The 461,373-nt window shown below is 71.1% G+C and carries 387 protein-coding genes, 1 tRNA gene, 23 pseudogenes and 2 riboswitches (2 of these 413 cut by a window edge); of the genes and pseudogenes, 220 read left to right on the forward strand and 191 right to left on the reverse strand.

The window, feature by feature from the left end:
• From EJ357_RS38385 to EJ357_RS38425, 9 genes are all read left to right on the forward strand, one after another.
• Positions 1-834 carry the 3' portion of a phytoene desaturase family protein gene (locus tag EJ357_RS38385; protein WP_126396257.1) on the forward strand. It extends 579 nt beyond the left edge of the window, so 834 of the gene's 1,413 nt are visible here — the last part of the coding sequence; its start codon lies off the left edge, out of view; its stop codon occupies positions 832-834.
• Between the two features lie 130 nt (positions 835-964).
• Positions 965-2,002, forward strand: a complete 1,038-nt coding sequence (locus tag EJ357_RS38390) for an SCO3242 family prenyltransferase (RefSeq protein WP_175647670.1) — start codon at positions 965-967, stop codon at positions 2,000-2,002.
• A gap of 33 nt (positions 2,003-2,035) precedes the next feature.
• Positions 2,036-2,950 (forward strand): sugar phosphate isomerase/epimerase family protein, encoded by a 915-nt coding sequence (locus EJ357_RS38395; protein WP_126396258.1) that lies wholly within the window; start codon positions 2,036-2,038, stop codon positions 2,948-2,950.
• Positions 2,951-3,046: 96 nt separating this feature from the next.
• Entirely contained in the window at positions 3,047-3,736 is a 690-nt protein-coding gene (locus EJ357_RS38400) for an EboA domain-containing protein (protein WP_175647671.1), read from the forward strand.
• Positions 3,737-3,738: 2 nt separating this feature from the next.
• Entirely contained in the window at positions 3,739-4,593 is an 855-nt protein-coding gene (locus EJ357_RS38405; protein WP_126396259.1) for a TatD family hydrolase, read from the forward strand.
• A 7-nt stretch (positions 4,594-4,600) separates the two neighbouring features.
• Complete coding sequence (gene eboE, locus EJ357_RS38410; protein ID WP_126396260.1) at positions 4,601-5,758, forward strand: metabolite traffic protein EboE; 1,158 nt, start codon at positions 4,601-4,603, stop codon at positions 5,756-5,758.
• Entirely contained in the window at positions 5,755-7,155 is a 1,401-nt protein-coding gene (locus tag EJ357_RS38415) for an alkaline phosphatase family protein (RefSeq protein ID WP_126396261.1), read from the forward strand. Before eboE (EJ357_RS38410) ends, EJ357_RS38415 begins: the two co-directional genes overlap by 4 nt.
• The gene (locus EJ357_RS38420) at positions 7,152-8,339 is read left to right on the forward strand and encodes a cytochrome P450 (protein WP_126396262.1); all 1,188 of its coding nucleotides are present in this window, start codon (positions 7,152-7,154) and stop codon (positions 8,337-8,339) included. The genes EJ357_RS38415 and EJ357_RS38420 overlap by 4 nt, the downstream gene beginning before the upstream one ends.
• An 81-nt stretch (positions 8,340-8,420) precedes the next feature.
• A complete protein-coding gene (locus EJ357_RS38425) occupies positions 8,421-8,930 on the forward strand; it encodes an O-acetyl-ADP-ribose deacetylase (RefSeq protein WP_126396263.1) in 510 nt (169 codons plus the stop codon).
• 46 nt (positions 8,931-8,976) lie between these two features.
• Here the strand turns inward: EJ357_RS38425 and EJ357_RS38430 are convergent, their stop codons facing one another.
• The 3 genes from EJ357_RS38430 to EJ357_RS38440 all read right to left on the reverse strand — a co-directional run bounded on the left by EJ357_RS38430 (position 8,977) and on the right by EJ357_RS38440 (position 10,984).
• Positions 8,977-9,882 (reverse strand): amidohydrolase family protein, encoded by a 906-nt coding sequence (locus EJ357_RS38430; RefSeq protein ID WP_228472739.1) that lies wholly within the window; start codon positions 9,880-9,882, stop codon positions 8,977-8,979.
• A 189-nt stretch (positions 9,883-10,071) separates the two neighbouring features.
• On the reverse strand, positions 10,072-10,683 hold the full coding sequence (locus tag EJ357_RS38435) for an HAD family hydrolase (protein ID WP_126396265.1): 612 nt from the start codon (positions 10,681-10,683) through the stop codon (positions 10,072-10,074).
• Between the two features lie 70 nt (positions 10,684-10,753).
• Positions 10,754-10,984 (reverse strand): twin-arginine translocase TatA/TatE family subunit, encoded by a 231-nt coding sequence (locus EJ357_RS38440; RefSeq protein WP_126396266.1) that lies wholly within the window; start codon positions 10,982-10,984, stop codon positions 10,754-10,756.
• A 112-nt stretch (positions 10,985-11,096) separates the two neighbouring features.
• Between EJ357_RS38440 and EJ357_RS38445 the strand changes: the two genes are divergently transcribed.
• Together EJ357_RS38445 and EJ357_RS38450 are read left to right on the forward strand one after the other, a co-directional pair.
• Positions 11,097-11,486: a BlaI/MecI/CopY family transcriptional regulator gene (locus tag EJ357_RS38445; protein ID WP_175647875.1), complete on the forward strand. Its 390-nt coding sequence runs from the start codon at positions 11,097-11,099 to the stop codon at positions 11,484-11,486.
• A 6-nt stretch (positions 11,487-11,492) separates the two neighbouring features.
• The gene (locus tag EJ357_RS38450) at positions 11,493-12,425 is read left to right on the forward strand and encodes a M56 family metallopeptidase (RefSeq protein ID WP_126396268.1); all 933 of its coding nucleotides are present in this window, start codon (positions 11,493-11,495) and stop codon (positions 12,423-12,425) included.
• A gap of 55 nt (positions 12,426-12,480) precedes the next feature.
• On the opposite strand, the gene EJ357_RS38455 is transcribed toward EJ357_RS38450, so the two are convergent.
• Positions 12,481-12,936, reverse strand: coding sequence for a tellurite resistance TerB family protein (locus EJ357_RS38455; protein ID WP_126396269.1), 456 nt, complete (start codon positions 12,934-12,936; stop codon positions 12,481-12,483).
• 189 nt (positions 12,937-13,125) lie between these two features.
• Between EJ357_RS38455 and EJ357_RS38460 the strand changes: the two genes are divergently transcribed.
• Positions 13,126-14,280 (forward strand): acyltransferase family protein, encoded by a 1,155-nt coding sequence (locus EJ357_RS38460; RefSeq protein ID WP_126396270.1) that lies wholly within the window; start codon positions 13,126-13,128, stop codon positions 14,278-14,280.
• Here the strand turns inward: EJ357_RS38460 and EJ357_RS38465 are convergent.
• Both EJ357_RS38465 and EJ357_RS38470 read right to left on the reverse strand, forming a co-directional pair.
• On the reverse strand, positions 14,244-14,912 hold the full coding sequence (locus tag EJ357_RS38465; protein WP_126396271.1) for a response regulator: 669 nt from the start codon (positions 14,910-14,912) through the stop codon (positions 14,244-14,246). The genes EJ357_RS38460 and EJ357_RS38465 overlap by 37 nt on opposite strands.
• On the reverse strand, positions 14,909-16,048 hold the full coding sequence (locus tag EJ357_RS38470) for a sensor histidine kinase (protein ID WP_126396272.1): 1,140 nt from the start codon (positions 16,046-16,048) through the stop codon (positions 14,909-14,911). Before EJ357_RS38470 ends, EJ357_RS38465 begins: the two co-directional genes overlap by 4 nt.
• 287 nt (positions 16,049-16,335) lie before the next feature.
• On the opposite strand from EJ357_RS38470, the gene EJ357_RS38475 reads away from it, so the two are divergent.
• The 3 genes from EJ357_RS38475 to EJ357_RS38485 all read left to right on the forward strand — a co-directional run bounded on the left by EJ357_RS38475 (position 16,336) and on the right by EJ357_RS38485 (position 19,021).
• Positions 16,336-16,779, forward strand: coding sequence for a DUF6223 family protein (locus EJ357_RS38475; protein ID WP_126396273.1), 444 nt, complete (start codon positions 16,336-16,338; stop codon positions 16,777-16,779).
• 166 nt (positions 16,780-16,945) lie between these two features.
• A complete protein-coding gene (locus EJ357_RS38480) occupies positions 16,946-18,475 on the forward strand; it encodes an FAD-dependent monooxygenase (RefSeq protein WP_126396274.1) in 1,530 nt (509 codons plus the stop codon).
• A gap of 87 nt (positions 18,476-18,562) precedes the next feature.
• Positions 18,563-19,021, forward strand: coding sequence for a hypothetical protein (locus EJ357_RS38485; RefSeq protein WP_228472740.1), 459 nt, complete (start codon positions 18,563-18,565; stop codon positions 19,019-19,021).
• A 39-nt stretch (positions 19,022-19,060) separates the two neighbouring features.
• Here the strand turns inward: EJ357_RS38485 and EJ357_RS38490 are convergent, their stop codons facing one another.
• Complete coding sequence (locus EJ357_RS38490; protein ID WP_126396275.1) at positions 19,061-19,423, reverse strand: ArsR/SmtB family transcription factor; 363 nt, start codon at positions 19,421-19,423, stop codon at positions 19,061-19,063.
• Positions 19,424-19,600: 177 nt separating this feature from the next.
• On the opposite strand from EJ357_RS38490, the gene EJ357_RS38495 reads away from it, so the two are divergent.
• Entirely contained in the window at positions 19,601-21,070 is a 1,470-nt protein-coding gene (locus tag EJ357_RS38495) for an AlkA N-terminal domain-containing protein (protein WP_126400569.1), read from the forward strand.
• A gap of 9 nt (positions 21,071-21,079) precedes the next feature.
• Positions 21,080-21,562: a methylated-DNA--[protein]-cysteine S-methyltransferase gene (locus EJ357_RS38500; RefSeq protein ID WP_126396276.1), complete on the forward strand. Its 483-nt coding sequence runs from the start codon at positions 21,080-21,082 to the stop codon at positions 21,560-21,562.
• Positions 21,563-21,652: 90 nt separating this feature from the next.
• Here EJ357_RS38500 and EJ357_RS38505 read toward each other — a convergent pair whose 3' ends face one another.
• The gene (locus EJ357_RS38505; protein ID WP_126396277.1) at positions 21,653-22,024 is read right to left on the reverse strand and encodes a VOC family protein; all 372 of its coding nucleotides are present in this window, start codon (positions 22,022-22,024) and stop codon (positions 21,653-21,655) included.
• A 157-nt stretch (positions 22,025-22,181) separates the two neighbouring features.
• Between EJ357_RS38505 and EJ357_RS38510 the strand changes: the two genes are divergently transcribed.
• The 9 genes and pseudogenes from EJ357_RS38510 to EJ357_RS38555 all read left to right on the forward strand — a co-directional run bounded on the left by EJ357_RS38510 (position 22,182) and on the right by EJ357_RS38555 (position 30,929).
• Positions 22,182-22,820, forward strand: coding sequence for a hypothetical protein (locus tag EJ357_RS38510; protein WP_126396278.1), 639 nt, complete (start codon positions 22,182-22,184; stop codon positions 22,818-22,820).
• A gap of 110 nt (positions 22,821-22,930) precedes the next feature.
• On the forward strand, positions 22,931-23,158 hold the full coding sequence (locus EJ357_RS38515) for a ferredoxin (RefSeq protein WP_126396279.1): 228 nt from the start codon (positions 22,931-22,933) through the stop codon (positions 23,156-23,158).
• Entirely contained in the window at positions 23,148-24,539 is a 1,392-nt protein-coding gene (locus EJ357_RS38520) for an NAD(P)/FAD-dependent oxidoreductase (protein ID WP_126396280.1), read from the forward strand. The genes EJ357_RS38515 and EJ357_RS38520 overlap by 11 nt, the downstream gene beginning before the upstream one ends.
• Positions 24,540-24,571: 32 nt before the next feature.
• A complete protein-coding gene (locus tag EJ357_RS38525; protein WP_126396281.1) occupies positions 24,572-25,810 on the forward strand; it encodes a cytochrome P450 in 1,239 nt (412 codons plus the stop codon).
• A 205-nt stretch (positions 25,811-26,015) separates the two neighbouring features.
• The gene (locus tag EJ357_RS38530; protein ID WP_126396282.1) at positions 26,016-27,014 is read left to right on the forward strand and encodes a hypothetical protein; all 999 of its coding nucleotides are present in this window, start codon (positions 26,016-26,018) and stop codon (positions 27,012-27,014) included.
• Positions 26,992-27,636, forward strand: coding sequence for a hypothetical protein (locus EJ357_RS48620; protein ID WP_175647672.1), 645 nt, complete (start codon positions 26,992-26,994; stop codon positions 27,634-27,636). The genes EJ357_RS38530 and EJ357_RS48620 overlap by 23 nt, the downstream gene beginning before the upstream one ends.
• Positions 27,637-27,989: 353 nt before the next feature.
• Positions 27,990-28,784, forward strand: a complete 795-nt coding sequence (locus EJ357_RS38540; protein WP_126396283.1) for a GAF domain-containing protein — start codon at positions 27,990-27,992, stop codon at positions 28,782-28,784.
• A gap of 363 nt (positions 28,785-29,147) precedes the next feature.
• Positions 29,148-30,358, forward strand: a pseudogene (locus tag EJ357_RS50855) (IS701 family transposase).
• 124 nt (positions 30,359-30,482) lie between these two features.
• Positions 30,483-30,929 carry a hypothetical protein gene (locus tag EJ357_RS38555; RefSeq protein ID WP_126396285.1) on the forward strand — a complete coding sequence of 149 codons (447 nt, stop codon included), beginning with the start codon at positions 30,483-30,485 and terminating at the stop codon, positions 30,927-30,929.
• 123 nt (positions 30,930-31,052) lie between these two features.
• On the opposite strand, the pseudogene EJ357_RS38560 reads toward EJ357_RS38555, so the two are convergent.
• The 9 genes and pseudogenes from EJ357_RS38560 to EJ357_RS38610 form a co-directional block, all read right to left on the reverse strand.
• A pseudogene (locus EJ357_RS38560) lies at positions 31,053-31,693 on the reverse strand (SIR2 family NAD-dependent protein deacylase); the annotation flags it as partial.
• Between the two features lie 1,247 nt (positions 31,694-32,940).
• Positions 32,941-33,675, reverse strand: coding sequence for an SIR2 family NAD-dependent protein deacylase (locus EJ357_RS38570; RefSeq protein ID WP_126396287.1), 735 nt, complete (start codon positions 33,673-33,675; stop codon positions 32,941-32,943).
• Between the two features lie 1,093 nt (positions 33,676-34,768).
• Positions 34,769-35,344, reverse strand: coding sequence for a hypothetical protein (locus EJ357_RS38575; RefSeq protein WP_126396288.1), 576 nt, complete (start codon positions 35,342-35,344; stop codon positions 34,769-34,771).
• Between the two features lie 96 nt (positions 35,345-35,440).
• A protein-coding gene (locus EJ357_RS38580; protein WP_407698536.1) for an IS5 family transposase occupies positions 35,441-36,249 on the reverse strand; the annotation gives its coding sequence in 2 pieces (ribosomal slippage) (positions 35,441-35,904 and positions 35,904-36,249; 810 coding nt in all).
• A gap of 105 nt (positions 36,250-36,354) precedes the next feature.
• Complete coding sequence (locus tag EJ357_RS38585; protein WP_228472741.1) at positions 36,355-36,708, reverse strand: hypothetical protein; 354 nt, start codon at positions 36,706-36,708, stop codon at positions 36,355-36,357.
• Positions 36,709-36,746: 38 nt separating this feature from the next.
• Positions 36,747-37,430, reverse strand: a pseudogene (locus EJ357_RS38590) (transposase family protein).
• A 360-nt stretch (positions 37,431-37,790) separates the two neighbouring features.
• Positions 37,791-38,192, reverse strand: coding sequence for a hypothetical protein (locus EJ357_RS38600; protein WP_225890818.1), 402 nt, complete (start codon positions 38,190-38,192; stop codon positions 37,791-37,793).
• Positions 38,193-38,291: 99 nt separating this feature from the next.
• Positions 38,292-38,606, reverse strand: a pseudogene (locus tag EJ357_RS49765) (hypothetical protein); the annotation flags it as partial.
• Between the two features lie 188 nt (positions 38,607-38,794).
• Entirely contained in the window at positions 38,795-39,121 is a 327-nt protein-coding gene (locus EJ357_RS38610; RefSeq protein ID WP_126396291.1) for a hypothetical protein, read from the reverse strand.
• A 554-nt stretch (positions 39,122-39,675) separates the two neighbouring features.
• Here EJ357_RS38610 and EJ357_RS38615 point away from each other — a divergent pair.
• Positions 39,676-39,780: pseudogene (locus EJ357_RS38615) on the forward strand (IS5/IS1182 family transposase); the annotation flags it as partial.
• On the opposite strand, the gene EJ357_RS38620 reads toward EJ357_RS38615, so the two are convergent.
• Complete coding sequence (locus tag EJ357_RS38620) at positions 39,758-40,039, reverse strand: hypothetical protein (protein WP_228472742.1); 282 nt, start codon at positions 40,037-40,039, stop codon at positions 39,758-39,760. The pseudogene EJ357_RS38615 and the gene EJ357_RS38620 overlap by 23 nt on opposite strands.
• A gap of 196 nt (positions 40,040-40,235) precedes the next feature.
• Between EJ357_RS38620 and EJ357_RS38625 the strand changes: the two genes are divergently transcribed.
• Positions 40,236-40,844: an SMI1/KNR4 family protein gene (locus tag EJ357_RS38625; protein WP_228472743.1), complete on the forward strand. Its 609-nt coding sequence runs from the start codon at positions 40,236-40,238 to the stop codon at positions 40,842-40,844.
• 367 nt (positions 40,845-41,211) lie between these two features.
• Here EJ357_RS38625 and EJ357_RS38630 read toward each other — a convergent pair whose 3' ends face one another.
• On the reverse strand, positions 41,212-41,706 hold the full coding sequence (locus tag EJ357_RS38630) for an NUDIX domain-containing protein (protein WP_126396292.1): 495 nt from the start codon (positions 41,704-41,706) through the stop codon (positions 41,212-41,214).
• Positions 41,707-41,993: 287 nt separating this feature from the next.
• Complete coding sequence (locus tag EJ357_RS38635; protein WP_126396293.1) at positions 41,994-43,073, reverse strand: ADP-ribosylglycohydrolase family protein; 1,080 nt, start codon at positions 43,071-43,073, stop codon at positions 41,994-41,996.
• Between the two features lie 172 nt (positions 43,074-43,245).
• Between EJ357_RS38635 and EJ357_RS38640 the strand changes: the two genes are divergently transcribed.
• The gene (locus EJ357_RS38640) at positions 43,246-44,382 is read left to right on the forward strand and encodes a glycerate kinase (protein WP_126400579.1); all 1,137 of its coding nucleotides are present in this window, start codon (positions 43,246-43,248) and stop codon (positions 44,380-44,382) included.
• A 202-nt stretch (positions 44,383-44,584) separates the two neighbouring features.
• Here the strand turns inward: EJ357_RS38640 and pssA are convergent, their stop codons facing one another.
• The 10 genes from pssA to EJ357_RS38690 form a co-directional block, all read right to left on the reverse strand.
• Complete coding sequence (pssA, locus tag EJ357_RS38645) at positions 44,585-45,403, reverse strand: CDP-diacylglycerol--serine O-phosphatidyltransferase (protein ID WP_126400582.1); 819 nt, start codon at positions 45,401-45,403, stop codon at positions 44,585-44,587.
• A gap of 22 nt (positions 45,404-45,425) precedes the next feature.
• Entirely contained in the window at positions 45,426-46,085 is a 660-nt protein-coding gene (locus EJ357_RS38650) for a phosphatidylserine decarboxylase (RefSeq protein ID WP_003996602.1), read from the reverse strand.
• Positions 46,086-46,255: 170 nt separating this feature from the next.
• The gene (locus tag EJ357_RS38655; protein ID WP_031475707.1) at positions 46,256-47,461 is read right to left on the reverse strand and encodes an acyl-CoA dehydrogenase family protein; all 1,206 of its coding nucleotides are present in this window, start codon (positions 47,459-47,461) and stop codon (positions 46,256-46,258) included.
• Positions 47,462-47,463: 2 nt separating this feature from the next.
• Complete coding sequence (locus EJ357_RS38660) at positions 47,464-47,976, reverse strand: MaoC family dehydratase (protein WP_030948303.1); 513 nt, start codon at positions 47,974-47,976, stop codon at positions 47,464-47,466.
• A gap of 15 nt (positions 47,977-47,991) precedes the next feature.
• Entirely contained in the window at positions 47,992-48,951 is a 960-nt protein-coding gene (locus tag EJ357_RS38665) for an HpcH/HpaI aldolase/citrate lyase family protein (RefSeq protein WP_126396294.1), read from the reverse strand.
• Positions 48,948-50,996 carry a protein meaA gene (locus tag EJ357_RS38670; RefSeq protein WP_126396295.1) on the reverse strand — a complete coding sequence of 683 codons (2,049 nt, stop codon included), beginning with the start codon at positions 50,994-50,996 and terminating at the stop codon, positions 48,948-48,950. Before EJ357_RS38670 ends, EJ357_RS38665 begins: the two co-directional genes overlap by 4 nt.
• 17 nt (positions 50,997-51,013) lie before the next feature.
• Entirely contained in the window at positions 51,014-52,357 is a 1,344-nt protein-coding gene (ccrA, locus tag EJ357_RS38675) for a crotonyl-CoA carboxylase/reductase (protein ID WP_126396296.1), read from the reverse strand.
• 1,651 nt (positions 52,358-54,008) lie between these two features.
• Positions 54,009-54,227 carry a hypothetical protein gene (locus EJ357_RS38680; RefSeq protein ID WP_126396297.1) on the reverse strand — a complete coding sequence of 73 codons (219 nt, stop codon included), beginning with the start codon at positions 54,225-54,227 and terminating at the stop codon, positions 54,009-54,011.
• A 99-nt stretch (positions 54,228-54,326) separates the two neighbouring features.
• Complete coding sequence (locus tag EJ357_RS38685) at positions 54,327-55,139, reverse strand: TetR family transcriptional regulator (RefSeq protein WP_188142313.1); 813 nt, start codon at positions 55,137-55,139, stop codon at positions 54,327-54,329.
• 136 nt (positions 55,140-55,275) lie between these two features.
• Positions 55,276-57,081, reverse strand: a complete 1,806-nt coding sequence (locus tag EJ357_RS38690; protein WP_126396299.1) for a 3-hydroxyacyl-CoA dehydrogenase family protein — start codon at positions 57,079-57,081, stop codon at positions 55,276-55,278.
• Positions 57,082-57,482: 401 nt separating this feature from the next.
• Between EJ357_RS38690 and EJ357_RS38695 the strand changes: the two genes are divergently transcribed.
• Complete coding sequence (locus EJ357_RS38695) at positions 57,483-58,058, forward strand: adenylosuccinate lyase (protein ID WP_126396300.1); 576 nt, start codon at positions 57,483-57,485, stop codon at positions 58,056-58,058.
• A 4-nt stretch (positions 58,059-58,062) separates the two neighbouring features.
• Here EJ357_RS38695 and EJ357_RS38700 read toward each other — a convergent pair whose 3' ends face one another.
• The 4 genes from EJ357_RS38700 to EJ357_RS38715 form a co-directional block, all read right to left on the reverse strand.
• Complete coding sequence (locus EJ357_RS38700) at positions 58,063-58,596, reverse strand: GNAT family N-acetyltransferase (RefSeq protein ID WP_126396301.1); 534 nt, start codon at positions 58,594-58,596, stop codon at positions 58,063-58,065.
• A gap of 40 nt (positions 58,597-58,636) precedes the next feature.
• On the reverse strand, positions 58,637-59,044 hold the full coding sequence (locus tag EJ357_RS38705; RefSeq protein WP_126396302.1) for a RidA family protein: 408 nt from the start codon (positions 59,042-59,044) through the stop codon (positions 58,637-58,639).
• A 53-nt stretch (positions 59,045-59,097) separates the two neighbouring features.
• Positions 59,098-60,675 carry an alpha/beta hydrolase gene (locus EJ357_RS38710; RefSeq protein ID WP_126396303.1) on the reverse strand — a complete coding sequence of 526 codons (1,578 nt, stop codon included), beginning with the start codon at positions 60,673-60,675 and terminating at the stop codon, positions 59,098-59,100.
• 135 nt (positions 60,676-60,810) lie between these two features.
• Positions 60,811-61,848, reverse strand: a complete 1,038-nt coding sequence (locus EJ357_RS38715; RefSeq protein WP_126396304.1) for an Rv2578c family radical SAM protein — start codon at positions 61,846-61,848, stop codon at positions 60,811-60,813.
• A 192-nt stretch (positions 61,849-62,040) separates the two neighbouring features.
• Here EJ357_RS38715 and EJ357_RS38720 point away from each other — a divergent pair, with 192 nt between their 5' ends.
• The 4 genes from EJ357_RS38720 to EJ357_RS38735 all read left to right on the forward strand — a co-directional run bounded on the left by EJ357_RS38720 (position 62,041) and on the right by EJ357_RS38735 (position 68,506).
• A complete protein-coding gene (locus tag EJ357_RS38720; protein ID WP_126396305.1) occupies positions 62,041-62,484 on the forward strand; it encodes an SRPBCC family protein in 444 nt (147 codons plus the stop codon).
• 146 nt (positions 62,485-62,630) lie between these two features.
• Positions 62,631-65,015: an MFS transporter gene (locus tag EJ357_RS38725; protein WP_126396306.1), complete on the forward strand. Its 2,385-nt coding sequence runs from the start codon at positions 62,631-62,633 to the stop codon at positions 65,013-65,015.
• A 176-nt stretch (positions 65,016-65,191) separates the two neighbouring features.
• The gene (locus tag EJ357_RS38730) at positions 65,192-67,627 is read left to right on the forward strand and encodes an ATP-binding SpoIIE family protein phosphatase (protein WP_126396307.1); all 2,436 of its coding nucleotides are present in this window, start codon (positions 65,192-65,194) and stop codon (positions 67,625-67,627) included.
• 153 nt (positions 67,628-67,780) lie between these two features.
• Positions 67,781-68,506, forward strand: coding sequence for a class I SAM-dependent methyltransferase (locus tag EJ357_RS38735; protein WP_126396308.1), 726 nt, complete (start codon positions 67,781-67,783; stop codon positions 68,504-68,506).
• Positions 68,507-68,566: 60 nt separating this feature from the next.
• Here EJ357_RS38735 and EJ357_RS38740 read toward each other — a convergent pair whose 3' ends face one another.
• The 4 genes from EJ357_RS38740 to EJ357_RS38755 form a co-directional block, all read right to left on the reverse strand.
• Positions 68,567-71,161 (reverse strand): immunoglobulin domain-containing family protein, encoded by a 2,595-nt coding sequence (locus EJ357_RS38740; RefSeq protein WP_126396309.1) that lies wholly within the window; start codon positions 71,159-71,161, stop codon positions 68,567-68,569.
• A gap of 84 nt (positions 71,162-71,245) precedes the next feature.
• The gene (locus EJ357_RS38745) at positions 71,246-71,821 is read right to left on the reverse strand and encodes a neocarzinostatin apoprotein domain-containing protein (RefSeq protein WP_228472744.1); all 576 of its coding nucleotides are present in this window, start codon (positions 71,819-71,821) and stop codon (positions 71,246-71,248) included.
• Positions 71,822-72,014: 193 nt separating this feature from the next.
• Positions 72,015-72,962: a hypothetical protein gene (locus EJ357_RS38750; protein WP_126396310.1), complete on the reverse strand. Its 948-nt coding sequence runs from the start codon at positions 72,960-72,962 to the stop codon at positions 72,015-72,017.
• 38 nt (positions 72,963-73,000) lie between these two features.
• A complete protein-coding gene (locus EJ357_RS38755; RefSeq protein WP_126396311.1) occupies positions 73,001-73,786 on the reverse strand; it encodes a hypothetical protein in 786 nt (261 codons plus the stop codon).
• 84 nt (positions 73,787-73,870) lie between these two features.
• On the opposite strand from EJ357_RS38755, the gene EJ357_RS38760 reads away from it, so the two are divergent.
• Positions 73,871-74,899, forward strand: coding sequence for a heme/hemin ABC transporter substrate-binding protein (locus EJ357_RS38760; RefSeq protein ID WP_126396312.1), 1,029 nt, complete (start codon positions 73,871-73,873; stop codon positions 74,897-74,899).
• Between the two features lie 109 nt (positions 74,900-75,008).
• Here the strand turns inward: EJ357_RS38760 and metE are convergent, their stop codons facing one another.
• The 4 genes from metE to aceA form a co-directional block, all read right to left on the reverse strand.
• Positions 75,009-77,327 (reverse strand): 5-methyltetrahydropteroyltriglutamate--homocysteine S-methyltransferase, encoded by a 2,319-nt coding sequence (metE, locus tag EJ357_RS38765; RefSeq protein WP_126396313.1) that lies wholly within the window; start codon positions 77,325-77,327, stop codon positions 75,009-75,011.
• A gap of 153 nt (positions 77,328-77,480) precedes the next feature.
• A riboswitch (cobalamin riboswitch) is annotated at positions 77,481-77,719 on the reverse strand.
• Positions 77,718-78,590, reverse strand: a complete 873-nt coding sequence (locus EJ357_RS38770; RefSeq protein WP_126396314.1) for a 3-hydroxybutyryl-CoA dehydrogenase — start codon at positions 78,588-78,590, stop codon at positions 77,718-77,720. (Overlaps the previous riboswitch by 2 nt.)
• On the reverse strand, positions 78,587-80,185 hold the full coding sequence (gene aceB / locus EJ357_RS38775; protein ID WP_126396315.1) for a malate synthase A: 1,599 nt from the start codon (positions 80,183-80,185) through the stop codon (positions 78,587-78,589). The genes EJ357_RS38770 and aceB overlap by 4 nt, the downstream gene beginning before the upstream one ends.
• A gap of 93 nt (positions 80,186-80,278) precedes the next feature.
• Positions 80,279-81,562 carry an isocitrate lyase gene (aceA, locus tag EJ357_RS38780; protein WP_126396316.1) on the reverse strand — a complete coding sequence of 428 codons (1,284 nt, stop codon included), beginning with the start codon at positions 81,560-81,562 and terminating at the stop codon, positions 80,279-80,281.
• 292 nt (positions 81,563-81,854) lie between these two features.
• On the opposite strand from aceA, the gene EJ357_RS38785 reads away from it, so the two are divergent.
• A complete protein-coding gene (locus tag EJ357_RS38785; RefSeq protein WP_126396317.1) occupies positions 81,855-83,291 on the forward strand; it encodes a short-chain fatty acyl-CoA regulator family protein in 1,437 nt (478 codons plus the stop codon).
• A 13-nt stretch (positions 83,292-83,304) separates the two neighbouring features.
• On the opposite strand, the gene EJ357_RS38790 is transcribed toward EJ357_RS38785, so the two are convergent.
• From EJ357_RS38790 to EJ357_RS38820, 7 genes are all read right to left on the reverse strand, one after another.
• Positions 83,305-83,721, reverse strand: a complete 417-nt coding sequence (locus tag EJ357_RS38790; RefSeq protein WP_126396318.1) for a universal stress protein — start codon at positions 83,719-83,721, stop codon at positions 83,305-83,307.
• Positions 83,722-83,723: 2 nt separating this feature from the next.
• Positions 83,724-85,232 (reverse strand): APC family permease, encoded by a 1,509-nt coding sequence (locus EJ357_RS38795; RefSeq protein ID WP_126396319.1) that lies wholly within the window; start codon positions 85,230-85,232, stop codon positions 83,724-83,726.
• Positions 85,233-85,363: 131 nt separating this feature from the next.
• A complete protein-coding gene (rox, locus tag EJ357_RS38800) occupies positions 85,364-86,791 on the reverse strand; it encodes a rifampin monooxygenase (protein WP_126396320.1) in 1,428 nt (475 codons plus the stop codon).
• Positions 86,792-86,933: 142 nt separating this feature from the next.
• Positions 86,934-87,800 carry an energy-coupling factor ABC transporter ATP-binding protein gene (locus tag EJ357_RS38805; RefSeq protein ID WP_126396321.1) on the reverse strand — a complete coding sequence of 289 codons (867 nt, stop codon included), beginning with the start codon at positions 87,798-87,800 and terminating at the stop codon, positions 86,934-86,936.
• Entirely contained in the window at positions 87,797-88,546 is a 750-nt protein-coding gene (gene cbiQ / locus EJ357_RS38810) for a cobalt ECF transporter T component CbiQ (RefSeq protein WP_126396322.1), read from the reverse strand. The genes EJ357_RS38805 and cbiQ overlap by 4 nt, the downstream gene beginning before the upstream one ends.
• A 6-nt stretch (positions 88,547-88,552) precedes the next feature.
• Positions 88,553-88,912, reverse strand: coding sequence for an energy-coupling factor ABC transporter substrate-binding protein (locus EJ357_RS38815; protein WP_126396323.1), 360 nt, complete (start codon positions 88,910-88,912; stop codon positions 88,553-88,555).
• Complete coding sequence (locus EJ357_RS38820; RefSeq protein ID WP_126396324.1) at positions 88,909-89,610, reverse strand: energy-coupling factor ABC transporter permease; 702 nt, start codon at positions 89,608-89,610, stop codon at positions 88,909-88,911. The genes EJ357_RS38815 and EJ357_RS38820 overlap by 4 nt, the downstream gene beginning before the upstream one ends.
• A 30-nt stretch (positions 89,611-89,640) precedes the next feature.
• Positions 89,641-89,825: riboswitch (cobalamin riboswitch) on the reverse strand.
• 100 nt (positions 89,826-89,925) lie between these two features.
• Between EJ357_RS38820 and EJ357_RS38825 the strand changes: the two genes are divergently transcribed.
• The 7 genes from EJ357_RS38825 to EJ357_RS38855 all read left to right on the forward strand — a co-directional run bounded on the left by EJ357_RS38825 (position 89,926) and on the right by EJ357_RS38855 (position 97,787).
• A complete protein-coding gene (locus tag EJ357_RS38825; protein ID WP_126396325.1) occupies positions 89,926-90,759 on the forward strand; it encodes a M55 family metallopeptidase in 834 nt (277 codons plus the stop codon).
• The gene (locus tag EJ357_RS38830; protein WP_126396326.1) at positions 90,752-92,056 is read left to right on the forward strand and encodes a M20/M25/M40 family metallo-hydrolase; all 1,305 of its coding nucleotides are present in this window, start codon (positions 90,752-90,754) and stop codon (positions 92,054-92,056) included. The genes EJ357_RS38825 and EJ357_RS38830 overlap by 8 nt, the downstream gene beginning before the upstream one ends.
• Positions 92,057-92,073: 17 nt before the next feature.
• Entirely contained in the window at positions 92,074-94,026 is a 1,953-nt protein-coding gene (locus EJ357_RS38835; RefSeq protein ID WP_228472745.1) for a S9 family peptidase, read from the forward strand.
• Positions 94,023-94,982 carry a S66 peptidase family protein gene (locus tag EJ357_RS38840; protein WP_126396328.1) on the forward strand — a complete coding sequence of 320 codons (960 nt, stop codon included), beginning with the start codon at positions 94,023-94,025 and terminating at the stop codon, positions 94,980-94,982. The genes EJ357_RS38835 and EJ357_RS38840 overlap by 4 nt, the downstream gene beginning before the upstream one ends.
• A 120-nt stretch (positions 94,983-95,102) precedes the next feature.
• A complete protein-coding gene (locus EJ357_RS38845; RefSeq protein WP_126396329.1) occupies positions 95,103-96,890 on the forward strand; it encodes a CocE/NonD family hydrolase in 1,788 nt (595 codons plus the stop codon).
• Positions 96,891-96,958: 68 nt separating this feature from the next.
• Positions 96,959-97,213 (forward strand): LapA family protein, encoded by a 255-nt coding sequence (locus EJ357_RS38850; RefSeq protein WP_175647673.1) that lies wholly within the window; start codon positions 96,959-96,961, stop codon positions 97,211-97,213.
• Positions 97,214-97,232: 19 nt separating this feature from the next.
• Positions 97,233-97,787, forward strand: coding sequence for a GNAT family N-acetyltransferase (locus EJ357_RS38855; RefSeq protein WP_126396330.1), 555 nt, complete (start codon positions 97,233-97,235; stop codon positions 97,785-97,787).
• On the opposite strand, the gene EJ357_RS38860 is transcribed toward EJ357_RS38855, so the two are convergent.
• Positions 97,759-98,106: a DUF6204 family protein gene (locus tag EJ357_RS38860; RefSeq protein WP_126396331.1), complete on the reverse strand. Its 348-nt coding sequence runs from the start codon at positions 98,104-98,106 to the stop codon at positions 97,759-97,761. The two genes, EJ357_RS38855 and EJ357_RS38860, sit on opposite strands and share 29 nt — an antisense overlap.
• 60 nt (positions 98,107-98,166) lie before the next feature.
• Here EJ357_RS38860 and EJ357_RS38865 point away from each other — a divergent pair, with 60 nt between their 5' ends.
• Positions 98,167-99,078, forward strand: coding sequence for an arginase family protein (locus EJ357_RS38865; protein WP_126396332.1), 912 nt, complete (start codon positions 98,167-98,169; stop codon positions 99,076-99,078).
• A gap of 88 nt (positions 99,079-99,166) precedes the next feature.
• Here EJ357_RS38865 and EJ357_RS38870 read toward each other — a convergent pair whose 3' ends face one another.
• On the reverse strand, positions 99,167-99,514 hold the full coding sequence (locus tag EJ357_RS38870) for a VOC family protein (RefSeq protein ID WP_126396333.1): 348 nt from the start codon (positions 99,512-99,514) through the stop codon (positions 99,167-99,169).
• Positions 99,515-99,611: 97 nt separating this feature from the next.
• Between EJ357_RS38870 and EJ357_RS38875 the strand changes: the two genes are divergently transcribed.
• A complete protein-coding gene (locus tag EJ357_RS38875) occupies positions 99,612-100,097 on the forward strand; it encodes a phage holin family protein (protein ID WP_126396334.1) in 486 nt (161 codons plus the stop codon).
• A gap of 6 nt (positions 100,098-100,103) precedes the next feature.
• On the opposite strand, the gene EJ357_RS38880 is transcribed toward EJ357_RS38875, so the two are convergent.
• Positions 100,104-101,195 carry an enolase C-terminal domain-like protein gene (locus EJ357_RS38880; RefSeq protein WP_126400591.1) on the reverse strand — a complete coding sequence of 364 codons (1,092 nt, stop codon included), beginning with the start codon at positions 101,193-101,195 and terminating at the stop codon, positions 100,104-100,106.
• A 452-nt stretch (positions 101,196-101,647) separates the two neighbouring features.
• Here EJ357_RS38880 and EJ357_RS38885 point away from each other — a divergent pair, with 452 nt between their 5' ends.
• From EJ357_RS38885 to EJ357_RS38945, 13 genes and pseudogenes are all read left to right on the forward strand, one after another.
• Positions 101,648-103,312, forward strand: a complete 1,665-nt coding sequence (locus EJ357_RS38885) for an FAD-dependent oxidoreductase (RefSeq protein ID WP_228472746.1) — start codon at positions 101,648-101,650, stop codon at positions 103,310-103,312.
• Positions 103,309-105,156, forward strand: a complete 1,848-nt coding sequence (locus tag EJ357_RS38890) for a transketolase (protein ID WP_126396335.1) — start codon at positions 103,309-103,311, stop codon at positions 105,154-105,156. The genes EJ357_RS38885 and EJ357_RS38890 overlap by 4 nt, the downstream gene beginning before the upstream one ends.
• The gene (ligD, locus tag EJ357_RS38895; RefSeq protein WP_126396336.1) at positions 105,153-106,094 is read left to right on the forward strand and encodes a non-homologous end-joining DNA ligase; all 942 of its coding nucleotides are present in this window, start codon (positions 105,153-105,155) and stop codon (positions 106,092-106,094) included. The genes EJ357_RS38890 and ligD (EJ357_RS38895) overlap by 4 nt, the downstream gene beginning before the upstream one ends.
• 148 nt (positions 106,095-106,242) lie before the next feature.
• A pseudogene (locus EJ357_RS38900) lies at positions 106,243-106,509 on the forward strand (gas vesicle protein GvpO); the annotation flags it as partial.
• Between the two features lie 52 nt (positions 106,510-106,561).
• Positions 106,562-106,993, forward strand: coding sequence for a gas vesicle structural protein GvpA (locus EJ357_RS38905; RefSeq protein WP_126396338.1), 432 nt, complete (start codon positions 106,562-106,564; stop codon positions 106,991-106,993).
• Entirely contained in the window at positions 106,990-107,760 is a 771-nt protein-coding gene (locus tag EJ357_RS38910) for a GvpL/GvpF family gas vesicle protein (RefSeq protein WP_126396339.1), read from the forward strand. Before EJ357_RS38905 ends, EJ357_RS38910 begins: the two co-directional genes overlap by 4 nt.
• Before the next feature lie 10 nt (positions 107,761-107,770).
• On the forward strand, positions 107,771-108,031 hold the full coding sequence (locus EJ357_RS38915) for a gas vesicle protein GvpG (protein WP_126396340.1): 261 nt from the start codon (positions 107,771-107,773) through the stop codon (positions 108,029-108,031).
• A complete protein-coding gene (locus EJ357_RS38920; protein WP_126400596.1) occupies positions 108,031-108,759 on the forward strand; it encodes a DNA primase in 729 nt (242 codons plus the stop codon). Before EJ357_RS38915 ends, EJ357_RS38920 begins: the two co-directional genes overlap by 1 nt.
• Positions 108,756-109,862: an SRPBCC family protein gene (locus EJ357_RS38925; RefSeq protein WP_126396341.1), complete on the forward strand. Its 1,107-nt coding sequence runs from the start codon at positions 108,756-108,758 to the stop codon at positions 109,860-109,862. Before EJ357_RS38920 ends, EJ357_RS38925 begins: the two co-directional genes overlap by 4 nt.
• Positions 109,859-110,185: a gas vesicle protein gene (locus EJ357_RS38930; protein ID WP_126396342.1), complete on the forward strand. Its 327-nt coding sequence runs from the start codon at positions 109,859-109,861 to the stop codon at positions 110,183-110,185. The genes EJ357_RS38925 and EJ357_RS38930 overlap by 4 nt, the downstream gene beginning before the upstream one ends.
• Positions 110,182-110,994: a GvpL/GvpF family gas vesicle protein gene (locus EJ357_RS38935; RefSeq protein WP_126396343.1), complete on the forward strand. Its 813-nt coding sequence runs from the start codon at positions 110,182-110,184 to the stop codon at positions 110,992-110,994. The genes EJ357_RS38930 and EJ357_RS38935 overlap by 4 nt, the downstream gene beginning before the upstream one ends.
• Positions 110,991-111,179, forward strand: coding sequence for a gas vesicle protein (locus EJ357_RS38940; RefSeq protein ID WP_030953078.1), 189 nt, complete (start codon positions 110,991-110,993; stop codon positions 111,177-111,179). The genes EJ357_RS38935 and EJ357_RS38940 overlap by 4 nt, the downstream gene beginning before the upstream one ends.
• The gene (locus tag EJ357_RS38945; RefSeq protein WP_126396344.1) at positions 111,176-111,517 is read left to right on the forward strand and encodes a gas vesicle protein K; all 342 of its coding nucleotides are present in this window, start codon (positions 111,176-111,178) and stop codon (positions 111,515-111,517) included. Before EJ357_RS38940 ends, EJ357_RS38945 begins: the two co-directional genes overlap by 4 nt.
• Before the next feature lie 24 nt (positions 111,518-111,541).
• Here the strand turns inward: EJ357_RS38945 and EJ357_RS38950 are convergent, their stop codons facing one another.
• The 3 genes from EJ357_RS38950 to EJ357_RS38960 form a co-directional block, all read right to left on the reverse strand.
• Positions 111,542-111,712, reverse strand: a complete 171-nt coding sequence (locus tag EJ357_RS38950) for a hydrophobic protein (protein ID WP_126396345.1) — start codon at positions 111,710-111,712, stop codon at positions 111,542-111,544.
• Between the two features lie 42 nt (positions 111,713-111,754).
• Positions 111,755-112,576 (reverse strand): class I SAM-dependent methyltransferase, encoded by an 822-nt coding sequence (locus EJ357_RS38955; RefSeq protein WP_126396346.1) that lies wholly within the window; start codon positions 112,574-112,576, stop codon positions 111,755-111,757.
• Positions 112,577-112,640: 64 nt separating this feature from the next.
• The gene (locus tag EJ357_RS38960; protein WP_126396347.1) at positions 112,641-114,134 is read right to left on the reverse strand and encodes a bifunctional phosphatase PAP2/diacylglycerol kinase family protein; all 1,494 of its coding nucleotides are present in this window, start codon (positions 114,132-114,134) and stop codon (positions 112,641-112,643) included.
• Between the two features lie 72 nt (positions 114,135-114,206).
• On the opposite strand from EJ357_RS38960, the gene EJ357_RS38965 reads away from it, so the two are divergent.
• From EJ357_RS38965 to EJ357_RS38975, 3 genes are all read left to right on the forward strand, one after another.
• Positions 114,207-114,866 (forward strand): histidine phosphatase family protein, encoded by a 660-nt coding sequence (locus tag EJ357_RS38965; RefSeq protein WP_126396348.1) that lies wholly within the window; start codon positions 114,207-114,209, stop codon positions 114,864-114,866.
• Positions 114,867-114,960: 94 nt separating this feature from the next.
• Entirely contained in the window at positions 114,961-116,580 is a 1,620-nt protein-coding gene (locus EJ357_RS38970; protein WP_126396349.1) for an ABC-F family ATP-binding cassette domain-containing protein, read from the forward strand.
• 341 nt (positions 116,581-116,921) lie between these two features.
• Entirely contained in the window at positions 116,922-117,188 is a 267-nt protein-coding gene (locus EJ357_RS38975; RefSeq protein ID WP_126400599.1) for a DUF6158 family protein, read from the forward strand.
• A 110-nt stretch (positions 117,189-117,298) separates the two neighbouring features.
• Here the strand turns inward: EJ357_RS38975 and EJ357_RS38980 are convergent, their stop codons facing one another.
• The 5 genes and pseudogenes from EJ357_RS38980 to EJ357_RS39000 all read right to left on the reverse strand — a co-directional run bounded on the left by EJ357_RS38980 (position 117,299) and on the right by EJ357_RS39000 (position 121,218).
• Complete coding sequence (locus tag EJ357_RS38980; protein ID WP_126396350.1) at positions 117,299-119,392, reverse strand: catalase; 2,094 nt, start codon at positions 119,390-119,392, stop codon at positions 117,299-117,301.
• On the reverse strand, positions 119,392-119,952 hold the full coding sequence (locus tag EJ357_RS38985; RefSeq protein WP_126396351.1) for a type 1 glutamine amidotransferase domain-containing protein: 561 nt from the start codon (positions 119,950-119,952) through the stop codon (positions 119,392-119,394). The genes EJ357_RS38980 and EJ357_RS38985 overlap by 1 nt, the downstream gene beginning before the upstream one ends.
• 6 nt (positions 119,953-119,958) lie before the next feature.
• The gene (locus EJ357_RS38990) at positions 119,959-120,612 is read right to left on the reverse strand and encodes a diguanylate cyclase (RefSeq protein WP_126396352.1); all 654 of its coding nucleotides are present in this window, start codon (positions 120,610-120,612) and stop codon (positions 119,959-119,961) included.
• A gap of 14 nt (positions 120,613-120,626) precedes the next feature.
• A pseudogene (locus EJ357_RS38995) lies at positions 120,627-120,728 on the reverse strand (CBS domain-containing protein); the annotation flags it as partial.
• Between the two features lie 91 nt (positions 120,729-120,819).
• On the reverse strand, positions 120,820-121,218 hold the full coding sequence (locus EJ357_RS39000; protein WP_126396353.1) for a DUF2795 domain-containing protein: 399 nt from the start codon (positions 121,216-121,218) through the stop codon (positions 120,820-120,822).
• Positions 121,219-121,351: 133 nt separating this feature from the next.
• Here EJ357_RS39000 and EJ357_RS50330 point away from each other — a divergent pair, with 133 nt between their 5' ends.
• Entirely contained in the window at positions 121,352-121,483 is a 132-nt protein-coding gene (locus EJ357_RS50330) for a hypothetical protein (RefSeq protein WP_267132824.1), read from the forward strand.
• A gap of 194 nt (positions 121,484-121,677) precedes the next feature.
• Entirely contained in the window at positions 121,678-122,469 is a 792-nt protein-coding gene (locus tag EJ357_RS39005; protein WP_126396354.1) for an RNA polymerase sigma factor SigF, read from the forward strand.
• A gap of 105 nt (positions 122,470-122,574) precedes the next feature.
• Here EJ357_RS39005 and EJ357_RS39010 read toward each other — a convergent pair whose 3' ends face one another.
• Positions 122,575-123,684 (reverse strand): PAS domain-containing protein, encoded by a 1,110-nt coding sequence (locus EJ357_RS39010; RefSeq protein WP_126396355.1) that lies wholly within the window; start codon positions 123,682-123,684, stop codon positions 122,575-122,577.
• Between the two features lie 121 nt (positions 123,685-123,805).
• Here EJ357_RS39010 and EJ357_RS39015 point away from each other — a divergent pair, with 121 nt between their 5' ends.
• From EJ357_RS39015 to EJ357_RS39035, 4 genes are all read left to right on the forward strand, one after another.
• Positions 123,806-124,522 carry an ANTAR domain-containing response regulator gene (locus tag EJ357_RS39015; protein ID WP_126396356.1) on the forward strand — a complete coding sequence of 239 codons (717 nt, stop codon included), beginning with the start codon at positions 123,806-123,808 and terminating at the stop codon, positions 124,520-124,522.
• 233 nt (positions 124,523-124,755) lie between these two features.
• Entirely contained in the window at positions 124,756-125,736 is a 981-nt protein-coding gene (locus tag EJ357_RS48625) for a hypothetical protein (protein ID WP_175647224.1), read from the forward strand.
• Between the two features lie 271 nt (positions 125,737-126,007).
• On the forward strand, positions 126,008-127,255 hold the full coding sequence (locus EJ357_RS39030; RefSeq protein WP_126396357.1) for an aminotransferase class I/II-fold pyridoxal phosphate-dependent enzyme: 1,248 nt from the start codon (positions 126,008-126,010) through the stop codon (positions 127,253-127,255).
• Positions 127,252-128,394: an MBL fold metallo-hydrolase gene (locus EJ357_RS39035; RefSeq protein WP_126396358.1), complete on the forward strand. Its 1,143-nt coding sequence runs from the start codon at positions 127,252-127,254 to the stop codon at positions 128,392-128,394. Before EJ357_RS39030 ends, EJ357_RS39035 begins: the two co-directional genes overlap by 4 nt.
• Positions 128,395-128,462: 68 nt before the next feature.
• On the opposite strand, the gene EJ357_RS39040 is transcribed toward EJ357_RS39035, so the two are convergent.
• Both EJ357_RS39040 and EJ357_RS39045 read right to left on the reverse strand, forming a co-directional pair.
• A complete protein-coding gene (locus tag EJ357_RS39040) occupies positions 128,463-129,083 on the reverse strand; it encodes a DedA family protein (RefSeq protein ID WP_126396359.1) in 621 nt (206 codons plus the stop codon).
• Complete coding sequence (locus tag EJ357_RS39045; protein ID WP_126396360.1) at positions 129,080-129,853, reverse strand: MBL fold metallo-hydrolase; 774 nt, start codon at positions 129,851-129,853, stop codon at positions 129,080-129,082. Before EJ357_RS39045 ends, EJ357_RS39040 begins: the two co-directional genes overlap by 4 nt.
• A gap of 84 nt (positions 129,854-129,937) precedes the next feature.
• On the opposite strand from EJ357_RS39045, the gene EJ357_RS39050 reads away from it, so the two are divergent.
• The 6 genes from EJ357_RS39050 (at position 129,938) to dnaK (ending at position 138,076) form a co-directional block, all read left to right on the forward strand.
• Positions 129,938-130,345, forward strand: coding sequence for a hypothetical protein (locus EJ357_RS39050; RefSeq protein WP_126396361.1), 408 nt, complete (start codon positions 129,938-129,940; stop codon positions 130,343-130,345).
• 134 nt (positions 130,346-130,479) lie between these two features.
• On the forward strand, positions 130,480-132,579 hold the full coding sequence (locus EJ357_RS39055) for a phage holin family protein (RefSeq protein ID WP_175647674.1): 2,100 nt from the start codon (positions 130,480-130,482) through the stop codon (positions 132,577-132,579).
• A gap of 110 nt (positions 132,580-132,689) precedes the next feature.
• Positions 132,690-133,751 (forward strand): ATP-binding protein, encoded by a 1,062-nt coding sequence (locus EJ357_RS39060; protein WP_126396363.1) that lies wholly within the window; start codon positions 132,690-132,692, stop codon positions 133,749-133,751.
• The gene (locus tag EJ357_RS39065) at positions 133,748-135,553 is read left to right on the forward strand and encodes a vWA domain-containing protein (protein WP_126396364.1); all 1,806 of its coding nucleotides are present in this window, start codon (positions 133,748-133,750) and stop codon (positions 135,551-135,553) included. Before EJ357_RS39060 ends, EJ357_RS39065 begins: the two co-directional genes overlap by 4 nt.
• 64 nt (positions 135,554-135,617) lie before the next feature.
• Positions 135,618-136,046: an OsmC family protein gene (locus EJ357_RS39070; protein ID WP_126396365.1), complete on the forward strand. Its 429-nt coding sequence runs from the start codon at positions 135,618-135,620 to the stop codon at positions 136,044-136,046.
• A gap of 161 nt (positions 136,047-136,207) precedes the next feature.
• Positions 136,208-138,076 carry a molecular chaperone DnaK gene (dnaK, locus tag EJ357_RS39075; protein ID WP_126396366.1) on the forward strand — a complete coding sequence of 623 codons (1,869 nt, stop codon included), beginning with the start codon at positions 136,208-136,210 and terminating at the stop codon, positions 138,074-138,076.
• On the opposite strand, the gene narI is transcribed toward dnaK, so the two are convergent.
• The 6 genes from narI to EJ357_RS39105 form a co-directional block, all read right to left on the reverse strand.
• Positions 138,077-138,802, reverse strand: a complete 726-nt coding sequence (gene narI / locus EJ357_RS39080) for a respiratory nitrate reductase subunit gamma (protein WP_126396367.1) — start codon at positions 138,800-138,802, stop codon at positions 138,077-138,079.
• The gene (gene narJ / locus EJ357_RS39085; protein ID WP_126396368.1) at positions 138,799-139,293 is read right to left on the reverse strand and encodes a nitrate reductase molybdenum cofactor assembly chaperone; all 495 of its coding nucleotides are present in this window, start codon (positions 139,291-139,293) and stop codon (positions 138,799-138,801) included. Before narJ ends, narI begins: the two co-directional genes overlap by 4 nt.
• A complete protein-coding gene (gene narH, locus EJ357_RS39090; protein ID WP_126396369.1) occupies positions 139,293-140,915 on the reverse strand; it encodes a nitrate reductase subunit beta in 1,623 nt (540 codons plus the stop codon). Before narH ends, narJ begins: the two co-directional genes overlap by 1 nt.
• Positions 140,915-144,607 (reverse strand): nitrate reductase subunit alpha, encoded by a 3,693-nt coding sequence (locus EJ357_RS39095; protein ID WP_126396370.1) that lies wholly within the window; start codon positions 144,605-144,607, stop codon positions 140,915-140,917. The genes narH and EJ357_RS39095 overlap by 1 nt, the downstream gene beginning before the upstream one ends.
• Before the next feature lie 344 nt (positions 144,608-144,951).
• The gene (locus tag EJ357_RS39100) at positions 144,952-145,767 is read right to left on the reverse strand and encodes an SAM-dependent methyltransferase (protein WP_126396371.1); all 816 of its coding nucleotides are present in this window, start codon (positions 145,765-145,767) and stop codon (positions 144,952-144,954) included.
• Between the two features lie 77 nt (positions 145,768-145,844).
• Entirely contained in the window at positions 145,845-146,708 is an 864-nt protein-coding gene (locus EJ357_RS39105; protein WP_126396372.1) for a helix-turn-helix domain-containing protein, read from the reverse strand.
• Between the two features lie 317 nt (positions 146,709-147,025).
• Here EJ357_RS39105 and EJ357_RS39110 point away from each other — a divergent pair, with 317 nt between their 5' ends.
• A complete protein-coding gene (locus tag EJ357_RS39110) occupies positions 147,026-147,451 on the forward strand; it encodes a hypothetical protein (protein ID WP_126396373.1) in 426 nt (141 codons plus the stop codon).
• Here the strand turns inward: EJ357_RS39110 and EJ357_RS39115 are convergent.
• Positions 147,433-148,257 (reverse strand): helix-turn-helix domain-containing protein, encoded by an 825-nt coding sequence (locus tag EJ357_RS39115; protein ID WP_126396374.1) that lies wholly within the window; start codon positions 148,255-148,257, stop codon positions 147,433-147,435. The genes EJ357_RS39110 and EJ357_RS39115 overlap by 19 nt on opposite strands.
• Positions 148,258-148,298: 41 nt before the next feature.
• Between EJ357_RS39115 and EJ357_RS50860 the strand changes: the two are divergent.
• From EJ357_RS50860 to EJ357_RS39130, 3 genes and pseudogenes are all read left to right on the forward strand, one after another.
• Positions 148,299-148,802, forward strand: a pseudogene (locus EJ357_RS50860) (ADP-ribosylglycohydrolase family protein); the annotation flags it as partial.
• 363 nt (positions 148,803-149,165) lie between these two features.
• On the forward strand, positions 149,166-149,468 hold the full coding sequence (locus EJ357_RS39125) for a 4a-hydroxytetrahydrobiopterin dehydratase (RefSeq protein ID WP_126396375.1): 303 nt from the start codon (positions 149,166-149,168) through the stop codon (positions 149,466-149,468).
• Positions 149,469-149,473: 5 nt separating this feature from the next.
• Positions 149,474-150,217, forward strand: coding sequence for a class I SAM-dependent methyltransferase (locus EJ357_RS39130; RefSeq protein WP_126396376.1), 744 nt, complete (start codon positions 149,474-149,476; stop codon positions 150,215-150,217).
• Here the strand turns inward: EJ357_RS39130 and EJ357_RS39135 are convergent.
• Both EJ357_RS39135 and EJ357_RS39140 read right to left on the reverse strand, forming a co-directional pair.
• Complete coding sequence (locus EJ357_RS39135; protein WP_126396377.1) at positions 150,186-150,662, reverse strand: hypothetical protein; 477 nt, start codon at positions 150,660-150,662, stop codon at positions 150,186-150,188. The two genes, EJ357_RS39130 and EJ357_RS39135, sit on opposite strands and share 32 nt — an antisense overlap.
• Entirely contained in the window at positions 150,659-151,138 is a 480-nt protein-coding gene (locus tag EJ357_RS39140; RefSeq protein ID WP_126396378.1) for a hypothetical protein, read from the reverse strand. The genes EJ357_RS39135 and EJ357_RS39140 overlap by 4 nt, the downstream gene beginning before the upstream one ends.
• A gap of 39 nt (positions 151,139-151,177) precedes the next feature.
• Between EJ357_RS39140 and EJ357_RS39145 the strand changes: the two genes are divergently transcribed.
• The 4 genes from EJ357_RS39145 (at position 151,178) to EJ357_RS39160 (ending at position 155,456) form a co-directional block, all read left to right on the forward strand.
• A complete protein-coding gene (locus EJ357_RS39145; RefSeq protein WP_126396379.1) occupies positions 151,178-152,146 on the forward strand; it encodes a helix-turn-helix transcriptional regulator in 969 nt (322 codons plus the stop codon).
• Between the two features lie 39 nt (positions 152,147-152,185).
• A complete protein-coding gene (locus EJ357_RS39150) occupies positions 152,186-154,096 on the forward strand; it encodes a rhamnogalacturonan lyase (protein ID WP_126396380.1) in 1,911 nt (636 codons plus the stop codon).
• Positions 154,097-154,235: 139 nt separating this feature from the next.
• Entirely contained in the window at positions 154,236-154,700 is a 465-nt protein-coding gene (locus tag EJ357_RS39155) for a MarR family transcriptional regulator (protein WP_126396381.1), read from the forward strand.
• A 147-nt stretch (positions 154,701-154,847) separates the two neighbouring features.
• Complete coding sequence (locus EJ357_RS39160; protein WP_126396382.1) at positions 154,848-155,456, forward strand: DUF4352 domain-containing protein; 609 nt, start codon at positions 154,848-154,850, stop codon at positions 155,454-155,456.
• Positions 155,457-155,500: 44 nt separating this feature from the next.
• Here EJ357_RS39160 and EJ357_RS39165 read toward each other — a convergent pair.
• Both EJ357_RS39165 and EJ357_RS39170 read right to left on the reverse strand, forming a co-directional pair.
• Positions 155,501-155,665, reverse strand: a pseudogene (locus EJ357_RS39165) (cellulose binding domain-containing protein); the annotation flags it as partial.
• A gap of 358 nt (positions 155,666-156,023) precedes the next feature.
• A complete protein-coding gene (locus EJ357_RS39170) occupies positions 156,024-158,939 on the reverse strand; it encodes a glycoside hydrolase family 48 protein (RefSeq protein WP_126396383.1) in 2,916 nt (971 codons plus the stop codon).
• Positions 158,940-159,306: 367 nt separating this feature from the next.
• On the opposite strand from EJ357_RS39170, the gene EJ357_RS39175 reads away from it, so the two are divergent.
• Positions 159,307-161,025 carry a glycoside hydrolase family 6 protein gene (locus EJ357_RS39175; RefSeq protein WP_126396384.1) on the forward strand — a complete coding sequence of 573 codons (1,719 nt, stop codon included), beginning with the start codon at positions 159,307-159,309 and terminating at the stop codon, positions 161,023-161,025.
• Between the two features lie 110 nt (positions 161,026-161,135).
• Here the strand turns inward: EJ357_RS39175 and EJ357_RS39180 are convergent, their stop codons facing one another.
• Positions 161,136-161,906: a phytanoyl-CoA dioxygenase family protein gene (locus EJ357_RS39180; RefSeq protein WP_228472747.1), complete on the reverse strand. Its 771-nt coding sequence runs from the start codon at positions 161,904-161,906 to the stop codon at positions 161,136-161,138.
• A 136-nt stretch (positions 161,907-162,042) separates the two neighbouring features.
• Here EJ357_RS39180 and EJ357_RS39185 point away from each other — a divergent pair, with 136 nt between their 5' ends.
• Both EJ357_RS39185 and EJ357_RS39190 read left to right on the forward strand, forming a co-directional pair.
• The gene (locus EJ357_RS39185) at positions 162,043-162,951 is read left to right on the forward strand and encodes a class I SAM-dependent methyltransferase (protein WP_126396386.1); all 909 of its coding nucleotides are present in this window, start codon (positions 162,043-162,045) and stop codon (positions 162,949-162,951) included.
• Between the two features lie 124 nt (positions 162,952-163,075).
• Positions 163,076-163,777 carry an SDR family oxidoreductase gene (locus EJ357_RS39190; protein WP_126396387.1) on the forward strand — a complete coding sequence of 234 codons (702 nt, stop codon included), beginning with the start codon at positions 163,076-163,078 and terminating at the stop codon, positions 163,775-163,777.
• Between the two features lie 43 nt (positions 163,778-163,820).
• On the opposite strand, the gene EJ357_RS39195 is transcribed toward EJ357_RS39190, so the two are convergent.
• Positions 163,821-164,513: a glycoside hydrolase family 75 protein gene (locus tag EJ357_RS39195; RefSeq protein ID WP_126396388.1), complete on the reverse strand. Its 693-nt coding sequence runs from the start codon at positions 164,511-164,513 to the stop codon at positions 163,821-163,823.
• Between the two features lie 125 nt (positions 164,514-164,638).
• Here EJ357_RS39195 and EJ357_RS39200 point away from each other — a divergent pair, with 125 nt between their 5' ends.
• Positions 164,639-165,250, forward strand: a complete 612-nt coding sequence (locus EJ357_RS39200; RefSeq protein ID WP_126396389.1) for a hypothetical protein — start codon at positions 164,639-164,641, stop codon at positions 165,248-165,250.
• A gap of 71 nt (positions 165,251-165,321) precedes the next feature.
• On the opposite strand, the gene EJ357_RS39205 is transcribed toward EJ357_RS39200, so the two are convergent.
• The 3 genes from EJ357_RS39205 to EJ357_RS39215 all read right to left on the reverse strand — a co-directional run bounded on the left by EJ357_RS39205 (position 165,322) and on the right by EJ357_RS39215 (position 169,306).
• Positions 165,322-166,158 (reverse strand): aldo/keto reductase, encoded by an 837-nt coding sequence (locus EJ357_RS39205; protein WP_126396390.1) that lies wholly within the window; start codon positions 166,156-166,158, stop codon positions 165,322-165,324.
• A 129-nt stretch (positions 166,159-166,287) separates the two neighbouring features.
• Positions 166,288-168,114 carry an AMP-dependent synthetase/ligase gene (locus EJ357_RS39210; RefSeq protein WP_126396391.1) on the reverse strand — a complete coding sequence of 609 codons (1,827 nt, stop codon included), beginning with the start codon at positions 168,112-168,114 and terminating at the stop codon, positions 166,288-166,290.
• Positions 168,115-168,442: 328 nt separating this feature from the next.
• Positions 168,443-169,306, reverse strand: coding sequence for a LysR substrate-binding domain-containing protein (locus tag EJ357_RS39215; protein WP_126396392.1), 864 nt, complete (start codon positions 169,304-169,306; stop codon positions 168,443-168,445).
• A gap of 180 nt (positions 169,307-169,486) precedes the next feature.
• Here EJ357_RS39215 and EJ357_RS39220 point away from each other — a divergent pair, with 180 nt between their 5' ends.
• Positions 169,487-170,581 (forward strand): bile acid:sodium symporter family protein, encoded by a 1,095-nt coding sequence (locus EJ357_RS39220; protein ID WP_175647675.1) that lies wholly within the window; start codon positions 169,487-169,489, stop codon positions 170,579-170,581.
• On the opposite strand, the gene EJ357_RS39225 is transcribed toward EJ357_RS39220, so the two are convergent.
• The 3 genes from EJ357_RS39225 to EJ357_RS39235 all read right to left on the reverse strand — a co-directional run bounded on the left by EJ357_RS39225 (position 170,517) and on the right by EJ357_RS39235 (position 174,726).
• Entirely contained in the window at positions 170,517-171,755 is a 1,239-nt protein-coding gene (locus tag EJ357_RS39225) for a DUF4185 domain-containing protein (RefSeq protein WP_126396394.1), read from the reverse strand. The two genes, EJ357_RS39220 and EJ357_RS39225, sit on opposite strands and share 65 nt — an antisense overlap.
• 10 nt (positions 171,756-171,765) lie before the next feature.
• Entirely contained in the window at positions 171,766-173,676 is a 1,911-nt protein-coding gene (locus EJ357_RS39230) for a sialidase family protein (protein WP_126396395.1), read from the reverse strand.
• Positions 173,677-173,808: 132 nt separating this feature from the next.
• On the reverse strand, positions 173,809-174,726 hold the full coding sequence (locus EJ357_RS39235) for a quinone oxidoreductase family protein (protein WP_126396396.1): 918 nt from the start codon (positions 174,724-174,726) through the stop codon (positions 173,809-173,811).
• 85 nt (positions 174,727-174,811) lie between these two features.
• Between EJ357_RS39235 and EJ357_RS39240 the strand changes: the two genes are divergently transcribed.
• Together EJ357_RS39240 and EJ357_RS39245 are read left to right on the forward strand one after the other, a co-directional pair.
• Positions 174,812-175,249, forward strand: coding sequence for a MarR family winged helix-turn-helix transcriptional regulator (locus tag EJ357_RS39240; protein WP_126396397.1), 438 nt, complete (start codon positions 174,812-174,814; stop codon positions 175,247-175,249).
• A 19-nt stretch (positions 175,250-175,268) separates the two neighbouring features.
• The gene (locus tag EJ357_RS39245; RefSeq protein ID WP_126396398.1) at positions 175,269-175,796 is read left to right on the forward strand and encodes an isochorismatase family protein; all 528 of its coding nucleotides are present in this window, start codon (positions 175,269-175,271) and stop codon (positions 175,794-175,796) included.
• Positions 175,797-175,936: 140 nt separating this feature from the next.
• Here EJ357_RS39245 and fdhD read toward each other — a convergent pair whose 3' ends face one another.
• Genes fdhD through EJ357_RS39270 form a run of 5 tightly spaced genes read right to left on the reverse strand, consistent with a single transcriptional unit; the run spans position 175,937 to position 182,411 of the window.
• The gene (fdhD, locus tag EJ357_RS39250) at positions 175,937-176,791 is read right to left on the reverse strand and encodes a formate dehydrogenase accessory sulfurtransferase FdhD (protein WP_126396399.1); all 855 of its coding nucleotides are present in this window, start codon (positions 176,789-176,791) and stop codon (positions 175,937-175,939) included.
• Positions 176,792-176,807: 16 nt separating this feature from the next.
• A complete protein-coding gene (locus EJ357_RS39255) occupies positions 176,808-177,668 on the reverse strand; it encodes a 2Fe-2S iron-sulfur cluster-binding protein (protein WP_126396400.1) in 861 nt (286 codons plus the stop codon).
• On the reverse strand, positions 177,665-179,497 hold the full coding sequence (locus EJ357_RS39260) for an NAD(P)H-dependent oxidoreductase subunit E (protein ID WP_126396401.1): 1,833 nt from the start codon (positions 179,495-179,497) through the stop codon (positions 177,665-177,667). Before EJ357_RS39260 ends, EJ357_RS39255 begins: the two co-directional genes overlap by 4 nt.
• 6 nt (positions 179,498-179,503) lie before the next feature.
• The gene (locus tag EJ357_RS39265) at positions 179,504-181,429 is read right to left on the reverse strand and encodes a molybdopterin oxidoreductase family protein (protein WP_126396402.1); all 1,926 of its coding nucleotides are present in this window, start codon (positions 181,427-181,429) and stop codon (positions 179,504-179,506) included.
• Between the two features lie 10 nt (positions 181,430-181,439).
• Complete coding sequence (locus EJ357_RS39270) at positions 181,440-182,411, reverse strand: 2-dehydropantoate 2-reductase (RefSeq protein WP_126396403.1); 972 nt, start codon at positions 182,409-182,411, stop codon at positions 181,440-181,442.
• A 272-nt stretch (positions 182,412-182,683) separates the two neighbouring features.
• Between EJ357_RS39270 and EJ357_RS39275 the strand changes: the two genes are divergently transcribed.
• The 4 genes from EJ357_RS39275 to EJ357_RS39285 all read left to right on the forward strand — a co-directional run bounded on the left by EJ357_RS39275 (position 182,684) and on the right by EJ357_RS39285 (position 186,079).
• A complete protein-coding gene (locus tag EJ357_RS39275; RefSeq protein WP_126396404.1) occupies positions 182,684-184,021 on the forward strand; it encodes an OFA family MFS transporter in 1,338 nt (445 codons plus the stop codon).
• Positions 183,996-184,136 carry an MFS transporter small subunit gene (locus tag EJ357_RS48630; protein WP_175647676.1) on the forward strand — a complete coding sequence of 47 codons (141 nt, stop codon included), beginning with the start codon at positions 183,996-183,998 and terminating at the stop codon, positions 184,134-184,136. The genes EJ357_RS39275 and EJ357_RS48630 overlap by 26 nt, the downstream gene beginning before the upstream one ends.
• A 149-nt stretch (positions 184,137-184,285) precedes the next feature.
• Positions 184,286-185,224, forward strand: coding sequence for a beta-ketoacyl-ACP synthase III (locus EJ357_RS39280; RefSeq protein ID WP_126396405.1), 939 nt, complete (start codon positions 184,286-184,288; stop codon positions 185,222-185,224).
• A 177-nt stretch (positions 185,225-185,401) separates the two neighbouring features.
• A complete protein-coding gene (locus EJ357_RS39285) occupies positions 185,402-186,079 on the forward strand; it encodes a GntR family transcriptional regulator (RefSeq protein WP_126396406.1) in 678 nt (225 codons plus the stop codon).
• A 54-nt stretch (positions 186,080-186,133) separates the two neighbouring features.
• Here EJ357_RS39285 and EJ357_RS39290 read toward each other — a convergent pair whose 3' ends face one another.
• Together EJ357_RS39290 and EJ357_RS50335 are read right to left on the reverse strand one after the other, a co-directional pair.
• Entirely contained in the window at positions 186,134-186,703 is a 570-nt protein-coding gene (locus EJ357_RS39290) for a Rossmann-fold NAD(P)-binding domain-containing protein (protein WP_267132825.1), read from the reverse strand.
• Positions 186,704-186,791: 88 nt separating this feature from the next.
• Positions 186,792-187,007: pseudogene (locus tag EJ357_RS50335) on the reverse strand (NmrA family NAD(P)-binding protein); the annotation flags it as partial.
• A gap of 197 nt (positions 187,008-187,204) precedes the next feature.
• On the opposite strand from EJ357_RS50335, the gene EJ357_RS39295 reads away from it, so the two are divergent.
• The 16 genes and pseudogenes from EJ357_RS39295 (at position 187,205) to EJ357_RS39370 (ending at position 207,755) form a co-directional block, all read left to right on the forward strand.
• The gene (locus tag EJ357_RS39295) at positions 187,205-188,386 is read left to right on the forward strand and encodes an ROK family transcriptional regulator (protein WP_126400602.1); all 1,182 of its coding nucleotides are present in this window, start codon (positions 187,205-187,207) and stop codon (positions 188,384-188,386) included.
• Between the two features lie 112 nt (positions 188,387-188,498).
• Positions 188,499-190,022, forward strand: coding sequence for a sugar ABC transporter ATP-binding protein (locus EJ357_RS39300; protein ID WP_126396407.1), 1,524 nt, complete (start codon positions 188,499-188,501; stop codon positions 190,020-190,022).
• Positions 190,019-191,038 (forward strand): ABC transporter permease, encoded by a 1,020-nt coding sequence (locus EJ357_RS39305; RefSeq protein ID WP_126396408.1) that lies wholly within the window; start codon positions 190,019-190,021, stop codon positions 191,036-191,038. The genes EJ357_RS39300 and EJ357_RS39305 overlap by 4 nt, the downstream gene beginning before the upstream one ends.
• Positions 191,039-191,055: 17 nt before the next feature.
• A complete protein-coding gene (locus EJ357_RS39310) occupies positions 191,056-192,114 on the forward strand; it encodes a substrate-binding domain-containing protein (protein ID WP_126396409.1) in 1,059 nt (352 codons plus the stop codon).
• A gap of 608 nt (positions 192,115-192,722) precedes the next feature.
• The gene (locus EJ357_RS39315; protein WP_126396410.1) at positions 192,723-194,027 is read left to right on the forward strand and encodes a Gfo/Idh/MocA family protein; all 1,305 of its coding nucleotides are present in this window, start codon (positions 192,723-192,725) and stop codon (positions 194,025-194,027) included.
• A 15-nt stretch (positions 194,028-194,042) separates the two neighbouring features.
• Positions 194,043-195,047 (forward strand): sugar phosphate isomerase/epimerase family protein, encoded by a 1,005-nt coding sequence (locus tag EJ357_RS39320; protein ID WP_126396411.1) that lies wholly within the window; start codon positions 194,043-194,045, stop codon positions 195,045-195,047.
• 158 nt (positions 195,048-195,205) lie between these two features.
• Positions 195,206-197,641 (forward strand): PQQ-dependent sugar dehydrogenase, encoded by a 2,436-nt coding sequence (locus EJ357_RS39325; RefSeq protein ID WP_407698443.1) that lies wholly within the window; start codon positions 195,206-195,208, stop codon positions 197,639-197,641.
• Positions 197,642-197,662: 21 nt separating this feature from the next.
• Complete coding sequence (locus EJ357_RS39330) at positions 197,663-199,060, forward strand: ThuA domain-containing protein (RefSeq protein WP_126396412.1); 1,398 nt, start codon at positions 197,663-197,665, stop codon at positions 199,058-199,060.
• A gap of 143 nt (positions 199,061-199,203) precedes the next feature.
• The gene (locus tag EJ357_RS39335; RefSeq protein ID WP_126396413.1) at positions 199,204-200,418 is read left to right on the forward strand and encodes an inositol-3-phosphate synthase; all 1,215 of its coding nucleotides are present in this window, start codon (positions 199,204-199,206) and stop codon (positions 200,416-200,418) included.
• 287 nt (positions 200,419-200,705) lie between these two features.
• Positions 200,706-200,858, forward strand: a pseudogene (locus EJ357_RS39340) (SCO3242 family prenyltransferase); the annotation flags it as partial.
• 65 nt (positions 200,859-200,923) lie between these two features.
• Positions 200,924-201,949 carry a sugar phosphate isomerase/epimerase family protein gene (locus EJ357_RS39345; RefSeq protein WP_126396414.1) on the forward strand — a complete coding sequence of 342 codons (1,026 nt, stop codon included), beginning with the start codon at positions 200,924-200,926 and terminating at the stop codon, positions 201,947-201,949.
• 395 nt (positions 201,950-202,344) lie between these two features.
• Positions 202,345-203,034: pseudogene (locus EJ357_RS39350) on the forward strand (EboA domain-containing protein); the annotation flags it as partial.
• A complete protein-coding gene (locus EJ357_RS39355) occupies positions 203,034-203,954 on the forward strand; it encodes a TatD family hydrolase (protein WP_126396415.1) in 921 nt (306 codons plus the stop codon). The pseudogene EJ357_RS39350 and the gene EJ357_RS39355, both read left to right, overlap by 1 nt.
• 3 nt (positions 203,955-203,957) lie before the next feature.
• The gene (eboE, locus tag EJ357_RS39360; RefSeq protein WP_126396416.1) at positions 203,958-205,127 is read left to right on the forward strand and encodes a metabolite traffic protein EboE; all 1,170 of its coding nucleotides are present in this window, start codon (positions 203,958-203,960) and stop codon (positions 205,125-205,127) included.
• A complete protein-coding gene (locus EJ357_RS39365) occupies positions 205,124-206,578 on the forward strand; it encodes a nucleotide pyrophosphatase/phosphodiesterase family protein (RefSeq protein WP_407698445.1) in 1,455 nt (484 codons plus the stop codon). The genes eboE (EJ357_RS39360) and EJ357_RS39365 overlap by 4 nt, the downstream gene beginning before the upstream one ends.
• Positions 206,579-206,693: 115 nt before the next feature.
• Positions 206,694-207,755 carry a sugar phosphate isomerase/epimerase family protein gene (locus EJ357_RS39370; protein ID WP_126396417.1) on the forward strand — a complete coding sequence of 354 codons (1,062 nt, stop codon included), beginning with the start codon at positions 206,694-206,696 and terminating at the stop codon, positions 207,753-207,755.
• A 63-nt stretch (positions 207,756-207,818) separates the two neighbouring features.
• Here the strand turns inward: EJ357_RS39370 and EJ357_RS39375 are convergent.
• The 5 genes and pseudogenes from EJ357_RS39375 to EJ357_RS39395 form a co-directional block, all read right to left on the reverse strand.
• A pseudogene (locus EJ357_RS39375) lies at positions 207,819-208,537 on the reverse strand (MFS transporter); the annotation flags it as partial.
• A 23-nt stretch (positions 208,538-208,560) separates the two neighbouring features.
• Positions 208,561-209,949, reverse strand: coding sequence for an OFA family MFS transporter (locus tag EJ357_RS39380; RefSeq protein WP_175647678.1), 1,389 nt, complete (start codon positions 209,947-209,949; stop codon positions 208,561-208,563).
• A 115-nt stretch (positions 209,950-210,064) separates the two neighbouring features.
• Positions 210,065-212,266 carry an acetate--CoA ligase family protein gene (locus EJ357_RS39385; protein WP_228472748.1) on the reverse strand — a complete coding sequence of 734 codons (2,202 nt, stop codon included), beginning with the start codon at positions 212,264-212,266 and terminating at the stop codon, positions 210,065-210,067.
• 4 nt (positions 212,267-212,270) lie between these two features.
• A complete protein-coding gene (gene frc / locus EJ357_RS39390) occupies positions 212,271-213,512 on the reverse strand; it encodes a formyl-CoA transferase (protein WP_126396418.1) in 1,242 nt (413 codons plus the stop codon).
• A gap of 10 nt (positions 213,513-213,522) precedes the next feature.
• Positions 213,523-215,205, reverse strand: coding sequence for a thiamine pyrophosphate-binding protein (locus EJ357_RS39395; RefSeq protein ID WP_126396419.1), 1,683 nt, complete (start codon positions 215,203-215,205; stop codon positions 213,523-213,525).
• A gap of 145 nt (positions 215,206-215,350) precedes the next feature.
• Here EJ357_RS39395 and sucC point away from each other — a divergent pair, with 145 nt between their 5' ends.
• The 4 genes from sucC to EJ357_RS39415 all read left to right on the forward strand — a co-directional run bounded on the left by sucC (position 215,351) and on the right by EJ357_RS39415 (position 219,444).
• The gene (gene sucC / locus EJ357_RS39400) at positions 215,351-216,481 is read left to right on the forward strand and encodes an ADP-forming succinate--CoA ligase subunit beta (protein ID WP_126396420.1); all 1,131 of its coding nucleotides are present in this window, start codon (positions 215,351-215,353) and stop codon (positions 216,479-216,481) included.
• Between the two features lie 29 nt (positions 216,482-216,510).
• On the forward strand, positions 216,511-217,428 hold the full coding sequence (sucD, locus tag EJ357_RS39405) for a succinate--CoA ligase subunit alpha (protein ID WP_126396421.1): 918 nt from the start codon (positions 216,511-216,513) through the stop codon (positions 217,426-217,428).
• A 131-nt stretch (positions 217,429-217,559) separates the two neighbouring features.
• Complete coding sequence (locus EJ357_RS39410) at positions 217,560-219,101, forward strand: aldehyde dehydrogenase family protein (protein ID WP_126396422.1); 1,542 nt, start codon at positions 217,560-217,562, stop codon at positions 219,099-219,101.
• 258 nt (positions 219,102-219,359) lie between these two features.
• Positions 219,360-219,444, forward strand: a tRNA-Leu gene (locus EJ357_RS39415).
• A 228-nt stretch (positions 219,445-219,672) separates the two neighbouring features.
• On the opposite strand, the gene EJ357_RS39420 is transcribed toward EJ357_RS39415, so the two are convergent.
• Positions 219,673-220,179: a sigma-70 family RNA polymerase sigma factor gene (locus EJ357_RS39420; protein ID WP_228472749.1), complete on the reverse strand. Its 507-nt coding sequence runs from the start codon at positions 220,177-220,179 to the stop codon at positions 219,673-219,675.
• A gap of 452 nt (positions 220,180-220,631) precedes the next feature.
• On the opposite strand from EJ357_RS39420, the gene EJ357_RS39425 reads away from it, so the two are divergent.
• The 15 genes from EJ357_RS39425 to lpdA all read left to right on the forward strand — a co-directional run bounded on the left by EJ357_RS39425 (position 220,632) and on the right by lpdA (position 240,576).
• Positions 220,632-221,687: a 3-oxoacyl-[acyl-carrier-protein] synthase III C-terminal domain-containing protein gene (locus tag EJ357_RS39425; RefSeq protein WP_126396424.1), complete on the forward strand. Its 1,056-nt coding sequence runs from the start codon at positions 220,632-220,634 to the stop codon at positions 221,685-221,687.
• Between the two features lie 37 nt (positions 221,688-221,724).
• Entirely contained in the window at positions 221,725-223,074 is a 1,350-nt protein-coding gene (locus EJ357_RS39430; protein WP_126396425.1) for an NAD(P)/FAD-dependent oxidoreductase, read from the forward strand.
• On the forward strand, positions 223,071-224,087 hold the full coding sequence (locus tag EJ357_RS39435) for an ester cyclase (protein WP_126396426.1): 1,017 nt from the start codon (positions 223,071-223,073) through the stop codon (positions 224,085-224,087). The genes EJ357_RS39430 and EJ357_RS39435 overlap by 4 nt, the downstream gene beginning before the upstream one ends.
• 83 nt (positions 224,088-224,170) lie before the next feature.
• Positions 224,171-230,371 (forward strand): type I polyketide synthase, encoded by a 6,201-nt coding sequence (locus tag EJ357_RS39440; protein WP_175647679.1) that lies wholly within the window; start codon positions 224,171-224,173, stop codon positions 230,369-230,371.
• Positions 230,368-231,321, forward strand: coding sequence for a 3-oxoacyl-[acyl-carrier-protein] synthase III C-terminal domain-containing protein (locus EJ357_RS39445; RefSeq protein ID WP_126396427.1), 954 nt, complete (start codon positions 230,368-230,370; stop codon positions 231,319-231,321). Before EJ357_RS39440 ends, EJ357_RS39445 begins: the two co-directional genes overlap by 4 nt.
• Before the next feature lie 26 nt (positions 231,322-231,347).
• A complete protein-coding gene (locus tag EJ357_RS39450; RefSeq protein ID WP_126396428.1) occupies positions 231,348-232,346 on the forward strand; it encodes a 3-oxoacyl-ACP synthase III family protein in 999 nt (332 codons plus the stop codon).
• Entirely contained in the window at positions 232,343-233,614 is a 1,272-nt protein-coding gene (locus tag EJ357_RS39455; RefSeq protein WP_126396429.1) for a type III PLP-dependent enzyme domain-containing protein, read from the forward strand. Before EJ357_RS39450 ends, EJ357_RS39455 begins: the two co-directional genes overlap by 4 nt.
• 46 nt (positions 233,615-233,660) lie before the next feature.
• On the forward strand, positions 233,661-233,918 hold the full coding sequence (locus EJ357_RS39460; protein WP_126396430.1) for an acyl carrier protein: 258 nt from the start codon (positions 233,661-233,663) through the stop codon (positions 233,916-233,918).
• Positions 233,919-233,920: 2 nt separating this feature from the next.
• Positions 233,921-234,742, forward strand: coding sequence for a hypothetical protein (locus tag EJ357_RS39465; protein WP_126396431.1), 822 nt, complete (start codon positions 233,921-233,923; stop codon positions 234,740-234,742).
• A gap of 13 nt (positions 234,743-234,755) precedes the next feature.
• Entirely contained in the window at positions 234,756-235,238 is a 483-nt protein-coding gene (gene acpS / locus EJ357_RS39470) for a holo-ACP synthase (protein ID WP_126396432.1), read from the forward strand.
• A 9-nt stretch (positions 235,239-235,247) separates the two neighbouring features.
• Positions 235,248-235,691: a hotdog family protein gene (locus EJ357_RS39475; protein ID WP_126396433.1), complete on the forward strand. Its 444-nt coding sequence runs from the start codon at positions 235,248-235,250 to the stop codon at positions 235,689-235,691.
• 96 nt (positions 235,692-235,787) lie between these two features.
• Positions 235,788-236,951 (forward strand): MFS transporter, encoded by a 1,164-nt coding sequence (locus tag EJ357_RS39480; protein WP_407698446.1) that lies wholly within the window; start codon positions 235,788-235,790, stop codon positions 236,949-236,951.
• Positions 236,948-237,418 carry an ester cyclase gene (locus tag EJ357_RS39485; protein WP_126396435.1) on the forward strand — a complete coding sequence of 157 codons (471 nt, stop codon included), beginning with the start codon at positions 236,948-236,950 and terminating at the stop codon, positions 237,416-237,418. Before EJ357_RS39480 ends, EJ357_RS39485 begins: the two co-directional genes overlap by 4 nt.
• A gap of 154 nt (positions 237,419-237,572) precedes the next feature.
• Positions 237,573-239,108 carry a class I adenylate-forming enzyme family protein gene (locus tag EJ357_RS39490; RefSeq protein ID WP_175647680.1) on the forward strand — a complete coding sequence of 512 codons (1,536 nt, stop codon included), beginning with the start codon at positions 237,573-237,575 and terminating at the stop codon, positions 239,106-239,108.
• A gap of 61 nt (positions 239,109-239,169) precedes the next feature.
• On the forward strand, positions 239,170-240,576 hold the full coding sequence (lpdA, locus tag EJ357_RS39495; RefSeq protein ID WP_126396436.1) for a dihydrolipoyl dehydrogenase: 1,407 nt from the start codon (positions 239,170-239,172) through the stop codon (positions 240,574-240,576).
• Between the two features lie 352 nt (positions 240,577-240,928).
• Here lpdA and EJ357_RS39500 read toward each other — a convergent pair whose 3' ends face one another.
• From EJ357_RS39500 to EJ357_RS39515, 4 genes are read right to left on the reverse strand one after another with little or no spacing between them, the layout of a single operon-like run.
• Positions 240,929-242,497 carry an amidase gene (locus EJ357_RS39500; RefSeq protein WP_126396437.1) on the reverse strand — a complete coding sequence of 523 codons (1,569 nt, stop codon included), beginning with the start codon at positions 242,495-242,497 and terminating at the stop codon, positions 240,929-240,931.
• Positions 242,494-243,717 carry an MAB_1171c family putative transporter gene (locus EJ357_RS39505; protein ID WP_126396438.1) on the reverse strand — a complete coding sequence of 408 codons (1,224 nt, stop codon included), beginning with the start codon at positions 243,715-243,717 and terminating at the stop codon, positions 242,494-242,496. Before EJ357_RS39505 ends, EJ357_RS39500 begins: the two co-directional genes overlap by 4 nt.
• A gap of 14 nt (positions 243,718-243,731) precedes the next feature.
• Complete coding sequence (locus EJ357_RS39510; RefSeq protein ID WP_228472750.1) at positions 243,732-244,277, reverse strand: hypothetical protein; 546 nt, start codon at positions 244,275-244,277, stop codon at positions 243,732-243,734.
• A gap of 36 nt (positions 244,278-244,313) precedes the next feature.
• Positions 244,314-244,805: a hypothetical protein gene (locus tag EJ357_RS39515; RefSeq protein WP_188142314.1), complete on the reverse strand. Its 492-nt coding sequence runs from the start codon at positions 244,803-244,805 to the stop codon at positions 244,314-244,316.
• Between the two features lie 262 nt (positions 244,806-245,067).
• On the opposite strand from EJ357_RS39515, the gene EJ357_RS39520 reads away from it, so the two are divergent.
• Positions 245,068-245,673 carry a response regulator transcription factor gene (locus tag EJ357_RS39520; RefSeq protein WP_126400626.1) on the forward strand — a complete coding sequence of 202 codons (606 nt, stop codon included), beginning with the start codon at positions 245,068-245,070 and terminating at the stop codon, positions 245,671-245,673.
• 23 nt (positions 245,674-245,696) lie between these two features.
• On the opposite strand, the gene EJ357_RS39525 is transcribed toward EJ357_RS39520, so the two are convergent.
• From EJ357_RS39525 to EJ357_RS39545, 5 genes are all read right to left on the reverse strand, one after another.
• Complete coding sequence (locus EJ357_RS39525) at positions 245,697-247,778, reverse strand: ATP-binding cassette domain-containing protein (protein WP_126396440.1); 2,082 nt, start codon at positions 247,776-247,778, stop codon at positions 245,697-245,699.
• A complete protein-coding gene (locus EJ357_RS39530) occupies positions 247,775-249,511 on the reverse strand; it encodes an ABC transporter ATP-binding protein (protein ID WP_126396441.1) in 1,737 nt (578 codons plus the stop codon). Before EJ357_RS39530 ends, EJ357_RS39525 begins: the two co-directional genes overlap by 4 nt.
• Before the next feature lie 78 nt (positions 249,512-249,589).
• Positions 249,590-249,721, reverse strand: a complete 132-nt coding sequence (locus EJ357_RS39535) for a SapB/AmfS family lanthipeptide (protein WP_126396443.1) — start codon at positions 249,719-249,721, stop codon at positions 249,590-249,592.
• A 7-nt stretch (positions 249,722-249,728) separates the two neighbouring features.
• Positions 249,729-252,362, reverse strand: a complete 2,634-nt coding sequence (gene lanKC, locus EJ357_RS39540; protein WP_126396445.1) for a class III lanthionine synthetase LanKC — start codon at positions 252,360-252,362, stop codon at positions 249,729-249,731.
• Positions 252,363-252,543: 181 nt separating this feature from the next.
• Positions 252,544-253,371, reverse strand: a complete 828-nt coding sequence (locus EJ357_RS39545; RefSeq protein WP_126396447.1) for an SDR family oxidoreductase — start codon at positions 253,369-253,371, stop codon at positions 252,544-252,546.
• A gap of 100 nt (positions 253,372-253,471) precedes the next feature.
• On the opposite strand from EJ357_RS39545, the gene EJ357_RS39550 reads away from it, so the two are divergent.
• The 6 genes from EJ357_RS39550 (at position 253,472) to EJ357_RS39575 (ending at position 261,587) form a co-directional block, all read left to right on the forward strand.
• On the forward strand, positions 253,472-254,086 hold the full coding sequence (locus EJ357_RS39550; protein ID WP_126396449.1) for a TetR/AcrR family transcriptional regulator: 615 nt from the start codon (positions 253,472-253,474) through the stop codon (positions 254,084-254,086).
• A 607-nt stretch (positions 254,087-254,693) separates the two neighbouring features.
• A complete protein-coding gene (gene fusA / locus EJ357_RS39555) occupies positions 254,694-256,760 on the forward strand; it encodes an elongation factor G (RefSeq protein WP_126396451.1) in 2,067 nt (688 codons plus the stop codon).
• Between the two features lie 280 nt (positions 256,761-257,040).
• Entirely contained in the window at positions 257,041-258,357 is a 1,317-nt protein-coding gene (locus tag EJ357_RS39560) for an ABC transporter substrate-binding protein (protein WP_126396453.1), read from the forward strand.
• Positions 258,358-258,362: 5 nt separating this feature from the next.
• Positions 258,363-259,352 carry a carbohydrate ABC transporter permease gene (locus EJ357_RS39565; protein WP_126396456.1) on the forward strand — a complete coding sequence of 330 codons (990 nt, stop codon included), beginning with the start codon at positions 258,363-258,365 and terminating at the stop codon, positions 259,350-259,352.
• A gap of 7 nt (positions 259,353-259,359) precedes the next feature.
• Positions 259,360-260,199: a carbohydrate ABC transporter permease gene (locus EJ357_RS39570; RefSeq protein WP_126400629.1), complete on the forward strand. Its 840-nt coding sequence runs from the start codon at positions 259,360-259,362 to the stop codon at positions 260,197-260,199.
• Between the two features lie 29 nt (positions 260,200-260,228).
• A complete protein-coding gene (locus tag EJ357_RS39575) occupies positions 260,229-261,587 on the forward strand; it encodes a GH1 family beta-glucosidase (protein ID WP_126396458.1) in 1,359 nt (452 codons plus the stop codon).
• Between the two features lie 34 nt (positions 261,588-261,621).
• Here the strand turns inward: EJ357_RS39575 and EJ357_RS39580 are convergent, their stop codons facing one another.
• The 3 genes from EJ357_RS39580 to EJ357_RS39590 form a co-directional block, all read right to left on the reverse strand.
• Complete coding sequence (locus EJ357_RS39580) at positions 261,622-261,945, reverse strand: hypothetical protein (RefSeq protein WP_126396460.1); 324 nt, start codon at positions 261,943-261,945, stop codon at positions 261,622-261,624.
• A gap of 132 nt (positions 261,946-262,077) precedes the next feature.
• Positions 262,078-262,470 carry an SCO5389 family protein gene (locus tag EJ357_RS39585; RefSeq protein WP_126396462.1) on the reverse strand — a complete coding sequence of 131 codons (393 nt, stop codon included), beginning with the start codon at positions 262,468-262,470 and terminating at the stop codon, positions 262,078-262,080.
• A 49-nt stretch (positions 262,471-262,519) separates the two neighbouring features.
• Positions 262,520-263,467, reverse strand: coding sequence for an ATP-binding protein (locus EJ357_RS39590; RefSeq protein WP_126396464.1), 948 nt, complete (start codon positions 263,465-263,467; stop codon positions 262,520-262,522).
• 182 nt (positions 263,468-263,649) lie between these two features.
• On the opposite strand from EJ357_RS39590, the gene EJ357_RS39595 reads away from it, so the two are divergent.
• The 4 genes from EJ357_RS39595 to EJ357_RS39610 are packed head-to-tail and all read left to right on the forward strand — an operon-like array spanning position 263,650 to position 268,730.
• Positions 263,650-264,186: a GNAT family N-acetyltransferase gene (locus tag EJ357_RS39595; protein ID WP_126396466.1), complete on the forward strand. Its 537-nt coding sequence runs from the start codon at positions 263,650-263,652 to the stop codon at positions 264,184-264,186.
• A 3-nt stretch (positions 264,187-264,189) separates the two neighbouring features.
• On the forward strand, positions 264,190-265,707 hold the full coding sequence (locus tag EJ357_RS39600) for an ABC transporter substrate-binding protein (RefSeq protein WP_228472751.1): 1,518 nt from the start codon (positions 264,190-264,192) through the stop codon (positions 265,705-265,707).
• Between the two features lie 3 nt (positions 265,708-265,710).
• Positions 265,711-267,507: an ABC transporter permease subunit gene (locus EJ357_RS39605; RefSeq protein WP_126396468.1), complete on the forward strand. Its 1,797-nt coding sequence runs from the start codon at positions 265,711-265,713 to the stop codon at positions 267,505-267,507.
• Positions 267,504-268,730 carry an MDR family MFS transporter gene (locus EJ357_RS39610; protein ID WP_126396470.1) on the forward strand — a complete coding sequence of 409 codons (1,227 nt, stop codon included), beginning with the start codon at positions 267,504-267,506 and terminating at the stop codon, positions 268,728-268,730. The genes EJ357_RS39605 and EJ357_RS39610 overlap by 4 nt, the downstream gene beginning before the upstream one ends.
• Positions 268,731-269,174: 444 nt before the next feature.
• Here EJ357_RS39610 and EJ357_RS39620 read toward each other — a convergent pair whose 3' ends face one another.
• Positions 269,175-269,936 carry a CDP-alcohol phosphatidyltransferase family protein gene (locus EJ357_RS39620; RefSeq protein ID WP_126400635.1) on the reverse strand — a complete coding sequence of 254 codons (762 nt, stop codon included), beginning with the start codon at positions 269,934-269,936 and terminating at the stop codon, positions 269,175-269,177.
• A 108-nt stretch (positions 269,937-270,044) separates the two neighbouring features.
• Here EJ357_RS39620 and EJ357_RS39625 point away from each other — a divergent pair, with 108 nt between their 5' ends.
• The 5 genes and pseudogenes from EJ357_RS39625 to EJ357_RS49770 form a co-directional block, all read left to right on the forward strand.
• On the forward strand, positions 270,045-271,028 hold the full coding sequence (locus EJ357_RS39625) for a zinc-dependent alcohol dehydrogenase (protein ID WP_126396474.1): 984 nt from the start codon (positions 270,045-270,047) through the stop codon (positions 271,026-271,028).
• A gap of 151 nt (positions 271,029-271,179) precedes the next feature.
• A complete protein-coding gene (locus tag EJ357_RS39630; protein ID WP_031475993.1) occupies positions 271,180-271,578 on the forward strand; it encodes a 6-pyruvoyl trahydropterin synthase family protein in 399 nt (132 codons plus the stop codon).
• Positions 271,579-271,589: 11 nt separating this feature from the next.
• A complete protein-coding gene (locus EJ357_RS39635; RefSeq protein ID WP_228472752.1) occupies positions 271,590-272,792 on the forward strand; it encodes a glycosyltransferase family 4 protein in 1,203 nt (400 codons plus the stop codon).
• Complete coding sequence (locus EJ357_RS39640) at positions 272,789-273,871, forward strand: class I SAM-dependent methyltransferase (RefSeq protein WP_126396475.1); 1,083 nt, start codon at positions 272,789-272,791, stop codon at positions 273,869-273,871. The genes EJ357_RS39635 and EJ357_RS39640 overlap by 4 nt, the downstream gene beginning before the upstream one ends.
• Positions 273,868-274,998, forward strand: a pseudogene (locus EJ357_RS49770) (lysylphosphatidylglycerol synthase transmembrane domain-containing protein); the annotation flags it as partial. The gene EJ357_RS39640 and the pseudogene EJ357_RS49770, both read left to right, overlap by 4 nt.
• A gap of 146 nt (positions 274,999-275,144) precedes the next feature.
• Here EJ357_RS49770 and EJ357_RS39650 read toward each other — a convergent pair.
• Positions 275,145-275,933 carry a creatininase family protein gene (locus tag EJ357_RS39650; RefSeq protein WP_126396479.1) on the reverse strand — a complete coding sequence of 263 codons (789 nt, stop codon included), beginning with the start codon at positions 275,931-275,933 and terminating at the stop codon, positions 275,145-275,147.
• Positions 275,934-275,974: 41 nt separating this feature from the next.
• Between EJ357_RS39650 and ribA the strand changes: the two genes are divergently transcribed.
• The 5 genes from ribA to EJ357_RS39675 all read left to right on the forward strand — a co-directional run bounded on the left by ribA (position 275,975) and on the right by EJ357_RS39675 (position 281,090).
• Positions 275,975-276,643, forward strand: a complete 669-nt coding sequence (gene ribA, locus EJ357_RS39655; RefSeq protein WP_126396481.1) for a GTP cyclohydrolase II — start codon at positions 275,975-275,977, stop codon at positions 276,641-276,643.
• 33 nt (positions 276,644-276,676) lie between these two features.
• Positions 276,677-277,657: an ornithine cyclodeaminase family protein gene (locus EJ357_RS39660; RefSeq protein ID WP_126396483.1), complete on the forward strand. Its 981-nt coding sequence runs from the start codon at positions 276,677-276,679 to the stop codon at positions 277,655-277,657.
• 73 nt (positions 277,658-277,730) lie between these two features.
• Complete coding sequence (locus EJ357_RS39665; protein WP_126396485.1) at positions 277,731-278,876, forward strand: NAD(P)/FAD-dependent oxidoreductase; 1,146 nt, start codon at positions 277,731-277,733, stop codon at positions 278,874-278,876.
• Positions 278,873-279,934, forward strand: a complete 1,062-nt coding sequence (locus tag EJ357_RS39670) for a saccharopine dehydrogenase (protein WP_126396487.1) — start codon at positions 278,873-278,875, stop codon at positions 279,932-279,934. The genes EJ357_RS39665 and EJ357_RS39670 overlap by 4 nt, the downstream gene beginning before the upstream one ends.
• Entirely contained in the window at positions 279,927-281,090 is a 1,164-nt protein-coding gene (locus EJ357_RS39675; RefSeq protein WP_126396488.1) for a saccharopine dehydrogenase family protein, read from the forward strand. The genes EJ357_RS39670 and EJ357_RS39675 overlap by 8 nt, the downstream gene beginning before the upstream one ends.
• A gap of 54 nt (positions 281,091-281,144) precedes the next feature.
• On the opposite strand, the gene EJ357_RS39680 is transcribed toward EJ357_RS39675, so the two are convergent.
• From EJ357_RS39680 to EJ357_RS39690, 3 genes are all read right to left on the reverse strand, one after another.
• Positions 281,145-282,377 carry a serine hydrolase domain-containing protein gene (locus tag EJ357_RS39680; protein ID WP_126396490.1) on the reverse strand — a complete coding sequence of 411 codons (1,233 nt, stop codon included), beginning with the start codon at positions 282,375-282,377 and terminating at the stop codon, positions 281,145-281,147.
• Positions 282,378-282,444: 67 nt separating this feature from the next.
• Complete coding sequence (locus EJ357_RS39685) at positions 282,445-283,830, reverse strand: MFS transporter (RefSeq protein ID WP_126396492.1); 1,386 nt, start codon at positions 283,828-283,830, stop codon at positions 282,445-282,447.
• Positions 283,827-284,429: a TetR/AcrR family transcriptional regulator gene (locus tag EJ357_RS39690; protein WP_126396494.1), complete on the reverse strand. Its 603-nt coding sequence runs from the start codon at positions 284,427-284,429 to the stop codon at positions 283,827-283,829. The genes EJ357_RS39685 and EJ357_RS39690 overlap by 4 nt, the downstream gene beginning before the upstream one ends.
• A gap of 109 nt (positions 284,430-284,538) precedes the next feature.
• Here EJ357_RS39690 and EJ357_RS39695 point away from each other — a divergent pair, with 109 nt between their 5' ends.
• Both EJ357_RS39695 and EJ357_RS39700 read left to right on the forward strand, forming a co-directional pair.
• Positions 284,539-284,988, forward strand: coding sequence for a PPOX class F420-dependent oxidoreductase (locus tag EJ357_RS39695; protein WP_126396496.1), 450 nt, complete (start codon positions 284,539-284,541; stop codon positions 284,986-284,988).
• A gap of 17 nt (positions 284,989-285,005) precedes the next feature.
• Positions 285,006-285,215: pseudogene (locus EJ357_RS39700) on the forward strand (VOC family protein); the annotation flags it as partial.
• 4 nt (positions 285,216-285,219) lie between these two features.
• On the opposite strand, the gene EJ357_RS39705 reads toward EJ357_RS39700, so the two are convergent.
• The 3 genes from EJ357_RS39705 to EJ357_RS39715 all read right to left on the reverse strand — a co-directional run bounded on the left by EJ357_RS39705 (position 285,220) and on the right by EJ357_RS39715 (position 289,231).
• Positions 285,220-286,389: a glycosyltransferase gene (locus tag EJ357_RS39705; RefSeq protein WP_126396498.1), complete on the reverse strand. Its 1,170-nt coding sequence runs from the start codon at positions 286,387-286,389 to the stop codon at positions 285,220-285,222.
• A gap of 83 nt (positions 286,390-286,472) precedes the next feature.
• The gene (locus EJ357_RS39710; RefSeq protein WP_126396500.1) at positions 286,473-287,807 is read right to left on the reverse strand and encodes a nucleotide sugar dehydrogenase; all 1,335 of its coding nucleotides are present in this window, start codon (positions 287,805-287,807) and stop codon (positions 286,473-286,475) included.
• Positions 287,808-287,812: 5 nt separating this feature from the next.
• Positions 287,813-289,231, reverse strand: a complete 1,419-nt coding sequence (locus EJ357_RS39715; protein WP_228472753.1) for a glycosyltransferase family 4 protein — start codon at positions 289,229-289,231, stop codon at positions 287,813-287,815.
• A gap of 239 nt (positions 289,232-289,470) precedes the next feature.
• Between EJ357_RS39715 and wecB the strand changes: the two genes are divergently transcribed.
• From wecB to EJ357_RS39735, 4 genes are read left to right on the forward strand one after another with little or no spacing between them, the layout of a single operon-like run.
• A complete protein-coding gene (wecB, locus tag EJ357_RS39720; protein WP_126396504.1) occupies positions 289,471-290,559 on the forward strand; it encodes a non-hydrolyzing UDP-N-acetylglucosamine 2-epimerase in 1,089 nt (362 codons plus the stop codon).
• On the forward strand, positions 290,552-291,211 hold the full coding sequence (locus EJ357_RS39725) for a class I SAM-dependent methyltransferase (RefSeq protein ID WP_126396506.1): 660 nt from the start codon (positions 290,552-290,554) through the stop codon (positions 291,209-291,211). Before wecB ends, EJ357_RS39725 begins: the two co-directional genes overlap by 8 nt.
• Positions 291,211-293,019 (forward strand): hypothetical protein, encoded by a 1,809-nt coding sequence (locus tag EJ357_RS39730; RefSeq protein WP_126396508.1) that lies wholly within the window; start codon positions 291,211-291,213, stop codon positions 293,017-293,019. The genes EJ357_RS39725 and EJ357_RS39730 overlap by 1 nt, the downstream gene beginning before the upstream one ends.
• Positions 293,016-295,223 carry a glycosyltransferase gene (locus EJ357_RS39735; RefSeq protein ID WP_126396510.1) on the forward strand — a complete coding sequence of 736 codons (2,208 nt, stop codon included), beginning with the start codon at positions 293,016-293,018 and terminating at the stop codon, positions 295,221-295,223. Before EJ357_RS39730 ends, EJ357_RS39735 begins: the two co-directional genes overlap by 4 nt.
• Positions 295,224-295,331: 108 nt before the next feature.
• Here the strand turns inward: EJ357_RS39735 and EJ357_RS39740 are convergent, their stop codons facing one another.
• Both EJ357_RS39740 and EJ357_RS39745 read right to left on the reverse strand, forming a co-directional pair.
• Positions 295,332-296,672, reverse strand: a complete 1,341-nt coding sequence (locus EJ357_RS39740) for an MFS transporter (protein ID WP_126396512.1) — start codon at positions 296,670-296,672, stop codon at positions 295,332-295,334.
• 222 nt (positions 296,673-296,894) lie between these two features.
• A complete protein-coding gene (locus EJ357_RS39745; protein WP_126396514.1) occupies positions 296,895-297,560 on the reverse strand; it encodes a TetR/AcrR family transcriptional regulator in 666 nt (221 codons plus the stop codon).
• 169 nt (positions 297,561-297,729) lie between these two features.
• On the opposite strand from EJ357_RS39745, the gene EJ357_RS39750 reads away from it, so the two are divergent.
• Together EJ357_RS39750 and EJ357_RS39755 are read left to right on the forward strand one after the other, a co-directional pair.
• The gene (locus EJ357_RS39750) at positions 297,730-298,614 is read left to right on the forward strand and encodes a shikimate dehydrogenase (protein ID WP_126396516.1); all 885 of its coding nucleotides are present in this window, start codon (positions 297,730-297,732) and stop codon (positions 298,612-298,614) included.
• A gap of 34 nt (positions 298,615-298,648) precedes the next feature.
• The gene (locus EJ357_RS39755) at positions 298,649-300,445 is read left to right on the forward strand and encodes a bifunctional sugar phosphate isomerase/epimerase/4-hydroxyphenylpyruvate dioxygenase family protein (RefSeq protein WP_126396518.1); all 1,797 of its coding nucleotides are present in this window, start codon (positions 298,649-298,651) and stop codon (positions 300,443-300,445) included.
• A gap of 6 nt (positions 300,446-300,451) precedes the next feature.
• On the opposite strand, the gene EJ357_RS39760 is transcribed toward EJ357_RS39755, so the two are convergent.
• Positions 300,452-301,915: a pentapeptide repeat-containing protein gene (locus tag EJ357_RS39760; RefSeq protein WP_126396520.1), complete on the reverse strand. Its 1,464-nt coding sequence runs from the start codon at positions 301,913-301,915 to the stop codon at positions 300,452-300,454.
• 87 nt (positions 301,916-302,002) lie between these two features.
• Positions 302,003-304,864, reverse strand: a complete 2,862-nt coding sequence (locus tag EJ357_RS39765; protein WP_126396522.1) for a peroxidase family protein — start codon at positions 304,862-304,864, stop codon at positions 302,003-302,005.
• Between the two features lie 346 nt (positions 304,865-305,210).
• On the opposite strand from EJ357_RS39765, the gene EJ357_RS39770 reads away from it, so the two are divergent.
• Positions 305,211-306,455, forward strand: a complete 1,245-nt coding sequence (locus tag EJ357_RS39770) for a lipase family protein (RefSeq protein ID WP_175647681.1) — start codon at positions 305,211-305,213, stop codon at positions 306,453-306,455.
• Between the two features lie 18 nt (positions 306,456-306,473).
• Here the strand turns inward: EJ357_RS39770 and EJ357_RS39775 are convergent, their stop codons facing one another.
• Genes EJ357_RS39775 through tkt form a run of 7 tightly spaced genes read right to left on the reverse strand, consistent with a single transcriptional unit; the run spans position 306,474 to position 315,359 of the window.
• A complete protein-coding gene (locus EJ357_RS39775) occupies positions 306,474-307,061 on the reverse strand; it encodes a histidine phosphatase family protein (RefSeq protein ID WP_126396526.1) in 588 nt (195 codons plus the stop codon).
• A 6-nt stretch (positions 307,062-307,067) separates the two neighbouring features.
• The gene (gene gnd / locus EJ357_RS39780) at positions 307,068-307,943 is read right to left on the reverse strand and encodes a phosphogluconate dehydrogenase (NAD(+)-dependent, decarboxylating) (protein ID WP_126396528.1); all 876 of its coding nucleotides are present in this window, start codon (positions 307,941-307,943) and stop codon (positions 307,068-307,070) included.
• Between the two features lie 6 nt (positions 307,944-307,949).
• Positions 307,950-309,611, reverse strand: a complete 1,662-nt coding sequence (gene pgi / locus EJ357_RS39785) for a glucose-6-phosphate isomerase (RefSeq protein ID WP_126396530.1) — start codon at positions 309,609-309,611, stop codon at positions 307,950-307,952.
• Entirely contained in the window at positions 309,604-310,539 is a 936-nt protein-coding gene (gene opcA, locus EJ357_RS39790; RefSeq protein WP_126396532.1) for a glucose-6-phosphate dehydrogenase assembly protein OpcA, read from the reverse strand. Before opcA ends, pgi begins: the two co-directional genes overlap by 8 nt.
• Positions 310,536-312,077 (reverse strand): glucose-6-phosphate dehydrogenase, encoded by a 1,542-nt coding sequence (gene zwf, locus EJ357_RS39795; protein ID WP_126396534.1) that lies wholly within the window; start codon positions 312,075-312,077, stop codon positions 310,536-310,538. The genes opcA and zwf overlap by 4 nt, the downstream gene beginning before the upstream one ends.
• Positions 312,074-313,246: a transaldolase gene (gene tal / locus EJ357_RS39800; protein ID WP_126396536.1), complete on the reverse strand. Its 1,173-nt coding sequence runs from the start codon at positions 313,244-313,246 to the stop codon at positions 312,074-312,076. The genes zwf and tal overlap by 4 nt, the downstream gene beginning before the upstream one ends.
• A gap of 19 nt (positions 313,247-313,265) precedes the next feature.
• Positions 313,266-315,359, reverse strand: a complete 2,094-nt coding sequence (gene tkt, locus EJ357_RS39805; RefSeq protein ID WP_126396539.1) for a transketolase — start codon at positions 315,357-315,359, stop codon at positions 313,266-313,268.
• 176 nt (positions 315,360-315,535) lie between these two features.
• On the opposite strand from tkt, the gene EJ357_RS39810 reads away from it, so the two are divergent.
• Together EJ357_RS39810 and EJ357_RS39815 are read left to right on the forward strand one after the other, a co-directional pair.
• On the forward strand, positions 315,536-316,459 hold the full coding sequence (locus tag EJ357_RS39810; protein ID WP_126396541.1) for a helix-turn-helix transcriptional regulator: 924 nt from the start codon (positions 315,536-315,538) through the stop codon (positions 316,457-316,459).
• A gap of 55 nt (positions 316,460-316,514) precedes the next feature.
• Positions 316,515-316,946 (forward strand): GerW family sporulation protein, encoded by a 432-nt coding sequence (locus tag EJ357_RS39815; RefSeq protein WP_126396543.1) that lies wholly within the window; start codon positions 316,515-316,517, stop codon positions 316,944-316,946.
• Between the two features lie 58 nt (positions 316,947-317,004).
• Here the strand turns inward: EJ357_RS39815 and EJ357_RS39820 are convergent, their stop codons facing one another.
• Positions 317,005-318,402 (reverse strand): glycoside hydrolase family 16 protein, encoded by a 1,398-nt coding sequence (locus EJ357_RS39820; protein WP_126396545.1) that lies wholly within the window; start codon positions 318,400-318,402, stop codon positions 317,005-317,007.
• Between the two features lie 200 nt (positions 318,403-318,602).
• Positions 318,603-318,731 (reverse strand): hypothetical protein, encoded by a 129-nt coding sequence (locus EJ357_RS50340; RefSeq protein WP_267132880.1) that lies wholly within the window; start codon positions 318,729-318,731, stop codon positions 318,603-318,605.
• Between EJ357_RS50340 and EJ357_RS39825 the strand changes: the two genes are divergently transcribed.
• Positions 318,730-319,017, forward strand: a complete 288-nt coding sequence (locus tag EJ357_RS39825) for a DUF1905 domain-containing protein (protein ID WP_126396547.1) — start codon at positions 318,730-318,732, stop codon at positions 319,015-319,017. The genes EJ357_RS50340 and EJ357_RS39825 overlap by 2 nt on opposite strands.
• A gap of 60 nt (positions 319,018-319,077) precedes the next feature.
• Here the strand turns inward: EJ357_RS39825 and EJ357_RS39830 are convergent, their stop codons facing one another.
• The 5 genes from EJ357_RS39830 to EJ357_RS39850 form a co-directional block, all read right to left on the reverse strand.
• On the reverse strand, positions 319,078-321,195 hold the full coding sequence (locus EJ357_RS39830; protein ID WP_126396549.1) for an MMPL family transporter: 2,118 nt from the start codon (positions 321,193-321,195) through the stop codon (positions 319,078-319,080).
• Positions 321,196-321,323: 128 nt separating this feature from the next.
• Positions 321,324-321,992: a response regulator transcription factor gene (locus EJ357_RS39835; RefSeq protein ID WP_126396551.1), complete on the reverse strand. Its 669-nt coding sequence runs from the start codon at positions 321,990-321,992 to the stop codon at positions 321,324-321,326.
• The gene (locus EJ357_RS39840) at positions 321,989-323,182 is read right to left on the reverse strand and encodes a sensor histidine kinase (protein ID WP_126396553.1); all 1,194 of its coding nucleotides are present in this window, start codon (positions 323,180-323,182) and stop codon (positions 321,989-321,991) included. The genes EJ357_RS39835 and EJ357_RS39840 overlap by 4 nt, the downstream gene beginning before the upstream one ends.
• A gap of 99 nt (positions 323,183-323,281) precedes the next feature.
• Positions 323,282-324,070 (reverse strand): IclR family transcriptional regulator, encoded by a 789-nt coding sequence (locus tag EJ357_RS39845; RefSeq protein ID WP_126396555.1) that lies wholly within the window; start codon positions 324,068-324,070, stop codon positions 323,282-323,284.
• Between the two features lie 10 nt (positions 324,071-324,080).
• Complete coding sequence (locus EJ357_RS39850; protein WP_126396557.1) at positions 324,081-324,506, reverse strand: MarR family winged helix-turn-helix transcriptional regulator; 426 nt, start codon at positions 324,504-324,506, stop codon at positions 324,081-324,083.
• A gap of 206 nt (positions 324,507-324,712) precedes the next feature.
• Between EJ357_RS39850 and EJ357_RS39855 the strand changes: the two genes are divergently transcribed.
• The 8 genes from EJ357_RS39855 to fxsT all read left to right on the forward strand — a co-directional run bounded on the left by EJ357_RS39855 (position 324,713) and on the right by fxsT (position 337,290).
• Positions 324,713-325,630: an SDR family NAD(P)-dependent oxidoreductase gene (locus EJ357_RS39855; RefSeq protein ID WP_126396559.1), complete on the forward strand. Its 918-nt coding sequence runs from the start codon at positions 324,713-324,715 to the stop codon at positions 325,628-325,630.
• Positions 325,630-326,517, forward strand: coding sequence for an amidohydrolase family protein (locus EJ357_RS39860; protein WP_175647682.1), 888 nt, complete (start codon positions 325,630-325,632; stop codon positions 326,515-326,517). The genes EJ357_RS39855 and EJ357_RS39860 overlap by 1 nt, the downstream gene beginning before the upstream one ends.
• Positions 326,518-326,527: 10 nt before the next feature.
• Positions 326,528-328,030, forward strand: a complete 1,503-nt coding sequence (menE, locus tag EJ357_RS39865) for an o-succinylbenzoate--CoA ligase (RefSeq protein WP_126396560.1) — start codon at positions 326,528-326,530, stop codon at positions 328,028-328,030.
• A gap of 8 nt (positions 328,031-328,038) precedes the next feature.
• Positions 328,039-328,494, forward strand: coding sequence for a MaoC family dehydratase (locus EJ357_RS39870; RefSeq protein ID WP_126396562.1), 456 nt, complete (start codon positions 328,039-328,041; stop codon positions 328,492-328,494).
• 416 nt (positions 328,495-328,910) lie between these two features.
• Positions 328,911-331,043: an FxsB family cyclophane-forming radical SAM/SPASM peptide maturase gene (locus EJ357_RS39875; protein WP_175647683.1), complete on the forward strand. Its 2,133-nt coding sequence runs from the start codon at positions 328,911-328,913 to the stop codon at positions 331,041-331,043.
• Complete coding sequence (locus EJ357_RS39880; protein ID WP_126396564.1) at positions 331,040-331,876, forward strand: aminoglycoside N(3)-acetyltransferase; 837 nt, start codon at positions 331,040-331,042, stop codon at positions 331,874-331,876. The genes EJ357_RS39875 and EJ357_RS39880 overlap by 4 nt, the downstream gene beginning before the upstream one ends.
• 52 nt (positions 331,877-331,928) lie before the next feature.
• The gene (locus EJ357_RS39885) at positions 331,929-333,248 is read left to right on the forward strand and encodes a TIR-like protein FxsC (protein WP_126396566.1); all 1,320 of its coding nucleotides are present in this window, start codon (positions 331,929-331,931) and stop codon (positions 333,246-333,248) included.
• The gene (gene fxsT, locus EJ357_RS39890) at positions 333,235-337,290 is read left to right on the forward strand and encodes an FxSxx-COOH system tetratricopeptide repeat protein (RefSeq protein WP_126396568.1); all 4,056 of its coding nucleotides are present in this window, start codon (positions 333,235-333,237) and stop codon (positions 337,288-337,290) included. The genes EJ357_RS39885 and fxsT overlap by 14 nt, the downstream gene beginning before the upstream one ends.
• A gap of 54 nt (positions 337,291-337,344) precedes the next feature.
• On the opposite strand, the gene EJ357_RS39895 is transcribed toward fxsT, so the two are convergent.
• From EJ357_RS39895 to EJ357_RS39935, 9 genes are all read right to left on the reverse strand, one after another.
• On the reverse strand, positions 337,345-338,241 hold the full coding sequence (locus EJ357_RS39895) for an alpha/beta fold hydrolase (RefSeq protein WP_126396570.1): 897 nt from the start codon (positions 338,239-338,241) through the stop codon (positions 337,345-337,347).
• 167 nt (positions 338,242-338,408) lie between these two features.
• Positions 338,409-339,257, reverse strand: coding sequence for a hypothetical protein (locus tag EJ357_RS39900; RefSeq protein ID WP_126396572.1), 849 nt, complete (start codon positions 339,255-339,257; stop codon positions 338,409-338,411).
• Positions 339,257-340,942: a PHP domain-containing protein gene (locus EJ357_RS39905; protein WP_126396574.1), complete on the reverse strand. Its 1,686-nt coding sequence runs from the start codon at positions 340,940-340,942 to the stop codon at positions 339,257-339,259. The genes EJ357_RS39900 and EJ357_RS39905 overlap by 1 nt, the downstream gene beginning before the upstream one ends.
• A gap of 16 nt (positions 340,943-340,958) precedes the next feature.
• Positions 340,959-342,800, reverse strand: coding sequence for a LamG-like jellyroll fold domain-containing protein (locus EJ357_RS39910; RefSeq protein ID WP_126396576.1), 1,842 nt, complete (start codon positions 342,798-342,800; stop codon positions 340,959-340,961).
• A gap of 62 nt (positions 342,801-342,862) precedes the next feature.
• Complete coding sequence (locus tag EJ357_RS39915; RefSeq protein ID WP_126396578.1) at positions 342,863-345,793, reverse strand: glycoside hydrolase family 2 TIM barrel-domain containing protein; 2,931 nt, start codon at positions 345,791-345,793, stop codon at positions 342,863-342,865.
• Positions 345,790-346,629, reverse strand: a complete 840-nt coding sequence (locus EJ357_RS39920; protein ID WP_126396580.1) for a carbohydrate ABC transporter permease — start codon at positions 346,627-346,629, stop codon at positions 345,790-345,792. Before EJ357_RS39920 ends, EJ357_RS39915 begins: the two co-directional genes overlap by 4 nt.
• 14 nt (positions 346,630-346,643) lie before the next feature.
• Positions 346,644-347,594 (reverse strand): carbohydrate ABC transporter permease, encoded by a 951-nt coding sequence (locus EJ357_RS39925; RefSeq protein ID WP_126396582.1) that lies wholly within the window; start codon positions 347,592-347,594, stop codon positions 346,644-346,646.
• The gene (locus EJ357_RS39930; protein WP_126400646.1) at positions 347,594-348,880 is read right to left on the reverse strand and encodes an ABC transporter substrate-binding protein; all 1,287 of its coding nucleotides are present in this window, start codon (positions 348,878-348,880) and stop codon (positions 347,594-347,596) included. Before EJ357_RS39930 ends, EJ357_RS39925 begins: the two co-directional genes overlap by 1 nt.
• An 89-nt stretch (positions 348,881-348,969) precedes the next feature.
• Positions 348,970-349,989: a carbohydrate kinase family protein gene (locus EJ357_RS39935; RefSeq protein WP_126396584.1), complete on the reverse strand. Its 1,020-nt coding sequence runs from the start codon at positions 349,987-349,989 to the stop codon at positions 348,970-348,972.
• 152 nt (positions 349,990-350,141) lie between these two features.
• On the opposite strand from EJ357_RS39935, the gene EJ357_RS39940 reads away from it, so the two are divergent.
• From EJ357_RS39940 to EJ357_RS39955, 4 genes are read left to right on the forward strand one after another with little or no spacing between them, the layout of a single operon-like run.
• Entirely contained in the window at positions 350,142-350,906 is a 765-nt protein-coding gene (locus EJ357_RS39940) for a DeoR/GlpR family DNA-binding transcription regulator (protein WP_126400649.1), read from the forward strand.
• A complete protein-coding gene (locus tag EJ357_RS39945; protein WP_126396586.1) occupies positions 350,903-352,243 on the forward strand; it encodes a 6-phospho-beta-glucosidase in 1,341 nt (446 codons plus the stop codon). Before EJ357_RS39940 ends, EJ357_RS39945 begins: the two co-directional genes overlap by 4 nt.
• Positions 352,244-352,291: 48 nt before the next feature.
• Positions 352,292-355,348 carry an alpha-mannosidase gene (locus EJ357_RS39950; RefSeq protein ID WP_126396588.1) on the forward strand — a complete coding sequence of 1,019 codons (3,057 nt, stop codon included), beginning with the start codon at positions 352,292-352,294 and terminating at the stop codon, positions 355,346-355,348.
• Positions 355,349-355,352: 4 nt separating this feature from the next.
• Positions 355,353-356,603 (forward strand): alpha-L-fucosidase, encoded by a 1,251-nt coding sequence (locus tag EJ357_RS39955; protein ID WP_175647684.1) that lies wholly within the window; start codon positions 355,353-355,355, stop codon positions 356,601-356,603.
• 239 nt (positions 356,604-356,842) lie between these two features.
• Here EJ357_RS39955 and EJ357_RS39960 read toward each other — a convergent pair whose 3' ends face one another.
• The gene (locus EJ357_RS39960) at positions 356,843-358,528 is read right to left on the reverse strand and encodes a carbohydrate binding domain-containing protein (RefSeq protein ID WP_126396590.1); all 1,686 of its coding nucleotides are present in this window, start codon (positions 358,526-358,528) and stop codon (positions 356,843-356,845) included.
• Between the two features lie 192 nt (positions 358,529-358,720).
• On the reverse strand, positions 358,721-359,848 hold the full coding sequence (locus EJ357_RS39965; RefSeq protein ID WP_126396592.1) for an ATP-grasp domain-containing protein: 1,128 nt from the start codon (positions 359,846-359,848) through the stop codon (positions 358,721-358,723).
• A gap of 260 nt (positions 359,849-360,108) precedes the next feature.
• Between EJ357_RS39965 and EJ357_RS39970 the strand changes: the two genes are divergently transcribed.
• Complete coding sequence (locus EJ357_RS39970) at positions 360,109-360,969, forward strand: metallophosphoesterase family protein (protein ID WP_126396594.1); 861 nt, start codon at positions 360,109-360,111, stop codon at positions 360,967-360,969.
• The gene (locus EJ357_RS39975) at positions 360,966-361,646 is read left to right on the forward strand and encodes a 4'-phosphopantetheinyl transferase family protein (RefSeq protein ID WP_126396596.1); all 681 of its coding nucleotides are present in this window, start codon (positions 360,966-360,968) and stop codon (positions 361,644-361,646) included. Before EJ357_RS39970 ends, EJ357_RS39975 begins: the two co-directional genes overlap by 4 nt.
• A 79-nt stretch (positions 361,647-361,725) precedes the next feature.
• Here EJ357_RS39975 and EJ357_RS39980 read toward each other — a convergent pair whose 3' ends face one another.
• On the reverse strand, positions 361,726-361,956 hold the full coding sequence (locus EJ357_RS39980) for a hypothetical protein (protein WP_126396598.1): 231 nt from the start codon (positions 361,954-361,956) through the stop codon (positions 361,726-361,728).
• A 251-nt stretch (positions 361,957-362,207) separates the two neighbouring features.
• Between EJ357_RS39980 and EJ357_RS39985 the strand changes: the two genes are divergently transcribed.
• Positions 362,208-363,251: an alpha/beta fold hydrolase gene (locus EJ357_RS39985; protein ID WP_126396599.1), complete on the forward strand. Its 1,044-nt coding sequence runs from the start codon at positions 362,208-362,210 to the stop codon at positions 363,249-363,251.
• Positions 363,252-363,285: 34 nt separating this feature from the next.
• On the opposite strand, the gene EJ357_RS39990 is transcribed toward EJ357_RS39985, so the two are convergent.
• Positions 363,286-363,810, reverse strand: coding sequence for a toxin-antitoxin system, toxin component (locus EJ357_RS39990; protein WP_126400654.1), 525 nt, complete (start codon positions 363,808-363,810; stop codon positions 363,286-363,288).
• Between the two features lie 39 nt (positions 363,811-363,849).
• Positions 363,850-364,500, reverse strand: coding sequence for a helix-turn-helix domain-containing protein (locus tag EJ357_RS39995; protein WP_126396601.1), 651 nt, complete (start codon positions 364,498-364,500; stop codon positions 363,850-363,852).
• A 223-nt stretch (positions 364,501-364,723) separates the two neighbouring features.
• On the opposite strand from EJ357_RS39995, the gene EJ357_RS40000 reads away from it, so the two are divergent.
• From EJ357_RS40000 to EJ357_RS40060, 13 genes are all read left to right on the forward strand, one after another.
• On the forward strand, positions 364,724-365,386 hold the full coding sequence (locus tag EJ357_RS40000) for an MmyB family transcriptional regulator (protein ID WP_175647685.1): 663 nt from the start codon (positions 364,724-364,726) through the stop codon (positions 365,384-365,386).
• A 141-nt stretch (positions 365,387-365,527) separates the two neighbouring features.
• The gene (locus EJ357_RS40005) at positions 365,528-366,679 is read left to right on the forward strand and encodes an NAD(P)/FAD-dependent oxidoreductase (RefSeq protein WP_126396605.1); all 1,152 of its coding nucleotides are present in this window, start codon (positions 365,528-365,530) and stop codon (positions 366,677-366,679) included.
• Positions 366,676-366,978 (forward strand): (2Fe-2S)-binding protein, encoded by a 303-nt coding sequence (locus tag EJ357_RS40010; protein ID WP_126396607.1) that lies wholly within the window; start codon positions 366,676-366,678, stop codon positions 366,976-366,978. Before EJ357_RS40005 ends, EJ357_RS40010 begins: the two co-directional genes overlap by 4 nt.
• Entirely contained in the window at positions 366,971-368,395 is a 1,425-nt protein-coding gene (locus EJ357_RS40015) for an NAD(P)/FAD-dependent oxidoreductase (protein ID WP_126396609.1), read from the forward strand. Before EJ357_RS40010 ends, EJ357_RS40015 begins: the two co-directional genes overlap by 8 nt.
• Positions 368,396-368,425: 30 nt before the next feature.
• Positions 368,426-369,340, forward strand: coding sequence for a dihydrodipicolinate synthase family protein (locus EJ357_RS40020; protein WP_126396611.1), 915 nt, complete (start codon positions 368,426-368,428; stop codon positions 369,338-369,340).
• 62 nt (positions 369,341-369,402) lie between these two features.
• Entirely contained in the window at positions 369,403-370,404 is a 1,002-nt protein-coding gene (locus tag EJ357_RS40025) for a proline racemase family protein (RefSeq protein WP_126396614.1), read from the forward strand.
• 53 nt (positions 370,405-370,457) lie between these two features.
• On the forward strand, positions 370,458-371,156 hold the full coding sequence (locus tag EJ357_RS40030; RefSeq protein ID WP_126396616.1) for a GntR family transcriptional regulator: 699 nt from the start codon (positions 370,458-370,460) through the stop codon (positions 371,154-371,156).
• 50 nt (positions 371,157-371,206) lie between these two features.
• Entirely contained in the window at positions 371,207-372,205 is a 999-nt protein-coding gene (locus EJ357_RS40035; protein ID WP_175647686.1) for a LacI family DNA-binding transcriptional regulator, read from the forward strand.
• 131 nt (positions 372,206-372,336) lie between these two features.
• Complete coding sequence (locus EJ357_RS40040) at positions 372,337-373,686, forward strand: ABC transporter substrate-binding protein (RefSeq protein ID WP_126396618.1); 1,350 nt, start codon at positions 372,337-372,339, stop codon at positions 373,684-373,686.
• A gap of 5 nt (positions 373,687-373,691) precedes the next feature.
• Positions 373,692-374,645 (forward strand): carbohydrate ABC transporter permease, encoded by a 954-nt coding sequence (locus EJ357_RS40045; protein WP_126396620.1) that lies wholly within the window; start codon positions 373,692-373,694, stop codon positions 374,643-374,645.
• Positions 374,642-375,505, forward strand: coding sequence for a carbohydrate ABC transporter permease (locus EJ357_RS40050; RefSeq protein WP_126396622.1), 864 nt, complete (start codon positions 374,642-374,644; stop codon positions 375,503-375,505). Before EJ357_RS40045 ends, EJ357_RS40050 begins: the two co-directional genes overlap by 4 nt.
• Before the next feature lie 30 nt (positions 375,506-375,535).
• Entirely contained in the window at positions 375,536-377,125 is a 1,590-nt protein-coding gene (locus EJ357_RS40055; RefSeq protein WP_126396624.1) for a glycoside hydrolase family 13 protein, read from the forward strand.
• Positions 377,126-377,201: 76 nt separating this feature from the next.
• Positions 377,202-379,343: a discoidin domain-containing protein gene (locus EJ357_RS40060; RefSeq protein WP_175647687.1), complete on the forward strand. Its 2,142-nt coding sequence runs from the start codon at positions 377,202-377,204 to the stop codon at positions 379,341-379,343.
• Here EJ357_RS40060 and EJ357_RS40065 read toward each other — a convergent pair.
• From EJ357_RS40065 to EJ357_RS40080, 4 genes are read right to left on the reverse strand one after another with little or no spacing between them, the layout of a single operon-like run.
• On the reverse strand, positions 379,312-380,124 hold the full coding sequence (locus EJ357_RS40065; protein WP_175647688.1) for an ABC transporter ATP-binding protein: 813 nt from the start codon (positions 380,122-380,124) through the stop codon (positions 379,312-379,314). The genes EJ357_RS40060 and EJ357_RS40065 overlap by 32 nt on opposite strands.
• Before the next feature lie 27 nt (positions 380,125-380,151).
• On the reverse strand, positions 380,152-380,928 hold the full coding sequence (locus EJ357_RS40070; RefSeq protein WP_126400663.1) for an ABC transporter permease: 777 nt from the start codon (positions 380,926-380,928) through the stop codon (positions 380,152-380,154).
• Entirely contained in the window at positions 380,928-381,701 is a 774-nt protein-coding gene (locus EJ357_RS40075) for an ABC transporter permease (protein WP_126396628.1), read from the reverse strand. Before EJ357_RS40075 ends, EJ357_RS40070 begins: the two co-directional genes overlap by 1 nt.
• Before the next feature lie 31 nt (positions 381,702-381,732).
• Positions 381,733-382,701: an ABC transporter substrate-binding protein gene (locus tag EJ357_RS40080; RefSeq protein WP_126396630.1), complete on the reverse strand. Its 969-nt coding sequence runs from the start codon at positions 382,699-382,701 to the stop codon at positions 381,733-381,735.
• Positions 382,702-382,869: 168 nt separating this feature from the next.
• On the opposite strand from EJ357_RS40080, the gene EJ357_RS40085 reads away from it, so the two are divergent.
• Positions 382,870-383,721: an IclR family transcriptional regulator domain-containing protein gene (locus EJ357_RS40085; protein ID WP_126396632.1), complete on the forward strand. Its 852-nt coding sequence runs from the start codon at positions 382,870-382,872 to the stop codon at positions 383,719-383,721.
• Here EJ357_RS40085 and EJ357_RS40090 read toward each other — a convergent pair.
• The 4 genes from EJ357_RS40090 to EJ357_RS40100 all read right to left on the reverse strand — a co-directional run bounded on the left by EJ357_RS40090 (position 383,636) and on the right by EJ357_RS40100 (position 387,609).
• The gene (locus tag EJ357_RS40090) at positions 383,636-384,574 is read right to left on the reverse strand and encodes a PDR/VanB family oxidoreductase (RefSeq protein WP_126396634.1); all 939 of its coding nucleotides are present in this window, start codon (positions 384,572-384,574) and stop codon (positions 383,636-383,638) included. The genes EJ357_RS40085 and EJ357_RS40090 overlap by 86 nt on opposite strands.
• A complete protein-coding gene (locus EJ357_RS48635) occupies positions 384,571-384,741 on the reverse strand; it encodes a hypothetical protein (protein ID WP_175647689.1) in 171 nt (56 codons plus the stop codon). The genes EJ357_RS40090 and EJ357_RS48635 overlap by 4 nt, the downstream gene beginning before the upstream one ends.
• Entirely contained in the window at positions 384,738-385,808 is a 1,071-nt protein-coding gene (locus EJ357_RS40095; RefSeq protein ID WP_126396636.1) for an aromatic ring-hydroxylating dioxygenase subunit alpha, read from the reverse strand. The genes EJ357_RS48635 and EJ357_RS40095 overlap by 4 nt, the downstream gene beginning before the upstream one ends.
• A 313-nt stretch (positions 385,809-386,121) precedes the next feature.
• Positions 386,122-387,609: a long-chain-fatty-acid--CoA ligase gene (locus tag EJ357_RS40100; protein ID WP_126396637.1), complete on the reverse strand. Its 1,488-nt coding sequence runs from the start codon at positions 387,607-387,609 to the stop codon at positions 386,122-386,124.
• A 164-nt stretch (positions 387,610-387,773) separates the two neighbouring features.
• Here EJ357_RS40100 and EJ357_RS40105 point away from each other — a divergent pair, with 164 nt between their 5' ends.
• A complete protein-coding gene (locus tag EJ357_RS40105; protein ID WP_126400665.1) occupies positions 387,774-388,943 on the forward strand; it encodes a PucR family transcriptional regulator in 1,170 nt (389 codons plus the stop codon).
• 6 nt (positions 388,944-388,949) lie between these two features.
• Here EJ357_RS40105 and EJ357_RS51005 read toward each other — a convergent pair.
• Positions 388,950-389,156: pseudogene (locus EJ357_RS51005) on the reverse strand (RICIN domain-containing protein); the annotation flags it as partial.
• Complete coding sequence (locus tag EJ357_RS40110; protein WP_228472754.1) at positions 389,132-389,548, reverse strand: hypothetical protein; 417 nt, start codon at positions 389,546-389,548, stop codon at positions 389,132-389,134. The pseudogene EJ357_RS51005 and the gene EJ357_RS40110, both read right to left, overlap by 25 nt.
• A gap of 2 nt (positions 389,549-389,550) precedes the next feature.
• Between EJ357_RS40110 and EJ357_RS40115 the strand changes: the two are divergent.
• Positions 389,551-389,940 (forward strand): annotated as a pseudogene (locus EJ357_RS40115) (substrate-binding domain-containing protein); the annotation flags it as partial.
• Here EJ357_RS40115 and EJ357_RS40120 read toward each other — a convergent pair.
• Positions 389,890-390,801: pseudogene (locus EJ357_RS40120) on the reverse strand (MFS transporter); the annotation flags it as partial. The pseudogenes EJ357_RS40115 and EJ357_RS40120 sit on opposite strands and share 51 nt — an antisense overlap.
• 101 nt (positions 390,802-390,902) lie before the next feature.
• Here EJ357_RS40120 and EJ357_RS40130 point away from each other — a divergent pair.
• Positions 390,903-391,859, forward strand: a complete 957-nt coding sequence (locus EJ357_RS40130) for an IS481 family transposase (protein ID WP_126396639.1) — start codon at positions 390,903-390,905, stop codon at positions 391,857-391,859.
• Here the strand turns inward: EJ357_RS40130 and EJ357_RS49775 are convergent.
• Positions 391,836-392,246: pseudogene (locus EJ357_RS49775) on the reverse strand (MFS transporter); the annotation flags it as partial. The gene EJ357_RS40130 and the pseudogene EJ357_RS49775 overlap by 24 nt on opposite strands.
• A gap of 162 nt (positions 392,247-392,408) precedes the next feature.
• Here EJ357_RS49775 and EJ357_RS40140 point away from each other — a divergent pair.
• Positions 392,409-394,460 carry a phosphocholine-specific phospholipase C gene (locus tag EJ357_RS40140; protein WP_126396640.1) on the forward strand — a complete coding sequence of 684 codons (2,052 nt, stop codon included), beginning with the start codon at positions 392,409-392,411 and terminating at the stop codon, positions 394,458-394,460.
• Positions 394,461-394,466: 6 nt separating this feature from the next.
• Here the strand turns inward: EJ357_RS40140 and EJ357_RS40145 are convergent, their stop codons facing one another.
• Entirely contained in the window at positions 394,467-395,432 is a 966-nt protein-coding gene (locus tag EJ357_RS40145; protein ID WP_126396642.1) for a DMT family transporter, read from the reverse strand.
• Positions 395,429-396,280, reverse strand: a complete 852-nt coding sequence (locus EJ357_RS40150; RefSeq protein WP_126396645.1) for a phosphatase PAP2 family protein — start codon at positions 396,278-396,280, stop codon at positions 395,429-395,431. Before EJ357_RS40150 ends, EJ357_RS40145 begins: the two co-directional genes overlap by 4 nt.
• Positions 396,281-396,527: 247 nt before the next feature.
• Here EJ357_RS40150 and EJ357_RS40155 point away from each other — a divergent pair, with 247 nt between their 5' ends.
• On the forward strand, positions 396,528-397,142 hold the full coding sequence (locus tag EJ357_RS40155) for a TetR/AcrR family transcriptional regulator (protein WP_126396648.1): 615 nt from the start codon (positions 396,528-396,530) through the stop codon (positions 397,140-397,142).
• A gap of 163 nt (positions 397,143-397,305) precedes the next feature.
• On the opposite strand, the gene EJ357_RS40160 is transcribed toward EJ357_RS40155, so the two are convergent.
• The 3 genes and pseudogenes from EJ357_RS40160 to EJ357_RS40170 all read right to left on the reverse strand — a co-directional run.
• A complete protein-coding gene (locus tag EJ357_RS40160) occupies positions 397,306-398,514 on the reverse strand; it encodes a DUF2510 domain-containing protein (RefSeq protein ID WP_126396650.1) in 1,209 nt (402 codons plus the stop codon).
• Positions 398,511-398,924: pseudogene (locus tag EJ357_RS40165) on the reverse strand (anhydro-N-acetylmuramic acid kinase); the annotation flags it as partial. The gene EJ357_RS40160 and the pseudogene EJ357_RS40165, both read right to left, overlap by 4 nt.
• A pseudogene (locus tag EJ357_RS40170) lies at positions 398,896-399,549 on the reverse strand (MFS transporter); the annotation flags it as partial. The pseudogenes EJ357_RS40170 and EJ357_RS40165, both read right to left, overlap by 29 nt.
• Before the next feature lie 279 nt (positions 399,550-399,828).
• Between EJ357_RS40170 and EJ357_RS40175 the strand changes: the two are divergent.
• Positions 399,829-402,505, forward strand: a pseudogene (locus tag EJ357_RS40175) (ATP-binding protein).
• A gap of 6 nt (positions 402,506-402,511) precedes the next feature.
• On the opposite strand, the gene EJ357_RS40180 reads toward EJ357_RS40175, so the two are convergent.
• The 8 genes from EJ357_RS40180 to EJ357_RS40215 form a co-directional block, all read right to left on the reverse strand.
• Positions 402,512-403,303 (reverse strand): SDR family NAD(P)-dependent oxidoreductase, encoded by a 792-nt coding sequence (locus EJ357_RS40180; RefSeq protein WP_126396652.1) that lies wholly within the window; start codon positions 403,301-403,303, stop codon positions 402,512-402,514.
• 64 nt (positions 403,304-403,367) lie between these two features.
• Positions 403,368-404,495 (reverse strand): bifunctional 3-oxoadipate enol-lactonase/4-carboxymuconolactone decarboxylase PcaDC, encoded by a 1,128-nt coding sequence (pcaDC, locus tag EJ357_RS40185; protein ID WP_126396654.1) that lies wholly within the window; start codon positions 404,493-404,495, stop codon positions 403,368-403,370.
• A complete protein-coding gene (gene pcaB / locus EJ357_RS40190) occupies positions 404,492-405,826 on the reverse strand; it encodes a 3-carboxy-cis,cis-muconate cycloisomerase (RefSeq protein WP_126396656.1) in 1,335 nt (444 codons plus the stop codon). Before pcaB ends, pcaDC begins: the two co-directional genes overlap by 4 nt.
• Positions 405,823-406,428 carry a protocatechuate 3,4-dioxygenase subunit alpha gene (gene pcaG / locus EJ357_RS40195; protein WP_126396658.1) on the reverse strand — a complete coding sequence of 202 codons (606 nt, stop codon included), beginning with the start codon at positions 406,426-406,428 and terminating at the stop codon, positions 405,823-405,825. The genes pcaB and pcaG overlap by 4 nt, the downstream gene beginning before the upstream one ends.
• A gap of 6 nt (positions 406,429-406,434) precedes the next feature.
• Positions 406,435-407,208 (reverse strand): protocatechuate 3,4-dioxygenase subunit beta, encoded by a 774-nt coding sequence (pcaH, locus tag EJ357_RS40200; protein WP_126396661.1) that lies wholly within the window; start codon positions 407,206-407,208, stop codon positions 406,435-406,437.
• A 155-nt stretch (positions 407,209-407,363) separates the two neighbouring features.
• Positions 407,364-408,566, reverse strand: a complete 1,203-nt coding sequence (locus tag EJ357_RS40205; RefSeq protein ID WP_126396663.1) for a thiolase family protein — start codon at positions 408,564-408,566, stop codon at positions 407,364-407,366.
• Entirely contained in the window at positions 408,563-409,207 is a 645-nt protein-coding gene (locus EJ357_RS40210) for a CoA transferase subunit B (protein WP_126396664.1), read from the reverse strand. The genes EJ357_RS40205 and EJ357_RS40210 overlap by 4 nt, the downstream gene beginning before the upstream one ends.
• 2 nt (positions 409,208-409,209) lie before the next feature.
• On the reverse strand, positions 409,210-409,989 hold the full coding sequence (locus EJ357_RS40215) for a CoA transferase subunit A (protein ID WP_126396666.1): 780 nt from the start codon (positions 409,987-409,989) through the stop codon (positions 409,210-409,212).
• A 212-nt stretch (positions 409,990-410,201) separates the two neighbouring features.
• Here EJ357_RS40215 and EJ357_RS40220 point away from each other — a divergent pair, with 212 nt between their 5' ends.
• The gene (locus EJ357_RS40220) at positions 410,202-410,666 is read left to right on the forward strand and encodes a MarR family winged helix-turn-helix transcriptional regulator (RefSeq protein ID WP_126396668.1); all 465 of its coding nucleotides are present in this window, start codon (positions 410,202-410,204) and stop codon (positions 410,664-410,666) included.
• Between the two features lie 101 nt (positions 410,667-410,767).
• Here EJ357_RS40220 and EJ357_RS40225 read toward each other — a convergent pair whose 3' ends face one another.
• Entirely contained in the window at positions 410,768-411,757 is a 990-nt protein-coding gene (locus EJ357_RS40225) for a DUF3048 domain-containing protein (RefSeq protein WP_126396670.1), read from the reverse strand.
• A 225-nt stretch (positions 411,758-411,982) separates the two neighbouring features.
• On the opposite strand from EJ357_RS40225, the gene EJ357_RS40230 reads away from it, so the two are divergent.
• Positions 411,983-413,173 carry a zinc-dependent alcohol dehydrogenase gene (locus EJ357_RS40230; RefSeq protein ID WP_126396672.1) on the forward strand — a complete coding sequence of 397 codons (1,191 nt, stop codon included), beginning with the start codon at positions 411,983-411,985 and terminating at the stop codon, positions 413,171-413,173.
• 858 nt (positions 413,174-414,031) lie between these two features.
• On the opposite strand, the gene EJ357_RS40235 is transcribed toward EJ357_RS40230, so the two are convergent.
• Positions 414,032-415,102, reverse strand: a complete 1,071-nt coding sequence (locus EJ357_RS40235; RefSeq protein WP_126396674.1) for an ATP-dependent DNA ligase — start codon at positions 415,100-415,102, stop codon at positions 414,032-414,034.
• Positions 415,103-415,176: 74 nt separating this feature from the next.
• Between EJ357_RS40235 and ligD (EJ357_RS40240) the strand changes: the two genes are divergently transcribed.
• Positions 415,177-416,202, forward strand: coding sequence for a non-homologous end-joining DNA ligase (ligD, locus tag EJ357_RS40240; RefSeq protein ID WP_126396676.1), 1,026 nt, complete (start codon positions 415,177-415,179; stop codon positions 416,200-416,202).
• Positions 416,203-416,303: 101 nt separating this feature from the next.
• On the opposite strand, the gene EJ357_RS40245 is transcribed toward ligD (EJ357_RS40240), so the two are convergent.
• From EJ357_RS40245 to EJ357_RS40255, 3 genes are all read right to left on the reverse strand, one after another.
• Complete coding sequence (locus EJ357_RS40245; RefSeq protein WP_126396678.1) at positions 416,304-416,840, reverse strand: hypothetical protein; 537 nt, start codon at positions 416,838-416,840, stop codon at positions 416,304-416,306.
• A gap of 198 nt (positions 416,841-417,038) precedes the next feature.
• Positions 417,039-419,195, reverse strand: coding sequence for an OmpL47-type beta-barrel domain-containing protein (locus EJ357_RS40250; RefSeq protein ID WP_126400669.1), 2,157 nt, complete (start codon positions 419,193-419,195; stop codon positions 417,039-417,041).
• Positions 419,196-419,251: 56 nt separating this feature from the next.
• Positions 419,252-421,732, reverse strand: a complete 2,481-nt coding sequence (locus EJ357_RS40255; RefSeq protein ID WP_175647690.1) for a ThuA domain-containing protein — start codon at positions 421,730-421,732, stop codon at positions 419,252-419,254.
• A 178-nt stretch (positions 421,733-421,910) separates the two neighbouring features.
• On the opposite strand from EJ357_RS40255, the gene EJ357_RS40260 reads away from it, so the two are divergent.
• Positions 421,911-422,927, forward strand: coding sequence for a multicopper oxidase domain-containing protein (locus EJ357_RS40260; RefSeq protein ID WP_126396680.1), 1,017 nt, complete (start codon positions 421,911-421,913; stop codon positions 422,925-422,927).
• A gap of 14 nt (positions 422,928-422,941) precedes the next feature.
• Positions 422,942-423,940, forward strand: a complete 999-nt coding sequence (locus EJ357_RS40265; RefSeq protein WP_126396682.1) for an ornithine cyclodeaminase family protein — start codon at positions 422,942-422,944, stop codon at positions 423,938-423,940.
• On the opposite strand, the gene EJ357_RS40270 is transcribed toward EJ357_RS40265, so the two are convergent.
• Positions 423,889-424,770, reverse strand: coding sequence for a hypothetical protein (locus EJ357_RS40270; RefSeq protein WP_228472755.1), 882 nt, complete (start codon positions 424,768-424,770; stop codon positions 423,889-423,891). The genes EJ357_RS40265 and EJ357_RS40270 overlap by 52 nt on opposite strands.
• A 144-nt stretch (positions 424,771-424,914) precedes the next feature.
• Between EJ357_RS40270 and EJ357_RS40275 the strand changes: the two genes are divergently transcribed.
• Entirely contained in the window at positions 424,915-425,952 is a 1,038-nt protein-coding gene (locus EJ357_RS40275; protein WP_126396684.1) for a LacI family DNA-binding transcriptional regulator, read from the forward strand.
• A 357-nt stretch (positions 425,953-426,309) separates the two neighbouring features.
• Here the strand turns inward: EJ357_RS40275 and EJ357_RS40280 are convergent, their stop codons facing one another.
• Entirely contained in the window at positions 426,310-427,110 is an 801-nt protein-coding gene (locus EJ357_RS40280) for a VOC family protein (protein ID WP_126400678.1), read from the reverse strand.
• A 270-nt stretch (positions 427,111-427,380) separates the two neighbouring features.
• Between EJ357_RS40280 and EJ357_RS40285 the strand changes: the two genes are divergently transcribed.
• Positions 427,381-427,635 carry a WhiB family transcriptional regulator gene (locus tag EJ357_RS40285; protein WP_175647691.1) on the forward strand — a complete coding sequence of 85 codons (255 nt, stop codon included), beginning with the start codon at positions 427,381-427,383 and terminating at the stop codon, positions 427,633-427,635.
• Here EJ357_RS40285 and EJ357_RS40290 read toward each other — a convergent pair.
• The 6 genes from EJ357_RS40290 to ssgD form a co-directional block, all read right to left on the reverse strand.
• Entirely contained in the window at positions 427,616-430,087 is a 2,472-nt protein-coding gene (locus EJ357_RS40290; protein WP_126396687.1) for a prenyltransferase/squalene oxidase repeat-containing protein, read from the reverse strand. The genes EJ357_RS40285 and EJ357_RS40290 overlap by 20 nt on opposite strands.
• 70 nt (positions 430,088-430,157) lie before the next feature.
• Entirely contained in the window at positions 430,158-431,132 is a 975-nt protein-coding gene (locus tag EJ357_RS40295) for an acyl-ACP desaturase (protein ID WP_126396689.1), read from the reverse strand.
• Positions 431,133-431,349: 217 nt separating this feature from the next.
• Positions 431,350-432,126, reverse strand: coding sequence for a dimethylargininase (ddaH, locus tag EJ357_RS40300; RefSeq protein WP_126396691.1), 777 nt, complete (start codon positions 432,124-432,126; stop codon positions 431,350-431,352).
• A gap of 99 nt (positions 432,127-432,225) precedes the next feature.
• Entirely contained in the window at positions 432,226-434,493 is a 2,268-nt protein-coding gene (locus EJ357_RS40305) for an ATP-binding cassette domain-containing protein (protein ID WP_126396693.1), read from the reverse strand.
• A 10-nt stretch (positions 434,494-434,503) separates the two neighbouring features.
• Complete coding sequence (locus tag EJ357_RS40310; protein WP_126396695.1) at positions 434,504-436,129, reverse strand: ABC-F family ATP-binding cassette domain-containing protein; 1,626 nt, start codon at positions 436,127-436,129, stop codon at positions 434,504-434,506.
• A gap of 307 nt (positions 436,130-436,436) precedes the next feature.
• Entirely contained in the window at positions 436,437-436,853 is a 417-nt protein-coding gene (gene ssgD / locus EJ357_RS40315) for a spore wall synthesis regulator SsgD (protein WP_126396697.1), read from the reverse strand.
• 248 nt (positions 436,854-437,101) lie between these two features.
• Between ssgD and EJ357_RS40320 the strand changes: the two genes are divergently transcribed.
• Positions 437,102-438,178 carry a WD40/YVTN/BNR-like repeat-containing protein gene (locus tag EJ357_RS40320; RefSeq protein ID WP_126396699.1) on the forward strand — a complete coding sequence of 359 codons (1,077 nt, stop codon included), beginning with the start codon at positions 437,102-437,104 and terminating at the stop codon, positions 438,176-438,178.
• A gap of 88 nt (positions 438,179-438,266) precedes the next feature.
• Positions 438,267-438,593, forward strand: a complete 327-nt coding sequence (locus tag EJ357_RS40325) for a plasmid stabilization protein (protein WP_126396701.1) — start codon at positions 438,267-438,269, stop codon at positions 438,591-438,593.
• 3 nt (positions 438,594-438,596) lie between these two features.
• Here the strand turns inward: EJ357_RS40325 and EJ357_RS40330 are convergent, their stop codons facing one another.
• Complete coding sequence (locus EJ357_RS40330) at positions 438,597-438,893, reverse strand: YciI family protein (RefSeq protein WP_126396703.1); 297 nt, start codon at positions 438,891-438,893, stop codon at positions 438,597-438,599.
• Between the two features lie 62 nt (positions 438,894-438,955).
• Here EJ357_RS40330 and EJ357_RS40335 point away from each other — a divergent pair, with 62 nt between their 5' ends.
• The 4 genes from EJ357_RS40335 (at position 438,956) to EJ357_RS40345 (ending at position 440,890) form a co-directional block, all read left to right on the forward strand.
• Complete coding sequence (locus EJ357_RS40335; RefSeq protein ID WP_126396705.1) at positions 438,956-439,648, forward strand: endonuclease V; 693 nt, start codon at positions 438,956-438,958, stop codon at positions 439,646-439,648.
• Positions 439,649-439,760: 112 nt separating this feature from the next.
• Positions 439,761-439,907, forward strand: a complete 147-nt coding sequence (gene mmpA / locus EJ357_RS48640; protein WP_175647692.1) for a morphogenic membrane protein MmpA — start codon at positions 439,761-439,763, stop codon at positions 439,905-439,907.
• Between the two features lie 162 nt (positions 439,908-440,069).
• Positions 440,070-440,519 (forward strand): DUF6325 family protein, encoded by a 450-nt coding sequence (locus EJ357_RS40340; RefSeq protein ID WP_228472756.1) that lies wholly within the window; start codon positions 440,070-440,072, stop codon positions 440,517-440,519.
• 74 nt (positions 440,520-440,593) lie between these two features.
• Positions 440,594-440,890, forward strand: coding sequence for an SHOCT domain-containing protein (locus tag EJ357_RS40345; protein ID WP_126396707.1), 297 nt, complete (start codon positions 440,594-440,596; stop codon positions 440,888-440,890).
• Positions 440,891-441,043: 153 nt separating this feature from the next.
• Here EJ357_RS40345 and EJ357_RS40350 read toward each other — a convergent pair whose 3' ends face one another.
• Positions 441,044-441,778, reverse strand: a complete 735-nt coding sequence (locus tag EJ357_RS40350; RefSeq protein WP_126396709.1) for a GAP family protein — start codon at positions 441,776-441,778, stop codon at positions 441,044-441,046.
• A gap of 409 nt (positions 441,779-442,187) precedes the next feature.
• Between EJ357_RS40350 and EJ357_RS40355 the strand changes: the two genes are divergently transcribed.
• Positions 442,188-442,997 (forward strand): YhjD/YihY/BrkB family envelope integrity protein, encoded by an 810-nt coding sequence (locus EJ357_RS40355; RefSeq protein WP_228472757.1) that lies wholly within the window; start codon positions 442,188-442,190, stop codon positions 442,995-442,997.
• 101 nt (positions 442,998-443,098) lie between these two features.
• Here EJ357_RS40355 and EJ357_RS40360 read toward each other — a convergent pair whose 3' ends face one another.
• Both EJ357_RS40360 and EJ357_RS40365 read right to left on the reverse strand, forming a co-directional pair.
• Positions 443,099-443,917 (reverse strand): IS5 family transposase, encoded by an 819-nt coding sequence (locus EJ357_RS40360; protein WP_126396711.1) that lies wholly within the window; start codon positions 443,915-443,917, stop codon positions 443,099-443,101.
• 108 nt (positions 443,918-444,025) lie between these two features.
• Positions 444,026-445,204, reverse strand: coding sequence for a saccharopine dehydrogenase family protein (locus tag EJ357_RS40365; RefSeq protein WP_126396713.1), 1,179 nt, complete (start codon positions 445,202-445,204; stop codon positions 444,026-444,028).
• A gap of 93 nt (positions 445,205-445,297) precedes the next feature.
• Here EJ357_RS40365 and EJ357_RS40370 point away from each other — a divergent pair, with 93 nt between their 5' ends.
• The 5 genes from EJ357_RS40370 (at position 445,298) to EJ357_RS40390 (ending at position 451,575) form a co-directional block, all read left to right on the forward strand.
• Positions 445,298-445,654: an MmcQ/YjbR family DNA-binding protein gene (locus EJ357_RS40370; RefSeq protein WP_126396715.1), complete on the forward strand. Its 357-nt coding sequence runs from the start codon at positions 445,298-445,300 to the stop codon at positions 445,652-445,654.
• Between the two features lie 98 nt (positions 445,655-445,752).
• A complete protein-coding gene (locus EJ357_RS40375; RefSeq protein ID WP_126396717.1) occupies positions 445,753-446,949 on the forward strand; it encodes a CaiB/BaiF CoA transferase family protein in 1,197 nt (398 codons plus the stop codon).
• Positions 446,946-448,088, forward strand: a complete 1,143-nt coding sequence (locus EJ357_RS40380; RefSeq protein ID WP_126396719.1) for an acyl-CoA dehydrogenase family protein — start codon at positions 446,946-446,948, stop codon at positions 448,086-448,088. Before EJ357_RS40375 ends, EJ357_RS40380 begins: the two co-directional genes overlap by 4 nt.
• A gap of 60 nt (positions 448,089-448,148) precedes the next feature.
• Positions 448,149-449,363, forward strand: a complete 1,215-nt coding sequence (locus EJ357_RS40385) for an acetyl-CoA C-acetyltransferase (protein WP_126396721.1) — start codon at positions 448,149-448,151, stop codon at positions 449,361-449,363.
• A gap of 34 nt (positions 449,364-449,397) precedes the next feature.
• Positions 449,398-451,575, forward strand: coding sequence for a 3-hydroxyacyl-CoA dehydrogenase NAD-binding domain-containing protein (locus tag EJ357_RS40390; protein ID WP_126396723.1), 2,178 nt, complete (start codon positions 449,398-449,400; stop codon positions 451,573-451,575).
• A gap of 332 nt (positions 451,576-451,907) precedes the next feature.
• On the opposite strand, the gene EJ357_RS40400 is transcribed toward EJ357_RS40390, so the two are convergent.
• On the reverse strand, positions 451,908-452,630 hold the full coding sequence (locus EJ357_RS40400) for a MerR family transcriptional regulator (RefSeq protein ID WP_175647693.1): 723 nt from the start codon (positions 452,628-452,630) through the stop codon (positions 451,908-451,910).
• A 220-nt stretch (positions 452,631-452,850) separates the two neighbouring features.
• Between EJ357_RS40400 and EJ357_RS40405 the strand changes: the two genes are divergently transcribed.
• From EJ357_RS40405 to EJ357_RS40415, 3 genes and pseudogenes are all read left to right on the forward strand, one after another.
• Entirely contained in the window at positions 452,851-454,317 is a 1,467-nt protein-coding gene (locus tag EJ357_RS40405) for an amino acid permease (RefSeq protein WP_126396727.1), read from the forward strand.
• A 40-nt stretch (positions 454,318-454,357) separates the two neighbouring features.
• Positions 454,358-454,846 (forward strand): macro domain-containing protein, encoded by a 489-nt coding sequence (locus EJ357_RS40410; RefSeq protein WP_126396729.1) that lies wholly within the window; start codon positions 454,358-454,360, stop codon positions 454,844-454,846.
• Positions 454,843-455,588 (forward strand): annotated as a pseudogene (locus EJ357_RS40415) (PfkB family carbohydrate kinase). Before EJ357_RS40410 ends, EJ357_RS40415 begins: the two are co-directional and overlap by 4 nt.
• 40 nt (positions 455,589-455,628) lie before the next feature.
• On the opposite strand, the gene EJ357_RS40420 reads toward EJ357_RS40415, so the two are convergent.
• Positions 455,629-457,164 (reverse strand): M1 family metallopeptidase, encoded by a 1,536-nt coding sequence (locus tag EJ357_RS40420; RefSeq protein WP_228472758.1) that lies wholly within the window; start codon positions 457,162-457,164, stop codon positions 455,629-455,631.
• 223 nt (positions 457,165-457,387) lie between these two features.
• Here EJ357_RS40420 and EJ357_RS40425 point away from each other — a divergent pair, with 223 nt between their 5' ends.
• The 3 genes from EJ357_RS40425 to EJ357_RS40435 form a co-directional block, all read left to right on the forward strand.
• Positions 457,388-459,343 carry a Xaa-Pro dipeptidyl-peptidase gene (locus tag EJ357_RS40425; RefSeq protein WP_126396731.1) on the forward strand — a complete coding sequence of 652 codons (1,956 nt, stop codon included), beginning with the start codon at positions 457,388-457,390 and terminating at the stop codon, positions 459,341-459,343.
• The gene (locus EJ357_RS40430; protein ID WP_126396733.1) at positions 459,340-460,599 is read left to right on the forward strand and encodes a M14 family metallopeptidase; all 1,260 of its coding nucleotides are present in this window, start codon (positions 459,340-459,342) and stop codon (positions 460,597-460,599) included. Before EJ357_RS40425 ends, EJ357_RS40430 begins: the two co-directional genes overlap by 4 nt.
• Positions 460,600-460,687: 88 nt before the next feature.
• Positions 460,688-461,373, forward strand: the 5' end (the start) of a protein-coding gene (locus EJ357_RS40435) for a BCCT family transporter (RefSeq protein ID WP_126396735.1). Its footprint extends 1,018 nt past the window's final position; the window shows 686 of its 1,704 coding nt (coding positions 1-686); the start codon lies at positions 460,688-460,690; its stop codon lies beyond the right edge, outside the window.

Below are 461,373 nucleotides of genomic sequence, written 5' to 3' on the forward strand. Positions count from 1 at the left end.
ACCGGCGCCATCGGCCTGGTCTTCGCCCTGTCCGCCCACGCCCGCGGCTGGCCCCTGGCCCGCGGCGGCTCCCAGTCCATCTCCGACGCCCTCACCGCATATCTCGAGGACCTCGGCGGCGCCGTCCACACCGACTACGAGGTCAAACGGCTCGACGACCTGCCGCCCGCGCGCGCGTACGTCTTCGACACCTCGCCCACCGCCCTGGCCCGCATCGCAGGCTTCGGCCGGTACTACGAGGGCTATCGCTACGGCGCCGCCGCCTTCAAGATCGACTACGCGCTGGACGGGCCGGTGCCCTGGACCGCGCCGGAGGCCCGGCGCGCGGGGACCGTGCAGATCGGCGGGAGCAGCACGGAGATCGGCGCCGCGCTGCGCGCCGCGTCCCGGGAGGGCCGGGCGCCCGACAAGCCGTTCATGATCACGGTGCAGCCCAGCGTCGTCGACCCCACCCGGGCGCCCGAGGGCAAGCACGTCTTCTGGGCGTACGGCCATGTACCGAACGGCTGGACCGGAGACCTCACGGACGCCCTGGAACGTCAACTGGAGCGCTTCGCCCCGGGGTTCCGCGACCGCGTCCTCGCCCGTGCGACGGCGGGGCCGGCCGAACTCGCCGCCCGCAACGCCAATTACGTCGGCGGCGACATCGCCTCCGGCGCGGCCTCCGGACTCCAGCTCCTGCTGCGCCCCAAGCTGTCGCTCTCCCCTTACAGCACTCCGCACCCGGCGGTCTACATCTGCTCGTCGGCGACCCCGCCCGGACCGGGCGTGCACGGCATGTCGGGGCACAACGCGGCCAAGGCGGTGTGGCGTCGGCTGAGGCAGCAGCCGTAAGACCGGTCAAACGACCCACGTTTACCGCCAGTTCCTGCCTCGGGGTAAGCAATTTCCGTGTTCTCTTTGTCACTTCACCTACCGGGGGGTAGGTACCTGAATGGTCAACGGCGGCGAGTAAGGTGCGGCCATGAAAGATCGGAAAGCGGTTGTCCGCTGCGGATCCCGGTCTGCCGTGCGCCTCGCCGACCTCGCGCTGCTGGTCAGAGCGCCGGCCGCGCTGAGTGTCCCCGGTGACGTGATCGCGGGAGCGGCCGCCGCCGGACGCCCGCTGGGTGTCCGTACCCTCGGAGTGATCGGTTCCTCCGTGTGCCTCTACTGGGCCGGTATGGCCCTCAACGACTACGCCGACGCCACGGTCGACGCCGTCGAGCGGCCCGAACGACCCGTGCCGTCGGGGCGTGTCCCGCGCCGCACCGCTCTCGCCGTGGCCGGTGGGCTCACGGCGGCGGGGATCGGGCTGGCCGCGGCGGCGGGGGGTCGTCGCAGCGTGGGCGCTGCGCTGCCGTTGGCGGGGCTGGTGTGGGCGTATGACCTGAAGCTCAAGTCCACTCCGGCGGGGGGCTTCGCCATGGCGGGGGCTCGGGTGCTGGACGTACTGGCGGGAGCGGTCGTTCCCGGGGCCGGTGCCCCGTCGGTCGGTGTCGCACTGCGGCGTGCCGCGGTGCCCGCCGGGCTGGTCGGTGTGCATACCGGCACGTTGATGGCGCTCAGTCGTCATGAGATCGGCGGTGCGCCGGTGCGGGTTCCGGTCGCGACTCTTGCTGTGTCGGCGGCGACAGCGGTTGCCACGGCCATTCCGGGCACCCGGATCGACGTCGCAAGTGCCGGGAACGGTCGACGGTCGTCTGCTGCGCCGTCGTGGCTTGTCGCGCAGTTCCCCGCGCCCCTCAGGGGCGTTGTCGGCGCCGTTCCCTCCAAGTTCCGTACCGCCGTCACCGCCGCCGCCTCCCTCGCCTACCTCGGTACCTACGGCACCGCCCAGGCCCGGGCCGTGCGGGCGCCCTCGGCTGAGAACGTGCGGAGTGCCGTCGGAGCCGGAATTCTCGGGCTGATGCCCCTTCAGGCGGCGCTGACCGCGCGCGGCGGTTCGCCGGCCGTCGCCGCGGCGCTCGGCGTCGTCCACCCCCTCGCGCGGCGGCTGGCCCGGCGCATATCCCCCACCTGAGACCCACCACCTCCGTGTGAGGAACCCCGCAGCATGAGACCTCCCCCCACCTCCCTCAAGTTCGGCTACGGCACCAACGGCTTCACGCATCACCGGCTGACCGACGTCCTGGTCGTGCTCGCCGATCTCGGCTACGACGGCGTCGCCCTCACCCTCGACCACAACCACCTCGACCCGTACGCCGACGACCTGCCCCGGCGCGTCACCGCCCTCGCCCGGCAGCTCGGACGGCACGGCCTCGACGTCACGGTGGAGACGGGCGCGCCCTACTTCCTCGACCCGTGGGGCAAGCATCTGCCGACGTTGATGTCGGACGGCTCCGAGCAGAGGATCGACCTGCTGCGCCGCGCGCTGCGCATCGCGGCCGACCTCGGCTCGCCCACCGTTCACCTGTGCAGCGGCCCGGCGCCGGACGGGCTGTCGGAGCAGTACGTGTGGCAGCAGCTCGCGGCGGGTGTGGAGACCGTGCTGGAGAGCGCGGAGACGTACGGGGTGGCGCTGGCCTTCGAGCCGGAGCCGTACATGTTCGTCGACACCGTGGACCGCGTGCGGCACCTGGCCCAACTGGTCGACGGACACGAGCTGTTCGGGATCACCCTGGACATCGGCCACGCGCACTGCGTGGAGGAACGGCCCGTGCTGGACTGCGTGCGGCAGGCGGCGCCGCTCCTGCGCAACGTGCAGATCGAGGACATGCGGCGGGGCGTCCACCAGCACCTCGAATTCGGCACCGGCGAGATCGACTTCCCGCCCGTGCTGGCCGCCCTCCGCGAGCTCGGGAACCGCGGTCTGGTCTCCGTGGAGATCCAGGGCGGCTCACTCGACGCGCCCGACGTCGCCCGCCGCTCGATCGAGTTCCTGCGCGCGGCCGAGCAGAGTGCCGCGGCCGAACAGCGTGTCGCGGCCGAACAGAGTGTCGCGGCCGAGCAGGCCGCCGCGTCCGCATAGACCGCCACGGCCGCGTCGGCGCCGTACAAGCACCCCCACGCCACCTTCCTCCCCCTCCGGCCCAACCCCTCCCACCCCCCAGGAGGTTGTCCTCCCATGGCTCTGCCGACCGCGTCTCCCGCGGCCCCGCCGGATCCCCACCCCGCCCTGATCGCCGTACTGGACGACACGGCCCGCACCTGGCTGGACGAGAGCGCCGCCCAGGTCGCCGCCGATCCCGTCGCCGTGCGGCGTCTCTTCCCGGCCGTCCGACGAAAGTGCGGGCACGGGCATCTCGACGCGCACTGGTCCGTCGACGAGGCCGCCCGGGCCGCCCTGCTCACCGCGCTGCCCCTGCGCGGCCAGGCCCTCGCCGACGAGGTCGCCCGCCTCCACCGGCACGGTGACCCGGCCGAGCAGCGCGCCGTCCTGCGCGCCCTGCCGCTGCTCGATCTGGGCGACCTCGCCCTGCCCCTCGTACGGGAGGCCCTGCGCGGCAACGACACCACGCTGATCGAGGCCGCCCTCGGCCCGTACGCCGCCGCGCACCTCCCGGACGCCGAGTACCGGCAAGCCGTACTGAAGTGCGTCTTCTGCGAGATCCCGCTCGACCGCGTCACCGGCCTCAACACCCGGGCCGACCGCGAACTGGCCCGTATGCTCGCCGACTTCGCCCACGAGCGGATCGTCGCGGGACGTGCCGTACCCCAGGACATCCTGCCCTTCGTCCAGGCCTTCCCGGACGTCGTCGGCGGCCGCGCAGAACTCCAACACGCACTCACGGACGTACTCAAGGAAGAGGGCTGACCGTGCGCATCTTCGACCCCCACATCCACATGACCTCCCGGACGACCGACGACTACGAGGCGATGTACGCCGCAGGAGTGCGCGCCGTCGTCGAGCCCGCCTTCTGGCTGGGCCAGCCCCGCACCTCGCCCGAGAGCTTCTACGACTACTTCGACGGGCTGCTGGGCTGGGAGCCGTACCGCGCCGCCCAGTTCGGCATCCAGCACTTCTGCACGATCGCGCTCAACCCGAAGGAGGCCAACGACCCGCGTTGCCTCCCGGTCCTCGACGAACTGGACCGCTATCTCGCCAAGGACCGGGTCGTCGCCGTCGGCGAGATCGGCTACGACTCGATGACCCCGCAGGAGGACGAGGCGCTCGCCCGCCAGCTCCAGCTCGCCATCGCGCACGAGCTGCCCGCCCTCGTGCACACCCCGCACCGGGACAAGGCGGCCGGCACCCGGCGCACCCTGGACGTCGTACGGGAGTCGGGCATCGCCCCCGAACTCGTCGTCCTCGACCACCTCAACGAGCTCACCGTCGGCATGGTCCTCGACAGCGGCTGCTGGGCCGGGTTCTCGATCTACCCGAAGACCAAGATGAGCGAGGACCGGATGGTCGAGATCCTCGAGGAGCACGGGACCGAGCGGGTGCTCGTCAACTCCGCCGCGGACTGGGGGCGTTCGGATCCGCTGAAGACCCGGAAGACCGCCGACGCCATGCTCGCCGCCGGGTTCGGCGATGACGACGTCGACAAGGTGCTGTGGCGCAATCCCGTCGCCTTCTACGGTCAGAGCGGGCGGCTGGAGCTGGACGAGCCCAAGCCCGACGAGGAGGCCACCTTCCAGGGCAACTCCATACGTCGCGGGGGAGCGTGAGCACCTGATGCGCTTCCTGCATCCGGACGGCACCACCGTCCACCTCGGCTACTGCAGCAACGTCCACCAGGCGGAGGACCTCCAGGGCGTCATCGCCCAACTCGCCGAGTACGCCGAGCCCGTACGGGAGAGCCTCGGCGTCGACCGGCTCGGCATCGGGCTGTGGCTGGCCCGCCCGGTCGTCACCGAACTCGCCGACGACGAGGCCGCGTTGGGACGGCTGAAGAGCGAACTGCGGGCGCGTGGCCTGGAGACCGTCACCCTCAACGCCTTCCCCTACGCCGGATTCCACCGCGAGGTCGTCAAGAAGGACGTGTACCTGCCCGACTGGGCCGACGAGGCCCGGCTGAAGTACACCCTGGACTGCGCCCGCGTCCTCGCCGCCCTCCTCCCCGACGACGTCGGCCACGGCAGCGTCTCCACCCTGCCGCTGGCCTGGCGCACCCCGTGGCCGCCCGGCTGCGCGGAGGAGGCCCGGCACGCCCTGGAGCGGCTGACCACAGGGCTCGCGGCACTGGAGGCGTGGACGGGCCGCCGTATCCGCGTCGGCTTCGAACCGGAACCCGGGTGCGTCGTCGAGACCACCACCCAGGCGGTACGGGAGCTGGGCGGACTGGACCCCGACCGGCTCGGCATCTGCCTCGACGCCTGCCATCTCGCCGTGCAGTTCGAGCAGCCGGGGGAGGCGCTGCGGCGGCTCGCGGAGGCCGGCATGCCCGTGGTCAAGCTCCAGGCGTCCTGCGCCGTGGAGGCCGCGGACCCGGCCGACCCCGCCGCCCGCGCGGCCCTGCACCGGCTCGCCGAACCCCGGTTCCTGCACCAGACCCGTACGGCGGCCGACGGGGAGGTCCTGGGCGTGGACGACCTTCCGGACGCCCTCGACGGCGGGCTTCCGGATGGCGGCGGACCCTGGCGCGTCCACTTCCACGCCCCGCTGCACACCCGGCCCGAACCTCCGCTGCGCACCACCGCCGGCCAGCTCGACCAGGTCCTCACCGGGCTGCTGGGCGGGGCCTCGGCCGACTGCGACCACATCGAGGTCGAGACCTACACCTGGTCCGTCCTGCCCGAACCGCCCGCCGATCTGCCCGGCGGCATCGCCGCCGAACTCGCCTGGGCACGCGACCGGTTGACCGGTCTCGGCCTCAAGGAGGACCCGTCATGACCGACCCGTCGAACCGTGTTGTCGTCCTCGACATCGTCGGCCTCACCCCGAACCTCCTGGAGCACATGCCGGCCGTCGCCGCCCTCGGCGAACGCGGCTTCCAGGCCCGGCTCGACACCGTGCTCCCGGCCGTGACCTGCACCGTCCAGTCCACCCTCCTCACCGGCGAACCCCCGTCCACGCACGGAGCGGTGGCCAACGGCTGGTACTTCCGCGACCTCGGCGAGGTCATGCTGTGGCGCCAGCACAACGCCCTCGTCGGCGGCGAGAAGATCTGGGAGACGGCCCGCAGGACCAACCCCGACTACAAGGTCGCCAACATCTGCTGGTGGTACGCGATGGGCGCCGACGTCGACTGGACGGTCACCCCGCGTCCCATCTACTACTCGGACGGCGCCAAGGAACCCGACTGCTACACCCGGCCGCCGTCCCTGCACGACGAACTCACCGACCGGCTCGGCCCGTTCCCCCTGTTCACCTACTGGGGCCCGAACGCGGGCATGCCCTCCACCCAGTGGATCCTGGCGGCCGCCCGCCAGGTCTTCGACGAGAAGCGCCCCGACCTCACGCTTGTCTACATCCCGCAGATGGACTACGAGCCCCAGCGCTCCGGCCCGGACTCACCGGAGACCATCCGTGCCGCCCGCCAACTCGACGAGGCGCTGCGTCCGTTGCTCGACCACTTCCAGCGCGAGGGCGCCACCGTCGTCGCGCTCAGCGAGTACGGCATCACGCCCGCGTCCCGCCCGGTCGACATCAACCGCACCCTGCGCCGGGCCGGGCTGCTGGAGGTGTACACGCAGGACGGCATGGAGTACCTCGACCCGTGGACGTCCCGCGCGTTCGCGGTCGCCGACCACCAGATCGCCCACGTCTACGTCCGCGACCCCGCCGACACGGAGAAGGTCGCGAAGATCCTCGCCGAACTCGACGGCGTGGAGCGGGTGTTGGACGCCGAGGGCAAGGCGGCCCACGGCCTGGACCACGAGCGCTCGGGCGAACTCGTCGCAGTCGCCGACCCCGACGCCTGGTTCACGTACTACTACTGGCTGGACGACGAGCGCGCCCCCGACTTCGCCCGCCAGGTCGAGATCCACCGCAAGCCCGGCTACGACCCCGCCGAGCTCCTCTACGACGAGACCGTTCCCGCGGTGAAGCTGCGCGCCGTCGGCCAGGTGGCCCGCAAGAAGCTCGGCTTCCGCTACCGCCTCAAGACGGTCCCGCTCGACCCGTCCGGCGTCCGCGGCAGCCACGGACGCCTGCCCGCCGAGCCCGCCCACGGCCCCGTACTGCTGTGTTCGGAGCCGGGCCGGGCGCGGGAGGCGTACGCCGCCACGGAGGTCAAGTCCCTGCTGCTGGGCCTCGCCGGCCTGCACACGGAAGGTACGGAGAAATGACGACCCACCCGCCCCTGCCCACGATCCGCCCCCTGCTCGACCCGGCCCCCGAATACGCCAAGTGGCAGTCCGAGGAGCCGATCCGCAGGGTGACGATCTGGGGCGACAACAGCCCCTGGCTGATCACCGGCTACGAGGACGCCCGCACGGTCCTCGCCGACCCGCGCTTCAGCGCCGACGCCAACCACCCGAACTTCCCCCACACCCGCCCCGGAGCCCCGCCGCAGGCCCCCGGCCTCTTCCACCAGATGGACCCGCCGGACCACACCCGGCTGCGCCGCATGCTGATCCCCGACTTCACCTTCCGGCGCATCGAGCAGATGGAAGGCTCGATCCAGCGGATCTGCGACGACCTGCTGGAGGCGATGACGGACGGCGGTGCGACGGAAGCGGACCTGGTGGCGTCGTACGCCCTCCCGCTCCCCACCCTGGCCATCTGCGAACTGCTCGGCGTCCCCTACGAGGACCACGGCTTCTTCCGCGAGAAGTCCAACGCCCTCACCAGCGTGGCCGGTGACCCGGCCGAGGCGATGGCCGCGCGCATGGCGCTCTACGGCTATCTGCGCGCCCTCATCGAACGGCGCACGCAGGACCCCGCCGACGACCTCGTCTCCCGCCTGGCCACCGAGCGCGTGGCCACCGGCGAGGCCACGCTCGACGAGGCCACCGGCATGGTCTCCCTGCTCCTGCTGGCCGGCCACGAGACGACCGCGAACATGTTCCCGCTGGCCGTGATCGCCCTGCTGCGGAACCCGGCCCAACTGGACGCCCTGCGCGCCGACGACTCCCTGTGGCCGGGGGCGGTGGAGGAACTCCTGCGTCATCTGACGGTCATCCACTCCGGGCTACGGCGGGTCGCCACGGAGGACGTCGAGCTGTCCGGGGTCCGCATCGGCGCGGGGGAGGGTGTGGTGGTGGCGTTGCAGGCCGCCAACCGCGATCCGTCCCTGTACTCCAGCCCCGACGCCCTCGACGTCCACCGCGACGCGTCCGGCCACCTCGCCTTCGGCCACGGCCTGCACCAGTGCCTCGGCCAGTCGCTGGCCCGCGTCGAACTCCGCCTGGGCCTGTCCACCCTGTTCCGCAGGCTCCCGAGTCTGCGGATGGCGGCCCCTGAGGAGTCGCCGGCCCTCTCCATGAGCACCGTCCACGGGGTGCGCGCGCTGCCGGTCGCCTGGCGGTGAACCCGGGCCGGGCCGACCGACCGCACCGATACGGCCGGTCGGTCCGGTTCATGGCCTGACACGGCTGATATAGAGGCAGTCATGACCACCATCAGACTCGTCCAGGGGGACATCACACGCGAGAGCGTCGACGCGATCGTGAACGCCGCGAACTCCTCCCTCCTCGGCGGGGGAGGAGTCGACGGCGCGATCCACCGACGCGGCGGCCCCGAGATCCTCGCCGAGTGCCGCAAGCTGCGCGCCTCCCAGTACGGCAAGGGCCTGCGCGTGGGGCAGGCGGTCGCCACGACGGCCGGGAAGCTGGACGCGCGGTGGGTGATCCACACGGTGGGCCCGCGCTTCACCCCCGAGGAGGACCGCTCGGAGCTGCTCGCTTCCTGCTACCGGGAGTCGTTGCGGGTGGCGGACGAGCTGGGCGCCCGTACCGTCGCCTTCCCGGCCGTCTCGGCGGGAATCTACGGGTGGCCGATGGAGGACGCCGCCCGGATCGCGGTGGAGACGGTGCGGGCGACGGAGACCGCGGTCGAGGAGGTCAGGTTCGTCCTCTTCGACGAGAAGGCGTACGACGCGTTCGCCCGGCAGGTCCAATGACCACGGCGGTGCTCACACGAACTGACACGAAGTCACACGGCGAAGTTCACACCCCGAACAGCTCCGCCGCGTTGTCGTGGCACACAGCCCGCAGCCACTCCTCTCCGAGCCCCAGGCGTTCCAGGGCGTGCAACTGGTGCACATACGGATAGGGGATGTTGGGGAAGTCGGAGCCGAGCAGGACGCGGTCGCCGAGCGCGGCCAGTGTGGGCAGGGCCCGGCGGGGAAACGGCATGAACCCCTCGGCGAAGTCGGTGCACGCCATGGTCGTGTCCAGTCGTACCTCGCCGTACCGCTCGGCGAGGCCGAGGAACTCCTCGTACTCGGGCATTCCCAGATGCGCGACGATCAGCCGCAGCCGGGGATGCCGCGCCAGGACCCGGGTGATCGGCTCGGGGCCGGTGTGCTTGCCGGGCGCGGGCCCGGAGCCGCAGTGGATCACCACGGGGATCCGGGCCTCGGCCAGCAACCCCCAGGCGGGGTCGAGGAGTTGACCGGCCGGGTCGTACTCTCCCACCTGCACATGCGCCTTGAAGACGCGCGCGCCCGCCTCCACGGCCTCCCGGACGTATGCCTCGACGTCCGGCTCGGGGAAGAGGGTGGCGGTGTGCAGACAGTCGGGGGTGCGGCGGGCGAAGTCGGCCGCCCAGCCGTTCAGCCACCGGGCCATGCCCGGCTTGTGCGGGTAGAGCATCGCGGTGAAGGCCCGTACGCCGAACTCCCTGAGCAGGGCCGTGCGTTCCGCTTCCTGCTTGCGGTAGGTGATCGGCCATTCGACTCCACCGGTCAGTGGTCCGAGCGTGTCGAAGTAGTCCCACACCTTGCGCAGGACGCGCTCGGGCATGAAGTGCGTGTGGACGTCGACCAGCCCGGGAAGACCGAGCCGCTCCCAGAAGCGGCGGACCTCGCCGGCGTCCCCATCCGCGGGTACGTCCACACGGTGATCGTTCACGTCCCCCACGATCGTCCCCGGTGAGCCGGCGGTCCACCCTCTCGCGGACGAGATCCTTGAGGGATCCGTCACTTCGGCGGTCCCGGAGCGACGGCCTTCGGGCACAGCGTTTCCACTGCCTGGAGCACGTCCTCGGCCGTGTGTCCCGGGGGCGGGTCGAGCAGGGGGGCGCCGGCCCCTGCGTCCCTCCTACGCCGTCGAGCCCCGCAGCGCCCGGCGGAGGCCGGAGGCGTCGCGAAACCAGTGCGTCCGGAAGCCCAGGAGCCGAGCCGCGTCCACGTTCGCCCGGGTGTCGTCGACGAAGAGGCAGCGTGCCGGGTCGGCCTTCGCCGCCCGGCTCGCACGCAGAAAGGCCTCCGGGTCCGGCTTCGCGCACCCGAGGTCGCAGGACACCAGTAGCTCTGTGAAGCACCCCAGCTCCGGGTGCATGGCCCGAACGACCTGCCAGTAGGCCCGGTCGACATTGGACAGCAGCACGAGGCGGTGATTCTCGGCCAGCGCTTCGACGAGGCCCGCCATGCCGGGCATCGGCCAGGAGTAGGGCTCGAGCCAGGCGTCCTCGAACTGCCCGTACGTCAAGGCGAGTCCGTGTGCCTGGACGAGCCGGCGATGCACCTGCCGCAAGGTCACCTCGCCGGTGATGATCTCGCGGCGGGCCATGAGTCCGTCGAGGCGTCGCAGGGCGTCGTCGGGGTCGGTGCAGTGCCTGGCCAGTCGCGCGGGCACGATGTCGTTGTCGAACCCGATGATCACGCCGAAGAGGTCGAGGACGAACGCGTCGACGCGCCCGGTTCGGCTCACGGCCGCTCTCCCGTCGTCGCGGAGGGTGGTGCTGTCGGCGGCTCCGGCCTGCGACGGCCGGCGCGGCACCTCACGGCCGGGGCTGCTGCGTCCCCTGCGGATCGGGCCGGCCCGGGGTGACGGTCTCCCCCTGGATCACCCGGGGCGTGGCCGGATCGTCCTCGTCCTTCATCGCCCTGGCCTCGGCCTTGAGGATGCGTGCCGACTTGCCCGCCGAACGGGCCAGTTCGGGGAGCTTCTTCGCGCAGAGGACGGCTATGACGACGATGAGGATGATCGCGAGTTCGCTCATTCCGAACATGAGGGTCCTGTCCTTCCGGTGAGCCGGGTGATGCGCGCTGGCGCAGCCAGGACAGCATACCCTTGAAATCTACAGTACTGTAGAATGCCTTTGGATGGAAAGGGGACCGGGTGTGGCGGATCACCGGCAGCGCCCCCGGCGCCGGGGGCAGGGCGAGTTGGAGGTGCTGGTCCTGTCGGCGCTGCGGGAGGCGGACGGACCGGCGACGGCCGGCTGGGTGCAGGAGCGGCTCGGCGGGGACCTCGCCTACACGACGGTGATCACGATCCTGACCCGTCTGCTGGCCAAGGGCGCGGTGACCCGGGAGCGGGCCGGCCGGTCCTTCGCCTGGACGCCGGCCTCGGACGAGGCAGGTCTTGCGGCACACCGGATGCGCAAGGTGCTGGACGCCGAGAGCGACCGGGAGGCCGTGCTGGCCAGCTTCGTCACGGGCCTGGGGCCGGACGACGAGCGGCTGCTGCGTGAGCTGCTGGGGCACTCCGGAAGTGAAGGGGAAGACTGACGCCTCATGGGGGTCTTCGTCTTCCTGCCAATCGTCCTGCCCCTCACGGCCTGGCCGATCGCCCGCCTCGCCGAGCAGCATCTGCATCCCCGTACCGCCACGAAACTGCTCACCGGCGTCGCCGCGGTGATGGCGCTGTGCAGCACGGTGTGCCTGGCCCTGGTGATGGTCGTGGGCACCGCCCAACTGCCCGGCAACCCCCTGCCCGACGGCTGGTCGGATCCGGAGGTGCGCGCGGCCGTGCCGTACGACGAGGTCGTCGGCAAGGCGGCGATCCCGGCGCTGTGCCTGGTGGTCGTGGCCTGCGGCCGGACGCTGTGGCGGCACCGCCGGGTCCGTCGCCGCGCCCACCGGGCGCTCGCCGGGCTGCCGGGGACGGGAGTCGCCGTACTCCCCGACGAGGTGCCGTACGCGTACGCGCTGCCGGGCGGTCGTCAGGGCCGCGTGGTGGTGACCACCGCCATGCTGGACTGCCTCGAACCCGCCGAACGCCGGGCTCTGTTCGCCCATGAGCGGGCCCATCTGACCGCCCGGCACCACCGCTTCCTGCTCACCGTCCAACTGGCCGCGCGTGCCAATCCGTTCCTGCGCCCGCTGCGTACGGCGGTGGCGTACGCGGCGGAACGCTGGGCGGACGAAGAGGCGGCCCGGGTGGTCGGCAGCCGACGGACGGTGGCCGGCGCGATCGGCAAGGCGGCGCTGGTGACCCGCGGCGGTCCGCCGGCGGCGCTGGCCGGGTTCGCGGCGCCGGGGCCGGTGCCGCGCCGGGTGGCCGCGCTGCTCGGGCCGGCTCCGCAGGCGCGTCGCTGGCCGTCGCTGTTCACGTCGGCGGGCCTCGCGGCATGGGGCGCGGCCGCCGGGACGGCCGTATCGGCGATGGCGTCCGCGAACTCGGCGGTGACGATGGTCCTCATCCTGCGCGCGGCGACTCCCCTCTGAGCGAGGGGCGCCCACGGGCCGCGCGGGTCTCGGCCGATCAGCGGGTCCCGGCCCGTCAGAGGTCGAACTCGTGCGGCGGCAGGTCGAGCGCGTAGCACGCCTCGCGCACCACGGCCCGCTCGTCCTGGTCGAAGTCGCCGTCGGCGCCGCCGATGACGATGCCGATCTGGACGACGGCCCGCGCCTCGGCCGGCTTCTTGCGCGCCTTGGCGATCTCCTGCAGCACGCTCACCTTGCCGAAGTCGAAGTCGGCGACGAGCCGGTCGAGGTTCTCCTCGAAGCGCCGGCGCAGGTCGTCGGCGGGGAAGTTCCGCAACACCTCGTTGCCGGCGATCAGTTGGGCCACGCGCTGCCGCTCGGAGGGGTCGACGGTGCCGTCGGCCGCGGCGACGAGCGCGCACATGGCCATGCTCGCGTCGCGGAAGGCGCCGCTCCTGAGGTCGTTCTTCTTCGCCAGCAGCTGGGTCTGCATCGTCGATGCCGACTCCCTGATGCGGTCCCACAGGGCCATGAGAACTCCAAACGGGTACGGGGTTCGGCGGCAGCCCGTGCGGGGCGGCCGTTTCTTCTACAGCAATGTAGAAGTTAGCAGGAGGGTTCACGGGGTTCCCGCCCGGGGCCGGATCGGGGTTCCGCGAGGGCGTTCAGCGAGAGCGGCGGGGTTGTACGCGGGCTCAGGTGTGTGGCTAGGGTGCTGGCAATGTTCCGCGCTGACGCCACACCGGTCACTGACGCCACCGCCGTACCGGAACGACGGCGGCAGCCGCTGCCGTCCGCAGGGGCGGGAGTGAGACGTGTCGAGGTGCGGGACCCCTGTCTCGACAACGCCAAGTACCTGGCGATCCTGCTGGTGGCGACGGGGCACGCATGGGAGCCGTTGCGTGAGGGCAGCCGGTCCGTCACCGCGCTGTACATGCTCGTCTACGCCTTCCACATGCCGGTGTTCAGCACGCTCTCCGGCTACTTCTCGCGCGGCTTCGACGCGCGCCCGGAGCAGATCAGGCGCCTGGTGACGGGGCTCGTCGTCCCGTATGTCGTCTTCGAGGTGGCCTACACCTTTTTCACCCGATGGACCTCCCACGACCCCGACCGGTCGATCAGCCTGCTGGATCCGCTGTACCTGACCTGGTACCTGGCGGCGCTGTTCATCTGGCGGCTGACCTCGCCCGTCTGGCGCCTCGTGCGGTGGCCCATGCCGGTCGCGCTCGGCCTCGCCATGCTGGCGACCGTCTCACCGTCCGTCGGTGACGACCTCGACCTTCAGCGCGTGCTGCAGTTCCTGCCGTTCTTCGTGCTGGGCCTGTCCCTGAAGCCGGAGCACCTCGAGCTGGTGCGCCGCCGCGAGGTGCGCCTCCTGGCCGTACCGGTCCTCGTGTACGCGCTCGGCGTGGCGTACTGGGCGGTCCCGCGGATGAACTACGCCTGGTTCTTCCACAGCGACAGCGCGCAGGAACTGGCCGTCCCGGCCTGGTGCGGGCCCGTGATGACCCTGGCCACCTTCGGCTGCTCGGCCGTGCTCGTGGCCTGCTTCCTCGCCTGGGTGCCGAGTCGGCGGACCTGGTTCACCGTGCTGGGCGCGGGCACGCTGTGCGGCTATCTCCTGCACGGCTTCGTCGCCCAGGGAGCGGAGTTCTGGGGCTGGTACGACGGTGCCTGGGTCCGGCAGCCCGCCGGCGAGGTCACCGTCACGCTGATCGCGGCGGCGGTCATGACCGCGCTGTGCGCCCCCGCCGTACAGCGGGTCTTCCGCCGGGCGACGGACCCACGGTCCGCCTATGCCCTCCTCGGTCGGGCCCGCCGGTTCCCGCCGCGTGCTCTTCAGCGGTTACGCGGGGCCACCAGGCCGGACTCGTAGGCCAGGACCACGAGCTGGGCGCGGTCACGGGCGTGGAGCTTGGCCATGGCACGGTTGACGTGGGTCTTCGCGGTCAGGGCGCTGATCACCATGCGGTCCGCGATCTCGTCGTTGGACAGGCCCTGCGCGACGAGGACGACGGCCTCCCGCTCGCGGCCGGTCAGCTCCGTCAGCCCGGCCTCCGCGGCGGGGCCGGTGTGGCGCGGCTGAGTGACGTACTGGTCGATGAGCCTGCGGGTGATCGACGGCGCGAGCAGGGCGTCGCCGCGCGCCGCGACGCGCACGGCATGGACGAAGTCCTCCGGCACGATGTCTTTGACGAGGAATCCGGCCGCCCCGGCGCGCAGCGCGTCGAAGACGTACTCGTCGAAGCCGTAGTTGGTCAGGATGACGACGTGCACCCCGCTCAGGACGGGGTCCGAGGCGATGCGCCGGGTCGCCTCGATGCCGTCGACGACCGGCATCTGGACGTCGATCAGGGCGATGTCGGGCAGGTGTTCCCGGGCCAGCGCCAAACCCTCCTCGCCGTCGGCGGCCTCGGCGACCACCTCGATGTCGTCCTCGAGGTCGAGGAGCGCGCGGAATCCGCTGCGGATCAGCGACTGGTCGTCGACCAGCAGGACACGGATCATGACGTTCGGTCCACGGGGAGTTCGGCCTGGACGGTGAAGCCGCCCTCACCTCGCGGTTCGGCACGCAGCCGGCCGCCGAGGGCGGTGACCCGCTCGCGCATGCCGAGCAGTCCGACGCCGGGCGTCGGGGCGGTGCCCGGCGTGGCCCGGCCGTCGTCGTCGACGCGGACCGCGAGGGCGTTCGGACGGTAGTCGACCCGGACCGACGCCGTGGCGGCGTCCGCGTGCCGGGCGATGTTGGTGAGCGACTCCTGGACGATCCGGTAGACGGTACGGTCCACCGCGGCCGGCACGTCGTGCCTCCGGCCCTCGATCGTCAGCGTCGCGTCGAGGCCGCCGGCCCGGGCCCGTTCGACCAGTTCCGGGACGTGGTCCAGCCCGCGTGGCGGAGCCGTGCCGTCGTCGCGCAGCGCCTCCAGGGTCGCGCGCAGCTCCCGGCTCGCCTCCCGGCCGGCCTCCCGGATCGCCAGCAGCGCCTCCGGTACCTGTTCGCCGCGCCTGCGGGCCGCGTGGACGGCGACCTCGGACTGCAGCTTGACGACCGAGATCTGGTGGGTGAGCGAGTCGTGCAGCTCCCGGGCGATGTGCAGCCGCTCCTCGTCGGCGCGACGGCGCGCGGTCTCCTCCCGTGTGCGCTCGGCCTCGTCCGCCCGGCGCTCGGCCTGGCGCAGCGCTTCCCCCGCGGCACCGGCAGCGATCAGCCAGGCCACCTCCAGGGCGCCCCTGGCCCGCGCGAACGCCTCGCCCGTGTCGTGCAGACCCGAGGCCAGGGCCGCGGCGGGCAGGGCGGCCAGCATGAGCACGCTCGCCACCACCGTGACCGTGCGGTTCCCCGCCCGGACGGCCGCGTACACCGCGAACAGGTACGCGACGGCGGGCACGTCGAAACCGGCGGCCTGGTAACCCACCGCGCACAGCCCGGTGACCGCCAGCACCGTAACCGGAGCCTGGCGGCGCGCCGCCAGCGTCAGACCGCCGGCCACCAGCAACGCGTACCCGAGCACCTCGGGGCTCGCGCCGGAGCGCTGCTCGGACAGCCCGGTGACCAGCAGCACGGCCGCCACACAGCCGGCGATCACCCAGTCCCCGACACCGGCCGGGAGACCAGACAGACCCGTCCTCACGCCTGTCCTCATGTGCGCACCGTAGCCGGATTCCCGGCGCGGGCGAATCCGGCCTGCGGATGATCGGTCGCCTACCGCGCACGCAGTACAGACGAGGTGGCTGCGGCGTCGGCGGTAGACGGGGACGGTGCCGGCGGCAGCGCGAAGTGACTGCGTGCGGGGGACGACCGGGGGCGGGTCCGCAGGAAACGCTGGATGACGTCCGAACCCGTGAACGCGGGGCGTGAGCGAGCAGCCCGCGCAGGCCGCGCATGAGACGTACGAAAGAGGCGAGGGACATGAGCGCATCAGGAGCCCCGATGTCGGTCCGGCGTGTGCTGACCGCGACCGCGGCCGCCCTGCTCGGAGGGTTCTGGCTTGCCGCACCGGCGGTCGCGCAGGCCTCGGCCCAGCCGTCCGCCGCCGGTGCCACCGACCTGAGCGTCGGGCGGGTCGTGGCCATCGTGGCCGGCGCGCTGGGGCTGGTCGGTGTGGCCGTCGGCATGTCGGCGCTGGCCCGCCCCGCCGGCCGGTTCGGCGCCGCCGGGCGACTCGGAACCGTCGTCCCGCCCGCGGCGGGGCTGACCGCCCTGGCCCTCGGCGGGCTGGTCGTGGCCACGGCCGACGGCGGGCTCGGCACCGGCAACGGGCTGGGCGGGGGTGTCGTGGCCATGGTGCTGGGGCTGACCGGCGTGGTCCTCGGCGGGCTGGCCCGGACCCGGTCCCGCCGCTCGGTCGTACAGGAGGGCCGCCGGACCGGGTGACCGCGCTGCCCACCGACCGGGAAGCCCTTCATCGGACCGTCCTTCCACCGGCCCTCCTCAACGGCGCCGCCGCGCCCCGACCGCACCGACGGCGCCGTGCCGGGTTCCGCTCGACATGACACCCACACGTGGACACCCGATGCGTGGCCCTGCTTACCGTGGACCCATGACGGCACCGCTGGACGTACTGGTGGTCGGCGCGGGACCGACAGGCCTCGCGCTCGCCGCGCAACTGCGTGCCTACGGGACCGGGTTCCGTATCGTCGACCGCTCCCTGGACCGTGTGCGCGAGTCCCGGGCACTCGGCATCCAGCCCCGCACCCTGGAGGCACTGGCGGGCTTCGGCGTGACCGATGCGCTGGTGGCCCGTGGCAACCCCGCGATGCGGCTGCACCTGCACCTGACCCGGCGCACCGTGTCGCTCCCGCTCTTCGACATCGGGCTGCCCGACACCCCGTACCCCTTCCTGCTGTTCCTCGCGCAGGCCGAGACGGAGAACGTCCTCGGTGAGCACCTGGCCGCGCGGGACGTGACGGTCGAACGCGGCACCGAGCTGATCGGGCTGGAGCAGCAGGGCCCGCACGTCGTCTGCCGGCTGCGCGGCCGCGACGGCACGGAAGAGACCGTGACGGCGCGCTACGTCGTCGGCTGCGACGGCGCCCACAGCACCGTGCGCGACCGGGCGGGCATCGACTTCGAGGGCTACGCCTATCCGCACACCTATCTGCTCGCCGACCTGGACGTCGACGGGCTGGAGCCGGGCGCCGTGCACTCGTTCATGACCGGGGGCGGGATGCTGTTCTTCTTCCCGCTCGGTTCTCCGGCACCCTGGCGGTTGCTCGCCGTGCGGCCGTCCGACGCGCCGGACGGCAAGGTGACGCTGCCGCTTCTGCAAGGGATCGCCGACCGGTACGGCGCGCAGGACCTGGTCCTGCGGGATCCGGTCTGGATGACCGACTTCCGGCTCCACAACCGCGGTGCCGCCCGCTACCGGTCCGGGTCCTGCTTCCTGGCCGGCGACGCGGCCCACATCCACAGCCCGGCCGGGGCGCAGGGCATGAACACCGGCATCCAGGACGCCCTCAACCTGGGCTGGAAGCTCGCCCTGGTGTGCCGGGGCGCCGCACCCCGGGAACTGCTGGAGACGTACGGGACCGAACGTGCCCCGGTCGGCCGCGAGGTACGGCGCTTCACCGACCGTGCCTTCACCATCGGCACCAGCCCGCATCCCGTTCTGCGGTTCGCGCGCTCCCAACTCGTCCCGCGCCTGGCCCCGTTGGTGATGCGGGCGAGGGCGCCGCGCGCGTGGGTCTTCCGCACCGCCTCCGAACTCGGCATCCACTACCGCCGCAGCCCCGCCTCGACCACGGGCCCGCGACCGCCCCGCCACGGCCCGCGCGCCGGCGACCGGCTGCCCGACCGCCCGCAGGGCCTCCAGGCCCGGACCGCCGCCCCCGGCTGGCATCTGCTCCTGACCGGACCCCCGCACCTGTGGCCGGACCAGCGGCTCGCCCCGGTTCTGGCCGGCCGGGAGGACCTGATCACCGTGCACCGCCTCGGCGAACGAAGTCCCTGGCCGGGCGTCGCCCAGGCACTCGTACGGCCCGACGGCCACCTCGGCTACGTCGCGAGCGGTACCGAGCCGGAGGGGCTGCGGGACTACGTCGCCCGCTGGCTGCCGACCGACCCCGCGTGACGCACGGACACACGGGTGAACGGCTCGGGGCGTTGATCCGTACCCCTCTTCGTGCCGTCACACCGAGGAAGCAGAGGAAGCAGCTTCGTGCAGTCACAGCGAGGAAGCATCGGCCGCTTCGCCACGGCCGGCAGTCTGGTGCTCCTGCTCCTGTCCACCGCGTGCGGCGCCGGTGGGGACAAGGGGGCCAAGTCGAAGAGCAGCCCGACGAGCGTCGCGGCCACCGTGGCCGGTGTCGTGGCCCCGGCGAAAATCGAGGTGATCGCCGACCTGACGGGCTGCAAGGTCAAGATCCGGACCGAGGCGGACGAACTGCGCGAGGGCGTCTGCCGGACGGACCAGGGCGACTACCTCATCACGACGTTCCCCGCGGAGAAGTACAAGCTGACCTGGCTGGACGCGGCCGCGGTGTACGGCGGCAAGTACCTGGTCGGCACCCGCTGGGTGGTCAGCGCGAAACCGAAGGTGTTGGAGCGGCTCCGTCCCCGACTGGGCGGAAACATCCAGCAGTTGCAGGGTGTGGGCCCGGCCCCGACCGCGTCGTGACAGCCCGCCCGATACGGGCGGGGGAGTGCGGGGAGCGCCTCATTCGGCCGTGTCGCTGATCCCCAGACGCAGATGCTCCACGTGGTACACGGCCTGGTCGAGCAGCTCGGCGACATGGTGGTCGTGCAGCGCGTACACGACCGACCGGCCGCGCCGCTCACCGACCACCAGGCCGAGATTGCGCAGCAGCCGCAGCTGATGCGAGCAGGCGGACTGCTCCATGCCCACCTCCGCCGCCAACTCCGTGGCCGGCAGCGGCCCCTCGCGCAGACGCGCCAGGATCAGCAGGCGGGAGGGGGTGGACAGGGCCTGGAGGGTGGTGGCCACCTTGGCCACGTTGGCCGCGTCCAGGCGTACGCGCTCGGCGGCGTCCTGCGCGGCGGTGACGGCTCCATGACCCATGAGGGGCATCCTACCCACCACACCAGAACGCATGAATGATTATTCATGTGCTGGAGGTGGTCTGGGCGCCGGGACGCCGGGGCGATCCGGCGGTTCCCAGGACAGCCGAGGTTGATGTCGGATTCTCGCCAGCTCTCGTCGTTCCCCGTGGCCGATGCTGGACGTATGCAGAAGGGGATGCACACCGACACGGAGCGCTGCGTGCGCGCCGTCCAGTCCAAGGACGCCCGCTTCGACGGCTGGTTCTTCACGGCGGTCGTGACGACCGGGATCTACTGCCGGCCCAGCTGCCCGGTGGTCCCGCCCAAGCCGGAGAACATGCGGTTCTTCCCGAGCGCGGCCGCCTGCCAGCAGGCCGGGTTCCGGGCCTGCAAGCGCTGCCGCCCGGACACCAGCCCCGGTTCCCCGGAGTGGAACCAGCGCGCCGACCTCGTGGCCCGCGCGATGCGGCTGATCTCCGACGGAGTCGTGGACCGCGAGGGCGTGCCCGGCCTGGCCGCACGGCTCGGCTACAGCACCCGGCAGATCGAACGCCAGCTCCTCGCCGAACTCGGCGCCGGCCCGCTCGCCCTGGCCCGCGCCCAGCGCGCCCAGGCCGCCCGCCTGCTCATCGAGACGACGCCGCTGCCCATGGCGGACATCGCCTTCGCGGCCGGCTTCGCCTCCATCCGCACCTTCAACGACACCGTCCGCGAGGTCTTCGCCCTCGCCCCGACCGACCTGCGCGCCCGCGCACCCCGCAGCACCCCGGGGAACACCCCGGGCGCCCTGACGCTGCGCCTGCCGTTCCGTGCCCCGCTCAACCCCGACAACCTCTTCGGCCACCTCGCGGCGACCGCCGTACCGGGAGTCGAGGAGTGGCGGGACGGCGCGTACCGGCGCACGCTCAGGCTGCCGTACGGCCACGGCATCGTGGCCCTGACCCCGCGGCCCGACCACATCGCCTGTCGCCTCACCCTGAGCGACCTGCGCGATCTGACCGTCGCGATCAGCCGGTGCCGCCGGATGCTCGATCTGGACGCCGATCCGGTGGCGATCGACGACCAGTTGCGCACGGATCCGCTCCTGGCACCCCTGGTGGACAAGGCGCCCGGCCGCCGTGTGCCACGCACGTCCGACGAGGCGGAGTTCGCCGTACGGGCCGTCCTCGGCCAGCAGGTCTCCACGGCGGCCGCCCGCACCCACGCGGCCCGTCTCGTCACCGCCCACGGCGAGCCGGTCGACGACCCCGAGGGCGGCCTCACCCACCTCTTCCCGACCTCCGAGGCGCTGGCGGCGCTGGACCCGGAGTCACTGGCGATGCCCCGCACCCGCCGCACGACCTTCACCACACTGGTACGCCAACTCGCCGACGGCGAGGTGCGGCTGGGCCCGGACAGCGACTGGCCGGAGACCCGGGCCAGGCTCCTGGCCCTGCCCGGCTTCGGCCCCTGGACGGTCGACGTCATCGCGATGCGCGCCCTCGGCGACCCCGACGCCTTCCTCCCCACCGACCTCGGAATCCGCCGTGCCGCCAAGGAGTTGGGCCTGCCGTCCACTCCGGCGGCGCTCACGGCCCGGGCGGCGGCCTGGCGCCCCTGGCGGGCGTACGCCGTCCAGTACCTGTGGGCGACGGACAGCCACCCGATCAACTTCCTCCCCGTGTAAGGAAAGCCAGTGAAACAGCACACCGTGACCGACAGCCCGTACGGCCCGCTCACCCTCGTCGCCGAGGACGGCGTCCTGTGCGGCCTCTACATGACCGACCAACGCCACCGCCCACCCGAGGAGAGCTTCGGCGAGCGCGACGAGACGCCGTTCGGCGTGGCGATCGACCAGCTTGAGGCCTATTTCGCGGGTGAGTTGAAGGAGTTCACCCTCGAACTACGGCTGAACGGAACCGAGTTCCAGCGCCGCGTCTGGGACCAGCTGCGCCGGATCCCCTACGGCGAGACCCGCTCGTACGGCGACCTCGCCGACGCCCTCGGCAACGCCGGAGCCTCCCGCGCGGTCGGCCTCGCCAACGGCAAGAACCCGATCGGCATCATCGTCCCCTGCCACCGCGTCGTCGGCGCGAACGGCAGCCTCACCGGATACGGAGGCGGCCTGGACCGCAAGAAGCGGCTGCTGGACTTCGAGGGCGCAGCGGCGCTGTTCTGAGCCGGTCCGAAAGGGGGGCGCCGTTCTCAAGTGGTCCGGAAGGCGCCGCTCTCAAGCGGTCCTGAACGCGCCGTTCTCAAGCGCCCCGGCTCAGCCGGCCGCCCGCTCCGCCGCACCGCGCTCCACACAGAACTCGTTGCCCTCCGGATCGGCGAGGACCGCCCAGCCCGTGCCGTCCGGGTTGCGGCGGTCGTCGACGAGCGTGGCACCGAGAGCGAGAACCCGCTCGACCTCCTCGTCCCGGGTGCGATCGTCCGGCTGAAGGTCCAGGTGCACCCGGTTCTTGACGGACTTGGGCTCCGGGACGGTGACGAACAGCAGCCCCGCCTCCTCGATCAGCACGTCCTCGTCCCCCGGCTTGTTGTCCTCGTGCACGGGCAGGCCCAGCACCTGGGACCAGAAGCCGGCGAGGCCGTAGGCGTCGGCGGTGTCGATCGTCACATGGCGGATCTTCGATGTCATGACACGGATTCTGTTGTACGCCCCGAGCCCGCGCAGCGCCTTTTCAGCCCTGACCTGTATGGCGTATCGCGGTCTCCCGCCCGAGTGACCCCGGTGGCGCGAGCCGCTGGATCCCTGGTGTCTGGACGAAGGGGGAGAAGGCAGAAGGCGGGAGACCATGGAGCGGAAGCACGAGCGCCTCGCGACACCCCGGGCCGCCGGGGTGGCCGGGGTCGTGTTCGCGATCCTGATGGCCGTGGCCATCGTCCTGGTGCGCACCGCTCTGCCGGACGGGGCCGACGGGGACGAGGTCACACTCGACGCCGCGCAGCGCGGCGCCGTACGGACGGCGCTGGAGTTGCTCCCGTTCGCCGGGATCGCCTTCCTGTGGTTCATGGGCGCCCTGCGTGAGCAGGCCCGCGAGGGCGAGGACCGGTTCGTCTCCACCGTGTTCCTGGGCAGCGGCCTGGTCTTCGTCGCCACCCTGTTCGGCGCGGCCGCGGCGGCCGGGACCGTACTCGACGAGAGTCAGCAGGGGTCTCCCTTCGGGCGCGACTTCGCCTACACCCTGCTCACGACGTACGCGATGCGGATGGCGGCGGTGTTCGTCATCACGACCTCGACCATCGGCCGCCGACTCGGCGCCCTCCCGCGCCCGCTGGTCGTCGTGGGCTACCTGGCGGGCCTGACCCTGCTCGTGGTGGGAGCGGACGTGCCCTGGTCCGAACTGGTCTTCCCGGCCTGGGCGCTGGTCGTCAGCCTGGACATCCTGTGGGGTCGGCGGACCGCGGGGCCCCGGCCCACCGCCCCGAGCTGAGCCGGACGCATCCGCTCACCCGGACGGTCCGCTTCTCGTCGCCGCCTCCGCTGCGGCCACCGAGGCTGGTCGCGGGGGGTGTGACCGCGCCATTGGAGAGGACCGATGCCTTGGTAAGGATCGCCGTCGATCTGAACCGCTGTCAGGGGTACGCGCAGTGCGCGTTCCTCGCCCCCGAGATCTTCGCCATGCACGGCGAGGAGGCGCTGCTGTACAACCCGGACGCCGACGAGGCACAGCGCGAGAAGCTGGCACAGGCCGCCGCGGCCTGCCCCGTCCAGGCCATCCTGGTCGACGCGGTGGACGCACCCGCCGAGGCGGTGTCCGGTGCCCGGTGACGGATCCCTGGAACAGCTCAGGCGCGAGGGCCGCATCGTCGTCGTCGGCGCCTCGCTCGCGGGCCTGCGGGCCGCGGAAACCCTGCGTGAGAAGGGCTTCGCGGGCACCCTGACGATGATCGGCGACGAGCCCCACGAGCCGTACGACAGGCCCCCGCTGTCCAAGCAGGTGCTGCTGGGCAAGGCGGCCGCCGACCGCACCGCGCTGCCCAGGAGCCGAGCCGTCGACGCGACCTGGCGGCTCGGCGTCCCGGCCACCGGGCTGGACATGGCCGCCAGGCGGGTGCGGCTCGCCGACGGCGACGAGGTGCCGTACGACCGGCTGCTGATCGCCACCGGCGTACGGGCGAGGCCATGGCCGCGTGAGGCCGAGGCGGAACTCGACGGCGTCTTCGTGCTGCGGACCCGGGAGGACAGCGCCGCACTCGCGCGACGGCTGGCGGCGGGACCCAAGCGGGTCCTCGTCATCGGGGCCGGGTTCACCGGCTCGGAGATCGCCTCGGCCTGCCGCGAACGCGGCCTCCCGGTCACCGTCGCCGAACGCGGTGCGGCGCCCCTGGTGGGCGCGCTCGGCGGGGTGGTCGGCGCGGTCGCCGCCGAGATGCAGCGCGAGCACGGCGTGGACCTGCGGTGCGGGGTCATGGTGACCGCTCTGGAGGGCGACGCCTCGGGGCGGGTGCGCGCCGCGCATCTGTCCGACGGCTCCACCGTGGAGACCGACGTGGTGATCGTCTCACTCGGCGCCTTCCGCAACACCGAATGGCTCGCCGGGTCCGGCCTCGGGGCGGGCCCCCGCGGCATCGCCTGCGACGCAGGCTGCCGTGCCTTCGACATCCGCGGAATCGTCACCGACGACATCTACGCGGCGGGCGACGTCGCCCGCTGCCCGCACCCCCTCTTCGGCTACCAGTTCCTGTCCCTGGAGCACTGGGGCAACGCCGTCACCCAAGCCGGGGTCGCGGCGCACAACATGCTCAGCGAGAGCACCGACCGCATCCCCCACATGGAGGTGCCGGCCTTCTGGTCCTCGCAGTTCGGGGTCAACATCAAGTCGGTCGGGGTGCCGTCGATGGGCACCGAGATCCTCATCTCGCAAGGCTCGCTCAAGGACCACCGGTTCACCGGCGTGTACGGGTACCAAGGGCGCGTCATCGGCGCTGTCTCCTTCGACCACGCCCGGTGGCTGCCGTTCTACCAGGAGCTGATCGAGACGACCGCGCCGTTCCCGCCGCCGTTCACCACGGTCGACCGGCGCCCGGACGGACAGCGGCCGCTCGACGCGGACTTCCCCGACCCGTCGGTCCCCACCCACGGGCCCACCGTGACCCTCAGCGGATACTCGCCGGCCGACCGCCGGATGACGTTCACCCCGGCGCACTGACTCGCACGGCCACGAGGACCCTAGGACCCGCCATGACCCAATCCCTGCTGCACCAGATCCTGGACTACACCAACCGCGCCAACCCCTACCCGATCTACGAGGAGCTGCGGAAGACGCCGGTGCACCACGAAGGTGACGGGCCGTACGTCATCAGCACCTACCACGAGATCCGCAGCCTCCTGCACGATCCCCGGATCAGCTCCGACGCCCGCAACCTCGCCTCGCAGGCCACCGACCCACTGCCTGAGACGTCCCAGGAGGAGGGCGCCCTGCCGCCGGGCTTCCTGAAGCTCGACCCGCCGGAACACGACCGGCTGCGCCGCATGACGAACCGGCCCTTCGGCCCGCCGCACTCCCCCCACCGGGTCGACGGAATGCGCGGGGAGCTCCACGACATCGTCACCGGCCTCATCGACGGCATCGGCGACCCCGGCCGGATCGACCTGGTGGAGCAGTTCTCCTACCCCTTCCCGGTGACGGTGATCTGCCGGCTGCTCGGCGTGCCGCGCGAGGACGAGGCACGCTTCCACACCTGGGCCGACACCCTCGCCGCGAGCCTGGACCCCGACCCGGACGCCGATCCCGCCGAGCGGGGCAAGGGCGCCCACGACGCCCGTATGCAGCTGGGCATGTACCTGGCCGGCCTGATCGAGGAACGCCGCAAGAACCCCGGCGACGACATGCTCTCCCAGCTGGCGACGGCCAAGGGCGAGGACGGCCCCATGACCACCATGGAACTCCTCAGCACCGCCGCCCTGCTGCTGATCGCGGGGCACGAGACCACCGTCAACCTCATCACCAACGGAATGCTGACCCTGCTGCGCCATCCCGACGTCCTCCAGCGCCTGCGCGAGGATCCGCGGCTGGCCGTGCCCCTCGTCGAGGAACTGCTGCGCTTCGAGCCGCCGGTGCAACTGGTGCCGCAGCGCACCACCCTCGCCGACATCGAGGTCCGCGGAGTCACCATCCCCAAGGGCGCCTCCCTCTGGCTGGTCCTGGCCTCCGGCAACCGCGACCCCCAGCGCTTCGACGACCCGAACCGCTTCGACCCCGACCGCCCGGACATCCAGCACCTCGGCCTCGGCAGCGGCATCCACAGCTGCTTCGGCGCACCCCTCGCCCGACTGGAAACCCAGCTCGCCCTCTCGGAGCTGGCCCGAAGGCTGGAAAACCCACGCCTGCTGGAGGACCCGCCCCCCTACCGACAGAACGCCGTGCTGCGCGGCCCGCGGCATCTGCACATCACCTGCGACGGGATCCGTCCGCGGTAGTGCTTCGTTCAGCCGTGCCTCGTCGGGAACAACGCTTCAGATCAGGCTCACCAGATGGTGGGGCGGTGTGGACGCGGCCGTTGGTGGGCATCCCGTGTGCATCAACATCCGTGTGGTTGCGCGGTGTTGATCCGCTGCGCGATGCTTTTCCGGCTGCCGTGGCGACCCGGGGCGGTGCGAGCGAGGGGGGCAACCATCCATGCGGGTGAGAGTTGTTGTGCGTTGGCTCGGGGTCAACACCGAGGCGGTGCTGGCGCTCGTGACGGCGGCGATCGTCGGCGTGCTCGGCCTGTCTGGTGCCGTGCCCACCTCCATCGTCAACAGCGCCATCCTCGTCACTCTGGCCGCGTTGGCGCTCTCCGTGCTGCGCGACCGATGGAATGCCGAGACCGAACCCAACGCACGGGTGACCCTGCTCGCCGCCCACCAGTCGCTGGAGCTGCTGCCGACCCACATCGAGCGGATCAGCGTCATCGAGAAGACTCTTTCCGAGCGCCGAGCGGCCCTCGACGAAGGGTCCACCATCACGGTGTTGCGCGGGAACGACATCACGGAGTCCTTGACGGAGGCGCGAAGCGAGGCCAAGGAGTGGATCTTCCGTGGCGGCACCGCGACGTTCGTACGGGCTGTCGTCCTCCCCGAGTGCGTACAGCGCGCCCGCAGCAACCACCGTCCGTTACGCGTCCGCATGGAGATCCTCGATCCCGGGAACGTCGCGCTCTGCGAGCGCTACGCCAATTTCTTCCGGCACGGCGTCGAGGACCCCAACGAGGATGAGCAGACCTGGACCGCCAAAGGGACCCAGGTTGAGCTGTTCGCCACCATCGTCGCCTCGTGCTGGTGGAAGCAGCGCTACCCACCGCTGGAGATCGCGGTCGCGCTTTCGCCGACCATGACCCTCTTCCGCTGGGACATGACGCAGAACCGCCTGTTCATCACCGAGCGCGGCCCGCGCTTCCCGGCACTGATGATCACCGAGGGGCGCTTCTACTACGACTACTGGCGCAGCGAACTGCTGGAACACTTCAACCAGGCACGCGAGTTGCAACTCCGCAAGGCGTGCCCCCTCAGCGCGCAGCCGACCGGTGACGAGGTGCGGGAACTGTTCTCCCGGCTACAGTTGGAGCTTCCAGACGACTTCACCGACGACGACGTGCAACTCATCATCAGACAAGCTGTCAATGCCGAGAACCCCTACACCTGAAGACGTCATCATCGCAGCTCTGCGCGACGGCGACACGGCGACCGTCGAAGAGTGGGCGTGGCGGGCCCTGCATGCGCTCGTCCCCGGCCGGTCCGCCGCCCCTGCCGTGCGGCATCCGCTGGAGTTCACCTGCCTGCCGCTGTACCGGCACGACGACAGCGGTCTGTGCCTGCACGTATGGACAGAGGACGACGAGGCGGTCTCGCCGGTCGTCCACGCACACAGCTGGGACCTGTGGAGCTATGTCCTGTGCGGCACCGTCTTCAACCAGGTCGTCACCGTGCGCGACTGCGCCGAGCGCCCCGAGCACCGGCTATACGAGGCGAGGAGTGTGTGGGGCGTCGACGAAATGCGTGCGACGGAGCGCCTCGTCGGGTGCACACCCCAGGTCCCTCAGGAGATTCCCGTCGGCCACATCTACCGGCTCCCCTCAGGGGTCTTCCACCGCAGCGGCCATCGTGGCCTCAGCGCCACGATCGTGCTCGGCGAGCACCACGCGGACCGCAAGAACCTCGTCCTCGGCCCCCTGGATGTAGCCCCTCCGCCTGACCTGCCGCGCGTCGCCTGCCCCCCGCACGAGGTCCGCGACCTGGTACAGCGCGTTCTGGGCCTTCGGAGTTGAGCGGCACGGCGGCCTCTGCGGCGTTCCGTGCCGCCTGCCGTGTCCGTCGGATGCTTCCCTCGCTGTGTCGTGAGCTCCCAGCCTGTCTCCGTGTCGAGCCTGCCCAGCAGCTTCGGCAGGGGGGCGCCGATGGGCTCCCGAAGGACTTCCTCGGCGCGGTCGCCGTACGGCGTTGGCTGGCTCCCGTGCTGTTGCCAGCTGGTCTGTCTCTCAGGGGGGTGACTTTTGCGGCCATGCGGCAACTCATGGGCGACCACAACCGGCAAGTTGTGACGGCGAGTTGACTTGGCTAGCCTGAGATGGGGTGCTGTGCCGCACATGAGCCGAGCACCCAACGGCACTCAGGGGGGTGGATGCTGAACTTCCTTAAGCAGCATGCGTCGGTGATCGTCATTACGCTGCTGGGTGCGACACTGGCGGCAATCGGCTTCTACACGCAATTTGCGGCAGGGGACAAGCCGAGCAGCCATCGCGATTACATGATGTGGGCAGGTACCCTTTCGCAAGTCGGAGTGGTGCTTCTTGGTGCAATCCAGGTGATCCGAGTAGAGCGAAAGAGTAGTCGCATTCAGGCGCTTTCTGTGGACTATCAAACGCGATTGAATGAGACGCTCGACATCGCGCTAAAGCCGCTTACTCAAGCCTTGGCTGACCTGTCGGAAGAGCCTACTGTCGCCGATAAGAGATATCACCTTGGTAATGTTGAAGGTACGGCACTGACCGTTGCGGCATCTCTAATGACGCGACAGAATGTCCCGATAACAACTAAAGGTGCGCGAGCTTCGCTCTACTTGCTCGATAGTGCTGGCGGGCAATTGGAGCTGAAGGGCTCTCGCGGGCGGGCGGTAGGGCCGAGGGTGCGCTTCGATTTGTCCACACCTGACGGTCTCTATATGAAGAAGACGTTGGACGATGGCGTCCCCGTCCTGATTGACGGGATCACTACCACGAAGCGTTTCCCTGCAAGTGATCCACTTAAGGATTATGACGCGGTAATCGTCGTGCGAGTTCAAGCTGATGGAGCATCGGGCAGGACAACAGGTGTCCTGTGTGTGGATGCACCGGAGGCTGGAGACTTGAATGAAACTCACAGGGCCTTCACTCAAGTGCTAGCCAATGTGTTGGGGGTGGCGTATGCGCAGGTCTAATCTGAATCCTGACGACCCCGAGGTGGATTACGTCATAGCCGAAATGAGGCTGCAGGCTCATCGTGTGGCCGAGCAAGAGGTTGCGAACCGAATTGCTCGAGGTGATGAACCGGTCTGGGATCGTCTGGGGTACGTCGCAATGATTATCGTTGGACTGGCGATAACTGTGTTGCTCGGGCTCGCTGGAGCTGTTTGGATCAGTGTCCTCGCAGGGATTTCCGCCTCAGCCAGTGGGTTCCTCTTGCGGCAGTCGTTGAAGGCCGAAAGGCGCGATGGGACTGGGTTCACGGCAGCCTAGTACTGCAGCCGCAGTTGCTGTGGCCGGTGGGCCCGACGCTCATTGAGCCGGGCACGGGCGGGGAAGTGCAGGGCTGGCCGGCGGGGCTGGAGGTGCTGCAGGACCGGATCGGTCAGCTGCAGCGGAAGAACGGCTGGACGCTGGCCGAGCAGGCCAGCGAGCGGTGTCCGGACGGCATGCAGCGGTTGTTGAACCCAGGCCGACTGGGACGCGGACGCGGTCCGTGACGAGGTCCGGTCCTTCGTGGTGGAGCATCTCGCCGCGGACGACGGCGTGTTGATCGTGGACGAGACCGGGTTCGTGAAGAAGGGCGTGCGGTCGGCCGGGGTGCAGCGGCAGTGCACCGGCACTACCGGGAAGAACGACAACTGCCAGCTCGGGGTGTTCCTCGCCTACGCTTCCGTCGCGGGCCGCGCGCTGATCGACCGCGAGCTGTACCTGCCCACCTCATGGACGGAGATGCCGAGCGCCGGGCGGACGCGCGGATCGGCCAGGATGTCGCGTTCGCCACCAAGCCCGTCCTGGCCGAGGCGATGCTGCAGCGGGCAATGGTGGCCGGGGTGCCGTTTCGCTGGGTGTGCGGGGACGAGGTCTACGGCGACAACCCCGCCCTCAGGTCCTGGCTGACCGGCCAACAGCTGGCGTATGTGCTGGCCATCGGCTATGAACACCGGCTCGGGCCGCGTGGGCAGAACGCCCGCACCCTGGCGGCGATCCTGCCCGAGGACGTCTGGGAGATCCACTCAGCCAGCGACGGCGCCCACGGGCTGCGCGAGTACGCCTGGACCTAGTTCTCGCTACCGGACCGAGAGGCCGCCGACGGCTTCTCCACCGTGCTGCTGATCCGCCGCCACCCAACCACCGGAGAGCGGGCGTACAACCTGGTGCACGCGTCGCTGGGGACGCCGCCAGCGGAGATCGTGCGAGCCGCCGGTGCCAACTAAGCGATCGAGGAATGCTTCCAGGCCGCCAAGAACGAGGTCGGACTGGACCACTACCAGGCACGCCAGTACCGGGCCTGGTACCGGCACATCACCCTGGCCCTAGTGGCCGCCGTCCACCTGACCGCGCTACAGGTCAGCACCGGCGAAAAGGGGGAAGCAACCGCGACTTGATCCGACTGGGCGTGAACGAAATCAGACGCCTGCTGGCCAAGGTCGTCCACACCGTCCGACATGAGGCCGGACACATCCTGCACTGGTCACGCTGGCGACGCCGGCACCAGCACCGAGCCCGCCTCAGCCACTACCGCCGCCGCGGCCACCGACCCCCATAACTGCGGCTGCAGTATTTTAGGCCTCAGGATCTCTCGCCCATGGCAGCTCCCGCCCGAAGCCGCTCCACGCCAACTGCGCGTTACGGTGCAGTTCACACGTGGTAGGGAGCGGACAGGGGTGATCATGAACGACGAGACGATCAAGGTAGGCGACATCTTGCGTGTCAGCTGTACCTTCGCCCCCACACGGGTGGTCAAGGTCTCAGACTGGGACGTGTCCATCGTCTGGCCATGGGAGCAGATCGATCCTGACTCTGAAATCCAGTGGAACGGACAGTACGCCATCCCGCGCAGGCAAGGCTCCTTCGAGTCTCGGATGAGCCTCTTCCAGACCGATCCTGCCCCCTGGACGCTATCTACGGGCGACAACTGCGGCGTGGGTATTCCCGAGCAGTTGGTACGGGTGATCGACATCGGGTATTGCGATCCGCCTCAAGACGTTGGGTGGCTGCCGCGTCCGCACACGATGTTGATCGTGCTACCCGTCGATTACGAGGATCCCCATGGTCTCGCTGAGGGCGACACAATCTCAATGCCATCCGTGGCGCCGGTCACGTTCGAGCTTGTGTAGCAGCGACTTGCTCCAGCGGGTGAACAGGTTGCCCGATCGGTCGGGTAGTCATGGATCACAGCAACTGCGGCTGTGGTACTAGAAGCTCCGGCGACGAAGGGATAGAGATCTTTAAAGTGGCCGTCATTGGTTGCTCTGGCTGCTCAGTGTGCGCAGTAGTACGGGTAGTGCGTCCCCGATTGGCTCCCGCATCACTTCGTTGGCGCGGTCGTCGTACGGCGTGGGTTCGGCGGTGACGATGATCAGCCGTGCCCCGTGGTCGGCGGCGACGCCCGCGAGCCCCGCCGTCGGCTGGACCTGCAGACTGCTGCCGACGGCGATGAACTTCCTGGCACGCCTTCGTGATGGCGACCGCCTCACCGAGGACGACCGGATTGAGCCGCTCGCCGAACATCACGGTCGCCGACTTCGGGATCCCGCCGCACTCCACCGGCCTCGACCCGCGCGAGGGCGTCCTCCATGGGCCCGCGCGCATGGCACTTGGTGCACACGACACTGCGTGCGCTGCCGTGCAGTTCGAGGCCTTTGCGGGCGGGCATCCCGGCGAGTTGGTGCAGCCCGTCGACGTTCTGCGTGATGGCCCTGACCGGCACGCCGGACTTCTCCAGCTCGGCCACGGCCCGATGCGCCGCGTTGGGCTCGGCCCATAGCGTCCGGTTCTTGCGCCGCATCTGCCACGAGCGCCGCCGGATCTCCGGGTCGCCCATGTAGTACTCGTACGTCACGAGCTTCTGCGCCTCCGGATCGCGCCGCCACAGTCCGTTCGCGGCAGATGTAACACGGCCTTCGCGCACAGATGTGGCCACCGCTAGCTTTGATCCCTAGAACCGATGTCCCGCTACTATGAGAGCCAACGACATGAGGGGAGGCGCCGTGAGTTACTACACCAACTCAACAGCGCTGTCGCCTTGGTGTCGATCGGACGTGTGCACAGAGGCAGCAGGTGTCGTGCATCTCGGACACGGGGCTGTGTTTTCCCCAGCCAACCTGTGTCTCCTCGCTGAGGCATACAAAGGAATGGCGGAGTTCTTGAGATGGTCCGCCCTCTCTATCGCGCGCCGCGTTCCCGACCTGACGCTCCGGCCTTTGCGGTTCAGCCTTGTTATGCCGCCCGGTGGCGCGGTCTCTCGCCGCTCCACAGCGGTTCGAGCTGCTTCGGCCCTGCATGAACTGACGCACGCTGAGGCTGCGTTTGACAACGCCACCATCGCAGATGGTGGGGTATACAAGATCTATACGGGCACGGGGTCTGGGAAGAGTTACGCGTTCCTACAGCTGATGGGGCGTCTGGTACGCACAGGTCTCTGGCGTCCTTCGTATGAAGCTCTGGATGCCGAACGCAGCCTGCCGACCTACTTTCTTGGGACAGGACTCTCGTGCGGGCGCTCTCCGCTCGACTTTCTGATTGGGCACTTCCGAGAAGTCCTGGGACTCAATCGGGCAAGTAGCCGAAACCTACGTGCCGTGCTCCTCTTGCTCGTTGGCCTGCATTGTCTTGTCCTCGCTTGGCATCGTGACAGGCTTGATGCCGTCGGCTCCAAGGGACGGGTCTACCTTCGCACAGCTCTGACGGGAGCGAGTACGCGTAACGCTCCACCGTTGGATGATGCCGCGCGGAGGTCCGGGACGACCGGGACCCGGAACCTGCCGCCTATGCAACTCGCAGCGTGATCACGAATTCCCAGCTGCGCCCGGTCCGCAGCTGAGGGAATCGTTCGGTGCAGCGGGAACCATATGTTAAGGCGCTCTTCCTTTTGATCGCCGCCCTGACCTCCTTGCTCGTGGCACTCGTGGCAGGCTTCCTATCCTGGGCGTCAGGCAGCGATCCGGCGGGCGCGTTTCTGCACGGGGGAGGAGCTTTCATCCTTTGGATGACCTTGTGCGTGGCGATCCTCTCGGCGCTGCGACTGCTTGAGTAATCGATGGCCGTGCGCGGGAGCGGTGGCTGCTGGCCTGGAAGCCACCAGTCGTTCGGCAGCGCTGTCCTGGCCTGCGTGCTATCCAAGGCGAACTAGTCGCATTCCGCACGGAGTCGGTGCAGCAGTTCGGGAAGGGCTGTTCCGATGGGTTCCCGTACGACGTCGTGGGCCTGGTCGTCGTACGGCGTGGGCTCGGCGTTGACGATGATCAGCCGTGCCCCGTGGTCGGCGGCGACACCGGCGAGTCCGGCGGCGGGCTGCACCTGGAGGCTGCTGCCGACCGCGATGAACACCTCGCAGGCCTTGGTGATGGACACGGCCTCGCCGAGCACGACGGGGTCGAGCCGCTCGCCGAACATCACGGTCGCGGACTTTAGGATCCCGCCGCACTCCAGGCACGGCGGGTCGTCTTCGCCGGCCTCGACCCGTGCGAGGGCGTCCTCCATGGGCCCGCGCGCATGGCACTTGGTACACACGACACTGCGTGCGCTGCCGTGCAGTTCTAGGACTTTGCGGGCGGGCATCCCGGCCAGCTGGTGCAGCCCGTCCACGTTCTGGGTGATCACCCGGACGGGCACCCCGGACCGCTCCAGCTCGGTCACGGCCCGGTGCGCGGCGTTCGGCTCCGCCCGGAGCGTCCGGTTCTTCAGCCGCATCCGCCAGGACCGCCGCCGGATCTCCGGGTCGCCCATGTAGTACTCGTACGTGACGAGCTTCTCCGCCTCCGGATCCCGCCGCCACAGCCCGTTGGGCCCGCGATAATCGGGAATCCCGGAATCAGTGGAGATGCCTGCACCACTGAGGATGGCGACGAGTGGCTTGCTCATGGGCCGAGAGTAGGACGTTAGCTCGCTTGTGGCGAATGGGTTTCACGGTGCAGCAGGGTGCAGGTGTTCTGCTCTGGCTGCGGCCCGCTCCCTCCTTGCCGTATCAGGCAATCGGCACCTTCGGTACTCGATGCTCATCGACTGGCAATGCTCACCGGTGGGCGGCCAGCAGAGTCAGTGGACGGAACGCCCTGGTCGCAAGGCATCGGCAGATGTAACCCCGCTCGGGCGCCTCCTCCGGCGGTAGTCATGCAAGGCAATCGCTATGTCGTTGAGAGTGTCGGCGCAGGAGTGCGAAGTATTCGAGCATGCTTTCCATGAATGTCTCAGTCGTGTGAATTTGCCTCGTTCTTCGTTTAGGAATCGCTGACAGGCTGGATACTCCGCAGTGGCTCTGGCCGAGGGGGTCTCATGCCGGACTTGCGTGGGCTGTTAATCCACTCAAGGGAGGATGTGCTGATGTCGAATAATGATTCGAATAATCCGGGTGTAAGTGTGGGGAGTGGGAATACCTTTTCGGGTAGCGGCAACAGTTTCAATGTGACGCATACCGACAAGTCGAAACATTTCACCGATAGGTCTAAGCGGACCACGAACAACTGGCTTCGCCTCGCTCTCCCGGCGGCTGTCGTGGTTGCGCTAGTCGGCCTCATCCCCCTGCTTGGTCAATTCTTCGGTGAGGGATCTAATGAGTCTCAGACCGGTGCGTCGAGGTTGGCGGGGAATTGGGTAACATTGAGCGGTGATGTGAAGACCTTTAGCGAGGATGGCAACTGCTCGGGATTCTATTATTCCCAGGGTAGGCCCCTTGATATCGGCGGACCTATGCGCTGCGTGATCTCCAGCAAGGCAAACGGTGACGGCCGCTATTCTCTCACGGTTACTCAAGAGCCGAACCAGGGCTCGTACGAGGTTCAGTTTGACAGTGATGATCAGGCTTCTGTCTACTCGTCCAGCGGTCAACGTCTCTACGAGATCAGTCGCCGTTAAGACGTCGTCTCATTTGGAGGTATGCCGAGAGCGGATGACGCCGACGATTTCCCGATAGCACGGTTGTTTATGGGAAACGACGGTGAGCGCTGGTCATACCGAGTCAGGTGCGTAGCTGGACGAGTTCGTCTGCGCGACGGTGGTCCTTCGGGCGACCGAGAGCCCGCCGCATGCGGATCAGGTCGTCGAGTGCGGCGTAGCGGATGGTGAATCCTGCGGGGTCACGAGTGGTCTCCGCCGAGTTCAGGCAGGGGGTGACATCCATGGCACCCCAGCGCAGCTCGGGAGTGCACAGGTCTCCGCTGGCACCGGTGACCCGGTACCCCACCTGTGAGCAGTCGAGATCGGGCAGGTCGGTGCAGCCGCACCGGGCCAGGGCGTCACGCAAGGCGTGCGCCTCGTCAGGGGTGCCGTCCCAGAGCAGGTCGAGGTCCCCGGTCAGTTCGGTGGATCCGTGCATGATGCCGGCGACCTGACCGATGACTACCGCGCGTGAGCCGGCGTCGTGGATTGCTTGGAGGAAGGGGAAGGGATCGAAGCCGAGTGCCCCGTCGGTGGCAAAGGTGCCCAGTAGATCGTCGGCTTCCTCTGGGCGCCGCCCGATGGGGAGACGTTCTCGTGTCGCGTCTTCGGTCCGGGCGATGGCCTGGCGCAGGCGCAGGGCAGCTGTCTGGCTCATGGGCCCATCCAACACGGCCGAACCCGCCGGTGATCTGAAGTGGTCCGGCCTGGTCACTCTGGTCAACTGGGCGGCCACTTTTACCACGAGGCTCGCCTACCGGGTCGCCTCAACGATGGTGCGGCGATAGCAGATGAGGGTGCTGGCGATACCGACGAAGGCGAGGAAGTGTTCAGCCTTGCGCTCGTAGCGGCGGTGCAGGCGGCGGCAGCCGTTCAGCCAGGACATTGTCCGCTCGACCACCCAGCGGTGCCGTCTCAAGCGGCCGGACGATTCGATGCCGCGGCGGGCAATGCGCGGCACGATCTGTCGACGGCGCAACCATCCTCGCGGGTGGTCAAAGTCGTAACCCTTGTCAGCGTGGAGCTTGCCCGGACGGCGACGCCGGGGCCCATAGCGGGAACGGATCGGCGGGATACCGCGCATCAGAGGGACAATAGCCTGGCTGTCGTCAAGGTTGGCGCCGGAGACGCCCACGGAAATAGGCAACCCGCTGCGGTCACAGATGACGTGAATCTTCGAACCCAACTTCCCTCGATCGGTAGGATTCGGTCCGGTCAAGGGCCCCCTTTGACCGCGCGGACACTGACCGAGTCGACCGCGCAGTGCGACCAGTCCAGCGCGCCGGCCGCGCCGAGCCGGTCCAGCACCACTCGGTGCAACTTCGCCCACACCCGGGCCCGCGACCATTCCGTGAATCGCCGGTGCACCGTCTGCCAGGAGGCGCCGAAGGCCGACGGTAGCTGACGCCAAGTACAGCCTGAGGTAGCGACGAAGACGATCGCGGCCAGGACCGCACGGTCATCACATCGCCGCCGGCCTCCACCCTGGGCGCGTACCGGCGGTTCCAAGGCCACGTCCTGGAAGATCTCCCACAGCCCGTCCGGCACCAGCCGCTCAACTATGTCCATGCCCTGAGTAACGAGCTACCGCCAATCAAGACGACGTCTAAGCCTTGGGTGCCTTCTGAAGATCCAGTGTGGCCTCACGCCGTCGGGGCTTCTGCGCGCTCAAAACGGAAGCTCGGAATCAGTCGCTCCTTGCTTGATTTTCATGATTCGTTCGTGGAGGTCGCGTGTGGCAGTTTCGCGTGGACAGCGCGAGCGTAGTTCCTTGTCCAACTCGTCGGCGACTAAAAGCAGGGATGGGAGGGACTTTCGGTCGGCTTCGAGGGCTCTGGTACCGATGCCGATGGCTTCCTCTATTTCTCCCGTGCGGGCGGCTGCGACTCCGAGGGTCAGACGGGCTGCTGCTGCGCGCATGGGGGAGATCTCTGTACCGTGTGGGCCGGTGCTGATGCGGATTACTGAGCGGGCGTGGGCGGCGGCGAGTTCGTCGTCTCCGAGGAGACGATAGGCGTCCATCTCGTAGAAGCCCCACTTGTTCGGGTCAATGAGCTTCTTCAGCGTTGCAACTCCAGTGTGAGGACGGCCTTGGCGATTGACGTCATGCGGTTGGGGCTGCAGCGGGACCTGCGGAAGATCCGCCAGGACTTCAGGCGGGCGACTCCGCGTTCGACGGGTGCGCGCGCTGCGGCCAGGGCACGGTTGCGAGTCTTCTCGGTGGGAGTCAGTTTCTTCAGGGGCCTGCGTTTGATGCCTCAGATCCGGATGATCCGGTGGGTGCGGGCAGCGGTCAGGTCGTGGGTGCGGCCCGGCAGGGCGGGCGAGAGCCACAACAGCCGGCCGCCGGGATCGGTGACGACCTGCACGTTCACGCCGTGGCGCCGGTGTTTGTGGGAGTAGTCGGCCCGGCCGTCGCCGACCCGGTCGCACTCGGCGAGAGTGCCGTCGAGCAGGACGAAGTCGGGATCATGCTCGCGCAGCGTCTTCAGCAGACCCGGTGCACGGGCGGCGAGGAGGTCGACGACTGCGCTGGTGTAGGCATGCACGGTGGACTCGCTGATCCCGAACCCGGCAGCGATCTTCGCCAGAGTGATGTGCTCGCGCAGGTACACCAGTGCCACCATCGCTCGCTGGGACGGACGGAGCTTGCAGCGCCGGTCGCCCTCACGGGTGACGATCAACATGGTGACCCACTCCACGAGTGCATGCGGCAGGTCAAGTGCGGCAGGATGGACGACCAACGAGGCCCCCGAGCAACGTGATTGAGACGTCAGACATCTCGATCAACAGCCCGGGGGCCTCGCTCGTTGCGCTGCACGGGCCGTCACCCGATCGGTGGCCACATCGAAGAAGCTCAGTGGTTGTAGCCTCGGGCAGGGTGCTACCACCTGTGACTAGATCTTGCTCTGCACCCAAAGGGCGCTCTGCCTCATACCCCATGGACAGATCATCCCCGAGTGACCCGGAACTGATCCGTCAGGCACCGTTAACGGGAGGGAATGGGTCGCCGACATGGGGCGCCACGACGACGATGCCGCCGGTCTCGTGGACGAGACCGACGACATCAAGGAGGTGGTCCGGCGAGCTCGGCAGTGCTGCTCTCAGCAGTGCCGCAGACCGCGCGCGCTCGGATCGGCGTCGAACGAGGACGGTGTGTTGACCCAGTCCGCCGGGACGTAGCCCCACCCGTCGTAGCCAGGAGCGGTCCAGTCACCCTTGGTGTGGTACCAGGTGGTGTTGCCGCCGCCGTGCAGTCCACCATAGGTCCAGCAGTCGAACCAGCTGAAGGTGGAATAGAGCTGCCCCGTTATGTTCGCTTCGTGATAGGCGCCCGAGCGCAGAATGGCGGGGGCTCCGTTCCCGCACCACAGCCGGCCGTCGCTCGCCCGAACTCCGCACTCGGCGCTGGCAGCGGCACTGGCCGAAGGGGCGGCGATCACACCGCCCGCCGTCAGGGCGAGGGCTGCCATCCAGAGGGAGAGATACTTCCTGGTCCTGGTCATCCACTGTCCTTTTCTCACTGGTTTTCGAGTTCGACCGAAAGGTGCCGGGTGCCTGCCCGGCTCTTCCCGCAGGCCCTTCGCAGCACCGTGATGCACTGCTCAGCACTGCGCGACGCCGGGCAGTTGGTTGTCCGGACTGCTTATGTAGATGTTGCTGACATAGCCCCCGTACGGAGGCAGGTAGGCCCACCACTCGTTGGTGTAGGGCGGGACCGAGACGGTCTCCCCTCACGTCTGGCAGCCGACCAGCACCTCGACCCCGGCGGGGAGCTGGAGGAGCGGGTCGTGGGTGGTGTTGGGCTCGGGGCGGACGTTGACACCGGAGCTCCAGGTGCCGAACCACGTGCCCGCCGGTCGTACGCCACCGGGAACGTTCAGCGAACGGGTCAGCCTGCCCAGGTCGGTGTAACCCCGAGCAACGTGATTGAGACGTCAGACATCTCGATCAACAACCCGGGGGCTTCGCTCGTTGCGCTTCACGGACCGTCACCCGGTCGGTGGCCACATCGAAGAAACTCAGTGGTCCTTGGGACTGGACCTGCTCCGGCTTGCCGGCGATGGGTGTCGGCGCACTGTTGACGCGGAGCAGAGAGGTGGTTGGTCTACCACCAAGAGGTGCACTGGATGCCGCTGTTGCTGCCCTGGCTCAGCAGCCGCGCGCAGACGCGGAAGGCCCGGCTCGACGAGCTGCTGGTCGGGTAGGCCGGCGTCGTCATCCTCTTGCCGCCCGTCATCGTGTCGAAAGAACCGCACTGGATCCAGGTCTGCCTGTTGTCGTTGCTGACGTCCATCCAGACCTGTGCCAGGACCCCGGAGCCCCAGTTGCTGCCCGATCCGGTGGTCAAGACGCCCCACGCGGCCTGTCGGCCTCCGACGTTGCCGGCCTGCATCGCGTACGAGGCGACAGCGTGGGGAAAGTCAATCACCATCGCACCCGCACCCCCCACACCCCGGCCACTGAGACTGTCCGGGATGTCGGTGAAACCATTCACACCTCCCTCGCAGTCCGACCGTGCTGCCTGAGCCGCGCCGGCGGATCCGGCCACCACGCCTGCCGCCAACATGATCGCGGCTGCTCCTACGCTGAAGATCCGTCGGATGCTGTGCATGTTTTCTCCCTGGGTCCAGGTGCTGAGGGCTTCCGCAGAGGGGCGCTGTGCCGTGGCGCCCGTGCTGTGACCTGACCGAAGCGCTAACGGCCCCCGCTTCAGCCGCCGTAGCGGTGCAGGGGACGCCCAGCCGGCGCCTCGAACTGTAGGGGCGGACCCGGGACGTTGTGACCCTGACAGATGTCAGGGTCACGATCAGCTGCTGGCGCGCGCCATGGTCCCGCCAGGCCGCCTGGCCTGGGTCACTTAAGGGCTGATCAACTGGCTGCACGTGCCGCTGCCCTGTACCCGAACGGCAGGATCGGCGAGAAGCTGCTCTGAACTTTGACCCGGCCGGATCTCCTCGCGCCAGCGGCAGTCTCATCGTCCTCCAGGTCGCCCGCCTGAAGTCCTGGCGGATCTTCCGCAGGTCCCGCTGCAGCCCCAACCGCATGACGTCAATCGCCAAGGCCGTCCTCACACTGGAGTTGCAACGCTGAAGAAGCTCAATGATGAAGTGGTGTTCGGGGTGGTCCGGGTGGGGTAGCGAGGTCGAGCCTCGCGCGTCCGGCCCAGGGAGTCACGGACCAGGCGGGCGTCTCCCATGCCGGCGGCAGCGCGGGCCTTGTGGGCGTAGAGCTGTACGCCGACGGAGTGTGTCTGCTCGGCGACGTGTCCGGCCTCGACTGCTTCGAGCATGTCCGTCCATCGGCTCTGGGTGAGAGCGAACCATGCTTCGATCTCCCATGTCCACGCCATGATCTCGCCGTGGCCGGCCTCTTGGCCGATGCGGAGTGCGGCGGCCTTGCTAACGGGGGTGCGCGCACCTGTGACTGGGTGCTGTAGGTAACCCAACGGGCCAAGTGTGCACGCCCATCGACTACCCGACAGACGCCCCGACAGACGCAGCTCCCGGCGTGCCGGAACCGGCCGGTGTCCAGGTAGCGTCCGTTCCATGGCCGCCCTCGATGCACTCGTCCGCCTCTGCCCGCCGCCCGTCAATCCGCCACCCGCGGTGGACTGGGCGCAAGCCGAGCGCGCTCTCGGTCTGGCTCTGCCCGCCGACTACAAGCGGCTCGTCGAGACATACGGCGACGGCATCTTCGACGAGACGATCTGGCTGCTCGTCCCCGACTCCGCCTACGACGACTGCGACCTGCACGCGCAGATGACGGAACGGCACGAGATCCTGGCCGACCTGTGGGAGTTCGAGGACAAGCCCGCCGACCTGCAGGAGGATGGGGCGAGGGTCGTGCCCTGGGCATTTGAGGAGGGCACGGGAGCGTTCCTGTACTGGCTGGCGCGGCCCGGTCAGCACCCCGACGACTGGACCGTGCTCTACAACGAGGGGCGCGGCCCCCTATGGGAGCACCACGACATGGGTTGCCTCGGCTTCCTACTGGCGGTGCTCACCGGAACGGCAGAAACGGAGTACTTCGGGTACCTCTACGAAGTGCTGAAGCCGACGGAGCACCGCTTCGCTACGGCCGACCAGACCCTTGGAAAGACCGGCCCGCCGTCGTACGGGTCACCACCCCCGCCCCCTGGTCCAGCAGCGGAATGAGCAGCTCGGACCAGCCGTAGCGGTTCGCCGGGCTCGGGGTTTCGGCCCATCGCTGCCGTGTGTGCACGTGACTTGTTGGCCACGGTCACCAACAAGCGCGCGACCGTCCGGCCGTTGTCGGTGAGGAGATCGAGCGTGCCGGTGATGTTGTTGCTGGTGCGTGGAGAGACATCGGCCCCGCGACTCTCGACGAACCGGCGAACGTCCTTCTCCTGCTCTTCCCGGCTCTTGACGCCCTGCCCCGTGGTCGGACGCTACTTCGCGCCGCCGCCGGCGGGCTGGTCCGGGCCCCACCCTCAGCAGTCGTTGCCATGGTGCCGAGGGCAGGTCGGCGGCTGGGGCGGCGGCGAACGGACAGCCGACCGGGTCAGCCCACCGGGTGACCGTTCTCCAGCTCCACCGTGCCCGTGCCGTCCGCCAGCACGTCCAGCGCGGCCAGGACCCGGCGGCCCAGGGTGTCGGGGAGGTATTCCGGGACGTCCCGCGGTTCCACGAGTCGCCAGGACAGCAGCTCCTCCTCCTGCAACCGGATCGCCTTGAGGTCGTCTTCGCCGAGGACTCCGCCGTCGTAGAGGTACGCCACCAGCGGCGGGCGTCCCGCACCGTGCGCCCAGTCCACCGCGAGGAGTCGGCCCAGCTCCCGGTCCAGGCCGATCTCCTCGGCCGTCTCGCGGCGCGCGCCCTGGCGGGGCGTCTCGCCCCCGTCGGACTCGATCGTGCCGCCCGGAAGCGCCCAGCCCTCACGGTAGTTGGGCTCCACGAGCAGGACTCGGCCCCCGGCGTCGCGGAAGAGGGCGGCGGCACCGGCGAGAACGCGGGGGAGGGAGGCGATGTACGCGGCGAAGTCTGGCGTCGTCGTCATTGAGGAAGACTAACCAGCCTGCGCAACCACACCTCCGACGGCCGACCCGCTCGGGGAAGCACAGGCCCCGCTCGGAGAAGCTGATTCGTGCTCGGGGACGGCGTACGCGCCGCGCGGAGGAGCCCCCCGCTCGGAGGGCCGCCCCCGCTCGGGGAGGCGCATACGCCGCGCGGCGGAGCCCCCCGCTCGGGAAAGCCGATCCCTCCGCCCGGGGAAACACAAGCCAAAGCCCCGTCCGGGAAGCCGCCCCCGCTCCGGTGAGCGCACGCGCCGCTCCCCGTCGTCGACTAGTCCTCCGTCTCCGACTCCGCCAGCCGCACGGTCCGCTCCGCCAGCTCGCTGATCCGCACCCCGTCGAACCCGAACACCGCACTGCGCACGGTGTCCTCCAGCGGCGCGGTCCACTGGTCCGGGATCGTCTCCGCGCCGGTCAGCACACCGGCCACCGAACCCGCCGTCGCCCCGTTGGAGTCGGTGTCCAGGCCGCCGCGCACAGTGAGGGTGATGGTGCGGGTGAAGTCGCCGTCGCCGTAGAGCAGGCCGGCGGTGAGGACGGCCGCGTTCGGGACGGTGTGGATCCAGCCGAGCCCGGCGGTCTCCTCGGCGACCGTGGTGAGGGTGTCCTCCCAGGTCATCCGCGTGTCGTGGAGCGAGACGACCCGGCGTACGGTGCGGGCGAGGCGGCTGCTCGCCGGGATGACGGTGAGTGCCTCGTCGACCGCCTTGCGGACCGTCGGCGCCGTGAACGCCGCCGCGATCAGCGCCGCCGCCCACATCGCGCCGTACACGCCGTTGCCGGTGTGCGACAGCACCGCGTCCCGGCGGGCGAGGGCGGACGCGCGGCGCGGGTCGCCCGGGCAGGTCCAGCCGTAGATGTCGGCCCGGATGAGGGCACCGATCCACTCCTGGTACGGATTGTCGTACGTGGCGGTCACCGGCGGCTTCAGACCGTTCGCGAGGTTGCGGTACGCCGCCCGCTCAGCCGTGAAGGTCTGCAGATACGGCAGCCGCAGCAGCCACAGCTCGCCGACCTGCTCGGTGCTGAAGCCGAAGCCGTGGGTCTCCAGCAGGTCGAGGCCGAGGATGGCGTAGTCGACGTCGTCGTCGCGGCAGCTGCCGTGGATGCGGCCGCGTACGCACTGGCGCCACTCGGGGCGCAGCTCGAAGCCGTCGTCCTCGCTGGCCGGCTCGGGCAGGTAGTCGGTGAGCGGCAGGGCCGCGGCCTGCCGCAGATAGCGGTCGATACGGTCCCGCGTCCACAGGTCGCCCTGCTCGACCGGCTTGCCGAGCATGTTGCCCGCGATCCGGCCCAGCCAGCCTCCGAGGATGCGGTCGGCGAGCTCTGGCTCAGTGCCCACAGGGGTCATAGGACCGGTTTACCCAATTCCGGACTCCCGCACAGGGAGGGCGTAGCAGGTTCTCAAGGTCCGGTCAGCGCATGACGGCGGGGGCTTCCTGCGGTTATGGTCGCAGCGGCGCGACTGGCCCGACGTGCGCGGGCCCGGAGAGCAAGGGGAAGACAAGGTGGCGGACGCTGCAGTGAACGGTGCCCACAGGGTGCTCATCGCCGCGGACAAGTTCAAGGGCTCGCTCACGGCCGTGCAGGTCGCCGAGCGGGTGACGGCCGGTCTGCGCCGGGTCGTGCCCGGCCTCGAGGTCGAGGCCATGCCCGTGGCCGACGGCGGCGACGGAACCGTGGACGCGGCGGTCGCGGCCGGTTTCGAGCGCCGCGAGGTACGGGTCGCCGGGCCCCTCGGGGACGAGGTGACGGCGGCGTTCGCGCTGAGCGGCGACACGGCGGTCGTGGAGATGGCGGAGGCGAGCGGCCTGCAACGGCTGCCCGCAGGCGTCTTCGCGCCGCTCACCGCGTCCACGTACGGCTCCGGGGAACTCCTGCGGGCCGCGCTGGACGCCGGTGCCCGCACGATCGTGTTCGGCGTCGGCGGCAGCGCCACGACCGACGGCGGTGCCGGGATGCTGACCGCGCTGGGCGCGCGGTTCCTCGACGCGGCCGGGGAGCCGGTGGCGCCGGGTGGCGGGAGCCTGGGCGACCTGGCCACCGCCGACCTGTCGGGCCTGGATCCGCGCCTCGAATCCGTCGAGCTGGTGCTCGCCAGCGACGTCGACAACCCGCTGACCGGCCCGAAGGGTGCCCCGGCGGTCTACGGCCCGCAGAAGGGCGCCTCGCCGGACGACGTGGAGACGCTGGACGTCGCCCTCGCGCACTTCGCGAAGGTGCTGGGAGAGTCCGTCGGGCCCGAGGCGGCCGAACACGCGGCCGCGCCCGGTGCCGGCGCCGCGGGCGGTATCGGTTACGGCGCCCTCCTCCTCGGTGCCCGCTTCCGTCCCGGCATCGAGGTCATGCTGGACGTCCTGGGCTTCGCGCCCGCGCTGGAGCGGGCGACGCTGGTCATCACCGGTGAGGGCTCCCTGGACGAGCAGACACTGCACGGCAAGGCCCCGGCCGGTGTCGCCGCGGCGGCCCGGGCGGCCGACAAGGAGGTCGTCGCCGTGTGCGGCCGCCTCGCGCTGGCGCCGGAGGCCCTTGGCCGGGCCGGGATCCGGCGGGCGTACCCGCTGACGGAGGCCGAGCCGGACGTGGCCAAGTGCATTGCGGACGCCGGACCGATTCTGGAGCGGGTGGCGGAGCGGATCGCGGAGGACTTCCTGGGCTGAGGCCGGGGATTCCTTTCGCCCCGCCGCCCCTACCCGTCCCGTCCCCGGGGGCTGCCGCCCCCGGACCCCCGCTTCGGCCCCGAAAGGGCCTCGTCCTCAAACGCCGGACGGGCTGAAATTTGCCTGGTCCGGCGAAATCTGGCCCGGAACAGAAGGGGCCCCGAGCCAATCAGCTCGGGGCCCCTTCAGTGACGTAGAACCGCTACGGCAGCTGCGCCGCCCGCGCCTCACGCCGGTTGTCGCGGAAGTTGTTCACCCGGCGGGCCGTGGCGAACAGCGGGATCACCGCGCCCATCACCAGCTGCAGCGCACAGCCGGTCTGGAGCAGCAGCTGGCCGCTGGGGGCGTCGAAGGCCCAGGCGGCGAGCAGCCCCATGCTGACGACGATCCAGGCGAGCATCGCCACCGCGAGGCGCCCCCGCGGCTTCGGGTACTCGACCCGGCTCACCATCAGCCAGGCGGTGCCGAGGATCGCCAGCAGCGTCGCCACGAAGGGCAGCTCCAGCAGGACGATCGAGACCACCGTCAGCGCGCCGAACGGCGAGGGCATCCCCTGGAACATGCCGTTCGGCACCGTCACGCACGAGAATCTCGCCAGGCGCAGCACCACGGCGAGCAGAACGACGATCGCGCCGACCGCCGCCACCCGCTGGTGCGCGTCGTTGGCGACCATGCCGTAGACCAGCACGAAGTACGCCGGGGCCAGGCCGAAGCTGATCAGGTCGGAGAGGTTGTCCAGCTCCGCGCCCATCGGGGAGGAACGGAGCTTCCTCGCGACCAGGCCGTCGAACAGGTCGAAGACCGCCGCGCAGAGCATCAGGATGACCGCCGTGGCCGCGCTGTGGCGGGCCATGCCGGTTTCCTCGCTGCCGGTGAGGTGCGGGATCAGGATGCCGGTGGTGGTGAAGTACACCGCCATGAAGCCGCACGTGGCGTTGCCGAGAGTGAGGGTGTCCGCTATCGACAGGCGCAGAGAGAGGGGCATCTCCTCCTCTTCGTCCACCTCGTCGGCGTCCGGCACCCAGCCCGGCTGAGTCTCAGGATCAATCACGGTCAATGCGAGTCACCCCAGCCACGGTCTTCTGCCCGACCTCGACCGCGACCTCCACGCCCTCGGGCAGGTAGATGTCGACACGGGAGCCGAAGCGGATCAGACCGATACGGTCGCCCTGCTCGACCTTCGTGCCCTGCGGGATGTAGGGGACGATACGGCGGGCCACCGCGCCCGCGATCTGGATCATCTCGATGTCACCGAGTTCGGTGTCGAAGTGCCAGACGACGCGCTCGTTGTTCTCGCTCTCCTTGTTGAACGCCGGAACGAACCCGCCCGGGATGTGCTCCACGGAGGTGACCGTGCCGGAGAGCGGCGCGCGGTTCACGTGGACGTTCAGCGGGCTCATGAAGATCGCGACGCGGGTACGGCCGTCCTTCCACGGCATGATGCTCTGCACCACACCGTCGGCGGGCGAGATGACCCGGCCCTGGGCGATCTCGCGCTCGGGGTCGCGGAAGAACCACAGCATGCCCGCCGCGAGAGCGGTGGCGGGCACGGCGACGGCCTTGGCGACGCCGGAGCGGCGTGCGCGCAGCAGGCTGACGGCTGCGGTGGCGACGGTCGGGAGAAGCCACGGCGATGCTCCGCGCGCGAGGCGTACGCCGCCGACCTGGCTGTCGCGTGGTGCAGAGGTTTGGCTGTGGGGCATGGATGACCTTCGTAGCGGATGATGCCGCGCGGTATCAGGGGACGGCGGCTTTCCCGGGATCGTACCGGTCGCGGGCCACAACTGGGCAAGCCAGGAAGCCGAGTCGGCCGCCGAAGAGTGTTGACGGGGTGTGATCTTCTTCTCCAAGAAAACACCCCGAACCCGGACAATCAGCCCTGGAACCGATACTCTTCGAGCAACCGGCGACCGATGATCATTTTTTGGATCTCGGCAGTACCTTCACCGATCAGCAGCATCGGAGCCTCACGGTAGAGGCGCTCGATCTCGTACTCCTTGGAGAAGCCGTAGCCGCCGTGGATCCGGAAGGCGTCCTCGACGACCTCCTTGCAGTACTCGGAGGCGAGGTACTTCGCCATCCCTGCTTCGAGGTCGTTTCGTTCTCCGGAGTCCTTTTTGCGTGCCGCGTTCACCATCATGGCATGGGCGGCCTCGACCTTGGTAGCCATCTCGGCCAGCTTGAACTGGATGGCCTGGTGCTGGGCGATCGGCTTGCCGAAAGTGTGGCGCTGCTGGGCGTACTGGACACCCAGTTCGAAAGCACGCTGAGCCACGCCACAGCCACGCGCAGCCACGTTGACGCGCCCGACCTCGACGCCGTCCATCATCTGGTAAAAACCTCGGCCGGTGACGCCGCCGAGTACGCGATTGGCCGGAATGCGCAGGCCGTCCATGATGAGCTCGGTCGTGTCGACGCCCTTGTAGCCCATCTTGTCGATCTTGCCGGGGATGGTGAGGCCGGGGCGGACCTCACCGAAGCCGGGCTCCTTCTCGACGAGGAAGGTCGTCATCGACTTGTGGGGCGCCGTGCCCTCGGGGTGTCCTTCGTCACTTCGGACGAGAACGGCGACCAGACTTGACGTTCCGCCGTTCGTCAGCCACATCTTCTGGCCGTTCAGGACGTACTCCTCGCCGTCCTTCACCGCCTTCGACGTGATCGCCGACACATCCGAGCCGAGGCCCGGCTCCGACATCGAGAAGGCGCCGCGGATGTCGCCGGCCGCCATCCTCGGCAGGAAGTGGTCCTTCTGCTCCTGCGTGCCGTGCTGCTTGAGCATGTACGCCACGATGAAGTGCGTGTTGATGATGCCGGAGACCGACATCCAGCCGCGGGCGATCTCCTCGACGCACAGGGCGTATGTCAGGAGCGACTCGCCCAGACCGCCGTACTCCTCGGGGATCATCAGGCCGAACAGGCCCAGTTCCTTGAGGCCGTCGACGATCTGCTGCGGGTACTCGTCGCGGTGCTCCAGCTCGGTCGCGACCGGAATGATCTCCTTGTCCACGAAGTCGCGGACGGTGGAGAGGATCTCCTGCTGGATGTCGGTCAGACCGGCGGTCTGGGCGAGTCGCGCCATGGCTACTTCTCCTGCTCCTTGAGCTCGGGGCGGCCGGGCTGCTCGCCGCCGCGCTCCTTGATGTACGTCTCGGTGGGCACCATCACCTTGCGGCGGAACACGCAGACCAGCGTGCCGTCCTGCTTGTAGCCCTTGGTCTCGACGTAGACGATCCCGCGGTCGTTCTTCGACTTCGACGGCCACTTGTCGAGCACGGTCGTCTGGCCGTAGATCGTGTCGCCGTGGAAGGTCGGCGCCACGTGCTTGAGCGACTCGATCTCCAGGTTGGCGATCGCCTTGCCGGAGATGTCGGGGACGCTCATGCCGAGCAGCAGCGAGTAGATGTAGTTGCCGACGACGACGTTCTTGCCGAAGTCCGTCGTCTTCTCCGCATAGTTCGTGTCCATGTGGAGGGGGTGGTGGTTCATGGTGAGGAGACAGAACAGGTGGTCGTCGTACTCAGTGACCGTCTTGCCCGGCCAGTGCTTGTACGTCGCCCCGACCTCGAACTCCTCGTAGGTGCGTCCGAACTGCATCGCGCTCAGGGCTCCTTAGTTGTCGGGGGTCTCGAACTTGCTGGTGCGCTGCATGCCGGCGGCGCGGCCCTTGCCGGAGATGACGAGCGCCATCTTGCGGCTGGCCTCGTCGATCATCTCGTCGCCGAGCATCGCGGAGCCCTTCTTGCCGCCCGCCTCGGACGTGTAGTAGTCGTACGCGTCCAGGATCAGCTCGGCGTGGTCGTAGTCCTCCTGAGAGGGCGAGAAGATCTCGTTGGACGCCTCGACCTGGCCCGGGTGCAGCACCCACTTGCCGTCGAAGCCGAGCGCGGCGGCGCGCTGGGCGACCTCGCGGTAGCCGTCGATGTTGCGGATCTGGAGGTAGGGGCCGTCGATCGCCTGGAGGTTGTTGGCGCGGGCGGCCATCAGGATCTTCATCAGGATGTAGTGGTAGGCGTCCGCCGGGTAGCCGGGCGGCTGCTCGCCCACGACCAGCGACTTCATGTTGATCGACGCCATGAAGTCGGCCGGGCCGAAGATGATCGTCTCGACGCGCTGGGAGGCGGTCGCGATCTCGTTGACGTTGTTCAGGCCCTGGGCGTTCTCGATCTGCGCCTCGATGCCGATCTTGCCGACCTCGAAGCCCATCGTCTTCTCGATCTGGGTGAGGAGGAGGTCCAGGGCGACCACCTGCTGGGCCGTCTGCACCTTCGGCAGCATGATGCAGTCGAGGTTCTGGCCGGCACCCTCGACGACCGTGACGACGTCGCGGTACGTCCACTCGGTCGTCCAGTCGTTGACGCGCACGACCCTCGTCTTGCCGGTCCAGTCACCCTCGTTGAGGAACTTGACGATGGTGTGCCGCGCCTCGGGCTTGGCGAGCGGCGCGCACGCGTCCTCCAGGTCGAGGAAGACCTGGTCCGCCGGGAGGCCCTGCGCCTTCTCCAGGAAGCGGGGGTTGCTTCCCGGTACCGCGAGACACGAGCGGCGGGGACGCAGACGGTTGACGGTCATGCGGGGACCTCCAGGGGGTCGAGCTTGTTCGCTTTCCGGATCTCGTCGACGATGCGGCCGATGATTCCGGTGATGTCGAAGTCCTTCGGGGTGAAGACGGCGGCCACTCCGGCGGCCCGGAGCTGCTCGGCGTCACCATTCGGGATGATGCCACCGGCGATCACGGGTATATCTGTGGCACCGGCCACACGGAGCCGTTCCAGCACGTCCGGCACCAGCTGGGCGTGCGAACCGGAGAGGATCGACAGGCCGACCGCGTGCACGTCCTCGGCGAGGGCCGCGTCCACGATCTGCTCCGGGGTGAGCCGGATGCCCTGGTAGACCACCTCGAAGCCGGCGTCACGCGCGCGTACGGCGATCTGCTCGGCGCCGTTGGAGTGCCCGTCCAGGCCGGGCTTGCCGACCAGGAAGCGGAGCTTGCCGACGCCCAGGTCCTTCGCCGTCAGGTCGACCTTGCGGCGGACCTCGGACATGGCCGAGCCCTCCTCGGCGGGGACGGCCACCGGAGCGGACGAAACCCCCGTCGGCGCCCGGAACTCGCCGAACACCTCGCGCAGGGCCCCGGCCCACTCGCCGGTCGTGACCCCGGCGCGGGCGCACTCCAGGGTGGCCTCCATGAGGTTGGCGGTGCCCTTGGCGGCCTCCTTCAGCTTCTCCAGCGCCTTGCACGGGCGCGGGTGGTTGAAGGGCGGCTGGTACCGGGTGTCGCGCCAGTGCTGCAGCCCCGCGATGACACGGGCCTCGACCGCCGGGTCGACCGTCTGGATCGCCGTGTCCAGGTCGGCGGTCAGCGGGTTCGGCTCGGTCGTCTCGAAGATGTTGACGCCGATGATCTTCTCCTGCCCGGACTCGATACGAGCCCGGCGCTCGGCGTGCGAGGAGACCAACTGCGACTTGAGGTAGCCGGACTCGACGGCGGCCATCGCGCCGCCCATCTCCTGGATCCGCTCGATCTCCGCGAGCGACTCCTCGACCAGCTTGCTCACCTTCGACTCGATGACGTGCGAGCCCTCGAAGATGTCCTCGTACTCCAGCAGGTCGCTCTCGTGCGCCAGCACCTGCTGGATGCGCAGCGACCACTGCTGGTCCCAGGGCCGGGGCAGACCCAGCGCCTCGTTCCAGGCGGGCAGCTGCACGGCACGCGCGCGTGCGTCCTTCGACAGCGTCACGGCCAGCATTTCCAGCACGATCCGCTGGACGTTGTTCTCCGGCTGCGCCTCGGTCAGACCGAGGGAGTTGACCTGGACGCCGTACCGGAAGCGGCGCTGCTTGGGGTTCTCGATGCCGTACCGCTCGCGCGTGACCTGGTCCCAGATCCGCCCGAACGCCCGCATCTTGCACATCTCCTCGATGAAGCGGACACCCGCGTTCACGAAGAAGGAGATACGGGCCACGACGTCCCCGAACTTCTCGGCGGGGACCTGCCCTGAGTCGCGTACGGCATCGAGAACCGCGATCGCGGTGGACATCGCGTACGCGATCTCCTGGACCGGCGTGGCGCCCGCCTCCTGCAGGTGGTAGCTGCAGATGTTGATCGGGTTCCACTTCGGGATGTGGGAGACCGTGTACGCGATCATGTCCGTCGTCAGCCGGAGTGAGGGCCCCGGCGGAAAGACATGGGTTCCACGCGACAGGTATTCCTTGACGATGTCGTTCTGGGTCGTGCCCTGGAGCTTGGTGATGTCCGCGCCCTGCTCCTCGGCCACGACCTGGTAGAGCGCCAGCAGCCACATGGCGGTGGCGTTGATCGTCATCGAGGTGTTCATCTGCTCCAGGGGGATGTCCTGGAACAGCCGGCGCATGTCACCGAGGTGCGCGACGGGCACGCCGACCCGGCCGACCTCGCCGCGGGCGAGGATGTGGTCGGAGTCGTAGCCGGTCTGCGTGGGCAGGTCGAACGCGACCGACAGGCCGGTCTGCCCCTTGGCGAGGTTGCGCCGGTACAGCTCGTTGGACGCCTCGGCCGTGGAGTGACCGGCGTAGGTCCGCATGAGCCAGGGCCGGTCCTTCTCCCGCTTGCCTTCGGCGGGCTGACGCTCAGTCATCTATGACCTCGGGTGTCTCAGATGTTGCGGAAGCGGTTGATGGCGTCGATGTGCTTGGCGCGCATCTCCTCGTCGCGCACGCCGAGGCCCTCCTCGGGGGCCAGGCACAGCACGCCGACCTTGCCCTGGTGGAGGTTGCGGTGCACGTCGAACGCGGCCTGGCCGGTCTCCTCCAGGGAGTAGACCTTCGACAGCGTCGGGTGGATCTTGCCCTTCGCGATGAGCCGGTTGGCCTCCCAGGCCTCGCGGTAGTTGGCGAAGTGCGAGCCGATGATCCGCTTCAGCGACATCCACAGGTAGCGGTTGTCGTACTCGTGGTTGTAGCCCGAGGTGGAGGCGCAGGTGACGATGGTGCCGCCCTTGCGCGTGACGTAGACCGAGGCGCCGAAGGTCTCGCGGCCGGGGTGCTCGAAGACGATGTCGACGTCCTCCCCGCCGGTGAGCTCGCGGATGCGCTTGCCGAAGCGCTTCCACTCGCGCGGGTCCTGCTCGTGCTCGTTCTTCCAGAACTTGTAGCCCTCGGCGTTGCGGTCGATGACCGCCTCGGCGCCCATCGCCCGGCAGATGTCGGCCTTCTGGGGGCTGGAGACGACACAGATCGGGTTGGCGCCACCGGCCAGGGCGAACTGCGTGGCGTAGGAGCCGAGTCCGCCGGACGCGCCCCAGATGAGGACGTTGTCGCCTTGCTTCATGCCGGCGCCGTTGCGGGAGACCAGCTGGCGGTAGGCGGTGGAGTTGACCAGACCGGGGGAGGCGGCCTCCTCCCAGGAGAGGTGGTCCGGCTTCGGCATCAGCTGGTTGGACTTCACCAGCGCGATCTCCGCCAGGCCGCCGAAGTTGGTCTCGAAGCCCCAGATGCGCTGCTCGGGGTCGAGCATCGTGTCGTTGTGACCGTCGCTCGACTCCAGCTCCACGCTCAGGCAGTGCGCGACGACCTCGTCGCCCGGCTTCCACGAGTTCACACCCGGGCCGGTGCGCAGGACGACGCCCGCGAGGTCGGAGCCGATGATGTGGTACGGCAGGTCGTGGCGCTTGGCCAGCTCGCTGGTGCGGCCGTAGCGCTCCAGGAACCCGAAGGTGGACAGCGGCTCGAAGATCGAGGTCCACACGGAGTTGTAGTTGACGCTCGATGCCATGACGGCGACCAGGGCCTCGCCCGGGCCGAGCTCAGGCAGCGGGACGTCGTCCAGGTGGATCGACTTGCGCGGGTCCTTGTCGCGGGTCTCCAGGCCCGCGAACATCTCCGTCTCGTCCTTGTGCACGGTGATCGCGCGGTACGACTCGGGGAGCGGCAGAGCGGCGAAGTCGTCCGGCGTCGAGTCCGGCGACTGGATCGCGTCCAGGATGTCCTTCACGGTCACGGTGTTGCCTCCGGCGATGCGCACCCTGAGGGAGGGGTGCTGAGGGTTACGTCGGTGCTGCTGAGGGTTTTGTGGATGTGCCGTCGGTTCGGCGGTGTGGTGCTGTTCGGCAGCGCTTTGTTGGCGCGGGAGGTTGCCTGTGACGCAGGCGCCGGGCGCGCAGGCCCCGGGAGGGGCTTGCGGGGACAGCCGGCGTACGAAAGGTCTCTGCACGCCGGCCGCCCGGACTCCTTCAACGTATGACACCGCGTGTCACCTGACAAGGCACTGAGTGCCAGAACTTGCCCTCAGATGAAATCTTTACGTAACAAATGAGCGATGATCGATCAAAGCTACCGGTGAGTAGGTGCTAATCGGGCGCTATCGGTCACCAGTCGTCGCCGATCGGTCGCCTGGAGGGCATCGGCCGGACATGCCAGGTACATGGTCATCGCGGTACGCGGTTCCAGGCCCCCGTCGGCTCAGCTACTCGATCTTCGCCGGCCGGTAGAGGCAGGGTGTTGCGGTGCACGCCGAGGCGCTCCGCGGTCCAGGCGAGTTGGAGGACCGCCTTCCGCCCAGGCGATGAGCGACTCCCGCAGCACCGGCGGTTCCTCCCGCCCCGCAGTCCCGCGAGGACCGCGGCCGCGTGCCGGGCGCGTGCCTGGCGCGTCCGTGTCGTACGGCCGTGGCCAGCAGCTGGGGCGCGCGCAGATCGGCCACGGTGAACCGGCGCCCGGCACGCAGTGCCGGCATCGCGTCCCGGCTCGCCGATCCGGCCCGAGCCTCGGCATCGTGCCGCTCGCCGAGGTGCTCGCCCCGCGCGGAGTGCCGCTCGACGAGCCGCTCCGGACGGTGGCCGGTCGAAGCGTGCAGGACGGCTGTGCCGGTCGGCGGCGGGCTCCCCGGTCTCGGGCCGGCCGCCCGGGGCGGGTTCCTGATGGAGCGTCAATGGGACGTGGATCTCGGACAGTTCGGTGACTCGCTGGCCGAGGGGCTGTTGCGGGGCGGTGCCGAGCTGGTGGTGGGTGCGTGGGTGACCGCGTCTGGTCCCCGGACGTGTGCGCTTCGCCGGGGGAGGGGGTACGGATCGAGGTCGCCGCCGGGAAGGGCTACAGCTTCTCCGTGCCGGCCGAATGGCTTGCCGCGGTGGCTGGTGCACCTGGGCTCCGCGCAGGGGTCAAGGGGGTGCGGGTCGCCGGGACGATGGAGTTCGACCGGACCCGGATTTCTTCCGGCAGAGCCGGGTGGGGGCGCTGGTGGCGGCCGCGTGGCCGCGTCTGCCGGGCGCCGACGAGAGCGGCGGGAGCAGGAGTGGATGGGCCCGCGCCCGATGCCCCCGGACGGGCTGCACCTGGTCGGACTGGTGCCCGGGCCGTCCCCGCGTCCCGTCGGCCACCGGCCACCGGCACAACATGTTGGCCCGGGCGCGGGACGGCTGGTGATGCGAGAGGCGGAACCAGGTCGGCGGTGAGGCTCGCGCCGGGTCGGACGGGTTCGGCGTTGGCGCTAGGTCCCGTCCGGCGGATCAGGGGGCCCTAAGCGGCCCTGGCGCGTCGGCTGCGGCGCGGGGCTGCCGCGATATGCAGCCCCGCCGCGTGCGCGCGACCAGCCACAGCTGGACCGAAGCCGCCGGTCGGCCGATCCCACTTCCCCCGGAGGCGACGCCCGCTCAGACCCCCAGCCCCAGCAGGGCCACCTGCAGCGGCAGTGCGGGCTCTTCGGGCAGCGCCGGAGGCTCCTCGCCGCGGCCCGTGTGCGTGGGCGGGACGGCCCGCAGCCCGCGTATACCGTCGGCGGCCCACTTGGCGTCCGTCGCGGGCAGGGACAGCGTCATGCGCCGCCCGTCGGCCAGCGTGGCTTCGAGCTTGGTCGGGTCGTTCGCCTGCATGGCAACTCGCTTCCGTCGCACACCGTGAAGATCCACCTTCGACATGGAGGACGGATGAGCCGACGCGATGGTTCCCGCCGGCAGCCCCGCGATGACGTCCTAGGCCCGCTCCTTCAGCGCCTGTTCGATCGTCCGCATGACCTCGTCGAGCGGCGCGTCGGTCCTGGCCACCGTCACCAGCACCTCCCCCTGCGTGGCCACGGAGGCCGGCGACGTACGCGGCGCGGTGTCCCGCCCGGCCCCGATGCCCGTCCCGAACGTCCTCCGTACGATCGCGAAGGCATGGTCGAGCTGCGTCTCCACGTCGCCCTGGCCGCCCGCGCGCAGCCAGCGCCGCAGGACGTGGTTGTGCGCGGTGACCACCGCGGACGCGGCGACCTCGGCCAGCAGCGGGTCGTCGTTGGCGTCGTCGTCGTGCGCGTGCTCGTCGAAGTGGCCGAGGAGATAGCGGGTGAAGAGGCGCTCGTAGCGAGCCACCGACGCGATCTCCGCCTCACGCAGGGTGGGCACCTCGCGCGTGAGCTTGTAGCGGGCGACCGAGATCTCCGGCCGGGCCGCGTACATCTTCATGACTTCCTTGATGCCACGGCACACGGTGTCGAGCGGGTGCTCGTGCGCGGGGGCCGCGTTGAGCACCGCCTCCGCGCGGATCAGCGTGTCGTCGTGGTCCGGGAAGATCGCCTCTTCCTTGGAACGGAAGTGGCGGAAGAACGTGCGGCGGGCGACCCCGGCCGCGGCCGCGATCTCGTCGACGGTGGTCGCCTCGTACCCCTTGGTCGCGAACAGCTCCATCGCCGCGGCCGCCAGTTCGCGGCGCATCTTGAGCCGCTGGGCCGCCGCGCGACTGCCTGCGGCACTTTCCGGCGTGTCGGGCGTAGCTGGTGTACGTGAGGACTTGGCGGGCTGGGACATGACCCGAACGTACTGCATGTCCGCAGCTTGATGCGCATGCACGGGGGTTCCCCCGCCCTGGGCGGGCGGGGGCCCTCCGGCCGGGTCGAGCAGTCCGCCCCAGTCCCGGTCGCCTCTGAACCAGTCGCCGACGCCGTCAGCGCCGGGCATACTCGCGGAAGCCGCGGCCCGTCTTGCGGCCGAGGCAGCCCGCGGCCACCAGGTGCTCCAGGAGCGGCGCCGGAGCGAGGCCCGGGTCACGGAACTCGCGGTGCAGGACCTTCTCGATCGCGAGGGAGACATCGAGCCCGACGACGTCCAGCAGTTCGAACGGCCCCATCGGGTAGCCGCCGCCCAGCTTCATCGCCGCGTCGATGTCGTCGAGCGACGCGTAGTGCTCCTGCACCATCTTGATCGCGTTGTTCAGGTAGGGGAACAGCAGTGCGTTGACGATGAATCCGGCACGGTCACCGCAGTCCACGGCGTGCTTGCGGATCCTGCCGCAGACCTCGCGGACCGTCGCGTGCACGTCGTCGCCGGTCAGCACCGTACGGACGACCTCGACCAGCTTCATCGCGGGCGCCGGGTTGAAGAAGTGCATGCCGATCACGTCCTGCGGCCGCGAGGTGGCGCGGGCACAGGCGACGACGGGCAGCGAGGAGGTGGTGGTGGCCAGCACCGCGCCGGGCTTGCAGACCTTGTCCAGCGTCGCGAACAGCTGCCGCTTGATCTCCAGGTCCTCGGCGACCGCCTCGACGGCCAGGTCGACCTCGGCGAAGGCGTCGTACGAGCCCGCCGCGGTGATCAGGTCCAGGGTCTGCGCGGCGGCCTCGGCGGTCATCCGGCCCTTGTCGACAGAGCGGGAAAGAGACTTGCCGATACGGGCCTTCGCGGCCTGCGCCTTCTCCTCGCTGCGGGCGGCGAGCACGACCTCGTACCCGGCCTTGGCGAAGACCTCCGCGATACCGGACGCCATGGTGCCCGAGCCCGCGACACCCACCGAGCGGACCTGGCGGCCCGGCGTGAGGGTCGCGCCCTCCAGCGGCGTCAGCGCGTCCCGCACGACGGTGGAGCTGCCGGGAGCCTCGTACGTGTAGAAGCCACGGCCCGACTTACGGCCCGTCAGGCCCGCCTCGCTGAGCTGCTTGAGGATCGGGGCGGGGGCGTGCAGCCGGTCACGGGACTCCGCGTACATGGCCTCCAGGACGGTGCGCGCCGTGTCGATGCCGATCAGGTCCAGCAGGGCCAGCGGGCCCATCGGGAGGCCGCAGCCCAGCCGCATCGCGGCGTCGATGTCCTCGCGGGAGGCGTACTTCGCCTCGTACATCGCGGCCGCCTGGTTGAGGTAGCCGAACAGCAGCCCGTCGGCGACGAATCCGGGCCGGTCGCCGACCGCGACGGGCTCCTTGCCCAGCGCGAGGGCGAGGTCCGTGACCGCGGCGACGGCCTGGGGCGCGGTCAGCACCGAGGAGACGACCTCGACCAGCCGCATGGCCGGCGCCGGGTTGAAGAAGTGCAGGCCCAGAACGCGCTCGGGGCGGGCCGAGTCGGCGGCCAGACGCGTGACGGAGAGGGCGTTGGTGCCGGTCGCCAGGATCGTCTCGGGGCGCACGATCCCGTCCAGCTCGCGGAAGATCTGGTGCTTGATCTCGTAGGACTCCGGCGCCACCTCGATGACCAGGTCCGCGTCGGCCGCGGCCCGCAGGTCGGTGGAGGTGCGGACGCGGGCGAGGGCCTCGGCGCGCTCCTCCTCGGTCAGCCGGCCGCGCTCCACGGCGCGGGCGGTCGAGGCCTCCAGGGCGGCGACGGACCGTGCGGCCGCGGCCTCGCTGATGTCGATGCCGATGACCTCGCGGCCGGCTTTGGCCAGGACCTCGGTGATACCGGTGCCCATGGTGCCGAGGCCGACGACGGCAACGGTCTGGAGCGGGGACAGAGGGGTGTCGGACAGGGGAGCGGCCATCGCGGGACTCCAGGAATGAGGGTGACGACTGGAAATGCGCCCGGGTGCGCCGAAGGGGGGCCCGACCGGAGTCGAAGCCGAACCATGAGCGCACCGGGTGCGGAAGAAGTGCGGGTGTTGCCGGGCTGCAAGCGCACACGCCCGGTGCCGTCGCTGCGGACGTGCACACGTCCGAGGAGCGGTGATGACCGACCGGCCCTGTCCCGTGGCCGAGTCGTACTGCGGTACTCGATGTACCGAACCGACTGCTTCTCGCGGCGACTGCGTCACCAGGTCGCCGCAAGGAGTTCGCGAGTGGGTAACTCGCTCGTATGAGCTTAACCAGTGGGTAACGAGCGCGCTAGTCCCCGAGTTTGTGATGTAGGTCCCGATCGCCGACGGACCGCTCTACGCTCGCCTTCATGGACGAAGAGTTGCGATCACTCACGGAGCGCTTACGGCAGGAGTCCGGGGCGCCGGCCGCGTACGACCGCCTCGTCGCGACCGAGGACCCCGACGAACTGGCCGGCCTGCTCACCGCGCCCGGACAGCCGCTGTGGGCCAGGGAGCTGGCAGCGTTCCGGCTGGGCCTCGCCGGGGACCGCCGGGCCTTCGAGTCCCTCGTCCTGCTCCTGAACCACCGCGATCCGCAGCGCTGTGCCTCCGCCGCCCACGCCCTCGCCCGCCTCGGCGACCCGCGCACGGCCCGCGCGGCCGCCGCCCTCGCCACCAACGAACTCCGCGTCGCCTACGCCCTGCACCCGGTGCGGCTCCTCGTCGAGCTGCGCGCCCCCGAGGCCGTGCCCGCCCTGATCACCACCCTGGAGCGCAGGCTGCGCCCGCACGACCCCTACCGCCGGGTGGCCCTCGCCTGCGTGGAGGGCCTCGGCGCACTGGGCGACACCCGGGCCAGACGCGTCCTGAACGAGGCGCTGGCCCACCCGAGCCTCGCGGAGGCGGCCGTACAGGCGCTGGCGCGGATCCCGGGCCGGCGGTGAGCCGTCAGGCGACGGGCAGATCGCGCGCGTACCGCACCTCGGGCACCCCGACCCCGTCCACCTCGAAAGGTTCCTCGGTGCCGTCCGGAAGGAAGCCCGCGCGCTCGTAGAAGCCGCGGGCGCGGGCGTTGTCCTTGAGGACCCACAGGAGCATGCGGGCGTGTCCGGCGGCCGTGCAGTGGCGCAGCGACTCCTGCAGCAGGGCGTGGCCCACGCCGGCACCGTATCGTCCGGGATCCACGTAGATGGCGTACAACTCGGCATCCGCGGTGCGCACTTCGCCGTCGCGGTACGGGCCGTGGCAGGCCCAGCCGGCGACCTCACCGGCCGTCTCGGCGACCAGGTTCACCACACTGCCGTCGGCCTGCGCGAAGTGGGCGCGGCGGCGGTCGGCGTCCTGTGCCACGTCCATGGCGTCCAGGTACGACTGCGGGATCAGGCCCTGGTAGGCGCTCTGCCAGCCGTCGACCCGGATCTCGGCGACGCGGTCGCAGTCGGCCAGGGTCATGGGGCGGATGCGGATGTGGTCGTCGTCCATGGCGGCACCCTAGACATCGGTCGCCGTCGTCGGCCTGCCATTAACTCGGCGAACTCGGCACCACGGCGAACGCCTCGACCTCCATCAGGAACTCCGGCCGCACCAGCCCGGCGACCTGCACCGCCGACGCGGCCGGCAGCCGGTCGTCGGGTATGTGCTCGGCGCGCGCCGCGCGGACCGCGGGCATGTGTGCCATGTCCGTGACGAAGTAGGTGAGTTTGACGACGTCGTCGAAGGTCGCCCCGGCCGCGGCCAGGCAGCGTCTCAGGTTCTCGAAGACCTGGTGTGCCTGGGCCGCAGGGTCGCCCTCGCCGACGAGCCTGCCGTCCACGTCCAGGGCGAGCTGGCCGGAGACGGCGACGAAACGGCCCGTGCCGAGCACGACATGCGTGTACTGGGCGGCGGGGGCGACACCGTCGGGGGCGGAAATCCTGGTCAGCTCACTCATGCGTCCATGGTGGCCCATGGGTCTGACAACGCCCCCGACGGGCCGTCAGGCACTCAGTGGCGGAAGCCGACCAGCTCGTGCAGTTCCTCGCCCCGCGACGACGCCGACGTGACCTTGGAGCTCAGCGGCTTCGGATCGGGCCGCGCCTCGCACTCCGCGTCGACCTCGCCCGTGCCGCGCGGCACGGTGCCGTCGGTCAGGTAGGCCGCGAGGTGCTTGTCCAGGCAGGTGTTCCCGACCAGTGTGACGGCGTGGTTGCCGCCGCCCCGCTCGACCACCAGGCTGGACCGGGCCAGCTTCCGGTGCAGCGTGACCCCGCCCTGGTAGGGGGTGGCCGCGTCGTCGGTCGCCTGGAACAGCAGCATCGGCGGCAGCCTGCGGTTGTCGACGTCCACCTTCGAGAGCGAGGTCGTCGGCCAGAACGCGCACGGTGCGTTGTACCAGGCGTTGCTCCAGGTCATGAACGGCGACTTCGCGTACGCCGCCCAGTTGTCCGCCCGCCACCGCGGCCAGTCGCGCGACCAGGCGGCGTCGCGGCACTGCACCGAGGTGTAGATGCTGTAGCTGTTGTCGTCGGACGCGTCGGCGGCGGCGAACCTCTCGTAGACCTCGACCAGCGGGTCGGTGTCCTTGTCGTTGACGTACGCCGCGAACGCCTCGGCGAGGTGGGGCCAGTAGCCGTTGTAGTAGCCGCCGGGGATGAAGGTGTCCTCCAGCTCGGAGGCGCCCACCTTGCCGTCGGCCGGCTTCCTGGCCAGGGCCGCCCGCATGGCGTACCACTTGGCCTCGACCTTCGAGGGATCGGTCCCGAGCCTGTAGGTGGTGTCGTACTTGGCGACCCACGCCAGGAACGCGCGGTGGCGGTCGTCGAAGGCGTGGTCCTGCGCGAGGTTGGCCTCGTACCAGACGCCGGTCGGGTCGACGACCGAGTCCAGGGCCGCGCGCCGCACCCGCTGGGGGAAGAGCTTGGCGTAGACCGCGCCGAGGTAGGTGCCGTACGAGTAGCCGAAGTAGTTGATCCGCTTCGCGCCGAGTGCCGCTCGGATCCTGTCCATGTCGCGCGCGGCGCTGACCGTGTCGAGGTACGGGAGCACGTCCGCGTACTTCTCGCCGCAGGCCCGTGCGAAGGCCTCGGCGCGTTGGAGGTTGGCCCGCTCGATCCGCGGTGTGCGCGGCACGGAGTCCGGGCGTACCGCGTCGAAGTGGCCGGGTCTGCAGTCGAGGGCGGGTGTGCTCCTGCCGACGCCGCGCGGGTCGAAGCCGATGACGTCGTACTGTGCCGCCACCGCCTTGGGCAGTCCCGAGGCGACGAATCCGGCGAGGGTGAGCCCGCTCCCGCCGGGGCCGCCCGGGTTGACCAGCAGCGGGCCCTGGTACTTCTTCGCGGTGTGCGGGACGCGGGACAGCGCGAGCGTGATCTGCCGGCCGTGCGGGCGGGCGTGGTCGAGTGGCACCTCAAGGGATGCGCACTGGAGTGTCGGGTAGTTCTTGGTGCCGCAGTTCTTCCAGCTGAGGGGTGCGGCGTGAGCGGTTCCCGCGGTGTGCGGGGCGCGCGCCTCGGCGGGGACGGCCGTCACGGTCCCGGCCACGAGGGCGGCCGTCCCGCACAGCACGGCTGCGCGTTTTCGCATGAAGTCCTCCCAGGACGGAGGGTCGCGGACCGCGAGGGTCACGGTCCCGGCCGCATCGTCCCGGCGTGGACGCCCGGAAGAACTCGATCGGGCAGGACTTGACCCGATTGCGTCGAGGGATGTGCTCCAATGCGCTCAAATAAGCGTAAGTTGGGTCGGTTCGGTCATCGCGTGCTCGGTCGGCTCGGGCTCGCTGATCCGCCGGGGCGTTCCCGCGCGCGTGGGGCCGATGCCGTACTCCTGCGCCAGGTCGTGCACCTGACGGGTGATCCGGCGCTGGTACCACTTCGGCGCATAGGCGCCGTCCGCGTACAGCCGCTCGTAGCGGCGCACCAGATGCGGGTGGTGGCGGCCGAGCCAGGCCATGAACCACTCGCGGGCCCCGGGCCGCAGATGCAGCACCAGCGGCGTGACGGAGGTGGCCCCGGAGGCGGCGATCGCCCGCACGGTGGCCCGCAGTTGGGCCGGGTGGTCGCTCAGGAAGGGGATCACCGGCGCCATCAGCACCCCGCACCCGAGACCGTGCTCGGTGAACGTGCGGACGACATCCAGGCGCCGCTCGGGGGCGGGTGTGCCCGGCTCCACGGTGCGCCACAGCTCGGGGTCGACGAAGCCGACCGAGACCGAGATGCCGACGTCCGTCACCTCGGAGGACTGCTTCAGCAGGTCGAGGTCGCGCAGGATCAGCGTGCCCTTGGTCAGGATCGAGTAGGGGTTGGCGTGATCGCGCAGGGCGGCGAGGATGCCCGGCATCAGGCGGTAGCGGCCCTCGGCGCGCTGATAGCAGTCGACGTTCGTGCCCATCGCTATGTGATCGCCCAGCCAGCGGCGGGAGGAGAGCTGGCGGCGCAGCAGTTCGGGGGCGTTCACCTTGACGACGATCTGGGAGTCGAAGCCCAGGCCCGTGTCGAGGTCCAGATAGCTGTGGGTCTTGCGGGCGAAGCAGTACACGCACGCGTGCGAGCAGCCCCGATAGGGGTTGACCGTCCACTCGAAGGGCATGCGCGAGGCGCCCGGCACCCGGTTGATGATCGAGCGGGCCCGGATCTCGTGGAACGTGATCCCGGCGAACTCGGGCGTGTCGAAGGTGCGGGTGACGACGGCGTCCGCGCCGAACAGCGCGGTGTCGGCCCGGCTGTGATCGGACTCCAGGGTGAGGTTCTCCCAGCGCATGGTGCCTCCTCGGTAGCACTGCCCCCAGAATAGAACACATGTTCCCTTGATCGTGCGACCTAAATCCCGGTTCCGATTTCGATCACTGTGCGACCGCTTCGGGAAGCTGATCGGGACCCCGATTTGGGTGGTCCGGGAGCGGGGTGGTTGGCTTGCTCCAACCCCCGAGAAATCAGGTCCTGGAGGAAGTCAATGGCGCAGGTCGAGGCCACTACGGAGCGGGTCGTCGCGGCGGACGCGGAGAAGGTGTTCGACGCCCTCGCCGACTACAGCGGCACCCGGCAGAATCTGCTGCCCGAGCACTTCAGCGAGTACGAGGTGCGCGAGGGCGGCGACGGCGAGGGCACCCTCGTCCACTGGAGGCTCCAGGCCACCAGCAAGCGCGTCCGGGACTGCCTCCTGGAGGTCAGCGAGCCCACCGACGGCGAGCTCGTCGAGAAGGACCGCAACTCCTCCATGGTCACCACCTGGCGGGTCACCCCGGCCGGCGAGGGCAAGTCCCGGGTCGTCGTCACCACCACCTGGCAGGGCGCCGGCGGTATCGGCGGCTTCTTCGAGAAGACCTTCGCGCCCAAGGGTCTCGGCCGGATCTACGACGCGGTGCTCGACAAGCTGGCCGCCGAGGTCGAGAGTTAAGTCCCCGGTGACCGGGGGCCCTTGGCCTCCTCACTGGATCGAGTGGAACTCCGTCGTGTCCGGGACGGCGCCGTAACTCGCCGTGCTTGCTCGTAGTTGTCGCCTAATGCGGGAAATGTGAGCAGGTACGGCGAGGGGAACGGCACGTGGGCGGCACGACACTGGTGCAGGACGACACCGTCACCGCACCTCCTCCACAGGCCCCGTCCCAAGGCGCCGAGAACGGACTGAGCCCGCGCCGGGTGCGGTTGGTCTTCTTCGCACTGATGCTCGCGCTGCTGCTGGCCGCGCTGGAGCAGATGATCGTCGCCACCGCGCTGCCGAAGATCGTCGGCGAGCTGCACGGCCTGGACAGGATGTCCTGGGCGATCACCGCCTACCTGCTCACCGCCACCATCGGCCTGCCGATCTACGGCAAGCTCGGCGATCTCCTCGGCCGCAAGGGCGTCTTCCAGTTCGCGATCGTCGTCTTCGTCGTCGGCTCCGCGCTCGCGGGACGGGCCGAGACCATGGACCAGCTGATCGCCTACCGCGCCGTCCAGGGCGTCGGCGCGGGCGGCCTCATGATCGGTGTCCAGGCGATCATCGCCGACATCGTGCCGGCCCGTGAGCGCGGCCGCTTCATGGGCCTGATCGGCGCCGCGTTCGGTCTCGCCTCGGTCGCCGGGCCCCTGCTGGGCGGCTACTTCACGGACCACCTGTCCTGGCGGTGGTGCTTCTACATCAACGTCCCCTTCGGCCTCGTCACGCTGGCCGTCGTCGCCGTCGTCCTGAAACTGCCGAGGCCGCGGGGCAGGCGCCGGCTCGACATCCTCGGCTCCCTGCTGCTCGCCGCCGCCTCGACCTGCCTGGTCCTGCTGACCAGTTGGGGCGGCACCGAGTACGCCTGGGGCTCCCGGATCGTCCTCGGCCTCGGCGCGGGAGCGGTCCTCGCCACCGTCCTCTTCCTCGTCGTCGAGCACTTCGCCGTCGAACCCCTCATCCCGCTGCGGCTGTTCAGGGACTCCGTCTTCAACGTCACCGGACTGGTCGGCCTGGTGATCGGCGTCGCCCTGTTCGGCGCGGCCGGCTATCTGCCGACCTTCCTGCAGATGGTCGACGGGGCCACGGCCACCGAGTCGGGCCTGCTCATGCTGCCGATGATGGGCGGCATCGTCGGCGCGTCGGTCGTCTCCGGCCAGCTCATCAGCCGCACCGGCCGCTACAAGCTCCACCCCGTGCTCGGCAGCGCCCTCTCGGTCGCCGGCATGTGGCTGCTGTCCCGCCTCGACGCAGACACGCCCCGGCTGCACTACAGCATCTGGATGGCCGTCCTCGGCGCCGGCATCGGCATGGTGATGCCGGTCCTGATCCTCGCCGTGCAGAACTCCGTGCGCCCCGCCGACCTCGGCACCGCCACCAGCGCCAACAACTACTTCCGGCAGATCGGCGGCAGCGTCGGCGCCGCGATCTTCGGCACCCTCTTCGCCGACCGGCTCGCCGACGCCCTGGCCGTACACCTGCCCACGCGCGCGGGAGCCGAGCTTCCCGACCCCGAGTCCATCACCCCGCAGCTCGTCCACGCCCTGCCGCCGGATCTGCGCGACGGCTACATCCGGGCCTACGCCGAGGCCATGCCGCGCATCTTCCTCTACCTGGTGCCGGTGCTCGTCCTCGGCCTGCTGATCGCCCTTTTCCTCAAGGAGAAGCCCTTGCTGTCCCATGACGTCCCGGCCCTGGAGACGGACCCGGCGCCGGTGAACGCCCCGATCCCGCCGTCCCGTTCGCCGCACGCCACCGCGGTTCCCGTCCGCGGCTCGGTGCAGCACCCCGACGGCACCTTCGTGCCGCGCGCGGCGCTCACGCTCATCGACGTCGCCGGGCAGCAGATCGGGCGCGGCACGAGCGGCGACGACGGACGGTACACGCTGGCGACGCCGGGACCCGGGGCGTACGTGCTGATCGCCGCGGCGGGCGGCCACCAGCCGCAGGCCGTCTCCGTGACCGTCGGCGAGCGCCCGGTCGACCTGGACATCGTCCTCGGCGGCGCCGGACGCCTCGCCGGGCGGGTGCTCACCCCCGACGGCACCCCCGTGGACGCCACCGTCACCCTCACCAACGTCCACGGCGAGGTCGTCGCCACCACCCGCAGCGCCCGCGAAGGCGGCTACGTCATCACCGAGTTGGTCGCCGGCGAGTACACCCTCGCCGCGAGCTCGCCCGCCTTCCGCCCGGCCGCCGTCCCCGCCACCGTGAAGGCGGCCCGCGAGACCCGCCAGGACATCGAACTCGCCGGCGGCGCCCTCCTGCGCGGCACCGTGCGGGCGGGCGGCGGGCGGCCCGTCGAGGACGCGCGCGTGACCCTGCTCGACGCGGTCGGCAACGTCATGGACACCCTCACCACCGGCCCTGACGGCACCTTCCGGTTCGTCGACCTCGCCACCGGCGAGTACACCGTCATCGCCACCGGTTACCCGCCGGTCGCCACGGTGCTCCAGGTCGCCGGAGGAGGCCGAACGGAACGCGACCTTCAGCTCGGGCACGAGGACTGAGCAGGGGACCGGTACGCGTGGCTGTCCTGCGAGGACGCGGCGCGCACGGCATCTGCACGGGCCCCGGCGCTCCCGGCTCACCAATTCCCGTATTGCCGCACATCGCCTTCGCCCGGAGCCGTACGGTGGAGTAGGCGGCAGATCTTGCGGAGCCGTGGGGAGAGAGGGCCTGCGCCATGGACCGTGGCACCGAGAGGGACGGCGCGGTGACGGAGCACGCCGCGGCCGGCCGCATCCCGCTGGCCGTCGTCGTGGTGGACCGCGAGGGCCTCGTCTCCCACTGGAGCTCCGGCGCACGCCGTCTGTTCGGCGCCGCCAAGGAGGAGGCGATCGGACGCCCGGCCGTCGATCTGCTGCCCGTCTCCGGAGCACTGCCCGAGGACGAGGACCTCTCGCCGTACGGGGCCTACGCGGCGTACGACGGACTCGGCCACGACCTCGAATCGTCCCTCGACGGGCGGCTGTTCTACCCGGCGGCGGGCCGCGCCCGCCTCACCGTGCCCGAGCGGGACCGCGTGGACGTGCTGTGGTGGGCGTACCCGCTGGTGGGCCCAGGGCCGGAGCGTCTCCTCGTGCTCGGCGCCGACGTGGGGCGGCTCCAGCAGGACGGCGACGGCGAGGACCCCGGCTTCGACCGCGTCGCACCCGGCTTCGCCCTGCACACCGACTTCCCCGGCGCCGCGGAACTCGCCCGCGGCCTCCCCGAGATCCTGCCCAGCATGAGCGTGCAGGAGAGTGCCCGCATCGTCGGCCAGATCCTCGAACTGGGCTATCCCGTCCTGGAGTTCAGCCAGAACGACCGGGTGCCCGTCACCCCCGACTGGGGCGTGCCCCGGCGCGTGGAGCGCAAGGCCCGCCGCGAGCGCGCCGCCCGGGCCGCCGCCGAGGGCCTGCCGTTACCTCAGGAGTACGCCGACGACGACGTGGACCTCGAGTACGCCGCAGTACGCGAACACCTGGAGTTCCTCAACGAGGTCAGCGGCCGCATCGGCACCTCCCTCGACCTGTCGCGGACCATCATCGAGGTCAGCAAGGCCGTCGTCCCGCGCTTCACCGACGTCGCCGGCACCTATCTGCGCGAACAGGTAGTCGCCGGTGAGGGGTTCCCCGACGGAGTGCCGGACACGACCACCATGTGGCACCGGGTCGCCGTCGAGCACACCGACGAACCCGGCCGCTGGGACGACGTCGTGCCCGTCGGCGAGGCCATGCCCTTCCCGGCGCACACGCCGTTCTTCCAGTGCATGACCAGCGGCGAGCCCGTTCTCGTGCCGCGCATCAGCGAGGAGATGGGCCACGCCATCGCCTCGCAGTTCGAGAAGCGCGACATCCGGCCGCTCATCACGGGCCGCTCCATGCTGGTCGTACCCCTCAAGGCCCGCAATGTGGTGCTCGGCTTCATGATCCTGCTGCGTCACCCCGAGCGGCCCGTCTTCAACGACATGGACCGTGTCACCGGCGCCGAACTCGCCGCCCGCGCGGGCCTCGTGCTCGACAACGCGCGCATGTACACCTACCAGGAGTCCGTCGCCGAGACCCTCCAGGACAGCATGCTGCCGCACATCCCGCCGCGCATGGCGGGCTGCGACATCGCCACCCGCTATCTGCCGGGCACGTTGCTGGGGCGGGTCGGCGGCGACTGGTTCGACTCCGTGAAACTGCCCGGCGCGCGCACCGCCCTCGTCGTCGGCGACGTCATGGGGCACGGCCTCAACTCGGCCGCCATGATGGGCCAGTTGCGGACGGCCGTGCAGACCATGGCCGCCCTCGACCTGCCGCCCGCGCAGTTGCTGCGCAACCTCGACGACCTCGCCCAGCGCCTCGGCGACACCTACCTAGCGACCTGCCTGTACGCCGTCTACGACCCGATCGCGAGTGAGCTCCACATCGCCAACGCCGGTCACATCCCGCCCGTGCTGGTCCGCGCCGACGACGGACGCAGTGAGCTGCTCGACCTGCCCACGGGCGCGCCGATCGGCGTCGGCGGTGTGCCCTTCGAGGCGGTACGGGTGCGCGTGGAGCCCGGGGACCGGATCGTGATGTGCACCGACGGACTGGTCGAGGTGCGCGGCGAGGACATCGGTGTCGGTCTCGCGACGCTCTGCGAGTCCGCCGCCCACCCGGCCGCGTCCATGGACGATGCCTGCGACACCATCATCCGTGCCCTCAACACCCGCGGCGGCCGCAAGGACGACGTCGCCCTGCTGATGTCCCGTCTCAACGGCATCGCGCCCGAGGACGTCGCCGAATGGCGGCTCTCCCTCGACCCGGTGGAGGTGCCCCGGGCCCGCGCCGTCGTCCGCGAACAGCTCCACGACTGGGGCCTGGGGAAGCTGGCCGACAGCGTGGAGCTGATGGTCAGCGAGCTCGTCACCAACGCTGTACGGCACTCCCACAGCCGCCCCGTCGAACTGCGCCTCATCCGCGGCGACACGCTGCTGTGCGAGGTGGACGACGACGATCACGACCTGCCGACCCTGCTGAACGCCGGCCCCGGCGACGAGGCCGGGCGTGGGCTGCGGGTGGTGAGCACGCTCGCGCGCGAGTGGGGCACCAGTCGTACGAGCGCCGGGAAGACCGTCCGGTTCGAACTCACGCTCCCGCGACGCTGATCCCTTGTGCCCCAGTGGGGGTACGACGGCGCACAGGTCTCGAATGCGGAGTGAAGGAATGCGCCACGCGCTTGTAGCCGTCACCCGCCCGCGATAGACCGTACTGTCCCGTCAGTTCGCGGCGGGCAGGCGTCGTACCCTGGGGAGTCGGTCATGAGCGTGACGAGTCGGTACCGGGAGGCCTGGGAGGGCTTCTGGCGTGAAGCCTCCGACGAGGAGGGGGCGGTGTTCTGGGACGCGGCGCCGGACCTGACGGCGGGCCGCCATCTCACCCTCTTCGAGGCGCACCTGGCCGAGCCGGGCCTGCCGATGGTCGACCTGGGCTGCGGCAATGGCACCCAGACCCGCTTCCTCGCTGACCACTTCACGCGCGTCGTCGGCGCCGACCTGTCCGCCGCGGCCCTCGACCACGCCCGGCGCGCCGACCCGGCCGGGCAGGCGGCGTACCGGCTGTTCGACGCCGTGGAGAAGACCGAGGCCGAGACGCTGCACGCCGAACTCGGCGACGCCAACATCTATATGCGGGGCGTGCTGCACCAGGCCGAGCCCGACGACCGGCAGCTGATGGTGAACGGGATCGCCACGCTGGTCGGTGAGCGCGGCAGGGTCTTCCTCGTCGAACTCTCCGAGTCCGCCAAGCCCGTCCTCGTCGGCCTCGCCCAGAGCCCGGCGGGCCCGCCGCCCAAGCTCGCGCCCATCTTCCGGCACGGCATCGCCCCCGGCGAGGTCGCCGACGCGGCGGTGCCCGAGTATCTGCGCGCGGCCGGGCTCACCGTCCTCGCGAGCGGCGAACTGCCCCTGATCACCACGGAGTACGGGCCGGACGGTGCGCGGATCGAGCTGCCGTCGAAGTGGGTGGTGGCGGGCCGGACGGCCTGATCGCGGCTGCCCTCCGGCGCGTCCGTGCACGCCGGAGGGTGAACTTGGTTCATTCCGCGGTCAGTTGATGCCTCGTCCCCTGCGGTACGCCACCCAGCCGGTGGCGAGCAGTGCCGCCGCGATCGCGGCGACGGAGAGCACGGTGACGCCGGTGGAGGCGAGGCTGCCGCCCGCGGTGGAGGTGCCGGTGCCCCCGGATCCGGCCGTGGTGGACCCCGACCCCGTGCCGCCGGTGCTGCCGCCCGTGGTGCCCGTACCGGCGGAGTCGCCGTTCCCGCCCGTGCCGCCGGTGCCGTCGTCGGTGTCCACCGGGTCCTGGCCGACGAAGCTGACCGGGACCTTCACGTCCTGGGAGCGGTCGCCGGAGAGGGTGTGGTCGCCCCGGGTGGCCAGGACGCACTTGGCCTTGAAGCAGTCGGTGTACTCGTCCTTGGCGTCGACGGTCAGCTCGACCTCGAAGGTACCGCCGTCGCCGTACGGGATCGCCAGGTCCTCCCCGTAGTCGGGCGGGTTGGAGGAGATCCACGCCGAGGAGTGCGATCCGCCGGTCATGTCGACGCCGCCGATGCACGGCGTGGGCAGTTCACCGGCGCCGTTGTCGACGCAGAGAGCGACGTAGATGCCCTTCTTCGAGTCGTAGCCGGAGCCGGTGATCTTCAGCGCCTGGTCCTCGGTGGCGAGGCTGTTGACCGGGGTGACGGTGAGTTTCTGGCCGTTGGGGCCGGTGACGGTCTTGGAGCCGGAGGGCTCGGTGTCCGCGCCGTCGTCGCCGCCCCCGTTGCCGCCGTCGCCGGAGGCCGCCTTCACGGTCAGCGTGATCGGTGAAGTCCGGGTCGTGCCCACGGAGTTGGTGAACTCGGCGCGGTACTCGTAGCCGTCCTGGCCCGCCTTCGCGGTGAAGGTGTACGCGTTCTTCGTCGCGCCCTCGACGGCCGACCAGGTCTGGCCGCCGTCCGGGCTGACCTGCCAGCGCACGGTCGGCTCCGGGGTGCCCTCGGCCGCCGCGACGAAGGTGACCTCGTCACCTGGGGCCGCGGTCTGGTCGGTGGGGGACTGGGTGACCTTGGGGGAGACCCGGACGTCGAGCTTGAGGACCTTGCTCTCCGCCTGCTTGGTGACGTACAGGGAGCCGGCGCCCGGTGCGACGGCTATGCCCGCGTAGCCGTTGACCGCGCGGCTGCCGGGCAGCGCGACGGGCTCGGCCGTCTGCTCGAAGGTCGTGCTGTCGAGGATCTGCAGGGAGCCGTTGTTGTCCGCGCCCTCGTCGGCGGTGCCGTAGTCCTCGCGGAGGACGAAGGCCCGCCCGGAGGTCTTGTCGAAGGCCGCCGCCTGAGGCCGGTCCTTGCCCGGCAGGGTGGCCACCGGCTTGGCGTCCTTGTCGAAGACGAGCACCGTGTCACCGCTGCTCAGCCAGACGTTGCCGGTGGCCGGGTCCGCCTCCACGAAGAAGACCGGGGCGTCGGCGGGGAGTTCGGCCGTGGCGGTGGCCTGGAAGGAGCCGGTGTCGATCCGGCGCAGCACCTTCTTGCCTTCATTGGTGCCGACGGACCAGGCGGCGCCGCGTGCGGCGTCCACGGCGAGCAGGCTGCCGCCCTCGACGGTGGTGGTGCGCCTGACGGTGCCGGTGGCGGTCTCGATCTCGGAGAGGGCAGCGCCCTGGGCGACCAGGGTGGTGGAGGCCCGGGCGCCCGGTCCTGTGCCGGTGACGGTGGCGCCCGTGAGCCACACGCCGCCGGCGGCGCTGTCGCCGTCCTTGGCGGTGCCGATGCCGCGCAGCGGGTAGTGGAAGACGACCCCGTCGCCGGACAGGGGTGCGACGATCTGCCGGACCACCCGGTTGGCCATGGTGCCGCCGGCCCCCGGGGCCTGGGCGATGTGGCTGAGGAGCCTGCCGTCCTTCGGGTCGAGGGCGTACAGGCCCTGCTCGGCGATGTCCGCGGTGTCGACGATGTTGTCCGAACCGACGTACAGCTTCCCGGAGTCGGGGTGCAGCAACAGGTCCAGGGGGCGCCCGGCGGTGGTGAGCTCGGCCGACCGCACATAGCTGACGGTGCCTGGCGGGACGTCCACGCCGTCGCCGTCTCCGTCCCCCGGGTCCTGGCCCTCGAAGGTGATCGGGATCCGGACGTCCTGGGAGCGGTCGCCGGTGCCGTTGTGGTCGACGCGGGTGACGACCGAGCAGGCGACCTGGAGGCAGTCGAGCCCGCTGTCCTTCGCTTTGACCTTCAGCTCGACGTCGAAGGTGCCGCCGTCGCCCCACGGGATCGCGACCGTCCCCGCGCCCTCGTCCGGGGCGTCCTTGGGGATGATCCACACCGAGGAGCCGCTGCTGCCGCTCTGGTCGGCGCCGCCGAGGCACGGGGTGGGGATGCGGTTGTCGCCGTTGTCCTTGCAGACGGCGACGTAGATGCCCTTGGTGTCGTCGTAGCCCTCGCCGGTGACGCGGAGGGTCTCGCCGTCCGGGTCGAGGTTCGCGGAGGCGGAGACCGTGAGCTTCTGGCCGTCCTTGCCGAGGGCGGTCTTCGGTGTGTCGGAGGCCTGCGCGGTGGAGCCGAGCGTGACGGCCGCGGCCACGAGCGCGGCGGCGCCGAGGAGTGCCGCGGGGCGTCTGAGCCGGCGTCGGGCCTCGGACGGCGGTCTGGGTTCGTCGGTCATGGGGGTCCTCACTCCTCGGGGCGCCCGGCACCCCGGGGATACCGAGGGCCGGGCCCGTCGGTGTGGGCCCGGCCTGACGGGCGCTTACTGGAAGGCGATCGGGACGTGGACGTCGTACTTGCGGTCCGCGCTGTCGAAGTGGTCCGCCCGCGTCACCACGGCGCACTCGACGGTCTGGCCGCAGACGCTGCCGTCTTCGAGGGTGGCCTTGACGTAGATCCGCACGCTGAAGGTGCCGCCCGTGCCGAACTTGGAGCTGTTGGCGAACAGGCCGCCGAAGGTGTTGTTGACCCAGTGCGAGGCACCGGTGGAGCCGTCCTCGTCCTGACCGCCCAGACACGGGGTCGGCTTGTTCGCGCCCTGCTCCCCGTCGACCACGCACAGGCCGACGTAGATGCCCTGGCCGGTGTTGTAGCCGGAGCCGGAGACGGTGATGACCTGGCCTGCCGCGGTGGCCGTGGCGGGGGAGGTCAGCGACAGGTTGTAGGTGGTGCCGCCGTCGGTGACCGTGCGGGTCGAGGAGGCGGCGGAGGCCGAGGTGGCCAGGCCCAGGGTCAGGGCGGCGGAGGCGGTCACGGCGAGAGCGGCGCGGGCGGCGAGGGGGGTCCCCCTGCTCGAGCGAATTCGAGAGTGGGGGAGGGCGGAGGGAACGGGTCTCATGGTGAGCTGTTCACCTTTCTCGGTGTGGCGTCTCGATGTGGGCGAGACGCCAGCGGGGGGTTAGGTAAGGCAAACCTAAGTACGAACTTCGGGTGTTTGTCAACGGAGTGCAAAAGCCCAACGTCCTTATGCAGCAAGGGATTTGGGCATGCCGAAGAGCGGGCTGTGCCGCCCGCTCCTCGTTGCGCATGTGCTACGCCCGCGCTCGCACGCCGAAGTCCGCGACCGCCGCGCGTTTCCCGGCCACCGTGGAGAGCTCGACGGTGTGCGCGCCCTCGGTGGCGGTGCCGTACACCGGGAACGTGCGGGAGATCCGCCCCGCCTCGTCGGCCACCGCCTGGTACCGGGTGTCGTCGTCGATCGCGACCAGGACGACTTCGCCGGGTTCGAATCCCGTGCCGGTGACCTGCTGTTCGGCGCCGGGGGCGAGGGTGGGGTGAGTGACGGTTGCGGAAGGGGTCGTCGACGCCCGTTGGGGCGTGGCCGCCGCGGGTTTCTCCCCCGGGGCGGTGGGGGTCGGGCGCGGTGTCTCCTCCGGTGCGGCTTCGGCCGTTCCGTCGCCGGTCCCCACCGTCAGGTCCAGCACCCCGAACGCGTCCCCCGCCGCGAACTCCGCTCCGCTCCACTCGGACAGCAGCGCCGCCCCGTCCTGTGTGAGCGATGCCCGCAGGCCGGTCCAGGTCACGCCGCTCGTCCGTACGACGGGTGCGGCGCCGGACCGTACGTCGGCCAGGGCGAGTTCGCGGGATGTGCCGTCGACGGCCGTACGTGCGTAGAGGGCGCCCGCGTCGCCGTCGAGGCGCAGCCGCAGCCCACCGAGGGGCAGTGGCCGGGTGGCGGCGGAGGAGGCCAGCAGGGCCGAGCCGCCCAACTCGACGTCCGCGTCGCCGGTTTCGGCAGCCGCGCCGCCGCCGGTCGCCGGGAACCAGGCGCGGTCCGCGGAACCTCGTACGGCGGGTTCGGTCACGTCGAGCGCGACGCCCTGGTCGTCGAACTCGGTGGGCGCGGTGTTCCAGCTCGCGTATCCGCCGGACACCTCGCGCGTGAACGCGTCCCCGTCCTGTGCGGTCGCGGCGCCCGGACACATCAGCGCGAGCAGCACGCCGCCCGTCACGGAGGCGGCGCCGGGTCTCTTCGCCATCTTCAGGTCTCCTTCCGGAGTGTGAGGTCGAGTGCGGGTCAGGCCGCGTTCGCCGCTCGCCGCCTGCGGGCCCACAACCAGGCTCCGGTGCCGGCCGCGACCAGTCCCGCCGCCGTCGCTCCGGCCGTCAGGGCGATGGAGCCGGTGCCGGCCAGTGGCCCGTCGGACGCCTTCTCGGTGCCGTCGCCCGAACTGCCCGTGCCGCCACCGCCGGTCGTGCTCGCGCCGGCCGTCGTGGCAGGCGTGGCCGTGGCGCCGTCGCCGCTCGACGTGCCCGCGCCGCTGCCGCCGAAGGTCACCGGGATCCGGACGGTCTGGCTCTGGTCGCCGCCCCGGGTGTGGTCGTTGCGGGTGATGACGGCGCATTTCACGCCGGACTCGGTGCAGTCGGTGTTGGCGTCCTTGGCGCGCACGGTGAGCCGCACGCTGAACGAGCCCTTGTGGCCGCTGCCCTTGTACGGCTTCGCCAACCCCTCGCCGTACGACGGCGGGTTGGAGGAGATCCACGCGGACGCCCCGGACTCGCCGGACATGTCCACTCCGCCCACGCAGGGCGTGGGGGTCTTTCCGGCGCCGTTGTCCACGCAGAAGGCGACGTAGATGCCCTTCTCGGTGTTGTAACCCGAGCCGGTCACGGTCACCGTCTCGCCGCCCGCGTCGAGTCCCGAGGACTTGGAGACGGTGAGCTTCTGACCCTCGGGGCCCGTCGCCGAGCCGCCCGCCGCAGAGGCGGGGCCGACGGCCGAAAGCAGCAGGGCTGCCGCGCCCGCGAACCCGAGTAGCGGTCCAACTTCCTTACGGTGCAGGCCACTTGCCCACGCCATGGAACACCCCCACCAGAAGCAACTAAGGGAAGCCTAACCTAAAGTATTGCCCAGCTGTATGCCAGGAGAGACGAAAGGAAACCCATGCGCGCATCCCGAAGACGCCTCGCAGTCCTTGGTCTGACGCTCGCGTTGCTCACGGGCGCCTGTGGTGGGGGCGGGAGCGCGCCGGACGATTCGGCCCCGGCCGCCGTCTCCGCGAGCGAACGCGCCGCCGCGGCCGAGAAGCAGCTCGCGAAGAACACCCTCGTGCCGCTCCAAGGGGAGCCGCCCACCCCGGAGTTGCCGGTCACCGTCGACTCCTCCGACGGGCGCGAGGTGACCGTCGAGGACGCCTCCCGCATCCTGCCGCTCAACGGGGGTGTCGCCGAGATCGTGTTCACGCTGGGCCTCGGCGACCACGTCGTCGGCCGGGACATCACCGCCACCTTCGCCGAGGCGGAGGAGCTCCCGCAGGTCACCAAGGCGCACGACGTGAGCGCGGAGAGCGTGCTCTCGCTGCGGCCGACGGTCGTCCTGGCCGACACCGACACCGGGCCCAAGGAGGCCATCGACCAGATCCGCGACGCCGGCGTCCCCGTCGTCGTCCTCGACCCGGCCACCGAGCTCTCCGATGTCACCACCCGCACCACGCGCATCGCCGAGGCGCTCGGCGTTCCCGAGGCGGGCAAGGCCCTCAACAAGCGCATGAACGACGAACTCGCCGCCGCCCGCGCCGCCGTACCCAAGGGCAGCAGGCCCAAGGTCGCCTTCCTGTACATGCGCGGCAGTGCGGCCGTCTATCTGATCGGCGGCAAGGGCTCGGGCGCCGACTCGCTCGTCGAGGCCGCGGGGGCGGTGGACGCGGGCAAGGAGGCCGGGCTGGACAAGCCGTTCACGCCGATCACCAGTGAGGCCCTGGTGCGGGCGCAGCCGGACGTGATCCTGATGATGACCAAGGGGCTGGAGTCCGTGGGCGGCATCGACGGCCTCGTGCAGATTCCCGGGATCGGCCAGACGCCGGCGGGGATGAACCGCCGGGTCGTCGACATGGAGGACGGGGTGCTGCTGGGTTACGGGCCGCGGACGTCGTTGGTGATCGACATCCTGGTGGATCGCATCCATCAAACGTGAGGAAAGTTCACATTTTTAGTAAATGGCGACCCTGGCACTCCCCGGGCCACGACCTGAACCGGCAGGGGGCGGCCCGTACTTCGGCCCGCCCCCTCCCGCCGGCCGTCGGTCAGGACGGAGACAGCTCGCCGCGCACCTTACGGGCCGCGGCGACCAGGTTCTCCAGCGAGGCGCGCGTCTCGGGCCAGCCACGGGTCTTCAGGCCGCAGTCGGGGTTGACCCACAGCCGCTCGGCGGGAATCGCCTTCAGCCCGGTGCGCAGCAGTTCCGCCACCTCCTCCCCGCCCGGCACGCGCGGCGAGTGGATGTCGTAGACACCCGGCCCCGCTTCGCGCGGATAGCCGTGGGCGGCCAGCTCGCGGGCGACCTGCATATGGGAGCGGGCGGCCTCCAGGCTGATGACGTCGGCGTCCAGATCGGCGATGGCCTGGACGATGTCGCCGAACTCGGCGTAGCACATGTGGGTGTGGACCTGGGTGTCCGGGCGTACCCCGCCGGTCGTGAGCCGGAACGCCTCGGTGGCCCAGGACAGATAGCCCGGACGGTCCGCGGCGCGCAGGGGCAGGGTCTCCCGCAGGGCCGGCTCGTCGACCTGGATGACCGAAGTCCCGGCCGCCTCAAGGTCGTTGACCTCGTCCCGGAGTGCGAGCGCGACCTGGCGGGCGGTGTCGGCCAGCGGCTGGTCGTCGCGGACGAACGACCAGGCGAGCATGGTGACCGGGCCGGTGAGCATGCCCTTGACCGGGCGGGAGGTCAGGGACTGGGCGTACGACGTCCAGCGCACGGTCATCGGCGCGGGCCGGGAGATGTCGCCGGCCAGGATCGGCGGACGGACGTAACGGGTGCCGTAGGACTGCACCCAGCCGTGCTGGGTGGCGAGGTAGCCGGTCAGCTGCTCGGCGAAGTACTGGACCATGTCGTTGCGTTCGGCCTCGCCGTGCACCAGGACGTCCAGTCCGGCCTTCTCCTGGAAGGCGATCACCTCGCGGATCTCGGCCTTGATCCGCTCCTCGTAGCCGGCCGTGTCGATGCGCCCCGCCCTCAAGTCGGCTCGTGCGGTGCGCAGTTCGCCGGTCTGCGGAAAGGAGCCGATGGTGGTGGTCGGCAGCAGCGGCAGACCGAGGTGGGCGCGCTGCGCGGCGGCCCGCTCGGCGTACGGCCGGGAGCGGCGCGCGTCGGCCCCGGTGACGGCGGCGGCACGGGCCCGGACGTCCGGATTCCGGGTGACCGGAGAGCCCGCGCGGGAGGCCAGGTCGGCGCGGTTGGCGGCGAGTTCGGCCGCGATGGTGTCGGTGCCCTGGGCGAGGCCCTTGGCGAGGGTCACGACCTCCCGCGTCTTCTGCCGCGCGAAAGCGAGCCAGCGCAGGATCTGCGGTTCGATGTCCCGCTCGGCGGACGCGTCGAGCGGCACATGGAGCAGCGAGCACGACGCCGACACGTCGACCCGGTCGGCCAGGCCCAGCAGGGTGCCGAGGGTGGCGAGGGACTTCGACAGGTCGTTGACCCAGATGTTGCGCCCGGACACGACCCCGGCGACCAGCCGCTTGCCGGGAAGTCCGCCGACGGCCGCGAGCGCCTCCAGATTGGCGGCCGCGGACCCGGTGAAGTCCAGCGCCAGCCCGTCCACCGGAGCCTTGGCCAGCACCGGCAGTGCCTCGCCGAGCCGGTCGAAGTACGAGGCGACCAGCAGCTTCGGCCGGTCGGTGAGGGCGCCGAGCTCACGATAGGCGCGGGCGGCGGCGTTCAGCTCGGCCGGGGTGCGGTCCTGGACCAGGGCGGGCTCGTCGAGCTGCACCCACTCGGCGCCGGCCGCGCGCAGGTCGGCGAGGACCTCGGCGTACACCGGCAGGAGGCGGTCCAGCAGGGTGAGCGGCTCGAAGTCCGCGGGCACGCCGGGGGCGGGCTTGGCGAGCAGCAGATAGGTGAGCGGCCCGACCAGGACCGGCCGGGCGGTCAGCCCCAGCCCCACGGCCTCCTCGAACTCGGCGACCTGCTGGGCGGAGTCGGCCGCGAACACCGTCTCCGGGCCCAACTCCGGGACCAGATAGTGATAGTTGGTGTCGAACCACTTCGTCATCTCCAGCGGCGCGACGTCCCTGGTGCCGCGCGCCATCGCGAAGTACCCGTCGATCGGGTCGGCGGCGACGGCGTCCCGGTGCCGGTCGGGGACGGCGCCGACCATGACGGTCGTGTCGAGGACGTGGTCGTAGTACGAGAAGTCACCCGTGGGGACCTCGTCGATGCCGGCCTCGGCCAGCTGCCGCCAGTTGGCCCGGCGCAGGTCGGCGGCGGTGGACCGGAGCCCGTCGGCGGTGACGCGGCCCTTCCAGTAGCCCTCGATCGCCTTCTTCAGTTCCCGGTTCGGGCCCTGGCGGGGGTAGCCGTACACGGTGGTCCGTGCTGCCGCGGCTGCGGACTTGGTGGTCACGGAGATCTCCTTCGCGAGATGATTCCCTGAGATCCCGGGGACGGGACGAGAGCGCGAAGGGTGCCGGACCGGACGGCAACGGCCCCGTGGCCGCCCGTTCGGTGTGCACGCCGACCCGCCCTCGAGGTCACCGGGATTCCGCGCGCGGATCCGTCCGCGCACGGGCAGTTGGCAGGTCTTCGGACTCGCGGGCACATCCGTGGCGTACGAACTCGTACGGGACACGGACACCTACTGGCCGTCGCTTCCCAGGCCCGGTACGTCGGACCCAGTGCGTATGACGGCGGTCGTTCCCACTCACCGCTGCGGGGCAGTCCCGGATTCCCACCGGGTTCCCTCTTACGACGCGTCCCGCCTGGCTGACGGGGCGAACCAGCTGCACCGGCAACCCTAAATGTCGTGGCTGTACATGTGAAACCCCCGCCCGGTCTTCCGGCCCAGCAGCCCCGCCTCCACCATCCGCTGGAGCAGCGGGGGAGGGGCGTAGAGGGGTTCCCGGAACTCGTCGTAGAGCGACTCGGCGATCGAGGCGACGGTGTCGAGGCCGATCAGGTCCGCCAGCTTCAACGGCCCCATGGGGTGGGCACAGCCCAGCTCCATGCCGGCGTCGATGTCGGCGGCGGTGGCGAAGCCGGACTCCGCCATGCGGACCGCCGCCAGCAGATACGGGACGAGCAGCGCGTTGACGACGAAACCCGCGCGGTCCCGGGAGCGGACGACCGTCTTGCCGAGGGCCCCGGTGGCGAAGTCCTCCACGGCGGTGACCGTCTCCGCCGCCGTGTGCAGGGTGGTCACCACCTCCACCAGCGGCAGCACGGGCACCGGGTTGAAGAAGTGCAGGCCCACGACCCGGTCGGCGCGGCTCGTGGCCATGCCGAGCCGCATCACGGGAAGGGAGGAGGTGTTCGTCGCCAGCACGGCCGCCGGATCCTCGACGATCTTGTCCAGCGCGGCGAACACCTCCAGCTTGGCGTCGGCGTTCTCGATGACGGCCTCGACGACCAGCTGCCGGTCGGCCAGGTCCGCCAACTCGCCCGTGAAGACCAGCCGTTCCAAGGCCTCCCGCGCTGCGGCCGCCTCCAGCTTCCCCCGCCGCACGGCACGGTCCAGCGAGGCGGCCACCCGCTCACGGGCCGCGCGGGCGGCCGTGGCGTCGGCCTCGCACACCACCGTGTCGAGCCCGGCCCGTGCGCACACCTCGGCGATCCCGGCGCCCATCTGCCCGCCCCCGACCACCCCGACACGCCTGATGCCCCCGCTCATGCCACGGCCTCCGTCCGCCGCACGAGGTGCCGTGTGTACGCGTCCGGCGTGAAGAACTGCGGCAACTCGCCCGCCAGGGCGTTGCGTTCGAAGAGCGCACGGATGTCGTCGAGGGGCGCCCACGGGTACTCGGCGCCCAGCGCCACGAGCTCGTCGTCGAGCAGCCGCAGCACCGTCTCCCGGTCGATGACCCGGTGCCGCAGCCACTGCCAGATCTGCACCCGGGCGATCTCGGCGGTGGCCGCGTCCTCCATCAGGCCGTACAGCGCCACGGCCCCCTGCCCGCGCAGCCATGCCGCGAAGTAGCGCAGGGCGACGGCGATGTCGGCGCGCACGCCCTCGGGCGACGGCGGACCGCTGACCCGGCGCACCGACAGCAGGTCGGCGGCGCTGACGTCCACGTCGTCGCGCGTACGGTCGATCTGGTGCGGCCGGTCGCCGAGGACACCGTCGAACACCTCGCGGCACAAGGGCACCAGCCCGGGGTGGGCCACCCACGACCCGTCGAAGCCGTTCTCCGCCTCCCGCTCCTTGTCCAGCCGCACCTTGGCCGGCGCCGCCTCCTGCGCGTCCGGGTCCCGGCTCGGCACCTGCGCGGCCATGCCGCCGATCGCGTGGGCGCCCCGCTTGTGGCAGGTACGGACGAGCAGTTCGGTGTACGCCCGCATGAAGGGGGCGGTCATCGTCACCTTCGCCCGGTCGGGCAGCAGGAAGTCGGTGCGGTGGCCGAAGGTCTTGATCAGGCTGAACAGATAGTCCCAGCGGCCCGCGTTGAGACCGGAGCTGTGCTCGCGCAGCTCGTAGAGGATCTCCTCCATCTCGAACGCGGCGGTGATCGTCTCGATCAGGACGGTCGCGCGGACCGTGCCGCGCGGGATGCCGAGGAGTTCCTGCGCGGTGACGAAGATGTCGTTCCACAGCCGCGCCTCGTAGCGGTTCTCCAGCTTCGGCAGACAGAAGTACGGGCCGCGGCCGGCGTCGATCTGGCGCCGGGCACAGTGGAAGAAGTACAGCCCGAAGTCGACGAGTGCGGCGGGCACGGGCCGCCCGTCGAACTCCAGGTGCTCCTCGTCGAGGTGCCAGCCGCGGGGACGGACGACGATGGTGGCGAGCCGGTCGGGGTCGCCGAGCCGGTACTCCTTGCCTTCGGGGGTGGTGAAGTCGATCCGGCGCTTGACGGCGTCGAGCAGATTGAGCTGACCGGAGACGATGTTGTCCCAGGTGGGCGCGGTGGCGTCCTCGAAGTCCGCCAGCCAGACCTGGGCGCCCGAGTTGAGGGCGTCGACGGTCATACGGCGCTCGGGCGGGCCGGTGATCTCCACCCGCCGGTCGGCCAGACCGGGCGCCGGCGGCGCCACTCGCCACGTCGGGTCGGCGCGCACGGCCGAGGTGACCATGGGGAAGTCGAGCGGGGAGCCACTGGCCAGGCGCAGGGCCTGTCGGCGACGCTCCTTGAGGAGCTCCCGACGGCGCGCCCCGAAGGCGCCGGCCAGTCGGCCGACGAAGTCGACAGCGGCGGGCGTGAGAATCTCGTCATGCCGGTGCTCGGCGGCGGCGAGGACGCGGACGTGGTGGGTCAGTGCGGTGGTAGACATCGGCTTCTCCTGACGCGGGATGAGGGAAACCCCCTTAGGGGCGCGGGGAACTGCGCGACCAGCCCCCACGCACCCGCGGACGACGAACCGGACCTAGTGGAACTGCTCTTCCTCGGTGGACCCGGAAAGCGCGGTGGTGGAAGAGGCAGGATTGACAGCGGTCGAGACCAGATCGAAGTACCCGGTGCCGACCTCCCGCTGATGCCGCACGGCAGTGAACCCGTGCTGCTGCGCGGCGAACTCCCGCTCCTGCAGATCGACATACGCGGTCATCCCGTGCTCGGCATAGCCACGCGCGAGGTCGAACATGCCGTGGTTCAAGGAGTGGAACCCGGCCAGCGTGATGAACTGGAACCGATACCCCATCGCCCCCAACTCCCGCTGGAACTTGGCGATCTGGTCGTCGTCCAGCGCCGCCTTCCAGTTGAAGGACGGCGAGCAGTTGTACGCCAGCATCCGGTCCGGATACTCGGCGTGGATCGCCTCGGCGAACTCCCGCGCCTGCGCGAGGTCCGGCGTCCCGGTCTCGACCCAGATGAGGTCGGCGTAGGGGGCGTACGCCAGGCCCCGGGCGATCACCGGCGCCATCCCGTTCCGCACCCGGTAGAAGCCCTCGGCCGTCCGCTCGCCGGTGACGAACTCGGCGTCGCGCTCGTCGACATCACTGGTCAGCAGGTTGGCGGCGAGGGCGTCCGTGCGGGCGATGACCACCGTCGGCACATCGGCGATGTCGGCCGCGAGCCGGGCCGCGTTGAGGGTGCGGATGTGCTGCGAGGTCGGCACCAGGACCTTGCCGCCGAGGTGACCGCACTTCTTCTCCGAGGCGAGCTGGTCCTCGTAGTGGATGCCGGCGGCCCCCGCCGCGATCATCGCCTTGGTCAGCTCGAAGGCGTTCAGCGGACCGCCGAACCCGGCCTCGGCGTCGGCGACGATCGGCGCGAGCCAGTCCGTGGTGTCACCCGCGCCCTCGGCGGTGGCGATCTGGTCGGCGCGCAGCAGCGCGTTGTTGATCCGACGGACCACCTGGGGAACGGAGTTGGCCGGGTACAGACTCTGGTCGGGGTAGGTGTGCCCGGCCTGGTTGGCGTCGGCGGCGACCTGCCAGCCGGACAGGTAGACGGCCTGGAGCCCGGCCCTGACCTGCTGGACGGCCTGGCCGCCGGTGAGCGCCCCGAGGGCGTGGACATAGTCCCGCTCGTGGAGTTGCCGCCACAGCCGCTCGGCGCCGCGCCGGGCCAGGGTGTGCTCCTCACGGACGCTGCCGGAGAGCCGTACGACGTCCTCGGCACTGTACGTGCGCTCGATGCCCTGCCAGCGCGGCTCGGTGGCCCAGCGCCGGGCGAGTTCCTCGGCCGCCTGCGTGCTCGCTTCTGCCATGACTGTCACCGTCTCCTCAGGAATGGCACTGCGTGTCTGTAAATGGGAGTGCGGCCCGCCCGCCGCCCAGGGGGAGCGAAGGTGAGCAATGCTGATCCGGGCGATGTCTGCCGGTGATCGCCGGTGTTCGGCGGGCCGCACCGAAACTCTGGCACTGGCACTGAGTGCCATCAACCATGGCCGCTTGCCAACTTCTGCGAATCTTCCGCCCGCCTTCTGCCAACTTTGCGAAGGGTGCGGGGCGGACCGGTTCGCGTACGCTGATCGGCACCCGGACACGGAGGAACACGCGGTGAGCAAGACGTACGCGGGGCCCCGCCTGCGGCGGCTGCGCGAGGAACGCCGGATGAGCCAGGCCGAGCTGGCCCGCGTCCTCGGCATCTCGCCCAGCTATCTGAACCAGATGGAGCACGACTCCCGCCCGCTCACCGTCCCGGTCCTGCTGCGCCTGACCGAGGCCTTCGGCGTCGACCCCGGCTTCTTCTCCGAGCGCGACACGACGCGCCTGGTGGCCGACCTGCGCGAGGCGCTCGCGGGGGAGCTCGCCGAATCCCGGGTGGCGCCGTCCGACCTCGCCGAACTGGCCTCGCGGATGCCCGCGGTGGCACAGGTCCTGCTCGAACTGGGCCGCCGCAACCAGCGGTTGTCCGAGCGGCTCGCCGGAGCGGCGGACGGCCGCGAAGGCGATCGGGGTGCCGCGTCCTCACCGCACGAGGAGATCCGGGACTTCTTCTACCGTCGCCAGAACTACCTGCACGAGACCGACCTCGCGGCCGAACGCCTCGCCGGCGAGATCGGCATCCGCCCGGGCGAGGTCCTCGGCGCCCTCGCGACGAGACTGGCCGACGCGCACGGCGTCCGCCTGGCCACCGGGACCGGGGGCAACCTCCACCACGACGAGACCGGCGCCCGCCTCCACCACTACGACCCGACGACCCGCACCCTCCACCTCTCCACCCGCCTGCGCCCCGGCCGGCGGGCCTTCCGCATGGCGACCCAGCTGGCCCTCCTCGAATACGGCGACGCCCTCGACCGCCAGGCCGCCGAGGACTTCCCGCCCGGCTCGACGGCCCACGCGCTGGCCCGCATCGGCATCGCCCACTACTTCGCCGCCGCGCTGATCCTGCCGTACACCGCCTTCCACACGGCGGCCGAGGAGGTGCGCTACGACATCGAACGACTCACCGACCGCTACGGTCTCGGCTACGAGACCGTCTGCCACCGCCTGAGCACCCTCCAGCGCCCTCGGCTGCGCGGCGTGCCCTTCTCCTTCGTGCGGGTGGACCGGGCCGGGAACATGTCCAAGCGGCAGTCGGCCACCGGGTTCCACTTCTCCCGGGCGGGCGGCACCTGCCCGCTGTGGAACGTCTACGAGGCGTTCGCGGCGCCCGGCCGGATCCACGTCCAGATCGCCGAAATGCCGGACGGACAGCGGTACTTGTGGACGGCCCGCGCGGTCACCCGGCACCGCGGTGGCTGGGGCGAGCCCGGCCGGACCTACGCCATCGGACTGGGCTGCGAGATCCGCCACGCCCATCGCCTCGTCTACTCCGCGGGCCTGGACCTCACCAACGCCTCCGCGGCCACCCCGATCGGCATGGGCTGCCGCGTCTGCGAGCGCCTCGACTGCCCCCAGCGGGCCGCGCCACCGCTCGGGCGTCCACTGCGGATCGACCAGAACAGCAGCACGTTCGTGCCCTATCCGGTGGAGCGCGACGGGTCCGGATGACCGGGGGGCGGACTCAGGACTCCGTGGGCACGCACAGCACCGGGACGGGCGACAGATGCAGCAGTTTGTGCGGCGTGGAGCCCAGCAGGGCACCGCGAAGAGGGCTCTCGCCCCAGCTGCCGACCACGATGCACCTCGCTGCATGGCGCGCCGCGGCGTTGATCAGCGCCTCGGCGGGTTTCGCGTCGATGATCTCCACGGTGGTCCGTACCCCGGCCTCCTCGGCCGCTTCGACCGCGTGACCGAGCGCGGCGCGTCCGGCCTCGTGGAGGGCGTCGCGGTGAGCCGCGTACTCCTCGCCGACGGATCCCGGTGCCGCGGCGCCGTAGACCAGCACGAGCCGCTCACCGAACGCGGCCGACACCTCGATGGCGACGCGCAGTGCGCGGACCGCTCCGGGGGACTCGTCGTATCCGAGAACGACCGACATGTTCAGCGCTCCTTGTCGCCGTGAGGCTGGCCGTGGACGAGATCGGGGTCGGCGACCTCCGGCCGCTCCGACCAGAAGACAGGCGCCGTCAGGCGCCACACGACCATGAGGACCACACCCACGAGGGCGATACCGATGCCGATGACCAGCGGGGGACCGAGCCCGAACCACGAGACGCCGCTGTAGGAGTTCGCGGGGTCGGACATGTCGCCGACCGACTCGACCAGCAGCCAGACCAGCAGTCCGGCGCCGACCAGGGGACCGAGGCCGATGAGGACGAAGTGGTGCAGGCTCTCGGTGAGATGACGGCGGTAGTAGACCGCGCACGCGATGCCCGTGAGGGCGTAGTAGAACGCGATCAGCAGGGACAGCGCGGTCAGTGAGTCGAAGAGGGCGTTCTCGCTGATCTGGCGGACGGCCAGGTACCAGGCGATGGCGATGCCGGCAACCCACCACGTGCTCACGTCGGGGGTGCGGAACCGGGGATGGATGTGGGCGAAGTGGTCCGGCAGCGCGTGCCGGCGTGCCATGGACAGCGCCGTCCGGGAGGCAGGGATGATCGTCGTCTGCGTCGAGGCCAGGCCCGAGGTCGAGACCGCCAGCAGCACGACCCAGTCCCAGCCGCCCATCGCCTCCTCGGCCAGCAGGGCGAAGATGAACTCCTCCTCCTCGGCGTTCTCGGCCAGGAACGCCGGTCCGGCGTAGGCCACGACCGCGTAGGCGACCGACACATAGGTCACCAACAGGATGACCGTCGACCACACGGCCGCCTTGCCGGGCGCGGTGGCGGAGTCCTCGACCTCCTCGGTGAGGTTGACCGCCGACTCCCAGCCCCAGTAGATGAACACGCCCAGCAGCAGACCCGCGGTCAGCTCGGCGCCGCCGGCCCCGAACGGGTCCAGCCAGCTGATCGACGGGTCGGTGGAGTCGAGCGTGCCGGTGTCGGCGTACACCCGGTACAGCGCCACCACGGCGAACGCGATCAGGCAGGCGACCTGCGCCAGGATGAGGATGTTCTGCACCCGGGCCGACACCTCCGTGCCGATGACGCACACGGCCGTCATCACCAGGATGAGCAGCACCGTGAGCAGTTGGCGCACGAACTCGTTCTCGACCCAGCTGTCGAGTCCGAAGGCCAGCAGGGCGAACGTCACCGCCACGTCCGCCAGCGAACCGACCACCAGGACCCCCGTCATCGTGATGGCCCAGCCGCCGAGCCATCCCGCCCACGGACCCATCGCCCGGGTGACCCACGAGAAGGTCGTCCCGCAGTCCTGGTCGACCTTGTTGAGGTAGTAGAACGCCGACGCGATCAGCAGCATCGGCACGAACGACGCGAGCATGACGCCGGGCGCGTAGACACCCACGAGGGCCACGACCGGGCCGATCGCCGCGGCCAGCGAGTACGCGGGCGAGGTGGAGTTCAGCCCGATGACGAGCGCGTCGACGAACCCGATCGCGTTGGCCTTCAGCCCGCCGGGCGGGCGGGTGTCCGTGGTGCCGTCGGCCATGCTCCCTCGCTTCGGTCGTGGGTGACCTCATCAAACAGGGATGCATGGGGTCCGGCGGGGCTCTGCCGTGCGGTCGCGGGGTGTATCACCCGTGTGCCCACCCCACGACCGGCGGCCGATCACACGTGTGCTCAGCCCGTCGCGGCGCCGAACCACTGCGGCAGCTTGCCGAGCAGACCCTCCTGATCCTCACCGACCCACGCCGCATGGCCGTCCGGCCGCAGCAGTACGGCAGGCACGTCCGGCTCCTCGCTCACGTCGACGACGTGGTCGATCCGGTCCGCCCAGCCCGCCACCGACAGCCGCCCGGTCCGGTCGAGCAGCAGTCCGCGGCCGCCGTGCATCCGCTCATACAGGCGCCCCCGTTTCAGTTCCACGTCCCGCAGCCGCCGGCCGAGCAGTTCGTGTCCCCCGCCGAAGTCGTAGCGGACGCCGATCGCCGTGATCTTCTCGATCAGATAGCGGTTCACCTCGTCGAAGTCCATCAGCTCCGACAGCAGCCGCCGCACCGCCTGGGGTCCCGGCTCGGTGGACATCAGCTGCATCTGCGCGCGGGTGTTGTCCAGTACGTCGGCGGCCACCGGGTGCCGTTCGGTGTGGTAGCTGTCCAGCAGCCCCTCCGGCGCCCAGCCGTTGACCTCGGCGGCCAGTTTCCAGCCGAGGTTGAACGAGTCCTGGATGCCCAGGTTGAGACCCTGACCGCCGGTCGGCGGGTGGATGTGCGCCGCGTCGCCGGCCAGCAGCACCCGGTCGACCCGGTACCGCTCGGCCTGCCGGGTGGCGTCGCCGAAACGGGACAGCCAGCGTGGTGAGTGCACGCCGAAGTCGGTGCCGGCGACCGCCCGCAGCCGTTCTTTGACCTCGTCGAGGGTCGGCGCGAGCGTGCGGTCCTCGACGACTCCTTCGGCGGGCACGACGACGCGGTACACCGCCTCGCCGAAAGGCGCGAGGCCGAACCGCTTCTGGGTCTCGCGGACTTCGGCGACCACGGCCGCCACGGTCTCCGGCGCCGCGGCCACCTCCATCTCGCCGATGAGCGTCTCGACCCTGCTCGGCTCGCCGGGGAAGCCGACGCCGAGCAGCTTGCGCACCGTGCTGCGGCCGCCGTCGCAGCCGACGAGGTAGCGCGAGCCCAGCCGCGTGCCGTCGGCCAGCTCCGCGGTCACCGCGTGGTCGTCCTGGCTCAGTCCGACCAGTTCGCTGCCGCGCCGGATCTCGGCCCCGAGCTCCGTGGCGCGCTCGGCCAGCAGACGATCGACGATGGGCTGCGGGATGCCGAGGACGTACGAATGCGCGGTGTCCAGCCGGTCGGGCCACCCTTTGCTGATGCCGGCGAAGAATCCGCCGACCGCGAACTGCCGGCCGTGCGCGAGGAACCGGTCCAGCAGACCGCGCTGGGCCATCACCTCGATGCTGCGCACATGCAGGCCGAGCGCGCGGACCACTTTGGTCGGCTCGGCCTCCTTCTCCAGCACGACCACCCGCACACCGTGCAGCCGCAGCTCGCAGGCCAGCATCAAGCCGGTCGGTCCGCCACCGGCAATGATCACGTCGATCATCAGAACCCCCTGTCCACGGCTGGAGATTCTGCGGGACGAGAGGGGCCTTGCCGCAAGACCCCTGGTGCGCTATACGTTGAGAGTGGCAAGGAGTGAGTGACCTCCTTGCCTTTGTTCTTTTCGGCAGCGGCGATACCGGCCGTCAGCCGTCGGCCGGTATCGCCGGAGCGCTGTGCGCCGCCGCCAGTGCCGCCAGTTCCTCCGCGTCCCGTGGACCGGGCGCCGTGTCGTCCAACAACCCGTGCGCGCGCAGCAGTTGGGCCGCGGCGATGCCCCACGGCAGGCGCAGCCCCGCCTGCCGGAGGAGTTCCGTGCGGGACAGCATGGTGGCCGCGGGGCCGGTGCGTACCCCGGACGGGGTGAGGAGGGCCGTCTCGTCGGCCCAGCGCAGGGCCAGGTCGACATCGTGGGTGGCCATCACGACCGTGGTGCCGGACGCGCGCAGCCCGTCGAGGGTGGCGAGCAGGCGTTCCTGGCCGTCGGGGTCGAGCCCGGCGGTCGGCTCGTCCAGGATCAGCACGCGCGGCCGCATCGCCACGGCGCCGGCGATGGCGGTGCGCTTGCGCTGGCCGTACGACAGCAGGTGCGTGGGCCGGTCGGCCAGCGCCGTGATGTCCAGGGCGGCGAGCGCCTCGTCGACCCGCGCCCGTACCTCGGCGTCGGGCAGGCCCAGGTTCAGCGGGCCGAAGGAGACGTCCTGGGCGACGGACGCGGCGAAGAGCTGGTCGTCGGGGTCCTGCACCACCAGCTGGACGGTCGTCCGCAACCGGGTCAGCCCCTTGCGGTCGTACGCGACCCGCTCACCCCGCACCGTCAGCCGGCCGGTGTCCGGGCGCAGACCGCCGCTGAGGAGCCGCATCAGCGTGGTCTTGCCGGTGCCGTTGCGGCCGAGCAGCGCCAGCGCGCGCCCCTCGTGCACGTCGAAGTCGAGGTCGCTGAGGACGACGGGGCCGTCCTCGTAGGCGTAGGAGGCGCCCCGCAGGGCGACCAGGGCGGTGGGCTCGCTCATGGCAGGGCCCTTTCCAGTACGAGGGTGAGGGCGGCCAGCGCAGCGAGGAGGGCGCAGCTCGCGGCCGTGAAGCGGACGGAGACGCGGGCCTCGGGCACCAGGACACGCAGGGTGCCGTCGTAGCCGCGCCCGGCGAGCCCGGCCTGGAGCCGGGTGGCCCGGTCGAAGGCCCGCACGAAGGCGGTGGCGCCGAGGCCGGCCAGTGAACGCCACTCCGCGGCCCGGTTGGTGTGCCCGAGCCGGGCGGCCTGGGCCTCCCGGATGTGGCGGACGGAGTCCAGCAGCAGGAAGCTCATGCGGTACGTGACCAGGGCGACGTCCACGACGGGCGCGGGTATCCCGGCCTTCACCAGGCGCGGCAGCAGGTCGGACATCGGCGTGGTGAACGCGAACAGCAGCACCCCGAGGGAAGCCGCCGAGGTGCGCAGCAGCAGCTCCCCGGCCCGCAGCCCGCCGTCCTCGGCGAGCGACACGAAGCCCTCCGGCCCGCCGACCTGGACGAGCAGCGTGAGCGCGCCGGTCACGCAGAACCCCAACGGCACACGGTAGGCACGCCACAGCCGCCGCGCGGGCACACCCGCCGGACCCAGGAGCACGGTGAGGGCGGTGACCAGGACCAGCGCGGCCCCCGGCCAGGGCGGCAGCGAGATGGCGAGCACGGTGAGGCCGAGCCCGAGCACGGCCTTGTCCACGGGATGTCGGCGGCGCCAGCGACTGCTGTGCGCCGCCGCGTCGATCGGCAGCACGCGGGCTCAGGCCCGTTCGGCGGGGGACTCGTCCGGCGCGGCCTCGGTCTCCCGCTGGGCGAGCGCCCGCTGCTCTCCCTGCCGCCGCCCCCGGTGCAGCCCGAAGTAGTAGGCGAGGACACCGGCGCCGAGCGCCGCCTGGAGGGAGAACAGGGCCGACTCGATCTCACCGGAGGGCGGCTCGTACAGCGGAGAGAACCACGGCTCGTAGTCCGGCTTGATCTCGGTGATGGCCGTCTCCGCCTCGCCGTCGGAGCCCGTGAACGGCTCCTCCTTGTGGTCGCCCAGGCCGAGCGCCAACGGAAGTACGGCGAGCGCGGCCACGACGAGCAGCAGCAGGATGTTGATCTTCGTGTTCTTGCTCATCGGGCCACCGCCTCGGTCTCGGTCGCGGACTGCTTCTTGGTGAGGAGCACGCCCAGCCGGGTCAGTTCCCCCTTGCTGGACTGCACCAGCAGCCGCATCACGAGCACCGTGAGCAGGCCCTCGCTGACCGCCAGCGGGATCTGGGTGACGGCGAAGATGGACCCGAACTTGCCGAGCGCGCCCAGGAATCCGCTGCTCGGGTCGGGGAAGGCGAGCGCCAGCTGGACGCTGGTGACGCAGTAGGTGGACAGGTCGGCGAAGAACGCGCCGAAGAAGACGGCGACCATCAGCGGCACGTCGTAGCGGCGCAGCAGTTTGTAGATGGCGTATCCGGCCCAGGGGCCGACGATCGCCATCGAGAAGACGTTGGCGCCGAGTGTGGTCAGGCCGCCGTGTGCGAGGAGCAGCGCCTGGAAGAGCAGGGTGATCGTGCCCAGGACCGCCATGATCGGTGGCCGGAACAGGATGGCGCCGAGCCCCGTGCCGGTGGGATGCGAGCAGCTGCCGGTCACCGAGGGCAGCTTCAGCGCGGACAGGACGAACGTGAAGGCTCCGGAGGCGCCGAGGAGCAGTGTGCTCTCGGGATGCTCCCTGACCTCACGGGTGAGTGACCGGACTCCGTGGACTACGAACGGCGCGGACGCGACGCCCCAGGCGACCGCGTGCGCCGGCGGGAGGAAACCCTCGGCTATGTGCATGGCTCAGCAGACCCTCTCCAGCACCTCGTGGATGGTTGACGTGCCTTGGCCGGTCTCCTGGCTGACGGGTACCACCGCCCGTGCTCCGCCTTCCCGGGTCACAAGGACCCAGTGGCTGCCCGTGAGGGCCGGAGCCGGACTTCCCGATTCACAGTGGCGAGGGCCGCACCGGCATCACACCGGATTTCCCGTTCACCAAGGCGTGGTGACAGTAGTGCCCGGGCAGGGTGGCTGACAAGCGCGCCTGGGGGGCGTGAAAGTGGCGTTCGCCCGCTTCATGGCGGGTTCCCCCGTCGGCGCGTAACGTGACGGAACATGAAGATCCTCATCAGCGCCGACATGGAGGGCGCCACCGGCGTGACCTGGCCGGGCGACGTGCTGCCGGGGACGCCGCAGTGGGAGCGGTGCCGGGGGATGTTCACCTCGGACGTCGACGCCGCCGTGCTGGGCTTCTTCGACGGGGGCGCCGACTCCGTCCTCGTCAACGAGGCCCACTGGAGCATGCGCAATCTGCTGCTCGAACGGCTCGACGAGCGGGCCGAGATGCTCACCGGCCGGCACAAGGCGCTGTCCATGGTCGAGGGCGTGCAGCACGGCGACGTGGACGGCGTCGCCTTCGTCGGCTACCACGCGGGCGCCGGGATGGAGGGTGTCCTCGCCCACACCTACCTCGCGAACCAGATCACAGGCGTGTGGCTGAACGACGTACGGGCGAGCGAGGGCCTGCTGAACGCGCACGTCGTCGCCGAGTACGGCGTCCCCGTCGTCCTCGTCACCGGCGACGACGTGGCCTGTGAGGACGCGCTCGGGTACGCGCCCGAGGCGCTGAAGGTCGCCGTCAAGGACCATGTCTCGCGGTACGCGGCCGTGTGCCGTACGCCGGCCAGGACCGCCGCCGACATCCGTGCCGCGGCCAAGGAGGCGGCCGCGCTGGCGATCCGTCAGCAGCCGGTGAGCGCCGGTCCGTTCACCGTGGCCGTCGAGTTCGACGCCGAGCACCTCGCGCTGGCCGCCACCGTCGTCCCGGGCGTCGAACGGATCGGCGAGCGAAAGGTGGTGTACACCAGCGAGCGCATGTACGAGGGAATCCGTACCTTCAAGGCGGTCACCACGATCGTCTCGGCCGCGGTTGAGGAGCAGTATGGCTGACAGGCAGGCGCTGGACGAGGTCGTGACGTTCACCTCCGACCTCATCCGCATCGACACCACCAACCGGGGCGGCGGTGACTGCCGAGAGCGCCCCGCCGCCGAGTACGCCGCCGCACGGCTGGCCGAGGCGGGTCTGGAACCCACCCTGCTGGAGCGCGCCGAGGGCCGTACGAACGTCGTCGCCCGCATCGAGGGCACCGACCCGTCGGCGGACGCGCTGCTCGTGCACGGTCACCTGGACGTGGTGCCCGCGCAGGCCGGCGAGTGGAGCGTCGACCCCTTCTCCGGGGAGATCCGCGACGGGGTCGTGTGGGGCCGGGGCGCGGTCGACATGAAGAACATGGACGCGATGATCCTGGCCGTCGTCCGGGCCTGGGCCCGCGAGGGCGTCCGGCCCCGCAGGGACGTCGTGATCGCGTTCACCGCCGACGAGGAGGCCAGCGCCGAGGACGGCTCCGGCTTCCTCGCGGACCGGCACCCCGGACTGTTCGAGGGCTGCACCGAGGGCATCAGCGAGTCCGGCGCGTTCACCTTCCACGACGGCGGCGGCCGGCAGATCTACCCCCTCGCGGCCGGGGAGCGCGGCACCGGCTGGCTCAAGCTCACGGCACACGGGCGGGCCGCGCACGGCTCCCGGCCCAACCGGGAGAACGCGGTGACCCGGCTCGCCGCGGCCGTCACGCGGATCGGCGCCCACGAGTGGCCGCTGCGGCTGACGCCGACGGTCCGCGCCGCCCTGACCGAACTCGCCGCGCTGTACGGCCTCGATGCCGGCCTGGACGACGTGGACGGCCTGCTGGAGAAGCTCGGCCCGGCGGCCCAGCTGGTCGAGGCGACCGTGCGCAACAGCGCCAACCCGACCATGCTGGAGGCGGGTTACAAGGTCAACGTGATCCCGGGGGAGGCCGTGGCATACGTCGACGGCCGGTATCTGCCTGGCTTCGAGGACGAGTTCCGCGCGACCATCGATGAACTCACCGGGCCCGACGTGGACTGGGAGTTCCACCACCACGAGGTGGCCCTCCAGTCGCCGGTGGACTCGCCGACGTACGCTCGTATGCGGGCCGCCGTCGAGGAGTTCGCGCCCGAGGGGAGCGTGGTGCCGTACTGCATGCCCGGCGGCACGGACGCCAAGCAGTTCTCCCGGCTCGGCATCACCGGCTACGGCTTCTCGCCGCTGAGGCTGCCGGAGGGCTACGACTACGGGGCCATGTTCCACGGCGTCGACGAGCGGGTGCCCATCGAGGCACTGCACTTCGGCGTCCGCGTTCTCGACCGTTTTCTGCGCACGGCCTAGGAGAGTTGGGGGAGACAGTGCGAACGCTGGCGTACGGTTCCTGGCCCTCGCCCATCGACGCGGCCATCGCCGCCGCGCACGACGGGCGTCCCGAGTACGTGGGCTTCGTGGGCGACGAGGCCTGGTGGACCGAGCCGCGGCCCACGGAGGGCGGGCGGCGCACGCTGGTGCGGCGGCGGGCCGACGGACACGAGGAGTCGGTGCTGCCCGCCGAGTGGAACGTGCGCAGCCGGGTCGTCGAGTACGGCGGACAGCCCTGGGCGGGCGTGGTGGTCGACGGCCGGTGGCTCGTCGTCTTCGTCAACTTCGCCGACCAGCGGCTCTACCGGTACGAGGAGGGCGGCGAGCCGCGTCCGCTCACTCCCGTGTCGCCGGTGGGCGGTGGACTGCGCTGGGTGGAGCCGCAGGTGCGGCTCGGACTCGGTGAAGTGTGGTGCGTGCTGGAGGAGTTCACCGGGGAGGGGCCGACCGATGTGCGGCGCGTCCTGGCCGCCGTCCCGCTGGACGGCTCGGCGGCCGAGCACCGGGACGCCGTACGCGAACTCACCGACGACCGGCACCGGTTCGTCACCGGCCCCCGAGTCTCGCCCGACGGGCGGCGCGCGGCATGGCTCGCCTGGGACCATCCGCGGATGCCGTGGGACGGTACGGAACTGCTCGTCGCCGAGGTCGGCCCCGACGGCGCGTTCGGGAGCCCGCAGACCCTTGCCGGGGGGCCGCAGGAGTCGATCGCCCAGGTCGACTGGTCGGCCGACGGCCGGCTGCTGTACGCGAGCGACCGCAGCGGCTGGTGGAACCTCTACCGGGACGGCGAACCGCTGTGTCCGCGCGAGGAGGAGTTCGGCGGACCGCTGTGGAAGCTCGGCCTGCGCTGGTTCGCGCCGCTGGCGGGCGGACCGATCGCCGTCGTGCACGGACGTGGCTCGACCGCCCTCGGTGTGCTGGATCCCGAGACCGGCGAGATCGTCGACGCGGCCGGCCCCTGGACGGAGTTCGCGCCCACGCTCGCGGTGGACGGGGAGCGAGTGGTGGCCGTGGGCGCGAGCCCCCGCAGCGCCTACGAGGTGGTCGAACTCGACACACGGACCGGTCGGTCCCGGGTGATCGGGGCCGAGCACGACGACGCCGTGGACCCCGCCCACTACCCCGAGCCGCAGATCCGCACCTTCACCGGCCCCGCCGGGCGGGATGTCCACGCGCACATCTACCCGCCCCACAACCCCGGCTGCACGGCCCCCAGCGGTACGCCGCCGCCGTACGTCGTCTGGGCGCACGGCGGCCCCACCGACCGGGCGCCCCTCGTGCTCGACCTGGCCATCGCCTACTTCACCTCGCGCGGCATCGGTGTCGCCGAGGTCAACTACGGCGGTTCCAGCGGGTACGGGCGGGAGTACCGCAACCGGCTGCGCGAGCAGTGGGGTGTGGTCGACGTCGAGGACTGCGCGGCCGTCGCGCTCGCCCTCGCCGACGAGGGCACCGCCGACCGTGACCGGCTCGCCGTCCGGGGCGCCAGCGCGGGCGGCTGGACCACGGCGGCGTCGCTCACCACGACCGACGTCTACGCCTGCGGCACGATCGTCTACCCGATCCTCGACCTGGCCGGCTGGGGCACGGGCGAGACCCATGACTTCGAGTCCCGGTACCTGGAGACCCTCGTCGGCCCGCTCGCCGAGGTGCCCGCACGGTACGCGGAGCGCTCGCCCGCCGCGCACGCCGACCGCCTCACCGTGCCCTTCCTGCTGCTGCAGGGCCTGGACGACGTGATCTGTCCGCCCGCGCAGTGCGAGCGGTTCCTGGCACGCATGGCGGGGCGCCCGGTACCGCACGCCTACATCGCCTTCGAGGGGGAGGGCCACGGGTTCAGGCGGGCGGAGACGATGATCCGCGTCCTGGAGTCCGAACTCTCCCTGTACGCCCAGGTCTTCGGGCTGAACCCGCCCGGGATCCCGAAGCTGGAGCTCGCCAAGTGACCGGGCCGGTACGACCACCCGCGCAGCCATTCGTACGGCCCCTCGTGCGGCCGACCCGGCTCGCCCCCGGCGCCCGCGTAGCCGTCGTCGCGCCCAGCGGGCCGGTGCCCGAGGAACGGCTCCAGGCCGGGCTCGACGTGCTGCGCGGCTGGGATCTCGACCCGGTGGCGGCCCCACATGTGCTCGACCGGCACGGCGAGCTGGACTATCTCGCGGGCACGGACGCCGACCGGGCCGCCGATCTCCAGCGCGCCTGGTGCGATCCGTCCGTCGACGCGGTGCTGTGCGCCCGGGGCGGATACGGGGTCCAGCGCATGGTCGACCTCCTCGACTGGGAGGCGATGCGGGCGGCCGGGCCCAAGGTGTTCGTCGGCTTCAGCGACATCACCGTGCTGCACGAGGCGTTCGCCACGCGGCTGGGCCTGGCCACGCTGCACGGGCCGATGGCGGCGGGCATCGACTTCATCAAGAGCGCGCGGGCGCAGGAGCACCTGAGGGCCACGCTGTTCGAGCCCGAGTCGGTGCGCACGATCACCTCCGCCGGGTCCGCCCTGGTCCCGGGCCGGGCGCGGGGTGTCACCCTCGGCGGCTGCCTCTGTCTGCTCGCCGCCGAGCTGGGCACCCCGCACGCCCGGACCTCCGCACGCGGCGGCCTGCTGTGCCTGGAGGACGTGGGGGAGGAGACGTACCGGCTCGACCGCTACCTCACCCAACTCCTGCGCGCCGGCTTCCTCGACGGCGTGCGGGGCGTGCTGCTCGGCTCGTGGCAGGAGTGCGAGCCGTACGAGCGGATGCGTGCGCTGCTCCTGGACCGGTTGGGTGGCCTCGGTGTGCCCGTTGTGGAGGAGTTCGGGTTCGGGCACTGTGAAGGCGCGCTGACGATTCCGTTCGGTGCGGGTGCCGAACTCGACGCCGAGGCGGGCACCTTGACTCTCGACGAGCCCGCCCTCGCCTGACCCGCGTTCACTGAATCTCCGTCAAGAAACCTCTGTCACGTCGATTGACCACGCCTGACACGTGTCACACCATGACAACCGGCCAGTACTTACTGGTCGGTATGCAGGGCTGTCCTCAGTGTGGAGGTCTTTGTGTCCCGTCGTGTGCCCAGATCCCGAGCCCCCCTCGCTCTCGTCCTCGGCGCCACGCTCACCGCACCCCTCGCCCTCACCGCCCCCGCCGCCGCTCTCGGCTCGTACACCGTCACCGCCCTGAAGTTCACCGTCCAGGCCGGTGGCCGCACCTGCACCGTGGACGCGGACCTGTACCGGCCCGCCGGTGTCGACCGCGCTCACCGCGCACCCGCCGTCCTCGCCACCAACGGCTTCGGCGGCAGCAAGTCCGACGGCTCGACCGACGCCATCGGCAAGGCCTTCGCACAGCGCGGATACGTCTCCCTCGTCTACTCCGGTCTCGGCTTCGGCAGGTCCGGCTGCCTGATCTCCCTCGACGACCCCACCATCGACGGCGTCGCCGCCTCACGCCTGGTCGACTTCCTCGGCGGCGGGCGCGCCGCCGACGACGGCACCAAGGCCGACTTCGTCACCCTCGACGACCCCGGCGACCCGCGTGTCGGCATGGCCGGCGGCTCCTACGGCGGGGCGGTACAGCTGGCCACAGCGGCGGTCGACCAGCGCGTCGACGCGCTCGTCCCGATGATCACCTGGAACGACCTCGCCTACTCCCTCGACCCGAACAACGCCGTCGGCAGCGCCGGCGTGCCCGGCGCCTTCAAGTGGCAGTGGGCCAACGGCTTCTACCTCATAGGGGAGGGCCAGCCCCTGCTGGCACCGAACCTCGACCCGTCCCGCATCAATTCCCTCGCCTGCCTGCACTTCGTCACCAAGGCCTGCGACACGATCCGCACCCTCAACTCCGGCCGCTACCCGGCGAAGCAGACGGCCGAGCTGCTCGCCTACGCCCGCAGTGTCTCGCCGGTGTCGTACCTGAACCGCGTCAAGGCCCCCACCCTCCTCGTCCAGGGGCAGGCCGACAGCCTCTTCAACCTCAACGAGGCGACGGCGACGTACAGGACGCTCAAGGCCCAGGGGACGCCGACGAAGATGATCTGGCAGTCCTGGGGCCACAGCGGCGGACTCACCGACCCGGCCACCGGCGAACTCAACCTCGGCCAGGGCAACTTGGAGACCAGCTACGTCGGACGGCGCATCCTCGCCTGGTTCGACCGCTACCTGCGCAAGCAGAACGTCGACACCGGACCGGCCTTCGCCTACTACCGCGACTGGATCACCGACCCGGGCGGCACCTACGCCACCGCCGACCGCGTCCCCGAGCCCTCCCGGACGCTCTACCTCTCCGGCGACGGCAAACTCGTCGACAACCGCCGGAAGGTGGCGCGCGGCAGCCGCACCTACACCAACTGGCTCGTCCCCACGAGCCATTCGGAGAGCTCGCTGGCCGGGGCCATAGGGATCCCCGACCCGGCGCCGTACGACACCAAGGGCACCTACCTCGGCTGGACCAGCGAGCCGCTCGCCCGCACCACCGAGGTGGTGGGGGCGCCCCGGGCCACCCTGAGGGTCGTCTCCCCGAAGGCCGAGCGGACCCAGCACTCCGGGGACGCCGCCGACAAGCTCGTGCTGTTCGCCAAGCTGTACGACGTCGCGCCCGACGGCGGCCAGACGCTGGTGCGCCGACTGGTCGCGCCGGTGCGTGTACCGGACGTCACGCGGAGTTTCACCGTGACGCTGCCGGGGATCGTGCACCGGTACGAGAAGGGGCACCGGCTGCGCTTCGTGATCGCGGCGAGTGACGACGCGTACTTCGGGAACCGGGGGATCAAGCCGGTGACCGTGGTCAGCGCACCCGAGGACACGGGGGTGCTGCGGCTCCCGGTGATCGACTGAGGGGCCGGGAGGCCGGCACAGCGGCCGCTCACCGTGCGTGATCGCGGGTTCGGGAGCATCCTTGACGTATGACCGCGAAGACGTCGGAGAGCCGCACGAGGGCCGGCGAGAAGCGGGGTGGCCTGGCCGGGGCGATGACCCCTGCCAGGATCACCGTGCTGGTGCTCGTCGCCCTCGCGCTGGTCTTCATCTTCGAGAACACCCGCGAGACCGAGATCCGGCTGCTCGTCCCGCTGGTGACGATGCCGCTGTGGCTGGCGCTGCTGGGCATGGGTGTCATCGGCGCGCTGTTCGGGGCGTACTTCATGCGACGGCGCCGTTAGCGGGTCGTAGGCTGGCGCAATGCCGCACCCCGCGTCCCTTTACCTCGCCGAAGGCCCCCGCGTGGGCATACGTCACTTCACCTACCAGGACGCCGCCGAGTTCACCGCGCGCGCCCGGGACAGCAAGGCACTGCACCACCCGTGGCTCTTCCCGCCGGACAGCGCCGCGGCCTACGCCGCCTACGCCGGGCGGCTGATCGAGGACCCCACCAAGGCGGGGTTCCTGGTCTGCGAGAAGGGCGACGGCGGGGACATCGCCGGGTTCATCAACATCAACAACATCGTCGAGGGCGCCTTCCAGAGCGGCGCCCTCGGCTACGGCGCCTTCGCCCACGCGGCGGGGCGCGGCCTGATGCGGGAAGGGCTCGACCTCGTGATCGGGCACGCCTTCGGGTCGCTGCGGCTGCACCGGCTGGAGATCAACGTCCAGCCCGCCAACACCGCGTCGATCGCCCTGGCCCGCGCCTGCGGCTTCCGTCTGGAGGGCTTCTCGCCGAGCATGCTCTTCATCGACGGGGCCTGGCGGGACCACGAGCGATGGGCCATCACCGCCGAGATGCGGACTTCCGGTTGATCTTCATCGTGTCGAGGTCGGTGACCGTCGACCTCAGCTCGCCGAAGCCGTAGCCCAGCTCCCGGAGCGCCGTCTCGGCCCGGTCCTCGGCGATCGCGCCGGCCATCTCCTCGCCGTCGGCCGCGTCCGAGACCACCACGTAGCGCATCGAGAAGTGCTTGAGCGGGGAGGGCTCGTAGGAGAGCGACCCCTCCTCGGTGAACCGCATGCTGGTCATGCCGTGCTCGGGGGCCTCGGCGAGCAGCCGCGTCCGGGCCGCGTCGGTGAGGCCGTCCCAGGTACCCCGGACGATCACCCGGTAGGTGTGCTGCTCGCTCATGCTCCCGCTCCCTTTGTAATGGCGTTGAGGGCCGACTGTACGTCGGAGAGGATGGCTCGCATGCGGAATTTCGTCGTGCTCGACGCCCCCTCCAACCTGGGCCTGCGCCCGCCCGCCCCGGGCACCGTGCCCGGCTGTCACAAGCTCGCCGGAGCGCTGCGTGAGCAGCGGATCGTGCAGCGCCTGCGGGCGCTGGAGGGCGGGGTGGTGGTGCCGCCGCGCTACGACCGGGGGGACTGGCGGGAGGGCGACGGCGTCTTCAACGCGGTCGCTCTCGCCTCCTACACCCGCAAGCTCGCCGACCGCATCGAGCACCATGTGCGTGCCGGGGACTTCCCGGTCGTGCTGGGCGGCGACTGCTCCATCAACCTCGGCGCCGCCCTCGCGCTGCGCCGCATGGGCCGGTACGGGCTGGCCGTCGTGGACGCCTCGCCCGACTTCCGGCATCCGGGGAACTCCGAGAGGGTCGGCGCGGCGGGCGGGGAGGAGGTCGCCCTCGCCACCGGGCGCGGGCAGGAGGATCTGACCAACCTGGAGGGCCTGAGGCCCTACCTGCGGGACGAGGACGTGCGGTACTTCGGTATCCGGGACTACTTCGAGGAGGACCGGGCCGAGCTCGCCGACCTGAAGATTCCCGTGGTGACCGTGGGGGACCTGCGGGAGTGGGGTGCACAGGCACTCGGGACGGTCACCCGGCAGGCCTTCGAGATCCCGCAGCTCGACGGCTTCTGGGTGCATCTGGACGCCGACGTCCTCGACCCGTCCGTCATGCCCGCCGTCGACAGCCCGGACCCGGACGGTCTCACCCCCGACGAACTCGTGGCGCTGCTGCGGCCGTTGCTCGCGTCGGGGCACTGCGTCGGGCTCAACATCACGATCTACGACCCCGATCTGGACCCGGAGGGGACGGCGGGGGCCCTGCTCACGGACATCGTGGTGTCGGCCCTCGACACCACGCATGACGCGGCCTGACGGGTCAGGCCTGAGGGATCACGGCTGACGGGTCACGCCTGGCGGATCACGTCTGACGGGTTGCGACGGACGGGTCCCGCCTGGCGGATCATGCCTGACGGTCCGCGTACTCGTAGATCGTCCCGTCCGGATGCATCGCGATCAGATTGCGGCCCACCGGCGTCGGCAACGGACCCGCGACGATGTGCGCGCCCAGCTCGCTGAGCACCTGGCGGGTCTCCTCGACGTCCTTGACGGCGATCGTCGCCGCGACCTTGCGCAGCACCTCCAGCTCGGCCTCCGGGCCGCTCATCAGCAGGAAGCAGCCGACGGCGGCCACCTGGACACCGCCGCGTTCGAAGCGCAGGGCGGTGGCGCCGGAGAGTCGTTCGTAGAAGGGGACCGCGGTCTCCAGGTCGTCGACGCATACGCGCAGCGTGGCTCCCAGAATGTCCATGCGGAGAGCCTAGTTGGAGGCGGCCGGCCGGGGAGATCGTTTCACGCGATCCCCTCACTCCCCGTTACGCCTACCCCTGTACGGGTACTCGGCGGGCATGGACCGCTTGGATCACCTTGAGCATCTCGACAAGCACCTGGTCGAAGAGCTGGCGCAGGTGGCGCGCGAGACCGTGCGGGACGAACTGCGCGAGCAGACGCGCAAGCAGCGCCGCCGGGCCATGCTGTACGCGGGCTCGGGCGCCGTCGCCCTGTACGCGGGCGCGGCCCTCGCGCTCGCCCTGGGTCTGGGCCTCGCGGCCGGGCTGCCGGACTGGGCCGCCGCGCTGATCACCGCGGTGATCCTGGGCGCGGTGGCGTACGCGCTGCGGAGCGCGGCACACCCGTCGGCGTCCCGGGCGACGCCGGAGCACCGGGCCGAGGCCGCCGCTCCGCCGAGCGGGCTGGGCGTGCCGTACCCGCCGATGCCGCCCGGCCCGCCTGAGGCGGGGGCGACGGGAGTGACCGGGGCGCCGGACATGCCCGACGCGCGGCCGCCGCACCCGGACGACATCGACCCCGAGCAGCCGCACCACCGGGCCTGACGGCGTTCACGCCACCCGGTACTCCCGCACCTCCTCCGTCCGCAGCGTCAACCCGTGGCCGATGCCCCGCGTCGGGGTGACCGTGCCGCCCTTCGGGTCCAGGGCGCCGTCGAAGAACATGTCCTCCATGCGGACGTGGTCGTGGAACCACTCGATGTGCCGGAGGTTGGGGATCGCGGCGGACACCGCGGCGTGGGCGTGCGGGGCGCGGTGGGCCGAGACCTCCAGGCCGTGGGCCTGGGCGAGGGCGGCGGCGCGGAGGAACTCCGTCAGCCCGCCGCAGCGCGTGGCGTCGATCTGGAGGCAGTCGACGGAGCCCGCGGTGATCATGCGGGCGAAGTACGGGAGGTCGTAGCCGTATTCGCCGGCCGTGACGTCGCACGGCAGCGTGTCGCGGATCAGCCGCAGGCCGGTGAGGTCGTCCGAGGGCACCGGCTCCTCGAACCACCCGACACCGTGCTCGGCGAGGGCGTGGCCGACCCGGATCGCCTGTTTGCGGGTGTAGGCGCCGCCCGCGTCCACGTACAACTCGGCCTCGGGGCCGATCACTTGGCGTGCCGCCTGTACGCGGGACAGGTCGCGCAGGACCGCGCGGCCCCGGTCCTCGCCGATCCGTATCTTCACGCACGGGATGTGCTGACCGTGCACCCAGCCGTTCAACTGCGCCGCCAGGTGTTTGTCGTGGTACGTCGTGAAGCCGCCGCTGCCGTACACGGGCACGCGCTCGCGGCAGATGCCCAGCAGCCGGGCCAGCGGCAGTTCCAGGAGCCGTGCCTTGAGGTCCCACAGGGCGATGTCCAGCGCCGAGATCGCACACGCGGCGATGCCCGGCCGTCCGGCGTCACGGATCGCGCGGGACATCGCGTCGTGCACGGCCGGGATGTCCAGGGCGTTGCGGTGCTCGACGAGCGGCGCCAGGTGATCGCGCAGGAAGTCGCCGATCGCCGCCGGGCCGTACGTCCAGCCCGTGCCGGTCGCGTCGCCCGCCGTGACCTCGACGATCACCACGGTCGTGGAGTTCCAGGCCAGCGTGCCGTCGGCCTCGGGGGCGTCGGTGGGCACGGTATAGACGGAGACGACGGGGAGATGCAGCTTCATCGCGTTCATCGCGCGGAACCGTCCCTCGACACCGCCGCGGCGCACCACTGGGCGACCGCACGAAGGAAGGAGCCGTACTGGGGCATGGGGGGACACCTCCGGGGCTGCCGCGTCGGCGGCGGAGCGGGGCGGGTCGCCGTTCCGGGTACCCGGAGGCCGGGCCGGAAACCCGGGTGGGCAGGTTGACGTCCGAAAACGGGGGCGGGCCGGGAACGGGGCTGGGTGGGTTGGTGTGCCGGGGAGCCGGGCTCAGGGTGGGGCCCGGTGTCCGAAACCCCTGCCGGGCGGGTCCCTGTGCCGGAAACCCCTCTCGGGCGGGTCCCTGTGCCCGAAACCCCTCTCGGGCGTGTCCCTGTGCCGGAGGCCCGGGGCTGTGCCGGTGGACGTTTGGTCGCCTTGGCCAGGGGGACGCGGAAGGCTCCCGAGGTACGCGACAGCCCCGGAGGCTTACCGTGAGTCGACCCCGCATCGTGATCGTCGGCGCCGGATTCGCCGGGTACCGGGCGGCCCGAACCCTGTCCCGGATCGCCCGTGGCAAGGCCGACATCACCCTGCTGAACCCGACCGACTACTTCCTGTATCTGCCCCTGCTGCCCCAGGTCGCCGCAGGCATCCTGGAACCACGACGGGTGACCGTGTCGCTCTCCGGCACCCTGCCCCACGTACGGCTCGTGCTGGGCGAAGCCGACGCCCTCGACCTGGACGCCCACACCGTGCACTACACCGGACCCGAGGGCGACGCCGGGACCCTCTCCTTCGACCGGCTGATCCTCGCCGCGGGCAGCGTCAACAAGCTGTTGCCCATTCCCGGTGTCGCCGAGCACGCGCACGGCTTCCGGGGCCTTCCCGAGGCGCTCTATCTGCGCGATCACGTCACCCGGCAGGTGGAGCTGGCGGCCGCCGCCGACGACCCCGAGAGCTGCGCGGCACGGTGCACGTTCGTCGTCGTGGGCGCCGGATACACCGGCACCGAGGTCGCCGCCCAGGGGAAGCTGTTCACCGACGCCCAGGTGCGCAAACACCCGCTGCGAGCCCGTATGCGGCCGCGCTGGCTGCTGCTCGACATCGCCGAACGCGTCCTGCCCGAGCTGGGCGAGCACCTCTCGCGCACCGCCGACCGGGTGCTGCGGCAGCGGGGCGTGGAGGTGCGGATGGGCACCTCCGTGAAGGAGGCCACGCACAGCGGGGTCCTGCTGACCGACGGCGAGTTCGTCGACACCCGCACGCTGGTGTGGTGCGTCGGAGTACGGCCCGATCCGCTCGCCGAGTCCCTCGGGCTGCCCCTGGAGCGGGGCCGCCTGCTCGTCGACCCGTACCTGCAAGTGCCGGGCCGGCCCGAGCTGTTCGCCGCCGGGGACGGGGCCGCCGTGCCCGACCTGGAGCGGCCCGGCCAGTACACGCCGATGACCGCCCAGCACGCCTGGCGGCACGGCAAGACCGTGGCCCACAACGTCGCCGCGTCCCTGGGCATCGGCGAGCGGCGTCCGTACCGTCACCGCGACATGGGCTTCGTCGTGGACCTGGGCGGCGTCAAGGCGGCCGCCAACCCGCTCGGCGTCCCGCTGTCCGGCGTGGCCGCGGGCGCGGTCACCCGCGGCTACCACCTCGCCGCGATGCCCGGCAACCGCATCCGCGTCGCCGCCGACTGGCTCCTGGACGCCGTACTCCCGCGCCAGGCCGTGCAGTTGGGACTCGTACGGTCGTGGTCGGTGCCGCTGGACACCGCGTCGCCGGAGCTGGTCCGGGGGCCGGGAGCCGCCGCCGAGTCCGCAACGGCCGGCACGACGGACAAGCCCCGGACGGACAAACCCGCGAGGACAGACCAGGCCGCGAAAACACACCAGGCCGAGGATTCCGAGAAGGCTGAGATGACCGAGAAGAGTCGGGCGGTCGGCGAGCCCCCGAGCAAACGAACCGAAGACACCCCCGCTTCCGCCGGGCGTCCCGACCCTGTTCAGGACCCCGACGCCGCCAGGCACCCCGAACCCCCCGGCCCCGTCGCGCGCTCCGACCTGCGAGCCGCGCACGAGCCGCCCGCCGACGCCCCCGCGGTCCACAAGCCGCACCCGGGCGAGCCCGCACCCCACTCCCACCACCCCTCGGAAGGAGCCTCATGAACACCTCCGAACTCGTCGAGCTGGCCCAGCAGTTGCGCGTGGACAGTGTGCGGGCCTCCGCCGCCGCGGGGTCGGGGCATCCGACGTCGTCGATGTCCGCCGCCGATCTGACGGCCGTACTCCTCGCCAACCACCTGCGCTACGACTTCGACCGGCCGGCCCACCCCGGCAACGACCGCTTCGTCCTCTCCAAGGGGCACGCCTCGCCCCTGCTGTACGCCGCGTACAAGGCGGCCGGCGCCATCGAGGACGGTGAGCTGCTCACCTTCCGCAAGCTCGGCAGTCGGCTGGAAGGGCACCCCACCCCGCGCCAGGTGCCGTGGGTGGAGACCGCGACCGGCTCGCTCGGGCAGGGGCTGCCGATCGGGGTCGGGATCGCGCTGGCCGGGAAGCGGCTCGACCGGGTCGGGTACCGGGTCTGGGTGCTGTGCGGGGACAGCGAGCTGGCCGAAGGGTCCGTGTGGGAGGCCGCGGAGCACGCGGCGTACGAGCATCTGGACAATCTCACCGCGATCGTCGACGTGAACCGGCTGGGCCAGCGCGGCCCGACCCGGCACGGCCATGACCTCGACGCCTACGCCCGTCGCTTCCAGGCGTTCGGCTGGCACACCGTCGAGGTGGACGGCCATGACGTGGACGCCGTCGACCGGGCGTACGCGGAGGCGAAGTCCACCGCCGGGCAGCCCACCGTGATCCTCGCCCGCACCCTCAAGGGCAAGGGCGTCGCGGCCGTCCAGGACCGGGAGGGACTGCACGGAAAGCCCCTGCCGGAGCCCGACGAGGCCGTCGCCGAACTCGGCGGGGAGCGCGACATCCGCATCCACGTCCATGAGCCGCCCGCCGCCCGCGTGCTGCACGCCGTACGCGCCGGGCACCTCGAGATGCCCCGCTGGGAGAAGGGGGAGAAGGTCGCCACGCGCAACGCCTACGGCGAGGCGCTCGCCGCTCTGGGCACCGGGCGCGGTGACGTCGTCGCCCTCGACGGCGAGGTCGGCGACTCCACCCGCGCCGAGTTCTTCGCCAAGGAACACCCGGAGCGTTACTTCGAGTGCTACATCGCCGAGCAGCAGATGGTCGCCGCCGCGGTGGGCCTCGCGGCGCGCGGCTGGCTGCCGTACGCCGCCACCTTCGCCGCCTTCCTCACCCGCGCCCACGACTTCGTGCGGATGGCCTCGGTCAGCGGTGCCGGCATCAACCTGGTCGGCTCGCACGCCGGCGTCGCGATCGGGCAGGACGGGCCGAGCCAGATGGGCCTGGAGGACCTGGCGATGATGCGGGCTGTGCACGGTTCGACCGTGCTGTACCCGTGCGACGCCAATCAGACCGCGCGGCTCGTCGCCGCCATGGCCGGCCTGGAGGGCGTCCGCTATCTGCGCACCTCGCGCGGCGAGAGCCCGGTCGTCTACGGCCCCGACGAGGAGTTCCCCGTCGGCGGCAGCAAGGTGCTGCGCGCGAGTGACCGGGACCGGCTGACCGTCGTAGCCGCCGGCGTCACCGTGCACGAGGCGCTCGCCGCGGCCGACGCCCTGGACCGCGACGGGATCCAGGTGCGGGTCGTGGATCTGTACTCGGTCAAGCCCGTCGACCGGTCCACGCTGCGCCGGGCCGCCGAGGACACCGGCTGTCTGCTCACCGTGGAGGACCACCGCGAGGAGGGCGGCATCGGCGACGCCGTCCTCGACGCGTTCCTCGACGGGCGCCCGGTGCCCCGGCTGGTGCGCCTGGCCGTCCGCCGGATGCCGGGATCCGCCTCGCCCGACCAGCAGTTGCACACCGCGGGCATCGACGCCGCGTCCATCGCCGCCGCGGGCAAGCTGCTGGTGGAGGAGGCGGTCGTGCGGTGAGCGGCGACGACGATACGAAGAAGGTGCGGGCGGGGCGCCGTACCGTCGAGGTCAAACGCGTCGACAAGGTGCTCTTTCCCGGCGGCGGGGGCGCGAAGGAGTACACCAAGGGCGACCTCGTCGACTACTACCGGTCCGTCGCCGCGTTCATGCTGCCGCATCTGCGCGGCCGCCCGCTGATGCTGGAGCGCTACCCGGACGGTCTCGACGGCCCCCGGTTCATGCAGAAGAACACGCCGGACCACTACCCGGACTGGATCACCCGCTTCGAGGTGCCCAAGGAGGACGGCACCGTCTGTCACACGGTCTGCGACGACACCGCAAGCCTCGTCTTCCTCACCGACCAGGCCTGCCTCACCCTGCACCGCTGGCTCTCCCGCACCCATGACATCAACCGCCCCGACCGGATGGTCTTCGACCTCGACCCGGCCGATGACCTTGCCGGGGACACCTTCGCGCAGGTCAGGGGCGCCGCCGAGCTGCTCGGCGAGCTGCTCGACGAACTGAGGCTGCCCTCGGCCCCGATGACCACCGGTTCGCGCGGGCTGCACATCGTCGTGCCGCTGAACGGGCACCACGACTTCGACGAGGTCCGGGAATTCGCCAAGGACGTCGCCGGGGTGCTGGAGGCCGCCCACCCGGACCGGTTCACCACGGCCGCCCGCAAGAAGGACCGCGGCGACCGTCTCTACCTCGACGTGCAGCGCAACGCCTACGCCCAGACCGCCGTCGTGCCCTACACCGTCCGGGCCCGGCCCGGCGCCCCCGTCGCCACACCGCTGACCTGGGCGGAACTGGACGACCCGGAGCTGGACGCCCGCCGCTGGAGCATCGCCGACGCCGTGGAGCAGGCCCGCACCGACCCCTGGGGCGGGCTGCTGGACCGGGGCCGGGCGCTCGGTCCGGCCAGACGCAGGCTCGACGCACTGCGCGGCTGACGCTCGACGCACCGCGTGACCGAAGAAACCGAGCCACGGGTTTGACCGGCGCTCTCCCGGTCACTCGGCGCGGGTGGCGCCCATGAATGATTCACAGAAAACACCGAAAACATCCAGACGGCAGGCAGGCGGGGCGGACGAACACTCCACCCCCATGGAGGTCCTGCGTCAGGCGCGGAGCCAGCTCGCCGAACTCACCGGCATGAGCGCGGAGACAGTGACGTCCTTCGAGCACTCGGAGGACGGCTGGACGCTCGAGATAGAGGTCCTGGAGCTGTCCCGCGTCCCCGACACGATGAGCCTGATGGCGAGCTACCAGGTCGATCTCGACCCCCAAGGACAGCTCACGGGGTACCGGCGCGTACGCCGCTACGAACGTGGGCGCTCTGACGCACATCGGCCCGGCGGCCGCTAGGCCGCCCGCCCGAGACCGGCACACCGTCGCGAGACAAGGAGGAAGGCCAGGCATGACCGTTGTCCCGGCACAGCAGACCGGCGGTGGAGGCGGCAGCAGTGGCCTCTACGACGTTCTGGAACTCGTCCTCGACAGGGGGCTCGTCATTGACGCATTCGTACGGGTCTCCCTGGTCGGCATCGAAATCCTGAAGATCGACATCCGTGTCGTCGTCGCCAGCGTCGACACCTATCTCCGCTTCGCCGAGGCGTGCAACCGGCTCGACCTGGAGGCCGGGCCGCGCAAGAGCCCCGGTCTGCCCGAAATGGTCGGCGAGATCACCGAGTCCGGCGCGCGCGGCAAGTCCAAGGGGGCCCTGTCCGGCGCCGCCGAGACCATCTCGGACGCCTTCAAGCAGGCACGTGACGAAGGCGGCGAGGAGGAGCGGCCCAGGCAGCGCACCCGCAAGTCCACCACGGCGCGCAGGAAGGAGGAGCAGGAGTGAGTACGTACGTGTACGGCATCACCGCGAGCTCGCATCCCGCCCTTTCGAAGGACGTCGGCGGTGTGGGCGAGCCGCCGCGCCCCGTGCGTGTCCTGAAGGAGGGGCAGCTGGCCGCCCTGGTCAGCGACGCTCCCGAAGACCTGCGCCCCAAGCGCAGGGAACTGCTCGCCCACTCGAACGTGCTCGCCGAAGCGGGCGCGACCGGCTGCGTCCTGCCCATGCGGTTCGGCAGCGTCGCCCCCGACGACGACACGGTCACCAGCGTCCTCGCCGAGCGCGCCGAGCACTACCGGGAGCGGCTCACGGCCCTGGACGGCAAGGTCGAGTACAACGTGAAGGCCACGCACGCCGAGGAGGCCGTGCTGCACCACGTGCTGGCCTCGAACCCGGAGATCCGGGCCATGACCGAGGCCAACCGGAAGGCCGGCGGCGGCACCTACGAGCAGCGGCTCCGGCTGGGCGAGATGGTGGTCGCCGCGGTCAAGGCCCAGGAGGCCGAGGACGCGACCGACGTGCAGCACACCCTGGAACCGGCCGCGGACGCGGTCAGTGTGGGCCCCGACTCCACGGGCTGGCTCGCCAACGTGTCGTTCCTGGTCGCCCGCGACGGGGTCGAGACGTTCCTGACCGCCGTCGACCAGCTCCGCGAGGGCCATCCACACCTCGACCTGCGGGTCAACGGCCCGCTGCCGCCGTACAGCTTCGTCGATCCCGGCCCGGCCGAGCCCGCGGACAGCGCGCCCGGCGGCAGGTCGGCGATGGAGTGAGGTGGTGGCCGTGGGACTGATCGGAGAGGTGCTGCTCCTGCCGTTCGCCCCCGTGCGCGGCAGCGGATGGGTGATCAGACAGGTGCTGCAGGAGGCGGAACGCATCTACTACGACCCGGCCGCCGTGCGGGCCGAACTGGCGGCCCTGGAAGAGCAGTTGACCGCGGGCGAGATCGACGAGGAGGAGTTCGACCGTCGTGAGGACGAGCTTCTCGACCGACTGGAGATCGGTCTGCGCGCAGGGTACGGGAACAGCGACGGGACGGCATGATGAACCGAGTGGGACTGGGCCTCGCCATAGGGGCCGGATACTTCCTCGGACGGACGAGGAAACTGAAACTGGCGTTGGCCGTCGGCAGCGTCGTGGCGGGCAAGCGGATGCACCTGAGCCCGCGGGCCGTCGCGGACCTGGTGTCCCAACAGCTGCTGAAGAACCCGCAGTTCAAGGAGATCGGTGACCAGCTGCGCGACGACCTGCGCGGCGTCGGCGAGGCGGCGTCCGGCGCACTGGTCGAGCGCCAGCTCGACGCGCTCTCCGATCGGCTGCACGATCGTACCGAAGAGGTGCGCGAGCAGCTGACGGGCGCGGTGCCGACGCCGGATCTCGGCGGGCGGGACGAGGACGCCGAGGAGGAGACCGAGGACGAGGAGCCGCGCGCGGAGGACGACGACCGCGACGAGGCGGAGGAGTCCGAGGAGGCTGACGGGGCCGAGGCAACCGAGGAAGCTGAGGAGTCCGAGGAAGCCGAGGACGAGGAGCCGTCCCGGAAGGCGGCGGCGAAGCGGGGCTCGGCGCAGAAGACCGCCAAGAAGACGGCGAAGAAGGCCCCCACGAAGAAGGCGGCGGCGAAGAAGACCTCCGCCGGCCGGACAGCGCCCAAGAAGGCGGCCCAGAAGCGGAGCGGGTCAGGCACGTCGGCCGGCCGGAAGACGGCCGCGGCTCGCGGATCCGCCCGTGGCGGCCGGGCGAGCCAGTCGAAGGGCGGTGACGAGCGATGACCGAGACGCTCGGATCCGCGAGCTCCGCCGCCGGCGGGGCCGCCAAGCAACCACTTTCCGGCGTGGCCCAGAGCGAGGCCGCCGACCGGTTCAAGGCCGAACTGCAGGAGTACCTCGCCGCCCAGACCCAGCGGCTGCTGGTCGGCGCGGGACGCAAGCTCGGCGAGGCCACCCTCAAGCTGAACGACATCGCCGAGGGCCGCAGCCCGGGCCTGGCCAAGCTCGCCCTCGACGGCGGCCGCAAGCTCGCCGACGGCAAGAGCCCGCTGCGCAGCGCGCTGGAGGTCGGTGCCGGGCACGCCAAGGACAGCGTGGTCGGCGCGTTCAAGAAGCTCGGCGGCGGCAAGGGCAAGCGCAAGGGGGCGGCCGGCAAGAAGCCCACCGTCATCATGGAGTACGTCGACGTCGGCGTACCGCTGCGCACCGCGTACGACCAGTGGACCCAGTACCAGGACTTCAGCACGTTCGCGAAGGGCGTGAAGAGCGCGAACCGCGCCGACGACACGACCTCCGACTGGCAGCTCAAGGTCTTCTGGTCCAACCGCAGCTGGAAGGCGCACACCACCGAGCAGGTGGCGGACGACCGGATCGCCTGGAAGTCGGAGGGCGCGAAGGGCACCACGAAGGGCGTGGTCTCCTTCCACCGGCTCGACGACAGCCTCACGCGCGTTCTGCTGGTCGTCGAGTACTACCCCGCGGGCCTGTTCGAGAAGACCGGCAACCTCTGGCGCGCCCAGGGCCGCCGGGTCCGCCTCGACCTGAAGAACTACGTCCGCTTCATCACCCTCAAGGGAGAGGCCGAGGACGGCTGGCGCGGCGAGATCCGTGACGGCGAGGTCGTCCGCAGCCATGAGGACGCGGTCGCGGAGGAGGACGAGGAGGAGTACGAAGGAGACGAGGAGAACGGCGAGAACGGCGAGAACGGCGAGTACGCCGAGGACCGGGAGCCCGAGGACGAGTACGAGGAGGACGAAGAGGGCGAGGACGCGGAGCGAGGGGACGAGGAGGAGCCCGAGGACTCGTACGAGGAGGAGGACGAGGACGAGTACGAGGACGAGCCTGAGGACGAGGCCGAGTACGCCGGTGGGGGGAGCCGACGATGACGATGCCGAGCCGGTTGCCCGAGCCCTACGCCCAGGGTGGCAGCGCCAACCTCGCGGACATCCTGGAAAGGGTGCTCGACAAGGGCATTGTCATCGCGGGCGACATCCGGATCAACCTGCTCGACATCGAACTCCTCACCATAAAACTGCGTCTCATCGTCGCCTCGGTCGACAAGGCGAAGGAGATGGGCATCGACTGGTGGGAGGACGACCCGGCGCTGTCCTCCGGTGCCCGCCGCAAGGAACTCGCCAGGGAGAACGCCGAGTTGCGTGAGCGTCTGGCCCAGCTGGAGCCCGCCCGAGAGCAGGAGGAGGCCCCATGACCGCACTGCGCTACGTCTACGCCGTCTGCCGCCCCTTTCGTTCCGCCCTCCAGGCCCAGCTGACGGGGGTCGCCGGAGCGCCGCCGAAGCAGCTCACCCACCACGGCCTGATCGCCGTCGTCAGCACGGTGCCCGAGGCCGACTTCGCCGAGGAACCGCTCCGCGCCCACCTCGAGGACCTGGACTGGCTCACCGCCACGGCCCGCGCCCACCAGCAGGTCATCGACGCGCTCACCGTCGTCACGACCCCGCTGCCGCTGCGGCTCGCCACCGTCTTCCGGGACGACAGCGGCGTACGGACCATGATCGAGGCCCGCGAGGAGGCCTTCCGGCGCGTGCTCGACCGGCTGGAGGGGCAGGTGGAGTGGGGCGTCAAGGTGTACGCCGAGCCGGAGGCGGCGGAAGCCGCGGACTCCGCGGGCGCCGGACGGGTGGGGGGCGACGCGGTGTCCGGCCGTGACGCGGTGTCCGGTCGTGACTATCTGCGGCAGCGCCGTATGCAGACACGGGCCCGCGAGGACATCTGGCAGAAAGCCGCCGCATTCGCCGGCCGACTGCACGAGAAGCTCTCCGCCTTTGCCGAGGATTCCCGCCTGCACGCCCCGCAGAACGCCGCGCTTTCCGGGGCCTCCGGGCAGAATGTGCTCAACGCCGCCTATCTGGTGCCGCGCGCGGATTCCGAGGAGTTCGTGGAACTCGTGGACCGCGAGAAAGACGATGCCCCGGGTATTCGGGTGGAACTCACCGGACCCTGGGCGGCCTATTCCTTCACCGGGGAGTTCGCGGAGGAGCCGGAGGTGGAGCCGTGACCGTCGTCGAACGCCGTGAGGTCGCTCTCGTGGACCTGCTCGACCGGCTGCTCGCCGGCGGCGTCGTCGTCACGGGGGACATCACCCTGCGCATCGCCGACGTCGACCTCGTCCGCATCGACCTGAACGCGCTGATCAGCTCGGTCAACGAGCAGGTCCCGTCGCCCTGGGGGGAGTTGACGTGACGTCACAACGAGGTGCTTCACGAGGTACTTCGCACCAAGATGCGTCGCGACGAGGTACGTCGCCACGCGCCCGGCTCGACCTCGAACCCGACACCGTCGAACGCGACCTGGTGAAACTCGTCCTGACGGTCGTGGAGTTGCTGCGCCAGCTCATGGAACGCCAGGCGCTGCGCCGCTTCGACGAGGGCGGCCTGAGCGAGGAGCAGGAGGAGCGGATCGGTCTCACGCTGATGCTGCTCGACGAGCGCATGACCGAGCTGCGCGAGCGCTACGGCCTGCGGCCCGAGGACCTGAATCTGGACCTCGGGCCGCTCGGGCCGCTGCTTCCCCGGGAGTGAGTCATCGCCGGTACCGGGACCGATTTACCACCGGTACCAGCGGCCCCTGCTCCCGGCCGCGGTGGTGCCGCGCAGCAGGAATCCCAGCAACCACAGAACAAGCACTGCGATCGCGATATACCAAAGCAGCTCGACTGCGAATCCAGCACCGAAGAGAAGCAGTGCAAGGAGCAGGACAAGCAGGATGGGAACCATAATGTGAACCTCCTGCACTCCGAGTTACCCGAATTCGGAGATTCAGGCGTCCTTACGGCACAGAATCTCTCCGTGCAGCACGCTGAACCAGCCGTCCTCGCGCCGCCCCCATTCCCGCCAGGCCTCCGACACGGCCCGCAGCTGCTCCGGGCTCGCGTGCCCGCCCTGCGTGGCCCGCTCGGCATACGCCGAGGCCAGCGTCCGGTCCGCCCACAGACCGCTCCACCAGGCCCGCTCGTCCGGGGCGGAGAAGGTCCAGGTGCTCGACGTGGCCGTGATGTCGGTGAGCCCCGCGCGCAGCGCCCAGGACTTCAGCCGGCGCCCGGCGTCCGGCTCGCCGCCGTTGGCGCGGGCGACCCGGCGGTACAGGTCCAGCCAGTCGTCCATCCCTCGGGACGCCGGATACCAGGTCATGGCCGCGTAGTCGGAGTCGCGCACCGCGATGAGGCCGCCCGGCCTGGTCACCCGTCGCATCTCGCGCAGGGCGGCCACCGGATCACCGACGTGCTGCAGCACCTGGTGGGCGTGGACGACGCAGAACGTGTCGTCCGGGAAGTCCAGGGCGTGCACGTCCGCGACCGCGAACTCGACGTTCGCCAGGCCGCGTCCGGCGGCCGTGTCCCGGGCCTGCTCCAGGATCTCCGGCGCCCGGTCGACACCGGTGACGTGCCCGTCGGGGACCAGGGCCGCCAGGTCGGCGGTGATCGTGCCCGGGCCGCAGCCGACGTCCAGGATCCGCATGTGCGGCTTCAGTGAACCGAGCAGGTAGGCCGCGGAGTTGGCTGCGGTGCGCCAGGTGTGCGAACGCAGCACGGACTCGTGGTGTCCGTGCGTGTAGACGGCGGTGTCCCGTGGTTTCGACATGCCTACAAGGTACGCGCGCATGTCGAATGCTGAGACCTGTGTATTGCTATATGGACTGGGGTGATCAGGTTCCGGGCAGCGGGCGGTAGACCGTCAGCGCCTCCGGCAGCTTCTCCAGCGTCACCTCGCCCCCCACCTCGGTGACTTCGCCGTCGTACGCGAGGAGCGCGCCCGGTGTGACCCCCGACAGGCGCAGCCGGGCCACCTGGACGGCCGCGTGGGCCGGCGAGCGGGTCAGCGGGCCCGCGAGGGCGGCCGCGAGGAGGCGCAGGGCGGGGCGGCGGCCGCCGTGCACGACCCGCACGTCGAGCACGCCGTCCGCGAGGTCAAGGCGCCGGGCGGGGGCGAGACCCACCCGGTGGTAGGTGCCGTTCCCGGCGAACAGCAGCCACAACGGGTGGCTGCGGCCCGCGACTTCGGCGTGCAGGGGGTGGCGTTCGGCGCGCAGCACGCGCAGGGCCGCCAGCACTCCGGCCGGCCAGGCGCCGATGCGGGGCGAGAAGTGGTCCCGCCTGCGCACGAGTTCCGGATACACGCCCAGGCTGCAGGTGTTGAGGAACAGGCCCTGCCGTCCGTCGCAGGTGAACCGGCCCACGTCCACGCGTACGGCCTGGCCGCGCTGGACGGCCCGGCTCAGATCGCGTTCGTCCTCCACGCCCAGGTCCTGCGCGAAGTGGTTCAGGGTGCCGCCGGGCAGCACCGCGAGGGGCAGGCCGTGCCGCAGGGCCACCTCGGCGGCCGCGTTCACCGTGCCGTCGCCGCCGCACACGCCGAGCACCCGGGCCCGGGCCGCCGCCCTGCGCAACTCGGCGCGGGTGTCGTCCGGTTCGCACTCGACGACCTCGGCACGCGGCAGCGAGTCCAGCAGGGCGTGCACCCGGTCGGAGGTGCCCGACCCCTTGTTGGCCACCACGACCAGGCCGTCCCCGTCCGGCAGCGCCGGCACGTCGGTACGCGGCCGGGCCGGCGGGACCAGCCGGTCACGCGTGGGCACCATGCCCCGTACGGCGAACGCGGCACCGGCGCCCAGGGCCGCGCCCGCCAGCACATCGCTCGGGAAGTGGACGCCCGTGTACACCCGGGACAGCGCGACCGACCAGGCGATCGGGGCCACGACCAGGCCCCACGTGGGCGACTCCAGGGCGACACCGGTCGCGAACGCGGCCGCCGACGCGGCGTGCCCGGACGGGAACGAGGTGGTGATCGGCTGCCGCTTCAGCTGCCGGACCAGCGGTACGGGGTCCAGGACGGGCCGGGGGCGACGTACCGACCGCTTGCCGAGCGTGTTGATGGTCAGCGAGGCCAGGCTCAGCGAGGCGAGGCCGCGCGCCGCTGCCCGACGGCCCCGTGGCGTGCGGCCGGCGGCGATGGCGGCGGCCACCGCGAACCACAGCACCCCGTGGTTCGCGCTCCGGCTCAGCCGGGGCAGCACCCGCTCGGCATACGGCCAGTGCTGCTCGGCGGCGAACTCGAACAGCCGGGAGTCGAGGGCGAGGAGCCGGTCGCGCAGGGCGTGCCGGCCGGGCTTGGGGACGGTGAGGTCGACGTCTGGGCTCATACAGGCCTGGGTACCCTGATGTGGCCGATTGCTGTCCGGCCGACGGCGACCGACACACGAAGGAACCTCTCCATGCGCCTGCTCCTCATACGCCACGGCCAGACCCCGTCGAACCTGCACCACCTGCTCGACACGGCCGTCCCCGGCCCGGGCCTGACCGACCTCGGCGAACGGCAGGCCGCCGCCCTCCCCGAGGCCCTCGCCGACGAGGACATCGAGGCGATCTACGTCTCCACCCTGACCCGCACCCAGCGCACCGCGGCCCCGCTGGCCGCCGCCCGCGGCCTCGACGTGATCGTGCGCGACGGCATCCGCGAGCTGTCCGCCGGCGCCCTGGAGATGCTGCCCGGTGACACCGAGCAGGGCGCGCTCTACATGAAGACCGCGTTCGCCTGGGCGGCCGGCGACACGGAGCTGCGGATGCCGGGCGGTGAGAGCGGCGCGGAGGCGCTGGCGCGGTACGACGCGGTGGTGGCGGAGGCCGTGGACAGCGGCGCTCGGGCCGTCGCCATGGTCAGCCACGGTGCCGCGATCCGTGTGTGGACGGCGGCCAGGGCGGCCAATGTCGACGTCCCGTTCGCCGCGGCGCATCCGCTGGAGAACACGGGAGTGGTGATCCTCGAAGGGTCGCCTGCGGATGGCTGGAAGGCGCTGACGTGGGCCGGGGCGGTCGTGGCTCCCGCGGGCGAGGGCGGGCCCGCGGGGTGGCCCGTCGTCGGGGACGCGCCGTAGGGTGCGGCTTTGCCGCCGGGTGCGGGTCCAGTGGGGGCCGGTCCCGGGATAAGGGTTTGCCCGGGCTCCGCGGCAGCCCGCAGAATGCGGCCCCATGGGACATCTGGAAGCCGCGCACCTCGAGTACTACCTCCCCGACGGGAGGGCGTTGCTCGGCGACGTGTCCTTCCGGGTGGGGGAAGGGGCCGTCGTGGCGCTGGTCGGGCCCAATGGTGCCGGGAAGACGACCCTGCTGCGGCTGATCTCCGGGGAGCTGAAACCGCACGGCGGCACCGTCACCGTCAGCGGCGGTCTCGGCGTGATGCGGCAGTTCGTGGGGTCCGTACGGGACGAGACGACCGTACGTGACCTGCTCGTGTCGGTCGCGCCGCCCCGTGTCCGCGAGGCCGCCAAGGCCGTCGACGCCGCCGAGCACGCCATCATGACCGTCGACGACGAGGCCGCCCAGCTGAAGTACGCGCAGGCGCTCGCCGACTGGGCCGAGGCGCGTGGCTACGAGGCCGAGACGCTGTGGGACATGTGCACGACCGCGGCGCTCGGGGTGCCGTACGACAAGGCGCAATGGCGGCAGGTGCGCACCCTGTCGGGCGGCGAGCAGAAGCGGCTGGTGCTGGAGGCGCTGCTGCGCGGCACCGACGAGGTGCTGCTGCTCGACGAGCCGGACAACTACCTCGACGTGCCCGGCAAGCGCTGGCTGGAGGAGCGGCTGAAGGAGACCCGCAAGACGGTCCTCTTCGTCTCCCACGACCGAGAACTCCTCGCCCGTGCCGCCGAGAAGATCGTGTCGGTGGAGCCTTCCCCCGCCGGTGCGGACGCCTGGGTGCACGGCGGCGGTTTCGCCACCTACCACGAGGCCAGGCAGGCCCGCTTCGCCCGCTTCGAGGAGTTGCGCAAGCGCTGGGACGAGAAGCACGCCCAGCTGAAGAAGCTGGTGCTGACACTCCGTCAGGCAGCCGAGAACAGCCCCGACATGGCCTCCCGCTACCGCGCCGCCCAGACCCGGCTGCGCAAGTACGAGGAGGCCGGACCGCCGCCGGAGCCGCCGCGCGAGCAGGACATCCGGATGCGGCTGAAGGGCGGCCGTACCGGGGTGCGGGCCGTCACCTGCGAGGGGCTGGAGCTCACGGGTCTGATGAAGCCGTTCTCCCTGGAGGTCTTCTACGGCGAACGTGTCGCCGTCCTCGGCTCCAACGGCTCCGGCAAGTCGCACTTCCTGCGGCTGCTGGCGGGGGAGGACGTGGCGCACACGGGGGCGTGGAAGCTGGGCGCGCGCGTGGTGCCCGGTCACTTCGCGCAGACGCACGCGCACCCCGAGCTGGTCGGGCGCACGCTCCTCGACATTCTGTGGAAGGAGCACGCCCAGGACCGGGGCGCGGCGATGTCCCGTCTGCGCCGCTACGAGCTCACCCAGCAGGCCGAGCAGACGTTCGACCGGCTCTCCGGTGGCCAGCAGGCCCGCTTCCAGATCCTCCTGCTGGAGCTGGAGGGCGTCACGGCGCTGCTCCTCGACGAGCCGACGGACAACCTCGACCTGGAATCCGCCGAGGCGCTCCAGGAAGGGCTGGAGGCGTTCGAGGGCACGGTGCTTGCGGTCACCCACGACCGCTGGTTCGCGCGTTCCTTCGACCGGTACCTGGTCTTCGGCAGTGACGGGAAGGTCCGCGAGACGCCGGAGCCGGTGTGGGACGAGCGGAGGGTGGAGCGGGCGCGGTAGGTTTTCTCGCCCCCGCCGCCCCTACCCTTCCCGTCCTTCTGGGGCTCCGCCCCAGACCCTGCTCCTCAAACGCCGGAGGGGCTGGATTTCGCCGGGCCAGGCAATTTCAGCCCGTCCGGCGTTTGAGGACGAGGCCCTTAGGGCCGAAGCGGGGGTCTGGGGGCGGCAGCCCCCAGGGACGGGACGGGTAGGGGCGGCGGGGGCGAGGGAAACCGCCCCCGCGGCGCTGTGCGGCTCGGAGGTGCGGTCCAAGTCGCCAGGTGCCGGGCTGTTCGTACAGTGGATGCAGGAAGGCGAGATCCATGGCTCTTTCCCGCTCGACGGGCGGGTACCCGGACCGCATGACCGACCACGACGAGCGGGGCAGCACCATGACCGGAGTCGACCCCGGCCGGCTGGACGACCAGCAGCTCATGAAGGAGCTGGAGACCATCCACCGGACGCGCCACGACACGCTTCTCTACGGCTCGAACGACGCGCTGCGGGCCCACAACGAACGCATGGCGCAACTGGAGGGCGAATACCTCCGCCGCAACCCGCGCCGCACCGTGGCCTCGGGCCGTACCCGCGAGGGCGCCCGAGACCGCTCCACGGGCAGCCCGGCATGACCTGAGCGGTCGGGCAGGGTGGGCGGGGCGGGGCGGCAGCCTGCGCTCGCGCGGGGCGGAACCCGCTGCACCTTCAACCGGCCCTCGGCCCCGGCCCAGCCCCCGCGACCTCAGCGCCGCACCGGCGGCCGCCCCCAGTGCCGGTGGGCCGACAGCGCGGCGATGAAGGCGTGCAGGAAGTCATCGCTCGCCGGGCCCGGTGAGGTGTCCGTCACCACTCCCTGGTCGGCCACCGTGTGGTGGAACTCGGCGGACAGCCGTACGCCCTCCGGCTCCAGGGCGGACAGGACGCCCACCCCGGACCCGAGCGCGCCGACGGGCTTGCCGTGCCGGTAGGCGTCCCGGACGAAGCGCATCGCGTCCGGGTCCGCGGCCGTGGCCGGGGTGCCCACGGGCCCGCCGGGCAGCAGCACGGCGTCGTAGAGCACGGAGGCGACGGTCGGCAGGGCCCGGTCGACCGCGAACCGGTCACCGTCGGCGCCCGTCACCGAACCGTCCGTGGGCGCCAGGGCCTCGACGATCGCGCCCTGGGCGGCCAGTGACTCACGCACCGACGTGACCTGCGCGGTGTCGACACCGTCGGCGACGAGAACGGCGATCTGCCGGGTGCGGACCGAGCCGTCGCCGCCCAGGGATTCCAGGCTCAGCGCGGGGGAGGAGAGCTTGTCCGCCGCCTCCGTCCCCGACGGCTCCGGTACCCCGACTCCGCGCGCCACCTGGGCGGCCAGGTCGCCGTTGACCTTGGCGAGACGCTCGACCGTCCGGGCCCGCACGGCCATCGTGCCGACCTTGCCGAGCTCGAACCGGAAGGCCGCGACGATGTGCCGCTTCTCCCAGTCCGCCATGCTGTTCCAGAACATCGCGGGCTGGGTGTAGTGGTCCTCGAAACTCGGGCTGCGGCGCCGGATCTTGGCACCGTCGACGCGCTCGGCGTAATGCGTGTACGCGTTTGCTCCGGCGCCGGCGTGCGCGGGGCAGCCGCCGCCGAGGGAGTTCGGGAAGTAGTTCGTGCCGCTGTGCAGCGCGCTCTGGTGGTAGCCGTCGCGTTGATTCGTGCGTACGGGGGCCACGGGCCGGTTCACCGGCAGCTGGGCGAAGTTGGGGCCGCCGAGCCGGATCAACTGTGTGTCCAGGTAGGAGAAGTTGCGGGCCTGGAGCAGCGGGTCGTTGGTGAAGTCGACACCGGGGACGACGTTCGCCGTGTGGAAGGCGACTTGCTCGGTCTCGGCGAAGAAATTCTCCGGGTTGCGGTTCAGCACCATGCGGCCGACCGGTCGTACCGGCACCTGCTCCTCGGGAATGATCTTCGTGGCGTCGAGCAGATCGAAGTCGAAGGCGAACTCGTCCTCCTCCGCCACGAGCTGGACGCCGAGCTCCCACTCGGGGTACTCGCCCGCCTCGATGGCGTCCCACAGGTCCCGCCGGTTGAAGTCCGGGTCACGGCCCTGGCACTCCTGCGCCTCGTCCCACACCAGCGAGTGCACGCCCAGCTTCGGCCTCCAGTGGAACTTCACGAACGTGCCCTTCCCGACCGCGTTCACGAACCGGAAGGTGTGCACGCCGAAGCCCTGCATCATGCGGTAGCTGCGCGGGATCGCCCGGTCCGACATCAGCCACATGATCGCGTGCAGGGTCTCCGGCTGGAGCGAGACGAAGTCCCAGAGCGTGTCGTGCGCGGAGGCACCCGTCGGAATGTCGTTGTGCGGCTCCGGCTTCACCGCGTGCACGAAGTCGGGGAACTTGATGCCGTCCTGGATGAAGAAGACCGGGAAGTTGTTCCCGACCAGGTCGTAATTGCCCTCCGACGTATAGAACTTGGTCGCGAAGCCGCGCACGTCCCGCACGGTGTCGGCCGAGCCGCGCGGCCCCTGCACGGTGGAGAACCGCACGAAGACCGGCGTCCGCACGGACGGGTCCTGGAGAAAGGCGGCGCGCGTGAACTCCGCGCAGGACTCGTACGGTTCGAAGAAGCCGTACGCCCCCGCGCCCCGCGCGTGCACCACCCGTTCCGGGATCCGCTCGTGGTCGAAGTGGGTGAGCTTCTCCCGGAAGTGGAAGTCCTCCATCAGCGTCGGCCCGCGTTCGCCGGCGGCCAGCGAGTCGTCGGTGTGGTCGACCTCCACGCCCTGGTCGGTGGTGAGCGGCCCGGCGGCCGGGTCGTCCGCGCGGAAGGCCTCCCGTTGCTCCTGCTTGCGGTCCCCCATCAGACGGCCTCCTTGGGCTTCCTGGACTCCCGGGCGAACACCTCTAGGAACGTCTCGCAGAAAGCCTTCAGATCGTCCGGCTTACGACTGGTGACCAGCTTGTTCGGGCCGTGGTCGCAGATTCGTACCTGCTCGTCGACCCATGTGCCGCCCGCGTTGCGGATGTCGGTTTGCACACTGGGCCAGGACGTCAGCACCCGGCCGCGTACGACGTCCGCCTCCACCAGCGTCCACGCGGCATGGCAGATCGCGGCGACCGGCCTGCCCTGCTCGAAGAAGTCCCGCACGAACGAGACGGCCTTGCGGTTCGTCCGCAGGTAGTCCGGGTTGGCGACGCCACCGGGCAGCACCAGCGCGCCGAAGGAGTCCGCCGACGTCTCGCCCACGACCTCCTGCACCGGGAACTTGTCCGCCTTGTCGAGATGGTGGAACGCCTGGATCGTGCCGGGCTTCGTGGACACGAGCACCGGCTCGTGGCCGGCGTCCACCGCCGCCCGCCAGGGATCGGTGAGCTCGACCTGCTCGACGCCTTCGGGGGCGGTCAGAAAAGCGATACGCATGATTCCTCAAAGTCCTTTCGTGGTCCCCAAGCGGGCTTCGTCCTTCGCGCGCTTCCTGTCCCGCCGGGCCGTGCGCACGCACCGCAGCAGTTCCTCGCCGTAGGGCAGCAGGACGCAGGTGCCGACCGCGGCCGCGATGCCCGCCAGGTAGCCGCGGGACAGCGGCGGCCGGCGCGGTACCAGACGCCACGCGTCGGGGTCGCCGCGCCCGCCACGCAGCAGGGACGCCACCTGGTCGGCGTGCAGACACATCAGTGAGGCCAGCCCGCCGAAGGGCAGCGACTCCAGAAAGCTGTGGATGTGCTGCTCGACGGGCTTGACCTCGCGGTCGCTGTGGACGGCCGTGCGCACGTCCCACAACGCGGTCGCCTCGTGCGTCGCGGCCGCGCCCAGCTGCACGGTCAGCAGCAGCGGATTGACCTCGTAGCGCAGGGTCAGCGCGATGGGGATGCCGACCTCGGTCATCATCAGCGCGTGGATGAGTGACTCCTTGGTGCCGGTCGTCTCCTCGATCCGGGTCCGCCGGTGCATCCACCAGTCGGCCACGCCCGGTACGAACCAGCTCGGCAGGAGCCCGTACAGCAGATAGCGGGCCGTGGCGTCGCCGACGTCGACGGTGACACCGTGGGCGCTGATCTCGGCGGCCTGGTCGCGGCTCACGCCGGATCACCGAGGATGCCCTGGGTGCGCATGGGCCGCGCCGCCTCGACGAGCGAGGCGTCGGGGCGGACGGCGACCACGCCCGCAGTCATCACGTCCCTCATGAGCTCAGCCATCGTTGTCGGCCCTCCTGCCTCACCCGGCCGGTGCGGGTGCCACGGACGCGTCGGTGCGATGTCGCCCGCGGTACCCGCCCGGCCGAGCCCTTCACACGTTCCTTCGCCGGGCGGACCGCCCGGCCCCGGTCAGGTCCTCGGCCAGTTCCTGGACGTTGGCGTAGCGCGTGGAACGCGGCAGGCGCTCCAGCGACTCGACAAGGGCGTCGGGCGCGTACCCGCGGCGCAGCTCACCGATCAGCTCCCGGGGGCTCGCCGGGAAGGTACCGCGGCGCAGGATCCGCGCCAGTTCGAGCCGGACCGCCTCCATGGACGCCGACGTCCCCGGTGCCACCGGCCCGCCCGCGACCTGCGGGTCGTCCTCCGCGGACGGCTCGGGGTCGTGCCACTCCTCGGTCCGCGTGGGGTGCCCGGACCGCAGCAGACCCTGCAGTTCGTGCTTCATCTCGTCGTCACGGTGAACGCTCAGCCGGTCACTGCCTCGCTGCATGACTCCCTCCAGATCTTCGGGGCTGCGCTCCGCGTACCCGATGACAGGGGGCCGACACAGGGTTTGCACCCCGGAACCCGGGTGACCCGGCGTTCACCACCCCCCACGCACGTTCCGGGGAAGGACCGGTCCCATGGCACTGATCGCTGTGCTCCTCCCGCTTCTCATGCTCGGCGCGGTGCTGGCCCTGGGCCGCTACGAGGAACTGCTCCTGCCGAAGGAACAGGACGACGACGGGCCGGAGGGGGCGGCGCTCGGGCGCTGAGGAGCGGTCGGTCCGCCCGCACGGTGTTTGCGGCGCGGGCAGGGGGGCAGGCGAACCACCAGTGCTTCGGACAGGAGGCACGTCCGTGGGAGCGGGTTTTCCCCGCCATGGGTGTGTCCGGTTCCGGTACGCGCCCCCAACTCCCGCGGTGACCGTCCAACCCAGAGCACCCTTCAAGGGAGTTGCGACGCACCATGCCCACTTCAGTGAGCGCGAAGCACCACCCGCACGACGACGCCCCCGACACCGCGGAGGACTTCCGCAGGCTCGCCGCGCTGCCCGACGGGCAGCAGCGCGACACCGTCCGAGACCGGATCGTCGAATCGTGGCTGCCCATGGCCGACCGGCTCGCCGGACGGTTCCGCAGCCGCGGCGAGAGCTTCGAGGATCTGCGGCAGGTCGCCGCCCTCGGGCTGGTCAAGGCCGTCGACCGATACGACCCCGAGCGCGGCAACGCGTTCGAGAGCTATGCCGTGCCCACCATCACCGGCGAGATCAAGCGGCACTTCCGCGACCACATGTGGACGCTGCACGTGCCGCGCCGGGTGCAGGACCTGCGCAACCGGGTCCGGTTCGCCGTCCAGGACCTGCAGACCGTCTCCGGCCGCAGGCCGACCGCCGCCGAGATCGCCGAGCACGCCGACATGACCGAGGCCGACGTGCGCACCGGCCTCGAGGCGCTGGAGAGTTTCACCGCCCTGTCGCTGGACGCGGAGCTGCCCGGCAGCGATGACGGGTATTCGCTGAGCGACGCGCTGGGCTCCGCCGACCCGGCGCTGGACACGGTCGTCGACCGTGAGGCCGTCAAGCCACGGCTTGCCGCGCTGCCCGAGCGTGAGCGGGCGATTCTGTACATGCGGTTCTTCGGGGACATGACCCAGAGCCGGATCGCCGAGCAGTTGGGAATCTCGCAGATGCATGTGTCTCGGCTGATCAGCCGGTGCTGCAGTCGGGTGCGGGAACAAGTGCTCAGTGACGTGGCCTGACGGGCGGGTTTCGCCGTAGGGGTGCGGGCTGCCTGCGCGGTGCCGGTCCGTTGTGGCCGGTCGCGCTCACGCGGCGGAGCCGCTGTCGACGCAGCCCGCGCCCCTTCAGGGTGTTGCCGTCACCGCGAGTGTCATGTGGCGGGACATGGTGTCCATGGCCTTCGCCTCTGCCATGGAGAACGGCGGGCGGGCACCGCACCGGAAGAGGGTGAGTACGCCCTGTACCGTGCCGTCGGACGTCAGGGGCACGCACAGCAGTGATGTGACGTTCGCCTGTACGAGGACGGGTGCGCCCTCCGTGTTCCTGCCGAAGGCGTCCGGGTCCTCGGGGCGTACCTGGAGGGACGGGGATCCGGTGCGGGTGGTCTCCGTGACCAGGGGGCAGGTGGCCGGGTCCTGTTCCGTGAGCGCGGCCGCCTCCTTCTGCGAGGGGGCCAGCACCGCCGTACGGGACAACCGCAAGGTGCCCGTGTCGGCGATCACCCAGTCGGCGAAACGGCCGTGCAGGACCTTGGCCGCCTGTCGGACGACGGCCTCGCGGTCGCCGCGCGGCGCACTGAGCAGGGCCGTGGTCATCTCGTCCTGGAGGTCCGTCAGGGCCGCGTGCCGGGTCGTCTCGGTGAGGTCGGGAACCTGGGCCGTCGGCGTGGCGGCCGGGGCCGGTCCGCCGGACTGCAGCACCACCAGGACCGTGGTGTGCGGCTCGCCGTTCGGGCGTACGGCGGCCAGGGTGGCGTGGACCGGTGCGGACGGATGCTGCTGGAGGTGCACGGTGAGGCTGCGGTCGCCCTCGCCGCGGGCCACCGCCGCGGCCTGGGAACGGAACGCCACCCGGTCGGCGTGGGCGAGGAAACCGGTCAGCGGGCGGCCCGTCGCATAGCCCGCCCGGACGCCCGTGAAGGACGTCGCCGCGAAGTTCAGCCGGCGCACCACCGTCTCCCGGTCCACCAGCGCCACCGGCAGCGGAAACCGCTGGAAGACCGCGCGCAGCAGGTGCTGTTCCTGGCGGTCGGCGGACGTCGTACGGGGCTGTCCGCCCGAGGACAGCCGCTCGTACCAAGGCCACAACTGGTCGGCGACGTGGTCGAGTTCGAAGATGGCCGCGTCGAGGACGGTCGGCAGATCCCCCTCCGACACGGATCGCGCCGCCTTGAGCTCCGCGACGCGGCGCACGAAGTCCACGAGCTCCTCACCGAATTCGTCCGTCTGCGCCATGGGATGAACCTAGCTGGTGACAAGGCGTTTCGGGGCACTGAGGAGCAACTGGCCTGCTCTGTTCGCCCGTTGTTTTCCCCGGCCGGGACGGGGCACGCGCACAAAAGAGGAGGAGTTGAGAATGCCCGCTCATGAACAAGTGGATCGCTGGGGTGACGAATCCCCTGAAGCCGCCCTTCCCGGGCGCAGGCTGTCCGAGTTGGTCGAACAGGCCGTGCGCTGCACCGCTGACTGCTGCGGAGCGAGCAGCATGGTGAGCGAGGCGGGAACCGAACGGCCCGCCGCCGTCACCCATCCCGACCTCGCCGGACTCGTCGCCGTGCAACTGCGCTCCGGGGACGGGCCCATTCCGGACGCGCTGGAACGTGGCGAGCCCGTCGACTCGGCCGACCTGCTGCGCGACGAGCGCTGGCCCGAGTACCGCGCCATGGCGCTCGACTCGGGTGTGCGCTCCAGCGTCACGCTGCCGTTCCGCCGCTCCGGGCTCACGGTGACGCTCAGTCTCTACAGCTTCCGGCCGGGCGCCCTGGAGAACACCTCGCACGGGCCCGTGCAGGCCCTCGGCGACCTCGCCGCGAGCTGCCTGGTCCGCGACCGCTCCTACCGTGCCGCGCTCACCGAGCTCGGCCACCTCGGCACCGCCCTGCGCTCGCGGCCCGTAGTCGACCAGGCGTGCGGCATCGTCATGCACGTCCTCGGCTGCGACGCCGACGCCGCCTTCGGTGTACTGCGCCGCATCTCCCAGGGCACCAACCGCAAGCTGGCGGATGTCGCGTCCGGCGTCGTCAGCAGGCGGGGGCGGGGCCTGGAGCGGGACTTGGCGGCGTTGCTGAACTGACAGGTGGGGTGGGGTGGAACAGCGGGCTTGGGGTGGACATGCCCGCTGCCGCCCAGGGTTTGGAAACCCAACTCGCCGGGGCGACTCGGCATGCCTCCCGGCGTCACCCGCTCGGCCGCCCCCGTCCCGCGAATGGTGTCCGGCCGCGCGCGCCCGGGCGCCGGGCGGGCTGTCATGGCTGCGGGGGCACGAACGCCGTACCCCCGCAGCCGTCGGCCGAAGGAGTCCACCCCATGCGCCGCACCGCCCGTGCCCTGTCCGTCGCCGCTCTGATCGGTGTCGTCCTGGGTTTCGCCGCCTCGGCCGCCCTGGCGGACCCGGCCGCGGAGGTCAGCCCCGGCACCGTCTCCCCGGGCGGGAGCGTCACCGTGTCCGTCTCCTGCGACCCCATCGAGGGGAACGCGCCCCCCACCATCGACGCCACCTCGCAGGCGTTCGAGGAGGGCACCGTCCAGCTGAAGCGGGTCCCGGGCAACGAGGAGAAGGCGGCGGGGGCCGCCTACAGCGGCACCGCACGTGTCCCCCCGGCCGAGAACCTCGAGGGTGACTCGGACGCGGTCGGATCCGACTCCGCGTCGACGGTCGACGGAACCTGCCCGGCGGCCTCCGGCGGCGAGAGCAAGCCGTGGAGCGCGACGTTCACGGTGACCCGCGACAGCGGTGGCGGCAAGGACAGCGGTGGTGGCGGCAAGGACGGCGCCGGGGGCGGCAAGGACGGCGCCGGGGGCGGCAAGGACGGCGTCGGCGGCGAGGACGGCGGCGAGGAGGGCGCTGGTGGCGAGGGGGGCGTGGAAGAAGGCTCTCAGGGAGGTACGGACGGCGGCGAGGCCGGTGAGGAGGGCACCGAGGGTGGCGCGGACGACACAGGCACCGGCACTGAAACCGGCCCCGACGCCGACGCCGACGCCGACGCCGGCATCGGCCCCGACACCGGCTCCGGCAACCGTCGCTCCTGCGCCGAGTCCCGTCCGGACGGGTCCGCGCCCCATCTGACCGAGCCCTACGCGGAGGAGACCGGGGCCCTCTGGGACGAGGGTGAGGGACACTCGGAAGACTGCGACGACGCGGCCGCGCGGCAGGGTGTGCGGGCCGGTGCGGGCGGCGCCTTCACCGACTCCGTGCCCGCCCTCGTCGCCGGCGGCGTCCTGATCGCGGGTTCCCTGGGCGGCGCGGTGTACCGGCTGCGCCGCAAGAAGCCCGCCTCGGAGGACTGATCCTCACGGCCACGCGTCCGCCCGACCGCCCGTCGACCCGGGACGTCCGGCACCGCGCCCGCCGACATCGCGCCGGGCGAAACCCGGGCGGGCGCCCATGGCGTCGCGCGACGATGGGTACGCAGAGCGCGAGGAGCACACGGCACACCGTGCGGCCCCCGCACCGTAGGAACCTCAGAGCCCGCGCCACTCGCGGCACGGCACACCGACCCGCACGGAGCACCCGACCACGACGAACCACCCAGGCACCAGGCACAGCGCGGAGGCACCGATGCGCCGGACGGACCCCGAAGGCCACGGCCCCGTCCGTTACGGGCCGCCGCTCCCGGACGACGGGCTGCCCGTGCTGCCCGAGTCGGCCGCCGTGCTCGCCGCGGCCGCGGGGCGGTCCGAGAGCGAACCGGTCGGGGGCGGCCCCGCACTCCTGGAGGCCGCGTGCGGCTACTGGGCGCGGCGTGGCCTGCCGACCGAGCCCGAGCGGGCCGTGGCGGGTCCCGGCGCCCCCGCCCTGCTGCTCGCGCTGACCTTCGCGATCGGCGGCGACGTGCTGGTGCCGAGGCCCTGTGCCGCCTGGTGGGCGCCGTACGCACGCCTGTTGGGCAGACCCGTCTTCCATGTGGCGACACCGGCCGAGTGCGGCGGGGTCCCGGACCCGTACGCCCTGCTGGAGACCGTCCGCCGGGTTCGTGCCGAAGGCGGTGACCCGCGGCTGCTCGTGCTGTCCGTCGCGGACGACCCCACGGCCACGGTGGCCCCGCCCGAGACCCTGCACGAAACCCTGGAGGCGGCCACCGGGGAGGGGCTGCACCTGGTCAGCGACGAGACCTGGCGCGACACCGTGCACGCCCCGCACGACACCGTGCTGCTCAGCCCCGCCGAGATGCTGCCCGAGCAGGTCACCGTCGTCACGGACCTGGCCGGTGCCCACCTCCCGCCGGGCTGGCCGGCCGCGGTCGCCCGGTTCCCCGCGGGCGAGGACGGTGACGGCCTCCACGCGCGCGTGCTGGACGTGCTCACCGCGCTCGGCGCCCGCGTCGCCGGCCCTGTCGCCCTCGCGGCCGGGTACGCGCTCACGGAACCCGAGCCGGTCACCGCGCGGGTCACCGCCGCCGTACGCCTGCACGCGCGCGTGGCCGCCGCCGCGCACGCCGCGGCCGTGGGGGCCGGGGCTCTCGCGCGGCCCCCGCAGGCCGGGCGGCACCTGTACGTCGATCTCGCCCCCCTGCGCGCCGGGCTGTCCTCGCACGGTGTGGGGGACGCGCAGGACCTGGAGGACTTCCTCGCCGCCCGGCTCGGCATGCCGGCACCGGGCGGGCACCGCTTCGGCGACGACCTCCAGGCCCTGCGTGTGCGGCTGTCCACCGGACCGCTGCTCGCGGGCACCGAAGAGGAACGCGCGGAATGCGTCACCTCGTCCGCGCCGTTGGAACTGCCACACGTGCAGCGCGCGTTGATCCACTTGAAGTCGGTCTTCGACGATCTCCGTGACGACGCTCAGCGATGGGAGCCTCCTCGATGACGCAGCAGTCCGAGTCGACCACCACGCGTACGACCACCACGCGTACGACCACCACACATCCAGCCACCACGCGGACAACCGCCACACGTACGACCGACCCGAGCACCACCGCGCAGGACGCCGACGCTCCTGCGGACCCATCGGCCTTCGCGCCCCCGTACCCGCCGCTCGCCGCACCCCGCCCGCTGGGCGAACTCCGCGCGTGGCCGCGCACCTTCCACGACCGCCTCACCGCCCCGCTCCCCGGCATCAGGACCCTCGCCCGCTTCGCCCGCGAGGGCGCCGTACGCCCCGGCCGCGAGGGACTCGCCGACATCCCGCGGCTGCCCTTCGAGCCGGGCCCGCTGCCCCGTGTCGACGCGCGCACGATCGCCGTCTCCTGGGCGGGGCACGCCAGTTGGGTCGTCCGGATCGGCGGGCTGACCGTCCTGACCGACCCGGTCTGGTCGCGCCGCATCCTCGGCACCCCGGCCCGTATCACCCCCGTGGGCATCGCCTGGAGCGCCCTGCCCCGCGTGGACGCGGTCGTCATCAGCCACAACCACTACGACCACCTGGACGCACCCACGCTGCGCCGGCTCCCGCGCGACACCCCCGTGTTCGCGCCGGCCGGCCTCGCCTCCTGGTTCCGTCGCCGCCGGTTCACCCGGGTCACCGAGCTGGACTGGTGGGAGGCGGCCGAACTGTCCGGCGTCCGCTTCGACTTCGTGCCCGCCCACCACTGGTCCAAGCGCACCCTCGTCGACACCTGCCGCAGCCTGTGGGGCGGCTGGGTGCTCACCGCCCCCGACGGACAGCGCGTGTACTTCGCCGGCGACACCGGCTACGGCCACTGGTTCACCCGCATCGGCGAGCGCTACCCCGGCATCGACCTCGCCCTGCTCCCCATCGGCGCCTACGACCCCCGCTGGTGGCTCAGCGACGTCCACTGCGACCCGGAGGAGGCGGTGCGGGCCGCCCAGGACCTCGGCGCGCGGCGGATGGCACCGATGCACTGGGCGACGTTCGTCCTGTCGGCGGAACCGGTCCTGGAACCGCTCACGCGGGTGCGTGCGGCGTGGGAGAAGGCGGGGCGGGACCGGGAGGACTTGTGGGACCTGCCGGTTGGTGGCTCACGGGTGCTCGACAACGCCGGGTAAGGGTCGCAACCTCAGGGGCGCGGGAACTGCGCGAGCAACCACGTACAACCCGCACCCCGCAACGAACATCACCTGGCAGATCGAACCCGCCTCCAAACACTCGGCACCGCACTGATCACCACGGTCAGTACGACCGCCGCCACCACGCCTTGCCAAGGCTCCGGGAACAGCGAGCCCCCCAGGATCCCGATCAACTGATACGTCACCGCCCACGCAAGGCACGCCGGAAAGTTGCCGCGCGCGAACCGCCGCATCGGCCACTTCGCCAGCAGACACGCCAGCATCACCGGCAGCCGCCCCGCCGGCACCAGCCGCGACAGCACCAGCACGGCCACACCGTGCTCGGCGAGCTTCTCCTGGGCCTGAGTGAGCCGCTCCTCCGGCGCGCGCGAGCGGATCGCCTCCAGCCAGCGCGAGCCGTTCTTCGATCCCATGCCGCGCCGGCCCAGCCAGTACAGCGTCGCGTCGCCCAGGAACGCGGCCGTCGACGCCGTCACGAACACCAGGGCCAGCGAGAACGGGGCCGTCTGGTGAAACGCCACCACCGCCGCCGAACTCACCAGCGCCCCCGTCGGCACGACGGGCACCAGCGCTCCGATCAGCACCAGCAGGAACAGTGTCGGATAGCCGATCGCCTGCTGCGTCGACTCGGTCGGCACCACCGTCGCGGTGGTGGCCAGCACCGTCACCGGGTCACTTCCAGGCGCACGCTCTCCCCGTGCGCGAGCCGGTGCACCGACACGCCGGGCGCGCGCTCGGCCGCGAGCCGCGCGAACTCGTCGCCGGGCGCGTGGAATTCATGGGGGCGTACGGCGTCCATGCCGATCGGCCAGTACGTGCCGTAGTGCACGGGCACGGCACTGCGCGGGACGAGCCGCGCCAGTGCCTCGGCCGCCCGCCCGGCGTCCAGATGGCCTTCCCCGAGATACGGCCCCCAGCCGCCCACCGGCAGCAGGGTCACGTCGACCGGACCGACCTCCTTCGCCATCGACTCGAACAGGCCGGTGTCCCCGGCGAAGTACGTGCGCCCCTCGCCCTCGATGACGTAGCCGAGCGCGGGGGAACGGTGCGGGCCGACGGGCAGTCGCCGCCCGTCGTGCCGCGCGGGAACCGCCCGTACGGTCACCCTGCCCACCGATGTGACGTCCCCGGGCGCCATCTCGGTCACCCGCAGCTGCGTGAGGCGGCGCAGCCCCGGCACCGCGCGGGACGCACCCGCGGGCACGAGCAGGTGGGTGCCCTGCGCCAGCCTGGCCAGGGACGGGACGTGCAGGTGGTCGGCGTGCAGGTGGGAGACCACGGCGACGTCCGCGCGCCAGGCGTCGGGCGGTGGCAGGTCGCCCCGGCGGCGGCGCAGGTGTGCGAGCCGGCGCGCGAACAAGGGATCGGTGAGCACGCGCACGTTCGAATCCTCGACCGTGCAGGTGGCGTGACCCCACCAGGTGACCTCCACCGGCACCTTCTTTGCCTCCTTCGCGCGACTCCCCGAAGCGTACGGGCTGGAGTAGGGTCGGCGGCGAAACCCGGAGGTGAGGGGGACGCCATGGGGTCATCCGTAGTGCGCGTCACGGCGATCGCCAGTCTGACGCCGCTCGAAGAGCTGGACGCCGACCCCTTCCTGGTGGACTCCCGCAGCCAGCACGCGATGTGCGCGCACTGGGCCGCCGAGCACGGGTACGTCGTCGCGCGCGAGCTCCTCGTACGACGGCTGCGGGCCGACCACAGCGTGCTGTGGGAAGGCGTCCGGCCCGGCCTCGACCTGTTCGTGGCGCCCAGCCGGAGGGTGCTGGAGAGCGCCTTGTCGTCCGTCGAGGAGTTCACCGCGGAGTGCGCCCGGCGCGGGGTGCGGGTGGAGACGGTGGGGCGCGCGGAACCGTTGTACGACGCCCAGATGAAGGCCCGGGTGCACCGCAGGCTGTCGATGCCGACGGCCGGATACGACGGCCGCTGAGGATCACGGCCGACGGTGGACCGCGGACCCCCGGGAACCGGGGTCGTGCACCATGCGTTGTCGCAGGCGTGTGCCAGGCTGGGGGCGTAGGGGCCTGTGCCTCGACGCGGGTCGGGACGTGAGGTGGGCTGGGCGTGCGTGGTAGGCGTTGGCGGCGGGTTGCCAGTCAGGTCGGGCGGAGCGTTGCCGTGTGGGCCGTCTCCACCGTCACCATGCTCGTGCTCGCCGGGATCCTGCCCGACTTCCAGCTGCAGTCGGCGGACGGCGACAGCGCCACCCGGATCGCCGTCACCGCGGCCCTGGGCGCCGGTGCGTTCGGTCTGCTCTCGGCGATCTTCTGGCCTCTGCTCGTACGGCTCCTGCTCCTCGTGCCCGCCCTCGTGCTCGGCCTGCTGGTGTTCTTCCTCAACGGCTCGCTGCTGATCATCGCGCTGCGCCTGGTCCCCTCCGGCGACAGCGAGGCCGCCCCCGAGACCGCCGTCATCGTCGCCGCCGTGATGTCCGCGGTCGCCTCCGCCACCGGCGCCGCCCTGGCCGTACGGGACGACGACGCGTACCGGCGCCGCCTGTACCGTCTCGCCGACCGCCGCCGCGGCGCCCTGCCCCCCGGCCCGGCAAGCCCCGGCACCGTCTTCCTGCAGCTCGACGGCGTCGGCCACGACGTCCTCCTCGACGCTGTCGGCAAGGATCTGATGCCCACCATCGCCCGCTGGCTCGGCGACGGCGACATCGACGCCACAGCCGAGGCCGCAGCCCGGCCCACCCACCGGCTCACCCCCTGGCGCACCGACTGGTCCAGCCAGACCGGCGCCAGCCAGCTCGGCATCCTGCACGGCAGCAACCACGACGTCCCCGCGTTCCGCTGGTACGAGAAGGCCGGACGCGAGGTGATGGTCTGCAACCGCCCGACCAGTGCCGCCGAACTCCAGCGCCGCGCCGTCGACCGCACCGGCGACGGCGGGCTGCTCAGCGCCGACGGAGCCAGCCGCGGCAACCTCTTCAGCGGCGGCGCCGACGAACAGGCCCTCGTGCTGTCCATCGCGACCAGACGGCGCGGCCGGGAGAACCGCTCCCGGGCCGGCTACTTCGCCTACTTCTCCGACCCGGCCAACGCCGTACGCACCGCCCTGTCCTTCATCGCCGAGGTCGGCCGCGAGATCGGCCAGTCGACCCGGGCCCGGGTCCGCAAGGTCCGGCCGAGGGTCTCCCGCGGCGGCCTCTACCCCTTCGTCCGCGCCTTCGCGACCGTCGTCGAACGGGACGTCGTCGTCGCCGCGGTGATGGGCGACATGTTCGCCGGCCGCACAGCCGTCTACGCCGATCTCGTGGCGTACGACGAAGTGGCCCACCACTCCGGGCCCGCGAGCCGCGACGCCGAGAAGGTCCTCGAACGCCTGGACCGCGCGCTCGCGTTGATCGAGAAGGCCGCCGAGCACGCCCCGCGGCCGTACCGCGTCGTCGTGCTGTCGGACCACGGACAGAGCCCCGGCGAGACCTTCCGCTCGCGCTACGGCCTGGGCCTCGGCGACCTGGTGCGGGCCGGCTGCGGACTGCCCGTGCCGCGCAGGGCGCAGCGCACCCACAGCGGCGCCGAGGCCCGCGCGGCGGTACGCGCGGCGCTGCGCCGGCCCGTCGAGGAGGGCGGCGAGCAGCACCGCCCCTCGCGCCGCCGCTCCGAGCCGATCGTGCTGGCCTCCGGCAACCTCGGCCTGGTCTCCTTCCCGGACGTGCCGCACCGGATGACCAGGGAGGAGATCGACGCCCGCCACCCGGCGCTGCTCACCACGCTCGCCAATCACCCCGGCATCGGCTTCCTGCTCGTCCGCAGCGAGGAGCACGGCGGGGTCGTGCTCGGCGCGTACGGCGCGGAGATCCCGCTGGATCGACTGGACGGCGATCCCGGGCCGTTGGAGGCCTTCGGGCCGGGTGCCGCCGACGCCGTGCGCCGTACGCACTCGTTCCCGAACACCGCCGACATCATGGTCAACTCCATGTACGACCCCGCCGACGGCGAGGTGCTCGCCTTCGAGGAGCAGATCGGCTCGCACGGCGGACTCGGCGGGGCGCAGGGCAGGCCGTTCCTGCTGTCGCCGCTGGCCTTCACCGCGCCGGTCGACGACGGGGAGGACCTCGTCGGCGCCGAGCACGTCCACCGAGTGCTGCGCCGCTGGCTGCACGAGACCAACGGCCCCCAGGTGCCACTGACGCCGCCTCAGGACCAGCGGGCGGCCTGATCGCGAATAAATCGCATGACGTCCGCAACCATCAATTGAGAACCTCGACGGCGAGCAACCACATCCGCGAGAGCGGCGCCGGTTTAGGCGCAATGAGGGGAGCCCCTGCTTTGCAGGCAGCCGTCACCGTCACGCCCGCCCGAATCCCCGAACTCCTGCTCGGCCTCGCCACCGTGCGGCCGGTCTTCATCTGGGGCGCCCCCGGCATCGGAAAGTCCTCCCTCGTCAGGGACTTCGCCGCGTCCCTGGGGCTGGAGTGCGTGAGCCTGCTCGGTACGCAACTCGCGCCGGAGGACCTGATCGGCGTGCCGCAGATCCGGGACGGGCGCTCGGTGTTCTGCCCGCCGGAGGCGATCGCCCGCGACGAGCCGTACTGCCTTTTCCTGGACGAGCTGAACGCGGCCACCCCGGATGTGCAGAAGGCGTTCTACTCGCTGATCCTGGACCGCCGCATCGGCAACTACGAGCTGCCCAAGGGCTCGATCGTCATCGGCGCCGGCAACCGCGCCACCGACAACGCCCTCGCCCGCCCCATCGCCTCCGCCCTCGTCAACCGCCTCACCCACGTCCACCTGGAGGCCTCCGCCAAGGACTGGCTGACCTGGGCCGCGAACAACGGCATCCACCCGTGGATCCTGGACCACCTCACCGACCGCCCCGACCACCTGTGGTCCAAGCCGCCGAAGACCGAGGAGCCGTTCTCCACGCCCCGCTCCTGGCACATGCTCTCCGACGCGCTGCACTCCTTCGGCCGCGACCTCGACGAGGAGACCCTGAGGGTCCTGGCGCACGGCACGCTGACGCCCGTGCACGCCACGGCGTTCTGCGGCTACGTCAAGATCGTGCGAAGCCAGTACGGCATCGAGGCCATCATCAAGGGCGACGCCCGCTGGCCGCACCGCATGGAGGACCGTGACCTGCTCTACTACCTCGCCGAGTCCTTCCGCGGCCGCCTGATCAAGGAACTGCCCGTCAGCAAGGAGCACATGTCGGCGAGCGGCCGGCAGACCGCGTACCGCGCGAAGTCGCTGCTGGTGCAGCTCGCGGAGATCTCCGTCGAGGTCGCCCAGAGCGTCATCGCCTCCGACGCCGACGGCAACCCGGTGCTGCCGTCCTGGTTCCTGGTGGAGGCGGCGCGGGACATGCCGCGGCTGGTGGAGGCGCGGCGATGAGCCGCACCCATGACAAGGGGAAGGGGAAGAAGAAGCGGGACCTGGCGGCGGAGGCGTTCGCCGAGGGGATGCGGCTGGTGCGCGCCAACCCGGCGCTCGCCGCCGTCGAGTTCGTCGTCTGCCGCCAGGAGAAGTGCGAACAGGCGCCCCGCGACGGCCTCGTCCGCGTCGACTCCGACGGCGACCTGCACGTCCACCCCGACCGCCTTGCGGAACCCGCCACCTGGGCCTGGGCCATCGCCCACGCCGTCCTGCACCTCGGCTTCGGCCATGTCCCGTCGCGGAAGGGTGTGCCCGTGCAGCCCGACCGCGCCGACCTCGCCGCCCGCTGCGTCGTCGTCAACCGCTTCCTGCTCTCCTTCCCGGTCGGGAAGGCACCGGACCACCTCCCGCTGACCTACCCGGACGGCGACGAGGAGCAGCTCGCCGCGCGCTGGCGGCGCGACGGCATCCCGGCCGCCTACGAGCGCTGCGGCACGGCGGGCCCGGACCCCGACCTGCTGCTCGTGGAGTGGCGGGGCTGGCTCGGCTCGCCCCCGGACCACCAACTCGCCTTCGCCACCGCCCTGACCCGCACCGTCTCCACCGCGATGGACATGGCGGGCGGCCGCCGCGACTCCATGGACGGCGAGCCGGTCAAGAAGCGGCCCTGGCAGTGGGCACTGGAGTGGTTCATCACCTCCTACCCGCTGCTCGGCGGCATCGCGGCCGGCATCAAGCTGGTCGCCGACGCCGAACTCGCCCACGCGCACGGCATCGCCGTCGCCGCCGTCAACGCCGAGGCCGGCGAGATCTACATCAACCCGCTGCGGACCTTCGAGTCCGAGGAATGGCGGTTCATCCTCGCCCACGAAATGCTGCACGCCGCCCTGCGCCACGGCGACCGCTGCGGCACCCGCGACCCGTACCTGTTCAACGTCGCCTGCGACTACGTCATCAACGGCTGGCTGCGCGAGATGCAGGTCGGCGAGATGCCCCAAGGGCTGCTGTACGACGCGCAGTTCAGCGGCCTGTCCGCCGAGGAGGTGTACGACCGGATCGCCGGCGACCTGCGCCGGATGCGCCGGCTGGCCACCCTGCGCGGCAAGGGCGTAGGCGATGTGCTCGGCGCCCCGCTCGGCCCGCCCGGCGACTACGTCGACCTCGACGAGTTCTACCGCCGGGGCCTGTGCCAGGGCCTGGACCTGCACCAGCAGCAGGAGCGCGGCTTCCTGCCCGGCGGCCTGGTCCAGGAGATCCGCGCGCTCAGCCATCCGCCGCTGGCGTGGGACGCCCGACTCGCCCGCTGGTTCGACGAGTTCGTGCCACGCCCGGAGCCGGTGCGGACGTACGCCCGTCCCGCGCGCCGTCAGGCGTCCACCCCCGACATCCCGCGCGCGGGCCGCTACTTCCCGCCCGAGGAGATCGCCCGCTGCACCTTCGGTGTCGTCCTGGACACCTCCGGCTCCATGGACCGCGTGCTCCTCGGCAAGGCGCTCGGCGCCATCGCCTCCTACGCCGCGGCACGCGACGTACCGGCGGCCCGGGTGGTGTTCTGCGACGCGGCGCCGCACGACGCCGGGTATGTGCCGGTGACGGACATCGCCGGGCGGGTGCGGGTGCACGGCCGGGGCGGGACGGTCCTGCAGCCCGGGATCGACCTCCTGCAGCGTGCGGACGACTTCCCGCCGGGCGCGCCCGTCCTGGTCATCACGGACGGCTGGTGCGACGTACTTCGGGTGCGGCGCGAGCACGCGTACCTGATTCCCCAGGGTCGTCGCCTGCCGTTCACCGCGCGTGGGCCGGTCTTCCGGGTGCAGTGAGCCGGAGTGTGATCGGATGGGGGCACGGACCCAGGAAACGGGCCCCCACGCGAAAGGAAGAATCGTGGCTACCACGCGCTCCGCACACACCGTCTGGGAAGGCAACCTGCTCGAGGGCAACGGTGTCGTCAACTTCGACTCTTCTGGTGCCATCGCGGCGCAGCCGGTCACGTGGGCCTCGCGCTCTCAGGACGCCAACGGCAAGACCAGCCCCGAGGAGCTGATCGCCGCCGCGCACTCCAGCTGCTTCTCCATGGCGCTGTCGCACGCCCTGAACGGCGCGGGCACGCCTCCCACCAAGCTCGTCACGTCGGCCGACGTGAGCTTCCAGCCGGGGGAGGGGATCACGGGGATTCACCTCACCGTTGAGGGCACGGTGCCGGGGATCGACGACGAGGCGTTCGTCGCCGCGGCGGAGGATGCCAAGAAGAACTGCCCGGTCAGCCAGGCGCTGACGGGCACGACGATCACGCTGTCGGCCAAGCTCGCCTGAGCAGTTCCCCGCGCCCCTTTTCGGGGCGCGGGGCCTCGGTGGCTGAGCGGGCGCTCAGCCACCGTTTGGTCCTCGCCTCCTAGGTCACCCGTCCCATTGACAAGAACCCGCTCAAGTTTTGTGCTGGAGTTCAAGGGGCGCCCTGGCGGAAGGGGACAGCGATGGCACGCGCGGTCGGGATCGATCTCGGGACCACGAACTCGGTGGTGGCCGTCCTGGAGGGCGGCGAACCCACGGTCGTCGCCAATGCGGAGGGGGCCAGGACCACACCGTCGGTCGTCGCCTTCGCCAAGAACGGCGAGGTCCTCGTGGGTGAGGTGGCCAAGCGGCAGGCGGTGACGAACGTCGAGCGCACCGCCCGCTCCGTGAAGCGGCACATGGGCGACGGGAACTGGCGCTTCCCTGATCAGGGTGACATCGACGGCACCCGCTACCGGGCGCAGGAGCTGTCCTCCCGCGTGCTGCAGAAGCTGAAGCGGGACGCCGAGTCCTATCTCGGCGAGGATGTCACCGACGCGGTGATCACCGTTCCCGCGTATTTCGACGATGCCCAGCGGCAGGCCACCAAGGAGGCCGGGGAGATCGCGGGCCTGAAGGTCCTGAGGATCATCAACGAGCCCACGGCCGCCGCCCTCGCCTACGGCCTTGACCGGGGCGAGGAGCAGACGGTGCTGGTCTTCGACCTCGGCGGCGGCACCTTCGACGTCTCGCTGCTGGAGATCGGTGACGGCGTCATCGAGGTCAAGGCCACCAACGGCGACACGCATCTCGGTGGCGACGACTGGGACCAGCGGGTCGTCGAGTACCTCGTGAAGAAGTTCAAGGGGCAGTACGGCATCGACCTCGGCAACGACAAGATGGCCCTGCAGCGGCTGCGCGAGGGCGCCGAGAAGGCCAAGATCGAGCTGTCCAGCTCCTCCGAGACGACGATCAACCTGCCCTACATCACCGCCTCCGCCGAGGGCCCCCTCCACCTCGACGAGAAACTGACCCGCGCCCAGTTCCAGGAACTCACCGCCGACCTCCTCGACCGCTGCAAGACCCCCTTCCACCAGGCCGTCAAGGACGCCAACATCAAGCTCGCCGCGGTCGACCACGTCATCCTGGTCGGCGGCTCCACCCGTATGCCCGCCGTCACCGACCTCGTGAAGGAACTCACCGGCAAGGACCCGCACAAGGGCGTCAACCCCGACGAGGTCGTGGCCGTCGGCGCGACCCTCCAGGCCGGTGTCATCCGCGGCGACGTCAAGGACGTCCTGCTGCTCGACGTCACCCCGCTGTCCCTCGGCATCGAGACCAAGGGCGGCATCATGACGAAGCTCATCGAACGCAACACGACCATCCCCACCCGGCGTTCGGAGATCTTCACGACGGCCACCGACAACCAGCCCTCCGTCGGCATCCAGGTCTACCAGGGCGAACGCGAGATCGCCGCGTACAACAAGAAGCTCGGCGTCTTCGACCTCACCGGGCTGCCGCCCGCACCGCGCGGGGTGCCGCAGATCGAGGTCGCGTTCGACATCGACGCGAACGGGATCATGCACGTCTCCGCGAAGGACCTGGCCACCGGCCGCGAACAGAAGATGACGGTCACCGGCGGCTCGGCCCTGCCCAAGGACGACATCGACCGCATGATGCGGGACGCCGAGCAGTACGCCGAGGAGGACCACAAGCGCCGCGAGGCGGCGGAGACGCGCAACCAGGCCGAACAGCTCGTCTACCAGACCGAGAAGTTCCTCCGCGACAACGAGGACAAGGTCCCCGCGGACACCAGGTCGGAGGTCGAGTCGGCGATCACGGACCTCAAGGAGCAACTGAAGCAGAACGCCGAGACGAACGCCCTGCGCACCGGCGTCGAGAAGCTGGCCACCGTCAGCCAGAAGATGGGGCAGGCGATGTACGCCTCCGCCTCCGCGGCAGGGTCGGCCGACGAGCCGACGGCGAGCGAGCCCGAGGAAGAGGGCGTGGTGGACGCGGAGATCGTGGACGACGAGAAGGACCAGCGGGACCAGAAGGGCGGGGCGGCCTAGCTAGGAGCCGGCCTTCTCCCAGCCCCGCTTCTCCGGCCGCGGCCCCAGCTGCTCGGGGTCGCGGCTCCGGTAGACCACGTACGGCCGGAACAGATACTGCACCGGCGCGCTGAACATGTGTACCAGCCGGGTGTACGGCACCAGTGCGATCAGCGCCATGCCGATCACCGCGTGCACCTCGTACAGCACCGGCACGCCCGCCATGAGGTCGATGTCCGGCTGCAGGGTGAACAGGCTGCGGGCCCAGGGAGCGATGGACTGGCGGTAGTCGTAGCCGTCGCCGCCGGCGTGGGACAGCTTGGCTGCCATGCCCATCACGATCGCCGCGAGCAGGACGACGTACATGGCCTTGTCGTTGGCGGTCGTCGCCCGGAACACGGGCGCGTTGGAGAGCCGCCGGCGGTAGACCAGCAGCACGATCCCGGCGAGCGCGAGCAGGCCGGCCGCGGTGCCGCCGTAGAGGGAGAACAGGTGGTAGGTGTGCTCGCTGACGCCTACGGTCTCCGTCCACGACTCGGGGACGAACAGCCCGACGACATGGCCGGCCAGCACGAACAGGATGCCGTAGTGGAAGGCGGGCGAGGCGATGTTCAGCAGCTTCGACTCGTACACCTGCGACGAGCGCGTGGTCCAGCCGAACCGGTCGTGGCGGTGGCGCCAGAAGAGGCCGGCGACGAGCAGGGCGAAGGTGATGTACGGCAGGACGCCCCAGAGGAACGTGGTCATGAGCGTGCCCCCGTGGGTGTGGTCGGCAGTGTGGCGCATACGGCGTCCAGGACGGACGCGTACGGTGTCCCGAAGTCGGTGAGCCGGGAGCGCAGCTGCTCCAGGGCGTCGCGGTGTTCCAGCAGCAGTTCGGTGTTGCCGGTGCGGGCCGCGAACTCCAGTACCGCGGGCAGGAAGTCGGGCAGCTCCTCGCCGGTGAACGCCAGGCCGTGCGCGCGGTAGAGGTCCTTGAAGCGCACCAGCGACATGCCGCGCCGCCGGGTGTCCCCGTCCTGCCACCAGCTCAGGTACAGGCTGTGGCGGTTCTTGAAGTCGAAGACCTCGACGTAGTGCGCGGCCAGCTCCTGCGGGGGCGTGAGCGCCGCGTGGTCGGTGAACTCCCGCAGCTGCGGGGCCGCTTCGCGCAGGAGTGGCAGGCGGGCGCGGAAGTCGTCGTCGGGGTAGGTCAGACAGAGCGCGGCCGCCTGGTAGAGCACCTCGAAGGAAGGCATCAGGCCTCCTCTGGGTCGGACGGGCCGACCGGTTGCGTCGGGTGGTCCGCGGTCTGCCGGCTGCGCAGGGCGTGGAAGTTCTCCACCGGCACCAGCGGCAGCAGCTTGCGGCCGGAGTCCTGCCCGACGGGGCCGTCCCCGCCCATCCCGGGCCCGCCGGCGTAGTCGAGGCTGCACCCCTGCGGGAGCGCCGACTCCTCCAGGCGCCGGGCGTCCCCGACTGCGGCCGTCGGAATCACGTACCGGTCCTCGTACTTGGCGATCGCCAGCAGCCGGTACATCTCCTCGATCTCGTAGGCACCCATGCCCACGGCGGCCGGCACCGAAGGGTCCGGTTCCTCCCCGAGGTTGATCGCCCGCATGTACGAGCGCATCGCGGCGAGCCTGTCCAGCGAGGACCGCACGGGGCCGATGTCACCGGCGGTGAACAGCTCGGCCAGGTACTCCAGCGGGATGCGCAGGCTGTCGATCGCACCGAACAGGTTCCCGGCGTCCTCACCGTCGTGCCCGGTCTCCGACAGCGCGTCCACCACCGGGGAGAGCGGCGGGATGTACCAGACCATCGGCATCGTCCGGTACTCCGGGTGCAGCGGGAGCGCCACCCGGTACTTGCTGATCAGCGCGTGCACGGGGGAGCGGCGGGCCGCCTCCAGCCAGTCGTGCGGGATCCCCGCCTCCTCGCACGCCTGCCGCACCCGGGAGTCATCGGGGTCGAGGAAGACGTCCAACTGCGCCTCGTACAGGGCCCGTTCGTCCCGGACCGAGGCGGCCGCCGTCACCTTGTCGGCGTCGTACAGCATCACCCCGAGGTAGCGCAGCCGGCCCACGCACGTCTCCGAGCAGACCGTCGGCCGGCCGATCTCGACGCGCGGATAGCACATCGTGCACTTCTCGGCCTTGCCGGTGCTGTGGTTGAAGTACACCTTCTTGTACGGGCATCCCGTGACGCACATCTGCCAGCCCCGGCACCGGTCCTGGTCGACGAGGACGATGCCGTCCTCCGCCCGCTTGTACATCGCCCCCGAGGGGCACGAGGCCACGCAGGACGGGTTGAGGCAGTGCTCGCAGATGCGCGGCAGATAGAACATGAAGCTCTGCTCGAACTCGAACCGCACCTTGTCGGAGGCCTGTTTGCGGGCCCGATCGACCATCGGGTCGAAGTCGCCGTGGACGGGGGCACCGGCGAGGTTGTCGTCCCGGTTCGCCGACCACTCGATCTTCATCGGCTTGCCGTCGAGCTGCGAGATCGGCGGGGCCACCGGGAAGTCGTCGCCCAGCGGGGCGTCGGTGAGGTTCTTGTAGTCGTACGTCCAGGGCTCGTAGTAGTCCTTGGTCTCCGGGAGTTCGGGGTTGGAGAAGATCCCGGCGAGCTTGCGGATCCGGCCGCCCGCCTTCAGCTTCAGCGCGCCCCGGCGGTTCAGCTCCCAGCCGCCGCGCCAGCGTTCCTGGTCCTCGTAGCGGCGTGGATAGCCCTGTCCGGGGCGGGTCTCGACGTTGTTGAACCAGACGTACTCCATGCCGCGCCGGCTGGTCCACGCCTGTTTGCAGGTGACCGAACACGTATGGCAGCCGATGCACTTGTCGAGGTTCATCACCATCGCTATCTGGGCCATCGGGCGCATCAGTACTCGACCTCCTGGCTGCGGCGGCGGATCACCGTCACCTCGTCGTGCTGGTTGCCCGTCGGGCCCAGGTAGTTGAACGCCCAGGACAGCTGGGCGTAGCCGCCGACGAGATGGGACGGCTTGAGGATGAGCCGGGTGAGCGAGTTGTGGATGCCGCCGCGCCTGCCGGTGGTCTCCGACTTCGGGACGGCGACCGTCCGCTCCTGCGCGTGGTGCATGTAGACGGTGCCCGGCGGCATACGGTGCGAGACGACCGCCCGGGCGACGACCACGCCGTTGCGGTTGACCGCCTCGATCCAGTCGTTGTCCACGACGCCGATCGCGTCCGCGTCCTGCGGGGACATCCAGATGTTCTGTCCGCCCCGGGAGAGGGCCAGCATGAACAGGTCGTCCTGGTACTCGGAGTGGATGGACCACTTGTTGTGCGGGGTGAGATGACGCACCGTCACCTCCCGCTGGCCGTCCGGCCCGAGGCGCGGTTCGCCGAACAGCTTGTTCATGTCCAGCGGCGGCCGGTACACGGGGAGCGCCTCGCCGAGTTCGTGGATCCAGTCGTGGTCCAGGAAGAAGTGCTGGCGGCCGGTCAGGGTGTGCCAGGGCTTGAGGTGCTCGGTGTTGAGGGTGAAGGCGGTGTAGCGCCGGCCGCCCGCCTCGCTGCCCGACCACTCCGGTGAGGTGATGACCGGCACCGGGGCGGCCTGCGTGTCCGCGTACGTGACCCGCCTGCCCTCGTGCTCGGCCGCGAGGTGCGCCATCTCCTGCCCGGTGCGGGCCCCCAGTGTGCGCAAGCCCTGGGTGGCGAGACGGCCGTTGGTCGTGCCGGACAGGGCGAGGATGGTGTTCGCCGCCTTCACGGCCGTGTCGAGACAGGGGCGGCCGTCGGGCGTGACGCCGTTCAGGTGCCGAAGGTCCTCGACCTCCTCGTCAGGCTTCAGCGTGATGCCCTTGGCGGGCAGGCCGAGTTGCTCCACCAGCGGGCCGAGAGCGGTGAACTTGGCGCCGATCGCCGTGTAGTCCCGCTCCACCACGGTCAGGTTCGGCATGGTCCGGCCGGGCACGGGAGCGCATTCCCCGCGCTTCCAGTCCAGGACGACCCCGCCCGGCTGGGCGATCTCGCCCGGGGTGTCGTGCTGGAGCGGCGTCGCCACCAGATCCTTGCGTACGCCGAGATGGTCGACGGCCAGTTCGCTGAGCCGCTCGGCCAGCGCCCTGAACGTGTCGAAGTCGGTGCGGGCCTGCCACGGCGGGTCCACGGCCGGGGTGAAGGAGTGCACGTAGGGGTGCATGTCCGTGCTGGACAGGTCGTGCTTCTCGTACCAGGTCGCGGCGGGCAGGACCACGTCCGACAGCAGCGTGGACGACGTCTGCCGGAAGTCCAGCGACAGCAGCAGGTCGAGCTTGCCCTCGGGCGCCTCCTCGCGCCAGGTCACCTCGCGCGGCCGTACGTCCTCGGGCGCCTCCTCGGCCCGGAGCGAGGAGTGCGTGCCCAGCAGATGCCGGGTGAAGTACTCCGCGCCCTTCGCCGACGAGCCCAGCAGGTTGGCCCGCCACAGCGTCAGCACGCGCGGCCAGTTCTCCGGGGCGTCCGGGTCCTCGCAGGCGAACTTCAGGGTGCCCGCCCGCAGTTCGGCCACCGCCCGTGCCACGGGATCGCCGAACACCTCGCCCAGCTCCAGCGGGTTGCGGTCGAAGGTCGGATACGACGGCATCCACCCCGCCCGCGCCGACAGCGCGAGACAGTCCGCGCCCGTCATCCCCCGGAACCGGCCCGCACCGAGCGGCGAGGCGAGCACGTCGGCCCTGAACCGGTCGTAGCGCCACTGGTCGGTGTTGAGGAACCAGTACGCCGTGCCGATCATCTGGCGCGGTGGCCGCGACCAGTCCGACGCGGCCGCGAGCGTCGCCCAGCCGGTCGCCGGACGGCACTTCTCCTGGCCCACGTAGTGCGCCCAGCCGCCGCCGTTGCGGCCCTGGCACCCGGTGAGCTGGAGCAGGGCGAGGAGGGCGCGGTAGATCGTCTCGGAGTGGAACCAGTGGTTGGTGCCGGCGCCCATCAGGATCATGCAGCGGCCGTTGGACCGTTCGGCGGTCCGCGCGAACTCCCGCGCGATCCGCACGCACTTGGCGGCCGGGACGGAGGTGTGCGCCTCCTGCCAGGCGGGCGTGCCGGGCGCGGTGGCGTCGTCGTACGACGTGGGCCAGCGGCCCGGCAGCCCGGGCCGCGCCACCCCGTACTGCGCGAGCAGCAGATCGAAGACCGTCGTCACCAGGGGGCCGTGCGCCCCGCCGAGCTTCGTCGCCGGGACACCTCGCCGTACGACGTCCCCGTGCCCCTGCCCGTGCGCCCCGCCCTCGGTGTCGAAGCGGGGCAGCAGCACCGGGACACCGGCGGAGACCTCGCTCCCGTACAGGCTCAACCGCGGCCGTATCTCGCCGAGGTCCAGGTTCCACCGGCCCTTGCCCGAGTCGGCCCAGCGAAAGCCGAGCGAGCCGTTCGGTGCGACCGCGCGGCCCGACACCTCGTCCAGCACCACCGTCTTCCATTCGGCGCCCTCGCCCTCCTGCCCCAGATCCGAGGCGCGCAGGAACTTCGCGGGGACGTAGGCGCCGTCGCGTTCCTCCAGGGTGACCAGGAAGGGCAGGTCGGTGAACTGCCGTACGTAGTCCGCGAAGAACGGTGTCTCGCGGTCGACGAAGAACTCCTTCAGGACGACGTGGCCCATGGCGAGGGCCAGCGCGCCGTCCGTGCCGGGGTGCGGGTGGAGCCACTCGTCGGCGAACGTGGCGTTTTCGGCGTGGTCGGGGGCGACGACCACGACCTTCTGGCCCCGGTAGCGGGCCTCCGCCATCCAGTGCGCGTCGGGGGTGCGGGTCACCGGGACGTTCGAGCCCCACATCATCAGATACGCCGCGTCCCACCAGTCGCCCGACTCCGGCACATCGGTCTGGTCGCCGAAGACCTGCGGGGAGGCCACGGGCAGGTCGGCGTACCAGTCGTAGAAGGAGAGCATCGGGGCGCCGATGAGGGAGTGGAAGCGGGCGCCCGCCGCGTGCGACACCATCGACATCGCGGGGATGGGGGAGAAGCCGGCGATGCGGTCGGGCCCGTACGTCTTGATGGTGTGCACATGGGCGGCGGCGACCAGTTCGACCGCCTCGTCCCAACTCGCCCGCACCAGGCCGCCCTTGCCGCGGGCCCGCTGGTAGCGGCGGCGGCGCTCGGGATCGTTCTGGATGTCCGCCCAGGCCAGGACGGGATCCCCCAGATGCCGTTTGGCCTCCCGGTACATCTCCAGGAGCACCCCGCGGACGTACGGGTAGCGGACCCGGGTGGGGGAGTAGGTGTACCAGGAGAAGGCCGCGCCGCGGGGACAGCCGCGGGGCTCGTACTCGGGGCGGTCGGGGCCGACGCTCGGGTAGTCGGTCTGCCGGGTCTCCCCGGTGATGATGCCGTCCCTGACGTACACCCTCCAGCGGCACGAGCCGGTGCAGTTCACGCCGTGCGTGGAGTTCACGACCTTGTCGTGGCTCCAGCGGTCCCGGTGGAAGGCGTCCGCCTCGCGCCCGCCGGTCGGCGCGACGCTGTGCAGATCGGGCGCGGGCGTGCCCGGCCGGAAGAACCTCCCGGCCTTCAGCAGCGCCGCGCCCGGTTCGGCGGGCGCGGCGGGCGGTATCCGCGTGTCGGTCACAGGCGCTCCCTTGCTTGCCTTAGGGCCCGTCTGGCAAATTCCCGCCTGCCCCGCGGCGTCTGGCACGCACTCCCCCAGAGGGGGGACCCCCAGCCGCGTTGCCGAACCGCCCACGTGGCTCCTCCCCCACGCTCGAACCGGCTTCGCTCGGCTCGCGCGGGGGCACCCCCATCGAGGGCGCTCCGGCGCCTTGCGATGGCACGCACCAGACGCCGCGGGGCCCGCCCTTCGGGCGGACGACGGGAATTTGCCAGACGGGCCCTGGTCCGAACCTAGGGCGGGGCGCGGGAGCGCACCCCTTCACCGCACCCGTACGGGTAACCGCCGCACGGCACCGGCGCGGATCAGGGCTTGCGGGCGACCCCCGCGTAGACCGGCACGATGCCCTCGGCCTGGGCCGCCACGTCCACCTGCTCCGGGCGCCAGCCGTACACGGGGATGACACCGGGGCCGAGCAGCTCCAGCCCTGCGAAGAAGCGCGAGAACTCGGCCAGTGACCGGGGGAAGAAGGGGGTGCCGCTGCGCCGGAAGTGGTTCGCCGCCTGCTCGATGGCCTCTGGGCTCAGGTCCGGGGTGACCTGGGACAGGATCAGATAGCTGCCCGGGGCGAGCGCGGCGACGTACTTCTCCAGCAGGCCGTACACGTCGTCGCCGTCGGGGTCCTCCCCCAGGTAGTGGGTGAGCGCGACCAGCGACAGCGCGACCGGCTCGGCGAAGTCCAGGGACTCGCCGGCCCGGCCCAGCAGGGTGTCGACGTCACGGACGTCGGCATGCACGTAGGTGGTGCTGCCCTCGGCGGAGCCGTGCAGCAGGGCCTCCGCGTGCCGCAGCACGATCGGGTCGTTGTCCGCGTACACCACCTTGGACTCCGCGGCGACTCCCTGCGCGACCTGGTGCAGGTTGGGCTCGGTGGGGATGCCCGTGCCGATGTCCAGGAACTGGCGTATCCCGGCCTCGGCGACGGTGCGTACGGCCCGGTGCATGAACCGACGGTTGGCGCGCGCCCCGCGCAGGACCGCGCCGTCCACGGCGAGGATCTTCCGGGCCAGCTCCTCGTCCACCGGGTAGTTGTCCTTGCCGCCCAGCCACCAGTCGTAGACGCGGGCCGGGTGCGGACGGCTGGTGTCGAGGCGGGTGGGCGCGGACTCGGATCCGGTCATGCGGTGTGTTCTCCTCGGGGCTCGTCTGTGGTCGTGGACAGGTCGTCGGCCGGGGCCGGAAGGTTGCCGTGCGCCGGTCAGACGTCCTCGCGGCACTCCCGCAGGATCGTTTTCGTGCGCTCGGCCGACGCGGCGGCCGTCGACATGTGGTCCAGGACCTCCAGGTGCGCGGCGACCTCCTTGCGGGAGTCCAGGTACAGGGCGCCGGTGAGGTACTCGGTGTAGACCATGTCGGGCAGCTCCGGCTCGGCGAACCGGAACAGGGAGAAGGGGGCGTACGTCCCCGGGTGCGGGCCGGAGGCGAACTCGGCGATCTGCAGCGTGACGCGGTCGCGCTCGGCGAACTCCAGGAGCTTGTCCAACTGCTCGCGCATCACCGCACCGTCGTCGCTCACCGGGCGCCGCAGCACCGTCTCGTCCATGATCACCCACAGGTGCGGCGGGTCGGGGCGCTCCAGCAGCCCCTGCCGTGCCATGCGCAGCGACACATGCCGTTCGATGGTCTCGGGTCCCGCCTGCCCGATCGTCCCGGCCGCCATCACCGCACGCGCGTAGCCCTCGGTCTGCAGCAGACCGGGCACGAAGTGCGGCTCGTAGGAGCGGATGATGCGGGCGGCGCCCTCCAGGCTCACGTAGAGGCTGAACCAGTCCGGCAGCACGTCGTGGAACCGCTGCCACCAGCCCGGCTGGTTGGCCTCCTCGGCCAGGGCGACGAAGGCGGCGGTCTCGTCCTCCGCGACGCCGTACGTCTCCAGCAGCACCTGTACGTACGGGATCTTCAGCGCGACCTCGGCCGTCTCCATCCGGCGTACGGTCGCCGCGGCCACGCGCAGTACGCGGGCTGCCTCGTCGCGCCCGAGGCCGGCCGCCTCCCGCAGTTCCTGCAGGCGCTTGCCGAGCACCACCTGGCCCACGGTGGGAGCGGGTCGTCGCTCACTCACGCCACGCCTCCCCTACGCGCCGAAAGTACGGGCGCCATGTTACGGGGAAGCGGTGGGGTGGTCACTGTTGTGTGCCGGGTGCGGGTGCGTGGGGGCTGGTCGCGCCCACGCGGCGGAGCCGCAGATCGATACAGCCCCGCGCCCCTGAGGGCGTTGCCCGCAGCCCGGTTGATTCGCCAGGTCCGCATTACCTTGCGGGTAATCGACCCGGTCGCCGTCACACGGGATCGTGGAGTCACCGGGTTCCGGGGCGGCGCACTCCGTCCCGGAACCTCGGTCCGCCACCTCGACCCGACCCCGACGGAGGGTGATTCACCATGTCCGCCACCTCGCTCGCCGCGCTCGCCCGGACCTCCGACCCGCAGACCGTGCTGCGCCGTTTCCTGGCCCTGGACGCGGTGGTGACAGGGGCGAACGGGATTGCCTACCTCGCCGTGTCCGGGCCGCTCGGCCGCCTCCTCGGTGTCGACTCGGGGCTGCTCCTCGGCCTCGGCGCCTTCCTCACGGTGTACGCGGCCGCCGTCGGGCTGCTCGCCTCCCGGGCCCGCCCTGCCGCGCTGCCGGTGCGTGCCGTGATCGAGGCCAACCTCGGCTGGGCCGCGCTGAGCATGGTCGCCCTCGCGGTGTGGCTGTCGCCGACCGCGGCGGGCGCGGTGTGGACCGTGCTGCAGGCGCTCACCGTCGCCGGGTTCGCCGTCTTGCAGTACGCCGCACTGAAGGCCCGTCAGGGCATCAGCGACTGAAGGTACTTGACCGTCGACGGGTCGGCCGGGAGCAGCGTCTCGATGGCCAGCTCGGCGACGGTCACGTCCATGGGGGTGTTGAACGTCGAGATGGAGGAGATGAAGGACAGGACGCGGCCCTCGTGCTCGATCTGCATCGGCAGCGCGAAGTACGGGACGGGCTCGGCCGGTTCGGCGGCGCGCGTCTCCTCCGGGACCGGGTACGCCGCCACCTCCTCGTACAGCCGGCGCAGCGGCTCGGAGCGGCGCAGCGCGATCTGCCGGTCCATCTGGGCGAGCAGATGCCCGCGCCACTCACGCAGGTTGCGGATGCGCGGCGCGAGGCCCTCCGGGTGCAGGGTCAGACGCATCGCGTTCAGCGGGGGCGTGAGGAGGTGTTCGGGGATGCCGTCGAGCAGCGTCAGGATGCCCCGGTTGGCGGCGTGGACGTTGTACATCGCGTCGACCACCAGGGCCGGGTAGGGCTCGTAGCCCTGGATGAGCCGCTCCATGCCCGCGCGCAGCGCGTCCAGCGCCGGGTCGTCCAGCGGGGTCTCCGGGTAGCGCGGGGCGTAGCCGGCGGCCAGCAGCAGCGCGTTGCGCTCCCGTACCGGCACGTCCAGGTGCTCGGCCAGCCGCAGCACCATCTCCTCGCTCGGTCGCGAACGACCCGTCTCGATGAAGCTGATGTGGCGCGCCGAGGAGTCCGCCCGCAGCGCCAACTCCAGCTGGCTGACTCGCCGTTGCTCGCGCCAGGCCCGCAGCAGGGGGCCGACGCCGTGGTCGGCGGGGGCGGGGGCGGCGGCGCCGGGCGGGACAATGGTCATGAGTACGACCGTAGTCGAGGGGCGCGCGCAATGAACGAGCCGTGGATGTCGTCCCTGGCGGGCGAGGCCGTGTAACGGGCCCGGTACGTGGCTGTCTGCTCGGCGGGGCCGTCGGTGACGCCCTCGGCTACCCGGTCGAGTCCAGTTCGCTGGACCTGATCCGTGCCGCCAACGCAGAGCGCGGAGTGACCGGATTCCTCTTCGCCGGTGACAGCGACGTGGCCCGGATCAGCGACGACACCCAGATGACCCTCTTCACCGCCGAGGCCCTCATCCAGGCCCGACGGATCGCGATGGCAGCCCGCGCCGCCCAGATCACCCACGGCCACCCCACCGGCTACGACGCCGCGGGCGCGCCGGCCGCGATCGTGGCGCACCTGGTCGCGGGCGACTCCCTGGAGGGCGCGGTCCTGCGCACGCTCCGGCTGCTGCGGCGCCACCCCGGCCACGAGGAGACCTCGGCCGCGCTCACCGAGGCCGTCGATCTGGCCGAGCAGGGCGCACCGACCGCGGAGAAGGTCGAGTCGCTGAGGGAGGGCTGGCTCGCCGAGCAGGCCCTCGCCATCGGCGTGTACTGCGCGCTCGTCGCACCCTCGGTGCGGGACGCTCCCCCAGTGCCTGAAGGGCCTGGCGGCACCCCCAGCTGCCGGCCGTCAACCGCTCGGGCGACAGCGACTCCACCGGCTCCGTCTGCGGCAACCTCCTGGGCGTCCGCCACGGTGGCCTCGGCCTGCCGCACGAGTGGCTGGAGCAGGTCGAGGGCCGGGCGCGGATCGCCGCGCCGGCCGATGACCTGGCGGCCGAAGGCGTGCGGCGCCGACCTTCGGGGAACCCGTCTGACCAGGGCCGCCGCGTCCAGGCTGTGGCACGCTGAAGACGAACCCGCCGGTGCAGGAAGGAGCGAGGCCATGCCCCTCGAACCGCTGTCGCAGAAGGAGATCGAGGACCGGCTCGCGGAGCTGCCGGGCTGGTCGCAGGAGGGCGACCGCATCGCCCGCTCCTACCGGCTCCCCTCGCACTTCGCGGCCACGGCGATGGTCGTGCACATCGCCCAGGTCCAGGAGGAGCTCGACCACCACACCGACCTCACCCTCGGCTACAACACGGTCTCCCTCACCGTGAACACCCACACGGTGGGCGCCGTGACCAAACGGGACTTCCTGCTCGCCGGGAAGATCGAGGAGCTCGCCCCTGGTCACGGGGCACACTGACGCGCGTGCTGGACTACGACAAGGAAGCGGAGCGGTACGACGCCTCGCGCGGCGGCGAGCCCAGGGCGGCGGCCGCGGCGGAGGCCGTGCTGGGACTTGTGCCGGAAGGGACCCGGCGCCTGCTCGACGTCGCCTGCGGCACCGGCATCGTGACGCGGCGGCTCGCCGCCGGACGGGAGGGCCTGTGCGTGACCGGCGTCGATCTCGCGCCCGGCATGGCCCGCCAGGCCGCCGCCCGCATGCCCGGCACCGTCGTGCTCGCCGACTGCCGCCGGCTGCCGTTCCCGGGCGGCCGGTTCGACGCCGTGAGCAGTGTGTGGCTGCTGCACCTGGCCCGCACGGACGAGGACGTGCGGGCCACCGTCGGTGAGTGCGCGCGGATGCTGCGGCCCGGCGGGGTCTACGTCACCACGGTCGACAAGGCCGCCGCGCACAACGTGGGCAGCGACATCGACGCCGTCATGGCCTCCCGCCCGCACCGCCCCGCCCGGGACGAGGCGGCGCGCGTCGAGTCGTACGCCCTCGACCACGGCCTGGTCCCGGCCGGGCAGTCCGGCTTCACGGGCCGAGGCCAGGGCCGCAGCCCCCGCCGCACCATCGCCGACCTGCGCCGGGGCTGGTTCGTCACCCTCCCGCCCGGCGACGCGCGCGCCGACGACTTCGCCGCCCGGCTGGCCCGCCTCCCGGACCAGGACCGACCCCGACCGGACCCGGTGTTCACGCTCCGGGCGTTCCGGAAGCCCGGGTGAACTCCATGACCCAGTTGGCCACCCAGGTGTCCCCGCCGTCCACGGAGAACGCCTGCTCCCAGCGGGCCGTGGTGGCCGAGATGCCCGACCAGACGAACCGCACCCGTACGTCCTTGCCGTCGTGGGTGTCCTCGCCGTGGAACTCGCCGCGTTCGCCCTCGAAGCGCCCGAACACCGGCGGGAACAGCTTGCCGGTGCGGCTGGAGGACCAGGTCAGCGACCACTGCTCGGTCTCCCGGTCGAACAGGCGCAGGGTCAGCCCCTTCGAGCCGAGGTGCGGCATGTCGATCTCGTCGATGTTGGCGGCGCCGTCGAACAGCGGCCAACAGCGGCTGGTCGCCGGGAACTCCACCCAGTCGCTGTCCGGGTCGAGGAAGTCGGCGCGGCTACGGTTGACGACGTCCCAGTCGCCGTGGAAGAAGTCGAAGTCGTGCGGGCTGCTCATGTGCGGTCTCCAGTGGTTCCTTCGGGCAGCGAGTCGGCCAAGTAGGCCTTCAGGTCGGGGACTTCGGGTGCCAGCAGATGCCGTACCCAGGCGTCCCGTTCGTGCAGGATCGGCGGGAGTTCCCAGACGCAGCCGATCCACGGCAGGTCGGGGGTGACGAAGTGCGTCGGGTCGTTGTCCGGGCAGCCGAGCACCGGCTGGCCCGCCGCGGCGCCCTTGAAGTGCAGGACGTTGTCCCACACCCAGCTGTAGGCGTTGAGGTAGGCGCCGTCGTCCCCGCCCCGGTGCAGGACCACGAACGTCGCCGGGGGCGTGCCGTCCGGCTCCGGCAGCAGGTCCGGCAGGATCGCGTACGCCGCCTTCTCGACCTCCGGGGCGATGCCGGCCGGGTCGGTGGTGACGTGGTAGCGCTTGATGTGCCGCCCACCCACCTCGATCGGCGGCGGCACCGTCAGCAGTTTCTCGGTGAAGCTCATGGCAGGACGTTAGGGCCGCTTCACTGACACCATGTGTCAGTGAAGTCCAGCCGACTCGTCTCGATCCTGCTCCTCCTCCAGACCCGGGGCCGGATGACCGCCGCCCAGCTCGCCGAGGAGCTGGAGGTGTCCGTGCGCACCGTCTATCGGGACGTGGAGGCGCTGGGCGCGGCCGGCGTGCCGCTGTACGGCGATGCCGGTCACGCCGGGGGCTACCGCCTGCTGGACGGTTATCGCACCCGGCTCACCGGGCTGACCGCCGACGAGGCGGAGGCGCTGTTCCTCGCGGGCGTCCCGGGACCGGCCGCCGAGCTCGGCCTCGGCTCCGTGCTGGCCGCCGCTCAGCTCAAGGTGCGCGCCGCCCTGCCCGCGGAGCTGCGCGCCCACGCCGACCGGATCAGTGGCCGCTTCCACCTGGACGCCCCCGGCTGGTACGCGGACGGCGACGAGGCCCCGTTCCTCCCGGCGGTCGCCGACGCGGTGTGGAACAGCCGGGTGCTGCACGTCGTCTACCGACGCTGGCGCGAGCCCACCGACGTCGAGCGCCGCCTGGAGCCGTACGGCCTGGTCCTCAAGGCGGGCCGCTGGTATGTCGTCGCCGGGCCCGGACCGCGCACCTTCCGCGTCGACCAGATCCTCGAACTCACCGCGTCCGACGAGGAGTTCACCCGCCCGGCGGACTTCGACCTGACCGTGTACTGGAAGGCGTACCAGCGGGACTTCCACGACCGTCTCCACCGCGCGGAGGCGGTGGTGCGGCTGGCCCCGGGAGCCGCGCTCGCCGGGCCGCTCGCCCGTGCCGCCGCCGCGAACGGACGTACCGACGACGACGGCTGGATCCGGGCCACCGTCCCCATCGAGTCCATCGACCACGCGCACGGCGAGTTCCTGCGCCTGGGCACGGACGTCGAGGTGCTTCAGCCGCCGGAGCTGCGCGAGCGGATCGCCCGTACGGCCGCCGAACTGGCCGAAAGATACGGCAACTTCGCGGTGCGCGGCGACCACTGAGGATTCGGAATCCGTCCGTCCTCTCAGGAGGTACGCCTCGTGCAGCACCCGCACAAGCACCGCAGACGAAGGGCCGTCATCTCCGCGCTGGGCGCCACCGTCGCGCTCGTCGCCGCCGGACTCACCACCCTCAACGGCGTCGGCACGTCCCCCACGCTCGAACTGACTCGCGCGGGAGGGGCCCCCATGGCCGCCACCGCCCGCCAGGTCGAGAAGCTGGACCGCGGCGTGGTCAGCGTCCACACGGCCAGTGGCAACCTGGTCAGCTGGCGCTGGCTGGGCACCGACCCGAACGACGTCTCCTTCAACGTCTACCGCGCCGGTACGAAGGTCAACTCGACCCCGATCACCGGCTCCACCAACTACTTCCACTCCGGCGCCCCCGAACAGGCCGACTACACCGTCCGCGCGATCGTCGGAGGCGTCGAGCAGGGCGACTCGGTCCACGCCGTCCAGTTCCGCCCGGGCTACAAGGACGTCCCGATCAGCCCACCGGCCGGCGGCACGACCCCCGACGGAGTGGCGTACACCTACGAGGCCAACGACGCCTCCGTCGGCGACCTCGACGGCGACGGCGCCCTCGACATCGTCCTCAAGTGGCAGCCCACCAACGCCAAGGACAACTCCCAGTCCGGCTACACCGGCAACACGTTCGTCGACGGCGTCAAGCTCGACGGCACCCGGCTGTGGCGCATCGACCTGGGCCGCAACATCCGCTCCGGCGCGCACTACACGCAGTTCCAGGCGTACGACTACGACGGCGACGGCAGGGCCGAGATCGCCATGAAGACGGCCGACGGCACGGTGGACGGCACGGGCGCGGTGATCGGCAGCTCGTCGGCCGACCATCGGAACTCGTCCGGCTACATCCTGTCCGGGCCCGAGTACCTCACCATGTTCAACGGGCAGACCGGCAAGGCGATGCAGACGGTGGACTACGTCCCGGCCCGCGGCTCGGTCGCCTCGTGGGGCGACTCGTACGGCAACCGGGTCGACCGGTTCCTCGCCGGCACCGCCTACCTGGACGGCGCCCGCCCCTCCCTCATCATGGCGCGCGGCTACTACACCCGTACGGTCATCGCCGCCTGGGACTGGCGGGGCGGCGGCTTCACCCGCCGCTGGACCTTCGACACCAACTCCTCCACCAACACCGGCAAGGGGTTCGACGGCCAGGGCTCGCACAGTCTGTCCGTCGGGGACGTCGACAACGACGGCAAGGACGAGATCGTCTACGGTGCGATGGCCGTCGACGACAACGGCTACGGCCTGTGGACGACGAAGACCGGCCACGGAGACGCCCAGCACCTCGGCGACCTCGACCCCTCGCGCGCGGGCCTGGAGTACTTCAAGGTCTCGGAGTCCACGTCCCAGCCGGCCGAGCTGTACATCAACCCGGCCAACGGGACCGTGAACTGGTCCCTCGCCGCCTGCTGCGACAACGGCCGCGGAGTCGCCGGGGACATCTGGGCGGGCAACGACGGCGCCGAGGTGTGGTCCGCCTCCGACTCCTCCGTCCGCGACGAGGCCGGCGCCACCAAGGGCCGTGAGCCGTCCTCCGTCAACTTCCTGTCCTGGTGGGACGGCGACCCCGTCCGCGAACTCCTCGACGGCACCCGCATCGACAAGTACGGCACGTCCTTTGACACCCGCCTGCTGACCGGCTCCGGCGTCTCCTCCAACAACGGCACCAAGGCCACGCCGGTCCTCTCCGGCGACATCCTCGGCGACTGGCGTGAAGAGGTCATCTGGCGCACGAGCGGCAACACGGCGCTTCGGATCCACTCGACGCCGTACGAGACGAACACGAAGATCACGACCCTGCTCCACGACCCGATGTACCGCACGGGTCTGGCCTGGCAGAACACGGCCTACAACCAGCCGCCGCACCCGAGCTTCTTCATCGGCAACGGCATGGCCACGGCGCCCCGGCCGACCGTGTACACGCCCTGAGCAAGAGGGAGCGGTCCGCTCCGGCGATACGCGACGGCGGCCGTCCGAACTCCCGCGACGGCCGCCGTTGTTGACCTCAACTGGACTTGAGGTTCTACGGTGATCGCGTTCTGGTGATCGCTTGAGGGAGGGATGACAAGTGAGCGTGGCGCTCAGGGAGTATGCGCGGGAAGAGCTGGCCGCCCAGCCGATCGGTGCGTGGAGCGGCGAGGCGTACCGGCTGGTGGTCGGGGCCATCCGTGCGCAGTTGGCGGTGGAGGACCTCACACAGCCGCACTGGTGGACGCTCAATCACGTCGCCGGGGATCCGGGCAGGTGGACCCGTGCCACGTTGATCGAGCGGCTGACGAAGTACGAGGACCTCGGGATCGACTTCGACGGCGTCTTCGACGACCTCGTCGCCCGGGGTTGGCTCACCGAGAACGCGGGAGCCATGACTCTGACCGAGGCGGGGGAGGAGGGGCGCCTTCGGGCCAGGGAGCGCAACCTGCGTGTGCATCAGCAGACACACGAGGGCATCGACACGGCCGACTTCGTGACCACCATCAACGTCCTGCGCCGCATGGTCGCCAACCTGGGCGGCGACGGCAACCTGCCCGACTGACGGACACCGCGGGCAGTCGTGCACCGGCGGACGGTGTAACGGGTCGCCAGGTTGCTTCAGGGGGCCGAGTTTTTTCGGTGAACCGTACAACCATGCAAGTTCTTCACGGGTCCTTCACATGCGTACTACCGAGAACCTGGGGAGAACATGTTCCACCACACCCGCATTCGCCTCGCCGCCACCGCGGCCGCCGCCGTCGCCGCGATCGGTCTGACCGCCTGTGGCACCGGCTCCGGCTCCGGCGACGAGATCGTCGACAAGCCGAAGGCGAACGCCTCCGCGAAGGCCGACAGCGGCAAGGAGAAGGAGCCCGCCGCCGAGAAGAGCAGTGCGGCGCCCGACGTCGCCAAGGTCGGCGACACGCTTGCCCTGAAGGGCATGGAGAGCGGCAGCGGACTGGATGTCACCGTCGTCAAGGTCGTCGACAACGCCAAGTCCGGGGACGAGTTCTTCGCCCCTGAGGACGGCAACCGGTGGATCGGCGTGCAGTTCCAGCTCGTCAACACCGGCACCAAGGTCTACTCCGACGCTCCCGACAACTCGGCGAAGATGACCGACGACCAGGGCCAGCAGTTCGGGACCACTCTTGCCGAGATCTCGGCGGGCCCGTCCATGTCGTCGGACGTCCGGCTGAAGCCCGGCGCGAAGGCGCTGGGCTGGGTCGTGTTCGAGGTGCCGAAGGCGTCGAAGGCGGCCACGGTCACGTTCGCGATGGACTCGGGCTTCGCCCAGCAGGTCGGGGAGTGGAAGCTGTAGGAGAGACGGAGGGCGCGTGCCTGAGACGGCACGCGCCCTCGGGCTCAGCCCACGGCACAGCTCTGGTCGCCCACCTTGAACACGGTCGGTTTCGCGTTCGCCCCCGACCAGCTCCCCGTGAACCCGAAACTCACCGACGACCCGGCCGCCACGTTCCCGTTCCAGCCCACGTTCTTCGCGGTCACCGACGATCCCGACTGCGTGTACTCGACGATGCCGGGCACGAAACCGCCGCCGTCGATACGGGCGTTCTTCCAGGTGCAGGAGTCGGCGGCGAGCGTCACCTTCGAGGCGCTGTCGGCGGCCAGGGCGGGCGGACCGCCCGCGAGCGCCAGAACCGCCGTGAGGATGCGGGTTCTTCGCACGAGGGGTCCTTTCCGGGATGTGGGGGGAAGACGGGCGACCCCGAGTGCGGAGGGGGCCGCCCGTCTGACGCCGTGCGCTGTCACGCCCCTTGTCCTTCACGCGGGGCGGTATCCATATGCGGCTCCGCCGCGTGGGCGCGACCAGCCACAGTGGACTGGCAGACAGAACACGGCATCTACGCGGAGCGCCCGGCGGGGCGGTCTATTCGAGGAGCTCCGCGTACGAACCCATGGCCAAGGCAATGTCCGCCTGGGCCCAGAACCGGTGATACGTGAACGACGGCGCCGCACCGCCCGCGAGATACGCCTCGATCTTCGACCAGGCCGGATCGTCCTCGTAGAACGAGCGGATCGAGTCGAACGTCGACGACGAGTTGATCGCGTCGCCGTTCGGCATGGTGCCCGTCCAGCCGCTCGGGACGTGGATCGCGTCGTCGAAGCGGTTGTAGTCGGCCCGGGTCTCCGGGACGGCGATGCCCAGGGCGTCCTGGTGGTTGTCCCACATGCCGTCGAGGAGCGCCTTGGCCGTGGACGCGGCCGCGGTGTCACCGGAGCGGTCGGCGTAGTACGTCAGGGTCTTGGCGTACGCGGCCGCCACGCCGACGTCGTTGGTGTAGTCGGCGACGGTGACGTGAAGTCCGTTGTTGGCGCCCGGACTTGATGCATTCCAGGTGTCGGGCTGGCCCGACCACTGGAGCGTCGACGGGATCCGGAACGTGCCGTCCGGGTTGATCGTGGTGTGGGACAGCGCCCAGTCGACCCACTTGTCGAGGACGGCTTTCGCGGTCGCGTTCCCCGTCTGCTGGTAGTACTCGGCCACCCGCTCCATCGACCACGCCTGGAAGCCGAACCACTGGTTGGACGGCGGGTCGTGGTAGACGGGCTGCTGGTCGTAGTACATGCCGTAGAAGGTCGACCTGCCGGCGGGCGGGGTCGCGTAACGGCCCGCCCAGCTGTTGGTCGCACCGCCCGCGATCGCGCCCTCGCTGGACTGCAGCCAGCGGTAGAACTCGACCTGCCGCTCAAGCGACTTGGCCCAGTCCGCCTGCCCCGTCGCCGACTTGGGCTTCAGATCGGCATACGAGCTGAGCGCATACGCGGCCATCGGGTTCTGGTAACCGCCGTGGGCATGGCTGGAGCCGATGCGCCAGGCCCAGCCCGCGGAAGTGTCGGTGGCACCGCCCCACGCGTAGTACCAGGACAGCAGATAGAACGAGGCGTCCTTGCCGGTGCCCGCCGGGCAGGACGAGGGCCCGACACAGTTGCCGACCTTCTTGAAGTACTTGTCGTACATCGCGTAGCGCAGGTAGTCGCCCATCTTCGCGGCCTTGGCCACGGTCGCGGAGATGTCGCCGCCCTTGCCCTGCTGGTCGGCCCACTTGTCCGCCCAGTACGCCGCCTGCACCGCACGCGCGTCGGCGTCCGGGGCGTTGGTGAACTTCCACTGCTTGGCGTAGGAGGCGTCACCGGTGAACAGGTCCAAGTACCCGTTCCTGCCGCCGTACTTGAACTGGTCGCAGGTCGGCTGCGGAACCGTCTCCCACACCGACTCCTGCGCGCCGCGCTGGAAGGTGTTGATGTACGACGGCCCGGTGTCCGTCGGCCCGGCCTCGCACTTGCCCGGCGAGTTTCCGTAGCCGTAGACGTTGTCGACGTCCTGCAGCCAGTGCATGCCGTAGACGTCGTCCGTGCCGTACGCGCTCTTCAGCTCACCGGCGATCGGGTCCGAGCCGACCGAGACCGACGCGTCGAGCTTCGCCGGGTACTCGTTGGGTGTGTCCAGCTCGGGCGCGTAGGTCGCCGGCCTCGAGGCGTTGTAGAAGGAGTTCGTCGGCTGGTCGGCGTGGGTCGGGATCATGTACTTCTCCATGATCTCCCAGGCGCCGTTGAACTTGGACCAGTCGCCCGTGACCTTGCCGTACATGGCTTGCAGCCACAGAAGGTAGCTGTAGGCCTCCGACGTGGTCTCGTGACCGTGGTCCGGCGCCTCGACGATCAGCGTCTCGACCGAGTGGTAGGGGATGCCCTCGGGTGAGAAGTAACCGTTCGCCGGGTTGGTGATCTTGCCGTACAGCTCCAGGAAGCGGGCGTCGTACGCCTTCGTCGCCGCGATCTGGGTCGCCGTGACCGAAGCCTTCGCGTGCCCCGTGGCCGTCGACTCGAAGGTCGCCGAGCCGGTGCCGGAAGCGGCGGCGGTGATGGTCACCTTCTGGGCGGTGTTCCAGTTCGAGGGCGTGAAGGTGAGCGAGGCGCCGCCCGTCACCGACAGACCCGAGTTGCCGCTCGTGCGGGCGGTGGTGACGGTGACGTCGGACGACGGCTGGGTCGACAGCCTGACGTCGTACGTGGCCGTCTTGCCCGGCTGGACCGGGAGTTGGGTCGGCGAGGCCACCACGGCGGGACCCGAGGCGACGGTGATGCCGACCGGCGTGGACTCCGCGGACGCGCCCAGGCTGTCGTACGCCTTGGCGAGCAGCGAATGACTGCCCACGGTCAAACTTGAGACCGAGAGCGAGTACGGCGCCGTCGTGTCCGTGCCCAGCAGTGTGGTGTTGTCGTAGAACTCCACCTTGCTGACGGTCGCGTTGTCCGCGGCCGCGGCGGTGGCCGCGAGCGGGACGGCGTCGCCCTGCGAGTAGACGGCGCCCGCCGACGGGCTGGTCAGCACGGTGATGGGCGGTTGGTGGGCGCCGGTGCAGGTGGTGCCGTTGATGGCGAAGTTCGTGGGGGCGGCGTTGCTGCCGCTGTAGGCGAACTGCGCGCCGGTGGTGACGGCTGCCCCGGCGGCGATCCGCGCGTTGTGGGCGGCGCTCTGCACGGTGACCGACTGGCCGGACTGGGACCAGGTGCCGTTCCAGCCGTTGCCGAGCCTCTGGTTGCCCGTGTAGCTGTAGGTCAGCGTCCAGCCGTCGATGAGGTCCGCGCCGCGGTTGGTGATCGTCAGGTCCGCGGTGAAGCCGGAACCCCAGTCATTGGTCCTGTAGTCGACACTGCACTGAACCGCCGCCGCCTGAGCGGGCGTCGATCCTGTGCTCAGCATCGTCAAGGGAAGCGCCAGGGCCGCGACGACGGCCGTCCACAACCGTCGTACGGCGCCGCGTCTGCGTGGGGGATGCACGTGCTGGTTCCTCCTTGCGGCTCGGAGAAGTCAAGGCCTGAACCAGTGGGAGCGCTCCCATAGTGGGGACGGGGGTGCAAGGGGTCAAGGTGCTTGAAGAGTCGAAAAGATTCGACGAGTTCAGTTGAGCAAAAGTCAGCAACTCCCCTGTCCTTCACCGTCACTTGGCGCTAGCTTCAAAAACACCAGTGGGAGCGATTCCATCAGTCGACGCGTCCGTCACGGCGCGCCGGGTCTGCAAGGAGTCGCTCATGCGACACCCCCCGTGTTCAGCACATTCAGCCGTCGCCGGCACCTCCTCCTTGCCTCTTGCGCGCCCTGCACGGACGGACCGTCAGCACCCGCAACCAAGAAGGAACCCGCACTCATGAGTCGTACCAGAACCGCGATGCTCGCCGCCCTGGCGCTGGTCGCCGGGGCCTCGGGGACCGCACTCGCCGCGAGCGCCCCCGAGGACATCGGCACGGCGGCCGTCCCCTGCACCGTCGAGTACAAGGTGCAGAACCAGTGGGACACCGGCTTCACCGCCGCCGTGACGGTCACCAACCAGGGCGCCGCCAAGTCCGACTGGTCGGTGAAGTGGTCGTACGCCGGAAACCAGAAGGTCACCAGCGGCTGGAACGCGAAGATCAGCCAGAGCGGCGCCGCTGTCACCGCCACCAATGAGACCTACAACGGGACCCTGTCGACCGGCGGTTCGGTCAGCTTCGGTTTCCAGGGCTCCTACAGCGGCACCAACGCGATCCCCGCCGCCTTCACCCTCGACGGCGTGACCTGCAACGTCGACGACGGCGGCGGCCCCACCGATCCGCCGGACCCCGACCCGACCGGCCCCAAGGTCGACAACCCGTACTCCGGAGCCAAGGTGTACGTGAACCCGGAGTGGTCCGCGAACGCCGCCGCCGAGCCGGGCGGCAGCCGGATCGCGAACCAGCCGACCGGGGTGTGGCTGGACCGGATCGCCGCCATCAACGGCGTGAACGGCGGCATGGGCCTGCGCGACCACCTCGACGCGGCCCTGATCCAGAAGGGCTCCGGCGAGCTGGTCGTCCAGCTGGTCATCTACAACCTGCCGGGCCGCGACTGCTCCGCCCTCGCCTCCAACGGCGAGCTCGGCCCGACGGAGCTCGGCCGCTACAAGACGGAGTACATCGACCCGATCGCCGCGATCCTCGCCGACCCGAAGTACGCCGCGCTGCGGATCGTCACCACGATCGAGATCGACTCGCTGCCGAACCTCGTCACCAACACCGGCAGCCGGCCGACGGCCACCCCGCAGTGCGACGTGATGAAGGCCAACGGCAACTACCAGAAGGGCGTCGGCTACGCCCTGAACAAGCTCGGCGACGCGCCCAACGTCTACAACTACATCGACGCCGGCCACCACGGCTGGATCGGCTGGGACGACAACTTCGCCCCCAGCGCCGCCGTGATGAAGGAGGCCGCCACCTCCGAGGGCGCCACCGTGAACGACGTGCACGGTTTCATCGCCAACACGGCCAACTACAGCGCCCTGAAGGAGAACAACTTCACCATCAACGACTCCGTGGGCGGCAAGTCGGTCCGTGAGTCGAAGTGGGTCGACTGGAACCGGTACACCGACGAGCTGTCCTTCGCGCAGGCGTTCCGCCAGCAGCTGGTCACGACCGGCTTCAACTCCGGTATCGGCATGCTGATCGACACGTCGAGGAACGGCTGGGGCGGCTCGGCGCGGCCCGCCGGTCCCGGTCCGATGACCGACGTCGACGCGTACGTGAACGGCGGCCGCTACGACCGCCGCCTCAACACCGGGAACTGGTGCAACCAGTCCGGTGCCGGTCTCGGTGAGCGCCCGCAGGCCAACCCGGCGGCCGGGATCGACGCGTACGTCTGGATCAAGCCGCCGGGTGAGTCCGACGGGGCCAGCCAGGAGATCCCGAACGACGAGGGCAAGGGCTTCGACCGGATGTGCGACCCGACCTACACGGGTAATCCGCGCAACGGCAACAACATGTCCGGCTCGCTGCCGAACGCTCCGCTGTCGGGGCACTGGTTCTCGGCGCAGTTCCAGCAGCTGATGCAGAACGCGTACCCGCCGCTGTCGTAGCGCGTCGACTGCGGCTGCGGGGCCGATGTGGCTGGTCGCGCCCGCGCGGCGGAGCCGCACATAGATGCAGCCCCGCGCGCCTCCAGGGCGTTGTACTCCGCCGGGGTCGGTCAGTTCTCTCTGGCCAGGCCCCGGCGGATCGCGAACTCCACCGCCGAGTAGTTGCCGTCCGCCCGCTCCAGCTCCAGCGGCACCGTCGGGTGCAGGGGTGGCTGGGCCATGAACCTGGGGCGGGTGCCGTGGTGGGGCTGGGCGGCGTGGACCAGGAAGGGGTGGCAGAGGTAGACGTCGCCGGGGTTGCCGGTGGCGTACGCGAGCGGGCGGTGGGCGGAGGCCTCGGCGACCTTCGGACCCAGCTCCAGGAAGGAGGCGCCGGCCTCGCCGTACGGTGCCAGCACCGGCGGTACGTCGAGATGCGAGCCGACCCGGATGCGGGTCGGGGCGTCGTCCTCGGTGACCTCGCTGAACAGGAACAGCATCAGCAGCGAGCGGTCCTTGGAGTGCAGGTTCGTGTGCGGGTGCTCGGCGCCTTCGGGTACGTAGCTGCCCTCGATGTGCCAGCCCGCGTCGTCCGGTTCCTCCTCGTGCGGGAACCGCAGCGGGAAGCTGCCCAGCGAGTAGCGCGACTGCCAGCGGTCCTCACCCACCAGCACATCGAAGGCCTCGTGCAGCACGGGCGTGTTCACGGCGGCCGCGAACGGGCCCTGTGCCATGTCGTACACCCAGTACACGGGGTCCTTCCAGGTGCCCGGGTCCTGCGGGTCGTACCCCGTCTCCCGCCACAGCATCCGGGCGCAGTGCTCGGCGACACGTGGCGGGAAAGCGCCCTCGATCCGCACGAATCCGTCCTGAAGGAAGCGCTCCACCATCTCGTCGTCCATCGGGCCATCGTGAGTGATCGGCCGTCGGGCCCGCATCCCATTTTTGTGCCGCCGTTTTGCCGCTACGGCAACGACACTGGCCCCGCGCCGGTGCGTCGGCGCACGCTGTCCCCATCCGAAGGAGAGGCTGGCGAGCATGGCGCACACCAACGACGGAACCCACCACGGAGACCACCAGGCCGGACACCGTCATCACGACCACTCCGACATCGACTGGGGCGCGATGGCTCCGCGCCTGGAGGCAGAGGCGGAGCTGTTCACGCCCCTGTACGAGCACGCCCTGGCCTGGCTGGCCAAGCGGCAGACCGAGCCGGGGCTGATCGTCGACGCGGGCAGCGGGCCCGGCGTCGTCGCCTGCCTGCTCGCCGACACCTTCCCCGGCGCCAGGATCGTCGCCGTGGACGGTTCCGAGCCGCTCCTGGAGCGGGCCCGGGCGCGGGCCGAGCGGCTCGGTGTCGCCGACCGCTTCGGCACCCTCCCCGGTGAACTCCCGGGCGTCCTGGACGACTTGGACTACCCGGCCGACCTGTTGTGGGCGGGCCGCAGTCTGCATCACCTCGGCGACCAGCGCGCCGCTCTCGCCGCGTTCGCCGCCCGCCTCACGCACGGCGGCACGCTGGCCCTGCAGGAAGGCGGCCTGCCGACCCGCTTCCTCCCGCGCGACCTCGGCTTCGGGCGGCCCGGGCTGCAGGCACGCCTCGACGTCCTGGAGGAGGAGTTGTTCGCCGCGATGCGCACGGACCTGCCCGGCTCTGTCTCCGAGACCGAGGACTGGCCCGCCCTGCTCACCGCCGCCGGCCTGCGGCCCACCGGCACCCGCACCTTCCTCCTCGACCTGCCCGCCCCGACCACGGACCGCGCCCGCGCCTACATCGTCGACTCCCTGACCCGCACCCGCGACGCCCTCGCCGACCACCTCGACGCCGACGACCGCGCGACCCTGGACCAGCTCCTCGACCCGGACGACAAGGCGAGCGTCCACCACCGGCCCGACGTGTTCGTCCTCGCGGCACAGACGGTGTACACGGCGGTGCGGACGAGGTAGTCCGGCAAGTACAGCCCCGAGCACGCGACACCGCGCCGAGCCCCGGCACCATGCCAAGCCCCTTGACTTCGAGAGCGCTCCAGCTGATCTACTCCCCCCTGTTCACCACACACAGGGGGTAACCATGACCGACTCTCCGGTCGCACTCATCACCGGCGGCGGCAGTGGCATCGGTGCCGCGGTCGCGCGGCAGCTTCTCGACGCCGGTCACCGTGTCGCCGTGACCGGGCGCGGCGAGGCGCGGCTGCGTGGGTTCGCCGAGGAACTCGGGGAGCCCGAGGGCCTGTTGACGATCGTCGGGAACACGGCGGAGTACGGCGAGGTCCAGGCGGCCGTCGACGCGACGCTGAAGGCCTTCGGCCGGCTGGACACCGTCGTCGCCAACGCCGGTTTCGCCACCCACGACTCGGTCGCCGAGGGCGACCCGGCCGGGTGGACCGAGATGGTGCTGACCAATGTCCTCGGCCCGGCCCTGCTGATCCGCGCCTCCATCGACGCCCTGAAGGAGACCCGCGGCAGGATCGTCCTCGTCGGCAGCGTCGCCGGTTTCGTGCACGGGCCGGGCAACATCTACGGCGCGACGAAGTGGGCGGTGACCGGGCTCGCCGAGAACACCCGGCGGCAGGTCACCGAGTGGGGCGTCGGCGTGACCCTCATCGCGCCCGGCCGCGTGGAGACACCGTTCTGGGACGCCTACGGCAGCCTGCCGCCGGGCCATCTGCTCACCGCCGACCAGATCGCCGACTCCGTCGTGTGGGCCGTCCGCCAGCCCGAGGGCGTCGACGTCAACACCGTCGTCGTACGGCCGATCGGACAGCCCAACTGACGGGACTGCACAGTCGGTTGCTCTGCGGTCGGTTGCTCTGAGGTCAGTTGCTCTGCAGGAACTCCTTCGCCAGCCTCTCGCCCAGCGACACCGCCGCGTCGTGGCTCTCGATGGGCGAGACCTTGGAGTTCCTGAAGAGGATGTACGTCACTCCGGGGCCGGTACCGCCGGTGGCCGGGTCGGGGTTGATGCCGAGGGCCTCGGCGGCGGCGTAGGAGGCCTCGCCGATGACCGCCTTGGGGCCGGTGTCGCCGACGACGGCGTACAGGACCTGGTCGCCGTGGATGACGGCGACCACGCCGCCGCCCTGGATGCCCGCCGCCTTGTAGTCCCACGTACCGCTGACGGCCGGGACGACGACGTACGGCAGCGTGTCGGACCGCAGTGGCTTGCCGTCGGACTGGTGGAACGCCGTGTCGGGCTGGAACCAGGGGTCGGTGTCCTCGTTGCAGCTGTCGGTGCGCTGGCCGTCGCAGTCGATGTCCATGTCGGCCTTCCAGAAGACGGCGCCGTGCTTGCCGCACACGGGAACGGCGGCCGGGGCCCCCTGGTCGGTGCGGTACTTGCCCTTCGAGATCTGGGCACAGGACGACACCTTCGCGAGCAGGTCGGCCGCGCGGACCGAACCTTCCAGGGGTGGCGGTTGTGGCCTGCCGGAGGCGCTCGCCGGGAGCTGTGCGGTGGCCAGCAGCGCGGCGCCGGAGGCCGCGGTCAGAGTCAGTGTTCGGATGCGCACGCAGGGCCCTTCTGTCAGGAAAGTTTCCTTATCCGCGTAGGTGCTGATTGCGGTGTCATGAACCCCGTAGAAGACTGGTCGTGTCGAAAGGTTTTCGGACATTCGCCCCGGTTTCTGGAGGTGTCATGTTCGTACGCGCCATCTACACGACCGGCGATCCCACGAAGATCGACACGGCCATCAGAGCACTGAACACCGAAGGGCGGGACCTGCTGGAGGACCGTCCGGGGTACCGCGGAGCGAGTGTCTTCGTGGACCGGTCGCTCGGAAAGCTGCTCGCGGCGAGCTGGTGGGAGACGGAGGAGGCCCGGCACAACAGCGACGAAGTACTGCGGGAACGGCGGGCGGGGATGCTGGAGCCGTTCCTGGGGACCCTGGCCGTCGACAACTACGAGGCGTTGGTCTTCCACCAGGTCCGGCAGCCGCAGGCGGGCGGTGGACTGCGGGTCACCAGGCTGGAGTTCGACCCCAGGGACACCGACCTGCTCGCCGACACGTTCCAGGCGTCGGTGATCCCCAGGCTCGAAACCCTGCAGGGCCTGGCCCGGGCGTCCCTCCTGGTCGACCGGGAGCGGGGGCGCGGGATGGTCGGAGTGGTCTTCGTCGACCAGGCCACCCTCGCGGCGTCCCGCGCGGGCCAGGCGGCGGCCCGGCACGAGGGTGCGGCCAAGGCTCATGTGACCGTGACCGGGCTGGAGGAGTTCGAGGTCGTCCACACCGACGTACGCGGCGACTGAGGCGACCCCTACGCGTACGCCCGCCGCTCGGACAGCCGAGCGGCGGGCGTACGGTCGTAGCGAGGTGAGTGTCAGGCCACGTCGAACGTGGCCGGGTCCGGGCCGATCCGCCGGTCCTCGTTCAGCGCGCTGATCGCCGCGAGGTCCTCGTCGTCCAGGCTGAAGTCGAAGACCTCGATGTTCTCCTCGATCCGCGACGGCGTCACGGACTTCGGGATCACGACGTTGCCCAGCTGCAGGTGCCAGCGCAGCACGATCTGCGCCGGAGTGCGGCCGTGCTTCTGCGCGATGGCGACGATCGCCGGAACCTCCAGAAGCCCCTTGCCCTGGCCGAGCGGCGACCAGGCCTCGGTGGCGATGCCCTGCTCGGCGTGGTACTCACGGGAGGCGCGCTGCTGCAGGTGCGGGTGCAGCTCGATCTGGTTGACCGCCGGGATGACCGACGTCTCGGCGATGAGCCGCTGAAGGTGCTCCGGAAGGAAGTTGGAGACGCCGATCGCGCGGATGCGGCCGTCGGCGTGGAGCTTCTCGAAGGCCTTGTACGTGTCGACGTAGGTGCCGCGCGCCGGCAGCGGCCAGTGGATGAGGTACAGGTCGATGTACTCCAGGCCCAGCTTCTCCAGCGACACGTCGAAGGCGCGCAGCGTGGAGTCGTATCCCTGGTCGCCGTTCCAGAGCTTGGTGGTGACGAAGATGTCCTCGCGCGGGACGCCGGCGGCGGCGATGGCCTTGCCGGTGCCCTCTTCATTGCCGTAGATCGCCGCTGTGTCGATGCTGCGGTACCCGGCCTCCAGCGCCGTGGTGACCGCGCGCTCCGCCTCGTCGTCCGGCACCTGCCAGACGCCGAAGCCCAGCTGGGGCATCTCGACGCCGTTGTTGAGGATGATCGGGGGGACCTTGCTGCTCACGAGCTCTTGATCCTTACGGTTGTCGTCAGGTGGTACCACCATCGTCAACGATCACGGGCCGCGATGCATTCCTGACCGGAGAATCCGCCAGAAGCGAATCCGCGGGAAACCGGGCGGCCGGAATCGGCCTCACGCCTGGTACAGCGCCTCGACCTCGCCCGCGTACGCGTTCTCGATCGCCTTGCGCTTCAACTTCAGCGACGGCGTGAGCAGTCCGTGCTCCTCGGTGAACGGCTGGGCGAGGATGCGGAAGGTGCGGATCGACTCGGCCTGTGAGACAAGGGTGTTGGCGGCGACCACCGCGCGCCGCACCTCGGTCTCCAGGTCCGCGTCGCGGACCAGCTGCGCCGGTGTCATCTGCGGCTTGTCGCGCATCATCAGCCAGTGCTCGACGGCCTCCTGGTCGAGGGTGACCAGAGCCGCGATGTACGGGCGGTCGTTGCCGACGACGATGCACTGGGCGACCAGCGGATGGTCGCGGACGCGCTCCTCCAGCACCCCCGGCGACACGCTCTTGCCGCCGGAGGTGACCAGGATCTCCTTCTTGCGGCCGGTGATGGTGAGGTAGCCGTCCTCGTCGAGGGAGCCCAGGTCGCCGGTGGCCAGCCAGCCGTCGTGCAGGGCCGCGTCGGTGGCCTTCTGGTTGTTGAGGTAGCCCTGGAAGACGTTGGCGCCGTGCAGCCAGATCTCGCCGTCGTCCGCGATGTGCACGGTCATGCCCGGGATGGGCTGGCCGACGGTGCCGTAGCGGGTGCGATAGGGCGGGTTGGCGGTCGCGGCGGCCGTGGACTCGGTGAGGCCGTACCCCTCGTAGACATGGACGCCGGCACCCGCGAAGAACAGGCCCAGGCGCCGGTCCATCGCCGAACCGCCGGTCATCGCCTGCTTGATACGGCCGCCCATCGCGGCCCGCATCTTGGAGTAGACGAGCTTGTCGAACAGCTGGTGCTGCACACGCAGCCCCGCCGAGGGGCCGGGGCCGACGCCCCACGCCTTGGCCTCCACGGCGTCCGCGTACTTCACGGCGACCTCGACAGCCTTCTCGAAGGCGCCGGCCCGGCCCTCCTTCTCGGCCTTGCGGCGGGCGGCGTTGAAGACCTTCTCGAAGATGTACGGCACGGCGAGGAAGAACGTCGGCTTGAACGCGGCCAGGTCCGGCAGCAGTGCGGCCGCGTTCATCTGCGGCTGGTGACCGAAGCGGACCTTGCCGCGGATCGCCGCGACCTGCACCATCCGCCCGAAGACGTGCGCGAGCGGCAGGAACAGCAGGGTCGCCGCCTCGTCGCCCTTCTTGGAGTGGAACACCGGCTCCCAGCGCTGGATGACGGTGTCCGACTCGTACATGAAGTTGCCGTGCGAGATGACACAGCCCTTGGGGCGGCCCGTCGTCCCCGAGGTGTAGATGATCGTCGCGACGGAGTCGGGGGTGACCGCCTGCCGGTGGCGGTGGACCACCTCGTCGTCGAGGGGGGCGCCGGCGTCGTACAGCTCCTGCACGGCGCCCGAGTCCAGCTGCCACAGCTGGTGCAGCCGGGGCAGCCGGTCGATGACGGTGGCGATCGTCATCGCGTGGTCCTCGTGCTCGACGACCGCCGCCGACACCTCGGCGTCGTACAGCATCCAGAAGCACTGCTCGGCCGAGGACGTGGGGTAGATCGGCACGACCTGGGCCCCGATGGTCCACAGGGCGTAGTCGAAGAGCGTCCACTCGTACCGGGTGCGGGACATGATCGCGACGCGGTCGCCGAACCGGATGCCGCGGGCCAGGAGGCCCTTGGCCAGGGCCAGCACCTCGTCCCGGAACTCGGCGGCGGTGACGTCCCGCCACTGCCCGCTGTCGTCCTTGCGGCCGAGGGCGACATACAACGGGTCGTCCTGGGCATGCTCGAAAACGACGTCGGCCAGGCCGCCCACGGGCGGTGCCAACGCCAACGGAGGGTTGGTGAACTCGCGCAAACCCCGCTCCCCGCTCCGACTGCCTCGGCTGACGCTCCGCTCAGCGCCGTGAAAGCTACCCCACCCGTCGTCGAGGCGGGAGGGGGCCGGAAATCGACGGCCGCTCAGGTATGCACTGGTCAGGGCCGGAAAATGCGCTCACATGCGGAAGGGTCGGACAGAAAACTGACGGTTGAGTAAGTTTCGGGCCCGTAATCTCCACCGAATCTGTACGACCCGATTACCCGGTTAGGGCCCTGTCGATCATGCTAGCCGCAGCGTGCTGTCATCACTTCTGTCAGCGTGAGGATGGCTGAATCCGTCACTCCGTCCGTCCCGCGGGCAACCTCTAGCGCCGGTGCAGCCGGTCCCCGCCCGCCAGAATCGCCGCCGCCAGCGCGTCCGCCGCGCTCTGGGCCGCCGTGCGGCGCGGGCCGTGGACCAGCACGAAGTCGACGCGGCCGAGTTCCGGCAGGCCCGAGCGCTCGGCGACGCGGGCCAGGCCCGGGGGGATCAGGCCCCGGGAGTGGGCCATCACGCCGAGGCCGGCGCGGGCCGCCGCGATCAAACCGTTCAGACTTCCGCTCGTGCATACGATCCGCCAGTCGCGCCCCTGCCGTTCCAGTGCCTCCAGCGCGAGCGCCCTGGTGATCCCCGGCGGCGGATAGACGATCAGCGGCACCGGACGGTCCGGCTCCAGGCGCAGCCGTTCCGCGCCGATCCACACCAGCCGGTCGTGCCAGACCAGCTCGCCGCGAGGGTCCTCGGGGCGCCGCTTGGCCAGCACCAGGTCCAGTTTTCCGGCGGCGAGCTGCTCGTGCAGCGTGCCGGACAGCTCGACCGTCAGCTCCAGGTCGACCTCGGGGTGGTCGTAGCGGAAGCCCTCCAGGATCTCCGGCAGCCGGGTCAGCACGAAGTCCTCGGACGCGCCGAAGCGGAGCCGGCCGCGCAGCCGGGTGCCGGTGAAGAACGCCGTGGCCTGGTCGTGCACCTCCAGGATCCGGCGGGCGAAGCCGAGCATCGCCTCGCCGTCCTCGGTCAGCTCCACGGAGTGGGTGTCCCGGGTGAACAGCGGCCGCCCGGTGGCGCCCTCCAGGCGCCGTACGTGCTGGCTGACGGTCGACTGGCGCAGGCCGAGCCGTCGGGCGGCCTGCGTGAAGCTCAGCGTCTGGGCCACCGCGAGGAACGTACGGAGGTGGGCGGGGTCGTACATACCGCCCAGGCTAGCCCTGTTATCGCGGAACGTGATGACAGTCAGAGTGGTATGCCGGATTCCCGATCGCTGATCGTCGGAGGACGATGGAAAGGGCACGTCCGTGTCCGGAACCTCAGGTTCAGCGAAGCGACAGCGAAGTAGTGGAGCACAGTGAAACGCCTGCAATGGCCGCGTTGGATGCCGATCGACCCGTACATCCTGCTGCTGCTCGGGACCGTCGGCCTCGCGGCCCTCCTCCCGGCGCGCGGGACGGCCTCCGACGTGGCGTCCGGCGCGTCCACGGCCGCGATCGCGTTCCTCTTCTTCCTCTACGGCGCCCGGCTGTCCACCCGCGAGGCGCTGGACGGGCTGAAGCACTGGCGGCTCCACGTCACCGTCCTGGCCTGCACCTTCGTCGTCTTCCCGCTGCTCGGGCTGGCCGCCCGCGGCCTCGTCCCGGTGGTCCTGACGCACCCGCTCTACCAGGGCCTGCTCTTCCTCACCCTCGTGCCGTCGACCATCCAGTCGTCCATCGCCTTCACCTCGATGGCGCGCGGCAACGTCCCCGCCGCGATCTGCGCGGGCTCCTTCTCCTCGCTCGTCGGCATCGTCGTCACCCCGCTCCTCGCGGCGGCCGTGCTCGGCGGCAGCGTCGGCGGGTTCTCCGCCGACTCGCTGGTCAAGATCGTGCTGCAGCTGCTGGTGCCGTTCGTCGCCGGGCAGCTGCTGCGCCGCTGCGGAGTCAAAAGGGGCCGCGCGAAGCGCGTCGAGCAGGGTGGTGGTGGGCGACGGGTGGGCGGCTTCGTCACCCGGCACAAGAAGGTCCTCGGCCTCGTCGACCGCGGCTCGATCCTGCTGGTCGTCTACACCGCGTTCAGCGCGGGCATGGTCCAGGGCATCTGGAGCCAGGTGAGTCCGGTCCGGCTGGCCGGCCTGCTCGCCGTGGAGGCGGTGCTGCTGGCCGTGATGCTGGCCCTGACCTGGTACGGCGCCAAGGCACTGCGCTTCGGCCGCGCGGACCGCATCGCGATCCAGTTCGCGGGCTCCAAGAAGTCCCTGGCGGCCGGGCTGCCCATGGCGAGCGTCCTGTTCGGCGCGCACGCCTCGCTGGCCGTGCTGCCGCTGATGCTCTTCCACCAGATGCAGCTGATGGTGTGCGCGGTCATAGCCAAGCGGCGTGCCCACGACCCGGAGGCCGACGCCGCCGAGGCCGAGGCTCCCGAGCAGGTCACCGCGTCGGCGCCACCTTCACAGACACGAACCGCGGTCGGTACAGGGACACGTTCCGGTTGAGCTGCGCCGCGGCGCCCGCCGTCTCCAGCCAGTTGACGTCGTAGCTCAGGACGAGACGACCGTCATCGCTCAGCTCGGGATGCGTCTGCGGGTTGTAGGCGGCGACCTGCGCGCCCTGCGGCAGCGACGGGCTGAAGTCCTTCGTCGGCCCGTGCCACGGGCCGGTCGGGGCGCAGGCCCAGTACGAGGTGACGGTCGTCAGCCCCTCGGTTCCCGCGGCCATCGTGAACAGGACGTACGTCCCCCGCACCCGCGCCACCGAGAACGCGCTGCCCACCCCCGTGCGCTGCCCGTCCCCGAGCACCGCGCGCGGCCGGGCACCCGCCCCGCCCGCCCACGCGGAGCCGTTCCAGTACTCCCAGGCCCCAGGCTCCGCCAGCCTGCCCTCCCGCACGCGCGCGACGTACGCCCGCGAGGCGGGCCGGGACGCGGCCTGGCCGTCGTCACCGCCGAAGACGTACGTCCAGCCGTCCTCCTCGACCAGCGTCGTCCCGAACAGGACGCGCCGGGAGGGATCCGGCACCAGCTGCTGGTCGAAGACCTTCACCACCGACTCGACGCGCAGGTCGGGCAGCGAGAGCGTGGCGACCTCGGTGGCGGTCGGCACACCGTAGATCCACGGGGCCTGCCCGGCCGTGCGCACCCACAGCAGCACCCGCAGGACCTGCTCGGACGAGCCGGGGGAGCGGGGCTCCACGCGGGCCCCGACCGGCCATCGCCACTGGCCGGGGGCGGGATCGGGGAAGAGCGGGGTGGGCAGGGTGCGCTCCAGGCGTCCGCCCCGCATCACGACCGCCGAGTTGCGCACCAGGGGAGCGGTCGTGTCCCGCCAGGTGAAGGACTCGCCGAACGGATTGGGCGGGGCGTACACCTGGCCGAGATAGGTGTCCGAGAAAAGCCACAGCAGCCGCCCGTCGGGCAGCCGCACGGAGTGCGTCCCGTCGCCGCCGGTCCAGTCGTCGCCGCGGGAGGGATCGTCGCCGTAGCGGGAGAACTCGGCGTTGAGGTCCTTCTCGGCCGACCAGGACGCGACCGAGTGCGGTGCGCACGCGCCACCGCCCTCCCGTTCGCCGTCGTCCGGGAGGGCGGTGAGCAGCACGGCCGCGAGAACCAGGGCCAGCAGGATTCCGAGGCCGGTTCCCGTGTGCTGCCGTGCTCGTGCGTCGTCGGGCACGGGAGGGACGTTAGTGGCCCGGGCGCACCTGGTCCATGGGCAGCCACAGAACGGTGTCGGCGGTGGTCGAGGACTTGGTGCCGGTGGTGGCCCGTGCCGCGGCCCCGATCTCGGCGTCGCCGAGTGCCCGGTTCCACACGTGGACGTCGTCGATCGCGCCGGTCAGGAAGGCCCGGCTGTCCATGCGCTGGCCGACGTGCACGCCGAACGGAGAGTTACGGCTGACCGAGCCGGCCACGTCCGCGGTGCTGATCGCCGTACCGTCGAGGAACAGCGTCAGCTGTCCACCGCCGCGTCGCAGCGCGAGGTGGTGCCACCGGCCGTCGTTGTGGGCGCCGTCGAACCACACGGACGCGGTGCGCACGGTCCGGAACCCCTCCCGTGTGGTGATCAGGGCGCGCACCCGGTCGTTGTCGGGCTCGCCGCGCAGCCAGATCTGGGGCTGGGTGGTGCCGATCCCGCCCATCCACAGGAAGGGCTGCTCGCCACTGGTGGCCGAATAGCGGAAGAACAGCGAGGCCGTGAAGTCCCCTGTCCCGAGCGGGAGTCGGGAGCGGTACGGCAGACGTACGGCGTCGTCCGCGCCGTCGAACTCCACGGCGTCGCCGATGACGCCGCCGGTCGTGCGCGCGCCGCCGAGCAGGGTCGCGCGGGGAGCGCCCGGGGCGAGGTCGGGGGTGGTCGGGTCGGCGGCGCGGCGCGGGCCGAGCCAGGCGTCGTTGAACCGGGCGAAGCGGATCTCGTCGCGTGCGTCGACGGTGCCGCCCTCGTACATCAGGCCCACCGTGGACGCGTCGATGCCGACCATGTCCGAGTAGCCCGACCAGTCCGTGGTGACGACCCTGCCGCGGTCCACGCTCTCCCAGGTGTCGCCGCCGTCGTAGGAGGACCGGACCATCATGGTCCGCCGGCGGTCGGGGTCGGCGGGTGCGGACAGCAGCATGCGGTTGCCCATGCGCAGCGTGGCGCCCTGGACCTGCGGCGTGTACAGGTCCGGCAGGCCGCGGAAGGGCCCGGTGAAGCTGTCGCCGCCGTCGCGGCTGGTCGTCTGGGAGCGGTGGCCGAGGTCGGAGCCGTCCTGTTCGCGGCCGCTGACGATGAGGGTGCCGTCCGCGCGCTCGCTGAGGGTCACCTCGGACGGCTTCTGCCGGAAGGTGCCGTCGTCGGCGGCGATGGGCCAGGAGTCGATGGCGCCGGCCCGCCAGGTGTCGCCGCCGTCGTCGCTGACGATGAGGGCGGCGTGGTTGGCGGAGACCCGACTGCCGTTCCACGTCTCGGTGTTGACGCCGAAGACGAGGCGCCCGGCGTGCTTGCCCTTGGTGAGCTGGATGCCGTGCACGGGGCCGGTGGCGTACCAGGAGTTCCAGTCCGCCGGCAGTATCTGGTCGCTCAGATCGCGCGGTGTGGACCAGGTCCTGCCGTCGTCGTCGCTGTACTGCAGATAGGGCGAGCGATCACACGGCACGGAGCAATTTCCGCTGTCCGTACGGCCCGTGTTGTACGTCTCCGCCAGCAGGATGCGGCCGGTCTCGCGGTCCACGATCGGCGCGGGGTTGCCGTGCGTGTCGCCGGCGCCGTCGTTGACGACCTGGAGCGGGCCCCAGGTGCGGCCGCCGTCGGTGGACCGCTTGAGCACGATGTCGATGTCGGCGGCGTCGCCGCAGTTGAGCACCCGCCCCTCGGCGAACGCCAGCAGGGTGCCGTCCTTGGTCTTCACGATCGCCGGGATGCGGAAGCAGGCGTATCCGGGGTCCTGGTCGGCCCTGAAGAGGATCTGCTGCTCGAACAGCGGTGTCCGGGTGGCGGATTGGGGCCGGTCCGGGCTTTGGGACTGCGCCGGACTCAAGGTCGCGGCCGTCGCCGTGGTGGCGACGGCCGCGACGAGGGCAGCTCTGAGACGTGCGCGAACTCTCGACGGCATGGTGCGGCCCGCCCTTCGTCGTCTGGTCATGCGTCCAGGCATCTGAACATTCGGACATCCCACGTCCAAAGTGCGCATCACAGACGTTAGTTGGGCTATCGCACGCATCACAAGAACCGTGCACGTGTCACATCACGGATGGAGTACTACTTTCCCTCGGTTGCCCCGGGCCTCGATCACCGCATGCGCCTCGGCCGCCTCCTGAAGCGCGAACTCCCCGTGCACGGCGGGCTTCACGGCCCCCGCGGCGAACAGCCTCCACAGCTCCTGCCGCCACCGCTCGTACAACTCGGGCTCCCCGCGCGCGATCCGCGCCATCTGGAACCCGACGACGGACTTGGCTCCCACGAGAAGGTCATAGGCCTGGATGGTGCCGCCGCCCGAGCTGTACGCCACCAGGCGCCCGCCAGGGCCGAGCGCGGTGAGGGCCGGCGTGAGCAGGTCGCCGCCGACCGCGTCGAGGGCGTAGTCGACGGGTCGCCCCCAGCTGTCGTCCGCGTAGACGACGACGTCATCGGCGCCGAGGGAGCGCACGAAGTCCGCCTTGGCCGGATCGGACACGGCGCCCACGACCCGCCCCGCACCCCGTGCTCGCGCGAGCTGCACGGCGAGATGGCCGACGCCGCTCGCCGCCGCGGTGACCAGCGCCGCCTCCCCGCGCTCGGGCCGGGCGGCCGCCAGCGCGCCGAGCGCGACCAGGCCGCTGCGGACCAGTGCGACCGCGTCGACGGCCGAGGCGCCGTCCGGTACGGGGGAGGCCATGGTCTCCAGCAGCGGCGCGAAGTCGGCGTACCCGTGCCCGAAGCACAGCCCCGTCACCCGGTCGCCGGCCCGGAACCGGCTGACGCCTTCGCCGACGGCCACGACCTCCCCGGCGATCTCGCCCCCGAGCGCGACCGGCTCGGCCGCCTCGGTGACCTTTCGCACCACGGGGAGCGTGACGCCTATCGCCTCGCAGCGGACGAGGAGTTCGCCGACGGCCGGTTCGGGGACGGGTGCCTCCTCCACGAAGAGCGGGCCGCCCGGGGAGCCGTATCGGACACGACGCATGACCACACCTCCAAAACGTTGGTGGTCCCAACGATAGGGAGCGAATCATTGGGAAGTCCAACGACTTTCGGCTAGGCTGCCGTACATGCCCGAAGCCCCCCTGCCCGCGATCCGCTCCCTCCCCAGCTGGCTGCTCGGCCGTGCGGCGGCCCGCGGCCGGGCCCTGGTGGCCGAGGCGCTGGCGGCGGAGGGCATGAAGATGTGGCACCACGTGGTGTTGTCCGCCGTGCGTGACCTCGCCCCGGTCGCGCAGGCGGATCTCGGCCGCAGCGTCCGGCTGGACCCCAAGGACCTGGTCGGCATCCTCAACGACCTGCAGTCCGCAGGACTCGTCGTCCGCGAGCCGGATCCGAACGACCGCCGCAAGAACGCGGTGTCCCTCACCGACGAGGGCGGACGCCTGCTGAAGCGGTGCGAGAAGGCGGCGCGCGAGGCCAACGACGCGCTCCTCGCCCCGCTCTCGGCGGCCGAACGCGACCGGTTCACGGACCTGTTGATCCGGATTTCCGGTACGCAGAGCTGACGACGGATAACGTTCCGCCATGACCGCACCGCTCGCGCTCGAACCCGCCCGCACCGCCCTCGTGCTCGTCGACCTGATGGACCGCATCGTCGCGCTGCCCTTGGAGCCCCACAAGGGCACCGAAGTCCTCACGACGTGCGAGGAGTTGGCGTCCAGCTTCCGCTCGGCGGGAGCGACCGTCGTCCTCATCCGCGTCGAACGCCCCGGCGTGGCCGAGCAGCCGCCCGGCAGCGGGCTGGTGGCAGGGCTGCTCAAGGACGGCGACATCGAGATCGTCAAGCGCACGATCGGCGGCTTCCAGGGCACGGGCCTGGACGACCGCCTCCGCGAACGAGGGCTCACCACCCTGGTGTTCGCCGGCATCGCCACCAACCTCGGCGTCGAGTCCACCGCCCGCGCGGCCGCCGACCTCGGTTATGACCTGGTCTTCGTGGAGGACGCGATGACGGCGTTCACGGCGGCCGAGCACGAGGCGTCGGTTCGGCTGGACTTTCCGAGGCTGGGGTCGGTGGCGCAGTCCACGGGGGTGGGCTTCGTGAACGGATGACGTAGGGCCTTGGGCCTTGGGCCCTGGGCCCTACGGTTCGGCCCTGTAGGAGGTAGCGAAAAACACGACGGGGCCCCAACCCGGCGCAGGGGGCGCTCCCCGCCGATCGGGGCCCCGCCGCCGTGTCGCGGGGGAGCCTGTCAGGCCTGGGCGGCCGCGGTCCGCAGGGCCAGCCGGTGTTCGCCCGCGTACACGTTCATGGAGCTGCCCCGCAGGAAGCCCACCAGCGTCAGCCCCGTCTCCGCGGCCAGATCCACCGCCAGGGAGGAAGGCGCCGAGACCGCCGCGAGCACCGGGATCCCCGCCATCACGGCCTTCTGGGCGAGCTCGAAGCTGGCCCGCCCCGACACCAGCAGGATCGTCCGGGACAACGGCAGGTTTCCGTGCTGCAGGGCGCGGCCGACCAGCTTGTCGACCGCGTTGTGCCGGCCCACGTCCTCCCGTATGTCCAGCAGCTCGCCGTCCTCGGTGAACAGGGCCGCCGCGTGCAGACCCCCGGTCCGGTCGAAGACCCGCTGGGCCGCGCGGAGCCGGTCGGGGAGGCCCGCGAGCAGGTCGGGGTCGAGCCGGACCGGGGTGCCCTCGCCGTCGTCGATGGGCCAGCGGGCCGTCGTACGGACCGCGTCCAGCGACGCCTTGCCGCACAGGCCGCACGACGACGTCGTGTACACGTTGCGTTCGAGCGTGATGTCGGGGATCACCACCCCCGCGGACGTGCGCACGTCCACCACGTTGTACGTGTTCGAGCCGTCCGCCGTAGCGCCCGCGCAGTAGACGATGTTCTGCAGGTCCCCCTGCTCGGCCAGCACGCCCTCGCTCACCAGGAAGCCCGCCGCCAGTGCGAAGTCGTCGCCCGGGGTGCGCATGGTGATCGCCAGCGGCTTGCCGTTGAGCCGGATCTCCAGTGGTTCCTCGGCGACGAGCGTGTCCGGCCGGGTGGAGACCGCCCCGTCCCGGATCCGGATCACCTTGCGTCGTTCCGTGACTCGTCCCATGTCCCGATCAGTCCCGTCAGTCCCGGTTCTGTACGTGCTGGTAGCCGAAGCGGCCCTTGATGCACAGGTTGCCGTGGGTCACCGGATTGTCGTGCGGAGAGGTGACCTTCACGATCTCATTGTCCTGCACGTGCAGGGTGAGGTTGCAGCCCACACCGCAGTACGCGCACACCGTGGTCGTCTCGGTCTGCCGGCCCTCGTCCCACGTACCCGCCGCCCGCATGTCGAACTCGGACTTGAAGGACAGGGCCCCCGTCGGGCACACCTCGATGCAGTTGCCGCAGTACACGCACGCCGAGTCGGTCAGCGGCGCGTCGTGCTCCACCGCGATCCGCGCGTCGAACCCCCGCCCGGCCACGGAGATCGCGAAGCTGTTCTGCCACTGGTCACCGCAGGCGTCCACGCACTTGTAGCAGAGGATGCACTTGTCGTAGTCGCGCACGTACAGCTCGTTGTCGACCTTCGGCTCCTCGTTGAGCCGCGCCGCGTCCGGGCCGAAGCGGTCCGGCTTCGCCTCGTACTCCTTGATCCACCCGGCGACCTCCGGCGTCGTCGACAAGTCGACCGACGACGCGAGAAGCTCCAGGACGATCTTGCGACTGTGCCTGGCCCGCTCGGTGTCGGTCCGCACCTCCATGCCCGCCTCGGCCTTGCGCGAACAGGCCGGGACGAGCGTCCGCGACCCCTCGACCTCCACGACACACACACGGCAGGCGTTCTTGGGCCGCAGCGTGTCCCCCTGGCACAGGGTCGGGATGTCCTTCCCCGCGGCTCGGCAGGCGTCGAGGATCGTGGAGCCCTCCGCCGCGCGCACGGGCTCCCCGTCGATGGTGAACTCCAGCAGCCGGCGCGGGATCCCCAGCGGTACCACGGTCATTCGTACGCCCCCAGACGGTCGATGGCGGATTCCACGGCATTCCACGCGGTCTGCCCCAGACCGCAGATCGAGGCGTCCCGCATCGCGCGGCCGACCTCCCTGAGCAGGGCGATGTCACCGGCGGCCGCCGCACCCGTGCGCTCCACGATCCGGTGCAGCGCCTCCTCCTGCCGTACGGTCCCGACCCGGCACGGCACGCACTGCCCGCACGACTCGTCACGGAAGAACTCGGCGATGCGCAGCAGCAGCCGGGGCAGCGGGACGGTGTCGTCGAAGGCCATGACCACGCCGGAGCCGAGGGTCGTGCCGGCCTCCCGGGTGCCTTCGAAGGTGAGGGGAATGTCCACCTCGTCGGGCCGTACGAAGCCACCCGCGGCGCCCCCCAGCAGCACCGCCCGCAGCCCCTCCCGCACCCCGGCCAGCTCCAGCAGCTCGCCCAGCGTCGCGCCGAAGGGGAGCTCGTAGATGCCGGGCCGCGCCACACTCCCCGACACGCAGAACAGCTTCGGCCCGGTGGAGCGCGCCGTGCCGATCGCGGCGTACGCCGGTGCGCCCATGGTCAGGATCGGCAGCACGTTGACCAGCGTCTCCACGTTGTTCTCCACCGTGGGCTTGCCGAACAGGCCTTTCTCCACCGGGAACGGCGGCTTCGAGCGCGGCTCGCCCCGGTAGCCCTCGATGGAGTTGAACAGAGCCGTCTCCTCGCCGCAGATGTAGGCCCCCGCGCCTCGTCTGATCTCGATGTCGAAGGCGTATCCCTGGCCGAGGACGTCGTCCCCGAGCAGCCCACGCGCGCGTGCCTGCGCGATGGCGTGCTCCAGGCGCCCCAGGGCACGGGGGTACTCGCCGCGCAGATACAGGTAGCCCTTGTGGACGCCCGTCGCATACGCCGCGATGGTCATCGACTCGACCAGCGCGTACGGGTCGCCCTCCATGATCACGCGGTCCTTGAAGGTGCCCGGCTCGGATTCGTCGGCGTTGCAGACGAGGTAGTGCGGATGGTCGGGCTGTGACGCCGTGGCCTGCCATTTGCGGCCGGTGGGGAAGGCGGCGCCGCCACGCCCGACCAGGCCGGAGTCGGTGACCTCGCGGATGACTCCGGCGGGACCGAGCTCGAAGGCCCGGCGCAGGGCCGTGTAGCCGCCGTGGGCTCGGTAGTCGTCCAGCGAGGACGGGTCGACGACCCCGACGCGTCGCAGCAGGGTCAACGAGGGGTCTGCGGCCTGGGGCACCGCCATCGCGGCCGACGGTTCCTCGGGCGCCGAGTCCGGCGTGCTCGCGGCGAGGACGGCGTCGTGCACGGTCGCCGGTGCCGAGACCGCCGTACGCACCGGGTCCCCGGCCTTGATCGCGAGCGCCGCCGGAGCCCGCTCGCACAGACCGAGGCACGGACTGCGCTCCACCGACACACCACTGCCGAGCCCCAGCCGCGCCTCGACCCCGGCACACAGCTCGCTCGCCCCGGCCGCCGCGCACGCGAGGTCGGTGCACACGTGGAGCGCGGTGGCGGGGCGGGGCTTGACCGAGAACATGGCGTAGAAGGTGGCCACCCCGTACGCCTCCGCCGGCGGCACCGTCAGCCGCCGGCACAGGTAGTCGAGGGCGCCCTCGCTGATCCAGCCGATCCGGTCGTTGATGGCGTGCAGCCCCGGCAACAGCAGGTCGCGGCGGTCCCGTGCCTCGCGGCCGCCCCGGGCCCACCTCAGGTCCGCGGCCCTCATCTCATCGCGGGCGGCGCCCTCCCAGGAGGACTCCGGCGGGCCCAACAGGGCGTCGATGGCGGCCCGTTCGTCGCCCGTCGGTTTGCTGTCGCCGAAGTGCAGGTCCACTTGAGGTCACCTCACGATGGTCGCGACGGGGAGCTTCTCGATCCGGATCGCCGACGCCTTGAACTCCGCCGTCCCCGCGATCGGGCAGTTCGCCTCGATCGTCAGCTGGTTGGTGTCCACCTCGTCGGGAAAGTGCATGGTCATGAAGGCGAGCCCCGGCCGCAGCGCGGTGTCGACCCACACCGGCGCGACGACCGACCCGCGCCGCGAGGTCACCAGGACCTCCTCGCCGACCACCACCCCGTACCGCTCGGCGTCCTCCGGGCACAGCTCGACGTACTCGCCGCGCCGCAGCGGAGAGGCGAAACTTCCGCTCTGCACACCGGTGTTGTAGGAGTCGAGCCGCCGCCCGGTGGTGAGGCGGATCGGGTACTCCTCGTCGGTGAGGTCGACCGGTGGATCGTGCTGGACGATCCCGAACGGCGCCGGCGTCCCGCGCTCGGCCGGGTCCGCCTCCCACAACCGGCCGTGCAGATAGGTCGGTTCGAGTTGTTCGGTGCTCGGACACGGCCACTGGATGCCCTGGTGCTCCTCCAGGCGTTCGTACGTCATCCCGTAGTGGTCCGGGGAGACCGAGCGCAGTTCGTTCCACACCGCCTCGGCGTCCGCGTACTTCCACTCGTGGCCCAGCCGCGCCGCCAGCGCGCAGATGATGTCGATGTCCTCGCGGGCCTCGCCGGGCGGGGTGACCGCGCGGCGCACCCGCTGAACCCGCCGCTCGCTGTTGGTGGTCGTGCCGTCGGTCTCGGCCCACCCGGCGGTGGCGGGGAGGATGACGTGCGCCAGCTCGGCCGTCTTCGTCAGGAAGATGTCCTGGACGACGAGGAAGTCCAGCTGCCGCATGCGCCGTACGGCCTGCTCGCTGTCCGCCTCCGACTGCGCCGGGTTCTCGCCGATGCAGTAGACGGCCTTGAGCGAGCCCTCTTCCATAGCCTCGAACATCTGGGTGAGGTTGAGGCCGTAGTGGGGCTGGATGACGGTGTCCCAGGCGGACTCGAACTTCAGCCGGCTGTCGGGGTCGAGGATGTCCTGGAAGCCGGGCAGGCGGTTGGGGATCGCGCCCATGTCGCCGCCGCCCTGGACGTTGTTCTGCCCGCGCAGCGGCTGGAGCCCGGAGCCGTAGCGCCCGACATGGCCGGTCAGCAGCGACAGGTTGATCAGCGCGCGGACGTTGTCGGTGCCGTTGTGGTGCTCGGTGATGCCGAGGGTCCAGCACAGCTGGGCGCGCTCGGCGCGGGCGTAGGCGTGGGCCAACTCCCGTATCGCGGCGGCCGGAACGCCCGTCACCTTCTCGGCGAGGGACGGCGTCCACGGCTCGACGAGCGCCTTGTACTCCTCGTAGCCGCTGGTCGCCCGCTGGATGAAGGCCTCGTTCGCCAGCCCGGCGTGGATGATCTCGCGGCCGATCGCGTGCGCCATCGCGATGTCGGTGCCGACGTTGAGCCCCATCCAGCTCTCCGCCCACTCGGCGGTGGAGGTGCGGCGCGGGTCGACGGCGTACATACGGGCGCCGCCTCGGATCCCCTTGAGTACGTGCTGGAAGAAGATCGGGTGCGCGAAGCGGGCGTTGGAGCCCCACATCACGATGACGTCGGTGTGCTCGATCTCCTCGTACGAGGAGGTGCCCCCGCCCGAGCCGAAGGCCGCCGACAGGCCGGCGACGCTGGGGGCGTGGCAGGTGCGGTTGCAGGAGTCGACGTTGTTGGTGCCCATGACGACCCGGGCGAACTTCTGCGCCACGTAGTTCATCTCGTTCGTGGCCCGGGCGCAGGAGAACATGCCGAAGGCGTCCCGGTTGCGGGCCAGACCCTCGGCCGCGCGGTCCAGGGCCTCCTGCCAGCTCGCCTGCCGGAAGGGCTCGTCGCGCGAGTCCCGGACGAGCGGGTGGGTCAGCCGGGTGTAGTTCTTCGGAGTACGGTCGCGTTTGCTCATGCGGCGCTCCTCATGCGGCGCTCCTCAGCGCGAGCAGGTCCGAGATGGCGTGCACGGTGCGCAGGGTGGGCACCTGGACGCCGGTGATCTCCGCCAACTCGACGACCGCCGCGAGGAGTACATCGAGTTCGAGCGGTTTGCCGCGCTCCAGGTCCTGGAGCGTGGAGGTGCGGTGGTCGCCGACCCGCTCGGCGCCCGCGAGCCGGCGCTCGATGGAGACGCCGACCTCGCAGCCGAGGGCCTCGGCGACCGCGAGCGTCTCGGTCATCATGATCTCGATGACCTTGCGGGTGCCGCCGTGCAGGCACATCTGCCGCATGGTGGCGCGGGCGAGCGCGCTGATCGGGTTGAAGGAGATGTTGCCGAGCAGCTTGAGCCAGATGTCGTTGCGCAGGTCGGGTTCGACCGGGCACTTCAGGCCGCCGGCGATCATGGCCTCGCCCAGGTCCGTGCAGCGCTTGGACACGCTGCGGTCGGGCTCGCCGATGGAGAACCGGGTGCCTTCCAGGTGCCGCACGACACCCGGGCCTTCGAGCTCGGTCGCGGCGTAGACCACACAGCCGACTGCCCGTTCGGGCGCGAGCACCGCACTGACCGCGCCGTCCGGGTCGACACTCTCGATGCGCTGGCCGTCGTGCAGGCCGCCGTGCCGGTGGAAGTACCACCAGGGGATGCCGTTCTGGGCGGCCACGACCGCCGTGCCGTCGTGCAGAAGGGGCTCGATCAGCGGCCCGCACGCCGCGTACGAGTTGGCCTTCAGACCCAGGAAGACGTAGTCGACCGGGCCGACTTCGGCCGGATCGTCGGTCGCGTGGGCGCGGGCGGTGAAGTCGCCGCGCGGACTGAGCACCCGCACCCCGTGCCGCCTCATGGCCGCCAGATGCGGTCCACGGGCTATGAGGTGCACATCGGCGCCCGCGCGATGCAGCGCGGCTCCGACGTAGGCGCCGATCGCACCGGCGCCGAGGACTGCAACTTTCACTTCGGAACGCTCCGTTCGGTCGAGGGGGTACCGCGGAGGTGGCTGGGAAGCGGTGTTCGAGCAGGTCGAATCTCGTCGACTGAATATTGTCTACAGTATGGATAAGGGGTCAGCAAGGGTTCGCGCACGGCGTTCGGTCAGCCTTTGCGTGCGGCCTCGGCCCGTCATCCCGTACGGCGTTCGACCGTTCGTCGCGCCCGGCATACCGTTCATCGCATACGGTCGACGCGCCGCCTTCTCAACTGCCGCGCCGCTCCCTACCGTTCGGGATCATGAGTCCCCCTGTCGCACCCGCGGGATGGAGCCGCTGGCTGGTTCCGCCCGCCGCTCTGTCGGTCCATCTGTCCATCGGTCAGGCCTACGCGTGGAGCGTGTTCAAGCCCCCGCTCGAATCCGCGCTCGGCCTCAGTGGCACGCAGAGCGCGCTGCCCTTCCAGCTCGGCATCGTCATGCTCGGCCTGTCGGCCGCGTTCGGCGGCACGCTGGTGGAGCGCAACGGCCCGCGCTGGGCCATGACCGTCGCCCTGATCTGCTTCTCGTCCGGCTTCCTGCTCTCCGCGCTGGGCGCGGCGACCGAGCAGTACTGGCTGATCGTCCTCGGCTACGGCTTCGTCGGCGGTATCGGTCTCGGTATCGGCTACATCTCGCCGGTCTCGACACTGATCAAGTGGTTCCCGGACCGGCCCGGCATGGCCACCGGCATCGCCATCATGGGCTTCGGCGGTGGCGCGCTCATCGCCTCGCCCTGGTCGGCGCAGATGCTGGAGTCGTTCGGCAGCGACAGCTCCGGGATCGCCATGGCGTTCCTGGTGCACGGACTGTCGTACTCCGTGTTCATGCTGCTCGGTGTGCTGCTGGTCCGCGTGCCGCGCACCGAGAAGCCGGTCGGTGGCGCGCCCAGCGCCTTCGACGGGCCGCAGGTGTCCGCACGTAACGCCGTGCGCACGCCCCAGTTCTGGTGTCTGTGGGTCGTGCTCTGCATGAACGTGACCGCCGGCATCGGCATCCTGGAGAAGGCCGCGCCGATGATCACGGACTTCTTCAAGAACACCTCCACGCCCGTGTCGGTGTCCGCGGCGGCCGGGTTCGTCGCCCTGCTGTCGGCGGCCAACATGGCGGGCCGTATCGGCTGGTCCTCGACGTCCGACCTGATCGGGCGCAAGAACATCTACCGCCTGTACCTGGGCGCGGGCGCGCTCATGTACGGGCTGATCGCGCTGGCCGGCGACTCGTCGAAGCCGCTGTTCATCCTGTGCGCGCTGGTGATCCTGTCCTTCTACGGGGGCGGCTTCGCGACGATCCCCGCCTATCTGAAGGACCTCTTCGGGACCTACCAGGTGGGTGCCATCCACGGCCGGCTGCTCACCGCCTGGTCCACGGCCGGTGTCCTCGGACCGCTGATCGTGAACTGGATCGCCGACCGGCAGGAGGAGGCCGGCAAGGACGGCTCCTCCTTGTACACGATGTCCTTGTTCATCATGATCGGGCTGCTCGCCGTAGGCTTCGTCGCCAACGAACTCGTCCGGCCGGTCCACCCCCGCCATCACGTCCCCGCCCCGGAGTCGAAGGAGAAGGAGGCCGCCGATGTCCAGCGACAGCAGTCCGCCTAGCGGTCCGCCCAGCCGACGGGGGCTGATCGCCTTCGCCTGGGTATGGGTCGGGGTGCCGCTCGCCTACGGGGTCTACGAACTCGTGCGGAAGGCGACGCAGCTGTTCACCGGCTAGGGGTTCGGAAGTTGTTCGGGCGTCCGAGGGTCTGATGGAAGCTGACAACACGGGCGCCCGATTCCTGTGGCATCACGTGCCGCCGTACCCGTGAGTCACTGATCAGACTGGTGAATCCCGCTACCCGAGGCCCGAGGGGATCACCAACGATGAACGGCTCGCGCATCGCCGCAGTCGGCCACTACCAGCCCGCCAAGGTTCTCACCAACGAGGACCTGGCGGGCATGGTCGACACCAGTGACGAGTGGATCATGAGCCGGGTGGGTATCCGCACGCGCCACATCGCCGGCCCCGACGAGCCCGTCGACGAGCTGGCCGCGCGCGCCGCCGCCAAGGCCCTCGCGGCGGCAGGTCTCGCGCCCGGCGACATCGACCTGGTCCTGGTCGCCACCTCCACCGCCATCGACCGCTCCCCGAACATGGCCGCCCGGGTCGCCGCCCGGCTCGGCATCCCGTCGCCCGCCGCGATGGACCTCAACGTCGTCTGCGCCGGCTTCACCCACGCCCTGGCCACCGCCGACCACGCCGTCCGCGCGGGCGGCGCGGCACGGGCCCTGGTGATCGGCGCCGACAAGATGTCCGACGTCACCGACTGGGGCGACCGTACGACCTGTGTGCTGGTCGGCGACGGGGCGGGCGCGGCCGTCGTGGAGGCGTCCGAGGTGGCCGGGATCGGGCCGGTGCTGTGGGGTTCGGTGCCCGAGATGGGGCACGCCGTGCGCATCGAGGGGCAGCCCGCGCGGTTCGCGCAGGAGGGGCAGAGCGTCTACCGCTGGGCGACGACGCAGCTGCCGGGCATCGCCCGCCGGGCCTGCGAGCGGGCGGGCCTCGCGCCCGAGGACCTCGCCGGAGTCGTCCTGCACCAGGCCAACCTGCGCATCATCGAGCCCCTCGCGGAGAAGCTCGGCGCGGTCAACGCCGTGGTCGCGCGCGATGTCGCGGAGTCCGGGAACACCTCGGCGGCGAGCATTCCGCTGGCCCTGTCCAAGCTCGTGGAGCAGGGGCGTATCTCGACCGGGGACCCGGTGCTGCTCTTCGGGTTCGGCGGGAACCTGTCGTACGCGGGGCAGGTCGTGCGCTGCCCCTGACGCCTGGGGGACGAGCCTTGCGACGCCTGGATGACGGGCCCGTGTGATGCGGTCAACTCCCCGTTTCCCTGGCCTTTGTGCGCCGTAGACTGTAGACGAAAGACAATCGATACTGGCTTTCCAGTGACGACCGGCTACGGGATGCAGTCGCCCGGCGTTCGCCCAGGAGGGGAACCGATGTTGTCGACAGGACTACCGCAGGGTGCGGTGCCCAAGCTCGAACGGCCCGGCCCGCTGCGCGACCGCGTCTACGAGGCGCTGCTCGAACTCATCACGACCCGGGCCCTCCAGCCCGGCCAGCACCTGGTCGAGAGCGAACTGGCAGGTCATCTGGGCGTCTCGCGACAGCCGGTGCGCGAGGCGCTGCAGCGGCTGAACACCGAGGGCTGGGTCGATCTGCGGCCCGCGCAGGGCGCGTTCGTGCACGAGCCGACGGAGGAGGAGGCCGACCAGCTCCTCACCGTCCGCACCCTGCTGGAGGCCGAGGCGGCCCGCCTCGCCGCCGCCCACGCCGACAGCGCCGGCATCACGGCCCTGGAACAGCTGTGCGCGGAGGGCGAGAAGGCCGTCGCCGCCGACGACGTGGACGCGGCCGTCGCCCTCAACGCCCGCTTCCACGCGAAGATCATGGAACTCGCGGGCAACGCCGTCCTCGCCGAACTCGCGGCCCAGGTCGACCGCCGCGTGCGCTGGTACTACACACCCGTCGCCCGTCAGCGCGGCCACCAGTCCTGGATCGAGCACCGCGGAATGATCGCCGCGATCAACGACCGGGACGAGGGCCGCGCCACGCAGCTGATGCGGGAGCACACGGAGCACACGCGGGCGTCGTACCACGCACGCCAGAGGTCATAGGGCCGGGGGGGGACCTGGGACCGAGAGGTCACAGATCCGACAGGATCGCGTCTTTCAGAACGCGTCCGTGTGCGCTCGGGCCCACTGCTCGAACGTGCGCGGTGCCCGCCCCGTGACCTCCCGCACCGTCGGCAGCACCACGGACTCGTCCAGGATCCCGTCCACGAAGAAGCGGAAGAACGCGTCGACGTACGGGGCCGGGAAGTGGGCTCCCATCGCCGTGCGCGCCTCCTCGTCGGTGAGGCCGACGGTGCGCAGTTCGCGGCCGAGCGTCTCGCCGAGGATGCGGACGCGGTCGGCGGGCAGCAGGGCCTCGGGCCCGGTCACCGTGTGGACGCGGCCCTCGTGGCCGGGCGAGCGGAGGGCATGCGCGGCCACGTGGGCGATGTCGTACGGATCGATGTCCGCCGTGCGCACGCCGGGGAACGGTACCCGCACCTCGTCGCTCTTGCGGATCTGGTCCGCCAGCGCCGACGCGTTGGACATGAAGCTCACCGGCCGCACGAAGGTCCATGACAGCCCGGACGCCCGCACCTCCGACTCGGCCGCCCGCATATAGCGCGTGACCGCGTTGTCGTCCTCGACCTCGGCCGACTTCCCGGACAGGAGCACGACGTGCTCCATGCCCGCCGCCCGCGTCGGCCAGGATCTGGCGCTGCCCGTCGTAGCCGGGCATCAGGAACAGCCCCCGTACGCCGTCGAGCGCGGCCCGCACCGTCTCGGGCCGGTTGAGATCGCCCGCGACGGCCGTCACCCCTGGCGCCAGCCCCTCCGCCCGGCCGGCACGGCTCAGCGCACGCACCGGCTCCCCGGCCTCCGCCAGCGCCCGCACGAGCTCCGCGCCCACGTGGCCCGTGGCACCCGTCACCAGAAACACGCGGTCCCCTCTCCCCGTTCCGGGCCCCGGCGGGCTCGGCCGCGAGTCCATCCTGCGGGGCCCGGGCCGAGGGCACCAGGGCACCGCAGGGCTTTGTCCTGTGAGTGGAGAAAGTTGACGGCAATCTCTGCGCAACTTCTTCCCACTCCCGACGACCGCTGCTACGTTCCCCTCGAAAGCAGGCCGCGGAAGTGGCCGAAACCCGGCGCGTTCAGGCCGATTGAGGCGGGGAGGGGCTCGTGAGACGCATGACGGCGCGACCCGCGAACGCCCATCAGGCCAAACTGCTCAGGCTGTTGCGCGACGGCGGACCCAACTCCCGGGCCCAGCTGGGCGACCAGATCGACCTCTCGCGGTCCAAGCTGGCCGTGGAGGTGGACCGCCTGCTGGAGACGGGCCTGGTCGTGGCCGACGGACTCGCCGCCTCACGCGGTGGGCGCCGTTCCCACAACATCCGGCTCAACCCCGGGCTGCGCTTCCTCGGCGTCGACATCGGCGCGACCTCGGTCGACGTCGCCGTCACCAACGCCGAACTGGAGATCCTCGGACACCTCAACCAGCCCCTGGACGTCCGCGAGGGCCCGGTCGCGGTCTTCGAGCAAGTCCTGTCCATGGCAGCGAAGTTGAGGGCCTCCGGGCTCGCGGAGGGGTACGACGGCGCCGGCATCGGCGTCCCCGGACCGGTCCGCTTCCCCGAGGGCGTCCCGGTGGCTCCGCCGATCATGCCGGGCTGGGACGGCTTCCCCGTGCGGGAGGCGCTCAGCCAGGAACTCGGCTGCCCGGTCATGGTCGACAACGACGTGAACCTCATGGCGATGGGGGAGCAGCACGCGGGCGTCGCACGCTCCGTGGGCGACTTCCTCTGCGTCAAGATCGGCACCGGCATCGGCTGCGGCATCGTCGCGGGCGGTGACGTCCACCGCGGTGTCACGGGCAGCGCGGGCGACATCGGGCACATCCAGGCCGTGCCCGACGGCCGCCCCTGCGCCTGCGGCAACCGGGGCTGCCTGGAGGCCCACTTCAGCGGGGCGGCCCTCGCCCGGGACGCCGTGGAGGCGGCCCAGCAGGGGCTGTCGGACGAACTCGCCTCGCGGCTTGCGGCGAACGGCACCCTGACCGCCGTCGACGTCGCCGCCGCGGCCGCCGCGGGCGACGCCACCGCCCTCGACCTGATCCGCGAGGGCGGCAACCGCGTCGGCCAGGTCATCGCCGGACTCGTCAGCTTCTTCAACCCCGGCCTGGTGGTGATCGGCGGCGGGGTGACCGGCCTCGGCCACAACCTGCTCGCCGCGATCCGCACCCAGGTCTACCGCCAGTCGCTGCCCCTGGCGACCGGCAACCTCCCCATCGTCCTTGGCGAGTTGGGCCCCACCGCCGGAGTCATCGGCGCGGCCCGGCTCATCAGCGACCACCTGTTCTCACCCGCGTAGGCCACGTACCCCGCACGGCTCACCGACACCGCACCTCGCACAGCGCTCAGCTTCGCCCTGCTCTGCCTCGCCCCGCCCTGAAACCGGCCCGCACGCCCGCCAAGGGGACCTCATGGCACCAGAACCACCGCTGCTCAGCATGTCCGGCATCACCAAGTCGTTCCCCGGAGTCCGGGCCCTCGACGGCGTCGACCTCGACGTCCAGGCCGGTGAAGTGCACTGCCTGCTCGGCCAGAACGGCGCCGGAAAGTCCACGCTCATCAAGGTCCTGGCCGGCGCCCACCAGCCCGACACCGGCACGATCCACTGGCGCGGCGAGGCGGTCACCCTCCGCTCGCCGATCGCCGCGATGCGCCTGGGCATCGCCACCATCTACCAGGAACTCGACCTGGTCGAGCACCTGTCGGTGGCCGAGAACGTCCACCTCGGCCATGAACCCACGGCCGCCGGTTTCGTCGTACGCGGAAAGTCCGCGCGGGCCTCAACGGCCGGACTCCTCAAGCGACTTGGGCACCCGGAGATCGACCCCGCCCGGCTCGTCGGGGAACTGTCGGCGGCGCAGCAGCAGATCGTGTCCATGGCGCGGGCGCTCTCCCACGACGTACGGCTGATCGTGATGGACGAGCCGTCCGCCGCCCTCGACCCGGACGAGGTCGACAACCTCTTCCGTATCGTCGGCGACCTCACCGCCGCCGGCGTAGCCGTCGTCTACATCTCGCACCGGCTGGAGGAGATCCGCCGGATCGGCGACCGGGTGACCGTGCTGAAGGACGGGCGGGCCGTGGCGGGCGGGCTTCCGGCGAAGACGACGCCGACCCGCGAGGTCGTGGCGCTGATGACGGGGCGCAACGTCGAGTACGTCTTCCCCGAGCGGCCGGTGAAGGACGCGGCCGCGACCGGAGAGCCGCTGCTGGAGGTGCGGGGGCTCGCCCGGGACGGGGAGTTCGAGCCCCTCGACCTGGCCGTGCGGCCCGGGGAGATCGTCGGGCTCGCGGGGCTGGTGGGCTCGGGGCGGTCCGAGATCCTGGAGACGATCTACGGCGCCCGCAAGCCGACCGCCGGTCAGGTCCTCGTGGACGGGCGGGCGCTGCGGCCCGGCAGCGTACGGGCCGCCGTCCGCGCCGGGCTCGGCCTCGCCCCCGAGGAGCGCAAGGCGCAGGCGCTGCTGATGCTGGAGTCCGTCACCCGCAATGTGTCGGTGTCGTCCATGTCCCGCTTCTCGCGCGGCGGCTGGATCGACCGCGCCGCCGAACTGCGGGCCGCGCGGGCCGCGACGCGTGAGCTGTCCCTGCGTCCCGACAACCCCTCCGCGCCGGTGCGCACCCTCTCCGGCGGCAACCAGCAGAAGGCCGTCCTGGCCCGCTGGCTGCTGCGCGGCTGCCGCGTCCTGCTGCTCGACGAACCCACCCGCGGCGTCGACGTCGGAGCCCGCGCCGAGCTGTACGCGGTGGTCCGCCGCCTGGCCGACGAAGGCCTCGCCGTCCTGCTGGTCTCCAGCGAAGTACCCGAAGTGCTCGGCCTCGCCGACCGCGTCCTGGTGCTGCGCGAGGGCCGTGTAGTGCACACCGCGCCGGCCCGTGAACTCGACGAACACCGCGTACTCGACCTCGTCATGGAAGGAAGCCCGGCGTCATGACGCAGCACGCCTCCCCGCCCCGGGACAGCACCGGCAAGGTGCCGTCGGCCGGTGCACCGCCCGTCTGGCGGGGCCTGATGGCCCGCGCCGACGTGCGCACCCTGTCCCTGCTCGGCGTCCTCGCCGCGCTGATCGTCATCGGCGGCATCACCAAGCCGGAGGAGTTCCTGGACACCCGCAACCTCCAACTCGTCCTCACCCAGGCCTCCGTGATCGGGGTCGTCACCGTCGGCATGACCTTCGTCATCATCTCCGGCGGCATCGACCTGTCCGTCGGCGCGATCGTCGCGCTGGCCTCGGTGTGGGCGACGACGGTCGCGACCCAGGAGTACGGCTTCGCCGGCATCCTCTTCACGGCGGTGGTCGTCGGTGTGGGATGCGGCCTGGTCAACGGGATGCTGATCGCGTACGGCGCGATGGTCCCGTTCATCGCCACGCTCGCCATGCTGGCGTCCGCGCGCGGCCTGGCCCTCCAGATCACCGACGGCAAGACGCAGATCGTCACCATCCCCTCGGTGCTCGACCTCGGCGAGCGCGACGCATACGTCCTCGGCATCCCGCCGCTGGTCATGGTGTTCGCGGTCGTGACGGTCATCGGCTGGCTGGTCCTGAACCGCACGACCTTCGGACGGCGCACGGTCGCCGTCGGCGGAAACGCGGAGGCGGCCCGCCTCGCCGGCATCGACGTACGCCGCCAGCGGCTCTACCTCTACCTGCTGTCCGGACTGTGCTGCGGCATCGCCGCCTTCCTGCTGATCATCCTGTCCGGCTCCGGTCAGAACACCAACGGCAACCTCTACGAACTCGACGCCATCGCCGCCGCGATCATCGGCGGCACCCTGCTCACCGGAGGCCGCGGCACCATCGTCGGCTCCGTGCTCGGCGTCCTGATCTTCACCACGATCACCAACATCTTCGCCCTGAACAACCTGCAGAGCGACGTCCAGCAGATCGCCAAGGGCGCGATCATCGTCGCCGCCGTGCTGGTCCAGCGCCGTACCGCGAGCACGACCTGAGGAAAGGGTTCACCGCCATGCCAGAGCCGACCGATCTCACGAGTCGCTTCACCAGTCGCAGAGGGCTGCTCTTCGGGACCGCCGCCGTAGGTGCCGGTGCCCTCCTCACGGGTTGCACGAGTAACGAGCCCAAGGACGAGCCGGCCGCGAACGACCAGCCGGCCGCCGAGGACAAGCCCGGCAAGCCGGTCACCATCGGCTTCGCCGGACCGCAGGCCGACCACGGCTGGCTCAACGCCATCAACGACAACGCCAAGAGCCGGGCGAAGAAGTACTCCGACGTGACCTTGGAGATCACCGAGGGGTCCAACGACACCGCCGCGCAGATCGGCCAGATCGAGACGCTGATCAACAAGAAGGTCGACGTGCTGGTGGTGCTGCCCGCCGACGGCAAGGCGCTCACCCAGGTCGGGCTGAAGGCGATGCGGGCGAACATCCCGGTCGTCAACCTCGACCGGATCTTCAACACCCCGCAGGCCTACCGCTGTTGGATCGGCGGCGACAACTACGGGATGGGGCTCAACGCCGGGCACTACATAGGCGAGAAGCTCAAGGGGAAGTCGAACGCCACGGTCATCGAACTGGCCGGGCTGGACAACCTGGAGCTGACCCAGCAGCGCACCAAGGGCTTCGACGACGCTCTGAAGAACTACCCCAACATCAAGAAGGTGGCCCGCCAGGCCGCCGAGTTCACGGTGGAGTCCGGGCAGGCCAAGATGGCCCAACTCCTGCAGGCCCAGTCGAAGTTCGACGCGCTGTGGAACCACGACGACGACCAGGGCGTGGGGGCGCTGCGGGCCATCGAGCAGGCCGGGCGCGACGACTTCCTGATGGTCGGCGGCGCGGGCGCGCTGTCCGCGTTCCAGGCGATCAAGGAGGACGACGGCGTCCTCAAGGCCACCGTCCTGTACCCGCCGACCATGGCCGCGTCCGCCATCGACCTGGCCCGTGCGCTGGGCCAGGGCAAGGGCGTCAGCGGCATGGCCGAGTTCGAGATCCCGGCCTCGATCACGCTCTACTCGGCGGTCGTCGACAAGGACAACGTCGACCAGTACATGTCCACCGGCTTCAAGTGAGGCGCACCCTGCCCGAGGGGGACGAGGGGTCCGTCGGGCAGGGCCGGGAGCGTTCTGTGGATCGAGCCGGGCTGGGCTGCGGTAGGTCTGGGCGGGCCGAGGTCGTCGTACGGCCTGGGGCGCCGGACGCGGCGAGGTCGTCGTATGGCTCGGGTCGCCGGACGGGCCGAGGTCGCCGGACCGGCCGAGGCCGGCATACGGGCCGAGGCCCCGTGAGGCTTTGGCACTGGCCGGCGTCGTGGCAGCCGGCGGGCTGATGCCGTAGCTCGGGCTGTGGCCGCACGTGGGTCTTGGCCGTGACGTCGGCAAGGTTCGCGGGTCGGACAGCCGGGGCCGGAGGACGGGCAGCCAGGGGCGAGGGACGGGCGTCAGGATCGTGCGACGGCCCCGATCGGGGTCGTTTGACGGCCGGTCAGGCTCGTGGGACGGCAGCCAGGCCTGCACGGGCAGCACGTCCGTACGGTGGCAGCCAGCTCCGTGCGGCGGCAGCCCAGGCCGTACGACGCCAAGCCCCCACGACTGCAGCCAAGCCCGCACGACGGACGGCGAGATCCGCAAGACGCCCCCCAACCCCCCCACCGCGGCACGACGACGAGGAGGACCATCGCATGGGACAGCCGCAGCAGCCCGACGAGGCCGAGGCGGACGCAGGGGCCATGACCGCCGAGCCGGGCGTGCCCGGGGCCACGGCCACGGTCGGGAGCAGGGCCGATGTGTCCGGGTCGGCCGGGCCCGCCGCGAAGCCACCGCTGCGCGTCGGCATGGTCGGCTATGCCTTCATGGGCGCCGCACACTCCCAGGGCTGGCGCACCGTCGGCCGGGTCTTCGACCTGCCCCGCAGCCCGGTGCTCGCCGCGATCTGCGGGCGGGATGCCGGCGCCGTGCGCGCGGCGGCCGACCGGCACGGCTGGGCGACGGCCGAGACCGACTGGCGGGCGCTGATCGAACGGGACGACATCGACCTCGTCGACATCTGCACCCCTGGCGACAGTCACGCCGAGATCACTCTCGCGGCGCTGGCCGCCGGCAAGCACGTCCTGTGCGAGAAGCCCCTCGCGAACAGCGTCGAGGAGGCCGAGACGATGACGGCGGCCGCCGAAGAGGCGTACCGGCGCGGCCAGTTGGTCATGGTCGGCTTCAACTACCGCCGGGTGCCCGCCACCGCGCTGGCCCGCACCATGGTCGCCGAGGGCCGACTCGGCACCCTGCGCCATGTGCGGGTGACGTACCTTCAGGACTGGCTCGTGGACCCCGAGTTCCCACTCACCTGGCGGCTGCGCAAGGAGCTGGCCGGCTCGGGCGCGCTCGGCGACCTGGGCGCGCACATCATCGACCTCGCGCAGTACCTGGCGGGGGAGCGGCTCACCGGGGTGTCCGCCCTGACGGAGACCTTCGTGAAGGAACGCCCGCTGCCCGGCGGGGCCGTCAAGGGCCTGTCCGCCGCGGCGGCCGAGGGTGCCACCGGACAGGTCACCGTCGACGACGCCGCCCTGTTCACCGGCCGCTTCCCCTCCGGCGCCCTCGCTTCTTTCGAGGCCACCCGCTACGCCACCGGCCGCAAGAACTCCCTGCGCATCGAACTCAACGGCTCGGACGGCTCGATCGCCTTCGACCTGGAGCGGCTCAACGAGCTCGCCTATCACGACGGCAGGGAACCGGGCACGCACGCCGGCTTCCGCCGCATCCTCGTCACCGAACCCGACCACCCCTACCTGGACGCCTGGTGGCCGCCGGGCCACGGCCTCGGCTACGAGCACACCTTCGTCCACCAGGCCCGCGACCTGGTCCACGCCATCGCGGAGGGCCGCAGGCCCGAACCCTCCTTCGCCGACGGGCTGCAGGTGCAGCGCGTACTCGCGGCGGTGGAGGAGAGCGCCGAGAAGAACTCCGTCTACACCCCCATAGCGGTCTGAGGAGGCTGACGCGCGATGCCGCGTACGTTCACGCTGTTCACCGGCCAGTGGGCCGACCTGCCGCTGGAGGAGGTCTGCCGGCTCGCCCGTGACTTCGGCTACGACGGGCTCGAACTCGCCTGCTGGGGCGATCACTTCGAGGTCGACAAGGCCCTCGCCGATGCGTCCTACATCGACTCCCGCAAGGCCTTGCTCGACAAGTACGGCCTCAAGTGCTGGGCGATCTCCAACCATCTGGTCGGCCAGGCGGTCTGCGACGCCATCATCGACGAACGCCACCAGGCCATCCTGCCGGGCGCGGTGTGGGGCGACGGAGAGGCGGAGGGGGTCCGGCAGCGCGCCGCGGCCCGTATGAAGGACACCGCGCGGGCCGCGGCCGCCTTCGGCGTCGACACGGTGATCGGCTTCACCGGCTCCGCCATCTGGCATCTGGTCGCCATGTTCCCGCCCGCCCCCGAGTCGATGATCGAGCGCGGCTACGACGACTTCGCGTCCCGCTGGAACCCCATCCTGGACGTCTTCGACGAGGAGGGGGTGCGGTTCGCGCACGAGGTCCATCCCAGCGAGATCGCCTACGACTACTGGACGACCTGGCGGGCTCTGGAAGCCGTCGGGGGCCGTCCCGCCTTCGGCCTGAACTTCGACCCCTCCCATTTCGTGTGGCAGGACCTCGACCCGGTCGGCTTCCTCTGGGACTTCCGCGACCGCATCTACCACGTCGACTGCAAGGAGGCCCGCAAGCGACTCGACGGCCGCAACGGCCGCCTCGGCTCCCACCTGCCCTGGGGAGACCCGCGCCGGGGCTGGGACTTCGTGTCGGCGGGGCACGGCGACGTCCCCTGGGAGGACGTCTTCCGCATGCTGCGCTCCATCGACTACCAGGGCCCGATCTCCGTCGAGTGGGAGGACGCCGGCATGGACCGGCTCCAGGGCGCCCCCGAGGCGCTGACCCGGCTCAAGGCGTACGACTTCGAGCCGCCGTCGGCCTCGTTCGACGCGGCGTTCGGCGGCAACGACTAGGCCTTCTACGAACGACCAGGACTACTCCATGAGTTCCGGGGTGACGGCGCATCCCGGCGTACCGCACCCGCACGTACAACCGGCCCCTTCTGGAGGCACCCGTGCACCGGAAAACCCAGGACACCGACAGAATCGAGACGCACAGACGACGCCTGCCCTTGCGTAAGGCAGTCGCGCTGTTCAGCGGCGCGCTGTTGGCAGGCGCAACCCTCACGTTCACCGCACCCCAGGCCGGCGCAGCCGTAGCCGACCAGGAAGCCGCGGCCGCCGAGGACTTCCAGCAGGTCACCCTCGCCAAGGGCGAACCGGAGGTCGGCGAGCCCATGTCGCTCGCCGTCCTCCCGGACCGCTCGGTCCTGCACACCTCACGGGACGGCGAGTTGCGTCTGACCGATGCGGTGGGCAACACCAAACTCGCGGGCAAGCTCGACGTGTACACCCACGACGAGGAAGGCCTGCAAGGCATCGGCGTCGACCCCGCGTTCGCCGAGAACCGCTTCATCTACCTCTATTACGCACCCCCGCTCAACACTCCTGCCGGCGACGCCCCCGAGACCGGAACGGCAGCCGACTTCGCTCCCTTCGACGGCGTCAACCGCCTCTCCCGCTTCGTCCTGAAGACCGACGGCACGCTGGATGCGGCCAGCGAGAAGAAGATCCTGGACATCCCGGCTTCCCGCGGCCTGTGCTGCCATGTCGGCGGTGACATCGACTTCGACGCGGCGGGCAACCTGTATCTCTCAACGGGCGACGACACCAATCCGTTCCAGTCGGACGGCTTCACCCCGATCGACGAGCGCTCGAACCGCAACCCGGCCTTCGACGCCCAGCGTTCCTCCGGCAACACCAACGACCTGCGCGGCAAGATCCTGCGCATCAAGGTGAACGCCGACGGCTCGTACGCGATCCCCGACGGCAACCTCTTCGCGCCGGGCACCGACAAGACGCGCCCCGAGATCTACGCGATGGGCTTTCGCAACCCGTTCCGCTTCAGCGTCGACAAGGAGACGGGAATCCTCTACGTCGGCGACTACGGCCCCGACGCGGGCGCCGCCGACCCGGCGCGCGGCCCGGCCGGCCAGGTCGAGTTCGCCCGAGTCACCGGCCCCGGCAACTACGGGTGGCCGTACTGCACAGGTGACAACGACGCCTACGTCGACTACGACTTCGCCACCGGCCAGTCAGGCGCGGCCTTCGACTGCGCCGCGCCGAAGAACACCTCGCCGAACAACACCGGCCTGACCGACCTGCCGCCGGCCCAGGCCGCCTGGATCCCGTACGACGGCGGATCCGTCCCCGAGTTCGGCACCGGCTCCGAGTCCCCGATGGGCGGCCCGGTCTACCGCTACGACGCCTCTCTCGACTCGCCGGTGAAGTTCCCCGAGGCCTACGACGGGAACTTCTTCGCCGGGGAGTTCGGCCGCCGCTGGATCAAGCGGATCGTCAGCGACGGCTCCGGGGCCGTGCAGTCGATCAACGACGTCGCGTGGACCGGCACCCAGATCATGGACATGGCCTTCGGCCCGGACGGCGCCCTGTATGTGCTGGACTACGGCACCGCGTGGTTCGGCGGCGACGAGAACTCAGGGCTCTACCGGATCGAGAACGCGACCGACGGCCACTCCCCGGTGGCGCAGGCAGCGGCGAGCAGGACCTCGGGGACGGCGCCGTTGAGGGTGCAGTTCTCGTCCGAGGGCACGACCGACCAGGACGGCGGCGCCCTGACGTACAGCTGGGACTTCGGTGACGGCGGCAAGTCGACCGCGGCGAACCCGTCGTACCGCTACAAGAAGAACGGCACCTACACCGCGACCCTGACCGCCAAGGACGCCTCCGGCCGCACCGGCAGCGCGAGCGTGCAGATCGTGGTCGGCAACACCGCGCCCAAGGTGACGCTGGAACTGCCGCAGGACGGGCAGCTGTTCAGCTTCGGCGACGCGATCCCGTTCAAGGTGAAGGTCACCGACCCCGAGGACCGGACCATCGACTGCTCCAAGGTCAAGGTCACCTTCATACTCGGCCACGACAGCCACGGCCACCCGGTGACCTCCGCGAACGGCTGCACCGGCACGATCCAGACCAGCGCCGACGGCGGTCACGACGAGGACGCCAACATCTTCGGGGTCATGGACGCCGAGTACACCGACGGCGGAGGCGGCGGCCAGGCCCCGCTCACCACGCACGACCAGAACGTCGTCCAGCCCAGGCACCGCCAGGCCGAGCACTTCGGCAACGGCTCCGGCGTCTCGATCATCACCAAGGCCACCGCACACGGCGGCCGGACGGTCGGCGACATCAACAGCGGCGACTGGATCTCCTTCACGCCGTACGCCCTGGGCAACGCCAAGAAGATCACCGCCCGGATCTCCTCCGGCGGCGCGGGCGGCACGCTCGAGGTCCGTGCCGGGTCCTCGACGGGCACGCTGCTCGGCAAGGCGACCGTGCCGGTGACCGGCGGCTGGGAGACCTTCCAGGACGTCACCGCCGACCTGTCCCGCGCGCCTAGGGGCACGACCACGCTCTACCTCGTCTTCAAGGGCAGTGGTTCGGGCGCCCTGTTCGACGTGGACGACTTCACCTTCACCACGGGCTGAGAGGAGGAACGGAGGATGCGCATGCGTCCAACAGGTCGAGTGACGACAGCAGTTGTGGGGGCCGCCGTACTCCTCGGCTGCGTCTCGGGACCGGCGGCGTCACAGCCGCCGCGACCCGGCGACGACGGCAAGCGGGTGCTGGTCTTCTCCAAGACGGCAGGCTTCCGTCACGACTCCATCCCCGACGGCGTCGCCGCGGTGAAACAGCTCGGCGAGACCGGCGGCTTCACGGTCGACGCGACGGAGGACGCCACGGCCTTCACCGCCGGCAACCTGCGCCGCTATGCCGCGGTCGTGTTCCTGTCGACGACGGGAGATGTCCTTGACGCCGCCCAGCAGAGGGCCTTCGAGGGCTACATCCGGGGCGGCGGCGCGTATGTCGGCGTCCACGCGGCCGCCGACACCGAGTACGGCTGGGAGTTCTACGGCGGCCTGGCCGGCGCCTACTTCCAGTCGCACCCGGCGATCCAGCCGGCGACGGTCGACGTCGAGGACCACGCCCACCCCGCGACCTCGGGTCTGGCGCAGACATGGAACCGCACGGACGAGTGGTACAACTACCGCTCGAATCCCCGCGAACGGGCCCACGTCCTCGCCTCCCTCGACGAGTCCTCGTACTCCGGCGGCACCATGAACGGCGACCATCCGATCGCCTGGTGCCAGAACTACCAGGGCGGCCGCGCCTTCTACACGGGGGGCGGCCACACCAAGGAGTCCTACGCCGAACCCCAGTTCCGTCAGCACCTGCTGGGCGGAATCCGCTGGGCCATCGGCGACGCCCAGGCCGACTGCCGCCCGGAGAACGGCTACCGCCCGCTCTTCGACGGCACGCAGGCCTCGCTGGACGCCTGGCGACAGGCGGGCCCGGGCTCCTTCACCCTGTCCGACGACGGCACGCTCACATCGGCCGGCGGCATGGGGATGCTCTGGTACGCCGGACCGGGCTTCGGGTCGTACTCCCTGAAGCTCGACTGGAGGATGGCCGGCGACGACAACTCCGGTGTGTTCGTGGGCTTCCCGCCCTCGGACGACCCGTGGTCGGCCGTCAACAACGGTTACGAGATCCAGATCGATGCGACCGACGCCGCCGACCGCACCACCGGTGCCGTCTACGGCTTCAAGTCCGCCGACCTGAAGAAGCGCGACCGCGCGCTGAACCCGCCGGGGGAGTGGAACACGTACGAGATCCGCGTGGAGGGCGAACGCCTCCGCGTCTATCTCAACGCTGTGAAGATCAACGACTTCACCAACACCGACCCGGCCCGGAGCCTCATCGACGGACACATCGGCATCCAGAACCACGGCGCCGACGACGAGGTGTCCTTCCGGGACGTCCGGATCAAGGAACTGCCCGTGAAGTCCGCGAAGTCCTCCGGAGCAATGGCTTCGCACGGGGCCGCGGCTTCGCAGGGCGACTGAGCGACGGCGGGCGGGGGACGCCGGACTCCCGCTCGCCGTCTTCACCCCACCGGGCCTCGCCAGGGGCCCGGCACATGGGGCTTACAGCGCCAGGGGCCCGGCCCGTGGGGCTCACATACGACGCGCTCGACAAGGAGGCTGCCATGTCCGCGTCCGTTTCCCCGTCCGCATCACGCGTCGGCGTCTGGCTGATCGGGGCGCGCGGCTCCGTCGCCACGACCGTCGTCGCCGGGTGCGCGGCCGTCACCGCGGGCCTGCACCCCCCGACGGGCCTGGTCACCGAGACGCCGATGTTCGCGGACAGCGGGCTGCCCGCGCTGTCGTCCCTCGTCTTCGGCGGTCACGACACGGTCGACTGCCCCCTGCCCAAACGGGCGGAGGCTCTCGCGGCAGGCGGCGTCCTGCCCCCGGGACTGCCCACGGCGACGCGGGCCGAACTCGCCGCCGCGGACGCGGAGATCAGGCCCGGCGGCCCGCTCCCCGGTGACACGCGCGACGCGCAGGAGCTGATCGCCGCCTTCGCCTCGGACATCCAGGACTTCATACGGCGATGTGGCCTCACTCGTGCGGTCGTGGTGAACGTGGCCTCCACCGAGCCCGCGCCCACTGGGGCCGCGCCCACCGGGGCCGCTCTGCCTCCGAGTTCGCTGTACGCGGCGGCGGCTCTGCGTGCCGGCTGCCCCTACGTCAACTTCACCCCCTCGACGGGCCTGAACCACCCGGCTCTCGCGCCCCTGCTGACGTCGACCGATCTGCCCTTCGCCGGCCGCGACGGCAAGACGGGGCAGACCCTGCTCCGCTCGGTCCTGGGCCCGATGTTCAGCCAACGGGCGTTGGCGGTCCGTGCCTGGTCCGGCACGAATCTGCTCGGCGGCGGCGACGGCGCCGCTCTTGCCGACCCGGCCGCCGCGGCGGCGAAGAACGCGGGCAAGGAGAGGGTCCTGACGGACACCCTCGGCACACCTCCCGAGGGCGAGGTCCACATCGACGACGTCCCCGCCCTCGGTGACTGGAAGACCGCCTGGGACCACATCGCCTTCGACGGTTTCCTCGGCACCCGCATGATCCTCCAGACCATCTGGCAGGGCTGCGATTCCTCCCTCGCAGCACCGCTCGTGCTCGACCTGGCCCGCCTGACGGCACGGGCCCACGAGGCCGGCCTGTCCGGACCCCTTGGTGAACTGGGCTTCTTTTTCAAGGATCCGGTGGGCGACGGGCCGTCGGCGCTGGGGGAGCAGTACGCGGCACTGGGACGGTTCGCGGAGCGGTTGCGGGGAGCGGATGCCCGGCGGCTGGAGGACCGTCCGGGTCGCCTTGGTGGGCGGGGTGGCGCCGACCGTTCTGAGGAGCAGTGGTGAGGGGGCGCGGGGAGCGGTGCTCGTCTCGGTCGGGCGATGGGTGGCTCGCCGGGCGGTGGTCCGGCGGTGGGTGGTCCGGCGGTGAGTGGTCGGGGGACGCGTGGTCCAGCGGTGAGTTGTCTGGGGACGGGTGGTGGGGCGGTGAGTGGTCTGGGGACGGGTGGTCGGGCGGTGGGCCGTCGGCGGATGGGCGGTTGAGGGATGAGGGGTTGGAGGGAACGGAGGCCGGCAGGGAGGAGGGCGCGCGCTCGTCGGCGGCCGTTGCCACGCCGGCCCCGGTCACACGGATGCCGCCGGACACTGCCGACGCGGGCCGTCCGACCGAGGCACGGAACCTGCGCCGCCGATCCCTGACCTGGGCCGAACTCCTGTGCCTCGCTGCCCTGTTCACCGTCCCCGGCGACGCCCTTGCAGGCGCCGCCGCGACCGCCGCGCGCCCCAACTCCCTGTTCGTCGCGGGTCCCGCCCCGCTGGGCCGACGGTTCGGAAGGAAGGTGAGCGTCGCATGAGCCACGCGACGTCCGTCCCGGCGCGGCCCACCGAGGCACGAGGTGCCGAGAGCACTCCGCGTAGCACCGGCTCCGAGGATGCCACCGCCCCCTCCCACGAGCCCACCGTCACCCCCCTCCGCTTCGGCTACGGCACCAACGGCCTCGCCGACCTCCGCCTCGACGACGCCCTGACCCTGCTCGCCGACCTCGGATACGCCGGTGTCGGGCTGACCCTCGACCACATGCACCTCGACCCACTCGCCCCCGACCTCGCCGCCCGCACCCGCCGCCTCGCGCAGCGGCTGGACGCGCTCGGCCTGGACGTCACCGTGGAGACCGGCGCCCGCTATGTGCTCGACCCGCGTCGCAAACACGGCCCCTCCCTGCTGGACCCCGACCCGGAGGACCGTGGCCGCCGCGTCGACCTGCTGATCCGTGCCGTCCGGGTCGCCGCCGACCTCGGCGCCCACGCCGTCCACTGCTTCAGCGGGATCACACCGCCGGGAACGGACCCGGACAGGGCCTGGCACCGCCTGACCGACGCCCTCGCCCCGGTCCTGGACGCCGCCACCACCGCCGGCGTCCCCCTCGCCGTCGAACCCGAACCCGGCCATCTCCTCGCCTCCCTCGCCGACTTCCACCGGCTCCGCCGCGCGCTCGGCGAACCGGAACACCTCGGCCTCACCCTCGACATCGGCCACTGCCAGTGCCTCGAACCCCTCTCTCCCGCCGACTGCGTACGCGCCGCCGCTCCCTGGCTGCGCCATGTCCAGATCGAGGACATGCGCCGCGGCGTCCATGAACACCTCCCCTTCGGCGACGGCGAGATCGACTTCCCACCCGTACTCGCCGCCCTCTCCGCCACCGGCTACCAGGGCCTGACCGTCGTCGAACTGCCCCGCCACTCCCACGCGGGCCCTCACTTCGCCGAACTCTCCCTCCCGTTCCTCCGCCGCGCCGAAGCGACGGCCACCGGATCACCCGCACGCGTGCGACCCCACGGCGATCCCTCCGCCACCCCCGAAGGGAGCACCTCATGACCCACCCCCGCACCAGCCCGGCCACCCCGGGCGCGACCACCAAGGGCCCCGCCCTCACCGACACCCAGCCGGGCGCGCAGCCTCCATCGAGCACGGGACGCCATGCGAACGCCGATGTGGGCGGCGTCGGGGAAGTGGGCGACGGGGGCGACGGCGGCCACGCGGGTGAGGAAGCCCGGTCAGGCCGGGGGCCTCGGGCGGATGTCGTGCGCCGGGTGGGCGTGGAGGCTGGGCCGGGTGTCGAGGGTCGGGCGGATGCGGAGGCTCGCCCAGGCCCGGGGCGTCAGTCTGATGCCCGGCTCCAGGCAGGCTCGGAGGCCGGTCCACGCTCCCAGGGCCAAGCAGACACGGAGGCTCCCGCAGGCGTCGGCCGTCCGACACGTGCCGAGAGCCGGCCGGCACCGCAGGGCACCACCCTCGCCCTCGCCACATCCACCGAGCTGCGCGGCCACCTCACCGCCCGCCTCGGCGCCGCCGCCCGCACCTGGCTGTACCGCGCTCTCGGCGAGGCCGCAGCAAACCCCGGCACCCACGGGCCCATCTCCGTCTGGGAGTTGCGCATCGCCGAGGCCGGCCGCCGCTGTGGTCCCGAGCACGCCGACGCCGCCCGCGTCCTCATCCTGCACGCGGCCCGTGCCGACGTGGACGCCCTCACCCGGGTCTACTTCCAGGGCACCGCCGCCGAACGCCGCGCCGTCCTGCACGCACTGCCCTCCCTGGTGCCCGGCCGGGAGGCCCTCCCGCTGGTCGAGGACGCGCTGCGCACCAACGACACCCGGCTTCTCGCCGCCGCGGTCGGCCCTTACGCCGCCCGGCACCTCGACCCCCACCAGTGGCGGCACGCAGTACTGAAGTGCCTGTTCACCGGTGTGCCCGTCGACACGGTTGCCGACCTGGACCGCCGCGCCCACCGGGACACCGAACTCGCCCGCATGCTCGGCGACTACGCCGCCGAACGCACCGCCGCGGACCGCCCCGTACCCGAAGACCTGCACCGCGTCCTGACCCTGACCGACCCCACGGCCACCCCACCCGCACCCGTCGCCGAGCGCGGCACTCGCGGCACCGACGGCAAGGAGTCCTGATGCGCCTCTTCGACCCCCACATCCACATGACGTCGCGCACCACCGACGACTACGAGGCCATGCACGCCGCCGGCGTGCGCGCCGTCGTCGAGCCCTCCTTCTGGCTCGGCCAGCCCCGCACCTCTCCCGCCTCCTTCCTCGACTACTTCGACTCCCTCCTCGGCTGGGAACCCTTCCGCGCCGCCCAGTACGGCATCGCCCACCACTGCACACTCGCCCTCAACCCCAAGGAGGCGAACGACCCGCGCTGCGTACCCGTCCTCGACGAACTGCCCCGGTACCTCGTCAAGGACCAGGTCGTCGCCGTCGGCGAGATCGGTTATGACTCGATGACCCCCGCCGAGGACACCGCCTTGGCCGCACAGCTCCAGCTCGCCGCCGAGCACGAACTGCCCGCGCTCGTCCACACCCCGCACCGCGACAAGCTGGCCGGCCTGCGCCGCACACTCGATGTCGTCCGGGAGTCCGCACTGCCCCCGGACCGTGTCCTCGTCGACCACCTCAACGAGACGACGGTCAAGGAGGCCAAGGACAGCGGCTGCTGGCTCGGTTTCTCCGTCTATCCCGACACCAAGATGGACGAGGAACGGATGGTCGCCATCCTGCGCGCCTACGGACCCGAGCAAGTGCTGGTGAACTCCGCCGCCGACTGGGGCAGAAGCGACCCGCTCAAGACCCGCAAGGTCGCTGACCTGATGCTGGCCGGAGGCTTCGACGAGGACGACGTCGACCTGGTGCTGTGGCGCAACCCCGTCGCCTTCTACGGCCTCAGCGGCCGCCTCACCCTGGACGTCGCGCCCCCTGGGGCGACCCACGAGGGCAACTCCATCCTGCGTGGCGCTCCGAACAACCCTGAAGGGCAGGCCGGCACACTGAGCGAGCGGGTCGACCCGACCGGCGTCCCGGTCTCGGGAGCGTGAGCCATGCGCTTCCGCCACCCCGACGGGTCCACCGTCCACCTCGCCTATTGCACCAACGTCCACCCGGCCGAGACCCTCGACGGCGTCCTCGCTCAACTCCGGGACCACTGCGAACCCGTCCGCCGACGGCTCGGCCGCGACCGCCTCGGCATCGGACTGTGGCTCGCCAAGGACGCCGCGCACGCCCTCGTCTCCGACCCGTCCGCCCTGCGCGGTCTGCGCACGGAACTCGACCGGCGCGGCCTCGAGGTCGTCACGCTCAACGGCTTCCCCTATGAGGGCTTCGGCGCCGAGGAGGTCAAGTACCGCGTCTACAAGCCGGACTGGGTCGACCCCGAACGCCTCGACCACACCACGGCCCTGGCCCGCGTCCTCGCCGGCCTCCTCCCCGACGACGTCACCGAGGGCAGCATCTCCACCTTGCCCCTCGCCTGGCGCACCGCCTACGACGACGCCCGCGCCGAGACCGCCCGTGCCGCCCTGCTCACGCTCGCCGAACGCCTGGACGCCTTGCAAGAGTTGACTGGCCGCGACATCCGGATCGGCCTGGAACCCGAACCCGGCTGCATTGTCGAGACCACCGCCGACGCCATCGCCCCGCTCACCGGGATCGGCCACGACCGCCTCGGCATCTGCGTCGACACCTGTCACCTCGCCACCTCCTTCGAAGATCCGCACACCGCCCTGGACGCGCTCGCCGAAGCCCGCGTCCCCGTCGTCAAATCCCAGCTCTCAGCCGCCCTGCACGCCGAACACCCTCACCTCCCCGATGTCCGCGAGGCCCTCGCCGCCTTCGACGAACCCCGCTTCCTGCACCAGACCCGTACCGCCACCGCCGCCGGTCTCCGCGGCACCGACGACCTCGACGAGGCCCTCAAGGGCGACGCCCTGCCCGACGCCTCCCCCTGGCGCGCCCATTTCCACGTTCCGCTCCACGCACCACCCGCCGCGCCCCTCACCTCCACACTCCCGGTGCTCAAGGCCGCACTGACCCGGCTCGTCGGAGGCCCCACCCCGCTCACCCGGCACCTCGAGGTCGAGACCTACACCTGGCAGGCCCTCCCGGCCGAACTGCGCCCCCGCGCCCGCAGCCAGCTCGCCGACGGCATCGCCGCCGAACTCACCCTCGCCCGCGACCTGTTGACGGACCTCGGCCTGAAGGAGCTGCCATGACCGAGCGACCGGATCCGGCAGTCCCGGCCTCACCGCGTGGCCGCCCGGCACCCCGCCCGGACGCCCCTGCCATGCGTCGCCCCACCCCGCTCCTCGTCCTCGACGTCGTCGGCCTCACCCCCCGTCTCCTCGACCACATGCCCCATCTCAAGACTCTCGCCCAGTCCGGCTCGCACGCGCCGCTCGGCACCGTCCTGCCCGCCGTCACCTGCGCCGCCCAGTCCACCTTCCTGACCGGCACCCACCCCTCGGAGCACGGCATCGTCGGCAACGGCTGGTACTTCCGCGACCTCGGCGACGTACTCCTGTGGCGCCAGCACAACGGCCTGGTCGCCGGCGACAAGCTCTGGGACGCGGCTCGCCGCGCCCACCCCGGCTACACCGTCGCCAACATCTGCTGGTGGTACGCCATGGGCGCCGACACCGACTTGACCGTCACCCCCCGTCCGGTCTACTACTCCGACGGCCGCAAGGAACCCGACTGCTACACCCGGCCGCCCGCCCTGCACGACGAACTCACCGAGAAACTGGGCACCTTCCCGCTCTTCCACTTCTGGGGACCCGGAGCGGACCTCGTCTCCAGCCGCTGGATCATCGACGCGACCCGCCACATCATCCGCACCCGGCAGCCCGACCTGGCGCTCTGCTACCTCCCTCACCTCGACTACGACCTGCAGCGCTTCGGCCCCGACGACCCGCGCTCGTTGAAAGCGGCCGCCGACCTGGACGCGGCCATGGCTCCACTTCTGGACGACGCCCGGGCCCAGGGCCGTACCGTCGTCGCGCTCTCGGAATACGGCATCACCCGCGCGGACCGACCCGTCGACATCAATCGGGCCCTGCGCCGCGCAGGACTGCTGGAAGTGCACACGCAGGACGGCATGGAGTACCTCGACCCGATGGCGTCACGAGCTTTCGCCGTCGCCGACCACCAGATCGCCCACGTCTACGTACGCCGGCCGGAGGACCTCGACGCGACCCGGGCCGCACTGGACGGACTGCCCGGCATCGAGCAACTCCTCGACGACGAGGGCAAGAAGGCCCACCATCTCGACCATCCGCGCTCGGGCGAGCTCGTTGCCGTCGCGGAGCCGGACGCCTGGTTCACGTACTACTACTGGCTCGACGACGACCGCGCTCCCGACTTCGCGCGACTCGTCGAGATCCATCGCAAACCCGGCTACGACCCGGTCGAACTCTTCATGGATCCCCTCGACCCCTATGTGAAGGTCAAGGCCGCGACCGCGCTGGCCCGCAAGAAACTCGGCATGCGCTACCGCATGGCGGTCGTGCCCCTGGATCCGTCACCTATTCGCGGCAGCCATGGCCGACTTCCCGCGAGCGACGACGAAGGTCCGCTCCTCATCTGCTCCACCCCCCGCGCTGTCGGCGACCGCGTCGCGGCCACCGATGTGAAGTCACTTCTGCTCCAACTCGCCGGTCTCGCGTGACGGGTCACGGCCGGCGCGCAGCAGCTCGCCGGTCTCGCCGGCCCGTCTCTTCCGACTGGTCCCAAGTGAAGCACTCACCACTGACAACGGCCTTCGATCTCAAGGAGTTCCAGGCATGAGCCGCTTTTCCCAGACGGATCCCGAACTCACCCACCGCCTCACCAGACGAGGCATGCTCGGGGTGGCGGCGGGCAGTACGGCCGCCGCCCTGCTGGGCGCCGCCGCCCCGGCGACCGCAGCCACCGCCGCAGGCACCGCGTCCGCCACCGGCACAGCCTCCGGCACCGCCGGCCGCGGCCGCCCCGTCCTCCCGCCCGGCCGCCTCGGCATCCAGCTCTACAGCCTGCGCGACAAGGTCTCCACACTCGGCTTCGCCCCCGTCTTCGCCGAACTGGAGAAGTACGGCTACGACGAGGTCGAGTTCGCCGGATACACCCAGGGCTCGGCCGGTCCGATCACCCTCGCCCAACTGAAGCGCCTGGCCCGCAACCACGGTCTGAACCCGATCGGCAGCCACGTCGGCTACTACTCCAGCGATCCTGGCGCCTACACCTTCGCCCAGAACCTCACCAAGGTCCTCGACGACGCCCAGGCGCTCGGCCTGAAGCACATAGGCACCGCCTCCGGCCCGTTCCGCTACGGCTCCACCGTCGACGCCTGGAAGCGTGCCGCCGAGGAGTTCAACACCTACGGCGCGGCGGCCAGGGCACGCGGCATGAAGTTCTACCAGCACAACCACTCCGAGGAGTTCTCCTTCGCCACCGACGACCCCAAGGTCCGCCTCTACGACGTGCTGCTCGCCGAGACCGACCCCGACCTCGTCTACCTCGAAATGGACATCTTCTGGGCGTACTCGGGCCAGTTCCGCTTCTCGCAGCGGCCCGACGGCACACCCGCCCCCTTCGAGCCGCTGGACTACGTGCTCAAGCAGCCTCACCGCTACCCGCTCTTCCACGTCAAGGACGGCGTGAACGACCCGGCCAACCAGTACGGCTACCGCATGGTCGACGTCGGGGACGGCGACATCGACTACAAGCGGTTCATCTCCGCCGTCACCAGACTGCGCGGGCAGCGATTCGCCCACCACTGGCAGGCGGAGCACGACAACCCGAGCGAGTCCTTCACGTTCGCCCGCCGTTCGAGCGAGCACCTGCACTCGCTGCGGGAGAAGTGCTGACGGCCGTGACGGCATGAGGAGGCCCTCCCCGCTTGGGGAGGGCCTCCTCATGTTCGTGCCGATTCAACTCGCTGGATGTGGAGTCGCCGCGCGCCCGGGCCGGCGCAGCAGCAACGCGATCGCCGCCGCCACCATCGACACGCCGCCGGCCAGCGCGTACGCGCCGTCGTAGCCCCAGGCCATGACGACCATGGAGCGCAGGCCGCCGCCGAACAGGCCGCTGATCAGCTTGCCGCTGTAGACGAGGCCGTACTGCGGCCCCACCGGTCGGACAGCCAGCCCACGACGCCGCGGCCGATGCCGTTGATCACTGCCATCACGCCCATCGACGACGCGGCGACCAGCGGACCGAAGCCCACCTCCTTAGTCGACCTGGAACGAGATGCCGAAGACGGACACTCCGGCGGTCAGCACGACGGAGAGCCACATCAGGGGTAGTACGACCGTCCTGATGGCCTCACGGGGTGTGTACTGCTTCACCGCCGGAGGGTTCCTGGCCAGACTCGCCGCGTTCTTCTGGTTGCCCGTGCACGTCAGCGGATCGACGTCCGCGGGCCACCAGTTCTTCGGTGGGTCCTTGAAGAAGAACGCGCATCCGAAGACGACGATCACGATGTCGAACCCGTAAGGACGTTGTTCATGTGCGAAAGGGCGAGGAATCCCAGCAGGCACATGCCGGAGCCGATGTACATGGCCGCACGGGCCGTCAGGATCCCCTTCTCCCGCAACCAGCCCGCCGGGAAGGCGATGCCGGCCTGGAGGAACACCCAGACGCTGAGGATCCGCGTACGGATCTGCCGTCATGTCAGGCCATGTCCTCGCCGAGCGGTCGTGGGTTGGGAACGATGCGGCTGTCTTCCTTGTCGCGTCCCGGCGGGCTGAGGAACAGCGCCACGCAGCCGGCGAAGAGCGAGATGGAGCCGGCCAGGATGAAGGCGCCGGAGTGTCCCCAGGCACTGACGACCACGGCACCCATGCCCGCGCCCAGACCGGAGACGAGCTTGGCGCTGTAGACCATGCCGTAGTTGGACGCGTTGTTGTTCTCGCCGAAGTAGTCGGCGGTGAGCGCCGCGAACATCGGGAAGATGGCGCCGCCGCCGAAGCCGGAGATCGAGGAGAAGATCAGGAACAGCGGAAGGTTCTTGGCCTCGGCCGACCAGAGGATGCCGTACTGGGACAGACCCAGGATGACGCACACGGCGAGCAGACACCGCTTGCGGCCGTACAGGTCGGACAGCCAGCCGATGACACCGCGGCCGGTGCCGTTGACGATCGCCTTCAGGGACATGGCCGTGGCCACGATCCCGCCCGCGAACCCGGCTTCCTCACCGATGTCCACCTGGAAGGCGATACCGAAGATGTTCACGCCGGACGTGCACGCCAGACAGAACCACATCAGGGCCACCCGGCCGGTCTTCCACGCCTCCTTGGGGGAGTACTGGCGAACCGCCGGCGGGTTCATCCGCAGCGACCGTGCCGCGCGCGGGTCGGCGGGCGGGTTGAGCGGATCGACGTCTGCGGGCCACCAGTTCTTCGGCGGGTCCCGGAAGAAGTAGCCGGAGAACGCGACGATTCCGGCGAGGAAGACACCCACCGAAACCAGCACCCAGCGGAAGTTGGTGAGGTCCATGTAGCCGGTGAAGAGGAAGACGAAGGGCACGGAGCCGTAGGCGAAACCGCCGTTGACGAAGCCGGTCTTGCCGCCCTTGCGCTCCGGGTACCACTTGCCGACCATGTTGACGCAGGTGGCGTACACCATGCCCGCGCCCATGCCGCTGAACATGCTGAAGCCGATGTAGGCGACGACGACGTGCGGCGCGAAGGCCAGTGAGAGGTAGCCCATCAGTGTGCCCGTCGCACCGAGCATCATCGCCCAGCGCGCCGGCAGTTTGCCGCTCTCACGCAGCTTGCCCGCGGGGAAGGCCACCGCGGCCTGGAAGAAGACCCACACGGTCATCATCCAGAAGATGTGCATGCTGTTCCAGTGATGCGCCGTGTGCAGGGTGTCCTCGGCGGACGCGAACGCGTACTCGGCCGAGGAGATGCCCATCATGCCGATCCAGGGCAGAATCACCATCCACTTGCGTTTGCGGCCCATGATGTCGATGTCGGACTCGCCGACGCGATAGACGCGTCCGTTCTTGTCGGTCACCTCCCGATAGGCGGCGACCCGTGAAACGTCGGTGGTAGTCACGTTGGTTGCACCCCTTGCGTCGAAAGCTCTGGCCAGCGCCCCCTGTCCAATGCCTTTCGTGCGCGCACGGGTCCCGGGGCCGGCCGACGCGCACCGTCGGCCGGCCCCCACCGCCTCACCTCATGAACCGCCCCCCAACATCCCGCCCGTCTCCCACCACCGCCCTAGCGGAGGGGCCTTCGGCCCCCAGCCTTTCTGCCGCCCGCGCCCAGCGGTACTTGGCACCGAGCACGGCCACCGGCTTCTCGGTCGTGTACGGGTACGCCACGACCCCCCGCTCGTAGAGGTACTGGCAGGCCTCCTCGACCTCGACGTCCCCCGCGAGCGACGCGACGACGGGCTTCTCCACGCCGCGCTCCCGGAATTCGGCCACCACGCGCGCGGTGAGCTCCGCGAAGACCATCGGGGGAGTGACGATCGTGTGCCAGTAGCCCAGGACCAGCGCGTGGATGCGCGGGTCCTCCAGACCGAGCCGGATCGTCGCCTCGTACGTCGACGGAGGCTCGCCACCGGTGATGTCGACGGGGTTGCCCGCCGCCCCGAAGGGCGGGATGAACTTCCGGAAGGCCTCGTCGAGGTCCGGCGGGATCTCCATCAGGGACAAGCCGTTGTCGGTCACCGCGTCCGACAGCAGTACGCCACTGCCGCCGGCCCCGGTGATGATCACGACGTTGTCGCCCTTGGGGGCGGGAAGTACGGGCAACGCGCGCGCGTACTCCAGCATTTCGTTCAGCCCGGGCGCCCGGATGACACCGGCCTGCTTGAGGATGTCCTCGTACACGGCGTCGTCGCCGGCGAGGGCTCCGGTGTGCGAGCCGGCGGCCTTCGCGCCCGCGGCCGTGCGGCCCGCCTTGAGGACGACGACCGGCTTCTTCGGTACGGTCGCCCGCGCGGCCTCGACGAAGGCGCGCCCGTCCTTGAGGTCCTCCAGGTGCATCGCGATGCACTCGGTGTGCGGATCCTCGCCGAACCAGGTGAGCAGGTCGTCCTCGTCCAGGTCCGACTTGTTGCCGAGGCCCACGATCGCCGACACGCCCGTCTTGGTGGTCCGCGCGAAGCCCAGGATGGCCATCCCGATGCCGCCGGACTGCGAGGTCAGCGCCACCCCGCCCTTGACGTCGTACGGCGTGCAGAACGTGGCGCACAGGTCCTGCCACGTCGAGTAGTAGCCGTAGATGTTCGGCCCGAGCAGCCGGACGCCGTGCCGCTCGGCGATCTCCACGATCTCCTCCTGGAGTTCGTGCTCGCCGGTCTCCGCGAACCCGGAGGGGATCAGCACGGCGTTCGGGATCTTCTTGCTTCCCACCTCCTGCAGGGCCGAGGCCACGAACTTGGCGGGGATAGCGAAGACCGCCACATCCACCTCACCGGGAACGTCCGTGACACTCTTGTACGCCTTGCGTCCCAGAATGTCATCGGCCTTGGGGTTCACCGGATGGATGTCCCCGGCGAAACCGCCGTCGATGAGGTTGCGCATGACCGAATTGCCGATCTTGCCCGGTTCGTTGGAGGCCCCGATGACGGCGACCGACGACGGCTGCATCAGTCGGCGCATGGAGATGAGGATCTCGTCGCGCGAGTAGCGGCGGCGCGGCTTCGCGGGCGCCTCGGAGAGGATCACGCGGATGTCGGCCGCGACCGCCCCCTCCGCGGTCGCCATCACCGGGTTGAGGTCCACCTCCGCGATCTCCGGGAAGTCCGCCACGAGCTGCGAGACACGGCGGATCTGCTCGGCGATCGCCCACCGGTCCACGGCCGCCCGGCCGCGCACCCCGCGCAGGATCTCCGCCGCCCGGATCGAGTCCAGCATGGACAGCGCCTCGTCGGCGGACACGGGAGCGAGCCGGAAGGTGACGTCCTTGAGGACTTCGACCAGTACTCCGCCGAGCCCGAAGGCGACGACCTTCCCGAACGTCGGGTCGGTGACCGCGCCGACGATGACCTCCTGCCCCTCGGGGAGCAGCTCCTGCACCTGCACGCCCGCGATGCGGGCATCCGCGTTGTACGCGCGCGCGTTGTCGATGATGTGGTGGAACGCGGTCCGTACGTCCGTCGCCCCCTCGACGCCCACGATCACGCCGCCCGCGTCGGTCTTGTGGAGGATGTCGGGCGAGACGATCTTCATGACGACCGGCCCGCCGAAGCGCGCCGCGTACGCCACCGCCTCGTCGACGTCCGTCGCGAGCTCCTCGCCGGGTACGGCGATCCCGTACGCGTCGGCGACCACCTTGCCCTCGGGCGCGGTCAGCGCGGTGCGTCCCTCGGCCCGCACGGAGTCGAGGAGCGTCCGCACCCGCAGGACGCGGTCTTCGGCCATCACGTCAGATCACTCCGTTCGACTTGAGCAGGCGCAGCTCCTCGTCGCCGAGGCCGAGCTCGCCGATGTAGACCTCTTCGTTGTGCTGGCCGAGCAACGGTGAACTGCTCACCTCGACGGGGGAGTCGGAGAGCTTGAGCGGGCTTCCGACGGTCACGAACTCGCCCCGCTCCGGGTGCGGCACGGTGACGACCATCTCGTTGGCCACCAGCGAGGAGTCCTCGATGATCTCCTTGGTCGACAGGATCGGCCCGCACGGGATGTTGTGGGCGTTGAGCCGCTCCAGCACCTCCCACTTGGGCAGGGTCGAGGACCACTCCTCGATCAGCTGGAACATCTTGTTCAGCTTGGGCAGCCGGGATTCCGGCGTCGCCCACTCGGGGTCGTCGGCGAGTTCGGGCCGGCCGATGAGCTCACTGATCGGCTGCCAGCCGACGGGCTGCACGATGACGTACACGTAGTCGTTCGGCCCGCCCGGTGCGCACTTGACCGCCCAGCCCGGCTGACCGCCGCCGGACGCGTTTCCCGAGCGGGGAACTTCCGTGCCGAAGTCCTCGTTCGGATATTCAGCAAGCGGCCCATGTGTCAGGCGTTGCTGGTCCCGAAGCTTCACCCGGCACAGGTTGAGTACAGCGTGCTGCATGGCCACGTTGACCCGCTGCCCACGCCCGGTGTTCTCGCGCTGGAACAGAGCCGCGAGAATCCCCGCCACGGCGTGCACTCCGGTCCCCGAGTCCCCGATCTGGGCTCCCGTCGCCAGCGGCGGCCCGTCCTCGAAACCCGTGGTCGACATCGACCCGCCCATGGCCTGCGCGACGACCTCGTACGCCTTGAAGTTGGTGTACGGGCCGTCCCCGAACCCCTTGATGGAGGCATAGACGATACGCGGATTGATCTCCTGGATGCGGTCCCAGGTGAAGCCCATCCGGTCGACCGCGCCCGGTCCGAAGTTCTCGACCATGACGTCGGAGCGCCGGATCAGCTCGGTGAGGATCTCCTTGCCGCGCTCGGTCTTGGTGTTCAGGGTGATGCTCCGCTTGTTGCAGTTGAGCATCGTGAAGTAGAGGGAGTCGACGTCCGGGAGGTCACGCAACTGCTTGCGCGTGATGTCACCGGTCGGCGCCTCCAGCTTGACGACGTCCGCGCCGAGCCAGGCGAGCAGCTGGGTCGCGGAGGGCCCGGACTGGACATGGGTCATGTCCAGGACGCGGATGCCTTCGAGAGCCTTGGTCGGCGTGCCGGTCATGGAGGCCACCTCACTTGTACATGGTCTGGTTCATGGTTCCGGGGGCGTACGCGTCCGGGTCGACCCAGACGTTGATCAGCGACGGCTTCCCGGACTCGCGCGCGCGCCGCAGCGCGGGGCCGATGTCGGCGGGGTCGCGGACCTCCTCGCCGTGACCGCCCAGCATCTGCGCGAACTTGTCGTAGTGGACGTCGCCGAGGGTGTTGCCGACCCGCTCGCGCTCCAGGCCGTACTTCTGGGCCTGGCCGTAGCGGATCTGGTTCATGGAGGAGTTGTTGCCGACGATGCCGACGAAGGGGAGGTTGTAGCGGACGAGCGTTTCGAAGTCCCAGCCGGTGAGGGAGAACGCGCCGTCGCCGAAGAGTGCGACGACCTCCTTGTCGGGCCGCGCCTGCTTGGCCGCGAGCACGAACGGCACCCCGACGCCGAGCGTGCCCAGCGGGCCCGGGTCCATCCAGTGCCCGGGCGACTTGGGCTGCACGACCTGGCCGGAGAAGGTGACGATGTCGCCGCCGTCGCCGATGTAGATCGAGTCCTCGGTGAGGAAGTCGTTGATCTCGCTGACCAGCCGGTACGGGTGGATCGGTGAGGCGTCCGACTTCAGGCTGGGCAGCCGCTTCTCCAGGGCGGTCTGCTCGGCCGCGCGCAGCTCGTCGAGCCACTCCTTGCGCTTCGACGCTCCCCCGTTGACGCGACCTGAGGCGGCTTCGGTCACCGACTTCAGCACCAGCCCGGCGTCGCCCACGATCCCGAGGTCGATGTCGCGGTTCTTGCCGACGGTGCGGTAGTCGAGGTCGATCTGCACGACGGTCGCGTCCGGCGACAGCCGCTTGCCGTAGCCCATGCGGAAGTCGAAGGGCGTGCCGACGATGACGATGACATCGGCGTTGGAGAAGGCGTACCGGCGGGACAGCTGGAAGTGGTGCGGGTCGCCGGGCGGCAGCGTGCCGCGGCCGGCCCCGTTCATGTACGCGGGGATGTTGAGGGTACGGACGAGTTCGATGGCCGCCTCGGTGCCGCGCGTCGTCCAGACCTGGCTGCCGAGCAGGATGGCCGGCTTCTCGGCGTGGACCAGCAGGTCGGCGAGCTTCTCGACGGCCTCGGGGTCGCCGGCCGAGCGGGTGGAGGCACGGTAGGCGCCCTGCTTGGGCACGCGTGCCCTGCTCACCGGCACCTTGGCGTCGAGGACGTCGCGCGGGATCTCCAGGAAGGAGGGGCCGGGTGCGCCGTGGTAGCACTCGCGGAACGCCATCGACACCATGTCCGCCGCGCGCGCCGTGTCCGGCACGGCCGCCGCGAACTTGGTGATCGGCGTCATCATGTCGACGTGCGGCAGGTCCTGCAGGGACCCCATCTTGTGCTGGGTGAGGGCGCCCTGGCCGCCGATGAGCAGCATCGGGGACTCGGCGCGGAAGGCGTTGGCGACACCGGTGACGGCGTCGGTGGTGCCGGGACCGGCGGTGACGACCGCGCAGCCGGGCTTGCCGGTGATGCGGGCGTATCCGTCGGCGGCGTGGGCGGCGACCTGCTCGTGGCGGACGTCGACGACCTCGATGCCCTCGTCGACGCAGCCGTCGTAGATGTCGATGATGTGGCCGCCGCACAGCGTGTAGATGCGGTCGACCCCCTCGGCCTTCAGCGCCTTGGCAACGAGATGACCACCGGATATGACGTCCTGGGTGTCGTCGGGCATGGCGAAGTCCTGTCCCTTCGTAGGGGGTTGGAACGGCTCTCGCGGTACATTGCATACAGTCGACGAATACTGTATGAACCTTGTTATCCCGCATCCGGTGGGTGGTGTCCAGGGGGCGTGCGGCACTTTTGAGTCAGGAGCCGGAATGGACCTGTACGAACACCAGGCAAGGGAACTCTTCGAGGAACACGGCATCTTGGTGCCGCGGGCAGAGGTGACGGACTCGCCCAAGGAAGCCCGCGAGATCGCACGCCGGCTCGGCGGCCGTGTCGTGGTCAAGGCGCAGGTGAAGACCGGTGGTCGAGGCAAGGCGGGCGGTGTGAAGCTCGCCGCGGACCCGGCGGCCGCCGAGATCACGGCGCGGCAGATCCTCGGCATGGACATCAAGGGCCACACGGTCGGCAAGGTGATGCTGGCCCAACCCGTGGACATCGAGACCGAGTTCTACGTGTCCTATGTACTCGACCGCGAGGCGGGCGGCTTCCTCGCCATCGCCTCCGCCGAGGGCGGCATGGAGATCGAGGAGGTCGCCGCCACCCGGCCCCAGGCCGTCGCCCGTATCCCCATCGACCCGGCCGAGGGAGTGACCTCCGCGAAGGCGGGTGAGATCGCCAAGGCGGCGGGACTGCCACCGCAGACCGTCGACGTCCTCGTACGACTCTGGGAAGTGCTGGTCCGCGAGGACGCCCTCCTCGTCGAGGTGAACCCTCTGGTGCGCACCGGGCAGGGCCAGATCCTCGCCCTCGACGGCAAGGTCACCCTCGACGACAACGCCCGCTTCCGCCAGACACGTTGGGGCACCGACGGCGTGGAGCACGACGACGCACTGGAGGCGGCGGCCGCTGCCAAGGGCCTCAACTACGTCAAGCTGGACGGCGAGGTCGGCATCATCGGCAACGGCGCCGGACTTGTCATGTCGACCCTTGACGTCGTCGCCGGCTGTGGCGCCCGGCCCGCCAACTTCCTCGACATCGGCGGCGGGGCGTCGGCCCGGATCATGGCCGACGGGCTGTCCGTGATCCTCTCCGACCCGGCCGTGAAGTCGGTCTTCGTCAACGTCTTCGGCGGGATCACCGCGTGCGACGCGGTCGCCGAGGGCATCGTGCAGGCGCTGGACAGCGTCCAGCTGACCAAGCCGCTCGTCGTGCGCCTCGACGGCAACAACGCCGCCCGCGGCCGCGCCGTCCTCGACGACCGTGCCCACCCCCTGGTCCAGCAGGCCACCACCATGGACGGCGCCGCGCTGCGGGCCGCCCGACTCGCCACCACAGCCTGAGCCGCCGCAGCCTGAGGAGACATGACGACATGGCCATCCACCTCACCAAGGAGAGCAAGGTCCTCGTCCAGGGCATGACCGGCGGCGAGGGCATGAAGCACACCCGGCGCATGCTCGCCGCCGGCACGAACGTCGTCGGCGGAGTCAACCCGCGCAAGGCGGGCCGCAGCGTCGACTTCGACGTCCCCCAGTGCCTCAAGGGTCTGGGAAGTACCCCCATCGCCGTCCCCGTCTTCGGCTCGGTCGCCGACGGCATACGCGCGACCGGCGCCGACGTGAGTGTCGTCTTCGTGCCGCCCGCCTTCGCCAAGGCGGCCGTCGTCGAGGCCGCCGACGCCGGCATCGGACTCGCCGTCGTGATCACGGAGGGCATCCCGGTCCACGACTCGGTCGCCTTCACCGCATACGCGAAAACGCGCGGCACCCGCATCATCGGCCCCAACTGCCCCGGCCTGATCACCCCGGGCCAGTCCAACGCGGGCATCATCCCGGCCGACATCACCAAGCCCGGCCGCATCGGCCTGGTCTCCAAGTCCGGCACGCTCACCTACCAACTGATGTACGAGCTCCGTGACATCGGCTTCTCGACCTGCGTCGGCATCGGAGGCGACCCCGTCGTCGGCACGACCCACATCGACTGCCTCGCCGCCTTCCAGGACGACCCCGACACCGAACTCGTCGTCCTCATCGGGGAGATCGGCGGCGACGCCGAGGAGCGCGCCGCCGCGTACATCCGCGACCACGTCACCAAGCCCGTCGTCGGCTACATCGCCGGTTTCACCGCACCCGAGGGCAAGACGATGGGGCACGCGGGCGCGATCGTGTCCGGTTCGTCCGGTACAGCGGCGGCGAAGAGGGAGGCGCTGGAGGCGGTGGGCGTAGGGGTCGGCAGCACGCCCACCGAGACCGCGCGCCTGGTGCTGGAACGCCTGGGAGCCGGGGCGTGACGTCACTCATAGTCGGCGTGAAGTCACTTTCAGGCGTTTGCGCGCACCGCTGACTTCCGCCGTGGCCATGTACCACCGCCCGCCCGCACGTCCCCATTTCTCTCGACCGTGCACCGAGAGCGGAGAACCGAATGGCAACCACCCTCACCCTCAAGGCCGGTACCTCCTGGTCCGACGCCTGGCAGCGCTGCCTCGCCGTCGCCCCGGAGGCCTTCCGGGACGACCGTGTCCTCAACCTCTGGAACTCCACCTGGCAGGCGGACGGCCGAGCTCTGCCCGCCACCAGCCCCGTCGACGGCAGCCCGATCGCCGGCCCGCCGCGCCTGGACCGGGCCACCGCCCACCAGGCCGTACGCGCCTCGCTCGACCAGCACCGCGCGTGGCGGCACATCCCCCTGGACGAACGCCGGGCCCGCGTCGCGGCCACCCTCGACGCCCTGACCCAGCACCGGGAACTGCTCGCCCTGCTTCTCGTCTGGGAGATCGGCAAGCCGTGGCGGCTCGCCCGGGCGGACGTCGACCGGGCCATCGACGGCGTGCGCTGGTACGTCGACGGCGTCGAACCGATGGTCGCCGGCCGGGCCCCGCTCGACGGTCCGGTATCCAACATCGCGAGCTGGAACTACCCGATGAGCGTGCTCGTTCACGCAGTGCTGGTACAGGCACTGGCAGGCAACGCGGTCATCGCCAAGACCCCGACCGACGGCGGCGTCGCCTGTCTGACCCTGGCCTGCGCGCTGGCCGCCCGCGAGGGAGTTCCCGTCACCCTCGTCAGCGGCAGCGGAGGCGAGCTCTCCCAAGCGCTGGTGCGCGCGCCCGAGATCGGCTGCGTCTCCTTCGTCGGCGGCCGCGACACCGGCGCCGCGGTGGCCACGGCCGTCGCCGACCTCGGCAAACGACACGTACTCGAACAGGAAGGACTCAACACCTGGGGTGTCTGGAACTACACGGACTGGGATGCGCTGACGGCGGTCGTCCCCAAACTCTTCGACTACGGCAAACAGCGCTGCACGGCGTACCCGCGCTTCGTCGTCCAGCGTGAGCTGTTCGACGAGTTCCTGGCGGCGTACCTCCCGGCGGTGCGCACGCTCAGGGTCGGCCACCCCCTAGCCGTCGAACAACGGGACGACCCCTACCCGCAACTGGACTTCGGCCCGGTGATCAACGCCGCCAAGGCCAAGGAACTGCACGACCAGGTCGCCGAGGCGATCGACCGCGGCGCCGTCCCGCTGCACCGGGGCAGGCTCTCCGACGCCCGCTTCCTCCCCGGCCAGGACACCTCGGCGTACGTTCAGCCGGTCACGCTGCTGAACCCGCCGCCGTCCTCCCCGCTGCACCACGCGGAGCCGTTCGGCCCGGTCGACACGATCGTCCTGGTGGACACGGAGGCGGAACTGCTGGCGGCGATGAACGCGTCCAACGGCGCGCTGGTCGCCACGCTGTCCACGGACGACCGCGCGACGTACGACCGCCTGGCCCCGCAGATCCGCGCGTTCAAGGTCGGACACGGCAGGCCGCGCTCCCGCGGCGACCGCGACGAGCTGTTCGGCGGCTTCGGCGCCTCTTGGCGAGGGGCGTTCGTCGGTGGCGAACTGCTGGTGCACGCGGTGACGCAGGGGCCGGTGGGGGAGCGGTTGCCCGGGAACTTCCCGGACTACCACCTCATGCCGTGAGGGGACCGGCCGGGACCGACCGGTGGTGCCCGCCTGCCTCGTGCTCGTGCCACCGGCCGATCCCGGCCGTGCGACATCAGTCGATCTCACCCGTGCGTGACCGTGGGATCACTGGAGGTGAAGCCCTCCGCTCGCCCGCTCTCTCGGCTCGCGTCGACCGTCCGACGGGCGGATATGCAGGTGAAGGGCACTCCGAAACCTTGGTATTGTTGTCCATGTCGCCGAGGGGAACACCCCCGGCAAGGCGGCAGACACCTAGTCCGGGTGGCGGAATGGCAGACGCGCTAGCTTGAGGTGCTAGTGCCCTTTATCGGGCGTGGGGGTTCAAGTCCCCCCTCGGACACTCTCTGCGGAGACAGAAGAACGAGGGCCCCGACCTTGCGGTCGCGGTCCTCGATTCGTTTTCGCCGGTGATCGTTTCCTGATCGGGGCGCCCCTCTTCATCAGAGTCCGACAGGAACGCCCCAGCCGGCCGGAGCTCGAGCGGGCGCGACATGGCACGGTCGACCCCCAGGGGCCTCGCGTACATGTCACCAACCGTGTGCCTGCCCCGGCCGCTCCGGGAACGTCCCTACTTCGGCGCTGCGTTCAGGATCTCCGACAGTTTCGTCATGCCGCGGGACGTGTGGGACTTGACCGCGCCGACCGAGATGCCCATGGCCTCGGCGATCTCGCCTTCCTTCAGGTCCATCCAGTGCCGCAGGACGAGGGCCTGGTATTGGCGGCGGGGCAGCGCTCTCAGGGCGGTGACGACCGCCTGCTGCTCGTTGCGCCGGATTGCCTGGTGCTCCGCCGAGTGCACCAGCGGTTCCGCCACTTGATGGTCGGCGTAGCGGCGGGCGACGATCAGGCGTCTCACCCTCATGCGGCTCAAGTTGCGCACGGTGGCGCGCAGATAGCCGACGGCGCTATTCATGGACTGTAACTCGTCCCAATTCTTGTACAGCTGGAAAAATGCCTCGGCGACGATGTCCTCGGCGTCCGCGTCCGCTCCCATCCTTGCGGCGAGCCGCAGCAGGTCGGCCTGGCTGCTGGAGAAGAGAAGCGCGATGGTCGTTGAACGCTCAGGTTTATTCACGGTACATGGGGTACGTGCTGATGTCATGCCTTGGCGACCAGCTCTCGTAAGTGCCCGCGCCCCCGCGGGCGGGCGACTGCGCGATCATCATGCCATGGGGTTCATCGCCCCGGACGAGGGAATTTTTGGACGCTCAGTTCTCGGCGGAATAAGCGGAACCAGGTGATCCGCCTTCATTTATCATTCGCAATTCGGACATGCCGGATCATGATGATCCGTGGCGTAGATCACTCTTCTGACTGTGCGTTCGCTGTAAACCGTCTGTGGGGCTCGCGCAACCAAGAGATGTCATGAAGTGCAAGAAGGGCCGCCCATGTGAGGTGAGTGTTCGGGCGTGCCGAGAAGCGTCGCCCAGTGAGGGATCGGGCGAGTGAAGCCCGCTTGTCGAGCGAGTCGAGTGAGAGCGGGCACGGGGAACTGAGCCGTTCTTTACGGCTGCACGGGGGATATTCATGAAAGGCAAATGGCCCATCGCCTTGGAAGCGGCGGCCATATGGACTCCAGAGGGGCGCGAGACCGTCGCCGCGATGGTGGCCGCGGGCCGGATCACGGCCGAGGAGAGTGAGGGGCTCGGGCTGACCGCCGTCCCGGTGGCCGACGTGCCCGCACCGGACATGGCCGTACGGGCAGCGGAGCGCGCGCTCGAAGCGGCGGGTCGCGGTGCGCGGGACATCGGTCTGGTGGCGCACGGCTGGCTCTACCACCAGGGACACGACTTCTGGTCGCCCGCCCACTACATCGCCGACCGGATCGGCGCCCGGACCGCGTTCCCGGTCGGTGTGCAGCAGTTGTCGAACGCCGGCGCGGCGGCCATCGGGATCGCCGTGGACAAGCTCGCGGCCGACCCGCGGCTCACGGCTGCCCTGGTCACCACGGCGGACCGCTTCTGCCCGCCGGGATTCGACCGGTGGGCGGCGGACTACGGAGTCGTGTACGGAGACGCGGGCACCGCGGTCCTCCTGCGCCGCTACGACCCGGCCCGCTCCCGTGCGACGCTGTTGCTGCGATCACTCACCTTCGTGACGGCGGCCGAGTACGAGTCGATGTACCGCGGACGCGACGCCTTCAGCCCAGCGCCTCTGTGGCATGGTGGTCGTGTCGATGTCCGTAGGCCCAAGAAGGCCTATCTCGAGATGCACGGCGGAATCGCGCAATTCAGCGAGTCGGCACGAGAATGTGTGCGTTCCGTGCTGTTGCAGGCACTTGCCGAGGCCGGTGTCGAGCCGCAGGACCCCCGGATTCGCTGCGTGGCGTTGCCGCGACTGAGTGACGGCGTTCTCGAGATGATGTACCTGCCCGTTCTCGACGGACTGGTGTCGGGCGGCGTCCTGCGTGAGCGCGAGAACAGCGGACACCTCGGTGCAGGTGACATGCTTGCCAATCTGGCCCACATCTCCTCGAATTCCGAACTTCACCCCGGTGATTTCGCAGTGGTGATCGGCGGTGGCGGCGGATTCACCTGGTCCTGCGCTGTGGTGGAAGCCGTCCAGTCGCCCGCTTCTTTCTAAGTTTCGCGTTTTCTCACAAACGTATGAGAGGTCAGTCGTGCCTGAAAGACGAACCGAAGTCTATGACGTCGTCATAAATGGGGCGAGTGTCGCAGGTTGCGCCGCAGCGATTCTCTACGCGCGACGCGGGGCACGAGTCGCACTGCTGGAACGCCGTTCCGGCATGAGCGCCCACAAGGTGCTGTGCACCCATTACATCCAGGCTTCCGCCTACCCGGTGATGGCCGAGCTGGGGCTGGCCGAGGCCCTCGACGGCATCGGAGCCGTCCGCAACTCGGCGGACTACTGGACGAAGTGGGGCTGGATCAAGCCCGAGGCGGAGACGGGCCCCGGGGTCCTGCCGCACGGCTACAGCGTCCGCCGCGAGTCCCTGGACCCGCTGCTTCGGCGCATGGCAGCCGAAACCCCCGGCGTGGACCTGAAGCCGGGCCACACGGTCAACGAGCTGATCGCCGAGGGCGACAGGGTCGTCGGCGTCGCCGGTACGAGCGCCGAGGGCACCTTCGCCGTGCGGGCCGAGCTCGTCGTCGGTGCCGACGGCAAGGACTCCACGGTCGCCCGCCTCGCCGGAGCCCCGGCCGAGACGGCGGACAACAACCGATTCAGCTACTTCGCCTACTTCCGCGGGATACCTCACCCCGAGGGCCGCAGGTCGGCACGCGTCTACTACCTCGATCCCGACAACGCCTACGTCATGCCCAACGAGGACGGCGTCACGGTCATCGCGGCCGTGCTCTCCAAGGCGCGGCTCGACGAGTTCCGGGACGACATCGAAGGCGCGTACCGCAACTTCGTACGCTCGCTGCCAGAGGGTCCCGACATCGACAAGGCCGAGATGATCTCCAAGGTCATCGGCACAGTGAACTATCCGCTCATCTCCCGGCGGCCGAGCGGCTCGGGCTACGCGCTGATCGGCGACGCGGCCCTCACCAGCGACCCGCTGTCCGCCGTGGGCTGCGCCTGGGCGATGCAGTCGGCCTCCTGGCTGGTCGGAGCGACGAGTGACGCGCTGCTGGGGAACGGCGAGCTCGACACCGCCCTCACCGCGTACACCGAACGCCACGCCATGGAAACGGGTGCGCACCATCACCTCATCGCCGACTACGCGCAGGCACGGCCCTTCAACGAGATCGAAGCGTTCATGTTCGAGGCCGCGGCACGCGACAGCCGCCTGGCCCAGCACTTCCACACCTTCGGCTCGCGCCTGATGACCCTGGAGGATTTCATGGCGCCCGACGTCGTCGCCCACGCGGAGAAGGTGAACGGCTGGAGCCTGTCCGAGGAGACACTGCGCTCCCTCGCCGAAGGGCCACCCGTGGCCGAGGCGCACACGGCCGGCCACGGCACCACATCCGCGGTCGCCGGCACCGAGGGAGGTGCCCGATGACTCCGCCGACGACGGTCCGCACGCACCGGGAACTCTGGGACGCCTGGTCCCAGCTGTGGAACGGTGACTACGCCCTCGCGGACGACATCCTCTCGCGCACCATACGGGTCAACATTCCCCAGCACGGCATGCCCGACGCCGAGACCCTCTGCGACGGTCCCCGGGTCGCGTCGTGGATCGCCGCGTTCCGCTCGTCCTTCGACGACGACGCGGGCATCACGGGAGAACTCGGTCCGTTCATCGTGGGCGACTACGCCATAGGCCGCTGGGTCTTCCGGGGCACCTGGCAGGGAGGACGCCCGGCCACCGCCACCGTGGCCCCGGGAACCGAGGTGGAGTTCCGGGGCGTGGACATCCTGCGCTTCGAGGACGGCCGCATCGCCGAGTACTGGCTCTCGGACGACCAACTCGACCTCTACGCCCAACTGGGCGCCATCGGCGACACCTCCACCGTTCCCGACGCGGAACCGGCACCCGGACAGCTGCGCCGGCGGGTGGCCGAACTGCCCGAGGAAGCCGGACGCAGGCTGCTCCTGGAGCAGGTGCTCGACGCCGCCGCCGATGCCGCGGAGAGCGAAGAGCTGCGCGGGGCTTCCGGCGACGAGAGCTTCCTCGAACTCGGTGTCAACTCCCTGGTGGCCGTGGCACTGAGCCAGGCGGTCAGTGAACTGGCAGGACTCTCGCTGCCCCGCACGATGGTCTTCGACCAGCCGACGCCCCGTGCGCTGGCCGACCACCTCTGGATGCGGCTCACCCACACCCACGACGGCTCCTCCCCGTCGGCGCGAGACGCGCTGAGCAGTCTCGAGATCGCCGCAAGCGAGCTGACGGACGACAGTGACCCGGACGGCGCGATCCGCGCAGAGCTGGTGAAGCGGCTGAACGTCCTGCTCGGCCGACTGGATCCGGCCCCGGGTTCCGGCACCGGAGCGCAGGGCCTGGAGTCGGCGTCGCCCCAGGAGCTGTTCGCCTATCTGGACTCCAGGCTCAAGCCGGCCGAGAACGCTGGTTGATCCCCGGGGCGCCCCGCTCCGCTGCGGGACGGGCCGCCCCGACCCTTCATCACCCCACCATGCCTAGCGAAGAGAAGCCGAGCATGCCCAACCAGAACGTGTCCGACGAGAACCTGTCCAACGAAGCGCGGCTGCTGCAGTACCTCCAACGTACGACCGCGGAACTCGACCGGGTCGAGGCCCGGCTGAGGAACGTCACCGAGCGGGACACCGAACCCCTGGCCGTCGTCGGTATGAGCTGCCGGTTCCCCGGCGGAGTGAGCTCACCGGACGAGCTCTGGCAGCTGGTGGACGAGGGCCGGGACGCCATCACCGGATTCCCCACCGACCGGGGCTGGGATCTCGAGAACCTGTACGACCCCGACCCGGAGAGCATCGGCAAGAGCTATGTCCGCGAGGGCGGTTTCCTCCACGACGCCGCCGACTTCGACCCCGCCTTCTTCGGCATCTCACCGCGCGAGGCCGTCACCGTCGATCCCCAGCAGCGGCTGCTGCTGGAGACCACGTGGGAGGCGTTCGAGCAGGCCGGTATCGTCCCCGACACCCTCAGGGGCAGCGACACCGGAGTATTCGTCGGGATCATGTTCGACGAGTACGGTCTGCGCTTCCTCAAGACGCCCATCGAGGGCTTCGACGGCTACCTCGGCGTGGGCAGCGCGGGCAGCGTGGCATCGGGCCGCATCTCCTACTCGTTCGGCTTCGACGGGCCCGCCGTGACCGTCAACACGGCGTGCTCCTCCTCGCTGGTGGCCCTTCACATGGCCGGGCAGTCCCTGCGCCGTGGGGAGTGCTCCCTCGCCGTGGTCAGCGGCGTGATGCTGATGGCCACCCCCTTCTCCTTCACGGAGTTCAGCCGGCAGCGCGGCCTCGCTCCCGACGGCCGTGCCAAGTCCTACGCCGCCGGCGCGGACGGCACGTCCTGGGCCGAGGGCGTGGGTTCGCTGATCGTGGAGCGGCTCTCCGACGCACGGCGCCGCGGCCACCGGGTCCTCGCCGTGGTGCGGGGCTCGGCCGTCAACCAGGACGGGGCGAGCAACGGGCTGACCGCCCCGCACGGTCCCTCCCAGGAGAAGCTGATCCGTGAGGCGCTGGCGAACGCCGGGCTCAAGGCGAGCGATGTCGACGCCGTCGAGGGGCACGGCACCGGCACGAAGCTCGGGGACCCCATCGAAGCCAACGCGCTGCTGGCCACCTACGGCCAGGGACGCGAGGGGCGGCCGCTGTGGCTGGGCTCGCTGAAGTCCAACGTCGGTCACACCCAGTCGGCCGCGGGCATCGGCGGCATCATCAAGATGGTCAAGGCCATGGAGCACGGCCGGCTGCCCAGAACGCTGCACGTGGACGCGCCGAGCCCGCATGTCGACTGGGCCGGCGGGGACGTACGGCTCCTCACCGAACCGGTGGACTGGCCCGCCTCCGAGCGGGTGCGCCGGGCCGGCATCTCCAGCTTCGGCATCAGCGGAACCAACGCCCACGTCATCATCGAGGAGCCGTCCGCCGCCGACGGGGCCGCCACGGCCGCCGAGCCGGGGGAGCGACCGAAGGCGCCCGAGGGACAGGTGATCCCCTGGCTGCTGTCCGGCCGCGGCGCCGAGGCGCTGCGTGCCCAGGCCCGCAACCTCCTGGCGGCCGTCGACGGCAAGGACCCCCTCGACGTCGCCTACTCCCTCGCCACCACGCGCACCGCGATGGAGCACCGCGCCGTTCTCACCGGCAGTGACGGCGACGAGCTGCTGCACGCCCTCAAGGCGCTGGCCGACGGCGCCCCGGCCCCGCAGACCGTCCGCGGACAGACCCGGAGTTCCGGGCGGACGGCGTTCCTCTTCACCGGCCAGGGCAGCCAGCGGCTCGGTATGGGGCGCACCCTCTACGCCACGCAACCCCGCTTCGCCGAGGCCTTCGACGCGGTGTGCGAGGCACTGGACGCGCACCTCGCCCGGCCGCTCCGCCAGGTCGTCTTCGCCGAGTCGGACCCCGAAGGACTCCTGGACCGGACCGAGTTCACCCAGCCCGCGCTGTTCGCCATCGAGGTGGCGCTGTTCCGGCTGCTGGAGGCGTGGGGCCTGCGGCCCGACTTCGTCACCGGCCACTCCGTCGGCGAGATCGCCGCGGCGCATGTCGCCGGTGTGCTGTCGCTGCCGGACGCGGCCGAGCTGGTCGCGGCCAGGGGCAGGCTGATGCAGAACCTGCCCGGCGGTGGCGCGATGTTCGCCGTCCAGGCCACCGAGGAGGAAGCCCGGCAAGCGCTCGCCGGCGCCGAGGACCGAGCCTCCATCGCGGCGCTCAACGGCCCGTCCTCGCTGGTCCTCTCCGGCGACGAGGACGTCGTGGCCGCCGTCGCGGCACGCTTCGAGCGGGAGGGCCGTAAGACCAAGCGGCTCGTGGTCAGCCACGCCTTCCACTCCCCGCACATGGACGGCATGCTCGAGGAGTTCGGCACCGTCGTGAAGAGCCTGACCTTCGCGGCCCCGGCGATCCCCCTGATCTCCGACGTCACCGGTGAAATGGCCGGGCAGGACGTGCTCGGCCGGCCCGAGTACTGGGTGCGGCACGTGCGCGAGGCCGTGCGTTTCAGCGATGCCGTGGCCACACTGCGCGCGCAGCGGGTCGCCACCTTCGTGGAACTCGGCCCCGACGCGACCCTCTCCGCCATGACCCGCCAGTGCCTCGGCGACGACCAGGACGCCCTGGTCGTACCGCTGCTGCGCCGGGACAGGCCCGAGCCCGCCGGTCTCACCGCCGCCCTGGCCGAGCTGCACGTACGAGGCGTGTCCGCGAACTGGGAGGCGTTCTTCGCGGGACTCGGCGCACGCCGGGTGGACCTGCCCACCTACGCCTTCCAGCGGCAGCGCTACTGGCTCGACGAGCCCCCGGTCGAGGGCGACGTCTCCTCCGCCGGTCTCACCTCGGCGGGCCATCCGCTGCTCGGTGCCGTCACCACCCTTGCCGCCGGTGACACAGCCGTCCTCAGCGGCCGTCTCTCCCGGCAGACCCATCCGTGGCTCGCGGACCACGTCGTTCACGACACGACTCTGGTTCCCGGTACGGCGCTGCTGGAGCTGGCCGTCCGGGCCGGTGCCCATCTCGGGCACGAGACCGTCGAGGAGCTGACGCTCCAGGAGCCGATGATCCTCCCCGAGCAGGGCGCCGTCCGCATCCAGGTGATCGTCGGCGCTCCGGAGGAGGACGGCCACCGTTCGGTGCACCTGTACTCGAGGCCGGACGGTTCCGACGCCGGGGACGACGACGAGGCGTGGACCCTGCACGCGGCCGGCCGGCTCACCCAGCCCGGAACGTCCTCGCCGCAGACCGGTCTGGCGCAGTGGCCGCCGCACGACGCCACGGAGGTGGAGCTCGACGGCCTCTACGACCGGCTGGCCGACAGCGGCTTCGCCTACGGCCCGGCGTTCCAGGCCCTGAGCGCGGTGTGGCGCCGAGACGACGAACTGTTCGCCCAGGTGGACCTGCCCGCCGAAGAGGCGGCTCAGGCGGGGGACTTCGGACTCCACCCCGCTCTGCTCGACGCCGCGCTGCACGCCCTGGCCTGGGAGGACCTGCGCGACGGCACGCCCTCGGGACGGCTGCCGTTCTCCTGGAACGGGGTGCGGCTGCACGCCGTCGGGGCTTCCTCGCTGCGGGTTCGTTACACAGGGCAGGACGCCGGGTCGGTCACGCTGACCGCTGCGGACCCCGAAGGCAACCCCGTCGTCACCGTCGACGCCTTCGTCTCCCGGCCCGTCTCGGGAGAGCAGTTGGGCAAGGGGCGCAGGGCCGCTGCCGACGGGCTCTTCCAGGTGGACTGGACAGCGCTCCCCGCCCCCGCCGGGACCGCCACCGCGACCGCCACGGTGAGTACCTTCGCTTCCCCGACGGCCTTGCTGGAGGCGCTCGCCGCCGGTGAGTTCACTGCCGGGGACGCCGTGGTGAACTGCGTGCCGGCCCCCGCTGGAGAGCTCACCCAGGTGCTGCGGCAGACCACCGGACAGGTGCTGGAGCTGCTGCGGACGTGGCTGGCCGACGGCCCCGAAACCCCGTCCCGGCTGGTGCTGGTGACCCGGCGCGCCGTGGCCGCCGGACCCGACGAGGACGTCCTCGACCTGGCGGCGGCCCCCATATGGGGCCTGGTCCGCTCCGCCCAGTCCGAGGCGCCCGGCCGCTTCGTCCTGGTCGACGGCGACGGCGACGAACCCATGCCGGACCAGCCCGTCACACCCGGGTCCGCATGGGCTGCGGCACTGGCATCGGGCGAGCCCCAACTGGCGCTGCGCTCGGGCACGTTCCTCACCCCCCGTCTGGCGCGGGCCGCACATTCCGGTGCCGTCGCGACGGACCCGGCCGCCTGGCAGGGCACCGTACTGATCACCGGAGGCACCGGAGAGCTCGGCGCGCTGCTGGCCCGTCATCTGACGACCGAGCACGGCGCACGCCGGCTGATGCTGACGAGCCGTTCCGGACCCGACGCCCCCGGCGCCGCGGAACTCGTCGAGGAACTGCGGGAACTGGGCGCGGACGTCACCGTGGCCGCCTGCGACGTCGGCGACCGGGAGTCGCTGGCCGCGCTGCTCGGCACGATTCCGGCCGAACACCCGCTGTCCGCGGTGGTGCACACCGCGGGTGTCCTCGACGACGGGATCATCACCTCGATCACGCCGGAGCGCCTCGACAAGGTGCTGCGCCCGAAGGCGGACGCCGCCCTCCACCTCCACGAACTCACCCGGGGCGCCGACCTGAAGGCCTTCGTGCTGTTCTCGTCCGTCGCCGGCACGCTGGGCAGCCCGGGCCAGGGCAGCTACGCGGCGGGCAACACCTTCCTGGACGCCCTGGCGCAGCACCGCGCCGCCCAGGGGCTGCCGGCGACCTCGCTGGCCTGGGGCATGTGGCAGCCGAGCGGCGGCATGGCCGGCACGCTCGGGGCGGCGGACCTCAAGCGGATGGAGCGCTACGGCGTCCTGGCGATCTCCCCCGAGCAGGGCACGGCGCTCTTCGACGACGCGTGCGGGAACGGACGCGCCGTCATGGTGCCGGTGCGGCTGGACCGTAAGGCGCTGCGCACCTCGGGTTCGTCCCTGCCGCCACTGCTGCGCGGACTCGTCCGCACCGCGGCGCGGCGCGCCGGTGCGGGATCCGCCGTGTCGGAGGGCCGAGCCGAGACGACGCTGCGCGACAAGCTGGCAGGGCTCACCGGTGAGGAACGCCTCAAGGCGGTCACCGAGGCCGTGTCGAGCGCGGTCGCGGGCGTGCTCGGCCACGACAGCGCCGACGCGGTCGATGCCGGGACGTCGTTCCGGGACCTGGGGTTCGATTCGCTGACCTCGCTGGAGCTGCGCAACGCGGTGAACCAGGCGACCGGGCTGCGCCTGCCGGCCACGGCGGTCTTCGACCACCCGACACCGACCCAGCTCGCGGCCTTCGTCGACGGGGAGTTGGGGGACATCGCCGAAGGCGCCTCCGCCGCCGGCCGGCACGGCGGCGACACCCTGGTCACCCTGTTCCGGGAGGCCCACGAGCGCGGGCGGCTGGGCGATGCGGTCGACCTGCTGGTCACCGCGTCCCGGCTGCGCCCGGCCTTCGACGAGGGCACGTCACTGCCGGCGTTCCCGGAGCCCAGCGGCTCCGCGGACGGACCCGTGGTCGTGTGCTTCCCCTCGATGATCGCGATCTCCGGCCCACAGGAGTACGCCGCGTTCACCTCGGCGCTGACGGGCCACGCCGTCTCCGTCCCCGCCCTGCCCGGGTTCTCCCGCGGCGAGGAGCTTCCGGGGTCGCTCGCCGCCCTGATCGACGCCCAGGCGCAGGCCGCGCTGGACCTGGCCGGCGACCGAGGGCTGGTGCTGCTCGGCCGGTCCACCGGCGGCTGGATCGCCCATGCGGTCGCGCAGCGACTGGTGGAGCGCGACGCCGCGCCGCAGGCCGTGGTACTGCTCGACACCCTGGCCTGCCCGCTGGATCTGGCGGACCTGTCGATGGTCGCGGACCAGATGCTCGCTCCGGAGAGCAGCGTCTGGATGGACGACGACCGGCTGATCGCCATGGGCGGCTATCTGCGTGCCTTCGACGGCTGGGATCCCACGAGCACGGGCGTTCCCACGGTGCTGCTGCGGGCCGAGGAGCGCTCCGGTACGCACGACCGGCCGCGCTGGCCGCTGGCCGACGCCGTCGTGGACGTACCGGGCGATCACTTCACGATGCTGAGCGAGCACGTGGGGACGACGGCCGAGGCGGTCGCGCAGCGGCTGCGCGCGCTGGTCGAGGCGACGCGGGAGCACGACGGAGACGGCGCGTGACCGGGCGCCTGGGGACCCTGGAGCGGATCGAGTCCGCGCTGCCCGATCGCACGGTCGTCGTCGAGGCCATGGGCAAGACCCTCGGACTGAGCCGGGCGAAGCTGTCCCTCTTCCGCAAGGTGCACGGTCTGCAGACGCTGCGTCTGGACCCCGGACTCTCCCTGGTGGACCTGGTGTTGTCGGCAGCCCGGGGAGTGGTCACCGGGCTCGCCGACCCGCTCCGGGTGCGGTACGTCATCCACGCCCGCGCCATCCATCAGGTCGCTCCGGCCGGGACGGACATCGCCCGGGAGGTCCGGGACGCGCTCGGGCTCGGCCACGCCGAGGCGTTCGCCGTGACCCAGCAGAACTGTGCCAGCGGGCTCGGAGCCATCGAGGTCGCCGCCGCCCTGCTGGCCGGCGGCGATCCGGCGGACCGCGCGCTGGTGTTGACGGGGGAGAAGCCGTTCTGTCCGCAGGTGCAGCTGGTGCCCAACACCGCGATCATGGGGGAGGCCGCGGCGGCCTGCCTGGTCGCGGCGGAGGGCACCGGCCACCCGGTCCTCTCCCTGGTGAGCCGTACCTTGGGCGAGTACGCGGACCTGATCTCCCTGCCCGCCGAGGAGGCCGCCCGGTTCGGGAAGGCCTACGCGCCCACCCTCGCCGACGTCATCCGCCAGGCGGTCGCCGAGGCCGGACTCTCCCTGGGCGACATCGACCTGATCATTCCGCACAACGTCAACCTCATGTCCTGGCGCCAGACCATCGCGGAACTGGACATACCGGCCGATCGGGTGTTCCTGGACAACATCGCCCGGTACAGCCACTGCTTCACCTCGGACGTCTTCGTCAACTACACGACGCTGCGCGACGACGGCCGGCTGGCCGAGGGCCGGCACTACCTGATGGCCGGTGTCGGCGCCGGGGCCACGTTCAGCGCGGCCGTACTGACCTACCGGGGAGCGCGATGAGCGCCGAGTATCGAGAGGTTCCACCCATGAGCACGCGCGTCACGACTCTGGAGGCGATCGAGTCCTTCGTGCCGGAGCGCCGGGTGCCCGTCGCCGACCTGGCGGACCGACTGGGCCTGCGCCCCACCAAGCTCAGGCTCTTCCAGCGGATGCACGGACTGAAGGAGATCCGGTTCGATCCGGAACTCGGACTCTTCGACGTGCTCCTCCCGGCGGCCCGCCGCGTCGTCGCGGCCGGGGACGCGGCGGAGCGCATCCGCTACGTCCTGTACGCCCACACGACCCAGGCGGTGGCCCCGGCCCATGTCGACCCCGCCCGGGAGGTGCGGGACCGGCTCGGGCTGCACCATGCGCAGGCGTTCGCGCTGAGCCACCAGAACTGCGCCAGCGGTATGGCCGCCGTCGATGTGGCCGCCGAACTGCTGCGGGCGGAGGGCCGGGCCGGTGACCGCGCCCTCGTGGTGACGGGGGAGCAGGCCTTCTCGCCGAAGGTCCAGCTCATCGACGACGTCGCCATCATGGGCGACGCGGCCGCCGCCTGTCTGGTCACTCTGGACGGGGCCGGCGACGCGGTGCGCTCCTACGCCACCCGCACCCTGGGGGAGTTCTCGGCGGCGATGCTGCTCGACGGAGAGAAGTCCCTGCGGTTCGGCAAGGTGTACGCGCCGGAGCTCGCCAAGGTGATGCGGCAGGCGGTCGACGAGGCCGGACTCGGGTTCTCCGACATCGACCTGGTGATCCCGCACAACGTCAACCTGCAGTCGTGGCGCCAGACGATCAGTGAGCTGGGCATTCCCCGGGAGCAGGTGTTCCTGGAGAACGTCGAGCGGTTCAGCCACTGCTTCGCCTCGGACGTCTTCCTCAACTACACGACCCTGCGCGACGAGGGCCGGCTGACGGAGGGCAGGCACTACCTGTTCGCCACCGTCGGTCTGGGCGCCACGTTCGCGGCGATGGTCATCACCCACCATGCGTCCCGGACCGGATCGCAGCCGGGTCCGGACACAGTGAAGGAATCGGCATGACCACCACCGAACTCGAGATCCAGGGAATTCCGGTGTCCGCGATCGCCGAGGAATTCGGCACACCGGTGTACGTCTACGACGCGGACGTCATCCGGAGCACCTATGAGGAACTGCGCGGGCTGATGCATCCCGCGGTCGACATCTACTTGTCCCTCAAGGCGAATCCGAACATCAGCGTCTGCGGATATCTGGGGGCGCTCGGTGCCGGCGCCGAGGTGTCCTCGCTGGTCGAGCTGGAGACGGTCCGGCGGGCCGGCATAAGGACCGAGGACACCATCTTCCTCGGCCCGGGAAAGACCCGTGCGGAACTCGAGGCATGCGTGGCGGCCGGGCTGCGTGCCGTGGTCTGCGAGTCGCTGGAGGAACTCACGGTCCTCGACGGGATCGCGGCGGACAGCGGTCGTGCCGATCTGCCGGTGATCCTCCGCTTCAACCCGGACTTCCACACCAAGGGATCCGGCCTGGCGATGGGCGGAAAACCACGCCAGTTCGGCATCGACGCCGCTCAGTTGCGTGACGCGCGCACCGTGGTCAAAGGGCTGAGGCGGGCCCGGGTCATCGGATTCCACGCATACATGGGAACGCGGTTCCTTCATCATGAGGACCTCGTTCACAACACACGGGAAATTCTCACGGCATCGATCACCCTGGCTTCCGAGTTGGAGGTCGATCTGCGCACGGTTGATTTCGGCGGCGGCTTCGGGATACCGTACTTCGACAATGAACCGGAGCTGAATATTCCCGAGTTGACTGCCGGTATCAACGAAGCGGTCGTCGAATTCCTGGAACAGTACCCGGACTGTCGGCTCATCAACGAGCTCGGCCGCTACCTCACCGCCATGTGCGGCACGTACGTGACCAGGGCCCTGTACGTCAAGGAGTCCATGGGTGAGCAGTTCGTGGTCGCGGACGGCGGTACCAACCACCACATGGCGGCCGTGGGAGTGGGCAGCTTCGTCAAGCGGAACTTCCCGATCCGGTCGCTGAGCCGGTACCACGAGGAACCCACGGCCGAGTACACCCTCACCGGCCCCCTGTGCACCCCGAACGACGTCATCGGCAAGCGCGTCGCCCTCCCCGAGGTGCGCCCCGGGGACCTCATCGGGGTCGAGCGCTCGGGTGCGTACGGGCCGTCCGCCTCACCCGGGCTGTTCCTCAGCCACGGGTTCCCGGCCGAGGTCATGGTCCACCGGGGCACCGCCCACCTGGTGCGGCGACGCGACGCCGTCGAGGACCTGCTCGGCAAGCAGCGCCTCATCAGCTTCTGACACTGACACCCCTGACCCGTTCGACTTCGACAAGAGGATGAATCCCATGGACAACACGGCAGTCGTGGAGTCGGTCGAGACCGCGCTCACGGACGTACTGGAGAGAGAGGTCAGCGGACTCACCGCCGAGCAGCGCCTCTTCGAGGATCTGCACCTGGACTCGACGTCGGTGATGGAGATGCTCATGTTCCTGGAGGACCGTCTGGGCATAGTCATCGATCCGGAGACGCTGGACATGGACGACTTCCAGACCGTGGGCACGCTCACCGCATACCTGCAGCGGCTGCTCGGCGCGGGGGAGTGAGGATGCCCGTCCTGCGCGCGGCCGCCGCGGTCGCCGACCCACCGCACCAGCCGTACCACGACGATCCGTCCATCGTCGGCTTCTTCAAGGACCTGGTGGAGCCCTTCGGTGCCACCGTCGACGAGCAGCGCCTGCGCGACGGGGCCAATGTGTCCCATCGCGACCTCGTGGACCGGCTGTTCGCGGAAGTGGGATCCGACGAGCGGGCGGACCTGGTCGTCGTCAGTCATGCGCTGCCCGATGTGCATCCGTTCACCGCGGTCGCCTCGCACCTGAACATGCTGCTCGGGGGCGCCGCGAAAAGCTTCTGCATCTCCGAGCAGGGTCTGGCGGCCCCTTTCACGGCGTTGCGGATCATCTCCGCTCTCCAGCGCGCCGGCAGGGCGGAGCGGTCCGTTCTCGCGGTCCTGGAGCAGACCACCCTGCCCACGCCCCATCCGCTCGTCGACTCCGGCGAGTTGACGGACTCCGGTGTGTTGCTGGTCCTCGGCGGCGGGGACGGGCTCGGCGTGTCCGCGGTCGAGTCCCACGCCTCCCCGGAGGCGACCACGGCCCGGCTCGCCGAACTCGCCGCCGACCCGACGGGGGTCCTCCTCGTGCTCGGGCCAGGGGCGCGGGACATGGCGGACGCACCGGCCGGAGTGAAGGTCCACCATGCCGGCGACGGGAGTTACTGCACCAGCGTCTGGCTCGAGTTGGCCCGTCACTGGCAGGAGTGGCGGCGCGACCACTCCGCCGTGATCCTCTGCGACGTCGATCCCCTCGTGCGGGAAGGGCACATGGCCGTGCTGCGCCCGGTCGGGGCTCCCCTCCCGGCGCGCTGACGGGGCGCGGCGGATGCGGATCGGAATCGACGTCCTCGAACTGGGCGAGCTGGACCGGCTGCAGGAGCGCTCCTGGTTCCGCCGGTACACCTACACCGCGGACGAACTCGCTCTCGCGGCCTCCTTCGGCCCGGAGCGGGAGAGGGAGTTCCTCGCCGGACGGTTCGCCGCGAAGGAGGCCGTGCTCAAGGTGCTGGGCACGGGGTTCGGCAGCGGGCTGGCACCCCGGCACATCAGCGTCGTCCGCGACACGCGCGCCGCGCCGCTGGTGCGCCTCGCCGATGTCGCGGCCCGGCGGGCGGCGGGGATCGGCGTGTCGGACCTCGCGCTGTCCATCGCGCACAAGGGGGAGTACGTGGTCGCCGTCGCCCTCGGACGCGAGAGCGGGGGAGAGGAGGCGGACGGGGAACGGGACGGCACGGTGACGGGGATGGCGCGGGCCGTCCTGGACGAGATCGCCGCACGCGAGATGTCACGCAACGAACAGGCAGAGTGAGGAAGAGAGATGTCCGAGGCGGTCTCCGCGACGCTGCGTATGCGCATGGGGCAGAAGGATGCCCGTTATGGCGGAAATCTGGTGGACGGTGCATGCATACTGCAACTGTTCGGCGATGTCGTGACGGAGATCACCATTCAAACGGATGGGGACGAGGGCTTGCTCACTGGTTACAGTGAGGTTGAATTCAAGGCCCCTGTATTCGCCGGTGATTACGTCGAGGTGACGGGGCGTCTGGTGGGCAGGAGTAGACTTCGGCGCATCGTGGAATTCACGGCTCGCAAATACATCGCTGCCCGTTACGACTTGGGGGGAACACGGGCCGAGGTGCTCGACGAACCGCTGGTCGTCTGCCGGGCGGTGGGTACTGCCGTGATTCCACCGGCCGCCGCTCGGCGGCGATCGTCCGGGGCCGGCAAGGCTGCGGTCGCCCATGTGCTCGAAGGAGAATGAGAAGGGGTCATGAGCTTACCCACGCAAACGAGTGCAAAACCCAGTCGGGTGCTGCTGATTGCGGTGTGCAGCGCCTTTCTGGTGGGCCTCGACTCGATGATTACCGTTCCACTGGTCCCGGCCATTGCCGAGGACACCGGAACAGCGGCGAGACTCGGCGGTCTTTTCGTCAGCGCCTATGCGTTGCTCTTCGCCCTCTCGGCGCCCCTCTGCGGCGCCATGTCCGACCGGATAGGTCGGCGCACCATTCTCACGACCGGACTCGTCACCTTCGCCCTGGGCAATATTCTGACGGGTGTCACTTCGGACTTCGTTCCGCTGCTGGTGTGCCGAGGCGTGGCCGGTCTCGGCGCCGCGATGATCATGCCCAGCGTCTACGCGATGATCGCGGACAGCTTCCCGTTCGAGCGTCGCGGCAAGGTGATGGGCATCGTGGTGGCGGGGCTTCTCAGCTCCACCGTCATCGGTGTGCCGCTCGGCTCCTACCTCGCCTATCTGATGGGCTGGCGGGCCGCGTTCTTCGCCGTCGGCGCGGTGGCCGTCCTGGTCTGCGCGCTGGTGTTCGCGTTGATCGGCGCCACCCCGCCGCGGGCCGCGGCCGGGCAGCAGAGCGCCGCGAGCCCGGTGGCCCTCTACCTCGGCATGGTCAAGCGGGCCGTCACCACACCCGCCGTGCTCTGCGTCCTGGGCTGCACGCTCCTGTGGGCCTTCGCGCTGTACGGCATGTTCTCCAACATCGGCATCTTCTACGCGGAACGCTTCGACTTCAACGAGGCGCAGACAGGCCTCGCCATCATGGGCTCGGGGGCCGGCAGCATGACCGGAGCCCTGCTGGGCGGCCGTATCGCCGACCGGCTCGGCAAGCGCACCGTGCTCGTCGCGGCCGCCCTCGTCGCGGCCACCGGGGTCACCTCCGTGGCGCTCATCGGAGAGCACCTCGTTCCCGTCCTCATCGTCTTCGTCATGTGGGGAACCGCGGTGGGCGTCGGCCAGCCGTCGCTGAACGCCCTGGTGAGCGAGCTGCGCCCGGAGATGCGCGGCACCGCCCTGGCCCTCAACAGCTCCGCCCAGTACGGCGGGATGATGCTGGCCACCAGCGTCGCGGCCGTCCTGCTCGACAACGGCGTCTCCTTCTCGGTGATCGGCGCGATCTGCGGAGTCTGCGCGCTCGCGGTGCTGCCGCTGCTCGTCGGCGTACGCGTGGCCGGCAAGGCGGAGGCCGCCGAGGCACCCGCACCGGGGATGGAGGCCAAGGCATGAGCGACGCCCGCAGCAGGGAGTCCGACCCCGGAAAGGTGCTCTTCGAGCGGTTCGTCGACCTGTGGAACGGGGAGGTGGACTTCGCCGACGCCAAGGAGTTCATCGCCGACGACTTCACCGTGCACAGCGCCGAACTCGCCCGCTACCTCGGCTTTCCCGACTCCAGGCGGATCACCACGCGCGACGGGCTCCTCGACTGGGTCACCTCCGTCCGTACGCTCCTCGACGACGTGCGCTTCACCACGCACCCCGGCCCCATCAGGGAGGGCGACCTCGTCGCCGGCGGGTACACGGTGACCGGTACCTACGCCGGAGGCGCCCCCCACGCGACCGTCGCGCCGGGCACCGAAGTGCGGTACTCGGGCATGTCCATCGTCCGTCTCGAGAACGACAGGATCGCCGAGTACTGGGTGCTGTCCGACGCCCTCGGACTGCTGTCCCAACTCGGCGCGCTGCGCAGCGCATGACCGTCTCCGCGCCCTTGCGCGGACACGCTGACGACGCGTCGGGGAACGGCGGGGACGCCGCCCCGGCGCGTCGTCACTCCGGGCACCGGACCCGGGCGACCAGGCCATAGACACGGCGACGGGGGATGTCGTCGCCTGAAGGGAACTGAGCACGTTGTCCGAGAACACGCTCCTGCACCATCTGCTGGACGCCGCCGCCGAGTCCTGGCCCGAGCGTCCAGCCGTCACCCGGCACGATGCGACCACGACCTTCGCCGGACTCCAGGACGCCAGCCACAGACTGGCCGGCTGGCTGCACTCCCGGGGCATAGGCAGGGGACGTCGCGTCGTCCTCGCCATACCCTCCGGCCCGCTCGTGCCCGCCCTCGTCTTCGCGGCCTCCCGCGTCGGCGCCCCGTTCTCCGTCCTCCACGAGCAGGTCCGCGGCGTACCGATGGAGCATGTCCTCGACGACTGCGAGCCGAGTCTGGTCGTCGCCGAGGACACCACGACGCTGGCGGCGGCACGGGACCGCGGTGTGACCGCCGTGGATCCTGCGGAACTGCTCGGTGCGGCCTTCCCCGAACCGGGCACGGCGGCTCCCGCGGAACGCCTTGACCTCCCGGAACCGCTCGCCGTCGACCCGGTCTCACTGATCTACACCTCGGGCACCACCTCGCTGCCCAAGGCCGTGGTGAGCACCCATCAGCAGGTCGTCTTCGCCGCCCGGGCCATCCAGCAGGTCCTCCGGTACCGGGTGGACGACGTCGTCTACTGCCCCCTCCCGCTGTCCTTCGACTACGGGCTCTACCAGCTCTACCTCGGCGCCCTCAGCGGTGCGCACACCGTGCTGGGCAGCGCCGCCGAAGCCGGACCGGCCCTGCTGCGCAGTCTGTTGGAGAGCAAGGCGACCGTCCTGCCCGCCGTCCCCTCGGTCGCCGAGTCGCTGGTCTGGCTGGCGAAGCGGGCGACCGACCACTCCCTGGCCCTGCGGCTGGTGACCAACACCGGGGCCGCGCTGTCCAGTGAGACCGTCAACGCCCTGCGCGCGGCGATACCCGGGTTGCGGGCCCAGGTCATGTACGGGCTGACCGAGTGCAAGCGTGCCGTGATCATGCCACCGGACGGCGATCTGGAACGCCCGGGGTCCTGCGGACTCCCGCTGCCGGGCACCGAGATCCTCATCGTCGACGACCAGGGGGCGCAGGTCCCGCCCGGCACGGTCGGGGAGATCGTGGTCAGGGGGCCCAACGTGATGTCGGGGTACTGGCGTCGGCCCGAACTGAACGCCGAGCGCTTCCCGCTGCGCGACGGACTCTTTCCCGAACTGCGCACCGGTGACTACGGCCACCTGGACGCCGACGGCTACCTGTACTTCTCGGGCCGGCGTGACGACCTGTACAAGGAACGCGGATTCAGGGTGAGCGCCACCGAGGTCGAGGCCGCCGCCCACCGGGTCCCCGGGGTCGTCTCGGCCGCCGTGCTGCCGCCCGCCGGCAAGAGGCCGGCCGTTCTCGCCGTCGTGGCGGAGGCGACCGCCGACGAGGTGCGCGCGCTGATGCGCGATCAGATCGAGGAGTTCAAGATCCCCAGGCGCTGTGTCGTCCTGGAGCAGCTGCCGGTCGGCCGCAACGGAAAGGTCGACCGCACGCGGCTCGGCTCGCTCATCGACGAGCGCCCCGGAGCCGCCGCGGGAGCCGCCGGAGCCTGATCGGGCCGAGTGGTCCCCGGCAGCGGCTTCCCCACCACATCCATCGGAAGGATGAATGATCATGAGCACCCACTTCGATCTCGTCGTTCTGGGCGGGGGGCCCGGCGGGTACACGGCGGCGGTCCGCGCCGCCCAACTGGGGCTGCGCACCGCGGTGGTCGAGGAGAAGTACTGGGGCGGGGTGTGTCTCAACGTCGGGTGCATCCCGTCCAAGGCGCTGCTGCGCAATGCCGAACTCGCCCATGTCGTCACCCATGAGGCGAAGGCGTTCGGAATGAGGATCGAGGGAAGCGTCAGCTTCGACTACGGCGAGGCGTTCAGGCGCAGCCGGAAGGTCGCGGACGGCCGGGTCGGCGGTGTCCACTACCTGATGAAGAAGAACGGCATCACCGAGTACGACGGCCACGGCACGTTCACCGACGCCCGCACCCTCGAGGTCGCGCTCTCGGCGGGTGGCGTCGAGACGGTGACGTTCGACCACTGCGTCATCGCGACGGGGGCGACGACCCGTCTGCTACCGGGCACGACCCTGAGCGAACGCGTCGTCACCTACGAGGAGCAGATCCTTTCGGAGCGGTTGCCGGCGAGCATCGTCATCGCGGGCGCGGGTGCCATCGGCGTCGAGTTCGCCTACGTCCTGAACAGTTACGGCGTCGAGGTGACCATCGTCGAGTTCCTCGACCGCCTCGTGCCCCTGGAGGACGCCGACGTCTCGGCCGAACTGGCCAGGCAGTACCGGAAACTGGGCATCCGGGTCCTCACCTCCACCAGGGTCGAGGGCATCGACGACAGCGACCCGGACGCGAAGGTCCGCGTCATCGTGGAACGCAACGGGCAGCAGGAGGTGCTGGAGACCGACAAGGTCCTCCAGGCCATCGGCTTCGCCCCGCGCGTGACCGGTTACGGCCTGGACAGGACCGGGGTGCGGCTGACCGACCGCGGCGCGATCGACGTGGACGCGCGCGGCAGGACGAGTGTGCCGCACATCTTCGCCATCGGAGACGTCACGGCGAAGCTGATGCTGGCGCACGCGGCGGAGGCGATGGCCATGGTGGCGGTCGAGACGCTGGCGGACGCGGAGACCATGGAGCTGGACTTCGCGATGATTCCGCGCGCCACCTACTGCCGGCCGCAGATCGCCAGTTTCGGCTGGACCGAGGCGCAGGCGAGGGAACGGGGCTTCGACGTACAGGTGGTGAAGTTTCCCTTCACCGCCAACGGCAAGGCCCATGGCCTCGGGCACACCGGCGGATTCGTCAAGATCATCAGCGACGGGCGCCACGGTGAGCTCCTCGGTGCGCATCTGATCGGCCCCGAGGTGACCGAGCTGCTCCCCGAGCTGACCCTGGCCCGCCAGTGGGACCTGACGGTCCATGAGCTGGCGCGCAACGTTCACGCCCACCCCACACTGGGAGAGGCCGTGAAGGAGGCGGTGCACGGGCTGGCCGGACACATGATCAACATGTGAGGCGGCTTTCGCCGTCGTTCCGCACGGATCAGGTCATGAATCGAAAACGGCACAACGATGCCGGTCGTCGACGCGTTCCGCCGATCCGGGCGCATGCGTGCTGGCCACGCAGGCGGCGACCACGCCCGACGGGGTAACCGCGTTACGGACCTCTGCCTTTCGACAGCCGGCCGAACCGCGTTGATCCGGTCATCGGGTGCTGGTCCTCAAGCCGCTTCCCGCGCCCGTGGGACTATGATGATCACGAGGGCTCGGGCACCGCATCCCCCGTCGGTGTCCGAGCCCTCTGCTGTGCGGGCTCGCCCCGCCCCACCCCCGTGGGGGCAGAGCGAGCCCGGTCATGGGAGCCCGGTCACGAGGTGGACGCGGGCGGTTGCGAGGGTCCCGGAAGGTGCCGTGCCAGTTGCCTGGCCACCTCGATCACGGTGCGGTCGGCCAGGTAGGGACCGATGATCTGGAGGGCCAGCGGCAGGCCGTCGGCGGTTTTCCCCGCGGGCATGACGAGGGCGGGGAGCCGGACATGGCCGGCCAGGTTCAGCCACGCCGTCTGGTCGAAGTACGGGCGCCGCTCGCCGTCGACGGTGATGAACCTCTGGGGAACCGGCGTCGAGGTCTGGTCGTCGACGGCCGCGGAAGGCACCGCCGGCGTGATGAGGACGTCATGCGAGGCGAAGTAGTCGGCCCAGCGGTCGCGCAGCTTCTCGCGTTCCTCGTTCGCGCGCAGCCAGTCCCGGTGCCGCATCGTCCGTGAGTGCAGGAAGAGACCGCTCGGGTCGTCGGCCGGAACCCCGTCGGCGGCGGCGATGTCGTCGGCGAAGCCGGCGTCGGTGGCGGTGGCGCTCGCCGTGGCGAACAGGAGCTGCTGGAAGAGCCTGTCGCTGTCGGCGAGTTGCACGGGCCGCGTGCTGCCGTCGACGGTGGCGCCCGCGGACCGCAGGAGGTCGGAGACCTGCTCCAGGAGCCGGCGGACGTGTTCGTCGACATGGCAGTACGGGTCGTCCAGCCACAGTCCGAAGCGGTAGTCCGCCAGCCGGCCGTGCCGGGGCGCCGGGAGTTCGATTCGCCATGCGTCCGCGTCGGCCGGGGCCGGCGCCGCCAGGACCTGCAGGAAGCTGTCGAGGTCGTCGGCGTTCCGGGCGAGGGGACCGATGGTGAGCATGTCGGAGCTGGTGAGCCACCCCGGCGGCCGGGGGATGTGCCCCCGGGTGGGGACGATGCCCCCGCTGGTGCGCAGCGCGTACACACCGCAGTAGGCGGCCGGGAGGCGCAGGGAGCCCGCGAGGTCGGAACCGAGTTCGAGGCTGGTCATACCGGAGGCGACGGCTGCGGCCGGCCCTCCGGAGGATCCGCCGGCGGTCTTGGCGTCGTCGTACGGGTTCTTGGTCGTGCCGAAGACGGGATTCGAGGTCTGCAGGTCCTGACACATGACCGGGACGTTCGTCTTGCCGACGATCACGGCCCCGGCGGAACGCAGGCGCGCGACGGCGTCCGCGTCCTGTTCGGGCACATGGGCGGCGAGGTCCGGGGAACCGCAGGTCGTGCGCAGCCCCTTCGTCTCCAGAGCGTCCTTGACCGTGAGGGGCAGGCCGTGGAGGGGCCCGAGCGGCTTGCCCGTCCTCTCCATGTGGCGGTCGGCCTCGTCGGCCGCCGCGCGTGCGGCGTCGGCGTCCAGGGTGATCACGGCGTTGAGGCCCGGATTGGTGTCGGCGATGTGCTGGAGATACCGCTCCAGCAGGGCGCGGCTGGTGATCGTACGCCGGCGCAGTGCTTCGAGTTGCTCGCTCGCTGGGGCCAGGTGCAGGTCGCTGCGCGGGGGCCGCGCGCCACCCGTGCGGGACCGCGCGACCGCGGACATGGTGGCCATGGACGCCACCGCGGCGACGGCCGTGGAGGCGATGAGCAGGGTGCGACGGACGATCACGAACGGTCTCCTGAGGTGCTGCTGAGGACGTCGGAAGCGTTGCGGCTCTCGCTCACGGGGGGCGTGAAGTACGCGGCGACGCGCTGGAGGTGCAGCAGTTCGTCCTCCGTGGTGGCGAGGGCGAGCTCGGCGTCGGCGAACTCGGCGGGGGTGTCGACGGGTTCACCCGCCGCGTGCCGGACGAGGGCGGCGTGGATCTGGTCGGCGGTGACGGCCGCGACGAACTCGGTCCCGGACAGCCCCTCGGACGTGCGGCGGGCCTCCGCTTCCACCCGCACGGCCGGTTCGAGGTAGCGGCGCATCAGTTTCTGTCCCTGCCGGATCTCGACCCGGCGGCGCAGCAGCGGGAAATGGACGCTGCGGCCGCGCAGCACGTCCTGGCTCTGGCGAGCCGGGCGGCGCAGCGTGATGCCGGGGTCGGCCTGGTCGAGGGCGGACCACAGCCGGCCGAGGCGCCGGTAGCGCAGGTGCGCGGTGGCCCAGTCGCGGACGCCGGTGGCACGGCGGGCGACGGTGGGCATGAGGTAGCCGATCTGCGTGAGGGTCGCGCCGATGTCCCCACAGGCCCACGCGAAGTCGTTGAGGTGGTCGACGCCGAACCCGACCTCGGCCCCGACGACGGCGGCGATCCGGATCCCGCTGTAGCCGAGGGTGATGATCGCGCCGACGGTCACGACACGCAGGCTGACGGCGATCGACCGGTTCGTGGCCCGGCGCGCGTAGGTCCAGCAGGACACCGCCAGGTAGATCTCGGCGACGGTGTACGTCCCGAAGTACAGCAGCACGTACGTCTGGAAGACGGGGTCGTGCGCGTAGTACAGGGAGAAGTCGGTGGGCCGGGTGGCGGCCGGGGTGAGGGACGCGAACAGCACGGCCATGCTCGCGATGACCACCAGGGCCGCGACGAGCAGCAGCCGGCCCTGCCTGCGGGCCTGTGCCGGCGGCTTCGACCAGTGCGCGAGGACGGTCGCCTGGAGGGCGAAGACGACGATCACGAAGCCCTGGGCGATCGGCACGACGATGTTCGGAACGCCGAAGAAGCCGTCGATGCGCACCCACACCCAGGTGAGGGAGACCGCGTAACTGAGCGCGGAGAAGCCGTAGGTGAAGGCCAGTGCGACGAGTGCCGGGTCGCGGCGGCTCCTGCCAAGGTCGCGCACCAGGATGAGGAAACCGGTGCCGGCGATGGCAAGACACAGGGGATGGAGGATGTCTTTCACGAGGCCCTATTCGGTCAGCGCAGCAACGTGCGGGATATGGGGTCGGCTTCCCGGCGGTCCGACGTGCGGACCGCGCTCACGTGCTCCTGCAGGAGAGAGCCCAGCATCTCTGCCTCGAACTCCTCCGGTTCCTTGTACCGGGTCCGCCCCAGGACGAGTTGCACCGTGGCGGGGTCGATGTCGGTGATCAGACCGCCGAGGCTGCCGGCCTCGAGAGGGGCGTTGCCCCGGTGCCGCTTGAGCATGTGCCCGAACTCGTGGCCCACGATGATCTCGGCGTGCGCCCGGCTGACGGCCGTGTCGTAGAACACGTAGTCGGTGTCCGCCGTGGCGAGCCACAGACCGCACGGGGCCGAGGCGTCGAGGGAGTCGGGGTCGGCCGGGTCCGAGGCGAACGGCATGAGCCGGATCGAACGGCCGAGGTGCTCCTCCATGAACGGCGCCAGGTCCAGGACGCTGTCGACGGCGGGCAGGTCGAGGTCCGCGATGAACTCCCTGCTCCGGCGCTCGACCTCGTCGGCCTCGCGATCGGCTCCGCGGTTACGACGGTCGAGCCACATGGAGCTTCCCCTTCTCCTGGAGACACCGGTCGCCCATCACGGCAGATCCCTTGCGGGGTCGTCGGGCAGGCCTTCCTCCTTGCGTACGGCTTCGAGGGCGGCCAGGACCTTGCGCTGCCCGGCGGCGGACACGCCCATCGACCGGAGTGCGATCTGCTCGACCCCGTTCTCCCTCAGCTTTCGCAGGATCTCGAACTGCGTCGCGATCTTCCGCGTGACCTCGTCCTCGACGAAGTAGGCGGCCTCCACGCCGAAGAACCGGGCGAGGAGCGGAACGATGGTGATGGTCGGAGTCCGCTTGCCCGCGCGGAGCAGGCTGATGTGGGACCGCGTGTAGCTGTCCTCCCCGTAGGACGAGATCGTGCGGGCCACATGGGCGTTGGAGTACTCCTCCGCCCCCGGAGGACGCACGCGGTCGAACAGGAAGTTGAGGCGATCGCTGAAGGGAGCGCCGGGTCCTGGGACGGGAACCGGAGCCGGAGCCGGTTGAGCGGCCTCCGGCACATGGGGGCCGACCCCTGGTTCCATCACTGCGCACCGCCTCCCTTCCCACTGGCGTGACTATAGTTGACGCCCGTTGCGCGTAACTATAGTCGACGCGCCGGAAGTCGTGGCTCCGGGCACTGAATCTCGCGCAGGCTCCCGCTCGCGCTTCCGGGCGACGGCGGCGTGCGGGAGGGGCGGTTCCCGGCAATTGGGTGGACAGACGGAGATACTTCGTAAGGCGTCGTCGGAGCGTCCGGGGCGTTGTTTGTGTCATGCAGGCCGCGTCGGCCGGGCAGGAGCGATGTTGATCCGTGTTCTTCTCGTCGAGGAGGCAGACCTGGTGCGTGGGGCACTCGCCGCCCTGCTCACACGTGAGAAGGACATCGAAGTGGTCCCGGCGCCACCGGAGTTCGGACATACGGTTGCGCAGGCGTTGTCGTACCGCCCCGACGTGGTCGTCATCGACGTCGACGGCGAGGAGGACCACGCCCTCGGCACCTCGCTGGAGCTGTCCGCGCGGCTGCCGGAATGCCGGACCCTGCTGGTCGTCGGCTCGGCGACCCCGGAGTATCTGCGGCGGGCGCTGGCGCGTCGCGTGTCGGGCCTGATCGGCCGGAACAGCCCCTGCGACACCCTGCCCGAAGGGGTCCGCAAGGTGGCGGCGGGCGAGCGGTTCATCGACCCGGGACTGGCACTGTTGGCCCTCTCCTCGGCGGAGAACCCGCTGACCGACCGAGAGCGCGAGGTCCTGCGGCTGGCGGCGGACGGCACGCCGACGCGGGAGATCGCCGACCTGCTGTCGCTGTGCGTGGGCACCGTCCGCAATCACCTCAACGCGGTCTCCAGGAAGACCGGGGCACGCAACCGCATCGACGCGATCCGGATCGCGCGGGAGTCGGGCTGGCTGTAGCGCCGCCAGCCGCACCGGTGTCGTCAGCGCCGGACCTCGGCGCCCACCTGGTCCCAGTGGCCGATCAGGTCCCGGTAGAGGGCGCATTCGGCCCGCAGTCGTTCGTGGGTGCCGAGGGTGCAGCGTGGGCCGTCCATGACGAGGACGAGGTCGGCGCGCAGGGCGGAGCTGATCCGGTGGGCGCAGACGATCAGCGTGGACGGGCGGGAGGCGAAGGCCCGTTCGGCGACGGCCTCGGCGCCCGGGTCGAGGTGGCAGGTGGCCTCGTCCAGCAGGACCAGCGGGGCGGGCGGCAGCAGAGCGCGGACGAGGGCGATCAGCTGCCGTTCACCGGCGGAGAGGAGGGCCGGGTTGACGGGCGCGTCGTAGCCACCGAGGCGTTCGACGAGCGGGGCGGCACCGATGGCGTGGACCGCCGCGTCGAGGGCGGGCCGGGTGGCCGTCGGGTGCAGGTAGGCGAGGTTCTCGCGCAGGCTGCCGACGAAAACGTACGCCTCCTGGGGGATCAGGACACGCGATCGGGTGAGCCCGCCGGTGTCCAGGGAGCGGACCGGGACACCGCCCAGCCGTACCTGGCCGGTCTGCGGTTCGAGCACGCCGGCGACGATCGCGGCGAGCGTGGACTTGCCCGCGCCACTGGGGCCGACGACAGCCAGGTGGGTGCCGGACGCGAGGGAGAGGTCGAGGCCCCGGACGACCGGTTCGGCGGACGGGGCGTAGCCGAAGGTGACGCCGCGCAGGTCGACGCGGCCGTCCCGGGGGTGGGTTTCGCGCGGCGCGTCAGACGGCGTCGGCGCGCGCGGTGGTGCGGCGGCCGCGGGTTTGCCCGGGCCGTCGGCGGGTGGGGTGCCGTCCGCTCGGCCGGCGGCCTGTCCGTCGGACGCTCGGAGCGGGGCCGCGACCCGAGCGCTCGCGACCGTCGCGGTACCGGTCACCGGCGCTGCTACAGAGGCCGCCGAGGCCTCGTTCGTCCGCGGTGCTTCGGCCTTCTGCGGCGCTCCGACCGTCCGTGGTGCTTCGGCCTTCTGTGGCAGGTCGTCCGTCCGCGGCGCTCCGCCCTTCCCCGGCGCCCCGTCCCTCTCCGGCGCCCCGGCCCTCCCGGACCCCCCGGCCGTCCTCGACACCCCCGCTGCTCCCGATGCCCCCAGCGCCTCAGGACCAGCCGTCTCCAGAATCCGGCCGAGTGTGACCAGCAGCCACAGCCCGCTGCCGCCGAGCCCTTGGACGAATCCGCGCAGGGCCGGCTGCAGGCTCTGGGCGACGTAGGTCAGCGCGCCCAGGATCGCGCCGGCCGTCACCCCGCTGCGCACCAGCCAGGGCGCCCCGGCCAGGATGAGCACGATCGGCAGCCAGCCGCCGACGCCCAGCGCGGCGGTGCGCAACGCGGTGAGGCGGGCCAGGGCGCGGGCCGCGCCCGCCGCCTCGTCGACACGGGCGCCGACCCGACGGCGTACGGCTTCCTCGGCGCCGCACGCCGCCACGTCCCGCAGCCCGCCGGCCACCGTGCTCACCTGCTCGGCGATGGCCTCGTCGGCGAGGACGACCGCCCGCTGTCGGTCCGCCATCGCCCGCAGGGCCAGCAGGAAGAGGACGAGGCCGGCCAGGAGGGGCGGTACGACGAACAGCAGGAGGGCGGGATCCAGCGCGGCCAGCCCGAGGCACACGCTCACCGTCGTGACGGTGAAGTTCTGTACGAACATCACGACCGCCCCGTACGACTCGCGGGCGATCTCCACCTGCTCGGTCAGCCGGGCGACGCCCGCCGTGTCCACGCCCTGCCCGACGCGGGCGGAGTGGTGCAGCGTGCCGGTGGTGGCGAGGGAGACCAGGTCGTCGCGGAACGGCTCGACGACACCGGCCAGTTGGAGCGTGACCTGCCGGGTGCCCCACGCGCCGACCAGGACCGCGCAGGCCAGCAGGCCGAGCCAGCCGAAGCCCGCGGCGCCGCGGCCGGCGAGGAAGCCGTCGTCGACGGCACGGGCGACCAGCCAGCCGGACAGCAGCGCGGGCACGGCCTCGACCAGTGACCAGCCGGCGAGCCGTACGAACTCCCGGCGCCGCGTGCGCAGCGTGGCGCGCAGCAGGAGCCCCGGTCCGCGGCTCACCACCCGCCTCCGTCACGCCCCGGTCCGTCCTGCGCCCGGAGCACCGCCCGATACCCCGCCTGCGCCCACAGCTCCCGATGCGTGCCCACCCCCCGCACCCGCCCCGCCTCGAGCCAGACGACCACGTCCGCGCGGGCGGCCGTGGAGGCGCGGTGGGTGACGACGAGGCGGGTGCGACGGGCGAGGGGGCCGGTGCCGGTGAGGGCCTGGCCGATGTGGTGCTCGGTGACGGTGTCGAGGCTGGCCGTCACGTCGTCGAGCACCAGGAGGCGGCCGTACGGCGCGGACTGGACGAACGCGCGGGCCAGGCCGACGCGTTGGGTCTCGCCGCCGGACAGCGGCGCGGCGGCGAGAGGGGTGCCGTACCCCTCGGGCATGGTCCGGACGAACGCGTCGGCGCGTGCCGCGGTGGCCCCCGCACGCACCTCCCCGCCCCTGGGTGTGCGCGGCCCGAACCCGATGGCGTCGGCGAAGGTCTCGCCGAGCAGCACCGGGCGTTCGAAGCCGTAGGCGACGGCCTGCCGCAACTCCGCGCGGTCCACGGCGCGCAGGGGCACGCCGTCGAGCCGTACGTCGCCCTCGTCCGGGTCGGCGAGCCGTCCGGCCAGCGCGGCCAGCAGGGACTTGCCGGACCCGGAGCGTCCCACGACGGCGGTCAGCGCGCCCGCCGGCACGTCCAGGTCGACCGAGTCCAGCGCGGCGTGGCCCGCGGCGTTGCGTACCGTGACACCACGGAACTCCAGCCGCCCGCTGCCTCCGGAGGGCAGGCGCGCACCGCCGTACGCCATCGCGGGCTCGGCGAGCACCTCGGCGATGCGCCCCGCGGTGGCGCGTGCGAAGGCCAGCCGGTGCACCGAGGACACCAGCGAACTCACTCCGGTGGCCAGGAGCACGTAGCCGCTCGCGGCGAGCATCTGACCCGGTGTGATGCGGCCCTGGGCGAGTCCCAGTCCGGCCACGGCCAGCACGGCGACCTCCAGGAGGGGGACGATCGCGGCGTCGCGTGCGGAGACCCGGGCGAAGGCGCGCCACATGCCCAGGCCGTGGCGGTGGAGCTCCGGCAGGGGGGCCAGGACCCGCTCGGCCTCGCGGGCCGTGGTTCCGGCGGCCGTGATGGTGCGGATGCCGGTGAGGGCGTCGACGAACCGGGTGGCGATGTCGCCCTGCGTGGCGAAGTAGCGGTCGTTGAGGTCGGAGACGTCGCGGACGAAGGCGCGGACCATGAGGACGACCAGGGGCAGTCCGGCCAGGAAGGTGAGGCACAGCCAGGGGTCGATGAGGGCCAGGGCCACCACGGCCCCGACCGGGGGGACCAGTTCGGTCACCGCCCACACCAGGCCCGAGGGGGCGCTGCCGGCCCGGGCGGTGTTGCCCACCAGACGGGCCACCAGGTCGCCGGGGGTGTGCCGGCGGGCGGCCGGGGCGCCCAGGTCGAGTACATGGCCGAGCAGGGTGTGGCGCAGCCATGCCGTGCAGCGGGCGTTGGCCACGGCGCCCGCGTAGTCGTCCGCCGTGTCACACACCACCAGCAGCGCGACGGTGACGGCGGACAGGGCCAGCCACAGTGTCGTGTCGCCGCGCCCGAGCACGGCGTCCACCGTGCGGCCCACGACTGCGGGCAGTGCGATGTAGGCCCCCGCCAGCAGGAGGGACACGGCGGCCTGGAACACACCCCACGCACCGCCTCGCCGGACCGTCGCCAGCAGCAGGCGGTCCGCCGCGCGTCGCTCCACCGGCTGCTCCCGTCGTCGTACGGTTCCGGCGAAATGAGGGCGGGGGCGCGCGAAGTGCCCCCGCCGTATGGGTGGGTACTAGCAGAGCAGCAGGCTGAGGCCGCTTCCGCCGCCACCACCACCGCAGCCCTTGCTCGCACGGCTTCCGGGCGGCGGAGCGTATCCGGTCTCCGACTCGATGGTCAGACCCTGCAGTTCGAGGAGCGACATGGGGTGCTCACCTCCTTTCTCGAATCTCCGTGGGGACGGGCAGGTCATGAGCGGGCCGCAGGACCGGTGCCAGGAACGGCAGTCCGGTGGGCCCGGAGTGGAAGGCGGCGCCCAGGGCCAGCAGGACGCCCGCGGTGCCGGTGGCCAGGTCCATGGACAGCCGCAGCAACTGCTCGCCGGGGAAGGCGAGTCGGCCGTCGAGGACGCAGGCGTGGCGTTCCAGGTGGCGTACGTGATCCGCGATCACGGGGTCGCGCGCGGCGGCCGTGCCGGGCGGGTGCGCGCGGCTGAGGTGGAGGATCATTCCGGCGACGCCGTCGAAGAGCCCGGGTTCGATGTAGAAGGGCGCCCGCGCGGCCCTGCGGATCGCCTCGGCGGCGGCGACGAACTGGTCGTCCTCGCGGTGGGCCAGGTACTCGTCGAGGACCATGCCGATGCCCACGCTGCCGTCGGCGAGATAGGGCATGGTGCGCCAGCCCTCGTTCACCTCCATCGACCCGTCCGCGCGCACGAGGCAGCGGCGCAGGTCCTGGCGGAGCGCGGTGGCGGCCAGGTCGAGGAGCGCCGGGTCGGCGCCGTGCCCGTACCGGAGGCTGTGCTCGTACAGGCGCAGGAACAGCAGCGCGGGCCCGGACGAGCCGTACATCAGCCCCGCTCTCGGGTGCGTGCCGCCGCTGGTCTCCGGCGGGCCGTCGGCCGGGCCCAGCCGGTCGGCGACGGCCTGCGCCACGTGCAGGGCCGCGTCACGGCAGGTGGCGTCGTCGAGGGCGGTCGCGAAGTGCAGCAGGTTGAGCCCGATGCCGGACAGGCCGCCCTTGAGGTCCAGGGCCAGCCTCTCCCACTGTTCGCCCAGGCACATGTCGAGGACCTTGACGGCCTCCTCGTGGTGACCGAGGCGCTCCAGGACGTACGCGACGCCGTGCAGGCCGTCGTAGAAGCCGAGGTGGGTTCCGGGCTCGGGGTGGAGCGCGTGCCGGATCAGCCAGTCCTCGTGGTCGGGCCGGCGTCCGGCGCCGGTCACGTCCAGCGCGTACAGCACGCCCGCCGCGCCGTGGGCCATGCCGAGGCCGCCGCCCGGGTAGCCGAACTGCTCGATGTCGCCCGGGAAGAGCCGGTCGTGGCGCTCGGGGGTGGCGGTGGCGAGGACGGCGTCGGTCATCGAGGTGCGGGCGCGCAGCCAGCCGGAGTGGTCGGGCTTGAGAAGGGGACCGTCGTCCGCTCCCGCGGCGATCCCGCCGTCACCGGTGAGCGTGCGGACCGCCTCGTCGAGGAACTCCCGGGGGACCGGGAAAAGCCGGGCGGCCTCCCTGGCGAGTTGCCCGGCCTTGCCGCCGTCCAGGTCGATGAGGCCCGTCAGCGGCAGGAAGAGGAAGATCCTCAGACAGGCCAGCGCGTACCGGTCGATGTCGAAGCCGGTCGCGCCGCTCGGCGCCATGAAGCCCGGGGCCGCGAGGACTTGGTGCCCGGTCTCCGCCACGTCCGACGCGCCCTCGAAGTCGATCAGCACCACCCTGCCGTCGGGGCGGAGCAGGATGTTGTAGGTGTGCACGTCGCCGATGACGATGCCCCGCTCATGGACTTCGGCGACCGCATCCTCCACCTGCCGGTGCAGGCCGAGGGCCCAGGCGGTGTAGTCGGCGTAGGCCGCCGCGTCGGCGTCGAGGGAGGCCGGTGGATACTTCTCGACGAACACCTCGTGCAGGGCCCTTCCCTCGATGAACTCCTCGACGAGGAAGCGGTGCCCGCCCAGCTCGAAGTGGTCGCGGAGCCCGGGTACGCAGCTCAGGCCGCGCAGCCGGGCCAGGGCCGCCCGCTCGCGTTCCAGCCGGGTGACGGCGTCCGCGCCGTCGGGCGTGAGCCCGGCGTGGGGCCGCGCCTCCTTCAGGACGACACGTTCCTGGGTGCGGGTGTCGACACCGGCGTACAGCCCACCGCCGTTGGAGAAGTGCAGCGCCTTCTCGATGCGGTAGGGCAGGTCGGCGACGGTGGTCCGGCGGCTTTCGGCGAGATGCGGTTCGAGGAACGCGGGCAGGTCCACCCACTCCGGCATCCGGAAGGTGGGGCCGCGTACGTCGGGGACCAGACGGCCGGACGGGTCCGCAACCGCCTGCTCCAGCACCCCGCCGGGCGAGACGCAGTACCGGTCGGCGAAGGCGCCGTACCTGACGTACAGCGGACCGGCACCCCAGCGCAGGTCGCTGAGGATGTGCGGCCCCGGCAGACCGTCGAGGACGGTGCCGAGCTCGGTGAGGACACGCTCGCACTGGGCCTCGTCCACGGGGTAGACGGTCACGAACTTCCCGCTGGAGCCGCGGTGCGCGTACTTCGCGTTGGCGAGGTACAGGGTGTCCAGGCCGGGCAGGAACTTGAAGGCGATACGGCGCGGGATGCAGTAGTCCCACACCGCGTCCAGGATGCTCTGGGCGTTGTCCGGACACGCCGAGACGTGGATCTTCCAGCCCTGTGGGGGGAGTTCCGCGTCGGTGGGACGGCAGGCCACCCAGTCGCCGAGTTCCTTGCGCGTCCACGACGAGGGAAGGGGGCGCAGGGTCTGGCGGAAGTGCCCACGCGTCCGGCCATGGGACGGCGTGTCGTAGAAATGCGGGTGAGTGAGGCAGTAGATCTCGTACCGCTTGTCCACGGAAAGCCTCCCGCGGGGGACGAGCTGACGGTGGGTCGGGCCGCCTGGTCCGCGTCGCTCACCTCTCACGATGACAGAACAGGGGAGGACGAACATCGTTCGACTGTCACCGCAGGACCATGAGATTCGCACGGCCCGTCTGGACGAATCACACGGTCCGCGGTGCTGCCCAAGGGGTCGGTCAGGCGGCCGGGCTCGGTGCGCCGGCGCGCAGGACCGCGACGACACCGCCGTCGACGAGGAGGTCGGTGCCGCTGACGAAGCCCGAGTCCGGGCCGAGCAGGAACGCGGCCGCGGCCGCGATGTCGGCCGGTGTGCCCAGCCGTCCGGTGGCCGAGGCGTCGACCATCGCGCGCATCGCGGTGCCGCTGTCGCCCGTCAGTTCCTGCTGTCCCATGGGGGTGGAGATGACGCCGGGACTGATCGAGTTGATCCGGGCACCGCGCCTGCCCCACGTGCCGGCGGCCGCCTGGACGTGCAGGTGGTTGGCGCGCTTGGCGAGGCCGTAACCGACGGCACCCGAGGTCACCTCGCTGACGAACGGCAGATCGAGCAGTTCGTCGACGGGCGTGCGGGCCAGGACCCGCTCCTGCTCGGCGTCGAGGGGAGCGGCCAGATGCCCGGCCATGCTGGAGATGACGACACCCGCCCCGCCGGGCGCGATCACCCGTGCGAACTCCTCCAAGGTCAGGGCCACGCCCAGCAGATCGACGGCGAGGATCGCCGCGGCGGGCGCCTGTACGGGGGAGAGGCCCGCGGTGTGGACGACCTCGGTGACGCTGCCGAGTTCCGCCGCCAGGTCGGCGAGGGCGGCCACCGAAGCGCGCGAGGAGACGTCGACGGGGGACGTGACGACGTCGTGTCCCTCGCCGCGCAGCGCCTGTGCCGTGGTGCTCAGCACCTGCTCGTCGACATCGGCGAGCAGCACCTTCCTGCCCGGACCCTGCCGCCGGGCGATGCTCTGCCCCATTCCGCCGACACCGATGACGACCAGCACGTTCCTCGCCATGAGGAGCTCTCCCTCCGCCGCGTACGGATCTCTCCCGGGCCAATTACATTACGATCCGTTCCGTAACGGAAGGCTACACCTGGCCTCTACGATGGGTGCCATGGGAGAGGTACGCCGGCGAGGCCGGCCCCGCAGCGCGACAGCCGACCGGGCCATCCTCGAAGCGACGCGGGAACTGCTCGTCGAGAACGGCTACGCCGCACTGTCGATGGAAGGCGTGGCGGCGCGGACCGGCGTGGGAAAGCCGACCGTGTACCGGCGTTGGCCCTCCAAGGGCGCTCTCGTCGCCGAAGCGGTCAACCACGGCTTCCTGGCCGCCGCGCCCGGACGCGGCGTCGATCCGCCCGACACCGGCGACATCGAGGCCGACATCCGCGAGTGGCTGCGGGGGTACGCGGCGCTGGCCGCGGACCCCCGCCACACCCCCCTCGTCCTCGCCCTGACCGCCGCCGCGGCGGAGAACCCGCAGGATGCCGAGGTCCTCTACCAGCAGCTCACCGGCCCCCGGCACGAGGCTCTCGTGGCGCGGCTGCGCCGCGGTGTGGACGCCGGCCAGGTGCGTGCGGACGCCGACCTGGACGCCGTCGCCGACGCCGTCACCGGGGCGCTGCTGTATCAGCTCCTGACCGGAAACGCCGCCGCGTCGGAGCGGCGGGCGGCCGCGCTGGTCGGCATCCTCCTCGACGGGCTTCGCGCCGGCCCCGGTGCCGCCTGACCTCGTCAGTCGTGGCCGGCGAAAGTGTCGGCGTCAGTCGTGGTCGGCCGAGTTGCGGCGCGTCGAGGGGCTCCTCGTCGGCGGACTGCGCACGGTGCCCGTGCGGTGGTGACTGCGGGAGGAAAGGCGACGGACGTGAAAGTCAAGGTGGACCAGGGCCGCTGCTGCGGCGCCGGCCAGTGTGTGCTGAAGGCGACGACCAGTCAGGAAGACGCCGACCAGGAAAAAATTCAGCTGCTTCGACCAGGCCCGGTTCCCTAGACTCACCACGCAATCACGCGCCGCCCACCACCCGGCGGCGCGTCGTCGTGACGAGCAGAGGGGAGCCGGGCCATGCGTGACCGCACCGTTGCCGTCGTCTCCCTCTGCCGGTACGAGGTGATCCTCGTGTCCTCGTCCGCCCGGTGCCCGCTGCGCGGCCGGCACCGGACGCCCGTGACGAACGTCTGAGAGCGCCCGAGTACATCGAGTACGCCAAGTACGTCAACGCGCCTGCCACGACACCCGTCTGACGGGACGGCAGGCCGTGCTCGTGTGCGCGCCGAACCCGTCCGGGAATCGCGCTGACCCGTTTTCCGCTTCCGGATCATCCGAAAGGCCAACGGCCGTGCGCACCAACCTCAACACCCTCGCCGTCGTCCGCAACCTCGGCATCCTCGCCCACGTCGACGCCGGCAAGACCACCGTCACCGAACGGATCCTGTACGCCACCGGGACCACGCACAAGCGCGGCGAGGTCCACGACGGCACCACCGTCACCGACTTCGACCCGCAGGAACGCGATCGCGGTATCACCATCTTCGCGGCGGCGGTCAGCTGTGCCTGGGACGGTCACCGGATCAACCTCATCGACACACCCGGCCACGTCGACTTCGCCGACGAGGTGGAACGTTCGCTGCGTGTCCTCGACGGCGCGGTCGCGGTGTTCGACGCCGTCGCGGGCGTCGAGCCGCAGAGCGAGTCGGTGTGGCGGCAGGCCGACCGCCATGGCGTGCCGAGGATCGCGTTCGTCAACAAACTGGACCGGGCCGGGGCGGACCTCGACACGGCGGTCGCCTCGATCCGGGACCGGCTGCATCCGGCGCCGCTCGTCGTGCAGCTGCCCATCGGTGCGGAGGACGGTTTCCGGGGCGTCGTGGACCTCGTACGGATGCGGGCGCTGGTGTGGGCCGACGGCGCCGAAACGGGCGTAGAAGAACCGGTGCCGGAGGATCTGCGGGAGGAGGCGCTGCGGCGTCGGCGGCTGCTGGAGGAGGCCGTGGCCGAGCTGCACGCCGGTGCGCTGGAGGAGTACTGCGCGCGGTCGACGCTCGCGCCGCAGACCCTCGTCACCGCCCTGCGCGACCTGACGCGCAGCGGCGACGGCGTGGTCGTGCTGTGCGGCTCGGCCTACCGCAACCGGGGGATCGAGCCGCTGCTCGACGCGGTCGTGGCGTATCTGCCCTCGCCGCTCGACGTACCGGCCGTGCGCGGCCTGCGCGACGGCGCCGACGAAGAGCGGCCCGCGGATCCGCGGGCTCCGTTCGCGGCACTGGCGTTCAAGGTGAGTGCCACCCCGACCGGGCGGCTGACCTACCTGCGGGTGTACTCGGGAACGATCGAGAAGGGAGAAACGGTGTACGACGCGGGCGCGCGGCGCAACGAGCGGATCGGGCGGATCCTGCGGGTCCAGGCCGACCGGCACGCCCACGTGGACCGGGCGGTCGCCGGGGACATCGTGGCCGTGGTCGGCCTGAAGTCGGCCCGACCGGGCTCCACCCTGTGCGCACCGGACGCCCCGCTCGTCCTGGAACCGCCCAGTGTGGCCGACCCGGTGGTGTCCGTGGCGGTCGAGGCGCGCAGGTCCACCGACACGGACCGGCTGGCCACCGCGCTCGGACGGCTGGTCGAGGAGGACCCGTCACTGGTCGTGCGGACCGACGCCGAGACCGGGCAGACGGTGTTGTCCGGCATGGGTGAGCTGCATCTGGAGGTCGCGGTGGAGAAGATCCGTCGGGATCTCGGGCTGGAGGTCAACGTCGGCCGTCCCCGGGTGTCCTGCCGGGAGACGGTCGGCCGCGGGGTGTCCGGCTTCGTCTTCCGGCATGTCAAACAGGACGGCGGCGCGGGGCAGTTCGCGCACGTGGTCCTGGACGTGGAGCCGCTGGAGGCGGAGTCCGGCTTCGAGTTCCGCTCGGCCGTCGTCGGCGGTCGCGTTCCGCAGGAGTACGTCCGTGCCGTCGAGGCCGGCTGCCGTGACGCCCTCGCCGAGGGCCCGCTCGGCGGGCATCCGGTGACCGGGCTGCGCGTCACCCTCACCGACGGATCGACCCATGTGAAGGACTCCTCCGACACGGCCTTCCGCACCGCCGGCCGACTCGGCCTCCGCGATGCCCTGCGCACCTGCGCGATGGTCCTCCTGGAGCCGGTCGTCGAGGTCACGGTCACCGTGCCCGAGGACGCGGTCGGCGGAGTCCTCGGCGACCTCGCGGCACGCCGGGGCCGGGTCACCGGCTCGACCACGCGGGCGGGCGCGGCGGTCGTCACGGCGACCGTGCCGCTGGCCGAACTGTTCGGCTACGCGACCCGGTTGCGCAGCCGGACGCAGGGCCGGGGCAGCTTCACGTCCCGGCCGACCGGGTACGCGCCGGCGCCGGCAGCGGCATCGGTGCCGATGCAGACGGCGTCGCGGTAGGGCGTTCGGGGCTCCGTCCCATCCAGGGACGGGGCCCTCCGCCCTCTCAGGGAGATCCCTTTCAGGCATGGGGCGGCTCTCTTGGTTCAGGAAGTGAACGTCGTGAGGTGCGGGGAGTGCTCTCTCGCCGCCGACTGGTTCAACCGGTCAACGGCTGAGTCAAGACGCGCGGCGGAAGTTCCGAGAGTGTGTCAAAACCCTTGACGCGCCCGCCTTCCGAGGCTTAACTCACGCTCTAAATTAAGCCGTGATTGCACTTCCCGGAAGGGCCATCAGGAGCATGCGCAGCATCCGAGCCGCAGCCGTAGGCGCCGTCACCATGTCCCTCGCCCTGGCCGCCTCGGCCTGTGGTGGCGGTTCGCCGACGGGCGGCGGGTCCGACGACTCGCCGAAGACCCTCACCTACTGGGCGTCCAACCAGGGCGCGAGTATCGAGGTCGACAAGAAGGTCCTCCAGCCCGAACTCGACAAGTTCGAGCAGCAGACCGGCATCGAGGTGAAGCTGGAGGTCGTGCCCTGGTCGGACCTGCTCAACCGGATCCTCACCGCCACCACCTCCGGGCAGGGCCCCGACGTCCTCAACATCGGCAACACCTGGAGCGCCTCCCTCCAGGCCACCGGGGCGCTGCTGCCGTGGAACGCCGGGAACCTCGACAAGATCGGCGGCAAGGACCGGTTCGTCGACTCGGCGCTCGGCTCGACCGGAGCGCAGGGCCAGGACCCGGCCGCGGTGCCGCTGTACTCGATGGCGTACGCCCTCTACTACAACAAGAAGATGTTCGCCGACGCGGGCATCTCGAAGCCGCCGGCCACCTGGGACGAGCTCATAGCCGACGGCAGGAAGCTGTCACAGGACGGCAAGTGGGGCCTGGGCGTGGAGGGTTCGAACCCGTCGGAGAACATCCACCACGCCGTCGTCTTCGCCAAGCAGCACGGCGCCGACTTCTTCACGGCCGACGGCAAGCCGGACTTCACCTCCGACCAGGCCGTCGAGGGCGTCAAGCAGTTCGTCGACCTGATGGCCAAGGACAGGATCATCGCGCCCGGCAACGCCGAGTACGCACAGAACCAGTCCGTGAGCGACTTCGCCAAGGGCAGGACGGCGATGCTGCTGTGGCAGTCCGCCTCCGCCAACCTCAAGTCGCAGGGCATGAGCGAGGACGCCTACGGTGTCGCCCCCGTGCCCGTCCAGTCCGGCACCCCCGGCGCCGGCACCGGCGTGAACTCCATGGTCATGGGCATCAACCTGGCCGTCTTCAAGAACACCGACAACCTCGACGGCGCCACGAAGTTCGTGAAGTTCATGACGAGCGACGCCGAGCAGAAGATCCTCAACGAGGCCTACAGTTCGATCCCGCCGGTCAAGGGCGCGCAGTCGGACCAGGCCTTCAACACCCCCGCCAACGCCGTGCTCAAGGACACCCTCGCGGGAAGCGCCGTCGCCGCCCCTCAGGTCGCCGACGAGTCCCAGTTCGAGACCGCGGTCGGTACGGCCATCAAGGAGCTGTTCGCCGACGCCGCCGCCGGACGCGCGGTGACCACCGACTCGGTGAAGGCGGCCCTTGAGAAGGCCCAGCAGCAGATGCCGACGAAGTGAGCACGATGACGACCACGGTCCCCGCGGAGACCGCCGTGCGTCACAGCTCCCCCGGGACGGCGGACGGCCCCCGCCGCCGTCCCGGGCGGATCCGCCGCGTCGGACTGCCGTACCTGCTGCTCCTGCCCGCCCTGCTCCTGGAACTCCTGGTCCACCTGGTGCCGATGGTCATCGGCATCGCGATGAGCTTCAAGGAACTCACCCAGTTCTACATCCGCGACTGGACCACCGCGCCCTGGAACGGCCTGGACAACTACCGGATGTCGGTGGACTTCAACGCCCCCGTGGGCGAGGCGCTGCTCCACTCGTTCCTGGTCACCGTCGCCTTCACGCTGCTCTCGGTCGGCCTGTGCTGGCTGATCGGCACGGCCGCCGCGATCTACATGCAGGACACCTTCCGCGGCCGGGGTCTGTTGCGCGCCCTGTTCCTGGTGCCGTACGCGCTGCCCGTCTACACGGCCGTCATCACCTGGGTGTTCATGTTCCAGCACGACAACGGCCTGGTGAACCACGTCCTGCACGACCAGCTCGGCCTCACCGACAAGCCGTCCTTCTGGCTCATCGGCGACAACAGCTTCGTCGCGCTGCTGACGGTCTCGGTGTGGAAGGGCTGGCCGTTCGCCTTCCTCATCGTCATGGCAGGCCTGCAGAACATCCCGAAGGAGCTGTACGAGGCGGCGGCCCTGGACGGCGCGGGCATGTGGCAGCAGCTGCGCCGCATCACCCTGCCGTCGCTGCGCCCGGTCAACCAGGTCCTCGTCCTGGTGCTGTTCCTGTGGACGTTCAACGACTTCAACACGCCGTACGTCCTGTTCGGCAAGACGGCCCCCGAGGCCGCGGACCTCATCTCGGTGCACATCTACCAGGCCGGCTTCGTCACCTGGAACTTCGGCAGCGGCTCCGCGATGAGCGTGCTCCTGCTGCTGTTCCTGCTCGTGGTGACCGGTGTGTATCTCGTCCTCACCTCGCGCGGACGGAGGACCAGGCATGTCTGACTCGCCCATGGCTCCGCCGCGCTCCTTCCTCTGGTCCCGGCGGATCTTCCTCACCCTGCTCACCGGTTTCGTGCTGGTCCCCGTCTACGTCATGGTCTCCAGCTCGCTCAAGCCGCTCGCGGACGTCACGGGCAGGTTCCGCTGGCTGCCCAGCGACCTGACGATCCGCCCGTACGTCGACATCTGGTCGACGGTGCCGCTCGCGAGGTACTTCGTGAACTCGCTGATCGTGGCGGGCGCCGCCACGCTCTGCTCGGTGGTGATCGCGGTGTTCGCGGCGTACGCGGTCAGCAGGTACTCCTTCCGCGGCAAGCGCGTCTTCACCGTCACCGTCCTGTCCACGCAGATGTTCCCGGGCATCCTCTTCCTCCTCCCGCTGTTCCTCCTCTACGTCAACATCGGCAACGCCACCGGCATCGCCCTGTTCGGCTCCCGCGGCGGGCTGATCCTGACGTACCTCACCTTCTCCCTGCCGTTCTCGATCTGGATGCTGATCGGGTACTTCGACTCGGTGCCCCGTGACCTGGACGAGGCGGCGCTGGTGGACGGCTGCGGCCCGCTCGGCGCGCTGTTCCGGGTGGTCGTCCCGGCCGCGACACCCGGCATCGTCGCGGTCGCCGTCTACGCCTTCATGACCGCCTGGGGCGAGGTGCTGTTCGCGTCGGTGATGACCAACGACACCACGCGCACCCTCGCCGTCGGCCTCCAGGGCTACTCGACGCTCAACGACGTGTACTGGAACCAGATCATGGCCGCCTCGCTGGTCGTCAGCGTCCCCGTCGTCGCCGGTTTCCTGCTCCTCCAGCGCTACCTGGTCGCCGGCCTGACGGCCGGAGCCGTCAAGTGACCGACTCTCCTGTCCGCGAAGGGACTTCAGTGACCATCGACCTCGCCGCACTCCCGCACGACTTCCTGTGGGGCACGGCCACATCGGCGTACCAGATCGAGGGAGCCGTGGCGGAGGGCGGCCGTTCCCCGTCGATCTGGGACACCTTCTCGCACACCCCCGGCAAGATCGCGGGCGACGACCACGGTGACGTCGCCTGCGACCACTACCACCGGTGGCGCGAGGACATCGAGCTGATGCGCCGACTGGGCACCAACGCCTACCGGTTGTCGATCGCGTGGCCACGAGTCGTCCCGGACGGAAACGGCCCCGCGAACCCCAAGGGCCTCGCCTTCTACGACGAGTTGGTGGACGGCCTGCTGGCGGCGGGCATCACCCCGTCCGTCACCCTCTACCACTGGGACCTGCCGCAGACACTCCAGGACCGGGGCGGCTGGCCCGAGCGGGCGACCGCCGAGCACTTCGCGGCGTACGCCTCGGTCGTCGCCGAACGCCTCGGCGACCGCGTCACGCACTGGGCGACCCTCAACGAACCCCTGTGCTCGGCGTGGATCGGCCACCTGGAAGGCACGATGGCCCCCGGCCTGACGGACCTCACGGCGGCGGTCCGGGCCTCCTACCACCTCCTTCTGGGCCACGGCCTCGCCGCCCGGGCGATCCGGGCGTCCGCCGCCGGCGCCGAGGTGGGCATCGTCACCAACCTCTCCACCGTCCACGCCGCGAGCGACCGCCCCGAGGACCTCGCCGCCGCCCGCCGCATGGACGGCCACACCAACCGCTGGTGGCTGGACCCGGTGCACGGCCGCGGATTCCCGGCGGACATGCGTGAGCTGTACGGCGTCGAACTCCCCGAGCAGCCGGGCGACCTGGAGACGATCGCCGCCCCCCTCGACTGGCTCGGCCTCAACTACTACTTCCCGGCGACCGTCACCGACGACCCCACGGGCCCCGCCCCATACGCCCGCGCGATCCGCCGCCCCGACGTCGCGCGCACCGGCATGGACTGGGAGATCGACGCGAGCGGCATCGAGACACTGCTGCTCCGCCTGACCGAGGAGTACGGCGCCCGCAAGCTGTACGTCACCGAGAACGGCTCCGCCTACGAGGACGTCGTACGCCCGGACGGCACGGTCGACGACCCCGAGCGGCAGGACTACCTGGTCCGGCACCTCGCGGCCTGCGCGTCCGCGGCCCGCAAGGGGGCACCGCTGGCCGGCTACTTCGCCTGGTCGCTGCTCGACAACTTCGAGTGGGCGTACGGCTACGACAAGCGGTTCGGGCTGGTGCATGTCGACTACGGCACGCAGGCGCGCACGATCAAGGGCAGCGGCCGACGGTACGCGCAGATCGTGCGCGCACACCGCAGCCGAGTCCGGGACGCGGCCTGACCCCGGGCGGGGACTCTTCGCGACGGATCGCACGTCAGCGCTCGGTCCGGCGGTCGAGGCCGGCTTCGGCGGTGTTGCGGATCCGCTTGGTGCGGCCGGCCTCGGCGAACGGGCGGCCGCTCACTGCCTGGGCCGTCGCCCGTACCCACGCTTCGTAGGCGGGGTCGGGGCACAGGCCGGCGGCTCGACGGTCCAGGTGCCGCAGCACCGCGGACTGGGCCATCGTCGGGTCCGGGTCGGTGAGGACGCGGCGGACGAGGTCGACCTCGTCGACATCGGCTACCCGCCGCAGCTCGTCGAGGTGGGCCGCGAAGCGAACGTGTTCGTCCGGGTCCGTCAGGGTGTCGTGCGGGTTCATGCGGCCTGCGTCCCGACTCTCGCGTCCCTCGTGTGACGAAGTCTCGCACGCCACAGCTCGTCGGCCCGGGTGTCTGCTCGACACGGCATGCGTCGAGCAGACCGTACGGCGTCGGGTCCGACCGCGGGCGGGTCAGCAGTCCCGGAACTCGGGCGACTGGTTCAGCACCTGCGAGCGCGGGGACGTGAAGCGGGCGTAGGTCTCGTCGTCGGCGGACTCCGGCCGGAACGCCGCCACCCGGTGGCAGTTCTGGAACGCGAGGGTCACGCCGAAGTGCCGCTCCAGGCTGCCTCGGATCGCGTCGCTGGCGAGGGCGCGCAGGAGCTGGCCGCGTTCCTTCTCGGACGGCGGAGGGGTCTGGTTGTCGGTGAACTCGGCCCTGCCGTCGCGGAGTTCGGCGGCGAGGGAGGCGATCAGGTCGTAGGCGTACGGCAGGGAGGTGCGGACGGTGTCCACGAAGTCCTCCTCGCGGATGTCACCGTGTTGGGCTTCGGCGAGGAGCTTCGGGGAGACGTCGAGAGACATGCGGGGGTTCCTGTCCAGGGATCGGGGGGTGCGGGGGAGCAGGGGGAGGTCAGGCCAGTGCCGCGGGGCCCGGCACGAACTCCGGGTCCACCTGTGCGGCCAGGTCGTGGCCCGACCTGTCGTCCGCCCACGCGCGCGCGTTGCGCAGGTGGAAGTCGACGGCGTGGCCGTGGGCCGTGGGCCAGTCCTTGGGGCAGGCGTCGACCGCCTCGCGCAGGACGTTCAGGGCGTGCACGTTGTGGGATTCCAACTCGCCCTGCTCGCGGCCCTGTTCGGCGGCGCGGACCCAGGAGGAGTGGACCAGGTGGGTGAGGAGGTCGTCGCCCACCTCCTCCTTGAGGAAGAGCAGGTCGTCCTCGCCCGTCACCTTGTTGCCGACGACGGCGATGCGGATGCCGAACTCCCGGGCGTGGTCGCGGTACTGGCGGTACACCGAAACGCCCTTGCGCGTGGGCTCCGCCACCAGGAACGTCATGTCGAAGCGGGTGAACAGGCCCGACGCGAAGGCGTCCGCGCCCGCCGTCATGTCGACCACCACGTATTCGCCGGGACCGTCGACCAGGTGGCCGAGGTAGAGCTCGACCCCGCCGAGCTTGGAGTGGTAGCAGGCCACCCCGAGGTCGCTCTCGTCGAACTCGCCCGTCACCATCAGCGGCACCTCGCCCACGCGCCGGACGTGCCGCGCGTGCAGCTCGTCGTCGCCGAGCAGGGTCACCAGACGTGAGCCCCTGCCGGGCGGGGTGGTCTTGATCATGGCGTCGGCGGAGGGGATGCGCGGGTTGGTGCCGCGCAGGAACTCCTTGATGTCCCGCAGATGGGCGCCGAGCGGCGGGGCGTCCAGGGCGTCGCCGCTGTGGCCCAGGGCCTCGGCGAGGTGCTGGTTGATGTCGCCGTCGATGGCCAGCACGGGCGCGCCGGAGTGTGCCAGGTGGCGGGAGAAGAGCGCCGACAGCGTCGTCTTGCCGCTGCCGCCCTTGCCGACGAATGCGATGCGCATCAGCAGCGGCCCGCCTTCGCGACCGGGGCGGCCTTCACGGTACCCTTGTTGAAAATGGATGTCATGTGGCTAGGGTGTCGGCGGCTCGCGATCACTGTCAAATCGCTTGAGCCGTAAGGGGGTTGGAGTGGCCGCGAGGGTCGTCGTGATCACCCCTGGCACTTAATGCATATGATGTGCAAGTGCGTGACTACAGCATCAGGGCGGCGAGCCCGGACGACCTCGACGGTGCGCGAGCCCTGATGCTCGACACCGTCTACCGCGACTTCGGTACCGGCTACGTGCCCCGCTGGCACGCGGACATCATCGACCCGGCCGCCGCCTATCTGGCCCCGCCCCGCCACACCCTCCTCGTCGCCCTCGACCCGCGCGACAACGGCGTCGTGGCCACCGCCGCCCTCGACTCCCGAGGCCCGGCCCACCCGCCGAACCCGCGCGACCTCGCCGAGCGCTACCCCTCCGGCGCGACCGCGCAGCTGCGCCGCGTCTACGTCCGCGCCGAGCACCGCAGGCGCGGTCTGGCCCGCCGCCTCGTCGGGGAACTGCTCGCCTTCGCGGCGGCGGACGGCGGCTACCGCGCCGTGTATCTGCACACCGACCCGAAGGTGCCCGGCGCCGAGGGCTTCTGGCGCTCGCTCGGCAAGGTCGTGCACGACGAACGCGAGGACCGCGACGGCGCGAACGGCGTCGTCCACTTCGAGATACCGATGGAGCGATAGACCGTGCGACAGAGCGTGCGACCGACCGTGCGACGCCGCCTCCGGCCGCTCATCGCCCTCGTCCTGGCCCCCGTCCTCGCCGGCTGCTTCGCCTCCGGCGGGGGCACCGACGCGGCGGGCGGCGCCCAGGACGGCTCCCGCCTCCGCGTCGCCCTCGCCTTCCCGCCCGCCGAGGGCCTCTCGCCGTACGGCGCCGACTCCACCATCCTCAGCCGCCTCGGCATCACCGAGGGCCTGACCGCGCTGGACGCCAACGGCGCCGCCGCCCCCGCCCTCGCCGCCTCCTGGCGCCAGGAGGACGACCGCACCTGGCTGTTCACCCTGCGCGAGGCCACCTTCCAGGACGGCTCGAAGGTCACCCCGGCCGCGGTCACCGCCGCCCTCACCCACGCCACACGGGCCAAGCCCGCCCCGGCCGCCCTGTCCGGAGTCACCCTCACCGCCAAGGCCGAGGGCGGCACCGGCGTACGGATCACCACCGGGGACCCGGACCCGATCCTGCCGCTGCGCCTGTCCAGCCCCTCCCTCGCCATCCTCGCCGGCAAGGCGTACGGCAAGGACGACGGAGTCGACCCGGTCGGCACCGCCACCGGCCCCTTCGAACTCACCAAGGTCATGGGCACCACCGCGGCCACCCTCGACCGCTACGACGACTACTGGGGCGGTCGCGCCCAGGCCACCGGCATCGACGTGAAGTTCGTCGCCGACGGCACCGCCCGCGCAAGCGCCCTGCGCACCGACCAGGTCGACCTCGCCGAGGCGATCCCCGTCGCCCAGGCCGCCACGCTCGACAAGGCGACCCGCGAGGCGACCGCCACCACCCGCACCACGAGCCTGCTCCTCAACACGCAGAAGGGCCCCTTCAAGGACGCCGCCCTGCGGGCCGCCGCCCGCCAGGCCGTCGACACCTCCGCGTTCGCCAAGGGCGTCTACGAGGGATACGCCGACGCGGGCGCCGGCATCTACGGGCCCGCCGTCACCTGGGCCGCCGGCAAGCGGACCGAGCCGATCGGGCGCGCGAAGGCGGGCGAGCCCGACGGGACACGGATCACGCTCGCCACGTACGACAACCGGCCCGAACTCCCGGAAGCCGCCCAGGTGCTGAAGCAGCAGCTGGAGAAGGCCGGGTTCGACGTCACGCTGGAGGTGCGCGAGTACTCGCGACTGGAGAGCGACGCGCTGGGCGGCAGGTTCGACGCCTTCGTCCTCGCCCGCAACACCCTCGTCGACACCGGCGACCCCGTCGCCGTCCTGGCCAGTGACTACACCTGCGACGGCGGCTACAACATCGCCCGGCTCTGCGACAAGGACGTCGACCGGGCCGTGGCCGAGGCGGAGGACGCCACCGACACCGCGAAGCGGCAGGACGCGGCGATGGCCGCCGAGGCACGGATCCTCGGCACCGACGCCGTCGTACCGCTGGTCCACCAGCGCATCATCACCGGCGTCGCGCCCTCCGTCACCGGCGCGCTCCTCGACCCGTACGAGCGCACCCTCGTCGGCACCGGCACCCGGCGCTGACCCATGCGGAGCCAGGCAGCCACGCTCCTGTGGCGTGCGGGGATCGCGGCCGCCCTGGTGTGTGCCATCGGCGTACTGCCCTGGCTCTCGCACACCGACCCGGCGCTCACCGTGCTCAAGGCCCGGTCGGCGGACCGCGACCCCACGCCCGAGGTGCTGGCGGACATCCGCGACCGACTCGGCCTGGACGCCGGCCCGTTCCACCTGCTCGGTGAGTGGCTCGGCGGGCTGTGGCGCGGGGACGCCGGACGGTCGTGGATCTCCGGCAGCGAGGTCACGCCCGCCGTGCTCCAGGCCCTCGGCGTCTCCCTGCTGCTGATGGCCGTGGCCCTCGCGGTCGCCGCCGGCACCGCCGCGCTGATCTGCGCCCGCACCCTGTGGCTCGGCGCACGGCGGCGGCTCGACGGGCGGCGCGCGGGAGGCAGCGGTTCGGCGGTCCTCGCCGCGCTGCCCGAGTTCCTCACCGCGTCCGTCCTCGCCACGGTCGTCGGCGTACAGCTCGGCTGGCTGCCCGCCCTCGGCTGGTACGGGCCCCAGTGGACGATCCTGCCCGCCCTCGCCCTCGGCCTCCCCGCCGGCGCCGTGCTCGGCCGGCTCCTCGACGACCTTCTCCCCGGCGCCTTCGCCGAGCCCTGGGCGCTGGCCGCCACCGCACGCGGACTGCCCGGCCGCACGGTCGCCCGCCAGGCCCTGCGCCGCTGCCTGCCCGGACTGCTGCCCAACACCGGCCTGTTCGTCGTCGGCATCACCGGCGGAGCGGTGACCGTCGAGCAGATCTTCGACATCCCCGGCCTCGGCCGCACCACCCTGCAGGCGGCCCTCGCCCAGGACCTGCCCGTCCTCCAGGCCGGCACGCTCGCCCTCGTCCTGCTCGCCGCGGCCGCCGCCGCACTCGCCCACCTCCTCACCCGCCTGCTGATCGGCCCCGCCCTGCGCGACGGCGCACTGCCGTCCCTGCACCGGCCGGCACCGCCCGGCCGCCGGTTCCTGCCCTTCGCATACGGCGGCCTGCTCGTCGGCGTCATCGCCCTCGGCCTGCCCCGCGACCCGCTGGCCCTGGACACCACCGAGCGACTCACTGCCCCGTCCCGGTCACACCCCTTCGGCACCGACGCCCTCGGCAGGGACGTCCTCGCCCGCGTCGGCCACGGCGCCCTCGACACCCTGCTGCTCGCCCTGGCGATCACCGCGGCCACCCTGCTCACCGGAGTGGCGCTCGGCCTGCTGCCCCGGCTCTCCGGCCCGCTCGTCGACACCGTCACCGCGCTGCCGCCGGTCCTGGTCGCCCTGCTCGTCACCGCGGTCGTCGGCAGCGGAACCGCCACGCCCGCGCTCGCCGTGGCCACCGTCGCCTGGGCACCGCTCGCCGCCCACACCTCCGCCCTGCTCCGGCAGGAACGCGCCGCCCTCCACCTCGCCGCGACCCGAGCCCTGGGCGCCGGCCCCTGGTACCTGCTGCGCCACGAACTCCTCCCCGCGGTGCTGCCGCCCGTCACCCGACACGCCCTGCTCCGCCTGCCCGGCATCGCCCTCGCCCTCGCCTCGCTCGCCTTCCTCGGCCTGGGCGCCCAGCCGCCCACCCCCGAATGGGGCCTGCTCCTCGCCGAGAACCAGCCCTACGCCGAACGTGCCCCCTGGGCGGTCCTCGCCCCCGCCGCCGTACTGGCCCTGCTGGGGGCGCTGGCGGTGACGTCGGCCGGAGCCGCACAGCGCGCGCCGCGTCGCGGTGGTCGGGCCGAGACCACCCTGCCCGTCCCCGAACAGCGCCCAGAGACACGGGAGTTGGTGACCACCCGATGACGCCGACGGTACTCGGCTTCCGCAAGGCGGCCCCCGACCGCCCCCGCCTCTCCCCACTCCTCCGCCTGCTCATCCTCACCCAACTCGCCTTCAACATCGGCTTCTTCGCCGTCCTGCCCTTCCTCGCCGAGCACCTCGGACAGGCCGTCGGCATGGCGGGCTGGCTGGTCGGGTTCGTGCTGGGGCTACGGACCTTCAGCCAGCAAGGCCTGTTCGTGGTGGGCGGGGCGCTGGCCGACCGCTACGGGATCCGCCCGGTCGTGCTCGCGGGGTGCGTGCTGCGGATCGCCGGGTTCGCCTGGCTCGGCTACGCGCAGGAGACGTGGGCGGTCATCGGCGCGGTGCTGCTCATCGGATTCGCCGCCGCGCTGTTCTCGCCCGCCGTGGAATCAGAGGTGGCCCGGCAGGCCGTCGTCTGGGAGGAGTCGGGCGGCGGCTCGCGCACCCGCGTCCTCGCACTGCTGACCGTGGCGGGACAGGCGGGCGCGTTCGTCGGACCGCTGCTGGGCGCGCTGCTGCTGTCGGTGGACTTCCGTACGGTGTGCCTCGCCGGCGCCGGAATCTTCGTGCTCGTCCTGGCCGGGCACGCCTGGCTGCTGCCGCAGCACATACCCGGGCGCGGGGGAGTCCGGCTCCGCGGCGGCATCGGCAAGCTGCTGCGCAACCGCCGCTTCCTCGCGCTGTGCTGCGCGTACGGCGCCTACCTGCTCGCCTACAACCAGCTTTACCTGGCCCTCCCCGACGAGGTGGAGCGTGCCACGGGCTCCCAGACGGCGCTGGCCTGGCTGTTCGCCCTGTCCTCGCTGCTGGTGGTGGTCGCCCAGCTGCCGGTCACCCGCTGGGTGGGGGACCGGCTCACGCTGCGCCGGTCCATGGTGGCCGGACTCCTGCTGATCGCGGCGGGCTTCGCGGTCGTGGCCGCGGCGCGGCCCGCCGACTGGACGGGCACGGCGGGTCTGTTGCCCGCGGCCGGCTTCGTCGTCCTGCTCACCTTCGGCCAGATGCTGGTCGCCCCGGTGGCGCGGGCCTGGGTGCCCGATCTCGCCGAGGAGGGCCGACTGGGCCTCTACACCGGCGCGTTGTCCTCGGTCTCCGGCCTGATCGTCCTGCTCGGCAGCTCGGTGACGGGAACCCTCCTGGACACCGGCCTGCCCGCCGCCGTGCCGTGGCTGGCGCTGGCGGCCGTACCGCTGGCGGCGATCGGCCTGCTGCCGCGCAGATAAAGACGCTCAGGCGGGGCGCCGCGCCTGAGGCCCCATTGTTCTCGCCCCCGCCGCCCCTACCCGTCCCGTCCCTGGGGGCTGCCGCCCCCAGACCCCCGCTTCGGCCCCGAATGGGCCTCGTCCTCAAACGCCGGACGGGCTGAAATGCCGGGACCGGCGTCCAGAGGTGACGGCCCACCGGGGAGGGGCGTACCCCCACGCACCCGGCGGTCGCGTACGGCGGGAAGGGGACGTGCCGGGGGGTGTCCGCCCGCAGTGGCCGGCGTCAACACGCGGCACCTCTTGGCCTAAGTCCAGCCGCCGGTCCGAGGACGGACACCCCCCGGCACGGCCCCGACCCACAACCCACCCGCAGGCGCTACGCGCACCCCCACCCCACCCGCACAGGCCGCCGCAGGCATCCCACCGCAACCACCGTCTGCCGCACGCCCACCAGCCAACCGCTCAGGACGCCACCAGCTCCCGCACCTCCGCCACGGAGACCCGCTCCGTCCTCGACGTCCGGTACAGCCACAGGATGTCCCGGCCGAACGACCAGACCAGCGCCGCCAGAGCCAGCGCGGCGACCGCGAACGTCCCCGCGTACGGGAGGTACCCGGACGCGGCCAGCAGCAGGAACACGCCCTGCATCGCGGCGACCGTCTTGCGGGCCGTGCTCGGCGGCAGCGGGGCGTTCAGCCAGGGCCAGACGCGGGCGGCGGCGACGAAGCCGTAGCGCATGGTGCCGATGAGGAGGACCCAGGGGCCCAGCGACATCGAGACGTACACGCTCAGGACGAGGATGAGGAACGCGTCGACCTCCATGTCGAAGCGCGCGCCCAGAGGCGTGGACGTGCCGGTGCGGCGGGCCACCTTGCCGTCCACGCCGTCGAGGATCAGGGCGACCGCGGTCAGACCCACGAAGAGCGTGACGGGCAGTGAGCTCTGGAAGAAGGAGTCCGCCACCAGCGCCGTGACACCGCCCACCAGCGTCGCGCGGCCCAGGGTGACCCGGTTGGCCGGGCCGAAGGAGCGGAGCCTGGACCGGTGCAGGGCCAGCGAGAGCAGCGCCCAGGTGGCGATGGCGAAGACGAGGCCGGTCAGCCAGCCCGCCGGCCCCATGCCGATCGCCGATCCGAGCAGGGCCAGCAACAGGATCTGCACGCCCGCTCCCACAGCGGTCTCCTGCTGGACCAGCCTCGCGTCGTAAGTGTTGTTCAGGGCCACCGCACATTCCTCCGGCCAGGTGACAGAGTCGATCAAGGCCGCGTACTGTGCGCGACCTGTGCACTCCTCGGTACGTGCACAGCTTCACGATCGTTCAGGAGGAATCCGATGAACCGCACCGCACGTGCGTTCTGGGTCAGCTCTCCGGGTGAAGGAGAACTCCGGGAGGTCGCCCTTCCGGAGCCCGGCGAGAACGACGTGCTGGTGCGGTCGCTGTACTCGGGAGTCAGCCGGGGCACGGAGACACTCGTGTTCCGCGGCGGCGTCCCGGAGAGTCAGCACGCGGCCATGCGGGCGCCGTTCCAGGAGGGCGAGTTCCCCGCACCGGTGAAGTACGGCTATCTCAGCGTCGGGGTGGTGGAGGAGGGCCCCGAGACCCTCGTCGGCCGTACGGTCTTCTGCCTGCATCCGCATCAGACGCGGTACGTCGTCCCCGCGAGCGCCGTGACCGTCGTACCGGACACCGTGCCCGCCGCACGAGCCGTCCTCGCCGGCACCGTCGAGACCGCCGTCAACGCGCTCTGGGACGCGGCTCCCCTGGTCGGCGACCGGATCGCCGTGGTCGGCGGCGGCATGGTCGGCTGCTCGGTCGCCGCCCTGCTCGCCCGCTTCCCGGGCGTACGCCTGCAGTTGGTCGACGCCGACCCGCGCCGGGCCGAGGTCGCCGAGGCCCTCGGCATCGGATTCGCCTCGCCCGAGCAGGCGCTGGGCGACTGCGACCTGGTCGTCCACGCCAGCGCCACCGAGCAGGGCCTCACCCGCTCCCTGGAACTGCTCACCGCCGAGGGCACGGTCCTCGAACTGAGCTGGTACGGCGACCGGCAGATCGCCCTGCCGCTCGGCGAGGCCTTCCACTCCCGACGGCTCGTCATCCGCAGCAGCCAGGTCGGCACCGTCTCCCCGGCCCGTCGCGCCAGCCGTACCTACGCCGACCGGCTCGCGCTGGCCCTCGAACTGCTCGCCGACCCGGCCCTCGACGCGCTCATCACGGGGGAGAGCGCTTTCGCGGAGCTGCCCGAGCTGATGCCGAAGCTCACCTCCGGGGAGATCCCGGCCCTCTGTCACCGCGTCAGGTACGCGGACACGCCCTGACGGACTCGTTCATTCCCGGACGACAAGAGCGCCTGACCTGAGAAAAGAGTGAGAGGCGGCTGAACACGGGGAAGCGAAGAGCCGTACTACACGACATCCCCGGCACGGATCAGCGGGGATGAGGAGCGCACCGCACCTGGAGGGTCGTCCGTTGTTCAGCATCACCGTCCGCGATCACATCATGATCGCCCACAGCTTCCGCGGCGAGGTCTTCGGACCCGCGCAGCGCCTGCATGGAGCGACGTTCCTGGTGGACGCCACGTTCCGGCGTGAGCAGCTGGACGATGACAACATCGTCGTCGACATCGGGCTGGCCACCCGGGAACTGGGTGCCGTCGTCGGGGAGCTGAACTACAGAAACCTCGACAACGAACCCGACTTCGCGGGGATCAACACCTCCACCGAGTTCCTGGCCAAGGTCATCGCCGACCGGCTGGCCGAGCGGATCGAGAAGGGCGCGCTGGGCGAGGGCGCCAAGGGTCTCGCGGGGCTCACCGTCACGCTGCACGAGTCGCATGTCGCGTGGGCGAGTTACGAGCGTGCGCTGTGACCGACACCGTCATGGAAAAGCCCGAAATGATGGGGAAGCCGGAGAAGACGGAGCAGGCCACGCTCGGCTATATGCCCGTGCAGCACTCCGTCCTGAAGAACGCCGAGATCATCCCCATGTCCCTGCGCTCCGTGCACTTCGTCATGCCGGGCGGCGTCGACGACTCGACCGCGCCGAGCGGCGGCAACGCCTATGACCGGCGGGTGAGTCTGGATCTGCCCGGCTTCGGCTGGCAGGTGCACAAGCACGCGGTCGACGGCAGCTGGCCCCGGCCCGGGGCGGCGGCCCGCGCGGAACTCGCCCGCACGCTGGCGGAGTTCCCGGACGGGACCGTCGTCCTGCTGGACGGGCTGGTCGCCTGCGGTGTGCCCGAGATCATCGTCCCGGAGGCGGAGCGGCTGCGCCTCGCCGTCCTCGTCCACCTCCCGCTCGGCGACGAGACGGGGCTGGAGCCCGCCGTCGCCGCGGAGCTGGACGCCCGCGAACGCACGGTGCTGCGCGCCGTGCCCGCGGTCATCGCCACCAGCGACTGGGCGGTCCGCCGCCTCGTCTCCCACCACGGCCTCGCCCCCGACCGGGTCCACGCCGCAGCCCCCGGCGCCGACATCGCGCCCCTCGCGTCCGGCACGGACGGAGTGTCGCGGCTGCTGTGCGTGGCAGCGGTGACGCCGCGCAAGGGCCAGCACCGGCTGGTGGAGGCACTGGCGGCGGTGACCGACCTGCCGTGGAGCTGTGTGTGCGTGGGCGGGCTGAACCAGGATCCCGAGTACGTGGCCGAGCTGCGGTCCCTGATAGCGCGGCACGGCCTCGAGGACCGGCTGATCCTGGCGGGCCCGCAGGCCGGCGCCGCACTCGACGCCAGCTACAACGCCGCCGACCTCATGGTGCTCACCTCCTACGCGGAGACGTACGGCATGGCGGTGACGGAAGCCCTCGCGCGCGGTATCCCCGTGCTGGCGACGGACGTCGGCGGCCTCCCGGAGGCGGTCGGCGTGGCCCCCGACGGAGGCGTCCCCGGCATTCTCGTCCCGCCGGAGAACCCCGCCGCGATCGCCGCCGAACTGCGCGGCTGGTTCGGCGAGGCGGACGTACGACGCCGACTGAAGGCGGCGGCCCGGGGACGCCGGGCCGCCCTGAACGGCTGGGCCGGCACGGCCCGCAGCCTGGCCGCGGTACTGGGCCGACTGCCGAACGAACCCCGGAGGGCGGCATGAGGAAGACAGCGACGACACAGAGCGGGGGGACGATCCCGGCCCAGCCGGGACCGAGGGACGCCGGGGACGCGGCGGCGGTTGCCGCCCCGGAGCCCGCGCCGCAGAGCGGGATCGTTTCAGCAGGGGGCGACATGAGTGGTGTGTCCGTACCGGCGGAGTCCGACGCCGACGCAGTGATCCTCGGTGCCGGTCCCGGCTTCCGGCCCGGTGAGCGGGCCACCCTGCGGCTGCGGGAGGCCGGGCCGGACGACCCGCCCCGCTACGCCCCCGAGTGGCTGGAGCTGCGGGAGGGCGCCGACGCCGCCGCGCGGGCGCACGAGTTGCTCGACCCGCTGCGGATCCGGCTCGCCAACCTGCCGGGGCGGTCCGGAGTGGTCATCCACGACCTGGGCTGCGGCACCGGCTCCATGGGCCGCTGGCTCGCACCCCACCTGGACGGCGCCCAGCACTGGGTCCTGCACGACCGCGACCCGTACCTCCTGCACTTCGCCGCGGTGGCCTCCCCGCGCTCCGGCGCCGACGGCAGCCGGGTCACCGTCGAGACGCGCCGCGGCGACGTCGGCCGCCTCACCCCGGACGCCCTCGCCGGCGCCTCGCTGGTGACCGCCTCCGCACTGCTCGACGTCCTCACCCGCGAGGAGATCGACACGCTCGCCGCCGCCTGCGCCGGCGCGGGCTGCCCGGCGCTGCTGACCCTCTCCGTCGCCGGCCGCGTCGAACTCACCCCGTCCGACCCGCTGGACACGGAGATCGCCGAGGCGTTCAACGCCCACCAGCGGCGCTCGGGGCTGCTCGGCCCGGACGCGATCACCGCGGCGGCCGAGGCCTTCTCCGAGCACGGCGCGACCGTCCAGGTGCACCCGAGCCCCTGGCGGCTCGGCCCCGGCGAGTCGGCGCTCACGGCCCAGTGGCTGCGCGGCTGGGTCGCCGCGGCGGTCGAGCAGCGCCCCGAACTCCGCGAGCGCGCCGACCGCTACCTGAGGGAACGCCTCGCCGCCTGCCAGGCCGGCGAACTGCGCGTCGTGGTCCACCACAGCGACCTGCTGGCGCTGGTCCGGCCGACGGGCGGAGTGTCATGAGCGTGGAGACGGTGGCAAGGACGCGCCGCGAGCGGGCGGCCACCAAGCCGCGCGCCCGGCGAGCGGACCGGAAGAGGACCGAGACCGTCGCGGTACGTCCGGACGGCGACGTCTTCGCGACGGTCCCGGCGCTCCGCGAAACCGCGGCCGCCGCCCCGGCCCTGACGGTACGTACCGATGCTCCCGCCGCCACCGCCGTCGCGCCCGCCCGCATCGGCGTCACCGTCACCGAGCCCCGCCCGGAGACGACCGCCCCCAAGTCCCCCCGCGGCCGCCTGCGCACCGCCCTGTCCCGCCTCAACACCCCCGCCGCCCGCACCCACGTGGGCACGGTCGTCGGCATCGCCATCCTCGTCGTGCTGTTCTGGCGGCTCGGCACCGGTGTGTTCCTGGACGGGCTGCGGCGGATCGACGGGGCGGCGCTGGTCGCGGCGCTCGGGATCGGGCTCGTGACCACCGTGTTCAGCGCGTGGCGCTGGCAGTTGGTGGCGCGGGGGCTGCGGATCAGGCTGCCGCTCGGGCCGGCCGTCGCCGACTACTACCGCGCCCTGTTCCTCAACGCGGCCCTCCCCGGCGGCGTCCTCGGCGATGTGCACCGGGCGGTGCGGCACGGACAGAGCACGGGTGATCTGGGCCGCGGTGTCCGCGCGGTCGTGCTGGAGCGGACGGCCGGGCAGGTCGTCCTCGCGCTCGTCGGCGCCGTCGTCCTGCTGACCATGCCGTCACCAGTGCTGAACGAGGCCCGCGACCTCACGCCCGTCCTGCTGTTCGCCGCGGTCGGGGCGCTCGCCGTCGTGGCCGCCGTGCGCATGAACCGTGCGCCCTCCCGCCGTGACCGGTCGAACCCGACGGCACTGCGCAGCACGCTCGGCGAGGCGCGGGAAGCCCTGCTGTCCCGTCGCAACGGACCCGGTGTCGCCCTCTCCTCGGTCGTCGTCCTCGCCGGCCACATCGCGACGTTCGTGCTCGCCGCCCGGGTCGCCGGCACCACCGCCTCCGTGGCCGTCCTGCTGCCGCTCGCCGTGCTCGCCCTGCTTGCGATGGGCCTGCCCCTGAACGTCGGCGGCTTCGGCCCCCGCGAGGGCGTCGCCGCCTGGGCGTTCGGCGCGGCAGGGCTGGGCGCGGGCAGCGGACTGGCCGTCGCCGTCGTGTACGGCGTGCTCAGCTTCGTGGCTGCCCTGCCCGGCGTCCTCGTCCTCGTCGCCCGCTGGTACACCGGCCTGCGCGCCGGCTCCGGGACCGCCGTCACCGAGACGGCCCCGGAACCCGGACGCTACGCCCTTGCGTCTCCTGGGTCCCGTACGGAATCGTCCGCGGAGGTCAGCAGTGACACATACGCGCCGAAGGAATCCGCGAGGCTCGCCAGCAGGCGCTTCCCCTTTTCCACGGAACCCAGCGAAGGGCGGCCTATGACCCCCGAATCGGTATAGCCGGACATACCGAGGGTGAGGAGATGACGGCGGTCGTCCGCCACGAAATCGGAAGTCTCATATCCGGGTCGGATCAATTCGGGATGAGTGTGCAGAAGGATGGAGGTCTCAATTTCCCCCGCGTGCATGTCGGTGAGCAGCGAGGTCTCCACCCCCGCCCGCTCCCGCGCCGTCTCCCAGTCCTCCGGGGCCGGGAACAACGCCATTCGCTCGCCCCGCGCGGAGGACTCCTGAACGACATTGCCCAGTACGTAGTTTCCGCCGTGCCCGTTGACCAGCACCAGGGCGTCGACGCCCGACCGGCGGAGCGAAGCCGCTATGTCCCGTATCACCGCATGAAGGGTCACGGAGGAGATGCTGACGGTCCCCGGCCAGGCCGCGTGCTCGTGCGAGCAGGCGATCGTCACCGGCGGAAGGAGGTGCACCGGGTGCACGGCGGCTATCTCGCGTGCGATCGCGCAGGCCACGAGCGTGTCCGTCGCAAGGGGCAGGTACGGGCCGTGCTGCTCGAAGCTCCCGACGGGCAGGACCGCGACCTGTCGTGAGACGCCCGCTCCCCGCTCCCGAACGTCCTCGGTGGTGTCCGCCGGCACCAGCGAGTGTGCCGCCGGTCGCGTCTGCGAATCACTCATCTTTTCCCGGCCTTTCGTCTCTGCTTAGGAACTGAAGAATCATGACAGAAAAAATTGGTGTCCTCGGCAAGAAGTCCGCACCGCGTACGCAGCGTTCCGGCGTGGAACGCGTGGTGAATGCCCCCTTGCCCACCGTGTACGGGGAATTCCGCGCGATCGGATACCTCGACCACGACCGCGGTGACGAGCAAGTGGCCCTGGTCTACGGCGAGATCGGCACGGAAGACGTGCTCACCCGGCTGCACTCCGAGTGCCTGACCGGCGACGCCTTCGGCTCCCAGCACTGCGAGTGCGGCGACCAGCTCGCCTCGGCGCTGCGCGCGGTCGTCGCCGAGGGCCGCGGCATAGTCGTCTACCTGCGGGGGCACGAGGGCCGCGGCATCGGCCTGCTCGCCAAGCTGCGTGCGATGGCCCTGCAGGCGGAGGGCCTGGACACCGTCGAGGCCAATCTCGCGCTCGGTCTGCCGGTGGACGCCCGGGACTACGGCGTCGCCGCCGAGATCCTGCACGACCTGGGCGTCAACTCGGTCCGGCTGATGTCCAACAACCCGCGCAAGCGCGAGGCATTGCTGCGGCACGGCATCCAGGTGGCCGAGCAGGTTCCGCTGTTGATCCCGCCGTGCGAGAACAACATCACCTATCTGCGCACCAAGCGGGAGCGCCTGGACCACCACCTGCCCCATCTGGACGCGGTCGCGCACCTGTCCTGATTGGCGCGAGGCTCGTCCGGACAGGAAGAGGGAATGACCGACGACGTCCTCTTCCTCTCCGGAGACCAGGTGACGGGCCTGCTCGGCCTCGACGCGGCGATCGCCTCGCAGCGGGCTGCCTTCGCGGCGCTCGGCGCCGACGCGGCCGACCTGCCCGGGAAGATCATGCACCCGAGCCGCTTCGACGACAGCGTCGTCTTCGCGTACGTCTCCCGGCTGTCGGCGGACACCGGCGCCGTCGCGAAGATCGGGAGCGTCAACCCGGGCAACGCGGCGTCCGGCCTGCCCACCGTGCACGCCGTCATCACCGCGCTCGACCCGGTGACGGGCCGCCTGGTCGCCGTCATGGACGGCACGCCGGTCACGACCCTGCGCACCGCCGCCGCGAGCGCCGTCGCGATCGACGCCCTGTCCACCCCCGACAGCGCCGACCTCGCCCTCCTCGGCTCCGGCACGCAGGCTCTCGCCCATGCCCGGGCCGTCGCCCGGGTGCGGGAGGTGAAGTCCGTACGGGTGTGGAGTCCGACCCCGCGCAACCGTGCCCGCGCCGCCGAACGGCTCGCGGCCGACCTGGGGATCGCCGTCCGGGCGGTCGGCACCGCGGAGGAGGCCGTGACGGGGGCGTCGCTGGTAGCGGCCTGCACCCTGAGCGCGACGCCCGTCGTGCGGGGGGAGTGGCTGGCGCCCGGGTGCACGGTGGTCAGCGTGGGCTCGTTCGAGCCCGGGCGCCACGAGGTGGACGCGGAGGTGCTGCGGCGCGCGGCGCGGTCCGGAGCCGTCGTCGTCGACGACCCGGCGACCGCGGCCGCGCATGCCGGGCCCGTGGTGGAGGCCCTGCGCGAAGGGCGGCTGGCGTACGAGGACCTGGTCGGACTCGGCGCCGTCCTCACGGGGCGGAGCCTCCCGAGATCCGGACCCGGCGACATCGTCTACTACAACAGCGTCGGCCTCGGCATCCAGGACGCGGCCGCCGCCTGGGCCGTGGTCGAGGCGGCGAGGAAGGCGGGCCTGTGACAACACGCGCGAGCGACATCGGAGCCGTCGCCGAGACCGGAGCCGTCGTCGAGACGGACGAGGGGGTGCGGCCGTGAACACGCACGCGAGCGTCGTCGTCATCGGAGGCGGCGTGATGGGCACGAGCATCGCCTACCACCTCGCCCGCGAGGGCGTACGGGACGTCGTCCTCGTCGAGCGGGACGAACTGGGCTCCGGCTCCACCTCGAAGGCGGCCGGCGGGGTGCGCGCGCAGTTCTCCGACGAGCTCAACATCCAGCTCGGGGCGCGCAGCCTGGAGGCGTTCGGGCGGTTCGAGGAGGACACCGGGTACGACATCGGGCTGCACCGCGTCGGGTATCTGTTCCTGCTCTCGACGCCGGAGGAGGTCGCCGGATTCGAGGCGAGCGTCCGGCTGCAGAACTCCCTCGGTGTGCCGAGCCGGATGATCGACCCCGCCGAGGCACGCAGGCTCTCCCCGCTGATCACCACCGACGGCCTGCTCGCGGCCGCGTTCTCACCGGACGACGGCCACTGCACCCCCGAGTCCGTGGTCCACGGCTACGCGTCCGCCGCCCGCCAGTACGGGGCGCGGATCTTACGCCACACCGACGTCACCGGCATCGAACGGCACGGCGACCGGATCACCGCCGTGACGACGACCATCGGCCGCATCGCCACCGACACGGTGATCTGCGCGGCGGGCGCCTGGTCGCGGGCCGTCGGCGCGATGGTGGGCGTGGACCTGCCGGTGGTGCCGCTGCGCCGCCAGGTCGCGGTCACCGAACCCGTCGAAGGCCTGCCGCCGGACCTGCCCATGACCATCGACTTCACCACCAGCCTCTACTTCCACGGCGAGGGCCCCGGCCTGCTCCTCGGCATGTCCGACCCCGACGAGCGGCCCGGCTTCGCCACCGACACCCACGACCGCTGGATCCCCCGCCTGGCCGCGGCCATGGAGCGCCGCGCCCCCGCCCTGCTCGACCTGCGCCGCACGGGAGGATGGGCGGGCCTGTACGAACTCACCCCGGACCACAACGCGCTGATCGGCGAGGCGACTTCCGTATCCCGTTTTCTGTATGCGACGGGCTTCTCCGGCCACGGCTTTCTCCAGGGACCGGCCGTCGGCGAGGTCGTCCGCGACCTGTACCTCGGCCGCGTACCCTTCGTGGACGTCAGCCCCTTGAGCGCCGGCCGGTTCGCGGCCGACGCACCGCGCCCGGAGGCCAACCGCGTATGACCGTTCTCCATCTGTGGCTGCGCCACGAGGTCCGTTCCACCGAGCGACGCACCCCGATCGTGCCCTCCGACGCACGGCGGCTGGTGGAGAGCGGGGTGACGCTGACCGTCGAGGAGTCACCGCAACGGATCTTCCCCGTCGAGGAGTACGAGGCGGCCGGCTGCCGGATCGCGCCCGCCGGCTCGTGGGTGTCGGCCCCGGTGGACGCCGTGATCCTCGGACTGAAGGAACTCCCGGACGAACCCGCCGAGCTGACGCACCGGCACATCTACTTCGGACACGCCTACAAACAGCAGCCCGGCGCCGGCGACCTGCTCTGGCGGTTCGCGGCCGGGCGAGGCAGGCTGCTCGACCTGGAGTACCTGGTCGACGACAACGGCCGCCGCCTCGCCGCCTTCGGCTTCTGGGCCGGCTACCTGGGTGCCGCCCTGGCCGTCCTCCAGCACCGGGGCAAGCTCGTCGCACCGCTCACCCCCACGTCCAAGGAGGAGCTGGACGCACTCCTCCAACCGGCCGCAGGGGAGGCGGAGTTCACCGCCTTGGTGACAGGAGCTCTGGGCCGCAGCGGCCGGGGTGCGCGCCTGGCGTTGCTGACCGCCGGCGTCGAGGCGACGCCCTGGGACCTCGCCGAGACCCGTGACCTGGACCGCGAGGCCCTGCTGGCGCACGACGTGATGGTGAACGCCGTCCTCGCCACCACCCCCGTCCCGCCCTTCCTGCGCGAGCAGGACCTCGATGACCCGGCCCGCCGACTGCGCACCCTCTGCGACGTCACCGTCGACGTCGGTTCCCCGCTGAACGTCCTGCCGATCTACGACCGCACGACCGAGTGGACCGATCCGGTACGCCGCCTGCGCAAGGAACCGCCCCTCGACCTGATCGCCATCGACAACCTCCCCTCCCTGCTGCCCCGCGAGTCCAGCACCGACTTCTCGTCGGCGCTGCTGCCCCAGCTGATGGAGTTCGAGACCGGCGGGCCATGGGGCCGCTGCGTCGACCGGTTCCGCCAGGCCTGCCGTGAACTCGGCATCGCAGAAGGGAAGCTCCGCAATGTCTGACCGCGCTGCCAGGGTTCCCGCGAGCGGCACCGTCCACTGGGTGGGCGCCGGACTGTCCACGGGCACCGGTCTGGCGCGGGTGTGCGACACGGCCGACCGCGTACGGCTGTGGCACCGCACCGAGGACCGCGCCGCCGACGCCCTGGCCCGGCTGGGCCTCACCGGACGGGCCGAGCCCCGCGCGTTCACGCTTCCCGCGCTCACGGCCGAACTGGCGCCCGGCGACATCGTCGTGTCCATGCTGCCCGCGCCGGAGCACGCCGGGATCCTGGCGGCCTGCATCCGGGAGCAGGCCCACTTCGGCTGCTCCAGCTATGTGTCGGACGCGGTCCTCGAACAGGTGCCTGCCGCCACCGCGGCCGGGCTGGTCGTCCTCACCGAGGCCGGCCTCGACCCCGGCATCGACCACCTCTTCGCCCACTGCCTCGTCGGCCGCGCCCGGGAGGCCATCGGCGACGACACGGCGGCCTCGTACAGCCTCACCTCGTACTGCGGCGGTGTCCCCGCGATCCCGAACTCCTTCCGGTACCGCTTCAGCTGGGCGCCCGCGGGGGTCCTCAACGCCCTGCGCGCACCGGCGCGTTATCTGAAGGACGGTGCCGAGACCGTCGCCGAGCGGCCGTGGGAGGTGACACAGCGGCATGTCGTCGACGGGGAGACGTTCGAGGTCTACCCCAACCGGGACAGTGTGCCGTTCGTCGAGCAGTACGGGCTGCCGGCCGCCTGGAAGCCGCAGACCTTCGTGCGCGGCACGCTGCGCCTGGAGGGCTGGCTGCGTGCCTGGGACGCCGTCTTCGAGGAGCTGAAGGCGGGTGACGACGCCCGGATCGCCGCTCTGGCGGGGGAGTTGGCGGCCGCCTACCCCACCACAGACACCGACCGCGACCGCGTCGTCCTCGCCGTGTCGCTGGACGTGCGCGGCGGGGAGGGGCGGTCGTGGTCCGGCAGCTACCTCCTCGACCTGGTGGGGGACAAGGAGGAGAGCGCGATGGCCCGGTGCGTGTCCCGCCCGCTCGCCCTCGGTGTCCGCCACATCCTGGACGGCTCCCTGTCCGCGGGCCTGAACCGGGCCGCCGAGACGGCGGCCCGCTCGGAGGAGTGGCTGCGTGAACTCGCGCTGGAGGGGCTGGAGTTCACCCTGCGCGTGGACCAGTAGGGCCGGGCCGAAGCAGGAGGGCTCGGCCATCCGTGGTGGCCTCGTGCAGCAGACTCAGTCGCCCGTGACCGCCTCGTGCACGAGCCGCCTCAGGTCCTGGAACATCGTGTGCGAGGTCCTCGGCCGCACCTGTGTCATGAACTGCACCGTGAGATCACGGCCCGGGTCGATGAAGAACGTCGTCGTCGCCACCCCGCTCCAGCCGTAGGTGCCCAGGCCGGCCGGGGCCTTCGTACGGGTCGGGTCGATGACCACGGAGACGCCCAGGCCGAAGCCGAGGCCGTCGTTGCCGGGCTCGTCGTGCGCGGGTCGGCTGCCGAAGGCGCGCAGGTCGACGCCGCCGGGGAGCTGGTTGGACGTCATCAGGTCCACGGTCGCGGGGGCCAGCAGGCGGGTGCCGTCGAGTTCGCCGCGGCGGCGCAGGAACTCCATGAAGCGGTGGATGTCGTGCGCGGAGGCCGCCATGCCGCCGCTGCCGGACAGGAAGCGGGGCCTGCCGTGCAACGGCAGGCCCGGGATCGGCTCGATACCGCCGTCCTCGGTCTCGCCGTACAACTCCGCGAGCCTGCCGGCCTGTTCGTCGCTCACGCAGAACCCGGCGTCGGTCATCCCGAGCGGCCCGAAGATCCGCTCCGCGAAGAACTCGTCGAGCGGCTGCCCGGACACGACCTCGATGACCCGGCCCAGGACGTTGGCGGCGACCGAGTAGTTCCACTGCGTGCCCGGCTCGAACTGCAGCGGCAGGCTCGCGTACACGTCGACCGTGTGGGCCAGGTCGGAGCCGGGCACCACCGCGGCCTCCAGGTTGGCGTCGCGGTAGAGGGCGTCGACGGGGTGCGTGCGGTAGAAGGCGAAGGTCAGTCCGGCCGTGTGCGTCATCAGGTGGCGGACGGTTATCGGACCGTCGGCGGGACGGGTCACGGTGTCGGCGCCGGATCCGCTGACGTACACCCGGGGCTCGGCGAAGGCGGGCAGATGGCGGCCGACCGGGTCGTCGAGCGACAGCTTGCCCTCCTCCACCAGCAGCAGCGCGGCGACCGACGTGACCGGCTTGGTCATGGAGTAGATCCGCCACAGGGTGTCCGTCTCGACGGGCAGGCCGGCCGCAAGGTCGCGGTGGCCGAGCGCGGTGAGGTGGGCGACGCGTCCACCGCGGGCGACGGACACCAGACAGCCGGGCAGCCGCCCCTCGTCGACGTAGTGGGCGAAGTGCTGGTCGAGGCGGTCCAGCGCCTTCGCGTCCAGCCCGACCTCACCCGGGTCGACCTCTTGTGTCAGCAGTGCCATCGCTCTCCTCCGAATGCGTTACGACGAGGGTGCGCTCCGGCATACCCCGTCGGAACGGCCTCTGACCTCATGGTCGCGCAGGAACAGGTGTACGGTCCTTCGATTGGCCATGATCGTCGATCGTGGGGTCGGGCCGTGCCGGCAGGGCCCGGCCCGGCACCGCGCCCGCCAGGGCGAGCGCGGCGAGGACGGTCAGCGGCAGCTCAGGATCACCGCCCGCTCCCATGAGCGCGGTCGCGGCGGCCACGCCCAGCACCGGCCCGACATTCATCGCGGTCTGCTGGAGCCCGCCCGCCACCCCGGCCGACCCGACGGCGGCCTGCCGTACGACGACATGGGTCGCCGCCACCATCACCGTGCCGAACCCGGCTCCCACCAGGGCGAACCCCACGCAGAGGGCGGGCACGGCCGACGCACGGGACAGGACGAGGATGCCGAGCGCGAGGACCACCATCGCCGCGGTGGTCGTGCGGCGGGCGCCGGCCCGGCGCAGCAGCACCGCGCACGAGGGGGCCGCGATCACCATCAGGGCGGCCAGCGGCAGGCTGACCAGGGCGCTGTGGAAGGGGTCCAGTCCGAGGGGGCCCTGCAACAGGAACGTGCCGACGAAGAGGCTGCCGGACAGCGCCGCCGAAGCGGCCACCAGCATGCCGAGCGCCGAGCCGACCGCCCGCGAGCCGATGTCCCCCACTCTCGAATTCGCTCGAGCGGGAGGTGCCCCCATCGGCGGCAGGAGAGGGCTCGTGCTCCGGCGCTCGTGCCGGACGAAGGCGGCACCGGTGACGGTCCCGATCGCGGCGGTCCAGACCCACCCCGGCTGTGCGACGAGGGCGTGGACCAGGCAGGCCAGGCATACGGCGAGAAGGGCGGGGCCGGGTATGTCCAGCCGCGCCGGGGAGACTGCGCGAGGGGGCCGTACGGCGAGGGCGAGCGCACCGAAGACGACGGCGGGGATCACGTTCAGCAGGAACACCACGCGCCAGCCCGGCCCCGCCACCAGCGCACCGCCCAGGACCGGCCCGGCAGCCGCAGCCACCCCGATCGCGGCCGTCCGTACGGCGATCGGCGTCCGCAGCCGGTCGGCCGGGAACGCGGCTCGCAGCATCCCCAGCGTCGCCGGTTGCAGCAGTGCCCCGAACACGCCCTGCACGACCCGCAGTCCGATCACCCACCCGATGTCCGGCACCAGGGCGATACCGGCCGACGCCGCCCCGAAGCCGAGCATGCCGATCCCGAAGACCCGATGGTGGCCGTACCGGTCGCCGAGCCGCCCGGCGAACACCAGCAGGCTCGCCACCGCGATCAGATAGCCGGTGCTGGTCCACTGGACCTGACCGAAGGAGGCGTCGAGGTCGCGCCGCAGGGCGGGCTGGGCGACGGTCAGGACCGTGCCGTCGAGCGCGACGATCACGGCGCCGACGACGCTGCCGACGAGGGTGAGCCGCGGGTTCACTCGCCCTCCTGCCCGAGATGCGCGTCCAGGACCGACCGCAGCAGCGGTTCGAAGTCGTCGGTTCCCGTGGCGAGTTGGAGGCTGCCCCAGCCCCACAGCTGGGCGACGCCGTGCAGATTGGCCCACAGTGCCCCGGCGACGAGTCGGGCGTCGGCGTCCGGGCGCACCTGGCCGACCAGGTCCACCAGGCGGCCGAAGAGGGGAAGACTGGTGTCGCGCAGACCCAAGTGCCCGCTCTCCAGCAGATCATGACGGAACATCAGCTCGTACATGCCGCGGTTGCCGAGCGCGAACTCCAGATAGCCGCGACCGAGCGCTGCCAACTGCGCCCGCGGGCCGACCGCCTTGCCGTCGCCGACGGCCACCGTCGCCCGATGGGCGAGTTCCTCGAAGCCGCGGCGCGCGATGGCCGAGAGCAGCTCCAGGTGGGTGGGGAAGTAGCGACGGGGGGCGCCGTGCGAGACACCCGCCCGGCGGGCGATCTCCCGCAGGGTGAGCGCCGGGGCGCCCTCCCGGGTGACGAGATCAACGCCGACGTCGATCAACCGGGAGCGCAGCCCGGAGTCGGATTCATGAGCGGGTTGCTGATCAGAAGGCATAGACGCTGTCTACCATGATTGAGTAGACAGTGTCTACGAGATGCCGGGGTGGTGATGTGACAGCGCGTGGAAGGGAATGCGTGGACTGCCCGCCAGGGTTGATCCAGGCATGACTCAGGACGCCACCCAGAACGCACTGCTCGCGCTGCTCTCCGAGGGCCACGGCGGGGTGCTGGTCACCCTCAAACGCGACGGCCGGCCGCAACTGTCCAATGTCAGCCACGCCTACGACCCCGACGAGCGGACCATCCGCGTCTCGATCACCGACGACCGCGCCAAGACCCGCAACCTGCGCCGGGACCCCCGCGCCTCGTACCACGTCACGTCCCCGGACCGGTGGGCCTACGTCGTCGCCGAGGGCACGGCCGACCTCACGCCGGTCGCGCAGGACCCGTACGACGCCACGGTCGACGAGCTCGTCCGCCTCTACCGGGACGTCCTGGGGGAGCACCCCGACTGGGAGGACTACCGGGCCGCGATGGTCCGGGACCGGCGGCTGGTGCTGCGACTGCGGGTGGAGCGGGCGTACGGGATCCCTAAGGGCGCCGATCGGGGCTGACTGCGCGCGTACCCCTCCCGGAACCCGGTGAGCACGACCTGTTGATGCCGGGCTGGCCGGACGCCGACCGGCATCTGGAACTCGTCCACGAGCCGGCCCGGCTGGAGGAACACGGCGGCAAGCGGGTGTCGTCGCCCAACCCGTACTGGAACGAGTGGGGTGTCACCGTCGAGGACCCGGACGGATACCGGCTGGTGCTGTGCAGGAGCGCTTGGTCCAACGCCTAGCGGGTCAGGCGGTACGAGCCGTGCCGCCCGCGACCGTGGCGGCCGCATCGGTGTCCGTCGCCGCACCGGACGTCTCCTTCGCCCAGGCCTCCAGACACATCACGAACTCGGCCGCCCGGTCCGCCCAGTTGAGGTCGCGCAGGGCCGCCTCCCAGCCCCGCGTGGCCGCACGCAGGCGCATCTCCGGGTCCAGGCGCAGGCGCCGTACGGCGTCCGCGGCCGTGGCCGGATCCTCGTACGGCACGACGAGACCACAGCCGTAGCGTTCGACGAGGTCGGCCGCGAGAGGGGTGGGCGTGGTGACGAGGGGGACGCCGTGGGCCATGTACTCCACGGCCTTGGTGGGCCGTGAGTGGCGGTAGTTGGGTTGGTCGTGGAGGAGGGAGAGGCCGGCCAGGGCGCCGGAGAGCCGGTCGAGGGCGTGGTCGTTGGGGAGGTAGCCGTGCCAGCGCAGGACTCCGTCCCGGTCGGCCTGGGTGAGCGCGCCCCGCACCTCGGGGTCCGCCGCGCCGATCACCTCGACCTGGACGTCGGGCGCCAGCAGCCGTGCCGTCTCGATGAGTTCCAGCGCGCCCCGTGCCCGGGAGAGGTGCCCGAGGTAGACGACACGGTCGTCGCCCGGCGGCTCGGGCGGTTCGGGCGACACCGTGGTCAGGTTGGCGACCACGGGATGAGGGTGGCGGAAGCGCCGCTGGTAGGCGTCCTCGGCGAGCAGCAGCCGCAGCCTTCGTTCCGCCAGCCGTTCCGTCGCCCGCACGACCAGCCGCAGTGGCGGCCGCAGCGGTCGTGGCAGCCAGCGCTTCATCACCAGCGCCGCCGCCGTGTCCTCGTGCACGTCCCACACGGTGACGGGAGCGCGTCCCGCGCGCCGCCATCGGCGCAGCGTGCCGGGCAGGGCGAGCAGCAGCTCCGGGTCGTGCAGCAGGACGATGTCCGCCTGGGGTCCCCGCTCGGCGAGCAGGGTGCGGGCCGCGCGCAGTGCCGACCGGCGGTCGCGGCCGGCGGCCCGGGGCAGGTCGACGCCCTCGACGTACGGCCGTGGCTTCACCTCGCGGGCCGCGAACGGCGCGGCGTACACGATGCGGTGACCGCGCTCGCGCAGGGCGCCGATCTCCCGGTGCAGGATCCGGGCGTCCTCGGGATGGTGGACGACGGTGACGACGAGTATCCGCATCAGAGCACGTACCTTTCGACTGCCCCGAGATCCATGGCCCGGACGAACGGGCGGCAGGTTGCACCGCTCCCGCGTCCGGCCGGTCACAGCACTTCCACGTCCGGCCGGAAGATCCGCCCCCGGGTGTCGAACAGCAGCCGGGCCGTGTCGCCGATGGCCGGCAGGTCGTACGCCGTGTGGTCCTGGAGCAGGATCGTCAGGTCGTGCTCGCGCACCGCGGCCATGACGTCGCCGACGCGCGGGACGCCCGCCCCGTCCACGGACCACAGCCGCACATGCGGGTCATGGAAGGACACCTCGGCCTCCCGCTCCCGCAGCAGCCGCGCCACCGGCACCGCGGGCGACTCCCGCTGGTCCGCGACGTCCGGCTTGTAGGTGACCCCGAGGAGCAGCACCCGGGAACCGCGCAGCGGCCGGCCGGCGGTGTTGAGCAGGTCCTGGGCGCGGCGCACCACGTACTCGGGCATCCGCCGGTTGATCTCCTGGGCGAGTTCGACGAACCGGAACTCGTAGCCGAGCGACGAACGCACCTTGTACGACAGGTAGTTGGGGTCGATGGGGATGCAGTGCCCGCCGACCCCGGGACTCGGCCGGAACGCCTGGAAGCCGAAGGGTTTCGTGCCGGCGCAGCGGATCGCGTCCCACAGGTCGACGTGCAACTCGTGGCTGATCACGGCCAGTTCGTTGACCAGGGCGATGTTGACGTGCCGGTAGGTGTTCTCCAGCAGCTTGGCCATCTCGGCCTCGCGGGTGCCCTTCGCCTGGACGACGGTGTCGACGAGCTTGCCGTAGAAGGCGACCGCGCGTGCCGCGCAGGACGGGGTGCAGCCGCCGACCACCTTCGGTGTGGTGCGCAGCCCGTGCGTGGTGTTGCCGGGGTCGATGCGCTCGGGCGAGAAGGCCAGCGCGAAGTCCGGGCCGGCGCGCAGCCCCGACTCCTCCAGGAGCGGCCGTACGACCTCCTCGGTGGTGCCCGGATACGTGGTCGACTCCAGCACGACCAGCTGACCGGGCCGCAACCGCCCCGCCACCGTGCGCACGGCGGCCTTGACCGCGCTCAGGTCCGGGCCGCCGTCCTCGCTGAGCGGGGTCGGCACGCAGATCACCACGGACTGCGCGCAGGCCAGACAGGCGTCGTCCGTGTACGCCGCGAACCCGGCCGCCCGCATCCGGCGGACGTCCTCGTCGGAGACGTCGTCGACATGGGAGTGCCCGGTGTTGAGCGCCTCCACGATCCGGGGGTCGCGGTCGAGACCCACGACTCTCAGGCCGATCGACGCGGCCTCGCGCGCGAGCGGCAGTCCGACGTAACCGAGCCCGATCACCGCCAGTTCCACGCGATCGGGCGGTTCCGCTTCCCCGAGCGGTTCGCTCTCTTCCTCAAGTTCCCCGAGCGCTCCGGTCTGTTCGACCTGCATATGACTCACCCCGCCTCAAGGCATCCAAGGGCGCGGTACGCCTCACGGGTTGTGGCGGCGACCCGCTTCCAGGTGCGGTCACGCGCGACCATCGCGCGGGCGGCTGCTCCCCATTCGTTTCGCCGCTTTTGACTGTAAATGAGCATTTCCAGTTCATCAGCCCAGGATTTTGGCGATTTGCTCGGAATTAGCCGTCCGTTCACCTCCGGTTCGACCAGCTCCCTCAGTGCGGCGAGATCACTGGCGGCCACCGGGACCCCGCACGCCATCGCCTCCACCGGCTTGAGCGGGGTCACCAGCCGGCAGACCCGCTCATCGGTGCGCGGCACCGCGAACACGTCCAACACGGCGTAGAAGTCACGCACTTGCTCGTGCGGCACCCGCCCCGTGAACAGCGCGGTCCCGTCGTCCAGGCCCAGCCGGGCGGCCAGTCGCTCCAGCGCCGGGCGCTCCGGTCCGTCGCCGACGATCAGCAGCCGCAGCGGGGCGCCGCGCCGGCGCAGCTCTTCACCCGCATGGAGCAATGTGCCGATCCCCTCGTGCGGGGTGAGACTGCCGACCGTGCCGACCACGTACTCGTCCGGCGCGATGCCGAGCCGGGCGCGCACGGCCGCCTCGTCCGGCAACGGGGCCAGGAACGAGTCGTCCACGGCGTTGGGCACGACGAGAACCCGCTCCTCGGGCACCCCGCGCCCCACGATCTCGGCGCGCATCGCCTCACCCAGCGTCAGCACCAGATCGGCCTGACGCATGCAGAACGTCTCCAGGGCGCGCCGCGCCCGGTACGTCTCGTCGTCCCGGCCGCGGTCCGGCGCCTGCGTCAGCCAGGTCTCCTCCAGGAAGCCCCGCACTTCGTAGACCACCGGCAGCCCGTACGTCTCCCGCAGCGCGAGCGCCACCCGGCCGTTGCCGTGGTCGGTCGCCGCGTGCAGCACCGCGGGCCGCAGCCGTTCCACCAGCCGCGCGGCCAGCTCGGCGTTGCGCGCCAGTGCCGCCGCCTGTCCGTACGGCAGCCGCGGTGGCAGCAGGCGGTGCTGCGGCACCCCGCCCACCAGCTGCGTCGGGCGGGCGTCCAGCACTCCCGCCGACACGGGGAAGCCGATCCGGGTCACCACATGCGGGTCCAGCCCGGCCGCCAGCTGTGCCTCGGCGAGCTTCTGCGTGCGCACGGTGTAGCCGGCGTGCCGGAACGGCAGCCCGTTGGTGACCAGATGGAGTACCCGCCCCGGCACCGGACGGAACCGACGACCGCCGGGTGGGGGCACCGGCGCGGCGGACGGTGTCGCGACCGGACCCGCGGTCCGGGCACGCAGAGCGAGCCGCCCTTCCAGCGGCCCCACCCCGCGCCGCATCCGACCGGGCAGCAGTCGCAGACCGAGGAGCGCCGCCCGAGCCGGGTCCTGCCGCAGCTCGCCAAGTGCCACCGAGGCAGCCAAACTGAGGGCAAGTGGAATATTTCGGTACATATGCCAAAGGTAGGTCGCAACGCGGAGCGAGTGCCCACCAACAGGCACTGTCCCCAGGACACCGGCCGCGAGGGAGCCGAAGGGCGCGCCGGTGTCGAGCGCCCGAACGCGCGGAGGCCCGAAGGGCTGAGCACGATCGGGCTCTCGACACCGGCTGAAAGCGCCCGTAGGCGACCGAGCCATCAAAAGGGAGCGCGATGGACGGCTGCGTACTTCATGTGGTCGGCACCCGGCCGAACTTCGTCAAGGCCGCACCGGTCGTCGCCGCCCTCGGCGCGGCCGGCTGCGACCAGGTGCTCGTGCACACCGGGCAGCACTACGACGAGCGGATGTCGGACGTCTTCTTCCGGCAACTGGGCCTGCCCGAACCCGACACCGACCTCGGCGTGGGCTCCGGCAGCCACGCCCGGCAGACCGCCGACCTCCTGGTGGCCCTGGAGGGCGAACTGACCGCCCGCGCACCCGCGCTCGTCACGGTGTACGGCGACGTGAACTCGACGCTGGCTGCAGCCCTCGCCGCCGCCAAACTGGGCATCCCCGTCGCGCACGTCGAGGCCGGGCTGCGCAGTTTCGACATGGCGATGCCGGAGGAGGTCAACCGGCGTCTGGTCGACCAGCTGGCGGAGCTGTTGTTCGTCACGAGCCCCGAGGCCGTGGGGCATCTCGCCCGCGAGGGGATCGCCGCCGAGCGGGTGCACCTGGTCGGCAACCCCATGATCGACACCCTGCTCACCCACATGGAGCACTTCGACCCGGCGACCGCCCGCGCGGCACACGGACTGCCCGAGCGCTACGGCGTCGTCACCCTGCACCGGCCCGCCAACGTCGACGACCCGCAGGCCGCCGCGGCCGCCGCCCGTGTGCTGGCCGAGGCGGCCCGCCATCTCGACCTGGTCGTACCGCTGCATCCGCGCGGCCGGGCCGCGCTGCGGGCGGCGGGCCTGGCGGACGCGCCGGGCGTCCACCTGCTCGACCCGCTCGGCTACGTCGAGTTCATGAGCCTCGTGCGCGCGGCCGCCGCGGTGATCACCGACTCGGGCGGCGTCCAGGAGGAGACGACCGTCCTCGGCGTCCCGTGCCTGACCCTGCGGACGACGACCGAACGACCGGTCACGGTCACCCACGGCACCAACCGGCTGGTCACGCACGGCGAGTTGGTGCCCGCGCTGCGCAAGGTGCTGGACGCCGGGGGAGCCGCGCCGGGGGAGGGGCCACCGCTGTGGGACGGCCGCTCGGGCGGCCGTATCGCCCGGGTCATCACCGCGTGGCTGGAGCGACATGGCTGACGCGACGCGGACGCACGACGACACACGGGCGTACTGGGACACGCGCCACGCCGACCCCGACGAGCTCGCCTCCGGCGGGCACACCGGCCTCGACCGTCCGGGCAACGAGATCTTCTACGCCCAGCGCCTCGGCACGCTGCTCTCCCTCATCGGCGACCTGTCCAGCCCCGCCGCCCCGCTGTTCGTGCTCGACGCCGGCTGCGGCAAGGGCTACTTCGCCCGTGCCCTGGCCCGTTGCGGCCATCGGGTCGACGCCTTCGACGCCAGTCCGACTGCCGTCGACCACGCCCGAGCCGAGGGCGGCGGCCCGCGCTACGCCGTCGCCACGCTCGACGAGTGGCGCGCTCCGTGGCCGTACGACATCGTTGTCTGCGTGGACGTCCTGTTCCACGTGCCGGACGACGAGGAGTGGGCGGCCGGGCTGCGCAACCTCGCCTCCCTCGTCCGCGTCGCCGGACGGCTGATCGTCACCGACGCCGTCGGCGACGAGGACCCCGCCGAGCCCACGACCCGCGGCGCCCGTGTCGCGCACCGCCCGATCGCCGCCTACCGCGCCGAACTCGAGCCGCTCGGCCTGCGGCACACCCTTTCCAGGCCGTACGGCTTCCGGGAGAACCGGGTCGGCTTCCACGTCTTCACGAGGACCCGCTGATGCGCCTGACCGATCTGCTCCATCCGCACCTCGACGCGGTCACGACGGTGGTGGACGCGACCGGCGGCGGCCTGCGCCTGGAGCCCTATCTGCACCTGCCGCCGGGCGTCGCCCTGCGGGACGACGACCAACGGCCCGTCCAAGAGGGCGAGTTGGCTCTCCTGTCCTACGGTCCCGACGCCGACCTGCACGGCAGCGAGGACGCCTGCCGAGCCGTACTGGCCCGCATGCGTCCCGGCGCCCGCGGGCTGATCGTCTTCGGCCACCGCGGATCCGAGCTTCCCTACCACCGGCTCCTCGACGACCTGGTGGCCCACCGCTGCCAGGTCCTGCGCGCGGCGCCTCTCGACTACGTCCAGCTGCACGTCGGCGCGGTCATCGCCCGCACCGACGAACTCCTCCCGCCGCACGACTTCTTCGGCCGTCCGGTCCCGTCCGACGGCTACGCCACCGCGCTGCGGATTGCCGACGAGTACGTCTTCGCCGACCTGGCGTCCCGGTCCCTGCGCGCCCGCACGCTCGACCTGGAGAGGACCGTCGAGGAGACGGAGCGTCTGCGGGGCGCCGCCGGGCAGGACGGGATCGCCGAGCGGCTCGCCGCCGCCGTACGGGAGAAGGAGCAGCTCGCCGCCGCGCTGCGGGGCGCTCGGGACCGGGTCGACGTGCTGCAGGCGCGCGTGGCCATGCTGGAGGGCTCGACCTCGCTGCGGGTGGGAAAGGCGCTGGTGACGGCCGCGCGGGCGCCGAAGCGGGGCGCCGTGCGGCTGCCCGGGGAGCTGTACGGACTGTGGCGCGGGCGACGCCGCTCCACCGGGCGGGCGCCCGACGGCGCGGCGAAGGCGCAGCCCGAGCCGGACGCACCCGCCGACGACCGGTTCCACCTGGCCCATCGCGCCCTGACCGCGGCGCCCCGCGACCGTCTCGTCGTCGCCGGCGTGCTCACCGCGGCGACGGCCGAGGACTTCGCGGCGGACGTGGTCGTCAACCGTCTGCTGCCGCACGACGGACGACTGCTCGTGCAACGCACCGACCCCGATGTGCTGGTCGTCCAGCTGAGCGCCTGCGCGGGCGACGGGCCCTGGTGGCTCACCGGCACCGGACTCGCCCCCGACCTGGACCGCACACTGGCCGAACTGCTGGCCGAGGCACGGGTGTTGGGGCGGAAGGCGGTGCTGTGGCGGGACGCTCCCCCCTCCGCCGCACCCGGGCTCGCCCGGCTCGCCTGGGACGCCGTCGTCGACGCCGACACCGGCGTACGACTGGCCCGGCTCGACCCGGCCGCCGAGGGCCGCGAACGGCTGCGCGAGGTGTTCCGGGAGGACGGCACCCGGGTACGGCTGTCGCAGCTTTCGCGGCTGACGGGTGCCCCGGATCCGCTGGACGAACGGCGCGTCGCCGTGCTGGCCGCGCCCCGGGACCGTACCGACGTGGCCCGGCTCGTCGGGCAGGTGCTCGGCCAGCTGCACCGCCCGGTCGAGGTCGTCGTACCCGACCCGGCGGGACTCGACGAACTGACCGCCGCCGGGCTGACGGTACGTCGGGGACAGCCCCTCGCGCCCTGGGTCGCCGACTGGACCGACCTCGCCGAGGAGCGGCCGGACACCCTGCTGCTCGATCTGATGTGCGCCCAGGAGTACTCCGGCGCCGACGCGGTGGGCCACACGCCGACCGCCGACGACTACGTCTTCGTACCGGCGCTGCGGCCGCTGCTGGTGCGTCGCTCGCTGCACATGTCCGGTACGGATCCCGGCAGTTGGGCGGCGCGAGGACACAGACTGTTCGCCGTGCGCGGGAAGGAGCCGTCATGAGCCGTACGCTGCGGGCGCTCGTCTACGGCGACGTCGACCTCAACCTCATCGACGGCTCCGCCGTGTGGGCCCAGTCGACGGTGCAGGCGCTGTCCCGGGCGGGCTGCGAGGCCCGGCTCGTCCTCAAGTCGCCCGTGCGCACCGGCCGGTTGACCGATCCGCTGGCCGAGCTGCCCGGGGTCACCCTGGTGCACCCGCACGAGGAGAGGCTGCTGCCGGGGCTCGCCGACCGGCCCATGTCGGCGGTGCAGGCCTCGGCGGTACTCACCCGGCTCGACGAGGAAGAGCCCTGCGACCTGCTGGTGCTGCGCGGCCGACGGCTGGTCACCCGGATCGTGGCCGACGGTGTGTTCGACGGGCGGATCTGGGCCTACCTCACCGACATCCCGCAGTCAGCCGCCGAGATGACCGAGGCGGCCCGCGCGGATCTCGTCCGCATCGCGGAGGCCTCGCACCGGCTGCTGTGCCAGACCGAGGAGTTGCGCTGCCTCCTGGAGACCTGGGTGCCCGAGGCCTGCGGCAAGTGCGTGCTCAGCCCGCCCGCCGTGCCCGAGCCGGACTTCCCGGTGCCGGACCGGGACGGCGCCGGCCGACCGCGTGATCCGCTGCCGCACGGTCCGCTGCGGCTCGTCTACACCGGCAAGTTCGCGCCCCGCTGGAACACCCTGCCCATGACCCGGCTGCCCGAGCTGCTCGCCGAGCGGGGCGTGCCCGCCGAACTGCACACCGTCGGCGACAAGATCCACGACGACCCGGGGCACCCCGACTTCCAGGCCGACATGGCGCGGGCCCTGGCCGCCACCCCCGGCGTCCACCACCACGGCGGACAGCCCCGCGAGGAGGCCATGCGCATCGCCGCGGGGTGCGACGTGGGTCTGGGCTGGCGGGATCCGGTGCTCGACTCCAGCCTCGAACTGTCCACCAAGGTCCTGGAGTTCGGGGCACTGGGCCTGCCCGTGGTCCTCAACCGCACCCCGGCGCACGAGGCGCTGCTGGGCACCGACTATCCGCTGTTCGTGCCCGGCCGCGCCGCACTCGAGGACGCCGCCGATGCCGTCGCCCGCGCCGTGCGCGAGCCCGAGGCCCGGCGTCTTGCGGCCTACCGCTGCCGCGAGGCCGCACGGCACCACACCCTCGACGGAGCGGCCGCCCGCTGGCGGGCCCACCTCGGCCGGGCCTTCCCCGCCGCGCCCGGCGAGGTGACGGCACGTCAGCGCCCCCTGCGCGTGGGCGTCGCCGGGCACGACCTGAAGTTCCTCACCCGGCTGCTCGACCACTTCCGCGCCCTGCCCGGTCTGGATGTACGGGTCGACGCCTGGCCCGCGCTGGCCCGCCACGACCCGGACGCCAGCCGTGAACTCGCCGACTGGGCGGACGTGGTGGTCGTCGAGTGGTGCGGCCCGGCCGCCGTCTGGTACAGCCGCCACAAGCGGCGCGGCAGCCGGCTGATCGTACGGCTGCACCGCTTCGAGCTGGACGCCCCGTGGCCCGGGCAGGTCGACATCGACGCCGTCGACCGAGTGGTGTGCGTCAGTCCGTACTACGCCCGCCGCACCCGCGAGCTCACCGGCTGGCCCGAGTCCAAGGTCGTGGTCGTCCCCAACTGGGTCGACACCGACCAGCTCGACCGCCCGAAGGCCCCCGGCGCCCACCACCGCCTCGGCATGATCGGCATCGCGCCCAGCCGCAAGCGCCTCGACCTCGGCCTCGACGTGCTGGAAGCGCTGCGCGCCCGTGACCGGCGCTGGCATCTGTCGGTCAAGTCGAAGCCGCCCTGGGAGTACTGGTGGATCTGGAACAAGCCCGAGGAGCGTGCCCACTACGACGCCGTGCTGCGCCGTATGCAGACCTCGCCGCTGCTCGAGGGGGCCGTCGTCTTCGACACGTTCGGGCCGGACGTGGCGGGCTGGCTGCGCAGGGTGGGGCACGTCCTGTCCACCAGCGACGACGAGAGCTTCCACCTCGCGCCCGCCGAGGGGATGGCCTCGGGTGCCGTGCCCTCGCTGCTGCCGTGGCCCGGGGCCGACGAGATCTACGACCAGCGGTGGATCCACGACGACCCCGTGGCGATGACGGAGGCGATCGCCGCGCTCGGCGAGGACGGGTGGCGGTCCGCCGCCGAGGTGGCTCGCACGCAGGTACGGGAGGGCTTCTCCCTGGACCGGGTCGCCGAGACCTGGACGGAGCTGCTGGTGGCGCGCTGATGCCCGAGTCCCCGGAGCCGTCAGGGCGTCCGGGGACTCGGGAGTTCGCGCGCGATCACGGCACGCTCACCGCACCGTCACCGCGCTCGAGGCGCCGTCACGGCACGCTCAGGCCGTCACCGTCTCCCGCTGCGCGGCCTTCCCGGACGCCCGCTCGCCGAGCTGCTCCGTCGGGACCTTGACCGTCTCGCGGGCCGAGAGGGCGGCCACGACCGGCGGCACGCACAGGGCCGCCGTGAACAGGGCGACCGCCGACCAGTCGTCGCCGTTCGGGCCGGCGATCTGCGCGGCGAAGGTGACCGCGAAACCGGCGACCGCGAAGCCGATCTGGGTACCGATGGCCATGCCGGAGAGCCGGACCCGGGTGGAGAACATCTCGCCGTAGAAGGACGGCCACACACCGTTCGCGGCGCTGTACACCACACCGAAGGTGACGATGCCCAGCAGCAGGGTCAGCGGGTAGGAGCCGGTCGAGATCGACCACAGGTACAGGAACATCATCACCGCGCTGCCGGCCGCGCCGACCAGGAACACCGGGCGGCGGCCGATGCGGTCCGACAGCGTGGCCCACAGCGGGATCGCGCCGAGCGCGACCAGGTTGGCGAGGGCGCCCACCCACAGCATGGAGGACTTGCTCATCCCGACCGAGTCGCTCGTGGCGTACGACAGCGCCCACACCGTGAAGATCGTGCTGACCGAGGCGACCAGCGCACCGCCGATGACCCGCAGCACGTCCGCCCAGTGCTCGCGCATCAGCACCACCAGCGGCAGCTTGACGACACCCTCGGTGGCGGCCTGCTGCTCGAAGGCAGGTGTCTCCTTCAGCTTGCGGCGGATGACGTAGCCGACGACGGCGACCGCGATGCTCATCCAGAACGGGACCCGCCACCCCCACGACAGCAGCTGCTCCTCCGGGAGTGCGGCGACCGGGATGAAGACCAGGGTGGCCAGCAGCTGCCCGCCCTGGGTGCCGCTCAGCGTGAAGCTGGTGAAGAAGCCGCGCCGGTCGGGCGGCGCGTGTTCCAGGGTCATCGAGTTGGCGCTGGCCTGCTCACCGGCCGCCGAGATGCCCTGCAGCACACGGCACAGCACCAGCAGGACCGGCGCCAGGGTGCCGACCTGGTCGCGCGTCGGCAGGCAGCCGATGAGGAACGTCGACACGCCCATCAGGATCAGCGTGAAGACCATGATCTTCTTACGGCCGAGGCGGTCGCCGAAGTGACCGAGGAACAGTGCGCCGACCGGCCGGGCGGCGTAGGCGACGCCGAAGGTGGCCAGTGACAGCAGGGTGGCGGTCGCCGGGTCGGACTCGTCGAAGAAGACCTCGGGGAAGATCAGCGCGGCCGCGCTGCCGTAGATGAAGAAGTCGTAGTACTCCAGGGCGCTGCCGATCCAGGCAGCCATGGCCGCTTTCCTCGGCTGGCCGGCGGGGGTGTCGGGGACGGACACAGGGGTGCTCCTTCGAGGGAACTCCACCATACGGGGAGTGCGTGGCGAGAAAGAGGCGCCGGATCCCTGGGGTGACGGGTCGGCCGCGCCGGGAGCTACCCGGCTAATTAACCCACTGGATAGTTAGTAGCGGATGGCTACGGATGTTGCGCCGACGTTTCCCGGGTGTCAAGAGGTCATGCCGAAGGATCTTGTGGTGCGAGGTGGCCGGATCTGGCCGGGTCAGTCCTCGGCGCGCGGTGCCGTCAGGTACGCGATCACCATGTCGCCGAGCAACGCGCGGTAGTACTCGCGGCGGGCCGGGTCCACCAGGTCACGGCCGAACAGGGCGCCGAAGGTGTGCCGGTTGGAGACCCGGAAGAAGCAGTAGGAGCTGATCATCGCGTGCAGGTCGACGGCGTCGACGTCGGCCGTGAACAGGCCGGACTTCTGGCCCGACTCCAGGATCCGGCGGATCACGTCCAGGGCCGGCGAGCCGATCTTGCCGAGCTTCTCGGAGGCGGCGATGTGCTCGGCCCCGTGGATGTTCTCGATGCTGACCAGGCGGATGAAGTCCGGGTGCTGCTCGTGGTGGTCGAAGGTCAGCTCTGCGAGCCGGCGGATGGCCGCGACCGGGTCCAGATGCTCGACGTCGAGTTGCTGCTCGGCCTCCCGGATCACGCCGTACGCCCGCTCCAGCACGGCCGTGAACAACTGCTCCTTGCCGCCGAAGTAGTAGTAGATCATCCGCTTCGTGGTGCGGGTGCGGGCGGCGATCTCGTCGACGCGGGCGCCGTCGTAGCCGGCGCGGGCGAACTCCTGCGTCGCGACGTCGAGGATCTCGGCCTGGGTGCGGGCGGCGTCACGGATTCGCCCGTTCGTTCGTGCCGGCTCTTCGACGCTGGTCATCGGGTTCCTTCGACGAGGGCGAGCGCGCCCCGGTGGCCCACCCGTGTGCCGGTGATTCTAGAAGCCCTCCGGCCTCGTGTGTCGGGTCAGGCCTTCCCAACCTCTGCCCTCGCCTGCTATGACTAACTCACCAGTTCGTACATTAGTGAGCCGCTCAGGAGGTCCCCCGGTGGCCAAGGACGCCAAGGACTCGTATCTCGTCGGGCTGATCGGTTCCGGCATCGGCCCCTCGCTCAGCCCGGCGCTGCACGAGCGGGAGGCCGACCGACAGGGCCTGCGCTATCTGTACCGGCTCATCGACATCGACACGCTCGGCGTCCCGCCCGAGGCGGTGGGCGACCTCGTACGGGGCGCCCGTGACCTGGGCTTCGACGGGCTCAACATCACGCACCCGTGCAAGCAGCTCGTCATCGAGCACCTGGACGCCCTCGCCCCGCAGGCCGAGGCGCTGGGCGCGGTCAACACCGTCGTCTTCGAGGACGGCCGGGCCGTCGGCCACAACACGGACGTCACCGGCTTCGCCGCGTCCTTCGCGCGCGGGCTGCCCGACGTACCGCTGGAGCGGGTCGTGCAGCTGGGCGCGGGAGGTGCGGGCGCGGCCGTCGCGCACGCCATGCTGACGCTGGGTGCCGAGCGGGTGACCGTCGTCGACGCGCTGACCGACCGGGCCGCCGGCCTCGCCGCCGCCCTGAACCGGCACTTCGGCCCCGGCCGGGCCGTCGGCGCCGCCCTGGACGCGCTCCCGGCGTTGATGAGCCAGGCCGACGGTCTCGTGCACGCCACTCCCACCGGCATGGCCGCCCACCCGGGGCTGCCCCTCCCTGCCGAGCTGCTGCATCCCGGGTTGTGGGTTGCCGAGGTCGTCTACCGACCGCTGGAGACCGAACTGCTCCGCACCGCCAGAGGGCTCGGCTGCGCCACTCTCGACGGCGGCGGCATGGCCGTCTTCCAGGCGGTGGACGCGTTCCGCCTGTTCACCGGGCGCGAGCCCGACAGCGCACGCATGCTCGCGGACATCACCGAGCTTGCGGGCGCGGTGGGGACCCCGAGGTAGGAGAGACAGGAAAGAAGCAGGAAGAGGTATCGGCATGCGTACGTCCATAGCCACCGTCTCCCTCAGCGGGTCCCTCACCGAGAAGCTCACGGCCGCCTCCCGGGCCGGCTTCGACGGTGTGGAGATCTTCGAGAACGACCTGCTGGCCAGCCCCCTCACCCCCGAGGAGATCCGCGGCCGCTGTGCCGACCTCGGCCTGACCATCGACCTCTACCAGCCGATGCGGGACATCGAGGCCGTGCCCTCCGACGAGTTCGGACGCAATCTGCGCCGGGCCCGGCACAAGTTCGAGCTGATGCGGCGGCTCGGCGCCGACACCGTCCTCGTCTGCTCCAGCGTCCACCCGCTGGCCGTGGACGACGACGCGCTCGCCGCGTACCACCTGCGTCAACTCGCCGATCTGGCCCAGGACTTCGGGATCCGCGTCGCCTACGAGGCGCTCGCCTGGGGACGGCACGTCAGCACGTACGACCACGCCTGGCGCATCGTCGAGGCCGCCGACCACCCCGCGCTCGGCACCTGCCTGGACAGTTTCCACATCCTCTCCCGCGGCAGCGAACCCAAGAGCCTCGAAGGCATCGCGGACATCCCCGGCGAGAAGATCTTCTTCCTCCAGCTCGCCGACGCCCCGCTGCTCGCCATGGACGTCCTGCAGTGGAGCCGCCACTACCGCTGCTTCCCGGGGCAGGGCGGATTCGACGTGGCGGATCTCGTACGCCGTGTCCTGCAGACGGGCTACGACGGTCCGCTGTCCCTCGAAGTCTTCAACGACGTCTTCCGCCAGGCCGAGGCCGGCCCGACCGCCGTCGACGCCCACCGCTCCCTGCTGGTTCTCCAGGACGCGGTCGGCGTGTCGACACCGCCCGCCCCCGTCGTCCCCACCGGCGTGGCCTTCGCCGAACTGGTCACGCCCGACGCCGAGCCGATCTCGGCGCTGCTCGGCGCCCTGGGCTTCACCCGCACCGCACGGCACCGCAGCAAGCCGGTCGACCTCTGGCAGCAGGGCGAGGCCCGCGTCCTGGTCAACACCGCGGGCGCGGCACGCCGCGACGGCACCGGCCTCGCCGCGATCGGCCTGGAGTCACCGGACCCGGCCGCCGCGGCCCGCCGCGCCGAGGCCCTGCTGGCACCCGTCCTGCCACGCCGTCGTGCCCTGGAGGACGCCCCGCTGGACGCGGTGGAGGCACCCGACGGCACGGAACTGTTCTTCTGCGCCACCGATCGCCCCGAACTGCCCAACTGGCGCACCGACTTCACGGACGTCGGACACGAGTCCGGCACCCCGGGCGTGATGGGCATCGATCACCTCGCCCTCGTCCAGCCCTGGCACCACTTCGACGAGGCCACCCTCTTCCACCGCAGCGTCCTCGGCCTGCACGCCCAGGAGAGCGTCGATGTCGCCGACCCGTACGGTCTGATGCGCAGTCGCGCCGTCACCAACGCCGACGGCAGCGTGCGCATCGCCCTGAGCGTCGGTGCGGCGCCCACCGACGACACCGTGCACGCCCAGCACATCGCACTGGCCACGGACGACGTGGTCGGGGCGGCCCGCCGCTTCCGGGAAGCGGGCGGGCGTGTGCTGCCGATCCCGGGCAACTACTACGACGACCTGGCCGCCCGGTACGAGTTCGCGGACGGCGAGCTGGAGACGTACCGCGAACTGGGCATCCTCTACGACCGCGACCCGCACGGCGAGTTCCGGCACTGCTACACCGTGACGGTCGGCCGAGTCTTCTTCGAACTCGTGCAGCGGGACGGCTACCGGGGATACGGCGCCCAGAACGCTCCGGTGCGGCTGGCCGCCCAGCATGCCGGGCGGCCGGTCCGGTGAACGGGCCTACTGGCGACTGACGGTCCGGGTCACGCCGGCGATGACGGTCGTGGCCAGGATCCAGCCGGTGAGGATGAGGACGTACGACAGCCATTGCTGCCCGCCCTGCGGGGCGAAGGCCGGCTCCTGCCCGAAGGAGATCACCGGCAGCAGCAGGTCGAGCGTGTAGAAGACCGGGTTGAACTGCGGTGCCTCGTCCGCCTTCAGCGGCGGGGGCGCGTGCAGCGCGAACGAGACGGAGCCGACGGCGAGCAGGGACAGCAGCCAGCCGAGCGCGCGCATCGGTCGGAAGCCGTAGCCGACGGTGGCGTCCTGGACGTGGCCCCACATGCGGCCGTACCAGGGCAGGGTGGTGCGGTGCCGGCGCTGCTTGGCGAGCTGGACGAGGCGGGCCGCGTTGTCGTCACCGATCCGGCGGTACACGGCGGTCAACTGCTCGTAGGCATAGGGGACATAGCCGTCGACCTCGCGCTCCAGCATCGGCAGGCGGCGCTCGGCGGGCTCGTGCGGGGTGAGGGTCGTATAGCCGAGGCCGTCGAGACGGACCTTGTCGGGAAGCTTCTCCGGCTCCACGAACAGGACGTCCACCTGGGCCCGGCGCAGGTTGAGACCGCCGTCCAGCGGATCACCCCGGCGCAGCCACAGCTCTCCGACGCTGCAACTGGTCGCCCGCAGCGTCATGTCGCCCGGGTTGGACAGGCGGGCGTAGGACAGATCGAGGCGACCCGCGATGCGGGCGCCGCGCAGCCCTATCCACCCGTCGACTTCCACGCGTCGCAGCAGGACGTCGCCGTCCACACCGAGTGTCACCGCGTCGAGGGCGAGCCGGCCAGGGCGGCTGAGCCGTGCCCCGTCCAGATTGATCGACCCCGAGACATGCGCGCCGTTGAGCCGTATCTCGCCGGTGGCCCTCAGCCCGGTGGCCGACAGTTCGTCGCCGATCGCCGCCTGGGTGAGCTTGAGCACGGGCTCGCCCTCGTCCCGTGCGGTGAGTTCGGCCCGCTCCATCAACAGGGCACCCGAGATCTGGGCCCCGCTGAGGTGCACCGGCCCGTTGATGCGGCATTCCGTCAACCGGACCACGCCCTCGACCCGCGCGCCGCCGAGGTCCAGGGCGGGCAGCACGGAGCCGCGCAGACTGAGCCTGCGCAGCTGCGCGTTGTAGAGATCGGGCAGGCCGGTGAAGTAGCAGTGAGCCAGACGGATCGGGTGGTCGACGACGCCGTGTGTGAGGTCGAGTCCGCCGGTGATCCGGGCGCCCAGGACCCTGAGCGCGGCGATCTCGCCGTCCTCCTGGGGCGCGCTGACGAGTAAGGCCTTCAGCACCGACGCGCGCAGTGTGCGTTCCGGGCCCCAGTCGGCTCCCGTTGCCGCGTCCTCTCCCGCGTCGGGGCGGAAGTCCACGACCTCCCCGCGCGGGAAGGCGTTCCATACCTGCAGTTCGGCCGGCGTCAGATCGTTGATCTCCATCAGCCGGGACTCTGACGCCGGCCGCCGAACCTGTCAACTCGCCCTCGGGTGGTTGAGGATGAACCGCCCGTCTGCCCGCAGGATCGTTCAGGCAGAACCGCCCGTGGGCCGCACCGCCCGCCACGGCGCGAACGCGCTCGCCCCGCGCGGCAGCAGCGCCGCCAGCTCCGGGCAGTGCCGCAGGATCACGGAGTTCATGCCGCCCCGCTCGACCCAGTCGATACCGAGCGGCGTGTACACCTCGGGCCGGTAGTCGACGTTGAGGAAGCGGTCGGACTGCAGGCGCCGGCTCGCCATCAGGATGAAGATCCGGAACGCGGTGTCGCTGAAGCCGAACCCGGTCGGCGGATTCTCCCCGAACAGGCCCACGACGGTGTCGATCTCGTCGACCGACCGGTAGACCTCCTTCAGCCGGGCCAGCGTCTGCGCGTTCTCCGTCAGCTCCTCGAAGGAGCGGATGCGCGGCTTGTGCAGTCCCTCGCGGAAGTCGTTGTAGCGGGGCACGCCACGCCGCCGCGTCCGCACCAGGTCCACCACCGACAGGTCGATGATCTCGCCCTCGCGCTCGAACTGCTGCAGCGAACGCGGGAAGTTGTGGAGCGTGATCGCGCCGGGGTGGGCGATGCCGAACGAGTACAGCGTGTTCGCCAGCCCCGTCTTGCGGATCCGCGTCTCCGCCGCGCCGCCCTGGATCTCCTGGAAGCCCACCGTCTCCAGTCGCTGCCCGAAGTGGTGCTCGCGCAGCTCGAAGTCGTCCGGGATCAGCGGGTGCATGCGGTAGACGGTGACGAAGTCCTCGGTCAGGGAGTACGGGGCCGCGTGGTGGTCCGGCAGGGTCTTCGGGATGCCGGTCAGGGAGTGCGACTCGAACAGCCACAGGCCCAGCTGGTCGAGCCACTTCTTCGGCGGGCCCTCCCAGTTGGTGTGCAGGGCGATGTCGATCGCCTCGGTCGCGAGGATCGCCGGCGTCCACTCCACCGTGTGGATCTTCGCGATCAGCGCCGAGACCACCAGACGGGCCGTCTGGTAGATCCGCTCCTCGCTCATCGTCGGATACTCGCCGCGCAGCGCGGCACACACCGCGTTGTGCTCCCGGGCGAACAGCGTGTGCATGGCACTGAGGCCCATCCACCAGCTCTCGCTGAAGCCGGTCAGCGGAATCCCGCCGTTGGTGCCCGTGGGCAAGTGCCCGTCCTCCAGGCGGAGTTCGGCGCGGCCGTCGGCCTCGCGCAGGAAGCGGGCCGTCTGCTCGTCGGCGCCGTACACCTCGGAGCCGTCCCACCAGTGCGAGGCGGTGTTGGCGAACAGGATCGGCGGCCTGCCCGGCACCTCGACGCCCTCGTTCTCCGCGAACCGCATGACGTTCTCGCCGGGCCCGCCGGGCGTGTTCCGCCACGGCCCGCTCCCGGGCGGCAACGGCACCTCGACACTGCGCTCGCCGGGCTTGTGACGACGGTGGTTGACCCAGTCGTGCACCTGGAACTGGATCCAGGCCGCGGCCAGCACGTTCAGCGAGGTCGCGGGCAGGAAGCTCTCGCGGTACAGGAGCCGCCGGCTGACCGTCACCGGGTTCGGGGTGTCGAAGAGATCGGGACGGTAGTCGGGTCGCAGATTGCGGCCGAAGGCCGACCCGACGGCGCCCATCCGCGGGGCCGACAGATCGTTGTACGTCCCGTCGTACGACCGCTCGCCGCGCAGCCGCTCCGGGATCGGCTCCGGCACCCGCTGGGCCCGCGGCGGGGCCTCGTGCGCCTCGGTGTCGATCAGGTTCAGGCGGCGCAGTACCTTGCGCAGGAACACCAGGTTCAGCAGGCTCAGCCGCACCGGCAGCCGGTGCCAGGGAACGTACCGGTTGAGCAGCGCGAACGCCGCCTCCATCGGACGGCGCAGCACCCGGTTGCGCAACGGTTCCCCGGTGACGAACCGCAGGCCGAGCCGGTGCGCGCTCGACGCCTGGTACGCCGCCTTGCGGGCCCGGTTGATGTTGCCGAGCGGCCGGAACTCCTCGGTCGTGTACCAGGGGTTGAAGGCGATGTCCTCGATCTGTCGGGCGATCACATGTGCCTCGGCGGTGTCCAGGTCCTGGCTCGGGATGGTGAGCCGGGCTATGGGTATCGCGGGTGAGGTGCCGTCCTTCCACTCCACCGAGGCGTCCTCGACCGGAGTGCGCCGCTCGTCCACGAAGCGCTGCACGCACAGGTCGTAGCCGACGTCGCCCCGCGCCAGCCGGCGCGCGAACTCGCGGTGCAGGAAGTCCGGGTCCCGGCGGTCCGGCGTGGGCGCGGGCGGGCTGCCCGGCGCGGGACGGAACAGGAACCGCACCGGCCCCGCCTCGCCCCACAGGATCGCGCCGCGGCTCCAATACGTCTCCTGCGCGAGGGAGTCGACGGTGTGCCGTGCCGCCGCCCGGACATTGCGCCGCATCCGGTCGGCGGTCCGCAGCCCCACGGTCAGCGGAAGCCTGACCAGCAGCCCGAAGGCCTTCCGCAGCGGACTCCGGGCCCCTGCCATCGCCTTGGCGAAGGCCACGAACTCCCGGGCGTTCGCGGCATGCGAGACCGGATAGCTCGTCGCCAGCAGATCGTGGCTCTCCTCCTCCGACACCCGCACCCGCACGGCCGCCCCGCGCAGATCGGGCGAGCCGTCGCCCTGCCGGATGCCGCTCGCGTTGGACAGCCGTACGGTCGCCGGGTATTCGGCGCCGGGCTGGGCGAACCCCACGCGCAGGGCCGCCGGGAGGTCGTCGTGGAAGCGCAGCCGCGCGTTCTCCACGGCCACCGGCGCCTTGGCGTGGAAGGCCCGGGCGACCTCGCCGCCCCCGGCCCGCCGGTTCCTGACCTGCACCTCCATCAGCTCGCGGGCCAGCTGCTCGAACACCAGCCGTTCCGCCTGAGGACTGCCGCCTTCGTACCGTTCGTAGCGCTGCTCGTGCTGCCCTGACTCGGCCATCGGTGGTCTTCCTTCGTACGACTGCGTACGGATGCGTACGGGGACAGGGGCCAGCACGCTACCGACGGCCCACGGCACCCACAGCGAGGGTTCGCGTCGATGTGCTCCCGGTCGTTCCGGATGTGAACAATCACGAGGGGAGCGGCGTTCGGGCACGTCCAGCGGGTGCCTCGGGGCGGGCCGACAATCCGTGTCCGTCCCGCCACACCCCAGCATCCCAGCAACCCCACCCGGGCCGCATCCGCAGTGGCCGGGGAACGACGGCCGCCGGTCGTCCGCCGGATTGACGACCCCGGCGGCCGGTGGTGTGCTCACCATCCGCCGACGTTCCGGGGGAGGTCCCACCATGCGGGACGCATACGTCAAAGGGCCCGGCTTCGCCGAGCTGCGCCCGGCCAAGCCACCGACCGACCCGAGCGGTTTCCCGGTCTACCCCGACCTGGTGGACCGGCTCGCCGAGGACAAGCACCAGCCCGACCCCGACGGAGTCGTCCCGCACGTCCTGGCGACCTGCTCGGCTTACGCGTACGCCGGATTCCAGCACCAGGGCGACCCCGAGACCGTGTCCATGATCATGGCGCGGCTCGGCATGGAGGAGAACGCCTGCCGGGTCTTCGAACAGCGCGTGGACGCCCTGTACATCGCCTCCGCCGCCTACCTCGTCCAGGACAAGGACCGCCGGGTCGTCATCCTCGCCTACCGCGGCACCCAGCCCGAGGACATCATCAGCATCCTCACCGACGCCGACGTACGCCCGGAGACGCTCGCCGTCGAACTCCAGGGCCGCCGCCACGAGGTCCACGCCGGCTTCTACCGCAACGTCCGCGCCACCCGTCACCTCGTCGTACGGGCCCTGGAAGGCGCCCTGCGCGGCGAGTCCGTCAACCCCGACGAACAAGGCACCCGGGGCGACGGCCTGGAAGCCCTCTACATCACCGGCCACAGCCTCGGCGGCGCGATGGCCGCGCTCATGGCGGTGACCCTGGTCCACGAACCCCGCTACCGGCACATCACCGACAAGCTCAAGGGCGTCTACACCTTCGGCCAGCCCATGGTCGGCGGCCCCGACCTCGCCCGTGCCTGCACGCAGGCCCCCGGCCCCCTGAGCGACCGGCTGCTGCGCTACATCTTCGACCGGGACGTCGTCCCCGCCCTGCCGCCCCGCCCCGTCGGCCCGTACGCCCCCTTCGGCCGCGAGTTCCACTACCGCAGGCCACGCGGCCTCACCGACACGGCGCTCGCCTTCGCCGCGGACTCGGCGGTCGAGGCGCTGACCCTGCCGGGAGACGTCCTACGGGCCGCCGCGAACCGGGACTGGAGCGATCTGTCCAGGCGTGTCGGAACCCTCCGCCGCCTGCCACGCGGGCAGGCCCAGGGCTGGACCGAGGTGACCGAACCCCATCTGCACTACCCCCAGATGGACACCCTCGCGGGCCTGGCCGTCGTCGCCCCACTGGCCTTCTTCGCCGCCAAGCTCGCCCTCACCCGCACGATCCCCTTCAAGTACTCCTTCGACGACCACGGCCCGGGCCACTACGTCAACGCGCTCGCACCGCCAGGGGTGTTGAGCGAGTTCGGGGACGTGCTGTAGCCCGGGCCCTCGTCGGCCCTACGGCCTGGCGTTCCACTCCGCCACGACCGGACGGCCGTGCTCGGTGGACAGCCGGCTCACCGTCGCGGTCGCCAGCTGGAACAGCCGCCCCTCCGCCGGGGCCAGCCCCAGCCGGCGCGCGGTCAGAACCCGCAGGAAGTGCGCGTGGGCCACGAGGATCACGTCGCCGTCGGGAAGGGCGGCCCCCACGCGGGCGAGCACACGGTCGGCGCGCGCACCCACTTCCGAGGGCGACTCGCCCGGGTGTCCGTCCGGGCCCGGTGGCACCCCGTCGGTCCACAGGTACCAGTCGGGGCGGGTGCGGTGGATGTCCACGGTGGTGACACCCTCGTAGCCGCCGTAGTCCCACTCGTGCAGGTCGGGGTCGGGTACGGCCCCCGTCACACCCGCCAGTTCGGCGGTGCGGACCGCGCGGCCGAGGGGGCTGGTGAGCGCCAGGGCGAAGGTCCGGCCGGACAGGAGCGGGGCGAGGGACTTGGCCTGTTCCTCGCCCTCCCGGGTGAGGGGCAGGTCGGTCCAGCTGGTGTGTTGTCCCGACCTGCTCCACTCCGTCTCACCGTGGCGGACCAGCAGTAGATCCCCCACCGCCGGCTACTTCGACTCGACGGCGTGGCCGCCGAACTGGTTGCGCAGCGCCGCGATCATCTTCATCTGCGGGGAGTCGTCCTGACGGGACGCGAACCGGGCGAACAGCGACGCCGTGATCGCGGGCAGCGGGACCGCGTTGTCGATGGCCGCCTCGACGGTCCACCGGCCCTCGCCGGAGTCCTGCGCGAAGCCCTTCAGCTTCTGCAGGTGCTCGTCCTCGTCCAGGGCGTTCACCGCGAGGTCCAGCAGCCAGGACCGGATGACCGTGCCCTCCTGCCAGGAGCGGAACACCTCGCGGACGTTGTCCACCGAGTTGACCTTCTCCAGCAGCTCCCAGCCCTCGGCGTAGGCCTGCATCATGGCGTACTCGATGCCGTTGTGGACCATCTTGGAGAAGTGCCCGGCGCCGACCCGGCCGGCGTGCACGTAGCCGTACGGCCCCTCCGGCTTGAGCGCCTCGAAGATCGGCTTCAGCCGCTCCACGTGCTCCTTGTCGCCGCCGACCATCAGCGCGTAGCCGTTCTGCAGGCCCCACACACCGCCGGAGACGCCGGCGTCGACGAAGCCGATGCCCTTGACGCCGAGCTCGGCGGCGTGCTTCTCGTCGTCCGTCCAGCGGGAGTTGCCGCCGTCCACCACCGTGTCACCCGGGGACAGCAGATCCCTGAGCTCGTCGACGACGCCCTGGGTGGCGGTGCCGGCCGGGACCATCACCCATACCGTGCGCGGCGCGTCGAGCCGCTGGACCAGCTCTTCGAGGTTCCTGACGTCGGAGACCTCGGGGTTGCGGTCGTAGCCGATGACGGTGTGGCCGGCGCGGCGGATCCGCTCGCGCATGTTGCCGCCCATCTTGCCGAGACCGATGAGACCGAGCTGCATATCAGTTCACACTTCCTTGAGTTCGCGGTAGGCGGCCACGAGGGCGGCGGTGGAGGCATCGAGGCCGGGGACGTCAGCGCCCTCGGTCAGCGCGGGCTCGACCCGCTTGGCGAGGACCTTGCCCAGCTCCACGCCCCACTGGTCGAAGGAGTCGATGTTCCAGACGGCCCCCTGCACGAAGACCTTGTGCTCGTAGAGGGCGACCAGCTGGCCGAGGACCGACGGGGTCAGCTCGGGGGCGAGGATCGTGGTGGTGGGGTGGTTGCCGAGGAAGGTGCGGTGCGGGACCTGTTCCTCGGGCACGCCCTCCGCGCGCACCTCGTCCGCGGTCTTGCCGAAGGCGAGGGCCTGCCCCTGGGCGAAGAGGTTCGCCATCAACAGATCGTGCTGCGCCTTGAGTTCGTCGCTCAGCTCGGCGACCGGCCGGGCGAACCCGATCAGGTCGGCCGGGATCAGCCGGGTGCCCTGGTGGATCAGCTGGTAGTAGGCGTGCTGCCCGTTGGTGCCGGGCGTGCCCCACACGACCGGACCCGTCGTCCAGCCCACGACGTGGCCCTCGCGGTCCACCGACTTGCCGTTGGACTCCATGTCGAGCTGCTGCAGATACGCCGTGAACTTCGACAGGTAGTGCGAGTACGGCAGCACCGCATGCGACTCGGCGCTGAGGAAATTGCCGTACCAGATGCCCAACAGGCCCAGCAGTAGCGGGGCGTTGACCTCGGCGGGCGCGCTCCTGAAGTGCTCGTCGACGATGTGGAAGCCGTCGAGCATCTCCCGGAAGCGCTCCGGGCCGATGGCGATCATGAGCGAGAGCCCGATGGCCGAGTCGTACGAGTAGCGCCCGCCGACCCAGTCCCAGAACTCGAACATGTTGTCCGGGTCGATGCCGAAGTCCGCCACCTTCTCGGCGTTGGTCGACAGCGCGACGAAGTGCCGGGCGACCGCCTTGTCCTCGCCGCCGAGCCCGGCCAGCAGCCAGGAACGGGCCGACGTGGCGTTGGTGATCGTCTCGATCGTGGTGAACGTCTTGGAGGCGACGATGAACAGCGTCTCCGCCGGATCCAGGTCCCGGACCGCCTCGTGGAGGTCGGCGCCGTCGACGTTGGAGACGAACCGGAGCGTCAACTCCCGTGCCGTGAACGGTCGCAGCGCCTCGTACGCCATGGCAGGGCCGAGGTCGGAGCCGCCGATGCCGATGTTGACGACGTTGCGGATACGGCGGCCCGTGTGGCCGGTCCACTCGCCGGAGCGGACGCGGTCGGCGAACGCGCTCATCTTGTCCAGCACCGCGTGGACCTTGGGCACGACGTTCTCGCCGTCCACCTCGATCACCGCGTCCCGCGGCGCCCGCAGCGCGGTGTGCAGCACCGCCCGGTCCTCGGTGACGTTGATCCTCTCGCCGCGGAACATGGCGTCGCGCAGCCCGAACACGTCGGTGGCGGTGGCCAGTTCCTGGAGCAGGGCGAGCGTCTCGTCGTTGATCAGGTGCTTGGAGTAGTCGATGCGCAGATCGCCGACGCGCACGACGTACCGCTCGGCGCGGGAGGGATCGGCCGCGAACAGCTCACGCAGCCGCGGGCGCTGAAGGGCCTCCGCGCGATGGTCGTCGAGAGCCGCCCACTCGGGGCGCCGGGTCAGCCTGGGGAAGTCGGACGGTGCGTCAGACATGGTCAGGGGTCTCCTTGGGGGCCTCACCGCGCAGGGCGATGGCGTACATCTCGTCCGCGTCGAGGCGCCTGAGCTCCTCGGCGATGAGTTCGGAGGTGGTGCGGACCTTCAACGCGAGGGTGCGGGACGGCTGGCCGGGCAGGGTCAGCGTGGCCAGCGGGCCCTCGGGGCGGTCGATGACGATCTCGCCGCTCTCGGTGCCCAGGCGCACGCCGGTGACGACCGGTCCGGCGGTGACCACCCGCTCGGCGGTGACGTGCAGGCGGGCCTCCAGCCAGCGGGCCAGCAGCTCGGCCGCCGGGTTGTCGGCCTCGGCCTCCACGGCCGCCGAGAGGATCGGCACCCGGGCCTGGTCCAGCGCCGCCGCGAGCATGGAGCGCCAGGGGGTGAGCCGGGTCCAGGCGAGGTCGGTGTCGCCGGGCGCGTAGGAGCGGGCCCGGGACTCCAGTTCCGCCTGCGGGTTCTCGGTGGTGTACAGGTCGGTGATCCGGCGCTGGGCCAGCGCCCCCAGCGGGTCCTTCGCGGGGTTCTCGGGCGCGTCCACCGGCCACCACACCACGACCGGGGCGTCCGGCAGCAGCAGCGGCAGCACCACCGAGTCGGCGTGGTCGGACACCTCGCCGTACATGCGCAGCACGACCGTCTCGCCGGTGCCGGCGTCCGCGCCCACCCGGACCTCGGCGTCGAGGTGGGAGCGGGTGCGGTCGCGCGGGGTGCGGGCGTGCCGTTTGATGACGACCAGGGTGCGGGCGGGGTGCTCGTGCGACGCCTCCTCCGCCGCCTTGATCGAGTCGTACGCGTTCTCCTCGTCCGTGACGATGACCATCGTCAGGACCATGCCCACGGCGGGCGTGCCGATCGCGCGGCGGCCCTGCACCAGCGCCTTGTTGATCTTGCTTGCCGTGGTGTCGGTCAGGTCGATCTTCATGGCCTGCGCCAGCTCCGTCCGTCTCGTGCGAGCATCTCGTCGGCTTCCTCGGGTCCCCAGCTCCCGGACGCGTACTGCGCCGGCTTGCCGTGCCTGTCCCAGTACTCCTCGATCGGGTCGAGGATCTTCCAGGACTCTTCCACTTCCTGGTGACGGGGGAACAGATTGGCGTCCCCGAGGAGGACATCCAGGATGAGCCGCTCGTACGCCTCCGGGCTGGACTCCGTGAACGACTCGCCGTAGGCGAAGTCCATCGTCACGTCCCGGATCTCCATGGAGGTACCCGGCACCTTGGACCCGAACCGCACCGTGATGCCCTCGTCCGGCTGGACGCGGATGACGATGGCGTTCTGGCCGAGCTCCTCGGTGGCGGTGGAGTCGAACGGGGAGTGCGGCGCCCGCTGGAAGACGACGGCGATCTCCGTGACCCGCCGCCCGAGCCGCTTGCCGGTGCGCAGGTAGAACGGCACGCCCGCCCAGCGCCGGTTGTCGACGTTCAGCTTGACGGCGGCGTAGGTGTCGGTCTTGGACTTCGGGTCGATGCCGTCTTCCTGGAGGTAGCCGAGCACCTGCTCACCGCCCTGCCAGCCGCCCGCGTACTGCCCGCGCACGGTGTGCTTGCCGAGGTCCTCCGGCACCTTCACGGCCCTGAGCACCTTCAGCTTCTCCGTCAGCAGCGACGCGGCGTCGAAGGCGGCCGGTTCCTCCATCGCGGTGAGCGCCATCAGCTGGAGCAGGTGGTTCTGGATGACGTCACGGGCCGAGCCGATGCCGTCGTAATAGCCCGCCCGGCCGCCGATGCCGATGTCCTCGGCCATCGTGATCTGGATGTGGTCGACGTACGACCGGTTCCAGATCGGCTCGAACATCTGGTTGGCGAAGCGCAGCGCCAGGATGTTCTGGACGGTCTCCTTGCCCAGGTAGTGGTCGATCCGGAAGACCTGCTCCGGGTCGAACACGTCGTGCACGATCTCGTTCAGCTCCCGGGCGCTCGCGAGGTCGTGCCCGAACGGCTTCTCGATGACCGCGCGCCGCCAGGACCCCTCGGGGGCGTCCGCCAGGCCGTGCTTCTTCAGCTGCTGAACGACCTTCGGGAAGAACTTCGGCGGTACGGAGAGGTAGAAGGCGTAGTTGCCGCTCGTGCCGCGCGCCGCGTCCAGCTCGTCGACCGTCCGGCGCAGCTGCTCGAAGGCCGTGTCGTCGTCGAAGTCGCCGGGGATGAACCGCATGCCCTCGGAGAGCTGCTGCCAGACCTCCTCGCGGAACTCGGTGCGGGCGTGCTCGCGCACCGAGTCGTGCACGATCTGCGCGAAGTCCTCGTCCTCCCAGTCCCGGCGGGCGAACCCGACGAGCGAGAAGCCCGGCGGCAGCATCCCGCGGTTGGCGAGGTCGTACACGGCCGGCATCAGCTTCTTGCGGGACAGGTCGCCGGTGACGCCGAAGATGACGAGCCCGGACGGGCCCGCGATCCGGGGCAGACGGCGGTCACGCGGGTCACGCAGGGGGTTGTCCCAGTCGTAGTCCCAGTCGGAGGTCATGCTGCGTCAGCTCCCTTGCTGCTGAGCGACTTCTTCACGGCGTTCAAGAGGTCCTGCCACGCCACCTCGAACTTGGCGACGCCCTCGTCCTCCAGTTGGGTGACGACCTCGTCGTAGGAGACTCCGAGTGCCTCCACGGCGGCCAGATCGGCGCGCGCCTGCGCGTAGCCGCCGGTCACCGTGTCGCCGGTGATCCCGCCGTGGTCGGCGGTGGCGTTCAAGGTGGCCTCGGGCATCGTGTTGACGGTGCCGGGCGCGACCAGCTCGTCGACGTACAGGGTGTCCTTGTAGGCGGGGTCCTTCACGCCCGTCGAGGCCCACAGCGGGCGCTGCTTGTTGGCCCTGGCGCCGGCGAGGGCGGTCCAGCGGTCGCCGCCGCGTGTCGAATTGTCGGCAGAGCCGAACCCATCCTCGTACGCCTCGTAGGCGAGGCGGGCGTTGGCGAGCGCCGCCCTTCCCTTGAGCGCGAGGGCCTGGTCGGTGCCGATCGCCGTCAGCCGCTTGTCGATCTCGGAGTCGACGCGGGAGACGAAGAAGGACGCCACGGAGTGGATGCCGGACAGGTCCAGGCCCTTCGCCGCGGCCTTCTCCAGACCGGCGAGGTAGGCGTCCATGACCTCGCGGTAGCGCTCCAGGGAGAAGATCAGCGTGACGTTGACGCTGATGCCCTGGGCGATGACCTCGGTGATGGCGGGCAGACCGGCCTTCGTCGCCGGGATCTTGATCATCACGTTGGGGCGGTCGACCAGCCAGGCGAGCTGCTTGGCCTCGGCGATGGTGGCCACCGTGTGGTGGGCGAGGCGCGGGTCGACCTCGATGGAGACCCGGCCGTCGCGGCCGTCGGTGGCGTCGTACACGGGCCGCAGGATGTCGGCGGCGGCGCGCACGTCGGCGGTGGTCATCATCCGTACGGCCTCGTCGACCGTGACGCCCCGCACCGCGAGGTCGGCGAGCTGCTCCTCGTAGCCCTCACCGGAGCCGATGGCGGCCTGGAAGATGGACGGGTTGGTGGTGACACCCACGACGTTCTTGGTGGCGATCAGTTCGGCGAGGTTCCCGGACTCGATCCGCTTGCGCGACAAGTCGTCCAGCCAGATGGAGACGCCCTCGTCGGAGAGGCGCTTCAGGGTGCCCGCGGTGGTGGTTGCTTCGGTGGTCACAGTGATCAACTTCCTTCTGGCGTTCGGATCAACCGCGGTCGGCAGCAAGGCCCGTAGTTGAATGGAATGCGGCCCGGGCTGCGGCGGCGACGTTCTCGGGGGTGAAGCCGTACTCGGCGAACAGGGTCCTCGCGTCGGCGGAGGCGCCGAAATGCTCCAGGGAGACGATGCGCCCGGCATCGCCCACGAACCGGTACCAGGTCAGCCCGATCCCGGCCTCCACCGCGACCCGCGCCTTCACGGCCGGCGGCAGCACGCTGTCCCGGTACTCGCGCGGCTGCTCCTCGAACCACTCCACGGACGGCATCGACACGACACGGGTACCGATCCCCTCGGCCTCCAACACCTCCCGCGCGGCGACGGCGAGCCGGACCTCGGAACCGGTGGCGATGAGGACCACGTCCGGCGACTCGGTCGACGACTCCTGGAGGATGTAACCGCCCTTCGCCGCATCGGAGTTGGGCGCGTACGTCGGCACGCCCTGCCGGGTGAGCGCGAGCCCGTGCGGGGCCGGGTGGGTGGCGTGCCGCTTGAGGATCTCGGCCCAGGCGACGGCGGTCTCGTTGGCGTCGGCCGGGCGGACGATGTTCAGGCCCGGGATGGCGCGCAGCGAGGCGAGGTGCTCGACCGGCTGGTGGGTGGGGCCGTCCTCACCGAGGCCGACGGAGTCGTGCGTCCAGACGTAGGTCACCGGCAACTGCATCAGGGCGGACATGCGGACGGCGTTGCGCATGTAGTCGGAGAACACCAGGAACGTGCCGCCGTAGATACGGGTGTTGCCGTGCAGCGCGATGCCGTTCATCTCCGCGGCCATCGAGAACTCGCGGATGCCGAAGTGGACGGTGCGGCCGTAAGGGTCGGCCTCGGGCAGCGGGTTGTCCTTCGGCAGGAACGAACTCGTCTTGTCGATGGTGGTGTTGTTGGAGCCGGCCAGGTCGGCGGAGCCGCCCCACAGCTCCGGGATGACGGCGCCGAGCGCCTGGAGCACCTTGCCAGAGGCGGCGCGGGTGGCGACCGACTTGCCCTCCTCGAAGACCGGGATCGAGGACTCCCAGCCCTCGGGCAGCTGACCGGCGACGATCCGGTCGAACAGCTGGGCGCGCTCGGGGTTGGCGGCGCGCCAGGTGCCGAGCTGCTTGTCCCAGGCGGCGTGCGCCTCGGCACCCCGGTCCAGGGCCCGGCGGGAGTGGGCGAGGACCTCCTCGGCCACCTCGAAGGACCGCTCGGGGTCGAAGCCGAGGATGCGCTTGGTGGCGGCGATCTCGTCGGTGCCGAGGGCGGAGCCGTGGGAGGCCTCGGTGTTCTGCGCGTTCGGGGCGGGCCAGGCGATGATCGTGCGCATCGCGATGATCGAGGGGCGCTCGGTCTCGGCCTGCGCGGCCTTCAGCGCCGCGTACAGCTCGGCCACGTCGATGTCGCCGCCCAGCGCGGGCTCGACGCGCTGCACGTGCCAGCCGTACGCCTCGTAGCGCCCCAGCACGTCCTCGGAGAACGCGGTCGCGGTGTCGCCCTCGATGGAGATGTGGTTGTCGTCGTAGAGGAAGACGAGGTTGCCGAGCTTCTGATGGCCGGCGAGCGAGGAGGCCTCGGCGGAGACGCCCTCCTGCAGGTCGCCGTCGGAGACGATCGCCCAGATGGTGTGGTCGAACGGGGACTCGCCCTGCGGGGCGTCGGGGTCGAACAGGCCGCGCTCGTAGCGGGCGGCCATCGCCATGCCGACCGCGTTGGCGACGCCCTGGCCGAGCGGGCCGGTCGTCGTCTCGACCCCCGCCGTGTGCCCGTACTCGGGGTGACCCGGTGTCTTCGAACCGTGGGTCCGGAACGCCTTGAGGTCGTCGAGCTCCAGCTCGTACCCGGCGAGGAAGAGCTGGGTGTAGAGGGTCAGCGAGGTGTGGCCGGGGGAGAGAACGAAACGATCCCGTCCGGTCCACTCAGGGTCGGCGGGATCGTGACGCATCACCTTCTGAAAGATCGTGTACGCGGCCGGGGCGAGGCTCATCGCGGTGCCCGGGTGGCCGTTGCCGACCCGCTGTACGGCATCCGCCGCCAAAAGACGCGCGGTGTCGACGGCACGCCGGTCGAGTTCGGTCCATTCGAAGCTGTCCGGTGTCTGCGTGCTCATCTTCAAAAGTCCTCGATCAGAGCGAAGTGGCTGGTCCAACGCGTTCAAAAGTAAAAGTCTGACTTTTACGAGGGAAGGTCGGCGTGTGTCAGGCTGTGGTGAAAGTGGGACACCGCGGCGGGCGCGGCGCACGGCTGAGCGCGGGTCGTGCACGACTGAGACGGCATGAGACGGACATGGTGGACACAAGGGCCCAAGGCGGAACGGGCCGAGAGGGCGACGGCGAGGGCGGCGGCGACCCGATCCGAACGTTCCCCTTCCCGGTGGATCTGAGCGTCCTCGGCGTCGGCATGCACGTCGGCCCGATGGGCTCGGGCCGCACCTGGCACGCCGCCGACGCACCGCTGGAGCGCGTCCACCGCATCGACTTCCACGTCGTGATGCTCTTCGGCGAGGGACCGGTCCGGCACATGGTCGACTTCGCCGAGTACGAGGCGAAGGCCGGCGACCTGCTGTGGATCCGCCCCGGGCAGGTCCACCGCTTCTCCCGCACCAGCGACTACCGGGGCACCGTCCTGACGATGCAACCCGGCTTCCTGCCCCGCGCCACAGTCGAGGCCACCGGCCTCTACCGCTACGACCTCCCGCCCCTGCTCCGCCCCGACGACGCCCAGCTCACCGCCCTGCGCTCCTCCCTCACCCAACTCCGGTGCGAGTACGAGGACACGACGACCCTCCCCCTGAGCCTGCACACGGCGGTCCTGCGCCACTCGCTGACGGCGTTCCTCCTGCGCCTCGCCCACCTCGCCGCGAGCTCGGCGGAGGCCGTGCGCCACCAGGGCGACACCACCTTCACCCTCTTCCGGGACGCGGTGGAGCGGGGCTTCGCCACCAACCACAGCGTCAGCGCCTACGCCGACCAGCTCGGTTACTCCCGCCGCACCCTCGTCCGCGCGGTCCGCGCCGCCACCGGCGAGACCCCCAAGGGCTTCATCGACAAGCGCGTGATCCTGGAGGCGAAACGGCTCCTCGCGCACACGGACCTGCCGATCGGCCGCGTGGGCGCGTCGATCGGGTTCCCGGACGCCGCGAACTTCTCCAAGTTCTTCCACCAGCACACGGAGGTGACGCCGGCGGTGTTCCGGGCGGAGTTGAGGTGAGGCAGGCCCGGCGGTTCGCCTTGACAGGCGGGACGTACTTCTTTACGAAAACCGCATGGCAGTCAATAAGAACGACCAGGAAGACCCGGTCCCCGTGTCCGCGCCGGACCTGGACATCGCGGCATCCCGCGCCTCCGTCGCCTTCCTCGAACGCCTCGCCGACAAACTCGGCGGTAGCGCCTCGGTCACGGCCGTCTACGGCGAACCCGTCACCAGCGACGGCATCACCGTCATCCCGGTCGCCAAGATCGCCTACGGCTTCGGGGGCGGGGCTGGACGCTCGGTCGAGGGCGGCAAGGTCGGGGACGGTGAAGGCGGTGGGGGAGGAGTGGAGGCCAAACCCCTCGGCTACATCGAGATCCGGGACGGCGTCGCGACGTACAAGCCGATCCGGAACACCTGGGGCGACGTCGTGCTCCCCCTCGCCGCACTCCTCGTCGGCGCAGCGCTCCCGAAGGCCCTCCGACTGCTACGCCGACGCCGCTGAACGTGCCGATGCCGCGCGAGGACGGCCGAGACCTCGCGAGGCACCGTCAACACACGCCTCAGCGCCCGAAGTTGAACCAGTTCACGTTCACGAAGTCCGCCCCCTGCCCACTGGTGAAGGTGAGATAGACGTCGTGCGTGCCCGTCACCCCGCTGATGTTCGCCGGGATCGTCCGCCACGACTGCCATCCGCCCGTGTTGCCGACGGCGAAACTGCCGACGGGCGCGTTGCTGCGGCTGTCCAGGCGCACCTCGACCAGGCCGCTGACGCCGCCCGCCGCACCGCTCGCCACTCGGGCGACGAACTGAGTGGCCGCCGTGGAGCCGAAGTTGACGCCCCGGTACAGCGCCCAGTCGCCGTTGGCGAGGGAGCCGATGTTCTGGCCGCCGCCCGAGTCGGAGGTGGACTCGGTGCTCGTGCCGCTCTGGCTGTCGAACGACTCGGCCTGGATGGCGCTGTAGGCGTCGCGGTTGCCCGTCGGCGGGGGCGTGGTACCGCTCCCACCGGCCGACAGCACCTGGACGTAGTCGACGACCATGGGCACCCCGGACTGCGTACCGCTGTCCAGGCCGCCGCCGAACGCGTCCGGGAAGGCGCCGCCCATCGCCACGTTCAGGATGATGAAGAAGCCGTGGTTGGTGGCGTTGGACCAGGTCGTCGCGTCCATCTGGCTCGCGTTGACCGAGTGGAACTGGGTGCCGTCGACGTAGAAGCGGATCGTCTCGGGGCTCACCGAGCGGTCCCACTCCATGGTGTAGGTGTGGAAGGCCGACTGGCATGTCGAGCCGGGACACGCCGTGTAGTTGCCGATGCCGCTGGTCTCGTTGCACGGCCCACCGGGGTTGGTGCCGCAGTGCATCGTGGCCCAGACCCGGTTCAGGCCCTGGACGTTCTCCATGATGTCCAGCTCGCCGACGCTCGGCCAGTTCTGGTAGTTGCCGCGGTAGGGCGCGCCCAGGGCCCAGAACGCCGGCCAGTAGCCCTCGGCGGCGGTGCCGGTGACGTTCGGCATCTGGATGCGGCCCTCGACGCGCAGCTTGCCGCCCGCCGGGGGCTGGAAGTCGGTGCGGTTGGTCTCGATGCGGCCCGAGGTCCAGTTGCCGGCGGAGTCGCGCAGCGGGGTGATGCGGAGGTTGCCGTTGCCGTCGAGCGAGACGTTGTTCGTGCTGTTCGTCATCGTCTCGACCTCGCCGGTGCCCCAGTTGGCGGGGCCGCCCGGATAGCCGGTGCCGGTCGCGTACTGCCAGTTGGAGGTGTTGACGCCGGTGCCCGCGGCGCCGTTGAAGTCGTCGAGGAAGACCTGCGTCCAGCCCGACGGGGGCGTGGGCGCGGAGGCGTTCGCGGACGGGACGGCTACGGTCGCGGCGGCCGCCGCCAGGCCCAGCGCGCCGAGCGCGGCGACGAGGACGCGCCTGAGGGGCCGCCGTCTGCGGTGTATGCCGGAGGATTCACTCATGGGGGGTGCTGCCTCTCGGTGTACGGAGTGGGGAAGGGTGCGAGTGCCTTTGAGAGAGGGCGAACGCGTTCCGCGTGCGTGTTACTGAGAGCGCTCTCAAAGTGTCGCCAATGTGCTCCCCGGCACTCCGGCCGTCAAGAGGTGAAGCAGAGAAATCCCGTTCCTCACGCGGGTCTTCACTCTATGAACACGGCGACTCGCTACACCGCACTGCCTGCCTTCCACTGTGCCCACGACAGGTTCCACCCGTTCAGCCCGTCGTCCGGATCGACGGTCCGCTCGCCCGAGTTCCTGACGACCATCACGTCCCCGAGAGAGACTGACCGCATGGAACTCGCCTTCACCGGCCCGGTGATCGAATGGCGCGGGCCCGCGCCGTACTACTTCGTCCGTGTGCCGGACGACGAGTCCGCCGACATCCGGCAGGTGGCCTCGATGGCCACCTACGGCTGGGGTGTGATCCCGGTCGAGGCCCGGATCGGCGAGGTCGCCTTCGAGACGTCGCTCTTCCCCAAGGACGGCGGCTATCTGCTGCCGCTCAAGAACGCCGTGCGCAAGCCGCGCGGTCTCGGCTCCGGTGACGAGGTGGCCGTGGAGATGACCGTACGTATCTGACCATGGCCAGGGACGGCCGCATGGCACCGGCACCCGTGCGGTGCCGGTGCCACGCCGGAGTCAGACGTTCGTCGGCACGGACGGCGGGGAGGCCGGTGGCGAGGCGGGTGTCTCCTCGTGCAGGCCGAACCGGTCGTGCAGGCGGCGCAGCGGCCCCGGTGCCCACCAGGCGCGGCGGCCGAGCAGCGCCATCGTCGCCGGGACCAGCAGCATCCGGACGACCGTCGCGTCGATCAGCACCGCGAGGGTGAGCCCGAGGCCGATCTGCAGGATCGGCGCGAAGCCGCCGGTCATGAAGGCGCCGAAGACCACCGCCAGGAGCAGCGCCGCACAGGTGACCACACGGCCCGAGCGGCGCAGACCGGTGACCACGGCCTGCTGGTCGTCGCCGGTCAGCTCGCGCGCCTCGCGCATCCGGGCCAGGATGAACAGCTCGTAGTCCATGGCGAGGCCGAACGCGATCGCCACGATCAGCGGCGGCGCGGTCAGGCTCAGCGCGTCCAGGCCCTCGCCGCCCAGCAGCCCGGCCAGGTGGCCGTCCTGGAAGACCCACACCACCACGCCGAGCGCGGCGCCCAGGCTGAGCAGGGTGGTGAGGATGGTGCGCAGCGGGATCAGCAGCGAGCCGGTGAAGGCGAAGAGCAGCGCGAAGATGCCGGCCAGGACGGTGACCGCCGCCCAGGGCGCCCGGTCGGCGAGCATCTCCCGGAAGTCCACCAGGCGAGCGGCCGGCCCGGTGACCTCGACGGGTTCGTCGCCGCGGACCTCCCGGATCCGCTCGACCAGGGCGGTGGCCTCCGCGCCGTCGACGCCGCCCGGCGGCCGGATGCGGACGACCGTGGCGCCGCCGGACAGTTCACGGGACTCGGCCGTCGGGGACAGGGCCCGGATCCGGTCGGCGGTCGCGCCGTCCGTGCCCGGCCGCAGCACGACGGTGATCGGGGAGACTCCGGTGCCGGGCGGGAAGTGCGCGTCGACGGTGTCGTACAACTGCCGTGCCTCGGTGCTCGACGGGAGCTGCTTGGCGTCGCCGAGGTTGATCGTCATGCCGGTGACGGGCAGCGCCAGGACCAGCAGGACCGGGACGACGGTGGCCAGGACGGCGATGCGGCGGCGGGCCGAGAAGCGGGCCAGGCGGGCGAAGACACGGCCCTCCTCACCCTCCGGCCGGACCTTCGCCGGGCTGATCCTCCCGCCGAACCTGGCGAGCAGCGCGGGCAGCAGCGTGAGCGCGGCCAGCATGTCGACCACCACCACCGCGGCCACGGCCAGGCCCATGCTGCGCAGGAACACGCTCGGGAACACCAGCAGCCCGGTCAGGCTGACGGCGACGGTGAGCCCGGAGAAAAGCACGGTCCGGCCGGCCGCGGCGACCGTGCGGTGCACGGCCTCCACCACGTCCTCGGTGCTGCGGCGTTCCTCGCGGAAGCGGACCACCATCAACAGGGCGTAGTCCACGGCGAGTCCGAGCCCCAGCATCGTGGTGACCTGGATCGCGTACACCGAGATGTCGGTGACCTCGCTGAACAGGAACAGCGCCAGGAACGCCCCCGCGATCCCACTGACCGCGATCACCAGCGGCAGCCCCGCCGCGCGCAGCCCGCCGAACACCACCAGCAGCAGGGCGAGGACGACCGGCAGTGAGATCAGCTCCGCGTTGCGTACGTCCTCCTGGGCCCGTTCGGAGATCTGCGTGCCCAGCAACGGGCCGCCGCTGACGTGGACTTCGGGCGCGTCGATCTGCCGGATGCGGTCGGCGGCGGCGTCCACGGCCCGTTCCTCGGCGTCGTCGTCGAGTCCGCCCTCCAGGGTGACGGGGATGATCAGGGCCCGCCCGTCCTCGGCGGTCAGGCCGCGCGTGGCGTACGGGTCGGGCACGTCGGCCACCCCGGCCACGGCCCGCACGTCGGCGACGGCCCGTTCGACCTGGGCCCGCAGACCGGGGTCGGACACGGCGGTGCCCTCGACGACGGCGGTGATCGACTCGCCGGTCGGGTCGGTGCGTTCGAGGTACTGTCCGGCCGCTTCCGACTCGGTGCCGGGGATGTCGGCCACGTTGTCGGAGAGCCGGCTGAAGACGCCCGTCCCGAGGCCGAAGCCGAGCAGCAGGAAGAGCACCCAGAGAGCGATGACGGTGAGCGGGCGGCGGGTCGCCGCCCGGGCGAGCATGGAGAGCACGGTGCCTCCCGGCGGACGTCGGTTGCCATCGCCCCCAGGCTCGTGCCGCGGGGGTGGTCACCGGATCGCCCAAGGGAGCGGTTTGCGGGCCTCCGTCGTACGGGGGAGAGGTGCCGCGATCTCCCTCGCTAGGGGGATCCCGGCGTCACGAGCCCCGTCTCGTAGGCGCAGATCACCGCCTGCACCCGGTCCCTGAGAGCGAGCTTGCCGAGCACGTTGCTGACATGGGTCTTCACCGTGTGCTCGCTGACGAACAGGGTCGTGGCGATCTCCGCGTTGGACAGCCCGCGGGCCAGCAGCCGCAGGGTCTCCACCTCGCGCGCGGTCAGGACGTCCAGGCGCTGCGGGGTGACCTCCGCCGCGGCCTCCTCGCGGCGGCGCCGCACGATGTCCGCGACCAGCCGCCGGGTCACCGTGGGTGCGAGCAGCGAGTCCCCGGCGGCGACGACCCGCACCGCGTGCACGAGATCGTCGCGCCGTACGTCCTTCAGCAGGAAGCCGCTGGCGCCCGCGCACAGCGCCTCGTACACGTACTCGTCCAGGTCGAACGTGGTCAGCATGACCACCTTGCAGCTGGACTGCCCGCACACCCGCCGGGCCGCGTCCAGTCCGTCCATGACCGGCATACGGATGTCCAGGAGCAGCACGTCGGGCGTGTGCCGCCGCACCGCGGCGACCGCTTCGGCGCCGTCCCCGGCCTCGGCGACCACCTCGATGTCCTGCTGTGCCTCGAGGATCATGCTGAAGCCCGCGCGTACCAGTTCCTGGTCGTCGGCGACGACCACCCGGATGCTCATCCCAGGGCCGCCTGCCGGTCGAGGGTCGCGGGAAGCCGTACGACGACCCGGAAGCCGCCCTCCGGCCCGCGCCCGGTGTGTGCGCTGCCCCCGCAGGCGGCGGCGCGTTCCCGGATGCCGATCAGACCGTGCCCGCCGTGGCCGGCCGTCGGCCCCCGTCCGTCGTCGGTGACCGTCAGGGTCAATTGGTCCTCCGCCCAGTCGAGTTCGACGATCGCGGAGGCAGCGTACGCGTGTTTGACGGTGTTGGTGAGGGCCTCCTGCACCACGCGGAAGGCGGCGACCTCGGTGTCCGGGGGCAGCGGGCGGGGCGTGCCGCAGGTGCGCAGCTCCACGCGCAGCCCGGTGGACTCGGCGACCTGGCGGACCAGGCCGGGCAGCTCGGCCACGCCCGGCTGCGGCAACCGCCATGGGCCGCCACCCGCCTGCGGGTCCTTGAGCACGCCGAGGATCCGGCGCAGCTGCGCCATCGCGTCCCGCCCCGCCGTCGCGATCGCGTCGAACGCCGCCTCCGCACGCGCCGGGTCGCTGCGCACCACGACCGGCCCGGCCTCGGCCTGCACCACCATGAGGCTCACCGCGTGCGCGAGGACGTCGTGCATGTCCCGGGCGATCCGGGAGCGCTCCTGGGCGATGGCCCGCGCGGTGTCGGCGGCCCGCTCCCGCTCCAGGCGCCGGGCCCGGTCCTCCAGCTCGGCGGTGTAGGCCCGCTGCACCCGGGCGAGCACGCCGAAGCCGTACGCGCAGACCACGCTCAGCAGATGGAAGGCGTATTCGAACGGCTGCGGGTCCTCCTTGTGCATCATCGTGAGCGAGACCCCGAGCAGCCAGCCCACCAGCATCAGCCGGCGGTGCCAGGGCCTGCCCAGGGCGGCCATCGTGTACAGGACGACGATGCCGCCGTACATCACGTCCGGTGGCGGCGCGTGGTAGACGGCCTGCGCCGGGGTGGCCACCGACACGGCACACGCGGTCGCGAACGGCGCCCGCCGGCGCCACACCAGCGGCACCGCGGTGGCCGCGCCGATCAGCCAGCCCTGCCAGGTCAGCCGGTCGTCGCCCTCGTCGGGGAAGATCCACTGCAGGGAGACGGCGAACAGCACGAGTGCGGCGAGCGCCGAGTCGACGACGTACGGGTTGGCGGTGCGCAGGCGCTCGGCTACGGGGGAGATCCAGGAACGAGCGGACACGGGCGGCTCCTCGGGGCAAGGGCCCTTTCAGTATCGCGAGGGACCTCGCGCCCCGTCCTCACCGGCGAGAGGGATATCAGCGGCCCGCCGCGAGGTCCCCTACGCCCCCTTCTCCGGCTGCCACCCCAGCCCCCGCGAGATCCCGCGCGCCGCGAGCCGCACCGCCGGCACCAGCACCGGCACCTGTGCGTCGGTCTGCGGTACGACCACGGACACGGCGGCGACGACCGACCCGCCCGGGCCGCGCACCGGTGCGGCGACCGACAGCGCGTCGTCGGTGACCTGGCGGCTGCTCACCGCCACCCCCGTGCGGCGTACGTCGGCCAGCACGCGGCGCAGCCGGGCCGGTTCGGTGACCGTGTACGGCGTGAAGGAGGCGAGCGGCGCGGCGCAGTACTCCTCCTGGAACTCCGGGGCGCTGTGCGCGAGCAGCGCGAGCCCCACCCCGGTGGCGTGCAGCGGCCAGCGCGCCCCGACCCGGATGTGCACGCCGACCGCCGACCGCCCCGACAGCCACTCGATGTAGACGACCTCGGGACCGTCCTGGACCGCCAACTGGACGTTTTCATGCGTCGCTTCGTACAGGTCCTCCAGATACGGCAGCGCGATCTGCCGCAGCGCCAGCCCGCGCGGGGCCAGCGCGGCCACCTCCCACAGCCGCAGCCCCACGTGGTAGAGGCCGGAGTCGTCCCGCTCCAGGGCGCCCCACTCGGTCAGCGCGGTCACGAGCCGGTGCGCGGTGGTCAGGGTCAGCCCGGCCCGCCGGCTGATGTCGGTCAGGCTGAGCGCCGGATGCTCGAGGTCGAAGGCGGCGAACACCGCCAGCAGCCGGTCGGGCGCGGAACGCCTCCCCTTGGCCGTCAGGGAGGGCACGGCGTCGGCGGTCATCGGCGTCCCCTCACCCCAGCCCGGACTCGGTGACTTTCCGCAGCAAGGTGTGCAGCTGCTCGCGCTCGGCGGCGTCGAGCGGCTGGACCAGCTCGTTGGTCACGCGCTGCCCGGCCTCGTCGGTGTCCCGCAGGAAGGCCCGGCCCCCGTCGGTCAGGACGACGATCCGGCTGCGGCGGTCGTCGGGGGAGGGGCGCCGCTCGGCGAAGCCCAGTTTCTCCAGGTCGTCGACCAGGCCGACGATCGCGCTCGGGTCGTAGCCGAGCGACGCGCTCAGCTCGCGCTGGAGCGCGCCCGGGGACGTGGCGAGGAAGCGCAGCAGCGCGTAGTGGCGCAGGCGCAGGCCCGACTCCTGGAGGAAGGAGTTGAACAGCTGACCGGAGCGCAGGCCGAGGCGGTACAGCAGATAGCCCGTGTCCGCGTGCAGTCCGCGCATCCACGGCTCGCTCGAGTCGATCGGTGCGGGGTTCGTGGTCTGCCGGCTGGTGATGGCGGGCTCCCTGGTCGAGGCCCCGGGTGGGGCGGTGCGTACGTACGGGACCCAGCATGACGCAAGGACGGGTCGACAACAACTATTGACGTCGACAACTATTGTTCTTACCTTCGATCTCGAAGCCGCACCCCCACCGAAGGGACCCGCTCGTGCCCAGCATCGATCTCACCGGCAAGGTCGCCGTCGTCACCGGCAGTGGCCGGGGCCTCGGCCTCGCCTACGCGCAGGCCCTGGCCGCCCATGGCGCCGCCGTGGTCGTCAACGACATCGACGAGGCCGTGGCCGACGCGGCCGTGAAGACCATCACCGAGGCCGGCGGCAAGGCCGTCGCCGAGGTCGTCCCGGTCGGCACCACCGAGGCCGCGGACCGGCTGGTCGGCCGCGCCGTCGAGGAGTTCGGGCGGCTCGACGTCCTGGTGACCAACGCGGGCATCCTGCGCGACAAGGTCCTGTGGAAGATGACCGACGACGACTTCGACGCGGTGATCACGACCCACCTCAAGGGCACCTTCACCTGCGCCCGCGCCGCCGCCGTCCGCATGCGCGAACAGGGCGAGGGCGGCACCCTGATCCTGGTCGGCTCCCCGGCCGGCCAGCGCGGCAACTTCGGGCAGACGAACTACGCCGCCGCCAAGGCCGGCATCGCCGCCTTCGCCCGTACCTGGTCGATGGAGCTGGGCCGCGCGGGCATCACCGTCAACGCGATCGTGCCGGTCGCCGCGACCGCGATGACCGAGACCATCCCGGCCTTCGCCCCGTACGTCGAGGCCCTGAAGAACGGGCAGCCCTTCCCGGACTTCCTGCGCAAGGGCGAGGGCTTCGGCACCCCCGAGGACTGCGCGGCCCTGATTCCCTTCCTCGCCTCCGAGGCCGCCCGGGGCGTCACCGGCCAGGCCATCGGCATCGGCGGCGACAAGGTGGCACTCTGGTCGCATCCGCAGGAGATCGCGGCGGCCTACGCCGACGGCGGCTGGACCCCCGGCACGCTGGCCGACGTCTGGCCGACCTCGGTCGGCGCCGAACTCCAGTCGGTCGGCATTCCGGCGCCCAAGTTCCCGGAGGCGTGATGGACCTCTCGCTGAACGTGGACGAACTGGTCGCGATCGACGTCCACACCCACGCGGAGGTCTCCTCCAAGGGCCACTCCTCCCTGGACGACGACCTGCACGACGCCTCCTCCGCCTACTTCAAGGTCGAGGGCAAGCGGAAGCCGACCCTTGAGGAGACCGCCGCCTACTACCGCGAGCGCAAGATGGCCGCCGTCATCTTCACGGTCGACGCCGAGTCCGCGACGGGCACCGCGCCGGTCCCGAACGAGGAGGTCGCCGAGGCGGCCGCCGCCAACGCCGACGTGCTGATCCCCTTCGCCTCCATCGATCCCTTCCGGGGGAAGGCGGGCGTCAAGCAGGCCCGCCGTCTGGTCGAGGAGTACGGGGTGAAGGGCTTCAAGTTCCACCCCAGCATCCAGGGCTTCTTTCCCAACGACCGCTCGGTGGCGTACGACCTCTACGAGGTGATCGAGGAGACGGGCACGATCGCCCTCTTCCACACGGGGCAGACGGGCATCGGCGCCGGGGTGCCCGGCGGGGGCGGCATCCGCCTGAAGTACTCGAACCCGCTCCACGTGGACGACGTGGCGGCCGACTTCCCCCACCTGAAGATCATCCTCGCCCACCCGTCCTTCCCCTGGCAGGACGAGGCCCTCGCCGTCGCCACCCACAAGCCGGGCGTGCACATCGACCTGTCCGGCTGGTCGCCGAAGTACTTCCCGCCGCAGCTGGTGCAGTACGCCAACACCCTGCTGAAGGAGAAGGTCCTCTTCGGTTCCGACTTCCCCGTCCTCACCCCCGACCGCTGGCTCGCCGACTTCGAGAGGCTGTCGATCAAGGACGAGGTCAGGCCGAAGATCCTCAAGGAGAACGCCGCCCGCCTGCTCGGGCTGACGAAACCGTAAGGGGCGCGACATGCGCAACGAGGGACTGGGGTCGTGGCCCGCACGCCGGGCCCGCAAGACCCCCCATCGCACCGCCCTGCTCCATGGCGACACCGCCTACACCTACGCACAGCTGCACGACCGCACCACCCGCCTCGCCCACGCCCTGCGCGAGAGGGGCGTAAGGCGCGGCGACCGCATCGCCTACCTGGGCCCCAATCACCCCTCCTACCTGGAGGCCCTGTTCGCGGCCGGCACGCTCGGCGCGGTCTTCGTCCCGCTCAACACCCGCCTGGCCGGCCCCGAGATCGCCTACCAGCTCGCCGACTCCGGCGCCAAGGCCCTCGTCTACGGCCCGTCACACGCCGGACTCGTCGCGGGACTTCCGGGCAGCACCGACGTGCGTACGTACGTCGAGGTCGGCGCGGAATACGAGGCGGCGCTGGCGTCGGCCTCCGGGGAGCCCATCGACGCACCGGTCACGCCGGACGACACCTGCATCATCATGTACACCTCGGGCACGACCGGCCGCCCCAAGGGCGCGATGCTCACCCACGGCAACATCATCTGGAACGCGCTCAACGTCCTGGTCGACACCGACCTGATCGCCGACGAACGCGCCCTGGTCTCGGCCCCGTTGTTCCACACGGCGGGCCTGAACATGCTGACGCTGCCGGTCCTGCTCAAGGGCGGCACCTGCGTCCTGGTCGAGGCCTTCGACCCGGACGCCACCCTCGACCTGATCGAACGGCACCGGATCACCTTCATGTTCGGCGTCCCGACCATGTTCGACCAGGTGGCCAGGCACCCCCGCTGGCCTGACGCCGACCTGTCGTCGCTGCGCATCCTGACCTGCGGCGGTTCCCCGGTGCCGACCCCGCTCATCGCCGCCTACCAGGAACGGGGACTGACGTTCCTTCAGGGCTACGGCATGACCGAGGCCGCGCCCGGGACCCTGTTCCTGGACGCCGAACACGCGGTCACCAAGGCCGGTTCGGCGGGCGTACCGCACTTCTTCAGCGACGTACGGGTGGTACGGCCGGACATGGTGCCGGTCGACGTCGGGGAGACCGGCGAGGTCGTGGTGCGCGGCCCGCATGTCATGCCCGGCTACTGGGGGCTGCCCGAGGAGACGGCCGCCTCCTTCGCGGACGGCTGGTTCCGCAGCGGGGACGCGGCACGCGTCGACGAGGACGGCTATGTCTTCGTCGTCGACCGCATCAAGGACATGATCATCAGCGGCGGCGAGAACATCTACCCCGCCGAGATCGAGGACCTGCTCCTCGCCCACCCGGACATCGTCGAGTGCGCGGTGATCGGGGTGCCGGACGACAAGTGGGGCGAGGTGCCGCGCGCGGTCGTCGTGCCGCGCGAGGGCGCCTCGCTCGACCCCGACGAACTCCTCGCTTCCCTCGCCGGCCGGCTCGCCAAATACAAAATCCCGAAATCGGTGGTGCTCGCGGACGAACTCCCGCGCACCGCCTCCGGAAAACTCCTCAAATCCCGTGTCCGTAACCGGTACGGCAACCAGTAAGGAATCGCATGAGCATCACCGTGAACGGCCTCGACGAACTGAAGAAGCTCGCGGGCAGCGACCTCGGCACCAGTGAGTGGATCGAGATCACCCAGGAGCGCATCAACACGTTCGCCGACGCCACGGGCGACCACCAGTGGATTCACGTCGACCCCGAGAAGGCGGCCGAGGGCCCTTTCGGCGCCCCCATCGCCCACGGCTACCTCACCCTCTCCCTCTTCATCCCCTTGTTCACCGAACTGCTCGACGTCCAGGGCGTCACCACGAAGGTGAACTACGGCCTCAACAAGGTGCGGTTCCCCTCCCCGGTCAAGGTCGGCTCGCGCATACGGCTGGTCGGGAAGCTGGCGGAGGTCGAGGAGGTGCCGGGCGGGGTGCAGATCACGGTCGACGGCACCGTCGAGATCGACGGCGGGGCGAAGCCGGCGGCGGTGCTGCAGAGCCTCTCGCGGTTCTACGCCTGACCCCGAGCGCGGTGCGGATGGGGCGTGTGAGGTAAGTCACCTGAGCAGCGTAAAGTTCACACTCGGCGTCCCTCGGTCGTTGACCTGCGGAATGTCCCGACTCGTAGGCTTCCCCTAGGGTCGCTACGCCCCGGTAGGCGATACGGTTTGCGGACCAGGCTCTCCGCCGCGCGGCGCAGGGTCGATGAACCTCACCCTTCCACTCTCCTGACCAGGGGACACTGTGATCAAGCGAGCAAGAACCACTGCGCGGTCGACGGCCGTCGTCGACACCCACGCTGCCGCGACGCGACTCGACGCCCCGAGTGAACCGAAGTACGCCCGAGCACGGCGCCGCGCTCTTTCCGCCACGCAGAACCGTAGGACGGACGGGATCACCTTCTCGTCGTCGGTTGGATGACATCGAGTCTCCCAGAATGACTAGCCCGCTGGTTCCGCTTCGACAACTCGTACTCAAGGTGCACAGCCGGTGCGACCTGGCATGTGATCACTGCTACGTGTACGAGCACGCCGACCAGAGTTGGTCCTCCCGGCCCAAAGTGATCTCCGACGAGGTCGTTTCCTGGACGGCGCTGCGTCTGGCGGAACACGCCAAGGCTCACGCACTGCCCTCCGTGCAGGTCATCCTGCACGGAGGTGAGCCTTTGCTGGCCGGCCCGGCGCGGTTACGCCGAATCTGCGAAGAACTGCGTACCCATCTGGACGGGGTTTCCCGGCTCGACTTACGCATTCACACCAACGGAATTCAGCTCAGCCGCAGATTCCTCGACCTTTTCGCCGAATTCGACGTCCGGGTGGGTATTTCCCTGGACGGCGACCGGGCCGCCAATGACCTGCACCGCCGTTATTCCGACGGCCGCAGCAGCCACGACAGAGTGCTCGCGGCGCTCTCACTTCTCCGGCAGGAAAGCTACCGCCATCTGTACGCGGGCCTGCTCTGCACCATCGACGTGCGCAACGACCCCGTCGCCGCCTACGACGCGCTGGCCGCCGAGGACCCGCCGCGCATCGACTTCCTTCTGCCGCACGCCACCTGGGACGACCCGCCCCTGCGCCCCGACGGCGCCGGTACGCCGTACGCCGACTGGCTGATGGCCGTCTACGACCGCTGGGACGCACAGGGACGGCCGATGCCGGTGCGGCTGTTCGACTCGGTCATCAGCACCCTGGGCGGCGGCCCGAGCCTGACCGAGAGCATGGGGCTCGCGCCGGCCGATGTCGTGGTGGTCGAGACCGACGGCACCTTCGAGCAGGCGGACTCGCTCAAGACCGCCTTCGACGGCGCACCGGGCACCGGCGAGGACGTCTTCCGCCACTCCCTCGACGAGGTGGCTCTGCATCCCGGCATCACGGCCCGTCAACAGGGGCTGGCCGGGCTGAGCGAGACCTGCCGGTCCTGCCCGGTCGTGCGCTCCTGCGGGGGCGGGCTGTACGCACACCGGTATCGCGGGGACGGCACGGACTTCGACAATCCGTCGGTCTACTGCACGGACCTCGAAGCGCTCATCCGGTCCATCGACGCCCGCACCGGAGCCGGAGCGGGCCGACCGGTCGAGGGATTCGACGCCCTGGCCGACGGCACCGACGACGGCACGGCCGTACGGGAGCTGGCGGGGGCGAGGCAGGCGGTCACCCGTGAGCTGCTGGCCCTCATCGACCAGGAACCGGGCGACGACGCCGAACTGTGGGCCTCCGCATGGCGCACGGCGCTCGAACTCGGCCGACGGGGCAGCGCTCCGGTGGCGGCGCTGCTGTCCCACCCGTACACCCGTGTCTGGGCCGTGCGCTGCCTCGACGGCGCGGCGCCGGCCGGCCATCTCGCCGCGCTCCTGGCCGCTGCCGCGCTGCCCGCCGGTGCCCTCGACCGCATCACGGTGCCGGTGCGCGACGGCTACGCCCACCTTCCCGGGCTGGGGCGGCTGCGCACCGAAACCACGGCGCCCACGGTCGATCTGACGCCCGATCGGATCGACGGCCCCGGATGGGAGCGCCTGCGGTGGCTGCGAGCCGACGGGCTGGAGGTGGCGCTGGACGACATCGATCCGTACCGCGACTGCTTCGACCGGCCTGTCCGGGGGCGGCTGACGGACGCCGAGGTCGCACAGTGGCGGCATGTGCTGCCCCAGGCATGGGCGTTGATCCGCAGGGCGCTGCCGCGCACGGCCGAGGCGATGGCCGCCGGTGTCCGTGTGATCACCCCGCTCGTCGGCTCGGCCGATCCCCTACCCACCGCTGCCGGTGCCGGATTCGCGGCGCTGGGGGCCGCCCCGACCACCGACCCGGTACACCTCGCGAGCGAACTGGTACGGGGCTTCCGGCTCGGCGCCCTCGACGCCCTGCTCGACCTGTGTGAGCTCTACGACGAGAGCGACACCCGCGTCGGCGAACTGCTCGCCGACGTCTACGCCCGCGCGGCGACCGACCTGCTGCGGCCCGACCCCGAAGCGGCGCGGCGTACCCGCGCCCGGCTGGACGAGCTGGCCGCCGCCCCCTCACTGACCGCGCTCGGACGGCGTTTCGTCGACGGTGTGCGGCGGGGCGGCGTATGACGGCGGTCCGGCTCTCGGTGCGCGATCTCGACGCCCTGGGCGTACGAGCCGGAGAGACCTTGCTGGTGCACGCCTCCCTGCGCCGGGTCGGTGTGACCGCCGACGTCGTGCGGCGTGTGCTGGTCGACGGGCTCGGACCGGGAGGCACGCTGGTGGTCCCGACGTTCACCGCCGGGAACTCCGACACCTCACCGGAATACCGCAGCCACACACAGGGCATGACGGACAGTCAGTTATCGGACTACCACGAGGAGATGCCGCCCTTCGACCGCCTGCGCACGCCCTCGCAGGGCATGGGGCGGCTGGCCGAGGCCGTGCGGCGCGCCCCGGACGCGGTGCGCAGCAGGCATCCGCAGACGTCCTTCGCTGCCGTCGGCGCCCGGGCCGCGGAGCTGATGGCGGACCACGACGAGGAATGCCACCTGGGGGAGGAGTCGCCGCTCGCCCGCCTGTACGCCGCGGACGCGCGGGTGCTGCTGATCGGTGTCGGCTACGAGGTGTGCAGCGCCTTCCACCTCGCCGAGTACCGCGTCGCCGACCCGCCCTGGCGGGAGTACCGCTGCGTCGTCCTGCGGGACGGACTGCGCCACTGGATGTCGTACAAGGACGTCGACCTGAACGACGGCGACTTCGGCGCCCTCGGTGCCGCGTACGAGGCGCACGACGCCGCCCTGCCCGTGCCCGGCGTGCGGCACGGGCGGCTCGGGTCGGCCCGGGTGCGGTCGTTGCCGCTGCGGGCGGCGGTGGACTTCGCGGTCGGATGGCTGGCCGGAAATCGCCCCAGCCCACACCTGACGAAGCGGCTACAAAAAGCGCCCGGCTTCCTACACTGAGTGTCCACGCTCCCAGGGGGACGGAGCGGGATCGGGGGACCATGTGCAGCCGATGGCGCCGTTACGGGCGGACGCGACCGCCCCGTACTTCTTTCTCAGCTACGCCCACACTCCCCGGGACGAGACCGACGAGAGTGATCCGGACGTGTGGGTGCACCGGCTCTTCCGCGATCTGTGCGAGGACATCCGGCAGCTGACCGCCGTGCCGCTCGGCGCGTCCGGATACATGGACCGCTCGATGCGCGCGGGCCAGCTGTGGACGACCGAGCTGGGGGACGCGCTCGCCGCCTGCCGGGTGTTCGTGCCCCTGTACTCGCCGCGCTACTTCAACAGCTCCTGGTGCGGCAAGGAGTGGACGATCTTCGCGAACCGGGCCGCGCGGTATCGGACCGAGGGGCGCCGGGGCACACCGGGCGCGATCGTGCCGGCCCTCTGGGCGCCGATCGAGGACCACCAACTCCCCGAGACCGTCAAGGACATCCAGTACAGGCACCCCGAACTCGGCGACCGGTACCGGGACTACGGGTTCTACGGCCTGATGAAGCTGAGCAGCCAACGCCGCCACTACCAGCGAGCCGTGTTCGAACTGGCCCGGCGCATCATCGAGGTCGGCAGGAGCGTGGTCGTCGAGCCGGGGGAGACCCCCGCCTGGGACGCCGTGCACGACACCTTCGCGACCCTGCGCACCGGGCGCGTGCTGCGCATCACCGTGGCCGCGGGCTCCCTGGACCGGCTGCCCGAGGGACGCAGCCCCGACTACTACGGCCCCTCGGCGCTCGACTGGAACCCCTTCCGGCCCGAATGCCCCAGGCCCCTGGCCGAGATGGCCGCCGCGATCGCCGAACGCAACGGGTTCCGGCCCGACCTCCAGGCCTTCGACACCTGGCACAGCGAGGCCGGGGGTACCCCCTCCGCGGGAGGATCGGCGGCCGTCGCCGGCCCGGAGGTCATGCTGCTCGACCGCTGGCTGCTGCGCGACCCCGAACAGCGCACCCGCCTCAGCAAGTTCGACGCCACCCATCGCCCGGCGACCGGCCTCATGGTGCCCTGGAACGACGACGACCCCGACAGCGAGGACGCCAAACAGGCGCTGACCGCCGAGACGGCGGCGACCCTGCCGCGCACCGTCAGCCAGGGGGAGCAGGCGTGCCGGCCCGCCGTCCGCGGCATCCCCGACCACGAGTCCTTCGACGCGCTGCTGCCACGTGTCGTGCAGTGGGCAGCGGCCCAGCACCTCAAGCAAGCCCCCGCGCAGCCGCCGCCGGGCAGGGCCACCCCCCGCTTCCGGCTGAGCATCGCCGGGCACGACGACAACCTGTCACCGGTGCATCGCCCGCATGCCGAGGAGGAAGACCGCGATGAGCAGCCTTGACGGACGGGCCGGCCGCGACGGCCGGGTCGTGACGTTCTACTCGTACAAGGGCGGCACCGGCCGGACCATGGCCCTCGCCAACACCGCCTGGATCCTCGCCGCCAACGGCAAGCGTGTCCTCGCCGTGGACTGGGACCTGGAGGCGCCCGGCCTGCACCGCTTCTTCCACCCGTTCCTCGACCCGGCGACGGTCGGCGCCACCACCGGCGTCATCGACCTGCTCACCGACTACGCCTGGGCGGCCTCGGCCGACGCCACGGAGACCGAGCACCGGCCCCCGGACTGGCACCGCCAGTACGCCCGCATCCAGCGCCACGCGGTCTCCCTGGACTGGCCGTTCCCCGAGCCGGGCACCCTCGACCTCGTCTCCGCCGGCCGGCAGAACCGTGACTACTCGGCGATCGTCTCCACCTTCGACTGGGACAACTTCTACGAACACCTCGGCGGCGGGCTGTTCTTCGACGCGTTACGCGACGACATGCGGCACCACTACGACTACGTCCTCATCGACAGCCGCACCGGTCTCTCCGACATCGCCGACATCTGCACCGCCCATCTGCCCGACATCCTCGTCGACTGCTTCACCCTCAGCGGCCAGAGCATCGACGGGGCCGCCGCGGTCGCCCACCACATCGACGAACGCTTCCGCAGCCGCCGTATCCGCATCCTGCCCGTGCCGATGCGCATCGACGAGGGCGAGAAGGAGAAGGCCGACGCGGGACGCTCCCTCGCCCGGGCCAAGTTCGACCGGTTCCCCTCCGGCATGACCGAGACCCAGCTCACCGGCTACTGGGGCTCGGTGGAGATCCCGTACCGGCCCTACTACGCCTACGAGGAGACCCTGGCCACCTTCGGTGACGAGGCGGGAAACGCCGGCTCGCTGCTCGCGGCCTTCGAACGGCTCACCGGCGTCATCACCGACCAGGCCGTCACCGCGCTGCCGCGCATGGACGAGGAGGTGCGCCTCGCCATCAAGAAGGCGTTCACCCGCAGCCGTTCGGCGCTCCCGGCCGACCTGCACCTCAGCTATGTGTCCGAGGACCGGATGTGGGCCGATTGGATCGCCGCGCTGCTCACCCGGGCCGGCTTCCGGGTGGTGCTGAAGTACGTCGGCTGCGAGAGCGACGGGGCCGAGAAGCCGGCCGACCGCACGGTGGTCGTGCTCTCCCCGGCCTACCAGCGCTCGGCGCGTGCCCGCCAGGTGTGGGAGGCCGCGACCGGGGGCGATCCCTCCGGCCGGCGCCAGGTCGTCCCGGTCCGGGTGGGGGACATCCGTCCGGCGCCGACGTTCAGCGAGTGGGCGCCGGTGGACCTGGTGCGGCTGGACGAGACACAGGCCACCGGAGCGCTGCTGCGCGCCCTCGGCAAGCCCGCCCTGCCCGCCGAGCGTCAGGCCGACGGGCCGCCCACCGAGGCCCGCTTCCCGGGCACCGCGCCCAAGTTCTGGAACGTCTCGCCCCGCAACGCCTCCTTCACCGGCCGCAGCGCCCTGCTGGAGAGGCTGCGCGACAGCCTCGGCTCCAGCACCACCGGCGTCTCCCCGGCGCCGTACGCCCTCTACGGCCTCGGCGGGGTCGGCAAGACCCAGATCGCGCTGGAGTACGTGCACCGGTTCGCCGCCGACTACGACCTGGTGTGGTGGATCCCCTCCGAGCAGAACGAGCTCGTCATCTCCTCCCTCGCCGAACTCGGCGGCCGCCTCGGCCTGCGGGTCGGCGACGAGGCGGCGCAGGCCGCGCAGGAGGTGCGGGACCATCTGCGCCAGTCCGGCTCCACGCTGCGCTGGCTGCTGGTCTTCGACAACGCCGACGAACCGCAGGAGGTCAGCCGGCACTTCCCCGGCGGCAACGGCCACATCCTGGTCACCTCCCGCAACCAGGGCTGGTCCCAGCACGGGGAGACCATCGAGGTCGACCCCTTCCTGCGCGAGGAGAGCATCGAGCACCTGCTGCGCCGGGCCGCCGACCTCAGCGTCGAGGACGCCGACCGGGTCGCCGCGGCCGTCGGCGACCTGCCCCTCGCCCTCGACCAGGCCGGCGCCTGGCTCGCCGAGACCGGCACCCCCGTCGACACCTATCTGGCGGAACTGGACCAACAGGCCGAACTCGTCCTGTCGTTCAGCCAGCCCTCCAACTACCCGCAACCGGTCGCGGCCACCTGGAACGTCTCCATCGAGCGCCTCAAGGAGCGCTCCCCGGCCGCGGTGCAGCTGCTGCAGCTGTGCGCCTTCTTTGCGGCCGAGCCGATCTCCATGAAGCTGCTCTACGGCGACGAGATGATCCGCGTGCTGGCCGAGAAGGACCCCTCGCTGCAGGAGAAGATGGTCCTCGGCCGGGTGATCCGGGAGATCGGCCGCTTCGCGCTGGCCAAGGTCGACCGGGGCACCGAGTCGATCCAGGTGCACCGGCTGGTCCAGGCCGTCATCCGCGCGCAGATGACACCGCAGGAACAACTGGACGCCCAGCACGTCGTGCACCGCATCCTGGCCGGCGCCCGGCCCTCGGGCGAGGAGCCGATCGACGCCCCGGAGAACCGTCCGGTCTTCGCCGCGATCTGGCCGCACCTGGAGGCCTCCGAGGCGAGCACCTGCGACGAGCCCAAGACCCGCCAGCTCCTCATCGACCGGGTGCGCTACCTCTGGAAGCGCGGTGACCTCAACGTCGCCTTCAGCCTCGGCGAGGAGCTTCGCTCGTCCTGGGAGGTGCAGCTGAACGCCCGCAGCACCCAGATCGCCGAGCTGGAAAAGCGGATCGCCGCGGACAAGGAACGCACCGGCACGGCCGACGCCGAGCACACCAAGGCGCTGGCGGAACACGAGCGCTATGCCCGGGACCTGCGGATGCAGATCCTCTATCTGCGCTTCCACATCGCGAACGTGCTGCGCTCCCTCGGCAAGTACGTGGAGGCGGAGCGGGTGGGCTCGGACACCCTGGCCCAGCAGCGCCGGCTGCTGGCCCCGGACCATCCGCACGTCCTGATGACGACCAGCGGGCTGGCGACCGACCTGGGGAGCATCGGACGGTTCGCCGAGGCCCTGGAGATGGCCACGGCGGCGTACGGCGGATTCAAGGAGAGCTTCGGTGAGGACCACCCGCGCACCCTCAAGGCCAACAACAACCGAGCCGTCTGCCTGCGCCAGCTCGGCCGCTACGGCGAGGCACGCGACGTCGACCAGGAGATCTACGACCGGTGGCGCAACGATCTCGGTGAGACGAACCCGGAGACCCTGCTGAGCGCCACCAACCTGGGCCGCGATCTGCGGGAGGTGGGCGAGTACGGCACCTCGATCTCGCTGCTGCGCCGCGGATACACCGCCTATCAGGAGCTGTTCGGCGACACCTACCCCGAGACCCTGCGCACCGCCAAGAGCCTCGCCGTCTCCCTGCGCAAGGCGGGACAGGTCGCCGAGGCCCGCGCCATCACCCACCAGACCCGCGAGAACTACCGCACCCGGGAGATCCCCACCACAACCCCCGACGTCCTGGACTGCACCCTCAACTACGCCACCGACCTGTACGCCACCGGAGCCCGCGACGAGGCCCTCGCCCTGGCCGAGGAGGTCGTGCCCCAGTACCGGACGGCACCCGGCGTGCGGCACCCGGCGACGCTGGCCGCCGTCAACAACCTGGGTATCTTCCTGCGCGGCTCCGGCGAGGTGGGCAAGGCACGGGCCCTGCTGGAGGAGAACCTGGCCACGCTGCGCGAGGTGCTCGGCGAACGCCACCCGTACAGCCTCGCCTGCGCCGTCAACCTCGCCAACGTGCTGGCGGAACTGGGCAGGCTGGGCGAGGCCGAGGAACTCGAGCGGATGGCCGTCGCCGGATTCCAGGCCGGTCTCGGCCACGGCCACCCCGACACCGTCGTCTCGCGCGCCAACCTGGCGGTGACCCTGCGCACCCTGGACCGGATCCCGGAGGCCGAACAGCTCCAGGAGAGCGCCCGCACCGATCTGGCCCGGCTGCTCGGCGAGGACCATCCGCACACGGCGACCGTGCGCGAGGGCAAGCGGATCCACCGGGATCTGGAACCCCTGCCGGTGTGAGAGCCGGTCGCGGCGCGGGCGGGGTCTGTTCACAGGCGCTGACAGGCCGCGGGGTCAGTGCTGGTCGACGGTCACCCCGGGCCGGCGGCCGCCCAGCAGCCAGGTCACGATGTCCGGCAGCACACGCAGCGACCCGAAGTGCGCGGCGGCGGGCTGCAGGATGGCGGTCACGCTGGGGATGCGGGCGGCCAGCCAGCGGGTGTGGCTGGGCGGGGAGAAGACGTCCTGCTCCCCGTGCCACAGCAGCACCGGCACGAAGATGTCGGCCGGATTGAACCCCCAGGGGCTGCAGAACGACAGCGCGTCGTCCACCCATCCGTCGGCCGACACCCGCAGTGCCTCGCGGTAGTTGCGCAGCAGCATGGCCCGGACCCCGGCGTCCGCGACCACCCTGAGATCGGACTCGGTGAGGTCCCGGCGCAACTGCGCCAGCAGCCGCACCGGGTCCGAGCGGATGGCGACGGACCGAAGGCGCAGGCTGGCCGCGAGCCGGTCCGGGCTGGCGAGGGCCTTGGAGAACTCGTTGACGTTGGAGGCCGCCATTCCGGCGAACCAGTCGAGTCCGTCCGCGTCGCGCGGGGCCAGGCTCACCAGCACCGCGACCCGGGTCACCCGGTCGGGCAGCAGGGCGGCACAGGCCAGCGCGTGCGGTCCGCCGCCGGAACGGCCGACCACGGCGAACCGCTCGATACCGAGGGTGTCGGCGACGGCGGCGACATCGGCCGCGACGTGTGCGACGGACCGCCCGGGCAGCGGATCCGAGGAACCGTAGCCCGGGCGGTCGTAGGTGATCAGCTGGACCCGCTGGTGGTAGAGCAGCATGGGCCGGGGTGCGGGGCCGAGTCTGCTCCCGGGTGTGCCGTGCAGCAGGAACACCGGAAAACCGCCCGGATCACCGGAGATCTCGACGGCTAATCGTCGTCCGTCCCCCGTGTACACGTCTTTGAGCATGCGCGGTCTCCCCTCGAGGCCCCCGCCCGCGGTGGCATGCCGTGTGGTCGTGCAACGGCAATTCCCCATCGTGCCCCAGATCATCCCGATGTGCGGGAGTTTCCGGCTTCTGGCGGGTCAATGACCGCCGGGTGACGCCGACTTGTCGCTTCGGCGGCCGAACTCGCTCAGTCCGTGCCCTGCTTGTACGAGTACACGGCCGTCGTCACCGCGCACACCCCCGGCGGGATCATCTGCGCCCGCAGCGTGCCGCTGTTCACGTCGTAGTCGACGCCCTCCGTCTCGAAGGTGCCCGTGCACACGCTGCGCTGCGGCAGTGCGAACAGACTCTTCACCGCGCCGGTGACCGGCTGACCGTCCACCTTGCGCTCCAGGTCCACCTGGAGCAGCGGGCGGATCTGGGGGAAGAGCGTCCCTGTGGCGTCGTTCGAGGCGCACAGCAGCCGGGTGTCCGTCACGAAGTCGCAGCCCTGGATGTCGCGCACCGGCTTGTCCAGGGTGATCTGCCAGGCCTCCTTCAGGTCTCCGCCCGTGGGCGGGGTGGAAGGGTTGAGCAGGGGGGCGGGGAAGACCTGGAGTCTGTTCTGCTCCCCCCACTCGCCCGACACCAGCCACTGCCCGTCGGGCGAGACGGTGGCGAAGGAGTTGTTCAGCTTCTCGCCCGGGTTGAGCCGGTGGACGTACTCGTAGCGCTTCCCGGCCGGGGTCGTCACCGCGAACATCTTCGACGTGGCCGTGTCCGGGCCCTGGTAGGCGTCGAAGGTGTGGCCGCGGGCGACGTCCGGGTCGCCGATGTGGTTCCAGCCCTTGATCCGCAGGTCCAGCGGGATGGAGGCGAGCCCGCGGTACAGCAGTGAGCCGTCCGCGCGGCTCGCCAGGCCCTGCCCGCCGCCCAGCGTGTCCGTGTACGCCCTGCCGGTCTGCGCCCACTGCGGGTCACCGGCGGCGGACGCCGTCCCCGCGCCGAGCGCGAGCGCGGCCAATAAGCAACCGGGGGTGAGGAAATGACGTCTCATCAGGCTCCTGCCACGTCGACGAATACCGGGTTCGAATAGAACCACGTATCCGCCCACGGGTCACCGTTCCCGGGCTCGTGCGGGATCGGCCCGTGCGGGTCGACCGACGCGCCCAGACAGCCCGCGCCGTGGCGGTTGCCGTCGCTGCCGCGCAGCCGGACGTAGAAGGACTCGTCCCCGGCGGTCAGCGGGATGCGCAGGGTGTACGTCCCCTTGCGGCCGCTCACGTCCTCGGTCGTCACGACCTTGGTGTCCGGGGCCCGCCAGGAGTCCCGGTCGGCCACCGGGCCGCGCACCGCGCCCCGGATGACGTCGACGTGCGCCAACTCGGGCAGGATTCCCTGGGGGTTGGGCCGTGAGGCGGTCGTCACGGTGATGTCGAGGGTGAGCTTCTCGCCCTTGCGCACCCGCAGCCGGCCGCCCAGTGTGACGCCCCGGCCGAGGTCGCAGTCCCGCCCCAGCCGCACGTCGAGGCCGTCGAGCAGATGCCCGTGGTCCAGCCAGACGCGGCCCGCGCGCAGGCCCGCCATCACCGCGCGGTAGCCGTAGCGGGTGACGCCGACGTGGGTGCGGCTGAACTGGCCCGGCCAGAAGTCGCTGCCCGGCTGCGGGGCGGTGGTGTTCACCGGGTCGGGGAGCTTGCCGGTGGAGTCGAAGTTCTGCCCGGCCGGCCAGTCGCCGTTCTTCCAGGTGTCGAAGACGACGCGGTGGGCGTCGGAGTTCGTGGTGACCGAGAACAGGCGGCCCTCCGCCAGCATCGAGTCCCACAGCCCGCCGACCGTCGCGGTCGCCCAGTCGAAGCCGCCGTACGTCAGATACGCCTCCGCCGGGTAGCCGGGCCAGGACTGCGCCGACGGCTTGTTCTCGTACTCGCCGCGGATCGAGGTGGCGCCGCGCCGGCCGGGGATGGCCGCGCCCTGGGCGCCGGGCGCGCCCTCCATGCCGATCATGATCTCGGGAGCCGCGTCCCGCCAGCCCCGCATCTCGTGCGGGGAGTCGATGCCGAGTCGCAGGGGGTGGTTGGCGAGGACGAGGACATCGTCCACGTAGCCCGTGCGGCGCTGCTCGGCCAGCCACTTGATGGCCTTGACCGCGTGGGCCTCGTTGCGGGCGGTGTCCGCGTCGGCCGCGCCGCCCTTGTCGTAGCCGAGCAGCTTGCCGTCGTAGGCGCTCTCGAACCGCGTGAGCAGGTCGACCTCGTGCGCGCCCGGAGCCGTGAAGACCGTGCAGTGCTCGGCGGCCGGGATGTACCACTCCAGGCCCTGGAAGATCAGCTGGCGCGGGTTCTCGGCGCGGGCCCGGCGGATCTCCTCGTGTTCCAGCGCGGCGCCGTACTTGGCGTGGCCGAAGTTGGAGTGCTCGGTGAACACCATCCAGTCGAGGCCGTACTTGGCGCCGGCGGCGGCCAGTTGGGAGAACGTGTACTTGGCGTCGTGGCTGTAGACGCTGTGGATGTGGTGGTCGCCGACGAGGTAGGCCAGGCGCGGGTCGTCGCCGCCGAGTCGCCGGTCGGCCGGGGCCGGGGCCGGGGCCGCCGCTGCCGGTACGGCCGCGGAGCCCAGCGCGAAGGCGGCGCCGAACAGGCCCGCGCGGCGCAGGAGGCCGCGTCGCGACACGCCCTGCGCGTCGAGGTCGGCGGGGGATACGGAGGGGTCGGCCCAGGAGGGGAGCTGCTGCGCGGTCACGGTGATCCTCTGCGGGTCAGTGGTTCATGAAGGAGGTGACGGGCAGCGCCCGTTGGACGATCCGCACGTCGCCGAGGCGGCCGTGGAGGATCTGGTCGATCTTGCCGCCGTACTCGTAGCCGCCGAGCAGCCAGGGCAGGCCGACGGAGGTGATGCCCACCGCCGACGCCCTGGGATTGCGGACGACCGGGCAGCCCTCGACGTACAGCGTGGTGTGCCTGCCGTCGTTGACGACCGCCAGGTGCCACCAGGTCTCCAGCGGTGTCTCCTGGCCCCAGTTGGTGGCGATGCCCTGCTGGTTGAGCGGCCGCATCGCCCACTGCGGTTCGCGGTCGTTCGACAGGGACAGGGTCGCCAGCGGCTCGTCCGGGTCGTCGGCGGTCTTCCCCGCGGCGCCGCCCGTGCCGGTGCGGCCGATGATGCCGGACCAGGCGTGGTGGGAGGGGTCCCAGTCGGCGGGGAGGCGGTAGAAGGCCTCGATGGTGTAACCGTTGCCGAAGGTCGCCGAGTTGAGGGGGGCCTTGTCGACCGTGCGCAGGTAGGCGCCCTTCAGCGGGGACTTGAAGCCCTGGAACTCCAGGCTGCCGTGGCCGGGCTGGTCGGGGTGGTGGTCCGCGGACCAGCCCAGCGAGCCGCCGCCCACCGTCACCAGGGTGAGGTCGTTGCCGTGTCCGGACAGATCGCGGACCGTGTCGGACACGGCCGAGTCGAAGCGCCAGTAGGCCACCGTGCCCGGCACCAGAATCCTCGACGCGGGGCGCGCCGGACGCGCCGGCACCGGGTCGAAGCCCGAGAACCGGGCGGCGAAGTCGATGTCCACCGAGAACCGGTCGGCGTCGCCGCTCAGCTCGATCTCCTGCCGCTCCAGCTCGTTGAGCCCCTTCGCGGCCCGGCCCAGGATCCACGGGGAGACCGTCTCCACGTCGATGACGTTCCGGTCGAGGTCGAAGCGGTACAGGCGGATCATCGCCGCGCCGCCGAAGTACCGGTTCTGATAGTTCGTCAGGTGGAGGTGTACGTCATGTCCCGCCGCGTTCTTGCGGGTCGTCCGCCCGGCGGGCCAGTAGTGGCCGTTGAGGGTGAGGAAGATCTGGTCGTGGTCCTCGATCAGCCGGTCCCACAGCTGCTGCCCGTACGCCGACAGGGAGTCGTCCTCGACGACCAGCTCGTGGGTCGTGAGGATCACGGGGATCTTCGGGTGCCGGGCGAGGACGTCCTCGGCCCATGCGTAGCCCTTCGCCGACAGCCGCCAGTCCAGCGCGAGCACCATCCACTGCCGTCCGGCTGCCGTGAAGAGGTGGAAGCTGTTGTAGCCGTCGGGGGAGGCGCCCCCGAACGTCTTCTTCCCCTGGAACCGCTCCGGTCCGAAGGCGTCCAGGTAGGGCGTCGCGCCGCGCTGGTCGTCCGTCGACGACTTCACGTCGTGGTTGCCGGCGAGGACGCTGTAGCCCACGCCCCGCCGGTCCAGCAGCCGGAACGCCTCGCTGATCGCGGCGACTTCGGGCTGGGTGCCGTTCTGGGTGAGGTCGCCGAGGTGCGACAGGAAGACGATGTTCTCCTTGCGGCCGTGCTCCAGCAGATAGCGCAGGGACGCCTCGACCGGCGCCTTGTCGATGCTCGGCCCGTCGAAGAGGTACTGGGTGTCCGGCATCACGGCGAGCGTGAAGCGACGGCTGTCCGAGTCGGGCCGCCAGCCGGGCGCCGTGGACTCGGCGGGCGCGGCCCCGGCGACCGCCGGGACGGCGACCGAGGCCGTCGCGGCGGCACCGAGCAGCGCGGTGGCCCGCAGGAAACCGCGACGTCCGGCGCCGGCCTGTGCGGCCTCGCCGCCCGGGACATGGTCATGCGAAGTACACACGTGTGCTCCGTGAAGGGTGACAGGGGAGAGGAGGCGACAGGGGGAGAAGAGGCGACAGGGGTTCAGAGAACGCGCAGGGTCCAGCTCCAGCGGTGGACGCCCGGTGCGACGAGATACGACGGTGCGGTGTCGGGCCCGCAGGAGGCGGTGCCCAGGCCACGGTGCGCGGCGTCGACGTGCACCACGCAGCCGGGCCTCGGGACCAGCTCGTCGTGGTGCGCCGCGGACGCGAGGTCCTCGGCGCGGTAGCGGGTCACGGAGACCTGACGGGGCTCGTCCAGCGCCACGCAGAGCCCGGTGGCGTCCGGCGCCGACAGAGTGAACCGCCGTACACCGTGCCGGCCGCCGCTCTCCTGGGGCCGCAGATAGGGGGTGAACAACGCGTCGACGGGCAGCGAGTGATGGCCGACCGGCGCGCCCGCACGGCGATCGGGGTACGACTCCCAGGGCCCCTGCCCGAACCACTCCAGCAGGTCGAGCCCCGGAACCGTCTCGAAGACCGTGCCGACCCGCGCCACGTCGTGGAACGCCTCCGGCAGTTCGGCCTCCTCCTCGACCCGGACCCCGCCCTCGACGGCCGTGAGCACCTGCCGGTGCCGTACGACACCGGCGGTGCCCGCGTACTCCGCCTCCACCGTCACCCGGCCCGCGTCCTCCCGTACGGACACGACCTTGCGCACCAGCGCGTCGAGTCCCCAGGTCCGCCAGCGCAGTGCCATCCCGCCCAGCTCGTCGTTGTCGGTGGGCGCCCGCCACAGCGACAGCGTGGGCGCGAGCGTCAGCAGCGGGTGGACGAGGAGGCCCTCGTCGTCGATCTCGACGCTCCGGTCCGCGGGAACGACCGGGGCCTCGGCGGGTCCGCGCAGCCGGATCTGCGGCACGCACACCTCGGTGCCGCGCGGCGCCCACGGCTGGTCCTCGGCCGTCGTCACCCGCAGCGTAAGCCAGGCCTCGCCGCCGTCCCGCGGCACTTCGAAGGGCAGCGGTACGGCGGCCGTCTCGCCGGGGCGCAGGTCGGGCAGTTCGGCCGGGCCGGTCAGGGTCCGGCCGTCCGCGAGGACCAGCTCCCACGCCCCGGACAGCCAGTCCAGGGTGCGGAAGTGCTGGTGGTTGGCGAGGACGATGCCCTCGTGCCGGAAGCACTCGATACGCACCGGGGCCGCGATCTCCCGGTGCTCGTACATCGCGGGCTTGGGCGTGCGGTCGGGAAACACCACGCCGTCCGCGATGAACGCCCCGTCGTGGATCGTCTCGCCGAAGTCGCCGCCGTACGCCCAGCGGTACCCGGGCGCGGCGACACCGTTGTCATAGAGCCCGGCGCCCCCACGCCCGGCCGTTCTTCCGTCGCTCACGCGTTGCAGAATCCCGTGGTCCCAGAACTCCCAGATGAACCCGCCCTGAAGACCTGGGGTGGCCTCGATGGCGGCCCAGTGGTCGGCCAGCGTGCCGTTGCTGTTGCCCATGGCGTGCGAGTACTCGCACTGGATGAGGGGGCGCGTCTGCCTGCCCGACAGGGCGTGGGCGACGCAGTCCTCCAGCGGCGCGTACATCGGGCAGGCGATGTCGGAGGCGTCGTCCGTCGCCGCCCAGTCGAGCTTGGCCGCCCCCTCGTACTGGATCGGCCGCGTCGGGTCGTGTCGGCGCACCCAGCCCGCCGCCGCGTCGTGGTTCGCTCCGTAGTCGGACTCGTTGCCCAGCGACCAGATGATGACCGACGGATGGTTCTTGTCGCGCAGCACCATCCGCGAGACCCGGTCCACGAAGGCGTTCAGATAGCGCGGGTCGTCGGCGATCTCGTGGGCGTGGTCGTGGGACTCGATGTCCGCCTCGTCGACGACGTAGAAGCCGAGTTCGTCGGCCAGGTCGTACAGGGTCGGGTCGTTCGGGTAGTGGGCGGTGCGGATCGCGTTGAAGCCGAAGCGCTTGAGCAGGACCAGGTCGGCGCGCATGTCGTCGTACGACACCGTCCGCCCGGTCAGCGGATGGAAGTCGTGCCGGTTGACGCCCCGGATGAACACGCGCTCGCCGTTGACCAGCAGGTCCCGGCCGACGATCTCGACGTCCCGGAAGCCGATGCGGTGCCGGGAGGTGTCGGTGACCGTGCCGTCGGCGCGGTGCAGGCGGACGGTCAGGTCGTACAGCTCGGGCGTCTCCGCGTTCCAGGTGCGCACCTCGGGCTCGGTGGTCAGCAGCCGGGCCTCGCCGAGGAAGTCGGAGACGCGTTCGTCCTCGACGTTGGCGCGGTCGAACTCGGCGTCCTGGTCGAGCGGTCGGCCGTCCAGCTCCCCGGTGAGATACCACCCCTCGGGCAGCGCACCGCCCGCGTCCCGGACCCGGCAGTCGACCCGCAGCTCGCCGCTGTACGCCGCGCGCACGGTCACGTCCGCGAGGTGCAGCGGATCCGTCGCGTACAGCAGCACCGAGCGGGTGATCCCGCCGTGCCACCACTGGTCCTGGTCCTCGATGTGCGAGGCGTCCGACCACTTCACGACCGTCAGCCGTACGGTGGCGCGCCCGCCGGCGCGTACGACGCCGGAGAGGTCGAACTCGGCGGCCAGATGGGAGTCCTTGGAGATGCCGACGGGCCGCCCGTCCACATGCACCAGCAGCACGCTCTCGGCGGCCCCGACCTGGAGCACGATCCGGCGGCCGGCCCACTCGGCGGGGACGTCCACCTCGCGCTCGTACACGCCCGTCGGGTTGGCGGCGGGCGAGCCCGGCGGGAACTCGGGATACGGCATCCGGATGTTGAGGTACTGCGGAAGGTCGTCGAGGCCGTCGGCGTCCTGCATGGTCCAGACACCCGGCACGCAGGCCGAGGACCAGGCACCGCCGACCGGCGCGTCCGGAGCGGACAGCAACTGGAAGCGCCAGTCGCCGTCCAGGGGGAGTGCTCCGGGGCGCCGGTCGACGGCGTTCATGGGCTGCCGCCCCCAGGAGGTCACCTCGGGTGCCTCCCAGGGGCGAAGGGCGAGCAGCGGGTCGCTCGTCATCCGCGGACGGCCCCCTTCGCGAGGTCGCCGATGATCTGCTTGGCGCCGACCGCGAACACGATCAGCAGCGGGATGAGGGCGAGCAGGGCGCCGGTCATCACGATGCCGTAGTCGGTGGTGCCGTGGGTGCCGTTGAGCTGGGAGAGCGCGACCTGGAGGGTCACGTTGTCCGGGTTGGTGAGGGCGATCAGGGGCCAGGCGAAGTCGTTCCACTGACCCATGAAGGTGAAGATGCCGAGGAAGGCGAGACCGGGGCGGACCACCGGCAGCGCCACGTGCCAGTACTGGCGCAGGAAGTTCGCGCCGTCCAGCCTGGAGGCGTCGAGCAGCTCGTCGTGGATGGCCGTCTTCATGTACTGGCGCATCCAGAAGATGCCGAAGGCGTTGGCCGCGGCCGGCACGATCAGCGCGGTCATCGAGCCGATCCAGCCGATCTTCGCCATGACGACGAACTGCGGGATGACCGACAGCTGCGCCGGCACCATGAAGATGAGCATGAGCAGCCCGAACAGCAGCCCCTTGCCGGGGAACTCGAACTTGGCGAAGACGAACGCGGCGAGCGAGTCGAAGAGCAGGACCAGGAAGGTCACCGACACCGCGACCAGCAGCGAGTTCCACATCGACCCGAAGAAGTCGACGGCGTCGAAGAGACCTCGGACGTTGTCCAGGAAGTGCGTGCCCGGCAGCAGCTTCGGCGGGTACGAGAAGATCTCCGTCGAGCTGTGCGTCGACATGATCACGGCCCAGTAGAACGGGAAGGCCGAGAGCAGCGTGCCGATGATCAGCGGGAGGTGCAGCGCGATCCCTCTGCGGCGGGACCCCTTGATGGATGCCATGATGCGGGCCCTTCCTACTCGCCCCGGCGCTGCACGAGGCGCCAGTTGATGACCGAGAAGAGCACGACGACGAGGAAGATGCCCCACGCCACCGCGGCTCCGTATCCGAAGTCGTTGTTGTCGAAGGTCTGCTGGAAGAAGTAGAGGACCATCGTCTGGCCCGAGTGGCCCGGACCGCCCGCGAACGTCGAGTCGTTGGACGAGGTCTGGAGCAGGACCTGCGGTTCGGAGAAGCTCTGCAGGCCGGTGACCGTCGAGACGACGAGCACGAAGAGCAGCGTGGGGCGCAGCAGCGGCAGCGTGATCCGGAAGAAGGTCTGGATCGGACCGGCGCCGTCCATGCGCGCCGCCTCGTACAGGTCGCTCGGGATGGTCTGGAGTCCGGCGAGGAAGATGATGGCGTTGTAGCCGGTCCACTGCCACGTCATCAGTGCCGCGATGGTGACCTTGATGCCCCACGGCGTGTTCAGCCAGGCCACCTGGTCGATGCCCACCGCGTTGAGGACGGCGTTCACCATGCCGGCGTTGGTGGAGAAGATCGAGCCGAAGACGATCGCGATGGCGACGACCGAGGTGACGTTCGGCAGGAAGTAGGCGACGCGGTACAGGCCCTTGAACCGGACCGCGGAGTTGAGCATCACGGCCGTGACCATCGCCAGGAAGATCATGGGGAAGGTGGCCAGCGCCCAGATGACGACCGTGTTGCCGATCGAGTTCCAGAAGTCGCTGTCGCTCAGCAGGTACTGGTACTGCGAAAGCCCGGCCCACTCCATCGAGCCGAGGCCGTCCCAGCGGTGGAAGGACAGGTAGAGCGAGAAGCCGACCGGGAAGAGGCCGAAGCCGAGGAAGATCAGGTAGAAGGGCGAGATGGCGGCGTAGAGGTGCCAGTACTTGCGGAAGCCGCTCTTCGGCTGTGCGGGAGCGGGCTGCGCGACGGCGGGCGGGGTCTGTTCGAGGACGGCCATCAGTAGCTCACCCCCAGGTGCTTCGCGATGCGACGGCACTTGCTCATGGCGTCACTCCAGGCCTTCTTCGGGTCCTTGCCGAGGACGCCGACGTTCTTGATCTCGTCCTTGATGGGCTGCCCGAGAGCGACGTCGTACGGGCTGTTGTAGGCGACCGCGATCTTCTGCGCGGCCGGCCCGAAGATGTCGGTCGTGACCTGGCCGCCGAAGAAGTCGTCCGGCTCCCGCATCTGCTTCAGGTCGTACGAGGCGGGCGTGGACGGGAAGAGGCCCGCGTCGACGTAACCCTGGGCCTGGTTGGCCGCGTTGAGTATCCAGGTGATGACCTCGAAGGCCCGCTCGGGCTCCCGGCACGCCTTGGTGATCGACAGGAACGAACCGCCGCTGTTCGCGGGCCGCACGGGCATCTGCGCCACCCGCCACCTGCCCTTGGTCTTCGGCACACCGTTCTTGATGTCGAAGCTGGCCCAGGAGGCGTTCAGCTGGCTCGGCAGCTTGCCGTCCTGGATGGCCGACAGCTGGTCCGGGGTGCCGCTGACCAGGTCCGAGACGATCCCGCGCCGCTTGGCCTCCACGGCGAGCGCCCAGGCCCGGCGCACGTGTTCCTGGTCGCCGATGAAGTGGCGGTCCTTGTCGACGTACCGCTTCGCGCCCTGCTCCACGACGTTCCCGAAGACGGAGTTGACGTCGGTGAGCAGCTTGGCCTGCGGGACGCGCTTGCCCAGTTGCACGCCCGCGTCGAAGAACTTCTCCCAGGTGTTCAGTTCGTTCGACACGTCGTCGGGTTCGTACGGCAGCCCCGCCTTGCGGAAGACCTCGTACTGGTAGTAGTGCGCGACCGGCCCGCAGTCGATCGGGAAGCCGACCATCGTGCCGTCGTCGGCTATGCCCTGGTCCCACTTCCAGGACAGGTACTGGCTCTTGTACTTCTCCGCGCCCAGCGTCCGCAGATCGATGAACTGGTCCGCGTTCGGCAGATAGGCGGCCATGTCCTCGCCCTTGAGCCCCGCGATGTCGGGGATGTGGGCCCGGCCGGTGATGGTGGTGATGAGCTTGGAGCGGTACTGGCCGCCGATCTGGATGGCCTGGAGGTCCACCGAGCTGTCGTAGCGGGCCTTGGCGTTCTTGACGACCGTGTCGCTCAGGCCGCCGCTCCAGTACCAGAGGACCATGTTCCGGCCGGTCGAGCCGGTCGGAACGGCACAGCCGGACGCCAGGCCGCCGAGCGCCGTGGCGGCCGTACCGGCCAGGCCCGCGCGCAGCAGGCCTCTTCGTGAGAGCCGCACAGCTCCCACCGCCTTTCGGATCTGTTCGGGACTTCGCATGGGAGGGGCATGTGGGGGCGCACGTGTGTGGGGCACGTGGGGTGGGGAGGTCAGTTCTGCCGTGCGGGAGGAGTCACCGGGGCGTACGCGACCGGGGGACCGGGATCCGCCGGGAGCCGGTCCGCGAGGAAGCCGTACGTCCGTTTCAGCTCGGGGTCGGTCAGGGAACGCCACCAGCGGTCGACGCCGTACCAGCCGGGGGCGGCCAGGGCGCCGCCGTGCCGCTGGACGGACAGCCCGGCGGACAGGACGGCGAACCTGAGCCGTTCCTCCAGGGACCAGCCGCCCAGCGAGGCCGCGACGAAGCTCGCCCCGAACACGTCGCCGGCGCCCGTGGCGTCGAGGACGTCGACATCCAGGGCGGGCACCTCGGCGTACTCACCGGTCACCTGGTCCACGGCGACCGCGCCGTCACCGCCGCGCGTCACCACGGCCACCGGCACCAGCTCGCTGAGCGTCCACAGGGCCGCGACCGCGCTGTCGGTGCGGGTGTAGGCCATGGCCTCGGTCTCGTTGGGGAGGAAGGCGTGGCACAGACGGAGCTGGTCGAGCAGGTCGGTGGACCACTGCTGGGTGGGGTCCCAGCCGACGTCGGCGTAGATGTGCGTGCCGTTCGCGGCGGCCTTGGCCAGCCACTCGCGGGGTTCGGCCTCGATGTGCACGAGGGCGGTGCGCGCCTCGGGCGGGTCGCCCATCAGCGCGTCCTGCGAGTGCGGGGGTTCCTGGCCGTGGGTGACGAGGGCACGGTCGTGGCCGTAGGCGAGCGAGACGGTGACCGGGGTGGGCCAGCGGTCCGCGGTGCGGGACAGCGAGAGGTCGATGCCCTCCTGGTCGCACAGGATGTCCCGGCAGTACTCGCCGTAGAGGTCGTCGCCGAACACCGTGGCCAGCGAGGTCCTCAGGCCGAAGCGGGCGGCCGCCACCGCCAGGTTGGCGATGCCGCCCGGGCCGCAGCCCATGCCGCCGGTCCAGATCTCCTCGCCCGGTGTCGGCGGCTTGCCGAGCCCCGTCAGGACGAGGTCGTAGAAGAGCAGCCCGGTCAGCAGCACATCGGGCCGGTCGTCGTCCACGGTTGCGTCCTCTCGTTCGGGACCCGCTCAACAGAGCTCGTCAAAACTCTTCAATTCGGTGACCGGAATCGTGCGCCGCTCGGAGAGATTGGTCAATACCCGAGCAGAAATGAGCATGGCGATGATTGAAGATGACGAGTAGTGTTCACGGCGTGCTAGCGGAACGACGACACCAACTCATCCTGCGGGCCCTGCGCGCCGGTGGCCCCGCGGCCGTGACCGATCTCTCCGAACAGCTGGGTGTGAGCCCCGCCACGATCAGGCGTGACCTGGTCAAACTCGAGGAGGACGGCCTGCTCACCCGGGTCCACGGCGGCGCGGTCGCGGACGAGGGCGACCAGCCCTTCGCCGAGGTCGCCGAGGTGCGCGTGCCCGAGAAGGACGCCATAGCCGCGCATGCGGCCGCGATGATCGAAGACGGTCAGTCGGTGCTGCTCGACATCGGCACCACCGCCTTCCGGCTGGCCCGCCAGCTGCACGGCCGCCGCCTCACCGTGATCACCAGCAACCTGGTGGTCTACGAGGAGCTCGCCGACGACGAGGGCATCGAGCTGGTGCTGCTCGGCGGCATGCTCCGCCGCGAGTACCGCTCCCTGGTCGGCTTCCTCACCGAGGACAATCTGCGCCAGCTGCACGCCGACTGGCTGTTCCTCGGCACCAGTGGGGTGCGGCCCGGCGGGCAGGTCATGGACACCACGGTCGTCGAGGTGCCGGTCAAGCGGGCCATGATCAAGGCCGGCGACAGGGTCGTCCTGCTCGCCGACTCGGCGAAGTTCCCCGGGCACGGGATGGCGAAGGTGTGCGGTCCCGAGGATCTGGACGTGGTGGTGACGAACGCGCCGGTCGACACGGCGACGCGGGCTTCCCTGGAGGAGGCGGGCGTCGAGGTCGTCGTGGCGGGAAAGGTGCAGACGTGAAGCTGACGATTCTGGGCGGCGGCGGATTCCGCGTGCCGCTCGTGTACGGGGCGCTCCTGGGCGATCGCGCCGAGGGCCGGGTCACCCACGTCGTGCTGCACGACCTGGACGCAGGCCGCCTGAACGCCGTGACCCGAGTCCTCGCCGAACAGGCGGCCGGGATCCCCGACGCCCCCGAGGTGACCGCCACCACCGACCTGGACGAGGCCCTGCGCGGCGCCGACTTCGTCTTCTCGGCGATCCGCGTCGGCGGCCTGGAGGGCAGGGCGAACGACGAGCGGGTCGCGCTCGCCGAGGGCGTCCTCGGTCAGGAGACGGTCGGCGCGGGCGGCATCGCCTACGGCCTGCGGACCGTCCCGGTCGCCGTCGACATCGCGCAGCGGGTGGCCCGTCTGGCGCCGGACGCCTGGGTCATCAACTTCACCAACCCGGCCGGACTGGTCACCGAGGCCATGTCCCGCCACCTCGGCGACCGTGTCATCGGCATCTGCGACTCGCCGGTCGGCCTCGGCCGCCGTATCGCCCGCGTGCTCGGCGTGAAGAACCCCGGCGAGGCATGGATCGACTACGTCGGCCTCAACCACCTCGGCTGGGTCCGCGGCCTGCGCGTCGCCGGCCGCGACGAACTCCCGCGCCTGCTCGCCGACCCCGATCTGCTCGGCTCCTTCGAGGAGGGCAAGCTCTTCGGCGTCGACTGGCTCCGCTCCCTCGGCGCGATCCCGAACGAGTACCTGCACTACTACTACTTCAACCGGGAAGCCGTCCGCGCCTACCAGCAGGCGGAGAAGACCCGCGGCGCGTTCCTGCGCGACCAGCAGGCCGGCTTCTACGAGCAGATGCGCGACCCGGACGCCTCGGCACTGGAGATCTGGGACCGCACCCGCGCCGAGCGCGAGGCCACCTACATGTCCGAGAACCGGGAGACGGCCGGCGCCGGCGAACGCGACGCCGACGACCTGTCCGGCGGGTACGAGAAGGTGGCGCTCGCCCTGATGCGGGCCATCGCCCGCGACGAGCGCACGACCCTGATCCTCAACGTCCGCAACCAGGCCACCCTCTCCGTCCTCGACGCCGACGCCGTCATCGAGGTGCCCTGCCTGGTCGACGCCAACGGCGCCCACCCGGTCGCGGTCGCCCCGCTGCCCGACCACGCCACCGGGCTGGTCTGCGCGGTCAAGGCCGTCGAGCGCGAGGTGCTCGCCGCCGCCGAGTCCGGCGCCCGTACGACGGCGGTGAAGGCCTTCGCCCTGCACCCGCTCGTCGACTCCGTGAACGTGGCCCGTCGCCTCGTCGAGGGCTACACCGACGTTCACCCCGGTCTCGCGTACCTTAAGTAAGCCCCCTGACGGAAAGCGCTTTCCCGCCAGCCTCTCTGGAGACCCCTCATGCACGACGAACGCCGCCGCATCGAAGAGCGCGTCGAGCGCCTCCACAACCAGCGCATCAAGCCCGCGATCTACGCGGCCACCGTTCCCTTCGAGGTCGAGGCCTGGCAGGCACCGGGGGAGCCCGTCTCCTTCGAGGAGGCCGCGGCCGCCCGGTACGAGCCCTTCGCGATGGACACCCCGTGGGGCCCGCCCTGGGGCACCACCTGGTTCCGCATGCGCGGCCGGGTGCCCGCCGAGTGGGCCGGACGCCGCGTCGAGGCCGTGATCGACCTCGGCTTCGTCGGCGACTGGCCCGGCAACCAGGCCGAGGCCCTGGTCCACCTGCCCGACGGCCGGCCCCTGAAGGCGGTCAACCCGCTCAACCAGTACGTGCCGATCGGCAACCCCGTCTCGGGCGGCGAGGAGATCGACTACCTGGTCGAGGCCGCCTCCAACCCCGACATCCTGGCCAATGACTTCGCGGCCCCCACCCCGCTCGGCGACATCCGCACCGCGGGCGACAAGCCCCTCTACACCTTCCAGCGCGCCGACATCGCCGTCCTGGACGAGGAGGTCTGGCACCTCGACCTGGACCTGCAGGTGCTGCGCGGGCTCATGGTCCACCTCGGCGAGCACGAGCCCCGCCGCCACGAGATCATGCACGCCCTCGACCGGGCCATGGACGCCCTGGACCTGGACGACATCGCCGGCAGCGCCACCGCCGTCCGCGCGATCCTCGCCCCCGTCCTGGCCCGCCCCGCCCACGCCAGCGCGCACACCGTCTCCGGCGTCGGCCACGCCCACATCGACTCGGCGTGGCTGTGGCCCATCCGCGAGACCAAGCGCAAGACGTCCCGCACCTTCTCCAACGTCACGTCGCTGGCCGACGAGTACGACGACTTCATCTTCGCCTGCTCGCAGGCCCAGCAGTACGAGTGGGTGCGCGACAACTATCCGCACGTGTGGGCCCGGATCCAGGAGTCCGTGAAGAAGGGCCAGTGGGCGCCGGTCGGCGGCATGTGGGTCGAGGCCGACGGCAACCTGCCCGGCGGCGAGGCCATCGCCCGCCAGCTCATCCACGGCAAGCGGTTCTTCATCGAGCACTTCGGCGTCGAGACCAAGGGCGTCTGGCTGCCGGACTCCTTCGGCTACACCGCCGCCTACCCGCAGCTCGCCAAGCTGGCGGGCAACGAGTGGTTCCTCACCCAGAAGATCTCCTGGAACCAGACCAACAAGTTCCCCCACCACACCTTCTGGTGGGAGGGCATCGACGGCACCCGCATCTTCACCCACTTCCCGCCCGTCGACACCTACAACGCCCGCTTCAGCGGCGAGGAGATGGACCGCGCCGTCCGCAACTACTCCGAGAAGGGCGGCGGCACGCGCTCCCTCGCCCCCTTCGGCTGGGGCGACGGCGGTGGCGGCCCCACCCGCGAGATCATGGAGCGGGCACGCCGGCTGGCCGACCTGGAGGGCTCGCCCAAGGTCGTCATCGAGCACCCCGACGAGTTCTTCGCCCAGGCCCGCGCGGAGTACGAGGACGCCCCCGTATGGGTCGGCGAGCTGTACCTGGAGCTCCACCGGGCGACGTACACCTCCCAGGCCCGCACCAAGCAGGGCAACCGCCGCAGCGAACACCGGCTCCGCGAGGCCGAGCTGTGGGCGACGACCGCGGCCCTGCACGCGCCGGGCTACGCGTACCCGTACGAGAAGCTCGACCGGCTCTGGAAGACCGTCCTCCTCCACCAGTTCCACGACATCCTGCCGGGGTCGTCCATCGCCTGGGTGCACCGCGAGGCCGAGGCCGAATACGCCAGGGTGGCCGAGGAACTGGAGGCCCTGACGGCGGAGGCGGTTGCCGCGCTCGGCGGTGGTCAGGCCCGGGTCTTCAACACGAGCCCGTTCGAGCGTGCCGAGGTGGTCCGTACGGCCGAGGGCGCACCGGCGTACGTGAAGGTGCCCGCGAGCGGCAGCGCGCCCCTCGACGCCGCCGAGCCCGCGCATCCGGTCTCGGTCTCCGGCCGTGTCCTCGACAACGGCCTGATCCGGGTCGAGGTGGCGCAGGACGGCACACTGGCCTCCGTACGGGACCTGCGGGCCGGCCGAGAGGTCCTGGCGGAGAAGGGCAACCTGCTGCGCCTGCACACCGACCTGCCCAACTACTGGGACGCCTGGGACATCGACAAGCACTACAGGAACCGCTTCACCGACCTGCTGGAGGCCGAGTCGGTCACCGTGGTCGAGGCGGACCCGCTGGTCGGCGCGATCCGGGTCGAGCGCGCCTTCGGCAAGGGCTCGAAGCTCACCCAGACGATCACGGTCCGGGCCGGCAGCCCCCGTATCGACTTCGAGACCGAGATCGACTGGCACGAGGCCGAGAAGATCCTCAAGGCCGGCTTCCCGGTGGACATCCGCGCCCCGCACTCCTCCGCCGAGATCCAGTTCGGCCACATCCAGCGCCCCACCCACACCAACACCAGCTGGGAGGCGGCCCGCTTCGAGGTCTCCGGCCACCGCTGGGTACACATCGCCGAGCCCGGCTACGGCGTCGCCGTCATCAACGACTCGACGTACGGCCACGACGTGACCCGCACGGTCCGCGAGGACGGCGGTACGACGACCCGGGTCAGCCTCAGCCTGGTGCGCGCCCCGCGCGTCCCGGACCCCGAGGCCGACCAGGGCATGCACCGCTTCACCTACTCCCTGCTTCCCGGCGCGAGCATCGAGGACGCCGTCGCCGAGGGCTACTCCCTCAACCTCCCCCTGCGGGTGGCGGACGCGGCGGGCGCGCCCGAGCCGGTCGTCTCCGTGGACGGCGACGGGGTGACCGTCGAGGCGGTCAAGCTGGCCGACGACCGGTCCGGCGACGTCGTCGTACGCCTCTACGAGTCCCGAGGCGGCCGGGCGACCGGCGTCGTCCGCACCGGCTTCCCGCTCGCTGGCGCCCAGGTGACCGACCTGCTGGAGCGCCCGCTGGCAAAGGACGCGGACGTCACCGCGGACGGCGGGGTGGCGGTCGCCCTGCGCCCGTTCCAGGTCCTCACGCTCCGCCTGAAGCGCGCCGAGGGGAGCTGAGCCGGTGCCGATGCAACCCTGGTTCACCGACGCCAAGTTGGGGATCTTCATCCACTGGGGCATCTATGCCGTGGACGGCGTACAGGAGTCCTGGTCGTTCTACGACGACATCGTCCCGTACGACCGGTACATGTCCCAGTTCGACCGCTTCACCGCTTCCCGCTACGACCCGCGCGACTGGGCGAAGCTGTTCGCGCGGGCCGGCGCCCGGTACGCCGTCCTGACCAGCCGCCACCACGACGGCGTGGCCCTCTGGGACACGGCCCACGGCGATCTGAACGTGGGCCGGGACCTGATCGGCGGCTACTCGGACGCCCTGCGCGAGCAGGGCCTCAAGGTCGGCCTGTACTACTCGCACTCGGACTGGAGCCACCCCGACTACGCCTCCACGCGCAAGCCGGGCCGCCCGCCGGAGCTGGAGGACAACCGCTACTCCGAAGTCGCCGCGGAATTCGAGGACCTGGACGCCTGGGAACGCTTTCTCGCCTACCGGGACGGCCAGATCCGCGAACTCACCTCCCGCTACAAGCCGGACCTTCTGTGGTTCGACGGCGAGTGGGACCGCAGCGAGGAGCAGTGGCGCATCCCCGAACTGGCCGCGCTCATCCGCTCCGAGGTGCCGGACGTCGTATTCAACGCCCGCATGCTCAGCGAGGGCGACTACGCGACGCCGGAGCAGGGCGCCCCGGTCATTCCGCCGGATGGCCCCTGGGAACTCTGCCTGACCCTCAACGACTCCTGGGGCCACCAGCACCACGACCACAACCACAAGTCGGTCGACCAACTGGTCCGCTACTTCACGGAGACGATCGGGGGAGGGGGCAACCTGCTGCTCAGTGTCGGTCCGAGGGAGGACGGCACGATCCCGCAGGAGCACGTCGAGCGCCTGGAGGGGCTCGGCGACTGGATCGCGAAGCACGCGGAGGCGGTGTACGGCACCGAGCGCGGTCTCCCGGCCGGACACCACTACGGCCCGAGCACCCTCTCCAAGGACCGCCGCACCCTGTACCTGATCCTCTTCGACGCCCCGCGCGCAGAGATCAACGTACGCGGGCTGCTCGGTTCGGTACGCCGGGTCACGGTGCTCGGCAGCGGCACGGAACTCGCCCACCGCATCACCGGCGGCCTGCACGAGACGCCGGGCGTCCTGTGGATCGAACCGCCCGCCGCGGCGGACCTCGACCCGCACGCCACGGTGCTGGCCGTGGAGTTGGACGGCGAGCTGGAGCTGTACCGGGGCTCGGGCCGCTTCTGACCCCTTCAGGCCCCGAGGGTCAACTCGGACCGGTCGGCCGCCGCCCCCGTGACAGCGGTCGGCCGGCCCGAATCCCCCGTGCTTCCCCTGCTTCCCCCGTTGTGGTGCGTTCCCCGTTGTGGTGCGTTCCCCCGTACCCCGTTGTTCCCCCGTTGCCTTTCACTCCTATGAGCGCGCGGTCGGCGCCCTGATACACCCTCCGGGAAAGAAAGTTTCTCCGGGCGCGGGCGACCGCGGCCTCAGCCGGTGAACCCGGCCGTGATGGACGTGAACTGCCAGTTGCTCTGGCTGATCCCGGAGCAGTTGCTCGTCACGCCGCCGCCCGGGCAGGGCCGGTCGCGGTTGACCGACCAGAAGGCGAGACGGGCGATGTGGTGGGAGTTCGCCCAGTCGCGGATCTGGGTCCAGGTCGCGGGCGAGGTGAGCTCCTGCTGGTCGGACAGGCCGTTCATGCCGGAGATGCCGATGCGGGCGTAGGCCGTGGCGTCGTCCCACCCGAAGGTGGACTTCAGCTTGTTCTTCAGCCCTTCCGTGGCGTTCACGGTGTTGCCGTACATGTCGGCACCGCCGCCGAAGTCGAACGGCATGATCGTGAAGACGTCGATGTCCGCGTTGAGCGCCTTGGCCTGCTCGATGAGCCGGTTGCCCCAGTAGGTCGGGCCGGTCGTCGAGGTGCCGAAGGTGATGATGGTCCGCAGCCCCGGGTTGTTCGCCTTGACGATCTTCAGGGCGTTCAGGATCCGGTCCTGCACGGTCGCGTTCTCGAACTCGTCGGTGTTCTCGATGTCGACGTCGATCGCCTTGAGCCCGTACGCGTCGATGACCTTCTGATAGGCCCCCGCCAGCGCCTCCGCCGACGAGCAATTCGGCCCGAGCTTGTTGCCGCTCCACCCGCCGATCGACGGCACGATGTCACCGCCCGCGGAGCGGATGGAGTTGATGACGCTCTGGTCGTTGCCGCCGGTCAGCGCACGCTGCCCGTCCCAGGCGGGGTTGCAGCCCCCGGAGGACAGGATGAACGCCATCGTGTACCACTTGATGCCGGTCGCGCTCATCACCGAGGTGGCGCTCGGCGGGTCGCCCCAGCCCAGGTACAGATAGGGCGCGGCCTGCTTGAAGCCGGTACCGCCACCGCCGCCGGGGTCCGTCGTGACGGTGACGGCGTTGGAGGCCCCGGACACGTTCCCGGCCGCGTCCCGGGCCTTCACCGTGAAGGTGTGGCTCGTACTCGGCGACAGGCCGCTGACCGTGGCACTCGTCCCCGACACGCTGAGCACCTGGGCGGCGCCCCGGTAGATGTCGTACGCCGTCACCCCGACGTTGTCCGTCGAGGCGTTCCACGCCAGCGACACGCTCGACGACGTCTTGCCGGTGGACCGCAGGCTGCCCGGCACGCTCGGCGCCTGACTGTCCGATCCGCCGCCACCGGGCCCGTCGAGGCTGATGTCGTCGGCGTGGTAGGTGCCCTGGGCGTACCAGCCATGGACGTAGACGGTGGCGCTGGTCTGCGACGCGCCGGTCGTGAAGGAGACGGACAGTCGGCTGTACGCCGACGGAGACGACGTCCATGTCGAGGCACCGCCGTCCACGCCGAGGTAGACGTAGGATCCGCGCACCCAGCCGCTGAGCGTGTACGCCGTGTTCGGCTGGACCGAGAGGGTCTGTCCGCATTTGGCGATGTCGCTCGAACTGACCGCCCCGGCAAGGGCTTTGGAGCCGCCGTGCACGGGGGAGGAGACGACCGACCCGAGGCTGCCGGAGCAGGACCAGGGGGAGAGGGAACCGGATTCGAAGCCGGGGTTGGTGAGGATGTTGGCCGCCTGGGCCGTACCGGGAAGCGCGACGGCTCCGGCGACGGCGAGTGCGGCGGAGCCGAGCAGGGCGAGAAGGCGACGTCTGAGACGTCTGAGGGGTTGGTTGCGCACGCGATCTCCCTGGGGAATGTGGGGTGTTCGGGAGTGCACGAGGTGCAGAGAGGTACGCAGACCAAGTTGGTATGGACCAATCCCTCTGTCAAGCTCTGACGCCGGGATTGGTCCACACCGGGGAGGTGACGTCCTTCAGGGGCGCGGGGAACTGCGCGACAAGCCACAAACAACCCGCACCCGGCAGACAACCTAAAGTGGCAGCACCTGAGCCGCCCCCACCGAGTCAACCGCCGGAGGCGCAGGCATCGCCGACAGCAACGGCTCCTCAACCTCCGCCCGCTGCTGCGGAATGGACACCGGTCGCACCGGCCGCGGTCCCGACACGACCGTGTAGTCCTGACCGACGAACGGCGGTGCAACCTCCCCCGGGTCATCGCCGAGGGCCAACCGCACAGCCAGCCAAGGCACGTTGACCCCGCACAACGACAGCTGGTGCAACCCACCCGCCGGCCGCGTGTTGACATCCATCAGCACCGGCGTCTCCCCGAACATCCGGAACTGGATGTTGGACAGGTAGTGCAGCCCGAACCCCTCGGCGATCCGCCGCGCCGGCTCCAGCCACTGCTCCTGCAGGGTGAACCCACGACGCCGGCCGTTCTTGCTGCGGCCGATCGCCAGCCGCACCCGGTTGTCCGGCCCGGTGAGGCAGTCCACGGACACCTCGGGCTGCTCGAGGCGCGGCATGACCAGCCAGTCCACCGGCTCGTCGGCCCGCCGCAACGCGTCCAGCACCAGATCCAGCTGGACGTACGGCGTGGGGAACCCGTTGAGGTGCATGAGCGAGAAGGGGGAGCGCGTGATGATCCGGAAACCCACCCCACCCGCACCGGAGGCCGGCTTGAAGCACGCCTTGTACCCGCGCGCCTCCAACTCCTCGACGGCGGACTCGAGTTCGTCGGCGGTGCGCACCCGCCACCACGGCGGCACCGGCACCCCGATCGCCTGCACGGCCTCGTACGCGATCACCTTGTCGTGGAAGACCGCCACGGCCTCCGGCGGCGGCGCCAGCAGCGCCGTGCCGACCGCCTCGAACTCCGCGCGGTGCGCGACGATCGCCGACTGGTGCATCCGCGGCACGAAGACGTCGATGCCACGGCGCCGGCACTGGGCGAGCGCGTACTCGACGTACCCGGCCGGGGACAGGCCCTCCGGCTCGAGATCGGCGGTGTCGGCGGCGGCCAGCACCGGCGAGTCGGCGTCCCCGTGCGTCGCATGGATCTCGACGGCCCGATCGCTGGGATTTCTCCGCAGCTGATCCATGAAGAACACGTTCTCCGCGTACGTGCGGTTGAGCCAGACGCGTACGCGAGAGACCATGCAGGGCCGTCCTTTCGGGGTTCGCGGGCAGGGCAAAGCAGGCCCGTACCCGGGCAGGGTGTTTGGAGGGACACCAAAATCGCCCCGTGCGAAGGGACGTTCAAGGCGGTGGTGTTGGGGCGATCATACGGCTTTCAAAGGGCGCCGCGTGCAACGTACGTGTTACGGATTTCGCGATCATGTCGACGTGATCCCGCCTTGTCCTCGCGCGGCACCATATGGTCTCGTGGAGTCGTTCGGGTGATCGAAAGGGGCGAGGGGTGACGTCGACGGCCGGCGGTGGCGGACAGTTGCTGGCCATCAGCGACCTGCACATCGGCTACGAGGAGAACCGCGCCCTGGTCGAGAAGATGCGCCCCGGCTCGGACGAGGACTGGCTGCTCGTCGCCGGTGACGTGGCCGAGACCGTGGCGGACATCCGCTGGGCCCTCGAGACCCTCGCCGGGCGCTTTCGCAAGGTCGTCTGGGCGCCGGGCAACCACGAACTGTGGACCCACCCCAAGGACTCCGTCACCCTGCGCGGCGTCGCCCGCTACGAGCACCTGGTCGACCTGTGCCGGGAACTCGGCGTGATCACCCCCGAGGACCCCTACCCCATCTGGGACGGCCCCGGCGGCCCGGTGGCCGTGGCCCCGCTGTTCCTGCTGTACGACTACTCCTTCCTGCCCTCCGGCTGCACCACCAAGGAGGAAGGACTGCGGTACGCGCACGGGACCGGGATCGTCTGCAACGACGAGTTCCTGCTGCACCCGGACCCCTACCCGTCCCGGGAGGCCTGGTGCGAGGCCCGGGTCGCCGAGACCGAGCGCCGGCTCGCCGCACTGCCCGAGGACCTGCCCACCGTCCTCGTCAACCACTACCCGCTGGACCGCCATCCCATGGACGTCCTGTGGTACCCCGAGTTCGCCATGTGGTGCGGCACCCGGCTGACCGCGGACTGGCACCGCAGGTTCCGCGTGGAGACCATGGTCTACGGCCACCTCCACATCCCGCGCACCACCTGGCACGAGGGCGTCCGCTTCGAGGAGGTGTCGGTGGGGTACCCCCGGGAGTGGCGGAAGCGATCGGATCCACCGGGGCGGCTGCGCCGGATTCTGCCCAGGGAGGACGGGACCCGTTGATCGAGGAACTGCTGCCGGACGTGGTCGTCACCGTCGAGGCGTACGGCGACGAGGAGCCCCCGAACACGGCCCTGTACCCCGAGGAGGAGGCGGTCGTGGCCCGGGCGGTCGGCAAGCGCCGCCGGGAGTTCGCCGTCGTACGCTCCTGCGCCCGCCGCGCCATGGAGAAACTCGGCGTGCCGCCGCAGCCGATCCTGCCCGGTGAGCGCGGCGCCCCTGGCTGGCCGGCCGGGCTGGCCGGCAGCATGACCCACTGCGAGGGCTACCACGCCGCCGCCCTGGTCCGCGCCGCCGACCTGGCCTCCCTCGGCATCGATGCCGAGCCCCATCAGACGCTCCCGGAGGGCGTCCTGTCGGCCGTTGCCCTGCCCGCCGAGGCGGCCCGGCTGCGCCGTCTGGCCGACGAGCACCCGCGCGTCCACTGGGACCGGCTCCTGTTCAGCGCCAAGGAGTCCGTCTACAAGGCGTGGTTCCCCCTCACCGGAAAGTGGCTGGACTTCACCGAGGCCGACATCGAGTTCTCCACCGACCCCGGTGAGCCGTACGGCGGTGGCTTCCGGGCCCGGCTCCTCGTCCCGGGACCGTGGGTGGGCGACCACCAGGTGGACCTCTTCGAGGGGCGGTGGACGGTCCGACGAGGGCTGGTGGCGACAGCGGTGAGCGTGCCGCACGCCTGAGCCCGTCGTGAGCGTGCCGCATGAAACCGGCCCGCGCCGGGCGCCCGGTGCAGGCGCCCGGCGGTCCGCTCCCGGTCAGCTACGGTTCCGCGGGGCACCAGCTCTGCAGCAGCCGGAAGAACTCCTCCTCGTTGCCGCTCAGTCCCGCGTCCGCCAGGGCCTGTTCCGCCTCGGCGAGGACGGAGGGCGGGACCAGGGGTGGTCGGCGGGAGCCGGGGGGACCGTCGAACGCGGCTCGTACGGTGTGCAACAGCCGCAGATAGGCCTGGACGGCGGTGCGCTCGCGGTCGGTCAGTACGGCGGTGGGCATCGGTCGGCTCTCCCCAAGTCGGCGTCGTCGCGTCGTGCCCCGCATATGAGGGCGTACCACCAGCTTGCCGTCCACCACTGACAATCGGGTCCGGCCACACCTCCGTTCGCCCGCTTAGCGGAGGCGAAACCTCCCCGAAATCCCTTGTGGAAAAGCCGTCCTACGCTGGAGGGAAGGGCTTTCGGCCGCGTTCTCGCGGCCAGGGAACGGGCACGGGAACAACTACGGGAAGAGGAACGGGAGCGAGTGACGTGGTCGACGTCCCGGGACCGCGCCCGGCGCGCGCCGTACGGCTGCGCCCGGTGGGCGACGGAGAACTCGAGCTGCAGTACCGGGTGGTGCACGGCTACCGGCGCGCGTTCCGGATGGCCGGCGCCGGGCCGGCGCTGGTGCTGATCCACGGCATAGGTGACTCCTCCGACACCTGGGCCGGGCTGATCCCCGACCTCGCCCGCACCCACACCGTCATCGCCCCCGACCTGCTCGGCCACGGCGCCTCGGACAAGCCGCGCGCCGACTACTCGGTGGCCGCCTACGCGAACGGCGTGCGCGATCTGCTCACCTCGCTCGGCATCGAGTCGGCGACGCTGGTCGGGCACTCGCTGGGCGGCGGAGTGGCGATGCAGTTCGCCTACCAGTTCCCCGAGCGCACCGAACGGCTCATCCTGGTCAGCGCGGGCGGGGTGGGCCGCGAGGTCAACCCGGTGCTGCGACTGGTCTCGCTGCCGGGCGCCCATCTCGTCCTGTCGACACTCCGACTGCCCGGCATGCGGCTCCAAGTCGGGCTCGCGGTACGGCTGATGAGGCTCCTGGACACCGATCTCGGCCAGGACGCGCCGGAACTGCTCACCCTCGTCGACGCGCTGCCCGACGAGACCTCGCGCAACGCCTTCATCCGCACCCTGCGGGCGGTCGTCGACTGGCGCGGGCAGGTGGTCACCATGCTGGACCGCTGCTATCTGACCGAGGGCATGCCGACCATGCTGCTGTGGGGCGACCGGGACAGCGTGGTGCCGGTGCGGCACGCGTACGGTGCGCACGAGGCGATGCCCGGCAGCCGGCTGGAGATCTTCGAGGGGGCCGGCCACTTCCCGTTCCACACCGACCCGGCCCGGTTCGTCGCCCTGGTCGAGGAGTTCACGGCCACCACCGCCCCCGCCGACTGGAGCCGCGAGAGCTGGCGCGAGCTGTTGCGGGCGGGACGGCCCGGCACGGCGGCTGGGCAGCCGGACACGGCCCGCTCCCGTGCGGTGGAACGGGATCTGCGGGAGGCGAGCGAACGCAGCGCGACGTGATCCGAGGCGCGTACGGGACGCGTCGTGCCCGAGGTCAGCCCTGTGGCCCGAGATAGCCCAGTGACGCCTCGATCCGCCCCGCCAAATGGTCCCGCTGACCCCGTGCCGACGAAACCGCCAGCCACGTGCGGCACTTGCTGGCCAGCAGCAGGCCGAAGGTCTCGGCCTCCTTCTCCTCGGCCTGGTCGAAGTGACTGCGTGCGGCGACCTTCAGGACCGTCGAGCGCAGGTCGGCCCGGTCGTCGAGGAGACGGGCCGCCACCGTGGCGCCCTCGATGCTGTGGCTGCAGTGGCCAGCCTTCATGTGCCACAGCTCGTGGCCGAGGATGACCAACTGGTGGTCGGGCGCGGTGCGTTCCTCGATCACGACGAGGTCCTGGTCGGGCATGTCCAGCCACAGCCCGCTCGCGGTGCCGGGCGGGAAGGCGGACGTACGGAAGAGGACGGGACGGCCGCGGCGTCTGCTCATGGCGTCGCACAGGGCGCCGTACAGCTTCTCCGGCGCCGCCGGCGCGGGAAGCGCCAGCTCCGCGACCAACTCGCCGCACAGGCGGCGCATTTCCCTACCGATGCCCACAGGTCTCCCGTTCTCCCCGCATCACGACTCGGGCCGCTTGACGCTCTCCAGGAGCATGTCCAGCCACTCGGCGACCTTGTCGCGGTGCTGGTCGGTGGGCAGCTGGGCGGCTCGCCAGGCGATGCCGCGCACGCCGTGGTCCTGCAGGAGCTTCTCCAGCGGATCCTCGACGGCCTGCGCCGTCTCGCGCTCGGCCAGCTTCTGCAGCAGATCCTGCTCGGTGCGCTGGAGGGCGCCCGCGAGTGCCTCGGGGTCCTCGGCCGTGAGGAATCCGGCGTGTACGCGGAAGAAGCGCTGGATGGCGTCGCAGTGCTCCATGGTGGGGCGCCGGTCGCCGTTGATGAGCGCGCCCGCCTGCTGGCGTGACATGCCCGCGCCGTCGGCGATCTCCTGCTGGGTGTACTTGCGGCCGTTCGGCTTGAGCCGGGTGCGGCGCAGCAGGTCCAGGCGCTGGAGGAAGCGGGCCTGGATGTCCGGCTCGCCCGCCGGGCGGCCGCTCAGCAGGGCCTTGACCACGGGCACCGGGACGCCGGAGGCCACGGACAGGCGGCCGGAGTCGAAGACCTCCGCGTGCGGCACGCCGAGCCGGTCGGCGAGCGCAGTGACACGAGCGACGACGGCCGGCAGCGCAGCCGTCGGCGTGGCGCCCGGACCCTCGATGCCATCCGTCACCGACAGATCTCCTACGTCTCTCACAGGCTTCTCACAAGCGGTTGCCGTGAACTGGACGGAGATTACCCGCTGGTTCGAACTCACATCCAGGTCTCGCCACAACTGTGTCCAATTTCAGCCGTCAACAGGCATGGAATGCCACGATAGTTGACACGACTCGGACCCGGGCAGCAGGATCAAGGCGCCGCGCGAAGGCCGCATAGGCAAGAGGGGTGACCTCCCGATGGCATATCAGGCAGGTGGGCAGCGGTCCGTGCCGCGGCCCGTCCCCGAGAGCTGCGAGGCCCAGGCGTATCTGCGGGACTACGGCACTCTCCTGGAGGCCGTGCCCTTCCCGTCCGTCATCCTCGATCACCGCTGGGACGTGGTTCTCGCGAACGCCGCTTTCGCGTCACTTTTCCGCGCGGTGGGCCCGCACGCGACCGCCATGCCCGACGACAACTTCCTCCGGTTCGTCCTCTTCCACCCGGACGCGAGCACGGTCCTCGGCGAGCACGAGTCCAGCTGGTGCCTGCCCATGCTGGCCCACTTCGCGGCCGCCGTGGAGCGCAACGGCCATGACCACGGCTTGCAGGCCATCCGCCGGGAGATCGCCCAGGACCCGATCATGGAGGCCGCCTACCGGCAGGGCCTGCCGCACTGGATCCGCGCGGTCGGCGAGCGGGCCGTCGTGCAGGACGGCGCCGTACGGCCCTTGCTGCACCCCGATCCGCGCTGGGGCGCGACCGAGTGCCGGGTCGTCGACGAGACGCCCAGGACCCTTCAGGAGATGGGCTACACCCGGCTGACCCTGGTGTTGCGTGAGGTGCGCCGGGACCGGCCCAGGGGGCGTGGGGTGCGCCGCACCGCGAGCCACCTGAGAGTCGTTCCCGCCACCGAGGACTGAACGGGGCACCGTCGGCGTTCAGGTCGCCGACGGCGCCCCGTCAGCGCGACGGATTCCTTGTCCTCTTTCTTGTTCTCTCTCGCCGCATTTCCCCGTATCTGCATCATTCCCAGCGTGAGCGACATGTGACATAGTACTGGTGTGAGCAAGCGACTGACCTGCAATGTCGTGGTCGTCGGCGCCGGGATGGTGGGCGCGGCCTGTGCCCTTTACGCGGGCCGGGCGGGCCTCGACGTGATCCTCGTGGACCGCGGCCCGGTGGCCGGCGGCACCACCGGGGCCGGGGAGGGCAACCTCCTCGTCTCCGACAAGGAGCCGGGCCCCGAGCTGGACCTCGCGCTGCTGTCCGGTCGGCTGTGGGGCGAGCTGGCGCAGGAGTTCGGGGAGGCCGTCGAGTACGAGTCCAAGGGCGGAGTGGTGGTGGCCTCCTCGCCCGACGGGCTCGCGGCGCTGGAGCGCTTCGCCCAAGGGCAGCGGGCCGCCGGGGTCGTCGCCGAACCGGTGGCGGGTGACGGGCTCTACGACCTCGAACCCCACCTGGCCCCCGGCCTGCCCGGCGCCGTCCACTACCCCCAGGACGCCCAGGTCATGCCCGCTCTGGCCGCCGCCCACCTGCTCCGCGCATCCGGCGCCCGCCTGCTCACCGGTCACACGGTGACCGACGTGCTGCGCGCGCCGGACGGCGCCGTGCGCGGGGTCCGTACGGACAAGGGCGACATCCACGCCCCGGCCGTCATCAACGCGGCCGGCACCTGGGGCGGTGAGCTAGCCGCACTCGCGGGCGTCCGGCTCCCCGTCCTCCCCCGGCGCGGTTTCGTCCTCGTCACCGAACCCCTCCCGCGCCGGGTCCGGCACAAGGTGTACGCCGCCGACTACGTGGCCGACGTGGCCAGCGACTCGGCCGCGCTGCAGACCTCACCGGTCGTCGAGGGCACGGCCGCGGGGCCGATCCTCATCGGGGCGAGCCGGGAACGGGTCGGCTTCGACCGGACGTTCTCGCTGCCGGTCGTACGGGCGCTGGCCGCGGGGGCGACCCGGCTGTTCCCGTTCCTGGAGCGGGTGCGCGCGATGCGCTCCTACCTCGGTTTCCGCCCGTACCTGCCCGACCACCTGCCCGCTGTCGGCACCGACCCCCGTGTCCCCGGCCTGTACCACGCCTGCGGTCACGAGGGCGCGGGCATCGGACTCGCCACCGGAACCGCCCACTTGATCGCCCAGACGCTGACCGCGAAGACCCCCGACCTGGACCTGACCCCGTTCCGCCCCGACCGTTTCGCCGCGGAGGCCATGTGAGAACCCCTCTGGAACTTGCCGACGCCCAGCCGGGCCCGGCGTTCACGGTCACCCTGGACGACCGCGAGATCGAGGTGCTGCCCGGCCGGACCGTCGCCGCCGCGCTGTGGGCGGCCGGTGTCACGTCGTGGCGCAGCACCCGGGGCCAGGGCCGGCCGCGCGGCGTCTTCTGCGGCATCGGCATCTGCTTCGACTGCCTCGTGACCGTCAACGACCGCCCGAACCAGCGGGCCTGCCTTGTGCCCTTGCGCCCCGGCGACGCCATCCGTACCCAGGAGGGGACGGGCCACGATGACTGACCCGAACCGCAGCGGGGCGGTCCCGCACCTCGTCGTGATCGGTGCGGGTCCGGCGGGGCTGGCCGCGAGCGTCGCCGCCGCGGCGTGCGGTGTGCGGGTGACGTTGGTGGATTCGGCGGGGGAGGCGGGCGGGCAGTTCTACCGTCGGCCCGCTCCCGGGCTGCGGGCCCGTCGGCCGCAGGCCCTGCATCACCAGTGGCGCACGTGGGAGCGGCTCAAGGACGGCCTCGATCGGTACGTCCGAGCAGGCTGCGTAAGGCATTTGACGGAGCATCATGTGTGGTGCGTCGAGCGTCGTGGCGAGCCGGACCGGGGCTTCACCGTCCACGCGCTGCTCGGTCCCGAGCAGGAGGGCGCGGCAGAAGTGCGTGCCGACGCCGTGCTGCTGGCCACCGGTGGTTACGAGAAGGTGCTGCCCTTTCCCGGCTGGACCCTCCCCGGTGTCGTCAGCGCGGGCGGCGCCCAGGCCATGCTCAAGGGTGCCCTCGTGGTCTCCGGCCGCACCGCAGTGGTCGCCGGGACCGGGCCGCTGCTGCTCCCCGTGGCGACCGGACTCGCCGCGGCCGGGGTCGAGATCGCCGCGCTCGTCGAGTCCGCCGACCCCAAGGCGTTCGTACGGCAGTCCCGTGCGCTGGCGGCGCAGCCCGGCAAGGTCGCCGAGGGCGCCGGGTACGCGGCTCGGCTGCTGCGCCACCGGGCGCGACTCCTCGCCCGGCACACGATCGTCGAGGCGCACGGCACCGAGCGGCTGGAGGCCGTGACCGTCGCAGCGCTCGACGCCAGCGGGCGGGTCAGGCCGGGCAGCGAGCGCCGTGTCCCCTGCGACACCCTCGCCGTCGGCCACGGCATGCTCCCGCACACCGACCTCGCCGACACGCTGGGCTGCCGGCTCGACGGCCCCGCCGTGCACGTCGACGACGAGCAGCGCACCGACGTGCCCGGCGTCTGGGCCGCCGGAGAGACCACGGGCATCGGCGGCTCGGCCCTCTCGCTCGCCGAGGGCCACATCGCCGGATGCTCGGCCGCGGCCCGCCTGCGCGGCACCGAACCCGACCCGGGCGCATGGGCGGCGGCCGCCCGGGTCCGTGCCCGGCTGCGCGCGTTCTCCGCCGCGCTCGACTCCGTGTACGCCCCGCCCGTCCACTGGACCGAGCAGGTCACCGACGACACCGTCGTGTGCCGCTGCGAGGAGGTCACCGGCGGGGCGATCCGGGAGGCCGTGGCGGAGCTCGGTGCCGGTGATCCGCGGACCGTGAAGCTGCTGACGCGGGCCGGGATGGGCTGGTGCCAGGGGCGGATGTGCGGGCCCGCGGTCGCGGGGCTCGCCGGGTGCGAACTTGCGCCGTCCCGGCGGCCGTTCGCCCGCCCGGTGCCGCTCGGGATTCTGGCGCGTGCCGGAGAGATGGACCACCAGTAAAATGTCACACGCTATTGAGATGGGATCCTCATGAGCCACAGCGCCCACGCCCTCGCCTCCGACGACCGCCCCTGGCGCGGCGTCCTCGTCGCCACCGCGCTCCCGCTGAACGACGACCTCTCCGTCGACCACGGCAGGTTCGCCGAGCACTGCGCCTGGCTGGTCGAGAACGGCTGCGACGGCGTCGTGCCGAACGGCTCGCTCGGCGAGTACCAGGTCCTCACTCCCGAGGAGCGGGCCAAGGTCGTCGAGACGGCCGTCGCCGCCATCGGCGGAGCGCGCGTGATGCCCGGCGTCGCCGCCTACGGGTCCGCCGAGTCCCGCCGCTGGGCCGAGCAGGCGCGTGACGCGGGCTGCGCGTCCGTGATGCTGCTGCCGCCCAACGCCTACCGCGCCGACGAGCGTTCCGTCCTCGCCCACTACGCCGAGGTCGCGAAGGCGGGCGTGCCGATCGTGGCGTACAACAACCCCATCGACACCAAGGTCGACCTCGTGCCCGAGCTGCTGGCCAAGCTGCACGGCGAGGGCTACATCCACGGCGTCAAGGAGTTCTCCGGCGATGTCCGCCGCGCGTATCAGCTCGCGGAACTCGCCCCGGAACTCGACCTGCTGATCGGCGCCGACGACGTGTTGCTGGAGCTGGCGATCGCCGGTGCGAAGGGCTGGGTGGCCGGCTACCCGAACGCGCTGCCGAAGTCCTCCGTCGAGCTGTACCGCGCCGCCGTAGGCGGTGACCTGGGCACGGCCAAGAAGCTGTACGAGCAGCTGCACCCGTTGCTGCGCTGGGACTCCAAGGTCGAGTTCGTCCAGGCCATCAAGTTGTCCATGGACCTCGTCGGCCGGCACGGCGGTCCCGTTCGCCCGCCGCGCGTGCCGCTGCTGCCCGAGCAGGAGGCGGCGGTCCGGACCGCCACCGAGCGGGCCGTCGCCGCAGGGCTCGCCTGACCGCACTCGCGCAACCGCACCCGCGTCACAGCAACTCGCGTCACCGCAAAGGAGACTGGACCGTGCGCAGCAAACTCGTCCTGCAGGCCGTCGACTCGCACACCGAGGGCATGCCCACCCGGGTCGTCACCGGCGGCATCGGCACGATCCCCGGCGCGACCATGAACGAGCGGCGCCTGTACTTCCGTGAGCACCGCGACGACATCAAGCAGCTCCTGATGAACGAGCCGCGCGGCCACTCGGCGATGAGCGGGGCCATCCTCCAGCCTCCCACCCGCCCGGACTGCGACTGGGGCGTGCTCTACATCGAGGTCTCCGGCTATCTGCCGATGTGCGGGCACGGCACCATCGGTGTCGCGACGGTGCTCGTCGAGACCGGCATGGTCGAGGTCGTCGAGCCGGTCACCACGATCCGGCTCGACACCCCGGCGGGCCTGGTCGTCGCCGAGGTGGCGGTGGAGAACGGCGCCGCGAAGGCGGTCACCCTGCAGAACGTGCCGTCCTTCTCCGTGGCCCTCGACCGCAAGATCGCCCTGGCCGACGGGCGCACGGTGACATACGACATGGCGTACGGCGGCAACTTCTACGCCATCCTGCCGCTGGAGGAGTTCGGGCTGCCCTTCGACCGCTCCCGCAAGGACGACATCCTCAAGGCCGGACTCTCCCTCATGGCGGCGATCAACGCCGAGGAGGAGCCCGTCCATCCCGAGGACCCGTCCATCCGCGGCTGCCACCACGTCCACCTGGTCGCCCCCGGCGCCACCGCCCGGCACTCCCGGCACGCCATGGCGATCCACCCCGGCTGGTTCGACCGCTCACCCTGCGGCACGGGCACCAGCGCGCGGATGGCGCAGCTGCACGCACGCGGCGAACTCCCCACGCACACAGAGTTCGTGAACGAGTCCTTCATCGGGACACGGTTCACCGGGCGGCTCCTGGGCACCACTGAAGTCGCCGGCCGACCGGCGGTCCTGCCGAGCTTCACCGGCCGCGCGTGGATCACCGGCACCGCGCAGTACCTGCTCGACCCGTCGGACCCGTTCCCGGCCGGGTTCGTGCTCTGAGCGTCGAGGATAATGAGGCGCGTACCGCGTGACATTGCACAACGAGGAGACTCATGGCCGCCCAGCGCACCGGCGCCCCGCCCGCCCCAGCTGCCCCGGCGCTGCCCACCCTGGGCGGCAAGAAGAGCAGCTACCGGGAGCGGGTCGCCGACGCCCTGCGGGCCGCGCTGATCGCAGGCGAACTGCTCCCGGGCGAGGTGTACTCCGCGCCCACGCTCGCCGCCCGCTTCGGCGTCTCGGCCACCCCGGTGCGCGAGGCCATGCTGGACCTCGTCAAGGAGGGCCTGGTCGACACCGTTCCCAACAAGGGGTTCAGGGTCACCGCGGTCTCCGAGAAGCAGCTCGACGAGTACAAGCACATCCGGGCGCTCATCGAGATCCCCACGGTGGTGGAGCTGGCCAGGACCGCCGACAAGGTCTCCCTGGAGGCGCTGCGCCCCGCCGCCCGGGAGATCGTCCAGGCCGCCGTCTCCGGTGACCTCATCGCGTACGTCGAGGCGGACACCCGCTTCCACCTCGGCCTGCTCGCCCTCGCCGGCAACGCCCATCTCGTCGAGGTCGTCGGCGACCTCCGCAAGCGCTCCCGCCTCTACGGCCTGACCGCGCTCGTCGAGGCCGGCCGGCTGCTGGCCTCCGCCGAGGAGCACCTCGAACTCCTCGACGCGCTGATCGCCCGCGACGAGCAGGCCGTACGCGAGGTCATGACCCGTCACCTCGGGCACGTTCGCGGTCTCTGGGCGGCGAAGAAGTAGGTGCCACCGCAACGCAAGCCGCTTGCGTTGCTTGCGCTATTCTTGCGTACATGACGCGACGACTTGCCGAGGTGGCGAAGAAGGTCGGGGTCAGCGAGGCCACGGTCAGCCGGGTGCTCAACGACAAGCCCGGCGTCTCCGAGGCGACCCGGCAGGCGGTGCTGTCCGCCCTGGACGTCCTCGGCTACGAGCGGCCCACGCAGCTGCGCGGTGAACGCGCCCGCCTCGTCGGCCTCGTGCTGCCGGAGCTGCAGAACCCGATCTTCCCGGCGTTCGCCGAGGTGATCGGCGGAGCGCTCGCCCAGCACGGACTGACCCCGGTGCTGTGCACACAGACCAAGGGCGGTGTCTCCGAGGCCGACTACGTCGCGCTGCTGCTGCAACAGCAGGTCTCCGGCGTCGTCTTCGCCGGCGGGCTGTACGCCCAGGCCGACGCGCCGCACGACCACTACAAGGAGCTCGCCGACCGCAACATCCCGGTGGTGCTGGTCAACGCGGCCATCGAACACCTGGGCTTCCCGGGTGTGTCCTGCGACGACGCCGTGGCCGTCGAACAGGCGTGGCGGCATCTGGCCTCGCTGGGCCACGAGCGCATCGGGCTCGTGCTCGGGCCGGCCGACCACGTGCCGTCGGCGCGCAAGCTCGCCGCCGCCCGGGCCTTCGCCGGGGAGCTGCCCGAGGAGCGCGTGGCGCGGGCCATCTTCTCGATCGAGGGCGGTCACGCGGCCGCCTCCCGGCTGATCGACCGGGGCGTGACCGGCATCATCTGCGCCAGCGACCCGCTCGCGCTCGGGGCGATCAGGGCCGCCCGCCGCAAGGGACTTGGCGTCCCGTCGGAGATCTCCGTGGTCGGGTACGACGACTCGGCTTTCATGAACTGCACGGAGCCTGCGCTCACCACCGTCCGTCAGCCCATCGAGGCCATGGGCAGGGCGGCCGTGGAGCTGCTGAACGCGCAGATCGCGGGCAACGCCGTACCCGCCGAGGAGCTGCTCTTCGAGCCGGAACTGGTGGTGCGCGGTTCCACGGCACAGGCACCTCGTCCCTGATAGCCGACCTCCCGCTATCTAGATCCGTTCTCCTGTCAAAAAATTTCAAATCGCACGCGACATCTTGCGAATGGATGTCGCCGGTGCTTGAGTGTGCGGCGCCCACCGCTCCTGCCCAGAGGGGTCCACCGATGAGAAGCACCGGGTTCCGCCGCACCCTTGCCGCGCTGAGCGTCTGCTCCCTCGCCCTGGCCGCCTCCGCCTGCGGGTCGGACGGCGACGATTCGGCGAGCGGCAAGACCCGTATCACGGTCAACTGCATGCCGCCCAAGAGCGCCGAGGTCGACCGCGGGTTCTTCGAGCAGGACATCGCCTCCTTCGAGAGGCAGAACCCGGACATCGACGTCGTGGCCCATGACGCGTTCCCCTGCCAGGACCCCAAGACCTTCGACGCGAAGCTCGCCGGCGGGCAGATGGAGGACGTCTTCTACACCTACTTCACGGATGCCAGGCATGTCGTGGAGATCAACCAGGCCGCCGATCTCACGCCGTACGTCAAGGAGTTGAAGAGCTACGACACCATCCAGCGGCAGCTGCGGGACATCTACACCGTCGACGGCAAGGTCTACGGCATCCCGCGTACCGGCTACTCGATGGGCCTGATCTACAACAAGAAGCTCTTCGAGCGGGCGGGCCTCGACCCCGAACAGCCCCCGGCCACCTGGGAGGAAGTCCGCGCCGCCGCCAAGAAGATCGCCGGCCTGGGAGGCGGTACCGTCGGCTACGCCGACTACAGCGCCCAGAACCAGGGCGGTTGGCACTTCACCGCCGAGCTCTACTCGCAGGGCGGGGACGTGGTGAGCGCGGACGGCGAGAAAGCCACCGTCGACACCCCCGAGGGCCGCGCCGTGCTGCGGAACCTGCACGACATGCGCTGGACGGACGACTCGATGGGCAGCAAGCAACTGCTCGTCATCAACGACGTCCAGCAGATGATGGGCGCCGGCAAGCTCGGCATGTACCTCGCCGCGCCCGACAACATCCCGATCCTCGTCAAGGAGAAGGGCGGCGACTACAAGGACCTCGCCCTCGCCCCCATGCCCGGCGGCCAGGGCACGCTCATCGGCGGCGACGGCTACATGGTCAACAAGAAGGCGAGCCCCGAGCAGATCCGCGCCGCCCTGAAGTGGCTCGACCACATGTTCCTCACCCCCGGTGACGGCTTCCTCGGCGACTACGCGCGCGCCAAGAAGAACGACGCCCCCGTCGGACTGCCCGAACCCCGTCTGTTCGCCGGAGCCGCCGATGCCAAGGACCAGCAGGTCAAGAAGGCCAACGCCAACGTCCCGGTGGAGAACTACCAGGCCTTCCTCGACGGAAACCAGAGCCTCGACATGAAGATCGAGCCGCCGAGCGCCCAGCAGATCTACTCCGTCCTCGACGGTGTCGTCTCCGCCGTCCTCACCAAGGAGGACGCTGACATCGACCAGCTCCTCAAGGACGCGTCCGGGAAGATCGACGGCATTCTGGCCCGGGGCTGACGGCCATGACCAGGACGGCTCAGCGACGGACCGTCGCGAAAGTCGTGGTCCGGCCGATGCAGGCGCCGCCCCCGGCAGGGGACCGGAGGCGGCGCCGCCTCGCCGACCAGGCCCGTGCCTACGGCTTCCTCCTCGGCGGACTCGTCTGCTTCGCGCTCTTCTCCTGGTACCCGGCGATCCGCGCGGTCGTGATCGCCTTCCAGAAGTACACGCCCGGCAGCGACCCGCAGTGGGTCGGCACCGCCAACTTCACCCGCGTCTTCGCCGACCCGGAGTTCGCCGCCGCCTGGCGCAACACCCTCGCCTTCACCCTGCTCGCCCTGCTGATCGGCTTCGCGATCCCCTTCGTACTCGCCCTGGTCCTCAACGAGTTGAGGCATGCCAAGGCGTTCTTCCGGGTCGTCGTCTACCTGCCGGTGATGATCCCGCCGGTGGTCAGCGCCCTGCTGTGGAAGTGGTTCTATGACCCCGGAACCGGCCTCGCCAACGAGGCGCTGCGGTTCCTGCACCTGCCCACGTCGAACTGGTCCAACGGCGCCGACACGGCCCTGGTCTCCCTCGTCGTCGTCGCCACCTGGGCCAACCTGGGCGGCACCGTCCTGATCTACCTGGCGGCGCTCCAGTCCATCCCGGGGGAGCTGTACGAGGCAGCCGAACTCGACGGCGCGAACCTGCTGCAACGAGTCCGCCATGTGACGATCCCGCAGACCCGCTTCGTGATCCTGATGCTGATGCTCCTTCAGATCATCGCCACCATGCAGGTCTTCACCGAGCCGTTCGTGATCACCGGCGGCGGGCCGGAGAACGCCACGGTCACCGTCCTCTACCTCATCTACAAGTACGCCTTCCTCTACAACGACTTCGGCGGCGCCTGCGCGCTCAGCGTGCTGCTCCTCGCGCTGCTCGGCCTGTTCTCCGCCGCGTACCTGAGGCTGACCCGCTCCGAGGGGGACGTATGAGCGCCACCCGCACCCTCGTCTCCCCGGCCGTGCTGGCCCGCCCGCGCGGGAAGGCCGTCTACTGGGCCGTCTTCACCGGGGTCGTCGTGCTCTTCGCGCTCGCCTTCCTGTTCCCGGTCTACTGGATGGTGACCGGTGCGACGAAGTCCCCGGACGAAGTGGCGCGGACGCCCCCCACCCTCGTACCGCAGACATGGCACCTCAGCGGGTACACCGACGCCTGGGACCTGATGCAGTTGCCCACCCACCTGTGGAACACGGTGGTCCAGGCGACCGGCGCCTGGGCGTTCCAGCTCGTGTTCTGCACGGCCGCCGCCTACGCCCTGTCCAAGCTGCGGCCCGCCTTCGGCAAGGTGGTCCTCGGCGGGATCCTCGCCACCCTCATGGTTCCGGCGCAGGCGCTGGTGGTGCCCAAGTACCTGACCGTGGCGGACCTGGGCCTGCTCAACGACCCCCTCGCCATCTGGCTCCCGGCCGTCGCCAACGCCTTCAACCTCTACCTGCTGAAGCGCTTCTTCGACCAGATCCCGCGCGATGTGCTGGAGGCCGCCGAGATCGACGGGGCGGGCCGGCTGCGCACCCTGTGGTCGATCGTGCTGCCCATGTCCCGGCCGGTGCTCGGCGTCGTGTCGATCTTCGCGCTGGTCGCCGTCTGGCAGGACTTCCTGTGGCCGCTGATGGTCTTCTCCGACACCGACAAGCAGCCGATCAGCGTGGCCCTCGTGCAGCTGTCGCAGAACATCCAGCTCACCGTGCTCATCGCCGCGATGGTGATCGCCAGCATTCCCATGGTCGCGATGTTCCTGGTGTTCCAGCGGCACATCATCGCCGGCATCAGTGCGGGCGGCTCGAAGGGCTGACGCCGCCCCTCCGACAGAAAGGCACCCACCGTGGGACAGCCCACCCATGCCCGCAAGCCGCGCGAAGCGCAGGACTGGTGGCGTGACGCCGTCATCTATCAGGTGTACGTCCGCAGCTTCGCGGACGGCGACGGCGACGGCACCGGGGACCTCGCGGGTGTCCGTGCCCGGCTGCCGTACCTCGCCGAACTCGGCGTGGACGCGCTCTGGTTCACGCCCTGGTACGTCTCACCGATGAAGGACGGCGGCTACGACGTCGCCGACTACCGTGCGATCGATCCGGCCTTCGGCACGCTGGCCGAGGCGGAGAAGCTCATCGCCGAGGCGCACGGACTCGGCATCCGCACCATCGTCGACATCGTGCCGAACCATGTCTCGGACCAGCACCCCTGGTTCCGGGCGGCGATCGAGGGCGGCCCGGAACGGGACCTGTTCCACTTCCGTACGGGCCGCGGCGCCCTCCCGCCCAACGACTGGCGCTCCCAGTTCGGCGGCCCGGCCTGGACCAGGCTGCCCGACGGCACCTGGTACCTGCACCTGTTCGCCCCCGAACAGCCCGACCTCGACTGGGCCCACCCGGCCGTCCGACGGGAACACGAGGACATCCTGCGCTTCTGGTTCGACCGAGGTGTCGCCGGCGTCCGCATCGACTCCGCCGCCCTCCTCGCCAAGGATCCCCGCCTGCCGGACTTCACCGAGGGCCAAGACCCCCACCCGTACATCGACCGCGACGAACTCCACGACATCTACCGCTCCTGGCGCGCGATCGCCGACGAGTACGGCGGCGTCTTCGTCGGCGAGGTCTGGCTCCCCGACACCGAACGCTTCGCCCGCTATCTGCGCCCCGACGAACTCCACACCGCATTCAACTTCTCGTTCATGACCTGCCCTTGGGACGCCGCGCGGCTGCGCGCGGCCATCGACGAGACGCTCGCCGAGCACGCGCCGGTCGGCGCTCCGGCGACCTGGGTCCTGTGCAACCACGACGTGACCCGCACCGTCACCCGCTACGGCCGTGCCGACACCGGCTTCGACTTCGCCACCAAGGCCTTCGGCACCCCGACCGATCTCGCGCTCGGCACCCGCCGGGCCCGGGCGGCCGCTCTGCTGTCGCTGGCCCTGCCCGGAGCCGTCTACGTCTACCAGGGCGAGGAGCTCGGCCTGCCCGAGGCCGACATCCCGCTCGACCGCGTCCAGGATCCGATGCACGCCCGCTCCGGGGGGACCGACCCGGGCCGGGACGGCTGCCGCGTGCCGTTGCCGTGGGCGGCCGACGCACCCCACGCGGGCTTCGGCTCGCGTGAGGAGCCGTGGCTGCCACAGCCCGTCGACTGGGCCGCGTACGCGGCCGACCGTCAGGCCGCGGACCCCACGTCGATGCTCGCCCTCTACCGCCGCGCGATCGCGCTCCGGCCGGTGTTCGCAGGCGGCCCGCTCACCTGGCTGCCCGCACCCGACGGCGTGCTCGCCTTCACCCGCGCACCGGGTGTCACCTGTGTGGTGAACCTCGCGGCCACCCCCGCCGAGCTGCCCGCCCACACCGAAATCCTCGTGGCCAGTGGCTCGTTGGACACCGACGGGCGGCTGCCGAAGGACACCGCGGTCTGGCTGCGCGCCTGAGACCGCGGCCCGCTGTCCCCGTACCCCCACCACGAAGGGATCCGCCATGCAGTACCCGCGCAGATCTGTCAGGATCATGCCAACCTCGCTCACTGTCGCCCTGGCCGCCGGCCTGCTCACCGCCACGGCCCCCACCTCCCACGCGGCCGCCGGGGCCACCCTCCCCTTCACCTCGGTCGAGGCCGAGTCCGCCGCCACCACCGGCACGAAGATCGGCCCCGACCACACCCAGGGCACCCTCGCCTCGGAGGCCTCCGGACGTCAGGCCGTCCGTCTCGCCGCAGGCCGGCGCGTCGAGTTCACCGCGCCGCGCGCGGCCAACGCCCTCAACGTCGCCTACAGCGTCCCCGACGGCCAGACCGGCACGCTGAACGTGTACGTCAACGGAACCAAGCTCGCCAGGACCATCCCCGTCACCTCCAAGTACTCGTACGTCGACACCGGCTGGATCCCCGGCGCCAAGACCCACCACTTCTACGACAACGCCCGTCTGTTGCTCGGCCAGAACGTGCAGGCGGGCGACAAGGTGGCCCTGGAAGCCGCCAACGCCGAAGTCACGGTCGACGTGGCCGACTTCGAGCAGGTCGCCGGCGCGGCCGGGCAGCCCGCCGGGTCGGTGTCGGTGACGTCGAAGGGCGCCGACCCCAGCGGGCAGGGCGACTCCACCCAGGCGTTCCGGGACGCCATCGCCGCCGCGCAGGGCGGGGTGGTGTGGATTCCGCCGGGCGAGTACAGGCTGACGTCCTCCCTGAGCGGCGTCCAGAACGTCACCCTCCAGGGCGCGGGCAGCTGGCACTCGATCGTGCGCACCTCGCGCTTCATCGACCAGTCCAGCTCCTCCGGAGGCGTCCACATCAAGGACTTCGCGGTCATCGGCGAGGTCACCGAACGGGTCGACTCCAACCCCGACAACTTCGTCAACGGCTCGCTGGGACCGAACAGTTCGGTCTCCGGCATGTGGCTCCAGCACCTCAAGGTCGGCCTCTGGCTGATGGGCAACAACGACAACCTCGTCGTCGAGAACAACCGCTTCCTCGACATGACCGCCGACGGCCTCAACCTCAACGGCAACGCCCGAGGCGTCCGCGTCCGCCACAACTTCCTGCGCAACCAGGGTGACGACGCCCTCGCCATGTGGTCGCTGTACGCACCGGACACGAACAGCAGCTTCGAGAACAACACGATCACCCAGCCGAACCTCGCCAACGGCATCGCGATCTACGGCGGCACCGACATCACCGTCAAGGACAACCTGATCTCCGACACCAACGCCCTCGGCAGCGGCATCGCGATCTCCAACCAGAAGTTCCTCGACCCCTTCCACCCGCTGTCCGGCACCATCACGGTCGACGGCAACACGCTCGTCCGCACCGGCGCCATGAACCCCAACTGGAACCACCCGATGGGCGCCCTGCGCGTCGACTCCTACGACAGCCCCATCGAGGCGAACGTCCGCATCACCAACACCACCATCACGGACAGCCCGTACAGCGCCTTCGAGTTCGTCTCGGGCAGCGGGCGCGGCTTCGCGGCGAAGAACATCACCGTCGACGGCGCGACCGTGCGCGACACCGGCACGGTCGTCGTCCAGGCCGAGACCCAGGGCGCCGCCACCTTCCGCAACGTCACCGCGACCGGCGTCGGCGCGGCGGGCGTCTACAACTGCCCCTACCCGTCCGGCTCCGGCAGCTTCACCCTCACCGACGGCGGCGGCAACTCCGGATGGAGCAGCACCTGGTCGGACTGCTCGACCTGGCCGCAGCCCGGTCAGGGCAACCCGGACCCGGATCCGAACCGCAACCTGGCCAAGGGCCGCCCCGCCACGGCCACCGGCTCACAGGACGTCTACACGCCGGGCAAGGCGGTCGACGGCGACGCGAACACCTACTGGGAGTCTGCCAACAACGCCTTCCCGCAGTCCTGGACGGTCGACCTCGGCTCGCCCGGGGCGGTCCGCCGACTGGTGCTGAAGCTGCCCCCGTCCTCGGCCTGGGGCGCGCGCACCCAGACCGTCACCGTGCTGGGCAGCACCGACGGCTCGACCTACTCGACGGTCGTCGGCGCCACCGGCTACCGCTTCGACCCGGCCACCGGCAACACGGCCACCGTCGCCCTTCCCGACGGCACGAACCTGCGGTATCTGCGGCTGTCCGTCAGCGCCAACACCGGCTGGCCGGCGGGACAGTTCAGCGAGGTGGAGGCGTATCCGACTTCGTGACGGCGTCCGTCGCAACCCCGCGCTTCGCCGCCTGGATCTGCGCGTACACATGGGTGCGCAGCTCGGCGAAGCGCGGATCCACTCGGGTGTGCAACTGGTCGCGCTCGACGGGCAGTTCGACCTTCAGCTGCTCCTGCACGACGGTGGGGGAGGCGGACAGCACGATCACCCGCTCGCCCAGGTAGACGGCCTCGTCGATGTCATGGGTGACGAACAGGATGGTGATGCCGCGCTCGCGCCAGAGCCCCCGGACGAGGTCCTCCAGATCGGCCCGCGTCTGCGCGTCCACCGCCGCGAACGGCTCGTCCATCAGCAGCACACGGGGCTCGTAGGCCAGCGCCCGGGCGATGGCGACCCGCTGCTGCATACCGCCGGACAGCTGCCACGGATACGCCCCCACGGCGTCCGCGAGCCCCACCGACTCCAGCGCGTCCCGCACCAGCTCACGACGCCGCGCCTTGCCCAGGTTCTTCTGCCTGAGCGGAAGTTCGACGTTCTCACCGACCCGCATCCAGGGAAACAGGCTGCGCCCGTACTCCTGGAACACGAAGGCCATCCCGGGCGGCGGGCCGCTCACCTTGCGCCCCTCCAGCAGCACTTCGCCGCTCGTCGGCGCGAGCAGACCGCCCATGCACTTCAGCAGGGTCGTCTTGCCGCAGCCCGAGGGGCCGACGAGACAGACCAGTTCGCCGGCGTCGACGGTGAAGGTGAGGTCGCGTACGGCCTCCACGCGCCGTCCGGACCCCTCGTAGACCTTCTGCAGGCCGCGTACGTCGAGCATGGACCGCCCCTTCACGATGCTCGTCACTCAGGACCGCCGGGTGGTCGCGCGCAGACCGTGGTACCAGCCGAGCACCCGGCGCTCGACCAGTCGGAAGACGACGGAGAACACGAAGCCGAGCAGTCCGAGGACCAGGATCCCGGTCCACATGTCGGGGATCGCGAAACTGCGCTGGAACTGGACGACGGTGAAGCCGATGCCGTTGTTGGCGGCGAACATCTCGCTGATGACCATGAGGATGATGCCGATGGACAGCGCCTGGCGCAGCCCGGCGAAGATCTGCGGGCTCGCGGAGCGCAGCACCAGATGGCGCAGCCGGGCGATCCCCGTGACGCCGTACGAGCGGGCCGTCTCCAGCATCACCGAGTCGACCGCGCGCACGCCCTCCACGGTGTTGAGCAGGATCGGCCACACGCAGCCGCTCGCGATCACGACGATCTTCATGGTGTCGCCGATGCCGGCGAACAGCATGATGACCGGGACGAGTACGGGCGGTGGCACGGCCCGCAGGAACTCCAGGACCGGTTCGCACACCGCGCGGACGCCGCGGTAGGAGCCGATGACCGTGCCGAGCGCCACGCCGACCACGGCGGCCGTCGCAAAGCCGCCCAGCAGTCGCAGGAGGCTCGGCACGACGTCCGTGCGCAGCCGGTCGGCCGTCCAGACGTCCGGGAAGGTGTCGAGGATCGTCCGCAGTGGCGGCCAGAAGGGGTCCGTGCTGCCGTCCGACGCCGCCCACCACCCGGCGACCAGCACAACGGGCAGCGCGACCGCGAAGAACACGCGCGCCAGCAAGCGCCCGATCACACCGCCACCTCCCCGCGCACCGACTGGTGCCAGGCCAGCGCCCGCCGCTCCACCGTACGTGCGCCGACGTTGATGAGCAGCCCCAGCAGGCCCGCGACGACGACGAGCGCGTACATCTCCGGCACCGCCTGCGAGGTCTGCGCCACCGCGATCTGCTGACCCAACCCCGGCGCCCCGATGACGAGTTCGGCGGTGATCGCGAGGATCAACGCCACCGCCGCGGCGAGCCGCACACCCGTCATGACATACGGCAGGGCCGTCGGCCACAGCACATGGCGCACACGCGCCCAGGTGCCGAGGCCGTAACTGCGGGCCGTCTCCTCGGCGACCGGGTCGACGTCCTGGACGCCGTACAGGGTCTGGATCAGCACCTGCCAGAAGGAGGCGTAGACGACCAGGAGGAGCACCGACTTCAGTTCGGTGCCGTAGAGCAGCACCGCCAGCGGGATCAGCGCCACCGACGGGATCGGGCGCAGGAACTCGATGGTCGAGGCCGTCAGCTCGCGCAGGTACGGCACGACGGAGACGAGCACTCCCACCACGATGCCCGCGCAGGACGCGATCGCCAGGCCCAGCGCCCAGCCGGTGAGGGTGTCGCCGAGCGCGGTCCAGAAGGCGGCGTCGGCGACCTCGTCCGCGAGCGCTTCGGCGATACGGCTCGTCGGCGGGAAGTAGGCCTCCTTGACCAGGCCGAGCCGCGGCACCGCCTCGCCCAGGGCGAGGAAGGCCGCGAGCCCGGCCGCCCCCAGTGCGACGTTCGCGCCCCTCACGTGTTCACATCCCTCACGCCGGTTGCGTCCCTCACGGCAGCAGCGCGTCCAGGTCGGGCGTCTTCTTGAAGAGGCCGTCCTCCTCGCCGAGCTTCATCAGGGCCTCGATGGACGAGCGGTTCGCCTCGGCCGGCCACTGGGGCAGGGTCACCTGGTCCAGCACGTTCGCCGGGATCTTGGTGTACGTCGTGACGATCTGCCGTGCCTCGTCCGGATGGGCCTCGGCGTACGCGAGGGACTCGGCGGTGGCGTCCTGGAACTTCTTGACCACGTCCGGGTTCTGCCGCGCGTACTGCGTCGAGGTGAAGTACATCGCGACGGTGAGCTCCGGCGCGATGTCGATCAGCGGCGAGGCGATCTCCCGGCCGCCCTGGCTGCGGATGGTGGCGGTCGCCGGCTCGACCACGCACGCGGCGTCGATCTGGCCCTGGTCGAGGGCGGCGGGCATCTGGTCGAAGGCCATCTCGACGAGGGTCACCTTGTCCGGGTCGCCGCCCGCCACCCGCACCGCCTGGCGGACCGCGGTCTCGTTGATGTTCTTCAGCGTGTTGATGGCGACCTTCTTGCCCTCCAACTGCTTCGCCGACTTGACGGGGCTGTCCTTCTTGACCATCAGGCCGTTGAAGTCCTTGCCCCGCACGCCGGTCGAGGCGATGCCGTTGGCCACGGCCTTCACGGGGACGCCGTTGGTCTGAGCCACCATCAGGGACGTCACATTGCTGAACCCGAACTGGAACTGCCCGCTCACCACTCCCGGCACGATCGCCGCACCGCCCTGCGCGGTGGTGAACTCCAGCTTCAGGCCCTGCTTCTCGAAGAAGCCCTTCTTCTGGCCGAGGTACAGCGGCGCGACATCGACGATGGGGATGAGCCCGAGCTTGACGGTGGTGATTCCACCGGACGACGCGCCCGGGTCCGGTGATCCGCCGTCGGACGAGCCACAGGCCGTCGCGACGAACAGCAGGGCGCCGGCGGTGAGACCGGCGGGCAGACGACGCATGGCTCCTCCTGTACAGACAACGGTGCAACGGTGTTCCGACAGGTTGTGCGCAAGGCGCACAGTAGTGCGCAAGGTTGCTCAGCGGGAAGGTAGAAGCCTCGAACGAGTCCGGTCAATGGGTTCATCAAGGGTTCACCGACAACATTGTTGACACTTCTGGAGGTGGCGATGTCCGCCGAAGCCCGCGCACCGCACTTCGTGAAGTCCTTCGAGCGCGGTCTCGCCGTCATCCGCTCCTTCGACGCCGAACATCCCGCCCGCACGCTCAGCGAGGTCGCCCACACCTGCGACCTGACCCGCGCCGCCGCCCGTCGCCTGCTGCTGACCCTCGCGGACCTCGGCTACGTCCACCAGGACGGCCGCCTCTTCCGTCTCACCCCGCGCGTGCTGGAACTCGGCTACTCCTACCTCTCCAGCTACACACTGCCCCAGATCGCCGAACCGCATCTGGAGCAACTCGTCGCGCAGGTACGGGAGTCGTCGTCGCTGTGCGTCCTCGACGGCGACGACATCGTGTACGTCGCCCGGGTCCCGACCCGCCGCATCATGACCGCGGCCATCACGGTCGGCACCCGCTTCCCGGCGTACGTGACGTCGGTGGGCCGGGTGATCATCGCCCATCGGCCGGACGAGGAGATCGAAGTCCGGCTCGCCCAGACCGAGTTGAAACCCCTGACCGAGCGGACCGTCACCTCGCCGGACGCGCTGCGGGCGGAACTGCGCCGTGTCCGCCGGCAGGGCTACGCCGTCGTCGACCAGGAGCTGGAGGAGGGGCTGAGGTCGGTCGCCGCCCCGGTGCGGGACCGGGGCGGCGAGGTGGTGGCCGCAGTCAACATCGCCGTGCACGCGGGCCGCAACTCCCTCGACTCCGTGCGCCGGGACCTGCTGCCGCATCTGCTGGCGACCGTCGCCCGGATCGAGGCCGACCTGCGGATCACAAATCCAGGACCAGTCGCTTCCCCCGGCAGCGGGACACGCAGATCATCATCGTCTCGCCGCTCTCCTGCTCCTCCTTCGTGAGTACCGAGTCCCGGTGGTCCGGGGTGCCGTCGAGCACGTCGGTCTCGCAGGTCCCGCAGGTGCCCTCGGTGCAGGAGTAGAGCACCTCGACACCGGCCGCGCGCACCGTGTCCAGCAGGGAGACACCGGGCGCGACGGTGAGCGTCAGCCCGCTCTGCGCCAGCTCGACCTCGAACTCCCCGTCCTCACCGACGGGTTGGTCCTTCGCCTGGAACCGCTCGACGTGCAGCACCCCGGACGGACACCGCTCCTCGACGGCGTCCAGCAGTGGACCGGGACCGCAGCAGTAGACGAGCGTGCCGTCGGGTACGTCGTCGAGGACCGAGGCGAGGTCCAGCAGCCCGGACTCGTCCTGCGGCGAGATCTCCACGCGTTCGCCGTACGGCCCCAACTCCTCGGTGAACGCCATGGATCCGCGCGTACGCCCGCCGTAGAGCAGCGTCCACTCGGCGCCCGCCGCCTCCGCCGCGGCCAGCATCGGCAGGATCGGGGTGATGCCGATGCCGCCGGCGATGAAGAGGTAACGAGGCGAGGGCTCCAGCCGGAAGTGATTGCGCGGACCGCGCACCCGGACCTTGGCGCCCTGCCCCACCTGCTCGTGCACATGGGCGGAGCCGCCGCGCCCGTCCGGTTCCCGCAGAACGGCGATGCGCCACCGCGTCCGGTCGGCCGGATCGCCGCACAGCGAGTACTGCCGCTCCAGGCCCGGCCCCAGCACGACGTCGACGTGGGCGCCGGGCTCCCAGGCCGGGAGCGGCTCGCCCAGCGGGTGGCGCAGGGTGAGGGCGAGCACGCCGTCGGCCGCGAACTCCCTGCTGTCGACGACGAGTTCGGCTTCGTACACGTCACTCATGAGCTGGTTCCTCGCGGCTCGTGTCCTTGCGGGTGGGAGAGCATCCACTCCCACATCTCCACCGGGTCCTGCGCGGTGTGCTCGCGGCCGCAGTGACAGGTGCCGTGCAGGACGTCGGTGCCCGGCAGCCAGTCGATGCGGTAGATCTCGCCCGTGGGACTGGTCACTGGACCTTCTCCATCGGCTTCGCGCCCTCCTCGACCAGCCGGGCGAGGATACGGCGGGCGGCCAGACCGCCGGTGTCGATGTTGATGCTCAGCTCCTGGTAGCCGTGACGCTCGGTGCCGAGGGTCTTCTGGAGCAGATTGAGGGCGGTGACGTCCTGCATCACGACCGTGTGGTTGTTGCCGCGCAGGAACTCGGTGACCTCCTCGTCGTCCGTCGCCCAGTCCCGGGAGACCGCCCAGAAGTCGTACACCTTGCCGTCGCCGGACGGCGTGATGGCGTACGTGACCTCGGTGTGGAAGCCGTTCGGGTCGCTGCCGTCCGCCTCGGGCACCACGCCGACCGGAGCGACGCGGCTGTGCAGCAGGTACAGGCACGGGGCGTGGTACTCGATGTCCTGCCAGCGGGTGATGCGGCCCTCGATGCCGGTCGACTTGGCGTAGAACGGCGGGCACTCGGCGTCGTCCATGTGCCGGCTCACCCGCACGATCCCGGCGCCCTCGTCGACCTCGGTGGTGATCGGCGTCTCGGCGACCTCGGGGGTGCCGATGTAGCCACCGTGCAGGTAGGTCTCGTGGGACAGGTCGAGGAGGTTGTCCACGAGGAGGCCGTAGTCGCAGTCGATGGGCTCCATGCCGCGCACGGTGACCCAGCCGGGGGAGTCGAGGTGCCTGGCCCGCGGGATGCCCTGCGGGTCGGCGAGCGCCGGGTCACCGATCCACACCCAGATCAGGGAGTCCTGCTCGACGACGGGGTACGAGGCGACGCGCGCCGTGCGCGGAACACGCTTCTGCCCCGGCACGTACACACACGCCCCCGTCGTGTCGTACGTGAACCCGTGGTAGCCACACACGATCCGGTCGCCGTCGAGACGGGTCGGGGCCTCGGACAGCGGGTAGCGCCGGTGCACACAGCGGTCGTGCAGGACGACCGGCGTCCCCTCCTCCTCGGTGCGGTAGAGGACGAGCGTCTCACCGAGGATCGTCCGGCCGAGCAGCTCGCGCCCGACCTCATGGCTGTAGGCGGCGACGTACCACTGGTTCCTGGCGAAGGCAGTCGTGTGCGGCATGGCGTTCCCGTCCCTGTCGGCGGGGCGTCGTCGCCCCGCGTGCCGTGGTTGGAATCAGGGTCGTGACGCACGGGGTCGCTCGGCAAGGTGGCTTCCGTCAGGCGGAAGGTGTTCCGTGAACGGGCTGGTCAGGGCGTAGTCGGGGGCGACGCGGGTCTGTCCGGCGTCGGCGAACTCCGTCCCTGCCAGGTGCTGGGCCCATTCGGTCAGCACGCACTGCACCTATCGGTGCCGCCGTCGGCCGGGAGCCGGCGAGGACCGGTCACGCGTCGGCGTCACCACTCCTCACCGGGCCGGCTCGACCACAGCGACCTCACCCCGCCGGCGCGCTGATCTCCCTCTTGAGAATCTTGCCGCTGGGGCCGGTCGGCAGCGTGTCCACGAGCCATACCTCGCGCGGGTACTTGTACGCCGCCACCCGCTCCTTGACGAACAGCTGGAGCTCGTCGGGCGTGGCCACGGCACCGGGGCGCAGCACCACCGCGGCCGCGATCTCCTCGCCCAGATGCGCGTCGGCAACGCCCACCACCGCGGCCAGCGCGACGGCCGGGTGCTCGTGGAGCACCTCCTCGATCTCGCGCGGGTAGACGTTGTAGCCGCCGCGAATGATCATGTCCTTCTTGCGGTCGACGATGTACAGGTAGCCGTCCTCGTCCTGGCGCGCGAGGTCGCCGCTGCGCAGCCAGCCGTCCTGGATGGTGGCCGCCGTCTCCTCCGGGCGGTTCCAGTACCCCTTCATCACGTTGGGCCCGCGCACGGCCAGTTCGCCGATCTCGCCGGGAGCCACGTCCTGGCCCTTGTCGTCGAGGAGCCGCACCTCCACGTCCTTGATCGGGGTGCCGATGGACCCGGCCTTGCGCGGCCGGTCGGGGTGGTTGAAGGTGACCACCGGACTCGTCTCGGACATGCCGAAGCCCTCCAGCACCACGCACCCGAAGCGCCGCTCGAAGCCGTGCAGGACCTCCACCGGAAGCGAGGCCCCGCCGGAGACGCACATGCGCAGCGTGGACACGTCCGCCTCCGACGGGTGCTGGAGCAGCGCCGCGTACATGGTCGGTACACCCTCGAAGATCGTCGCCCGGTCGCGGGCGATCGCGTCCAGCACGGTCTGCGGGTCGAAGCGAGGGATCAGGGTCAGCGAGGCACCGGCGCGGACGGTCACGCTCATCGTGCAGATCTGGCCGAAGATGTGGAACAGCGGCAGACAGCCCACGACCACGTCGTCCGCCGTCACCCGCTGCACATGGACCGTGTTGACCTCGGTGTTGTGCCGCAGTCCGGCGTGGGTGAGCGTGGCGCCCTTGGGGCGGCCGGTGGTGCCGGAGGTGTACAGCAGCACGGCCACGTCCTCGCTGTCCGGCTCGCTCACCTCCGCCAGCGGCTCGTGACCGGCCAGCAGGCCCGCGAAGGCGTCCGGCTCGACGGCCACGTGCCGCACCCCCGCGGCGGCCGCACCCTGCGCACCCTCGCCCGGCGCCTGGTGCCACTCGAAGAGCATCTGCGCGCCCGAGTCGCGCAGGTGGTACTCGGTCTCCCGGGTCTTCAGCAGCGGGTTCATCGGCACGACGACCGCTCCGGCGCGCAGCACGCCGTAGTACAGGACGACGAACTCGGGAACGTTGGGCAGCATCAGAGCGACCCGGTCTCCCGGCCGTACACCCTCGGCCCGCAGCAGCGCTGCGGCCCGGGCGCTGCGCTCGTCGAGCTCCGCGTAGCTGGTGACCTGGCCCCCCAGCCGCAGCGCGGGGCGATCCGGCTGCCGCCGTGCCGTCTCCACCAGGAACTGAGCCAGATTGGCCATGACCGCCTCCACGAAAGTCGCCGTCGAAATCCGCCGTTCACGCTGACGACATCGTGCAGATGTCCGTGGCGACGGCCTATGTGCGGTACGACAGCGTCTGCCCTCCCTGATTGTTCCCGAGAACAAAACAGGGGCGTTACGCTGCGGGAATGAACCTCTCAGGGGTGGTCTCGGCGCTGCATGCGAGGCTGCCGGAACTGGGCGAGCGGATGGCGCAGCGCATCCGCTCGGACGTCGACGCCTACAAGGACGAGACGCTGATCCCCTTCGACTCGCTGCGCCGCTCGTGCACCGCCAACGCGGACCTGCTCCTGGACCAGCTCGGCCGCGCGGGCGCACAGGACCCGAGCCCGGCCCGGGAGACCGGCCGCATCCGCGCCGAGCAGGGCGTGCCGCTGGCGGACACCCTGCACGCGTACCGGATCGGCTTCGAGCTCCTGTGGACGGACATCCTCGCCGAGGCACGCAACCGCCCCGAGGTCACCGACGCCCAGTTGGTCTCCCAGTCGGCGGAGATCTGGGCCCTGTTCGGCCGCTACGCGGAGGCGGTCGCGGCGGCCTATCGGGAGACCACCGCCGAACTGACCTCGCGGCGTCAGGCACGCCGCTCGGCACTGGTGGAGGCGCTGTTCGCCGGCGTCATCGCCGACCGCACGCTGTGGGAGGCCGCCCGCGAGCTGGGGCTGCCCGACCGCGGGCCCTACGTGGTCGCCGTGGCGGCGGCCGACGCGCCCGGCGAGGAGCCGCTGGCGGGGACGGAAGCGGCGCTGCGTCAGGCCCAGGTCCACTTCGCCTGGCGACTGCTGCCCGACCAGCAGATCGGTCTGGCCGCCGTGCCCACGGCGACGGCGGAGAGCACCTGCCTGCGCATCCTGCGCCGGGCGGGCGCCCGCGTAGGTGTCAGCCCGTGCTTCCACTCACTGCGGGACACCCCCCAGGCCCTGCGCTTCGCCCGCCTGGCGCTGGCCGGCCTCCAGGGCACCGGCCCCGGCGTCGCGCGGTTCGACGACAACCCGCTGGCCATGGTCGTCGCCGCGGCCCCCGCCGAGGCGGCGCACCTCGTGGAGGTGGTCCTCCAGCCCCTGCTCGACCTCCCGGCCGCAGAGCGTTCCCGTCTCCTGGAAACCCTGGAGCACTGGTACGCCGCCGCCGGCTCCGCCACGGACGCGGCACGGAACCTCTTCGTCCACCCCAACACCGTCCGCTACCGGCTGCGCCGCGTCGAGGAGCTGACCGACCGCTCCCTGTCCGATCCGCGAGCGGTGGCGGACATCGGCGCGGCGGTGCTGGTCGTGCGGCGGGCGGGCGGGGCATCGAGTGACGTCACGCAGTGACGTTGGCAGTCGCCCCTGCTGGTCGGTGCCGGCGTTCCGATCGGCCTGGCGGGCCGTGGCCCCGTCGGTCGTGACGCCCCAGCCGTCGGCGACCATGCCGTTGGTGCGGTTGACCAGCTTGTAGTAGCCGTTGCCGAGGCCGACCGCCTGCGACTGCAGGTTGGGGGAGGTGTCCCAGGTCCATTGCCTCAGGTCGGAGCCGGAGGGGACGTCGCGGGAACGGGGCCGTAGGCGGCGTCCTCGTGCTCGATGTTCACGGCCACGTCCGGGTCGATCTCGGCGAGGGCCCGCAGGAACTCGGTCCAGAACGGCACGTCGTTGCCGAGGCCGACGGCGACGAACTTCCATGCCGGGTTCTCGGGCCAGACGTTGCACCAGAAGCCGTAACCGGTCGGGACCTTGCCGCCGACGTCGGTCGGCACACGGGTGAACGACGTGTCCAGGACGCCGCGGATGTCGGCGCCGGGGCACAGCGTCGCGTCCTTCGCGGCGGCGTGGAACACCAGCGGGCCCAGCCCCTTGATGGCCGCCGCCGACCTCGGCCACCAGTGGGACCGCACCGCCGGCATGCTCGCCAGCAGGCGCACCCGGCTGCTCGGCGTCATGGGGCCACCGGGCGATCGCCTACGTCGACGGCGGCAAGGGCGTGATCGCCACGGACCGGCTCCGCGGGTACCGCACGGCCATGCGCCGGCACGGGCTCGACGCGCACATCAGGGTCCTGCGCGGAGACAACACCGAGGCAGCCGGCGAGCGAGCCGCCCGCCGGCTCCTCGACTCCGGCGACCTCCCCACGGCTGTGGCCGCCCACAACGACCAGTGCGCCATCGGCGTCCTCGCCGCTTTCCAGCGCGCCGGAGTGGCCGTCCCCGGCGAGGTGTCCGTGGCCGGCTACGACGACGACACGCTGTCCCGCCTGAGCTGCTTCAACCTGACCACGGTGAGGTCATCGTTCGAGCGTCTTGTGCGCCGTCTCGGGAAGGCGCAGATACACCAGCGACGAGCCGAGGCAGAGAACGGCGACGTACCAGGGGAACAGGTCCGCGTGCCCCAGTTCCTTGAACAGCGTGCCCACGTACGGCGCCGTACCCCCGAACATCGCGACCGTCAGCGAGTACGGGAACCCGATGCCGGCCGCCCGCACCCGGGGCGGGAACACCTCGGCGTTCACGGCCGCGCTGATCGACGTGAACCCGGTCAGCAGCACCATGCCCGCGCACTGCACGAGCAGCAGCACCGTGAACGAGTCGCGCAGGGCGTGCAGCAGCGGGACGGTGAGCAGGGTGAAGCCCAGGCCGAAGAAGAGGAGCAGGGGGCGCCGGCCGAACCGGTCGGAGAGCAGGCCGCCCAGCGGCTGGAGCAGGGCGAAGACGGCCAGCGAGATCGTGCCCGCGAGCAGGGCGTCGGACTTCTCGATGCCCGCGTTGAGTTCGGCGTACGTCGGCAGGTACGACGTCCACGTGTAGTACGCGATCGTGCCGCCCGCGGTGATGCCGCAGATCAGCAGGGACTGGCGAGGATGACGGCGCAGTGCCTCCAACAGGCCTGGCCGCGGGGCCTGTTGCTGCTCGGTGCTCCTCGTCTCCGCCGCGCCCTGCCGGATCCAGAAGCCGACCAGACTGAGGACGGCGCCGAGCACGAACGGCACCCGCCAGCCCCAGCCGTTCATCTGCCCGTCGCTCAAGGTGTCCACCAGCAGCGTCGCGATACCGGAGGCGACCAACTGCCCGATGGTCGTGGACACGTACTGGAAGCTGGAGAACAGCCCACGCCGCCCTGGCCCCGCCGACTCCACCAGGAAGGTCGTCGACGCCGCGAACTCGCCGCCCACCGACAGGCCTTGGAGGAGACGGGCTAGGTGTATTGATCACGAGCGTTGTTAACGCCGACGGGGCTTGATCATGGCGAAGACCTCCGGTGTGGTGGAGCTGTCTAGGACTGCACCGCACGGAGGTCTTCGTGTCCCACCGTAATGCCCGTCTGACCGTTCACGGCAGGCGGCTGCTCGTCGAACGTGTCCGCTCCGGTCGCCCGGTCGCGCATGTCGCAGCGGAGATGGGCATCTCCCGTCCCACGGCCCACAAGTGGATCCGACGCTGGCGATCCGAGGGCGAGCAGGGGCTGCACGACCGCTCCAGCAAGCCGGCGAGGACACCGCACCGCACCGCGGGCGCAGTGGAAGCCCGGGTATGCCGGCTGCGCCAGGACCGCAAGCTCGGTCCCGCCCGCCTCGGCCCGATCCTGGGCCTGCCCGCCTCGACCGTGCACCGCATCCTGGCCCGGCACGGCCTGAACCGGCTGGCCCACATGGACCGGCCCACCGGGCAGGTCATCCGCCGCTACGAACGCGCCCGGCCCGGCGAGCTGGTCCACGTCGACGTCAAGAAGCTCGGCCGGATCCCGGACGGCGGCGGTCACAAGACGCTCGGCCGCCGAGCCGGCCGGGCCACCCGCGGCGGGATGGGCTTCGACTACATCCATTCCGCCGTCGACGACCACACCCGCCTCGCCTACAGCGAGATCCATCCCGACGAGAAGGTCGCCACCTGCGCAGGCTTCCTCACCCGCGCGGCCGCGTTCTTCCACACGCACGGCATCACCCGCATCGAGCGGGTACTGACCGACAACGCCTGGGCCTACCGCAAGGGCCAGGCCTGGAAACAGGCCCTCGCCCAGATCGGCGCCACCGGCAAGCTGACCCGCGCCTACCGGCCGCAGACCAACGGCAAGGTCGAACGCTTCAACCGCACCCTGCTCGACGAATGGGCCTACCTGCGGCCCTACACCAGCAACGCCGAACGCACCGACGCCCTGGCAGACTTCCTCCACGCCTACAACCACCATCGCTGCCACACCGCACTCGGCGGCCACCCACCGATCAGCCGCGTCAACAACGCTGCGGGTCAATACAGCTAGGACCAGGACCACCGGAGCGAGGACGCCCGCGGTCTCGTAGGTCGGGGTCAGTCCGACCAGCAGACTGCTGCCGCCCATCAGCAGGATGGTGACCGTCAGGGCGGCGCGCCGGCCGCGGCGGTCGGCGACGGCGCCCATGAGCAGCCCGCCGACCGGCCGCATGAAGAAGCCCACCGCGAAGACCGCGAACGTCGACAGCAGCGGCACCAGGGAGTTGTCCGCGCTCTTCGGGAAGACCTCGGCCGCGATATAGGTGGCCAGGAACGTGTAGGCGTACCAGTCGTACCACTCCACGGCGTTGCCGACCGAGGCGGCGAGGAGCTGGCGTACGGGCCGGGAGGCCGGCGGGGAAACCGTGCGCGTCGTCTCTGTCATGATCGCGACCATCCCCGCACACCGGCCCCGGCACACCTCACGTACCCGCGACTTTCACACGAGCGCCACCGGACCCTTCCCTGACGTTTGGTGCTCCTGGAACACTCCTTCCGCGCGCATTCCGTCACATGCCGTCCGGTCAAATCACCCTCAATGGGAAGAGGTCCCTCACTCATGCCCGAAGTCAATCGCCGCAGCTTCCTTCAACTCGCGGGCGCGACCACGGCGTTCACAGCTCTGTCCAGCAGCATCCAGCGGGCCGCCGCGATTCCGGCGAACCACCGCACCGGGTCGATCGAGGATGTCGAGCACATCGTCGTCCTGATGCAGGAGAACCGTTCCTTCGACCACTACTTCGGCAAGCTGCGCGGTGTGCGCGGCTTCGGCGACCCGCGCCCGGTGAAGCTGGACAACGGCAAGTCGAACTGGCACCAGTCGAACGGCAGCAAGGACATCCTGCCGTTCCATCCGGACGCCGACGACCTCGGCATGCAGTTCCTGGAAGGCCTCCCGCACGGCTGGACCGACGGCCAGCAGGCCTACAACGGCGGCAAGTACGACAAGTGGATCCCCGCCAAGGGCACCACGACCATGGCGTACCTGACCCGGGAGGACATCCCCTTCCACTACGCACTCGCCGACGCCTTCACCGTCTGCGACGCCTACCACTGCTCCTTCATCGGCTCGACCGACCCGAACCGCTACTACATGTGGACGGGCTACACGGGCAACGACGGCACCGGCGGCGGCCCGGTCCTGGGCAACGACGAGCTCGGCTACGGCTGGACCACCTACCCCGAGCGCCTGGAGCAGGCCGGTATCTCCTGGAAGATCTACCAGGACATCGGCGACGGCCTGGACGCGGCCGGCTCCTGGGGCTGGATCGAGGACGCCTACCGGGGCAACTACGGCGACAACTCGCTGCTGTACTTCAACAAGTACCGCAACGCCAAGGCCGGTGAGCCCTGGTACGACAAGGCCCGCACCGGCACCGACGTCAAGAACGGCGACGGCTACTTCGACAGGCTGAAGGCCGACGTCAAGGCCGGCAAGCTGCCGAAGATCTCCTGGATCGCCGCCCCCGAGGCCTTCTCCGAGCACTCCAACTGGCCCTCGAACTACGGCGCCTGGTACATCGCGCAGGTCCTGGACGCCCTCACCTCCAACCCGGAGGTCTGGTCGAAGACGGCCCTGTTCATCACCTTCGACGAGAACGACGGCTTCTTCGACCACGTGGTGCCTCCGCTCCCGCCGAAGGACGCCTCGCGGGGCAAGTCCACCGTCGACGTCTCGCTCGACCTCTACAAGGGCGACAGCAACCGCCCGGCCGGCCCGTACGGCCTCGGCCCGCGCGTGCCGATGCTGGTCGTCTCGCCGTGGAGCAAGGGCGGTTACGTCTGCTCCGAGACCCTCGACCACACCTCGATCCTGCGGTTCATGGAGCGTCGCTTCGGCGTCAGGGAGACGAACATCTCGCCCTGGCGCCGAGCCATCTGCGGCGACCTGACCTCGGCCTTCGACTTCTCCCGCAAGGACAGCCGCCCCGCCCCCCTGCCGGAGACGGACGAGTACGAGCCGCAGGACCGAGAGCGTCACCCGGACTACAAGCCGACGCCGCCGGCCGATCCGGACATGCCGAAGCAGGAGCGCGGCCTGCGCCCCTCCCGGCCGCTCAAGTACGCCCCGTACGTGGACGGTTCCGTCGACGCGGCGGCCGGGAAGTTCACGCTCGCCTTCGCGTCCGGCGCCAAGGCCGGTGCCGCCTTCCATGTCACGTCGGGCAACCGCACCGACGGCCCGTGGATGTACACCACGGAGGCCGGCAAGAGCATCGACGACACCTGGAACTCGGCGTACTCGGGCGGCTCGTACGACCTGACCGTGCACGGCCCGGCCGGTTTCGTGCGCTGGTTCAAGGGCTCGAACAAGGCGGCCGGCCCCGAGGTCACCGCCCGGCCCAAGGGCGACGACATCGAGCTGACCTTCACCAACAAGGGCACCGCCACCGTGCGCCTGAAGGTCGCCAACGCCTACGTCGGCAGCGCCACGACGGTGACCGTGCGGCCCGGTGCCACGGTGTGCCGCACGGTCGACCTGGCGGCGAGCCGGCGCTGGTACGACCTGACCGTCACCTCCGAGGCCGACCCGGCGTTCCTGCGGCGGTTCGCCGGGCGCGTCGAGAACGGGCGGCCGGGTGTGAGCGACCCGGCGATCATCACCGAGTAGCCCGGATCAGAGTGCTGTGAGGTGCCCCGGCTCCGGTTGCCGGGGCACCAACGCAGGCTCCGGCTTCGCCGATTCCGGCTCCAGGGCCAGTACGGCGGCCACGGGGTGCTCGTCGACCGACACGGGGTCCACGTGCTCCTCGTCCGAGGCGGGCTCCGGTGCCGCCCGGCTGAGCAGCACCACGCCCCAGGACGCCAGCCCCGCGCCGGCCAGCGCCAGCAGGATGCCGGCCGCGCCGCCCTGCAACCGCTCGCCGAGCAGGACGAGCCCGATCACCGCGGCGGCCATCGGGTTCGCCAGCGTCACCATCGCGAGCGGGGCGCCCAGACCACCCCGGTAGGCGGTCTGTGACAGCAGCAGTCCGCTCGCCGCGAGGGCCGCGATGAGCAGTGCCACCCCGGACACCTGAAGGCTGAGCAGCGGGGCGGAGTGGTCCGTCAAGGCCACCGTCACGGTCTGCGTGAGTGCCGAGGCGACCCCGGAGGCGAAGCCGGATGCCGCCGCGTGCCGCAGCCCCGGACGGGCGCCCGGGCGCGACAGCATGCCGATCAGTGCCACGGTCGCCGCAGCGACCGCCAGCGCCTCGGACGTGCTCAGCACCTCGTCGGGCGCGTGCCCGGACGCCGTGACGAGGATCGCGGCCAGGCCGGCCAGCGTCAGCGCCGTACCGCGCCACTCCACCGCGCTGACCCGTCGGCCCGCGATGCGCGCACCCAGCGGCACCGCGGCCACCAGGGTCAGCGCACCGAGCGGCTGCACCACGGTCAGCGGACCGTACTTCAGGGCCACCACGTGCAGCAGTGCGCCGGAGCCGTTGAGCAGGACCGCTCCCCACCAGGCGCCGGAGCCCAGCAGCCGGAGCAGACCCGAACCCTGGGCGCGGGAGGCCAGCCGCTCCTGGGCGACGGCCGCGGCGGCGTAGGCGACGGCGGAGAACAGGGACAGGACGATGGCGAAGAGGGTGGCGTTCATCGGCCCGCTCCCGCTCCCACGAGGGCGCTCTCCTCGTCCCGGGCCGCCGGCACCAGCTTCCCGGCACCGCGTCCGGCGGTCGTCGCCGTGCGCCGCGGCGAGCGAAGCGAGATGGGGGTCCCCCCGGACGAAGTCTGGGGGCGGATCACCGCGAGGGCGAGGCCGAGCACGGCCGTCGCCACGATCGCGTCGAGCCAGTAGTGGTTGGCGGTGCCGACTATGACCAGCAGCGTCAGCAGCGGGTGCAGCAGCCACAGCCACCGCCAGCGCGACCGGGTCGCCACGATCAGGCCGATCGCCATCATCAGGGCCCAGCCGAAGTGCAGCGACGGCATCGCCGCGAACTGGTTCGACAGGTGGTCGGTCTCGGGCGAGCCGTACACCGAGGGGCCGTACACCTGGCCGGTGTCGATCAGGCCGGCCGCGGCCAGCATGCGCGGCGGGGCCAGCGGGAAGGCGAGGTGTATCACCAGGGCGGCGGCGGTGAGCGCGGCGATGACGCGGCGGGCCCAGACGTAGTGGGCGGGGCGCCGCAGGTACAGCCAGACCAGGAAGGCGGCCGTGGCCGGGAAGTGGACGGTGGCGTAGTAGGTGTTGGCGATGTGTATGAGCGTGTCGCCGTGCAGCAGCAGGGTCTGCACCGAGCCTTCGCCGGGCAGATGGGCGGCTCGCTCGAAGTTCCACACGCCGTCGGCGTTGCGGAAGGCCTCGCCGGTGTGGCCCGTGGCCAGCTGCCGGCCGAGCTTGTAGACGAGGAAGAGCCCTGCGACGAGCAGGAGCTCACGGACCAGCGGAGGCCGCGCTATCGCGTCGGTCTCCGCTTCTGCAGGCTCGGTGCGGCCATTCATCCCCCGGCCCTTTCGCTGAACGGTGGGTGGTGCTGGGTGGTGCTGGGTGAGTTCGTCGGAGTGCTGACTGCGCGGGCTCGCCGAACTCATCGATACGTCGGCGTACCGAAACGCCCCTGTACCGATACGACACTGTACCGATACGCTGGCGTTCCGGTACAGTGGCGTATCGATAGACGTACGACACACTGGAAACGCGGCCCCCTTCACACCGCGGGGCGTCGCACCCGAGCGAGGAGACGAGCCGATGACGTCGCAGGCCGCGGACGGACCGGAGACGGTCACCGCCACGCGCCGCTCCAAGATCACGCCCGAGCGTGAGCAGGAGTTCTTCGACGCCGTGCTCGAACAGATCCGCGCGTGCGGCTACGACTCCGTCACCATGGAGGGCGTCGCCGCCAGCACGCGCTGCAGCAAGTCCACGCTCTACCGGCAGTGGAAGACCAAGCCGCAGTTCGTGGCGGCCGCCCTGCGCGCGAGCCGGCGGACCCGGTTCGAGGGCATCGACACCGGCAGCCTGGCGGAGGACCTGAAGGAGGCCGCCCGGGCCGCGGGGGCGTGGTCGGGCAAGGACACCCGGTTGTTCCAGGCGCTCGGCCATGCCGTCATGCAGGATCCGGAGCTCCAGCGGGCCCTGCGCGAGGCGCTCATCGACCCCGAGCTCGACGCGCTCAAGGAGATCCTGCGGCGCGGGGTCGACCGGGGGGAGGTGGCCGCCGACCATCCGGCGCTCGAGTACATCCCGGCGCAGATCTTCGGCGTGCTGCGGGCCCGCCCCGTCCTGGAGGGCGAGGACGCCGACCCCGACTACATCGTCCGGTTCGTGGAGGCCGCCGTGCTTCCGACACTGGGCCTGACCTGAGACTCAGGCCGCCGTCCACGGGATGACTGGACGGTGACCTGTTCCGCGCCGCACCGTGGGGACGGGGGCGGCGCGCACCCCCCGGCCGGGTGGGGTTCCTCTTGAGCGGAGGGGCGCCCCACCCGGCCGCATCATGTCCGGGGCGAACGAGCGCAGGAGCGGCTCAGACGTCCTGGCCGGTTCCGCCGCCCGTGGACACCTTGATGCCCTTGGCGATCTCGTCGAGGATCGACTGCTTCTCGGTGGTGTCGACGCCGAGGCGGACCAGGACCATCTGCTGCTCGCTGACGGGCGAGGGGAAGGCGAGCGACTCGACATAACCGTCGGTGCCCTTGCTGGTGACCGCCTTCCAGCGGACCAGGTAGCCCTTCTGCCCGGCCACGGTCACCGCCTTGGAGGCCAGCACCTCGTGCGAGGTGATCTCCCCGTACCCCTTGCCGTAGGACTCCTCGGCGTTCGCCTCGATGTCCGCCTTCGCGATCTCCTCGGCCGTGTCGCCCTTGGCGCCGAGCGCGAGCGCCGGGGCCGAGTAGGCGCCGCCCTTCTGGCAGGTCTGGGAGGTCTCGGCGGGGCACTTGTACGTCTCGTCCGACGCCACGTGCGCGCCCCAGTTGACCTGCTGGCCGTACCAGCCGTCCGGGATCGGCAGGCTGATACCGCTCACCGGGTCGGTCACCGAACCGCTGTCCACCTTCGGTGCCTCGGACTGGTCGGGGGAGGGCGACTGCCCGCCGGAACCCCCGTTGCCGCCGCCATCGCCGCCACCGGGCCCGCCTGGGCCGCCCTGTCCACCGGGCCCGCCCGGGCCCTGCTGGGAGGTGGCGCTGCCGCCGCCCGAGCCGCTGTCGGCGGTCAGCGCGTACACACCGACCCCGATGCTCGCGAGTACGACCGCGGCCACGCCCACCGCTATCCCCGTGCGCAGCCCGCGCCGCCCACCCGACTGCGGTTCGCCGGGATACCCCGGGTGCACCGGATACGGGAGCTGAGCCCCGTAAGCCAGAGGCTGCCCCGGGTACGCCGGATGCGCCGTGCCCGCCGCCGGCTGACCCGGGGGGGTCCCGCCGGCAGGCGGATACGCCGGAGGAGCCTCGCCGGTCGCCGGCTGTGCCGAAGGATCCGCGTCGGCCGCCGGCTGCCCTGAGGGAGCCCCGTCGGACGGCGGCTGCCCTGACGGAGCCCCGTCGGTCGGCGGCGGCCCCGACTGCGCCGCGTCCGCCGCCGGCTCTCCCGGAGGCGCCCATGAGGCGGCCGACCCCGCGGGTCGGACCTGGTCCGTCCATGCCTTGCCGTCCCACCAGCGCTCGGTGGGCGGACCGTCACTTTTCCGGCCGGGGTCGGGGTACCAGCCGGGAGGAGTCACCTGCGTCATGGGTCCACCGTATGAGGCGTCGGTGAAAGGGGGATGAGAGGACCCGGCCCCGACACATCCGGACCTCGGTCCGCGTCACTCCAGGACGAGCCGTACGGCCGCTCCGGAACCGGTGGCGGCAGCCGCAGACCGGCCCGCCCCGGTGTGATCGAACCGAGCACGCACGCGTGCCGGGCGCCGGTGGCCGCCGGGTCGGTGCCGGGCAGCCCGTGCGCGGGCAGGAACCCCAGCACGGCGAAGGCGTACGCCTCCTTGGCCGCCACGGGCAGTCCGAGCTCGTCGGAGGTGCGCAGCGCCACCCCGGGCAGCAGCTGCCCGAGCATCCTCATCAGTACGGGGTTGCGCGTCCCGCCCCCCGAGGCGATCACCTCGCTCGCGCCCACCTCGCGCACCGCGTCTGCGACCGTCCTCCTGACGAAGGTTGAGCAGCGGCAGCGCGAGGACCACCACGAGCACGGCCCGCGTCAGCATCACCGGGCGCCGCCCGAACCGGTCGCTGAGCCACCCCGCCGGCACGATCGTCACCGCGAACCCGAGGTTGGCCGGCACCGTGGCGGTCAGCGCCTCCTGGAAGGTCGCGTCCAGCGTGGCCTGCAGATACGACGGCAGCACGACCAGGAAGGTGTACCCGGCCGCCGCCCACCCCATGATCCGCCCGGCGCCCAGCGCGATCGCGCCGGCGACCTCACGCACCGGCGGCTGCTCGGCCTCCCCCTCCTCCCGGAACGCGGGCGTCTCGTCCAGCCTCAGCCGCAGCCACAAGGCGCCCAGCCCGAGCGGCAGCGTCAGCAGGAACGGCAACCGCCGTCCCCAGTCGCCCGGTTGATCCTCCGTCAGCACGGTGGCCGGCAGCGCCGCCGCGCCCGCACCGCCCAGCAGCCCCAGCGCCGCGGTGAACGACTGCCACGAGCCGTACAGCCCGCGCCGCCCGGGTGGCGCGAACTCGGTCAGCACCGACACCGCGCCGCCGAACTCCCCGCCCGCGGACAGCCCTTGAAGCGACCTCAGGAACGTCAGCAGCCAGGGCGTCGTGGCAGGACCTGCCTGAGGAACGACACCGCGCCAGCGGTCGAGCGTCCGTGAACCTCAACCCACCGGGTTGGAATCCGACCGCATCGGCGGGCTAGGTGCCATTCGCGGCCTGTTGACGGTGCCGATGTCCACAAAGCGCTGGTCGCGGGCCCTCTGCGTCGCCCGGCCGCACCCGCTTTCACCCATCACGGCAACAGCTGCCCGGACCGGCCTCCACTTGGGCAACCGGACGGCTACGCTCGAGGTCTGTACGTCGTTCGGGCGACTTGGGGAGGTAGCGGGATGACGGAGGTACGGCCCACACAGGCCGCCTCGGCTTCCCTGTGGGAGCGCGACGAGGAACTCGCGGCAGTGGAGCGGGCCCTCGACACCCTGTGCGCCGACAAGTCCTCCTCGGGCAGCCTCCTGGTGCTGCGCGGCGAGGCGGGAATCGGCAAGACGGCGCTGCTGGCCGAGACACGCCGCATCGCGGAGGCCCGGGGCTGCATGGTGTGGTCCGCGCGCGGCAGCGAGACCCTGAGTTCCGTCCCCTTCAACGTGGTACGGCAGTTACTGCAGCCGGCGCTGCTGTCGCTGATGCCGGAAGAGGCGCGCGAGTACCTCGGGGACTGGTACGACATCGCCGGACCCGCCCTGGGCATAACGGACCCCGGCGAGCGCCAGGCCGACCCGCAGGGCGTGTGCGACGGCCTGGTGGCGGTGGTACGCCGACTCGCCCGGCGCGACTGGCCGCTGGTGCTGCTGATCGACGACGCCCACTGGGCCGACCAGGAGACCCTGCGCTGGCTCGCCGCGTTCACCGAACGCCTCGGCGAACAGAGCGTCATGGTCATGGTGGCCCGCCGCCCCCGGCGAGGTCAGCGGCGACAGCGCCCGCCACCTCGACTCGGTCGCCGCCGCGGGCTCCTCCGTGGCCAACCTGAGCGCCCTCACCCCGGACGCCACCGCCGGCCTCACCCGCGCCACGCTGGGCGCGCACGCCGACGCCCCGTTCTGCCGCGAGGTGTGGGCCGTCACCGGCGGCAACCCCTACGAGACCGTCGAACTCCTAGCCAAGGTGCAGGACAGCGAGTTCGAGCCGACCGAGTCCGCGGCCGGTGAACTGCGCGCGCTGAACCGCTCCGCGCGCGGCGGCGGACTCGTCGCCCGCCTGGAGACGCTCGGCATCGACGCCACCCGGTTCGCCTGGGCGGCCGCCATCCTCGGCACCGGCATCTCGGTCGACCTGGTGGCCGAACTCGCCACCATGAGCATCGACGACGCCGTGCGGTGCGCCGACCTCCTGCGCACCGCCCGTATCCTCACCGAGCCCGACCCGGCCGCTGCCCAACCGGACGACGGTGAGCTGCAGTTCGTCCACCCGCTGATCGCCACCGCCGTCTACAACGCCATCCCCGACGCCCTGCGCACCGCCATGCACGGCATCGCCGCCCGCGTCGTCACCGACAACGGACGGGGAGCCGCGGTCGCCGCCCGCCACCTCCTCGAGGTCCACCCGGACAACGACGAGGAACTCGTCGAGCAGCTGCGCGAGGCGGCCAGCGAACACCTCGCCGTCGGTGCCCCCGACGCGGCCCGCCGCTGTCTGGAGCGCGCCCTGCTGGAGCCGCCCCTGCCCGAGGTGCACGCGCGCGTGCTCCACGAACTCGGCTGCGCCACGCTCCTCACCGCGCCCGCCACCACCATCGACCACCTCCAGACCGCCCTCGCCATGCCCGGTCTCGACGGCGACGAACGCGTCGACGCCGTCTACCGCCTCTCCCAGGCGCTGCTCCACAACGACCAGCTGGAGGAGGCCGTCCGCACCGTCGAGGCGGAGGCCGCCAAGCACCAGGCCGGACCCGCCAAACTGCGGCTCCAGGCGGTGCAGTTCATGTGGGAGGGCATCTACGCAGGCGAGGCGACCTCGCCCGGACGCTCCGCACGCCTCGCCGATCTCGCCAGGACCTGCACCGGCCGCGACAACTCCGAGCGCGCCCTGCTCATCCTGCGCGGCTTCGACGCCATGGCCCGCGGCGAGAACGCCGAGGAGGTCGTCGAACTGTGCGACCGCGCCCTCGTCAACGGCCGCCTGGCACCCGGACTCGGCTGGACCGACCCGGAGTGGGGCATCGAGCTGCTGATGATGCTCGCCAACTCCTACGCCTTCAGCGACCGCCTCGACCGCGCCGAGGCCCTCTACAACGAGGCCCTGCGCGCCTACGAGTCCGCCGGCTGGAGCGGCGGTCACCTCGCCCTGGCCCATGCCTACGTCGGCGTCGGACACCGCAGGCGCGGCCGGCTCCGCGAGGCCGAGGCGTCCCTGCGCAAGTCGCTGGCGCTCGCCGAGCGCGTCGGCCGCCGGCTGCCCCTGCACTGGTCCGCGACCTGCAACCTCGTCGACACGCTGCTCGCCCGCGGCCATGTCGAGGAGGCCTGGGAGATCGCCGAGCAATACGGCTTCGCCCCGCCCTACCCGTCCACCATCGTCCTGCCGGACCCGCGCTCGGTCCGCGGCCGTCTGCTCCTCGCGGTCGGCCGCACCCAGGAGGGCATCAACGAACTGGAGGAGGCCGAGAAGGCGGCGGCCGTGCGCGGCCACCACAACCCGATCATGGTCCCCTGGGCCGTCGACCTGGCCCGCGCCCTCGCGAGCGAGGACCCGGCACGAGCCGCCCGGCTCGCCACCGACGTCCGCCGCCACGCCGAGCGCTTCGGCACCGACACCGCCATCGGCGAGGCCCTGCGCTGCGCCGCCGCTCTGGAGACCGGCCAGCGCGCGGTCCGCCTCGCCGAACAGGCCGTCACCTATCTGGAGGCCTCGCCCTGCCAGTACGAGCACGCGGCCGCCCGGGTCGAGTACGGCCTCGCCGCCCGCTCGTCCGCGGAACTCCGACGAGGGCTGACGCTGGCACGGTCGTGCGGTGCGGACGGGCTGGTGCTGGAGGCAGAGGCGGCGCTGGCCGCGGGAGTGGTGTGAGGGGGGTCAGAGGGCGAGCAGCTGGTCGGTGACAGCTGCCAGCCGCTTGCGCACCTCGGGGTCGTACGTCCCCTCGTGCGCCCGGGACGGGCTCGTGCCCTCGAAGTACATGCCCGTGCCCAGGTCCTGGGTCGCCAGGGCCAGGACACCCGGGGCACCGTCGGCGACGGTGTTCCAGGGGGCGACCCCGCCCTCGCGCACCATCGCCGTGTCCATGAAGGTCGCCGGATGGAGCACGTTCACGGCGACACCCGTGTCCGTCAACTCCTCGGCGAGGGCGAAGGTGTGGGCGGCCAGGGCGAACTTCGCCCGTCGGTACGCCGCGAAGCCGTCGTATCCGCGTCGGAACTCGACGTCGTCGAAGTCGAGGAACTCCTGGCCGGCCGAGCCGACGTTGACGACCCGGGCGGGCGTGTTCGCCCGCAGCACCGGGAGCAGGGCACGGGTCAGCACCACCGGAGCCAAGTAGTTCACGGCGAGCCGCAGTTCGTGTCCGTCGGCGCTCAGCTCGCGCCCCGCGCCGGGCGGACCCGCTCCCACGCCCGCGTTGTTGATCAGCACGTCCAGATCGGGATGGGCGCCGGCGACATGCGCGCCCAGCTCGCGCACCTGCGTCAGCGAGGCCAGATCGGCGACGTACCCCTCGGCGTCACCCTCGGTCCGCAGCTCCTCGACCAGCTGTTCCGTACGGCCCGGATCGCGTCCGTGCGCGAGGACGACGTGCCCCGAACGAGCCAGCTCGAAGGCCACGTACCGGCCGAGACCGGAGGTGGCACCGGTGATGAGAATCGTGGACATGCCTCCACCGTAGGCACGTGGTGGAGGCATGTGCGAGGTGCTGCTGAGGCTACGACCAGCAGGGTCACCCTTCCTCTTCCGTCTCCTCCGCGAGGACGCGCTGCGCCGCCGCGAACGCCGAGTTCGCCGCCGGAACCCCGCAGTACACCGCCGTCTGCAGCAGTACGGCCCCGATCTCCTCCGGCGTCAGCCCGTTGCGCCGCGCCGCCCGCACATGCATGGCCAGCTCGTCGTAGTGACCGTGCGCGACCAGCGCCGTCAGGGTGATCATGCTGCGCTCGCGGCGGGTGAGCGTCGGGTCGGTCCAGATCTCCCCCCAGGCGTAGCGCGAGATGAAGTCCTGGAAGCGTGCGGTGAAGGGGGTCTGCCGGGCCTGGGCCCGGTCCACGTGCGCGTCGCCGAGCACCTCGCGCCGCACTTCCATGCCCCGCTTGGCGCCCCCGTCGAAGTGCGCGCGCAGGGCGGTCAGCACCGCCTCCGGGCACTGCGCCGGCGCCAGATGCGAGGCCCCCGGGATCTCGACGAGCGCGGCACCCGGTACGGCGTCCGCGATCTCCCGCAGATGCGCGGGCGGGGTCGCGGGGTCCTCGCGTCCGGCGATCAGCAGGGTGGGCGAGGAGATCTCCGGCAGCCGCTCCCGCAGGTCGAAGGCGGCGAGCGCGTCACAGCAGGCGGCGTATGCGGCGGGATCGGCGTCCCGGTGGTCCCGGACCAGTTCCGGCACGGTGAACCCGGGTGTGAACCAGCGGGCGTTCGCGTTCTCGGCGAGCCCCGCCAGGCCGACGCGCCGCACCAGCGCGGCCCGCTCCTCCCACGGCTTCGCACCGTTGAAGTGCGCCGATGAGCAGATCACGGCCAGGGAGTCGACCCGCTCCGGGTGGTGCACGGCCAGATGCAGCCCCACCGCACCGCCGAGCGAGACACCCGCGTACGCGAACCGCTCGATGCCGAGGGAGTCGGCGAGCGCGAGCACCAGGCGGGCGAGGTCACCGACGGTGGCGCCCGCCCCGATGAGGTCGGCGGCGGACCCGCCGTGCCCCGGCAGGTCCCAGCGCACCACCCGGTGGGTGATCGACAGCTCGGGTGCGACCTTGTCCCAGAGGGCGGACGACGTGCCGAGCGAGGGGCCGAGCAGCAGCGGAGGCGCGGAAGTGGGCCCTTCGGCACGGTGGTTGAGGAGTTTGTCGGTCAACGTCGCTCCAGAGCACGGTCGGTGAGGGATCCCGCGGCGCCGGTGTAACGGGCGGGGTCGGTGAGCTCGTCGAGGTCGACGTCCTTCAACTCGGGTTCCTCGGCGAGGAGTTCGCCCAGCGAGCGGCCCTCGGTGCAGGTCCGCCGGGCGAGGTCGGTGAGCAGGGACTTGGCGCGGGCCCGCCCCAGCAGAGGGGCCAGCTCGGCCGACAGCCGCTCGGAGACGACCAACCCCTGCGTGAGATCCAGGTGCTCCCGCATGGCCTCGGGCCTGACCCGCAGCCCCTCGGTCAGCTCGACGGCATCCCGGGCGGCCCCGCCGACCAGCCGCAGCAGGTCCCTGAGCGGCTCCCACTCGGCGTGCCAGGCCCCGGCCGGCCGCTCGTCCTCAGCCGCCAGCGCCCCGTACAGCGTGGCCGCCAACTGCGGCGCCCGCCTGGCCGCGGCGGCGATCAGCGTGGACCGTACGGGGTTGGCCTTGTGCGGCATCGCGGACGAGCCGCCGCCGGTGCCCTCGGCGACCTCGGCGATCTCGGTACGGCCGAGGACGAGCACATCCGTCGCGATCTTGCCCAGGGCCCCAGCCGTGAAGGCCAGGCAGCCGGCGAGATCGGCGATCGGTGTGCGCAGCGTGTGCCAGGGGAGGAGCGGCGCGGCGAGGCCGAGTTCACGGGCGAAGGCCGCGGTGAGGGCCGCGGTGTTCCGGGTGCCGTACGCGGTGAAGGCCGCCAAGGTCCCGGCGGCGCCGCCGAGTTGGGCGGGCAGATCGTCGTGCACCTCGATGACCCGGTCCCGCGCGTCGAGCACCAGCGACCGCCAGCCGGCCGCCTTCAGCCCGAACGTCGTCGGTACGGCGTGCTGGGTGAGCGTCCGCCCCGGCATCACGGTGTCGCGGTGCTCGGCGGCCAGCCGGGCCAGCGCCCGCTGCGTGCGCTCGAGGTCGCCGAGGACCAGGTCGAGCGTGCGCACGGCGACCAGCATCGTCGCCGTGTCCATGATGTCCTGGCTGGTCGCGCCCCGGTGGACATGGGGGCCGTACGCGTCGCCGACCGCCTTGGTCAGGTCCGCGACCAGGGGGATGACCGGGTTGCCGCCGCTACGGGCCCGCTCGGCGAGCGAGCGTACGTCGAATCGGCCGGCGTCCGCCGCCTCCGTCACCGCCGACGCCGCCTCGGCCGGGGCGAGGTCGAGGGCTGCCTGGGCCCGGATGAGGGCGGCCTCCGCGTCGAGCAGGGCCTGGAGCCAGGCCGTGTCGCCGGTCGCGTGGGCGGCGGGGGAGCCTGCCCACCCGGGGGCGAGCAGGCCGGTGTCGTCGGGATCGGCAGAAGTCACTGGAACTCCAGGAAGACCGTTTCGCCTTCGCCCTGAAGGCGGATGTCGAAACGGTATGTGCCGTCGCCCCGGTCCTCGGCGATCAGCGTGTCGCGTCGCGCCTCGTCCAGCCGGGCGAGCAGGGGGTCGGCGGCGAGCGCCGCGTCCTCGCCCGGCAGGTAGATCCGGGTGAACAGGTGCACCAGCAGCCCGCGCGCGAACACGCACACGCTGAGGTACGGCGCGCTCTGCCCACGCGCCCCCGGCCGCAGCGTCCGCGCGGTCCAGTGGCCGTTGGCGTCCGTCTGGATCCGCCCCCAGCCGGTGAACTCCACGCCGTTGCGGCCCAGGAAGCCGCCGCTCGCCGGGTCGCGCCGCATCGAGCCGTCGGTCTGCGGGACGTTGCCGTCCGGGTCGGCGCCCCACAGCTCCACGAAGGCGTCCGGGAGCGGGTTGCCCTCGCCGTCGAGGATGTACCCCTGGAGCGCGATCGTGTCCGGGTGGCCGACGGGCGCGATGTCGCCGCCGCCGGGGAACGGCAGGGCGTGACCGTAGAAGGGTCCGACCGTGTGCGACGGCGTGGGGAGCACGGTCTCCGGACGGCTCGTGTCGATCTTCGTCATGGCAGGTCAGCGCCCTTCTTCGATCCAGGTGGCGTGCGGGCCGTCGAGCACGATGTCCCAGTGGTAGCCCATGGAGAACTCGGGCACCGAGAGGCTGTGGTCGTACGTCGCGACCAGCCGCTGCCGGGCCGCGTCGTCGGTCACCGACTGGATGATCGGGTCGTACGGGAACAGCGGGTCGCTCGGGAAGTACATCTGCGTCACGAGTCGCTGGGTGAAGGCCGAACCGAACAGCGAGAAGTGGATGTGGGCCGGCCGCCAGGCGTTGACGTGCTGGCGCCACGGGTACGGGCCCGGCTGGACGGTGGTGAAGCGGTAGAAGCCGCTGTCGTCCGTCAGGGTGCGGCCGACGCCGGTGAAGTTCGGGTCCAGCGGGGCGTCGTGCTGCTCGCGCTGGTGCGCGTAGCGGCCGGCCGAGTTGGCCTGCCAGATCTCGACGAGCTGCCCGCGGATCGGACGGCCGTCACGGTCGAGGAGCCGGCCCTCGACGGTGATCCGCTCACCGATCGGCTCACCGGTGTGCTGCCGGGTGAGGTCGTTGTCGATCTCGGTGATGTCCCGCTCCCCGAAGGCGGGGGAGCGCAGCTCCACCAGCTCCGGGTCCTTGGTGACGTCGATCGGGATCGGCGGCTGCTTGGGGTGGCGCAGGACAGAGGACCGGTACGGGGCGTAGTCGCGGCGCGGCTGGTGCTCGACGGGGGCGCCGTCGGCGATCCGCTTCTCGTAGGCGGCGCGTTCGGTGGCAATTTCCTGGTCGATGTCGTGCTGGGTAAGGGTCATGGGGAGTTCCTGGGGCTTGTTGACGTCAGTCAAAAACAGGGGGCGGTGTAGCGCCCCCAAAGGGGCGCGGGGCTGTGTCAATGTGCGGCTCCGCCGCGCGGGCGCGACCAGCCACAACCGGCCCGCAGCCGCAATACGGCACTCAGCGGCAGGGCCTATCGCTCCAGAACGAGGGCCAGTCCCTGGCCGACGCCGATGCACAACGTGGCCACGCCGACCCCACCGCCCGCGCGAGCGAGCTGGTGGGCGACCGTGCCGGCGAGACGCGCACCGGAGGCACCCAGCGGATGACCGAGAGCGATGGCCCCGCCCTGCGGGTTCAGGATCGCCGGATCGAACTCGGGCCACTCGGCCACACAGCCCAGCACCTGGGCAGCGAACGCCTCGTTCAACTCCAGCACGGACAGATCGCCGAACCCCTTGCCCGCCTTGGCCAGCGCACGCGTAACCGCCGCCACGGGGGCGAGACCGAAGTAGTGCGGGTCGAGCGCGGAGACGCCGGTGGCGCAGATCCGGGCGAGGGGCTCGCGGCCGGTGGCCTTCAGGCCCTCCTCGTCGGTCAGCAGCAGCGCCGCGGCGCCGTCGTTGAGCGGGGAGGCGTTGCCCGCGGTGACCGTGCCGTTGTCCTTGCGGAACGACGGCTTCAGCCTTGCCATCGCCTCCAGGGAGGCATCGGGCCGTACGGATTCGTCGGCGCCGAAGACCTTCGGGTCGCCCTTGCGCTGCGGAATGCTCACCGGCGCGAGCTCGGCGTCGAAGAGGCCGGCCTGCTGGGCGCGTGCTGCCTTTTGGTGGCTGTGCAGGGCGAACTCGTCCTGCTGCTCCCGGCTGATCTTGTGCTTCTCGGCGATCAGCTCCGCCGACTCCCCGAGCGGGATGGTCCATTGCGGGTCCATCTTCGGGTTGACCATGCGCCAGCCCAGCGTGGTGGAGTACAGCTCGGCGTGCCCGGCCGGGAACGGCCTGTCCGACTTGGGCAGCACGTAGGGCGCCCGCGTCATGGACTCCACTCCGCCCGCTACGGCGATGGAGGCGTCCCCGACCGCGATCGCGCGGGCCGCCTGGATCACCGCCTCGAGACCGGAGGCGCACAGCCGGTTGACGGTCACGCCCGGCACGGAGGTCGGCAGGCCGGCCAGCAGCGCGGCCATCCTGCCCACGTTGCGGTTCTCCTCGCCGGCGCCGTTGGCGTTGCCGAAGTAGACGTCCTCGATCCGGGCCGGGTCCAACTCCGGGGTGCGGCCGATGAGTTCACGGATGGCGTGGGCGGCCAGGTCGTCGGGGCGGACCGGGGCGAGGCCGCCGTTGTAGCGGCCGATCGGGGTGCGGACCGCGTCGACGAGGTAGACGGTCTTCACAGCAGGGCCTCCGAGACGGTCAGCTTGGCGTCGGTCTTGGCGGTGATCTCGTCGATGCTCACGCCGGGCGCGGTCTCGATGAGGACGAGCCCGTCGTCGGTGACGTCCAGGACGCCGAGGTCGGTGATGATCCGGTTCACACAGGCCTTGCCGGTGAGCGGCAGCGCGCACTCGGTGAGGATCTTCGCCGAGCCGTCCTTGGCGGTGTGGGTCATCACGACGATGACCGTGCGGGCGCCGTGCACCAGGTCCATCGCCCCGCCGATCCCGGTGATCATCTTGCCGGGGATGGCCCAGTTGGCCAGGTCGCCGGTCTGTGAGACCTGCATGGCGCCGAGCACGGCGACGTCGATGTGCCCGCCCCGGATCATCGAGAACGACAGGGCCGAGTCGAAGAAGGAGGCTCCCGGCAGGACCGTGACGGTCTCCTTGCCGGCGTTGATCAGGTCCGGGTCGACCTGGTCCTCGATCGGGTAAGGACCGGTGCCCAGGATGCCGTTCTCGGACTCCAGGATCACCTCCACGCCCTCCGGGAGGTAGTTCGGGATCAGCGTCGGCAGGCCGATGCCGAGATTGACGTACTGCCCGTCCTGAAGCTCGCGCGCGGCCCGCGCCGCCATCTCTTCCCGCGTCCACGCCATGACTAGCCCACCGTCCCTCGTGCCTCGGGCGCGGAAACCGTGCGCCGTTCGATCTGCTTGTCCGCGGCCTGCTCGGCGGTGAGGGCCACGACCCGCTGGACGAAGATGCCCGGCAGGTGGACGGCGTCCGGGTCGATCGCGCCGGGCTCGACGAGTTCCTCGACCTCGGCGATCGTCACCCGCCCGGCCATCGCGGCCAGCGGGTTGAAGTTCCGAGAGGACTTGTTGAACACCAGGTTCCCGTGCCGGTCGCCCTTCGCGGCCCGCACCAGCGCGAAGTCGGTTCGGATACCGCGCTCCAGCACGTACTCGGTGCCGTCGAACTCCCGCACCTCCTTGGGCGGCGAGGCCAGCGCGACCCCGCCGGAGCCGTCGTAGCGCCAGGGCAGCCCGCCCTCGGCGACCTGCGTGCCCACCCCGGCCGGCGTGTAGAACGCCGGGATCCCCGCACCCCCGGCCCGCAGCCGCTCGGCCAGCGTGCCCTGCGGGATCATCTCGACCTCCAGCTCCCCGGACAGATACTGGCGCGCGAACTCCTTGTTCGCGCCGATGTAGGAGCCGGTCACCCGCCCGATCCGCCCCGCCGCCAGCAGCACCGCCAGACCGGACTCCATCGCCCCGCAGTTGTTCGACACGACCGACAGGGCGGTCACACCCCGCTCGTACAGGGCCTGGATCAGCACGTTCGGCACACCGCTCAGCCCGAAACCACCCACCGCCAGCGACGCGCCGTCGCCGACATCGGCCACCGCCTCCACGGCCGTGGCGACCACCTTGTCCATCCGAGAAGCCCCATCTCTTCCGAGCTCCCAGCACCCGAGTTAGTCAGGGCACTGATTAATTACGCGAGGTTCGTCTTCACGCTGCCACTGCAGCGGGAAGTCCGTCAAGACCTCGGTAAACGCAAGTGTCGGCGGAGTGCGCGCACCGCAGACAGTCACGCAGAGGCCAGGTATTGTTCAGTGCACCGATGAATTCGACCAGGGGAGCGCACATGGCCGCCGTGGACCTCGCCACCCACCCCGGGCACCTGGCCCGGCGGCTCCAGCAGGCGCACTACCTGCTGTGGAACACGATGGTCTCCGAGGAGATCACCTCGCCCCAGTTCGCCGTGCTCAACACCCTCGTCGCCGAGCCGGGCCTGGACCAGCGGACCGTGGGGGAGCGGGTGGGGCTCGACCGGTCCACCATCGCCGAGGTGATCAGCCGGCTCGGCCGCCGCGGGCTGCTCGACAAGGTGCGCGACCCCCAGGACGGCCGCCGCTTCCTGCTGCGCCTGACGGACGAAGGGCTGCGCACGCACAAGAAGCTGACCGTCCGCACGGCCCGGATGAACCAGGTCTTCCTGGCCCCGCTCTCCGCCGAGGAGCAGAACCTCTTCTTCGACCTGATCCGGCGGGTCGCGGACGCGGCCGAGGGGCTCCGCAACCCGGCGGAACCCCTGGTCGCACAGCCTTGATCCGCGGATCGCAGGGCGCTACGGGCAGACATCTTCTTTGAGCGCCTCCTCAGTGCGCCTCCTCAGTGCGCCTCCTCAGAGCGACTGCTCGGGGCGACTTCTCAGGGTGCCTTCGCGAGAACCACCCACACCTGGCCGCGCTGGAAGCTCATCGGTTTGCCGTCGCGGGTCGTGAACGTCGTGCCGTCCGTGGCCTTCGGACGCTCCCACCGCACGTCGTCGTAGGCACGGCCGTTCCGCAGCACCGACGCCTTTCCGGAGCCCACCGTCTCGGTGTACGGCGTGTAGTTGCCGAGGAAGTCGTGGAACGCGGACCGGCGCACCTTCACGTACTGCACGACCACCGTCGAGGCCGTCACCTGCTTGCCGTCCGTCGTCGTGGCGGTCGTGCCGTCCATGGCGACCAGCCAGCGGTTCTGGCTCGCGGACCAGGTGAACGTGTGCCGGGTCGCCGGGTAGCGCACCGTCCGGGAGGTCTCGGCCTTGCCCCCCGCGGGGGCGGCGCCGAAGCGGAAGCCGGTCGTCAGGGCCTTCGCGCCCGGTGCCGAGGGCATCAGCCGGCCGGGCCGCAGATACAGGTTGTGCGGTGAGCGCCGGTATGGACTGCGGAAGTAGGCGTCGGAAGCCTTGCCGGGCGGCTCCGCCTCCAGCGGCGCCTTGTCGATCAGCGGCATGAGCTTGCTCTGTGCCCCGGAGAAGGCGAGCGTCGGCCGGTCGAACTGGCCCAGCAGCTCCAGGTCGCTCTCGCGGGCGCTGCGCACCGGTCCGATGGTCTTCGGCAGCTTCTGGGCGTACACCGCCATCAGACGGCTCAGCCCGGCCTCCACCTGCTCGACGTACACGATGTCCGCCTCGTTCAGGCCCATGTGGGGCCGCGCCGCCCGGACGTTGTCGATCTTCACGGCGAGCACCGAGCCATGGGCCTGCCGGTTTCCGCTCTCGCTCGGCGCCGGGGACCGCTCCCGGCCGCGGCCGTCGTCGAGTGGGCCGCCGGACGTCGTGCAGCCGGCCGTCAGGGACGCGGCCAGTGCGGCGGCCAGGAGCGCCGTCGTCGTGGCGCGTCTCGTGCGTGTCGCTCGTTGCCTGACCATCCTGGCCACCCGCCACCACCCGCCCGGTCCGTCTCATTAATTGTGTGCTTATCAGTTCATAGTTGCCCATACCTGCATGGCTTCGACCGCACACTTTCCATCCGCCGATCGGCCCTGGCCTGGGCGGCCGACGGGTGGATTCGGCCGGGGAGCGCCGGGGTACCCGGCGGCCACCGGAGGCGCGGACGCGCGGACGTGTACGAGTGACGGAGGGAGCGCGCGGCGATGAGGGCAGTGACCTGGCAGGGCAAGCGTGACGTGCGCGTGGAGAACGTGCCGGATCCACGGATCCAGGAGCCGACGGACGCGATCCTCCGCATCACGTCCAGCGGACTGTGCGGCTCCGACCTGCATCTGTACGAGGTGCTCACCCCGTTCATGACCCCGGGCGACATCCTCGGCCACGAGCCGATCGGCATCGTCGAGGAGGTCGGCGCCGCGGTGCCGGACCTGCAGGCGGGTGACCGGGTCGTCGTGCCGTTCCAGATCGCCTGCGGCAACTGCTGGATGTGCCTGACCGGGCTGCCCACCCAGTGCGAGACCACCCAGGTCACCGGCGAGGGCATGGGCGCCGCCCTGTTCGGCTACACCCGGCTGTACGGCGCGGTGCCGGGTGCCCAGGCCGAGTACCTGCGGGTTCCGCAGGCTCAGTACGGTCCGATCAAGATCCCGCACGGCCCGCCCGACGACCGGTTCGTCTATCTCTCCGACGTCCTGCCCACCGCCTGGCAGGCGGTCCGTTACGCCGAGGTCCCGGAGGGCGGCAGCATCGCCGTACTCGGCCTCGGCCCGATCGGCGACATGGCCTGCCGGGTCGCCCAGGTGCGGGGCGCGGGGCGCGTGTTCGGCGTGGACCTGGTCCCCGAGCGGCTGGAGCGGGCGCGGGAACGGGGTGTCGAGACGTTCGACCTGCGGAGCTTCCACGACGAGAAGGAACTCGTCGCCGCCATCCGCGACGAGACCGACGGCCGCGGCCCCGACGCGGTGATCGACGCGGTCGGCACGGAGGCGCACGGCAGCGCCGCCGCCCGGCTGGCCCAGCAGGCCTCCGCGATGCTGCCGCGGAAGCTGAGCGGCCCGCTCGCCGAACGCTTCGCCGTCGACCGGCTCGCCGCCCTGCACACCGCCATCCACCTGGTCCGGCGAGGCGGCACGATCTCCCTGTCCGGCGTGTACGGCGGCACCGCGGACCCGCTGCCGATGCTCACCCTGTTCGACAAGCAGCTCCAGATCCGGATGGGACAGGCCAACGTGCGTCGCTGGAGCGACGACATCCTGCCGTACCTGACGGACGAGGACCCCCTCGGCGTCGACGACTTCGCCACCCACCGCGTTCCGCTGAGCGACGCGCCGCACGCGTACGAGATGTTCCAGCGGAAGCAGGAGGGTGCGGTCAAGGTGCTGATGAAGCCCTGAGGCAGGGCTGCGGTGGCTCGTATACGTGGGGGCTCGGGCCTGCGGGGGCCGGGGTCGGCGATCCGCTTGGGGCACGCGGCGGCTGAGATACGGCGCGGCGCGTCGGGTCCGCGGCAGTGGGGCTGCGGGGACGGACCTGCGGTGAGTCGGGGGGCGGACGGTGGCTCGGGCACGCGGTGAATCAGGCCTGCGGTGACTCGGATACGCGTGGCGGTCGGGCGTGCGTGCCTTCGGCCTGCGGTGGCTTGGGCGCCCGGTGGCCCAGGCTTGCGTTGACGTGGGCCGGCGGTCGGCGGCTCGGGCGCGAGGCGACTCGGGTCTGCGTGACTGGGCTTGCGGGGCCAGGGGCCGGTGGGGAGTTGGGCCACGCTGGCTCGGTCCTGCGGTGACTGAGATACGCGTCTCGGGTCTGTGCGACTGGGCTTGCGGCAGGGGGCCTGTCGGGACTTGGGCCCGCGGCGACTGGGGGTACGGGCGACTCGGGCACGCGGTGAATCAGGCCTGCGGTGACTCGGATACGCGTGGCGGTCGGGCGTGCGGGCCTTCGGCCTGCGGTGGCTGGGGCGCCCGGTGGCCCAGGCTTGCGTTGACGTGGGCAGGCGGTCGGCGGCTCGGGCGCGAGGCGACTCGGGTCTGCGTGACTGGGCTTGCGGGGCCAGGGGCCCGTGGGGAGTTGGGCCACGCGCTGGCTCGGTCCTGCGGTGACTGAGATACGCGTCTCGGGTCTGTGCGACTGGGCTTGCGGCAGGGGGCCTGTCGGGACTTGGGCCCGCGGCGACTGGGGGTACGCGGCGACTCGGGCACGCGGCGACTCGCACGCGGTGAATCGGGCACGCGGCGATTCAGGTACTCCGCGACTCAGGCCTGCGGTGCGAAGATCTCCGCGAGGTCGTAGCGGACCGGCTCCTCCAGTTGTGCGTAGGTGCAGCTCTCGGGGGTGCGGTCCGGGCGCCAGCGGCGGAAGCGGGCCGTGTGCCGGAAGCGGACGCCGTTCTCCATGTGGTCGTACGCCACCTCGGCCACCCGCTCCGGCCGGAGCGGCACCCAGGACAGGTCCTTCTTGCCCGACCAGCGGCTCGGCGCGCCCGGCAGCCGGGCCGACTCATGGGCCGCCTCGTCGGACCAGGCCGCCCACGGATGCCCCGCGACGTCGTCCATGCGCAGTGGCTCCAGTTCCTCGACCAGTTCGGCGCGCCGCTTCATGGAGAACGCGGCCGACACGCCCACATGCTGGAGGGTGCCCCGGTCGTCGTGGAGACCGAGCAACAGGGAGCCCACGACCGGTCCGCTCTTGTGCAGGCGGTATCCCGCGACGACGACGTCCGCCGTCCGCTCGTGCTTGATCTTGAACATGGCGCGCTCGTCCTGGAGATAGCGCAGGGTGAGCGGCTTGGCGATGACACCGTCCAGCCCGGCCCCCTCGTACTGCTCGAACCATCCCCGGGCCGTCTCGACGTCGGTCGTGGCCGGCGCCACGTGCACCGGCGCCGTCGCCCCGGGCAACGCCATGGTGAGCAGCGCCCTCCGGTCCGCCAGTGGCGTCTCCAGCAGCGAGCGGTCCGCCAGCGCCAGCAGATCGAAGGCCACGAACGACGCCGGTGTCCTCTCGGCCAGCGTCCGCACCCGGGAGTCGGCGGGGTGGATGCGCTCGGTGAGCGCGTCGAAGTCCAGCCGCCCCTCGCGCGCGATGACGATCTCCCCGTCCAGCACGCACCGCTCCGGCAACCGCTCCTTCAATCCCGCCGCCAGCTCGGGAAAGTACCTGGTCAGCGACTTTGTGGTACGGCTGCCCAGCTCGACCTCGTCCCCGTCCCGGAACACGATCGCCCGGAACCCGTCCCACTTCGCCTCGTACTGCATGCCCGGCGGGATCTTCGCCACCGACTTGGCGAGCATCGGCTTCACGGGCGGCATCACCGGCAGGTCCATGGTCCGATTCTGCGCGCATACGGCGGCTGTCGCCCAGTGTGCGAGGCGTGGGCGGTGGGCCTACCGTGGCTCGCATGGGCGAAGCGGTGGAGCTTGAGGCGGGCGGCAGAACCGTGCGCCTGTCCAACCCGGCCAAGATCTTCTTCCCGGAGCGCGGCTTCACCAAGCTGGACCTCGCCCAGTACTACGTCGCCGTCGGCCCCGGCATCCTGCGCGCCCTGCGCAACCGTCCCACCACCCTGGAGCGCTACCCGGACGGAGTGACCGGCGAGTGGTTCTTCCAGAAACGGGCGCCCAAGAACATGCCCGACTGGATCCCCACCGCCCACATCACGTTCCCCAGCGGCCGCAGCGCCGACGAGATGTGCCCCACCGAGGAGGCGGCCGTCCTGTGGGCCGCCCAGTACGGCACGCTCACCTTCCACCCCTGGCCGGTGCGCCGCGACGACGTCGACCGCCCCGACGAACTCCGCATCGACCTCGACCCGCAGCCCGGCACCGACTTCGACGACGCCGTGCGCGCCGCCCACGAACTGCGCGCCGTCCTCGACGAGTTCGGCGGCCTGCGTGGCTGGCCCAAGACCTCCGGCGGCCGCGGCCTGCACGTCTTCGTGCCGATCGAGCCGCGCTGGACCTTCACCCAGGTGAGGCGCGCCGCCATCGCGGTGGGCCGCGAGCTGGAACGCCGGATGCCGCAGCAGGTGACGATCAAGTGGTGGAAGGAGGAGCGGGGCGAGCGCATCTTCATCGACTACAACCAGACGGCCCGCGACCGCACGATCGCCTCCGCCTACTCCGTACGCCCCCGCCCGCACGCCCCGGTCTCCGCACCCCTGCGCTGGGAGGAGGTCGGCGTGGCGCATCCCCAGGACTTCGACATCGCGACGATGCCGGCCCGCTTCGCCGAACTCGGCGACGTACACGCCGACATGGACGACCACCGCTTCTCCCTGGACGCCCTGCTGGAACTGGCCAACAAGGACGAACGCGACCATGGCCTGGGCGATCTGCCGTACCCGCCCGAGTATCCGAAGATGCCGGGGGAGCCCAAGCGGGTGCAGCCGAGCCGGGCGAAGAAGGAGCCGGACGGGACGGACTGAAGGACCCAGGCTGGGCGGACCGGGTGCCGGGCCGGACGGACCAGGGACACGGCCGGACGGCGCGGCGAGGCCCGACAGCCGTGCGTATCCTCCCCCCCGCATCAGACCTTCAGCGCCGCCACCAGCCGACGGCAGTCCCTCAGCAGCCCCTCGTCCGCGGCGACGTCGTACCGGACGTTGCTTCTGTCGTCGGTGCGGCTGTCGTTGTTGTGACGGCGTGGGGAGGACAACTCCTCGCGGATGAGGGGAAGAGCGGGTGCGGCCGCGGGACCCATGTCGATCAGACAGGCGACGACGTCCGGCCGGACCCTCGGGAACGCCGTCCAGTTGGCGAGCAGGATCGGAAGCATCTCGTCCGCGTCCCGGGTGACCTTCCACAGGGCCACCATCACGTCCTTGGACGAGTCGCGTCTCGCGACCAGCTCCCGCAGCCGCGGGGCCGGCGGCGCACCTGCCGGGCCCAGCGCGGCGGCTGTCCTCAGGGCGCTGTTCTCCGTGGGCCACTGGTGCGACTCCATGCCCTCCCGGACCAGGGGCAGGATCCGGGCCAGGAGGGGCTCGACCTCGCCCGTCACCGCCAGCAGAGCCCTTGCCGCGTCCAGTCGAAGAGTGAGCGACTTTGCCGAGGAAGCGGTCAACTCCCGCAGCCGAGGGGCCGCTTCGGCCGCCGCAGGTCCGTACCGGGCAGGGGCGCGCACCGCCGGACCGCCGCCCAGTCGACGTCGTCGATCTCCGTGAACACGCTGTCCTCCCCGTTGCGCCGTGGCGTACGGCGGGCCGCCACTGATCGACAGCATGCCGTACGCCACTGACAACGGGCCCTGCGGGAGCGCCTGCTACAACTCCTTGATCCGGATGTCCCGGTACGACACCACATCCGTCGTGCCGTGCACCTGGAGTCCGATGTAGCCGGAGGCGAACCGCCGCCCGTCCGTGCCCGGGTCGTCCGCGCGCGGGGGGACGAAGTCCTGGCCGCCGGTGTTGTCGAACTCGTTGATCAGCACGCCGTTGCGGTAGACCGAGTAGTGCTGGTCGACCACGCGGATCTCGTAGTCGTTCCACGTGCCCTTCTGGGTGACGCCGGCGCCCGCGAGCCCCACCCGGTCGAAGCCGTAGACCGAGCCCGTCTTGTACATGTCGCCGTCGGGCCGGTCGAGCACCTGCACCTCGTGGCCGTACTTGATGGCCACCCACTCCGGCCGTGACTCCTCGGGGTGGTCGTGGACCCACGGGAAGCGGACGAACACCCCGGAGTTGGCGTTGCCCGTGCCCGGTGCGTCGTCACGCCACTGGAGCTTGAGCGAGAAGTCGCCGTACTTGCGCTCGGGGAACCAGAGCATGCCGAGGCCCGGCCTGGTGGTGCCGCTGGTGATCGAGCCGTCGAGGTTCGGCGCGAACGAACCGCCGCCCACCTGCTGCCACTTGGCGAACGACGCCGCGCTGCCGTCGAGGATGGTGCGGTAGCCCTCGGTCTGGCCGGGCCTGCCGATCCCCGACTCGCGGGCGGCCACGCGGATGGCGTCGTACTCGCGCTGGTCGACGACGCCGTCCTTGAGGAGCTTGTCCAGGACCGATTTCACGTGCTTGAGGAACAGCGCCTGGGACGTCCACTGCCTCTCGTCCTCGATCAGCTCGTTGATCCGGCACCGGCTGTTGGTGAGCCGGTTGGGGACACCCGAGTCGACCGTGCCGACGATCACCGTCAACCGCTCGTCGAACTCCGGGCAGTTGGGCGCCGGAACCTGGCTCGACACCACGGTGAAGGTCACCGTGCGGGCCGCCGCGGTGTTGCCCGCCTTGTCCGTCGCCCGGTAGGCGAGGGTGTGCGTGCCCGCCCGGTCGACGACCACCGGGGCGCCGTACGCGAGGTACGGTCCGCCGTCGAGCGAGTACTCGATCCGGTCGAGCCCCGAGCCGCCGTGCTCGTCGGTCGCCGAGACGGTCACCTTGGCATGGCCCACGTACGCGCCGTCGGAGTTCTTCGTGCCCTCGACGGTCACGCCCGTCACCGGCGCGGTGGTGTCCGGCTGGGGCGCCGCGACCACCGTGAACTGCACGCTCTTCTCGGCGGCCACGTTGCCCGCCTTGTCGGTGGCCCGGTAGCGCACCGTATGGGTGCCGACCTGATGCACCATCACCGGCGCGGTGTACGGCTGCCAGGCGCCGGAGCCGATCGCGTACTCGATGGTGTTGACGCCGGAACCGGTGTCGGAGGCGGAGACGGTGACGGTCGCCATGTCGATGTACGTGCCGTCGGGGTTCTTCTCGCCGCTGACGGTCGCCGAGGTCTCCGGCGCTGTCGTGTCGTCGGTCGGCGGTGCGACGACCGTGAACGCGACGCTCTTCTCCGCCGAGACGTTCCCCGCCTTGTCGAGGGCGCGGTAGCGGATCCTGTGGTCGCCGACCTGGTCGACGACGACCGGGGTGGTGTACGGCTGCCAGGCGCCCGTGTCGCCGATCGCGTACTCGACGCGGTCGACCCCGGAACCGCCGTCGTTGTCGGTGGCGTGGACGGCCACGCTCGCCGAACCGACGTACTGACCCTGTCCGTTCTGCGTCCCGCTGACGTGTGCCGAGGCCTCGGGTGCCGTGGTGTCCTCGCCGCTGCCCTCGGTCACCACCAGGATGCCCTGCATCTGCCCGTGGCCGGGGATCGTGCAGTAGTAGCGGTAGCGGCCGGGGGTGAGGGTGACCTCGGCGGTGTGGCGGCCGCCCTGGTCGTCGTTGGGGTTGGCGAGGATGTTGAGCTGGACGTCGTTGTTGAACTCCGGGTCGGAGGTGTCGAACGTCAGCGTGTGCGGCATTCCGGTGGTGTTGCCGGTCGCCGTGCTGTTCTCGAAGACGATCGTCGCCTGACCGGCCACGGCCGTCGCGGGCGCCGTCGTGTACTTGGTGATGTCGTCACCCGCGGTCCAGGTGAGCACCTGCGCGGCCGCCGCGGCCGGGGCGTCGGGCTGTCCGACGGCGACGGGCGCGGACTGCAGCCCCAGCATCACGAGCAGCGCGGCCACCAGGGCCGTGAAGACTCTTCGTCGATGGCGTCGGCGTATCACCGGGTTCCTCCTCTCGCCAGCCGGTCGGCGGCCGGAGTCGGCCCGCCGCCCGTGTAAGTGACCCGCCACAGCGCCGACCTGGCGTCCGAGGTGAAGAAGCCGCGGCCGTAGTCGAGCACGTACAGCGCGCCGTCCGGACCGAACTTCCAGTCCATGAGGTTCTTGATGCCGTCGTTGCCGATCGGCACGATCTTCTTCAGTGACTCGGAGTGGACGGGCAGGCCGCCGTCACCGTGTGTCCTCGGGTCGGTGATCACCGCGTTGCGCGGCTGGTCGGCGTCGTAGAAGTCGCCGACGAACCACTTGCCGTCCCAGTAGGCCGGCCATTTCGTCCCGCTCGTGCTCGCCGTGTCGTACCGGTACACCGGCCCGTTCATCGCGGCCTGGCCCCCGCCCTTGAGCCACGGCAGCGCATACGTGGCCTCCTCCTGCTTGTACGACGGCACGCCGTTCGCGTCACGCGGGAAGTCCGGGGCGCCGCCCTGCGGTGAGTACCAGATGTTGTTGCCGGTGACCGGCGGGAGGTTGACGAGGCCGTCGTTGTTCGGCGACTCGTTCTTCGGGTGGTCGCAGTCGTACCAGCCCAGCGGCTTGCTCGGATCGGGCAGGTTGCGGTCGCGGTAGGGCTGCTTGTTGCCCATGCAGTACGGCCAGCCCCGGTTGCCCGCCTTGGTGATGACGGCGAACGTGTCGTACTTCGCCGGGCCCCACGTGGTCGAGGGCGCGGAGGCGTCGGGACCGACCCAGCCCGCGTACAGGATGTCGGTCTGCCGGTCGACGAAGATGCGCGCCGGGTTCCTGACGCCCATCACATAGATCTCGCCGCGCGTCTTGCCGCCGCCCTCGTCGGTCTCCTCGCCGGTGAAGAGGTTCCCGTCCGGGAGGGTGTACGTCCCGTCCGGCTCCGGGTGGATGCGCAGGATCTTGCCGTTGAGGTTGTTGGTGTTGCCGGCGGTGCGGCGCGCGTCGGCGAAGGAGACGCCCTTGTAGTGGGGCTCGGGGTTGTTGCCCGAGTAACCGTCGCTGAAGCGGCTGGAGTTGTTGTCGCCGGTCGCGATGTACAGGTTTCCCTTGGAGTCCCAGGTCATCCCGCCGCCCGAGTGGCAACAACTGTGCACCTGCACCGGCCACTTGAGCAGGACCTTCTCACTGCTCAGGTCCAGCTTGCTCGTGGCCGGGTCGAGCGTGAAACGGGAGACCCGCCGCTCGGCCATCCGCGTGTCGCGGTTGAGCCGGGAGTGCGGGGTGTAGTGCAGATACACCCAGCCGTTGTCCTCGAAGCGCGGATCGAGCTCGATGCCGAGGAGCCCCTCCTCGACCTTGATCAGCTCATCTCCGCCGCCCTTGTTCCCGAAGACCGTGAGCGCCCCGGCCAGGGTGACCTTCTTGGTCTTCGGGTCGTAGACGTGGATCTCGCCCTTGCCCTTGCCGATCTCCGGGTTGTTCCAGTCGGTGACGACCGGCTGGGAGGAGTCGGCGCCGCCCCGGCCGATGTAGAGCACGCGGCCGTCGGGAGCGGTGACCAGGCCGTGCGGTTCGCCGATCTGGTCGTTCTGGCCTGGCTGGTTGGGCTGGGTGAGGCGCTCCGCCTTGTAGTTGCCGGTGATCGTGGCCTTGCAGTCGGCCTGCACGAGCCGGGTCGTCCAGAGCAGGGCGCCGCGCAGATGCGTACGGAAGTCGGTCTCGTCGTACGACGACACCGTGCCGCCCATCCCGGTGTAGAAGGAGCGGCCGCCGTCGTAGTCGCGGCACCAACTGACGGGATGGTCCCAGCCGTTCTTGCTGCCACCCGGCTGGTACGTCGACTCGCGCACCCGGGCCACGGTGTGCACCTCGCCCGACGGGTTCTTCGTCCAGTTGAACCACTGGTCGGGACGTTTCCACTGCACCGGCAGGTCCTTGGTGGCCGGATGCCGCCGGTCGCCGACCTCGACCACCGCACGCTGTACGGCCATTGGACTGCCGGCCGCCGGACGGGCGCCGACCAGGCCGGTGAACCAGTCCGAGTACGGCTCGGCGCGGGCCGCGTCATGGATGCCGACGAAACCGCCGCCCGCCTCCATGTAGGCCTCCAGGCCCGCCTCCTGCTCCGGGTCGAGGACGTCGCCGCCCCCGGTGAGGAACACGATCGCGTTGAGACGGCCCAGCTCGGTCTCATCGGTGAAGACCGAGGCGTCGTTGGTGGCCTCGACGTCGAAGCGCTGGTCGGTCGGGCCGGACAGGCCGATCTTCTCGATCGCCTCGATGCCGGCGTTCACCAGAGGCGACTCCTCGCCTGCGGCCGCGGACCCGTAGAAGACCAGCACACGCGCATGGGCGCCGCCCGGTGGCGACTTGACGGACATCGTTGTCAGGGGTGGCTCGGGAACCGGGCGCGCGTCGGCGGCCGGGGCGGACATCAGCCCGGCGGCGACGATCCCGGCGGTCACAGTGGCCACCCAGGTCTGTCTTCTCGTGCTCAACCCTCGTAAGTGCATGGGCACCTCCACGGTCACAGCAACAGCGACAAGGAAGCTAGACCCCTTTGAACGACTCGCCAATACCTATGGCCGTACTGGGACCAACTTTGTCCTGAGTGTGGATAAACGCGGGAGTGGCCGGTACCGTCTCCCGGGTTCATCCCCGTAATTTCCGTACCACCGTGTGGAGTTCGGCATGAACGAGAGCAACCTCAACAGTCGCGGCTTCGACAGACGCACCTTCAACAGACGTGTCCTGCTGGGCGGCGCGACCGTCGCGACATCGTTGTCGCTGGCATCGGTACCCGAGGCCGTGGGCGCCGACACACCCCCGAAGACGGCGCCGGCCGGCGGCGAGGTCAGGCACATCAGGCTGTACGCCGAGAAGCTCGCCGACGGGCAGATGGGCTACGGCCTCGAGAAGGGCAAGGCGACGATCCCCGGCCCGCTGATCGAGCTCAACGAGGGCGACACCCTGCACGTCGAGTTCGAGAACACGATGGACGTGCCGGTGAGCCTGCATGTCCACGGCCTCGACTACGAGATCACCAGCGACGGCACGAAGTTGAACAAGAGCCACGTCGAGCCCGGCGGTACCCGCACCTACACCTGGCGCACCCACGCCCCGGGCCGACGGGGTGACGGCACCTGGCGGGCCGGCAGCGCGGGTTACTGGCACTACCACGACCACGTCGTCGGCACCGAACACGGCACGGGCGGCATCCGCAAGGGCCTGTACGGCCCGGTGATCGTGCGGCGCAAGGGCGACATCCTCCCGGACGCGACCCACACCGTCGTCTTCAACGACATGCTCATCAACAACAAGCCGGCGCACAGCGGTCCCGACTTCGAGGCCACGGTGGGCGATCGCGTCGAGTTCGTGGTGATCACGCACGGTGAGTACTACCACACCTTCCACATGCACGGTCACCGCTGGGCGGACAACCGCACGGGCCTGCTCACCGGGCCCGACGACCCGAGCCAGGTCATCGACAACAAGATCGTCGGCCCGGCGGACTCCTTCGGGTTCCAGGTGATCGCGGGGGAGGGGGTCGGGGCGGGGGCGTGGATGTACCACTGCCATGTACAGAGCCATTCGGACATGGGGATGGTGGGGTTGTTCCTGGTGAAGAAGGCGGACGGCACGATTCCCGGATACGACCCGCACGAACACGGTCAGGAGACGGCCTCGGGGTCCGCGCATGAGCACTGACGGATCATGGACGGATGACACTTGTTCTGACGCGAGGTGACCTGGAAGCCGTACTGGAGCCGGAGACGTGCCTGGCCGCGCTGACCGAGGGATTCCGGTGCGCGGACGCCGTACCGGTCGCGGGGCAGCGGGTGCGCACCGATCTGCCGTTCCCCGGCACGGCGACAGCCCTGCTCCCCGGACTCCTGCCGGGCGTCGAGGCCTACACGGTGAAGGTCAACGCCAAGTTCCCGGACGCGCGGCCCGCCCTGCGCGGGGTGATCTGCCTGCACGGCGGGCGGGACGGGGAACTGCTGGCGCTGCTGGACTCGGCGACGGTCACGGCATGGCGTACGGGGCTGGCCGCGGCATTGGGTACGCATGTGCTGGCCGGCGCCGGGGAGATCCTCGGGGTGATCGGGACAGGGGCCCAGGCCGAGTTGATGATGCGGGGACTGGCGGTGCTGCGGCCGCCCCGTGCACTCGTCGTCCATGACACGGACACCGAGCGGGCCTCCTTGTTCGCCGCACGGCACGGTGGCCGGGCCGTGGGCTCGGCGAAGGAGGTCGCGGCGGCGGCCGACACCGTACTGCTGGCGACCTGGGCCCGCACCCCGCTGCTGCGGCTGTCGGACACCCGGGAGGGCCAGCACTTCACCAGCCTGGGCGCCGACGAGCCTGGCAAGCAGGAGCTGGCGGCCGATCTGCTGCGAGCCGCGCTGCTCGTCGTGGACGACCGGGAACTCGCCGCGGGCATGGGGGCGTTGGCGGCGGCGGACCTTCCGGCCTCGGCCGCCGACGCCACGCTCGGGGAGGTGCTGCGGGGTGAGCATCCGGGCCGCGTGAGCGCCGAGGGCCGTACCGTCTACGCACCCGTCGGGCTGCCCTGGCAGGACTTGGCGCTGAGCTGGGCGGCGTATCGGGCGGCGGGTGGATCTGCTGGCGTGACTCCGCCGGACCGGGAGAGAGGACGTTCACCCCGTCAGGAGATGTCGAGCACGGTCCACTCCAGGCCCGGCTCCTCCTGGATGTAGAGGCGTGGGCCGCGCGAGACGACCCGGCGGCGGCCGAGCGCGCCGCCGTCCGGACGGCTCAGTCGCCCTTCGGTGAGTGCCTCGACGGTCTGCTCAGTGAGTCGGCAGTCCACCAGCCGGTCGTGGTCGGCTCCGTATCCGCCGAAGAACACCAGCCGGTCGGCGTGCACCACGAAGCCCTTCGCGCCCTGCACGGAGTTCTGCCGCACCCGCATCCCCCCGTCGCGCCCGATCTCCAGGACCGGGAACCGCTGGTAAGGGCAGGCCCAGACGGTCCGGCGGTGCACGTTCAGGGCATAGCAGTCGGAGATCTCGCCTGCGTCCCGGGTCCGCCGGTATGTCCACAGCGGTTCGCCCGAAAGGCTCCAGCGCCGCAGGCCTGGCCGGCTCAACTCGTCATCGCCGTAGATCCCTTCGTCGAAGTAGCCCACCCAAAGGGCGCCGCTCTCGTCGGCCAGCAGATGTTCGATGGCGTCCCCGACCCGGAACGTCACGCCGCAACGTCCCAACGGGTCGAAGACCTGGACCTGCTGCTCGTGGGTGCGTGAGCGGGCCGCCGCGAGCACGAAACCGTCGTCCGCAAGGGCCTCCAGACGCGGGAAGCCCGCCAGCACCGCACTGAGGTGCGTTTCGTAGGGGACGCCGTCCCCGACGGTGACCACCACCGCGTCGTACGGATGAGCCGGCACTCCACCGGGGTCATGCTCGGTGAGCAGCCAGTGCGCGCGGCCGTACGCGTCGACCGTGCTGTGCGCGATGTGCCGGTCGTGGTATCGACGGGGCAGCCGGGCATACGGCATGAGCCGTGTCTCGGGGCGCTTAGTAGGCATGAGCCTTTCTCGTCGTCATGGGACGGATCCTCGCCCGTACCCGACGCCGAGCGCAAGGTGTTTCCCACCGGGGTGAGAGCGCTCTCACGAGCCCGCTCACCCCAGGGCTATCCTGATCCGCAACCACCGACGAGGAGCCGCCCAGTGACCGAAACCGCCCCGCGTCCCACCCTGGAAGCCGTGGCCGCACGTGCCGGGGTCTCGCGGGCCACCGTCTCGCGGGTGGTCAATGGCGGGGACGGCGTGCGGGAGCCGCTCGTCGAGCGAGTGCGCAAGGCGGTGGAGGAGCTCGGGTATGTGCCCAACCAGGCCGCCCGCAGCCTGGTGACCCGGCGGCACGACGCCGTCGCGGTCGTCGTGGCCGAACCGGAGACCCGCGTCTTCGCCGACCCCTTCTTCGCGCTGCAACTGCGCGGCATCAGCAAGGAGCTGACGGCCCACGACAACCAGCTGGTGCTGCTGCTGACCGAGGGCCGGGACGATCATGCCCGCGTCGGTCGCTACCTCGCCGGCGGGCATGTCGACGGGGCGCTGGTGTTCTCGCTGCACCTCGACGACCCGCTCCCCGAACTGATCCAGCGCGCCGCAGTGCCCACCGTGTTCGGCGGCAGGCCCGGCTGGAGCGGCGACCGGCAGGGCGTGGTGTACGTCGACAGCGACAACCGGGGTGGCGCGCGAGACGCCGTACGGCATCTCGTCGGGCTCGGCCGCAGCCGCATCGCGCACATCGCCGGGGCCCTCGACCAGACGTCGGCGGTGGACCGGCTCGACGGATACCGGGATGTCATGGTCGACGGCGATCCGCGGCTCATCGTCGAGGGCGACTTCACGCCGGCCGGCGGTGAACGGGCGATGCGTGAGCTGCTCGCCCGCTGTCCGGACCTGGACGCCGTGTTCGCCGCCAACGATCTCACCGCGTCGGGGGCGTTGCGGGTGCTGCGCGAGTCGGGGCGACGGGTGCCGGACGACGTCGCCGTGGTCGGGTTCGACGACATGCTGCCGGTGGCGGAGCAGTCCGACCCACCACTGACGACGGTCCGTCAGGACATCGAGGAGATGGGCCGGTTGATGGCCCGGCTGCTGTTGCGGGGGCTCGACCGGCACGCCGGCGAGCAGGGCATCGCCGCCGCGCCGTCCAGCGTGGTGCTGCCCACCACGCTGGTGCGGCGCGCGTCCGCGTAGACCGTCCGCGCAGATCGCTGCGCGCCGGCTCAGGGCGCCGACGTGCGCAGGACCTCCGCGCCCGTCCGCCCGCCCCGCAGGTCCAGCCGTTCCCCCGGGGACCGCTCGCGGAAGAGCCGAGCGCGACGTGGTTGGTCGGCTCGTCGAGGACGAGGAGGTCCGCGGGCCGGGTCACGGTCTCGCCGATGACGGCGGCCTTCTCGCCGGGCGGACGGTGAAGGAGACCTGGTCGAGGACGAGCCGGGTGCCGTGGGTCTACGGGCGGCGGAGACGGCGGCGTCGGCCGCGCCCGGACTCAGAGGAAGTAGGAGAAAGCCGCACACTCACTCCAACGGAACGGAACGGGACGTATCGTCTCTAATCGTTCCCAGGCTGTGCCGGCGCGCTCTTGATCACCGCGAAGCGTGCCCCGTACGGGTCGGTGAGCTTGGCGATGCGGCCGACGTCCGGCAGGTCCGTGGCCGGCATGCGCACCGTGCCGCCCAGCTCCTGTGCCTTGGCGACCGTGGCGTCGGTGTCGGTGACCTCGAAGTACGCCAGCCAGTACGCGGGGCCCTCCGCCTCCGCCGGGTCGTCGGACTTGTCGACGACCCCGCCGAACATGGCGTCCTCCCCGGCGCCGGCGGGGCTGAACGTCGTGTACGTGCCGCCGTAGAAGTCGAGCGCGAAGGTCTCCATGCCGAGCGTCGCGTTGTAGAACCCCGCCGCGGCCGGTACGTCCGTGGTGTACAGCTCCAGCCAGCACAGTGAGCCGGGCTCCTGGACGACGTCGAGGCCCTTGTTGGCGCGGGGCTGCCACAGGCCGAAGGGCACGCCCGCCTTGTCGGCGAGGATGGCCATGCGGCCCAGGTCCAGCACGTCCGTGGGCTGCATCCACACCGCGCCGTGCGCCTGCTCGGCGGCCTTCGCCGTGGCGTCCGCGTCCGGCGTCTGGAAGTACACCGTCCAGGACGGCGGACCCTGTTCCTCGGTGGTCTGCATACCACCGGCCACCGTCCTGCCGTCGAGCTGGAAGAGTCCGTAACCGCCGGTCTCGGGCCCGCCCGGCTGGAACCGCCAGCCGAACAGGCCGCCGTAGAAGGCGCTGGCACCGTCGATGTCCGGTGTGCCGAGGTCGATCCAGTTCGGCGCGCCGGTGACGTAACGGGTGGTGAGCATCATCGCCCTCCTCGGAAGGGTCCCGTTGTCTGCTCTGCCGAGTCTTGCACCGCCCACTGACAATCGCCGCCGGAACCGCGCCACCGATGGCGGCGAGGCCCGAGGTCACCCTCGGTGACCGGTGCGGGTTTCCTCCATCTCGCGCGTTTCCGCGCGCCGCCGTGCGCCGCGGCACCGGGCGGGAGACCATCGGGTCGGCCGGGAGCCCGAAGACACGGCGTTGATCCCGCGTTGATCGAACGTTTTTCGCCGACCGGCACGATCCTGCGCATGCACATCGACACGATCACAACGATCACCTCGCCCGACCTGGACTGGCAGCAGGAGGCGTTGTGCGCACAGACCGGGGCGGACTTCTTCTTCCCCGAGCCGGGCAGCTCCGTACGCGAGGCGAAGCGGATCTGCGGCATGTGCGCGATCCGCTCCACCTGCCTGGAGTACGCGCTGGACAACGACGAACGCTTCGGCGTCTGGGGCGGTCTGTCGGAGAAGGAACGCCTGGAGCTCAGGCGTACGTCACACTGAACCGCCGCGTCCCGGCGGGTACCCGCACGTCCTGGCCCGTCACAGCGAGCTCCTGCCCGTCCGCCGCCGCCGACCGCACCTCACCGAACCGGCACGGATACACGAACCGCACTCCCTCCGGCGCCTGCGTGACGTCCACCGTCACCGTCCGCCCGGCCGGGTCGTGGGCGAGCCGGTAGCCGAAGGGCGCGCCGAACAGGGTGGGCGCGGCGTCCACCGCGATCCCCTCGCCCGCCGGCACCCAGTGCGGCCGTACGCCGGGCGCGATGTACAGGTGCGGGTCGCGGTCCTCGTCGGCCTCGAAGAAGAGGATGTCGCGGAGCAGCAGCAGATACTCGGCGGCCGCCCAGCCGTGCGGGATGTCGCCCATGTACCAGCGGTTGTACGGCACTTCACGGAAGTCGGAGGCCACCGGGAACGCGTGCTGCTCGTTCCACGCGCCCAGCGCCGGCGCCCGCCCGGCCACCGTCGGAAAGCCGGCCGCGACCGTCCAGCCGAGCAGCGCGTCCATGCGCGCCGGGTCACCGGCGAGCAGATACGCGTGCGCCAACTGCATGGTCAGATAGGGCCCGTACGCGTTCCAGGCCGCCTCGTGCCGGAACCCGCCGGTGACGAAATGGGCGTACATCGTGTCGAGCGTGCAGCGCGCCGCCCGGTCGATGTCGTCGCCCAGCTTGCTGCCCATGTGCAGGCGCAGCGGGTGGAAGTAGGCGGCCGTGCCGATCATCGTGGAGTCGAGCCGTCCGACGTCGGCGGGCCCGGTCGGGATGTACGTCTCCCACGCCCCGCGCCGCCGCTGCTCGGCCAGCACCCAGCGGATCGAGTCGCCGGTCGCCCGCTTCACGTCGTCGAAGACGCCCCACAGCTCACCGACCTCCGGCGCCCCGATCCGCTCGGCCAGCCGCGCGGCCTCGTACAGCCCGGCCAGTGCCCACAGGTCGTCCCAGTAGTGCGGCTTGTCGCGCTCGCCGAGGTGCTCGGCGCTCCAGCCGCTGTGCAGCAGCCCGTACTGGTCGCGGTTGTCGCGGAGCCAGCGGGCCGCGTCGCGCACGTACGGGACGTACAGCCTGGCGCCGAAGGCCGAACGCGGGCCGCTCGTCCGGTCGTGGCGGCCGATCGCCCACAGCGCCTGACCGTTGCTGTCCCACTCACGGTCGTCCTTCTCGTGCGGACCGCCGTAGAAGCCGTACTCGGCGCACGGCCCGATCCGTCCCGTCCCGCGGTTGAACCGCAGGGGATAGTGCGTCCCCAACTGCCGTTCGGCGAGCGCGGAATCCCCGACGAGCGAGCACGCCGTCGCCTCCACGGACGAGTCGCGGATCCAGAAGGAGTCGTAGACCGTGGGGCCGGGGTGGATCTCACCGTGGTCGGAGAGGATCAGCAGCTGCGAACGCGCCTGCCGGAACAGGTCGGTGAGATGCGCCACCGGGCGCGGCAGCACCGGCTGCAGCCCCTGCCCGAGGAGCTTCGCCGTCCAGAAGTCACGGTTGGCCGCCTCCAGTTCGGCGCTCGGCGTGCCCCTCAGTTCCGCCAGGTCGGCCGGTCCGCCGAACACGTCGACGGGCAGTCGTACGTCGATCTCGAACACCGCGTCGTCCACCACCCGGAACGGCCACGCGAACACGGCGCTGCACAGCCCGGCCACCTGGTCCTGCGCCTCAGGAGCGCCGTTCAGCTTGCCGCCGACGACCAGGTCGTGGAACGGGCTGTCGGCGAGGTACGCGTCCGGGTCGAAGGAGAACTCGGTGTTGCCGTGGACGCCGTACTGCTCGGGCGGGATGTCGAAGACCGGGCCCCAGCCCGCGTTGGTCTCCACCCGCTGCTCGTCCGGCAGATAGCGCAGGAACGTCAGCCGCCGGTCGGTGATGTGCCGGCCGTTGCGGTCGTGCCGCTGGAATCCGCTCGGCCCGGCCGGCAGTACGGCCGCGCACAGCAGTCCCTCGCGCACCTGCCCGGTCGGACTGCCCACGGTCACCCGGGTGACGACCAGGTCGCGCCCGCCCGGGCCGACGGTCGTGGCGAAGGTGCGCTGCACGAACTCGACGTCCTCCGGCGTGCGGAAGGCCGTGAGCACCACCGGCAGGTGCGGCGCCTCCATCCGCTGCTCCACCCGGCCGGCGTCCGGGAGTTGCGGCAGGCGTAAGGCGCCCGTCGCCGGGTCGTGCAGGAAGAAGGAGAGGCAGTACTTGTCGTAGACGGGCTCGATCTCGCCCGCCTGCCCGATCAGGGACTCCTGGCGGTGGTCCTTCACCCCGACCATGTGCCAGTAGCGGTACAGGGCGTTCGAGGCGAGGGCCGCCTCCTTGGAGTCGTACGTGCCGGAGTCGAAGTCGTCGCTCCAGCGCCGGAAGGCCTGCTGCGCCCACCAGGGCACGGGGTACGGGATCCGGTCCCGCCCCGCCCAGCCGCGCCACATGACCTCGTAGAACATCCACTCATGGGTCTGGGCCATGAAAATCACCCCCTGCGTGCACCGTGGCACCGCAGGGGGTGGTCGTAAATCGCTGCGACAGGACGGAGGGTCAGCCTCCGGCGCGCGCCGCCATGCGCGCCTTGCGGGCGGCCAGCTTCTCGTCGAACTTCGAGGCCTCCGCGTCCAGCCCGCCCATGAAGAGCCCCAGCTCCTCCTGCGCCTTCTGGCCCTCCGGGCCGAGGCCGTCGATCTCCATGATCTTCAGGAAGCGCAGGACGGGCTGCAGCACGTCGTCGTGGTGGATGCGCATGTTGTAGACCTCGCCGATCGCCATCTGCGCGGCGGCGCGCTCGAAGCCGGGGATGCCGTGGCCGGGCATGCGGAAGTTGACCACGACGTCACGCACGGCCTGCATGGTGAGGTCCGGTGCGATGTCGAAGGCGGCCTTCAGGAGGTTCCGGTAGAAGATCATGTGGAGGTTCTCGTCGGTCGCGATGCGCGCCAGCATGCGGTCGCAGACCGGGTCACCGGACTGGTGGCCGGTGTTGCGGTGCGAGATGCGGGTCGCGAGTTCCTGGAAGGCGACGTAGGCGACCGAGTGCAGCATCGAGTGCCGGTTGTCCGACTCGAAGCCCTCGCTCATGTGGGACATGCGGAACTGCTCCAGCTTGTCCGGGTCCACCGCGCGCGAGGTGAGCAGGTAGTCGCGCATCACGATGCCGTGCCGGCCCTCCTCCGCGGTCCAGCGGTGCACCCAGGTGCCCCACGCGCCGTCACGGCCGAAGAGCGAGGCGATCTCGTGGTGGTAGCTGGGCAGGTTGTCCTCGGTGAGCAGGTTCACCACCAGCGCGATGCGGCCGATCTCGGTGACCTTCGAGTGCTCCTTCTCCCAGGCCTCCCCGTCCTCGAAGAAGCCGGGGAAGTTGCGGCCGTCCGTCCACGGCACGTACTCGTGCGGCATCCAGTCCTTGGCGACCTTCAGATGCCGGTTGAGTTCCTTCTCGACCACTTCCTCCAGCGCGTACAGCAATCGGGCGTCGGTCCAGCCGGCAGAGCTGCCAAGGTGAGGGGAGGTGATCGTCACGGGTACTCCTGGGGGACGCACGACACAGGCAAGGTGACCGGCGAGCGGATGCCGGAACCTACGGGATCGTAGGCTACGAATCCGTAGGTTACGAAGCCGTAGGTTAAGAGGGATGTAAAGACTGCTGATCAGCCACCGTTCCGTCGGGAGTCCACGGGCATGCGAAAGGCCCCAGGACCCGCAGGTCCTGGGGCTGAGAGTGTGATCGGGCAGCCGGTCAGGCGTACAGCTCACGCATGCGCACCGAGAGACATGTCACACATCCTTCGAGCTTCTCGAACTCGCTGATGTCGACCAGGACGGGCTCGTGCCCGAGGTCGGCGAGCAGCTCCGCCGTCTTCGGCGCGCTCGCGGCCATGAGCAGCTTGTCGCCGCCGAGCAGCACCACATGCGCCCCGGACTCCTCCGGCACCGGCAGGAAGCGCGGGAACAGCGACGGGGCGTCCAGCTGCGGGATGCGGCCCAGAATCGTTCCGTCGGGCAGCGCCGTGATCGCCGACTTCAGGTGCAGCACCTTGCTCACCGGGACGGCGACGACCCGCGCCCCCAGCGGCTCGAAGGCGGCCCGCAGCTGCTGGACGCCGGCCGCGTTGGTACGGCCGCCCCGGCCGACGTAGATCGTGTCGCCGACCTTGAGCACGTCGCCGCCGTCCAGCGTGCCCGGCTCCCAGATCCAGTTCACGGAGCAGCCGAGCGAGGCCACGGCCTCCTCGACGCCGATGGTCTCCTCGCGCCGGGACTCGGCCCCGGACCGGGCGATCAGCGCGACGTTGCGGTACATGACGACCGTGTCCTCGACGAACACCGAGTCGGGGCAGTCGTCGGCCGGGTCCACCTCGATCGTCTCCCAGCCGTGCGTACGCAGGGCCTCCACGTACGCCTCCCACTGCTCGACCGCGAGATCGGCATCGACCTTCTCCCGCTCGATATGCGTCACCAGCCCTTCGGCGAGGCGCGGGCTCGGGCGGCGGACAAGGGCCTTCTTGCTGGGCACGACGGGATCTCCGGATCGGTGGCGGTTCAGGCGCCCTCATGCATGGGGCACCGACCCGCCATCATGCAGGGCCTACCCGCCCGTACAAAACCCTCGTGGTCAGGCTGTGGCCCTCCTGAGATGCTCCGCGGTGAAGGAGTCGCGGGCTTCGAGGAGCTGACGCGGGGTTCCCTGGAAGATCACCCGGCCCCCGTCCCGGCCCCCGTCCGGCCCCAGGTCGATGATCCGGTCGGCGTGCGCCACGACGTCCAGGTTGTGCTCGACGACCACCACCGTGTTGCCCGCGTCCACCAGCCGGTCCAGCAGGCCGAGCAGCCCGTCGACGTCCGACATGTGCAGTCCGGTCGTCGGTTCGTCCAGGACGTACACCGCCCCCGTCCGGTGCAGCCGCGTCGCCAGCTTGATGCGCTGGCGCTCGCCGCCCGAGAGGGTGGAGAGGGGCTGGCCGAGCGTGAGGTACGTCAGCCCCACGTCCCGCAGGGCGCGCAGGCGTCGCCGTACGCCCGCGTCCTGGAAGTGATCCAGCGCCTGCCCGGCCGTCATCTCCAGGACGTCCGCGACGGAGTTGCCGTCGACGGTCAGCCGCAGCACCTCGTCCTTGAAGCGCCGCCCCTCGCAGTCGTGGCAGGTCGTGGTCACCGGGTCCATGAAGGCGAGGTCGGTGTAGATGATCCCGCGGCCCTCGCAGGTGCCGCACGCGCCGGAGGAGTTGAAGCTGAACAGCCCCGGCTCGGCGCCCGTCTCCCGCGCGAAGATCTTCCGCACCGTGTCCATGATTCCCAGATACGTCGCCGGGGTCGACCGCGCCGAGATCCCGATCGACGACTGGTCCACGACCACGGCGTCGGTGTGGGCGGCGGTGAACTCCGCGACCAGCGTGCTCTTCCCGGAGCCGGCGACCCCGGTCACCACGGTGAGCACCCCGGTCGGGAACTCGACCGTCACGTCCCGCAGATTGTGCCGGTCGGCGCCCTTCACCCAGAGCCCTCCGCCCGCCGTTCGCACCTCTTCCTTGATCGCGATACGGCGGCCCAGGCACCGCCCGGTCACCGTGCCCGACCCGGCCAGCGCGCCCGGCGTCCCCTCGAACACCACCCGGCCGCCCCCCGCGCCGGCCCCCGGCCCCATGTCGACGACGTGATCGGCGAGCGCGATGACGTCCGGGTCGTGCTCGACCACCAGCACGGTGTTGCCCTTGTCGCGCAGCCGCAGCAGCAGATCGCCGAGGCGGCCGACGTCGCGCGGGTGCAGGCCGACGCTGGGCTCGTCGAAGATGTACGTCATGCCGGTCAGGCTGGAGCCCAGGTGGCGGACCGTCTTCAGGCGCTGGCCCTCGCCGCCGGAGAGCGTGGACGTCTCGCGGTCGAGGCTGAGGTAGCCGAGGCCGATGGCGTCGATGCGTTCGAGCGCGGTGACGGCCGCCCGGGCGATCGGTCCGGCGACCGGGTCGTCGATGTCCTTCAGTACGGCGATGAGGTCCGTGACCTGCATGTGCGTGCAGTCGGCGATGTTCAGGCCGTTGATACGGGTCGCGAGTGCCGCCACGTTCAGGCGGGACCCCTCGCAGTCGGGGCAGGTGCCCTCCGCCAGGAACTCCCGCACCAGGTCGCGGGTCTTCTGGCTCATCGCCGACAGGTCCCGCTTCAGGTACAGCCGCTCGAAGCGGGTGGCGAGCCCTTCGTAGTCGGTGGTCCAGGTACCGCCCGTGCCGTTGACGGTGACCTTGCTGCCGGGACGGCCGTGCATCAGGAACTCCCGCTCGGCTGCGGTGAAGCGCCCGACGGTCTTGTGCGGGTCGAGTTCGGCGCTGTTCGTGTACGCCTGTCCCTGCCAGGTGCCCGCGGCGAACGGCGGGAAGCGGACCGCCCCGTCGGCCAGCGACCGCTCCGGATCGAGGATGCGGTCCCAGTCCGGCCGTACCGTCCGGCCCAGGCCGTCGCACTCGGGACACATGCCCGAGGGGTCGTTGAACGAGTACGCGGTCGCCGGCCCGGCGCTCGGGGTGCCGTGCCGGGAGAACAGCACCCGGATCACCGAGTAGATGTCGGTCATCGTGCCGACCGTGGACCGGGAGTGGCCCCCGATCGGCCGCTGGTCGACGACGATCGCGGGGGAGAGGTCCTCCAGCTCCTCCGCGTGCGGGCGCTCGTACTTGGGCAGCCGGTTGCGCACGAACCACGTGAAGGTCTCGTTCAGCTGGCGCTGCGACTCCACCGCGATCGTGTCGAAGACGATCGACGACTTCCCCGATCCCGAAACGCCGGTGAACACGGTCAGCCGGCCTTTCGGGATGCGGAGGGTGACGTCCTTGAGGTTGTTCTCCCTGGCTCCGGTGATGGTGATGAAAGGGGGCGTGAAATCGGCCATGCAGTCGAAGCTAGGCGGGATACCCGACAGGCTCTGGCGTGATTTCCTTCAGTTCTCCCTCCTCCACCATCAGCCAGCGCGTGATGCCGATCGACTCCAGGAACGGCAGGTCGTGGCTGGCCACGATCAGCGCCCCCTCGTACGACTCCAGGGCCGTGGTGAGCTGCCGTACGCTCGCCATGTCCAGGTTGTTCGTCGGCTCGTCCAGCATCAGCAGCTGCGGTGCGGGCTCGGCCAGCATCAGTGCCGCCAGGGCCGCCCGGAAGCGTTCGCCGCCGGACAGGGTGGCCGCCTTCTGGTCGGCGCGGGCACCCCGGAACAGGAAGCGGGCGAGCCGCGCCCGGATCCGGTTGTTGGTGGCGCCCGGCGCGAACCGGGCCACGTTCTCGGCGACCGACAGCTCGTCGTCGAGGACGTCCAGCCGCTGCGGCAGGAACCGCAGCGGAACGTGCGCCGTCGCCTCGCCCGACACCGGAGCCAGCTCCCCGGCGATCGTGCGCAGCAGCGTGGTCTTGCCCGAGCCGTTGCGCCCGATGAGCGCGATCCGCTCCGGACCGTGCAGATCGAGGCCGCCGGCCACCCGCGCGCCGTACACGAGCTCCAGATCCCGCAGCGTGAGCACGCCGCGGCCCGGCGGAACGGCCGTGTACGGCAGGTCGACGCGGATCTCGTCGTCGTCCCGTACGGCCTCCACCGCCTCGTCGAGGCGCTCCTTGGCCCCGGCGAGCTTCTCCTCGTGCATGATCCGGTGCTTGCCCGCGGACTCCTGTGCCGCCCGCTTGCGCGCACCCATGACGATCTTCGGTTCGCGCTTCTGGTCCCACATCTTCTGGCCGTACCGCTTGCGGCGGGCCAACTTGACCTGGGCGTCGACCAGTTCGCGCTTCTGCTTCTTCAGGTCGGCCTCGGCCACGCGCACCATGCGCTCGGCCGCCTCCTGCTCGGTGGCGAGTGCCTCCTCGTACGCCGAGAAGTTGCCGCCGTACCAGGTGACCTCCCCGGAGCGCAGATCGGCGATCTGGTCGACGAGGTCCAGGAGTTCGCGGTCGTGGCTGACCACCACCATCACCCCCGGCCAGGACTCGACGGCCGCGTACAGCCGCCTGCGTGCGTACAGGTCGAGATTGTTGGTGGGCTCGTCGAGCAGCAGGACGTCCGGGCGGCGCAGCAGCAGCGCCGCCAGGCGCAGCAGGACCGACTCGCCGCCGGAGACCTCACCGATCGTGCGGTCCAACTCGACGTGGCCGAGCCCGAGTTCGCCGAGCGTGGCGAGCGCGCGCTCCTCCACGTCCCAGTCGTCGCCGACGGTCTCGAAGTGCTCCTCGGCCACGTCGCCCGCCTCGATGGCGTGCAGCGCGGCTCGCTGTGCAGCGATGCCGAGGGCCTCGTCGACCTTCAGGGCGGTGTCGAGCGTGACGTTCTGCGGGAGGTAGCCGACCTCACCGGCGACGCGCACGGCGCCGTCGGCCGGGGTGAGCTCACCGGCGATGAGCTTCAACAGGGTGGACTTTCCTGACCCGTTGACGCCGACGAGCCCGGTCCTGCCGGGACCGAACGTGACGTCGAGGCCCTCGAATACGGTGGTGCCGTCGGGCCAGATGAAGGAAAGGGACGTACAGGTGATGGATGTAGGCATAAGGGCGCCTCCGCGGTTGCTCGAAGTGATCAAGGGCAAACGCGTATCGAGACACCGGCGACCAACGGGCGGTGAGAGGCCCTGGGCATGAGAAAAGCCCTGTTCCGTGAGGACGGCTCGAACGCCGAGGTCGCACGCTGCGCACACACTTCAGGTGTGACGCGGTGTCTCAGGACCTCAGACGAGCAACGTCCTTCTCCAATCGACGGCAACAGGACGTTGTACACCGTAGGAGAGGGCTAGGACGGTGTCAACGCAATTAACGAGGCGCTGCCGGTCACCCGGCGGCAGGGGCCTGTTGGGTGCCTCAGCAGGCGTCCCGCATGAGCTCCGCGAGGTCGCGGTCCAGGTCGAGCTGGAGGTGCTCCAGGCCCAGGGGCACCAGATCGCTGGTGGACTGCAGGAAGCGGCGCAGCTCGCCCGTGCGGACGTGCACGACCGCGGTGCCCTCCGGGGCGTGGAACTCCAGGACCGTGCGGTCGAAGCCGTACGGCCGCACCCGGACGTCGCCGTGGCCCTCGGGTTCCTCCAGGCCGGCCAGGAGCAGCTCGCGGCTGAACGTCCAGCACACCTCCACGCCCTCCAGAGTGGCGGGGGCCGGGAAGGTCATGCGGATGGCGAACGGGTCGCGCCGGTCGTAGTGAAGGGTCGCGGGAATGCTCGGCATCCGCGGCGCGGCGGCGACGAGACGGGCCTCAACGGGCTGCTCGATGACGGTGGACAACGCCTTGCTCCCTTGTGACGGCTGGACGGACTTCCGGGCGGACGAGACCGGGCACTGTTAGAGACGTTGGAATCAGCCAATCCGTGCACCCGGAATCCGAGTGACCTCCGTCACCGCCGTCATGCACGCAAGTGGCTCGTTCGTCCGCCGTGCCGGGAAAGTCACATGTGGCCGTAGGGCCATCTGGACGGCACCGTGGCGGTGGGCTAGCTTCGCCCGCCATGAGGCGTTCGGGGAGCACGCGACGGATGGGGCACACTTTTCGGACAGTGGCCGTGGGGGCGGTGTGCGGGGCGGCGCTGGCCGCGCTGACTGCCGTGCCCGCGCAGGCGCACGAGCCGCAGGGCCGGGCGCCGCACTGGGAGCTCAAGGACAGCGGCAAGCCGCAGGTGCGGTTCCGGGGCCTGTCCGCCGTCAGCCGGAGCACCGCCTGGCTGGCCGGAACCGCGGGTACCGTCCTGCGCACCGCCGACGGCGGAGCGACCTGGCGCGATGTCTCGCCGCCCGGTGCCGCGGAGTTGCAGTTCCGGGACATCGAGGCCTTCGACGCGCGGCGCGCCGTGGTGCTGGCCATCGGAGAGGGCGAGGCGTCCCGGGTCTACCGCACGGACGACGGCGGCGCGACCTGGACGGAGTCCTTCCGCAACACCGACCCACGGGCCTTCTACGACTGCATGACGTTCTTCGACCGCAGGCACGGCCTGGCGATGAGCGACCCGGTGGACGGGAAGTTCCGCATCCTGTCGACCGGTGACGGCGGTCGCTCCTGGAAGGTGCTGCCGAGCGACGGGATGCCCGCCGCGCTGGAGGGCGAGGCCGGCTTCGCGGCGAGCGGGCAGTGCCTGGTCGGGTCCGGGCCGAAGGACGTCTGGATGGCCACCGGCGGGGCCGCACGCGCGCGCGTGCTGCACTCCGGCGACCGGGGCCGGACCTGGACGGTCGCCGACACGCCGATCCCGGCGGGCGACCCGGCCCGTGGCGTCTTCGCCCTTGCCTTCCGCGACCGCACGCACGGCCTGGCGGTCGGCGGTGACTACCGCCCCGACCAGGCCTCCCCGCAGGCCGCGGCCCGCACCGGCGACGGGGGCGCCGCATGGCAGCCCGCCGCGACGCCGGTGACCGCCTACCGCTCCGGCGTCGCCTGGCTCCCGCACAGCCGCACCGCCGCCCTCGCGGTCGGCCCCACCGGCACCGACCTCACCACCGACGGTGGCCGCACCTGGCGGACCGTCGACACCGGCTCGTACGACACCGTGGACTGCACGCCGGACCTGGGCTGCTGGGCCGCGGGGGAGAAGGGCCGGGTCGCGCGGCTGGAGAGCTGAGCCGCGCGGAGCACGCCGGGGCGTTCGGCTGGAGATCCGGGCCGCAATGTGGGTACTCGGGCGCCGACTGCGAGAGGAGTGACCCGACATGCCACGCGGTTCGAGTGCCAAGCGTGAACGCCAGTACGAGCACATCAAGGAGAGCGCCAAGGACCGGGGCGAGAGCACCGAGCGGGCCAAGGAGATCGCGGCACGGACGGTGAACAAGGAGCGCGCCCGCTCCGGTGAGTCGAAGACCGCCAGCCGCACGTCCACCCAGGACATGTCGTCCGGCAAGCGCGGCGGTCAGCGGTCGGGCAAGGGCTCCCAGGGGCCCACCTACGAGCAGCTCTACGAGGAGGCCAAGCGACGCAACATCCACGGGCGTTCGGACATGAACAAGAGCCAGCTCAAGCAGGCGCTGGGCGGCAAGTGAGGCTCAGGCGGGCGTCTGTCGGTACCGCTCGAGTCCCGGCGCCGTCTTCGTGGCGACGAACTCGGTGATGCGGTAAGCGCAGACCCGGGCTTCGACGAACGGGTCGGTCGCGGCGATCTCCTCGATCCGAGCCCGATCCTCCGCGACGGCGAGGATGACACCGCCGTCGCGGGGGTTCTTGCGCCCGGACGCGAGGAACACCCCTTTGTCGTACAGCTCGTCGAGCCACGCCACATGCGCCTCCAGCACGGCGTCGACGTCCTCGATCGGGGCGGTGTAGGTCAGCTCCAGCACGAACATGATCGCGAGCCTACCCCTGGGCCCACGGCGGCCGGCCCCGTCCCCGTACGCTCGTGCCCACCATGACGACCGTACGCATTGCCGCGGGCTGGCCCGCGACCGAGGAAGAGGCCCGCGCCGTCCAGGACGAGCTGCGCGAGCGGGTGGTGCTCGACGAACCGGGGCCGCCGCCGGGAGCCGGGCATGTGACCGGTGTGGACGTGGCCTACGACGACGAGCGGGACATCGTCGCGGCCGCCGCCGTCGTCCTCGACGCGGCGACCCTGGACGTCGTTGCCGAGGCCACGGCGGTCGGCCGGATCTCCTTCCCGTACGTTCCCGGCCTGCTCGCCTTCCGTGAGATCCCCACGGTGCTGGCCGCCCTGGACGCCCTGCCCTGCCCGCCGGGACTCGTCGTCTGCGACGGCTACGGCCTCGCCCACCCCCGCCGCTTCGGCCTGGCCAGCCACCTCGGTGTCCTCACCGGCCTGCCCACGATCGGCGTCGCCAAGAACCCCTTCACCTTCGCCTACGACGACCCGGACGCACCGCGCGGCTCCTGGGCCCCGCTGCTGGCGGACGACGAGGTGGTCGGCCGCGCCCTGCGCACCCGAGCCGCCGTCAAGCCGGTCTTCGTCTCGGTCGGCCACCGCGTGAGTCTGGACAACGCCTGCGCCCACACGCTCGTGTTGACCCCCGAGTTCCGGCTGCCGGAGACCACGCGCAGGGCGGACTCCTTGTGCCGGGAGGCGCTCAAGGACGCGACCCCTTCCTGACCGGAGCGAGGGCCGCCCGGGCGGCGGACGGTCCCACTCGAGCGGACTGAGTACCTCGACTGAGTACCTGTACGGATGCCCCCACCCCCCCCGGGTCGGCAGGCTGGGCCGCATGACGACGCACCGCGCCCCGAAGCCCCTCGCCGACCCCCACCGCCCCGTCGAGCGCGCCGTGACGGCCGCGCTGGTTCTGGCCACGCTGGCCGGGCTGGGCTGGATCGTCGGGATGATCTACACCATCGCGGGGTGGCCGCTGTAGGTGGGCCGTTCCGGCCTGTTGCGCCGTGAACGTGGCCGTGAACGTGCAGGTGGCCCACCCGAGTGCTGCAATGGCTGAAGGAGCTGTCCCTCCGGCTGCGCCGCGGGCGACCGATGCTCGATGAGGTGTGACCGGGCCAGTACCCACCTCTTAGGAGTGGCCATGCACCAGGACATCGGGGACATGGGGCCCGTCGACTACTTGATCGTCGAGTTCCCCGGCAGCCGTATGACCGGGGAGGGGCTGCCCCTGCTCGTCGATCTGGTCGAGAGCGGTGTCATCCGCATCCTCGACCTCGTCTTCGTCCACAAGGGCACCGATGGATCGGTCGACGTGCTGGAGATCCGGGACATCGGGGACGACAGAGCCGATCTGGCGGTGTTCGAGGGAGCCTCGTCGGGACTGCTGGACCAGAGCGACCTGGACGACGCCGGTGCCGCGCTGGAGCCCGGCAACTCCGCCGCCGTCCTCGTGTACGAGAACGTCTGGGCCGCGCCCCTGGCCCGTGCGCTGCGGCGCGGCGGGGCCGAGCTGGTGGCCAGTGGCCGCATCCCCATGGACACGCTGCTGGCGTCGCTTGACGCCGCCGAGGAGGCAACGCCTTCCGGCTGAACCGCCCGCCGGTGGGACCGGCATCCGCCCACGCAGCGTCACACCACGCACGGAGCACAGGGGAGACGAGTGACATGCCAGGACTCCTTCGCGGCGTCGCCCGCACGGCCGTGATCTCGGGTACGGCCACAGCGGTGTCCAATCGCGTCTCACGGCGGCAGGCCGGCCGATGGGCCGAGCAGGACCGTGAATGGCAACCCTCCTACCAGCAGGAAGCCGCGCCGCCCGCGTCCGCCCCCGGCGCGGCACAGCCGGCTGCCGACGACATGACCAGCAAGATCGATCAGCTGAAGCAACTCGGCGACCTCAAGGGCCAGGGCCTGCTCACCGACGAGGAATTCGAGGCCCAGAAGCGCCAGGTCCTCAGCTGATGCGTAGGTAGCTGGGTCGTCCGGGAGCCGGGGCCCCGCTGCGGCCGCTTCGGGTCGAACTGCCCGCGGAACCGCGCTGGGACATTCCTCCGCGGTGGTGGCCGCTGCCGCTGCTGTCGCTCGGCGGCATCGCCGCCGCGATGCGTCAGAACGTCAACTGGCCAGCCCGTAGACGCTCCTTCCGGTCAGCCACAGGCCGACCGTGATGCTGCCGAACACTATTGCCTGTTGCGCGTGGTCCCCCATCCAGGAGCGCAGTCCCAGCAGTCGGCGCCGGGCCGGCGCCGGCTTGAGCACCACGTACAGTTCCGCGGCGAGCAGACTGGCGGTGGCCAGGACGCAGAACGCCAAGAGCACCAGCCATGTCGTGAGGTGGGAGGCGTCGGCCGCCACCACCGTCACGCCGCCCGCGGCGACGAGTCCCCACGGCTGGAGAAGGACGGCGAGTCCCGCCGCAGGCCAGATCGAGCCGCGGTCCAACCGCGTGGTGAGGAAGGACGACGACCTGCCGCGCGGCGGCGACGCCGCGGCAGCGGACGGACCGGCCCGGCCGAGGTGCTGGTGCGGCTCTCCCGCGATGGTTCCGCTCGGCGTGCGGCCGTGCACGGGCCGTCGGTGTCGGTGGATGCCGTACCCGATCAGCGACAGACCGATGAGGAGCTTGAGCACAAGGCTCACCGTGGAAGGAGGCGACCTCGGCTCCGGGGGCTGCCCGCCCGTCATCGTCAGGACCAGAGCGATCACCACGACGAAACACGCCACCCACCCCGAGATGAAGGCGAGCCCTGTACGCACGCCTCTGGCGGATGCCACCACCAGGGCGAACACCATGAAGGGGAGGGGATCGAGCGTGATGGCGAGGGCGATGAGCAGCAGGTCGACGACCATGGGGCGATCCCATCAGGCGCTGTACGCGTCGAGCGTATGCACGGCCATGACCTGCCGCATCTCTTGACGGTGCCCCCGTCACCCCTGCGGCCCCCGCTTCCGGCTGCGCCCGCTCGTGCGGCGGGGTGCCCTGGTCGGCTTCGTCGCGCATTCTGGAGACGGGAAGGAGCGGTTCCATGGAGACTTCCGTCGGCACGCCGTGGACAGAGGGGACCCGGACACCATGCTCGGGCTCCACCCCCGCCGACGGCTGATGCGGCGCGGGCCTTCGGGCGAGGACTCCGGCCGGTCGCCGAGTCGGCCCGACGGGGTGAGCCGCGAAGCGGGCGCCCGCCGACGGAGCCGGTCTGTGCTGCATGCCTCATGGTGGCGTGGTCGTTTCCGGGATCTGGCTGTCTGGCTGAGAGCCGTGCACGCGCGCGTGGAGACCCGCTTCCCGGTGATCACGGGACTCGTGGACCGCATGGTGTCGGTGAACATCTTCGACTCCGCCACCCGCATCGCGGCGCAGTGCTTCCTGACCGCAGTTCCGTTGCTGTTCGTACTCGGTGCGTACGCGCCGGAGGCGGTGCAGAAGCAGGTCACCGCATCGATCAGTGCCGTCTTCGGTCTGACGGGGCAGGCCAAGGACCAGGTGGAGCAGGCGTTTCAGCCCCCGACCGATGATCTGCGCCAGGCGACCGGCCTGGTGGGCCTTCTGATGGTGCTGCTGTCGGCCACTGCGGTGAGCCGCGCGGTGCAACGGCTGTGCAGGCGCGCCTGGCTGCTGCCCCGGGCCGGGGCGAAGGCCGCTCCGTGGAGGTGGCTGGCATGGATCGCCCTGTGGCTCGGCGCACTGGTCGTGCAAGGGCTGTTGCACAACGGGTTCGGCCTGGGGGAGTGGCTGGGATTCGCGATCGTCCTGGTCATGCAGGGGGGCATGTGGTGGTGGACCCAGCACCTCCTGCTGGGCGGCGCCGTCCGTTGGCCTCCCCTCCTGCCAGGCGCTGTCATCACCGCGGTCGCGGTCAGCGGCCTGTCCGCGACCGCGCACTTCTACATGCCGCGGGCGCTCAACCGGGCACTGGCCGACTACGGCTCCGCGGGTTCGGTCTTCGTCCTGCTGTCCTGGCTGATCGTCGTGTGCGTGGCCATCGCCATCGGCCTCAGCGCGGGAGCGGTCCTGTCCCAGGAGCCCTTCCTCAAACGCCACCTCGGTACCCCGACGTCGCCACTCTGATGGGGAACCTGGTCCATGACAGCGCGATCGCGGAACGGTGTTCTGGGGATCGGTGGTACCCCGATCCCCTCCTTGGGGCACCCGGGCACTAAGACCGTGTCCTATGTGGTGAGGCGGACAAGCCGCTTGTAGCAGCAGAGGGCAGCGGCAAGTCCGAGAAATGCCAGGTAGTTGCGGGGCTGGCGCTCGTAGCGGGGACTGAGTCTGCGGTAGCCGGACAGCCATGACATCGTGCGCTCGATCACCCACCTCCGACGCCCTAATCGCTCGCTGGATTCGATGCCTTTCCGGGCGATGCGTACTCCGATGCGCTTCCACCGGAGCCATCTGCGCAGGTCGGCGCGGTCGTAGGCTTTGTCGGCGTGGAGGCGCTGGGGCTTGAAGTAACGGCCGCGATGAGGGTCGTGTCTCGTTTGGTGACCCTCGATCATGGGCTTCAGCCCTTCGCTGTCGTGGACGTTGCCGGCCGAGACGCCGACGAGGAGGGGCAGTCCGTTCGCGTCCGACAAGATGTGCATCTCGGAACCCGGCTTGCCCCGGTCCACGGGGCTCGGACCTGTGTGTTCGCCCCTTTTTTTAGCCCTCACATGGGCGGTGTCGAGGACAACACGGGTGACGTCAATGAGGCCAGCGTCGTCGAGGCGGTGCAGCACGGCTTCGTGCAGGCGGCCCCAGACGCCGGCTCTCGACCAGATCAAGAACCGGCGGTGAGCCGTCGACTTCGATATGCCGAAACAGGGCGGCAGTTGGCGCCAGGCGCAGCCGCTGACCAGGACGTAGACGATGGCCGCGAACAGCGTCTCATCAGGCGTGTCCTGCGTTCCGCCGCCCTGCGGCCGTACCCTCGACGGCGGGATCAGCGGCTTCGCGATCTCCCACAGCCCGTCCGGAACGATCCAACTCCACGTATCCCGCCCCATGTACAGCGCAACGTCCGCCTCACCACATAGGACACGGTCTAAGGCACCCGGGCACCGCCCCTCCGGCTCGTCGGCAGAATCGGTTCAGCGGCCGGCGGCCACCCGGAATCAGCGGCTGGCGGCCACCCGGAAGGTGAGCCCCGCCCGGCGCAGCCGCCCGATCAGCGCGTCCCCCATCGCGACCGCCGTCGTGACCTGCCCGGCCGTGGGCGGCAGGTCGTCGAAGGCCAGGGACAGGGCCGACTCGGCGAACATCTTCGCCGTCTCGCCGTAGCCGGGGTCGCCGCCCGCGACCTCGGTGAACACCCGCCGCCCGCCTCCCTCGCCGACGAAGCGAACCGAGAACCAGCTCTTCGCGCGCTTCTGGGGGCCCGGCCCCTCGCCGGGCTTGAGCCGGTCGGACAACCAGTGCCGGGCGGGCGGCAGTTGGGCGGCCGTGAAGAGCGCGCCCATCGCCGCGACCCCGCCGACCGCGACGGGCAGATGCCGTACCGCGGCGTAGTGGCGGTAGCGGAAGTCGGGGCCGTAGCGATCGAGGGCCCGCGCGGAGCGCTTGACGATCTGCGGGTCGATCGTCGGCAGCGGCACGGCCCAGGCGCCGACCTCCTTGGCGAACCGGGGCGCGCCCGTCGGCGCCAGCGCCCGGCGCCCCATCAGCCGCGGCTCGTGGCGGGCCCGGTCGCGTGCGGCGGCCAGCATCTGGCGCCCGCGCGAGAACTGGTTGAGCGCCGACGCGAAGGTGCCGCCCGAGAAGGTGGCGTCGGCGGTCACGAACCCGTCCACCGTGAGCGGGACGCCCTCCGGCAGCTGCTGGACCGTGAAGTACGCGCCCAGGTCGTGCGGAACGGAGTCGAAGCCGCAGGCGTGGACCAGCCGCGCACCCGTCTCACGCGCGCGTGCGTCGTGCAGGACGTACATCCGGTCCACGAACTCCGGCTCGCCGGACAGGTCCAGATAGTCGGCGCCCGTGTCCGCGCAGGCGGCGACGAGATCCTCGCCGTACTTCACGTACGGACCCACCGTCGTGGCCACCACGCGCGCGTGCTCGGCGAGCCGGCGCATCGAGGCCGGATCGGCGACGTCCGCCTCCAGTACCCCGATCCCCTCGCCGCCGGGCAGCGACTCGCGCAGCCGCTCCAGCTTCGCCCCGCTGCGGCCGGCGATGGCCCAGCGCAGCCCCTCGGGCGCGTGCGCGGCGAGGTACTCCGCGGTGAGTACCCCGACGAAGCCCGTCGCTCCGAAGAGCACGATGTCGTACGGACGATCCGTCCCGCTCAGCCTGCCCATGACACCCCTCGGTTTCCGCAGCACGCGCCGTTGTCGGTGGCCGAGGCTAGCGTGAGGTGTGCGGAGCCCGACGACGAGCCCGGAGGTAGTGCGGTGGCCGTGCCCAGGAATGCCCTGAAGAAGTGGGAGAAAGCGCGCGAGTTCGCGCTCGGGCTGCCGGGTGCCACCGAGGCCCACGCGGCGGAGCCGCATATCGATGAAGACCGTGGGGCGAGACGGTCGCGAAGGTCAACCCACGCCCACGCGCTGACCTGCCCGGGTGCCGAACCCGCCGGATACGGCCTGGGCAAGGCGGGCTGGGTGGGCATCCCGCTGGAGCAGAAGGGCGCCCCGGCGGCCGAGCTGCTGTGCGACTGGGTGGAGGAGAGCTACCGGGTGATCGCGCCGAAGCGGCTGACGGCGGAGGAAGCGGCTGACGGCGGAGCTGGACGGACGCTGACCGGCCGGTAAATTGGCTAAGCGCTTGCTCGCTCAGGTCTTGTGCCCACCGGGACACCTTCTTAGCATCACTGGTGTTACATCAGTTGTGTCACGCCAATGGGGGCTGGATGACAACGGCAACGACGCCCGGGCACGGCCCGCTCACCGGCGTGCGCGTGGTCGAGCTGGCCGGTATCGGCCCCGGCCCGTTCGCGGCCATGCTCCTCGCCGACCTGGGCGCCGACGTCGTCCGCGTGGACCGGCCCGGCGGCACCGGGCTCGCCATCAATACCGAGTACGACATCACCAACCGCAACAAGCGCTCGGTGATCATCGACCTGAAGTCTCCCGACGGCGCGGCCCGTGTCCTCGACCTGGCCGCCCGCGCCGACATCCTCATCGAGGGAAACCGCCCCGGCGTCGCCGAGCGCCTCGGCGTCGGGCCCGAGGCCTGCCACGCCCGCAACCCCGCGCTGGTCTACGGCCGGATGACCGGCTGGGGCCAGGAGGGGCCGCTCGCCCACCGCGCCGGTCATGACATCGGGTACATCGCCCTGACCGGCACCCTCGGCATGATCGGCAGCCCCGACGAGCCACCCGCGGTCCCCGCCAACCTGGTCGGCGACTACGCGGGCGGCTCCCTCTACCTCGTCGTCGGCGTCCTCGCCGCGCTCCACCACGCGCGTGCGACCGGCACCGGCCAGGTCGTCGACGCCGCCATCGTCGACGGCGCCTCGCACCTCGCCGCGATGATCCACGGCATGCTCGCCGCCGGCGGCTGGCAGGACCGGCGCGGCGCCAACCTCCTCGACGGCGGCTGCCCGTACTACGGCACCTATGAGACGGCCGACGGCAAGTACATGGCGGTCGGTGCCCTGGAGCCGCAGTTCTACGAGGAGTTCGTGAGAGTCCTCGGCATCCCGGAACACGCCGACGCCCGCAAGGACTGGACCCGCTGGGACGAGCTGCGGGCGGCCGTCGCGGCCCGCTTCAAGTCCCGTACGAGGGACGACTGGACGGCCGTCTTCGAGGGCACCGACGCGTGCGTGGCCCCCGTCCTGTCGCTGCGCGAGGCCTCGCGGCACCCGCACCTCGCGGCCCGCGGCACCTTCACCGACCACGGCGGCATCACCCAGCCGGCCCCCGCTCCACGCTTCTCCGCGACCCCGACGTCCGTCCGCGGCGGCCCCGCCCAGCCGGGCGCACACACCGCCGACGTGGCCCGCGACTGGGATCTACCCGACCTCCTTGAGGGCCTCGACTCGGACGGCCCCGCAACGAAGGGCCCCGACTCGGACGGCCCAGCAACGAAGGGCCTCGCATGAAACGGCAGATCTTCGCCCCCGAGCACGACGCGTTCCGCGCGACCGTGCGCAGCTTCCTGGCCAGGGAGGTGCTGCCGTACTACGAGCAGTGGGAGAAGGACGGCATCGTCTCCCGTGACGCCTGGCGCGCGGCCGGAAAGCAGGGCCTGCTCGGCTTCGCCGTGCCCGAGGAGTACGGAGGCGGCGGCACCCCCGACTTCCGCTACAGCGCCGTCCTCGCGGAGGAGTTCACACGCGCGGGCGCACCGGGACTCGCCCTCGGCCTGCACAACGACATCATCGGCCCGTATCTGACGGGCCTTGCCACCGACGAGCAGAAGCGCCGCTGGCTGCCGGGCTTCTGCGACGGCACGCTGATCACCGCGATCGCCATGACCGAGCCCGGCGCCGGCTCCGACCTCCAGGGCATCCGCACCCACGCCGAGGACCGCGGCGACCACTGGGTGCTGAACGGCTCCAAGACGTTCATCTCCAACGGCATCATCGCCGACCTGGTGATCGTCGTCGCGAAGACGACTGCCGAGGGCGGCGCGCGCGGGCTGTCGCTGCTCGTCGTCGAGCGCGGCATGGAGGGCTTCGAGCGCGGCCGGAACCTCGACAAGATCGGTCAGAAGGCGCAGGACACGGCCGAACTGTTCTTCCACGACGTACGCGTGCCCAAGGAGAACCTCCTGGGCACGCTCGACGGCGCCTTCGTCCACCTGATGACCAACCTCGCCCAGGAGCGCCTGAGCATCGCCGTCTCCGCGATCGCCGCCGCGGAACACCTGCTGGAGATCACCACGGAGTACGTCAAGGAGCGCGAGGCGTTCGGCCGGCCGCTGGCCACCAAGCAGCACATCCGTTTCGAGATCGCCGAGATGGCCACCGAGTGCGCTGTCACCCGCACCTTCCTCGACCGCTGCATAGAGGACCACGACAGAGGCGAACTCGACGCCGTCCACGCCTCGATGGCCAAGTGGTGGGCGACCGAGCTGCAGAAGCGGGTCGCCGATCGCTGTCTGCAACTGCACGGCGGCTACGGCTACATGAGTGAATACCCGGTCGCCCGTGCCTTCACCGACGGCCGTATCCAGACGATCTACGGCGGGACGACCGAGATCATGAAAGAGATCATCGGCCGTTCCCTGCTCGGCTAGCCCTCCTGCCCGGCCGAGGCTCCAAGGCTCGGCAGACCCTCACCCCCGAAAGGCCTCCCAGTGAGCACCGAAGCGTACGTGTACGACGCGATCCGCACCCCGCGCGGCCGCGGCAAGGCGAACGGCGCCCTGCACGGCACCAAGCCCATCGACCTGGTCGTCGGCCTCATCCACGAGCTCCGCGACCGCTTCCCGAACCTCGACCCGGCCGCGATCGACGACATCGTGCTCGGCGTCGTCGGCCCGGTCGGCGACCAGGGCTCCGACATCGCACGCATCGCCGCCATCGCCGCCGGGCTGCCGGACACGGTGGCCGGCGTGCAGGAGAACCGCTTCTGTGCGTCGGGCCTGGAGGCCGTGAACATGGCCGCCGCCAAGGTCCGTTCGGGCTTCGAGGACCTCGTCCTCGCGGGCGGCGTCGAGTCCATGTCCCGGGTGCCGATGGCCTCGGACGGCGGCGCCTGGTTCAACGACCCGATGACCAACCTCGCCGTGAACTTCGTGCCGCAGGGCATCGGCGCCGACCTGATCGCCACCATCGAGGGCTTCTCACGCCGGGACGTCGACGAGTACGCGGCGCTCTCGCAGGAGCGGGCGGCGACGGCCTGGAAGGAGGGCCGCTTCGACCGGTCCGTCGTCCCGGTCAAGGACCGCTCCGGCCTCGTCGTCCTCGACCACGACGAGCACATGCGCGCCGGCACCACCGCCGACTCCCTCGCCAAGCTGAAGGCGTCCTTCGCGGACATCGGCGACCTGGGCGGGTTCGACGCCGTCGCGCTGCAGAAGTACCACTGGGTCGAGAAGATCGACCACGTCCACCACGCGGGCAACTCCTCCGGCATCGTCGACGGTGCCTCGCTGGTCGCGATCGGCAACAAGGAGGTCGGCGAGCGCCACGGACTCACCCCGCGCGCCCGCATCGTCTCCGCCGCCGTCTCCGGCTCCGAGCCCACCATCATGCTCACCGGCCCCGCGCCCGCCACCCGCAAGGCGCTCGCCAAGGCCGGGCTGACCATCGACGACATCGACCTCGTCGAGATCAACGAGGCGTTCGCGGCGGTCGTCCTGCGCTTCGTGCGGGACATGGGCCTGTCCCTGGACAAGGTCAACGTCAACGGCGGCGCCATCGCCCTCGGCCACCCGCTCGGCGCGACCGGCGCCATGATCCTCGGCTCGCTCGTCGACGAACTGGAGCGCCAGGACAAGCGGTACGGCCTCGCCACGCTGTGCGTCGGCGGCGGCATGGGCATCGCCACCATCGTCGAGCGCATCTGACCCCCTCCCGACGGATCACACGGAGCATCTCCACATGAGCACTGAATCCACCACCATCCGCTGGGAGCAGGACCGTTCGGGCGTCGTCACCCTCGTCCTGGACGATCCCAACCAGTCCGCGAACACCATGAACCAGGCGTTCCGCGACTCCCTCGCCGTGGTCGTCGACCGTCTGGAGGCGGAGAAGGACACCATCCGCGGTGTCATCATCACCTCCGCCAAGAAGACCTTCTTCGCCGGCGGCGACCTGCGCGACCTGATCCGGGTCACCCCCGAGACCGCGCAGGACCTGTTCGACGGCGGCATGGCCATCAAGCGCAACCTGCGCCGCATCGAGACCCTCGGCAAGCCGGTCGTCGCCGCGATGAACGGCGCGGCCCTCGGCGGCGGCTACGAGATCGCGCTGGCCTGCCACCACCGCATCGCCCTCGACGCGCCCGGCTCCAAGATCGGCTGCCCCGAGGTCACCCTCGGCCTGCTGCCGGGCGGTGGCGGCGTCGTCCGCACCGTGCGCCTGCTCGGCATCGCCGACGCACTGCTGAAGGTGCTGCTCCAGGGCACCCAGTACAACCCTCAGCGCGCCCTGCAGAACGGCCTCGTCGACGACGTGGCCGCCACCCAGGAGGAACTGCTCGCCAAGGCCCGTGCCTTCATCGAGGCCAACCCCGAGTCGCAGCAGCCCTGGGACAAGCCCGGCTACCGGATCCCCGGCGGCACCCCCGCCAACCCCAAGTTCGCGGCGAACCTGCCCGCGTTCCCGGCCAACCTGCGCAAGCAGACGAACGGCGCCCCCTACCCGGCCCCGCGCAACATCCTCGCGGCCGCCGTCGAGGGCTCCCAGGTCGACTTCGAGACGGCGCAGGTCATCGAGGCGCGCTACTTCGTGGAGCTGGCGGCCGGCCAGACGTCGAAGAACATGATCCAGGCGTTCTTCTTCGACCTCCAGGCGGTCAACTCCGGCGCGAACCGGCCGGGGGGCATCGAGCCGCGCAAGGTCCGCAAGGTCGCCGTGCTGGGCGCCGGGATGATGGGCGCGGGCATCGCCTACTCGTGCGCCCGCGCCGGCATCGAGGTGGTCCTGAAGGACGTCTCGGCGGAGGCGGCCGCCAAGGGCAAGGGCTACTCCGAGAAGCTGTGCGCCAAGGCGGTCTCCCGGGGCCGTACGACGCAGGAGAAGGCCGACGCGCTGCTGGCCCGCATCACGCCGACGGCCGATCCGCAGGACGTGGCCGGCTGCGACGCGGTCATCGAGGCGGTCTTCGAGAACCCCGAGCTCAAGCACAAGGTGTTCCAGGAGATCCAGGACATCGTCGAGCCGGACGCGCTGCTGTGCTCCAACACCTCGACGCTTCCGATCACCGCCCTCGCCGAAGGCGTGGAGCGCCAGGCCGACTTCATCGGGCTGCACTTCTTCTCGCCCGTCGACAAGATGCCGCTCGTCGAGATCATCAAGGGCGAGCGGACCGGGGACGAGGCGCTGGCCCGCGCCTTCGACCTGGTCCGGCAGATCAACAAGACGCCGATCGTCGTGAACGACTCGCGCGGCTTCTTCACCTCCCGGGTCATCGGCCACTTCATCAACGAGGGCGTGGCGATGGTCGGCGAGGGCATCGAGCCCGCCTCCGTCGAACAGGCCGCGGCGCAGGCCGGCTACCCCGCCAAGGTCCTCTCCCTGATGGACGAGCTGACGCTCACGCTGCCGCGCAAGATCCGGGGCGAGTCCAAGCGGGCCGTGGAGGAGGCGGGCGGCACCTGGACGACCCATCCCGCCGAGGCCGTCATCGACCGCATGGTCGACGAGTTCGGGCGGACCGGGCGCAGTGGCGGGGCGGGCTTCTACGAGTACGGCGAGGACGGCAAGCGGGCCGGGCTGTGGCCGGGGCTGCGCGAGCACTTCACCAAGCCTGGCCATGAGATCCCGTTCGAGGACATGCAGGAGCGCATGCTCTTCTCGGAGGCGCTCGACACGGTCAAGCTGCTGGAGGAGGGCGTCCTGACGTCCGTCGCCGACGCCAACATCGGCTCCATCTTCGGTATCGGCTTCCCCGGGTGGACGGGCGGGGTGCTGCAGTACATCAACGGCTACGAGGGTGGCGTCCCTGGATTCGTGGCACGCGCGCGTGAGCTGGCCGAGCGGTACGGGGAGCGGTTCACGCCGTCGGCGCTGCTGGTGGAGAAGGCGGAGAAGGGGGAGCGCTTCGGGGACGGGTGACGCCCGGGTGGGGGGAGGGTTTCCTCGCCCCCGCCGCCCCTACCCTTCCCGACCCTGGGGGCTGCCGCCCCCAGACCCCCGCTTCGGCCCTTAAGGGGCCTCGTCCTCAAACGCCGGACGGGCTGAAATTGCCTGCCCGGCGACATCCAGCGCCGCCGGCGAAATCCAGCCCCTCCGGCGTTTGAGGAGCGGGGTCTGGGGCGGAGCCCCAGAAGGACGGGAAGGGTAGGGGCGGCGGGGGCGAGAACCCTCCCCGCCTCACCCCCCGTACCGCTGACCAGCACGCCTCCCATGCCGATCCCGCCCCCGAGTACGTCCTCGGCGTCCACGTGTCAGGCGGATCCGCTTTCCTCTGAGTCCGTCAGCCATTCGTGCAGCTCTTCCCTGAGCGACCGCTGAAAGGTCGTCAGCAGGGCCTGGACGACGATGGGTTGCATATGGGCGGACAGTGACTTCACGTCCTGCGCGGCGCGTTCCGACACCTCGCCCCGGAACAGCTGCGACAGTTCGTGGGCCGCCGCGCGCGAGTGCTCGATCAGGACCTTCCGTGCGGCGAGGATCGCGTCCTGGGACAGCGGTACGTCGAGGAGCTGGACGCCGAGCCTGAGCAGCCCGAGGTCGACGCGGTACGAGCCGTCCTCGGGCCGTACGACGTTCATCGCGCCCAGCCGCTCGATGTCCTCCTCGCCCAGGGCCCGCCCGGCCCGCCGCTCCAGCTCCTGGCGCGTCACCGTCTCCGCGGTGTCCGGGGCCCAGGAGGCGACGACGGCCCGGTGGATGGCGAGGTCGTGCATGCTCAGGTCCGTCGGCAACTGCTGCACGTACCGTTCGATGGCCGCCAGCGTCATGCCCTGCTGCTGCAGCTCCTCGATGAGCGCCAGCCGGGCCAGATGCTCGCGCCCGTAGTGCCCCACCCTGCGCGGACCGATCACCGGAGGCGGCAGCAGCCCCTTGGTGCCGTAGAACCGCACCGTGCGGACCGTCATACCCGCCCGCGCGGCCAGCTCGTCGATCGTGAGGGTCGGTGCCCCGCCCTCGGCGGTGTCGGTCGTCATGTGCAGCAGTATCGCTGTCTCACCAACGCTGTGACACCTCCTGATGCCGGTGTGACCGCCGTGTGAGAAGTAACGCTCTGTGACCTACGCCACCGCGTGGGCCGCGCTCTCTGGGGGAAGGTGGCCCCTTGGTCTGTGCCTTTACGGAAGGCGCAGGCCATACGTACGTCCGGACACCCGAGCGCGATCCGCTCGGGCGCACCAGAGAGTGGTACCACCCGTGAGCAAGGACGCCGTGAACACGGCCGTGGCCGCACCCCACAACGACGCGGCCCAAGTGCCCGCGGACGCGGGCGACGCCGGTTACAGCAAGGACCTCAAGGCCCGCCACGTCAACATGATCGCCATCGGCGGGGCCATCGGCACCGGCCTCTTCCTCGGCGCCGGCGGACGCCTCCACAACGCGGGCCCGGCACTGGCGATCGCCTACCTGGTCTGCGGCATCTTCGCCTTCTTCGTGGTGCGGGCCCTCGGCGAGCTCGTGCTCTACCGGCCCTCGTCCGGTTCCTTCGTGTCGTACGCGCGCGAGTTCCTCGGCGAGAAGGGCGCGTACGTCGCCGGTTGGATGTACTTCCTGAACTGGTCGACGACCGGTATCGCCGACATCACCGCGATCGCGCTCTACACGCACTACTGGAGCATGTTCACGAGCATCCCCCAGTGGACGCTCGCCCTGATCGCGCTGGCCGTGGTGCTCGCGGTCAACCTGATCTCGGTGAAGATCTTCGGCGAGATGGAGTTCTGGTTCGCGATCATCAAGGTCGCCACGCTGGTCGGCTTCATGTTCGTCGGCATCTTCCTGCTCGCCACCCAGCACAAGGTCGGCGGCCAGACCCCCGGCCTCGGCGTCGTCACCGACAACGGCGGTGTCTTCCCGCACGGCCTCATGCCCGTGGTCCTCGTCATGCAGGGCGTGATCTTCGCGTACGCCGCCCTGGAGCTGGTCGGCGTCGCCGCGGGTGAGACCGCCGAGCCGGAGAAGATCGTCCCGCGCGCGGTGAACTCGATCATGTGGCGCGTGGGTCTGTTCTACGTCGGCTCGGTGGTCCTGCTGGCCCTGCTCCTGCCGGGTTCGGTCTACTCGGCCGACGAGAGCCCCTTCGTGACGGTCCTGTCGAAGATCGGCGTCGAGGGCGCGGGCGACGTGATGAACCTGGTGGTCCTGACGGCGGCGATGTCCTCGCTGAACTCCGGCCTGTACTCCACGGGCCGCATCCTGCGCTCCATGGCGATGGCGGGCTCGGCCCCGAAGTTCACGGCCCGTATGAACCGCAGCCAGGTCCCCTACGGCGGCATCCTGCTCACCTGCGCGGTGTGCGTGCTCGGCGTCGGCCTGAACTACCTGATGCCGAGCCAGGCCTTCGAGATCGTGCTGAACGTCGCGTCCCTCGGCATCATCTCGACCTGGGTGATCATCATGGTCTGCCACCTGATCTTCGTCCGCCGCGCCAAGGCGGGCCTGGTGTCCCGGCCCTCCTTCCGCCTCCCCGGCAGCCCCGTCACGGAGATCGCCACGATCGTCTTCCTGCTGGCCTGCCTCGGCATGATGTGGAACGACCCCGAGGTCGGCCGCAAGACCCTGCTGCTGATCCCGGTGATCGCGGCGATGCTGGTCGGCGGCTGGTACGCGATCCGGCGCCGGGTAGCGAAGGCGGAGGACCAGGAGCTGGCCGAGCTCACGAAGTAGTTCCGGGGCCGTTGTCAGTGGCGGCCTCTACGGTGGCGTCATGTCGGAGATCACTTACGTCCGGGGTGACGCCACCGTTCCGTCGGTCAAGGGCGTCAAGGTGATCGCCCATGTCTGCAACGACATCGGGGGATGGGGGAAGGGCTTCGTCCTGGCCATATCGCGCCGCTGGCCGGAACCGGAGAAGTCCTACCGCGCGTGGCACCGGGAGCGCGCCTCGAACGACTTCGGGCTGGGCGCGGTCCGGTTCGTCCAGGTCGAGCCGTACGTCTGGGTGGCCAACATGGTCGGGCAGCGAGGTATCCGCACCGGCAGCAAGGGCGTGCCCGTGCGCTACGAGGCGATCGACGCGGCACTGGAGCGGCTGGGCGAGAAGACCGTCGAACTCGGCGCCTCCGTGCACATGCCCCGCATAGGGTGCGGATTGGCCGGAGGCAAATGGTCCCGCATCGAGCCGCTGATCACCGAGCGGCTGGTCCGGCGCGGAATCTCCGTCACGGTCTACGACCACGGGGAGGGCGGGAGGTGAGCCGCGACATCGATGTGCTCGTGCTGGGCGGCGCCGGCATGATCCAAACGACAGGGCCTGGCTGCCGCTCCCGTACGCCGACAGCTACATGACCGACTCGGGGATCCGCACCCGCGCCGGGCGGACCGGCGACTTCGTGGCCTCGGACTGAGCGCGCTCGGAATGCGCACCCACCACCTCGACATGCTTGGCGGCGACCCCGAGGGCGACCTCGTCCGGGCCCTGCACCGCGACCGCGGCATCGTGCTCACGGCCGTCCCCCAGCCCGCCGGCACCAAGCGCGCGGTCCACCTCGTCGGCCCCGACGGGCGACGGCTGTCCCTGTACGACACGAGCCGCTCGCACCCCGACGACCGCCTTCCGGAGTCCACGGTCCGGGCCCTGGCCGAGTCGAGCCGCCACGTGCATGGGTCGATCACCTTCGAACGGGGCCGGGCTGAGGCCGTCATCGCCACCGCCGGAGCCGGGGGCGCGTACCTGCTGACCGACGGCGAACTCACCCACATCCCCGCGGTCACACCCCCAGGGCCGGTCGTCGATTCCAACGGTGTCGGCGACGCCGTTGGCCGCCGGGTTCCTCTTCGGCCGCCTGAACGGCGAGGCACCGCACCGCTGCGCCCGGTACGGCGCCGCGGCTGTCGCCTGCGCGTGCACGGTGCCGTCGACCCGGGCCGACGCGATCGGACGGGACGCGCTCCCGGCCGCGGTGGCCGAGCCGGCCCAGGGGATTCCCCGCCCCTGAGCCGCCCCGGCCGTCACCCGCTCCTGCTCGGCGCGTGGTCCTACTCGCCGTGCTCGTGCGCGTGCTCGTCCTCGTGGTGCTTGCCGCGCTCGGCCCCGTGGTCGTGCACGCCGTTCGTCGCCGCGATCTTCTTCCACGACTTCGGCTGCGCCGGAGCCACCGACGACCTCGCGATCGACGCCTCCCGTGCCGCGGGCGCGGCCGGCTTCGACGGCTGGAACAGCCACGTGTCGAACAGCGCCGCCAGCGGCTTCCCGGACACCTCCTCGGCGTACCGCTGGAAGTCGGCCACCGACGCGTTGCCGTGGGCGAACTTCTGCGGCCAGCCCTTGAGGATCGCGAAGAACGCCTCGTCGCCGATCTCGTTGCGCAGCGCCTGGAGGGTCAGGGCGCCCCGGTCGTAGACCGCGATGTGGAACTGGTTCTCCGGCCCGGGGTCACCGGGCTTGACCGTCCAGAACGGATCGTCGGCCGCGCGCGAGGCGTACACGTAGTCGGCGATCTCCTGCGCCGTCCCCTCGCCCTCGTGCTCCGACCAGAGCCACTGCGCGTAGCGCGCGAAGCCCTCGTTGATCCAGATGTCCTTCCAGTCCTTGACCGACACGTCGTCGCCGTACCACTGGTGGGCCAGTTCGTGCACGACGACGGAGACGTTCGACCCGCTCGCGAACTGGCGGGGACTGTAGAAGGGCCGGGTCTGGGTCTCCAGCGCGTATCCGACACCGGGCGTGTTGGGCACGTACCCGCCGAGCGCGTTGTAGGGGTAGGGCCCGAAGTGCTCCGCCAGCCAGTCGGCGACCTCACCGGTCCGCTCGATGCTCGCCCGTGCGGCACCGGCCGTGTCGCCGAGCTCCTTGCTGTAGGCGTTGATGACCGGAATTCCACTCTCGGACGTCCCGGTGGTGACGTCGAACTTGCCGGCCGCGAACGTGGCGAGATAGGTGGCCTGCGGCTTGTTGGAACGCCAGTTGTAGCGGGTCCAGCCGGCCCGCGAACTCGTCGACTGCAGTGTTCCGTTGGAGATGAACTGCGTGCCGTTGGGCACCTGCACCGACACGTCGAACGTGGCCTTGTCGCGCGGGTGGTCGTTGCTGGGGAACCACCACCAGGCCCCCTCCGGCTCGCCCGCGGCCACCCCGCCGTCCGGAGTGCGCAGCCACGCGTTGAAGCCGTACGCCTCCTTCGAGGACGGCACCCCGCGGTAACGCACGACCACCGTGACGTCCGTGCCCTTGGCCAGGGGCTTCTTCGGCGTGATCTCCAGCTCGTGCTCGCCCGACGTCGCGAACGACGCCTTCGCGCCATTGACCCGGACCTCGCTGACGTCCAGCAGGAAGTCCAGATTGAAGCGGGACAGATCCTGCGTGGTCTTCGCCAGCAGGGTCGTCGTGCCCTCCAACTCGTCCGTGGCCGGCTGGTACTTCAGCCGGAGGTCGTAGTGGGAGACGTCGTATCCGCCGTTGCCGTAGGCCGGGTAGTAGGGGTCGCCGATGCCCGGAGCGCCGGCGGTGTTGCTCGCGGCCGACGCCGGGATCACCAGCATCAAGGAAGCGGCTGCGAGTGCGCCCGGCGCCATGATTCTGCGGTGCACTAAAGCTCCAAGTCGTAGGGAACCGAAGTCTGTCCGGAGCCTATTCACCACCTGTGTCCCCGGTGTGTCCATGATCACCGCTGTCACACGATCGCCATTCGGCCGACATGCGCCGACCCGCCACAGGGTCGTTTATCGGCCACGCAGGACCTCATGTGTCATCAGCCGCCCACTTCTGCACGGGAGTTGATCGATGTAACGTCCGCGCATGCCGAAACGTATGCGCTTCACGATCTGGAGACCGCTCACGACGGCGGCCGCAGCATCCCTGCTGGCCGCCTTCCTCTCCCCGGCGACGGCGCAGGCCGCCCCGCGGGAGAGCCGGCCCGTCTACTCGTACGAGAACGCCGTTCGCGAGGCCGTATGGGTGGACACCGGACTCGATCACGACCGCGACGGGAAGAACGACCGCGTCGCGGTCGACATCGTCCGGCCCCGCGAGACGGCCGCCCAGGGCCGCAAGGTGCCCGTCATCATGGACGCCAGCCCGTACTACTCCTGCTGCGGGCGCGGCAACGAGAGCCAGAAGAAGACGTACGACGCCGACGGCGACGTCGTCCAGATGCCGCTGTACTACGACAACTACTTCGTGCCCCGCGGCTACGCCTTCGTCGGCGTCGACCTCGCCGGCACCAACCGCTCCGACGGCTGTGTGGACGTCGGCGGCCGCTCCGACATCCTCTCCGCGAAGGCCGTCGTCGACTGGCTGAACGGCCGCGGGAAGGCGTACACGACCCGCACCGGTACCACGAAGGCCAAGGCGACCTGGACCAACGGCCGCACCGGCATGATCGGCAAGAGCTGGGACGGCACGATAGCCAACGGCGTCGCCGCGACCGGCGTCGAGGGCTTGAAGACGATCGTCCCGATCAGCGCCATCTCCTCCTGGTACGACTACTACTTCCAGCAGGGCGCTGCGCTCTACGACTCCGGCCCCGACTGGCTCTCCGACTACGTCGACAGCCCGGACGCCCGCGCCAAGTGCGGCGCCGTCCAGCAGATGCTCGTCGACGGGGCCCCGCGCACCGGCGACTGGACGCCTCTGTGGACCGAGCGCGACTACGTGAAGGACGCGCGCAAGGTGAAGGCGAGCGTCTTCCTGATCCACGGCATGCAGGACCTCAACGTCCGGATGAAGCATGTCGGCCAGTGGTGGGACGCCCTGGCGAAGAACGGCGTCGAGCGCAAGATCTGGCTCTCCCAGACCGGCCACGTCGACCCGTTCGACTTCCGCCGAGGCGAATGGGTGGAGACCCTGCACCGCTGGTTCGACCATGAACTCCTCGGCTACGACAACGGCATCGACCGCGAGCCGATGGCCGATATCGAACGCCACCCCGACCAGTGGGTGACCTCCAAGGTCTGGCCCCCGCGCGGTACCGACACCACCACCCTGCGCCCCGCCAAGGGCACCCAGGCGGGCGTCGGCACCCTCGGCCTGAGCAAGGGCAAGGGCACCGAGACCTTCACCGACGACCCGCAGCACAGCGAGACCGACTGGGCCGCGCACATCGACCAGCCCACCCCCGACAAGGCGGGCTTCGTGACCAAGCCGCTCACCCGCGACCTGCGCCTGTCCGGCTCCTCCGAGGTCACCGTCACCGCGACCCCGACCACCTCGACGGCCCACCTCTCCGCCGTCCTGGTCGACCTCGGCCCCGACACCATCCGCGACTACGCGACCAGCGGCGAGGGCATCACCACGCTCACCGACCGCACCTGCTGGGGCGTCAGCACCACCGGTGACAGCGCCTGTTTCAAGGAGACGAAGGCCAAGACCGCCGACGTCGACTACACGGTCGTCAGCCGGGGCTGGGCCGACCTGGGTAATCACGCCTCCGACCTGCAGGGCGCACCGCTCACGCCGGGCAAGGCGTACACCATGACCCTCGACCTGGCGGCCACCGATCACGTCGTCCCCGCCGGCCACCGCCTCGCCCTGATCGTCGCGGGCACGGACAAGGACCTGATCGACCCGCCGTCGTCCAAGCCGACCCTGACCCTCGACCTCTCTCGTACGAAGGCCCGCGTCCCGCTGGTCGGCGGAGCCCCCGCCTTCGTACGCGCCACGGCGGGCTCCGTCTCCGCCACCCCCGCGGCCACGCCCCTCGACGGTGTCACCGCACCGCGCAGCACCCACCGCGTCCCGGAGGGAGGCCGGTGACCCGCATCCGAGCCGTCACCGTCATCGCGGCGGCCCTCGCCGCCTCCGTCGTCACCGTCCCCGCGCACGCCGCCGACTCCCCGCCCCGCACGGGCTTCGAGCAGTCGAACGGCGCCAGATGGACCGGGGAGGCCGAGGAGCAGGACTTCCTCGCGGCCGTCGACCGGGCGAGCGACCGCGTCGCCGTGGCCGGCATCGGCACGACGAAACAGGACCGCCCGCTCCAGCTGGTGCGGATCGGCACCCGCCCCGCCGCCAACAAGGTGCTCCTCATCTGCAGCCAGCACGGCGACGAGCCCTCCGGCCGCGAGGCCTGCCTGTCCACCATCCGCGACCTGGCCTACGCGAAGGACCGGCAGACCCGGCGCTTCCTGGAGCGCACCACCCTGCTGGTCGTGCCCACCGCCAACCCCGACGGCCGGGCCGCCGACACCCGCGGAAACAGCGACGGCGTGGACATCAACCGCGACCACCTCGCGCTGCGGACCGCCGAGGGCCGGGCCATGGCCGCGGTCATCCGCGACCAACGCCCCGACGTGGTCTACGACCTGCACGAGTACGGCGCCACACCCTCGTACTACGACAAGGACCTGTTCGACCTGTGGCCGCGCAACCTCAACACAGACGCGCACGTCCACGACGAGGCCCAGACGCTGTCGGAGTCCTACGTGCGCCCCGCCGCCACCGGCGCCGGCTACTCGACCGGCACGTACGGCATCTGGACCGACCCCGAGACCGGCGAACCGATCAAGCAGGTCGCCGGTGACGGCCAGGAACGCATCCTGCGGAACATGTCCGGCGTGAAGCACTCGGTGGGCCTGCTGATCGAGAGCCGGGTAGACCCCCTCACGGATGCGGAGAAGGCGGACGAGGCCCTCAACAACCGGCGCCGCGTGCACTCCCAACTCGGCGCGCTGGAGGGCCTGTTCGACTTCGCCGACGCCCGGCGTGCTCGGGTCGAGGCGGCGACCGGCCTGGCCCGGCTGGCGGGCTACGCCGACACCGGACCCGTGTACGTCGGCGGCGCCGACAACGACACGCCCGAACCGGCCGAGGTGATCCAGGACCCGCCCTGCGGCTACCGGCTCACCACCGACCAGTACGCGCAGGTGAGGGACGAACTCGCCCTGCACGGAGTGCGGACACACGGCACCTACGTCCCGCTGCGCCAGTCGCTGCGCGCCCTTGTCCCGCTGCTCCTGGACGAGCGCGCCCCGTACCACCTCACGGCCGCCGAGCCCGACACCGACTGCTGAAACGCCTGAGATCGACGGGAACTGTGGTAGGTCCTGGAAGACGACGTGGAACCGGCGTATCCACCGTTCACCGGGGAAGGTGCCGCTGATGACCGACGATCTGAAGAAGAGAGGTGGTGGGGAGAGTCCGCCGGACGCTCCTCACCACCGCAGCACGGACCGAGTGGTGTTCGGCGTCACCGCCGCCATCACCGTGGCCTTCGTGATCTGGGGCTGGGCGGCCACGGACTCGCTGGAGAGCGTGTCCACGAAGATGCTGAACGGCCTGATCCACAACGGCGGCTGGGCCTTCATCCTGGCCGCCTCGGGATTCGTGGTGTTCGCGCTGTGGCTCGCGATCAGCCGCTACGGCCGTATCCATCTCGGTGCCGAGGGCGAGGAGCCGGAGTTCAAGACCGTCTCCTGGGTCGCGATGATGTTCAGCGCCGGCATGGGAATCGGCCTGATGTTCTACGGCGTCAGTGAGCCGCTCGCGCACTACAACACCCCACCGCCGGGCACCGACCCCGCCGACTCCGCCGAACGCATGGAGACGGCGATGGCGACCACCCTGTTCCACTGGACGCTGCACCCCTGGGCGATCTACGCGGTGGTCGGACTCGGCATCGCCTACAGCACCTTCCGCAAACGCCGACGGCAGACCATCAGCGCGGTCTTCACGCCGCTGATCGGCGAGAAGCACGCGAACGGCACGGGTGGGCGGGTGATCGACATCCTCGCGATCATCGCCACCGTCTTCGGCTCCGCCGCCTCCCTGGGCCTCGGCGCGCTCCA

The sequence above is a fragment of the Streptomyces cyaneochromogenes genome (genome assembly GCF_003963535.1).
GTDB lineage: Bacteria > Actinomycetota > Actinomycetes > Streptomycetales > Streptomycetaceae > Streptomyces > Streptomyces shaanxiensis.

Excerpts from the sequence above, each read along its gene's own strand:
- EJ357_RS38390 (WP_175647670.1), top strand. The coding sequence starts at position 965 with ATGAAAGATCGGAAAGCGGTTGTCCGCTGCGGATCCCGGTCTGCCGTG.
- EJ357_RS38395 (WP_126396258.1), top strand. The coding sequence starts at position 2,036 with ATGAGACCTCCCCCCACCTCCCTCAAGTTCGGCTACGGCACCAACGGC.
- EJ357_RS38400 (WP_175647671.1), top strand. The coding sequence starts at position 3,047 with ATGGCTCTGCCGACCGCGTCTCCCGCGGCCCCGCCGGATCCCCACCCC.
- eboE (WP_126396260.1), top strand. The coding sequence starts at position 4,601 with ATGCGCTTCCTGCATCCGGACGGCACCACCGTCCACCTCGGCTACTGC.
- EJ357_RS38415 (WP_126396261.1), top strand. The coding sequence starts at position 5,755 with ATGACCGACCCGTCGAACCGTGTTGTCGTCCTCGACATCGTCGGCCTC.
- EJ357_RS38420 (WP_126396262.1), top strand. The coding sequence starts at position 7,152 with ATGACGACCCACCCGCCCCTGCCCACGATCCGCCCCCTGCTCGACCCG.
- EJ357_RS38425 (WP_126396263.1), top strand. The coding sequence starts at position 8,421 with ATGACCACCATCAGACTCGTCCAGGGGGACATCACACGCGAGAGCGTC.
- EJ357_RS38440 (WP_126396266.1), bottom strand. The coding sequence starts at position 10,984 with ATGTTCGGAATGAGCGAACTCGCGATCATCCTCATCGTCGTCATAGCC.
- EJ357_RS38450 (WP_126396268.1), top strand. The coding sequence starts at position 11,493 with ATGGGGGTCTTCGTCTTCCTGCCAATCGTCCTGCCCCTCACGGCCTGG.
- EJ357_RS38455 (WP_126396269.1), bottom strand. The coding sequence starts at position 12,936 with ATGGCCCTGTGGGACCGCATCAGGGAGTCGGCATCGACGATGCAGACC.
- EJ357_RS38460 (WP_126396270.1), top strand. The coding sequence starts at position 13,126 with ATGTTCCGCGCTGACGCCACACCGGTCACTGACGCCACCGCCGTACCG.
- EJ357_RS38465 (WP_126396271.1), bottom strand. The coding sequence starts at position 14,912 with ATGATCCGTGTCCTGCTGGTCGACGACCAGTCGCTGATCCGCAGCGGA.
- EJ357_RS38470 (WP_126396272.1), bottom strand. The coding sequence starts at position 16,048 with ATGAGGACAGGCGTGAGGACGGGTCTGTCTGGTCTCCCGGCCGGTGTC.
- EJ357_RS38475 (WP_126396273.1), top strand. The coding sequence starts at position 16,336 with ATGTCGGTCCGGCGTGTGCTGACCGCGACCGCGGCCGCCCTGCTCGGA.
- EJ357_RS38480 (WP_126396274.1), top strand. The coding sequence starts at position 16,946 with ATGACGGCACCGCTGGACGTACTGGTGGTCGGCGCGGGACCGACAGGC.
- EJ357_RS38490 (WP_126396275.1), bottom strand. The coding sequence starts at position 19,423 with ATGGGTCATGGAGCCGTCACCGCCGCGCAGGACGCCGCCGAGCGCGTA.
- EJ357_RS38495 (WP_126400569.1), top strand. The coding sequence starts at position 19,601 with ATGCACACCGACACGGAGCGCTGCGTGCGCGCCGTCCAGTCCAAGGAC.
- EJ357_RS38505 (WP_126396277.1), bottom strand. The coding sequence starts at position 22,024 with ATGACATCGAAGATCCGCCATGTGACGATCGACACCGCCGACGCCTAC.
- EJ357_RS38510 (WP_126396278.1), top strand. The coding sequence starts at position 22,182 with ATGGAGCGGAAGCACGAGCGCCTCGCGACACCCCGGGCCGCCGGGGTG.
- EJ357_RS38525 (WP_126396281.1), top strand. The coding sequence starts at position 24,572 with ATGACCCAATCCCTGCTGCACCAGATCCTGGACTACACCAACCGCGCC.
- EJ357_RS48620 (WP_175647672.1), top strand. The coding sequence starts at position 26,992 with ATGCCGAGAACCCCTACACCTGAAGACGTCATCATCGCAGCTCTGCGC.
- EJ357_RS38540 (WP_126396283.1), top strand. The coding sequence starts at position 27,990 with ATGCTGAACTTCCTTAAGCAGCATGCGTCGGTGATCGTCATTACGCTG.
- EJ357_RS38555 (WP_126396285.1), top strand. The coding sequence starts at position 30,483 with ATGAACGACGAGACGATCAAGGTAGGCGACATCTTGCGTGTCAGCTGT.
- EJ357_RS38570 (WP_126396287.1), bottom strand. The coding sequence starts at position 33,675 with ATGAGCAAGCCACTCGTCGCCATCCTCAGTGGTGCAGGCATCTCCACT.
- EJ357_RS38575 (WP_126396288.1), bottom strand. The coding sequence starts at position 35,344 with ATGAGCCAGACAGCTGCCCTGCGCCTGCGCCAGGCCATCGCCCGGACC.
- EJ357_RS38585 (WP_228472741.1), bottom strand. The coding sequence starts at position 36,708 with ATGGACGCCTATCGTCTCCTCGGAGACGACGAACTCGCCGCCGCCCAC.
- EJ357_RS38600 (WP_225890818.1), bottom strand. The coding sequence starts at position 38,192 with ATGACCAGGACCAGGAAGTATCTCTCCCTCTGGATGGCAGCCCTCGCC.
- EJ357_RS38610 (WP_126396291.1), bottom strand. The coding sequence starts at position 39,121 with ATGGTGATTGACTTTCCCCACGCTGTCGCCTCGTACGCGATGCAGGCC.
- EJ357_RS38620 (WP_228472742.1), bottom strand. The coding sequence starts at position 40,039 with ATGGCGTGGACATGGGAGATCGAAGCATGGTTCGCTCTCACCCAGAGC.
- EJ357_RS38625 (WP_228472743.1), top strand. The coding sequence starts at position 40,236 with ATGGCCGCCCTCGATGCACTCGTCCGCCTCTGCCCGCCGCCCGTCAAT.
- EJ357_RS38630 (WP_126396292.1), bottom strand. The coding sequence starts at position 41,706 with ATGACGACGACGCCAGACTTCGCCGCGTACATCGCCTCCCTCCCCCGC.
- EJ357_RS38635 (WP_126396293.1), bottom strand. The coding sequence starts at position 43,073 with ATGACCCCTGTGGGCACTGAGCCAGAGCTCGCCGACCGCATCCTCGGA.
- EJ357_RS38650 (WP_003996602.1), bottom strand. The coding sequence starts at position 46,085 with ATGCCCCACAGCCAAACCTCTGCACCACGCGACAGCCAGGTCGGCGGC.
- EJ357_RS38655 (WP_031475707.1), bottom strand. The coding sequence starts at position 47,461 with ATGGCGCGACTCGCCCAGACCGCCGGTCTGACCGACATCCAGCAGGAG.
- EJ357_RS38660 (WP_030948303.1), bottom strand. The coding sequence starts at position 47,976 with ATGCAGTTCGGACGCACCTACGAGGAGTTCGAGGTCGGGGCGACGTAC.
- EJ357_RS38665 (WP_126396294.1), bottom strand. The coding sequence starts at position 48,951 with ATGACCGTCAACCGTCTGCGTCCCCGCCGCTCGTGTCTCGCGGTACCG.
- EJ357_RS38670 (WP_126396295.1), bottom strand. The coding sequence starts at position 50,996 with ATGACTGAGCGTCAGCCCGCCGAAGGCAAGCGGGAGAAGGACCGGCCC.
- EJ357_RS38680 (WP_126396297.1), bottom strand. The coding sequence starts at position 54,227 with ATGCAGGCGAACGACCCGACCAAGCTCGAAGCCACGCTGGCCGACGGG.
- EJ357_RS38685 (WP_188142313.1), bottom strand. The coding sequence starts at position 55,139 with ATGTCCCAGCCCGCCAAGTCCTCACGTACACCAGCTACGCCCGACACG.
- EJ357_RS38690 (WP_126396299.1), bottom strand. The coding sequence starts at position 57,081 with ATGGCCGCTCCCCTGTCCGACACCCCTCTGTCCCCGCTCCAGACCGTT.
- EJ357_RS38695 (WP_126396300.1), top strand. The coding sequence starts at position 57,483 with ATGGACGAAGAGTTGCGATCACTCACGGAGCGCTTACGGCAGGAGTCC.
- EJ357_RS38700 (WP_126396301.1), bottom strand. The coding sequence starts at position 58,596 with ATGGACGACGACCACATCCGCATCCGCCCCATGACCCTGGCCGACTGC.
- EJ357_RS38705 (WP_126396302.1), bottom strand. The coding sequence starts at position 59,044 with ATGAGTGAGCTGACCAGGATTTCCGCCCCCGACGGTGTCGCCCCCGCC.
- EJ357_RS38710 (WP_126396303.1), bottom strand. The coding sequence starts at position 60,675 with ATGCGAAAACGCGCAGCCGTGCTGTGCGGGACGGCCGCCCTCGTGGCC.
- EJ357_RS38715 (WP_126396304.1), bottom strand. The coding sequence starts at position 61,848 with ATGCGCTGGGAGAACCTCACCCTGGAGTCCGATCACAGCCGGGCCGAC.
- EJ357_RS38720 (WP_126396305.1), top strand. The coding sequence starts at position 62,041 with ATGGCGCAGGTCGAGGCCACTACGGAGCGGGTCGTCGCGGCGGACGCG.
- EJ357_RS38730 (WP_126396307.1), top strand. The coding sequence starts at position 65,192 with ATGGACCGTGGCACCGAGAGGGACGGCGCGGTGACGGAGCACGCCGCG.
- EJ357_RS38735 (WP_126396308.1), top strand. The coding sequence starts at position 67,781 with ATGAGCGTGACGAGTCGGTACCGGGAGGCCTGGGAGGGCTTCTGGCGT.
- EJ357_RS38740 (WP_126396309.1), bottom strand. The coding sequence starts at position 71,161 with ATGACCGACGAACCCAGACCGCCGTCCGAGGCCCGACGCCGGCTCAGA.
- EJ357_RS38745 (WP_228472744.1), bottom strand. The coding sequence starts at position 71,821 with ATGAGACCCGTTCCCTCCGCCCTCCCCCACTCTCGAATTCGCTCGAGC.
- EJ357_RS38750 (WP_126396310.1), bottom strand. The coding sequence starts at position 72,962 with ATGGCGAAGAGACCCGGCGCCGCCTCCGTGACGGGCGGCGTGCTGCTC.
- EJ357_RS38755 (WP_126396311.1), bottom strand. The coding sequence starts at position 73,786 with ATGGCGTGGGCAAGTGGCCTGCACCGTAAGGAAGTTGGACCGCTACTC.
- EJ357_RS38760 (WP_126396312.1), top strand. The coding sequence starts at position 73,871 with ATGCGCGCATCCCGAAGACGCCTCGCAGTCCTTGGTCTGACGCTCGCG.
- EJ357_RS38770 (WP_126396314.1), bottom strand. The coding sequence starts at position 78,590 with ATGAGCGGGGGCATCAGGCGTGTCGGGGTGGTCGGGGGCGGGCAGATG.
- aceB (WP_126396315.1), bottom strand. The coding sequence starts at position 80,185 with ATGTCTACCACCGCACTGACCCACCACGTCCGCGTCCTCGCCGCCGCC.
- aceA (WP_126396316.1), bottom strand. The coding sequence starts at position 81,562 with ATGGCAGAAGCGAGCACGCAGGCGGCCGAGGAACTCGCCCGGCGCTGG.
- EJ357_RS38790 (WP_126396318.1), bottom strand. The coding sequence starts at position 83,721 with ATGTCGGTCGTTCTCGGATACGACGAGTCCCCCGGAGCGGTCCGCGCA.
- EJ357_RS38795 (WP_126396319.1), bottom strand. The coding sequence starts at position 85,232 with ATGGCCGACGGCACCACGGACACCCGCCCGCCCGGCGGGCTGAAGGCC.
- rox (WP_126396320.1), bottom strand. The coding sequence starts at position 86,791 with ATGATCGACGTGATCATTGCCGGTGGCGGACCGACCGGCTTGATGCTG.
- EJ357_RS38805 (WP_126396321.1), bottom strand. The coding sequence starts at position 87,800 with ATGAGCGAGCCCACCGCCCTGGTCGCCCTGCGGGGCGCCTCCTACGCC.
- EJ357_RS38815 (WP_126396323.1), bottom strand. The coding sequence starts at position 88,912 with ATGAGCAAGAACACGAAGATCAACATCCTGCTGCTGCTCGTCGTGGCC.
- EJ357_RS38820 (WP_126396324.1), bottom strand. The coding sequence starts at position 89,610 with ATGCACATAGCCGAGGGTTTCCTCCCGCCGGCGCACGCGGTCGCCTGG.
- EJ357_RS38825 (WP_126396325.1), top strand. The coding sequence starts at position 89,926 with ATGAAGATCCTCATCAGCGCCGACATGGAGGGCGCCACCGGCGTGACC.
- EJ357_RS38830 (WP_126396326.1), top strand. The coding sequence starts at position 90,752 with ATGGCTGACAGGCAGGCGCTGGACGAGGTCGTGACGTTCACCTCCGAC.
- EJ357_RS38850 (WP_175647673.1), top strand. The coding sequence starts at position 96,959 with ATGACCGCGAAGACGTCGGAGAGCCGCACGAGGGCCGGCGAGAAGCGG.
- EJ357_RS38855 (WP_126396330.1), top strand. The coding sequence starts at position 97,233 with ATGCCGCACCCCGCGTCCCTTTACCTCGCCGAAGGCCCCCGCGTGGGC.
- EJ357_RS38860 (WP_126396331.1), bottom strand. The coding sequence starts at position 98,106 with ATGAGCGAGCAGCACACCTACCGGGTGATCGTCCGGGGTACCTGGGAC.
- EJ357_RS38865 (WP_126396332.1), top strand. The coding sequence starts at position 98,167 with ATGCGGAATTTCGTCGTGCTCGACGCCCCCTCCAACCTGGGCCTGCGC.
- EJ357_RS38870 (WP_126396333.1), bottom strand. The coding sequence starts at position 99,514 with ATGGACATTCTGGGAGCCACGCTGCGCGTATGCGTCGACGACCTGGAG.
- EJ357_RS38875 (WP_126396334.1), top strand. The coding sequence starts at position 99,612 with ATGGACCGCTTGGATCACCTTGAGCATCTCGACAAGCACCTGGTCGAA.
- EJ357_RS38880 (WP_126400591.1), bottom strand. The coding sequence starts at position 101,195 with ATGAAGCTGCATCTCCCCGTCGTCTCCGTCTATACCGTGCCCACCGAC.
- EJ357_RS38890 (WP_126396335.1), top strand. The coding sequence starts at position 103,309 with ATGAACACCTCCGAACTCGTCGAGCTGGCCCAGCAGTTGCGCGTGGAC.
- EJ357_RS38905 (WP_126396338.1), top strand. The coding sequence starts at position 106,562 with ATGACCGTTGTCCCGGCACAGCAGACCGGCGGTGGAGGCGGCAGCAGT.
- EJ357_RS38920 (WP_126400596.1), top strand. The coding sequence starts at position 108,031 with ATGAACCGAGTGGGACTGGGCCTCGCCATAGGGGCCGGATACTTCCTC.
- EJ357_RS38925 (WP_126396341.1), top strand. The coding sequence starts at position 108,756 with ATGACCGAGACGCTCGGATCCGCGAGCTCCGCCGCCGGCGGGGCCGCC.
- EJ357_RS38930 (WP_126396342.1), top strand. The coding sequence starts at position 109,859 with ATGACGATGCCGAGCCGGTTGCCCGAGCCCTACGCCCAGGGTGGCAGC.
- EJ357_RS38935 (WP_126396343.1), top strand. The coding sequence starts at position 110,182 with ATGACCGCACTGCGCTACGTCTACGCCGTCTGCCGCCCCTTTCGTTCC.
- EJ357_RS38950 (WP_126396345.1), bottom strand. The coding sequence starts at position 111,712 with ATGGTTCCCATCCTGCTTGTCCTGCTCCTTGCACTGCTTCTCTTCGGT.
- EJ357_RS38955 (WP_126396346.1), bottom strand. The coding sequence starts at position 112,576 with ATGTCGAAACCACGGGACACCGCCGTCTACACGCACGGACACCACGAG.
- EJ357_RS38960 (WP_126396347.1), bottom strand. The coding sequence starts at position 114,134 with ATGAGCCCAGACGTCGACCTCACCGTCCCCAAGCCCGGCCGGCACGCC.
- EJ357_RS38965 (WP_126396348.1), top strand. The coding sequence starts at position 114,207 with ATGCGCCTGCTCCTCATACGCCACGGCCAGACCCCGTCGAACCTGCAC.
- EJ357_RS38970 (WP_126396349.1), top strand. The coding sequence starts at position 114,961 with ATGGGACATCTGGAAGCCGCGCACCTCGAGTACTACCTCCCCGACGGG.
- EJ357_RS38975 (WP_126400599.1), top strand. The coding sequence starts at position 116,922 with ATGACCGACCACGACGAGCGGGGCAGCACCATGACCGGAGTCGACCCC.
- EJ357_RS38980 (WP_126396350.1), bottom strand. The coding sequence starts at position 119,392 with ATGGGGGACCGCAAGCAGGAGCAACGGGAGGCCTTCCGCGCGGACGAC.
- EJ357_RS38985 (WP_126396351.1), bottom strand. The coding sequence starts at position 119,952 with ATGCGTATCGCTTTTCTGACCGCCCCCGAAGGCGTCGAGCAGGTCGAG.
- EJ357_RS39000 (WP_126396353.1), bottom strand. The coding sequence starts at position 121,218 with ATGCAGCGAGGCAGTGACCGGCTGAGCGTTCACCGTGACGACGAGATG.
- EJ357_RS50330 (WP_267132824.1), top strand. The coding sequence starts at position 121,352 with ATGGCACTGATCGCTGTGCTCCTCCCGCTTCTCATGCTCGGCGCGGTG.
- EJ357_RS39005 (WP_126396354.1), top strand. The coding sequence starts at position 121,678 with ATGCCCACTTCAGTGAGCGCGAAGCACCACCCGCACGACGACGCCCCC.
- EJ357_RS39010 (WP_126396355.1), bottom strand. The coding sequence starts at position 123,684 with ATGGCGCAGACGGACGAATTCGGTGAGGAGCTCGTGGACTTCGTGCGC.
- EJ357_RS39015 (WP_126396356.1), top strand. The coding sequence starts at position 123,806 with ATGCCCGCTCATGAACAAGTGGATCGCTGGGGTGACGAATCCCCTGAA.
- EJ357_RS48625 (WP_175647224.1), top strand. The coding sequence starts at position 124,756 with ATGCGCCGCACCGCCCGTGCCCTGTCCGTCGCCGCTCTGATCGGTGTC.
- EJ357_RS39030 (WP_126396357.1), top strand. The coding sequence starts at position 126,008 with ATGCGCCGGACGGACCCCGAAGGCCACGGCCCCGTCCGTTACGGGCCG.
- EJ357_RS39035 (WP_126396358.1), top strand. The coding sequence starts at position 127,252 with ATGACGCAGCAGTCCGAGTCGACCACCACGCGTACGACCACCACGCGT.
- EJ357_RS39050 (WP_126396361.1), top strand. The coding sequence starts at position 129,938 with ATGGGGTCATCCGTAGTGCGCGTCACGGCGATCGCCAGTCTGACGCCG.
- EJ357_RS39065 (WP_126396364.1), top strand. The coding sequence starts at position 133,748 with ATGAGCCGCACCCATGACAAGGGGAAGGGGAAGAAGAAGCGGGACCTG.
- dnaK (WP_126396366.1), top strand. The coding sequence starts at position 136,208 with ATGGCACGCGCGGTCGGGATCGATCTCGGGACCACGAACTCGGTGGTG.
- narI (WP_126396367.1), bottom strand. The coding sequence starts at position 138,802 with ATGACCACGTTCCTCTGGGGCGTCCTGCCGTACATCACCTTCGCCCTG.
- narJ (WP_126396368.1), bottom strand. The coding sequence starts at position 139,293 with ATGCCTTCCTTCGAGGTGCTCTACCAGGCGGCCGCGCTCTGTCTGACC.
- narH (WP_126396369.1), bottom strand. The coding sequence starts at position 140,915 with ATGCGCCCGATGGCCCAGATAGCGATGGTGATGAACCTCGACAAGTGC.
- EJ357_RS39100 (WP_126396371.1), bottom strand. The coding sequence starts at position 145,767 with ATGACCGGATCCGAGTCCGCGCCCACCCGCCTCGACACCAGCCGTCCG.
- EJ357_RS39110 (WP_126396373.1), top strand. The coding sequence starts at position 147,026 with ATGTCCGCCACCTCGCTCGCCGCGCTCGCCCGGACCTCCGACCCGCAG.
- EJ357_RS39115 (WP_126396374.1), bottom strand. The coding sequence starts at position 148,257 with ATGACCATTGTCCCGCCCGGCGCCGCCGCCCCCGCCCCCGCCGACCAC.
- EJ357_RS39125 (WP_126396375.1), top strand. The coding sequence starts at position 149,166 with ATGCCCCTCGAACCGCTGTCGCAGAAGGAGATCGAGGACCGGCTCGCG.
- EJ357_RS39135 (WP_126396377.1), bottom strand. The coding sequence starts at position 150,662 with ATGAGCAGCCCGCACGACTTCGACTTCTTCCACGGCGACTGGGACGTC.
- EJ357_RS39140 (WP_126396378.1), bottom strand. The coding sequence starts at position 151,138 with ATGAGCTTCACCGAGAAACTGCTGACGGTGCCGCCGCCGATCGAGGTG.
- EJ357_RS39160 (WP_126396382.1), top strand. The coding sequence starts at position 154,848 with ATGTTCCACCACACCCGCATTCGCCTCGCCGCCACCGCGGCCGCCGCC.
- EJ357_RS39175 (WP_126396384.1), top strand. The coding sequence starts at position 159,307 with ATGAGTCGTACCAGAACCGCGATGCTCGCCGCCCTGGCGCTGGTCGCC.
- EJ357_RS39180 (WP_228472747.1), bottom strand. The coding sequence starts at position 161,906 with ATGGACGACGAGATGGTGGAGCGCTTCCTTCAGGACGGATTCGTGCGG.
- EJ357_RS39185 (WP_126396386.1), top strand. The coding sequence starts at position 162,043 with ATGGCGCACACCAACGACGGAACCCACCACGGAGACCACCAGGCCGGA.
- EJ357_RS39190 (WP_126396387.1), top strand. The coding sequence starts at position 163,076 with ATGACCGACTCTCCGGTCGCACTCATCACCGGCGGCGGCAGTGGCATC.
- EJ357_RS39200 (WP_126396389.1), top strand. The coding sequence starts at position 164,639 with ATGTTCGTACGCGCCATCTACACGACCGGCGATCCCACGAAGATCGAC.
- EJ357_RS39215 (WP_126396392.1), bottom strand. The coding sequence starts at position 169,306 with ATGTACGACCCCGCCCACCTCCGTACGTTCCTCGCGGTGGCCCAGACG.
- EJ357_RS39220 (WP_175647675.1), top strand. The coding sequence starts at position 169,487 with ATGCCGATCGACCCGTACATCCTGCTGCTGCTCGGGACCGTCGGCCTC.
- EJ357_RS39230 (WP_126396395.1), bottom strand. The coding sequence starts at position 173,676 with ATGCCGTCGAGAGTTCGCGCACGTCTCAGAGCTGCCCTCGTCGCGGCC.
- EJ357_RS39235 (WP_126396396.1), bottom strand. The coding sequence starts at position 174,726 with ATGCGTCGTGTCCGATACGGCTCCCCGGGCGGCCCGCTCTTCGTGGAG.
- EJ357_RS39240 (WP_126396397.1), top strand. The coding sequence starts at position 174,812 with ATGCCCGAAGCCCCCCTGCCCGCGATCCGCTCCCTCCCCAGCTGGCTG.
- EJ357_RS39245 (WP_126396398.1), top strand. The coding sequence starts at position 175,269 with ATGACCGCACCGCTCGCGCTCGAACCCGCCCGCACCGCCCTCGTGCTC.
- fdhD (WP_126396399.1), bottom strand. The coding sequence starts at position 176,791 with ATGGGACGAGTCACGGAACGACGCAAGGTGATCCGGATCCGGGACGGG.
- EJ357_RS39255 (WP_126396400.1), bottom strand. The coding sequence starts at position 177,668 with ATGACCGTGGTACCGCTGGGGATCCCGCGCCGGCTGCTGGAGTTCACC.
- EJ357_RS39265 (WP_126396402.1), bottom strand. The coding sequence starts at position 181,429 with ATGAGCAAACGCGACCGTACTCCGAAGAACTACACCCGGCTGACCCAC.
- EJ357_RS39275 (WP_126396404.1), top strand. The coding sequence starts at position 182,684 with ATGAGTCCCCCTGTCGCACCCGCGGGATGGAGCCGCTGGCTGGTTCCG.
- EJ357_RS48630 (WP_175647676.1), top strand. The coding sequence starts at position 183,996 with ATGTCCAGCGACAGCAGTCCGCCTAGCGGTCCGCCCAGCCGACGGGGG.
- EJ357_RS39280 (WP_126396405.1), top strand. The coding sequence starts at position 184,286 with ATGAACGGCTCGCGCATCGCCGCAGTCGGCCACTACCAGCCCGCCAAG.
- EJ357_RS39285 (WP_126396406.1), top strand. The coding sequence starts at position 185,402 with ATGTTGTCGACAGGACTACCGCAGGGTGCGGTGCCCAAGCTCGAACGG.
- EJ357_RS39290 (WP_267132825.1), bottom strand. The coding sequence starts at position 186,703 with ATGGAGCACGTCGTGCTCCTGTCCGGGAAGTCGGCCGAGGTCGAGGAC.
- EJ357_RS39295 (WP_126400602.1), top strand. The coding sequence starts at position 187,205 with ATGACGGCGCGACCCGCGAACGCCCATCAGGCCAAACTGCTCAGGCTG.
- EJ357_RS39300 (WP_126396407.1), top strand. The coding sequence starts at position 188,499 with ATGGCACCAGAACCACCGCTGCTCAGCATGTCCGGCATCACCAAGTCG.
- EJ357_RS39305 (WP_126396408.1), top strand. The coding sequence starts at position 190,019 with ATGACGCAGCACGCCTCCCCGCCCCGGGACAGCACCGGCAAGGTGCCG.
- EJ357_RS39310 (WP_126396409.1), top strand. The coding sequence starts at position 191,056 with ATGCCAGAGCCGACCGATCTCACGAGTCGCTTCACCAGTCGCAGAGGG.
- EJ357_RS39315 (WP_126396410.1), top strand. The coding sequence starts at position 192,723 with ATGGGACAGCCGCAGCAGCCCGACGAGGCCGAGGCGGACGCAGGGGCC.
- EJ357_RS39320 (WP_126396411.1), top strand. The coding sequence starts at position 194,043 with ATGCCGCGTACGTTCACGCTGTTCACCGGCCAGTGGGCCGACCTGCCG.
- EJ357_RS39330 (WP_126396412.1), top strand. The coding sequence starts at position 197,663 with ATGCGTCCAACAGGTCGAGTGACGACAGCAGTTGTGGGGGCCGCCGTA.
- EJ357_RS39335 (WP_126396413.1), top strand. The coding sequence starts at position 199,204 with ATGTCCGCGTCCGTTTCCCCGTCCGCATCACGCGTCGGCGTCTGGCTG.
- EJ357_RS39345 (WP_126396414.1), top strand. The coding sequence starts at position 200,924 with ATGAGCCACGCGACGTCCGTCCCGGCGCGGCCCACCGAGGCACGAGGT.
- EJ357_RS39355 (WP_126396415.1), top strand. The coding sequence starts at position 203,034 with ATGCGCCTCTTCGACCCCCACATCCACATGACGTCGCGCACCACCGAC.
- eboE (WP_126396416.1), top strand. The coding sequence starts at position 203,958 with ATGCGCTTCCGCCACCCCGACGGGTCCACCGTCCACCTCGCCTATTGC.
- EJ357_RS39365 (WP_407698445.1), top strand. The coding sequence starts at position 205,124 with ATGACCGAGCGACCGGATCCGGCAGTCCCGGCCTCACCGCGTGGCCGC.
- EJ357_RS39370 (WP_126396417.1), top strand. The coding sequence starts at position 206,694 with ATGAGCCGCTTTTCCCAGACGGATCCCGAACTCACCCACCGCCTCACC.
- EJ357_RS39385 (WP_228472748.1), bottom strand. The coding sequence starts at position 212,266 with ATGGCCGAAGACCGCGTCCTGCGGGTGCGGACGCTCCTCGACTCCGTG.
- frc (WP_126396418.1), bottom strand. The coding sequence starts at position 213,512 with ATGACCGGCACGCCGACCAAGGCTCTCGAAGGCATCCGCGTCCTGGAC.
- EJ357_RS39395 (WP_126396419.1), bottom strand. The coding sequence starts at position 215,205 with ATGCCCGACGACACCCAGGACGTCATATCCGGTGGTCATCTCGTTGCC.
- sucC (WP_126396420.1), top strand. The coding sequence starts at position 215,351 with ATGGACCTGTACGAACACCAGGCAAGGGAACTCTTCGAGGAACACGGC.
- sucD (WP_126396421.1), top strand. The coding sequence starts at position 216,511 with ATGGCCATCCACCTCACCAAGGAGAGCAAGGTCCTCGTCCAGGGCATG.
- EJ357_RS39410 (WP_126396422.1), top strand. The coding sequence starts at position 217,560 with ATGGCAACCACCCTCACCCTCAAGGCCGGTACCTCCTGGTCCGACGCC.
- EJ357_RS39425 (WP_126396424.1), top strand. The coding sequence starts at position 220,632 with ATGAAAGGCAAATGGCCCATCGCCTTGGAAGCGGCGGCCATATGGACT.
- EJ357_RS39435 (WP_126396426.1), top strand. The coding sequence starts at position 223,071 with ATGACTCCGCCGACGACGGTCCGCACGCACCGGGAACTCTGGGACGCC.
- EJ357_RS39440 (WP_175647679.1), top strand. The coding sequence starts at position 224,171 with ATGCCCAACCAGAACGTGTCCGACGAGAACCTGTCCAACGAAGCGCGG.
- EJ357_RS39450 (WP_126396428.1), top strand. The coding sequence starts at position 231,348 with ATGAGCACGCGCGTCACGACTCTGGAGGCGATCGAGTCCTTCGTGCCG.
- EJ357_RS39455 (WP_126396429.1), top strand. The coding sequence starts at position 232,343 with ATGACCACCACCGAACTCGAGATCCAGGGAATTCCGGTGTCCGCGATC.
- EJ357_RS39460 (WP_126396430.1), top strand. The coding sequence starts at position 233,661 with ATGGACAACACGGCAGTCGTGGAGTCGGTCGAGACCGCGCTCACGGAC.
- EJ357_RS39465 (WP_126396431.1), top strand. The coding sequence starts at position 233,921 with ATGCCCGTCCTGCGCGCGGCCGCCGCGGTCGCCGACCCACCGCACCAG.
- acpS (WP_126396432.1), top strand. The coding sequence starts at position 234,756 with ATGCGGATCGGAATCGACGTCCTCGAACTGGGCGAGCTGGACCGGCTG.
- EJ357_RS39475 (WP_126396433.1), top strand. The coding sequence starts at position 235,248 with ATGTCCGAGGCGGTCTCCGCGACGCTGCGTATGCGCATGGGGCAGAAG.
- EJ357_RS39480 (WP_407698446.1), top strand. The coding sequence starts at position 235,788 with ATGATTACCGTTCCACTGGTCCCGGCCATTGCCGAGGACACCGGAACA.
- EJ357_RS39485 (WP_126396435.1), top strand. The coding sequence starts at position 236,948 with ATGAGCGACGCCCGCAGCAGGGAGTCCGACCCCGGAAAGGTGCTCTTC.
- lpdA (WP_126396436.1), top strand. The coding sequence starts at position 239,170 with ATGAGCACCCACTTCGATCTCGTCGTTCTGGGCGGGGGGCCCGGCGGG.
- EJ357_RS39510 (WP_228472750.1), bottom strand. The coding sequence starts at position 244,277 with ATGTGGCTCGACCGTCGTAACCGCGGAGCCGATCGCGAGGCCGACGAG.
- EJ357_RS39515 (WP_188142314.1), bottom strand. The coding sequence starts at position 244,805 with ATGGAACCAGGGGTCGGCCCCCATGTGCCGGAGGCCGCTCAACCGGCT.
- EJ357_RS39535 (WP_126396443.1), bottom strand. The coding sequence starts at position 249,721 with ATGTCGCTCCTCGAACTGCAGGGTCTGACCATCGAGTCGGAGACCGGA.
- EJ357_RS39545 (WP_126396447.1), bottom strand. The coding sequence starts at position 253,371 with ATGGCGAGGAACGTGCTGGTCGTCATCGGTGTCGGCGGAATGGGGCAG.
- EJ357_RS39550 (WP_126396449.1), top strand. The coding sequence starts at position 253,472 with ATGGGAGAGGTACGCCGGCGAGGCCGGCCCCGCAGCGCGACAGCCGAC.
- EJ357_RS39560 (WP_126396453.1), top strand. The coding sequence starts at position 257,041 with ATGCGCAGCATCCGAGCCGCAGCCGTAGGCGCCGTCACCATGTCCCTC.
- EJ357_RS39565 (WP_126396456.1), top strand. The coding sequence starts at position 258,363 with ATGACGACCACGGTCCCCGCGGAGACCGCCGTGCGTCACAGCTCCCCC.
- EJ357_RS39570 (WP_126400629.1), top strand. The coding sequence starts at position 259,360 with ATGGCTCCGCCGCGCTCCTTCCTCTGGTCCCGGCGGATCTTCCTCACC.
- EJ357_RS39580 (WP_126396460.1), bottom strand. The coding sequence starts at position 261,945 with ATGAACCCGCACGACACCCTGACGGACCCGGACGAACACGTTCGCTTC.
- EJ357_RS39585 (WP_126396462.1), bottom strand. The coding sequence starts at position 262,470 with ATGTCTCTCGACGTCTCCCCGAAGCTCCTCGCCGAAGCCCAACACGGT.
- EJ357_RS39590 (WP_126396464.1), bottom strand. The coding sequence starts at position 263,467 with ATGCGCATCGCATTCGTCGGCAAGGGCGGCAGCGGCAAGACGACGCTG.
- EJ357_RS39605 (WP_126396468.1), top strand. The coding sequence starts at position 265,711 with ATGCGGAGCCAGGCAGCCACGCTCCTGTGGCGTGCGGGGATCGCGGCC.
- EJ357_RS39610 (WP_126396470.1), top strand. The coding sequence starts at position 267,504 with ATGACGCCGACGGTACTCGGCTTCCGCAAGGCGGCCCCCGACCGCCCC.
- EJ357_RS39625 (WP_126396474.1), top strand. The coding sequence starts at position 270,045 with ATGAACCGCACCGCACGTGCGTTCTGGGTCAGCTCTCCGGGTGAAGGA.
- EJ357_RS39635 (WP_228472752.1), top strand. The coding sequence starts at position 271,590 with ATGGAAAAGCCCGAAATGATGGGGAAGCCGGAGAAGACGGAGCAGGCC.
- EJ357_RS39640 (WP_126396475.1), top strand. The coding sequence starts at position 272,789 with ATGAGGAAGACAGCGACGACACAGAGCGGGGGGACGATCCCGGCCCAG.
- EJ357_RS39650 (WP_126396479.1), bottom strand. The coding sequence starts at position 275,933 with ATGAGTGATTCGCAGACGCGACCGGCGGCACACTCGCTGGTGCCGGCG.
- ribA (WP_126396481.1), top strand. The coding sequence starts at position 275,975 with ATGACAGAAAAAATTGGTGTCCTCGGCAAGAAGTCCGCACCGCGTACG.
- EJ357_RS39660 (WP_126396483.1), top strand. The coding sequence starts at position 276,677 with ATGACCGACGACGTCCTCTTCCTCTCCGGAGACCAGGTGACGGGCCTG.
- EJ357_RS39670 (WP_126396487.1), top strand. The coding sequence starts at position 278,873 with ATGACCGTTCTCCATCTGTGGCTGCGCCACGAGGTCCGTTCCACCGAG.
- EJ357_RS39675 (WP_126396488.1), top strand. The coding sequence starts at position 279,927 with ATGTCTGACCGCGCTGCCAGGGTTCCCGCGAGCGGCACCGTCCACTGG.
- EJ357_RS39680 (WP_126396490.1), bottom strand. The coding sequence starts at position 282,377 with ATGGCACTGCTGACACAAGAGGTCGACCCGGGTGAGGTCGGGCTGGAC.
- EJ357_RS39690 (WP_126396494.1), bottom strand. The coding sequence starts at position 284,429 with ATGCCTTCTGATCAGCAACCCGCTCATGAATCCGACTCCGGGCTGCGC.
- EJ357_RS39695 (WP_126396496.1), top strand. The coding sequence starts at position 284,539 with ATGACTCAGGACGCCACCCAGAACGCACTGCTCGCGCTGCTCTCCGAG.
- EJ357_RS39705 (WP_126396498.1), bottom strand. The coding sequence starts at position 286,389 with ATGCGGATACTCGTCGTCACCGTCGTCCACCATCCCGAGGACGCCCGG.
- EJ357_RS39710 (WP_126396500.1), bottom strand. The coding sequence starts at position 287,807 with ATGCAGGTCGAACAGACCGGAGCGCTCGGGGAACTTGAGGAAGAGAGC.
- wecB (WP_126396504.1), top strand. The coding sequence starts at position 289,471 with ATGGACGGCTGCGTACTTCATGTGGTCGGCACCCGGCCGAACTTCGTC.
- EJ357_RS39725 (WP_126396506.1), top strand. The coding sequence starts at position 290,552 with ATGGCTGACGCGACGCGGACGCACGACGACACACGGGCGTACTGGGAC.
- EJ357_RS39730 (WP_126396508.1), top strand. The coding sequence starts at position 291,211 with ATGCGCCTGACCGATCTGCTCCATCCGCACCTCGACGCGGTCACGACG.
- EJ357_RS39735 (WP_126396510.1), top strand. The coding sequence starts at position 293,016 with ATGAGCCGTACGCTGCGGGCGCTCGTCTACGGCGACGTCGACCTCAAC.
- EJ357_RS39745 (WP_126396514.1), bottom strand. The coding sequence starts at position 297,560 with ATGACCAGCGTCGAAGAGCCGGCACGAACGAACGGGCGAATCCGTGAC.
- EJ357_RS39755 (WP_126396518.1), top strand. The coding sequence starts at position 298,649 with ATGCGTACGTCCATAGCCACCGTCTCCCTCAGCGGGTCCCTCACCGAG.
- EJ357_RS39760 (WP_126396520.1), bottom strand. The coding sequence starts at position 301,915 with ATGGAGATCAACGATCTGACGCCGGCCGAACTGCAGGTATGGAACGCC.
- EJ357_RS39765 (WP_126396522.1), bottom strand. The coding sequence starts at position 304,864 with ATGGCCGAGTCAGGGCAGCACGAGCAGCGCTACGAACGGTACGAAGGC.
- EJ357_RS39770 (WP_175647681.1), top strand. The coding sequence starts at position 305,211 with ATGCGGGACGCATACGTCAAAGGGCCCGGCTTCGCCGAGCTGCGCCCG.
- gnd (WP_126396528.1), bottom strand. The coding sequence starts at position 307,943 with ATGCAGCTCGGTCTCATCGGTCTCGGCAAGATGGGCGGCAACATGCGC.
- pgi (WP_126396530.1), bottom strand. The coding sequence starts at position 309,611 with ATGTCTGACGCACCGTCCGACTTCCCCAGGCTGACCCGGCGCCCCGAG.
- opcA (WP_126396532.1), bottom strand. The coding sequence starts at position 310,539 with ATGAAGATCGACCTGACCGACACCACGGCAAGCAAGATCAACAAGGCG.
- zwf (WP_126396534.1), bottom strand. The coding sequence starts at position 312,077 with ATGACCTCCGACTGGGACTACGACTGGGACAACCCCCTGCGTGACCCG.
- tkt (WP_126396539.1), bottom strand. The coding sequence starts at position 315,359 with ATGAGCACGCAGACACCGGACAGCTTCGAATGGACCGAACTCGACCGG.
- EJ357_RS39810 (WP_126396541.1), top strand. The coding sequence starts at position 315,536 with ATGGTGGACACAAGGGCCCAAGGCGGAACGGGCCGAGAGGGCGACGGC.
- EJ357_RS39815 (WP_126396543.1), top strand. The coding sequence starts at position 316,515 with ATGGCAGTCAATAAGAACGACCAGGAAGACCCGGTCCCCGTGTCCGCG.
- EJ357_RS39820 (WP_126396545.1), bottom strand. The coding sequence starts at position 318,402 with ATGAGTGAATCCTCCGGCATACACCGCAGACGGCGGCCCCTCAGGCGC.
- EJ357_RS39825 (WP_126396547.1), top strand. The coding sequence starts at position 318,730 with ATGGAACTCGCCTTCACCGGCCCGGTGATCGAATGGCGCGGGCCCGCG.
- EJ357_RS50340 (WP_267132880.1), bottom strand. The coding sequence starts at position 318,731 with ATGCGGTCAGTCTCTCTCGGGGACGTGATGGTCGTCAGGAACTCGGGC.
- EJ357_RS39835 (WP_126396551.1), bottom strand. The coding sequence starts at position 321,992 with ATGAGCATCCGGGTGGTCGTCGCCGACGACCAGGAACTGGTACGCGCG.
- EJ357_RS39845 (WP_126396555.1), bottom strand. The coding sequence starts at position 324,070 with ATGACCGCCGACGCCGTGCCCTCCCTGACGGCCAAGGGGAGGCGTTCC.
- EJ357_RS39850 (WP_126396557.1), bottom strand. The coding sequence starts at position 324,506 with ATGCGCGGACTGCACGCGGACACGGGCTATCTGCTGTACCGCCTCGGC.
- EJ357_RS39860 (WP_175647682.1), top strand. The coding sequence starts at position 325,630 with ATGGACCTCTCGCTGAACGTGGACGAACTGGTCGCGATCGACGTCCAC.
- menE (WP_126396560.1), top strand. The coding sequence starts at position 326,528 with ATGCGCAACGAGGGACTGGGGTCGTGGCCCGCACGCCGGGCCCGCAAG.
- EJ357_RS39870 (WP_126396562.1), top strand. The coding sequence starts at position 328,039 with ATGAGCATCACCGTGAACGGCCTCGACGAACTGAAGAAGCTCGCGGGC.
- EJ357_RS39875 (WP_175647683.1), top strand. The coding sequence starts at position 328,911 with ATGACTAGCCCGCTGGTTCCGCTTCGACAACTCGTACTCAAGGTGCAC.
- EJ357_RS39880 (WP_126396564.1), top strand. The coding sequence starts at position 331,040 with ATGACGGCGGTCCGGCTCTCGGTGCGCGATCTCGACGCCCTGGGCGTA.
- EJ357_RS39885 (WP_126396566.1), top strand. The coding sequence starts at position 331,929 with ATGGCGCCGTTACGGGCGGACGCGACCGCCCCGTACTTCTTTCTCAGC.
- fxsT (WP_126396568.1), top strand. The coding sequence starts at position 333,235 with ATGAGCAGCCTTGACGGACGGGCCGGCCGCGACGGCCGGGTCGTGACG.
- EJ357_RS39895 (WP_126396570.1), bottom strand. The coding sequence starts at position 338,241 with ATGCTCAAAGACGTGTACACGGGGGACGGACGACGATTAGCCGTCGAG.
- EJ357_RS39900 (WP_126396572.1), bottom strand. The coding sequence starts at position 339,257 with ATGAGACGTCATTTCCTCACCCCCGGTTGCTTATTGGCCGCGCTCGCG.
- EJ357_RS39915 (WP_126396578.1), bottom strand. The coding sequence starts at position 345,793 with ATGACGAGCGACCCGCTGCTCGCCCTTCGCCCCTGGGAGGCACCCGAG.
- EJ357_RS39920 (WP_126396580.1), bottom strand. The coding sequence starts at position 346,629 with ATGGCATCCATCAAGGGGTCCCGCCGCAGAGGGATCGCGCTGCACCTC.
- EJ357_RS39925 (WP_126396582.1), bottom strand. The coding sequence starts at position 347,594 with ATGGCCGTCCTCGAACAGACCCCGCCCGCCGTCGCGCAGCCCGCTCCC.
- EJ357_RS39950 (WP_126396588.1), top strand. The coding sequence starts at position 352,292 with ATGCACGACGAACGCCGCCGCATCGAAGAGCGCGTCGAGCGCCTCCAC.
- EJ357_RS39965 (WP_126396592.1), bottom strand. The coding sequence starts at position 359,848 with ATGGTCTCTCGCGTACGCGTCTGGCTCAACCGCACGTACGCGGAGAAC.
- EJ357_RS39980 (WP_126396598.1), bottom strand. The coding sequence starts at position 361,956 with ATGCCCACCGCCGTACTGACCGACCGCGAGCGCACCGCCGTCCAGGCC.
- EJ357_RS39990 (WP_126400654.1), bottom strand. The coding sequence starts at position 363,810 with ATGCGCCGCCTGTGCGGCGAGTTGGTCGCGGAGCTGGCGCTTCCCGCG.
- EJ357_RS40000 (WP_175647685.1), top strand. The coding sequence starts at position 364,724 with ATGGCATATCAGGCAGGTGGGCAGCGGTCCGTGCCGCGGCCCGTCCCC.
- EJ357_RS40015 (WP_126396609.1), top strand. The coding sequence starts at position 366,971 with ATGACTGACCCGAACCGCAGCGGGGCGGTCCCGCACCTCGTCGTGATC.
- EJ357_RS40020 (WP_126396611.1), top strand. The coding sequence starts at position 368,426 with ATGAGCCACAGCGCCCACGCCCTCGCCTCCGACGACCGCCCCTGGCGC.
- EJ357_RS40030 (WP_126396616.1), top strand. The coding sequence starts at position 370,458 with ATGGCCGCCCAGCGCACCGGCGCCCCGCCCGCCCCAGCTGCCCCGGCG.
- EJ357_RS40035 (WP_175647686.1), top strand. The coding sequence starts at position 371,207 with ATGACGCGACGACTTGCCGAGGTGGCGAAGAAGGTCGGGGTCAGCGAG.
- EJ357_RS40040 (WP_126396618.1), top strand. The coding sequence starts at position 372,337 with ATGAGAAGCACCGGGTTCCGCCGCACCCTTGCCGCGCTGAGCGTCTGC.
- EJ357_RS40045 (WP_126396620.1), top strand. The coding sequence starts at position 373,692 with ATGACCAGGACGGCTCAGCGACGGACCGTCGCGAAAGTCGTGGTCCGG.
- EJ357_RS40050 (WP_126396622.1), top strand. The coding sequence starts at position 374,642 with ATGAGCGCCACCCGCACCCTCGTCTCCCCGGCCGTGCTGGCCCGCCCG.
- EJ357_RS40060 (WP_175647687.1), top strand. The coding sequence starts at position 377,202 with ATGCCAACCTCGCTCACTGTCGCCCTGGCCGCCGGCCTGCTCACCGCC.
- EJ357_RS40065 (WP_175647688.1), bottom strand. The coding sequence starts at position 380,124 with ATGCTCGACGTACGCGGCCTGCAGAAGGTCTACGAGGGGTCCGGACGG.
- EJ357_RS40080 (WP_126396630.1), bottom strand. The coding sequence starts at position 382,701 with ATGCGTCGTCTGCCCGCCGGTCTCACCGCCGGCGCCCTGCTGTTCGTC.
- EJ357_RS40085 (WP_126396632.1), top strand. The coding sequence starts at position 382,870 with ATGTCCGCCGAAGCCCGCGCACCGCACTTCGTGAAGTCCTTCGAGCGC.
- EJ357_RS40090 (WP_126396634.1), bottom strand. The coding sequence starts at position 384,574 with ATGAGTGACGTGTACGAAGCCGAACTCGTCGTCGACAGCAGGGAGTTC.
- EJ357_RS40095 (WP_126396636.1), bottom strand. The coding sequence starts at position 385,808 with ATGCCGCACACGACTGCCTTCGCCAGGAACCAGTGGTACGTCGCCGCC.
- EJ357_RS40100 (WP_126396637.1), bottom strand. The coding sequence starts at position 387,609 with ATGGCCAATCTGGCTCAGTTCCTGGTGGAGACGGCACGGCGGCAGCCG.
- EJ357_RS40110 (WP_228472754.1), bottom strand. The coding sequence starts at position 389,548 with ATGACGCCGAGCAGCCGGGTGCGCCTGCTGGCGAGCATGCCGGCGGTG.
- EJ357_RS40140 (WP_126396640.1), top strand. The coding sequence starts at position 392,409 with ATGCCCGAAGTCAATCGCCGCAGCTTCCTTCAACTCGCGGGCGCGACC.
- EJ357_RS40145 (WP_126396642.1), bottom strand. The coding sequence starts at position 395,432 with ATGAACGCCACCCTCTTCGCCATCGTCCTGTCCCTGTTCTCCGCCGTC.
- EJ357_RS40150 (WP_126396645.1), bottom strand. The coding sequence starts at position 396,280 with ATGAATGGCCGCACCGAGCCTGCAGAAGCGGAGACCGACGCGATAGCG.
- EJ357_RS40155 (WP_126396648.1), top strand. The coding sequence starts at position 396,528 with ATGACGTCGCAGGCCGCGGACGGACCGGAGACGGTCACCGCCACGCGC.
- EJ357_RS40160 (WP_126396650.1), bottom strand. The coding sequence starts at position 398,514 with ATGACGCAGGTGACTCCTCCCGGCTGGTACCCCGACCCCGGCCGGAAA.
- EJ357_RS40180 (WP_126396652.1), bottom strand. The coding sequence starts at position 403,303 with ATGTCCACGATTCTCATCACCGGTGCCACCTCCGGTCTCGGCCGGTAC.
- pcaG (WP_126396658.1), bottom strand. The coding sequence starts at position 406,428 with ATGACGAAGATCGACACGAGCCGTCCGGAGACCGTGCTCCCCACGCCG.
- pcaH (WP_126396661.1), bottom strand. The coding sequence starts at position 407,208 with ATGACCCTTACCCAGCACGACATCGACCAGGAAATTGCCACCGAACGC.
- EJ357_RS40210 (WP_126396664.1), bottom strand. The coding sequence starts at position 409,207 with ATGGCGTGGACGCGGGAAGAGATGGCGGCGCGGGCCGCGCGCGAGCTT.
- EJ357_RS40215 (WP_126396666.1), bottom strand. The coding sequence starts at position 409,989 with ATGGACAAGGTGGTCGCCACGGCCGTGGAGGCGGTGGCCGATGTCGGC.
- EJ357_RS40220 (WP_126396668.1), top strand. The coding sequence starts at position 410,202 with ATGGCCGCCGTGGACCTCGCCACCCACCCCGGGCACCTGGCCCGGCGG.
- EJ357_RS40225 (WP_126396670.1), bottom strand. The coding sequence starts at position 411,757 with ATGGTCAGGCAACGAGCGACACGCACGAGACGCGCCACGACGACGGCG.
- EJ357_RS40230 (WP_126396672.1), top strand. The coding sequence starts at position 411,983 with ATGAGGGCAGTGACCTGGCAGGGCAAGCGTGACGTGCGCGTGGAGAAC.
- EJ357_RS40235 (WP_126396674.1), bottom strand. The coding sequence starts at position 415,102 with ATGGACCTGCCGGTGATGCCGCCCGTGAAGCCGATGCTCGCCAAGTCG.
- ligD (WP_126396676.1), top strand. The coding sequence starts at position 415,177 with ATGGGCGAAGCGGTGGAGCTTGAGGCGGGCGGCAGAACCGTGCGCCTG.
- EJ357_RS40250 (WP_126400669.1), bottom strand. The coding sequence starts at position 419,195 with ATGCTGGGGCTGCAGTCCGCGCCCGTCGCCGTCGGACAGCCCGACGCC.
- EJ357_RS40255 (WP_175647690.1), bottom strand. The coding sequence starts at position 421,732 with ATGCACTTACGAGGGTTGAGCACGAGAAGACAGACCTGGGTGGCCACT.
- EJ357_RS40260 (WP_126396680.1), top strand. The coding sequence starts at position 421,911 with ATGAACGAGAGCAACCTCAACAGTCGCGGCTTCGACAGACGCACCTTC.
- EJ357_RS40265 (WP_126396682.1), top strand. The coding sequence starts at position 422,942 with ATGACACTTGTTCTGACGCGAGGTGACCTGGAAGCCGTACTGGAGCCG.
- EJ357_RS40270 (WP_228472755.1), bottom strand. The coding sequence starts at position 424,770 with ATGCCTACTAAGCGCCCCGAGACACGGCTCATGCCGTATGCCCGGCTG.
- EJ357_RS40280 (WP_126400678.1), bottom strand. The coding sequence starts at position 427,110 with ATGCTCACCACCCGTTACGTCACCGGCGCGCCGAACTGGATCGACCTC.
- EJ357_RS40285 (WP_175647691.1), top strand. The coding sequence starts at position 427,381 with ATGCACATCGACACGATCACAACGATCACCTCGCCCGACCTGGACTGG.
- EJ357_RS40290 (WP_126396687.1), bottom strand. The coding sequence starts at position 430,087 with ATGGCCCAGACCCATGAGTGGATGTTCTACGAGGTCATGTGGCGCGGC.
- EJ357_RS40305 (WP_126396693.1), bottom strand. The coding sequence starts at position 434,493 with ATGGCCGATTTCACGCCCCCTTTCATCACCATCACCGGAGCCAGGGAG.
- EJ357_RS40310 (WP_126396695.1), bottom strand. The coding sequence starts at position 436,129 with ATGCCTACATCCATCACCTGTACGTCCCTTTCCTTCATCTGGCCCGAC.
- EJ357_RS40320 (WP_126396699.1), top strand. The coding sequence starts at position 437,102 with ATGGGGCACACTTTTCGGACAGTGGCCGTGGGGGCGGTGTGCGGGGCG.
- EJ357_RS40325 (WP_126396701.1), top strand. The coding sequence starts at position 438,267 with ATGCCACGCGGTTCGAGTGCCAAGCGTGAACGCCAGTACGAGCACATC.
- EJ357_RS40330 (WP_126396703.1), bottom strand. The coding sequence starts at position 438,893 with ATGTTCGTGCTGGAGCTGACCTACACCGCCCCGATCGAGGACGTCGAC.
- EJ357_RS40335 (WP_126396705.1), top strand. The coding sequence starts at position 438,956 with ATGACGACCGTACGCATTGCCGCGGGCTGGCCCGCGACCGAGGAAGAG.
- mmpA (WP_175647692.1), top strand. The coding sequence starts at position 439,761 with ATGACGACGCACCGCGCCCCGAAGCCCCTCGCCGACCCCCACCGCCCC.
- EJ357_RS40340 (WP_228472756.1), top strand. The coding sequence starts at position 440,070 with ATGCACCAGGACATCGGGGACATGGGGCCCGTCGACTACTTGATCGTC.
- EJ357_RS40345 (WP_126396707.1), top strand. The coding sequence starts at position 440,594 with ATGCCAGGACTCCTTCGCGGCGTCGCCCGCACGGCCGTGATCTCGGGT.
- EJ357_RS40350 (WP_126396709.1), bottom strand. The coding sequence starts at position 441,778 with ATGGTCGTCGACCTGCTGCTCATCGCCCTCGCCATCACGCTCGATCCC.
- EJ357_RS40360 (WP_126396711.1), bottom strand. The coding sequence starts at position 443,917 with ATGGGGCGGGATACGTGGAGTTGGATCGTTCCGGACGGGCTGTGGGAG.
- EJ357_RS40365 (WP_126396713.1), bottom strand. The coding sequence starts at position 445,204 with ATGGGCAGGCTGAGCGGGACGGATCGTCCGTACGACATCGTGCTCTTC.
- EJ357_RS40375 (WP_126396717.1), top strand. The coding sequence starts at position 445,753 with ATGACAACGGCAACGACGCCCGGGCACGGCCCGCTCACCGGCGTGCGC.
- EJ357_RS40380 (WP_126396719.1), top strand. The coding sequence starts at position 446,946 with ATGAAACGGCAGATCTTCGCCCCCGAGCACGACGCGTTCCGCGCGACC.
- EJ357_RS40390 (WP_126396723.1), top strand. The coding sequence starts at position 449,398 with ATGAGCACTGAATCCACCACCATCCGCTGGGAGCAGGACCGTTCGGGC.
- EJ357_RS40400 (WP_175647693.1), bottom strand. The coding sequence starts at position 452,630 with ATGACGACCGACACCGCCGAGGGCGGGGCACCGACCCTCACGATCGAC.
- EJ357_RS40410 (WP_126396729.1), top strand. The coding sequence starts at position 454,358 with ATGTCGGAGATCACTTACGTCCGGGGTGACGCCACCGTTCCGTCGGTC.
- EJ357_RS40420 (WP_228472758.1), bottom strand. The coding sequence starts at position 457,164 with ATGGCGCCGGGCGCACTCGCAGCCGCTTCCTTGATGCTGGTGATCCCG.
- EJ357_RS40425 (WP_126396731.1), top strand. The coding sequence starts at position 457,388 with ATGCCGAAACGTATGCGCTTCACGATCTGGAGACCGCTCACGACGGCG.